Consider the following 457,875-nt stretch of genomic DNA (forward strand, 5'->3'; position numbering starts at 1 on the left):
TCCTCCGATCTCCTCGACCGCAGTGGGGAACACGACGTTTCCGAGGGTTCCCTGCAGCTCCTCCGCGGTCTCGGGTGCGAGCAGGGGCTCCGCCGAGCGGGCGAGCACGCGGCGAGGGTCCTCCGCGTCGAGCAGGATCGCACCGGCCGAGTAGCGCGAGCCGTAGGCCAGCTCGAAGCCCTTCGGAGTGGCGCCGGAGACGCCGTGGTGCAGCAGCAGCCAGCCTTCCGGCACGCGCAGCGGCGAGGGTCCGGCGCCGATCTTCGCGCTCTCGTAGGCCATCTCGGGCCCGACGAGCATCGCCGAGTCGTGCAGGCGCGTCAGGGCCGTGATGTCTGCCGTCGCCTCGTCGAGGTCGATGTAGCCGATCCAGATCGAGGGACGTACTTCGTCGATGCCTGCCGGGGGTCGTGCCCCCTCGCCGGGTCGCAGCCAGTCGAGATCCCACATCGGGCGGTGCAGCACGGCGATGCGCGGCTTCCCGTCAGGACCGGGCACCGGCTCGGGGAAGAAGACGATGTCCTTGTTGGCGAACAGGTTCAGGTCGGTCGCGAGTTCGGGCTGATAGGCGAACTGGATCGGGCCGAGACGGTGCCACGTGACGGTGTCGCGCGAGTACGCGAGCGCCGGTCGTGGCCCCAGCGGTCCGTAGGCGATGTACGTCATGACGTGCAGACCGAGCGGTTCCAGGAAGGTGATGCGCGGGTCTTCGACTCCGGCGTTCTGGTGGCCGTGCTCCCACTGCTCGTCGGGGGAGAGCACGAGGCCGAGGCGCTCGACACCCGTCGGCACGCCGTCCTCGATGATGACGCGGGCTCGCGCGATTCGTGAGACGTTGCCCTCTGCGACGACCCGTGGGTAGAGGTAGAGCTCGTCGTCCGGCCCCCAGGCGGTGCCGGGGTTGAGGACGCCCTCGGCCTCGAGCGGGTCGGCGGGGTCGGCGGTCATGATCGTGCCCAGTCGCGTCAGGGCGTAGGGGATCGCAGTCGTCGGAGCGGAGGAGGGGAATGGGGTCATTGCCTTGCTTTCGGGGTGTTTCGGGGTCGACGGCTCAGCCCTTGATGGCGGAGCCGAGGTTCGCGGACGTGAAGTGTCGCTGGAACATCAGGAACAGCACGACCACCGGCACGGCGAGCACGCACGCGCCCGCGAGGACGGCTCCCATCGGGTTCTCGAGGAACGACCCGTTCGTCTGCGAGAAGTTCGCGAGGCTGACGGCGAGCGTCTGCTTCGTCGCATCCTTGGTGACGAGGAACGGCCACAGGAACTCGTTCCACGGACCGATGAACGTCACGAGCATCGCCGTGAGCACGGCCGGGCGCACGAGCGGAACCGCGATGAGGAGCAGGATGCGCAGTTCGCTGGCTCCGTCGATGCGTGCGGCGTCGAACACGTCGCGGGGGATCTGCAGGAAGTACTGGCGGAAGATCAGCACGGCGACCGAGTTGATCGCGAACGGCAGGATCATCCCGATGAAGTTGTCGGCCAGGCCGAAGTAGCGCACGACCATGACGTACAGCGGGATCATGAGCAACTGGAACGGGATCGCCTGCACGAGCAGCACGAGCGCGAACACGAGCCCGCGTCCTCGGAACGACAGCACCGCGAGCGCGTAGCCCACGAGCAGCCCGAAGACGAGCGTGCAGCCCACCACGCCGGCGGTGAAGATGAGCGAGTTCAGCAGCGAGCCGAACAGGTTCACCGATTCGTTGATCTCGACGAAGTTGTCCAAGGTGAGGTTCTGCGGCAGCGGGAGAAGGCCGAGCAGACTGGTGTCGCGTTTGCGCTGGAGGGCGCCGATCACCATGTAGTAGAACGGCACGAGGGCGGCGACGGCCCCGACGAGGAGCAGGGCGAATCTCAGGGCGGAGATCACCCGGCCGCTGCGGCCGGGGCGCGTCGCCCGGGTGGTCGTGGCGGTCATCGGGTCCTGCCTTCCGTGATGCGGCGCGAGACGAGCGAGACGATCATCACGGCGATGACGAGGATCATCCCGATCGCGGCGGCGATATCGGGCTTCCCCTGCTGGATCCCCTGCTGGTACATGAGCAGCGCCGGGGTCATCGATGCGCCGTTCGGCCCGCCGCCGGTCAGCAGGTACGGCTCGGTGAAGATCTGGCCGGTGGTGATGATCGACAGCAGCACGACGAGCGAGGTCACGGGGCGCACGGCAGGGAGCGTGACCGAGCGGAAGCGCTGCCAGCGTCCTGCCCCGTCGAGCTGCGCGGCCTCATGCAGCTCATTCGGCACGTTCTGCAGGGCGGCGAGGTAGAGCAGGATGTAGAAGCCGAGGTTCTTCCACGTGACGTACACCGCGATGAGCGGCATGATCAGGGCAGGGTTCGCGAGCCACGAGGGGTCGGGCGCGAGCGATCCGAGCATCGAGTTCACGACGCCGTTGCCGTTGAAGAGGAAGATCCAGACCGCGAGCGTCGCGACGGATGCCGTCACGTACGGAACGTAGTACGAGATGCGGAAGAAGCCCTTCCAGTGCACGACGGCGTCGAGACCGGACGAGAGCAGCAGTCCGAGGACGACGGTGAGTGGCACGTTGATCACGAGGAAGATCAGGAGGTTGCCGAACGCCTGATGCACAACGGGGTCGCCGAGGACCGTCGCGAAGTTCTCGAAGCCCACGAAGGGGTGGGGCACCTCCACCCCAGGGGCGGTGAAGTAGAAGTCGTGCACCGACATCCAGATGCCGAAGCCGAAGGGGATCAGGAACACCACGATGACGAAGAGCATGTAGGGGGCGCTCAACAGCAGGCCGAGCGGATTCTCGCCGAGCCAGCGACGCAGCGTGCTGCCGCGTCGGCGAACCCCGACGTTCGATTCCTGCGCTGGTGCGTCACTGCCCATGGCGTGTGTTCCTCACTGATACGACCGTCCGCCGAGTGCCCGTGCATCGATCTCGGACGGGTCCCGGCGTTGACAACTCTCTTAGTAAACCGGTTTTGGTCAATCTGGTCAACTGGTGGGGTCGCCCTGATCATGTCGGCGGGATTCGGCGCGACACAGGCCATATTGGAGATCTCAGAGTGACTAAATCCGGCTAAACGTGGGATACGATTCGAGCATGACAGCGACCCCCTCCGAAGCGCCGGATAGTGGTACGGGTGCGAGAGACTCCATCGCGGCGGCGGCTCCGCGCGACCGCAAAGTGACGATCGATGACGTCGCAGCTCGGGCCGGCGTTTCCAAGAGCGCGGTGTCGTTCGCGTTCAACGGTCGGCCAGGTGTGGGTGAGGAGACGAAGGAGCGCATCCTCCAGGCGGCCCGTGAACTCGAGTGGCGTCCGGATGCGCGAGCGCGTGCCCTGTCGCGGAGCCGCGCACAGGCTCTGGGGCTCGTGATCCTCCGTGACCCTGAACTGGTCAGCACCGATCCGTTCTTCGCTCAGTTCGTCGCCGGTGTGGAAAGCCACCTCTCGACGGTCGGATATGCCCTGGTGCTTCAGGTCGTAGACGGACAGGACGCCGAGAAGGAGGCATACTCGCGGTTCGCGCGAGAAGCGCGCGTCGACGGAGTGTTCATCACCGACCTTCGTGTCGACGACGAGCGGCCGAGCGCGCTCGCCGCGTTGGGTGTGCCCTACGTCGTCCTCGGATCGCCCGAGGGTGAGGGGAGTGCTCCCATCGGATTGGACGACGCGGCCGGCGTCCGGCGCGCCGTCCGTCATCTGCATGCGCTCGGTCACCAGCGCATCGCCCATGTCGCCGGGGGTGACAGGTACGTGCACTCGCGCGTGCGCCGTGAAGCCTGGGAATCGGAGATGCGACGGCTCGGGCTCGAGCCGGGTGGTGTGGCGCAGGGGGACTTCACCGGAGGATCGGGAGCACGAGCCACGCACGAGCTGCTCGACCAGACGGAAGCGCCGACGGCGATCATCTACGCCAACGACATCATGGCGATTGCGGGAATCTCGGCAGCGATCGACCGGGGTCTGCGTGTGCCGCAGGACCTCTCGGTGGTGGGATTCGACGACATCCCGCTGGCGCCGTACATCACACCGCCGCTGACCACGGTGCGACAAGACGTCTTCCGGTGGGGCAATGCCTGCGCCCGCACACTGGTGGCGCTGATCGAAGAGCGGGAGCACGCGCCGATCGACTTGCCCGCGGTCGAGTTCGTGGTGCGGGGAAGCACGGCGAAGGTGCCGATGCCGTCGGAGACCCTCCCGGAAGGGAACGAATGAACGACGGCGCTCCCCGTCTGATCGCGTTCGATCTCGACGACACGCTCGCGCCGTCGAAGAGCGCTATCCACCCCGTGATGGGAAGGCTGCTGTGTGCGCTCGCCGGCCGCATCGACGTCGCCATCATCTCGGGAGGAAGCCTCGAGCAGTTCCTCGTTCAAGTCGTGGATCGACTGCCCGAGGCGGATGCCGCGACTCTCTCCAGCTTTCACCTGCTTCCTGCCTGCGGAACCCAGTACTACCGAATCGGACTCGCCGGCGTCGAGACCGTGTACGCCCGCAGCCTCGCCGCAGACGCCCGAGCCGAGGCAATGGCTGTAGTGGAGGAGGAGGCTCGGCGACTCGGCCTGTGGGAGACCAGGCCCTGGGGCGAGATCGTTGAAGACCGAGGGTCGCAAGTCACATTCTCCGCGCTGGGCCAGCACGCTCCCGTCGGTGCCAAGTCCGCGTGGGACCCGACCGGAACGAAGAAGAATGCGCTGCGCGCCGCCGTCGCCGCTCGCCTCCCGGAGCTGGAGGTGCGGTCGGGTGGCTCGACCTCGGTCGACATCACCGAGCGCGGTATCGACAAGGCCTACGGGATGAAGCGGCTCGTCGAGCAGACAGGCATCCCGCTCGACGACATGCTCTTCGTCGGCGACCGTCTGGACGTCGACGGGAACGACTATCCGGTGCTCGCGATGGGCGTCCCCTGCAAAGCCGTTGCAGGTTGGGAGGACACAGCCGCATTTCTCCGAGGTCTCATCCTCCGCTCAGGGGTGCGGGACAGCACTGCTGGATGAGGCTGACGCGCCCGCCGTCCCGTCACCCCGGCCCCAGCCGGAAGACGGGCACGAAGTCGGGGTCGACGATCGCCGGCCGCCGCAGGCTGAACGCGGAGATGTCGTGCTCGGTGCGGCCGACGGTCAGCAGTTCGGCGAGGATCCGCCCCATCAGGCTCGCGAACTTGCCCGCGTGGCCGGCGCCGTTGAACACCGCGACATGGGGATGGCCGGGGATGGTGTCGAGCACGAAGTCCCGGTCGGCGGGCATGTCGTACACGCAGGTCTTGCTCACCAGGAGCGGGCCGGCGGCGGCCGGAAGGTGCTCCCGGAGGAAGTCGTGGAGCAGCAGCGGCTCCGTGTCGTCGGGCACGAACGTCCGCTCGGCAGATGAAATGAAGCGCCCGCGCATGTCCCGGGCGATCTTGATCGCCGCTTCGCCGTAGACGGGGAACCCGTAGTGCACCTCGTCGGCGTGATGGATCCAGATGGGGAACCTGTCCGGAGTGAACTCCGCGAGGTTCGATGAGGAGAAGTACCCGACCTGCTCCTGGCTCAGCGTGAGTTCGAAGGAGAGGCCGAGGTCAGGCATGAGGTCGCCCAGCCACGAACCGGCGGCGACGACGAGGTGGCCAGCGTCGAACGAGCCCTCCGAAGTCGTCACCGTGACCCCTTCGGCGGTGACCCGCACACCGGTCACGACCACCCCCGAGCGGAACTCGACCCCGGCGGCCCGGGCGAGCGACACATGAGCGGACACTGACCGGCGGATGTCGAGGATGCCGCCCTCTGCCTGATGAATCCCGATCGTGTCGTCGCTCACGTTCCACTGCGGGTACTGCGTGCGGATGTCGTCGATCGTCAGTTCGTCGTAGCGGATGCCCGCGGCATCCATCGCCCGGCGGTACCCGTCGATCTCCGCCGCGCCGGGGCTGCCCGCGGCCGCGAGGTCGATCCCTCCGGTCTTCGTGTAGACCTGCAGACCAGAACGCTCCTCGACCTGGGCCCAGGCGGCGAACATCGCATCCGTGAGCCGGGTGTACTCCTCGCGATGGTAGGCGCGGCGGATGATCCGAGAATGGTCACCGGAGGATCCGAAGGCATGGCCGAGCTCGAACTGCTCCAGCACGAGAACGCGCTCTGCGCCGCCCTGCGCCAGCCAGTAGGCGGCCGCGGATCCGATGGCTCCGGCGCCGATGACGATGTGAGAGTAGCCCTGGCTCATGTCGTCGACTCCTTCGTGAACAATGCGATGAAACGGTATGCGGCGGCATCCACCTCCGCCGAGGGGCTGAGCAGTCGCTGCAGCAGGAGTCCGCGCATGCCGGCGACGGCGACGAGGCTCGACTGCGCGGCATCCGTCGCCGAGGATCCGTCGCGACGGGCAGCCGCTTCGAGGAGACGCGTCAGATCATCGAGATCGGCCACGAACTCGTCGTAGGCGCCGCGCTCATACACGGCCAGGCCGATCAAGTGGAAGAACGCACGGGTCCGCTCCTCCTGTGCTGTGCTCGAATAGAAGTCCCAGATCGCCCGGAACAGATCGATGAATCCGAGGCCCCCGCTCGTCGCCGCGATCATGAGATTGTCGCGGCGGCGTGCTTCGGAGAGCACAGCGCTGAGCAGACCCGGCCGCGAACCGAAGTGGTAGGTCAGCAGCGTGTGGTGCACGCCGAGGCGCTCCGCCACCTGCCGCATCGACAGGTTCGGGCTGGGGCCGTTCTCGCCGAACTCGTCGAACAGCGCCTCCAGGAGCCGTGCCCTTCCTTCGCCCACCGGTGCTCGCATGTTGCCTCCGTTGACTTCTTCACCACTGTTGAGTACGTTAGCGCACAACCAATTCACCACTGTTGAGGACGCAGTCGTTCTCGGAAGAGGCGTCATGACCGAGATCTGGTTCGCAGACGGGATCATCGCCGACGGGTCCGGCGCCGAGCCTTCGCCCGCGGACGTCTGCGTGGAAGACGGCGTGATCACCCGGATCGGATCGGCTCCGGCGAGCGCGACCACCGTGGACCTCGACGGCATGCTGCTGACGCCCGGCCTGATCGACGCCCATGTGCACTTCGGACTCTCGAGCCCGATCCGCGCGCAGTTCGGCTTCCAGCTCTCGGCCGCGGAGATCGCCGCCGACATCTTCCACACCGCGAGCCGCACCCTCGACGCGGGATTCACCACCGTGCGCGACACCGGAGGCATCGATGGGGGAGTGGTCGACGTCATCGCGAAGGGCAAGGTCCGTGGTCCGCGGGTGCTGTCGTGCGGCCCCGTGCAGTGTCAGACCGGCGGACATGGCTACTACGGGGCGGCGTGGGAGCCGACCGAGCTGTGGGAGACGCACCACATCCCCGGGCTCACGGCCCTGTCCCTCATGTCGGGTAACGCCGACGAGCTGCGGCGCAATGTGCGGGAGTCGTTCCGGCGCGGGGCGACCTTCCTGAAACTGTGCGTCACGGGCGGTGTCGTCGGGGGTCACGACCGCCTCGACGACACGCAGTTCACGGTGGCGGAGATCGCGGTCGCCGTCGAGGAGGCCGCCGCGCGCGGCACCTATGTGACCGTGCATGCGCACAACAACGCCGGCATCCGCAATGCGGTGCGGGCGGGCGTGCGCTGTGTGGAGCACGGGACAGACATCGACGAGCCGACCGCACAGCTCATGCGGGAGCACGACGTGGCGCTCGTCCCCACCTTCGCGGTGGTCGATCAGATCATGGACCCCGGGAGCCTCGACGTGGACCCATCGACACGCGACCGCCTGGCCGGCGCTCGTCGCCGCATGGCGAACGCGCTCGAGATCTCCCGTGCAGCGGGCATGCGGATCGGCCTCGGCTCTGACCTCCTCGGACCCGAGCAATACCGCAGAGGCGAGGAGCTGCGACTGCGCGCCGAGCTGGAGTCGCCCATGCAGGCGCTCGTCTCGGCCACCCGCGTCAATGCCGACATCCTCGGCATCGGAGACACCGTCGGGATGCTCCGCGTGGGGATGGCGGCCGACATGGTCGCGTGGGAGCGGAACCCGCTCGACGACGCCCGCATCTTCGCGGATCCGGACATGGCCGCCTTCGTCGTGAAGGCCGGCCGCATCATGAAGGGAGACACCCAGTGAGCGCGATGCTGAACGGCTGCTTGGCCGACACGGAGTACCTCGAGGTCACGGCACGGTCGGGGCATCGCTACGCCGTCTGGGTGACGACACCCCCGGGCTATGCGGAATCCGCCGAGCCCCTGCCGCTGATCTACGTGACGGACGGCAACTGGGCGGTCGGGCTCACGGCCCCGCTCATCGTCACCCAGGCGGACCCCTACCTCACGATCGCTCCCTACATCCAGGTCAGCGTCGGCTATGCCGGTGACGAGGCCGCGCAGTGGGCCCAGCTTCGCAACCGCGACCTCGTGCCGCCGGGAGAACCCGTGGGCGACGAGATGCGCAGGACGCTCACGGCCGCCCGCGACTCCGGGGCGATGACCCCGGAGCACGTCGACGCCTACCTCGCCCAGCTGGCCGACACCCACGCCGACGTCTTCCTCGAATTCCTGACGGAGGAGCTCCACCCCCTCCTGCAGTCGAAGTTCCGTGTGAGCGAGACCGGTCATGGGCTCTTCGGCTACTCCTACGGAGGTCTCTTCGCCCTGTACGCCTGGTTGCAGGCGACGTCTCCGTTCGCGACTTTCGGCGCCGGCAGCCCGGGTGTCGCGGCCACGGACAGCCAGGTGTTCCCGCTGATCGCCGCGCTTTCGAACCACGATCCCGCCTCCTCCGCTCGGCGGCTGCACGTCACGCTGAACGAAGCCGAGCTGTTCGGAGAGATTCCCATCTACCGGGAGATCGGGCGCAACCTGCTCACCGTCCTCGAAGAACTGCATGCGAGGGGACGCGCGGGGGACGTCTCGAGGGCCATGCTGCACGAGACCCACCTCACCGGGTTGCAGGCCTCGTTCCTGAGCTACCTCAAGACCTGCCACACGCGCTCGGGATCCATCCACGGCGACGATGCCCGTGACTGAGTCCGCGCTCCTCGCCGATCTCTCCGCGGTGCTTCCCGCCGACCGTCTGACGACGGACCCGGATGTGCTCGAGAGCTACGCGCACGACGACGCCGAGTGGGCGGAGTGGTCGCTGCCCGCCTGCCTCGTGCGACCGTGCACCCCCGAGGAGGTGCAGGCAGTGGTCCGGGCATGCCTGCGCCATGACACCGCGGTCGTCGCCCGTGGGGCGGGCACCGGGCTCTCCGGCGGTGCCAATGCGCTCCCCGGCTGCGTCGTGATCTCCCTGGAGCGGATGAACGCCGTGCTCGAGGTGGACGAGCTCGAGCGCCTCGCCGTCGTGCAGCCCGGGGTGGTGAACGACGACCTCCGCGCCCGCGTCGCCCAGAACGGCCTCTGGTATCCACCGGATCCGGCGAGCTCGCCCTGGTCGACCATCGGCGGCAACGTCGCGACGAATGCCGGCGGGGTCTGCTGCGTGAAGTACGGCGTCACCCGGGACTACGTGCTCGGTATGCAGGTCGTGACCGGGACGGGAGAGCTCGTCCGCCTCGGACGCCGCACCGCGAAGGGCGTCGCGGGATACGACCTGACCGGTCTTCTGGTCGGATCCGAGGGGACGCTCGGTATCGTCACCGAGATCACGGTGCGACTGCGGCCGGCTCGCCCGCCCGAGCAGACGATCGCCGGGTTCTTCGACTCGCTCGCCGACGCGGGGGAGACGGTGCGCGAGGTCGCGGCTGCCGGGCTCACGCCGTCGGCGCTGGAGCTGATCGACCGGAACTGCCTGCGCGCGGTCGACGACTGGAAGAACATGGGGCTCTCGGCCGACGCCGCGGTCGTGCTGCTCGGGCGCGTGGACACCCCGGGTGCCGCGGGGGAGGAAGAGGCCGCCGCACTGTTGGCCGCCTTCGAGCGCGGCGGTGCCACGTGGGCCGACCGGAGCACGGACGAGGCCGAGGGGGAGGCGCTCTTCGCCGCCCGACGACTGGCCTATCCGGCCTTGGAACGCCTCGGTCCCGTCCTGACCGAAGACGTGTGCGTCCCGAAAGCCGCCGTTGCGGAGATGCTCGGACGCATCGAGGCCATCGGGCTCGCGAACGACGTGCTCATCGCCAACATCGCGCATGCGGGCGACGGCAACCTGCACCCGCTCCTCGTCGTTCCGGCCGGTGACGACGAGGCGCGCGCTCGCGCGGAGAAGGCGTTCACGGAGATCATCGACGCCGCCCTCGCGCTCGGAGGCACTGTCACCGGCGAGCACGGCGTGGGTCTGCTCAAGCGCGAGGGGTTGGTGTCAGAGCTCGCTCCCGCCGTCCTCGACATGCATCGAGCGATCAAGGCCGCGCTCGACCCCGCCGGAATCCTCAACCCCGGCAAGGTCATCGGGTGAGAGCGGGGCGTGGTCGTCACCGGGGTGATCCTGCTCGCCATCGCTCCGTTCGTGTCCTACGCGGCCGTGGCCTGGGCCCCGGGCTTCGCGATCGGGATCCCGTGACGCAACGCCGCCGACTCTGGCGCCCAGCCGCGGGATCGAGGATGATATCGATCATCGCCAGGACACCGTGAACGAAAGGGCGTACCGCGACGATGACGAACCTCACGATCGGAACTGTTCTCGGCGATGCCGGGGCAAGAGCCGAACTCGACGCGCGGCGTTTCAACCGCCACACCTTCTGGGTCGGTCAGAGCGGGAGCGGCAAGACGTACGCGCTCGGCGTGCTGCTGGAGCAGCTGCTGCTGGAGACCGAGCTGCCGATGCTCATCCTCGATCCGAACGGCGACTTCACCCGGTTGCGCGAGACCAGGGCCACGGCGAACGATGCGGATGCGTCGCGGATCGCCGCGGCGGACATCCGGGTGTTCCGTTCTGGCGCAGGGGTGGGCGACGGGGATCGGCTGCATGTGCGCTTCGTCGATCTGGTGCCCTCATCGAAGGCGGCCGTGCTGCGGATGGATCCCATCGCCGACGCCGAGGAGTACAACGCTCTGATCCATGTCGAGCAGGAGGCCGAGAGCTTCGACGCGCGCGACATGCTCCCCGACCTGCGCGCGTCGGACGACCCCGCCCTGGTCGGACTCGCGAACCGGATGGAGAACCTCGAGGTCCTGGAGTGGGAACTGTGGTCGCGCGGTGCCCTGTCGGTGGTGGACACGATCGACCAGCGCCCGCGGGCGACCGTCCTCGACCTCGGTGGCTTCGAGCACCGGCCGGAGCCGAAGGTCGCCGCGCTCGCCGTGCTCGAGCACCTCTGGTCCCGGCGGGAGGAGCGCCGCCCGTTGCTGATCGTGATCGATGAGGCGCACAACCTGTGCTCGCCGAATCCGGAGACGGCGGTCGAGCGAGCCCTCACGGAGCAGCTGGTGCAGATCGCGGCCGAGGGGCGCAAGTTCGGGCTCTGGTTGCTGCTCTCCACCCAGCGGCCGACGAAGATCCACCCCAACGTCCTCTCGCAGTGCGACAACCTCGCGCTGATGCGGGTCAATGCACCCCGAGACCTCGCCGAGCTCGCCGACGTGTTCGGCTTCGCCTCGGAGGAGGCCATCCGTCGGTCCGCGCAGTTCGTGCAGGGGCAGGCGCTGTTCGCCGGTGGTTTCATCGCCGAGCCGACGTTCGTGCAGATGGGCGCGCGGCTCACCGAGGAGGCCGGTGGCGACGTGAAGGTCCCGCTCCGGGCGGGAGAGGAGTGAAACTCGACGAGGGCGGTGCGCGGCGAGCGGAAGCGGCGACGGAGATGACGACGAACAGGTCTGCTGCGGACGACGGGATCCTGCGTGTGCACCGTGTGCTGCGCCCCGGATTCGGGACGGAGGCCGCCGTCTACGGCACCATCCTCGTCAGCGGTCTCGTCGCGGTGTCGTCCGCGCACGGGGAGACATCCTTCGCGGTTCTCATCTCCGTAGCCGTCACGGTCCTCGTGTTCTGGGGTGCGCATGTCTACGCCGGCACCGTGGCGAGAGTCAGCGACCGTGATGAGCGAGCTCGCGGTGAGCGCGTCGGTGTGCGGGCGGCGTTCGTCGCGTCGGTGAAGCACTCCCTGGGCATGCTCACCTCGGCGGCCGTTCCGGCGATCATCCTGCTCGCCGGAACGACACGGGTGATCCCCGACGGGCTCGCGAACGACCTCGCGCTGTGGTCGGGAGTCGTGATCCTCGCCTTCCTCGGCTACGTGGCATTCCTCCGCCGCGGAAGCCCCCAGGTCGTCCGCCTGCTCGGGGCGCTGGCCACGGCGTCGTTCGGGATCGCGTTCGTCGTGCTCAAGGCGCTCGTGCACTGATGGGGGTGGCGCGAGCGCGGCAGCCCGATCAGGCGGCGCTGCCCACCGGCACCGTGGTGCGGATGCTGTTCGCGGCGGCGATCACGGCCGACAGGGTGGCCGCCAGCACCGAGCGCCCTCGGCCGGCCATCCATCGGTCGCCGCCCGACGAGCGGTGCTCCAACAGGGTCAGTGCGTCGCTGTCGTTGCCGGAGCCGACGCTCGTCTGATGCAGGCTGACCACATCGACGCGGATGCCGTGGGCGTCGAGTGCAGCGGTGAGGGCCTCGACCGGGCCGACCTCGGTGTGGTCGGTGACGTGCGCGTGTCCGTCGATGCGCAGCGTGATGGCGGTGTGGGTGCGCCCGGCGCTCTCGGCGATGTCGTACGCGACGAGCTCGACGGCAGCGGCGGCCGGGCGGATGTACGCGCTCCCGAACACGTCCCACAGCTCGGCGGCCGTGATCTCCGCTCCGGTCGCATCCGCGTGGCGCTGCACGTGGCGGGCGAAGTCGATCTGCAGGCGCCGGGGCAGTTCGACGCCGTACTCGGTCTCCAGCAGGTAGGCGATGCCGCCCTTGCCGGATTGCGAGTTCACACGGATCACCGCGTCGTAGTCGCGTCCGATGTCGGCGGGATCGATCGGCAGGTAGGGAACCCGCCACTCGATCTCGTGCTCCGGGCGCCCCTCTGCGGCCGCACGGGCGCGGTGCTCGGCGAAGCCCTTCTTGATCGCATCCTGATGGGTCCCGCTGAACGCCGTGTGCACGAGGTCGCCCACGTACGGATGCCGGGCAGGCACCTCGATCCGATTGCTGTACTCGACAGTGCGGCGGATCTCGTCGATGTCCGAGAAGTCGATCATCGGGTCGATGCCCTGTGCGTGCAGGTTCAGTGCGAGGGTCGCGATGTCGACATTGCCGGTGCGCTCGCCGTTCCCGAAGATGCAGCCTTCCACCCGCTGAGCTCCGGCGAGCACGGCCAGCTCTGCGCAGGCGATCCCGGTACCGCGATCGTTGTGCGGATGCACCGAGAGGATCACCGCATCGCGGCGAGCCAGGTTCTTGTGCATGTACTCGATCTGGTCGGCGTACACGTTGGGAGTCGCCACCTCGACCGTCGCCGGCAGGTTCAGGATGACCGGGCGCTCGGGAGTCGCATCCCACAGGTCGGTCATGGCGTCGCAGATGTCCAGGACGTAGTCGGGCTCGGTGAGGTTGAACACCTCGGGCGAGAACTCGAACCGCACGTTCGGCAGATCGCCGGCGAACTCGAGCACGTCGCGACCGCCGGCGAGGATGAGCTGCTTCAGATCTGCTTCGCCGTAGCCGAGGACCATGTCGCGCCAGGTCGGAGCCGTCGCGGTGTACATGTGGATCACGACCGGATTGCGGATGCCGCGGATGGAGGCGACCGTGCGCTCGATGAGATCGCGACGGGCCGGGGTGAAGACGACGATGGTCACGTCGTCCGGCGCGATGTCGCTCTCGGCGATGAGGCGGACGAAGTCGTGATCGGTCTGCGACGCCGAGGGGTATCCGACCTCGATCTCCTTGTAGCCCATCGAGACCATCAGCTCGAAGAAACGCCGCTTCCGGTCGGGGTCCATCGGTTCGGCGAGTGCCTGGTTGCCGTCGCGCAGGTCGACGGGTACCCACAGGGGCGCCGCAGTCAGGCGGTGCGTGGGCCAGTCGCGCTTGATCAGGGGAACTTCCACTCGCGAGAACACGTCGCGGTAGCGGTGCGAGGGCATCTGCGAGTGCCGTTGCCGGTTCCAGGACGGTGCGTGTGCGGGTACCGGACCGGCCGGCGTGGAGATGCGGGAGGCGGGTGTCGTGGTCATGGCGGTGCTGCTTCCTTCGTTCAGAGAGGCGACCGGCGCATGTCCGACTCCACGACGGGGAGCCGGTCCGGCTATGCCCCGCCGTGGCGGCGAAGAAGAAGGTGCTCTGACGTGAACATGGCTAGACTGTAGCAGAACTCCTCAGACAAGTAGACGAAACCTATCGATGAGAGATCGGACGATCATGGCGCAGGTGAAGCGCGCACCGCTGGCGGATCAGGCCGCGGAGCTGCTGCTGGAGCGGATCCGCGCGGGAGAGTGGACGCTGGGGGAGAAGCTCCCCGGCGAGACGACTCTCGCACCGCAGCTCGGAGTGGGGCGCTCCACGGTCCGCGAGGCGATCCGTCAGCTCGCCGGGCGCGGGGTGCTGGCCTCGAGGCAGGGGTCAGGAGTCTTCGTCACCGCGCTGGACGCCCCGGAGGACTGGGACTCGGTCCTCCGCCGGGCCGGAGTCGTCGCGGTGATCGAGGCGAGGGTCGCGATCGAGACCGAGGCGGCGGCGCTCGCCGCCTCACGACGCACGCCCGCCGATCTGCGCGCCATCCGCCGTGCTCTGGCCGGTCGTGCTGCGCACCGCTCGGATATCGAGAGCCACGTCGACGCCGACACGGTCTTCCACCGGTCGATCGTCGCCGCAGCACACAACCCGGTCCTGCTCGATCTGTTCGACAGCTTCACCCCGCGGCTGCGGGAGGCCATGGTCGAGATGCTCCGCATCCGCCGGGTGTTCGGCGGCGACGAGGACCACGATGCGCACGCCGTGCTCGCCCGGGCGATCGCCGACCGCGACGCGAAAGGCGCGGCCGACCTCAGCCGCGCCCACCTCCTCACGCTGCGTGACGCGCTCGCCTGAGGGGCCGCTTCTCACCTCAGGATGACCAGCTCTCGAGTGGTCCTAGTCATGGCGACGTAGCGGTCGACGGCGCCCGTCACATCGTCACCGAACTGCTCCGGCCGCACGAGGGCGACCAGGTCGAACTCGAGCCCCTTCGCGCCCTCGGGGGTCAGCGACCGTACCCTTTCCCTCGGTGCGAAGCCGGGGTCGCCGATGACGCACGCCACGCCGTCGGGATGCGCGTCGAGCCAGGTGTGCAGCACCTCCGGCAGTGATGAGGCTTCGCCGAAGCGCACCGGAACGCCGCTCTCTCGCACCGACGTCGGCACGTTCGCGTCCGGGATCGCCGCCAGCACGAGGGGGGCCGCCGTCGCCATCACCTCCGCGGGGGTCCGGTAGTTCACTCCGAGGTGGGTGATCCGCACGTCGCGCAGACCGATGCGCATGAGCCTCTCCTCCCAGGTCTCGGTGAAGCCCTGCCGCGCCTGCGCGCGGTCGCCGACGACCGTGAAGCTGCGCGAGGGGCAGCGGGCGACGAGCATCCGCCATTCCGCATCCGTCAGCTCCTGCGCTTCGTCGACGACGATGTGGCCGAAGGGGCCGGCCAGCGCGTCGGGGGTGAGCGCCGGCGGGGCGTCGACGCCGAGCAGCACGTTCCGTGCGTCCTGCCCGCGCAGGATCGACATCACCTTCATCTCGCTGTCGTCGTCTTCGATCAGGTGGTCGACGACGTGGGAGATCTGCTCCTGCGCCGAGGCGATCACGGCCTGACGGCGGTGCTCCTCGCGCACGGACTCCGGGTCGCCGATGCGGCGCCGCGCCGCGTCGAGGAACGGGAGGTCCGCCGTCGTCCACGGCGCCGTCCCTTCCCGGTGCAGCAGCGCGACGTCGTCAGCGGACAGCCCCGGAGCGCACTTCCGGAGCAGATCGGGCGAGCTCCACATCCGCTCCACCACGGTGGTCGGCGACAGCAGCGGCCAGGCGCGCACGAACGTCCCGGTGAGCTCGTCGTCCTGACGCAGCCAACGCCGGATCGCGTGCGGTGGCACCTCCTCGTCGCCGACCTGGTCGACGAGGATCTCCAAGAGCTCCTCCCACACATCATCCCGAGCCTCGTTGTGCGACGCTGCGGGGTCGGCAGCGGCGAACACCTCGACCCACTCCTGACGGCTCAGCCAGAGGTCAGCCCAGGGGGATTCCAGGCGCATGGCATGCTGCGGCGGACGCTCGAAAGACCGCGCCGCGGCATCGAGCATCAGGTCGGGGGAGAGGGAGGCCTTCCGCGAGGCCACGCGCGCATCCGGCTCGTCGACGGCGGTCGCGCCCTCCGGGACGAGGTCCCGCAGCGTGCACAGTCGCACCGTGTCCTCGCCGAGACTCGGCAGCACATCTTCCACGTATGCGAGATAGTGCGCGTTCGGCCCGACGAGCAGCATGCCTCCGGCGCTCTGGGTCAGGCGCGGCTCCGCGTACAGCAGCTGCGCGGCCCGGTGCAGAGCGACGACCGTCTTTCCCGTGCCCGGACCGCCGTCCACGACGAGCGCGCCGGGGGAGGGCGTGCGGATGATCGCGTCCTGGTCGGCCTGGATCGTCGCGAGCACGTCGCGCATCCGCGAGGTGCGGTGCGTGCCGAGGCTGGCGATGAACGCGGACTGATCGTCCAGGGACGCTGCGCCGTCGAACCCGGCGGGGGTGAGCGCCTCGTCCCAGTAGTCGTTGATGAGCCCGTCCATCCAGCGGTATCGACGACGCGAGACGATGCCGCGCGGATCCTCCATGGTCGCGGCGAAGTACGGTTCGGCCGCCGGGGTCCGCCAATCGACGAGCAGCCGGGTGCCGTCCGCCGCAGCCAGCCCCGTGCGGCCGATGTAGATCGGTTCGCCCTCGGTCGGAGTCATCCGGCCCAGGCAGATGTCGATGCCGAACCGTTGCAGGATCCGGAGCCTCCCGCTCAGGCGTCGGATCTCCAGGTCTCGGTCTACGGCACTGTCGCCGAATCCCGCACGCTGGCGGCGCACCTCGGCGAGACGTCGGGTGACCTCGGCGCGCTGCTCCTCCAGGGTGTCGGCGATCCGTCGGAGGTGCTCGCGGTCGGCATCGAGAAGGGCGGGGGTGGCTTTCGTGCTCAGATTCTCGGGCAGGTGGAAGGGATCGAAAGGCATGGGTCTCCTTCACGCGCGAGGGCCGGATCGCACGAGCGAGGGTCGATTCTGCCGCATGGAGGGGGCCTTGCGGCAAGCCCCCATCCCGGAGATATCCTGGAAATGGAAGGACGCGGGGATCACGCTGACGCATTCGACCGACTGCCCTCCCTGCGGAGCACACCATGACGCATCGCATCGGCTATCTCATCGGAAGTCTCGCGCAGGACTCGATCAACCGGATTCTCGCGAAAGCGCTCGTGGGGCTCGCGCCGCCCAGCCTGGAGCTCGTCGAGATCCCGATCCGGGACCTCCCGCTCTACAACCGCGACGATGAGCTCGATCCGGTCGCCGCGGTGACGGAGTTCAAGCGCGCCATCGAGGGCTCCGAGGGGCTGCTGCTGGTGTCGCCCGAGTACAACCGCTCCATCCCCGGTGCGCTGAAGAACGCGATCGACTGGGGCTCCCGCCCCTGGGGCCACAACTCCTTCGCCCGCAAGCCCACCGGCATCATCGGCGCTTCTACCGGAGCCATCGGTACGGCAGTGATGCAGTCGTCGATGCGCAGCGTCCTGAGCTTCCTCAACGCCCCGCAACTGAACGCGCCGGAGGCGTACATCACGTTCGATCCGGAGGTCTTCGGCGCGGACGGCGAGGTGAAGGATGCCGGCACGCGGGAGTTCCTGCAGCACTACATGAACGAGTACGCCGCCTTCGTCGAGCGGGTGCTGTCGCTCACGGCACCGGGTCACGTCGGGGATCAGGGCTAGTCGGCGGGGTATGCCCTCCCGAACGATCCGCCCCAGACGGTACCGCCGAGAGGGCTGACCGTCCTTCCCGGACGGTTGGGGAGGCGGCGAAGTTCTCGCTGCGCTCTCGGCTGATCTCCCCAGATCTCAGCCTGTAGCCCCCGCTACCTGAGCAGAGTACCGCTTAATCGGCTTGTCCGCCATTTGGGGGACAAAGAAATTTGCGAATGTTGCGATTCCGGTCGCCTGTTGTCTTCCCGGCGGCGATGCCTAGGGTGGACTCATGGACAGAATGCTCGTGCTCCCCGCTCAGGTCGCCATCACCCACGGCCACCGGGTCGAGGTGACGGAGCAGGTCGATCCGCTCACCGATGAACCCGTCGTCCTCGCTCTCGTCGACCTCGACACGGGCATCCGCTACCGCCGCACGGAGGAGCCGGGCGGCGACTTCTCGCGATGGATCGGCCGGGTGCTGGAGTGCACGGTGACCATCGGCGGGATCGGGGCGCGCACCACTCTGCTGGTCGATCCCATCGGCCCCGGAGCGACCGGAGCCAAGATCGCGCTGCGCGGCGCCGACGCGGCCGCCGATGCGGCGAAGGCCGAAGCCGACCGATGGGGTGGCGCGGATCGTCCCCCGGTGGAGGAGCCCGAGCGCTTCTGGTGATGCGGGGTGGTCGCCCTCAACGGAAGTCCCGAGACCGATGCGTGAGGCCGGTGCGCATATCCTCGAAACCGTCGGCGAGCACGTTGACCACGCCCTCGGCCGACCGCTCCAGGATGCCGCGGATGATGAGCGCCGGTGATTCCCTGGCGACACGGCGGTAACGGTTCCAGACCCCGGCCGAGCAGACGATGTTCACCAGGCCGCTCTCGTCCTCGAGGTTGACGAAGGTGATCCCGGACGCCGTCGCCGGCCGCTGGCGATGGGTCACGAGGCCGGCGACCTCGATACGGCGACCGACCTCGTGGCCCTGCAGATCGGCGGCGGTGAGCACCCCGCGGGTGCGCAGCGCCTCCCGGAAGTGCGCCATCGGATGGTCGTCGGTCGACACTCCGGTCGCCCAGAGGTCCGCCGAGAGCCGCTCGTAGCTGGTCTGATCCGCGAACAGGGGCGGCTGCACGGCGACGGTGGTCCCCGGAAGGAAGCGGGAGCGGTCGTCCGCCGCGGCGCCGGCGAGCCAGATGGCCTCTCGGCGCTCCAGCCCCAGGCAGTCGAAAGCGCCGGCGGTGGCGAGCGCCTCCAGCTGCGTGGCGGTGGCATCCGTCCGGCGAACCAGATCGTGCAGATCACGGTAACGCCCATGCGCTTCACGCTCGGCGACGATCTTCTCCGCCATCGGCACACCGATCCCACGGATGCCGCTGAGCCCCAGTCGCACCGCGGATCCACCGTCCCGCCGATGCGTCGCGGACTCGTCTGGAGCCCCCCTGTCGAAGCGGAGGGTGGGCGGTTGCGGATCGTCGAGGCAGTCCTCCCGCCCCGTCGGCCCGTGCATGGACGCGCCCTCGTCGAGAGGCTCCAGCATCTCCGTCGCTCCCGAGACGTGCAGATCGGGACGACGCACTTCCACCCCGTGCCGTCGGGCATCCGCGGTGAGGGTCGACGCCGAGTAGAAGCCCATCGGCTGCGAGCGCAGCAGGCCGGCGAGGAAGGCGGCGGGGTAGTGCAGCTTCAGCCAGGAGCTGGCGTAGACGAGCAGAGCGAACGACAGTGAATGCGACTCCGCGAAGCCGAAGTTGGAGAACGCCTGGATCTGGGCGTAGATGCGATCGGCCGCTTCATCGACGAGGCCGCGCCTGGCCATGCCGGCGTACAGCTTGTCCCTGACCTTCTCGATCTTCTCCAGGCCGCGTTTCGATCCCATGGCCCGGCGGAGCAGGTCGGCTTCGTCGGCCGTGCAGTCGCCGATGGCCGTCGCCATCTGGATGAGCTGCTCCTGGAAGATCGGGATGCCCAGCGTGCGTTTGAGGATGTTCTCCAGGTCGCTGTGCGGGTAGGGGATCGTGAAGTCCACGGGCTCCTCGCCCCGTGCCCGGCGCCCCCGGTTCTCTTCGTCGACACGATCCTTCGCCATCTTGCGCCGTACGAAGGGGTGCACGGCCCCACCCTGGATGGGACCGGGACGGATGAGCGCGATCTGGATGGCGAGGTCGTAGAAGCAGCGCGGCTGCAGCCGGGGGAGCAGGCCGATCTGTGCGCGGGATTCCACTTGGAAGACTCCGATCGAATCCGCGCGACAGAGCATGTCGTACACCCCCGCCTCCTCTTTGGGGATGCTCTCCAGCGTCCACTCCTCGCCGGTGTTCTCCCGGATCAGGTCGAAGCAGTGCTGGAGGGCGGCGAGCATCCCGAGTCCCAGCAGGTCGAACTTCACCAGGCCCATGAAGGCGGAGTCGTCCTTGTCCCACTGGATGACGGTGCGGTTCTCCATGCGGGCATGCTCCACCGGCACGACCTCGCCGACCGGGCGCGCGGTGAGCACCATGCCCCCGGAGTGGATGCCGAGGTGACGGGGCGCCTTCAGCAGCTCACCCGCATAGGCGAGCACGTTCTCCGGGATGTCATGACCCTCGACGGGCTCGAGCCCCACGCCCCAGCCGTCCACCTGACGTGACCAGGCGTCCTGCTGCCCGGGGGAATGACCGAGCGCCCTCGCCATGTCGCGCACCGCGTTCTTCGGACGGTACTGGATGACGTTCGCCACCTGGGCCGCCCGCTCCCGTCCGTACTCCCGGTACACCCACTGGATGATCTCCTCGCGGCGGTCGGAGTCGAAGTCCACGTCGATGTCCGGCTCCTCCGTCCGCGTGGTCGCGAGGAATCGCTCGAAGGGCAGGCGGTAGAGGATCGGGTCGACCGCGGTGATCCCCAGCAGGTAGCAGACCGCGCTCGCCGCGGCCGACCCCCGGCCCTGGCAGAGGATGCCGCGTCTGCGCGCCTCGGCGACGATGCCGTGCACGATCAGGAAGTACCCGGGGAAGTCCTTCTCCTCGATCACGTCCAACTCGCGTTCGATGCGGCGGTGGCCGGCGTCGTCCAGCCGGGGGTACTTCGACGGTACGGCCTCCCAGACCAGGTGGCGCAGCCAGCTCATCGGCGTGTGCCCCTCCGGTACCTGCTGCTGGGGGAGCGCCGGTCGTGCGAGACGAAGCGGGAATGCGGATGCCGCGGCCAGCTCGAGCCCGTACGAGATCGCGCCGGGGTAGCGCTGGAAGCGGGCGGACATCTCGGCTCCGCTGCGCAGATGCGCACCGCCGTGTGCGGGCAGCCAGCCGTCGAGCTCATCCATGCTACGCACCGCGCGGACCGCGGCCACCGCCTCGGCGAGCGGTGCCTGTGCGGGGGTGGCGTAGTGCACGTTGTTGGTCGCGACCACCGGCAGCCGCATCCGACGGGCGTGATCGGCGAGGGCGTCGTTACGGCGGGTGTCCAGGGGGTCGCCGTGGTCGAAGAGCTCGACGGCGACGTTGTCGGCTCCGAACAGGTCGGCGAGGGAGCGCAGCGGAGTGGCCGCGTCTCCGGCCGCGAGCCCACGGCGCACCGCACCTTTGCGGCATCCGGTCAGGATCGTCCAGTGCCCGCCCGCGCGCGCGGCGAGATCGTCGAGGTCATAGACGGGACGCCCTTTCTCTCCACCGCGCAGCTGTGCGGCGGAGATCGCGCCCGAGAGCCGGTGGTAGCCCTCCATCCCGCGAGCGAGGACCAGCAGATGCTCCCCAGCGGGATCGGCGGAGCCTCGTTGCGGTGCGGGCAGGTCGAGCGACAACTCGGCTCCGAACACCGTCTGCAGCGGACTCTCCATGAGGTCGGCGACCTCGGCGAAGCGGGCAGCGCCGTAGAAGCCGTCGTGGTCGGTGAGGGCGAGGGCGGTCAGGCCGAGACGGTCGGCCTCGGCGAGGAGATCCTCGGGGGAGGAGGCGCCGTCGAGGAACGAGTACGAGGAATGGGCGTGCAACTCGGCGTAGGGGACCGCATCCTCGGGGCGAGCGATGGCGGTGGGCGGAGTGCGCTTGCGGCGCCGGCTCACCGGCCCTGGATCCGTCCGCTGGCCGCGCGGCTCGGCGCCGGGAGGGGGCGGGGGCGACTCGTCGCCGCTGAGGGTGCGCTCCAGGTCTTTCCAGGAGAGGGGCGGGTTGTGCCAGCCCATCAGCGATACCTCCCCTCGGCCCACCAGCGCTCGCCGGTGTGGAAGACCAGCCAGGCGCGGTCGCGGTCGTCGACGATCTGCAGTCGGTGCCCGCGCTTGCCCCCGCCGGACGACCAGCGACGCTCGTGGATGGGCCAGGGGCCGGCCCACGCTTGCACGGCCGCCCCGTCGATGCGGGCGGGATCGCTCGAGAGCGCCCCGCGCTCATCGATGGTGATCGTGGTCTCGTCCGCGGACAGCACTCCGATCGGACGCGGCGGGCGGAACACCTCTGCCGGGAGCGGATCGGGCAGGCTCCCCGGCCAGGGCGATTCCGGGTCGCGCGGGGGGACCGTGCGCTCGCCCCAGGGCGTCAACACCTGCCGATCGGCGAGCCAGCGGCCGCCGGCGACCGCGGCGGTGACGACGCCCTGATGGCCCAGCATGGTCTGCACGCGGGAGACCGCATGGTGCAGGCGCTCGTCGGTGCCGGATCCGAAGAGCCCCGGCTGGTGATGGGCGGCGTCGTCCACGGCGGCGGGGACGATGCGCACCGCCATGATGCCGCCGAACGCCCGTGCCTCATCGACCGGCTCCTTCGCCGACTGCGCGGCCAGTGCCTCCAGCTGCCAGCGCACCCGGTCGACGAGATCGGAGGCGTCGAAGCACGTCGGATGCAGCCAGGCCCGGGAGAAGACCACGCCGTTGTCATCGGTGAGATCGATCCGCACCTCCGTGCACACGACCGAGGCGTCGCCGAGTGCGAGCATGACCGCATCCGCCGTCTGCCGCACCGCGAAGGCGACCTGGTCCGCTCCGGCCAACGGCGAGTCGAACTCGATGTCCCGAACGAGCTCGGGGTCGGGCGGACGCGGCGTCAGCGCACGGGAGTCGGCACCGGCGGCGAGTGCGTGCAGGCGCGCGCCGTGTTCGCCGAAGCGGTCGCGCACGTCGAGCGGGGCGAGCGCGGTGAACTCGCCGAGGGTGCGCACCCCGAGTCGGACGAGGAGACCGGCGATCTGCTCGTCGCGCAGCACCTGCACGGGGTAGGGGGCGAGGAACTCCCGGGAACCGCCGGGCGGCACGACCGTGCAGGGGGTGGGTCCCCGCGCGGCGATCTCGGCGGTGAACGGGCCGTCCGCGACGCCGATGCGCACCTCGGGGAGACCGGCCTCCGCGAGGACGGTGGTGAGCGCCTCGGCCGCCTCCGCCTCCCCGCCGTGATATCGGGAGATGCCCCGGGCGCGGACGATCGCGAGTCCCGGTCGCAGCAGCGTCACCCCGGGCGCATGCTTCTCGATGAGGTGCAGCACGGGGAGGAAGGCACGCTCGTCGCGGTCGGGGTCGTGGGGGAGCACGCGCAGCGAGGAGAGATGCCCCTGTGCGACGCGGCGGCGCTGACCGGTGCGCACGCCGTGCTCTCGGGCGGAGGCGGTGCAGGCGACGATCGTGTTCGCCTGCACCAGGGCGGTGGGCGGGTGCGGAGGCGGACTGCCGAGCGCGGCCCGCAGGGGCCAGTCGGGGAACCACAGCACGAGCACGCGGAGCGGGCTGTTCATCCGGCTTCCGCCCATCGCAGGAGTTCGGGCGGTGCGGAATCGCCCTGCCCGACGATCTCGGGCGGGAGCGCGGGCAGCGCGGTGAGCTCGGCCCCGACGGTCTCGACGGCGCCGTGGCCTCCCGGCAGGCGCACCTGCACGCTCGACGGGCGAGAGGTGTGCCGGGTCTGCGCGGTCACGGTCACCGTGCAGTCGGAGAGCAGGCCCCAGCCGGCGCCGAGGCCGTGCCAGTGCGGGTCCTGCAGGCGTATCGTCCCCTCGCTCTGCGGCCACCGTCCGGTGCCGGGCGTCTCGGTGACCAGGAGCGTGCATCCGCGATCGCGCAGGCGTGCGCTCAGACGGGAGACATCGGCATCCCGCGCCCGTGTGGCGGGGTGCACGACGATCAGGGGTACGACCTCGGCCAGCGCGGAGGTCGCCGCGAGCCAGCGTTCTCCCGGGTCGGGGACGAGGATCAGACGGGCGAGATCGATGCCGAATGCGGCCGCCGCTTCGACGCCGAGTGTCGGCATGCCGACGACGGCGCACCAGTGCCCCTTCTGCGATGCGGCGCTGAGCAGTGCGAGCACGAGGCTCGGCGAGGGGGAGACGGTGTAGGAGGTGCCGGTCTGCAGGCCCTCCTCGGGGAGGAGGGCGGAGAAGGCGGGGTCGAGGGGGAGGAGCGTATGCTCGCTGCGCCGCCGTTGCATCCGGCTGATCTCGCGGCGCAGTCGCAGCACTTCTCCCGCGCGGGAGTCGCTCGCCGGCGAGAGGGAGGCCAGCGCATCGAGACCGATCACCCTGCATCCTTTCTCGAAGATATATTCTAATATAACAAGTCGTGTGGATGACGATAGTTCGTACATCGGACATCGGCGGAGTTCTCCACAGGGCGTCGGCACCGGGCCCGCAGATCTCCTAACCTGCGCGTATGGATCCCCGGCTCGCCCTCCTCTCGCTCGTGCACGTGATGCTGGCGGGCGTCGGTGGATGGCTGATCGTGATCGATGCGCGCACGCACCGCCTCCCGAATCGCATCGTGCTGCCGACGCTCGCCGCCCTGATCGTGCTCGGTGCCGGCGACGCCCTGGTCACGGGGCAGAGCACCGCGTTCCTCCGCGCCCTCCTCGGCATGGTGATCCTGGGGGGCTTCTACGCCGTGCTGCGGGGGATCAGTCGTGCGGGGATGGGTGGCGGCGATGTGAAGCTCGCCGCGGTCATCGGGTTCGTGCTCGGCTGGCACGGCTGGCAGTCGCTCGCGATCGGAGCCGCCTCGGCGTTCGTGCTCGGGGCGCTCTACGCGCTCGTGCTCATCCTCCTGCGCCGAGCACACGGGGCCACCCGCATCGCCTTCGGACCGTGGATGATCATCGGCGCGCTCCTCGGCATCGTCCTCGGCTGAATCCGCCGGGCCTCGCACGGATAGTCCGATGTCGGGGCTACCCTGAAGCACATGGCACTTGCACGGCTTCACGGCGGCCCGCTGGACGGGCAGATCATCCCCCTCGGCGACGCGGACGACAAGCTGATCGTCCCCTACAGCGAGACGCAGGTGGTGTACAACCGCCGCAGCGAACCGCACAACACCGGCCCGAACGATGGGCCGACCGAGGTCGACTACTGGTTCGAAGAGTCTCTCGAGGATCTCACTCTCAACGACGATGACTGAACCGTCCCGCACGGTCGAGGTCGAGCGCAAATACGACGTCGACGGCGAGACCCCGCTGCCGGTCTGGGAAGCGATCCCCGGGGTCGACGCCGTCACCGCCGGGGAAGCCCGGGCGCTCGACGCGCAGTACTTCGACACAGCCGACGGCGATCTCGCCCGTGCTGGGGTGGCGCTGCGCCGTCGCACCGGCGGCCCGGACGAGGGCTGGCACGTGAAGGGACCGCGGGAGGGCGACGGCCGGCTCGAACTCGGCTGGCCGCTCGGCGAGGGCGACGAGCTCCCCGGGGCCGTGGCCGACACCGTGTCCGCCTGGACGACCGCGCCACTCACCCCGCTCGCCCGCATCCGCAACGACCGCACCGCCTACCTGCTCACCGGTCCCGCGGGAGTCGTGGCCGAGTTCGTCGACGACCGGGTGCAGGCGACGGATCTCCGAGGCGACGTGCAGCGCGAATGGCGCGAGTGGGAGATGGAGCTCGGTCCCGCAGCCCCGGCAGACGACGAGGCGCGCGCCGCCTTCTTCGATGCGGTGGAGCGCGCGGTTTTGGCCGCAGGAGGCCGGGAATCGGCATCCGGTTCCAAGCTCGCCCGCGCCCTCGGCTTCTAGTCAGACGGCCGAGTCGAACGCAACCCCTTTCCCCGGGACGACACCGCGTGCTTGAGTGACAGCATGAGTCGACCGCCTGTGCTCCGATCGCTGCAGACGATCGTCCCCGACACCGTCCTCGTCCAGGAGCAGGTGCGCGACGTCTTCGCCCAGCAGCCCGACCTCGGACGATTGGCGCAGCGGATCGTCACGACATCGTTCAACGTCTCGGGCATCGACCGCCGCCACACCGTGATCGACGAGTTGTCGCTCGAATCCGACGTTGCCGATCCCGTCTTCTTCGACCGGCGTTCCGGAGAGCTGCTGGCTCCGGGCACGAAGGCGCGCAACGACATCTACACCCGAGAGGCCGCCCGGCTCTTCGTCGACGTCGCGCGGCGGGCCCTCGAGGCCGACCCCGAGATCGGCCCGGAGGATGTGACTCACGTCATCACGGTGTCCTGCACCGGGTTCCACGCTCCCGGGCCGGAGTACGAGATCGTGCGCGCACTCGGGCTGTCCGATGCGGTGCAGCGGTTCCACCTCGGGTTCATGGGCTGCTACGCCTCGATGCCGGCGCTGCGGGCAGCGAGTCAGTTCTGCATCGCCGACGAGAACGCGGTCGTCCTGGTCGTCAGCGTCGAGCTGTGCACCCTGCATCTGCGCTCCTCGGAGAACCCGGACACGATCGTCGCCTCCTCGCTGTTCGCCGACGGTGCGGCGGCCGGCATCGTCACGGCCCGCGACCTTCCGTCGACATCACCCGCCCTGCGGTTGGACCGGTTCCACACGGCCATCGCCCCGGAGGGCGAGAAGGACATGGCCTGGACGATCGGCGACACCGGATTCGAGATGATCCTCTCCACCGCCGTCCCGCAGATCATCGGGGAGACCATCATCGGCGCGCTCCGGCCGCTGTACTCCGCTGATGCGGAGATGGCCGAAGCTTTCGAGGCGGGGCGGGTGGGGGAGAAGGTCGAGCACTGGGCGATCCACCCCGGGGGCCGCAGCATCCTGGACCGGGTGCAGGAGCGGATGCATCTCAGCGATGCGCAGCTGCACCCCGCCCGCGAAGTGCTGCGCGAGAACGGCAACATGTCCAGCGCCACGGTGCTCTTCGTCCTCAAGCGCATCCTGGAGGAGGAGGGCGCGGCTGCGGGCGAGCGTGTCGCCGCGATGGCCTTCGGGCCGGGGCTGACCGCCGAGAGCGCGCTGCTCACCGTCGTCGCCCCCTCGGCCTCATGAGTCCAGCCCTGGCGGTCAGGGACGTCGAGACCCGTGAGCTGATGGACGACCCGCACGCCGATGCGCGAATGTTGGCGCGGACCTACGGACGCTTCGGCTTCGTGAACGCGCTGGTCTCGCGTCCTGGCACCCTCTATCGCCGCGATATCCTCCCGCGTGTGGAGCGTGCGGAGCGTGCGGGGCGGCTGCGCATCCTCGATGTCGGCGCCGGCGGCGGAGACCTCTGCCGTCTGCTCGCGGGGCGGCTGCGTCACGACGGGTACGACGCCGAGATCACCGCACTCGATGCCGATGAGCGGGCGATCCGGTGGGCCTCGGCGCACGACCGCGGCGCCGGCATCCGCTATCGACGGGCGCTGACCACCGAGCTGGTCGACGCGGGCGACACCTACGACGTCGTGCTGTCCAACCACGTGCTGCACCATCTGGACGAGGACGAGCTCCAGACGGTCCTCAGCGACTCGATGCGGCTCGTCGCGCCGGGCGGGCTGGTGTCCCACCACGACATCGCCCGGAGCCGGACCGCCCACGTGCTGTTCGCCGCGGCGACCTGGCCGATCTCGCGCACCCTCCTCGCCGACTCGTTCATCCGCGAAGACGGTCTCATCAGCATCCGACGCTCGTACACGGTCGCCGAGCTGACGGCGATCGCTCCGACCGGGTGGACCGTCCGCGGGGGACTGCCCTCGCGGCTGGAGCTGCGGTGGGAGGAGGGCAGTGCCCGATCATGACGTGCTGATAGTGGGAGCAGGGCCCGTCGGTCTGCTCCTGGCCTGCCTGCTGCTGCAGGACGGATTGCGGGTGGTGGTCTGCGAGCGGCGCACGGATGCCGACGATCGGACCAGGGCGATCGGCATCCATCGGCCGGGGCTGGACGCTCTCGATGCGGTCGGAATCGGGACGGACGTCCGGTCGGAAGCACTGCGGCTCGAAGGCGGAGAGGTGCGCAGTCGCCGACGGGCGTTGGCGACGCTGACCTTCGGCCCGGACCGCCCCGTCCTGATCCTCCCGCAGCCGCGGACGAGTGCGCTGCTCCGAGCCCGCCTGCAGATGCTCTCCCCGGATGCGTTGATCCCCGGGTGCACGGTGCAGAGTGTGCGGGAGACTGCCGATGCTGTTCAGGTCTTGACGCAGAGCGGGGCGGGACCGCGCACGTTCACGGCGTCGATCGTCGTGGGGGCGGACGGGGTGCGCAGCCGTCTGCGCGATGATCTCGATCTCGGCTGGGGCCGTCGTCCGGGACGCGCGTCGTACTCGATGCTCGACGTCGCAGACGCCTCACCGGGTGAGCATGCCGTCCTGCACTGCGAACCCGCCGGTCTCGTCGAGTCCTTCCCGCTTCCCGGTGGAGTGCGGCGCTGGGTCGTACGTGAAGGGTCCGACGGGGATCTGCGTGACCCCGAGGCCTTTCGCGCCGTGATCGAGGCGCGCACCGGGATCGCCATCCCGCTCCCGCCCGACGCGGAGCCGACTTCCTTCGTCGCCGCACAGCACCGGGCGACACGGCTGACCAGGGGTCGGGTCGTGCTCCTCGGAGACGCCGCGCACGAGATCAGTCCCATCGGCGGGCAGGGGATGAACCTGGGGTGGGTGGATGCCCGACGCCTCGCATCCGAGCTCGCGCGGTCGCTGCCGCATCGGATGCCGGAGCTGGCGAGGTTCGAGTGGCACGTCCTGCGCTCTGCGTCGCGCGCACAGCGGCGCTCGGCGTTCTACATGTCGATGGGTGCTCCGGCGCCGATGCCCGTGGTCCGCAGCAGGGAGCTCCTGATGCGCGCACTCGGCTCGCCGCCGGTGCGAGGATGGACGGCCGGACTCCTCACTATGCGCGGTCTCTGACGTACGGCCTCTGACGCACGAAGGCCCGGTCCGCAGTGCGCGGGACCGGGCCTTCGAGGGGGTGGATCAGAAGTTGATCATGTGGCCGGCGAGCCCGTGGAAGCCCTCCTGCAGCGCCTCCGACAGCGTCGGGTGCGTGTGCACGTTGCGGGCCAGCTCCAGGGCCGTGAGGTCCCACTTCTGGGCCAGCGTCAGCTCGGGCAGGAGCTCGGAGACATCCGGGCCGATCATGTGGGCGCCGATGAGCTCGAGGTGCTCGGCGTCGGCGATCAGCTTGACGAAGCCGACCGGCTCGCCCAGACCGTGCGCCTTGCCGTTCGCCATGAACGGGAAGGTGGCGACCTTGATCTCGCGCCCCTCGTCCTTGGCCTGCTGCTCGGTGAGGCCGAACGAGGCCACCTGCGGGGAGCAGAACGTCGCGCGCGGCATCATGCGGTAGTCGCCCAGTGTCTGCGTCTCCGCGCCGCCGATGGTCTCGGCCGCGACGACGCCCTGTGCCTCGGCCACGTGGGCGAGCTGCAGCTTGGCGGTCACGTCGCCGATGGCGTAGATGCCCTCGACGTTGGTGCGCATGTGGTCGTCGATGTCGATCGCGCCGCGCTCGGTCAGCTTCACACCCGTGGCCTCGAGGCCGAAGCCCTCGATGTTCGGGGCGAATCCGACCGACATGAGGACCTTGCCGGCCTTGATCGACGACTGCTGCCCGTCCTTGGCGGTGTAGGTGACGGTGACGGACGAGCCGTTGTCGACGACCGACTCCACCTTGGTGGAGGTGAGGATGTCGACGCCGTAATTCTTGTATTGCTTCGCGATCTCCTTCGACACGTCGGCGTCCTCGTTGGGGAGCGCACGGTCGAGGAACTCGATGATCGTGACCTTCACGCCGTAGTTCGTCATCACGTAGGCGAACTCCATGCCGATGGCGCCGGCGCCGACGATGACGATCGATTCGGGCAGCTCACGGCTCATGATCTGCTCTTCGTACGTGACGACGTTCTCGCTGAGCGTCACACCGGGCAGCAGGCGCACCTTGGAGCCGGTCGCGATAATCACGTTGTCGAAGGTGACCTCTTCAGTCGAGCCGTCGGCCTTGGCGACCGAGATGGCCTTGGGGCCGGTGAAGGTGCCGCGACCGTCGTACTCGGTCACCTTGTTCTTCTTCATCAGGAAGTGGATGCCCTTGACGCGGCCATCGGCGACCACGCGGCTGCGGTCGAACGCCTTGCCGTAGTCGATCGTGAACTCGCCGGAGATTCCGAAGAAATCAGCCTTGTGATTCAGGGTGTGCGCGAGCTCCGCGTTCTTCAGGAGCGCCTTGGACGGGATGCAGCCGACGTTGAGGCAGACACCGCCCCAGTACTTCTCCTCGATGATGGCGGTGGACAGACCGAGCTGCGCGCTGCGAACCGCAGCGACGTATCCGCCAGGACCTGCACCAAGGATGACGACGTCGTAATGTGGCATGCCTTAAGCCTATCGCTCTACTGGGGCGTCGGAACCGGTCGCGGAACCGCCACGACGGCGGCTCACGACGATCCACGTGACCACGCCGGCGACGACCAGCACCGCGACGATCACGAGTACCCAGATCCACGGGGACCCACCTTCGGCGTCACCGGAATCCGCCGCCGGCGTCGTGGTCGCCTCGGGGGCGGCAGTCTGCTCGGCCGTCGGTGCCGCGGACGTGGGGGCGGCAGTGGGTTCCTCTGTCGGAGCCGCGTCGTCGCCGACGGTCACGGTGAAGGAGTACTCGCCGGAGGTGGGATGACCGTCGCTCGAGACGACCTTCCAGATGACGTGGTACTCGCCGGCCGGGCCCGAGCCCTGCAGCGGCTGGGTGACGATCGCGCCGTCGACCGTCGCGGCGCCGTCGGTGATCGAGGAACCGTCGGGGCCGGTGACGACGACCTCGGTCGCGCCGTCGCCGTCGATGAGCTTCGCGCTGAAGGTGAGGGTCAGCGCCGAAGGCACGGTCTCGACGGACTCGTCCGCGGCCGGAGACGACGACACGAGCGCGTCGTGCGCGGAGGCCGAGAGCGGCGAGAGGAGAACGAGGAACGCAGCGAGCAGGGTGGCGGCGAGGGCGATCGGGGTCGCCGGGCGCCGCAGGGCTTTGGTCTTCACGGCTCCACCCTAGGAAACACCGGTATGTGGTGGCTGAGTGCGAAAGCGGCCTCCCGCGAGGGCCTCGGCATCCGTTAGTCTGGACAACCAAGGAGGGCACAGTGACTGACAGCGACAGCCGACCGGCCGGAGAAGCCGCGATCCACCGTTCCGGTGAGCAGAGACATGACGTGACGCAGACGTTCGGGCACGATTCCGACCTGTCATTCGTGCCGTTCGGGGTGGAACTCACCGATGTGGAGCAGAGCGCGATCAGCGCCCTCCCCGCAGGATCGGCGTTGCTGCTGGTCCGTTCCGGCGCCCTCGCCGGTGCGCGCTACCTCCTCGACACCGATGTGACCACGGTCGGCCGTCACCCGGAGGCCGACATCTTCTTCGACGACGTGACCGTGTCCCGTCGTCATGCCGAGATCACCCGCACCGGGTCGACGTTCGAGATCATCGATCAGCGCTCGCTCAACGGAACGTACGTCAACGGGGAGCGCGTCGACCGCAGCCCGCTCGTGGACGGCTCAGAACTGCGTGTCGGCAAGTTCCGCCTGAACTTCTTCGCCTCCCCTCGCGATCGCGCGGCGGCGAACGACTGATGGCGGCTACTCCCGCCCGCGAACGTTCCGCGTCCGCGGGCTTGCTGAGCATCGGCCAGGTCCTCGCTCGGCTCACACCGGAGTTCCCCGACCTCACCTCCAGCAAACTGCGCTTCCTCGAGGTGCAGGGCATCGTCAGTCCCTCTCGAACCGAGTCCGGCTACCGCAAGTTCTCCGCGTCGGACATCGAGAGGCTGCGGCTCGGCCTCACCCTGCAGCGCGACCACTATCTTCCGCTGAGCGTGATCCGCGAGCAGCTCGACGACGTCGATGCGGGTGGGGAGGCGACACCGCTCGCTCCGCCGCCCTCGATCACGCCGGCGCCGCGCAGATACCGTCGCGACGAGCTGCTGGCCGCAGCCGGTGCGGGCCCGCAGCTGCTCAACGATGCGATCAGCACCGGCGTCATCATCGCGCAGGAGAGCTACCAGGAGACGACGGTCACGCTGCTGCGCGGCCTCGTCGCCCTCGACCGCCACGGCATCGAGCCGCGGCACCTGCGTTCCCTGCGTCAGGGGGCGGAGCGCGAGGTCGCGCTCATCGAATCGGCGATGTCCGCGCTGCTGCGTCGGACGGACGCACCGTCTCGCGCCAAGGCCAGCGAACTCGCGCCCGAACTGGCGACGAAGATCGACGAAGTGCGCTCGCTCTTCGTCAGGGACGCACTGTCACGAGTGCTTTCGTAACGAACTGGTTGCGACACACCTTCGCGGTCCCGCGGATGTGATTGCCGGTGCCCAGGCACTGCTCTACCGTGGAAGATAACCGTTCCAGGGAGGATTTCAGATGAATGCGGATGAGCTCGCAGGAGACCCGCGGTTCGTACCCGAACTCCTCTTCACCGACGGTCTTCCGGCCATGGATGACGAGGTCGGCTACCGTGGCGCGGTCGCCGCTCGCGCCGCCGGCATCACCTACCGTCAGCTGGACTACTGGGCGCGTACCGAGCTGGTGGAACCCACCGTTCGCGGGGCGAACGGTTCCGGCTCGCAGCGTCTCTACGGCTTCCGCGACATCCTCGTGCTGAAGCTCGTGAAGAGCCTGCTCGACACGGGCATCTCGCTGCAGCAGATCCGAACGGCCGTCGACGAGCTGCGACGTGCGGGTATCCGCGACCTCGCCGGTACGACGCTCATGAGCGACGGTGCGTCGGTCTACCTGTGCACCTCGAACGACGAGGTCATCGACCTCGTGAGCCGCGGCCAGGGCGTCTTCGGCATCGCCGTCGGCAAGGTCCTCCGTGAGGTGGAGTCGACGCTGGTCGCATTCGATGCGACCGCTCCGGATCCGGTCGACGAGCTCTCCGCCCGTCGGACCAAGCGCTCCGCCTGACACCGCGCCTCCCCGACATACAGAAAACGGCCGTCCTCGATGAGGGTGGCCGTTTCGCTGTGCGCGTGGGGAGGATCAGCTCTGTGGACCGCTCTCGGGCACGGCGATCCGACCGGTGCGGATGATCCGGTCGAGAAGCGAATCGAAGTCGGCCGCCAGTTCCTGGGCGGAATCGCCGGGCCAGATGTGCAGCGGCTTGGCGGCACCCTGCGCCTGCTGCAGCGAAGTGCGCTCCGGCAGCTGCGGGGAGAGCACGAGGGGGCCGAACATGTCGCGCAGTTCCTTGATGCGGAACTGGTGCTCGATGGACTGCGGGCGCACGCGGTTCACGACGATGCCGAGAGGCTGCAGTCGGGGAGAGAGACCGCGACGGATCTCCTCGATGGCGCGGAGGGCGCGATCGGCGGCGGCCACGGAGAAGAGACCGGGCTCGGTGACGACCATGACGCGATCGCTCGCGGCCCAGGCGGTGCGGGTCAGGGCGTTCAGCGAGGGCGCGCAGTCGACGAGCACGAGGTCGTAGTCCGCCTCGACGGAGGCGAGCGCCTCCTCGAGCTTCCAGACGTCGCGCACGCTCGGGTGCGGGCCGTCGAAGTTGATCGCAGAAGGGCTCCCGATCAGCACGTCGATGGTGCCGGGGTGGACCTTCGCCCAGCCGCTGGAGGTGATCGCCTGACGGACCACCTTCTCTTTCGGGTTCGCCAGGACGTCGGCGATGTTGAGTCGTCCGGCCACCTGGATGTCCATCCCGGTGGAGACGTCGGACTGCGGGTCGAGGTCGACGACGAGAGTCCGGACGCCTCGGGCGAAAGCCGCTGAGGCCAGCCCGAGTGTCACGGTCGTCTTGCCGACGCCCCCCTTGAGAGAGCTGACGCTGAGTACGTGCACGGACACCACGTTACCTTCCCCTAGGCTGAGGGAACACTCAGCCCCGCCCCATGCGCATCGAAAACGCTGCGCATCGAGCTTTCAGAGGTGTGCATGTTCCAGAAGATCCTTGTGGCGAACCGCGGCGAGATCGCGATCCGCGCATTCCGTGCAGCAGTCGAAGTGGGGGCGCGCACCGTCGCGGTGTTCCCTCATGAGGACCGCGGCTCGGTGCATCGGCTCAAGGCCGACGAGGCCTACGAGATCGGGGAGCGCGGCCATCCGGTGCGCGCATACCTCAACGTCGACGAGATCATCCGCGTCGCTCTCGAATCGGGAGCGGATGCGATCTACCCCGGATACGGCTTCCTCTCGGAGAACCCCGAGCTGGCCGAGAAGGCTGCAGCCAACGGCATCGTGTTCATCGGTCCGCCCTCCAAAGTCCTGGAGATGGCGGGGAACAAGGTCGAGGCGAAGCGTCATGCGATCGAGGCGGGCGTGCCCGTCCTCCGATCCACGGAAGCCTCCGACGACGTCGATGCTCTCGTCGCCCAGGCGGAGGACATCGGGTTCCCGCTCTTCGCCAAGGCGGTCGCCGGCGGCGGCGGTCGCGGCATGCGCCGTGTCGAGACGTTCGGTGATCTCGCCCCCGCGCTGGCCGAGGCCATGCGCGAGGCGGCCAGCGCATTCGGAGACGCCCGGATGTTCCTCGAGCAGGCGGTCGTGCGCCCGCGGCACATCGAGGTGCAGATCCTCGCGGACAAGACCGGCGAGACCGTGCACCTGTTCGAGCGCGACTGCTCGGTGCAGCGACGTCACCAGAAGGTCGTGGAGATCGCTCCGGCTCCGAACCTCGACGACAGCGTCCGCACCGCGCTGCACGGGTACGCGGTCGCGTTCGCGCGGTCCATCGGCTACGAGAACGCCGGCACGGTCGAGTTCCTGCTCGAGACGGCGGGGGAGCGCACGGGCGAGGTCGTCTTCATCGAGATGAACCCGCGCATCCAGGTGGAGCACACGGTCACCGAGGAGGTGACCGACGTCGACCTCGTGCAGAGCCAGATGCGCATCGCGTCCGGGCAGACCCTCGCCGACCTGGGCCTGCAGCAGGAGAATCTGCATCTGCGTGGCGCGGCGCTGCAGTGCCGGATCACGACGGAGGACCCGACGCAGGGCTTCCGTCCCGACACCGGAAAGATCACGACCTACCGCTCGCCCGGCGGCGCCGGCATCCGTCTCGACGGCGGAACCGTGCACCAGGGGGCACAGATCAGCCCGCACTTCGACTCCATGCTGGCGAAGCTGACCTGCCGTGGTCGCGACTTCCCCGCCGCCGTCGCCCGAGCGCGTCGCGCCCTGGCGGAATTCCGCATCCGCGGCGTCTCCACCAACATCCCCTTCCTGCAGGCGCTGCTGGAGGATGACGCGTTCATCGCGGGCGATGTGAGCACCTCGTTCATCGACGAGCGGCCCGAGCTTCTGCGCGGGCGGGTGTCGAAGGACCGCGGGACGAAGTACTTGAACTGGCTGGTCGATGTCACCGTCAACAAGCCGCACGGCGCCCACCCGGGAGTGATCGATCCCTCGTCGAAGCTGCCGACGGTCGAGCTGACCACGGAACCGCCGGCCGGCTCTCGTCAGCGGCTTCTCGAACTCGGGCCGGAGGGCTTCGCCCGCAGCCTCCGCGAGCAGACCACCTTGGCGATCACCGACACCACCTTCCGTGATGCGCACCAGTCCCTCCTGGCGACGAGGGTCCGCACGAAGGACCTCGTCGCGGCCGCTCCGTACCTGGCGCGGCTGACCCCTGGACTGCTGTCCGTCGAGGCCTGGGGCGGCGCGACCTACGACGTCGCCCTGCGGTTCCTGGGCGAGGACCCGTGGGAGCGGCTCGACAAGCTGCGTGCCGCATTGCCGAACGTCGCGATCCAGATGCTGCTGCGCGGCCGCAACACGGTCGGCTACACGCCCTACCCGACGGCGGTCACCGAGGCGTTCGTCGCGGAGGCGGCTGCCAGTGGTGTCGACATCTTCCGCATCTTCGACGCGCTCAACGACGTGGAGCAGATGCGACCGGCGATCGAGGCCGTCCGCAAGACGGGCACGGCTGTCGCCGAGGTGGCGCTCTGCTACACCGGCGACCTGCTCGACCCCGCAGAAGACCTCTACACGCTCGACTACTACCTGAAGCTGGCCGACCAGATCGTCGAGGCGGGCGCGCACATCATCGCGATCAAGGACATGGCGGGCCTGCTGCGCCCGGCGGCCGCGGCGAAGCTCGTCGCAGCGCTGCGTGAGCGTTTCGACCTCCCGGTGCATCTGCACACGCACGACACGCCGGGCGGTCAGCTGGCCACGCTCCTCGCAGCCAGCGCCGTCGGCGTCGATGCCGTGGATGCGGCGTCGGCACCTCTGTCCGGCACCACGAGCCAGCCGTCCCTGTCTTCGCTCGTCGCAGCTCTCGCGCACACCGAGCGGGACAGCGGGATCTCGCTCGACGGCGTGTCCGACCTCGAGCCGTACTGGGAAGCGGTGCGTCGGGCGTACGCTCCGTTCGAGTCCGGGCTTCCGGGGCCGACGGGGCGCGTCTACCACCACGAGATCCCCGGCGGTCAGCTCTCGAATCTGCGTCAGCAGGCGAAGGCGCTGGGCCTCGCGGACGACTTCGAGCTCATCGAGGACATGTACGCAGCCGCCGACCGGATCCTGGGACGCGTGCCGAAGGTGACTCCCTCCTCCAAGGTGGTCGGCGACCTGGCCCTTCACCTCGCAGCCGTGAAGGCGGATCCCGCCGACTTCGAGGCCAACCCGGAGAAGTACGACGTGCCGGATTCGGTCGTCGGCTTCATGGCGGGCGAGCTGGGCGATCTGCCCGGCGGGTGGCCGGAGCCCTTCCGGACGAAGGTTCTCGCCGGACGCTCGGTGCGGCTCGGTCTCACGGAGATCACCTCGGAGGACGAGGCAGCACTCGCCGGAACCAGCGCCGAGCGGCGGACACGACTGAACACCCTGCTGTTCCCCGGACCGACCGCGGAATTCGCCCAGCGCCGTGAGCTCTTCGGCGATCTCTCCGTGCTCGACACCAGCGACTACCTCTACGGCTTGGTCGCAGGGCAGGAGCACATGATCGAGATCGATCGGGGAGTGCAGCTCTACGTCGGTATCGAAGCGATCGGTGAAGCGGACGACAAGGGCATGCGGACCGTGATGACGACGCTCAACGGACAGCTCCGCCCCGTGTTCGTGCGCGATCGCTCGATCGTCGTCGACGCGCACGAGGTGGAGAAGGCGGACACCTCTGTTCCCGGGCAGGTCGCGGCTCCGTTCTCGGGGGTCGTGACTCTGAAGGCCGAAGTCGGCGCCGCAGTGCGGGCCGGGGAGCCGGTCGCGTCGATCGAGGCGATGAAGATGGAAGCGGCCATCACCGCGCCCGTCGACGGCGTCATCGAGCGCCATGCGATCGCCGAGACGCAGCAGGTGGATGCCGGAGATCTTTTGGTCGTGATCCGCCCCGCGCACTAACCTTGTGCGGGCGAGGCCTGCGCACCATGTGCGCATACCCGAGGCCCGCACAGGCTGGGAGCGAGATCGTGACACCGAAGAACATCACTGACCCCGACGAGAGCCCGCTGGGGGTGCTCGATGAAGCCGCGTCACTCGACACGGCCGGCATCGGCATCCTCGGCGGGACCGCGCAGGTCAGCGTGACGCTGCCCAAGGACGAGGATGACGACCTCACCGACGACGGGGTCGTCGAGGGAGAGGTGGTCGGCGACCTCGTGATCGACCCTCCCGCTGCCGTGCAGCCCGCGGTGGCGCCCGCGTCCGCGGCGAAGCCGTTGGCCTCGGGGGAGCCCGCCGTGGAGGCGACCGCCGCTCCGGCCGAGCGTGCGGCCCCCGCGAAGAAGCCGAAGAAGCAGAAGGCAGCGGCGAAGACCCCGATCCCGACCCCGGTCCCGGCTCCGAAGAAGGTCGAAGATCTCGGGCGTCCGGCGAGAGGGGTCGACGAGACCGCGGTCGAGAAGCCCGCGGTCGACGAGCCCGAGCCCGAGGCCGAGGTCGTCGAGTCGGCGGTCGTCCACGCCGCCGCGATCGACGAGGCCCCGGTGTCCTCGCCTCCGCTGGTCCATCCGCGTTCGGAGAACATCATCGATGCCGTGGTCATCGAAGAACCCGACGCCACCGCGCTCGTCGATACGCCGGACGACGACGAGCAGTCCGAAGAGGCGGCCACTGCGGAACGCTTCCTCGCCAGAGCGAAGGCCGACGCCGCACCGGCGCCCGCTGCACCGGCGCCCGCTGCGTCCGTGCCCGCTGCACCGGCGCCCGCTGCGTCCGTGCCTGCCAGAGCGTCCGTCGAGAAGGAGAACAGGTCCGTGTCCACTCCCGATGAGAACAAGTCCGTCGCCTCCCAGCCCGTCCGACCCGCTCCGCGCGTCGACGTCACGCTCACGTCCAAACGTCTGGACGACCTGGGCGATGCCTCGAGGGAGTCGGCTGACCTGCTGACCGCCGACCGGCTGCTCGACCCGCACCGGCTCGCGAAGCCCGAACCGGAAGGCGCGTGGAGCCACTTCCTCTATGCCGTCTCCGGGCGGCGCATCAACATCGGAGACGGACGCCGTGCGCGCGAGCGCAAGGCCCTGTCGGCGCGGATCGCCGCTCCGCTCGCCGGCGGAGCGCGGTTCGTCCCGGTGCTCTCGCGCAAGGGGGGAGTCGGCAAGACGACGATCACCGCGCTGCTCGGCATGGCTCTGGCCGACGCGCGCGAGGATCGTGTGATCGCTGTCGACGCCAACCCTGATCGGGGCACGCTCGCGGAGCGCATCGTGCGTCCGCACCACAGTAAGTCCGTACGCGACCTCGTCCGCATCCATGACGACGTCAAGGGATACCACGACATCTCGGCCATCGTCGCCAGGGACGCGACACGACTCGACGTGCTCGCCTCCGACTCCGACCCGCGCATCGCCGAGGCCTTCAGCGACAGCGACTACCGTGACGTCGCCGGTGTCGCCGCGCACTACTACTCCCTGGTCCTCACGGACACCGGAACCGGCATCGTCCACTCGGTGATGTCGGCGACCCTCGACCTCGCGGATCAGATCGTCATCGTCTCCGGACTCAGCGTCGACGAGGCCCGGCTGGCCTCCGAGACCCTCACCTGGCTCGAGACCAACGGCTATGCGGAGCAGGCGCGCGACGCGATCGTGGTTCTCAACCAGTCGACGCCGGGAACCCCGTTGGTGCGACTGAACGAACTCCAGGCGCACTTCGCCACCCGTGCCCGCAGCGTCGTCCGTGTCCCCTACGACCCGCAGATCGCGGGTGGAGGGACGATCGTGTTCGCGAACCTGCTCCCGGAGACCCGGATCGCCGCCCGAGAGCTGGCGGCACTGCTGGTCGAGGGCCTGCGGGCGAAGGCTGCCTGATGGCGGTTCGTGAGATCCGCATCTTCGGCGACCCGGTTCTGCGCAGCGTCTGCGCACCGATCGACGAGATCGACGACGGTGTGCGGGCGCTCGTGGCCGACCTCGTCGACACCGTCGAACTCCCCGGACGTGCCGGCGTCGCCGCCCCGCAGATCGGTGTCGCGCTCCGCGCCTTCAGCTACAACATCGACGGCGACATCGGGTACGTGCTCAACCCCGTCCTCACCGAGGTGCGCGGTGAGCCGCAGCCGACGGGGGAGGGATGCCTCTCGGTTCCCGGCCTCTGGCACGATGCCCAGCGCTACCCGTGGGCGCGCGTCGAGGGCATCGACCTCGACGGCGAGACCGTGGTGCTCGAGGGCGAGGGGCTGCTCGCCCAGGCGCTGCAGCACGAGACCGATCACCTCGACGGCAAGCTGTTCCTGACGCGTCTCGACCCGGAGACCCGCAAGATCGCCATGCGCGAGGTCCGCGAGAGCGCCTGGTTCTGAACATACGAAGAAGGGCCCCGCGCGAGCGGGGCCCTTCTTCGTGAAGATAGTCCGTCGGAGCGTCAGCCGCCGATCGCCACGTTGGTCGTGGCGACGGGCTCGTCGTAGATCGCGGCGATCTCGTCGGCGAAGTCGTTCATGATGACGTTGCGCTTGATCGAGAGCTTCGGCGTCAGGTGACCGGAAGCCTCCGTCCACTCCGAGTCGAGGATCGTGAATTTCCGGATCGACTCGGCACGCGAGACGTGGGCGTTCGCGATGTCCACCGCTCGCTGCACCTCGGCACGGACAGCGGCGTTCTTGGACGCGTCCTCGAGCGACATCTTCGCCTCGAGGCCGTTGTTCGCGAGCCACGTCGGGAGCATCTCGGGGTCGAGGGTGACGAGCGCCGAGATGAACGGACGCTGGTCGCCCACCACGACGACCTGTCCGATGATCGGGTTGGCGCGGATCGGGTCCTCGAGTGCTGCGGGAGCGACGTTCTTGCCGCCGGCGGTGACGATGATCTCCTTCTTGCGTCCGGTGATCGTGAGGAAGCCCTCGGAGTCGAAGCTGCCGATGTCACCGGTGTGGAACCAGCCGCCCTCGCTGAAGGCTTCCGCCGTCGCTTCGGGGTTGTTCCAGTACTCCTTGAACACGTTGATGCCGCGCACTTCGATCTCGCCGTCGTCGGCGAGGCGCACGCCCACACCCGGGAGCGCAGGGCCGACGGTCCCGATCTTGGACTTGTCCGCCAGGTTCACCGTCGCGGGTGCCGTCGTCTCGGTGAGACCGTATCCCTCGAGGATGACCACGCCGAGGCTGTGGAAGAAGTGACCCAGCCGCGAGCCCAGGGGAGCGGAGCCCGAGACGGCATACACGACGTTGCCGCCCATCGCCTCGCGGAGCTTGCTGTACACGAGCTTGTTGAAGAGGGCGAACTTGAGCTTCATCCCGAACGGGATCTTCTTGCCCGCCTCCAACAGCTTCGAGTGCTCGATGGCGACGTCGGCCGCGGCGCGGAAGATCTTGCCCTTGCCCCCGGCCTCGGCCTTCTGCTCGGCGGAGTTGTACACCTTCTCGAACACGCGGGGCACGGCGAGAAGGAAGGTGGGCTTGAACGACCCGAGCGCGGGCAGGAGCTGGCGCGTGTCCGGCTGGTGACCGGTGCGCACCCCGGCGTGGATGTCGAGGATCGAGATGAAGCGCGCGAACACGTGCGCCGTGGTGATGAAGAGCAGCGTGGAAGCGCCGGGGGTCTGTACGACGGCGTCGAGCGCCTTGGCCGAGTTGCGGGACAGCTCGACGAAGTTGCTGTGCGTGAGCACGCACCCCTTCGGCCGCCCGGTCGAGCCGGAGGTGTAGATGAGTGTCGCGATGTCGGAACCGACGGCGAGGGTACGGCGTCGTTCGATCTCCGCGTCGGTCACCGAGGCGCCCTGAGCGGTCAGGGTGTCGATGGCGCCGAGGTGCAGCTGCCAGACCTCGCGGAGCAGCGGCAGGTCCCCGCGCACCTCATCGACGCGTGCGAAGTGCTCGGAGGTCTCCACGATCAGAGCGATCGCACCGGAGTCTTCGAGGATCCACTGGATCTGCGACGGCGAGCTGGTCTCGTAGATCGGCACCATCACCGCGCCGGCGTAGAAGAGCGCGAAATCCACGAGCGTCCACTCGTACGTCGTGCGTGCGAGGAAGCCGACCTTCTCGCCGGGCTGGATGCCGGCCGCGGCGAAGCCCTTCGCCAGAGCGACGACGGCCGTCTGGAAGTCGGCTGCGGAGATGTCGCGCCAGCCGTCGCCGTCGGGCACGGAGAAGAGCGCACGATCCGGAGTGGCTTCGACGCGCTTCACCAGCAGGTCGGCGACGTTCGCGTCGGGATCGGCGGGGACGATCGCGGGGACTTCAAACTGGACCACGGCAGCTCCTTCGGTACCGGTCGGGCACGGGTGTCCTTCGAGTGTAGGGCATGGAATCGGGTCGCGCCCGAGGTGAGACTCAGTCGCTCCTGAGGTCGAGAACGCGAGAACTCCGAGGCACGGGGCGCGGCGGCGCTAGACTTCACCTCGATGTTCTACTGGCTGATGAAGTACGTCGTTATCGGCCCCGTGGTCAAGGGTGTCTTCCGCCCCTGGATCGTGGGGCGGAACAACGTGCCCGCGAACGGTGCGGCGATCCTCGCGAGCAACCACCTCTCCTTCGCCGATTCCATCTTCCTGCCGCTGGTCATCGACCGGTCGATGTCCTTCCTCGCGAAGAGCGACTACTTCACCGGGCGCGGACTCAAAGGCTGGGCGACGAAGTTCTTCATGAAGGCCACCGGTCAGATCCCGATCGACCGGTCCGGCGGCAAGGCCTCGGAGGCCTCCCTGAACACGGGGCTTCAGGTGCTCGGCGGTGGCGACCTGCTCGGCATCTACCCCGAGGGCACGCGCAGCCCCGACGGCAAGCTGTACCGCGGTCGAACGGGCATCGCCCGGATGGCGCTCGAGGCGAAGGTCCCCGTGGTCCCCGTGATCATGGTCGACACCGACACGGCCATGCCGATCGGCAGGCGCCTGCCGCGCATCGTGCGCGTCGGCATCGTGATCGGGGAGCCTCTCGACTTCTCCCGGTACGCCGGCATGGAGAACGACCGCTACATCCTCCGATCGGTCACCGACGAGATCATGGTGGCCCTGCAGCGCCTCGGCGAGCAGACCTACGAGGACGTCTACGCGTCGACGGTCAAAGACCGCCTCCCGACCCGCGTCACATAGCCCTCGGCGCGCGTCTGGGCAGTACGCGCGACCACTAGGCTGGAACGCATGCTCCCGCACCACATCGAAGCCCTTGATGCATGGCGCTCGCTTCCCATCAAGCAGCAGCCGCAGTGGCCCGACGCGGACCGCGTCGCCGACGTCTCCCGTCAGATCGCAGGCCTCCCGCCGCTGGTGTTCGCGGGTGAGGTCGACAACCTCCGCGAGCGCCTCGCGCGCGCCGCCTCCGGGCAGGCGTTCCTCCTGCAAGGCGGAGACTGCGCCGAGACCTTCGCGGGAGCGACGGCCGAGCAGATCCGCAATCGCATCAAGACGGTGCTGCAGATGGCCGTGGTGCTGACCTACGGTGCGTCGATGCCGATCGTCAAGATGGGCCGCATGGCCGGTCAGTTCGCCAAGCCGCGCTCCAGCGACAACGAGACGCGTGGCGAGGTCACCCTGCCCGCGTACCGCGGCGACATCGTGAACGGCTATGACTTCACCGAGGGATCCCGCACGGCGGACCCTGCTCGTCTCCTGCAGGGGTACCACACGGCGGCATCCACGCTGAACCTGATCCGTGCGTTCACGCAGGGTGGGTTCGCCGACCTCCGCGAGGTGCACTCGTGGAACAAGGGCTTCGCGCAGAACCCGGCCAACCAGCGTTACGAGCGCATGGCGGCCGAGATCGACCGTGCGATCAAGTTCATGGAGGCGGCGGGTGCCGACTTCGATGAGCTCAAGCGAGTGGAGTTCTTCACCGGCCACGAGGGCCTGCTGATGGACTACGAGCGTCCGATGACGCGCATCGACTCGCGCACCGACACCCCGTACAACACCTCCGCGCACTTCCTCTGGATCGGCGAGCGCACGCGGGAGCTCGACGGCGCGCACGTCGACTACTTCTCCAAGATCCGCAACCCGATCGGAGTGAAGCTCGGACCGACGACGACGCCCGAGACCGCGCTCGCCCTGATCGACAAGCTCGACCCCGAGCGTGAGCCCGGTCGGCTCACCTTCATCACGCGGATGGGTGCGGGCAAGATCCGCGACGCTCTGCCGCCGCTGCTCGAGGCCGTCCGTGACTCCGGGGCGCAGCCGCTGTGGGTCACCGACCCGATGCACGGCAACGGCATCACCACGCCGACCGGATACAAGACCCGTCGCTTCGACGACGTCGTCGACGAGGTGCGCGGCTTCTTCGAGGCGCACCGTGCGGTCGGCACGTTCCCGGGCGGGATCCACGTCGAGCTCACCGGGGACGACGTCACCGAGTGCCTCGGCGGGTCCGAGCAGATCGACGAGGCCGCGCTGGCGACCCGCTACGAGAGCCTGTGCGACCCGCGCCTGAACCACATGCAGTCGCTGGAGCTGGCGTTCCTCGTGGCCGAGGAGCTCGAGAAGCGCTGACGCTGTAGACGAAGAGGGGGCCGGAATCGCATTCCGGCCCCCTCTTCGTCTGTTCGGCCTCAGCCGGAGAAGCTCATCGTGAGGGTGATGGTCGTACCCTTGCGCTGGGCGTCGGTCGGGCTGTACGACTCGACCTTGGTGTTCTCGTTGGCGAAGAGATCCCACACCGAATCCGGGAGTCCGGTGCCGCTCGTGTACGACCACTTGAAGCCGGCGTCGTTCAGCGCGCGCGTCGCCTCGTCACGGGTCTTTCCGGACACATCGGGCACGTCGAACAGCGGGGGACCCTCGGAGATGATGAGCTGCACGGTCTCGCCCGGGCGCCAGGCGCCTTCCGTCGGCCGGTCGGCGATCCCGATGACCCGGTCCTTCCCGATGCCGTCGCTGGTCTGGTAGAGGCTGTCCGGGTTGACCTTCAGCCCCTTGCCCGTGAGCGCGTCCGTGGCCTGGGCGACGCTGAGGTCGCTGACATCGGGGACCGCGCCGCGCGACACCTGGATCGTCGCCGTGTCGGTCTCATGTACCGTGCAGCCCTCGGCGCAGCCGAATGCGTCTCCGCCGTCGCGCGGTGTTATGCGGACGTTGATGACCTTGCCGTCGTCGAGGTCACCGAAGTATTCCTCGTCGTCCGTGAGTTCGAGGTTGGCCGCCTGCAGCGCCGCGCGGACGTCGTCCGACGCCACGCCGGCGACCGGGGCGATGTCGTGGGATGCAGGACCCGACGACACCACGACCGTGACGGTCGTCCCCTTGTCGAGGCGGGCACCTTCTTCGGGGTCGGTCTCTATCACCGCACCGGCCTCGACATCGACGGAAGGCTCGTCCTTCTGCGTCGGGACGAACCCGGCGTCGACCAGGAGGGCCGCGGCCTCGTCGTACGTCTTGCCGGCGACACCCGGCATGGCGATCAGTGAGCCGGGGCCGGATCCGAACCACCAGCCCACACCGCCGGCGAGCACCGCCAACAGCAGCACCAGTGTCAGGAGGAACGCTCCGCGGGCCCGGCGCTTCGACGCTCGGCGTCGAAGGAGCGTCGCGTTGTCGATCTCGGCAGGGACCGGTGCAGTCGGATCCGCGATGACCATCGTCCCCGGCATCACCTTGGTGAGGTCTCCGGAGTCGGCATGGCTGTGTTGCGGAGCGGTCGCTCTCGCTGCGGTCGGGGTGACACCGAGTTCGCGCTCGATGGCACGCAGGCGCTCGAGCATCTGCTGGGCGTCGTCCGGTCGCTCGTCGGGAGACTTCTCCGTCGCCCAGAGCACGAGTTCGTCGAGCTGTTCCGGCACGGCGGGGTTGCGCACGCTCGGACGCGGCACCGACTCGGTGGCGTGCTGGAACGCGATCTGCATGGGCTGCTCGCCCTTGTAGGGCTGCTCGCCGACGAGCATCTCGTACAGCATTATGCCGAGGGCATAGATGTCGCTGCGGGCGTCCGCGGTCCCACGGGTCACCAGCTCCGGGGCGAGGTAGGCGATCGTCCCGAGCAGCTGCTGCCCGGTCGCCGTGTTCGCCGTGGTCGCTCTGGCCAGCCCGAAGTCGCCGATCTTGATGCGCCCGTCCTCCGCGAGGAGCACGTTCTCCGGCTTGACGTCGCGGTGCACGATTCCGGCGCGATGCGCGGCCGAGAGCCCGGCGAGGATCGCATCCATGATCGTGATCGTCTGCGGGATGGTGAGTCGTTTCTGCTCACGCAGCAGCTCGCGCAGGGTGATGCCGGGCAGATACTCCATCACGAGGTAGGCGAGTTCGCCGTCCTGCCCCTGATCGAAGACGTTGACGACGTGTGGATCCGCCAGCCTGGCGGCTGCGCGGGCCTCCTGGATGAAGCGGCTCTGGAACGCCGAATCGTCGCTGAGGTGGGCGTGCATGACCTTGAGCGCGATGCGCCGCTCGAGGCGGAGGTCGGTGGCGACGTAGACCGTCGCCATCCCTCCGCGCGCGATCCGAGCACGGACGCGGTAGCGACCGTCGACAAGCCGCCCGATGAGGGGGTCGGCCTGCTGATTGGTCGTCACGTCAGAATTCTATTGAGAACTGCCTGAAAGACAGGGGAGCGGCTCACCTCTCGGCCCTGCGGATTTTATGGAAGTGGTCAGCCGTGGAGGGCGAGCCAGCTGTAGGCCTGCGTCTCCCACTGCCCGTACTTGTCCGGATAGGCGGAGATCTGCACGGCCTGAGCGGCGGATGTGAACGGCATGCTCTCCCACCCGGCGATGTCGAGCAGACCGCGCGTCATGTGTCCGTTCGGGTCGTTCCGCCCGCCGTAGAAGACGCGGGTGCTCCGGTCGGCGTCCATGATCTGCGCCGGCGTTCCCCACCCGGTGCTCGGACGCTGCTGGAAGATGCCGAGGGAGTCGCGGTCACCCCAGTCGAGGTTGCGGAGACCCGATTCCACCATGCCGGTCGCGAGTGCGAGGGCGATTCCCCGATCGGGGATGCCGAGCTCTCGACCGACGCGGATGATGAGCGCGGCGTTCGCCGCCTGCTCGCTGTCGAGGGTCGCAGACCGCTGTCCGCCCACCGTGGCTGTTGCCGCTGCGGGAGGTGCGGCAGCAGGTGCCGCACGAACCGCGAGCTTCTGCCCGGGGTAGATGATCGAGGACGGGCCCAGTCCGTTCAGGGCGAACACCGTCTGCGTGGTGATGCCGTACTTCTGGGCGATCCCGTAGACGGTGTCGCCGGCGACGACCATGTGCGATGCCGTGGCGGCGGGCGTGGGCGCGGACGCCGGTGCTGCTGCCGGTGCGGCGGCGGGCGCAGCCGAGCCGGTCACCGCCAGGGCCTGTCCGGGGTAGATCACCGATGCGCGCGTGAGCCCGTTCGCAGCCAGGACCGCATCGACGGTGGTTCCGTACTTCTGCGCGATGGCGTACACGGTGTCGCCCGCGACCACCTTGTGCGAGGTGGAGGTCGCAGCAGCAGGAGCGGGAGCAGGGGCGGGAGACGCAGCGGCTGTCCGCAGCGTCAGCGTCTGGCCCGGGTAGATCACCGAGCGCCAGGAGAGATGGTTCCAGGCGAGCACGTCGACGGTGCGGAGTCCGAAACGCGAGGCGATCGATGAGACCGTGTCGCCCGGTCGCACGACATAGCTCGCCGGCGCTGCCTGTGCCGGCACCACGCGCACGGGAATGCTGCGGTGGCGCTCGATCGGAGCGAGATCGGTGGTCGTCGCGGCTGCTTCGGCCGGAGCAGCGGTGAGAGTGGCGGCGAGAGCGCCGAGCACGGCGGCGGGCACTCCGAACTGCAGGCTTCGCGTCCGACGCGTGGCGGTCTTGGTTCTCAAGGCGGGCCCCCTTTTCGAGCACTTCACGCTGACACGGATGTAAACGGAAGTCAACAGAAGTGATGCAAGTGAAGGATGTGACTGGAGGGGCGACATGCGATGCCTCTGCAGAGATGAGATAGTGGGCAACGTGTCTGAGAACGTTGCTGGAACCCCCGCCGCCGCTGATGTCGAGTGGCTGACCATGCCCGATCTCGTCGAGGTGCTCGACGAGCCCCTCGGTCGTGTCCGCCGCCTGATCGACGACCACTATCTGGTCGGGTCGCGTCGCAGCGGCACCTTCGCGGTTCCGGCGGTGTTCATCGTCGACGGGCATCCGCTCAGCTCGCTGCGGGGGACGATCATCGTGCTGCAGGATGCCGGCTTCTCCGACGATGAGCTGATCGACTGGCTCCTCACGGAGGAGGAGACCCTCGGTCGCTCGCCGATCGACGCGCTGCTGGCCGGGCACAAGAGCGCGGTCCGGCGGCTCGCGCGCACCCTCGCCTGAGACGGGTTCCGCGTCAGGCGGAGCGGACGGTGGCGGCTCGCGCCAGCTCGCGCAGCTCGCCGACTGCCGCGTTGTCGAGGCGAGCACCCGATAGGGCGCGATCCGCTTCGCGCGCATAATCGGCGATCATCGCCTCCACCCGGTCCAGTGCACCGGAGTCGGTGATGGTGGCCTGCAGGAACGACACCTGCTGCGCGGTCAGCTCCGGGTCGCCGAGCATCTCGTCGAGAAGATTCCGCGCCGACGGGTCGAGGGCCTGCCGGGTGAGGGCGATGAGTACCGTGCGCTTTCCCTCTCGAAGATCATCCCCGGCCGGCTTGCCCGTGACGGACGCGTCTCCGAAGACCCCGAGCACGTCGTCGCGGAGTTGGAAGGCCATGCCGATCGGGTGTCCGAAGCGACGCAGCGCCGCCGTCTGATCGGGTTCGGCGCCGGCGAGGGCCGCGCCCAGGACCAGCGGCTGCTCGATGCTGTACCTGGCGGACTTCAGCGACGCCACGCGCAGCGCTCGCTCGGCATGGAGTCCACCGTCGTTGACGCTCCAGGCCGACTCCTCGGCGATGTCGAGAAACTGCCCCGTGGTCACGTCTCGGCGCATCCTGGCGTATTCGGAGCGCACGTCCCCGGCGTGCGGGAGCCCCTCGAGGGCGGACTCGAGCAGGTCGTCGCTCCAGGCGACGAGGAGATCACCGAGGAGGATCGCGGAAGCGCGGCCGAAGGCCTCAGCATCGCCGGACCAGCCGGCCGAACGGTGCGACTCCTCGAGGGCGCGGTGGGCGGCCGGGCGGCCGCGGCGCGTGTCCGAGTTGTCGATCAGATCGTCATGGACGAGCGCGGCCGATTGAAAGATCTCCAACGCGGTGCAGATGTCCCAGAGGGCATCCGTCTCGGTCGCGGTGCGATCGCTGAATCGGCTGACGGCCCGCCACCCGGCGTGGCAGAACCGGGCGCGCAACCGCTTCCCTCCTTCGAGCGTGCCGGCAGCGGCATCGAAGAAGGAGGCGGCATCCGGGCCGTACTCCGAGGATTCCTCGCGCATCCGAGTGAGGAATCGGTCGAGGCGTGCGGCGACCGCACCGGGAACGGGGGAGGAAGTCGGCACGACTCCCAGCATACGTAAAGCAAGGGGACGCCGAACTGCTAGCCCCGGACGCCCGGGCGCGCGTAGAATGGAACGCACGATACCCGAGGGGGACGAAATGCCACTCTCCGAACAGGAGCAGCGTCTGCTCGACGAGATGGAACGCCATCTCCTCCACAACGATGCCGACGTCGTCAGCGCGCCGTCCGGCGACCGTGCGCTGAGCTACCGAAATCTGGTCTACGGGGCTCTTCTCCTGCTCGCCGGAGTCGGCGGCCTCGTGGCCGGCGTCATCCTCGGCGGCGTGTGGGGCATCGTGGTCGGCGTGATCGGATTCGCGGCGATGCTCGCCGGAGTCATGGTCGCCGTCACGCCCGTGCGTCGAGCGACTCCCGCCGAGCCGCGAGAGCGTTCCGCCCCGAAGCGTCAGGATTCCGCCTCGTTCATGGACCGTATGAATGATCGCTGGGATCGGCGCCAGGACGGTCACTGACCCCCCGCAGATTTTCACGACAGAAGCCCGGATGCTGAGCATCCGGGCTTCTGTCGTTAACGCGCGCCCCGCTCTGCTCCTCCACTGAGCCTCCACCTTCCTCCACCGCGGAATTCCGCGGTTCTTCGGCGCGCCCTTCGGGCCGATGGTGCGATATCTGCGGATTGGTCGTAGGTAAGTGGAGGAAAGTGGAGTAAAGTGGGGCGCACCTCGAGTTGGCCGGACGGAGAGGGGGTGGTGGCCGATGCTGCTGGGTACGCACTCACCCAAGCTGGACGACAAAGGACGGGTCATCCTTCCTGCGAAGTTCCGCGAAGACCTCGGCGGCGGCATCGTCGTCACCCGAGGCCAGGAACGCTGCCTCTACGTCTTCAGCACGGCCGAGTTCGAGGCGATGCACGAGCGGATCCGTCAGGCCCCGCTCGCCAACAAGCAGGCGCGTGACTTCATGCGACTGTTCCTCTCCGGAGCGAGCGCGGAGATGCCCGACAGCCAGAACCGCATCACCATCCCCGCGCACCTGCGTCAGTACGCAGGTCTGCAGAAAGAGCTCATCGTCACCGGAGTCGGCGCACACGCCGAGATCTGGGATGCCGAGAGCTGGAACACCTACCTCGCCGCCGGCGAGGAGACCTACTCGGACCTCGAGCAGGAGGTGATTCCGGGACTCTTCTGACCACGGCTGTGATGCCCCGCCGCTCCCGCCCCGACACACTTCCCCGGTGCCGGGTCGAGAAGCGGAGGGGGATCAGAGCCGAAGGTCACCCCGAGAAAGATCATGAACCTCCGAGACATTCACACCCCCGTACTGCTCGACCGCTGCGTCGAGCTGCTCGCTCCCGCCCTCCAGGCGGACGGAGCGGTGCTCGTCGATGCCACGCTCGGCATGGGCGGCCACTCGGAGGCGCTGCTCGAGCGCTTCCCGAACATCCGCCTCGTCGGACTAGACCGCGACACCGACGCCCTGCGCATCGCGGGGGAGCGGCTCGCGCGCTTCAAAGACCGCGTGACGCTCGTGCATACGGTGTACGACGAGATCGGCCTGCACGCCCAGGGCGCCGCGGGCATCCTCTTCGACCTCGGCGTCTCCTCGCTGCAGCTGGACGAGGCCGAGCGAGGATTCGCGTACTCGAAGGATGCTCCGCTCGACATGCGTATGGATCAGACCAAGGGCGTCACAGCGGCCGACGTCATCGCGACCTACAACGAGGGCAACCTGCGGCGCATCTTCGAGCGGTACGGCGAGGAGAAGCTCGCCGGCCGTTACGCGCGCTTCATCATCGATGCTCGGCAGAAGCAGCCGATCACGCGCTCCGGCCAGCTGGTCGAGATCCTGATCGCCGCGACTCCGGCGGCCGCTCAGCGCGCCGGGCACCCGGCCAAGCGCGTGTTCCAGGCCCTGCGCATCGAGGTGAACAGGGAGCTCAACGTGCTCGCCGATGCCATCCCGTCCGCGATGGATGCGCTCAGCGTCGGTGGACGCATCGTCGTGATGTCGTACCAGTCGCTCGAGGACCGCCTGGTCAAGCAGGCGTTCGCCGCCGCCGCAGCCTCGACTGCTCCGGCAGGGCTCCCCGTCGAGCTTCCCGAGCATGCTCCGAAGTTCCGCATCCTCACCAAGGGGGCGGAACTCGCCTCCGACGAAGAACGCGCGCGCAACCCGCGGGCGATCCCCGTGCGGCTCCGCGCCGCCGAGAAGCTGCGGGAGAGCGCATGAGCCTGAACGCCGTCGTCCGCAAACCGGTCCAGCCGGTCGCACCGGCGCGAGAGCCCCAACGGAGACTGCAGCCGGTCACCCGACCTGCAGTCCGCCGCAAGCCCAAGCTCGCCTACGCGCTCGTCGCCCTGGGCGGTGCGCTGGCGATCGGCGCGGCTCAGGTCGCGCTGTCGCTCGCGATCACACAGGACTCGTTCACACTCGCCGGTCTCTCGTCCCAGCAGCGTGAGCTGAGTCTGCAGACGCACGCTCTCCAGGAGGAGCTCACCGGTCTGAGCTCACCGCAGGTGCTCGCCAACAGCGCTGCGGGACTCGGGATGGTGGTGGCGGGATCGCCGTCGTACCTGCGTCTGAGCGATGGCGCGGTGTTCGGCACCGGGGCGGGAGCGGACTGGACGTCGACCGTGAACCCGGGTGGAGCGGGTGCAGTGAGCAACTCACTGATCGTCAAGCCCGCGCCGACGGAGACGAAGACGGCAACAGATGACGGCCCCTCGGACGCGACGACCCCAGAACTGCCGCCGGCGATCACCGACGGACTCCCGAGCCCCACCACACGCTGAACGCCCACGATCGACGGAGAGACCCATGACGACACGAGCCACCCGCGGACCGCGGCGACGCACCGTCGTCGCCCTCGCCGTCATCCTGTCCGTGCTGGCGGCCTTCGTGGTGCGTCTGGTCGACATCCAGGTCGTGAGCGCCGACGAGCACGTCGCTCAGTCGCTCACCAAGATCGGCGCGGGCGACAAGATCCCGGGTCAGCGCGGATCGGTCGTCGACGCCGGTGGAACGGTCCTCGCCTCGAGCGTGCTCGTGTACGACGCGCAACTCAGCCCGCTCGTCATCAACCAGTTCGAAGAGAAGGACCCGAAGGTTCCCTGGGCGGAAGCGTCCGAGAAGATCGCGGCGATCACCGGGCAGACCGGCGACGAGGTCCGCGCGCTCGTCGCCGATGCACTCGCGAAGGATTCGCAGAGTCAGTACGCACCGCTGAAGAAGTCCCTCACCACCGAGCAGTACATCGAGCTGCGTGACCTGAAGCTCGCCTACCTCCACATGGAGGGACGGGAGACCCGGGTGTACCCGAACGGCGCGGTCGCCGGCAACATCCTCGGCTTCCTCGACGGCTCCGGAACGGCGCAGGCCGGTGTCGAGCAGCTGGGCGAAGAGTGCCTGGCGCCGATCGACGGCGAGGAGTCCTATCGCCGCGGCGCGAACGGCGTCGTGATCCCGGGAAGCGAGCGCACGGTGGATGCCGTGGACGGCGGCTCGGTGCAGTTGACCATCAACAGCGATCTGCAGTGGTACCTGCAGCAGATGGTCGGCGAAGAGGCGCGTAAGCAAGGAGCGAAGGGTGGCACCGTCACCGTCGTCGAGGCGAAGACGGGGAAGATCCGAGCGGCGGCGGAGTGGCCGTCCCTGGACCCCAACGACCTCGACTCCTCGACGCCCGAGACGCGATACAGCCAGATCTTCCACCGGGACTTCGAGCCGGGATCGACGTTCAAAGCCATCACCGCCGCCGCCGTCATCGAGGGCGCGGGACTGACGCCCCTGAGCACGGTCACCGCGTCGTCGCGGGAGACGTTCCCCAACGGCGCCGTGATCAACGATGCGTTCAACCACCCGGCGTACAACTACACCCTCGCCGGTGGACTCATCGACTCCTCGAACGTGGCGCTGTCGAAGTTCGGCACCAAGGTGAGTCCCGAGGTGCGCTACGACTACCTGGAGCGGTTCGGGGTCGGCGACAAGACGATCGACTTCCCCTCCGAGGTCGGGGGAACACTGCACCCGGTCAGCGAATGGGACAGCCAGTCGCTCTACACGACGACCTTCGGCCAGTACTACACGGTCACCGCCGCACAGCTCGCCGGCGCGTACCAGGCGATCGCCAACGGCGGCGAGAAGATCGATCTCTCGCTGGTCGAGTCCTGCACCAAAGCGGACGGCACCGTCGCCGCGCCCGACAAGCCGAAGCACGAGCAGATCATCGAGAAGCAGACCGCGGCCGAGATCACCCGCATGCTCGAGAACGTGGCCGTTCAGGGCGGTAACGCCGAGCGGATCCAGGTGCCCGGCTACCGTGTGACCAGCAAGACCGGTACCGCTCAGGTCGCAGACCCCGTCAACGGCGGCTACAAGAACGGCGTGTACTACACCAGCATGGTGGGCTTCGCGCCGGTGGACGATCCCCAGTACGTCGTCGTGGTCACCCTCGATGAGCCGACTAAGGTTGTATCGTCCGCGGCCACCGCATCCGCCTTCCAGAAGGCGATGACGCAGGTGATGAAAACGTATCGCGTGATGCCGTCCTCTGTCCCGATGGACGAGCTCCTTCCCAAGTTCGGATAGTCGGCGAGAGCCGCGCATGGAGATGAAATGATCGCCCTGACGCTCGCTGAGATCACCGCCGCAGTGAGCGGTGATCTGCGCGTGGCCGGAGAAGACACGGCCGAGACCGTCGTCGACGGCCCCGTCGACACGGACTCGCGGACGATGGTTCCCGGCTCAATCTTCGTCGCGAAGCCCGGCGCGGAGACCGACGGTCACCAGTTCGTGGGAGCTGCTGTCGCGGCCGGCGCCGTGCTGGCGATCGTGGAGCACCCGGTCGATGTCCCCGTCAGCCAGATCGTCGTCGCCGACGCCGTCGCGGCGCTGGGAGAGCTGGCCAGAGAGGTCGTGGCTCGCGTGCGTGCCGGCGGCTCCCTCCGCATCATCGGGATCACCGGATCCAACGGCAAGACCACCACGAAGAACTTCCTCGCACGCATCCTCGAGGGTGAGGGCGAAACCGTCGCGCCGGTCAAGTCGTTCAACAACGAGGTCGGCGCCCCCGTCACGATGCTCCGCGTCACCGAGAACACGCGGTTCCTGGTGAGCGAGTTCGGGGCGGCGGCACCGGGCAGCATCGCGCACCTCGCCGGTCTCGTCGAGCCCGACGTGGCCGTCGTGCTCATGGTCGGCATGGCGCACGCCGGCGGATTCGGGGGGATCGAAGCCACTGCGAAGGCGAAGGCCGAGCTCGTCGAAGCGGCTCGCGTGCCCGGGACCGCCGTTCTCAACGTCGACGACAGCAGGGTCGCCGCCATGCAGGAGCTCGCCGAAGCGCGTGGCTTGCAGGTCGTCGGCTTCGGGCAGGGTCCGAGTGCCGATGTCCGCGCGCACGACATCTCCGTTTCCGCCTCCGGCACGACCTGCACCGTCGAGGTCGGCGGTGACCGCCTGACGCTGCGCCTGCGGGTCCTCGGCGCGCATCACGTGTCCAACGCGCTGGCAGCCATCGCCGCAGCGCTCGTCGTCGGCGTCACTCCCCCAGACGCGGTCGCGCGTCTGGAGACGGTCGAGATCGCCGAGCGGTGGCGCATGCAGCCGCTGGGCAGCGACCGTGTGCGGATCATCAACGACGCCTACAACGCGAGCCCCGATTCCATGGCCGCGGCGCTGCGGACTCTCGCGCAGATCACCGGGCCGGAGGAGCGCACCGTCGCCGTTCTCGGCGCGATGACCGAGCTCGGAGAAGGTGCGGGGGAGGAGCACGACCGTATCGGTCTGCTCGCGGTGCGGCTCAACATCCAACGCATCGTCGTCGTCGGCCCTGAGGCGCGGCGGCTCTACCTCGCTGCGGTCGGCGAGGGCTCCTGGGACAGCGAGGCCATCCACCTCCCCGACCAGGAGGCAGCCTTCGAGTACCTGCGCACCGAGCTCCGCGACGGTGACCGTGTACTCGTGAAGTCATCCAATTCCGTGGGCCTCCGGCATCTCGGCGATCGTCTGGGAGAATTGTTCTCGTGAGGTCTCTCATCATGTCGGCGGCGATCTCGCTCGCCTTCACCCTGTTCCTGACTCCTGTCTTCCTCCGGCTCTTCCGGAAGTGGGGCTGGGGGCAGGTCATCCGCACCCCGGAGTCGGTGCACAATCCGAGCCACGAGGCGAAGCGCGGAACCCCCACCATGGGTGGCGTGATCTTCATCGTCGGATCCATCGTCGGCTACTTCACCGGCGTGCTGGTGAGCGGCGAGGTGCCGGCACTCTCGGCGATCCTGGTGATCTGGCTGATGGTCGGCTTCGGCGCCGTGGGCTTCATCGACGACTACATGAAGGTGCGCAGCCAGCGCAGCCTCGGGCTGTCCGGCTGGCGCAAGGTGATCGGCCAGTTGCTGGTCATCATCCCCTTCGGCATCGTCGCTCTGAACTTCCCGAACAGGTGGGGGCAGATGCCGGCGAGCCCCGCGATCTCGCTCTTCCGCGACATCACCTGGCTAAACCTCTTCGCCTTCGGCGTCGTCCTCGGCTGGATCCTCTACCTCGTGTGGATCTCGATCATCGGCGTCGCGACCTCGAACAGTGTGAACCTGACAGATGGTCTCGACGGTCTCGCCGCCGGGGCCGGAGTCATCGTCGTCGGCGCCTACAGCGTGATCGCGTTCTGGCAGTTCAAGCAGCCCTGCATCGGCGGCGATCCCGACGCCCTCGGCGGATTCTACGAGGTGCGCGACCCGTTCAACCTGGCCATCATCGCGGCATCGGTCGCCGCCAGCCTCATCGGGTTCCTCTGGTGGAACGCACCCAAGGCGAAGGTCTTCATGGGTGACGTCGGCTCGATGGCGATCGGCGGCGTGATCACCGCGATGGCGATCCTGACCCGCACCGAGCTTCTCCTGCTGGTGATCGCCGGCGTGTTCGTCCTGTCCTCCGGCTCCGTCATCCTGCAGCGGGCGTACTTCAAGATCACGCGCGGCAAGCGGCTGTTCCTGATGAGTCCCTTCCATCACCACCTTGAGATGCGCGGCTGGTCCGAGGTCACGATCGTGGTGCGCATGTGGATCATCGCCGGACTCCTTGCGGTCTCGGCGGTCGGCCTCTTCTACGTCGAGTGGCTCACCCGTGTCGACTGATCGCCTGAGCGGACTCACGAGCTGGAACGCCGATTGGCGTGATCTCCGCGTCGCCGTGCTCGGCTTGTCGATGACGGGCTTCTCGGTGGCCGACACTCTCGCAGAGCTCGGTGCGGAGGTGCTCGTCCTCAGCGAGTCCGCAGAAGAGGAGTATGCGCGTCTGCTCCCGGTGATCGGTGCCGCGCTCGAACTCGGCTCCCTGGCCGAGGTGCCGGCCGCACTGGTGGACTTCGCCCCCGAAGTGGTGATCGCCTCGCCCGGTTTCTCGCCGTCGCACTCCGTGATCCGCTGGGCCCAGGCGTCGGGAATCGCGATCTGGGGCGATGTCGAACTCGCCTGGCGTGTCCGTGACAAGGTGCTCCGCGCCGACGGAACGCCGGCTGATTGGGTGCTCATCACCGGGACCAACGGCAAGACGACCACGACGCAGCTCACGGCCTCGCTGCTGGTCGAGGGTGGCCTTCGTGCGGCGCCCTGCGGCAACATCGGCGTACCCGTCCTCGACGCGGTGCGGGATCCCGCCGGCTTCGACGTGCTCGTGGTCGAGCTCTCCAGCCACCAGCTCTGGTACCTCGGCCAGTCGCGGCCCGAGGGCGAGCTCTTCCCCCACGCGGCCGTGTGCCTCAACCTCGCCGACGACCACCTGGTGTGGCACGGCAGCGCCCAGGCATATCGCGACGCGAAGGCCGTGGTCTACCGCAACACCCGCGTCGCCTGTGTCTACAACAAGGCCGATGAGGCGACCCGGCTCATGGTCGAAGAAGCCGAGGTCGTCGAAGGAGCCCGCGCGATCGGTTTCGATCTCGGCATCCCCGGACCGAGCGACCTCGGCATCGTGGAGGGGCTCATCGTCGACCGCGCCTTCCTCGACGACCGCGCACGCAGCGCTCTCGAGCTGACGACCATCGCGGCCCTGGACGAGGCCGGGCTCGCGGCTCCGCACATCGTCCAGAACATCCTCGCCGCCAGTGCTCTGGCGCGGTCACTGGGAGTCGAACCGGAGGCGATCCACACGGCGCTGCAGAATTTCCGGCTGGACGCGCACCGCATCCAGGTCATCGCGCGGCATGCGGGCGTCACCTGGGTTGACGACTCCAAGGCCACCAATCCGCACGCCGCGGCGTCGTCGCTGCGGGCCTACCCCGGCGCGGTGTGGATCGTCGGGGGTGACTTGAAGGGCGTCGACATCGCCGATCTGGTCGCCGATGTCGGTGCCACGGCGCGAGCCGCTGTCGTGATCGGGGTCGAGAGGGACTCCGTGGTCGCGGCATTCCAGCGACACGCGCCGTCGGTACCGGTGTTCGAGGTCGATGCTGGCGAGACTGGACAGGTCATGAACCGTGTCGTGGAGATCGCGTCGGGGATCGTCGAAGGCGAGGGCACAGTCCTGCTGGCCCCGGCGGCGGCATCGTTCGATCAGTTCTCGAGCTACGCGGATCGAGGTCACCGTTTCGCCGAGGCGGTGCGTGACTGGATAGACCGGGGGAGCGCCGATGACGCAGGTGTCCCGCCCTCCGCGCTCTGAGTCCGGCGGACTCGCCGCCAGGGTGTCGCTCGGACGCCGGTTCACGCCGGTGTCGACCGAGTTCCTCCTCATCGCGTCGACCGCCCTGCTGCTGACACTCTTCGGCCTGGTCATGGTGCTCTCCGCGACCAGCGCGACCGCGGTCGCGAGCGGAGCCGATCCGATGGGCGGCGTCCTCCGCCAGGGCGTGTTCGCGCTCCTCGGAGTCCCGCTGATGTTCCTGATCAGCCGTCTACCCGTCGCGTTCCTGAAGAAGATGGCGTGGCCCGCGCTGTTCGGCGCCGTCGCCCTGCAGCTACTCGTGTTCACCCCCCTGGGGATCGAAGACGGCGGAAACCGGAACTGGATCGACATCGGCGGCTTCACGCTGCAGCCCTCCGAGTTCCTGAAGCTCGCACTGGCTCTGTGGATCGCCGCGGTGCTGCTGCGCAAGCAGGCCATGCTCGGCACCTGGCACCACGTCTTCATCCCCGTGATCCCGGTCGGGGCGCTGGCGATCGGTACCGTGCTCGCCGGCAAGGACCTCGGCACCGCGATGGTGCTGGTGCTCATCCTGCTGGGCTGTCTCTTCTTCTCGGGCGTCAAGCTTCGCCTGTTCATCATCCCGGTGGTGATCGGCATCGGCGCGGTCCTCGCCTACGCGCTGTCGAGCCAGGACCGGATGCGGCGCATCACGGCGACCTGCGACAACATGGCGCTGTACGAGAGCGACTGCTACCAGTCCATCCACGGCATCTGGGGGATGGCATCGGGCGGGATATTCGGGCTCGGACTCGGCAACTCCCAGGAGAAGTACGGCTGGCTGCCCGCCGCCGGCAACGACTTCATCTTCGCGATCGTCGGGGAAGAGCTCGGGCTGATCGGCTGCATCGTCGTTCTGGCGCTGTTCACGTTCTTCACGGTCGGTGCCTTCCACGTGATCCGGAAGACGCCGGATCCCTTCATCCGCGTCGCGGCCGGCGGAATCACGGTGTGGATCGTCGGTCAGGCCGTGCTCAACATCGGCGTCGTCATCGGTGTGTTCCCGGTGATGGGAGTCCCGCTCCCGTTCATGTCTCAGGGAGGCACGGCACTGCTCGCCGTGCTGATCGCGTGTGGGGTGCTGCTCGCCTTCGCGCGCACCATTCCCGTGGTCGAGAAGCCCTCAGCCGAGCGGGGTAGGGTCACCAGGTGACCTCGTACCTCCTCGCCGGCGGTGGCACCGCCGGCCATGTGAACCCCCTGCTCGCCGTCGCCGACGCACTTCGTGAACGCGACGCCGATGCCACCGTGCTCGTGCTCGGTACGGCCGAGGGGCTGGAGTCCCGGCTGGTACCTGCTCGAGGGTACGAATTGCTCGTCGTCGACAAGGTCCCGTTCCCGCGTCGTCCGAACCGCCAGGCCGCGGCCTTCCCGATGCGGTTCCGCAAGGCGATCGCTCAGGTGCGCGCGCACATCCGCCGACACGGCGTCGATGTCGTCGTCGGATTCGGGGGCTACGCATCCGCACCCGCCTACGTGGCTGCGCGGCGTGAGGGCGTGCCGTTCGTGGTGCACGAGGCCAACGCCAAGCCCGGTCTCGCCAACGTGCTCGGGGCCCGCCGTGCCGCGGCCGTAGGCGTGGCGTTCGAGGGCACGCCGCTCCGGGGCAGCGAGACGGTCGGGATGCCGCTGCGCCAGGAGGTCATCACGCTCGATCGTGCGGCGACGCGCGTGGAGGCCGCGGACTACTTCGGTCTCGACCCGGATCGCCCGGTGCTGCTCGCGTTCGGCGGCTCGCTCGGCGCCCAGCGCCTCAACGAGGCCCTCGCGGACTCCTGGCGCGATGTCCTCGCAGCCGGGTGGCAGCTGCTGCACGTGACGGGCGAGCGCAGCGATCTCGCCGATCCAGGCGCCGAGGGGTACGCGCTGCGGCGCTACGTCGACCGGATGGATCTGGCCTTCGCTCTGGCGGACCTGATCGTGTCGCGGTCCGGCTCGGCGACGGTCAGCGAGATCAGTGCGCTGGGCATCCCCGCCCTCTACGTGCCGTACTCGGTCGGCAACGGCGAGCAGCGCCTGAACGCGGCGTCTGCGGTGGCGGCAGGAGCGGCCGAGCTTCTCGACGACGCGACGTTCGACGGCGACGCCGTACGGCGGATCGTCGTGCCGGTCCTGGGAGACAGGGACAGGCTCGACCGGATGGCCGCCGCGGCCGAGACGGCGGGCACCCGCAACGGCACCGAGAACGTGATCGGGTTGATCGACCGCGCATTGGACGCGGTCTGACACGGTCGTTGACACCGAAGAAAAGTAGACTGAAGCGGACATGATCAGACCCGACCTCTCCCTCCCCATTCCCGAGACGATCACCGCTGCGCACTTCATCGGCATCGGCGGTTCCGGCATGAGCGGCCTCGCGAAGATGTTCCTCGACGCGGGTATCCGCGTCTCCGGCAGCGACCGGGCGGACAGCGACAATCTGCGTGCCCTGGCGGACGCGGGCGCGACGGTGCACGTCGGCCACGACGCCGCCCACCTCGGTGATGCCGACACCGTCGTGCACACGGGCGCGATCTGGCCCGAGAACCCCGAGTTCGTGACGGCGAAGGCTCGCGGCCTGCACGTGATCCACCGGTCGCAGGCACTGCATTGGCTGATCGGTTCGCGGCGGCTGGTCTCGGTCGCCGGTGCCCACGGGAAGACCACCTCGACCGGGATGATCGTCACGGCGCTGCGTGAGCTGGGCGCCGACCCGCACTTCGTCAACGGAGGCGTCATCGAGCAGCTCGGCACCTCGAGTGCCACGGGCACGGGCGACCTGTTCGTGGTCGAGGCCGACGAGTCCGACGGCACGTTCCTGCTCTACGACACCGCGGTGGCGCTCATCACCAATGTCGATCCTGACCACCTCGACCACTACGGCTCGGAAGAGGCATTCCACGACGCTTTCGTGCGGTTCGCCGATGCCGCCACCGAAGCCGTCGTCATCTCGAGCGACGACGCCGGTGCGCTCCGCGTCGGTGCAGGGCTGTCCCACCCGAACGTGCTCACGTTCGGCCAGGCGGAGAACGCCGACGTGCGCGTCACCGACATCGTCGCGGCCGGACTGGTCGCCGCGACCATCAGCCAAGGGGATGAGCAGGCGCGCATGCAGCTCGCGGTCCCCGGCGTGCACAACGCGATCAACGCGGCCGGAGTCGTCGCGGTGCTCCGAGCACTCGGGTACCCGCTCGTCGACGCCGTGCGCGCGGTCGAGGGCTTCGCCGGGACCGTGCGCCGCCTGGAGCAGCACGGCGTCGAACGAGGCGTCACGGTCTACGACGACTACTCGCACCATCCGACGGAGGTGCGGGCGGCGCTCGAGGCCATGCGCAGCATCGCGGGGTCGGGACGGATCATCGCGATCCAGCAGCCGCACACCTACTCCCGCACACAGCACATGTATCAGGAGTTCGCCGACGTCCTCGAGGAGTTCGCCGATCACACGGTGATGCTCGACGTGTACGGCGCTCGCGAAGACCCCGTCCCCGGTGTCACGGGCGAGCTGGTGAGCACGGCGTTCCGCGATCCGTCGCATGTGCACTTCGTCGCCGACTGGCAGCAGGCGGCCGACTACACCGCCGCGGTGGCCCGTGATGGCGACTTCGTCGTCACGCTCGGCTGCGGCAACGTCTACCAGATCATCCCGCAGGTCCTGGATTCGCTGCGCCGGACCGACGAGGCGTAACGATGCGCCGTCCCGCACCGCTTCCGTCCGCACCGGAGAGCCCGGTGGAGAAGGGCGACGCGTCAGAAGCACGGGCACGCCACGGACGGCGGAGCGACCGCAGCGGGGTGCGGTCCGAACCGGATGGGTCGGTGCCGGAGCCTCCGGCCCACGACGGATTCTACGCTGCTGGCGCGGACGAGCCGGAGCCGACCTCGACGCGCGACGTGTGGCGCGCGGCACGGGCCCGTCGCAAGGCCCTCCGTTCAGAGATCCGGCGCTTCACGCAGCGCTCCCGGCGTCGGCGGATCGTCTGGCTGAGCAGCATCGGCGCCGTGGTCCTGCTGATCGGGGGCAGTGTCGCGGCCGCGTACAGCCCATTGTTCGCCGTGGAGAAGATCTCCGTGGTCGGGGCCGCGAGCCTCGACCCCGCCGCCATCGAGGCGGCCCTGGGCGACCAGCTCGGCACACCACTGGCGCTCGTGGACACCAGCGAGGTGAAGGCTGCGCTGCTGGCGTTCCCGCTCATCGAGACGTACGCACTCGAAGCGCGTCCTCCGCACGACCTCACGGTGCGGATCGTGGAACGCACGCCGGTCGGCGTCATCCGATCGGGTGCCGGGTACACCCTCGTCGATGCCGCGGGAGTCGCTCTCTCGACCACGTCCGATCAGCCGGCGGGACAGCCGGTGATCGAGGTCGACGGCGGCGTGGAGTCGCGTGCTTTCCAGAGCGCCGGTCTCGTCGTGCGCGCGCTGCCGGCAGATGTCCGCGCTGCGCTCACGGGTGTGCGTGCGACGACCGCGGACGATGTGACCCTGACCCTCGATTCCGGGCTGACCGTGGTCTGGGGAAGTGCGGAGGAGTCTGCGCTCAAGGCGCTCGCCCTCTCGGCAGCCATGGTCAAGAACCCGGACGCCGCCTCCATCGACGTCACTTCTCCTGAGGTAGCCGTCGTCGGCTGACGCCTTTCGAGGTCGAGCCGACGGCTTTCCCGGGGGAATGGCGCGACACGCCCAGGCGATTGCGCGCGCGCAGGCAGGCGGCGCTTACCTTCGATCAAAGAGAACGCAATACCGGGAAATACTTTACACCTCTAGTTGAGGTTTAAGGTTCACCCTTTTCCAGGCTCGAATAATCGGAGGCCGGCCATGAGCCAGAACCAGAACTACCTCGCCGTGATCAAGGTCGTCGGCGTCGGCGGTGGCGGCGTCAATGCCGTCAATCGCATGATCGATCTCGGTCTCCGCGGAGTCGAGTTCATCGCCGTCAACACCGACGCGCAGGCGCTGCTGATGAGCGACGCCGACGTCAAGCTCGATGTGGGCCGTGAGCTCACCCGCGGCCTCGGTGCCGGCGCGGACCCCGAAGTGGGTCGACGCGCCGCGGAGGATCACGCCGAGGAGATCGAGCAGGCCCTGACCGGCGCCGACATGGTCTTCGTGACCGCCGGCGAAGGCGGCGGAACCGGAACCGGAGGTGCCCCGGTCGTCGCTCGCATCGCGAAGTCCATCGGCGCCCTCACCATCGGTGTCGTCACCAAGCCGTTCTCCTTCGAAGGTCGCCGCCGTCAGAGCCAGGCGGAGGCCGGCGTCGCCAAGCTCAAGGAAGAGGTCGACACCCTCATCGTGGTGCCGAACGACCGTCTCCTCGAGATCAGCGATCGCGGCATCTCGATGATCGAGGCCTTCGCCACCGCCGACCAGGTTCTGCTCGCCGGTGTCCAGGGCATCACCGACCTCATCACGACCCCGGGTCTGATCAACCTCGATTTCGCCGACGTCAAGTCGGTCATGCAGGGCGCAGGTTCGGCGCTCATGGGCATCGGCTCCGCTCGCGGCGCCGACCGTGCGATCAAGGCCGCAGAGCTCGCCGTGGAGTCGCCGCTCCTCGAAGCATCCATCGAGGGTGCGCACGGTGTGCTGCTCTCGATCCAGGGAGGATCGAACCTCGGCATCTTCGAGATCCACGATGCCGCCGACCTCGTCAAGGAGGCCGCGCACCCCGAGGCGAACATCATCTTCGGTACGGTCATCGACGACACCCTCGGTGACGAGGTGCGCGTGACCGTGATCGCCGCCGGGTTCGACGGGGGAGAGCCCTCGCTGCGCCTCGACCCGATGGTGGTCTCGCGTCCGTCGGCCGCGACACTTCCTGAGGTGTCCCTCCCGGAAGAGTCCGAGACGAAGAGCGAGCCCGCACAGGCCGAGCCCGTGCACCAGCGGGTGCCCGCCACGAGCATCGAGCCGGCCTTCGCCGACGACGACATCGACATCCCCGAATTCCTGAAGTGACCTCGGCGGTCGACGGCCAGGAGCCATCGGGCCTGGCTGCGCGGCTGGCGGCGATCGACGAACGGATCGCCGCCGCCGCGCGTGCCGCAGGCAGAGATCCAGAAGAGCTCACCAGGATCGTGGTGACGAAGTTCCACCCGGCATCGCTCGTGCGCGACCTGCATGCGATCGGTGTGCGCGCGGTCGGCGAGAACCGACAGCAGGAGCTGTCGGCCAAGCAGGCTGAGCTCGCCGCCCTCGACCTGGCCTGGCACTTCATCGGCCAGGGGCAGACCAACAAGGCGGCGGCCATCCGTCGCAGCGCCGATGTGGTGCACTCGGTCGACCGAGACCGGTTCGCCGATGCCCTGCACAGAGCCGCCGACGGCGACGATGTGCTCGACGTGCTCGTGCAGGTCAACCTGACGGATGATCCGGGTAGAGGAGGCGTGGCCCCCGCCGATGCGGTCGGTCTTGTCGAGCATGTGCTCGCCCTGCCCTCCCTGCGTCTGCGCGGCGTGATGGCTGTCGCTCCTCTCGATGAGGAGCCTGCTGCCGCATTCGCTCGGCTGCGCGACGTCTCCGACGTCGTCCGAGCCACCGCCCCTGACGCGACTTGGATCTCGGCCGGGATGACCGGCGACTTCGCCGAGGCGATCGCCGCCGGCGCGACACACCTGCGGATCGGCTCCGCAATCACCGGACCCCGGCCCGACCGGGGTTAACCTGTGAAAAGACCAGCCCCAAACGTTCGAACCGGAGGACACGATGGGTAACCCGCTGAAGAAGACCATGGTGTATCTCGGCCTCGCCGACGAGGAAGAGGTCTATGAGGAAGAGGCGCAGGCTCCTGCCCGCGCTCACCGCGAACGTGACCGTGACCGCGAGGAGCCGGCACCGGCCCCCGTCACGCCGTTGCGCCGCCCTGTCGCCGTCCGCCAGCCGTCTGCAGGAGCCGTGAACGAGATCCTCACCGTCCACCCGAAGCAGTACCGCGACGCACAGCTGATCGCCGAGAGCTTCCGTGAGGGCGTCCCCGTCATCATCAACCTCTCCCAGATGAGCGATGCCGACGCGCGTCGCCTCATCGACTTCGCGAGCGGGCTCTCCCTCGGTCTGTACGGCCGTATCGAGCGCGTCACTTCGAAGGTGTTCCTGCTCTCGCCGGAGAACATCGCGGTTTCGGGCCACGGGGGCATCGCACACGCAGACGCTGAGTCTGCGGGCTTCGACCAGTCGTAGCCCGTGGAGCTGGTCTCCGTCGCAGCGAGCATCGTCCACCTGGTGCTGCTGCTGTACATCTTCGTGCTCTTCGCGCGCCTCATCCTGGACTACATCCCGATGTTCAATCGGGAATGGCGTCCGAAGGGTTTCGGTCTGGTCGCCGCTGAGGCCGTCTACACGGTCACCGATCCACCCATCCGGTTCTTCCGGAGGCTCATCCCACCGCTGCGGATCGGATCGCTGTCACTCGACTTCGGGTTCACACTCACCCTGTTGGTGGTGCTGATCCTGATGAACATCGTGCGGCTTTTCATCCGCTGAACTCCGCCCGCTCCGTGTGTCGGGCACGCCCCGAGTTCGTGTTCTCTGGGTGTCGCGACATCGCGGCGCTGAGGCGCGGGGGCTATGCTGGCACCCAGGTGCGCGCCCCGGGTTCGCGCCACATCACGACCACGCCATACATCGATACTGGCATTCGAACTCATCGAAAGAGGAGCCACTCATGGCACTTACCCCGGATGACGTCGTCACCAAGCAGTTCCAGCACGTCCGATTCAAGGACGGCTTCGACCCGGACGAGGTGGACGACTTCCTCGACGAGATCGTCATCGAGTGGCGCAAGGCTCTCGAGGAGAACGTCGAGCTGAAGGCCAAGCTGGCCGCGTACGAGACCGGTGCTGCCCCCGAGGCCGCCGCGCCCGCCGCTGCACCCGTCGCGACCGAGGCCCCCGCGCCCGTCGCCGAGGTTGCTGCCGAGCCCGCACCGACCGGCTCCGCCACCGCGACTGCCGGCATCATCGAGCTCGCGCAGCGTCTGCACGACGAGCACGTGGCCGAGGGTGAGGCGAAGCGCAACGCGCTCATCGCCGAGGCCGAGACCGAGGTGGCGCGTATCCGCACCGAGGCCGAGGCGAAGCAGCGCGAAGAGTCGGCACGCCTGGAGCGCGAGCGCAACACGCTCGAAGCCCGCATCACCGAACTCCGCAACTTCGAGCGCGACTACCGCTCGCAGCTGCGCGGCTACATCGAGGGTCAGCTCCGCGAGCTCGACGAGAAGTCGGCATCCACGGACTCCACGCCCGTCTCCGCGATCGGTCTGTAAGGCGCCCCTTGTCAGGACGCTCGCCCCTTCGTCGGTCGGCGGCCGGTGCGATCGTTGCGATTCTCGCAGCGCTCGTGCTGGCCGCCGATCAGTTTGTGAAGTACCTCACGATCGAGAACCTGCCCCTGCATGAGCCGGTTCCGGTTCTCGGTGAGTTCCTTCAGCTGTACTACGTCCGCAATCCCGGCGCGGCATTCTCGCTCGGGTCCGAGGTGACGTGGATCTTCACGATCGCCCTCGCGGTGGTGGCCTCGATCATCATCTGGAAGGCGTTCGGGATCAAGTCCCGACTGTGGGCCGTCGTTCTCGGGTGCCTGCTCGGTGGTGTGCTGGGCAACCTCACGGACCGGCTGCTTCGTGAGCCCGGTTTCCCCGTGGGGCACGTCGTCGACATGATCTCGATGCCGTGGATGATGCCCGCGATCTTCAACGTGGCAGACGTCTTCATCGTGACCGGAATGATCTCGGTCGCCCTTCTCGTCGTGTTCGGGCTCCGATTCGACGGCACGCGCGAGCGCGACCATGCTGTCGTCGAGACCGAGGAAGAAGCCGAAGCGGCTGCTGTGGCCGCTATGGTCGCGACCGAGACGGATGCAGAATTCGTGGACGCGGATGATGCAGCGACGGATGCCGCAGGCACAGGACGCTCGAGCGACGACGATGCGTCATCGGAGGATGCGGCTCCCGCATCCGAAGGACGCTGACCGTGGAGTCGCGGTCTCTGCCGGTGCCCGACGGTCTGGACGGCACTCGCGTCGACGCAGCTCTGGCGAAGCTCATGGGCTTCTCCCGCACCTTCGCCGCCGACGTCGCCGCAGCAGGCGGTGTGCGGTTGGACGGCGTGACGCTCGACAAGTCCGACCGCCTCCGCGGCGGCGGCTGGCTCGATGTCGAGTGGCAGCCGAAGGAAGCACCGAAGATCATTCCGATCGCGGTGCCCGAGCTCGGCATCGTGTACGACGACGACGACATCGTCGTGGTCGACAAGCCCACCGGCGTCGCGGCGCATCCGTCGGTCGGTTGGGAGGGTCCGACGGTGGTCGGCGCTCTTGCCGCCGCGGGATTCCGCGTCGCCACGAGTGGTGCTCCCGAGCGCCAGGGAGTCGTGCATCGGCTCGATGTCGGCACCAGCGGCCTGATGGTCGTCGCGAAATCCGAACACGCCTACACGGTGCTGAAGCAGGCGTTCAAGGATCGAACGGTCGAGAAGATCTATCACGCCGTGGTGCAAGGGCACCCCGACCCGCTCGCAGGGACGATCGACGCGCCGATCGGGCGCCACCCGAACCACTCCTGGAAGTTCGCCGTCGTTCCCGACGGCAAGCCCTCGGTCACCCACTACGAGACGCTCGAGGCGTTCCCCGGTGCTTCGCTCCTCGAGATCCATCTCGAGACGGGGCGCACCCACCAGATCCGTGTGCACATGGCCGCCCACCGGCATCCGTGCGTCGGCGATCCACTGTACGGAGCCGACCCGACCATGTCGGCCCGCCTCGGGCTCACGCGACAGTGGCTTCATGCGCATCAGCTGGCGTTCGCGCACCCGGCGACGGGGGATTGGGTGCAGTTCGAGTCGCCGTACCCCGAGGACTTCCGGCACGCGCTGGACGTGCTCCGCGGCGAATAGCCCGCGCTTCATCGACGCGATGTCTGCGTCGTGCGCCACACTGATCGCATGGGCATCGAGGTTCGACCAGCAACGGAGTTCGACGATGTCGCGACGCTCGTCGGCCCGAAGAAGCCGACGTCCAACGTGTGCTTCTGCCTGAGGTATCGCATCGGCAGCAAGGAGAATGTGGCGCTGCGCGGGTCGCAGCGCGCTGATCGCGTGCGCGAGCTGTGCCATCAGGATCCGCCACCTGGGGTCATCGCCTACCTCGATGACGAGCCGGTCGGCTGGGCGGCGCTGCATCCGCGGCGCGACACGAGCTTCGCACGCAATCGGCTGATCCCGCACGTCGACGAACTCGATGTGTGGTCACTGTGGTGCTTCCGCGTAAGGCCAGGGCATCGGAAGCAAGGGATCACGCACGCGCTGATCGACGGTGCCGTGGCCTACGCGAGGGAGTGCGGCGCGCCGGCGATCGAGGGGTATCCCGTCGACAACGGCGGGGAGAAGGTCAACCTGACGATGGCGTACGTCGGCACGCGCGCGCTCTTCGAGAGCGCAGGCTTCGTGAAGGCAGCCGACACGGGCTCCGTCCTCGACGGGTTCCCGCGGGTGCTGATGCGGCTCGATCTGGGCACCTCACGAAAGGCGTAGAAGAAAGCGTGAACCGTTTTCGGGAATCGTCCCAATACTCAGTGTGAGCACGGACAGCGAGATCATCCAGCGGTCGCTCGAAGAGCCCGGAGTCTTCTCCGAGATCTTCGAGCGGAACGTCCGACCCGTCGGCGGCTACATCCGGCGACGGGTAGGCGCGGACGCCGTCGACGACGTCCTGAGTGAGACGTTCCTCGTCGCCTTCCGGCGGCGCGCGTCCTTCGACCTCGGGACGGAGTCGGCGCGGCCCTGGCTGCTCGGCATCGCGACCAGGGTGGTGAAGAGCCATCGGGCTGCGGAAGCGCGGCAGTGGCGGGCGTTCGAAGCCTCGGCATCAGCGGAGGAGGTCGCCGTGGAAACTCCGCAGGCCGCCTCCGAGTCGCGGATCGATGCCGATGCCGCTCTGCGGGCGCTGGCCACGCGGATCGCGGCCCTCGCGGCGAAGGATCGCGACACCTTGCTGCTGCATGCGTGGGGCGACCTCACGTATGAGCAGATCGCCGCTGCGCTGGGCGTGCCGGTCGGAACCGTTCGGTCCCGGCTGAATCGCGTTCGCCGAAAGCTCGCGCCGCCGGGCTCGCACGGAGCAGCCCGACTGACATGGATGGCGAAGGAGGAGAGCGATGCAGCTTATGGAACAAGTTCGTGAGATCGGGATCGATGAGTCCCGCGTGGATGAAGACACCGTTCTCGCTGCGCGACGGGCGCTGACGCGAGAGATGGCGCGGAGTGCGCGTCCGGAGCGAGCGCGGCCGTCGCGACGACGCACGTGGACCGGGATCGGTCTCGGTGGTCTCGTGGCCGGAGTAGCCGTGACCGCGATCGTGGCCGGTTCTGTCATCGCGCCACCGAACGCACCCGACGCGGCCGCAGCCGAAGTGCTGGAGCGTGCGTCAGCGGTGACGTTCGATGCGCAGGACACGACACTCGTCCCCGGGCAGTACCTGCGGATCGAGACCGTCGGTGAGTACCTCCATTTCTGGAAGGCCGAATGGGCCGATGATGATGACGAGAACACGTTCGCGTTCAACGCCTCGCGAGACGGCGGCGACGCCGCCGTGCTGGAGCGCGACACGCGCGTGCTCTACGTCCCGGCCGACCGGGCTGGTGACTGGTTCTACGACTGGGGCTCCTCCGAGGTCGTGGACTCCTTCGGACCCCGTGGCGCGGAGGCAGCACGGGAATGGTCGTCCTCGCCCGGCTCCGCGATTCGTGGACGCGGCACGATCGAGACGCTCCCGGCGGGCGAGTATCTCGCCGTGGGAGGCGACGAACCGCCGATGCCGTACCTGGCGGACCGGTACCGGCCGTATTACGACGATATGCCGAGGGATCCTCAGACGCTGCTCGACTGGCTCCGCGCGCAGTCGGGGATGACGGGGGAGGAGGGGGACCGCTGGCTCGTGGCGAGTCTCAGCGACCCGTCGGCGATCAACCTGATGCCTGCCGACCTGCGCTCGGCGTTCTTCCTCGCGATCGCGCTGATCCCCGGATTCGAGGTGGTGGCGGAGGATGATTCGACGGCGACGCTGCAGTACGTCGTTCCCGGCCACCGGACGACGAAGATCGCGATCGATACCGAGCAGGGCCTCGTCGACTCGATCTCGGAGAACTACGGAAGCGGAGGACCTGCGGGCGACACGGTCGACTCCACCACCACGGTGCGCACCTCCGTCGTGGACTCCGCGCCCCAGGGCTAGCGACCCGGCAGAGAGCCCCGACACCGACCTCCGGTTTCGGGGCTCCGCCGTAGACTCGGCGGGACGCCCAAGATAATTTCGAACCGTTTGCCGACTCAGGGGCAATACATAGTGTGAGCACAGATAGCGAGATCATTCAGCGGTCGCTCGGGCAACCCCGAGCCTTCGCTGAACTGTTCGATCGGCACGCGGGATCGGTGGGTCGATATGCCGCTCGCCGCCTCGGTCCCGATGCCGGTGAGGACATCCTCAGCGAGACATTCCTGGTCGCTTTCGCGCGACGGAGATCTTTCGATGCGGCGTGGGACTCCGCGCTGCCGTGGTTGTTCGGCATCGCCTCGCGGTTGATCAAGAAGCACCGAGTTCGGGAGGCGAAGCACCACCGATCGAGCGTGGAGTCCGCACACCGCGAGGAACACGTGTCGCACGGCGACCTCGAGGGGACGATCGCTCGCCTCGACGCCGAGATCTCCACCCGAGAGCTGGCGCCCCGCATCGCCGCGCTGTCAGCGAAGGAACGGGACACGCTGCTGCTCTACGCCTGGGGAGACCTGACGTATGAGGAGGTCGCCGTCGCCCTCGGCGTACCTGTGGGCACCGTCCGCTCGCGAATGAATCGAATACGAACTCGACTCGATCCGACCAGAGGGAGCCGCCGAGAACGAGTTGTGAGCGAGAAGGAAGGAGAGGTCGATGGACGTTTTCGAACGCGTGCGTGAGGTGAACACGAGCGCGAGCCTCACGGACGACCGTGTAGCCGCGGCTCGTGCACGCCTCCTGAGTGGGATCGACGAAAGCCGGGAGCGGAATCGCCGACGTCTCGCGCATCGAACCCTGTTGATCGCCGGCGCCGTGGCGACCACAGCCGCGGTGGCCACAGCCGTGGTGGTCTTCACGCAGGAGACAGCGCCGCCGCCTCGCGTCGAGGCGATTCCGACACCGACACCGACAGCGACGCCGCAGCCGCAGGCGTCGCCGAGTCCGCAGCCCTCCGCGACCTCGGGAACCGGGACGACCGAGCCTTTCCCCGGTACGACCCCGCAGGCGGGGCAGTACCTCCACATCGTCAGCGTCACCGAACGTCTGCACTACCGATCCTCGTCAGGGGAGGTGTTCCCGTGGGCCTGGACGACCCAGTCGTCGTCCCCACCCGTCTCCGCTCTGCTGGCGCGCGATCACGACGAGCAGTACGTTCCCGCGGATCGCTCGGGCGATTGGTATCAGGCGCACGGCCCCACGGCCGAGAAGGTGACGCTCTTCCCTGGGGCGCAAGGGCCCGATGAGGAGCAGAGGTGGAACACCCTCATGCCGATGGACGGCAAGGTCGGGGAGACGTGGAGCACGGGTGGGCTGGCGGGCGACGCTTTTCCCCCCGTGGGTTCGACGGAGTACTACGCGGACCTTCCGCGGGAACCGCACGCACTTCTCGATCATCTGCGGGCGGTCGTCGGCACATGGACGTCCGGCCAGGAGGAGACGGATGATGCACTCCTCGAGAACATGACGTCCACGTTGCTGTCGAACTTCGCGCCGGCCGATGTTCGCGAGGCGTACATGGGTGCATTGACTCTGAGTGGCCTCGCGCGGACCACACCGTCGGACGACGGGACCGTCAGCTTCGAGGTCCGCCGAGAACAGTACTCCCCGCGGACCGAGACGATGCTCGTCGACGAGACGACGGGATGGGTGACTGTCCATACTGTGCGTTACGACCGTGAGTCCGGTGCTTCGGGGGACATGGTGCCCGCAGACGTGCCCGACATCCGGACGACGTACACCGTTTCCCTCGTGAATTCGGGTCCGTAGCGGTCGCCGATCGCCGGCAACGAGCCCCGACACCGACCTGCGGTGTCGGGGCTCCGCCGTAGACTCGAAGGCATGGCATCCGACTCCTTCGTCCACCTTCATGTGCACAGCGAGTACTCCATGTTGGACGGTGCGGCGAAGATCAATGCGATGACCCAGGCGGCCGCCGATTACGGCATGCCGGCCATCGCGGTGACCGATCACGGCAACACCTTCGCGGCGTTCGAGTTCTACAACGCGGCGCGGAATGCGGGCATCAAGCCCATCATCGGGCTCGAGGCGTACATGACGCCGGGCACACACCGCAGCGACAAGACGCGCGTGCAGTGGGGCTCGCCCGACCAGAAGAGCGACGACGTCTCCGGCTCGGGCGCTTACACCCACATGACGATGTGGAGCCAGAGCACCCAGGGCATGCACAACCTCTTCCGGATCAGTTCACGGTCGAGCATGGAGGGCTACTACTTCAAGCCCCGCATGGACCGCGAGCTGCTCCAGACCTATGGCAAGGGCATCATCGCGACGACGGGGTGCCCGTCTGGCGAAGTGCAGACGCGGCTCCGGCTGGGGCAGTACGACGCGGCACGGGCGGCGGCGGCAGAGTTCCAGGACATCTTCGGCAAGGAGAACTACTTCGCCGAGATCATGGACCACGGTCTCTCCATCGAGCGTCGGGTGATGACCGATCTGCTCCGCCTCGCGAAAGACCTGAATATCCCGCTGGTCGCGACCAACGACTCGCACTACACGCATCAGCACGAGGCCGATGCGCACGAGGCTCTGCTGTGCGTGCAGTCGGGCTCCACCATGGACGACCCGAACCGCTTCAAGTTCGACGGCGACGGCTATTACATCAAGACCGCCGCGGAGATGCGGCAGCTGTTCCGCGATCACCCCGAGGCCTGCGACAACACTCTGTTGATCGCCGAGCGCTGCGAGGTCGAGTTCGACACCTCGGCGAACTACATGCCGCGGTTCCCGGTGCCGGACGGCGAGACCGAAGACAGCTGGCTCATCAAAGAGGTCGAGGCAGGCCTGCACTACCGGTACCCGGGTGGCATCCCCGACAAGGTGCGCAAGCAGGCCGAGTACGAGACCGGCATCATCCTGCAGATGGGCTTCCCCGGGTACTTCCTGGTCGTCGCCGACTTCATCAACTGGGCCAAGGACAACGGCATCCGCGTCGGTCCCGGACGCGGCTCCGGTGCCGGTTCCATGGTCGCGTACGCGATGAAGATCACCGACCTCGACCCCCTCGAGCACGGCCTGATCTTCGAGCGCTTCCTGAACCCCGACCGCGTCTCGATGCCCGACTTCGACGTCGACTTCGATGATCGCCGTCGTGGCGAGGTCATCGACTACGTCACGGAGAAGTACGGCTCGGAGCGCGTCGCCCAGATCGTCACCTACGGCACCATCAAGTCCAAGCAGGCGCTGAAGGATGCGGGCCGCGTGCTCGGCTTCCCGTTCAGCATGGGGGAGCGTCTGACCAAGGCGATGCCGCCGCCCGTCATGGGCAAGGACATGCCCCTCGACGGTATGTTCGACTCGGCGCACCCGCGGTACAAAGAGGCGAGCGAGTTCCGTGCGCTGATCGAGACCGACCCCGAGGCGAAGACGGTCTTCGACCGCGCGCTCGGTCTCGAAGGTCTGAAGCGTCAATGGGGCGTGCACGCCGCCGGCGTGATCATGTCGTCCGACCCGCTGCTCGACATCATCCCGATCATGAAGCGGGAGCAGGACGGTCAGATCGTCACGCAGTTCGACTATCCGTCGTGCGAGTCGCTCGGCCTGATCAAGATGGACTTCCTGGGGCTCCGTAACCTCACGATCATCTCCGACGCGCTCGACAACATCCGCACGAACCGTGGCGAGGAACTCGACCTCGAGCACCTCGGCCTCGATGATCCCGGGGTGTACGAACTGCTCGCGCGCGGCGACACCCTGGGTGTCTTCCAGCTCGACAGTCCGCCGCTGCGCTCGCTGATGCGCCTCATGAAGCCCGACAACTTCGGTGACATCTCGGCCCTCATCGCCCTCTACCGCCCTGGTCCCATGGGAGCGAACTCGCACACGAACTACGCGCTGCGCAAGAACGGTCTACAGGAGATCACGCCGATCCACCCTGAACTCGAGGAGCCTCTGGCGGAGATCCTGGAGGAGTCCTACGGCCTCATCATCTACCAGGAGCAGGTGATGGCGATCGCTCAGGCGGTGGCCGGATTCAGCCTCGGACAAGCAGACATCCTGCGCCGAGCGATGGGAAAGAAGAAGAAGTCCGAGCTCGACAAGCAGTACGAGGGCTTCGCGGGGGGCATGAAGCAGCGCGGATTCGGAGAGGCGGCGATCAAGGCCCTCTGGGACATCCTGCTTCCGTTCTCGGACTACGCGTTCAACAAAGCCCACTCCGCCGCGTACGGCCTCGTGTCGTACTGGACCGCCTACCTCAAGGCGCACTATCCCGCCGAGTACATGGCGGCACTGCTGACCAGCGTCGGTGACTCGAAAGACAAGATGGCGCTGTACCTCAACGAGTGCCGTCGCATGGGCATCAAGGTGCTCCCTCCCGACGTGTCCGACTCGATCAACTACTTCGCGGCCGTCGACGATGACATCCGCTTCGGTCTCGGCGCTGTGCGCAACGTCGGCAGCAATGTCGTCGACGGCATCGTGCGGGCTCGAAAGGACGAGCGGTTCACCTCGTTCCATCACTTCCTCGACAAAGTCCCTCTGCACGTCTCGAACAAGCGCACCGTCGAATCGCTGATCAAAGCCGGTGCCTTCGACTCGATGGGGGACTCGCGGCGGGCTCTCATGGAGGTACACGAGGACGCGGTCGAGGCAGCCGTCGACCGTAAGCGCAATGAGGCCCAGGGAGCGATCGGTTTCGATTTCGACAGCCTCTACGACGGCATGGAAGAGGCGGCTCCCGCCAAGGTGCCCGCCCGCCCGGAGTGGATCAAGAAGGACAAGCTCGCCTTCGAGCGGGAGATGCTCGGCCTCTACGTCTCCGATCACCCGCTCGCGGGCCTCGAGGTCCCGCTGGCCAAGCACGCGTCGATCTCGATCCACGACCTCAACAACTCCGAGGACCTTCAGGACGGCGATCAGGTGACGGTCGCCGGACTCGTGACCAGCGTGCAGCACCGCGTCGCCAAGGCCAGCGGAAACCCCTACGGCATGATCACGGTCGAGGACTTCAACGGCGAGGTGACCGTGATGTTCATGGGGAAGACCTACACCGAGTTCCAGCACACGCTGCAGCAGGATGCGATCCTCGCTGTCCGCGGACGAGTCTCCCGACGTGACGACGGGCTCAACCTGCACGCCCAATCGGCGTTCGCGCCGGACATCGGCTCGTTCGATGCGGCGGGTCCGCTGTCGCTCGTCCTCGCCGAGCAGCGCGCGACGGAGCGGGTGATGACCGAGCTCGCCGAGGTGCTTCGCCGCCACAACGGCGATACCGAAGTGCTGCTCCGCGTGCATCGTGGGGGGACCGCGAAGGTCTTCGAAGTGCCGATGCCGGTCAAGGTCTCCGCAGACCTCTTCGGTGACCTCAAGTCACTGCTCGGACCCACCTGTCTGGGGTGAGCGGGTAGGATCGTGAGCCGTCGGCAGCACGACGAACACCCCCGTCGAGCACTGTGACGAAAGGACCACCATGAGTACGGACACCTCCGAACCCGACCTTCCCGAGTCGGACCCCGAGGACTCGATCTTCAGCGACGACGACGGCGTGCTCTACGACGACGAGGTGACTCCGGAATTCGGCATTCTCGGATTCACGCTGCGTGAACTTCTGATCGTGGGCGTATGGGTGGTGGCCTTCGTGCTGTCCTTCTTCCCGCTGACCGGCGGCCTCTCGCTCTGGGGGATCGGTATCCAGTGGATCCTCCCCATCGCGCTTCCCACCGTGGCCGTCTTCCTGCTGGTGCTGCGCCGCTTCTCGCCGGATGGCATCCGCCGAGTGGGCTCGCTGGGCATCGACCAGTTCGCCTCCGTGGCGTTCTCCGTCGCGGCCGTCGTCTGGGTCGGGAATCTGTGGCTCTCGATCTCCGGGCTGATCGCCACCGGCTACTGGGGGCTCCCGTGGAACGGCGTGGGGATGGTCATCACGTCTCTCGCGCTGGTCGTGCTCACAGTCTTCGCCCCGATCATTCCGGGTCTCAAGGAGGACTTCCACGGCCGCCTCGTCACGCTCGCGCATCGAAATGCGAATCCGGTGCGCCCGGTCATCGCGCGCCCCGAGCCCGCTCCCGTCGCGGAGTCGACCGTTTCCCCCAGCAGCACCGAGCCCGAGGTCACCGTCGATGCGTCAGGGCTGCCCCCGGTGACCGGCCTCGACATCGAGACGACCGGGCGACAGGCGACTGACGAGATCGCCCGACTCGACCTCGCGGAGCAGGTACCTCTCACGGCGCATGCCTCCGCCGGTGGCGTCGGGACCGACCAGGACGCCTCCGACGAGGACTATGTGCCCGCCTACTCCCGTCGATCCCGTGGACAGGAGCCCGAGATCGTCTCGGACACCGGAAGCATCGAGTCGCTGCTCGAGACCGCAGCGACCTACGAGACCGGCGATGTCCTGGCCGAAGCGGAGCCCCGCATCGTCGAGGGCTTCGCCGACGCCGACGCTGATCTCGACGCGACGAATCCTCGCGAGGCGGCTCCCGCCGCGCAGCCGTTCTGGATCCTCGCCGCCTCCGAACGGGATGTGCATGACGAGCGAGGAGAACCGCTGTTCCGCATCGGGCCGAGTGCCTGGGCCCTCGTGATCGAGGACCGTGGAGGTGCGTACGTCGTCCGACATGACGACGGACGGATCGGCTACCTCCACGACATCTCCGACATCTCGAAGGGCTGAAATGCGCACGATCGATCTGCGGGGGCGCGAGCTCTCGCCCGCTGACATGCTCGCGGCCGTGCCGCGCGCCACGCAGGCTCGGGCGGAGGCGCTCGACACCGCCGCCCGGATCGTCGAGGACGTGCGCGTTCGCGGTGAGGCCGCTCTCCGTGAGCAGGCGGAGCAGTTCGACCGGGTGACGGGCCACGAGGTGCGGGTTCCCGCCGCGCACATCGCCGACGCCCTCGCATCCATCGAGCCCCCCGTCCGCGCTGCGCTCGAAGAGGCGATCGTGCGCGTGCGCCGTGGGTCCGAGGCCCAGGTGCCGGCGCCTCAGACCACCGAGATCGGCCCTGGGGCGCGCATTCTGCAGCGGTGGCAGCCCGTGCACCGCGTGGGCGTCTACATTCCCGGCGGCAAGGCGGTCTACCCGTCGAGCGTGATCATGAACGTGGTTCCCGCGCAGGTGGCGGGCGTCGAGCAGATCGCTCTGGCGTCCCCGCCGCAGGCCGATCAGGGCGGTCGGATCCATCCGACGATCCTTGCGGCCGCCGCCCTGTTGGGCGTCACCGAGGTCTACGCCATGGGGGGAGCCGGCGCGATCGGCGCCTTCGCGCATGGCGTTCCGTCGCTCGGCCTCGACCCCGTCGACGTGGTCTCCGGCCCGGGGAACAACTATGTCGCGTCTGCGAAGCGGGCCGTCGCCGGCGTCGTCGGGACGGATTCCGAGGCCGGAGCGACCGAGATTCTCGTCGTGGCCGATGCCGATGCCGATGCGAGACTCATCGCTGCGGATCTGGTCAGCCAGGCGGAGCATGATGAACAGGCTTCCGCCGTCCTGGTGACGGATGCTGCCGGGCTCGCGGATCAGGTCGCCGTCGAGGTCGAGCGGATGGCGGCGGTCACACGCCACAGCGAGCGTGTCGGGGCGGCTCTGAGCGGTCCGCAATCCGCGATCGTCCTCGTCGACGACCGTGCCATGGCGACGGCTTTCAGCAACGCCTACGCTCCGGAGCACCTCGAGCTGCACCTCGCCGACGCCGCAGATGCGGCGGCGGCGTTCACCAGCGCGGGTGCCGTCTTCGTCGGCGACCAGACTCCCGTCAGCCTCGGTGACTACATGGCGGGAAGCAACCACGTGCTCCCGACCGGTGGTCAGGCGCGGTATGCGCCCGGTCTCGGGTCCTACACGTTCCTGCGCCCGCAGCAGGTCATCTCGTATGATCGCGCGGCGTTGTCAGTCGTTCGCGCCGGTGTCGTGGCCCTCGCCGAAACCGAGGTGCTCCCGGCACACGGCGAGGCGATCGAGGCGCGTTTCACGGCGTAGGATCGGTCAGATGCACTGCCCCTTCTGTCGTCATCCCGACTCCCGTGTCATCGACTCGCGCACCAGCGACGACGGGCTGTCGATTAGACGCCGCCGCCAGTGCCCGGAATGCGGGGGCCGGTTCACCACGACCGAGACGGCGAGCCTCAACGTCATCAAGCGCTCCGGCGTCATGGAGCCGTTCAGCCGCGAGAAGGTCATCTCCGGCGTGCGCAAGGCCTGTCAGGGGCGGCCGGTGACCGAGGCCGACCTCGCGATCCTCGCGCAGCGTGTGGAGGAGGCCGTTCGCCAGACCGGTGTCTCGCAGCTCGACGCGAACGAGATCGGTCTCGCCATCCTGGGCCCGTTGCGTGAGCTCGACGAGGTCGCGTTCCTCCGCTTCGCCAGCGTCTACCAGGCGTTCGACTCGCTCGAGGACTTCGAGGCGGCGATCACCGATCTGCGGGCCGACCACACGAAGCAGGAGTCCGCGGAGCGGTAATCTGGCAGGGATGTATCCGCTGCTCTTCCGCGCTGTCCTCTCGCGCTTCGACCCCGAGTTCGCCCACCACGCCGGCATGGCGGTGATCCGCGTTCTCGGCGTGCGCCCCCTCTCCTGGGCGACGCGTGCCATGACGCGCCCGGACCCATCGCTGCGTGTCGAGGCTCTCGGTCTCACCTTCCCCTCGCCGTTCGGCATCGCGGCCGGGTTCGATAAGAACGCGGTCGGGGTGCGGGGCCTGGCAGCTCTCGGCTTCGGGCACGTGGAGGTCGGCACGCTCACCGCGATCCCGCAGGAGGGCAACCCCAAGCCGCGTCTGTTCCGTCTCATCGCCGATCGTGCCGTCATCAACCGGATGGGCTTCAACAACGCGGGCGCGGACGCGGCAGCGCGCCGTCTGGCCCGTCTGCGCCGTGGAGCGCCCGACACGGTGGTCGGCGTCAACATCGGCAAGAGTCGGGTGGTGGACGTGGAGAACGCGACGGCCGACTACGTGGCTTCCGCGACTCGTCTCGCCCCGCTCGCCGACTACCTCGCCGTGAACGTGTCGTCTCCCAACACGCCGGGGCTGCGCGGGCTGCAGGCGGTGGAGACCCTCGCCCCGCTCTTGCGGGCGGTCAAGCAGGCCTCCGGTGCCACGCCGCTGCTCGTGAAGATCGCACCGGACCTTCCGGACGAGGAGATCGCGGCGATCGCGCAGCTGGCAGTGGCCGAAGGACTCGCCGGCATCATCGCGAACAACACGACCATCAGCCGAGACGGCCTGCTCTCGGATGCGGCGAAGGTCGAGGCCGCCGGCGCCGGTGGTCTGTCGGGGGCGCCGTTGAAGCGGCGCTCGCTCGAGGTGCTGCGCGTCGTGCGAGGCGCGGTTCCCGCCGACTTCTGCGTGATCGCGGTCGGCGGTGTCGAGACCGCTGCAGACGTGCAGGAGCGTCTGGAAGCCGGCGCCACTCTCGTGCAGGGCTACACGGCGTTCCTGTACCGCGGTCCGTTCTGGGGCCGCGAGATCAACAGGGGACTGATCAGTCGGGGTACTGCCCGCGCTTGACCTGCGGCTTCGGCAAGCGCATGAATCGCATCTGCAGGGCCCGCATCGCCGCGTACCAGCCGAGACCGCGCTCGAGACGCTCCTTGCCGAACTTCGCCGCAGCCTTGCGCTTGACCCGCATGGCCAGCAGGACCATGCCGCCGATCGCGATCACCAGGTACCCCATCATCACCAGGTACGCGTAGAACGAGATCATCATGTTCGTGGGCAGCAGCGAGGCGAGGATGACCAGCACCATGACGCCCATCACGAACTCGGCCGGGTGCCAGCCCGCATCGACGTAGTCGCGCACCCAGCGGCGCTGAGGCCCCTTGTCGCGGACGGGGAGGTACTTCTCCTCGCCGGCGGCCATGCCGGCCTGTGCCTTGGCTCGGCGCTCGTTGAGCTCGGCCTTGGCGGCGGCTTTGGCCTCTTTGGTGTTGGCGACCAGGGGGCGGCGGCGGGCAGCCTCCTGCTCCGCACGGGTCGGCGTCGCGCGCCCCTTTCCGACGGCGGGCGTCTCGGGGGCGTCGTCGTTCGTCGAAGGGGAGACAGGGGTAGTGGCCACGGAGTTCCTCGGTTCGCTGCGGGGGATCACCTTAAGATTACTCGCATGACCTCTCCTGTTCCTCCCCGTGAGCCCGATGCCGCCGTCCTCGAGGCTGTGGCGACCGGTATCCCCTCCGCGTTGTCGGACCTCGGCCACCTCGTGCGCATCCCGGGAATGGCCTGGCCCGCGTTCGATCAGACCCAGCTGGAGCGCAGCGCGGAAGCCGTGGCGACGCTGGCCTCGGACACCGGTGTCTTCGACGAGGTGCGTGTGCTCCGTGCCGCGATCCCGGGCACCGATGAGCAGGGACAGCCGGCAGTCCTCGCCACGCGCGCGGCCCGCAACGGCAAGCCGACGATCCTGCTCTACGCGCACCACGACGTGCAGCCTCCCGGTGATGACGCCCTCTGGGAGACCCCGCCGTTTGAGCCGACGGTCCGTGACGGGCGTCTGTACGGACGCGGCGCCGCAGACGACAAGGCGGGGATCATGGCGCACATCGCGTCGATCCGAGCCGTACACGAGGTGCTGGGGGACGACCTCGACCTCGGTATCGCGATGTTCATCGAGGGGGAGGAGGAGTACGGGTCTCGTTCCTTCGCTCAGTTCCTCTCCGACAACAAGGAGGCGCTCCGCGCGGACGCCATCGTCGTCGCCGACTCCGGTAACTGGGATTCGGTCACCCCGGGCCTCACCGTCTCGCTTCGCGGGAACGCGCGCTTCACGCTGCGCGTGCGCACCCTCGATCACGCGTCCCACTCGGGGATGTTCGGGGGAGCGGTGCCCGACGCGATGATGTCGACCGTGAAGCTGCTCTCCACGCTGTGGAACTCCGACGGCTCGGTGGCGGTGGCGGGGATGACTGAGCGCGATGCGCCCACTCCCGATTACACCGAGGCGACACTCCGTGACGAGGCAGGGCTCCTTCCCGGCACCACTCCGATCGGTGACGGCACGATCCTCAGCCGGATCTGGAACAAGCCCGCGGTGACGGTGATCGGCATCGACGCGACGAGCGTGGCGGCGGCATCCAACACCCTGCTTCCCGAGGTCACGGTCGTGATCAGCGCTCGTGTCGCGCCCGGGCAGACGGGGCAGGCCGCGTATGACGCCCTCGAGAGCCACCTGCGGGCTCACGCTCCGTTCGGCGCGGAGCTCACCTTCTCGGATGTCGACCTGGGGGATGGCTTCCTCGTCGACACCAGCGGCTGGGCGGTGCAGCTCACGCGCGACGCGATGCACGACGGCTACGGGGTTCCGCCGGTGGACCTGGGCGTCGGCGGTTCGATCCCGTTCATCGCCGACCTGGTGCGGGAGTTCCCGGCCGCGCAGATCCTCGTCACCGGTGTCGAGGACCCGCATTCGCGGGCGCACAGCCCCAACGAGTCGCTGCACCTCGACACCTTCCGCCATGCGGTCGCGACCGAGGCGCTGCTGCTCACCCGCATGAATGCTGCAGAACTCTGAGCCTCACAGGATCTGCGGCGGTAGAATCGTCCGAGAAGCCGTGCACCTGCGGCCCGTCACAAGGAGCGACATGAGCGACACCACACTCTCCCCAGAGACCACCCGCGCACACGGCGTCACCCTGACCGACGCTGCCGCCGTCAAGGTGAAGAACCTCCTCGAGCAGGAAGGCCGCGACGATCTCCGTCTTCGCGTCGCCGTGCAGCCCGGCGGATGCTCGGGCCTGATCTACCAGCTGTACTTCGACGAGCGCTACCTCGAAGGCGACGAGACCGTCGACTTCGACGGCGTCGAGGTGATCATCGACAACATGAGCGTCCCGTACCTCGACGGTGCGGCGATCGACTTCAAGGACACGATCTCCGAGCAGGGGTTCACGATCGACAACCCCAACGCAGCGGGCAGCTGCGCCTGCGGCGACAGCTTCCACTGATCGTCCGTCTGCCGAACGGCCGCCGTCACCATGGGTGACGGCGGCCGTTCCGCTTTCGGAACCTGCGTGGTTGGCATGAATCAGGTGTGAGGTTGCCCTAGACTTGGGTGTGCTCTGTTCGCGATCTGAAAGGTGCATCGTGCCCTCGAAACGCAGCCTTCGTTGGGCCGCACTCCCTGTGGGAGTCGTGGCAGCCTTGGCCCTGGCGGGATGTTCTCCCACCGAGCTGAACGGCTTTCTTCCGGGCTTCGTGGAGGGTGGCCCCGCAGCCACCAATCAGACCGAGCGCGTCTCCTCGCTCTGGGTGAACTCCTGGATCGTGCTTCTCGCCGTCGGCATCATCACCTGGGGCCTGATGGCCTGGGCCGCGATCGCGTACCGTCGCCGCAAGGGCCAGACCGGCCTCCCGGTGCAGATGCGCTACAACATGCCGATCGAGATCTTCTACACGATCGTGCCGCTCATCCTCGTGCTGGGTATGTTCTTCTTCACCGCTCGTGATCAGACCGAGATCGAGGCCAAGTGGGACGAGCCCGACGTCGAGATCACCGCGATCGCCAAGCAGTGGGCGTGGGACTTCCAGTACGACGGTGAAGAAGAGGACAACTCCGACGCCGTGTGGACGATGGGCATCCAGGCCCAGCCCGACGCTGAAGGCAACATCGATCAGTCGCAGCTGCCGACGCTGGTTCTGCCGGTCGACAAGAAGGTCACGATCGACCTGCAGTCGCGCGACGTCATCCACTCTTTCTGGATCATCGACTTCCTCTACAAGAAGGACATGTTCATCGGGAAGGACAACTCCTGGTCGTTCATCCCCACCCGTGAGGGCGAGTACGCCGGCAAGTGTGCCGAGCTCTGCGGTGAGTATCACTCGATGATGCTCTTCAACGTCAAGGTCGTCTCTCAGGACGACTACGACGCGTACCTCGAGTCGCTCGAGGAGAAGGGCAACACGGGCGACATCACCGACGCGTACGACCGTCTCTCGAACTTCCCGGGGACGACCCCGAAGACCGACACCGAGGAAGGAGGGGAGTAAGTCATGTCGACCACAGAAGCTCCCCGTACCGACGAGACTCCCCAGTCGCGTCCGACCACTCTGCCCGCCCGCCAGGCCGCTCTCATGAGCTCCTCGCGCGTGGAGCAGAAGGGCAACATCGTCGTCAAGTGGATCACCTCCACCGACCACAAGACCATCGGGTACATGTACCTGATCGCGTCCGTGCTGTTCTTCCTCCTCGGTGGCGTGATGGCCCTCGTCATCCGCGCCGAGCTGTTCGCGCCGGGCATGCAGATCGTCCCGACGAAGGAGCAGTACAACCAGCTGTTCACGATGCACGGCACGATCATGCTGCTGATGTTCGCGACGCCGCTCTTCGCGGGCTTCGCCAACGCGATCCTGCCGTTGCAGATCGGCGCCCCCGACGTGGCCTTCCCGCGTCTGAACGCGTTCGCCTTCTGGCTCTTCCTCTTCGGCTCGACCATCGCGGTCGCCGGCTTCCTCACCCCGCAGGGCGCGGCCTCCTTCGGATGGTTCGCCTATCAACCGCTGGCCGGTGCGTCGTTCTCGCCGGGCGCGGGTGGAAACCTCTGGATGGTCGGACTGGGTATCTCCGGTTTCGGAACCATCCTCGGTGCCGTCAACTTCATCACCACGATCATCACGATGCGCGCTCCCGGCATGACGATGTGGCGCATGCCGATCTTCTCCTGGAACACGCTCATCACGAGCCTGCTCATCCTGATGGCGTTCCCCGTGCTCGCGGCAGCGATCTTCGCCGCTGCAGCGGACCGCATCCTCGGCGCTCACATCTACGACCCCGCCAACGGCGGTGTCCTGCTGTGGCAGCACCTGTTCTGGTTCTTCGGCCACCCCGAGGTCTACATCATCGCTCTGCCGTTCTTCGGCATCGTGTCGGAGATCTTCCCGGTCTTCAGCCGTAAGCCGATCTTCGGATACAAGACGCTGGTCTACGCGACGATCGCGATCGCCGCTCTCTCCGTGGCCGTGTGGGCGCACCACATGTACGTGACCGGATCGGTGCTGCTGCCCTTCTTCGCCCTCATGACGATGCTCATCGCCGTGCCGACGGGTGTGAAGATCTTCAACTGGATCGGCACGCTCTGGCGAGGATCGGTGACCTTCGAGACTCCGATGGTCTTCGCACTCGGATTCCTCGTGTCGTTCGTCTTCGGCGGTCTGACCGGTGTCATCCTCGCGGCCCCGCCGCTGGACTTCGCGCTCTCCGACTCGTACTTCGTCGTCGCTCACTTCCACTACGTGGTGTTCGGCACCGTCGTGTTCGCCATGTTCGCCGGCTTCTACTTCTGGTGGCCGAAGTGGACCGGTCGCATGCTCAACGAGCGTCTCGGCTACGTGCACTTCTGGATGCTGTTCATCGGCTTCCACATGACGTTCCTCATCCAGCACTGGCTGGGTGTCGACGGCATGGTGCGCCGCTACGCGGACTACTCCGCAGCAGACGGCTGGACCTGGCAGAACCAGGTCTCCACGATCGGTGCGATCATCCTCGGCGCCTCGATGCTCCCGTTCTTCCTGAACGTGTGGATCACGGCCCGCAAGGCTCCGAAGGTCACGGTAAACGACCCGTGGGGCTACGGTGCTTCGCTCGAGTGGGCGACGTCGTGCCCGCCGCCGCGGCACAACTTCACGTCGATCCCGCGTATCCGCAGCGAGCGTCCCGCGTTCGACCTGAATCACCCGGAGGCTGCCGAGTTCGCGACTACGGCGCCCGGCGAGCGAGAGGCCCACTAAGTCATGCGCGACAACGTCATTCTCTGGTGGGTGCTGACAGCGTTCTTCGCCCTCGTCGGTGTCGTCTACACCGGCTGGCACATCCTGGTCACTCCGTCCGACAACTTCGCGATGCGGATCGAGTGGGTCGGCACTGTCGCCCTGTTCTTCGCAGCCTTCATGGCCGCGATGGTCGCGTTCTATCTCGATCGCACGCACAAGGCGCAGAACGGTGAGCTGCCGGAAGACATCCTGACGGCGGACATCGACGACGGTGACCCCGAGCTCGGCGAGTTCAGCCCGTGGTCCTGGTGGCCGATCGTGCTCGCGGCTTCGGCCGGTGTTTTCGTCGTCGGCCTTGCTGTCGGACACTTCCTGCTCCCGATCGGTCTCGCGATCTTCGTCGTCGCGATCGTCGGCTGGGTCTACGAGTACTACCGCGGCAACTTCGCCCGCTGAGACATCTGAATAGATGAAGGCCCCCGGATTCGTCCGGGGGCCTTCATCGTGTACGTGCCAGTGGGTCGGTTCGTGTGCGGGCGGCGGGGATCTTCACGACCTCGTTCGGACCCGTGCGATGCCGGTCAGTGGGTCGACAGGTCGGCAGTGCACACCGTCGGCGTTGCCCAGAGAGCGAATGCCGTCAGCGTCGACGCATCAGAGGGTGGCAGTCATCTGCACGCGAGGGCCGTATCTGAAGAGCCCGAGGGCGGTCTCCGTGTCGATGAGGGAGCGGAGCAGAGCGGAGTCCAGCTCGGTCTCCGTGAAGCCGCAGGAGGCGTAGAACGGCGCGTTCCAGGGGACGTCACGGTAGGTGCGGAGGGTGATCGTACGATGTCCGCGGTCTCGGGTCTCAGAGAGCGCCGCCTGGACGAGCCGACGCCCGATCCCGCGCCGGCCGTACGTGGGCAGCACAGAGAGCTGCTCTAGATGAGCGTGCCCGTCGATCTCCAGGACGTGCACGAAGCCGACGGGGCCCGAAGAGGGGGCTGAGGCCTCGTGGGGCTCAGCGACGAGCACGAAGCCCGGCATCGAAGCGCGCTCCCGAGCAGTGGTCGGGGGCGGCCAGTCGACCGCGTCGAAACGATCGACGAGCAGAGCATCCGCCGCGGCTTCGATCTGTTCGGTCTCCGCGTCATCCGCCGGATGCGCAGGACGTACTCGGATCTCCATGGTCACTCTCCTGCGACGGCGGCGATGGCCTCGATCTCGACGAGCTGGTCATCGTAACCGAGCACCGTGACACCCAGGAGGGTGCTGGGGACATCGTGGTCGCCGAAGGCAGCGTGGACCACGTCCCACGCCGTGACGAGGTCGGCCTGCGCGGAGGAGGCCACCAGCACTCGTGTGCTGATGACATCGGTGAGGTTCGCGCCAGCGACGTCGAGTGCTGCCTCGAGCGTCTGCACGCATCGGGCCGCCTGAGCCGCGTAGTCGCCCGGTGCGGCGGTCGTCCCGTCGTCGTTCAGAGGGCAGGCTCCCGCGAGGAAGATGAAACGCGAACCCGCCGGTGCAGTGGCGGCATAGGCGTAGGGGGCGTCGGCGAGGGCAGTGGCGCGGATCAGCTGGACGGCAGATGACATGGTTCGATCCTCTCATTCACGGATTAACGATGAAGGCCCCGTCCGTGTGGACGAGGCCTTCATCGTGGGGGAGTGGCGACTACTCGCCATCCTCCTTCTTCTTGCGAGGCTTCTTCACCGGCTCGGTCGCGATGACCGTGCTGGGGGTGTTCGGCGTCTCGTCGACGTGCGTCTCATCGACCGTGAGCGGGGCATCAGGGAAGCCGGCGCGCTCGTGAGCACCCTGGATCTCTGCGGCCTCGGTCTCATCGTTCTGAGCCGTGACGTGGTGCTGGTGCGCATCGGCTGCTTCGACCTCGGCCTGCGTGAGCGGGGCCAGACGATCTTCGAAGAACCACCGGGAGATCGAGGAACGGAGGTTTTCCGTCCACGGGATGCGGCCCTTGGCGTTCGGGCGAACCACGAGAGGCTCGTAGGAGTCGACATCGATGAGCTTCCAGCGGTCGTACTGGTCGACCGGCTGGTGGACCTCGATGAACTCGCCACCGGGGAGACGGACGATGCGCCCCGACTCGAAGCCGTGCAGCACGATCTCGCGGTCCTTCTTCTGCAGCGCGATGCAGATGCGCTTGGTGACGAAGTATCCGAGGATCGGGCCCAGGAACAGCAACGCCTGCAGCGTGTGGATGACGCCTTCCATCGTGAGCATGAAGTGCGTCGCGATGAGGTCAGACGATGCTGCAGCCCAGAGGACGGCGTAGAAGATGACGCCGGCGACGCCGATCGCGGTGCGCGTCGCCGCGTTGCGGGGACGCTGTGCGATGTGGTGCTCGCGCTTGTCGCCGGTGACCCACGCCTCGATGAACGGGTAGATCGCGACGACCACGATGAACAGGCCGAGCACGAGCACGGGCGCGATGATTCCGAAGGACCACGTGCGGTCGAGGAACACGATGTCCCAGTTCGACGGCGCCAGACGCAGAGCGCCGTCGGCGAAGCCGATGTACCAGTCCGGCTGCGTGCCGGCCGAGACAGGGGACGGGTCGTACGGGCCGTAGTTCCAGATCGGGTTGATCTGGAAGAACGTCGCGATCATGACGATCACGCCGAACACGATGAACAGGTAGCCGCCCATCTTCGACATGTAGACCGGCATCATCGGGTAGCCCACGACGTTGTCGTTCGTGCGGCCGGGGCCCGCGAACTGCGTGTGCTTGTTGATGATCATCAGCATCAGGTGCACGACGATGAGCGCGATGACGAGCATCGGCAGCAACAGGATGTGCAGCGTGTACAGACGTCCGACGATGTCGGTCCCGGGGAACTCGCCGCCGAAGAGGAGGAACGAGGTCCAGGTGCCGATCAGGGGGAGACCCTTGATCATGCCGTCGATGATGCGGAGGCCGTTACCCGAGAGCAGGTCGTCGGGAAGCGAGTAGCCGGTGAAGCCCTCTGCCATCGCGAGGATGAACAGGACGAAGCCGATGACCCAGTTGAGCTCACGCGGCTTGCGGAACGCGCCGGTGAAGAACACGCGGAGCATGTGCACGCCGATGCCGGCGATGAACACGAGCGCCGCCCAGTGGTGGATCTGGCGGACCAGGAGCCCGCCGCGCAGGTCGAACGAGATGTGCAGCGATGACTCGAGCGCCGCCGACATCTCGATACCACGCATCGGCGCGTAGGCGCCGGTGTAGTGGGTCTCGACCATGGATGCCTGGAAGAAGAACGTCAGGAAGGTTCCGGAGAGGAACACGACGACGAAGCTCCACAGCGCGATCTCGCCGAGCATGAACGACCAGTGGTCGGGGAAGATCTTGCGTCCGAGCTCCTTGACGAAGCCGGAGAGGCTGGTGCGCTCGTCGATGTAGTTCGACGCGGCACCGACGAAGCGACCGCCGAGGGGCGCTTTGGTGTCCTTGTCCTCTTTGGACAGCGTTGCGGTGCTCAATGGCGCTCCCAGAAGCTCGGGCCGACGGGTTCCTTGAAGTCGCTGCGTGCGACCAGGTAGCCCTCGTCATCGACGGTGATGGGCAGCTGCGGCAGCGGACGAGCCGCCGGGCCGAAGATGACCTTGGCGTGGTCCGTGACGTCGAACTGCGACTGGTGGCACGGGCACAGCAGGTGGTGCGTCTGCTGCTCGTACAGAGCCACAGGGCATCCGACGTGCGTGCAGACCTTGGAATAGGCGACGATGCCGTCGTAGGACCAGTCCTTGCGGTCCTCGGCCTCGATCAGCTGCTCGGGGCGCAGACGCATCATCAGCACGATGGCCTTGGCCTTCTCCTCGAGGTAGCCGTCGTGGTGGCTGAGCGTCGCGAGCTCTTCGGGGATCACGTGGAACGCCGACCCGAGGGTCACGTCCGCGGCGCGGATCGGGGTGCCGTCGGGGTCGCGGACGAGGCGCGCACCCTTCTCCCACATCGTGTGCTTGAGGAGAACGACCGGGTCGCCCGCGGTGGGGTCATCCGGCGTCGAGTGCGGAGCGAGACCACGGAAGAGCGTGACGCCCGGGATGATCGAGGCGACGAGTGCGGCGAACAGCGAGTTGCGGATCACCGTGCGGCGTCCGAAACCGGACTCCTCGTTCGCGTCGGAGAAGGCCTGGATGGCCGCCTCGCGGGTCGCGTCCTTGCCACGGGTGGGGTGGCGGTGCTCGATGAACTCCTTGTCGGACATGAGCGCCTTGGACCAGTGGATCGCACCGATGCCGAGGGCCAGCAGCGCGAGGGCGATGCCGAGACCGATGAAGAGGTTGTTCTGCCGGATGTCGATGAGCGCGCCGCTCTCGATCGGGAACAGCATGTAGGCGGCGACCGCCCAGATGCTCCCGGCCAGCGAGAGGTAGAACAGCGTGTAGACAGTGCGGACAGCGGCCTTCTCAGCGCGCGGGTCCTTGTCGGTCATCCGCTCGCGGTGCGGCGGAAGCCCGGGGTTCTGCACGGGATCGCTGACTGCGACACCCAGCCCCGGAGAGGGCTGGTAGGCCCTGTCAAGAGCCTGCGAGTCGTCGTCGTGTGCCATGGTGCTCCTCGTACGTTCCTCTTCGATGAATAAGCGTCAGTTGGACTTCGCCGTGATCCACACGGTGATGGCGACGAGCGCGCCGATTCCGAAGATCCAGACGAACAGGCCCTCGGAGACCGGTCCGAGCGAACCGAGCGAGAATCCGCCGATCTGCACGGACTGCTGCTGGAAGAGCAGCGCCGAGATGATGTCGCGCTTGTCCTCGTCGGACAGGTTCATGTCGCCGAAGACCGGCATGTTCTGCGGGCCGGTGACCATCGCCGCGTACATGTGCAGCGCGCTGGTCTCCTGGAGACCGGGTGCGTACTTGCCCTCGGTGAGCGCTCCACCCGCTGCGGCCACGTTGTGGCACATCGCGCAGTTGACGCGGAACAGCTCGGCGCCGTTCGCGACGTCACCTTCTCCGTCCAGGATGTGGTCGGCGGGGAACGTCGGGCCGGGAGCCTCGGACTGCACGAACGAGGAGATCGCGAGGATCTGGTCCTCGGTGAACTGCGGTGCCTTCTGCGGCGCCTGCGGTCCCTGCATCTGCAGGGGCATGCGACCGGTCGACAGCTGGAACTCGGTCGCCAGCTCGCCCACGCCGTACAGGCTGGGGCCGTTGGCGGTTCCCTGCAGGTCGAGACCGTGGCAGGTGGCGCAGTTCGCCTGGAACAGCTTCTCGCCGTCTTCGACGGTCAGCTGCGTCGACGCGGTCGGCGTGTCGGACGCGGCGAACGCAGCCGTCGCACCGGCGTACACGGCGCCGGTGATCATGAGGCCTGCGCCGATGAGCGCGGCCGCCGCCAAAGGGCTGCGACGACCGCTGGAACGGCGCTTCTTCTCTCGTGCCATCTCGGGGATCAGCTCCGCTCTTATTTCAGGAAGTAGATAACGAGGAACAGCACGATCCAGACGACGTCGACGAAGTGCCAGTAGTAGGACACCACGATCGAGGAGGTCGCCTCCTTGTGCCGGAAGTTCTTGACGGCGTATGCGCGTCCGATGACGAGCAGGAACGCGACGAGGCCGCCCGTGACGTGAAGGGCGTGGAAGCCGGTCGTCAGGTAGAAGGCGGAGGCGTACGAGTCGGCGTTGATCGGCATGCCTTCAGCGACCAGCTGTGCGTACTCCCACACCTGGCCGGAGACGAAGATCGCGCCGAGGGCGAAGGTGAGGAAGAACCACTCGACCATTCCCCAGCCGAAGAGGCGACGGCGTCCGGCGCCGTTCTTCTGCCCCTTACCGATCTTGTAGGGCTGCAGGTCTTCTGCCGCGAACACGCCCATCTGGCACGTGAACGAGGAGAGGACGAGGATCGCAGTGTTCACTGCGGCGAACGGGACGTTCAGCAGCTCGGTCCGGTCTGCCCACAGCTCCGGGGAGGTGCTGCGGAGCGTGAAGTAGATCGCGAAGAGTCCCGCGAAGAACATCACCTCACTGCCGAGCCACACAATGGTGCCGACAGCTACCGGGTTGGGCCGCTTAATCGTTCTCGCCGCCGGGGCATACGTCGCTGAGGTCGTCACCCCTCCATTATGGCCGATCCTGGGGCGTGATTCTTGCACCCACGACCTTCGAATCGCCGGACCTGGACTTAGGGGACCCTAAGAAAACACTGCGAATACCCGGTGAATCCGCGGGAAACAGGGGGTGGGCACGGAGTGCGCATGCGTGCGGAAGCATCTGCATGTTTTCTCCACGCCGATAGGATCGCACACATGCCTGATTCGTTGACCTGGCCCGACGTGCTCACCTCGCTGTTGGAGCGCCGCGATCTCAGCGTCTGGGAGTCCACGTGGGCGATGCGTCAGATCATGCAGGGTGGCGTGAGCGAGGCGCAGCTCGCCGGTTTCCTCGTCGCTCTCCGTGCGAAGGGCGAGACGATCGACGAGATCGTCGGGTTCCGCGATGCGATCCTCGAGGCCGCCGTGCCGCTGCCGGTCTCCCCGGACGTGCTCGACATCGTCGGAACCGGAGGGGACCGCGTCGGTACGGTCAACGTGTCCACGACCGCGGCGATCATCATCGGTGCCACCGGCGTGCCCGTCGTGAAGCACGGCAACCGTGCGGCCAGCTCCGCCTCCGGATCCTCGGACGTGCTCGGAGCGCTCGGCCTGGAGCTTTCTCTGAACCCCGCCGACGTGGCATCCATTCTCGACCGCACCGGCATCACGTTCGCGTGGGCCGGGGCGTTCCACCCGGGCTTCAAGCACGCAGGCACCGTGCGTGCCGAGCTCGGGGTGCCGACGGTCTTCAACATGCTCGGCCCGCTGTGCAACCCGGCGCGTGCCGAAGCCAATGCCGTCGGTGTCGCGCAGATCGAACGGGTGCCGCTGATCACGGGCGTGTTCCGCACCCGCGGCGCGACCGCACTCGTCTTCCGCGGCGACGACGGGCTCGACGAGCTGACGACCACCGGACACAGTCGTATCTGGGAGGTCACCCGAGGAGACATCCACGAGCACGACCTCGACCCCCGCGACCTCGACATCCCGATCGCCGATCTCGCCGACCTGATCGGCGGCTCACCGCAGCACAACGCCGAGGTGCTCCGGCGCACGCTCGCGGGGGAGACCGGCGCAGTACGCGACATCGTGCTCCTCAACGCCGCTGCCGGAATCGTCGCCTTCGAGCTCTCGCAGGACGCCACGCAGGTGCAGCGGCCCATCCTCGAGCGGTTGCGCGCGGGGTACGACACGGCCGCCGCGGCGGTCGACGACGGTCGTGCCCTGGCCAAGCTCGATCAGTGGATCGGCGTCAGCCGCGAGCTGGCGGCACCCCAGGAGTGATCGTGGATCCCGTCGACGCGCTGCTCGAGATCGCCTCCCTCCTCGAACGCGAGCGTGCGTCACGGTATCGGGCGAAGGCGTTCCGCCAGGCCGCGGTGACTCTGCAGGATCTGCCGGACGACGTGCAGGCCGATCCGACGAGGCTTCGTGCGGCAAAGGGCATCGGCGAGTCCACATTCGCGGTCATCCGTCAGGCGCAGGCGGGTCGGATTCCCGACTATCTCGTCGAGTTGCGCGGCGACGTCGAGCCGGAGCGCGTCTCGGCGCTGCGGGCCAAGCTGCGCGGTGACCTGCACGCGCACACCGACTGGTCGGACGGCACGACACCCATCCCGGTGATAGCCGCGGCCGCGCGGGCGCTGGGACACGAGTATCAGGCGATCACGGATCACTCTCCACGACTACGGGTGGCACGCGGGTTGTCTGCCGAGCGCCTTCGTGAGCAGATGCCGTTGGTGCGTGCCGAGTCCGGCGACGGATTCACTTTGCTCGCGGGGATCGAGGTGGACATCCTGGAGGACGGCACACTCGACCAGGAGGATGGGCTGCTCGCGGAACTCGACATCGTCGTGGCCTCCGTGCACTCCAAGCTGCGCATGGACGCACGGCCGATGACGGCGCGGATGATCGCCGCCGTCTCGGATCCTCGGGTGAATGTACTCGGGCATTGCACGGGCCGGCTCGTGCAGGGCGATCGGGGAACGCGTCCGCCGTCGGCGTTCGACGCCGCAGCCGTCTTCGCCGCCTGCGCGGAGAACGGCGTGGCGGTGGAGATCAACTCGCGGCCCGAGCGGCAGGACCCTCCGGACGAGCTGATCGCCATCGCGCTCGACGCGGGGTGCCTGTTCTCCATCGATTCGGATGCGCACGCACCGGGGCAGCTGTCGTTGCTGGATCACGGCGCCGAGCGCGCGGAACGGGCGGGGATCCCCGCATCACGGATCGTGACGACCTGGGGCCTCTCCCGCTTGCTCGCCTGGGCCGAGTGAGTCGGGCCCGCACGCCGATCAGTCGGCCTGCAGGGCAGCCTTCGACACGGCTGCGACCGCCCGCGTCATGGAACCGCCGAGGTTCCACTTCTCGGCGAGAGCGGTGGCGGCGTCGACCTCGGCGGGATCGAGGACGCGGAGCGGGATGCCGGGGGCGCTGATCGGCAGCGAGGTCGCCACGGCGACCACGGTGGGTGCGACCTCGAGGTAGTCCGAAGCCGCCAGGACCTTCGCGCGGACTCCCGCGCTCATCCCCTCGCCGGCTTCCGCCGCGGCGCGGATGCCGGTGAGGTCACTGTGCGTCTGGAGGAGGGTCGCCGCTGTCTTCTCTCCCACGCCGGGGACGCCAGGGAGCCCGTCGGAGGCGTCACCGCGCATGGTCGCGAAGTCCGCGTACTGAGACGGGAGGACCCCGTACTTGGCGACGACGGTCGCATCGGTCACGATCTCTAGGTTGCTCATGCCGCGCGCGGTGTAGATGACGCGCACGTCGCGGGCGTCGTCGACGAGCTGGAACAGGTCGCGGTCGCCCGTGACGATGTCGACCGGCATCGTGGCGTCGGTCGCGAGTGTGCCGATCACATCATCGGCCTCGTGTTCCGCGACGCCGATGATGGGGATACCGATGGCGGCGAGCGTCTCGCGGATCAGAGGGATCTGCGCCTCGAGCGGGTCGGGGATCTCCTCGACGTCCGGCCCACTGGCCACGATCTCGACGACGCGATGGGTCTTGTAGCTCGGGATGAGATCGACGCGCCACTGCGGGCGCCAGTCGTCGTCCCAGCACGCGATCACATGCGTCGGCTCATACAGGGTGACGAGCTTGGCGATGATGTCGAGCAGACCGCGGGCCGCGTTGATGGGCGATCCGTCCGGCGCCGTCACTTTGTCGGGAACGCCGTAGAAGGCGCGGAAGTAGAGGCTGGCGGTGTCGAGCAGCATGAGGCGGTCGGCGCGGGTCATGGACTCAGCGTAGAGCGCGGTCGGCCCGCGTCAGCAACCGGGCGCACCGGGTTGCTCGACGCAGGTGCGAGCGACCAGTGCGGTCTCTGCTTCGTAGACACGGATCTGCCGCGCCGGGCCATCGATGGACAGCTCGCCGTCGATCGGGAACCACCCACCGCCGATGTCGACCTCGGCGGTGTAGTGGACGGTGACGTGCGCCGAATACGTGCCGCGGTCGCGATACGAGTGACTCGTCGGGGTCGGGGTGAACTGCGCCTGCCCCAGGGAAGCCCAGGACCGACCGCCTGTGTTCGAGGTGGCCGCTGTGCCGTCACCGAACGCGAACCTGAAACGGACAGGCGTGAATCGTACGCTGATCGGTCTGTCGAACAGCGTGCCGGCGCGCGTGTGCACGGCTGCGGCTGCCACGAAGTTCGTCGGCATGCCTGCGATGCCGACGTTGCCCGGCTCTCCGGCGGTGGTGACGGGTGCAGGAGCGAACTGTGCGACGTCGGTGATGGTGAGGGGGTGGCCTTCGTCGTTCGTCACCCGCTCAGCGGTGAAGTTGCAGGACGCCTGGCGGACGGGGTCGGTTGTGCAGGGCTTCGGCTTCTCGGTCGGGCCGCGGCGCTCCGACGAGTCGGGACTGTCGAGGTCTGGGACAGTGCGGGTCTCGGTTCCGAAGATCTCCAGACGGTCGCCGTTGGTTTGGGAGCCGCAGAGACCGGCGAGTTGCAGTTCTCTCCCGCACGATTTGCCCAGCGGGGCAATGCTCAGCTCGGGCGCCGCCGAGAACATGACTATTAATACCGTGGCGAGCATGGCCACTGTCTTCAGCACTGCTCTGTCCCTTCTTCGTGCTCCTCCTGAATGCGGAATGTGGCGCCCACGATGATCATGTGGGCGGTGAGCGCGACCATCGTATGGCGACCAGGAGGTGTGGCATCCTTTCCGTCGGCATCAACCACTCGTGTCGCAGATGAGTCAAGGCATACGATCGCTGTCACGGAGGGGCGACCGTCATTGATCACCGCCTCTACTCCCCGAAAACTGACTACCTCTGCCTCTCCGGTCAGTCTGAGGCCAGCCTCCAGCAGATACTCGGAAGCCTCTTGGTCCGCCTCGAGGGCGTCTCCGATCAGATAGTCGGCAGGACTCGCGTCTGCGTCACCAGCTCGGCGAGCGTTGCTTACATCGTTGAACTCCCGATATGTCACCTCGGCGGCGGCGAAGGCCTCTTCTTCCGAGGCGAAGGCGGGCGTCGGAGTGGGTGAGGGTGAAGGATCGGGCGCGCAGCCGACGAGCAGGAGGAGGGCGCTCGCCAAGGCTGCGGCGCGCGCGAACGAGCGGGAAGAAGACGTCGGGGAGATCACCCGGTCACGCTAATTCAGAGGGCCGTCTGCCCGTTCGAGTTATCCACAGCTCGCGACGCCGGAATCCGACTTCCTCCGGGATCCGAAGTTCTGATAGCCTTAACCGTCACTCGTGGCGTGCATGCGCATGCCCTCGTGGCGAGAAAACCAAAATCCAACCGCTGAGAAGCATGCAGTCGGCCGTGCGCGGCCGTTGAGTCTCAGCCCGAGTCTCCATTCAACAAGGACAACCCACTACATGACTACCGCAACGACCGCCCCGGCCACCAAGCAGGTCGCCATCAACGACATCGGATCTGCTGAGGACTTCCTGGCCGCGGTCGAGAAGACCCTGAAGTTCTTCAACGACGGCGACATCATCGAAGGCACGATCGTCAAGATCGACCGCGATGAGGTCCTCCTCGATGTCGGCTACAAGACCGAGGGTGTCATCCCCTCGCGCGAGCTCTCGATCAAGCACGACGTCGACCCCAACGAGGTCGTCGCTGTCGGCGACCTGGTCGAGGCCCTCGTTCTCCAGAAGGAGGACAAGGAAGGCCGTCTGATCCTCTCCAAGAAGCGCGCACAGTACGAGCGTGCCTGGGGAGACGTCGAGAAGATCAAGGAGAACGACGGCGTCGTCACCGGTACGGTCATCGAGGTCGTCAAGGGTGGACTCATCGTCGACATCGGCCTCCGTGGCTTCCTGCCGGCGTCGCTCATCGAGCTGCGTCGCGTCCGCGACCTCACGCCGTACCTCGGCCAGGAGATCGAGGCCAAGATCCTCGAGCTCGACAAGAACCGCAACAACGTCGTCCTCAGCCGTCGCGCGCTGCTCGAGCAGACGCAGTCGGAGTCGCGCACCACGTTCCTGAACAACCTGCACAAGGGTCAGGTCCGCAAGGGTGTCGTGTCGTCGATCGTCAACTTCGGCGCGTTCGTCGACCTGGGTGGCGTGGACGGCCTCGTGCACGTCTCCGAGCTGTCCTGGAAGCACATCGAGCACGCCTCCGAGGTCGTCGAGGTGGGCCAGGAGGTCACCGTCGAGATCCTCGAGGTCGACCTCGACCGCGAGCGCGTCTCCCTGTCGCTGAAGGCGACGCAGGAAGACCCGTGGCAGGTCTTCGCCCGCACCCACGCGATCGGTCAGGTCACGCCGGGTAAGGTCACCAAGCTCGTTCCGTTCGGTGCGTTCGTCCGCGTCGCAGACGGCATCGAGGGCCTCGTCCACATCTCCGAGCTCTCCAGCAAGCACGTCGAGCTGGCCGAGCAGGTCGTGTCGGTCGGCGAAGAGGTCTTCGTCAAGGTCATCGACATCGACCTCGAGCGTCGCCGCATCTCGCTGTCGCTGAAGCAGGCCAACGAGTCGGTCGACCCCAACGGCACCGAGTTCGACCCGGCTCTCTACGGCATGCTCGCCGAGTACGACGAGAACGGCGAGTACAAGTACCCGGAGGGCTTCGACGCCGAGACCGGTGCGTGGAAGGAAGGCTTCGACGCCCAGCGCGAGGCATGGGAGCAGGAGTACGCTGCAGCCCAGGCTCGCTGGGAGGCGCACAAGGCTCAGGTCGTCAAGGCGGCCGAGGCCGAGGCTGCAGCCGGAGAGGACTTCGGCGGAGGCCAGTCCTTCACCAGCGAGGTCGCCGGCGCCGGCACCCTCGCCGACGACGAGGCTCTCGCGGCTCTGCGCGAGAAGCTCTCGGGCGGCAACGCTTAAGCAGCACTCTGAATCGGGTCGCCACCTCGCCTTCGGGCGGGTGTGGCGGCCCGTTTCGCTTTTCCGGGGTGCTGCTGCTTTTGCGTGACGGAACATTACGTCGGCATTCGTAACAATCGGTCCGCCCCGCCAGCATGGGGTTATGACTGCTCTGCTGCCCGCGTCGCGCACCGCTGACGCTTCGCCGTCGGCAGGAACTGCGCAGGCTGTCCGTCTCGACGGAATCGACCGTTCCTTCGCGCTGCCGCGCGGGAGGCGCGACGTGCTCCGCGGCATCGACCTCCACATCGCGGCCGGGGAGATCCTCGCGGTCGTCGGTCCCTCCGGGTGCGGCAAGTCCACCCTCCTCCGTCTCGTCGGCGGACTGGATGCTCCGACGAGCGGACGCATCCTCCTCGACGACATCGGTGTCGCCGACGTCGACGAGCGGACCGCCATCGCCTTCCAGGAGCCGCGACTGCTCCCATGGCGCACCATCGCCCAGAACATCGAGCTCGGCCTGCCGCGAGGAACCGCCCGCCGTGTCGGCCGTGAGCGAGTGCGCGAGCTGCTGCACCTCGTGGGGCTCGAGCACGCGGGCGACCAGCGCCCGCGCGAGGTCTCCGGCGGTATGGCCCAGCGCGCCTCCCTAGCCCGGGCGCTCGCCCGAAACCCTGGGGTGCTGCTGCTCGATGAGCCGTTCGGGGCGCTCGACGCCCTGACGCGTCTGCGCATGCACGATCTGCTCCTGAAGATCCATGCGGCCGAGCCCACCACGATCCTGCTGGTCACCCACGACGTCGAAGAGGCGCTCTACCTCGCCGACCGCGTGCTGCTCCTGCGGACGCTGGACAGCTCGGGCACGGGCGCCGACGACGACCAATCCATCGCCCGCACGATCTCCGTGCCGGGCGTCCGTCCCCGCGACCGCGCCGACCGCGGCCTCGCCGACCTGCGCGCCGACCTTCTCGAAGGACTCGGCGTCGACACCCACCACCGCATCACCGAGGAGTCCCGATGAGCACCACCACACGCCGAATCATCCCCGCGATCGCGATCGCCGGGACGATGATGCTCGTCGCGACCGGGTGCGTGGCCGGAGAGAACGCCAAGGCATCGGACACCGAGGGCACGCCGGGCACGACCGAGTGGTCGGCGGACACCCTGTCGATCGACTTCGCCACCTACAACCCGCTGAGTCTGGTCGTCAAGGATCAGGGCATCCTCGAGGAGATCCTCGGCGATGACGTCGAGGTCGAGTGGGTGCAGTCCGCCGGCTCGAACAAGGCCAACGAACTGCTGCGCTCCGGCTCCGTCGATGTCGGCTCGACCGCAGGATCGGCCGCACTGCTCGCCCGTGCGAACGGCTCGCCCATCCAGGTCATCGACATCTACTCGCAGCCCGAGTGGTCTGCCATCGTCGTGGGCCCGGACAGCGACATCACCGGCCTCGAAGATCTCAAGGGCGCCTCCATCGCGGCGACCAAGGGCACCGACCCCTACTTCTTCCTGCTGCAGGCGCTCGAGGAGGGCGGCCTGTCGCTCTCCGACGTGGAGGTGCAGAATCTGCAGCATGCTGACGGCCGGGCCGCACTCGACGGCGGCTCCGTGGACGCCTGGGCCGGGCTCGACCCGATCATGGCCGCCGCCGAGGTGGAGTCGGGTGACCAGCTCATCTACCGCAACGTCGACTTCAACACCTACGGCTTCCTGAACGCGACCGAGGACTTCACCACGAACCACCCCGACCTCGCGCAGGCTGTCGTCGACGCGTACGAGCAGGCGCGAGAGTGGGCGCTCGAGAACCCTGAGGAGACTGCCGCGCTGCTCGCCGAGGTCGCCGGCATCGACCCCGAAGTCGCCACCACCGTGATCGAGGAGCGCTCGAACCTCGACGTGAGCGGTGTCCCCGGTGACGACCAGATCGCGGTGCTCGAGAAGATCGCGCCCGTGCTCGTCGAGTCCGGTGACGTGCAGGGCGGCAAGGACTCCGTCGACAAGGCGCTCTCATCGATCGTGAACGACACGTTCGCGAAGAAGGCGGTCGACGGCGAGTGACCATTCCCGACCGACTGATCGTTCCCGAGGAGTCTCGGGACGCGCTCGACTTCGCGAAGGGCACGTCCCAGCCCCGGAGCGGGGCTACGCGGCGCTCGTGGGACCGGCCGGTCGTGCGGATCATCGCCGGTCTCCTGCTGCCCGTGATCATCCTGACGGCCTGGCAGGTGGTGACGACGAGCGGGATGGTGCCGCCGTACCGCCTGCCCACACCGGCGTCGGTGTTCCAGGCCGGTGTGGAGCTGGCCGAGACCGGACAGCTCTGGACGCACATCGCGATCTCGGTGCAGCGCGTGCTGCTCGGTTTCGCGATCGGATCCGTCATCGGGTTGGCCGCGGCCGGCATCGTCGGGCTCTCCCGGCTGGGAGAGGTGCTTCTCAGTCCGACACTCACCGCAGTCCGCGCCGTGCCGTCGCTGGCCTGGGTGCCGCTCCTCATCCTCTGGATGCAGATCGGCGAGGAGTCGAAGGTCACTCTGATCGCGATCGGTGCGTTCTTCCCGGTGTATACGACGGTCTCGTCGGCGCTCCGACACGTCGATCCGCAGCTCGTCGAAGCCGGGCGTTCGTTCAGCCTGCGCGGCTGGTCGCTGTTCCGCATCGTGCAGCTGCCGGCGGTGGTGCCGTCCGTCGTGTCCGGGCTGCGTCTGGCACTCGCGCAAGCGTGGCTGTTCCTCGTCGCCGCAGAGCTCATCGCAGCGTCCATGGGCCTGGGCTTCCTGCTGACCGAGTCGCAGAGCAGTGGGCGCGTGGACCGCATCCTGCTCTCGATCGTGCTGCTCGCACTTCTGGGCACGCTCACCAACGGGATCCTCGTGCTGGTCGAGAAATACCTGCTCCGTCGGTGGGTGTGACGGTGACCGAGGCTCGGCTGCAGGAGTCGCGGGTGTACGTGCCGGACGCTGGCTTCAGTGACGCGAACGTCACCGCGGACGCGTATGCGCGCGCCGCCGCGGATCCGATCGCGTTCTGGGAAGAGGCCGCGCGCCGCCTGGACTGGTCCGAGCCGTGGCACACCGCCCACGAATGGGATCCGCCGGTCGGCGATGCCGTTCCGGCGGCGCGCTGGTTCGTCGGCGGCAGACTCAACGTCGCGGTCAACTGCGTGGACCGTCACGTGGAAGCCGGACGCGGCGACAAGGTGGCGCTGCACTTCGAGGGGGAGCCGGGCGACCGCCTCTCGGTCACATACGCCGATCTGCAGCGCCGCGTGTCGCAGGCCGCCAACGCGCTCACAGCTCTCGGCATCCGTCCCGGGGACCGCGTCGTGATCTACCTCCCCGTGCTCGTCGAGACGATCGTGATCACTCTCGCCTGTGCGCGGATCGGCGCCGTGCATTCGCTCGTCTTCGGTGGCTTCTCGGCCGAAGCCGTGCGGTTCCGTCTCGCCGACACCGGCGCGAAGCTGCTCGTCACGAGTGACGGTCAGTATCGCCGCGGCACCGCCACCGAGGTGAAGTCGACGGCCGATGTCGCCGCGACGGATCTTCCCGATCTCGAGCACGTCCTCGTCCTGCGCCGCACCGGTCAGGACGTCCCGTGGACGGACGGTCGCGACGTGTGGTGGCATGACGTCGTCGACACGGCGTCGCCGGAGCACGAAGCGGAATCCTTCGACGCCGAGCATCCGCTCTTCATCATCTACACGTCCGGCACGACGGGGAAGCCGAAGGGGCTGGTGCACACGTCCGGCGGGTACCTGACGCACGCGAGCTGGGCGCACTGGGCCCATTTCGACGCGAAGCCCGACGACGTGCACTGGTGTACCGCAGACCTCGCGTGGGTCACGGCGCACACCTACGAGATCTACGGTCCGCTGTCGAATGGACTCACGCAGGTCGTCTACGAGGGGACTCCCGACGCACCGCACCGGGAACGCCACTTCGAGATCATCGAGCGCTACGGGGTGACCGTCTACTACACGGCGCCCACTCTGATCCGCACGTTCATGACCTGGTTCGGTGCGGAGCTGCCACAGGGCCACGACCTCTCCACCCTGCGACTGCTCGGCACCGTCGGGGAGGCGATCAACCCGGAAGCCTGGGTGTGGTTCCGACGCAACTTCGGCCGCGACGAACTGCCCGTCATCGACACGTGGTGGCAATCCGAGACCGGCGCGGCGATGATCGCCCCGCTCCCGGGAGTAACCGCCCTCAAGCCGGGGTCTGCCTCGGTCCCGCTCCCGGGTATCGACGCGGCGGTGGTGGACGAGCGGGGCGACGAGGTCGCGCCCGGCCGCTCGGGAACCCTCGTCGTCCGCAGGCCCTGGCCGGGAATGGCCAGGACCGTGTGGGGCGACCCCACCCGCTATCGCGACGCCTACTGGTCGACGTTCGCAGGTAGGGGTGACCACGGCGGGTTCTACGTGGCAGGTGACGGAGCGACCAGGGACGCCGACGGATACATCTGGATCCTCGGCCGACTCGACGACGTCGTGAACGTCTCGGGACACCGACTCTCCACGATCGAGATCGAATCGGCTCTGGTCGCACACGACACCGTGGGGGAGGCCGGGTCCGCCGGCGTGTCCGATCCGGTCACCGGACAGGCCGTCGTCGCCTTCGTCACCCCGTCCGGCCGGGCAGAGATCACCCCATCCGACCTGCGCACCCAGGTCGCGCGATCCATCGGCCCCGTCGCCAAGCCGAAGCACATCGTGATCGTGCCCGACCTGCCGAAGACCCGCTCGGGCAAGATCATGCGCAGACTCCTGGCACAGTTGTGGGAGGCCGAACAGGATCGCAGAGCCGGCCGCGACCCCGGCCCCCTCGGGGATACCACATCGCTGCAGAACCCCTGGGCCGTCGATGACATCGCCGACGTGCTCGCCGCCGCCGAACTGAGGACAGCATGACGGAAGAACACCGCTTCGGATTTCGCACCAGAGCCCTGCACGCCGGTGGCACGCCCGACGCGGCGACCGGCGCCCGAGCGGTGCCGATCTACCAGACGACCTCGTTCGTCTTCGAGGATGCGGCGGATGCGGGGAATCTGTTCGCCCTGCAGAAGTACGGAAACATCTACTCGCGGATCGGCAATCCCACGGTCGCCGCACTGGAGGAGCGCCTGGCATCGCTCGAAGGCGGCATCGGCGCCGTCGCGACCGCATCGGGCATGAGCGCCGAGTTCATCACGTTCGCGGCCCTCGTCGGGGCCGGCGACCACGTCGTCGCTGCGGCTCAGCTCTACGGCGGGACCGTGACGCAACTCGACGTGACGCTGCGACGGTTCGGCGTGGAGACGACGTTCGTCACGTCCTCCGACCCTGCCGACTATGCGGCGGCCATCCGTCCGGAGACCAAGGTCGTCTACGTCGAGATGATCGGCAACCCGTCCGGGGAGATCGCCGACATCGAAGGACTGGCCGCCGTCGCCCACGAGGCCGGGGTTCCCCTCGTGGTGGACGCGACTCTCGCCACGCCCTACCTGGCACGGCCGCTCGAGCACGGCGCCGACATCGTGATCCACTCCGTGACGAAGTTCCTGGGCGGACACGGCACCACCCTCGGCGGCGTCGTCATCGAGAAGGGGACGTTCGACTGGGGCAACGGAAAGTTCCCGCAGATGACCGAGCCCGTCGATTCCTACGGCGGCATCAAATGGTGGGACAACTTCGGGGAGTACGGTTTCCTCACCAAACTCCGCTCGGAGCAGTTGCGTGACATCGGCCCGGCACTCAGTCCGCAGTCGGCGTTCAACCTGCTCCAGGGGATCGAGACACTGCCGCAGCGCATCGACGCGCACCTCGCGAACGCGCGCATCGTCGCGGACTGGCTCGCCTCCGATCCCCGGGTCGCATACGTGACGTGGGCCGGCCTCGAAGGGCATCCGCACCATGATCGGGTGGCCAAGTACCTGCCGCTCGGCCCCGGTTCGGTGTTCGCGTTCGGCGTCGCGGCGGAGGACGGCCGGAAGGCGGGGGAGACGGTGATCGAGAACCTGCAGCTCGCCTCCCATCTCGCCAACATCGGCGACGCTCGCACCCTCGTCATCCACCCGGCCTCGACGACGCACCGCCAGCTCACCGAGGCGCAGCTCGTCGCCGCGGGCGTGCGCCCCGACCTGATCCGCATCTCGGTGGGACTCGAAGACGCCGAAGACATCATCTGGGACCTCGACCAGGCCCTCACGACCGCGACGGGAGCGAACCGATGAGCGAGACGCAGACGACCGCCGCGGATTCCTGCGCCGTTCCGGCGGAGTCGGACGGGGTGGCCTGTGCGCTGCCCGGCGCACCGGCAGCTCACCCTGAGCGGACCTGGCCGGGGCCGAGTCAGCAAGAGCGCTTCGGTCTGCTCCGGCGGGCCAAGTCCATCGCGATCGTGGGGGCGTCGAACAATCCGGCACGCGCGTCGTACTTCGTGACGACATACCTGCTCTCCAGCACGTCGTACGACGTCTACCTCGTCAACCCGCGCGAGACCGAGATCCTCGGGCAGCCGGTCTACGCGTCGCTGAGCGGCCTTCCCGTCGTCCCCGACATCGTGGATGTGTTCCGCCGGCACGACGACCTTCCGGGTGTCGCACAGGAGGCGATCGACGCGGGCGCGCAGACACTGTGGCTGCAGCTCGGCTCATGGAATGAAGACGCTGCGGCGGTCGCCGAGGCGGCAGGGCTCTCGGTCGTGATGGATCGCTGCATCAAGATCGAGCACGCGCGATTCCACGGCGGTCTGCACCTCGCCGGGTTCGACACCGGCGTGATCAGCTCGCGGCGCCAGCTGCTCGCCCGCTGAGCATCGATCGGATCGAAACATAGACTGGCGACATGCCACTCATCGCGCTCACCGGCGGCATCGCCTCGGGGAAATCGACCATTGCCCGGCGACTGGCGGAGCACGGTGCGGTGATCGTCGACGCCGACCAGATCGTCCGCGACGTGCAGGCGCCGGGCTCGCCGGCGCTGGAGCGAATAGCGGAGACGTTCGGAGCATCGATGATCGACGGCGAGGGCGCGCTCGACCGCGCAGCCCTGGGTGCGAAGGTCTTCGGAGACCCCGAGCTGCTCGCTCAGCTGAACGCGATCGTGCACCCCGCCGTTCGGGAGGAGTCGCAGCGCCGATTCGATGCGGCGTTCACTACTGATGCGGATGCCGTGGTCGTCTACGACGTCCCCCTGCTGGTGGAGGCCAGAGTCGACGATCCGTGGGACCTGATCGTGGTCGCGCACGCCCCCGCGGCGGTGCGGCTCCAGCGGCTGACCGAGCTGCGGGGCATGGAAGAGAAAGCGGCGCAGGAGAGGGTCGACGCTCAGGTCTCCGACGAGAGGCGGCTCGCCATCGCGGATGTCGTGATCGACACGGCAGGAACCCTGGAGCGCACGCACGAGCAGACCGACGCGCTCTGGGAGCGCATCCGACACCGGTGACCTTACCCGGGCACGCCCCGGGATCGCGGGCGTGTCAGCGGCATCGCGCGAACTCGGGGCACTCGGGCCCGCTGGTATTCTGGTTGTGGGCGTGGGGACGCACCAGGGGATGGTCTGCTGGGGGATAGCTTTTCCGCGCTCTGGGGAGTGGAGAAGTGACTCAGGACAACCGTGGAATCTCACGTCGGACCGTCATGAAGGGCGCAGCCTGGTCGGTGCCAGTGATCGCCGCAGCAGTGGCATTGCCGATGGCCGCCGCGAGCGGGGCCAACACCAGCAACGACCTGGCGAACTACTACTGGGACGCCGAGGCGCAGGGTGGCTACACGGCCCTCGTGCCGGCAGCCGGAGGGCTCAGAGCCACTTTCAGCACGCAGATCAGTTATCGATCCCAGCCGGACTGGGTGAACCCGCCGACCGGTGCATCGCTGGTGGTCGTCGTCGAGTTCAGCTCGCCCGTAACACTCGACCCCGGATCGTCTCTCGGGTCCTGGGCTCCGGATCCCGCGAGCGGTTCGTCCGCACGGACGTTCACCTTCACCAAGACGCCGGCGAGCTTCGGCGACGCGCTGACGTTCAACGTGGTCGGCTCCGCAGGCGGGACGCTCACGTCGACGGCCACGATGCGCCTCATCGGCGGCGGCACGACCACGTGGTCCTCAGAGCCGTCTGCGAAGACGGCGACCATCGTCGCCTGACGGCCTCGATGTCGGAGGGGCGGCATACGCTGGAGGTATGCAACCCACGCGCAGTGTCCGCCCCTTCGAGGTCATCAGCGAGTACGCGCCCGCCGGCGACCAGCCGGCGGCGATCGCCGATCTGGCGGCGCGGATCAATGCGGGCGAGACCGACGTCGTGCTGCTCGGAGCGACGGGTACGGGAAAGTCGGCGACCACGGCCTGGCTCGTCGAGCAGGTGCAGCGGCCCACGCTCGTGCTCGCGCACAACAAGACGCTCGCGGCCCAATTGGCCAACGAATTCCGCGAGCTCATGCCGAACAACGCCGTCGAGTACTTCGTCTCGTACTACGACTACTACCAGCCAGAGGCCTACGTTCCACAGACAGACACCTTCATCGAGAAGGACTCGTCGATCAACTCCGAGGTCGAGCGGCTGCGGCATTCGACGACGAACTCGCTGCTGAGCCGTCGCGACGTGATCGTGGTCTCGACCGTCTCCTGCATCTACGGACTCGGCGCTCCCGAAGAGTATCTGCGCGCCATGGTGGCCCTGCAGGTGGGGGAGCGATACGACCGCGACGCGCTGATCCGCCAGTTCATCGCGATGCAGTACAACCGCAACGACGTCGACTTCTCACGGGGCAATTTCCGGGTACGCGGCGACACGATCGAGATCATCCCCGTCTACGAAGAGCACGCCATCCGTATCGAGCTGTTCGGCGACGAGATCGAGGCCCTGTACTCGCTCCACCCGCTCACGGGCGAGGTGATCGAGAAACTCGACGCCGTCCCGATCTTCCCTGCGTCTCACTACGTTGCCGGCACCGATGTGATCCAGCGTTCCATCGGCACCATCGAGCACGAGCTGGAAGAGCGCCTGGCCGAGTTCGAGCGGCAGGGCAAGCTCCTCGAGGCGCAGCGTCTGCGCATGCGCACCACGTTCGATCTCGAGATGCTGCAGCAGTTGGGCTTCTGCTCGGGGATCGAGAACTACTCGCGTCACATGGACGGGCGCATGCCGGGGGAGCCGCCGCACACGCTGCTCGACTTCTTCCCCGACGACTTCCTGCTGGTCATCGACGAGTCGCACGTCACCGTGCCCCAGATCGGCGCGATGTACGAGGGAGACGCGTCCCGCAAGCGCACCCTCGTCGATCACGGTTTCCGGCTGCCGAGCGCGATGGACAACCGTCCGCTGCGATGGGACGAGTTCAAGAACCGGATCGGACAGACCGTCTATCTGTCGGCCACGCCCGGCAAATACGAGATGGGGATCGCCGACGGCATCGTCGAGCAGATCATCCGTCCCACCGGTCTGGTCGACCCGCACATCGTCGTCAAGCCGTCGAAGGGGCAGATCGACGACCTGCTGGAGGAGATCCGCGTCCGCGTCGAGCGGGACGAGCGGGTTCTCGTCACGACCCTCACGAAGAAGATGGCCGAAGAGCTGACCGACTTCCTCGGGGAGCACGGTGTGCGCGTGCGCTACCTGCACTCCGATGTCGACACGCTGCGTCGTGTCGAACTCCTCAGTGAGCTGCGTGCCGGCGTGTACGACGTGCTGGTCGGCATCAACCTGCTGCGTGAAGGTCTCGATCTTCCGGAGGTCTCGCTCGTGGCGATCCTGGATGCCGACAAGGAGGGCTTCCTGCGGTCGGGGACCTCACTCATCCAGACCATCGGTCGCGCCGCCCGAAACGTCTCGGGCGAAGTGCACATGTACGCCGACAAGATGACCGACTCGATGGCGAAGGCGATCGAGGAGACGGATCGTCGCCGCGAGAAGCAGGTCGCGTACAACAAGGAGCACGGCATCGACCCGCAGCCCCTCCGCAAACGCATCGCGGACATCACCGAGGTGCTCGCCCGCGAAGGCGCAGACACGGCGGAGATGATGTCGGGCCGTGGTCGCGCATCGGGCAAGGGCAAGTCGCCGACGCCCAACCTGCGTCGCACGGGCATCGCGGCCGAGGGAGCGCAACAGCTCGAAGCCACGATCCAGGATCTATCCGACCAGATGCTTGCGGCAGCCGCGGAGTTGAAATTCGAGCTCGCCGGACGCCTGCGCGACGAGGTGCAAGACCTCAAGAAGGAGCTGCGGGCGATGGAACGCGCGGGGCACGCGTAAGGCGCGACTCGGACCATGGATGCTGCGGGGAACGAGCTGGCCGATCGGATCCGGGCGCTGCTGAGCGCCGACGTCGGAATCGAGGAGCGGCGGATGTTCGGAACCCGGGCTTTCCTCGACGACGGGCGCATCCTTCTCGGAGCGCGGCCGGGCGGCGTGCTTCTGGTGCGTGTCGACGACGAGAACGGAGCGGCGCTCGTGACGCGCACGGGTGTCGCCCGGGCGGTGATGGGCTCGCGCACGATGGGATCCGGATGGCTCGACGTCTCGCCCGAGGTCATCGAGGACGACGGCGGTCTGATGTTCTGGCTCGACGTCGCGCGCGAGTCCTCCGGCTCGGCGACCGATGGATCCAACCAGGACTGACCCTACGGGCAGTGCATCAGAGGCTTGGGACCCGAGCGGTCGATCTCGTGCTGCGTCATCGGGGCGCCGCACAGCGGGCACGCGCGTTCGGCGCGTTCTGCGGCGCTCGGTGGGGGAGTCTTCTCATACGGGCCGACGGAGGCAGGACCGGCGAGCCGGATGAGATTGGTGTTCACCCAGGAATAGAGGCCACCTGCTTCGCGAATGCGGGTGCGAAGGGGTGGGCGGTCCGGGTCCTGTGCCATGTTGCTTAGTGTACTAATGATTAGTGCAGATGTATAGTCGAGGTTGTGACGGCTACAGACGACCTGCTCAAGCTGGAGAACCAGCTGTGCTTCGCCCTGGTGACCGCGGCGCGCAACGTCATCGCCCTCTACCGCCCGATCCTCGAGCCTCTGGGTCTCACGCACCCGCAGTACCTCGTGATGCTCGCCCTGTGGGAGCGGGCGCCGCGGACGCTGAACGATCTCGCTCTGGATCTCGCTCTGGAACCCGCGACGGCATCGCCCCTGGTCAAGCGGCTCGAAGCAGAAGGCCTCGTGGCCCGACAGCGAAGCAGTGAGGACGAGCGGCGTCTGGAGATCACCCTGACCGCGGCGGGCGCGGCGCTGCGCGAACGGGCTGTAGACGTTCCGCACCAGGTCATGGCGGCGGTCGGCATGGGTATCGATGAGGTCGCCGCACTCCGCGACGGCCTCGGTCCGTTCGCCGGGCGGCGTCCCGATCTCGGCTGAGTCCGACCGACTCCGCCGAGCGCGGCTCGCGTCCCGACGACGGATTCCTCGGGAGTCGCGTCCTAGGGTGGAGTCATGTCGCGCCACGAAGCCCCGGTTTCCGGGGACCGGCGCGTCGGCGGCTCGCGCGTGCTCCGGGTTCTGCTGCCTCTCGTCGCAGTCGCGGGTTTCTTCGCCGTCGTCATGTTCGTAGCAGCGCAGCAGGGCCTTCCGCAGTTCCGCCCGCTGCCGGGCGGTGGAACGGAACTCGTCGACGTCGGGACCTCCGAGCCGGCGCCCGCCGAGATGACGCCCGGGCCGATGGAACAGACCGAGGAATCGCCACTGTTCAAGGTGATCCTGGCGGTCCTCGTCGCGATCGCGGTGCTGACGCTGCTGTTCTTCGGCGCGCGCATGCTGGTCCGCTACCTGCGCGGACTCTGGCGAGATCGACCGCTCGAGAGGCGCGAGGCGGCCGCCGTCGACGCGATGAGCGTGGTCATCGCCGGGACGGATGCCGAGCCCGACGCCGCGATCATCCGAAGAGGGATCGACGAAGCGCTGCGGACGATCGATGTCGACCCGGCGCCGGGTGACAGCATCGTCGCCGCGTGGGTCGGTCTGGAGGAATCGGCGACGGATGCCGGTGCCGGTCGGGCCCCGCACGAGACGCCGTCCGAGTTCACGGTCCGGATCATCGGACGCCGCGCGGGAATCGCGGCTGACGTCGTCGCGCTGCTCGGACTGTACGAACAGGTCCGTTTCGGCGGTCTCGTCGCGGAGGAACGCGACCGCGCCACGGCAGCAGCGTGTCTACGTGGCATCCAGGCGGGGTGGCGATGAAGGGACGGCTGATTCTCCTGGGAGTCGGGGCGGCTGTCGCGGCCGTGGTCCTCGTGCTGCTCGGCGCACTCGGCGTGCCGACGCTGTTCGCCGCGTCCTGGCTGCTGATCGTGCTGACGATCGCGCTCGTGAGCCGTCAGGTCTTCTTCGACGAAGCCTCCCTCTGGCCCCCGGAGCGACGCCGACGTGCGGAGCGCGGCTCCGAGGTGTCTCGGCTCGCCTGGTCGATCAACTCGCGCACCGGTGTCGCCGGGCACGTGGTCGTCCGTCGGGTGCAGAACGTGCTGCGGCGACGACTGGCCCACCGGGGGCTCGACCTCGACGACCCCGCTCAACACGCGGCGATCGACGCGCTCCTCGGGCCGGGAGTACGTGACTCTCTGCACAATCGCGAGGTTCAGGCTGCCGATCTCGAGCGGGTCCTCGACGCGGTCGAGCGCATCACCACCGAGGTCCCCGCGAACTCAGACCCCCAGACCGCCGCGAAAGTCGGCACAGAGGAGAACCGATGAACACGGAAGACGTCACACAGATCGCCGCCCTCGGGCGTCGAGTGCGGGAGAGCGTCGGCGCAGTCGTCGTCGGCATGGACGAGCCGGTCACGATCGCCCTGGCCGCGATCTTCGCCGGTGGTCACGTGCTGTTCGAAGACGTCCCGGGACTCGGCAAGACACTCGCAGCGCGGAGCCTGGCCTCTGCGCTGGGCCTGGACTTCCGGCGATTGCAGTGCACTCCCGACATGCTCCCCGGTGACGTCACAGGGTCGTACGTGTACGCGCCGGCGACGGGCGAGTTCCCGTTCCGGCCGGGGCCCATCTTCACCGGACTGCTGCTGGCGGACGAGATCAACCGCACCACCCCCAAGACGCAGTCGGCGATGCTCGAGGCGATGGCCGAGCGTCAGGTCACCGTCGAGGGCAACAGCTTCCCACTGCCCCGGCCGTTCCACGTCATCGCCACATCGAATCCGATCGAGTACGAGGGGACCTACGCGCTTCCCGAGGCCCAGCTCGACCGCTTCATGGTGCGACTCTCGGTCGGATATCCGGACGCGGACGACGAGACCCGCATCATCCTGGACCGGGTGCGACGACAGTCGCCCGACGTGTCCGTCGAACCGGTCGTCGACGGCGACGGCTTGCTGGCGATCCAGCGAGCGGTGGAACGGATCCACGTCGACGCGGATGTCGCCCGCTACTGCGTCGAGCTGGTCCGCGCCACACGCGAGGCGGTGAACGTCTCGGTGGGCGCCTCTCCACGCGGCTCGCAGTCCCTGGTGCTGCTCGGACGCGCTCTCGCGGCACTGGACGGACGTGCGTATGTGCGACCGGACGACATCAAGCGCATCGCGGAGCCCGTGCTCGCGCACCGCCTCACCCTCACCCCGCAGGCCTGGGCGCAGGGCGTGGATCCCCGAGCGGTCGTCGCGGCGGTCGTCGCGAAGACGTCGGTGCCGCCGACCGTCTCCGCGGTGCGATGACCGATCCGATCCGCGTCTCCGAGCGCACGACTCTCCGCTGGCGGCGGACCCCCGTCGTCGCGATCGGTGTGGCCGGGGCGGCGCTGCTCGTCGCGGCGGGGCTCGCCTTCTCGCGGCCGGACATCATCGGCATCGGCCTGCCTCTCGCGCTGACGACGGCCTGGATGCTGGTGCGCCGGCCTGCGACGGCCGATCTGCGGGTCGAACTGCGCGCGCAGGCCGGCGTGGGCGGTGAGCAGGCGGAGGCATGGGGCGACCTCGACATCCACGTCGATGCGGATTGGGTGCAGCTCGCCGTCGCGCAGGACAAGGGCCCGCAGCGACTCGCAGATGTCGGCGTCGGTCGATCCGTGGTCACCACGAGGACACGCCTTCAGCATTCCGGCCCCTTGGATCTGTTGAGCGTGACGGCGCGGTGCGTGGCGCAGGACGGCGCCTGGATCACGGAGGAGGCTCCGGCCGCCGGTATCCGGTGGAACACGCCGCCGCGCGTACTCCGGCTCGCGGGACTCCCCGTGGCACCGCGACTCACCGGGCTTCATGGCGCTCATGAGGGCGGACGCCCGGGGCAGGGTGGCGACTTCCGCGACATCCATCCGTTCGCGCCGGGTGACGAGCTGCGCCGCGTCGACTGGCGGGCCACTGCCCGGGCTGCCCAGCGGCCCGGCGAGCTCCTCGTGCGACGGAACAACACCCTGAGCGATTCGTCGGTCGTCATCGCGGTGGACACGGCAGAGGATCTCGGTGTCGTGGTCGCGGGCTGGGGCGCCGCCGACCCCGACCGGTCCGGCGTGACCTCGCTGGACCTCGCCCGAGAAGCGGCTTTGTCGATCGCGACCACGGCCGTCGGCGCGGGCGACAGGATCGCCTACCACGCGCTGTCGAGCGGCGGGCGGAGCATCCCTTCGGGCGGAGGAGCACGACACCTCGCCCGGGTGCGCGATGTCATCGCCGCGACCGGTCCGAGTACCGACGGCTCGCCCTATCGCCGATCACCCGTCGTTCCCTCCGGCTCCATCGTGTTCGTGCTCTCGACCTTCTTCGACGGGGTGGCTGCCCAGCTGGCGACCCGATGGCGAGCGTCCGGCCACGCCGTCGTCGCGGTGGACGTCCTTCCGACATCGGACGCGTCACGTCTCACTCGGGAGCAGCACATCGCGTTGCGCACCGTCCTCGCGGAGCGCACCGACATCCTGACCGAGCTGCGCCATGCGGGCATCGAGGTGGTGTCGTGGGCGGCGCCCGACGTCGATGCCGCCATGCGTTTGGCGGACCTGCGCCAGCAGCGGATGAGGGCGGTGCGACGATGAGTCGCGCGATCCGGCAGATTCGGGTGCCGGGTGCCGTACCCGGGGTCACGGTCCGGCTGCTGCTCGTCGGCGTGGTCGCGGTCGGGGCGGTGACGCTGGTCCCGTTCCCGCTCTGGCAGGCGATCGCCGTGGTCGCGGTCGTCGTCGCCGTCGTCATCCCGCGCACACTCGCGGCGTGGGCGGCTGCGGCATGCCTCCCGTTCGGGGTGATCCTCACGGAGCCGTCCCCGGGGCGGACGGCTCTTGCGCTCCTACTCGTGCACGCGATCCACGTCCTCGCCGCGCTGAGCCTGGTCGTGCCGCTGAGGTCGCGCCTCGCGGTGCGGGTGCTCCGGCCGACCTTCCTGCGTTTCGGCATCGTGCAGCTCCTGTCGCAGCCGCTGGTGTTCGCGATGTGGCTGCTCGCTCCGAGCGGTGTCGACCGTGGAACGGAGTGGCTCGCGCCGGTCGCGGCCGCGGCCCTGGTCATGGGCGTGCTCCTCGCTCTGCGGGCGGCGAAGCGGTCGGACGGCGATCCGGCGCACGCGGCCTCGGGCGGGGGAGAGGCCGGAGTGGATGCCGGAGTCGGAGCCGATGTCCGTGGTCCCTCGTAGACTTGTTCGGTGCCCATCGTCCCCGTTGCTTCCCCAGGAAAACTCAGTGTCCGCGGTGCCCGCGTCCACAATCTCAAGAACGTCGACATCGACATCCCCCGCGACTCGCTGGTCGTGTTCACCGGCCTGTCCGGGTCGGGCAAGTCGAGTCTCGCGTTCGACACGATCTTCGCCGAGGGGCAGCGTCGCTACGTCGAATCGCTGAGTGCGTACGCGCGCCAGTTCCTCGGGCAGGTCGACCGCCCCGACGTCGATTTCATCGAGGGCCTCAGCCCGGCCGTCTCGATCGACCAGAAGTCGACCAACCGCAACCCGCGGTCCACCGTCGGCACGATCACCGAGATCTACGACTACATGCGCCTGCTCTGGGCGCGCATCGGTATCCCGCACTGTCCCGAATGCGGTGAACGCATCCAGCGTCAGACCGTGCAGCAGATCGCCGATCAGCTCATGGAACTTCCGGAGCGCACCCGCTACCAGGTCGTCGCACCGATCGTCTCCCAGAAGAAGGGCGAGTTCGTCGACCTGTTCCGCGAACTGGGTGCGAAGGGCTACTCGCGTGCCATCGTCGACGGAGATCTCGTCCAACTCGCCGAGCCGCCGACGCTCAAGAAGAGCTACAAGCACGACATCGCGGTGGTCGTCGACCGCCTCGTGGCGTCTGATGACATCCTCGGCCGCGTGACCGATTCGGTCGAGACCGCGCTCGGTCTCGCCGGCGGAGTGGTGCAGATCAACTACGTCGACGGCGAGGGCGACGACGCATGGCAGACGTTCTCCGAGAAGCTGGCCTGCCCGAACGGGCACGCGCTCACTCTCACCGAGATCGAGCCGCGCACATTCTCCTTCAACGCGCCGTTCGGTGCGTGCCCGGCATGCTCCGGGCTCGGTACCCGCATGTCGGTCGACGTCGACCTGATGCTGGGTGACGAAGACCTCTCGATCCGTGAAGGTGTCATCATCCCCTGGACCACCCAGGGTAAGGGGTTGTTCCAGTACTACGAGCGCCTGCTCGAGGGACTCTCCCGCGATCTGGACTTCTCGCTGGACACCCCGTGGCGCAAGCTGCACTCCGATGTGCAGAACGCGATCCTGCGCGGCGAGAACTACAAGGTGACCGTCAAGTGGAAGAACCGCTACGGACGCGAGATGCGCTACGCCTCCGGCTTCGAGGGCGTGGTCCCCTACATCGAGCGGCAGTATCTGCAGGCGGAGTCCGACAACCAGCGCAGCCGGTGGGGCGAGTACCTCCGCGAAGTGCCGTGCCCGGTCTGCGACGGCAATCGTCTGAAGCCCGAGGTGCTGGCCGTGCAGGTGCACGGACACTCCATCGCCGAAGTCTCGCACCTCAGCCTCGCCGACGCCCGCGCGTTCATGGAGACGCTCACGCTCACCGACCGTGAGGCCAAGATCGCCGCTCAGGTGCTGCGCGAGATCCGCCTGCGCCTCGACTTCCTGCTCCAGGTCGGACTCTCCTACCTCAACCTCAGCCGCTCGGCCGGATCCCTGTCCGGTGGAGAGGCGCAGCGCATCCGCCTGGCCACGCAGATCGGCTCCGGCCTCACCGGTGTCCTCTACGTGCTCGACGAGCCGTCGATCGGACTCCACCAGCGTGACAACCGGCGCCTCATCGACACGCTGCTGAAGCTGCGCGACCTCGGCAACACCCTCATCGTCGTCGAGCACGACGAGGAGACGATCGAAGCGGCCGACTGGGTGGTAGACATCGGCCCCGGCGCCGGCGTCAACGGTGGCGAGGTCGTGCATTCGGGTCCGTATTCGGCTCTGCTCGACGACAGCGACTCGATGACGGGGGAGTACCTCTCGGGTCGCCGTGAGATCCCCATGCCGACGAAGCGCCGCAAGATCGACAAGAAGCGGATGCTGAGCGTCGTCGGCGCTCGGGCCAACAACCTCCGCAACGTCACGGCCGACTTCCCGCTGGGTGTGCTCACCGCCGTCACCGGTGTCAGCGGCTCCGGCAAGTCCTCGCTCGTGAACGACATCCTGTACCAGGTGCTCGCGTCGCGGCTGAACGGGGCTCGCACGGTCCCCGGCAAGCACACGCGTGTGACCGGACTCGACAACCTCGACAAGGTCGTCCACGTCGACCAGGCGCCGATCGGCCGCACCCCGCGGTCGAACCCCGCCACGTACACGGGCGTGTTCGATCGCATCCGCACACTCTTCAGCGAGACACCGGAGGCGAAGGTCCGCGGCTATCAGCCCGGTCGCTTCAGCTTCAACGTCAAGGGTGGCCGCTGCGAGGCATGCTCCGGCGACGGCACGATCAAGATCGAGATGAACTTCCTGCCCGATGTGTACGTCGACTGCGAGGTCTGCCACGGTAAGCGGTACAACCGCGACACGCTGGCCGTGCACTACAAGGGCAAGAACATCGCCGAGGTGCTCGAGATGCCGATCGAGGAGGCCGCTGAGTTCTTCGAGCCGATCCAGGCGATCCACCGTTACATGAAGACGCTCGTCGACGTCGGGCTCGGCTACGTCCGACTCGGACAGTCGGCGACGACGCTCTCCGGCGGTGAAGCGCAGCGCGTCAAGCTCGCCACCGAGCTTCAGCGTCGTAGCAACGGACGCAGCATCTACGTGCTCGACGAGCCGACGACAGGCCTGCACTTCGAAGACGTCCGCAAGCTCCTCGAGGTGCTCAACGGACTGGTCGACAAGGGGAACACCGTGATCGTCATCGAGCACAACCTCGATGTGATCAAGTCGGCCGACTGGGTGATCGATCTCGGCCCCGAGGGCGGTTCCGGCGGCGGCCAGATCGTCGCCACCGGCACCCCGGAGCAGATCGCACGCGTCGAGGCGAGCCACACCGGGCTGTTCCTCGGCGAGATCCTGGGTGAGGGGCGCGCCGCGCGGAAGGCCAGCTGATGGCCGACGTGCTGCCGTACAAGCCGCGGCCGGGGGAGATCCCGACCGATCCCGGCGTGTACCGCTTCCGTGATGCGTCCGGGCGGGTGCTTTATGTCGGCAAGGCGAAGAACCTGCGTCAGCGCCTGTCGAACTACTTCGCCCCGCTGCGTACGCTCCACGAGCGCACCCGGCGCATGGTCACGACAGCGGCATCCGTCGAATGGACGGTCGTGTCGACGGACGTCGACTCGCTGCAGCTGGAATACATGTGGATCAAGGAGTTCGATCCGCCGTTCAACGTGCGCTACAAAGACGACAAGTCGTATCCCTTCATGGCGGTGACGCTCGCCGACGAAGCGCCCAGGGTGATCGTCACACGCAATCGCAAGATCCCCGGTGCGCGGTACTTCGGCCCGTTCCCGAAGGTGTGGGCAGTGCACGAGACCATCGATCTGATGATCAAGGCGTTCCCGATCCGCACCTGCAGCGATTCCAGCTACAAGCGCGCGATGCAGACCGGCAGGCCCTGTTTCCCCGGGCAGATCGGCAAGTGCGGCGGCCCCTGCTCTATGACGGTGAGCATTGAGGAGCACCGGGCCATGGTCGATGACTTCGTGGCGTTCATGGCCGGCGGTGATGAGCGCTTCACCCGGGAGCTCACCAAGCGGATGCTGGCTGCCTCGGCGGCGATGGACTACGAGGCGGCGGCGAAGTACCGGGACAAGCTCTCGGCGATCGAAGCAGTTCTGGGCAAGAGCGCGCTCGTGCTCCCGGCCGACGAGGACGCCGATCTCTTCGGCATCGCCGAGGATGAGCTGGCGGCAGCTGTGCAGCATTTCGTGATCCGCGGCGGCAGGGTACGCGGTGTGCGTGCGCTGACCATCGAGAAGGAGATCGACATCTCGAGTGGTGATCTCGTCGAACAGGTGCTGCAGCAGGCATACGGCGAGGCGCAGGACGTCCCTCGCCGAATCCTCGTCCCGACCCTTCCGGACGACGCTGCCGAGCTCGAAGTCTGGCTGCGCGAACGTCGCGGCAAGAAAGTCGAGATCGCGGTCGCGCAGCGCGGGCAGCGGGCAGACCTCATGCGCACCGCGACGTTGAACGCGCAGCAGGCGTTGATCCGCTACAAGACCCGGCGCACGAGCGACTACGTCGCCCGCACGCAGGCGCTCACCGATCTGCAGGAGGCTCTCGGGATGTCCGAGGCCCCGCTGCGCATCGAGTGCTTCGACATCTCGCACCTCGGCGGAACGAACGTCGTGGCATCGATGGTCGTGTTCGAGGACGGTCTTCCCCGCAAGGACCAGTACCGCTCCTTCAACATCGCCGAGACGACGGATGACACCGACTCGATGTACCAGGTGCTTCGTCGTCGGCTCGCCTACCTCGATCGTCCCGAGGAACCGGAGGTCATCGATCCGACGACCGAGGCAGTCGTCGGAGAAGACGTGGGAGAGGCGACCGCGCGGCGAAAGCCGCGATTCGCCTACCCGCCGCAGCTCCTGCTCGTCGATGGTGGGCAACCGCAGGTGGAAGCAGCGGCCCGGGCCCTCCGTGACGCCGGGCACACCGAGATCGCGGTCTGCGGAATCGCGAAGCGTTTGGAGGAAGTGTGGCTCCCGGGTGACGATTTCCCGGTGATCCTGCCGCGTACCAGCGAGGCGCTCTATCTGCTGCAGCGTCTTCGTGACGAGGCGCACCGCTTCGCGATCACGCACCAGCGCAAGCGACGGCGCAACGACATCTCCTCCGTGCTCGCCGAGGTGCCGGGGCTCGGGGCATCCCGCATCAAGGTGCTGCTCAAGCACTTCGGCTCGGTGACGGCGCTGCGCGCAGCCGAACCGGGACAGATCGAAGAAGTGCAGGGAATCGGGCCCGTGCTCGCCCAGAACATCCATTCGCACCTGTCCACTCGCTAGGCTGGAGGCCGAGGGGGAGAGGGAGCACTGAGCAATGTCTGACGAGGAAAAGGGCGAGTTCCTCATCGTCACGGGAATGTCCGGCGCGGGTCGGACCACGGTGGCGAATGCGCTGGAGGATCTCGGCTGGTACGTCGTCGACAACCTCCCGCCCCAGATCCTCCGGCCGCTGCTGGATCTGACCGATATGGGTGGCAATGCGCTTCCCAAGGTCGCCGCCGTGGTCGATGTCCGGGGACGCAACCTCTTCGACGACTTCCCCGGCGTCGCGCGCGCTCTCCGGTCTCGAGGGTCTGTCCGCGTCCTGTTCCTCGACGCCTCCGACGACGTCCTCGTGCGGCGCTTCGAGTCCGTCCGACGGCCGCATCCGCTCCAGGGGGATGGGACGCTTCTCGACGGGATCCGCATCGAGCGCACCAGGCTCGCGCCGATCCGTGAGGCGGCCGACCTGGTCATCGACACCTCGCGGCTCAACATCCATCAACTGGCGACGCAGGTTTCGGACATCTTCTCGGAGGAGGGCGCGGCGCGCCACCGCGTGACGCTCCTCAGCTTCGGATTCAAGTACGGGCTTCCGACCGACGTCGACATCGTCGCCGACATGAGGTTCCTGCCCAACCCGTTCTGGAACGAAGAACTCCGCGGCCTCACCGGCCAGGACGAGACGGTTCGTGACTACGTTCTCTCGCGGCCCGGTGCGATGGAGTTCCTGGACGCCTACTCGACCGCCCTCGTCCCGGTCCTCGAGGGGTATCAGCGAGAGAACAAGAGCCACTCCACGATCGCGATCGGTTGCACGGGGGGAAAGCACCGTTCGGTCGCGATGTCGGAGGAGCTCGCGCGCAGGCTGTCCGCGATCCCCGGCGTCGCCGTCAACGTCCGCCATCGAGACCTCGGCCGAGAATAGCGGTCCGCCCGGCCGAGTAAGCTGGACGTTTGCGCCGCGACCCGGCGCGTGAACGTGAAGGAGTGTCGTGGCACTAACCACCGACGTCAAGGCCGAGCTGGTCAGCATCCGCAATGCACCCCCGACGGTGCGAGTTGCGGAAGTCACCGCGATCCTCCGGTTCGCCGGTGGTCTGCATTCGATCGCCGGCCGCGTGGCCGTGGAGGCCGAGGTGGACGCCGAGACTCTCGCGCGCCGCGTCGCACGTGACCTCGCCGAGATCTACGGCGTGCGTCCCGAGATCGCGCAGGTGCAGTCGAGCACCGCGAACGACGGCGCCCGGTGGGCCGTGCGGGTGATCGCCCAGGGCGAGACGCTCGCCCGTCAGACGGGCCTTCTCGACCAGCGGCGGCGTCCCGTGCGCGGGCTCCCGAACCGCCTCACGACCGGTTCTCGGGCCGAGGTCGCCGGCCTGTGGCGCGGAGCGTTCCTCGCCGCCGGCACCCTGAGCGAGCCGGGCCGTTCGGCCATGCTCGAGGTCGTCTGCCCGTCGTCGGAAGCGGCGATGGCCCTCGTCGGTGCCGCGCACCGGCTCGGCGTGGCCGCCAAGGCTCGCGAGGTCCGCGGCATGCCGCGTGTCGTCGTGCGCGAAGGGGAGGCGATCCGCACCATCCTCAACGAGATGGGCGCGCAGAAGACCGCCATCGCGTGGGAAGAACTCCGTCAGCGCCGCGAGGTCCGGGCCGGGGTCAACCGCCTCGTGAACTTCGACGACGCGAACCTGCGCCGCTCGGCGCAGGCCGCGGTCGCCGCCTGCGCGCGTGTGGAGCGCGCACTCGAGATCCTGGCCGACGAGGTACCCGATCATCTGAAGGTCGCCGGAGAGCTGCGTCTGGCTCACCGGGATGCCAGCCTCGACGAGCTCGGCCATCACGCCGACCCGCCGCTGACGAAGGATGCTGTCGCCGGCCGCATCCGGCGCCTGCTGGCGATGGCCGACAAGCGCGCTCAGCAGGAGGGCATTCCGGGCACCGAGGCCGCCGTGCCCGTGGGACTCGACGTCTGAGAGAATCCCTGCATGAGTGTCTTCGGCTGGCGCAGTGCAGAGTTCGGTGAGGCGACGGTCGAGACGCCGTTCGCAGAGACGATCCGTGATGCGATCACGGTCCTCGGCGTCGCTCCCACGATCACCGAGGGGCCTTTCGTCCGCTGGTACGACGGCGCGCGGCAGATCTCCGTCCGTCCGTCGAGCAGTGGCGGTGCGCAGATCCTCGTCGCGCACACGGATGCCGTCGCTGACGAGGAGTATCGGAACTTCGAGTCCCTGCCCGACTCTGCTCTTCCCTACCGGTGGCGCGCGGATGACATCGGCCTCCTCCCCGAAGGCAGCTACCTGCCGGGGGAGCGGGTCGTCGACGATTTCGACGCGCTGGCTCCGGTCCTGACCCGGACACTCGTCACGCTGTGCGAGGCGACGGCCGCACTGGGGGACGGGCGTTCCGAGGCGCAGCTGCACGTCTGGTACGCCGATCCGGCACATGACGCCCTCGCCAGGGCCGACCGCTGGGCGGCGCGTCGCAAGACCTCGCTGAGCATCGCGTTCAAGGCGGGGACCGGGAACATACATGTGATGCCGGTGGGCGGGAAGGCGCACGCAGAGCGGATCTCGTTCCCCGCCACCCCCGAGAACGCATCCATCGCCGCGGGCGCACTCCTGGAGCAGGTCGTGGCTACGGGGGCGCCGAATCCGGCGGCGCTCCGACAAGACTCGCTGATGTACGTCGACCGTCGCAAGCTCGTGCTCAGTCCGTTCGCCCTCGGCATCCCGCAGATGGGGCTGAACGCCTGATCCGGGTCGACCGGTCCGAACCGTCATATGGCGGAAGGTTCCGGGGCGCACCCGCGTTGTCGTCAGTAGGATGAAAGATGTCCGCTCTACGCCGCACATCGGCGGCGCGGAGGATCGGCAAGCGCCGCGGCGCGGCGCGGATTGGATGAAAGCGATATGGCGACTTACACGCTCCCCGACCTTCCCTACGACTTCGCGGCCCTCGAGCCGCACATCAGCGGCAAGATCATGGAACTGCACCATGACAAGCACCACGCGACGTACGTCGCGGGTGCGAACACCGCGCTCGACCAGCTCGCAGAAGCCCGCGAGAGCGGCAACCTCGCGAACGTCAACAAGCTCGAGAAGGACCTCGCCTTCAACCTCGGCGGCCACGTCAACCACTCGATCTTCTGGACGAACCTGTCGCCGAACGGCGGAGGCCAGCCCGAGGGCGAGCTGAAGGCGGCCATCGACGAGTACTTCGGCTCGTTCGAGAAGTTTCAGGCGCACTTCACCGCGGCGGCGACCGGCATCCAGGGCTCCGGCTGGGCCGTGCTCAGCTGGGACTCGATCGGCTCGCGCCTGATCATCCAGCAGCTGTTCGACCAGCAGTCGAACACGGCGCAGGGCACCATCCCGCTGTTCCAGCTCGACATGTGGGAGCACGCGTTCTACCTCGACTACCTGAACGTCAAGGCGGACTACGTCAAGGCCGCGTGGAACATCGCGAACTGGGAGAACGTCGCCCAGCGCCTCGAGGTCGCCCGCAAGCAGACGAACGGCCTGCTGGTACTGTCGTAATCGGGTCGCGTCCCGACGGGCCACGGCTCGTCGGGACGCCCTCTCAGCCAAAAAACCCCGCGCTTCATACATGCTGGAAAGCTGTGTGCAGCGCACGAGAAACAGGGAGACCTGAGTGTCTGTCAAGATCGGTATCAACGGCTTCGGCCGCATCGGACGCAACTACTTCCGCGCGGCTCTCGCGCAGGGAGCGGACCTTGAGATCGTCGCCGTCAACGACCTCACCGACAACAAGACCCTGGCGCACCTGCTGAAGTACGACTCGGTGGGCGGCGTCCTCGACGCCGAGATCAGCTACGACGACGAGAGCATCACCGTCAACGGCAAGGTCATCAAGGCCTTCGCCGAGCGCGACCCCGCCGGTCTCCCGTGGGGCGAGCTGGGTGTGGACATCGTCATCGAGTCGACCGGCTTCTTCACCAAGGCCGAGCTCGCCAAGAAGCACATCGAGGCCGGCGCGAAGAAGGTCCTCATCTCGGCTCCGGGCACCGGTGTCGACGGAACGTTCGTCATGGGCGTGAACGAGGACACGTACAACCCGGAGACGGATCACATCATCTCCAACGCATCTTGCACCACGAACTGCCTCGCACCGCTCGCGCAGGTCTTCAACGACGCGTTCGGCATCGACCGCGGCTTCATGATGACCGCGCACGCGTACACCGCCGACCAGAACCTGCAGGACGGCCCGCACAGCGACCTCCGTCGTGCACGCGCCGCCGCGATCAACATCACCCCGGCTTCCACCGGTGCTGCCAAGGCCATCGGCGAGGTGCTCCCGGAGCTCCAGGGCAAGCTCAGCGGCTCGTCGTACCGCGTTCCGGTTCCCACCGGTTCGATCGTCGACCTCACCCTCATCACCGACCGTGAGAACCTCACGGTCGACGAGGTCAACGAGGCGTACAAGAAGGCTGCTGCCGAGGGTCGCCTCGCCGGCTACCTCCAGTACAACGAGGACCCGATCGTGTCGAGCGACATCGTGCACAACCCGCACTCGTCGATCTTCGACTCGACGCTCACCAACGTGAGCGGCAACCTGATCAAGGTCTCGAGCTGGTACGACAACGAGTGGGGCTACTCCAACCGTCTCGTCGACCTGACCGAGTACGTGGCCGAGCGCCTCTAAGCTCAGGAACATGACTCTGCGCACCCTGGACACACTGGGGTCGCTCGAGGGCAAGCGCGTCATCGTCCGTTGTGATCTCAACGTCCCGCTCCGGGACGGGATCATCACGGACGATGGCCGTGTCCGCGCCTCGCTGCCGACCCTCAATGCACTCATCAACGCGGGCGCCCGCGTCGTCGTGTGCTCTCACCTCGGACGGCCGGATGGCGCGCCCGACCCGCAGTACAGCCTGGAGCCGGTGGCTCAGCGGCTGTCCGAGCTGCTCGGCGCTCCGGTCGCGTTCGCACGCGACACGGTCGGCGAGTCGGCGAAGGAGGCCGTCGCCTCGCTCGAGGACGGCGGGGTCGTCGTCATCGAGAACCTGCGGTTCAACCCGGGGGAGACCGCGAAGGACGAATCCGTGCGCGCAGCCTTCGCGGCTGAGCTCGCCGAGCTCGGCGACGTGCTCGTCTCCGACGGATTCGGGGTCGTGCACCGCAAGCAGGCGAGCGTCTACGAGCTCGCCGAGCTGCTCCCGTCGGCGGCCGGTCTGCTGATCGCGGCCGAGCTCGACGTGCTCGACCGCCTGACCGAGAACCCCGAGCGCCCGTACGCGGTCGTGCTCGGCGGGTCGAAGGTCAGCGACAAGCTCGGCGTCATCTCGCACCTGCTGCCGCGCGTCGACAGGATTCTCGTCGGTGGCGGAATGCTCTTCACCTTCCTGAAGGCGCAGGGGCACGCTGTGGCTTCGAGCCTGCTGGAAGAGGATCAGCTCGAGACGGTTCGCGGCTACATCGCCGAGGCGGCCGAACGCGGTGTCGAGCTCGTGCTCCCCACCGATGTCGTCGTCGCCGCATCGTTCGGCGCGGACGCCGCGCACGAAGTCGCCGCGGCGGACGCGATCGAGTCGACGCCGTTCGGTGCCTCCGGCATCGGACTCGACATCGGTCCGGAGACGGCAGCACGCTTCGCCGACGTCATCCGCGAATCGAAGACCGTGTTCTGGAACGGCCCGATGGGCGTGTTCGAGTTCCCGGCGTTCGCGGCCGGCACCAAGACCGTCGCGCAGGCGCTCACCGAGGTCGACGGCCTCAGTGTCGTCGGTGGCGGCGATTCCGCCGCGGCCGTGCGTCAGCTCGGATTCACCGACGACCAGTTCGGTCACATCTCGACCGGCGGCGGCGCGAGCCTCGAGTTCCTCGAGGGCAAGAAACTACCTGGGCTGGAGGTCCTCGGATGGGTGTGAACTCCCGTACCCCGCTGATCGCGGGAAACTGGAAGATGAATCTCGACCACCTTCAGGCGGTCGCGTTCGTGCAGAAGCTGCACTGGACGTTGAAGGATGCCAAGCACGAAGACGGATCCGTCGAGGTCGCGGTCTTCCCGCCGTTCACCGACATCCGCAGCGTGCAGACGCTCATCGACGCGGACAAGATCCCGTTCGCGCTCGGTGCGCAGGATGTGTCGGCACACGACTCCGGTGCATACACCGGCGAGGTCTCCGGGGCTTTCCTGGCGAAGCTCGACGCGAAGTACGTCATCATCGGCCACTCGGAGCGTCGTGAATACCACGCCGAGGGCGACGATGTCGTGGCGGCCAAGGTGCAGGCATCGCTCAAGCACGGTCTCGTGCCGGTGATCTGCGTCGGTGAGACCGCGGGCGACCTGGAGAAGTTCGGTGCGAGCGCCGTTCCGGTGTCGCAGCTCGAGGCCGCGCTTCAGGGCGTGTCCCCGAAGGCGGAGATCGTGGTGGCGTACGAGCCGGTGTGGGCGATCGGCTCCGGCCAGGCCGCGACGCCGCAGCAGGCGCAGGATGTCTGCGCCGCTCTGCGTGCGGTCGTCGCGAAGGTTCTGGGCGACGAGGCAGCCGCGCGCACGCGCATCCTCTACGGCGGCTCCGTGAAGGCGGCGAACATCGCCAGCTTCATGCGCGAGCCCGATGTGGACGGCGCACTGGTCGGCGGGGCGAGCCTCGTCGTGGACGAGTTCGCAGCGATCATCCGCTTCGAGAAGCACGTCGGAGTGTGAGTGCAGCGGGGCTGCGGCCCCGCTGCACCGTATACTTGACCGTTACGGGGGCGTTCCGGCCCCAGCGAAAGGCTCTTTCTCGTGGCAATTCTCGAGTTCGTCCTGCAGGTCGTGCTGGGCATCACCAGCGTTCTGCTGACCCTCCTCATCCTCCTGCACAAAGGTCGGGGCGGTGGACTGTCCGACATGTTCGGTGGAGGCATGACCTCTGCGGTCGGCTCCTCCGGTCTTGCGGAGCGGAACCTGAACCGCTTCACCGTCGTCCTGGCACTGACATGGTTCGTCGCCATCGTCGCGCTGGGCCTCATCACGAAATTCGAGGTCATCTGATGGCTACCGGTGGAAACGCCATCCGCGGCACCCGTGTCGGCTCCGGCCCGATGGGCGAGCAGGATCACGGTTATCACGCCGACCGAATCGCGGTCTCGTACTGGGACGGACTCGGCAACGAGACCGTGCGCTACTTCGCTGCGGGACTCCCCGAAGAGGAGATCCCCGAGACGATCGATCACCCGCAGTCGGGTCTCCCGGCCGGGCGTGACAAGGAGAACCCTCCTGCTCTCGCGAAGGCGGAGCCGTACAAGACGCACCTCGCGTATGTGAAGGAGCGTCGTACCGACGAGGAAGCCGTCCAGCTTCTCGACGACGCGCTCACCCAGCTGCGCGAGCGTCGGGGACAGTGACCTCGACCTGACATCGAAGAAGCCGCCGTGAGCGATCACGGCGGCTTCTTGCTTTGTCAGTTCCTCGCTCAGAGCTCAGCGGCAGCCTGCGGCGGCGTCGATGTACTCCTGGGGCGGGTATCCGTAGGCCCAGACCCCGTTGGCATCGTCGGTGTATCCCATGCTGATGGCCCACGCAGTCGCCCATTTCTCGATGCTGTCCTGTGTCGACGCGTCGTACATGTCCTCGCACTTGACACTGATCGCGTGACCGACCTCGTGCGCGACCAGTGCCTTGCTCCGCTCCGCCGGCCACTGCTCGGCGACCGAGTTCGACAGCTCGATGTTGGCGCGGCCGGGGTCATCCCACCACCACGTGGTGTACCCGCCCATGCTGCCGTTGTAACCCGCGCCGTTGACCACGGGGGACCAGTCGAATTCGAGGAGCACGCCGGGGGCGAGTGAGCGGGCGAAGGCCTCGATCTCCAGGCGAGCACCTCGCAACGGCCCCGACTTCTCCGCCATCTCTTCGGACTCGGTCGCGATGACCTGCGCGCCGGCGTCCTGCAATGCGACATAGGTGGTCGCCGCGTCGTCATCGACGGTCGTCGCCGCCAGCGCATCCGCGGCGGCGCTCCGGAGCGCGATCACGGCATCGTTGCGGGCTGAGGGGTGTGCCGTCTCGAAACCCGCTGCCGCCTCACCGGCTGCGGTGAGCACGCCCAGGCCACTCTCCTGAACGGCCTCCTCGGCTTCGACGGCGCTCTCGGACGCGGTTTCGAGCTCCTGCGCCAGTTCGTCGAGCGCGCTCTCGTCCTCGACGAGCGCCGCGGACGCTCCGAACAGCTCCCAGAACCAGACCGGCTTCTCTTCGGGGGACGGCAAGGCGGTGGCGAGGAGCTTCTCCGCGACCGCTCCGGCTTCTTCCCCCTCGGCGACGGCGGTCGACAGTGCAGAGACGGTCTCCTCCGGCACGGCGATCTGTGCGCTGCCCGCGTCCAGGATGACGTGGCCGGCATCCGTCGCCCGGGTCAGCACGTCTCGGGTGTGAGCGGTTTCCGACGTGATCGCCGTCGCGGTCCGCAGGGTGTCGGCGAATCGGTCCGCGGCAGCGTCGTAGCCGAGGTTCGCGGACAGCTGGGTGATGCCGAGGGCGGCGATCACCGCGGCGCCGCCGAGAACGCCGATGAGGAGGCCTTGATGCGGGCGTCGGCGAGCACGGGGACGCGCGGTCGGATTCGGACTCGAGGAGAAGCGCGCCGGCAGCTCGTGGGGCCCGCGTGTCAGGGGGATCGAAGCCTCCAGGCCGGACGGAAGCGGGGCGGTCACGTCGTGCCCATTCGATGGTGCCTTCCGGTCGGAGACTGCGAGAGTCGATGCTTTCAGAGTATTGGACCGACCGCCGAGCATGCGAGAAGGCCCCCACCGTTTCCGATGGGGGCCTTCTGATCCGGAGGGGCTGACGGGAATCGAACCCGCATCATTAGTTTGGAAGACTAAGGCTTTACCACTAAGCTACAGCCCCGGATCCCCGCGGAATCTCGGGGACGGGCCGGAGTCGCATCTCCGGACTCATCGATCATACCGGACAGTCGGGGGTGCTCTCGTCCGTTAGACTCGGTGGGGCTGAATCTGCGTGCGGATTCCCCGGGGCGTAGCTCAGCTTGGTAGAGCGCCCGCTTTGGGAGCGGGAGGTCGCAGGTTCAACTCCTGTCGCCCCGACACGGCCCCACGGACCTTACAGCCGCGATACCGCGCGGAAATCACAAGGAGAACACACCAGCATGGCGAACAGCACCGTCGAGAAGCTGACCCCGACCCGGGTCAAGCTCACCATCACGGTCACCCCGGACGACCTCAAGCCCAGCATCGCGCACGCCTACGAGCACATCGCTCAGGACGTGCAGATCCCCGGCTTCCGCAAGGGCAAGGTCCCGGCGCCCATCATCGATCAGCGCATCGGCCGCGGTGCGGTCATCGAGCACGCGGTGAACGAGGGCCTGGACAAGTTCTTCCGTGACGCCACGGTCGAGCACAAGCTGCGCGTCGTCGGCCGTCCGGCCGCCGACATCACGCAGTGGCCGAACGAGAAGGACTTCTCCGGTGACCTGCTCGTCGACATCGAGGTGGACGTCCGCCCCGACATCGAGCTGCCCTCCTACGACGACATCACCGTGACGGTCGACGCCGTCGAGGCCGACGAGGCCGCACTGGATGCCGAGCTCGACAACATGCGTGCGCGCTTCGGCACGCTGGTGCCGGTCGACCGTCCGGCAGCGAAGGGCGACTTCGTCGAACTCGACCTCGTCGCGACGATCGACGGCGCCGAGATCGACCGCGCCGAGGGCGTCTCCTACGAGATCGGCTCCGGCGAGCTGCTCGAGGGCATCGACGACGCGATCGAGTCGCTCACCGCCGGTGAGGACACCACGTTCCGCTCGGCTCTCGTGGGCGGCGACCACGCCGGCTCCGAGGCCGAGGTCTCCGTGTCCGTCAAGGCCGTCAAGGAGCGCGAGCTTCCCGAGGCCGACGACGACTTCGCGCAGATCGCGAGCGAGTTCGACACCATCGCGGAGCTCCGCGAGAGCCTGGCTGAGCGCGTCGCACAGCAGGGCGTCTTCACGCAGGGTTCCGCCGCGCGCGACAAGCTCGTCGAGGCGCTGCTCGAGAAGATCGAGATCCCGGTTCCGCCGCAGCTCATCGAGGACGAGGTGCACAACCACCTCGAGGGCGAAGGCCGTCTCGAGGACGACGTGCACCGCGCCGAGGTCACCGAGGCGAGCGAGAAGCAGTTCCGCACGCAGGTGCTGCTCGACACGATCGCCGAGCAGGCCGACGTGCAGGTCTCGCAGGAAGAGCTGAGCCAGTACCTGATCCAGTCTGCCGCGCAGTACGGGATGGCTCCGCAGGAGTTCGTCGAGGCGCTGCAGTCCTCGAACCAGCTGCCCGCGCTCGTCGGTGAGGTGGCCCGGAACAAGGCCCTCGCCATCGCGCTCGGCAAGGTCAAGGTCGTCGACAGCAACGGCAAGGCCGTCGACCTCTCCGACTTCATCGTCACGGACGACGAGGCCGAGACCGAGGCGGAAGCCGAGGAGAAGCCGGCCAAGAAGGCTCCGGCCAAGAAGGCTCCCGCCAAGAAGGCTCCCGCCAAGAAGGCCGAAGCCGACGCTGCGGACGAGACCGCCGAGAAGAAGCCGGCTGCCAAGAAGCCCGCCGCCAAGAAGGCTCCGGCCAAGAAGGCTGCCGACAAGGCTGAGTGATCGGACACGATCCAGTGAAGAGGGCGGGTGCTGCGGCATCCGCCCTCTTTTCCATCCAGGGAGGGAGCAGCGATGACGACGTGGGATGAGCGCATCGACGAGGTGTGGGAGGACGCGACGGGCGAAGAGGTCGGCGACGACACGATCGCGCGGATCGATGCCCTGGCCGCCGAGCGCGGATCGGACGACGCACGCGCGGAGTTCGAACGTGCGGGTGCGCGCGACTCTGCGGGGAAGCCGGCCGAGGCCGTGGAACTGTACCGGCGCGCCCTGCAGCTCGGTCTCGACGAGGAGCACCGCCCGCAGTGCGTGATCCAGCTGGCGAGCTCCCTGCGCAACCTGGGGGAGTACGACGAGGCTCTCGCCGTCATCCGTGCCGAGGAGGAGCTGTCGGCTGATGGGCCCTATCGCGACGCCGTCGCGACGGTCCACGCACTCATCCTCGCGAGTGCCGGGCGACCGGCGCAGGGGCTCTCGGTCGCGTTGCTCGCCCTCGTGCCGCACCTCCCGCGGTACCACCGCTCGATGACGGCCTACGCCCACGAGATCGCCGGCACCGACACCTGATATGCCGACGGCGAACATGGCCTGAGTGCTGCGTTGTCGCCGGTAGATTCGAATCACTGAAACACGGAATCAGGAGCTGACATGGCTGCAGAACCCCTCCTCGCAACGAGCGTCTTCGACAGGTTGCTGAAGGACCGCATCATCTGGCTCGGCTCGGAGGTGCGAGACGAGAACGCGAACGAGATCTGCGCGAAGATCCTTCTTCTCGCCGCAGAGGACTCCGAGCGAGACATCTACCTCTACGTGAACTCGCCGGGTGGCTCGATCACCGCGGGTATGGCGATCTACGACACGATGCAGTTCGTGCCGAACGACATCGTCACCGTCGGCATCGGAATGGCAGCCTCGATGGGCCAGCTGCTGCTGACCGCGGGCACCAAGGGCAAGCGCTACATCACGCCCAACGCCCGGGTGCTGCTGCACCAGCCGCACGGTGGCTTCGGCGGTACGTCGAGTGACATCCAGACCCAGGCGCAGCTCATCATGTCGATGAAGAACCGCCTCGCCGAGATCACCGCAGCGCAGACCGGCAAGTCTGTCGAGCAGATCAACGCCGACGGTGACCGCGACCGCTGGTTCACCGCCGAGGAAGCGCTCGAGTACGGCTTCGTCGACCACATCCGCGAATCGGCCTCCGACGTCATCGGCGGCGGCGGAACCGACCAGGACACCGAGTAACGGAAAGCGAAAGGACGCTCATGTACACACCCACCTTCCGCGCTGCCGGTGACCTGCCCTCCAGCCGCTACGTGCTCCCGCAGTTCGAGGAGCGCACGGCCTACGGGTTCAAGCGTCAGGACCCGTACAACAAGCTGTTCGAAGACCGCGTGATCTTCCTCGGCGTGCAGGTCGATGACGCGTCGGCCGACGACGTGATGGCGCAGCTCCTCGTCCTGGAGAGCCAGGACTCCGAGCGTGACATCACGATGTACATCAACTCGCCCGGTGGTTCGTTCACCGCGATGACGGCGATCTACGACACGATGCAGTACGTCGCGCCGCAGATCCAGACCGTGGTGCTCGGCCAGGCGGCATCCGCCGCGGCCGTGCTGCTCGCGGCCGGCGCGCCCGGCAAGCGTCTCGCGCTGCCGAACGCCCGAGTGTTGATCCACCAGCCCGCGATGGGCGAGGCCGGCCACGGCCAGGCTTCGGACATCGAGATCCAGGCCGCGGAGATCCTCCGTATGCGGACCTGGCTCGAGGAGACCCTGGCAGGGCACACCAAGCGCACCCCGGAGCAGGTGAACCGTGACATCGATCGCGACAACATCCTCTCCGCCGCGCAGGCGCTGGAGTACGGCATCGTCGACCAGGTGCTCACCACGCGCAAGCGGGTCTGAGACCGTTCGGTTCTGAAGGGGCGTCCGTCATCATGACGGGCGCCCCTTCGCCGTGTCCGGCGAATGTGCACGCGCTGCGGGCGTTCTGCTCATATGAGCAATTGCGTGCGCGAACGCAGTTTCCGGCCTACGCTGGGTGAGGAAGGAGGATGCCGTGGAAGAAGATCTACTCATGGTTCGCGTCGCCGAGCTCTACTACGACGAGGACAAGACCCAGGACGAGATCGGCGGGCTCCTCAAGATCTCCCGCTGGAAGGTCGGCCGACTTCTGGTCCAGGCCAAGGACCGCGGCATCGTGCGCATCGAGATCGTGCACCCGCGTGCCCGTCGGCTCGGTCTGGAGCGGATGCTGGTGGAGCGGTTCGGCCTCACCGATGCCGTCGTCGTGCCCGCGCCGGACGGCGACGACGGGACGCTCGAGCGCGTCGCGCAGGCTGCCGCCGACTTCCTGACCGCGCTGCGTCCGGTTCCGCGCACCCTCGGCGTGAGCTGGGGGCGTACGCTCCGTGCCGTCGCTGAAGCCCTCCCCGACGGATGGGCCAACGGTGTCACCGTCGTGCAGCTCAACGGCGGCGTCAGCCTGAACCGCCGCTCCGGCGGCGCGGCCGGGCTGGCCGTGACGATCGCCCAGCGCGCCTCCGGGCAGGTGTCGCTGCTGCCGAGCCCGGCGATCCTCGAGCGCGTGGAGACCAAACAGGCCATCGAGTCCGACCGCACGGTCGCGGCGGTTCTCGAAGAAGCTGCCGAGGCGCAGGCGTTCCTGTTCACCGCGGGACCTTGCGATGCCTCGTCCGCCCACGTCGAGAACGGCTACCTCACGGGCGAGGAGGTCGAGGAGCTGGCGCGGCGCGGCGCGGTCGGTGACGTTCTCGGCCGCTACGTCGATGCCGAGGGCAACATCGTCGACTCGCAGCTCGACGCCCGGACGGTCGGCGTGTCGCTCGACCGGCTGCGCGGAGCCGCCCACGCGATCTTCGTCACGGCGGGCCCCGCCAAGCACGACATCGCACGCACGGTCGTGACCAGTGGCCTGTGCGGTGTACTGGTGACCGATGAGACCACAGCACGAGCATTGTTGGAGGAACAGTGACGACCACAGAAATCAGCCGCAGGACGGCGGTGGATGTCCTCGGCGGTGAGCCGGACGATGCCACCCTCCGTCGCTTCCTGCACGGGCTCCCCGGCGTCGACGCGGTCGGCCTGGAGCAGCGCGCTGCGGGCCTCGGCACCCGCTCCATCAAGACCACGTCGAAGGCCTGGGCCCTCGACACCATCATCAAGCTGATCGACCTCACCACACTCGAGGGTGCGGACACTCCTGGCAAGGTGCGATCGCTCGTCGCGAAGGCGAAGAATCCGGACGCCGCCGACCCCTCGACCCCTCGGGTCGCGGCCGTGTGCGTGTACGGCGACATGGTGGGCGACGCGGTCACCGCCCTGGGCGGCCTGCACGGCGACCCCGACGACGGTCTGATCTCGGTCGCGGCAGTGGCCACGGCGTTCCCGAGCGGCCGTGCGTCGCTCGCGATCAAGCTCGCCGACACCGCCGAGGCGGTCGCCGCGGGCGCAGACGAGATCGACATGGTCATCGATCGGGGAGCCTTCCTCTCCGGGCGCTACGGCCTCGTGTTCGATCAGATCGCCCAGGTGAAGGAAGCCTGCCGCCGCGAAGACGGTTCGTCCGCCTCCCTCAAGGTGATCCTCGAGACCGGTGAACTGAACACCTACGACAACATCAAGCGCGCTTCCTGGCTCGGCATCCTGGCGGGAGGCGACTTCATCAAGACGTCGACCGGAAAAGTGCAGCCTGCGGCGACCCTGCCGACCACGCTGCTGATGCTCGAGACGGTCCGCGACTGGCACCGCGGCACGGGTGAGAAGATCGGCGTGAAGCCGGCCGGCGGCATCCGCTCCTCGAAGGACGCGGTGAAGTATCTCGTCACGGTGGCCGAGACCGTGGGGGAGGAGTGGCTGCAGCCGCACCTGTTCCGCTTCGGTGCGTCCAGCCTTCTCAACGATGTGCTCCTGCAGCGTCAGAAGCTCAGCTCCGGCCACTACTCGGGCCCCGACTACGTCACGATCGACTGACGGGAAGACGAACATGTCATTTCTGGAATACGCTCCCGCACCGGAGTCCACTGCGGTCCTGAACCTCAAGAACAGCTACGGGCTGTTCATCGACGGCGAGTTCGTCGACGGGTCGGGCACGCCCTTCAACACCATCTCCCCGGCGACCGAGAAGCACATCGCGGAGATCGCCTCCGCGAGTGACGACGACGTGGACCGTGCGGTCAAGGCGGCGCGTCGCGCCTACGAGAAGACCTGGTCTCGGATGAGCGGCCGCGACCGCGGCAAGTACCTCTTCCGCATCGCCCGCCTCGTGCAGGAGCGTGCTCGCGAGCTCGCCGTCGCGGAGAGCCTCGACAACGGCAAGCCGATCAAGGAGAGTCGCGACGTCGACGTGCCGCTCGTCGCCTCCTGGTTCTTCTACTACGCGGGCTGGGCGGACAAGCTCGATCACGCCGGGCTCGGCGCGAACCCCCGCGCTCTCGGCGTCGCCGGACAGATCATCCCGTGGAACTTCCCGCTGCTCATGCTCGCGTGGAAGATCGCGCCCGCTCTCGCCGCCGGCAACACGGTCGTGCTCAAGCCCGCCGAGACTACGCCGCTCACGGCGCTGATCTTCGCCGAGATCCTGCAGCAGGCCGACCTTCCGGCCGGTGTCGTGAACATCGTCACCGGCGCGGGAGCCACGGGCTCGACGCTCGTGCGTCACCCTGATGTGGACAAGGTCGCCTTCACCGGCTCGACCGGCGTCGGTCGCGACATCGCGCGCGCCGTGGCCGGTACGAAGAAGAAGGTGACGCTGGAACTGGGCGGCAAGGCCGCGAACATCGTGTTCGACGATGCTCCGATCGACCAGGCCGTCGAGGGCATCGTCAACGGCATCTTCTTCAACCAGGGCCACGTCTGCTGCGCAGGGAGCCGCCTGCTGGTGCAGGAGTCGATCCACGATGAGGTCGTCGACCGGCTCAAGTCGCGCCTGTCGACTCTGCGCCTCGGCGACCCGCTCGACAAGAACACCGACATCGGTGCGATCAACTCGGCGGCGCAGCTCGCCCGCATCCGCGAGCTGAGCGACATCGGCGAGGCCGAAGGTGCGGAGCGCTGGACGGCGGACTGCGCGATCCCCGAGCAGGGGTTCTGGTTCGCTCCGACCATCTTCACCGGAGTCGAGGCGTCGCACCGCATCGCCCGTGACGAGGTCTTCGGTCCCGTGCTCTCGGTGCTCACCTTCCGCACACCGGCCGAGGCCGTGGCGAAGGCGAACAACACGCCCTACGGGCTGTCGGCGGGCATCTGGTCCGACAAGGGATCCCGCATCCTCGCGGTGGCCGACCGGCTCCGCGCCGGCGTGATCTGGGCCAACACCTTCAACCGCTTCGATCCGTCGAGCCCGTTCGGTGGATACAAGGAGTCCGGATACGGCCGCGAGGGCGGACGCCAGGGTCTCACCGCCTACCTCAAGGGAGCCACAGCATGAGCAAGCGACTGACCGTCCCGAAGACGTACAAGCTCGCGATCGGTGGGGCCTTCCCGCGCAGCGAGTCAGGTCGCACGTACGAGGTGCTCTCGCCCAAGGGCGAATTCCTCGCCAATGCCGCGAAGGGTTCCCGCAAGGATGCCCGTGACGCCGTGGTGGCCGCGCGCGCCGCGGTCAAGGGCTGGTCCGGGGCGACCGCCTACAACCGCGGACAGGTGCTCTACCGTGTCGCCGAGGTGCTCGAGGGTCGGCGTGCGCAGTTCATCGACGAGATCGTCGCCCAGCAGGGACTCTCGTCCTCGGCCGCGGCCACGCAGGTAGACGACGCCATCGATCTCTGGGTCTGGTACGCGGGCTGGTGCGACAAGTACGCCCAGGTCGCGGGGAACGCGAACCCGGTCTCGGGCCCGTACTTCAACATCTCGGTTCCGGAGCCGACGGGCGTCGTCGCGATCATCGCGCCGCAGGATTCCGCGCTGCTGGGGCTGGTCTCGGTCGTCGCTCCGGCGCTCGTGGCGGGCAACACGGTCGTGGTGGTGGCCAGCGAACGGCATCCGCTCTCGGCCATCAGCCTCGCCGAGGTCCTGGCCACGAGTGACGTGCCGGGCGGCGTCGTCAACGTGCTGACGGGTTCGCCTGCGGAGGTCGCCCCGTGGCTGGCGTCGCACCAGGATGTGAACGCCCTCGACCTCGCGGGTGCCGGCGACCTCGACTGGGTCGACATGCAGATCGCGGCCGCAGACACCCTCAAGCGTGTGCTCACTCCGGGTGAGGTCGTCGCCTCTCCCGAGCGGATCGGCGCCTTCACCGAGGTGAAGACGGTCTGGCACACCAAGAGCATGGTCTGACGCGGCTCTGCAGATCTCGTGAGGGGTCGGGAATCGCCGCCTCGGAACCGGGGATAGCGGCGGTTCCTGACTCCTCATGTGTCGCGACCCGATGCCGAGTACGGTCCAATGCGGCCCAGTGTCGTATGCAGCGGTTAGGCTCGAAGGACGATCTCTGATCCCCCCATAGGAGGACGCGCATGGCCCGCATCGGTGAAAGCGCTGACCTGTTCAAATGCTCATTCTGCGGAAAGAGTCAGAAGCAGGTCCAGCAGCTGATCGCCGGACCCGGCGTGTACATCTGCGATGAGTGCGTCGAGCTCTGCAACGAGATCATCGAAGAGCGGATGGCCGAGTCCTCCGGCGACGGTGTCGCGGAGTTCGAGCTGCCTAAGCCGCGTGAGATCTTCTCGTTCCTCGAGGAGTACGTCGTCGGTCAGGAGCCCGCCAAGCGCGCTCTCTCCGTCGCCGTCTACAACCACTACAAGCGCGTTCGTGCACTCGGCACTCTGCAGTCCGCCGAGCAGCGGGCCGAAGAGGTCGAGATCGCGAAGAGCAACATCCTGCTCATCGGTCCGACGGGCTGCGGCAAGACCTACCTCGCGCAGACGCTCGCCAAGCGCCTGAACGTGCCCTTCGCCGTGGCCGACGCCACCGCGCTCACCGAGGCAGGGTACGTCGGCGAAGACGTCGAGAACATCCTGCTCAAGCTCATCCAGGCCGCCGACTACGACGTCAAGCGCGCTGAGCAGGGCATCATCTACATCGACGAGGTCGACAAGATCGCCCGCAAGGCCGAGAACCCGTCGATCACCCGTGACGTCTCGGGTGAGGGCGTGCAGCAGGCGCTCCTGAAGATCATCGAGGGCACGGTCGCGTCGGTTCCGCCGCAGGGTGGCCGCAAGCACCCGCACCAGGAGTTCCTGCAGATCGACACCTCGAACGTGCTGTTCATCGTCGCCGGGGCTTTCGCCGGGCTCGAGGACATCGTGTCCGCACGTGTCGGCAAGCACGGGATCGGCTTCGGTGCGCCGCTGCACGACAAGGGCAAGGACCTCGACCTGTTCAGCGAGGTGCTCCCCGAAGACCTGCACAAGTTCGGCCTGATCCCCGAGTTCATCGGCCGTCTTCCCGTCGTCACGTCGGTCTCGCCGCTCGATCAGGCCGCGCTGATCGACATCCTGACCGGCCCGCGCAACGCGCTGGTGAAGCAGTATCAGCGCATGTTCGAGATCGACGGCGTGCAGCTCGAGTTCGAAGAAGAGGCTCTGCGTTCCATCGCCGACCTCGCCGTCGAGCGCAAGACCGGTGCCCGCGGGCTCCGTGCCATCCTCGAAGACGTCCTCGGTCCGATCATGTTCGAGATCCCCTCGGCAGAAGACGTCGCCAAGGTCATCGTGACCCGCGCGGCCGTCGACGAAGGCGCGCCGCCCACCATCGTGATGGAGCGCAAGCGCAAGAGCGCGTGACCTCGATCAGGCCAGCGGCAAGATGAGGTCGGTGCGCAGCTCTGCCGGCGTTGTGCTCGGATCGGACACGTACACCTCGATCCAGACACTTCCGGTACGGAGCCCCTGCGCTCCGGCGCGTTCGACGAGACCCGCCCATCCGGCACCGAGTTCCTCGTAGGAGCCGAGCACGGTCGTCGCGACAGCGGGCCCCGACGGCAGGGCCGAGCCGATGATGACACTCCCGCTCGCCGTGGGGATCGGATTCTCCGGCGGGGAGACCACGGGGTAGCCGAGTTCGAGATCGAAGACGTCCATCGGGTCGCCGTGGTAGATCGCGAGCGCGGGGCCGGCCGGGGTCAGCACGTCGCCGGCGAACGTCAGGGCGATCGCCGAGTAGCCCGCGTCGAACGCGTCGGAAAGGTCGGCGATGCGGATGCCGTTGTGACGGATCACCGCGAGCGGAACGGCGTCGAGGTCCAGACGGTCAGCCGGGCCGAACGGTGCGTCGGGGAATGCGTTCATGCCCTCAGGGTCTCACGACTCAGCCGCCGAGGCCACGGCGCTTCAACAGCGGCTCGATCTCAGCGTCGCGACCCCGGAAGTCGCGGTACGCCTGCAGGGGGTCCTTCGAACCGCCGACCCCGAGCAAGCGCCCGCGGAACCGGTCACCGTTGGCGCGGGTGAGCCCGCCGTTCTCCCGGAACCAGTCGACCGTGTCGGCGTCGAGCACCTCGCTCCAGATGTAGGAGTAGTAGCCCGCGCTGTACCCGCCGGAGAAGACGTGCGCGAAGTATGTGGACGAGTAGCGGGTGGGGACAGCCGGGTCGTCGAGGCCGATGTCGGCGAGGGCGGCGGCCTCGAACGCGGCGACGTCGCCGATCTCCGCGTCGACGCCCACGCGGTGCCACGCCTGGTCCAGCCATGCGGCGGCCAGGTACTCGCTCGTCGCGTGGCCTTGATCGAACGTCTCGGTCGCGCGCAGGCGCTCGACGATGGCGGGGTCGAGGGGTTCGCCGGTCTCGTGGTGTCGGGCGTAGTTGTCGAGGACCTCCGGCCAGAGGATCCACATCTCGTTCACCTGGCTCGGGAACTCGACGAAGTCCCGGAACACGTTCGTCCCGGCGAAGTGCGGGTAGGTCACCGTCGCGAAGAGTCCGTGGAGGGCATGTCCGAACTCGTGGAACAGCGTGGTGACTTCGTCGAGAGTCAACAGTGTGGGCTCGCCGTCGCCGGGCAGCGGCACGTTGAGGTTGTTGACGACGACCGGTGCGGTTCCGCGCAGTCGTGACTGGCTCACGATCGCGTTCATCCACGCCCCACCGCGCTTCGAATCGCGCGTGTACAGGTCGAGGACGTACAGGCCGACGGGAGTTCCGTCGTCGTTGCGCACCTCGAACACGCGAGTCCCGGGGTGGTACGCCACCAGGTCCTCGCGCTCCGCGAACGTCACACCGTACAGCTGCGTCGCGGCGAAGAAGACTCCGTCCTGCAGCACGCGCTCCGCCTCGAACCAGGGGCGCAGGGCGCTGGAGTCGATGTCGTACCGCGCCGTGCGCTCCCGTTCGGTGTAGTACGCCCAGTCGTGGGCCTCCACGGCGAACGGCGTGGATTCGGTCTCGTCGACGATCGCCTGCAGAGCGGTGTGCTCGGCCGTCGCATTACGTGCGGAGGGCGCGGCGAGCCGACGCAGCATCTGCTCGACGGCATCGGGAGTCCCGGCCGTCTCGTCGGCGGTGACGTACGCCGCGTGCGACTCGTACCCGAGCAGAGCCGCACGCTCCGCCCGCAGCCGCACGATCTCGAGGAGGACCGGGCGGTTGTCGTTCGCGTTGTCGCGGGATCCGCGCGCGAGAGAGGCGGCCATGATGCGCCGTCGCGACTCCCGCACTCGCAGCTGGGCCAGCGCGGGGTGTCCCGTGAACAGCGGCAGCGTGATGAGCAGCTTGCCGTCGAGCCCGCGGTCCGTCGCGGCACGCGCCGCGGCCGACAGCTCTCCGGTGCTCAGACCATCGAGCTCCGCGGGGGTGTCGAACACCACGGCGAGGTCGTTCGTGTCGTTCAGCAGGTTGCGCTCGAACGTGTTCGTCAGCGTCGAGAGCTTCTGGTTCAGCGCCGTCAGTCGTTCTTTGGCCTGGTCGTCGAGGCCGGCACCCGCGTGCGTCATCTCGCGGTGGTGGCGCTCCACCAGGTAGCGCTGCTCGGCGTCGAGACCGAGAGCATCCCGCTGCTCGAACACCTGCTGCACGCGCCAGTACAGCTGCGCGTCGAGGGTGATCGCGTCCTGGTGGGCGGCCATGAGGGGTGCGAGCTGCTCGTCGATCTCCTGGATCTCCGGCGTCGCATCCGCGGAGCTGACCGTGTAGAAGGCGTGCGCGACCCGGTCGAGCAGCTCGCCCGAGCGTTCGAGCGCCTCGAGGGTGTTCTCGAAGGTCGGCATCGATCGCACCATCGTGATGCGGGCGACCTCGCGGAGTTGCTCCTCGAACCCGGCCTGGAACGCCGGGAGATAGTGCTCGGGCCGGATCGCGGGGTAATCGGGGAGCCCGAAGGGGAGAGTCGACGGCTGGAGGAGCGGATTCGTGGCGTCGGTCATCCTCCGAGCCTATCCACCGAGGTCGTCAGAGCTCAGGAATCGTCAGGAGAGTCTTGCAAAGAAACACTTGCAAAGAAAGCTTTGCAAAGGTATCTTTGCATACATGACGAACGGGACGCAGGTACGGACGCTCGATGCCGGGGCACTCAAGGCGCTGGCGCATCCGCTTCGGGTGAAGATCTTCGACCTCCTCGCGGCTCGCGGTCCGCAGACCGCCAGTTCGCTGGCGGCCCTGGTGGGGGAGACCTCCGGATCCACGAGCTACCACCTTCGCGCACTCGCCGCGCACGACCTCATCCGCGAGGTCGAGGGGCGAGGCACCGCCCGCGAGCGGTGGTGGGAACGGCCGAAGGGACGGATCGACGTTCCCGGTCCCGACGAGATGACCTCGCCCGCCAATCGCGCGGCGGCCCAGATCGTCAACTCGGAGTTCTTCCGTCTTCGTCACGAGACCCTCATGGCCTACGTCAATCGCCCTCAGGCGGACGTGCCGGAGGAGTGGCGCGACACCGGCGTCATCATGACCACGCACCTGGATCTGACGCCGGAGCAGGCGGTGTCGCTCCGCGATGAGCTCGAGGCGATCGTCGAGGGCGCGATCGAGCGCTACCGGGGTCAGACCGGCCCGGACGTGCGGCGGGTGTCGCTGCGGACCGAGCTCTTCGACCTGTCGACACCGTCGACCGCGTCATCCGCACCCGCCACCGACTCGGAGGAGGAAGCATGACCACCGCAACGCTTCACCTGATGGCTCCGACCCACACCGAGGCTCGGCTACTTCGGCTGGCCGAGACTCTCACCGCATGGGTCGCTCGCCGCGTCGCCCGCCGGGTCGAGCGGCACGCGCGCGTTCTCGACAGACTGCGGCAGCAGCAGACACCGACACAGGATCCGCAGTCGTTGACCCGCGCGCTCGCGCAGCTCGACATCCCTCGGTTCTGAAGGAGGCCGAAGTCTCTCCGCGTCTCTCCGCGCGGGCCGGCTCAGTCCGCGAAAGGGCGGGCGACGACCTCGCCGGATGCGGCCTGGAAGACCTCCCAGCCGGCGTCGAGCTCCGCGATGGCGCGTCCCTCGAGCCAGGTGAGGGTCCAGTGGCCGGTGAGGCCCTTCGCCTCCACCGCGGCGATCGCGGGACGCAGCGATGCGGGGACCGAGGCCGGTGCCTCGGATCCGGCCGCCCATCGAGTGCCGAGCTGCATCAGGAACCCTCGACCGGTGCGAGATCGATCGCGGTGACCGCGAACTCCTCGGCCTCGCTGAACTCGAGCTCGGCGATGCGGCCGACGGCGCGGAGGTCATCGGCGGCGGCACGGAGCGCCTCGAGCTTCGCAGCCGGAGCGGCGATCGCGGCGCGCGAGACCGGAGTCTTCTGGGACGCCTTCGCCTCGGTCTTCGCCCGACGGATGCCGATCAGCGCCTCACTCGCGGCAGCGAGCACGGCCGGGTCGCCGTCGATGCCGAGCGGCGTGGGCCACTCCGCCGTGTGCACGGACCCTTCCTCGAACCACGACCACGATTCCTCGGTGGCGAAGGACAGCACCGGCGCCAGCAGGCGGAGGAGCGTCGAGAGGGCCAGGCGCAGCGAGAGCGCTGCGGAAGCCTGACCCACGTCGGCCTGGTTGTAGGCGCGCTCCTTCACGAGCTCGAGGTAGTCGTCGCAGAAGGTCCAGAAGAACGCCTCGGTCAGTTCGAGCGCGCGGGCGGCGTCGTAGCGATCGAACGCCTTGGTCGCCTCGGTCACCACACCGTCGAGGGCGGTCAGCATCGATGCATCCAGGGCATGCGTCACCTGCGCGCCCTCGGGCACGGGGAACGACAGCACGAACTTGGCCGCGTTCAGCACCTTGATGGCGAGGCGACGGCCGATCTTCACCTGCGTCGGGTTCTGCGGGTCGAACGCCGCATCCATGCCGAGTCGGCTCGATGCCGCCCAGTAGCGCACCGCGTCGGAGCCGTGAGCTTCGAGCACATCGGCCGGGGTGACGACGTTGCCCTTGGACTTCGACATCTTCTTGCGGTCGGGGTCGACGATGAAGCCGGAGATCGCGGCGTTACGCCACGGGGTCCGGTCGTCTTCGAGAGTGGAGCGCAGCATGGTCGAGAACAGCCACGTGCGGATGATGTCCTGACCCTGCGGGCGCAGGTCGAACGGCGCGGTGAGGTTCCAGAGTTCCTCGTCGCGCTGCCAGCCACCCGCGAGCTGCGGCGTGAGGGACGACGTCGCCCAGGTGTCGAGGATGTCGGCCTCGGCGTCGAACCCGCCGGCCACGCCGCGCTGGTCCTCGGTGTATCCGGCGGGGACATCGGTCGTCGGGTCGATCGGGAGCGTCGCCGCGTCGGGGGCGAGCACACGGTCGTAGTCGCGCTCGCCGTTCTCGTCGAGCGCGTACCAGAGCGGGATCGGCACTCCGAAGAACCGCTGGCGCGACACCAGCCAGTCGCCGGTGAGGCCGCCGACCCAGTTCTCGTAGCGCACGCGCATGAACTCCGGGTGCCAGGCGAGCTCCTGACCGTGGGCGATGAGCGTGTCGCGCAGTTCGCCGTCGCGGGCGCCGTTGCGGATGTACCACTGGCGGGTCGACACGATCTCGAGCGGACGGTCGCCCTTCTCGAAGAACTTCACCGCGTGGTTGAACGGCTTGCCGACGGCCGTCATGTCGCCGGTCTCCTGCAGCTTCTCGACGATCGCCTTGCGCGCGCTGAACACGGTCTTGCCCGCGAGCTCCTCGGCGTACCAGGAGACCGCCTCCGGGTTCTCGACGGACGAGGGCGCCTCGGGGAGGAAGCGTCCGTCGAGGCCGATCGTGGTCATGTTCGGCAGGGGCTCGTTCTCGGTGGTGCGCAGCTCTCGCCACCACACGATGTCGGTCACGTCGCCGAAGGTGCAGACCATCGCCGCTCCCGTGCCCTTGTCGGGCTGGGCGAGGTGGTGTCCGTGGATCTCGATCTCGGCGCCGAAGAACGGCGTCTTCACCTTCGTCCCGATGAGGTGCTTGTGCGGACCCTCCGGGTGCGTCACGAGGGCGATGCATGCGGGGAGTAGCTCCGGGCGCGTGGTGTCGATCGCGATCGATCCCGAGCCGTCCGCGAAGGGGAATTCGATCGTGTGGTACGCGGCCTGCTGGTCGCGGTCCTCGAGCTCTGCCTGCGCGATGGCGGAGCGGAAGTCGATGTCCCACAGGGTCGGTGCGAGTGCCTGGTAGGCCTCGCCGCGCTCGATGTTGCGCAGGAATGCGAGCTGGCTCTGGCGGATAGTGTCGTCCGAGATCGTGCGGTAGGTCTGGGTCCAGTCCACGCTCAGTCCGAGCTGACGGAACAGCGCCTCGAACTGCTTCTCGTCCTCGATGGTGAGGCGCTCGCAGAGCTCGATGAAGTTGCGGCGGCTGATCGGCTGCTGGTCGGCCGCGCGGCTCGACTTGTTGTCGCCGCCCTCGAACGGGGGCGTGAAGTCGGCGTCGTAGGGGAGCGAGGGATCGCAGCGCACGCCGTAGTAGTTCTGCACGCGGCGCTCCGTGGGAAGGCCGTTGTCGTCCCAGCCCATCGGGTAGAACACGGTCTTGCCGCGCATGCGCTCGTAGCGGGCCTTCACGTCGGTGTGCGTGTACGAGAACACGTGCCCGATGTGCAGGCTTCCGGATGCCGTCGGCGGCGGGGTGTCGATCGAGTACACGCCCTCACGGCCGGCCTGTGCCGCGCGCAGACGGTCGAACAGGTAGGTGCCCTGCTCCGCCCAGGCGGCGTCCCACTTCGCTTCGAGACCTTCGAGTACGGGCTTGTCGGGAATCCCGGTGGGAATCGATTCGGAAGCAGGCATGGGGTCTCCTCGAGCGATGTATGCGGCACTGTGTGAGCGTGCCTGAGTGTGGGGTGTGCGGACCAGTCTACCGAGCGAGCGGAAGGCCGGCTGGACACGGCGGAGTCGCCCGGCGCGGCGCGGATGTCCGCTCCTCCGCCCCTGGAAGGATCGGAGCATGACACCGCTGTCGTCCGCCTCCTCCCGTCCCCGCCTCGCCGACCTCGGCGTCCCGTCGGGGGCGTTCGCGCGCGGTGCGGAGAACGCGATCACCGATGTCGGCGGTGTCCGGGTCGGGCACGCCACGCTGCACGGCGATGGTCTCCACACCGGGGTCACCGCGATCGTGCCCGATGCCCTGACCGGGGAGCGCCGCAGCCTCCCCGCGAACCTCTCGGTCGGCAACGGCTACGGCAAGCTCGTCGGTGCCACGCAGCTCCGCGAGCTCGGCGCACTGGAGACCCCGATCCTCCTCACCTCGACCCTGTCGGTCTTCCGCGTCGCCGACGCGCTGCTCGGACACCTGCTGGCGACCCCGTCCCACGCGCGGACGATGACGCTGAACCCGGTCGTGGGTGAGACGAACGACGGCTTCCTCTCCGACATCCGGCGCCGGGCCGTCGGCGAGGAGCAGGTGGTCCAGGCGTTGGAGGCGGCGGCCGCCGGCCCCGTCGTGGAGGGGTGCGTCGGGGCCGGTGCGGGGACGGTCGCGCTCGGCTACAAGGGCGGCATCGGCACGTCGTCCCGACTCGTCGACGTCGCCGGACGGACGCGCACGGTCGGTGCCCTGGTGCAGACCAACTTCAGTGGGACGTTGCGGATCGCGGGAGTACCGCTTCCCGCGGAGGAGCTGCTGGCCGAGGCCGCAGCTCAACCCGTCGGCAACTCGTGCATGATCGTCGTCGCGACGGATGCGCCCGTCGACGGACGCCAGCTCGGGCGGGTGGCCGGCCGTGCGGTGTTCGCGATGCGGGGCGTCGGCGCCGACTACGCGCAGGGCAGCGGCGACTACGCGATCGCGTTCTCGGTGCACGATCCGGCGCTCGGAGGGCCGGTGGCGGACGACGTGCTGTCGCCGCTGTTCGCCGCCACGATGGATGCCGTGGAGGAGGCCCTGATCAACTCCGTGCTCGCCGCCGAGACGACCGTCGGCCCCGATGGTCGGACCGCGCGTGCGGTGCCCATCGACGAGGTCCGGGCGCGTCTCGCCCGCGCCGGGGCCGTCTGACCCGCGTGCACAACTCAGGAAGAACGCAGCGCCGATTCGCGTCGGGGCGGCGTTTCGCCCCGACCACACGCGGAATTCCTGAGCTCTGAACTCACCCGGCGAGCGCGCTGCGGATGCCCTCGCCGATCGTGCGCATCGCGGTCAGCACCGGTCCGCGCCCGTCCGCGCCGCGGTCCCAGTTCGCCAGCACCGCATAGGCGATCCGGCGATCCGGCGACATCACGATGCCCGTGTCGGCGCGCACCCGGGAGATCGTGCCGGTCTTGTTGAGCAGCCAGATGCCGCGGTCGAAGCCCCAGTGTGCGAGCGGGTCGAGGTCGAAGGCGGACGCGACCATCGACAGGTCCATGCCCGCGCCGAGCCAGCGTCGGAGGGTGTCGGCCGATGCCGGGGTCAGGTCGGTCCCGTCGGCGAGACGCGTCATGAATCGCACCAGTTCGGTGGCGCTCGCATGCGACAGCGTCGTCGGAGCGCCGGGCGGGATCGGCCATCGCACGATGTCGTCCAGCGCGGAGGAGGTGTAGCCGAGGGCGCGCGTGTGCTCCTGGACCACGGGGATCCCGATCACCCGGCCCAGGGTGTTCGTCGCGGCGTTGTCGCTGACCGCGCCGATGAGGGCGGCCACGTCGTAGAGCGACAGCTCCGCCGCTTGCAGCAGGTACCAGAGTCCGGAGTCGTCGATGGACTCCACGGGGCGGCGCGTCACGCGCTCTTCCAGGCTCCGCGTCCCGGCATCGACCTCGGTGAGCAGCCGATGCAGGAGGAAGATCTTGCCGACGCTCGCGGTGTCGAGCGCCGCCTCGGGCTCATGCTGCAGCAGCACCTCGCCGGTGTCGATGTCCTTCACCAGGACGGACCACACCGTGCCGTGATCCGCAGGCAGTTCCGCGCCGATGACGCTCATGCGAGCCCCGTCTCGTCACGCGCGAGCCCGGTGACATGCAGTCGGATCCGTTCTCCGATGTCTCTCATGCCGTCGATGACGGGCGCGCGCAGATCGGTCGGACTCTGCTTCCAGTTCGCGGCCACCGCGTAGGCGACGGTCGCGACGGGGCCGCGGAGCAGGCCGGTGTCGACGCGGGCGAATCCGACGCTGCCGGTCTTGTGCCGCAGGACCATGCCCTGGTACTCGGCGTCCACGTGGGCGAGCGGGTCGAGCAGGAAGGCATCGGCGGTCATGGACGTGTCGGTGTCGGCGGCCAGCCAGTCGAGCACGCGTGCGCTCACCGCGGGGGAGAAGGCCTCACCGGCACCGAGGCGGCGCATCAGGTCGGCCAGTTCCGCCGCGGTGCCGTACGACGGTGTCCAGGGCAGGTCGGGCGTGCGCTCGTTGCGGATGTAGTCGTGCAGCGAGGTCTGCGTGTATCCGAGGGCCGGCGCGACGGCGCGCACGGACTCGAGGCCGCACAGGTGGATGAGGGCGTTCGTGGCGAGGTTGTCGCTCACCGCGCCGACGAGGAGGGCGGCGTCGTGCACGCCGATACCCTGATTGCGCATCCGGTAGAGCAGACCGGAGTCCTCCACACGGTGCCCCTCCGGGATGGCGACCGGCTGATCCGGATCGAGCGTGCCGTCTTCGAGCCGGCGCGCGACTTCGAGCAGGAGGAAGATCTTGCCGATGCTGGCGGTCTCGCACTGCACGTGTGGGTCGTGCTCGGCGAGGGTGGCGCCGCTGTCGGCGTCGATCATCCGCACCGACCAGGTGATGCGGGGGTCGAGCGTCGGCACGGCGATCATCCGGGCACTCCCACCGTGAGTCGCGGCTCATCCGTCATCGCATCGAGGACGCCGTCGACGCCGAGGGGGATCGTCAGGGCGTGCGGGTCGTGCCCGAAGCCCTGCTCCCACAGCACGGGCACACCGGCGTCCTGGAACTCGTCGCGCATGAGGGCGTGCACGAGCTCGAGGTCGCCGCATTCGTGCCAGGAGCCCAGCACGATCCCGGTCGCCTGCGCGAGTCGCCCCGCCCTCCGCAGCTGCGTCACGAAGCTGTCCAGCCGGTACGGCTCCTCGGTGATGTCCTCGAGGAAGAGGACGCCGGGAGCGGGCACGGCAGCCTCGGGGGCGCCGAGCCCGGCGGCGAGCAAGCTGAGATTGCCGCCGGTGAAACGCCCGATCGCACGCCCCGGTGTCATCACCTCGGTCTTCGGGCCGATCAGCTCGCGTCCGCGCCAGGGCTCGAACAACCACCGCTGCACGTCGGCGCGCACCTGTTCCGAGTCGCGGAAGACGTTGTTGCCCGCCATCGGGCAGAACAGCGTCGCCAGGTCCAGGTGCGCGCGCATGGTCTCGTGCAGCGCGGTGATGTCGGAGGAGCCGGTGAGGAGCTTCGGACGACCGTCGCGCCGCAGCGCTCCGCGACGCATCTCCGCCCAGTCGATGCCGTCGAGCAGTCGCAGTGCCCCGTACCCGCCCCGGGCGGCCACGACGGCGTCCACGTCCGGGTCCATCCACGCATCGACGAGATCCGAGCGGCGCACATCGTCGGGACCGGCGAGGTACGACGCGCGCGGGTGCGGGGTGAGCACGTGGTCGCCCACCCGCACCCGCAGACCCCATGACTCGTAGTAGTCGACCGCGCGCTGAGTGTTCTCCTCGTTCCCCGGCCCGGACGGCGAGACGATCGCCACGGTGTCTCCGGGCTGCAGCGGGGCGGAGTCGAGGTAAGGAGAGGTCGTGCGGGTCATGCCGGCTGCTCCTCGATGCGCGGTGCTGCGGAGAGCAGATGCCGGGTGTACTCGTGCTGTGGATTCAACAGGACCTCCTCGGTCGTGCCCCGTTCGACGATCTCCCCGCGGTACATCACGGCGACGCTGTGGGCGATGTTCCAGGCGAGGCCCAAATCGTGCGTGATGACGAGCGCGGAGAGTCCGAGCCGCCGGCGCAGGTCGAGCAGCAGGCCGAGGATCTCTCCCCGCACCGAGGCGTCGAGCGAAGCGACGGGTTCGTCGGCGATGAGCATCTGCGGCTGCACGGCGAGGGCACCGGCGATGACCACGCGCTGGCGCTGCCCGCCGCTGAGCTCCTGTGGGATGGCACTGAAGAACCTCTCCGGCGGCGTCATCTCGGCATCCGTGAGGCTCTGGGCCACGCGCTCGCGTTCGTCGCCTGTGAAGTGCTGCACCCGCAGACCTTCGGCGACCGACTCGTACACGCTGTGCTTCGGGTTCAGCGCGGCCCAGGGATCCTGGAGCACGAGCTGCACCTGAGAGCGGAAGTGCGCGAGGTCGCGGCCCTTCGTGGGCATCTCCGCGCCGTCGAAGAGGATCCGTGAGCCGGGGTCGGCGGGCTGCAGGCCCATGAGCGCCCTGGCGAGTGTCGACTTCCCCGAACCGGATTGTCCGACGAGCGCGACGATCTCGCCTCGACGCACGGTGAGGTCGACGTCGCGCACGGCGTGCACCGGTCGACTACCCGAGCGATAGGTGACGTTGACCCCGCGGGCCTCCAGCAGCACCTCGTCGCCATGGGCGATGTCCGGCACCTCGTCGGCGCCCTGCCCGTGCCGGGTCACCGGCGCCAGGCGGGAGGCCGGATCGCCGATGGTGGGGAAGGCGTCGGCCAGCTGCCGGGTGTAGTCCTGCGTCGGACGCGTGCAGACGGCGTAGCTCTCACCGACCTCGACGAGTTCGCCGTCGCGCATGATGGCGATGCGCTGGCACGCCGTCGCGAGGACCGACAGGTCGTGGCTGATCATCAGCATCGAGATGCCGCGCTCGGAGACGAGCCGCGAGATCATGTCGAGGATCTGCTTCTGCACGATGACATCGAGAGCGGTCGTCGGCTCGTCGGCGATGATGACCTCGGGGTCGCACGCCAGGGCCATCGCGATCATCACCCGCTGCTTCTGGCCGCCGGAGAGCTCGTGCGGGTACGACTCGGACTTCTGCTGCGGGAGGTCGACGACATCCAGCAGCTCCGCCATACGCTGCTTGCGGCCCTTCTCGCTCTTCCAGCGATCCGACGCGTGCAGCTCCAGGGCCTCGAGCAGCTGCCAGCCCACGGTCCGTACCGGGTTCAGCGAGTGCATCGCCCCCTGGAACACGATGGAGGTCTGCGCCCAGCGCACCGCGCGGAGCTGGCCGAAGGAGAGCTCCGCGACGTCCTGGTCGCCCAGGAGCACGCGGCCGCTCAGGCGTGCGTTGTGGGGCAGCAGGCGCAGCACGCTCATCGCCAGGGTCGATTTACCGGACCCCGACTCCCCGGCGATGCCGAGCGTCTGGCCCGCCGGCAGCGTCAGTGAGACGTTGCGGACGGCGGCGACCTCGTCCCGCCCGGCGCGCCCGGCGGTGCGGTAGGTGATCGAGACGTCGTCGAAGATCAGATCGGGCATGTCATCGGCTCCTCAGCGTCGGGTTCGTGATGTTCTCGACGGCGCGGCCCATCAGGGTGAACGACAGCACCACCAGGACGATCGCGATACCGGGCACGAGCACGTACCACCAGTAGCCGCTGGTCGCCGCGGACACGTCCATCGCGTTCTTCAGGATCGAGCCCCAGGACTGCAGCGTGGTGTCGCCGAGCCCGAGGAACGCCAGCGTGGACTCGGAGATGATCGCCGAACCCACCGTGAGCGTGGTGTTGGCGAGCACCAGAGGCAGCACGCCGGGGAGGAGGTGCTTGATGATGATGTGCCAGTGGCCGGCGCCGAGGGCCCGCGAGCGCTCGATGTAGTCGCGCGATTCGATCGACAGGGTCTGCGCCCGCACCACGCGCGCCGTCCCCGCCCAGGAGGTGAGCCCGATCGCGATGATGATCGTCCAGACACCGCGGCTGAGCACCGAGGAGAGCACGATGGCGAGGATGAGCGAGGGCAGTACGAGGAAGAAGTCGATGATGCGCATCATCAGGCCGCCGAAGAAGCCGGTGAAGTGACCGGCGGAGAGCCCGACCAGTGTGCCGATGACCATCGACATGGCGGTGGCCGCGAGTCCGACCAGAAGGGAGACGCGCGCCCCCCATACCATGCGGACCCAGATCTCGCGGCCCTGTTGATCGGTGCCGAGCGGGTGCTGCCACGAGGGCGGCGCGAACCGCTCCGGGTCGACGAGCTTGGTGACGTCGAGCATGCTCGACGGTGCGATCACCGGTGCCAGGATCGCCACCGCCGCGACGATGACCAGGAAGATCAGACCGACCATGCCCGCGCGGTGGTGCGTGAACTGGCGGCAGAAGTCGGCGAACGCCGCCCCACGGCGGTGCCAGGCGAGCGCGCGGGGCGAGCGGATGGAAGTGGATGCCGTGCTCATGCGCGCCTCACCCTCGGGTCGAGCTGACGGTAGATGAGGTCCGCGATGAGGTTCATCACGATGATGATCGTGGAGAACACCACGAAGGTGCCCTGCAGGAGGGGCAGGTCGGGACCGGAGATGGCCTCGAAGGTGAGCTTGCCCAGTCCGGGCCACGAGAACACGGTCTCCACCGTCACCGCCCCGGCGATCAGCCCGCCGATGTGCATGAAGACGAGGGTGACGGTCGGGAGCAGGGCGTTGGGGACGGCGTGGCGTCGGCGCACGAGGTCCTCCCGCAGTCCCTTCGCGCGCGCGGTCGTGAGATAGTCGGCGCCCATCTCCTCCAGGAGCGAGCTGCGCATCACCATCAGGTACTGCGCATAGACGACGGCGACCATCGTGATCACGGGCAGGACCATGTGCGAGATCACGTCGAGGACGGCGCCGACGGGATCGGTGGGCGGGTTGGGGGAGACCATCCCGCCGGTGGGGAACCAGTGCAGCGTGCCGCCGAAGATCATCAGCAGCAGCAGGGCGAGCCAGAACGTCGGGACCGACCAGAACACCAGCGAGGTGCCCGAGACGATGCGGTCGAAGGTGGAGCCGTGCTTCCACGCGGCCTTCTGCCCGAGCCACAGGCCGAGGGCGATGGCGATGATCGCCGCGGTGCCGGTGAGGAGGATCGTGTTCCAGAAGTACATGCCGATGAGTTCGGAGACCGACGTGCGGTACACGTAGCTCGTGCCGAAGTTCAGCGTGAAGACGTTGCCGAGGTAGTCGATGAACTGCTGCCACAGGGGCTTGTTCAGGCCGAGCTGCTCGCGCAGCTGCGCCACCTGTTCGGCGCTCATGCCGCGCTCGCGCGCGATCGATGCGACCGGGTCTCCGGGCAGGATCTTGAAGGCGAAGAATCCGAGGAGGATGACCATCGCCATGCTGATGGCCGCGCCGCCCAGCTTGACCAGGAAGTAGCGGAGGCCGCCGAGACCTCTCGGCTGCTCCTCGGCTGCGGCGCTGGTGGCGATGGCGGATGTGGATGGGGGAACCGCGTTCGACATGAAGTCTCCTTACAGCGGACCGGGAGACGCCGCGGGGGCGGATGCCCGCCGCCCACGGCGTCTCGCTGGAGTCATTCGACGTCGGCGATGTTGCGACGACGGATCAGGAAGAAGACCAGTCCTCCGATGAGGACCACTCCCACCACGATGCCTCCGATGATGAGTCCGGTGTTCGTGCCGGTGCCGCTGGCGGTCGCGCCCTCGACGGGCTCCACCGTGAGGTAGCCCCAGTAGCCGGCCTGGTTCGCGATGATGCCACCGTCCTTGGGCTGCAGGGTGAAGCCGGTGAACCGGTCGGAGCGGTAGGCCTCGAGCGAGTTGGCGTACCAGGTGGCGACCTGCGCCGTGTCGGTGTAGTTCAGCGCCAGCATGTCGTGCACGATCTCCTGGCGCTTCTCCTCGTCGATCTCCGAGCGCTGCTGGGCGTACAACTCGTCGAACTCGGGGTTGCAGTAGCCGTCCTGCGTGGTGCCGCCGGTGCCGTCTGTCGCCGTGGGCAGGTTCATGCAGGTGTTGATGCCGAGCTGGTAGTCGGGGTCGGGGTTGACGGACCATCCGCTGAAGTACAGGTCGTAGTCGCCGGACGTGGCCTTCGCGCTGATGGTGTCCGAGTCGGTCGACTCGACCGCGATCTCGATCCCGATGTCCTTCATCCACGGGACGAAGAACTCGGCGATGGACTGCTCGTTCGAGTCGTCGGCGTCCGTCAGCAGGCGCAGGCTCAGACGCTGTCCGTCCTTCTCCCTGATGCCGTCGGCAGCGGGCACCCAGCCCGCGTCGTCGAGCTTCGCCTTCGCGGCGTCGGGGTCGAACCCGACGATCACCTCATCATCGTCCGAGAGGTGCCACTTCGGGAAGGACGCGGGGATGAAGCTGGTGGCCTGCACGCCCTCGCCGGAGAGCACCTTGTCGAGCAGCGTCTCCGTGTCGGTGCCGAGGCGGATCGCCTGTCGGACCTCGAGGTCCTTCAGCGCCGCGTTACCGGTGCCGTAGGGCACGTTCTCGCGGGTCTGCTGGCCCAGGTTGATGCTGATCGAGTGATAGCGGCGGCCGATCCCGGAATGGGTCGTGATGCCCTCGACGCCGTCGAGCGCCTCGAACTGCGTCGGGGTGAGGCCCGAGACGAGGTCGACGTCGCCGGCCTTCAGCGCCTGCACCTGGGCGTCCGAGTTGGTGTAGTACACGTACTGGATCGCGTCGATCTTGGGGGCACCACGCCAGAAGTTCTTGTTCGCCTTGAGCACGATCGACTGGTTGGCCGAGTAGCTGTCCAGGACGAAGGGGCCGGAGCCGACCACCTCGGAGTCGTTCGCGAACGTGGTCGGGTCGTCGACCGCCTCCCAGATGTGCTGCGGGACGATCGGGATCTCGGAGCCGGGGTTGGGTGCCTGCGGCGTCTTGAGCGAGATCACCACGGTCTTGTCGTCGGGGGTCTCGACCGAGTCGAAGTTGGAGACGAGGTTGCCGTTCGCGGTCCCGAGGGCCGGCACGGTCATCATCTGGTCGTAGGTGTACTTCACATCGGCCGAGGTGATCGGCTCGCCGTCCGACCAGGTGAGATCGTCCTGCAGGGTGAAGGTCCAGGTCTGGCCGCCGTCGCTGGCCTCCCAGGAGTCGGCGAGGCCCTTGGTGGGGGAACCGTCCTCGGCGTCGTTCTGCACGAGGGACTCGTACACGTAGCGGATGATGTTCGTCGGCGTCAGGTAGATCGAGATGAACGGGTTGAACGTGTCGACGAAGCCGGACGTCGCGATGCGCAACGTGGTCTCGGAGGCGGGGGATTCGGTGGCGGCACTCACGGACTGCGCCTGAGCGGCACCGGCGGGAGCAGCGATGAGGAGCGCGGAGGCGATCGCAGCGGCGGTCAGACTTCGTGCTGTTCTGGAGCGGGGGGCAAGACGCATAGAAGAAGTCCCTTCGGGCACCGCCCGGATCCACGATGAAGCCGGGTCGGTGGAGACCATGCAAGCGGAAGTCTGCCTCCGGGTCAAGGGATTCGTTGCGTATCGTCGAAGATTTTTCGTAAGTCGGCATCTGGGCGCAGGTTGCTTTCCGGGTGTAACAGCCCGGAAACATGCGGATGCAAGGATGCGCCCCACGCGAAGGGAGTTCGAAGATGCGGTATTTCCGTCCCGAGATCCGGAACGTATCCCTCGGATCAGCGTGATCAGGGCGCAAACGGGAATCGTATCCTCACTCCGCGGGCAGGGTGAGCACGGCACGCAGGAGTGCGATGCGCTCGCCGAGGGAGGAGCGCAGGAAGTGCTCGTCCTCCGCATGCGCGCCGCCTCCGCGGGGTCCGAATCCGTCGACCGTCGGCAGCCCGAGGGCGCCCAGCAGATTGGTGTCGCCCGCGCCGGCCGCCGGACGCGCCTCGATGCGCTGTCCGATGCCGGCGGCGGACCGTTCGATGGCCGCCACCAGCGCGGCGTCCTGCGCGGAGGCGAGCCAGGCAGGGCGGGCGCTCAAGGTCTCGACGACGATCTCCGCACCGGCGCGGACGGGCCGCAGTGCGGCGAGTGCCCGCATCACCCGCTCCTCGGTGACCGGATCGGTGAAGCGGAGACCGATCTCCGCCTCTGCCCGTGCGGGGATCACGTTGGCGCGGGCGCCACCGGAGATCGTCCCCACATTGCAGAGCACGGGTCCCGGCAAGGCGGGATCCGCGACGATCTCTCGCACCCGCATCAACTGATCGACGAGCTCGTCCACGGCGGAGATGCCGTGCTCGGGGTCGAGGGCGGCGTGTGCGGCGCGCCCGGTGACCGCGATCCTGACCCGTGCGCTCCCGCGCCTGCCGACCTTGAGGGCGCCGTCCGGATGTGGCGACTCGAATCCGATGGCCGCGACAGCTCCGCGTGCGCGTTCGGCGAGCAGGGGACCCGACTCGGGCGAGCCGACCTCCTCGTCGGCGACCAGGACGATGCGCACGGCTCTGCGGCGTTCGCGCGGGAGCGGCTGAAGTCGCCGCAGGGCTTCGAGCATGACCACGATCCCGGCCTTCATGTCGTAGGCGCCGGGCCCGCGCACCACGTCCCCCTGCTGAGACCAGGGCAGCGCGCCGTCGAGGGTGCCCTCCGGCCACACGGTGTCGGTGTGACCGATCAGGAGGTACGGATCGCCGGCTCCGGCGACGTCGATGACGAGATCCGTTCCCGCGGCGGTCGGCTCCTGGCGGACCTCCCCGCCGACGCCCTCGAACCATCCGGTGAGGAGATCGGCGATGCTGCGGCTCGCCACGGCATCGCGGGTGGGCGACTCGCGGGTCACAAGTTCGCGCACGAGTGCGATGATGTCGTCTGAAGGGTGGTCCGCTCCGGGAGCTGCCGGGAAAGTGGTCACAGTTACGAACCGTATCTGCCTCTTGATTGAGGTGCAAGCCGCCGATAACATCGCTCCCAGCTGCATCACTCGTTCGATCTTAGGAAACGTATCGTGCCTCACTCTTCGGTGGCCGCCGACGCGGGCGTCGGTTACGACTGCCGCGAACTGACCCAGTACTCCGAGTTCCGTGAGGCGGCGGCACTCTATGCGCGCGTCTTCGCGTACACCGAGCAGGAGTACGCGCTCAACGCCAATCTGCTCACCGCGCTCGCACGTAACGGCGGATCCGCGGTGGGGGCCTTCGCAGACGACGGGGGGCTCATCGGGTTCGCGTACGGCTTCGCGGGCTGCGATGCGAGCGGGACCCACTTCCACTACTCGCAGGCGGCCGCGGTCGATGCCGCGCAGCAGGGCCGCGGAGTCGGTCAGGCGCTCAAGCTCGCTCAACGCGACGTCGCGCTCCGGTGGGGGCAGCAGTCCATGCGCTGGACCTTCGATCCGCTGCTGGCGCGGAACGCGCACTTCAACCTCAGCTCACTCGGTGCGGTCGGCATCGCGTTCGAACGCGACTACTACGCCCGGCCCGACACCGACCGGCTCGTGGTCTCCTGGGATCTGACCGCGACCACGACCGCACCCCGGGCGCCGCGATCGGGCGTTCCGGCGGGACTGGGCAGGGAGGACTGGGGGCGCGTCGTGCACGTCGGCGACGCCGATTGGATCGCGATCCCCGCGCGTGCGGATGAGCTCGCCCCCGGCGAGCGCCCGGCGCTGCGGCGGCAGCTGGAGAGTGCGATGACGGAGGTGTTCCGGCGAGGCGACGTGCTCGTCGCGGCCTCCCGTGTCGACGAGCACACCGCGGTCTACCGCGCCACTTCAGGAAAGGCCATCGCATGAGCGACCAGCAGCACGAGGACCGCGAGCTCGTTTCGCCGCGGGACCGCTTCGGCGAGCGCATCCGGACCAACCTCTCGGCGGAGAGCATCCAGGCGCGCATCATCGAGACCGAGCTGCGCACGCTCGCGCTCACGTTCGAGGAGCTGAGCACGTCGGCCCAGGTGCCGCAGGCCGCGGCGCTGCTGCTGGGCGCCCGACGACGCTACGTCGCGGGTGAGGGGAAGGCGGCGGCCTACGCGCAGCTGCTCAACGCCGACCTGTCCGCGACGCTGTCCAACGTCTTCCTCGTCGACGGGCATGCGCTGCAGCCGCTGACCGTGCTGACGGATGTACGGGCCTCCGACGTGCTCATCGCCTTCTCCCTCCGGCGCTACCGCGAGGAGACCGTGCGGCTCGGGCAGTTGTTCCGGGAGGCCGGCGGGCAGCTCGTGGTGATCACCGACAGCGAGGACGCCCCGCTGGCGCCGCTCGCGACCTCGCTCATCCGGGTGCGCACCGGGTCGGCCTCCTACGCGGACTCGCCCACCCCGGTCGCGGCCGTCTGCCACCTGCTGAGTGCGCTGACGACGGCGAGCGCGAAGGGAGCCCGCCGTCGCCTGGCTGAGCGCGATCGGCTCGTCGCACGACTGGGACTGTACAGTTCGGATCCCTCGCGGCCCGAGGTCGACGAGGAGGTGGAGACGTGAAGATCACCCGCATCCGGCTGTTCGCGGTGCGTCAGGACCTGCGGCACAGCTTCGAGACCAGTTCGCATCGTAAATCCGGCATCGAGCACATCATCGTCGAGGCCACCGACGAGGAAGGCCGTCGTGGCTGGGGAGAGATCGCCGCGCCCAGCGACCCGTACTTCGGCGCGGAGACGACCACGACGGCGTGGGAGATCGCCACCCGCTACCTCGTGCCGGCCCTCGTCGGCGCCGAGGGTGAGGAACCTGCCGATCTGGAGATGACGTGGGCGCGGGTACGCGGCAACGAGTTCGCCCGAGCCGGCTTCTCCGGCGCGGTGTGGGACCTCTTCGCCCGCCGCCGGGGGCTCTCCCTCGCGACGGCGCTCGGGGGCACCCGTGACGAGGTGGTGGCAGGAGTCTCGCTCGGCATCGAGCCGTCGATCGACGAGCTCCTGGGCCAGGTGGAGCTGCAGCGCGCCGCAGGATATCCGCGCGTGAAGCTCAAGATCGCCCCCGGGTGGGACGTGGAGCCGGTGCGAGCGGTGCGCGACGCGCACCCCGACCTCGACCTCCACGTCGACGCGAACGGCGCGTATCCCGACGACGACGACTCCGCTGCCGTGTTCACACAGCTCGACGCACTGGGTCTGACCATGATCGAGCAGCCGTTCGCCCCGCGGGAGATGGTGGCGCATGCGACGCTCCAGGCCCGGATCGGAACGGCGGTGTGCCTGGACGAGTCCGTCATCGGGCTCGGCGATCTGCGCACGATGATCAGGCTCTCCGCCGCGCGCATCCTCAACATCAAGGTGTCGCGGATGGGGGGACTCACCGTCGCGAAGGCGGCGCACGACCTCGCCGTCGACGCCGGCATCCCCGTCTGGTGCGGGGGCATGCACGAGTTCGGGATCGGTCGGGCGGCGAACGTCGCGATCTCGGCACTGCCCGGGTTCCTCCTCCCGTCGGACGTCTCCGGTTCCGACAAGTACTACGTCGACGACATCATCGCCCCACCCGTCACCGCGGTGGAGGGCAGGGTGCAGGTTCCTCGCGGAGCGGGCATCGGCCACGACGTCCTCGTGGAGCGGATCGAGCGGGCCGCGTTCCGCACCTGGGATTCCGCCGACACCACCGTCCGCGATCCCGCGCTCACACACGGGTGAGACGCCCATTCCGGAGAGGACCATCATGCGTGCGCTGCTGCTGTTTCGCCTCGACCTGTCGGGCACGTCCGCCGTCGAGGAGAGCATCCACCCCATCGACCCGCGTGAGCCGATCGTCAGGGCGACCGACCTCGGCGTCAATCGCGGCGACGGGGTGTTCGAGACCGCCGTGGTCCGCGGCGGCAGGCCGCAAGCACTCGAGGCTCATCTGACGCGCCTCGAACGCTCGGCGGCGCTGATGGAGCTGCCCGCGCCCCGACGTGACCTGTGGCGAGCCGCGGTGCTCCGGGCGGCCGCGGCGGTGTCCCTTCCCGGAGTGCTGGAGGAAGGGGAGATCGCGTCCGTCAAGTTCGTCATGACCCGAGGCGACGAATTCGACCAGGGAGGGCCGACCGGTTGGGTGCTCGGGTTCGCCGGCAGCGACCCCTCCGCCGTCCGTATGCGCGGCGTCCGCGCCGTCGTGCTGGATCGCGGCTACCGGCACGACGTGATGCAGACCGCCCCCTGGCTGCTGCAGGGAGCGAAGTCGCTCGCCTATGCGGTGAATCAGGCTGCCCTTCGGGAGGCGGCCCGTCGCGGCGCCGATGACGTGATCTTCGTGAGCGCAGACGGATTCGTGCTCGAGGGCCCGCGCTCGACGCTGATCGCGCGCATCGACGGCGAGCTCGTCACACCACCCGCCGAGCTCGGCGTCCTCCCCGGAACGACCCAGGCCGATGCATTCTCGGGAATCACCGACGTCCCGACGAGGATCGGGGTGCTCATGCGCGACGATCTGGATCGGGCGGATGCGCTGTGGTTGTGCTCCAGCACGCGCGGCGCGGTGCCGGTGGGGCAGCTCGACGGTGCGGAGCGGTTCATCGACCATGACCTGACCGTGCGGATGAACGCGGCGCTGGACGCGCGCGAGGACTGAGAGAGGTGCACAGCGGATGCTCGACAGTGTGATCGACGGACACAACGACCTGGCGTGGGCGAGCAGGACCCTGCTCGGGTACGGGGTGGAGGAACTCGCGGACGGCGTGCCGTCGACGCAGACCGACCTTCCCCGGCTCGCGATCGGCGGGGTGGCCGGACAGTTCTGGTCGGTATGGGTCGATCCGGTGCTGCAGGGCGCCGAGCAGGTCGTCGGAACGCTGGAGCAGATCGACTTCGTACACCGTCTGGTCGACGCGCACCCCGAGCGCCTCGCCTTCGCGCGGACCGCAGCGGATGTGCGCCAGGCGATGGCGGAAGGGCGGATCGCCTCGCTCATCGGCATCGAAGGCGGCAGCCAGCTCGGCGGTTCGCTCGCGGTGCTGCGCCAGTACGCCCGTCTGGGCGCGCGGTACATGACGCTCACCTGGTCGCGGACGACCACCTGGGCCGACTCCGCGACCGACGACGCGCATCACGGCGGTCTCAGTGCGTGGGGCCGCGAGGTCGTGCGCGAGATGAACCGCATCGGGGTCCTCGTCGATCTCTCCCACGTGGCCCCGACGACGATGCGTCACGCCCTCGAGGAGACCACCCGCCCCGTGATGGTGAGCCACTCCGGTGCTCTCGCCCTCTGCGATCACCCGCGCAACGTCCCCGACGACGTGCTCGCCGCGATCGGTGCCCAGGGCGGAGTGGTGATGGTCGCTTTCGTGCCCACGTTCGTCTCGCAGGCCCGCCGCGACTGGTGGGAGGCCGGAGGCGAGGGCGAGGCGCCGGCCGTGAGCGTCCGCGACGTCGCCGATCATCTCGACCACATCCGACGGGTCGCGGGACCACACGCCGTGGGCATCGGCGCGGACTACGACGGCACGGACGCGATGCCGGACGGGCTCGCCGACGTCTCCGGCTACCCGGTGCTGTTCGCAGAGCTGCGAGCGCGGGGATGGTCGGAGACCGACCTCGCCGGCCTCGCGCACGAGAACGTGCTCCGGGTCCTGGAGGCCTCCGATCGCGATCACGAGTCCTTCCTGGCAGGGCGGGCCGCACCGCCCGCGACCGCCGCGCTGGTGCCCGCCGTCGATGTGTCGACGCGGGAGGGAGCGCTGTGAGCCCGCGCGTGCTCGTCGTCGTCAACTCCGCGAGCTCCGGACCGCGGCGCCTCGGGGCCTGGCTCGTCGACCGCGGCATCGCGGTCGACGCCGTGGTCGCAGCGGAGGAGGAGCTCCCCGCCACTCTCGACGGCTACGCCGGACTGGTGCTCCTCGGCGGCGGCCTGATGCCGGACGAGGACGACCGTGCGCCCTGGCTCGCGGTCGAGCGCGCGCTCGCCGCCGAGGCCATCGACCACGACCTCCCGACGCTCGGCATCTGCCTGGGCGCGCAGGTGCTCGCGCACGTGGCCGGAGGAGAGGTGAAGGCGAAGACCGGCCCCGTCGAGCGCGGGGCGACGCACATCCGTCCGACCCCGTCCGGCCGGGAGGACGCGGTGATCGCGACACTCGGCGACGGTGCCCCGATGATCGAGAACCACCAGGACATGATCACCCGTCTGCCGCCGCGGGCGGTGCTGCTCGCATCCAGCGACGCCATCGAGATTCAGGCCTTCCGGCTGGGGCGGCACGTCCGCGGCGTGCAGTTCCACCCGGAGGCCTCGGCCGCCGATCTCGCCCGCTGGGACGATGCCGCCTTGCGCGGAGAAGGACGATCCTTGGCGCGCCTGATCGCCGCCGCCGAGGAGGTCGACGCGCACAACACCGAGGTCAGCCGTGCGATCGTCGAGGCGTTCGCGGACGAGATCCTGGTCGGAGGGCGCGGGTGAACACGGCGGCCGCTCCGCTCGCGACGACGACGGTGGACCGCGCCCTCCGGCGCGGGCTGGACGAGAGGGCGCGTCGGACCGCCCCCGCATCGATCGTCGCCGTGTGCGAGCGCGGGGAGGTGCGGGGTGTCCGCGCCCACGGACATCCGCGCGCCGACGCCGCGACGACGAGTCGGGACACCGTGTTCCGGATCGCATCGATGTCGAAGAGCTTTCTCGCCGCGACGGCACTCGCCCTGCGCGACAGCGGCGCCCTCGATCTCCATGCCCCGATCACCGAGTATCTCCCCGCCGTGCGCGCCAGGCACCGGGGCGCGGATGCCGTGCTCACCGGAGACCTGCTGCTCTCCAACCGGTCGGGGCTCGGCGAGGACAACGCCTGGGTCGACCGCCACCTGGGCGACTCCCGAGCGGAGATCGCTGCGCTGTTCTCCGAGGGGATGCTGCTCTCCGCCGCGCCCGGAACCACGTACCAGTACTCCAATCTCGGGCAGTCGCTGGTCGGCGCGGCGGTCGAGGCCGTCACCGGACGAGCCGTCGAGGACGTGGTGCGGGAGACACTGCTCGAGCCACTGGGACTGACGAGCACCGCCCATTCGGCCGACGGCTATGCGCACGACACCCTGGCCCGCGGCTTCCGCACCTTCGACGACGGCGCGACCTTCCACCCCGAGCCGTATGTGCGCACCGGCGCCCTCGGTTGCATCGGGAGCATGTTCAGCACCGTGGACGACATCGCCACCTGGATGTGGTTCCTCGGTTCGGCCTTCACCGACGATCCGCTCGCGCCGCACGTGCTCGCTCCCTCCTCGCGGAGGGAGATGCAGCAGCCGCGGACACCCATCGACGTGCCATCGGGGATGTTCGACGGACGCGACCTCGCCGGTGCCGGCTACGGGTACGGACTCTTCGTGGAGCAGGACCGGCGGTTCGGCCGCATCGTGCAGCACTCCGGGGGCCTTCCGGGCTTCTCCGCCCACATGCGCTGGCATGCGGCGACCGGCATCGGCGCGGTGGCGTTCGGGAACTCGGACGAGTTCGGTGCACGGCGTGTGGCCGGTGCCGCACTGCAGGACGCGCTCGACGGTGCCGACGCGCCGTCGGCCGTGGTGCGGCCGTGGCCGGAGACCGTGACCGCGGCACGGGCGATCGATGACGCCATCCGAGAGGGCCGATCCGCCGCCGAGTATCCGGGCCTGGCCGATCACGTCCTCGAGGATGTGCCGCCGGGCATCCGTGATTCCCGCCTTGCGGCCCACATCGCCACGATCGGCGGCATGCACCCCGTTCAGAAGCCCTTCGCCGAGCGGGTGATCGCATCCGCCACCGAGGCCGAGCTGCTCTGGCGGATCGCCGGGGAGAGGGCGGACCTGCGCGTGCAAGCGCGCCTGGTGGGTGTGCCCCGGCCTCGCGTGCAGAACCTGGATGTCGCCGTCATCGTCCACGGCGAGACGAGGACGAAAGACGAGATCGTCTCGCCCGCCGACCGCCATCGCATCGTGTTCGACGGGGAGTGAGGAGCCCCGGAGCCGCGGGGGGCATGCTTTTCGACCCAGTCCAAGAAATCGCCGTAGAATAGACGCATCCCGCCCCGTCCGTTCTGAGGATCGTCATGCCCGCAAAACCCGTGCGCCGTCTCCTGCCCTTCGCTGCGCTCGCCGCCGCCACCGCCCTGGTGCTGAGCGCCTGCGCGGCCCCTGCCTCGGAAGGCGAGGGCGAGGGAGAACTCGTCTGGTCCATCGAGGGCGCGAACCTGTCCGCCGGGCACATGGACCCGCAGATCAGCCAGCTCGACGTGTCGGGCATGGTGCAACGGGCGGTGCTCGACTCGCTCGTCTTCCAGGAGACCGACGGCACATTCACGCCGTGGCTGGCGAAGGAGTGGGAGGTCTCGCCGGACAGCACCGAGTACACCTTCACGCTCCGCGACGACGTGACCTTCACCGATGGCGAGCCCTTCGACGCGGCGGCGGTCAAGGCGAACTTCGACCGCATCGTCGACCCCGCGACGGTTTCGGCGCAGGCGGCGAGCATGATGGGCGCGGCCTTCTACGAGGGCACCGAGGTCATCGACGACCACACGGTGAAGGTCTCCTTCACCCAGCCGTACGCCCCCTTCCTGCAGGCGGCCAGCACGCCCCAGCTCGGGTTCTACTCGCCGGCAGTGCTCGAGGAGTCAGCCGACAAGCTCAAGGCGGGCGGCCCCGGCATCACCGTCGGCACCGGTCCGTTCGAGCTGACCGAGTACACGCCCGACCAGGAGCTCGTGTACACCCGCAACGACGAGTACGCCTGGGGCCCGCACGACACGAAGGCGCCGAAGTTCGAGACGCTCCGCGTCGAGATCCAGCCCGAGGCCTCCGTACGCACGGGCGTGGTGACCAGCGGCGAGGCCGACCTCGCCAGCAACATCCCGCCGAACCTCGCGCAGGACCTCGGCGACGGGGTCACGGTCGACTCGATCGAGTACCCCGGTCTGCCCTACTCGCTGTACCTCAACGAGAAGTACGGCGCCTTCGCCGACGAGAAGGTGCGTCAGGCTTTCGCCCGCGGCATCGACATCGACGCGGCGGTCGAAGAGATCTACTTCGGACAGTTCCCGCGCGCATGGAGCATCCTCGGGTCGACGACCCCGGGCTACGACTCCTCGCTCGAGGGCAGCTGGCCGTTCGACCAGGACGCCGCGAACGCGCTTCTCGACGAAGCCGGATGGACCGAGCGCGACACCGATGGCATCCGCATGAAGGACGGCGAGCGGCTGTCGGTGCGCTGGATCGCCTGGACGCCGGTTCCCGACGACCGCGCGGCGCTCGCCAACGCGATCCAGTCCGACCTCAAGGGGATCGGCTTCGAGGTGAAGCGCGAGGTGCTCGAACCCGGCGCCTACAACGCGCAGTACGAGCCGAAGACGTTCGACCTCACCGACTGGGGTTTCTCGGGCGTCGACCCCGACCTGCTGCGCAGCCACCTGCACACCGACGGCATCCAGAACGCGTCGCAGGTGAGCGATCCCGAGATCGACGCACTGCTGGCGCAGGCCGTGGCCAGCAGCGACCAGGACGAGCGCGACGAGCTCTACGCGCAGCTGCAGCAGTGGAACGCCGAACACACCGCCATCGTGCCGCTGTACAGCCCGTCGGCGATCACCGCGGTCGGCGAGCGCGTCGAGGGACTGCAGTACGACCTGTACGGTCGACCGCTGTTCTACGATGTGACCGTCGGCTGAACCGCCGGCTGAGCGGAAGGCTGGGGTGGTGAAGGCTGCTCTCGTCCGCGTCGCCGGCCTCGCTGCATCCGTCGTCATCGTCCTGTGGGGCGCCGCCACCGTCGCGTTCCTCGCGTTCCGGGTGATCCCCGGTGATCCCGTGTCGGTGATGCTCGGCCCCCAGGCGCAGGTCAGCGAGGCGGTGAAAGACGGGATCCGCGCCGACCTCGGGCTGGATCGGCCGCCGCTCGAGCAGTACGTCGGCTTCATCGGGCAGCTGGCCCGCGGAGACCTGGGCGAGTCGTACCAGCTGCGGTTGCCGGTGTCCGAAGTCATCGGACGTCAGCTCGGCGCGACGGTGCAGCTCTCGGCGCTCGCGCTCCTCATCGCCCTGGTGCTGGCGCTCTCCGTCGCGGTGCTGGTGCGCGGCCAGGTGGCTCGTACCGTCGCCGCGGGCATCGAACTGGTCGTGCTGTCGTCACCCGTGTTCTGGATCGGGCTCATCCTGCTCAGCGTCTTCGCCTTCGGCCTGGGCTGGTTCCCCGTCTCGGGGGCGCGGAACCCGGCCACTCTCGTGCTGCCGGCGATCACCCTCGCCCTTCCGGTCGCGGCGTTGCTGAGTCAGGTGCTGCGGGACGGCCTGATGCAGGCGGAGCGGATGCCGTTCGCGGAGACCGTGCGTGCCCGCGGTGCCAGTCCCTCGTGGTTCACGGTGCGTCATGGGCTGCGTCACGGCGCGGCCTCCGCCATCACGCTCGCCGCGTACCTCACGGGTTCCGTGCTCGGTGGGGCCGTGCTCGTCGAGACCGTCTTCGCCCGGCCGGGACTCGGTCGCGTCACACTCGCCGCGATCAGCGACCGGGACCTTCCGGTCATCACCGGCATCATCCTCCTGAGTGCACTCGTGTTCGCCGTCGTGAACCTCGTCGTCGAGCTCGTGCACCCGCTGATCGATCCGCGCGTCCGAGCGGCCCGATCCGGAGGCGTCCGATGAAGCGCGCACAGCGCGTGCTGCTGTGGGCGGCCGCGGCAGTGCTCGCCGTGATCGTCTTCGCCGCCGTCTTCCCCGGAGTGCTCGCGACTCACGATCCGCTGCAGACCGACGTGCGCTCGGCGCTGCTCCCGCCGAGTGCCGAGTATCTCTTCGGCACCGACCAGAGCGGTCGCGACGTCTACTCACGCGTCATCTACGGGGCGGGGCGCTCGCTGGGAATCGGGTTTCTCGCCACGGCGGTCGCGCTGGCGGTCGGCCTCGTCGTCGGTGCTCTCGCCGGGGTCGCGCCCCGGGCGATCGACACCACCGTGATGCGGGTGAATGACGTGCTGATGGCTTTTCCTGAGTTCCTCGTCGCTCTCGTCGTGGTCGCGGTGCTCGGACCGGGGCCGGTGAACATCGCGATCGCGGTCACGCTCGCCGCGGTGCCCGTGTACATCCGGCTCGCCCGCGTGCAGACGCAGACGCTGCGGGTCGCCGAGCACGTCGAAGCCGCGCGCATCCTGGGCGTGCCGAGGGTGACAGCGTTCACACGTCACGTCGTCCCCGGTGTGCTCGGAGCGCTGAGCGTGCTCGCGACGATCGGCATCGGGTCGAGCATCCTGGCCGCAGCGGGCCTCAGCTTCCTCGGCCTCGGGCCGTCCGAGCCGACGCCCGAATGGGGGCTGATGCTCGCCGGAGGACGCAACGTGCTCGGACAGGCATGGTGGATCGCGGTGTTCCCCGGAATCGCCATCACCCTCACCGTCATCTCGGCGACCGTCATCGGGCGAATCCTGCGGGCACGCGCAGAAGGGCGGACGTCGTGAGTGCGCTGGAGGTGCGGGGACTGCGGATCGCGTTCGGCGCGGAGCCGGTGGTCGACGGCGTCGGGTTCGCGGTGGAGCCGGGGGAGTGCGTCGCGATCGTCGGGGAGTCGGGCGCGGGCAAGACCCTCACCGCGCGCGCACTGCTCGGGCTCACACCGTCGGAGGCGACGGTGACGGTCGACACCCTCATCGTGGACGGGCGGGATGCGGCGACGCTCTCCGAGCACGGCTGGCGGGGACTCCGCGGCTCCGGCATCGGCCTCGTCTCGCAGGATGCCCTGGTCTCGCTCGACCCGCTCCGCCGCATCGGTGCGGAGGTGGCGGAGCCCTTGCGCCTGCACGACCTCGCGCGGGGCAGGGCGGCGCTCGATTCCCGGGTGCGGGAACTGCTGCGGCGCGTGTGGATGCCCGATGCGGAGCGTCGCGCCCGGCAGTATGCGCACGAGCTCTCGGGTGGGCTCCGGCAGCGGGCGCTGATCGCCTCCGCGATCGCCGCGGCCCCCGTGGTCCTGGTGGCCGACGAGCCGACGACCGCGCTCGATGCCACCGTGCAGGCACGGATCCTCGCTCTGTTGCGCGAGATCACGGATGCGGGGACGGCGCTCGTCTTCATCAGCCACGACTTCGCGGCCGTCCGACGACTCGCGGATCGGGTGCTGGTCATGAAGGGCGGTCGGGTGGTCGAGTCCGGCACTGTGGCCGAGGTGCTGGAGAACCCGCAGCACGAGTACACGCGTCAGCTGATCGCGGCGACGATCCACGAACCTCGTGCGGCCGTGGAGTCGGACTCCCTGCCGGTGCTGGTCGCGGACGGACTCTCGAAGAGCTTCGACGCGGTGCCGGCGGTCACAGGCGCCTCGTTCACCGTTACGGCAGGGCAGACGCTCGGCGTCGTGGGGGAGTCCGGATCGGGGAAGACGACTCTGGCACGAATGATCGTCGGTGTCGAGCAGCCGGACGCCGGCTCGCTGCGCTGGATCGGCGCGCCGCGGGTGCAGCTCGTGCATCAGAACCCGCTCGGCGCATTCGATCCTCGGTGGACGATCGGGCGCTCCCTGCGCGAGGGGCTCGAGGCGGCCGGGGTGCCACGGGGCAGCAGGGCCGTGCGGGTCACCGAACTGCTGGACGAGGTCGGCCTCGCAGCCGAGCTCGGCGATCGCCGTCCTCGCGCACTCTCCGGCGGACAGCGTCAGCGTGCGGCGATCGCCAGGGCGCTCGCCGCCGATCCCGAGGTGCTGGTCCTCGACGAACCCGTGTCGGCGCTCGATCCCTCGGTACGTGAACGCGTGCTGCAGCTGCTCGCCCGACTGCAGCGCGAGCGGCAGCTGACGATGATCCTGGTCTCGCACGATCTCGATGTGGTCGGGGCCGTCGCTGACGAGGTGCTCGTCATGCAGGACGGCCGGATCGTCGAGCAGGGGGTGACCGCCGACGTGTTCGCGGCGCCGCAGCATCCGTTCACGCAGGAGCTGCTGGCCGCGAGCGGTCCCGTCAGTCCTTGATCTGGATGCCCAGACCCGCCGCGATCACCGGTGCCAGCTGCTGCACCTGGAACGACGAGAGTGTCGTCCCGCGGAGGCTGTTGGCGTCGAGATAGGTCATCGCATCGAGACCGCGCAGATCGACGTCTGTGGCGCGCATGCCCCGCGGGTCGACCTCGTCGCTGGTCGTGGCGGTGAACCGGACGCGGGTGAGGTCGGCCTGCGGCATGTCGATCGTGCGGATCGCGCAGCCGGAGATCTCGAGGTCGGTCACCTTCGCGGCACCGAGGTTGAGGTAGTCGATCCGTACGTCACGCAACTCGAGTTCCGAGATGCGTGCCTCGCTGAGGTCGAGGGTGCCGATGCGGCCGCCAGCGATCCGCAGTCGTCGCACACCGGTGTCGCGCATCCGCAGTGAAGCGATGCGTGCCCCGGACATCTCGACGTCGACCACCGTCGCGCCCGTGAGGTCGACGGCTTCGGCATCTGCCGACACGGTGCACTGTTCGAGTGTCGCGTAGGCGAGGTCCACCGTTCCGCTGAGCTCGAGCCTCGCGGCGATGATGTCGGCGCTGCGCGCGGGGGATGCGGGCTCGAACTCCCGGGGCAGATCGGGGTCGCTGATACGGGGCGGTGCGGGGGACTCTGCGGTGCGGGCCATGCTCCGAGGCTATGGCCTGACACGGACACGGCCCCGGCCCCGGCCTCGGCACGCAGTTTCACACCCGAGTCGCACGCTCCGACTTCCTGCCGGGCGCTGCAGGCTGTCGACTCACAGTCGCCCCGGCCTTCTGCGCTCGGCGCGGCCACCCGCACGGATTTCGGCCGAGCGGAGCGCGAAATACCTGAAGACATGCGACCGCGACTTGTCCTCCACCCGACCTGGAAGCGCACAGCGGTGCACAGATGGCGTTTTCGCGCTCGGCGACGGAGCATCACAGCTTCACACTGGACGGGTGCGGCGAACGGCGGAGGGACTCACGGAGCGAATCGTCGACCTCGGCGGTATCGTGCGGTCCGGACGCGTCGCTGATCTCGGGTTCGGCAGGACGGCAGTGGAAGCTGCGCTCAGAGCCGGAGCCATCACCCGTCCTCGACGTGGATGGCTCGCCTCGCCCACGGCCGACCCGCTCCTGCTGGGCGCAGCCCGACACGGGGTGGTACTCACCTGTCGGACTCAGGCCGGCCGCCTCCGGCTCTGGGTGCATGACCCGAACGGTGTCCCGCACGTCGCCGTCGGGACGAACTCTGCGAGTCGGCGCGACCTCCGAGCCAAAGTGCACTGGGGAGCACCGGTCATCCCGCGTCACCCTGACGCGTTGGTCGATCCGGTAGAGAACGTGCTGGCGCACATCGCCGAGTGCGAACCGTTTGAGCAGGCGCTCGCCACGTGGGAGTCCGCATTGAACAGATCGCTTGTGAAGATCGAGGACCTGAGGGGCCTTCCCTGGAGACCAGCCGCTCGTCGAGTTCTGGCGACCGCCACGCCCTTCTCGGATGCGGGATTGGAGACGTACCTCCGCGAGCGGCTCCGCTGGCTCCGGGTGCCCGTGCGCGCTCAGATCTGGATCGCAGGTCACCGTGTCGACGCTCTGATCGGCAGCCGCCTCGTCATCCAGATCGACGGTGGGCATCATGTCGGTGCACAGCGCAGTGAAGACATCCGGCATGACGCTGTGTTGAAGCTCGGGGGATACCACGTCATCCGAGTCTCGTACTCTCAGATGATGTTCGAGTGGCCAGCAGTGCAGGACCTGATCATGCGCGCCGTCGCGCAGGGGATGCACGAGGCCTGAGTCGCCGAGACGTGCACGGGGCACGGGGCCTGTCGGTATTCGGAGGCGTCGCTCCCTCGGCCTTTCGTCTTTTGTTCGGCCAATCTCCTCGATTTCGACCGCGGGAAGCGCGAAAGGCCGCGGGAAGCGCGAAAGTCCGCGGAAGCGCAGGACGGCGGGAAGCGCGGGAAGCGCAGGGCGTCCCACCGCGCGGGACCCGCGTACACTGGAGGGACGAGCATCGATCCGGCATCACCGGGGAGCTCTCGGAAGAACGGCGCATCCCCCGGGGTGTGCTCAGTAGAACCGAGCGGGGCAGGCCCGTCACAGCCGCAGTGAGAGTGGTCGCGTCGCAAGGCGTGGCACGCGAGGTGGTACCGCGGTCCGTGAGGGTCGTCCTCGCAGGAGCATCCGCCACGACGACCACTGCGAGACACGATGACCTACCCCCGTTCCTCCTTCGGCCCCGCCGCCGATTCTGTCGCGCCCAGCCCCCGCTTCCCGCAGATCGAGGAGGAGGTGCTCGCGTTCTGGAAGGACGACGACACCTTCCGCGCCTCGATCGAGCAGCGTGAGGGATCGCCGGAGTGGGTGTTCTACGACGGCCCGCCGTTCGCGAACGGCCTGCCGCACTACGGCCACCTCCTCACCGGGTACGCCAAGGACGTGTTCCCGCGCTTCCAGACCATGGCCGGCCACAAGGTCGACCGGGTCTTCGGCTGGGACACGCACGGACTTCCCGCCGAGCTCGAGGCGATGAAGCAGCTCGGCATCACCGAGAAGGCCGAGATCGAGGAGATGGGAATCGACGTCTTCAATGCGAAGGCGAAGAGCTCGGTACTCGCCTACACGCACGAATGGCAGGACTACGTCACCCGCCAGGCGCGCTGGGTCGACTTCGACCGCGGCTACAAGACGCTCGACCTCGGGTACATGGAGAGCGTGCTCTGGGCGTTCAAGACGCTGTACGACAAGGGTCTCGCCTACGAGGGCTACCGCGTCCTGCCGTACTGCTGGCGTGATGAGACCCCGCTCAGCGCCCACGAGCTGCGCATGGACGACGACGTGTACCAGATGCGTCAGGACCCCTCCGTCACGGTGACCTTCCCGTTGACCGGGGCCAAGGCCGAGTCGCTCGGCCTCACGGGGGTCCGTGCCCTCGCGTGGACGACCACGCCCTGGACGTTGCCGACCAACGTCGCACTCGCCGTGGGGCCGGAGATCGAGTACGTCGTGCTGCCGGCCGGTCCCCTCGGCGCGGCCGACGTGCATCAGGTCGCCGGGACCACGGACGCCGCGATCGAGTCGTCCGCGCATCGCTACCTGCTCGCCCGTGAGCTCGTCGGCGGTTACGCGAAGGACCTCGGGTACGAGAGTGCGGAGGACGCGCTCGCCGCGGTCGACGCCACCGTCCGCGGCGCCGAGCTGCAGGACGTCACCTACGACCGTCTGTTCGACTACTACGCCGACACCGAGACGTACGGCACCGAGAACGCCTGGCGCATCCTGGTCGACGACTACGTCACGGTCAGCGACGGCACCGGCATCGTCCACCAGGCCCCGGCCTACGGTGAGGACGACCAGCGGGTCGCGGGCGCGGCCGGCATCCCCACGATCCTGTCTCTCGACGACGGCGGGAAGTTCCTCCCGAACGTCACCGATGTGGCGGGTCAGCTGTGGATGGACGCGAACACGCCGCTGGTGCGCCTGATCCGCGAGAACGGTCGTCTGATCCGTCTGCAGAGCTACGAGCACTCGTACCCGCACTGCTGGCGCTGCCGGAATCCCCTGATCTACAAGGCCGTGTCGAGCTGGTTCATCCGCGTGACGGACATCAAGGACGACATGCTCGCGAACAACGAGCAGATCACCTGGGTGCCGGAGAACGTGAAGCACGGCCAGTTCGGCAAGTGGCTCGAGGGCGCGCGCGACTGGTCGATCAGCCGCAACCGCTACTGGGGTTCGCCGATCCCCATCTGGAAGAGCGACGACTCGGAGTACCCGCGCGTCGACGCCTACGGCTCGCTCGAGGATCTGGAGCGCGACTTCGGCACGCTGCCGCGTAACCCCGAGGGCGAGATCGACCTGCACCGCCCGTACATCGACGACCTGACGCGCCCGAACCCCGACGACCCCACGGGCAAGAGCACGATGCGACGGATCGAAGACGTCTTCGACGTGTGGTTCGACTCGGGGTCGATGCCCTACGCCCAGGTGCACTACCCGTTCGAGAACCAGGAGTGGTTCGACTCGCACGCGCCGGCGGACTTCATCGTCGAGTACATCGGTCAGACCCGCGGCTGGTTCTACGTCATGCACGTGCTGTCGACGGCGTTGTTCGACCGCCCGGCGTTCACCGGTGTCAGCTGCCACGGCATCGTGCTGGGCAGCGACGGGTACAAGATGTCGAAGTCGCTGCGCAACTACCCGGACGTTTCCGAGGTGCTCGATCGCGACGGCTCCGACGCGATGCGCTGGTTCCTGATGTCGAGCTCCGTGCTGCGCGGCGGCAACCTCGCGGTGACCGAAGAGGGCATCCGCTCCGGCGTCCGCGAGTTCCTGCTGCCGCTGTGGAACTCCTGGTACTTCTTCGCCACCTACGCGAACGCGTCCGGCCCCGACGGCTACGAGGCCGAATGGCGCACGGATTCCACTGACGTGCTCGACCGCTACATCCTGGCTCGCCTCGGTGACCTCGTGCGCGAGGTTCGAGCGGACCTGGAAGGGCTCGATTCGACCACGGCATCGGCGCGCCTGCGCGACTTCGCCGAGGTGCTGACGAACTGGTACATCCGTCGCTCGCGCGACCGCTTCTGGGTCGGTGTGACCGAAGACCCGAAGAGCCGCGAGGCATTCGACACGCTGTACACGGTGCTCGAGACGCTCACCCGCGTCGCGGCACCGCTCGTGCCGCTGATCAGTGAGCGCGTGTGGCAGGGGCTCACCGGCGGGCGCAGCGTGCACCTGACGGACTGGCCGGATGACACGCAGTTCCCCGCCGCCGACGAGATCCGTGACGCGATGGATGCGGTGCGCGAGCTCTCGAGCGTCGGCAATGCGCTGCGCAAGAAGGAGAAGCTGCGCGTGCGACTCCCGCTGGCGCGTCTGACCGTCGTGTCGCCGCTGGCCGGAACGCTGGGGCAGTTCGAGGACATCCTGCGCGAGGAGCTCAACGTCAAGTCGGTCGAGCTCGTCGCCCTGCAGGACTCGACCGCCGCCGAATACGGCATCACGCACCGCCTGAGCGTGAACGCGCGTGCCGCGGGTCCGCGTCTCGGCAAGAACGTGCAGACCGTGATCAAGGCCGCCAAGGCGGGGGACTGGTCCGAGGAGGGAGGGGTCGTCACCGCGGGCGGAATCGCCCTGGAGCCCACCGAGTACGACCTCGCGCTGGAGACCACCGGGCGTCCGGACGGCGAGGCGCTGGCGATCGTTCCCTCGGGCGGGTTCGTGCTGCTCGACACGCAGACCACGCCGCAGCTCGAGGCCGAGGGTCTCGCCCGCGACGCGATCCGCGTGGTCCAGGAGGCGCGGAAGAATGCGGGTCTCGACGTCAGCGACCGCATCGTCCTGGCACTGAACGCGTCGCCCGACGACGCCGCCGCGCTGGAAGCCCATGCAGAGCTGATCGCCGCGGAGACGCTCGCAGTCGCCTTCGCCGTGCAGCCGACCGACGACCTCGAGGCCCTGGTCGATGAGGTCACGAGCCCCGGCGACGGCGTCTTCCGTTCGGGAGCGCGAGCGCTGGGGTCGACGAAGGCCCCGGTGATCGTGACGATCGATGCGACTGCGGTCGCGAGCGGAAAGGCCGGAGCATGAGCGAGAGGGAACGAGCGGACGCCGTCTACGAGGCGCTGCTGAGCCGTGCGGGGGAGCGCTGGGTGCAGCCGCGCAAGGAGCGCACCGCGCGCATCCTCGCCTTCCTGGACGACCCGCAGCGCACCTACCGCGTCGTCCACATCACGGGCACGAACGGCAAGACCTCGACGGCGCGCATGATCGAGAGCCTCCTGCGTGCCCACGATCTGCGCACGGGGCTGTTCACCAGCCCGCACCTGGAGCGTTTCACGGAGCGCATCATGATCGACGGCGAGCCGATCGCCGACGAGGCGATCGCTGACGCGTGGGATGAGATCGAGCCCTTCGTCGACATCGTCGATGCCGAGTTCGAGGCCGCGGGGGATGCGCCGCTGACCTTCTTCGAACTACTGACGGTCATGGCGTTCGTCGCCGTGGCGGATGCGCCGGTGGATGTGCTGGTGCTCGAGGTCGGCATGGGCGGGGAGTGGGACTCCACGAACACGGCCGACGGCGACGTCGCGGTGTTCGCACCGATCGACATCGACCATGCGGATCGGCTCGGCGACACGATCGCCGAGATCGCGGAGGTCAAGGCGGGCATCATCAAGGAGGGCGCGGCGGTCGTCTCCGCCCAGCAGACTCCCGAGGCCGCCGAGGTGCTGCGTCGCGTGGCGGCGGAGCGCAACGCGACCATCGCCTTCGAGGGCGAGGAGTTCGGCATCACGGAGCAGAAGCTCGCCGTCGGCGGCCAGCTGCTCACGATCCGCGGACTCGCGGGGGAGTACGCCGAGGAGTACCTGCCGCTGTACGGAGCCCACCAGGGCCACAACGCCGCACTCGCCGTCGCCGCCGTCGAGTCGCTCATCGGCGGGGCGACCCAGGCGATCGCGGGCGACATCATCTCCGATGGACTCCAGGGCACGACGTCTCCCGGACGGCTCCAGCTGCTCGGGATCGCGCCCACCGTGATCGTCGACGCCGCGCACAATCCCCATGGAGCCACGGCCCTCGCCCAGGCGCTGGACGACAGCTTCGACTTCGACGAGTGGGGCCTCGTGCTCGGTGTGCTCGACGACAAGGACGCCGCAGGCATCGTCGGCCGACTCGCTCCCGCCGTCGCGCACGTTTTCGCCACGGCGCCGGACTCGGATCGCGCGAGCGACGCCGACGCGATCGCCGACCTCGTCGAGCAGGCGGGTCAGCGGGCGACCGTGCATCACTCCCTCTCCGACGCTGCCGACGCGGCGCGCGAGTGGGCGGCCGCATCCGATCGCCGCGCCGTCGTCATCGCCGGCTCGGTCGTTCTCGCCGGCGAGGCGATCGCCCTCGCCGAGGAAGAGGACTGGAAGTCGGGGTGGCGCGCGTGAGTGCGGATGCCGCCCCCGCACGCGCCCCGCGGCCGCCGCGCACGCTCGTGCAGAAGCTCGCGCCCATCGTGCTCGGGTTCGAGGCGATCGTGGTGTTCCTCGTCGGACTCACGATCTTCGGCCTGCGCCAACTGCCCGACGGTGTCGAGCAGTGGTGGGGGATCGTCGGCGGTGCAGTCCTCGGGATCGCCTGCATCGCCATCGCCGGGATGATCACGAAGCCCTGGGCCCTCACGGCCGGATGGGTCGTCCAGGCCATCGTCGCGCTGTCGGCGTTCTTCGTTCCTGCCATCCTGCTCGTCGTCCTGATTTTCGGCGGCATGTGGGCGTATGCGACCATCGGAGGGGCCCGACTGGACGCACGACGCCCCGCCGAGCCCACGACCGAGACTCAGACAGAGAGTGAATGACATGGCCACCGAAGAAACCCTCGTCCTCGTCAAGCCCGATGGTGTCGCCCGCGGCCTCACCGGGACGATCCTCGCCCGCATCGAGGCGAAGGGGTACGCCCTCGTCGACATCCGCCTCGTCGAGCCCGACCGCGATCTGCTCGCCGAGCACTACGCCGAGCACGAGGGAAAGCCGTTCTACGAGCCGCTGCTCGAGTTCATGCTCTCGGGACCGTCGGTCGCCATCCGTCTCGCGGGCAACCGTGTGATCGAGGGCTTCCGCTCGCTCGCCGGCACGACCGACCCGACCACGGCCGCGCCCGGCACGATCCGCGGCGACTTCGGCCGCGACTGGGGCCTCAAGGTGCAGCAGAACCTCGTGCACGGCTCGGACAGCCCCGAGTCGGCCGCGCGCGAGCTGGGCATCTGGTTCGACTGAGATCCGAGACAGAGAAAACCCGCCGTCGATCCGAGGATCGGCGGCGGGTTCGTCTTTGCGTGCGGTGGATCAGAAGATCATGCCGATGACCTCGCCGAGGAGGTCGAGGCCGCGCAGCTGGACGAGCAGGATGATCAACGCGTAGGCGAGGATCGTCGCGAGTGGCACCCAGGGCATCAGCCGGTTCGCGCGCTCCTGCGCCCGCTCGCTGCTCGTGAACGTGCCGTTGCGGGTGAGATGCACCATGGTCGCGAAGAAGGTCGGGATGGTGACCGCCCACGTGGCCATGCACCACGGGCACAACACACCGAGGTTCGGCGCGTACAGGCTCTGGCTGATGAGCCAGACGACGAAGCCGAACGCGAACGTGATCCCGGCACCGAAAGCCAGCCAGAACCAACGGGGGAAGCGCGCGCCGGCGAGCAGCGCCACGCCGACGACCAGCGGCGCCATCCACAGTGTGAGGCCGATGATCGGGTTCGCGAAGCCGAAGACCTCGCCCTGCCACGAGTTGAGGTTGACGTCGCACTGGATCATCACGCTCACGTAGCAGTTGGACACCGCGTCGGGATTCTCGAGCTTGGCGAGCTTCTCGGTGAGGAGCTGGAAGGCGGCGAACCACCCGATCACGCTCGCGATGATCAGCCAGACGGCGTAGACGACGGGGCGGGTGCGCTGCTCGCTCATACTGAGGATTATCCCTGCGATGGCTATGGATGTGGCGAGAACAGGCCGGACAAAACGCGCTGGTCTCGATGGGATGCCGTGAACGGACCCACTTGGTGCGATAATGGCCTGTGACACGATGAACGGCCTTGCCGCGACACGTGCCGACGCAGACTTCGGGGCCCCATGCCCCACGCGATCAGAGCCATGAGCCGGTCGCACACCGAGTGAGTTCGCGGAACCCGCGGGTACCGCATGAGATTTCACGGAGCACCAGTGCCCCGTGCAGGGAGTAAGCCAGAGATGGCCGATGAGAACAATGACAACAACGTACCTACCCTCGACTTCCCGGCTGACGCCGCGGGACCGCTGACGGAGCCCACGGCTCCCGACGCCGACGACCCGAAAGGGCCGGCGAACGAGGACGACGCCGCAGAGGTCGCGGCCGACGCTGCCGCCGATGATGTCGCCGCCGGTTACGCGGCCGCCGAAGACGCAGCCGCCGCTGCGGACGACGCTGCGGCGGGTGCCGCCGCGGATGCCGCTGCCGACGACGAGGCGGCCGCGGTGATCGCTGCCGAGGCTGCTGACGCTTCGGGATCCGAGGTCGAGGCAGACGCTGCGGCGGAGAGCGGCGATGCCGTGGTTCCCTCGGATGCCGACGTCGAGGCGATCGTCGAGGAGAGCACTGTCCCCGACGCTCCGGCCGAAGGAGCGGCCGTCACTGAGACCGCTGCCGAGGATTCCACCGTCGAGGCACCTGTCGCCGAGAAGGCTCCGGCTGCTCCCGAGGCCCCGGCCGTGGTGACCGCCGTGTCGCTCGGTCTGCTGCCCGAGGTCTTCGTGTCGCAGGTCTCCACGCAACTGCACTTCTACGCGCCCGAGATCACCCCGCTGCCCGCACGGCCCGACCGCGGAGAGCGCATCTTCGACCGCATCGCCGAGCGCGAGCAGTCGCAGGACGAGTCGTCGGGTCGTGGCCGCGGTCGTGGCCGTCGCCGTGGCGGATCCGACGGGGACGACCAGCGTGAAGAGCCGCGTCAGCGTCAGCGCGTCGTCGAGTACATCACCGAGCCGAAGGCCATCAAGGGTTCCACCCGGCTCGAGGCGAAGAAGCAGCGTCGCCGCGACGGACGCGACGCGGGTCGCCGCCGTCCGGTCGTCACCGAGGCCGAGTTCCTCGCGCGTCGCGAGTCCGTCGACCGCAAGATGGTCGTGCGCTCGAAGAACGGCCGCACGCAGATCGGCGTCCTCGAAGACGGTGTCCTCGTCGAGCACTACGTCGCCCGCAACCAGGACGCCTCGCTGATCGGCAACGTGTACCTCGGCCGCGTCCAGAACGTGCTGCCGAGCATGGAGGCCGCGTTCGTCGACATCGGCCGTGGCCGCAACGCCGTGCTGTACTCCGGCGAGGTCGACTGGGACGGCGTGGAGACCGGCAACCAGCCGCGGCGCATCGAGCTCGCGCTCAAGCCCGGCGATCGCGTGCTCGTGCAGGTCACGAAGGACCCGGTCGGACACAAGGGCGCCCGCCTCACCAGCCAGATCTCTCTTCCCGGCCGCTACCTGGTCTACGTGCCCGGCGGCTCGATGAACGGCATCAGCCGCAAGCTTCCCGACAACGAGCGTGCGCGACTCAAGCGGATCCTCAAGGAGGTCCTCCCCGAGTCGTCCGGCGTGATCGTGCGCACTGCGGCCGAGGGTGCGACCGAGGACCAGCTCACGCGCGATGTGCAGCGCCTCACCGCGCAGTGGGAGCACGTCCAGAAGCAGGTCGAGAACCAGCAGGCACCTGCCCTCCTGCATGCGGAGCCCGACCTGCTCGTGAAGATCGTCCGTGACGTCTTCAACGAGGACTTCACCAAGATGCTGATCCAGGGTGAGGACGCGCAGCAGACCATCCGCGCCTACCTGGAGAGCGTCGCGCCCGACCTGCTCGAGCGTGTCGAGGCATACGAGGAGGAGGCCGACCCGTTCGACGCGTTCCGCATCACGGAGCAGATCGAGAAGGCCCTCGACCGCAAGGTCTGGCTCCCGTCGGGCGGTTCGCTCGTGATCGACCGTACCGAGGCGATGACCGTCGTCGACGTCAACACCGGAAAGTTCGTCGGCTCCGGCGGAAACCTCGAGGAGACGGTCACCAAGAACAACCTCGAGGCCGCGGAGGAGATCGTCCGCCAGCTGCGACTGCGCGACATCGGCGGCATCATCGTCGTCGACTTCATCGACATGGTGCTCGAGTCCAACCGTGACCTCGTGCTCCGCCGTCTGATCGAGTGCCTGAGCCGCGACCGGACGAAGCACCAGGTCGCCGAGGTCACCTCGCTCGGGCTCGTGCAGATGACCCGCAAGAAGCTCGGCCTCGGACTCCTCGAGACCTTCAGCGAGGCCTGCGAGGTCTGCGCCGGCCGCGGTGTCATCGTGCACCACGATCCGGTCGTGAAGCACCGCTCCAGCAACAACGGCGGCAGCAGCAACGGCAACGGCCAGAGCGGTCGTCGTCAGCGCGGCGGCAACGGAAACAACGGCGGTAACGGCCAGAGTCAGAACGCGCCTGCGGCTCCGAGCGTGACCCACAGCATCACCGAGGGTGCCAAGTCGGCGCTGGCTCAGATCGCGGCCTCCACCATCGTTCCGGCCGCGGAAGGCGCTGCAGAGGCGGAGACCACCCCGGCAGCGTCCGAGGCGCCGACGGCGGCCGAACGGCCCAAGAAGGCCCGCAAGAAGCGCGGTGGCGATCGTTCGGCACCGAAGTCGCCGGCGGAGCAGCTGCTCGACTCGGTTCTCGACGCCCTTCCGGAGCCGAAGGCTCCGGGTCAGGGCCGAGGTCGCCGTCGGGTGAGCACTGCTGCACTCACCGGCACCCCGGTGTCGGTGAACAACGAGCCGTCAGCGCCGGTCGCGGCCGCGGACTCGGAGTCCTGAGGCGATCAGGCGTCGCACCAGCTCCTTGCCCTTGACCGGGCGGGCGCCGGCGATGACGAGCCGGGGGATCATCTCCTCCGGCACGTCGTAATGGTCGAGGTCGAAGGCGCGCGCCGGCACGTCGTTCGCCTTCGCGAAGGTGTGCAGTTCGTCGAGGCTCTCGTCGCTGACCAGGTGCGCCCACAGGCGTCCGTGGGCGGGCCAGAGGGGGTCGTCGACGAGTACGGTCACCTCGTCAGCCTACGACCGCTCCCGGCGTTGGCGGCCGGGGGAGCGACACGCGGGGGAGCGGGAGCGGCCCCGCTTTGCGACACCGACCCGCATCCGGTAAAGTAGTCCCTTGGTGCGTATGCCGCGTCGTCCTCGTCGGTCGAAGCGGAGAGTCTTGCGTTCGCGCCCGCCGTTCCACGGTGCATGCAAGCAACAGTCTTCCCGTGAGATCTCGGAGCCGCGAGCTCCCCAACGAAACAGGTATGAAGTGGTTTACGCAGTAGTGCGCGCCGGTGGGCGGCAGGAGAAGGTCGAGGTCGGCACGATCGTTCAGCTCGACCGTGTCAAGGCTGCCCAGGGCGAGAAGATCGAGCTGGCCGCAGTGCTGCTCGTCGACGGCGCCACGGTGACCACCGACGCTGACTCGCTGGCGAAGGTCAAGGTCACGGCTGAGGTCATCGGCAACCTCCGCGGCCCGAAGATCATCATCCAGAAGTACAAGAACAAGACCGGTTACAAGAAGCGCCAGGGCCACCGTCAGGAGCTCACGCGCGTCAAGATCACCGGCATCAAGTAAGCCAGAGGGGACTAGGACATGGCACATAAAAAGGGCGCAAGCTCCACCCGTAACGGTCGTGACTCCAACGCTCAGCGCCTCGGCGTGAAGCGCTTCGGCGGTCAGCAGGTCCTCGCCGGCGAGATCATCGTCCGCCAGCGCGGCACGCACTTCCACCCCGGCGTCAACGTCGGCCGTGGTGGCGACGACACGCTGTTCGCTCTGGCCGCCGGTGCGGTCCAGTTCGGAGCGAAGGGCGGCCGCAAGGTCGTCAACATCGTCGCTGCAGCTGAGTGATCTCAGCACGACACTAGTCATCCGGTTCGGGGCGGGCTTCGGCTCGCCCCGTCCGTGTATCTGCACACCGTCATAAACAGGAACCCAGGGGAACCCGCACATGGTCACGTTCGTCGACACCGTCACACTGCACCTGCGTGCGGGTAAGGGCGGCGGCGGTTGCGTCTCCGTGCACCGCGAGAAGTTCAAGCCGCTGGGCGGCCCCGACGGGGGCAACGGCGGCGACGGCGGCGACATCGTGCTCGTCGCTGACCCGCAGACCGGCACGCTGCTCTCGTACCACCACTCTCCGCACCGTTCCTCGGGCAACGGCGGCCCCGGCATGGGCGACCACCGCTCCGGTTTCCTCGGCGAGACGCTCGAACTGCCGGTGCCGGTGGGCACCGTGGTTAAGAACACCGCGGGCGAGGTCCTGATCGACATGATCATCCCCGGCGAGCGGTTCGTCGTCGCCAAGGGCGGGATGGGCGGGCTCGGCAACGCCGCCCTCGCCACTCCGAAGCGCAAGGCTCCCGGCTTCGCACTTCTGGGTACGCCCGGATACGAGGGGGACGTCGTCCTCGAGCTGAAGACCGTCGCCGACATCGCGCTCGTCGGCTACCCGTCTGCCGGCAAGTCGAGTCTGATCGGCGCGATCTCGGCCGCTCGGCCCAAGATCGCCGACTACCCGTTCACCACCCTGCACCCCAACCTCGGCGTCGTGCAGGTGGGAGACTTCCGCTACACGGTCGCCGACGTGCCCGGCCTCATCGAGGGCGCGAGCGAGGGGCGCGGCCTCGGACTCGAGTTCCTCCGCCATGTCGAGCGCTGCTCCGCCCTGCTGCACGTCCTCGACTGCGCCACCCTCGAGCCCGGGCGCGACCCGATCTCCGACCTCGATGTCATCCTCGCCGAGCTCGGCGCCTACGAGGTGCCCGAGGGGCAGACCCCTCTCCTCGAGCGCCCGCAGTTCGTCGCACTGAACAAGATCGACGTGCCCGAGGCGCGCGACCTCGCCGAACTGGTGCGCCCCGATCTCGAAGCGCGCGGCTTCCGTGTGTTCGAGATCTCCACGGTCTCGCACGAGGGGCTGCGTCCGCTGACGTTCGCGCTGGGCGAGCTCGTCGAGAAGGCCCGCGCCGAAGCCGCGCTGGAGACGCCGCCGGAGCGCGTCGTCATCCGCCCGCGTGGCTCCAAGAAGGGCTTCACCATCCGCGTCGAGGGTGGCACCTACGGCAACGTCTACCGGATCATGGGAGAGAAGCCGGTGCGTTGGGTTCAGCAGACCGACTTCCAGAACGAAGAGGCTGTGGGCTACCTCGCGGATCGCCTCGAGAAGCTCGGCGTCGAGGACGAACTCTTCCGCCTCGGTGCGGTGCAGGGGTCGACCGTCGTGATCGGCGAGGGCGACAGCATCGTCTTCGACTGGGAACCCACGATGACCTCGGCGGCAGAGCTCATGAGCGCTCCCCGTGGTACCGACCCCCGACTGGCGCCCAACTCGCGCCGGACGACGTCGGAGCGCCGCGAGCAGTACTACGAGCGCATGGATGCCAAGGCTGAGGCTCGTGCTGAGGTGGAGACCCAGCGCCTGGCCGCGTACCGCGAGGACGGCGAGTGACCGCACGCACCCGCGCTGATCTGGCGACCGCCTCGCGAATCGTCGTCAAGGTCGGTTCGTCCTCGATCAGCGGCGAGTCGTCGTGGCGCATCCCTGTGATCGTCGAGGCCCTCGCCGCAGCGCACGCACGCGGGGCCGAGGTCGTGCTGGTGTCCTCCGGCGCGATCGCGTCCGGGATCCCGTTCCTGCGTCTGGACTCGCGGCCGAACGACCTCGCCACCCAGCAGGCGGCCGCGGCCGTGGGGCAGAACATCCTCATGTACCGGTATCAGGAATCGCTTCGCCCGTTCGACATCGTCGCCGGTCAAGTCCTCCTCACCACCGGCGACCTGGAGCATCCCACCTCACGCTCGAACGCACGGCGTGCGATGGAGCGACTGCTCGGTCTGCGGACTCTGCCGATCGTCAACGAGAACGACACGGTCGCGACGCAGGAGATCCGGTTCGGAGACAACGATCGTCTGGGCGCCCTGGTCGCGCAGCTGATCGAGGCCGACGCGCTCATCCTCCTGAGCGACATCGAGTCGCTGTACACGAAGCCGCCGACGGATCCGGGTGCGGAGCCGATCGACATCGTCGCCCCCGACGCCGATCTCACCGGGCTCGAATTCGGTGCGACGGTGGTCAACAGCGTCGGCACCGGCGGAGCGGCGACCAAGGTCTCGGCGGCGCGCCTGGCCGCGGCGTCCGGCATCGGCGTGCTCGTCACCAGCGCAGATCTGGTGGACAAGGCGCTCTCCGGCGCCGAAATAGGAACCTGGTTCGAACCCGCCACCTCATAAACTGGACGGATGACCGACCAGACCCCGCAGGCGCGCCTGGAGCGCGCCAAAGAGGCCTCCCGCGCCACCGCGGCCCTGACCAGCGCTGACAAGGCTCGTGTGCTCGAAGCGATCGCTCTCGCGCTCCTGGCGGACGCGCCGCGCATCATCGAGGCGAACGGTCGTGACATCTCGCGCGGTCAGCAGGACGGCATCGGTGAGTCCCTGATCGATCGGCTGCGACTCGACGAGAAGCGGGTCGCGGCTCTGACTGCCGCCGTCCGCGAGGTCGCCGCTCTCCCGGACCCCGTCGGGCGCGTGGTCGGCGGTCACCGCATGCCCAACGGCGTGGCGCTCGAGCAGGTGCGGGTCCCCTTCGGTGTGGTCGGTGCGATCTACGAAGCCCGGCCCAACGTGACCGTCGACATCGCCGCGCTCGCGTTGCGATCGGGCAACGCCGTGGTGCTGCGCGGTGGCAGCGCCGCCCACGACTCCAACGCCGTGCTCGTGGACATCATGCGCGCGGCGGTCGAGGGCGCCGGACTCACGGCGGAGGCGATCCAGACCGTCGACGACTTCGGCCGCGACGGCGCGAAGGCGCTCATGCACGGTCGCGGCTTCATCGATGTGCTGATCCCGCGGGGGAGTGCGGGCCTCATCGAGACCGTGGTGACGGAGTCGACCGTGCCCGTCATCGAGACCGGGGCGGGCAACGTCCACATCTTCCTCGACGAGACCGCCCCCGACGACTGGGCGCGCGACATCGTCGTGAATGCCAAGGTGCAGCGTCCGAGTGTGTGCAACGCCGTCGAGACGGTCCTCGTCCACCGGCAGGCCGCGCCGCGTCTCGTGCCGCTGGTGGCCAGTGCTCTCGAGAGCGAGGGTGTCGCGATCCACGGCGACGACATGGTCGTGGGGCTCATGTCGAACGTGATCCCCGCCACCGAGGAGGACTGGGAGACCGAGTATCTGAGCCTCGACATCGCGATGAAGGTCGTCGACTCGCTCGACGAGGCCCTCGCGCACATCCGTCGGTATAGCACGGGGCACACCGAGTCGATCATCACGACGGATTCGCGCAATGCCGAGCGGTTCCTCGCCGAGGTGGACTCGGCTGTGGTCATGGTGAACGCGTCCACGCGATTCACCGACGGAGGCGAGTTCGGGTTCGGTGCGGAGGTCGGCATCTCCACCCAGAAGCTGCATGCGCGGGGACCGATGGGGCTCTCCGAGCTGACCAGCACGAAATGGCTCGCGCGTGGGTCGGGGCAGACGCGCGGCTGAGGGCTAGACTGGGGGACGCTGTAACCCCCGCAGGATCCCGAACAGCACGCCACGAAACGGAGCCAGGATGAACCTCGTCGCACAGATCGCGATGGCCGCTGCCGAAACCGAGCACCACGGCAACGTCGCGCTCGAGACGCTGATCTTCGGGGTCATCGCCGCGATCGTGTTCGGCGCGCTCGGCCTCGTGACGTTCTCGTACAAGAACGTCGCCAACCGTCACTCGGCGAAGGCCGAGGCATGGGCTGCGCAGCACGGAAAAGACGGCCACGAGGCGGGACACGGCCACTAGGCCCGCATGAACGACGCTGCGACCACGCGCCCCCCGCGCATCGGCGTGATGGGCGGCACGTTCGACCCCATCCACCATGGCCACCTGGTCGCAGCGAGCGAGGTCGCGAACTCTTTCGGCCTCGACGAGGTCGTCTTCGTGCCGACCGGGCATCCGTGGCAGAAGTCGGGTGTCTCGCCGAGCGAGCATCGCTATCTGATGACCGTGATCGCGACCGCCTCGAACCCGCAGTTCACGGTGAGCCGGGTCGACATCGATCGCGAAGGCCCCACCTACACGATCGACACCCTGCGCGATCTGAAGCGGGATCGACCCGACGCCGAGCTCTTCTTCATCACGGGAGCCGACGCCGTGGCGCAAATTCTCAGTTGGAGGGACCATGATGAGTTGTGGGAGTTGGCCCACTTCGTCGCGGTCTCACGTCCTGGACATGTCCTGAGCACTGACGGCCTCCCGAGCGACAACGTCAGCCAACTCGAGGTGCCGGCGCTGTCGATCTCGTCGACGGACTGCCGCGAACGCGTTCGTGACGATCAGCCGGTCTGGTACCTGGTCCCTGATGGGGTCGTTCAGTACATCGCGAAGCATCACCTGTATCGGAGCAAGGCATGAGTACATCGGATCAGCAAGGGCACGGTCCGCTGACGCGCAAGCAGTTGCGGGAGATCCGGTTGACGGGATCGACCCCGGTCATCTCCAGCGAGGAGGCCGCCGCGGCGGCCGAGGCGGCTCCCCCCGCGCCCCCGCTGCCCCGTGCCGCGGAACCCGTCCAGATCGAGCCGGCACCGGTGCCGGTCGCCGTAACCGACGAAGCGAACGGCGATGCCCCGCTGACCCGTCGCCAGGTTCGCGAGCAGGAGAAGGCCCGCACCGGTTCCGTCTCCGTGATCGGTGCCGAAGAGGCGGAAGCGGTGCCATCCGCCGAGCCCGCCGATGAGGCCGAGGCAGCAGCCGCAGCGCAGGTCGAAGAAGAGGCGCCGCAGCAGGAGGAAGCTCCCGCGGTGGCCGCTGCAGAAGCCCCTGTCGAGCTCGTCTCCGGGGTCCCGGACTTCGCTCGGACCGTCGATGTCGACGATGACGAGGACGACGATGTGGATGACGAGGTCGCCGTCGCCCCCGTCAGCGCAGCAGTCGCGGCCGACACGGTCGGCGACGTCCCGCTCGAGGCCGTCGAGACCCCTGCAGAGGCCGCGGTTGACGAAGACGATGTCGAGGCGGTGCTCGGACTTCCCGTCGAGGGCAGCGACGAGGCTGTCGACGGTGACGTCCTCGCCGACGTGCACGATGCTGACGACGATGAAGACGACGACGTGCGTCCGACCGTCAACTCTTCGTTCGGAGAAGGCCTTCTCGCCGACGCCCCCGAAGCGCACACGCCTTTCCGGCCCTCGTTCGACGAGCTGATCGGCGTGGGAGATTCGACGGGGTCACAGCATTCCGCGCCCAACGCGCTGATCTTCACACCGTCGCCGGGGGAGGGCTCGCTCTCGGGCCCGGTCGCGTCGACCGGAGAGATCCTCGTCACCGGTTCCTACGAGCTGCCGAAGGGCATGGGCTCGCAGGGCCATGCGCTCGGCACCACCGACGGCAAGGACGTCGACGCCGTTCTCATCGATGGCGAGCTGCCGCCGGCATCCTCGCCCACGCCGATCGCCGCGAGTGCGGCCGTCAGCACCATCAAGCCGGCCGGAGAGGTCATCCGACCTCCTGCCCCCGAGAAGGGGAACCGACTGATGGTGACCCTCGCCATCATCGCCGGCGGACTCGCCCTCGCGATCGGCGTCGTTCTCGTCATCGCCTTCACCACGAAAATGATCTGATGCAATCACCTGAAACTGCCGAAGAGATGCTGCGCCTCGCAGCCCAAGCCGCCATCGACAAGGGCGGTGAGGATCTCGTCGCGCTCAACGTCTCCGAGCCGCTGCCGCTCGTCGACATCTTCCTGCTCGTGACGGGAAACAGCGAGCGCAACGTCGCCGCGATCGCGGACGAGATCGAGGACCGCCTGATCGAGTCCGGTCACAAGCGCGTGCGTCGTGAGGGGCGGGCGGAGGCCCGCTGGGTGCTGCTCGACTTCGGCGACCTGATCGTGCACGTCTTCCACCAGGAGGAGCGCGTCTACTACGGACTCGAGCGCCTCTGGAAGGACTGCCCGATCGTTCCGATCGACGTGGCCGAGCCTGCGGCAGACGCCAGCTGACATGACCACGCACCTGATCACCGGTGCGGGTTCAGGCATCGGGTCGGTTCTCGCCCGCCGGTTGCTGGACCGTGGCGACGTCGTCGTGGCGATGGCTCGGGATGCAGGGCGTGCCAAGCAGATCGCGGAAGACCTTCCCGGGGCATCCGTCATCGTCGGCGACCTCGCGCAGCCGGGGCGACTGTCGTGGGCGTTGTCGAAGCAGCAGCTGCCCGACCGCATCGATTCGCTGGTGCATGTCGCCGGCGTCGTCGACCTCGGCGACGTCGCTGATCTGCCGGCCGCGCTGTGGGAGCAGCAGCTCGCCGTCAACCTCGTCGCTCCGGCGGAGCTCACCCGGCTTCTCCTTCCGGTGCTGCGCGTGTCGCAGGGGCAGGTGGTGTTCGTGAACTCCGGCGCCGGCCTGCGCGCCAACGCCGGATGGTCCGCGTATGCGGCGTCCAAGCACGGGCTCAAAGCTCTGGCCGATGCTCTGCGCGCCGAGGAGGCGCTGCACGGAGTGCGGGTGACCTCGATCTACCCCGGCCGCACGGCGACGCCGATGCAAGAGCGCGTGCACCAGCAGGAGGGCCAGGCGTACGACGCGGAACGCTACGCCACACCGGAGGCCGTGGTCACGACCATCCTCACGGCGCTCGACCTTCCGCGGGACGCACAGATCACCGACCTGACGGTGCGCCCCGGCCGCTGAGCCGACCCGCATCCTCCGCAGGTGCTGTCAAGGGGCTTCTCCTCGGAGCGCTGAGGGCGCAAGCTCTTCTCGAGAGAGTCCTGGAGGGCCCCCGCATGTCTGAACTCCCCGATCCGCGCTTCATGTTGAATCGCATCACCGCGTCGGAATGGGTCATCAACGACCTTCGATACTCACCCAACGATCCGCGCCACGTGGTCGCCTGCGTCTACGAGCTCGCCGAGACCGAGGTCGAGGTGACCTGGCTCCGTGACCTGCCGCTCGCCACTCGCTACGGAACCGCGTTCGAGGTGCTCGAGGACGTCGAGCGGATGCGTGGTTCCAGCCGCGCGACCCGTCCGATCACGATTCCTCACCGCCCGCCTCTGATGGCGACCTGACGGTCGCTGCCGCGTCGTACAGAAGCGCACCCCCTCGATGCTCGAGGGGGTGCGCTTCTGGGTCCCCTGGGCGTTTCGCTGCGTCGGCCAGTCGTCCGAGCAGCGTCCGATCGGAACAGCGTCCGGTCAGAGCAGTTGCAGATCGGTGATGCAGGTACGGTCGTCCGGCGAAGTGGTCGACAGGGGCACGGTACCCGTGAGGCCCTCGCTCTCGACGGTCAGCGTCGCCTCGATGTCCCGGGGCACCCAGATGCCGATGAAGCCGTTGTCCTCGGTGGGTCGGGTCTCGTCGACGAGTGTCTTGCCGTCTTCAGCGGTGACGCTGACCCGTACTTCGGTATCGGAGAGCTCACCGAGGCACGTCGTAAGGCTGTGGAAGTGGCACTCGTGCGTGTGCTCGCGGAACGGTGCGATCGAGACGTACACCGTATCTCGGGGCATCGGCAGCCGGCTCTCCCGACCGCTTTCGTCGCGGAGCACGAGAGCATCGGGTTGCACCGACGCGAGCAGACGATCCGGTCGGTCCGCGACGGGCATCGCCTCGAGTCGTTCGATCACCTCTCCGACGTCGAGTCCGGCGAGTTCATGCGATGCGAGGATCTCCTGCGCCGCCGCCGGGTCGGCGTCGGGTGCGGGCGCGTTGCATCCGGCCAGGGCGATGCCGGCGACGGCGAGTGCGGCGAGCACTGCGGACAGCTTGCGTCGTCGAGGCAATGTGAAAAGGGTGGACGTGTCGTGGTTCATGGCGTGGTCCTTCATACGGAGCGGGGCCGGTGCCGGGCGCGCCGACACCGGCCGCCGAACGGGTCAGAGGGCGGTGAGGAGGTCCTTCATCTCCTGGATCTCGTCCGTCTGCGCGTCGATGATCGTCTGGGCGAGTTCGACTGCTTCCGGGTCGCTGCCCTCGTCGACCTGCGCCTGCGCCATCTCGACGGCACCCTCGTGGTGCATGATCATCTGCTCGAGGAAGAGGCGAGAGGCCGCGGTGCCTTCGGCTTCCCGCAGGGCGGTGAGGTCGTCCTCGCTCATCATTCCGTCTCCGTGACCCATCCCACTCGCGTCGCGGTCATCGGAGCTGACGTCCCATTCGTCCAGCCAGCCTTCGAGCTGTTCGATCTCCGGGCCCTGAGCGGCCGTGATCCGCTCTGCGAGCTCGGTCACCGCGGGATCGATCCCGCTCGCTGCGAGCACGATGTCGCTCATCTCGATCGCCTGCTCGTGGTGGACGATCATCATCAAGGCGAACATGACGTCGGCATCACCGAAGCCCGCGGACGGCGACGAGCCGTGATCCATGCCAGGCATGGATCCGTCATCGGTGCCGGTCGTACAGCCGGACATGAGCAGGACGGCAGACAGCGCGAGTGCGGTTGTGGCCGCAGCACGAATCTTCACGGGTGTTCTCCAATACGCATAGTCGTGGCGCACACGCCGGGCGGCGGCGCGCGAGTGTGTGAGAGGTGTGGAGCCGTGCGCGAGAGCGCGGGCTCGACAGCCGCTCAGGTGCGACTGATGCAGAGAACGTGAAGCGAGGGGGCGCGGGGGAGGACCCGTGCCGTGAGGATCTCGATGAGGGGGGACCGGAACAGAGTGCCCGACCAGCTGCGGAGAACTCCTGGCGCGATGAGGAGGACGAGCACGAGCAGAAGGGCGAGCATGCACATCATCGCCGCCCCGGTGTGATCATCCCTGCTGCAACCCGCGCAGGACATATCGGCCGCGCCTGCGGGGCTCCCGGTTGGATGCGCCTGAGCTGTGCCGTGGTGCGCCGAGGAAGACTCGACAGCGGTCATCGTCAGTGCAGCCGGTGCATCGGCCGCTGCGGTCCCGTGCAGATTCAGAGTGTGCATGCCCAGCAGCCCGATGATGACCGCGGCGACGAGCAGCACACCCGACAGCACACCCCGGAAGATGCTCGATGAGCTCCTTCCGAACCGCGTCGCCGCCACCGGTGCCATGGAGTAAGTCTAAGCGGGGTGGTGCGGCTCGGGCCCGCTCAGACCCCGGTGGCGTCTGCGTCCTCGTCCGCTCCCGCGGCGACGCGATCGGCCTCGGCGCTGTCGACGAGAGCGTCATCGACATCCGGATCGAGGACGCGCTCACCGTCGACGGCCCTGGTGGGCACGTCGGCCGCATCGTCATCGTGGGGGACGGGAGGGACCGGAGGAATGATGGGGTTCGACATGATCGCATCCTTTCGTCGAGGTGCGTTCACGCTAGATCCTGGAGCGTGCGGAATGAACCGGGTTGACGCTCATGAAGTCGCACGCTAGCCACGGCGCCGGGAATCAGGGCTCGAGATACGCGGCGAGATTCGCCAGCGACGATGTCAGTCCTTGCGCGTGGTCGCGGGCGCGGACGCCCTCGGGCACGTCGCGGGCCGTCAGCTCGACCTCCGTCCCCTCCGCCACGCTGCGGACACGCCACTCCATCCGCATCGTGCCGTGGAACGTCGGGTCGTCGGAGTCGAAGTCGACCTCCTGCACGATGAGCTCGCCCGGCACGATCCGCGCGACGCGCACCTCGGAGGCGTCCGAGTCGGCCGAGGTCTTGCCCGGCGAGTCGGTGGGGTCGTCATACGTGAGAACCAGTCGATACGAGCCGCCTTCACGCATGTCGAAGCGTTCGAACCGCCCGTGCATCCCGTGGGGAGGCAGCCAGGTGAGCAGCGCTTCGCGGCTGGTCAAGGCAGCGAACGTCTCGTCGCGGCCGACGTGGACGAGGAGACTGGCGCGATCGGTTCTGCTCATGTCGTCAGCCTATGACGGCGACGTTCCCCGCGGCTCCCGGTGATCATCGCAGCTTCGAAGGGCCCTGGAAAACAAGAAAACCCGCGATCTCTCGCGGGTTTCGTTGTGGGGCTCTTGCAACAACACTCAAAACATGTCGGAGTAGGCGAATCACCTCTGGATTTGGTCTTTCGGTCGCAACGATCGAAGCGGTCAAAAACGCGCCAGAACAAGCCGATCCAGCGGGCGCGGCAGCTCCGCGAGGAAGAAGTCGACGCTCTCGAGGAAAGATTCCGCGAGCTGGGTCATCTCACGAACGCCGCTTGCGAGTTTGGCATCACACGCATGACTGCGGCAAAGCTGCTGGGCGAGCGCGGCATCGACACGTCTCGAAGACGGATGTCCGCATCTGACATGAAGCTCGCCACAGACGCGTATCTCGCTGGGGACTCCGCCGCAGGCATCGGCAAGCGCCTTGGATTCGCGCCCCACACTGTCATCAAGACCCTACGTGCGGCGGGTGTCCTGATCCGACCGCGGCCGGGGCGCGCCTAGGCTGATCGACTGCTGCCGAGTGCGACCTGCTCGGCGGGGAGCGAATGACAACTGCGTGATCCCTGTTGCCAGGCTGCCCCTCCTGGCCGGTGACGGGCTGCTGAAGTGGTCCGTAATGGTGAGGCGCGGCATTGGATGGTCCACGACGAGCTCAACTTGGACTGGTCAACCATGAACGGTTAGGTCGAGGACCTCTGCCTCGTCTGGCGCAGCTTCAATTGTCGTCTGTGCGGCTTCCAGGTACGCCGATACTCGATCTAGAAGGTCAATAGCAGGTGATGATTCGTAAGTGCGCTGGTCAATGACTGACCGCAGCCAGTCCGCCTTGTTGCCCTGTGGCACTTCCGGGTGAAGACGCTCGAGCTCTCCTTGCTCCACAATGAAAACGCCGTGCCGCTCAAGGTGATTCGCAAGTCCACGGTACGCAGTAAGCGCATCGCCTGAGAGTAGGGCGGAGCCCGAATTCTTCAGATCTTTCCACCCTGATTTCGGGGCTGCAGCTTCCTGAATCTTCCGCGCGTCGCCCTTCGAAAGGTGGATTGAGGCGGATCGGTCGAAGACCTCTGTGATCTCGGCTCGAACTACACTTCGCTTGAGAACTTGAGAGCGAGACTGGACAGCAGACACGACAGTGTTGCGTAGCGGGATGAGCGCTGAGGCGTCTGCGCCAGCAGACTCCACGAGCGCATTGAACTCGTGGTCGTTCTGCAAGATATCGATATCGAAGATTGCAGCAACTGGGACGGCGGTGGCTGCGAAGGCCTTGATGGCGCGTGCAATTCGAGCTTTGCCGCCAGCGTGCGTGAAGTGTGCTTCTCGTACATACGTGAGGGCTTGCTGGCTCGGAAGGTCGAGTACGGCACGGTAGTACGTGCAATCGGAGTCTGCTTCGCAGAGAACCACACCCGTCGAGAAAAGACCGTTCAGCATGTCATAGTGCTTGATCAGCGGATCCTCGTACAGCTCCGATACGGCCGTGGCCGGCAACTGAGCAATGTGATTTTGAGTGCCATCCCGAGTCAGCCGAGCGATGGAGATTTTTCCCGAAGCAGCAGGCGTCGACGTGAGGCCTGCGATGATGTCCTCACTGTGAGTGGCGACCACCACCTGCACGCCGTTCGCAGAGGTTGCATAGCTTGCAAGGAACTGACCAAACATTCGCGCCTGCGGTGGGTGCAAGAAGGCTTCTGGCTCGTCGATCAAAACGAGCGGAGACCGTCCGGTGAGGACAGAGAGGGTCATCCCTACAAAGGCACGCATGCCATCACCCTGATCTGAGAGCAGGGGCAGCGCGTTGAGCTCGGCCATGTACTCCGGTGGCTGCGGGCTGATGCCTTCCGCGATTGTGACGCTCCCTGAGTGCAAGTGGATCTGGCTTCCTGCGTAGCGGTTGACCGTGACGCCCACCTTGAAAGCAGCTTTCGTAAGCTCGGCTATTTGGGCTTCGAGTTCACGCTTCGCATACAGAACTTGCAGCGGCCCCGTAGGCTGCTCCCGATAAAGATCGAAAGAGCTAGTGCTGCCAGTCAGACCGAGTCGTTGTTCGGCGTTCAGGTAAGTCGCGAAGTACTGCCCCAGTCCGTTGAGCCCGCCGTCTGTTCGCCCCCACCAGTGAGTGATCTGGGTCGGCGTCAGAACGCCACCGTTCGAAAGTCGGAAATGCTCTTCGGTGAAGTGACCGTCGTTGTACTGCCCTGGTGCACGACGCGGGAATAGTAGTCCGAGCTCCTCGACCTGATCCTGCACAGTTCCTGAAAAATCGAGTTCAATTCGGCCGACGACCTTCCAGGGGCGGCCCGTCCAAGACGATGAGTCCGAGATGATGCGCTCGTGCAGCTCGCGGAGCAGCGAACTCTTTCCGGTGTTATTCGGGCCAACTATGGCTGTAACACCGGAGGCTACGTCGACGGCGTCGCCCGACGTGAGCGTGATCTGCTTGAGTTGAATAAGTCTTGCCATCGTGACCTGATTATGACAGGAGACACCGACACGCCAAGCGCGACCTTGTTCCGTAGGCCCGTATCAGCGCCTAGTTTCGGTTCAGGCCATGCCGCCTCGAGTCCAGCGCGACCTTGAAATGACTCTCGGCGATATCGATCGCTGACGTCGGTGTCGACGGGTCGAAAACGCGCAGGAGCGAGTACCGAAAACTTGACGGGTCCAGCGCTCGCAGCTCAACGTTGCCGCCATGCCCGTTGGTCGCATACGCAGTCCATCGTTGACGGATGTTTTCCTCGCCGTCCGCCTTGCCAACGTAGTGCCGACCATCGCGGGTGTCCGTAACGAGGTAGATGCCAACGACTGAGGAAAGTGCCGTTCGCCACGACGCATAACGATGCTCGCGCATGACGGCCACGAGCTGCGGATAACTGAGGACGAGGCGGTCGAAGCCAGGAAACGGGATTGGTTCCGCGTCGGCGATACCGAGGACCGGGTAGGTAGCTGCAGTCGTTCCGCGCAGTTTCCAACTTCGCGGTGCTCGCCAACCGATCACTAGGCGTCGCTGCAGATCAGCCAGATGGTCGGTCTTACCGATCTCGAACACCCGAAGCACGCCGTCGTTAGACATCTCACCAAAGTTCTCCACGACACCCCAGAATCGTGCCTGGTTGCCGCCCTCGGGAATGAACACAACCCAGTAGCGCGGCGGAAGCGTTGGGAAACTTGTCCTCTTGGAGGACTGGCGACGCGTGTACTCGATGATCTCCGCGTCCGTCGAGTCCGCATGGATTCCGCGGAGGCCAGTATCCGTGTGTTCTTCGATATAGACGTGACGGATCACCAATACTTCGGCGAGGTCAAGCCCGGCATCGAGAAGGATGGGGCTCAGAGTCAATCCCATATCTAAGCTTCTTCCTGACGACATCACCGGACGGCGATGGCTGCCCAGTCAGCGGAGTTGAACCACTCAACGAGCTCTTCGGCTTTTCGAGGGTTTGCCGTCGCGAGACTGGTGAGGAAGCTCGACGGCTTCCGATCCATCGGACGTCCCGCGTTAGTGGGGACGGACACCGCCCGGCTTACGATCACTCCGTGTCGCGCGCGAGACAACATAACCGAGAGAACCCGAGCTTCCTCGATCTTTTCGTCCGAACTGGTAGCCCGGAAATCCGGGATCACTCCGTCCTCAAGACCGACGATAACGACCCAGTCAAACTGCTGACCCTTGCCAACGTGTCCGGTCAGCAGATGAACTCCGGGAGCGGTTATGAGGGTCGCGGCGTCGCCGATTTGAATACGAGACCGGATGTCGCCGGCTGCCACTCCACTACGGAGAAGATCGTGACACCAGTGCAGGGCGTCGAGCAGGCTCTCGCGCCCGCTCGGCTCTGAGACCGACTCGAATCCCGCGGCGTCGCGCAGGAAGGCCATCTTGTCCGCTGCGGCTTCGTAACCACGGACATCGAACCGCGCGAGTAGTGACTTGAGAGTACGAGCTGTCTCCGTATCGAGTACGCCATCGTCCCAGCGGAAAAACGGCACCTTTGCCGCCTTCAGCGCAGATTCCACGAACCGTCGCCTTCCCAACGTCCGCGCTATGACTCCAATACGTTGCTGAGGAACGCGCGAGACGAGAGCCTGGGCCACCCGAGTGACCCAATCGCCCTCTGCATCTGCTGTGTGATGCCCTACAGACGCGGCGAGGCCACCACCGGGCCACGACGCAGGGTCAGCGGCGGTCAGCGGTGTTCCTGCTGTCAGCGGTGACATTGCATTGACCATCGCCAACACTGCGGGCGACGAGCGATGAGACTCGGAGAACTCAATCACCTCGGTGCACTCCGCGCGGACGGCCGCGTCGATCGCGACTGGCTTCGCTCCCGCGAATCCATAGATGCCCTGAGCGAGATCGCCAGCGTATGTCGTGTTCTTGTATCCGATGCGGTTAACGATCCGCAGCTGTTGCGGCGTGAGGTCCTGGAACTCGTCGACGATCACGCTTCCGAAGTGGGCCTGGTACAGGTCCGCCACCAGGTCGTTCGCGAGAATGAGCTCAGCCAAGCGCGGAAGGTCATCGTAGGTGAGCCGTCCCTCGGACACTCGCTGGCGTTCGATCGTGAGTGCCGCCTCTCGTCCGGGCGCGCTCAAGTACGTCAGAATCTCGTCGTCGGTGCGTGGCTCTTGCTTCGCGATCCTGAGCGTCGTCTGCACCGCCGCTGACGTACTGAAGTCGAAGCCTTTCGCGCGACACTGCGCTCCTACCCAGTCGCCGTCCGGAATCGTCATTGCAGGATCGAGCCCGATGACGTTGGCGTGCGCTTTGAATAGCCGTGCGGCCAGCCCATGGAAGTTGGTGATCGTGACTCGGTCCCGAAGCGTTCCGCTCGGAAGATAGTCCTGAAGACGTTCGCGAATGTTGTCTCGCGCACGATTCGAGAAGGTGGTCACGAGGATCTTTTGCGGTGCAACGATGTCGCCGCGCTGGAGCAAGCCCTGAATGCGGAGCGCGAGCGCTTCCGTCTTGCCGCAGCCGGCGGGTGCAATAACCAGGAGATCACGTGCCGTGGAGTTACGAATCGCAAGTTGCGAAGCGGTTGGTTGAATCATCTACGGTGCGATCTCCGTCAGGAGCTCATCGACGCTTGTGATCGCAGACGCATTCGTTTCCGTCAAGATTGGCAGTACCGAAAGAGCAGCACGAACCTTGCGCTTGTTCACGCGGCAGAACGTCGCGACGTCGCTGTCCGTGTAGGTGCCGCCAGCGCCAGTTGGGACGCAGTTTGCCATTTCGTTTGTCGAGAAGTGTCCGCCACTGAGTAGCGCAGCGTGAACGTTGGGCCCTCCGAGGGCTCTGACGTACTCGTCTTCAAGATCGCGCTGCGACACGAAGACTGAGTTAGCCCGGAGGTCGCTGGCAGCGATGCCGAGCGCGCTGGCGATTGTCTTCTCGGCATCGAGGTCGATGAGACGAGAAACCGAGAGCTTGAAGCCCGTTGCGCCAAAGAGCTTGGCGATCGGAAGGATCTCGCTTGCACCATCGGTCTCGATGACGCTGACTCCAAGACGGTCAAGGTTGCGGTCAGTCAAGTCCGCGACGCGCTCGAGGATGATGCGGTCTGAAAGACCCTCGACGGTGACTACTCGAGTCGCAGTAAGCGGCTCGAGTTTGTCGCGCACCCACCACTTGACGAAGGTTCGCTCGTCAGCCGCTAGGAAGCCCGCGTCCGGTTGGACGATCTTGCCGCCGGGACGAACCACCACGATCGAGTCCGCATCGAACGCACCGACGATGTCCGACGAATGCGTTGCGAGCACTTTCTGGTTGCTGCTCGTGCGGAGGAGCCGAGCGAGACTGCGCTGGGACGTGGGGTGGAGATGGATCTCCGGCTCGTCGATGCCTACAACGTTCGCACCCGCGCTCATGAGGTCATATAGCGCGATTGCATAGAGCGCCCGCGTGCCGTCCGATTGCTGCGATAGCTCGTGCTCGACTCCGCCCTTAGAGACTCGAAGGCGGACATCACTGAGAAGATCGTCGTCGGCGGACGCGCCGCTGACGAACGATAGATCCTTCTTTCGCAGCTTCTCGGGCAAAGCCTTCGAGAGTTGGCTGGCCAGTTGCTTGCGGAGATCGCCGAGTGTACTCGACGTGTCGAGTGCCTTCTGAAAGCCCGTTGTGAGCGTATCGAAGTCTGCCTTCTCGGCACCCAGCTCGACCGCGCGGAGCATATCGTCCAGCGCGGAACGACGGTCCTCGCGAAGGTCGCGGGTCTGAGCGGTGGCGCTGAGGAACTTCCACCCGAGTCCGGCGATCTGGTCTCGCGACAGTTGTCGGCCCGTCCCCGCATGTGGTCCGATCCTTGAGATGCTGAGCGATTCGCTGGCATCAACGGATGCAATGAGCTGGAGGGTGAGGGAACGGGATTTGGTGGTCGGGTCGGTATAAATTTCATCCGCAAACAGCGCCTTCTCGTCTTTCGAGAAGTTGGAGAGCTCTACCTCAAACCTGAGTTCGTGGTCGGAGTCGCGGAAGTCGTCAGCGCTCAGGTTGCCATAGAGCTGGGCCGTGCTTGCGCCGAGCACCAGGTCGATCGCTCGAAGGAGTGATGACTTGCCGACATCGTTAGCACCCACAAGGACGAGGTGGTCGCGAACCTCGATCTCGGTGTCTTCGAGTCGTCGGTAATTCTCGATCTTGATGCGTGTCAGTTTCACAAATTGCTCCCCGTTCCGAGCCCAAAGAACCGCTCGAAGAAGCGTGTCAACGCTTCAACGACGATTCGCTTCTTTTCCCCATGGCTACCGTCGGGCGCGAACCGGGAGACCGGTCGCAGAATCTTCATGATGGCGGTGCCACTCGTACGGAACTGGCCGTCACGGAACGCGGCGTCGATGAAGGCGCGCGTCTCATCGGGACGAAGTTTCTGATCCGCGATTAGGCTCTCAAGCTCAGCCTCGCGCTTGGCGGCCACGAACGCTTGCCATTGCTCGTCGACAGCACCGGTGACGGATACCGAGTCGACGAAGTCCTCGACAAGGTCGCGTTTGCTGCGCAGGCTCGGACTAGCGTCGACCGCGCGCGCGATCTCGGCGCGGATCTCTTTGTCATCGCCGTCGCCGAAGCTGGCGCGGTATTTCTCCACGAGCATCAAGATGTAGTCGACGTTGATCTCGACCTGCTTGATCAGCTCGATTTCGAACACGACATCGTCGTTGATGAGTTCCTTGTCGGAGTCGCGGTCACGCCGGAACTCGGCATAGAAGTCGAGGTAAAGGCTGCGGTAGTCCTGGGCCTGGCGTTCGCTCAGGGGGTCTTGACCCTCGAAATCATCGAACGAGGTCAGGATGTTTTGAAGCCGGAGGATGGCACCAAACAGCGCGATGAAATCCTTCTGTGCTTCTTCGCCGACGATCTGGTGGCCGAGCGGGAAGCGTTGCAGAAGGTGAACGACCTTCTCGGCGTAGTCGGCGTAGTAATCCTGGTACGGCTTCAGGAGCACGACGCCGCGCGCGTCCTTGTTGCCGAAGAGCTCGAGAGCGGCGTTGGTCGCATCTTCGAGGTTCCGGAACGAGACGATGTTGCCGTACGTCTTGACGGAGTTCAGGATGCGGTTGGTACGGGAGTACGCCTGGATGAGCCCATGTGAGCGGAGATTCTTGTCGACGAACAGCGTGTTCATAGTTGTCGCGTCGAAGCCCGTCAGGAACATGTTGACCACGATGACAAGGTCGATCTCGCGGTTCTTCATCCGCTGCGACAGGTCCTTGTAGTAGTTCTGGAACTTGTCGGCACTGGTGTCGTAGCTCGTGCCGAAGTAGCCGTTGTAATCCTTGATCGCGGATTCGAGGAACTCGCGAGCGTCGCCGCTGAGGCCCTCGGTGTCGAACGCCTCGTCGTCAAGAATGTCGTCGACCGGGGCGTCATTCGCGCCGTAAGAAAAGATGACGCCAACCTTCAGGCGACGATCCGGCGTCAGCTCCTTCTGCTGAGACTTGAACTCGAGGTAGTAGCGCTGCGCGGCCTCGATGGATGCCGTCGCGAAGATGGCGTTGAAGCCGCGAACACGCTTCTTCTCCCGGAGCGCCTCTGCTCGTTGGCGCGTCCGAACAGACTCCGTGACGTTCGTGACAACGGAGTGCTCATAGCTCGAAGCTCGTCGTGTCTTCTGGTCGAAGTGTTCCAGCGTGTACTCAACGATTTGGGCTAGGCGCCGGGAGTCGAGGAGGGCCTTCTCAGCCTCAACACCGGATACCTGCTTGTCATCCGGCGAACCGACCTTGACCGTGTTGATGTAGTCGATCCGGAACGGCAGCACGTTCTTGTCCGTGATCGCGTCGACGATTGTGTAGGTGTGCAGCTTGTCGCCGAACGCCTGCTCCGTGGTCTTGAGCTGCGGGTTACCCCCTGATCCGGAGTTCGCGGCGAAGATCGGGGTGCCGGTGAATCCGAAGAGGTTGTAACGCTTGAAGGCGCGGGTGATGTCGGTGTGCATGTCACCGAACTGTGAGCGGTGGCACTCGTCGAAGATGATCACGACGTGGCCCGAGTAGATCTCATGGCCCTTGTTAGCACGAATGAAGTTCGAGAGCTTTTGGATCGTCGTGATGATGATGCGGGCATTCGAGTCTTCGAGTTGCTTCTTCAGTACTGCCGTCGAGGCGTTCGAGTTCGCGGCCCCCTTCTCGAATCGGTCGTACTCGCGCATCGTCTGGTAGTCGAGATCCTTACGGTCAACGACGAACAGCACCTTGTCGACGCTGGAAAGTTTCGAGGCGAGCTGCGCCGTCTTGAACGAGGTGAGGGTCTTACCCGAACCCGTGGTGTGCCAGACATAGCCGCCGGCCTCGACTGTGCCGAGGCGCTTGTAGTTCGTCGCGATGTCGATGCGTTGAAGGATCCGCTCAGTCGCGACGATCTGGTACGGACGCATGACCAGCAAGTCGCGGTCGACGGTGAGCACGCAGTACTTCGTCAGGATGTTCAGCAGCGCGTGCTTCGCGAAGAACGTCTTCACGAACGCGGTGAGCTCCTGAATCGGCCGGTTCTGGGCATCAGCCCACCATGACGTGAACTCGAAGCTATTGCTGGTCTTCTTCTTGCTGCCCGAGGTCTTCTTACCCTCATCGATGTGACGGTTGCGCGTCGTGTTGGAGTAGTACTTGGTCAGCGTGCCGTTGCTGATCACGAAGAGCTGGACGTACTCGAAGAGACCCGAGCCAGCCCAGAAGCTGTTGCGCTGATAACGGTTGATCTGATTGAACGCCTCACGGATGTCGACGCCGCGGCGCTTGAGCTCGACATGCACCATCGGCAGGCCGTTCACGAGCACCGTCACGTCATACCGGTTGGCGTGCTTCGCACCGTCGTCGTTCTGCCCGATCTCGTACTGGTTGATCACCTGCAGGCGGTTGTTGTGAATGTTCTTCTTGTCGATGAGCATCACGTTCTTTGTCGAACCGTCATCGCGCGTCAGGATTTGAACGTGATCCTCCTGGACGCGGACCGTCTTCTCGACGATGCCGTCGTTCTGGCTCGCGACCTTATTCTTGAAGAAGTGTTCCCACTCCGCGTCGCTGAACACGATGCCGTTGAGCGCTTCAAGCTGGGTGCGCAGGTTCGCGACGAGCTGCGCCTCCGTGGTGATCGGAAGATACTCGTACGCCTGCGACTGCAGCAGGCGGATCATCTCGCGCTCGAGATCCGCCTCCGACTGATATGCCGCCGCCTGAGCAGAGTCGGGGACATACTCAGCAACGACCGTGCTCTCGGCAGAGACGGCGATCGGGTCGTACTTGCGTGGAGACAAGTCGCTCATGCCCCGGCCGCCCATCTGAAAGCCTTCAAAAACTCTTCAAACTCGGTCTTGAATGCTTCTTTGTATTCGTCGGCGACATTAGTAGCATCGATATCAGCGAATCGGTCGTGACTGTACAAATTAAGAACCTTCGTAACGAGCGCGGCATTCGGGCCGATCAGCAACTCGCCCCAGCCGCCTGTGTGTCCGAGGAAGTTCGCCGTCTTTTCGAGCAGAGCTCTAAACTGGTTAAAGTGGGCTCGCTCGATCGCGTTCGCCGAGATTGCCCCCTGAACGTCCTTCACGATACCCAAGTGATAACTAAAAGGAGAGTCTTTCGGCTGATTGTTAAGCATCCATCCGTCGACCGTTCCTTTCGTAAGAGCATACGCTCGGTCACTTTTACGGCGGAGCGAATTGAAAAGAACATTAAAAAAGAGAGCGTGGTGTGTGGTGATAACGAATCTCAAGTTGATCGCTGACGCTCGTTTGACAAGGTTCGACAACGCAAGTGCCACTGATATGATACGAACATCATCCATGGACGACACGGGATCGTCTATGACTGCAAGCGTCAGCTGGTCATAGCTATCCGTGGATCGCAGATCTGGGCTATCACTGAGCGTTTCAATCGCCTCACTCAATACCGAGTAGTAGACGCTCCAAACAAATATGCTTTCCTCGGCCCGAGATATCTTGATGTCATCTGTCGAGCCGTCGTCACCGGTGTGTATGCCGAAACTAATCTCGCCGTTCTCGAAGTCGATTCTCGGTTCAATTCTGCCGCTCGTGAAAAACTGGAAGTTGTCGACGATTGCGCTGTCAAGACCTTGAGTCACGATAGTTTCCAGCAACTCTGATCCTGGGTTCATTTTGAGCACGACGCGATCGTTGTCCCAGGTAAATGCGTCCTCGACGAAAGAGTTGTAGAGAACTACCCCGTCCGGGTCGCGGTTCTTTAGGTGCTGAGCTAGTCGAGTCTTACCAATTGTGTTCGGGGCGTAGATCAATGCGCTTCGCGATTCGGCAAGCCCCTGTATTACCTCGTCAGCCAAGCTCGCGACCGTCTCATGCGGCTCCGTCATCTAGACCGCCTCCTTGAAGGTAAGCAGCTTGTCGCGGTAGTACTTGTACTGTTTGCGACGCGCAGCAAGCTCAGCGGGAAGACCGACCTCTGGATCGTTGACGAGTTTATCGAACTTGTCGAGTTCCGCCGCAATCCGATGTTGGCGCTCCAAAGCCGGAACTGCAACCTGGTACTTCAGAAACATCGGTCGACGTAGGGACGTTACCGATGCATGTACCGAGGTACGCTCCAGATAGCGACCGAAGTCAGCAATCAAGTAGTGATAGAGGTAGCGTGCATCCACGCGCGAATTGGGCACAATTCGATATGCGCGCTGGTGGAGCGCGTACTGGCCCGACGCGAAATGGAAGACCTTCCCTACACCAACGCCGTCACCCGCAGTGATAATGGCGTTCTCATTGAAATCAAACGAATCGAGCCTGAGTGGTTCGCGCCCTCGCGCGTAGAAGACGTACTCGCCGTCCACCACAGCATCCTTGGTGTCATGGCTTCCAGTACCGATGACAGCCAAATCTGCAAGCGAGACGCGATCGATAGTGTCATCGAATTCCAAAGCCTCGGTTCGGTAGTGGTCATACTGGCGGTGCCGGGCCTCCAGCTCCGCCTCTAGCTCCGCCTCCAGCTCCGTGAAGCCGTCCAATACTCTAACGATCTCGCGCTGAACTTCCGTGGGAGGAACTGGGATTTGAAGATTATCGGTGTCCTTCACGCTCAGCTGTGGAAGTTTTACTGAGGTTGCACGTGCCAGAGACTGGAGCTTCTCGACCTGCGTTAGGAGATAGTAGTAGACGAATTTCTGATCGACTTCCGATTCGTTGATCGAGTACGACCAGAGTTCACTCTTGTGCGTGAATGGGCGATCGTAGTATGTGAAACCGATATGTCCACGTGACTTCACGATGATGCTCGGGACTCGAACCACATCCTTCGGCGGAATCGCGTCCTCGGCGACATCAGCAACGGTCTGACCACCAGCGAAGACTCGGATGGGGCCGCGACTGCCAAGTGTCTTCATCTTCGAGGCGGTGATGGCAGTGCCTTTGTTCCGCTTTCCGAGAGATCCGAGCGGGCGTCGAGCGACCCCTTCCGGGCAGAGCTCTTGAAGCAGTTTATCGATGCGACTCACTCGGAGTCCTCCAGATTCGCCACCATGTCATCGATCGAAGTGCGGAGTTCCACCTGGCGCGCCACGATCTGTGCGATCTCGGCGTTCAATGCCGTGATGTCGACGACCTCGCGTGTGTCTTCCTGCTCAACGTAGGAAGACACCGCGATGTTGTAGCCGTTGGCAGCGATGTCCGCGTTCGAGACCAGTGTGGAGTAGTGCACTTCCTCGACGCGCTCATCAAGGGTCGTCAAGACGTTCTGCTGGTGCTCAGGCGTCAGCTTGTTCTTGTTGCCGACGCGCTTGAACTCGGACGAGGCATCGAGGAACAGCACGGAGTTGTCCGTCTTGGACTTCTTGAGCACGATGATGCACGTCGCGATAGTCGTGCCGAAGAACAGATCGGCCGGGAGCTGGATGACGGCATCGACGTAGTTGTTGTCGATGAGGTACTGACGGATCTTTTGCTCCGCCCCTCCGCGGTATAGCACTCCCGGGAACTCAACGATGGCAGCCGTGCCGTTGACCGCCAGCCAGCTGAGGATGTGCATGGTGAAGGCGAGGTCGGCTTTCGACTTTGGTGCGAGCACTCCGGCCGGCGCGAAGCGCTCATCGTTAATCAGGAGTGGGTTCGCATCTCCATCCCACTTGATTGAGTACGGGGGGTTGGAGACGATCGCCTCGAACGGCTCGTCATCCCAGTGCGCCGGGTCGAGGAGCGTGTCGCCGTGTGCGAGATTGAACTTCTCGTAGTTGATGTCATGCAGGAACATGTTGATGCGCGCAAGGTTGTACGTCGTCAGGTTGATCTCCTGACCATAGAAGCCTTCCCGGACGTTCTCCTTGCCGAGTACCTTCGCGAACTTCAACAGCAGCGAGCCCGAGCCAGCGGCCGGGTCGTAAACCTTGTTGACCGAGGTCTTGCCGAGGACGGTGATCCGAGCCAACAGCTCAGAGACTTCCTGTGGCGTGTAGTACTCGCCGCCAGACTTTCCGGCATTGGCTGCATACATCTGCATGAGGTACTCGTAGGCATCGCCGAACAGGTCGATCGAGTTGTCCTGAAGATCGCCGAGAGGAAGATCACCGATGGCGTCCAGGAGCTTCACGAGCTTCTCATTGCGCTTCGGCACCGTGGCGCCGAGCTTGTTGCTGTTGACGTCGAGGTCGTCGAAGAGTCCCTTGACGTCGTTCTCACTGTCCGTTCCGAGTGCCGAGGCCTCGATGTTCTTGAAGACCCGCTCTAGCGTCTCGTTGAGGTTCTCGTCGGAGGCGGCGCGGGCACGCACGTTCGCGAAGAGCTCGGAAGGGACGATATAGAAGCCCTTTTCGGCCACGGTCTCGCTGCGACCGAACTCGGCTGCAACATCGGGGAGCAGGGCGTAGTCGAACTCGGTGTCGCCGGCCGCGCGCTCACCCATGTTGATGTACGCCGCCAGGTTCTCAGAGATGAACCGATAGAAGAGCATGCCGAGCACATAAGACTTGAAGTCCCAGCCATCGACAGATCCACGTAGATCGTTCGCGATCCGCCAGATCGTCTTGTGCAGCTCGGCGCGCTGGCCTTCTTTAGTGGTCGGTGCCATTGTGTTTGTCTCCTGCGCAGCATGGCGCGATTCGTAGTAGTCACGCTCACCCCCAAGGTATCGGTCGATGCCGACACCTTGGGGGAGCGCCTCGGGTTTGAACATGCTGTCGGGAGCATTCGTGGCTCGAACCGGTTCAGCTTGCTGGGGTAATTATCGCATGAACAGGTCTTTTTTGAAACACTGACGAATGATGTGGGGTGCACGACTCCATCGAGGGTGCGCGCTCAATTGAACTCGAAGTCCTTATACGAGCTCCGGACATTGAAGCGCCGTCCGTCCTTGCGTCGTTGCAAGAATCCGGCGACGGTGTCGACATCGTTGGGGCGCATCCCGAGCTCGCGGCACTTTGCGCGAACCTGCTCGACGGTAATCGGAACCCAGCGGTCGGGTCGGTTCATCATGTCGGCCTTGAGCATGTCCTCCTCATTCCACTTGAGTCCCGACGAGTAGCCCGCAGCCATGGAAGCGACGTACTCGAGGATGCCGTCGACGCCGTTGGGCAACGGCTCGCTTGGGGTATCGCTCTCCGCCTCCATCCGAGGCGGTACTGTCGCGTCCTTGAGGAGTTGGACTGGATGGACGTCCTCAATCCAGTCTTCGGCTTCCGTGCCGCCGTGCTCGATCACGACCAGTGCGTCAGGTGTCGCATCCCACAGATCGTTGAGATGCTGGCGGTCGGGCCAGCAGTACACAACACGACGCCCACGTAGCGATCCGACCGAGAACCCGCGCCAGGTGTGCTGTGTGACTCCTGGCTGCTTAATGAGGCGCTTCAAACTGTCGCCGTCGAAGTCCTTCTGGGGCGTGACGACGATCACTGGCCCGCCTTCTTGATCGGCGAGCCATCGGAGCGCTCGTAGATTCTGAGCGTCGCGGGTGTCGTCTTCGGTGATTCGTGAGATGGCGACGGGGTGGTTGCCGGTGTTGGATGTCATCGGTTTCCTCTGGGCTCGGGTGCTGTGCCGCGATGCTACGAGAAGCCGCAGACATTGCACGCGTAAGGAGACGCATCATCGCGCTTACCGAAGAACAGAAGCTGGCCCGAATGGCGAAGCGCCGACTGGACGAAGCTTTGAGAGCGGAACGTCGCGCGCACCGCCACGAGGCGCAACGGCTGCGGTGGGCCGATGAGGGCATGTATCTGACACGCGACGAAGCCGAGGCCGGCGAACCCTGCCGCGGCTGCGGCCTGCCGGTCATCGATGGACTGGACAACTGGCCCGGTACCTCCGTCATGAGCGAGGGCGAGCGGATCGAGTACGACAATGTCGAAGCGCGCTTCCGCGAGATGCACCCGGACTGTGATTCGCACCGCTGGAGCATGGCTGGCTCACGGGCGACGCATTGCGGCTCGTGCTGTCCTCCGCTCCCGATCCCCGAACGGCACCTGGAGAACCTCCGCCGCTTCTTGGCGTCTCTACCGCCTCGCCGAGAAGATGACCTGGTGGTTTGGGCTCGGACACTCACCTGCGGGCATCGCGTCGAGGTCAGCGTGCACCATTCGCACAGCGGACCGAGTCTGTCCACTGAGTGGTGCCCTGATTGCGAGCTCACTCGAGGCGTTGTCAGCTCCGAGAAGGTCATGAGTGCTACTTCCCGCGCAGCGGAAGCCAGACGTCAGCACATGGAGGAAGTGGCACAAGTCGAACGTGACGTCGAGAAGGCCGAGGAGTCCGTGCGGGCCACTAAGCGGAAGCTGGATGCCCTGCGTGCAAAACCGCCGCTCTAAGCAGCGCGGCTACGTCCGGGCCCTCGACTAGCGTGGCTCATGACGGGCCTTTGCCTTGAACAGGAGCGAGCATGAGCGGCGAAATCGAGCTGGTGAGCGACGGCGACGGCGTTGCCATCTTTGGTGACCCCAGAGAGATCGACCTCTTCCTCTCCACCGCTGGAGTGCCGTCGAAGGAGATCGCGCTTCACCATAAGCTCGGCTCCGCCCTGAGCACCGGTTCGGGCGCCGCGCAGGCCGGCTCTCAGATTGCTGCGAACTCGGGACGCTGGGTGAAACTGACCGAGGATTCCGCCAAAGCGCTCAAACTTGGCAAAGCGATGAAGGGATCGTCCGATGGCGTGAGCCGCGCCATCGCGACGACAAGCAAGGGCAAGGTCACGAAGATCCTTGAGTTCGTGAAACCCGGGTCGGTCGGATCGATGCTTACTAATCCAGCGATGCTCGCAGGTGCTGCAGGCATCATGGCGCAATTGGCCATGCAGCAGACGATGGACGAGATCACGGACTATCTCGCCAAGATCGATGAGAAGGTCGATGACGTGCTGCGTGCGCAGAAGGACGCAGCGCTGGCCGAGATGATCGGCGTCGGCTTCGTCATCGACGAGGCGATGACTGTCCGAGAGCACACCGGGCGGGTATCGAACGTGACGTGGTCGAAGGTGCAGGGCGCTTCGCAGATCGTCGCCACTACGCAGGCCTACGCGCTGCGGCAGCTCGATGCCCTGGCCGAGAAGCTGGAGAAGAAGCGAAGCGTCGGCGATGTTGCGGAGGTCGCTGCTGCGGCGGACGCCACCGTCGAAGAATGGTTGGCTGTCCTTGCGCGTTGCTTCCAGCTCCAGGACGGCCTCGCAGTACTTGAACTTGACCGCGTGCTCGATGCCGAGCCCGCCGAACTCGAAAGCCACCGCGCTGGTCTTCAGGCTGCCCGTCGCAAGCGCCGCGAACAGATTGCAACCACGACGCGCGGCCTGCTCGCTCGCATGGACGCGGCGGCGAGCACAGCGAACGAAAAGGCGCTCCTGCATCCTTTCAAAGCGGCCACCGTCGTGCGATCCAGCAATGAAGTCGCGGCTGACGTCCTAGTTTTCAACGAGCGGATCGGGATTGATACAACTCGCCAGGAGATCGAGACCAAGCGCTGGCATGAGGCGGTAGGCGAAGCGAGGGAAAAGGCGGTTGAAGCTAGCGGTGAAGCCGTCGAGGTTGTGCGACGCTTCAGCATAAAGACATTCGAAGACGCGAAAGTAGTTGGCGAGAAGCTCGGCCATGAGATCGCCGAACGGATGCCACAGCGGCGCGCTTCCGCCGACGCCGATGCCGCTGCCACGGGTGATGAGCGGTAGGGGATAGCCATGGACGTTCGTGGGCCCACGCCGCACGAGACGCGAATTGAGCTTTCTGGAGCGCTCATTGGCATCATCAGCTGCACCAACCGAGTGGTCGGTCGCACCTCGCGTCTCGCAGGTCCCCAACCCGGAACGACAGCTCACAAATGGCTTGAGGGAGGGAGCTGGTCGACGGGGTTCGCATCAATCATGCAGGCGATCAGCACCGCCGCAGATCACGGTCGCGCATTCGCCTGGGTTTTACGCGCCAAGGAAGATCACGGGCCATCGTTTGCGGCGTTGTGTCGCGCTTTCGTGGAAGTCGCTGGACGCGCGTGGTGGTTGCTTGATTCTTGCGATGCCGCCCAGCTTGAGTACCGTGCGGCGGCGATGCGACTCACGGAGGTGAGGGAGAAGGGCAGCAGCGGACTTACAGTTCGCGTTCGTGACGGCGTTTACGAAACTGTCAGCTACGAGGAGGCGCTTCTCGACGCTCAAAGGGCACTCAGCCGGGTGAGCGTCGCCGGACGCAAGGAGAAGAAGACACCGGGCTACACAGCGCTGGCGTGTGGTGTGATGTCCGCCGCTGAGATCGTCGAACCCGACGCCAAGTACTCGCATCTGTCTGCCGTATCGCACGGCGCGGGGTTCAGCGTTGGCGGGCTCGGTGCACGAGCACCCCACCAAGCCGACGGGTTTACGCATTTCACGATCTCGCTGCCGATCGCGAACGCCCAGCAATATCTCCGGATCATGACTCGGGTATTCAACGTCGTGATGGAGAAGTTCATCTCGCTCGCGGGAGATTCTGCTGAGCAGGCCCGCTGGCGTTACGCGTATGTGAATGGACACAACAGAATCGTTAACGCGTTCGACGCCCTGTCTGATTGACAGCCGACGACCCTCCAGGCCTCCTTACTGTTGTCGCGGCCGAGAAACTCTGGTTCTCGGCAAGCCGCGGGGCAGCAACGAGGGCACGAAAGTGATTCCGGGCAAACTGCCCGGGGAGAGCGTCCCAACGCGCTCAGATCCCCGGACAGCCGCCCCTCTCCCGTTCCCCAGTGCGGGGGAGGGAGCCTTACGTCAGGCAGAGCCCGACTTTGCACGCGGAGCCTTGGCTCCGGTGCCGCCGAAGATAGCCTCGATCGCGTTCTGCTTGGTCTTGGCCTCGCGTTCGATCTCGGCGCGGACCGTCTCCGCCCTGGCGAGCACCTTGGGGTCGGACTTACTGGTCTCGACCCAGGCCTCGAGGGCGATGCGGATCTCTTCGGTGACGGAACGGTCGTTGAGCTGGGCAATAACTTCCAGCTGCGCCCGGAGGCCGTCGGTGATGCGAACGCTAAGCGGTCGCGTGGGGCCGAGTGCCGACATCGGCACTTCAGCGGGTTGGTTCTCACTCATGGTGAGCCTCCTCATCGGGAGCGGCCGGCGAACCTGGGTGGTTCTCCTGCATGCCGCATGCCGATGAGGAACGACGCTGAGTATGAACCGCTACTCCAGCACGTCGATCTTCCGATCGCGAGCGTTGTGAAAACTACGGCGGAACAGGACTTGAACAGATTGCGCTCATGCTTCATAGTCAGGCCGGTAAAGAGGATGCACGAGCATGAATACGAAGACGAGGGAACGACTAGATCAGCTGCTGAACACCGAGATGGACCGCAAGGCCTTCTTGAAGTATTGCGGCGTCGCATTCCTGAGCGTTATCGGTATCAGCGGCCTGATTCATGCCTTGAACAGAGCCGTCAGGAAGCCGACGACAAGCAGCCCGGAAAGGTCGAGTGGTTACGGGGGTCGAGCTTTCGGTGAGTAGCCCACTTCTGAGCTCCGAATCATATGCTCGCCAGCCGATACGGCAGTTCATGGCCGCGCTGCTGATGACCGCCGTCGCCGCGCTGACGACGATCGGCCTCACTGCGCCAGTCGGTGCCCAGAGCGTCTACGGCGACAGTTCGGTCTACGGCAGCAATGCCTACGGGGCCGGCGCTGCGAGTGAGTCAGTGCTGCCGCCGAACACGGGATTCGGACGCTTCGTGCAGAACGCCCTCGAGCACCCTCTGCTGATCTGGGGATCTGGGATGCTCCTCGTGGCCGCCGTCATGGTGGCAATCGGAAGAACAAAACGACGTAAGCAGGAGAACTAATGCATGGCACGATTACCGCAAGTCGGTGGAGATAAAGGTAACTGGGGAGATATCCTCAACGACTACCTCAAGCAGGCCCACGCCGACGACGGAACCCTTAAAGCCGGCATCGTCGGCGCACCGCAACTGAAGCCGAGCTCCGTCACAGGAGATGCGCTCGCCAGCAACAGCGTCAATGCCAGCAAGATCGCCGAGGGGGCCGTTGGTGCCGCTCAGCTCGCTGATGGGTCCGTGACTCGGTCGAAGGTGGCTGGTGCTGGGCAGGCTGACGGTATTGCAACCCTCGACCGGGACGGTCGACTACCGGAAACGCAGGTTCCGACACGGTTAGAAGCGCCGGAGCTTTCCAACACCATTGTCACGGTGGCGGATGCCATGCCCGAGGCCTACCTGAACGCGATCAGCGCACCTAACGGGGCAATCACGAGCATTACGCACGGAGAATTGTCCGCGTCGTTCGGCAACTCCCCGGCGACTGTCACGGGCGATCGCATCACGCATTCACCGACCACAGCATCGAACAGCGCCGCCTACATCCAGGCCGATATCGGCGGGCCGTGCCGACGCGTCGGCATGGAGTTCGAGATTCCAAACGCCGGAAATGGCACCCTCGCGATCGTCATCCCCAACACATCCTGGGCGGGTGGGATTGTCAACGCTGGGCTGCATACCACCGTCACAGCGGCGGGCATCGTTTCGTCGGGCCGGAACGTGGGCGGCACGAACACCGGCACCAACACGACCCGCGTCGGGCCGCTCACCGGAGTGCACAGCATCGAGGCGCTCCTGGACGACGTGCGCGAAGAGATCACCATCCTTCTCGACGGGGTAGAGGTTCTCCGCTACACCGACGCCATCGCGTTCACGATGCTCTCCGACTTCGCGATCTGGGAACTCTTCCAGGCGAACGGGACATCCGGCGTCCCGTCGTTCATCCGCTCGGCATGGGCGGGCAAGCGGACGCTGATCCCGCCGACCGCGCGCGGCGCACGCATCGAGCGCGTCCGCAAGGGGTACGGCAACACGTTCGCCACTCCGGCATCCATTAGCCTTCCGACGACGTACCGTGCCGTGCTCGGCATCGGCGCTCTGGGCGTCTACTTCCCGCCGTCCGGGCGACTGCTGTGCGAGTACGAGGTCTGGATCAGCGCGAACGCGCTCACCGCTGGCGTGCGACGCGTCTACGGATCGATCGCGTCATCGCAGGACAAGGCTCTGATGTACGGCGGCCAACTCGGTCTTGCGCGATGCCGCACTATCGTCAGCGGCACGCCTGGCGCGCTACAGATCCTCTCGCCGCAGATGTGGGCAGAGGATGCCTCCGGCACCGTCACCGCCACTATCAGTGCAACTTCTGGACCCGCCGTGATGATGGCTACACCTATCGAGGCCGTCGTGCCAACGAGCTAGCCCACCGATTGCCCACAACTAGTTGACCGACCAGCCCTCAGGCAGATTCATTGTGTTCGGGTCCTGTCGCTCCGCCCATATAGCGCCATCGCTGACCAGCCCTTCGACCCCGCCCGGCGGGGTCTTTCGCCACCATTGCAGCGACACCTCCACGGCGCGCTCACGGAAGGTTCGCATGTGGACGGCGATACGGGGGTCGGCGGTCCACGAGAACACGCTCCAAACGGGCCAGACCGGCATGTTCCAGCCGACCCGCAGTACCGCCATGCGTTCGGCAAAGCCGACGTCGAGTTGCAGCGTGGACTCGGGTAAGACGAATCGCCTCGTGAAAACGCCTGGCATCGTCGGGTGGGGGTGGACATGGAAGTCGACGTCGATGAGTTCGTTGTCGATCTGCACGGTCGGTGGTTGCCAGGACTCTTCGCGCATGTTGAAGTCGAGCACCGGCTGGAACCGATCTCCGGATTGGAAGATCGACACGAACGCCCACGGTCGGGAGTGCTCATCCCTGTCGCGAATCAGCGTGACCAGCTCGTCAATGCCACGTTCAGATCGCCGCCATGGCGTTGATACGTCGCCCGCGTAGTGGCTGGCGACGTAGGCATTGCGGCGCTGATCCACGGAACCGAGCCCGACGCCCCAGCCTGCGAGGTAGAAGTAGGCGCCGACGTTGGTGAGCGGGTCGAGCCCGTGGTCTCGATAGAGGACGGCGAGTTCGTCGAAGGCGCGCTCCGGGATCCCGTCCCCGAGCGCTTCGACCAAGTAGAACAGTCCGGATATTCGGGTAACTGCGGGTTTGCCGTCGCCGCGCATCACCGCCGCCACTGCGCCCGGTTGTCGCGATCCATGCCAGCGACACGGAGCCCAATGCGCATGCTGTTGAGAGCAGCCCACTCGCGGTGCTGAGTGCCCCGGTCGGAAGTCGAGCCGTCCTGTATCTTCGCGTCTCAAGCAAGGGGCAGTTAAACACCGACTACGACCCAGAAGGCATCTCCATACCGGCACAACGCGTGGCCTGCGAACGAAAGGCCGAGCAACTGGGCCTGACGGTTGTCGCGGAGTTCATCGAGCCTGGTCGTAGCGCCACGGAGATGACTAAGCGCGTTGCATTCCAGCAGATGCTCGAACGCATCCGTCGCGATAAGGACGTTGACTTTGTCATCGTTCACAAGCTGTCCCGCTTCACCCGGAACCGTCTCGACGATGCGATCGTGATGGCCGACTTGAACAAGCGCGGCGTCGAACTCATCTCCGCAACGGAACAGATCGACGCCAGCCCTGAGGGGCAGCTCATGCACGGCATCCTCGCCACCTTCAACCAATACCGATCCGCCGCGGACGGCGCGGACATCGCGTACAAGATGGGCCAGAAAGCCAAGAACGGCGGAACCCTCGGGCGAGCGCCCATCGGTTATCTCAACGCTCCCGACTTCTTCGAAGGGCGCAAGGTCAACAGCGTCATCGTCGACCCAGAGCGCGCACCCTTCGTCCAGCTCGCCTTCGAGATGTACGCAACCGGAGAGTCGACGCTCGAAGACATCGTCAACGAATGGGATGTGCGGGGGTTCACCACTAGGCGAACCGCGCACCATCCCGCTGGAAGCGTCGCAATCTCAACCATGGCGCGCCTCCTGCGTGACCGCTACTACATCGGTGAGACAACCTACAAGGGCGAGACGTTCAAGGGTCGGCATGAACCGATCATCGAGCGCGACCTCTTCAACAAGGTGCAGGACCTCCTTGACGCTACCGGGCACGCGGGTGAACGACGCCGCATCTACGAGAGCTATCTCAAGGGAAGCCTCTGGTGTGGAGAATGCTATGCGGAACGCGGTGACGTGAATCGTCGCATGATCATCCAGAGGGCTGTAGGTCGCACGAAAGCGGAGTACTTCTACTTCTTCTGCCGAGGACGTCAAGAAGGCGTATGCCGTTCTCGGCACCTTCCGATCGACGATGTCGAAGACGCAGTCATCGATCACTACCGAACCATCAGACTCGCGCCCGACTTCGTCGCTGCGGTCAAGGCGGGGCTCGATGAGATCATTCGTGACCAGCAACGGGTACAGGAGGTGCTTCGGCGTGACCTCGCTAACCAACGCAACCAACTCGAAGTCAAGGCCGACAACCTCGTCGATCTCGTTGCGACCGGAGGACTTGCTTCGGCGCGAGCGGCGGCACGCATTCGTGAAATCGAAGCGGAACGCGAGATCATCACGGAGCGGCTCAAAGGAGTCGTCGACGATGTTTCGACGGGCGTTCAGAGCATCCTCGGCTGGCTAGAGCTGTTGAAAGACCCGCACGAGCTGTACAAGAACGCAAGCAACGAAATGCGCCGCCAGCTCAATCAAGCGATCTTCACGAAGATCTTCGTGGTCGACAACGACAGAGTCGAATCTGAACTTACGGATCCTGCTCGTGCGCTCATCGAGGCGCAGGCAGCCTGGCGCGCAGCCGTGCTCGCCGCAGAAAATAAAACAGCGATCGATGCCGACGCATCGATCGCTAGTTTCGAGGAAACATTAAATGCCAACCACTTTGTCAATGGTTGGAGTAAGAACTATTTGGTGGACCTGAGGGGACTCGAACCCCTGACCCCCTGCATGCCATGCAGGTGCGCTACCAGCTGCGCCACAGGCCCAGATGCCGCTCCGTAGAAGCCGGAGCAACTTGAAAAGAGTACTACACGAATCCGCGCGAGCACCAATCGGCGGCAGCCGCCCGGGAGTGTCGTCACCGGGCTGGAACAACCGGGAGTGGCGGGGCGTTCTGTTCTTCGTGAGCATCCTCGACAGTCTGGTGATCGGCGCAGGGCAGGCCGGCCTCTCGGCGTCCTTCCACCTGTCGCGGCTCGGCATCTCGCACGTCGTCCTCGACGCGGATGAGCGACCTGGAGGCGCCTGGCAGCATCGCTGGGACGCCCTGACGATGAGCGACGTGCACGGTGTCGCCGAGTTGCCCGGCGACACGCCTCCGCCGCGTGACGGAGCCCGTGCCAACGTGGCCGTCCCCGACTACTTCGCGACATACGAGCGCACTCATGCACTCCCGGTGCTCCGACCGGTGCACGTGGAACGCGTCGAGGACGAAGACGGACTCCTTGTCGTGCGAGCGCGGGAGGGGGAGTGGACGACCCGCACGCTGGTGAACGCGACGGGGACGTGGTCGCATCCGTTCCTCCCGCACTACCCCGGGATGGAGACCTTCGTCGGAGAGCAGCTGCACACGGTCGACTATCCCGGCCCCGAGCACTTCCTCGGCAAGCGGGTACTCGTGGTGGGCGGTGGGGCGTCCGCGGTGCAGTTCCTCGGTGCCCTCGCCCCGATCACCGACACGCTCTGGGTCACCCGTCGGGAACCCGTGTGGCGGAACGACGACTTCACGCCCGAAGCCGGTGCGGCCGCGGTCGCTCTGGTCGAGCAGCGCGTCGCCGCAGGACTCCCTCCCGAGAGCGTGGTCAGCGTCACCGGACTCATGCTGCGCCCGCAGGAACGCGAAGCCGAGCGTCTGGGCGCCTATGCCGCACGTCGCCCGATGTTCGAGCGCATCGAGCCCGACGGCGTGCGCTGGGCCGACGGCAGCTTCGAGCACGTCGACGTCATCCTCTGGGCCACGGGTTTCCGTCCGGCCATCAGCCACCTGGCGCCCCTGCACTTGCGCAGCGCGGCCGGCGGCATCCAGCTCGACCGGAACGGCCGCGGCACGACCGCGGTCGCCGACCCGCGGGTGCAGCTGGTCGGTTACGGGCCGTCGGCGAGCACGATCGGCGCCAATCGTGCCGGGCGTTCGGCGGCGAAAGGTGTGCAGCGCGCGCTGCGGTCCGCCGGGGCGAGCGTCACCAGCGGTTGAGCACCTCTTCGGCGAAGCCCTCGATGCCGTCGACGCGCACCGGCGTACCCGTGTCGTCGTGCACCCAACCCGACCAGACGCCGAACAGCTGATCGGTCCGACTCGCGATGACCAGCGCATTCGTACGTGACATCTTGTCGTAGAACGGTGTGAACGTGAGGTCGGCGGTCGCACCGTGCACCTGCCAGGGGCGCATGAACTGCTCGGGGTCGTAGTCCCACACGAGTTCCTCGCTGATCTTCGACAGGCGCCCGTCGACGAGCAGGGCGTTCTCGGTGGCCCCGGAGCCATCCGTCCACTTCGCGCCGAGCTGCAACCCGATCGTGCGGCCGTCGACGATGCCGCTACCGGCGGCCCAGTTCCACCGCACCTGATACGGCCAGCGCCCGCGTCCGTGGTCGAGCACCGCCCAGCTGCCCACCGGCACGTCGTGGGCGGTGCCGTCGATGGCGATGCTGCCGGTCGTCGGCCGCGCCACATCCTTCACGGTGTACTGGAACCGGCGGATGTCGTCCCCCCGACGCCAGGGCACGACCACGCCGAGTGACTCGTGCTCGAGCGGCCGCGCGGCGAGCAGGTCGAAGGACACGCGAGGAGCGGTGCCGCGCAGACGCGTGCCGTCGAACACCTCGTCGACGTCGAGCGTGATGCGGCGGGTCCGGGCCCGCACCGGGCCGTCCCCGAGCGATGGCGGCAGCGTCGCGGAGCGCGCTCCGGGGGAGATCACGGTCGATCCGATGTCCTCGCCGGTCGCCCGGTCGAGTACCCAGACCTCGTGCAGCGCCAGGTAGTCGACGCACGACACGGTGAACGCGATGATGTGCGACGGCGTCATCACGTTCCAGTACTCCCAGCGCTTGTTGCGCCCCCAGCGGCCTCGACCGGGGATGCCGGATGTGTCGTGCAGAGGCGTTCGAGACCAGCCGAGCGCATCGCGGTTCAGTGCCCCGTCGGGAGTCGTGAGCGAGACGGGCGCGGTGATCTCGCGCTCGATCAGCGGTGTGGGCATCGTCGTCCTGCTGTCGGGAGGGATACCGTTCGGGTCGGCATCGTTGACCCGAGTGTAGAGGACCCGGTGCCGCCGTACGAGGGACCCGGCACACGGATCCGTGTTCGGGCGGAGACCGGCGCCTGGCTACGCTGAACAGCATGCTCCGCATCGTGTTCCTCGTCGTCTGGCTGCTGCTCTCCGCCTGGCTCGTCATCTGGGTCGGCGAAGGGCTGTTCGGCGTGGATCAGCGTCATTCGATCCTCCCGTTCGCCGGTGAGGACACCCTCGGCGGCCCGATCATCATCGGCGTCGCGTGGGGCCTGCTGCTGACGTTCGGCGGGATGCTGTCGGGCCTGGCGCGTCGCAGGACCCCGCGCGGTGAGGCGCAGATCGGGGTCGGCACGATCGTCGAGGTCACCCGCACCGGGATGACCGTCAACGATGTGCCGCAGTACGACCTCTTCATCCGCGTGAACCCGGGTGCGGCCGATGACTTCATAGGGCAGCTCCGTACGCTCGTGCAGCCCACGGATCTCGCGACGCTCCAGGTGGGGCTTCCGGTCCCGGTGCGCTACAGCGTGACCGACCAGGACACGGTCGAGCTCGCGGACCTCAGCGACCCCGCTGTGCGCGACGCGATGCTGCAGTGGCGCATCGACCGAGGCTTGATCGACCCCCGCCAGGTACGGGCGCGCACCAGCGGGACGCAGGTGCCCGCGTCGGTGCTCGAGGTGCGGCCGACGGGCCGACGTCGCGAGGGGCAGAGCGAACTCGCGCTGCGCGTGCTCATGGCACCCGAAGGGGCGGCGACGTGGGAGGCCGACACGACCGTGTTCGTCTACCCCCAGGCGATCCCGCATCTCCAGGTGGGAGCTCCCGTATGGGCGTTCTACCGCCGGGAGGACCCGCAGACCGTCGCGGTGACCATCGAGAAGGAGACGGCACGATGAACCCGATGGACACCCTCGTCTGGCTGGTGAACTTCCCGGCCTCTCACGGATACGCCATGGTCTTCATCGCGGGGTTCTCGACCCTCGGGCTGTTCGCGCTGTCGGCGCGGGGTGCGGTTCCGGGTGAGGCGCTGCGGAGCATCCGGGAGCGGGAGGGCCTCCTGCACCCCACGGAGCACCCGCGAGGTCGGGTCTGGGCCGGCGTCGTCCGTATCGGTGCCCGCGTGCTGGCGCTGGTCATGGTCGGATCGCTCGTGATCGGGATCCTCAGCCTCACCGGAGTGCCCGTGACCCGGGCCTACATCTACGACAACGGCCGCCCCACCACCGGCACACTGGAGGGGGACTGGGTGACGTTCACGACCGCCGAGGGCGTCGAGTACACGCTGGAGAGCAACTTCTTCACTCCCGCCGTGTACCCGGATCGCGATGCGTTCCTGACGAGCGGGGAACCGGTGGTCGTCCGCTACCTGCCGAGTCATCCGCAGGCGTTCGTGATCGACAGCGATCAGACCCCGCGCTGAGGTCGGAGGGGGCGCGTAGGGTGAGGGTATGTCGCGCATCATCGTCTTCGGCGGCCACGGCCGCATCGCCCTTCTGCTCGCGCCACTGCTCGTCGCTCGCGGTGATGAGGTCACCGGCGTGATCCGCAACCCGGAGCACGCCTCCGATGTCGAAGCGACGGGGGCCGAGGCCCTCGTCGCGGATATCGAGAATCTCGACGTGGACGAGCTCGCCGAGATCATCCGCGGGCACGACGCGGTCGTGTGGTCGGCCGGTGCCGGTGGCGGATCACCGGAGCGCACGTACGCGGTGGATCGTGACGCCGCTCAGCGATCGATGGATGCGGCCGAGCGGGCGGGCGTCCGCCGCTACGTGATGGTGTCGTGGCTCGGATCCACGGCCGATCACGGTGTCCCGGAGGGCGACTCCTTCTTCCCGTACGCGGATGCGAAGTGGGCGGCCGACGAGCATCTGCGCGGCAGCGGGTTGGAAGGCACGATCCTCGCTCCCGGCACGCTCACGTTCGACGAGCCGACCGCGCGGATCCAGATCGACCCAGCGGGCAGCGGAGCCGTGTCGCGGGCAGACGTCGCCGGGGTCATCGCCGCATCGCTCCACGGACCGTGCACCATCGGCCGCACGATCCGTTTCGGCAACGGCGACGCCGCCACGGCGGTGCCGATCACCGAGGCGCTCGGCTGCTGACGCGTCCACACCGCACCGGACCCGTCATGTCCCGATACCGTCGCTGGGCCGCAGGAGCGCTGGCGGTCGTCGCGACGGCGGCACTGTGCGCCTCACCGGCAGCGGTCGCTTCGACCGCCCCGTCGACGGCTGCCTCCCGCACCTCCGCCGCGGTCTCCCCGGTCGCGGAGCCAACCGGCCCGGCCGCGCATGCGACCGCTCTCGTCAAGGAGATGTCGGTGGCCGAGCAGGCCTCCGCCGTGGTCATGGGGCACGTGTCGGGAACGGATCCCGCCGCGCTCCGGGCATACATGAGTTCCGGTCTCGGCGGGTTCATCCTCATGGGAGCGAACATCCCCGACTCGGAGTCCCAGCTGCAGGCTCTCACCGCCGCGATGACCATCGATCCCGCGTTGCCGCCGCTGATCGCTGTCGACCAGGAGGGCGGGATCGTCTCGCGTCTGCACGGCGATGAGTACGCGGCCTCCACCACGCTGAAGCGGCAGCCGGTCGACGCCACCTCGGCGGCGTTCACGGCTCGAGGGTCGCTGGTGGCCCGCGCGGGGATCACGGTGAACTTCGGCACCGTGGCCGACTTCACGGCCGACTCGGGAACCTTCATCTACGGTCGCGCGCTCGGCACCGATCCCGCGAGCGCCGCGGATCGCGTGTCGGCCGCCACCACCGCGCAGGAGCAGTTCGTCGCTTCGACGCTCAAGCACTTCCCCGGACATGGTGCAGCCCCCGGAGACTCGCATTCCGCGATCCCGAGCACGAGCATGGGGCTCGACGAATGGCGCAGTACGGAGGCTGTCCCGTTCGCGGCGGGCGTCGATGCCGGAGCATCTCTCCTCATGTACGGGCATCTCGCCTACACGGCCGTGGACGCCCTGCCCGCCTCCCTCTCGGCGAAGTGGCACGAGATCGCCAGGGAGGAACTCGGCTTCGAGGGGGTGGCGGTGACCGACGACCTCGGGATGCTGCTGTCGTCGGGGAATCCCGCCTACGCGGATCCCGTCGCCAACGGTGTCGCCGCGATCGCCGCCGGCAACGACCTGGTGCTGATGATCGCGGGCTCCGATGCGCAGACCGCGGGCAAGATGGCGGCCGGGATCGCGGCGGCGGTCGAAGCCGGCACTCTGCCGAAGGAGCGGCTCGAAGAAGCGGCGACGCGGGTGCTCACGTTGCGAACCCAACTGTCCGCGGCGTCGGCGCGATGGACGCTCTGCGCCGACTGCGAACAGGCGGAGTGACGCTCAGGCCGCTTCTCGTGTGCCGTCGCCGAGCCACGCGTCCAGCAGAGCCCTGCGCAGCGCGGTGCCGCGTTCGGCGAAGACGCGCTGCCGGCGCACATACTCCGCCTTGCCCTCCGGCGTCTCGATGCGGACGGGGGTGACATCCCACGCCGAGAGATCGTACGGCGCGGCCTCCATGTCCAGCAGCCGGATGTCACGCGCCAGCTCGAACGAGTCGAGGAGGAGTTCGCCGGGGATGAGCGGCCCGAGCTTCGTCGCCCACTTGTAGAGGTCCATCCCCGCGTGCAGACACCCCGGTTGCTCGAACAGCGGCTGGTCCTCGCGGCTCAGGGGCGTGCGATTGCGGGGGACCGCCTCCGGGGTGAAGAACCGGAACGCGTCGAAGTGCGTGCAGCGCAGGTCATGACTCTCGACGACCGCATCCGTGCCCGCCCGTCCCAGACGCAGCGGCACCGCGTGACGGTGCTCGTCCGCCTGGTACACCATCGCCCACTCGTGCAGGCCGAAGCAGCCGAACTGGCCGGGGCGCGACGCCGTGCGGCGCAGCATCCGCTCCACGAGCGCGGCGAGGTCCGCCTTCTCCTGCGCGAAGGATCGGGGATCGGGCACGACACCGCCTTCGGTCTCGCCCGGCGAATACCAGCGCCACGAGAGACGTTCGGGCGCGTCCTGCAGCTCGACATCGGCTCCCGGGTGCCAGCGCCGAAGCTGTGCCGGCTTGTACGAGTAGTACGTGAACAGGAAGTCCCACACGGGGTGCTTCTCGGATCGGGAGGAGCGCTCGCGATGCGCGGCGGTCAGCGCGTCGGCGCGCTCGTGATGCGCCTGCTCACGGGTGAGCCATTCTTCGCGGGGGAGCGCCCTCTCGATCAGCGTGTGCATGTGCGCTGTGGTCTCGTCAGTGCAGGATGCCGGCTTCACCGAGCAGGTCGCGAAGCCCGGCGCCGTCTTCGGCACTCACCCACGGTGCCACGTCTTCGGAATGCGGCTCTCGGCCGGCACGACCGCCGGCGAGCACGGCTTCTGCGGGCAGCAGGCGCCGGATGGCGACCCCGGCGACCGAATCGGGATGCTCGTCCATGAACTGCGAGTAGATGGATTCGTCGTGCTGGCCGTCATCGCCGATCAGCAACCACTTCACGTCGGGGAATTCCGCCGCGAGCCGGCGCAGGTTGGTGAGCTTGTGCTCACGCCCGCTGCGGAACCAGCGCTCATGCGTCGGGCCCCAGTCGGTCAACAGCATCGACCCCGCCGGGAAGAGGTGGCGACCGAGGAAGCGCCAGAGGGTCGGAGCGACGTTCCACGCACCGGTCGACAGGTACACCATCGGTGCTCCGGGGTGCTGTCGCAGCAGCTGGTCGAGCAGCACGGCCATTCCGGGCACGGGGAGGCGGGCATGCTCATCGAGCACGAAGGAGTTCCAGAAGGCGATGAACGGACGCGGCAGGGCCGTGACCATCACGGTGTCGTCGACATCGGACACGACGCCGAACGTGGTGTCCTTGGCGACGATGAAGGCGCCGGCTTCGACGGGCTCCTGCCCCTCGACCGAGATCATGAAGTTCTGCCAGCCGGGCTCCAGGTCGACGGGGATCTTCGCATCGACCACGCCACCGCGATCGGCGACCAGCTGATGCGTCGTCTCGCCGACATGCACGGTCACGGTCGCGTACCCGACCGGGATCCCGACGAAGCTGCGCCAGCCGCGCACGCTCGCCGGCTCGCCGTCGCGGGTGCGACGCTGCGGGGGCACGATCAGCACTCGACCCACGACCCGCACCCAGCCCGGACCGCCGTAGCCGGGGAACGGGAGGATCGTGGCGACACGGCCACGACGGCGCGCACGACCTTCACGCCAGACATGGAGGCGATGCTCGAGTCGGGCGAACCAGTGGATCCGGGGGGCTGGGGGAGCCGATGCCATTGACTCAGTCTTTCACGTCGGAGTCGGCTGCCGACTCCCGGGCCTCCTGATGACGGGCTTCGAGCCGCTGCAGCAGTTTCTTGCCGAGGAATGCGAGGAGCAGGAACAGCGCGATGACGCCGACGAAGATGTAGCCGGCGAAGTGCACGCGATCGACGAGTTCGCGGAAGCTGCCGGCCGCGAGGGAGGTCACGCTCACATACGCGGTGGCCCAGAGCACGCACGCCGGAGCGGTCCAGGCCAGGAACTTGCGATACGGGTACTCGCTCATGCCGACGGTGAGAGGCACGAGGGAGTGCAGCACCGGGAGGAACCGGGACAGGAAGATCGCGATGCCGCCGCGGCGTTCGAGATAGTTCTCGGCACGGACCCAGTTGTGCTCGCCGATCCTGCGGCCGAGCCACGACACGCGGATGTGCGGGCCGAGCCAGCGTCCGAGCCAGAATCCGATGCTCTCGCCGATCAGCGCTCCGATCACGACGGCGACGCCCATCGCGATGCCCTCCCACACGGTGGCTACGCCCATCGAGGCGATGATGACGATGGTGTCCCCGGGGACGATGAGGCCGATCAGGATGCTGGTCTCCAGCATGACGGCGAGCCCCGCGACCAGTGTGCGCGTGATCGGATCGATCGACTGCACGGTGTCGAGGAGCCAGAGCAGGAGGTCGTCCACGTCATGAGAATACGGGAGCGACCCGGTCCTAGGCTGGAAAGGTGCCCGAACAGCTGACCGCTCGCCCCCTTTCCTCCTGGGTGGAGCCGTGGGCCGTGTTCCGGATGCTCGAAGCGCGCGTCGCCGATGTCTTCTGGCTCGACGCCGGCGCGGATGCCGCGCAGGGCTGGAGCTTCGTCGGCACGGGGGAGCGGTCGTCGCTGCCGCGGGATGTGGCACTGGATGCGGCTCCGACCGATCGCACCCGTCCGCCCTTCTCCGGTGGGTGGGTCGGCTGGCTCGACTATGAGTCCGGTGCCGCGGCCGCCGGCGCCCCGGTGAGTCGGCCCGTCGACGAGCCGGGCGGCTCCTGGCTGCGCGCCACACATGTCGTCGCGTTCGACCATGCCGCGCGGCGCACCTGGGTGCTCAGCGCGGACGACGAGCTCCCCTCGTGGACAGCGGAAGTCTCCGCCGTCCCGCAGCCGGCGGACGACACGGTCCCCCTGAAGGTCCCCGACGGTGCGCGTCGCGTCGCCGAAGCGCGCCACGATCCGCACGAGTACGCCGTGCTCATCGAACGCTGCCGCGACCTGATCCGCGCCGGCATCGCGTACCAGCTGTGCCTGACGACGCGGTTCACGGTGGCCGGGGCGCATGATGACGTCGAGGTGTACCGTCGCCTGCGCGCTGCGACGCCCGCGCACCACGGCGGCTTCGTCCGCATCGGCGGCCGTACCCTGCTGAGCGCCAGCCCCGAGCAGTTCCTCCACGCCGAGGGGGGTGTCATCCGTACCCGCCCCATCAAGGGCACCCGGCCCCGCGGTGCGGACCCGGAGGAGGATGCCGCGCTGGCCGCAGAACTCGCGGCGGATCGCAAGGAGCGCGCGGAGAACGTCATGATCGTCGATCTGATGCGCAACGACCTCTCCCGCGTGTGCGAGCCGGGGAGCATCCGCGTCGACGGACTGTGGGTGGTCGAGAGCTACCCGGCCGTGCACCAGCTCGTGAGCACCGTGAGCGGTGTCGCCACGGCCGGGACGACCGTCGGTTCGCTGCTCGACGCGGCCTTCCCCGCCGGCAGCATGACGGGCGCCCCCAAGCTCTCCGCGATGACGAGACTGCACGAGTTGGAAGGCGGGCCGCGCGGCGTCTACGCCGGCTGCTTCGGGTACATCGGGGCGGACGGCGTGCTCGACCTCGCCATGGTCATCCGCAGCATCCTGATCGACGGCGACCAGGCGGTCGTCGGCGCGGGCGGAGGCATCACCTGGGGATCGGTCGCCGCATCCGAAGTCGCCGAGGTCGCGACCAAGGCGCGAGCTCCCCTCGCCGCGCTCGGTGCGGAAATGCCGGGGGTCTGGCGTTCCGATATCCTGAACTGATCCCGCTTTTTCCTTCAGATTGGTCGTGCGTTCGTTGTCTGAGAACCTGTCCACCGCTCCCGCCGATGACGAGACTCCGTCGGCGCACGCCATCCAGACGAAGTGGCAGAAGTACTGGGCGGAGAACGGCACGTTCCTCACCGGCGGGGAGGAAGACACCCGCCCGCGCAAGTACGTGCTCGGGATGTTCCCCTACCCGTCCGGTGACATGCACATGGGGCACGCCGAGAACTACGCGTACGTCGACATGGTGGCCCGGTTCTGGCGTCACCGCGGGCACAACGTGCTCAACCCGATCGGCTGGGACTCCTTCGGCCTGCCCGCGGAGAACGCGGCGATCAAGCGCGGCGCCGACCCTCGGGAGTGGACCTACGCGAACATCGATCAGCAGAAGCAGAGCCTGAAGGAGTTCGGCACCTCCTACGACTGGACGCGCGTCCTGCACACGTCCGACCCCGAGTACTACCGCTGGAACCAGTGGCTGTTCCTGAAGCTGTACGAGCGCGGGCTGGCCTATCGCAAGAAGAGCCCGGTCAACTGGTGCCCCAACGACCAGACCGTGCTGGCGAACGAGCAGGTGGTCGACGGTCGCTGCGAGCGCTGCGGTGCCGAGGTCATCAAGAAGAAGCTCACGCAGTGGTACTTCCGCATCACCGACTACGCCGACCGGCTGCTCGACGACTTGAACCAGCTCGAGGGCTTCTGGCCGCACAAGGTGCTGCAGATGCAGCGCAACTGGATCGGACGCTCGATCGGTGCGGACGTCGACTTCGTGATCGAGGGTCGCGAGGAGCCGGTCACCGTCTTCTCGACGCGCCCCGACACGCTGCACGGAGCCACCTTCTTCGTCGTCGCCCCCGATTCCGATCTGGCGTCCGAGCTGGCGGCGGATGCGCCGGACGAGGTGCGCCAGCGCTTCCGCACCTACCTGGAGCAGGTGCAGAAGGAGACGGACATCGCCCGGCAGTCCACGGACCGCCCGAAGACCGGTGTCTTCCTCGAGCGCTACGCGATCAACCCGGTCAACGGCGAGAAGCTGCCGGTGTGGGCAGCCGACTACGTGCTCGCCGATTACGGTCACGGTGCCGTCATGGCCGTGCCCGCCCACGATCAGCGCGACCTCGACTTCGCCCGCGCGTTCGACCTGCCCGTCAAGGTCGTGGTCGACACGACAGCTCCTGTCACCGGCGCGATGCCCGTGATCGAGGTCGACGACGAAGGGGTGCCGATCGACACCGGCGCCGCGCTCGACGAGCAGAACCCGGCATCCACCGGCATCGCGTTGACCGGCGAAGGCCGCATGATCAACTCGGGTGCGCTGAACGGACTGTCCAAGCGCAACGCGATCGCCCGCGCGATCGAGCAGCTGGAGGCATCCGGCACCGGACGCGCGGCGAAGAACTACCGCCTGCGCGACTGGCTGATCTCGCGTCAGCGCTTCTGGGGCACTCCCATCCCGATGCTGCACACCGAGGACGGGGACATCATCCCGGTTCCCGAAGACCAGCTGCCGGTGAAGCTGCCCAGCGTGGAAGGTCTCGACCTCTCTCCCAAGGGCACCTCGCCGCTCGGGGCGGCGGAGCGCTGGGTGCGCACCACGGCCCCCGGGACCGGCGACCCGGTGCTGCGCGACACCGACACCATGGACACCTTCGTCGACAGCTCCTGGTACTTCCTGCGCTTCCTGTCGCCGAACAGCGACACCGTGGCGTTCGACCCGGCTCAGGCCGACCGGTGGGCGCCTGTCGACTCGTACATCGGTGGTGTCGAGCACGCGATCCTGCACCTGCTGTACGCGCGCTTCATCACGAAGGTGCTGTTCGACATGGGGCTGATCGACTTCACCGAGCCCTTCACGACGCTGATCAACCAGGGCATGGTTCTTCTCGACGGATCGAAGATGTCGAAGAGCAAGGGCAACCTGGTCGAGTTCTCGTCGAGCATGATCGACCCCGGTGCCGATGTCGTCCGTGTCGCTCTGGCCTTCGCGGGCCCGGTGGAGGATGACATCAACTGGGAAGACGTCTCCACGGCCGGTGCGCAGAAGTTCCTGGCCCGCGTGCTGCGGATCGCCGGCGACGTCGCGAGTCCGGTCGACGTCGTGTTCGACGGTGGGAACCCCGCACTGCGCCGCGCGACGCACAAGCTGCTCGCCGAGGCCCCGGCTCTCGTGGAGCAGACCAAGTTCAACGTGCTGGTCGCCCGCCTCATGGAGCTGGTGAACCTCACCCGCAAGACGATCGACGGTGCTGCCGGTGCCGCCGATCCCGCCGTGCGTGAGGCCGCCGAGACGATCGCCGTGATGCTCGACCTGTTGGCCCCGCACACCGCCGAAGAGGTGTGGGAGATCCTCGGTCACGAGCCCTCCGTCGGCCTGGTGCCGTGGCGGTCCGCCGATCCGGCGCTGCTGGTCGAGGACACGATCACCGCCGTCGTGCAGGTGGGCGGCAAGGTCCGCGCACAGCTCGAGGTCTCGGCGCGCATCGGCGAGAGCGAGCTCGAAGCGCTGGCTCGCGCGGACGAGCGCGTGATCCGTTCGATCGGTGACCGCGAGATCGTCAAGGTCGTCGTGCGCGCGCCCAAGATCGTCAGCATCGTCGTGAAGGGCTGATCGGCTCTCACCGCGCGGACTGCATCCGGCCCCTGGTGCTCGCTCTCGTGAGCGCCAGGGGCCGTCGCCGTCATCCCCTTCGCGCTGCTCTGCGGGCCTGAACGACGCGCATGATCGCCTCGATGCCGATGACGCCGAGAAGCGGGACGGCCACGCCGAGGATCGCTCCGAGGGCGATGTCGTGGACGTAGTGGACGCCCTGTGCGACGCGTCCGACGGCGACGACGGAGGCGAGCGCGATCGCCGACCATGTGAGCCACGACCGTCCGACGGCGACGGCGATCACTGCGGCGGCGCCGAATGCGAGGGTCGCGTGGTTCGAGGGCAGCGACCAGTCTCCGGGCGGCGGGCACTCACCGGCGATCTGCCAGACCGCGCACGGACGCGCCTGGGCGAAGAGCAGCTTTCCGCCCTCGCTCAAGAGGTAGGCCAGGACCACGCCGACGGCGGAGGCTGCGATGTGCACGCGTCGTTCATGGTGGTTCCACCATGCACGAGCCATGACCGCTGCCGTGGCGGCGGCGAGCAGGAGGAGCCCCGCTTCGGAGATCAGCTCGACCGCGGGGACGGCCGAGCCTGCAGAGCTGAGCCATCGGGTGCCGACCACGCTGAGGCTCCCCGGCAACGGGACGATCAACAGGAGGGCGGCGAGTGCCGAGGCGATGCCCAGGGGCAGGACGGAGCGCACGGACAGACGAGTGGAGGGCATGCTCACGACGCTACGGACAGTGGGCTCGGGTGAGCATCGGTCGGAGGATGTAGCCGGGTCGGTCGTGCGGCTGAGTTGCGCGGGTCGGTGCTCCTCTGCACCATCTGCGCCCGACGGCGGTTGTCCACGGCTCCGGTCTGTGGGGTACGGGGAGTCTGCCTCGCGCACCTAGCTTGGCCGGATGGCATCCCCGCAAGCACCACCTCCGCCGCGGCGTCGACTGCGTCTGAGCATCGGCGCCGGGGTGGTACTCGCGCTCGTGGTGCTGTCTGCCGCCGTCGGCCTCGGCATCCTCCGCGGCCAGGCCGCGCCGACCGCATCCGTACCGTTGACGGAAGCCGCGACGGCCGCCGGCGCGTCCGGTGAGCTGTACGTGCACGTCCTGGGCTCCGTCACCCATCCCGGCCTCTACGTGCTGGACCTGGACGCCCGCCTCGTCGATGCGCTGGCAGCGGCCGGGGGAGCCACCGATGATGCCGACCTGGCGGCGGTCAACCTCGCGAGGCTGCTCGAAGACGGCGAGCAGATCGTCGTCCCGGCCGTCGGCGCAGCGACCGATGCACCGGGAGCGGGGCCGCCGGGTGACGACCGCGTCGACCTCAACACCGCGGATCAGGCCGCCCTGGAGACGCTGCCGCGCATCGGTCCGACGCTGGCGGAGCGGATCATCGCCTGGCGCGACGAGAACGGGCGCTTCGGGTCCGTCGACGACCTGCTCGCGGTTCCCGGCATCGGCGAGAAGCTGCTCGCCGGCCTGCGCGACGGAGTCAGGGTGTGAAGGCGCGCGACCTCCGTCTCCTCCCTCTCGCGCTGGTTGTCTGGGGCACCGCCCTGCTCTGCGTACTGATACCCGAGGCGGCCTGGTGGTGTGCGGCCGCCTGCGGTCTCGTGGCGAGTCTGGTGCTGATGCTGCTCGTCCGGTGCCCGCGAACCTGGGTCTCGCGGCTGACCGGCGGTCTGGCCGTCGTGCTTCTCGCGGGAGCCTCGGCCGCGGCCTTGACGGTCGGGTTCGCCCTCCCCGCACGGGAGGAGGCGATGTCCTGGGACGGTCGCGTGGTGGAGGCCACAGGGGAGATCACCTCCTCGGCGTCGGTCGGTCGCGACGGGCGGCTGTGGTTCGAGGCATCGACATCCACGCTCGGACCGCCGGGGCGCGCGAGCGATTCGTCGGCGCCCGTGCGCATCGGAGTGGACCCGGGCGACGGGTTCGACCTCGGCGCGCGCATCCGCGTCATCGGCGAGGCCGCCGCCACCGATGCGGGCGAGCGATCGGCGCTCGTGGTCTTCGCGAACGATGCCGAGTTCGTCGAGCCGGCATCGGGAGTGTTCGGCGTCGCAGCGGCGCTCAAGCACGCCTTCGTCGAGCGCTCCCTGCGGCTTCCCGAGCCCGGGGCGGGCCTTCTGCCGGGCCTCGCCGTGGGGGACACTCGGGCGGTGTCGATCGAGCTGAACGACGACATGCGCACGAGCGGTCTCAGTCACCTCACCGCGGTGAGCGGGGCGAACTGTGCGATCGTCGTCGGCGGGATCTTCTGGATCGCCGCCCTGTGCGGTGCGGGGCGAATGCTGCGGGTCGTCCTCGCTGTCGTGGGGCTTGCCGGGTTTGTCGTCCTCGTCACGCCGGAGCCGAGTGTGATCCGTGCGGCGGTCATGGCGGCCGTCGGGATGCTCACCCTACTTCTGGGCAAACCGAGCGCCGGAGCCGGCATGCTCTCGCTGTGCGCGGCGGGCATCCTCCTCGTCGACCCCTGGCTGGCCGCCACGCCGGGATTCGCACTCTCGGTCGCGGCCTCCGGAGCGTTGATCCTGCTCGCGCCTCCGCTCGCACGGGGGTTCGGCCGGATCATGCCCGGACCGGTGGCTCTGGCTCTCGCGGTCCCTTTTGCCGCACAGTTGGCCTGCGGCCCGATCATCGCCCTCTTCGCCGAGCAGCAGTCTCTCATCGGCATCGCCGCGAACATCATCGCGGCGCCCGCGGCCCCGATCGCCACCGTCGTCGGGCTGCTGGCATGTCTGGCCGCTCCGTTGCCGGGTCTCGCTGATCTGCTGGCGTCGTCCGCCTGGCTGCCCGCTGCCTGGATCGCGGCGACGGCGACGACGACCGCTCGCCTGCCGGGAGCACAGCTGTTGCTGCCCGCCGGGATCGGCAGCGCACTGCTCGTGGGTCTCGTGAGCGTGTGCATCGCGGTCGTCGTCATCAGATCCGGTCGACCGGGCACGGGAGCGGCGATCGGGCGTGGGGGACTCATCGTGCAGCGAGCCGCGGCGGCGGTCCTGATCGTCGTGCTCTCGCTCGCCGGCGCCCGGGTGCTCCTTGACGGACCACTCGCCACGGCCACGACGCCGGAGGGGTGGGCGATCGCCGCATGCGACGTCGGACAGGGCGATGCGCTGCTCGTGCGCTCGGCGGCGAGAGTGGCGCTGATCGACACGGGGCCCGCCCCGGAGCCGCTGGCGGCGTGTCTGCGGTCTCTCGGCATCGGACACATCGACCTTCTCGTCCTCACGCACTACGACCTCGACCACGTCGGCGGTGTCGCCGCCGTGCAGGGACGGGTGGGCGCGGTCCTCCACGGGCCGGCGCTCGAGGAGGACGAACGACGTCTCCTCGCCGACCTCGCCGCCTCGGGTGCACAGGTCGACGAGGCGTGGGCAGGCCAACGCGGCGACCTCGGCGATGCCGCGTGGCGAGTGCTCTGGCCGGTGCGGGGTTCGGCCGCCTTTCCGGCCGGCAACGACGCGAGCGTGGTGATGGAGTTCGATGGGGGAGGAGTGCCTCGGTCGCTCTACCTCGGCGACCTCTCGGCCGCACCCCAGCGGATGCTGCTCCGCACCGCTCGGCTGGGTCACTACGACGTCGTCAAAGTCGCCCATCACGGCAGCGCGGACCAGCACGCGGGTCTCTATGAGGCCGTGCAGGCTCGCGTGGCGCTGTTCAGCGTGGGAGCGGACAACGACTACGGCCATCCGCGCATCGAGACGCTCGACCTCCTGTCGGCGACCGGGGCGCAGGCGCTGCGCACCGATCGGCAGGGACGGAGCCTCCTCGGCACCGGCGACAGCGAGCTGCAGGTGTGGACGGAGAAGGTTGCTCCATGAGCGAGCGGGCAGCGGTGTCGGCGACCGCCGGTAGTCTGGATCCATGGCAGCTTCGCGTCCCCCTTCCCGCGGTGGTGCGAAACCCACGAAGGTCCCCCAGGTCTCCTGGCGAGAGCCTCGTCCCGCTCCGCTCGTGCTCGTCTCCGGGCCGGAAGAGGTCTGCGCCGAGCGCGCGATCGCCGGCGTCCGCGACTATCTCCGCGCCGAGGACCCCGCCCTCGAGGTCAGCGATGTGCGCGCCGACGACTACGCGCCGGGAACGCTGCTGTCCCTCACCTCCCCGTCCCTTTTCGGCGAACCACGCCTGGTTCGTGTCTCGGGCGTGGAGAAGTGCTCCGATGCTTTCATCCAGGAAGCGGTGTCGTACCTCGACAACCCGCAGGAGGGGGCGACCGTCATCCTCCGGCACACGGGGGCGAGCGTGCGCGGCAAGAAGCTGCTCGATGCGGTCCGCGCCGGCACCGGTGGAGGCATCGAGATCGCCTGCCCGGCGATCAAGCGCGACGGCGACCGGGTCGACTTCGCAGCGGGGGAGTTCCGCACCGCCAAGAAGCGCATCGCGCCGGCGGCGCTCCGTGCGCTGGTCTCCGCGTTCGCCGATGACCTCACCGAGCTGGCGGCGGCCTGCCAGCAGCTCATCGGAGACGTCGAGGGCGACATCTCCGAAGAAGTCGTCACCAAGTACTACGGCGGGCGCGTCGAAGTGTCGGCGTTCGTCGTTGCCGACACGGCGATCGCCGGCCGCTACGGTGAGGCGCTGGTCGCGCTCCGCCACGCACTGTCATCCGGTGCTGATCCGGTGCCGATGGTCGCAGCCTTCGCGATGAAGCTCCGCACCATGGCGCGGGTCGCCGGAAACCGCGAACCGAGCCGCCAACTCGCTCAGCGCCTGGGTATGAAGGACTGGCAGGTCGATCGTGCCCGCCGTGACCTCGCCGGGTGGAACGAGCGTTCGCTCGGAATGGCGATCCAGGCCACAGCGCGCGCCGACGGTGAGGTCAAGGGTGCCGCCCGCGATCCGATCTTCGCGCTCGAGCGCATGGTCACGGTGATCGCCACTCGTCGACCGTTCGGTGAGGAATAGTCACGCGTCCTCGCTCCGCAGAACGCCGCGGATCACTGCCGAAGAGCGAAGAAGGCCCGCCCCGAAGACGGGACGGGCCTTTCTCAGAAGCTTCAGCTCAGAGAGAAGCGACCTGCTTGGCGAGAGCCGACTTGCGGTTCGACGCCTGGTTCTTGTGCAGGACACCCTTGCTGACGGCCTTGTCGAGCTTGACGGCGGCCTTCTTCAGGCCGGCTTCGGCTGCGGCCTTGTCGCCGGCGGTAACTGCCGTGCGAGTCGTGCGGATGACCGTCTTGAGCTCGCTCTTCACGGCCTTGTTACGCTCGCGCGCCTTCTCGTTGGTCTTGTTGCGCTTGATCTGCGACTTGATGTTTGCCACGTGTGGACGCTTTCTGTACAGGAGTGTTCGGAATGCCGGCAGCAGAAGAGGGCTGCTGCACGGCGGTCGTGAGGGAAGAACCCACACGCAAGCCAAGAGCCGAGTCTACCAGCAGAGGGGGTGTAGACGCGAAACGGCCGACGGATTGCGAAACTCCGTCGCGGATCTCATGGTACTGGGTGCAGAATCATCACTATCCCGACACCGCTGTCAAGGAGCCAGATGACCCCCGAACGCGTTCCTCCGTCCGTGCCCGCAGGCCTTCGCTGGTCCGCCGCGACCTCCGCCTTCCAGATCGAGGGATCGCGTCCGACGGGAAGCACGGGACGCTCCATCTGGGACGACTTCCTCGAGAGGCCCGGCGCGATCATCGACGGATCGACGGCGGATCCGGCCTGCGACAGCTATCGGCATCCCGAAGCCGATGTGGCCCTCGCCGCGGGGTTGGGACTCGACCGCTATCGGTTCTCGATCCCTTGGGCGCGCGTGCAGCCGGACGGCCGAGGAGTCGGTGACAAGACCGCCCTCGATCACTACTCGCGGCTGGTCGACCTTCTCCTGGAGGCGGGAGTCGCGCCGTTCCCGACCCTTTTCCACTGGGAAATGCCGAGCGCGGTCGAGGTCGACGGCGGCTGGCTCGAGCGCGACACCGCCGAGCGCTTCGCCGACTACGTGACGATTGTGGCCGACCGCCTCGGTGATCGCGTGCGGCAGTGGTACACCCTCAACGAGCCGGCCATGACGACGTTGCAGGGATACGCGGTCGGCGCACTCGCGCCGGGGAGACAGCTGCTCTTCGGCGCGCTGCCGACCGCCCACCACCAGCTGCTCGCCCATGCCCGCGCTGCCTCCGTGCTGCGGGAGCGAGGCGCCTCCGCCGTCGGGCTCGCGAACAACCACACGTGGGTGCTTCCGCTGCACGACACAGCCGACGACCACCAGGCGGCCGCGCTCTACGACCTGATCCACAATCGGGTCTTCAGCGAGCCGCTCCTCACCGGCACCTACCCGGACCTGGAGTCGCTGGGCCTCCCGCCGATGCCGGTGCGCGACGGGGACCTCGAGGAGATCGGCGGCTCGATCGACTTCTACGGCATCAACTTCTACAACCCCACGACCGTGACGGCAGCAGCGGAGGGGAGTCCCATCCCCTTCGACATCGTGCCCACTCCCGGGGCTCCCGTCACCGGCTTCGGTCCCGAGTGGCCGATCGTGCCCGGAGCCCTCCGCGACCTCCTGGTCGACCTGCATGCCCGGCACCCCCGTCTTCCCCCGGTCATCATCGGTGAGAACGGAGCCTCGTTCCCGGAACCGCCGCGCGCCGGCCGCGTCGACGACACGGACCGGATCGCGTATCTGGCCGGGCACCTCGCCGCCGTCGGGGAGGCGATGGCAGCCGGAGTCCCCGTGGAGGAGTACACGGTGTGGTCACTGCTCGACAACTGGGAGTGGGCCGACGGCTACACCCAGCGGTTCGGGCTCGTCCACGTCGACTTCGAGACGGGGGAGCGGACGCCCAAGGCCTCCTACGACTGGTATCGCGACGTCATCGCGAGTGCGCGCGCAGCGGCAGCGACGGCGGTGGGGAGATGACCGAAGTCACCGGCACGCGCACCGTTCGAGCGGGAGCACGATGGATGTCGCTCTTCACGCTGGCGTGGCTCGCGATCTGGACCGTGCAGCTCACGCCGGTGCAGCTGCTCCTTCCCCTGCAGCTGGACACGCCGGAAGACGACTGGATCCGCGGCGTCGTCTCTTCCGGTCTGGTTCTCGGAATCGGCGGGCTCGCCGGCATCATCGCCGGTCCCGCGGCCGGAGCGCTCTCCGATCGTGCGGCGGCGGGGCGCCACCGTCGCCGTCCGTGGGCGCTCGGCGGCGTTCTGTTCACCGCGGTCTGCCTCGTCCTGACCGGATACGCGGAAGGTCCCTGGGCGGTCGGCGCCGGATGGGTGGGCGTGTCGATCGGCGTCGCGGTCTCGTCTGCCGCCTTCACCGCTCTCATCGCCGACCAGCTGCCGTCCACGCAGCGCGGTGCGGCCTCCGCGGCGGTCGGTTCCAGTCAGGCCGTCGGCATCGTGCTCGGCGTCGGCCTCGTCGTTCTCCTCGGACTCGGCATCCGCGACGGCTACCTGCTGCTCGCCGGCGTGATCGCGGTCATCGGATCGGCAGCCGCCCTGCTCCTGCCCGACCCGCCGAGTGTCGAGGCGATGCGCCCGAAGACGGTGGGGCGCCGTCGGCTGGCGTCTCTGCGCGACCGGGATTTCGCCTGGATGCTCTCCGGTCGCCTGGTGACGAACATCGGCAATGCACTCGGGACGGCGCTGTTCCTGTTCTTCCTCCTGCACGGGCTCGGCCAGCCGAGTGCCGTCGCGCAGGACAACCTCCTACTGCTCATCGTCGTGTACACGGTCTTTGTGGTGATCGCGTCCGTGGTGACCGGTCTCGTCTCCGACCGTACGGGCAATCGGCGCACGCTCGCGGTCGCCGCCACGGTGGTGCAGGCGGCATCGGGCGTTGCGATCGCGCTGGTGCCGACGTTCGAGATGACGATGGTGGCCGCGGCTCTGATGGGGCTCGGGTACGGCGCGTTCTCGACGGTGGGACTCGCCTTCGCCGCCGATCTGCTGCCGGATGAACAGGACCATGCGCGTGACCTCGGGATCGTGAACGTCACGGCCGCCCTCGGCCAGCTGATCGGACCGGTGCTCGGGGCCGCGCTGGTCGCCCTGGTCGGCGGGTTCTGGCTGGTGTTCGTCGCGGCAGCGGTGCTGTCCCTGGTCGGGGGACTGCTCACGGCGTTCGCGCGGGAGCCGAAGCGCTCATGACGGCTCTGCGTCCTGCTCCACCGTCGCGATCGCGAGCTGCAGCACCGCGTTGAAGATCCGCGGCCTCATGGCCGTGACCAGGTGGGTCGTGCGGGGGACGATGATCAGCTCGGCGTGTGAGGCGAGACGACGGAAGAGCGTCTCGTTCAGACGCAGCTGGTCGTACTGACCGTTCACGAACCAGAGGGGGATCTTGATGCGGGGGACCGCGGCGGCGACGTCGAGAGCTGCGAGGCTGCGGAGCGCGGCATCCTGCGTGTCGAGTGCGTAGCCGCCTGCGGCGAAGTCCGACCGCGTCTCGGCGGGGATGGTGGCCTCGAGCATCCGCGCGGTGAGCCACATCCCGCGGTCGGGGAGCGAGTCCACGGCCCTCGCGAAGAGCCGATAGGCACGCAGGCCCGCGCCGGAGGGGAGCGAGGTGCACGCGGCCGCGACCAGTCCGGCGACCGGCGGCGTCTCCGCGCCGCCGACGTAGGCGAGGCAGAGGAGCCCGCCCATCGAATGCCCGACGAGCACGACGGGCCCCTTCTCCGCCGCAGCGCGAACCGCGACGTCGATCGTGTGCAGCGCCTCATGGAGCGTGAAGTCCTCGCCCATCCGGGTGCCGTGTCCCGGCACGTCGACGGCTGTGGCGCCGTATCCGTGCGCTTCCAGATAGGCGAGCTGCGCGCGCCACATGGTGGCGGACGTGCGGATGCCGTGCACGAGGACGATCTGTGCGCTCACGCGTTCAGCTTAGGATCTCGGCGTCTATGCCGAGACCCCGCGTCACAACAACAGGCCGGCTGCTGTGACGCCGAGAGCCACGGCGAGGGCGAGAGCGAGAAGAGGCAGCCACGCAACGCTCACGGTTCGCGCCGCCTCACCCGTCGGAGCCCGCCCGACGTCATCACGCGCGTGGTCGATCGCCTCCACCACACCGACGAAGGCGCGGGAACGATGGGACGTCGACACGTCGGCTTCCCGGTCCCGACGCGGCCGGACGGTGGGTGAACCCCAGGCGCGGATCGCGGTGCCGTCCGTCAACTCGACGACGAGCTGATACCGCACGTGGAGCTCGGCCACCTCGTGCCACGGGATCGTGTGTGTGCGGAAGACGTTGACCACGGTGAGCGTGGCAGGCGCGACGATCACGCACGGCCGGATCAGCAGCATCCAGCACCCGAGCAGCACCACTCCCATCCAGGGGAGGGAGAGGAGCACTATCGCCCACTCCGCGCGAACGGCCGCATCGATGAGCAGGTAGGCGAAGAGCGCCGCCAGAACACCGCTGATCCACCAGCCCGATGCACCGCGGATGACGATGCGGTCAGTGCCGCGGCCGCTCACGCCGTCACCACGGATCACGCGGTCTGCAGGATGTCCTGCTCCGCCCAATGGCAGGAGACGTCGCGTCCTTCCACGGGGCGCAGCTCGGGAGAAACGGTCTCGCATTCGGCCTGCTGTGCGGGAGGAAGGATCGCGTAGAGCGGGCACCGTGAGCGGAACGCGCACCCCGTGATCGTCTCGGTCGGCGATGGCAGGTCTCCGGAGAGGAGGATGCGCTCGCGCGTCCGCTCGATCTGCGGGTCGGGGATCGGCACGGCCGACAGCAGCGCGCGCGTGTACGGGTGGCGCGGGTTGCTGAAGATCGCGTCGACATCGCCGTACTCGATGATGCGCCCGAGGTACATCACGGCGACGTCATCGGCGATGTGGTGCACCACGGCGAGGTCGTGTGCGACGAACAGGTAGGAGAGTCCCAGCTGCTGCTTCAGATCCTCGAGCAGGTTGATCACGCCGGCCTGCACCGAGACGTCGAGCGCGGAAACCGGCTCGTCGAGGACGAGGATCTTCGGTTCGACGACGAGCGCACGCGCGATTCCGATGCGCTGGCGCTGACCTCCGGAGAACTCGTGCGGGTAGCGACGGGCATAGCTCGGCTCGAGACCGACGAGCTCGAGCATCCGGCGCACGCGGCGCGAGATCTCCTTCGCCGGGACGTCGTGCACGGTGAGCGGTTCGCCGATGAGTTCTTCGACGGTCATACGCGGGTCGAGCGAGGCCGCCGGGTCCTGGAACACGATCTGGATGTCGGTCCGGAGCGCGCGACGCTGTGAAGCGGAGAGCGTGGCCGTGTCGATGCCGTTGACGGAGACGCGCCCCGACTGCGGCTGGGCGAGTTCCATCACCTCCATGACGGTGGTCGACTTTCCGCAGCCCGATTCTCCGACCAGGCCGAGGGTCTTGCCGCCGTCCAGCTCGAAGCTGACGCCGTCGACCGCGCGGACGGTGCCGATGCGGCGGCGGAAAACGGTGCCCTTGGTGAGCGGGTAGTGCCGCTTCAGGTCTTCGACCTTGAGCACGGTGCCGCGGGTCTCGACCTCGCGGACGACCTCTTCGACCGGGGCAGGCGGGGAGAAGACCTCGTCGCGGGGGAGCCGGCCGTCGACGATCTCCTCCGCACGGATGCACGCCGCGGACTGCAGCGGTGCGACGGGGACGAGATCGGGTTCGATGTCGTGGCACGCCGAGATCACGGCGGGGCAGCGATCGGCGAACGGGCAGCCGGTGGGCACCTCAGTCAGCAGCGGCGGACGTCCCTCGAGCGGGACGAGACGTTCGGAGGCCCCGTTGGCGATGCTCGGCATCGAGCGCAGGAGTCCGATCGTGTACGGCATCGCCGGACGTGCGAACAGTTCGTCGACCGGTGCGGTCTCCACGATGCGGCCCGCGTACATCACGGCCACGCGATCCGCGTTGCCGGCGACGACGCCGAGATCATGCGTGATGAGCACCACGGCAGCGCCGGTGATTTCCTTCGCTTTCTGGAGCACATCCAGGATCTGGGCCTGGATGGTGACATCCAGTGCCGTCGTCGGCTCGTCCGCGATGATCAGCTTCGGATCGTTCGCGATGGCGATCGCGATCATCGCGCGCTGGCGCATGCCGCCCGAGAACTCGTGCGGGAACGACTTCACCCGTCGGCGCGGCTCCGGGATACCGACGATGTCGAGCAGCTCGACCGCGCGGGCCTCCAGAGCCTGGCTGCTGAGCCCGGGCTGGTGCAGCTTGAGGCCCTCGATGATCTGCTGACCGATCGTGTAGACCGGCGTCAGTGCCGAGAGCGGGTCCTGGAAGATCATCGCGATGTCGGAACCGCGCATCTTCGACAGCTGCCGGTCGGTGGAGCCGAGGAGCTCGGTGCCGTCGTACGTGATGGAGCCCGAGACGTTGGCGGTGCTCGGGAGGAGGCCCATGACCGCCATCGACGACACGGACTTGCCCGAACCGGACTCACCCACAATGGCGAGGAACTCGCCGCGATTGACCTCGTAGTTCACACCGCGGACGGCGTGGACGGTGCGGGCCTTCGTCTCGAAGGTGACGTTGAGGTCGCGGACGCGAAGCAGGGGTTCAGGCACGGTTGTTCTCCGAGGTCGGGTCGACGGCGTCACGCAGGGCATCTCCGAGCAGACTCGACGCGAGCACGGTGGCGACGAGGATGATCGCCGGCGGGATGAAGAGCCAGGGACGGGTGGTCGCCGCGGCGCTTCCCGCAGCGAGCAGCGTTCCGAGTGACACGTCGGGCGGCTGGATGCCGAAGCCGAAGTAGCTGAGTGTGGTCTCGGCGAGGATCGCGGCGCCGACACCCAGCGTCGCGTCGATGATCAGCAGCGATGCCACGTTGGGGATGATGTGGCGGCGGATGATGGTGAAACCGCCGACGCCCATGAAGCGAGCCGCCTTGACGTAGTCGCGCTCGCGCAGCGACATGGTCTGACCGCGGATGACTCTCGCGAGCACCATCCATCCGAAGAGGGGGAGGAACACGACGAGCGCGACCCAGGCCAGGTCCTTGAAGAGTGGGCTCAGCAGCACGAGGATGTAGAAGCTCGGCAGCACGAGGAGCAGGTCGATGATCCAGACGATCACCCGGTCCCAGACACCGCCGACGTACCCGGCGATCGCGCCGACGAGCCCGGCGATGAGTGCCGTGACCGGTCCGACGATGAGGCCGATGAGCAGGGACTTCTGCAGACCCGCCATCGACTGGGCGAAGATGTCCTGCCCGATCGTGTCGGTGCCGAACCAGTGGTCGAGGCTCGGCCCCTTGTTGAACGCGAGATAGTCCTGGTCGGTGGACGACCACGGGTAGAGCAGCGGTCCGACGTACGCGAGCAGGAACATCAGCACGAGCACGCCGGCGCCGATCCAGGCCCGCTTGGTCGAGAACGTGCGGACCAGGATCAGCCGCCACCGGGGGATCGAGGGAGATTCCTCCTTCTCCGGCTCGAGCGGTGGAGCGTCGAGCTGTGTGGGATCGAGCGTCATGTCACATCCTCACTCGGGGGTCGAGGGCCGCGTAGAGGACGTCGGCCAGCGTGCCCGCGATGAGCACCAGGATCGCGGCGAACAGGATGGATCCGGTCGCGGCGTTGATGTCGTTGTTCGACACGGAGTCGATGAGGTATTCGCCCATGCCGTGCCAGCTGAAGATCTTCTCCGTCACGGCCGCGCCCGCCAGGATGGTGCCGAACGAGTAGGCGAAGAAGGTCGACATGGGGATCAGTGCGACGCGCACGCCGTGACGCATGATGGCGGATCCGCGGGTGCGGCCCTTCGCGCGTGCCGTGCGGATGAAGTCCGAGGACAGCACGTCGAGCATCGCGCTGCGCTGGTACCGGGAGTAGGAGGCTGCCGCGGTCACGGTGAGCGCGATCGTGGGCAGCAGCAGATGCGCTATTCGATCGCCTATGACGGGCCAGAACCCGGTGACCCCGACGCTGTACTCGCCGGTGAAGTTGATGAGCTGCTGACCGGACGCGTTGTTGACCCAGGTCGCGCCGATCATGAGGAGTACCGCGATCACGAAGATCGGCGTCGCGAGAACGGTGAACGACGCGTAGGTGATGATCTGATCACTCGCGCGGTACTGGCGGATGGCTCCCCATACACCGAGCAGGATGCCGAAGATCGCGCCGAGGATGGAGCCGATGATCAGCAGTCGGAGGCTCGTGCCGGCCCGTTCGATGATGTCAGCCGTCACCTCGGTGCTGCGAGTGGAGATTCCGAGGGAGCCGGTCGTGACGAACTGGACGAGCCAGTCCCACATGCGCTGTAGCAGAGAGACGTCAGGATTGACGCCCATCTTGTCGAGCGCGGCGTCGATGCTGGACTGCGGGACGGGGGGATTCTTGCCGAGGAACCGTGCCGCCGGCTGAAGTGTGGTGGAGACGAGGGCGTAACCGGCCAACGTGGCGATGACGGTGAGGATGAGATAGTTCACCAATCGCTTGGCGATGAATCCAATCATGGAGCTCCTTCGGCGCGGGATCGCCGCGCACCCGACATCTGTTGCGGCCTCGCTACTCTAGGCACCCGAGTCCCGCTTTCCAAAACTCCGGCATATCCTCTTCGATCGCTGGCAGGCTCCCTATGTTGCCATGTTCACGGTGGTCAGGCTGGCGCGACGCGGTGTCAGCCACGACGCGACCCCGTTTCAGCCACACGATCCTGCGGCTTGAACGACAACTAGGTAACGATCCGGACAACACGTGCCTGACATGCCGGTGTACGGGGCGATTATCGATGATGTTGCTCCATAGCCGGTCGCTGTCTTCGGTACCGGCTCGGACGAGTCCTGTGCAGTCTGCACGAAACGATAGAAGGGGGAGATCGATGAAGTCGAACTCCAAGAAATGGGCGGGCCTCGCCGGGATCGCCGCGGTCGCGCTGGCGCTCTCTGCGTGCGCGCCCGCCACGAACGGCGGAAACGAGGGGGACGGCGGTTCCTCGCCCGAGGCGCTTCCCGGGACCGGCTGGGTCGCCGCAGACCGCGACGCCGTCAAGGACGGCGGCACGCTCAACCTGCCGCTCGACGAGACGCCGGCCAACTGGAACCTCTACAACCTCGATTCCGGCACCGTCGACGACAACACGATCGCGAGCCTGTTCACCCCCGGTTTCGTCGTCGTGAACGAGGACGGCAGCTGGGAAGCCGACCCGAACTTCGCCACGTCGGTCGAGCTCAAGAGCGAGGACCCTCAGGTCGTCGAGGTCAAGATCAACCCCGACGCCGTCTGGTCCGATGGCACTCCCATCGGTGTCCAGGACTTCCAGGGCCAGTTCAACGCCCTGAACGGTAAGAACGAGGCGTACGCCCCGACGTCCACCAACGTCTGGTCCGACATCGCCTCCGTCGAGGCCGGTGAGAACGACCAGGATGTGCTGATCACGTTCGCGAACAAGAACGCCGACTGGCCCTCCATCCTCGGCACCGGCACGATCTACCCTCGTTGGCTCACGGAGACGCCGGAGAGCTTCAACACCGCGTGGGCGAACGGTCCGTTCGCTGCTGACGGTTCGACCTACGTCTCCGGCGGTCCGTTCATCGTCAGCAAGTTCGACGCGACCGGCAAGACCATCACGTTCGAGCCGAACCCGACGTGGTGGGGCGACAAGCCGAAGCTCGACACGATCAACTACAAGGCGACCGACCGGTCGACCGTCGGCCAGGCGTTCGCCAACAAGGAGTTCGACGCCGTTCCGATCAACTCCAGCGTCGACACGCTCGAGTCCGCGAAGGCGCGCTCCGACTCCGAGATCCTGAACTCGAAGGGTGTGACGTACAGCCACGTCACGCTCAACGGCACCGCCGGCGTGTTCGAGGACGTCGAGGTCCGTCAGGCCTTCGCGAAGTCGCTCGACCGTCAGATCATGGCTCAGGCCGTCATCGAGCCGCTGGGTGTCGAGCCCGAGGTCCTGAACAACCTCATCTTCCTCAACGGCCAGAACGGCTACGAAGACGACGGCGCGGACATCGCGTTCGATGTCGACGCCGCGAAGAAGCAGCTGGAAGACGCCGGCTGGGTCGAGGGCGACAAGGGCATCCGCGAGAAGGACGGCACCAAGCTGACCGTTCGCCTCGTGATCCCCTCGGAGACCCCGAACTCGGCGATCCTCTCGCAGCAGATCCAGCCGATGGCCGCCAAGGCGGGCTTCGACGTCAAGATCGACACCGTCCCGTCGGCCGACTTCTTCACGAAGTACATCACGACCGAGACGCGTGACTTCGAGGCGACGATCTTCGCGTGGCAGGGTACGCCGTACCCGATCTCCTCGACGGAATCGATCTTCAACCCGGCCGACTCGGGGCAGAACTTCCCCGGTGTCGCGGATGAGCGTCTGGACGATCTGTGGGCGAAGGCCAACGCCGAGCTCGACCCCGAGGCGCGCCTCGAGATCGCGAAGGAGATCGACAAGATCATCATGGGCGAAGCCGTGACGATCCCGCTCGCGGCACGACCGAACCAGTACGCGATCGCCGACGGCCTCGTGAACTACGGTCCCTCGCAGTTCGAGTCGGTCACCGGCGCGAAGTTCTGGGAGAACGTGGGCTGGGCCAAGTAAGCCCCGTTCGCACCCCACACTGGGCGGTCCCTTCGGGGCCGCCCAGTGTGCTTTCCCCGGCACAGCAGCGCGCGAATCGGGGATTCACACCGCCTGACCGTAGAATCGAGGGGACATGTCCCCACGCGCTCTCACACCTCTTCAGCCTGCCTCGACGCCGGCTGCGCAGATCCGCAATTTCTGCATCATCGCCCACATCGACCACGGCAAGTCCACCCTCGCCGACCGGATGCTCCAGATCACCGGTGTCGTCTCGGATCGCGACATGCGGGCCCAGTACCTCGACCGGATGGACATCGAGCGCGAGCGCGGCATCACGATCAAGAGCCAGGCCGTGCGCATGCCCTGGGAACTCGACGGCCAGACCGTCGCCCTGAACATGATCGACACCCCCGGCCACGTCGACTTCACCTACGAGGTATCGCGCTCGCTCGCGGCCTGCGAGGGTGCGATCCTGCTCGTGGACGCGGCGCAGGGCATCGAGGCCCAGACGCTGGCGAACCTCTACCTTGCGCTGGAGAACGACCTCCACATCATCCCGGTGCTCAACAAGATCGACCTGCCGGCGGCCGACCCCGAGAAGTACGCGAAGGAGCTCGCATCCCTCATCGGCGGCAAGCCCGAGGACGTGCTCCGCGTCTCGGGCAAGACCGGCGTCGGCGTCGAGGAGCTGCTCGACCGGCTCGTCAAGGAGATCCCCGCCCCGAAGGGCGACGCGGACGCGCCGGCGCGCGCGATGATCTTCGACTCGGTCTACGACGCCTACCGCGGTGTGGTCACCTATGTGCGCATGGTGGACGGCAGCCTCTCGCCCCGCGAGCGCATCCAGATGATGTCGACCGGAGCGAATCACGAAGCGCTCGAGGTCGGTGTGTCGAGCCCGGAGCCGACCCCGACCAAGGGACTCGGGGTGGGCGAGGTCGGCTACCTGATCACGGGTGTGAAGGACGTGCGTCAGTCGAAGGTCGGCGACACGATCACGACGTCGCGCAAGCCCGCGTCCGAGGCGCTTCCGGGGTACACGGACCCCAAGCCCATGGTGTTCTCGGGTCTGTACCCGATCGACGGCAGCGACTACGCGGAGCTGCGTGAGGCGCTCGACAAGCTGAAACTCTCCGACGCCTCGCTCGTGTACGAACCGGAGACCTCGGTGGCCCTCGGCTTCGGCTTCCGCTGCGGATTCCTCGGTCTCCTGCACCTGGAGATCATCACCGAGCGTCTCGCGCGAGAGTTCGACCTCGACCTCATCACCACCGCGCCCAGCGTGATCTACGAGGTGCTCACGAGCGACACCGGCGAGACCGTCACCGTGACCAACCCGAGCGAGTACCCGGATGGGCGCATCGGCTCGGTCTCGGAGCCGATGGTGAAGGCGGCGATCCTGCTGCCCAAGGACTACGTCGGCACCGTCATGGAGCTGTGCCAGTCCCGTCGCGGGACGCTGCTCGGCATGGAGTACTTCTCGGAGGAGCGGGTCGAGCTGCGCTACAACATGCCGCTCGGTGAGATCGTGTTCGACTTCTTCGATCAGCTCAAGTCCAAGACGCAGGGCTACGCCTCCCTCGACTACGAACCGTCCGGACAGCAGGAGGCCGACCTGGTCAAGGTCGACATCCTCCTCCAGGGCGAGAAGGTCGACGCGTTCAGCTCGATCGTGCACCGCGACAAGGCCTACGCCTATGGCACGATGATGGCCGAACGCCTGCGCAAGCTCATCCCTCGCCAGCAGTTCGAGGTGCCGATCCAGGCCGCGATCGGTGCGCGCATCATCGCCCGAGAGACGATCCGCGCGATCCGCAAGGACGTGCTCGCCAAGTGCTACGGCGGTGACATCACCCGCAAGCGCAAGCTCCTCGAGAAGCAGAAGGAGGGCAAGAAGCGCATGAAGATGGTCGGTCGCGTCGAGGTCCCCCAGGAGGCGTTCATCGCCGCGCTGTCGGGCGACGTCGAGGGCAAGGACAAGAAGTAGCACGTGCCGCTACCGGCCTACGAGCGGGGAATCACGCGTCATCCTGTCGCGACAGCGCCGGTGGGCATGCGGATCGCCGAGCATTCGACCGTGGTCGATCCGGCGGCGCGCGATGCCGTCGCGGCGTTGGTGTGCTCGTGGGAGTTCAAACGACGCGCCGGATTCGCGGTGCCGTCCGAGGAGCCGACACCGGGACTCGAAGGGGTGCTCGCGAAGCGCCTGCTCGGCATCCGCTTCGTCGAGCCGGTGCGTATCGTCTGGGCCGATGAGAGCGGCTTCGGCTACGAGACGCGACCCGGGCACCCGATCTACGGCGAGGAGTCGTTCCGGATCGACGAGCGCGGTGTGTTCACAGCGCGGTCCATCTCCTGCCCTTCCACCGCACTCTGGCGTGTTCTCGGTCCTGCCCTGCGGATGGTGCAGCGCGCGACCCATGCGCGCTACGTGAAGATCGTGCAGGCCGAAGCAGCGGCTTCCCGCACGCAGTGACGCTCGACTGAGCGGGTTCACTGACCGAAGATGTGTCGCCGTGCGGCGCGTGGGGGTGTTCGCTCAGGCAACGGGAAGTAGGCTGGAACTCATGCGGCGCGGGACTTTCCGAGACGACACGGTGGACTATGCGGCCGTGGGTGCGACCCACGCGCCCGATCTGATGCAGTACCCGCCGGAGCGCAGCATCCCGGCGGAGGAATCCTGGCGGATCGGTAGCGGCAGCGAGCGCTTCCAGACCGCCGGTGAAGCGCTGCTCTCGTGGACGGCGCAGCGCGCGGCCGGACTCTCCGTCGAAGACGTGCGTCCGGCGCCCGGCCCCGCCTACGCGGGGGTGAGCTTCGACGCGGAGGGCAACCCGATCGCGCCGAGCAAGCGTGACGTCGAGCCCCGCTACGACGCGGAGGGCATGCCCTTCGTCGGCGCGGGGATGACTCTTCATCTGCGCGGTCGCGTCGGCAGCATGCGTGCGGACGCGGAGCTGCGCGTGATCTCGGTGACCGAGGAGACCCGGCGCATCGGCTTCGTCCTCGGCACCGTCGGCGGATCCGTCGTCCGTGGCGAGGAGTCCTTCGACGTGGACTGGCGTGAAGACAACGACGAGGTCTGGTTCACCGTCCGCGCCTTCGACGCTCCGCACGCGCTGCTGTACCGCACCGTGCCGGCGCTCGTGAAGCGCCGTCGTCGTGAGCTCTTCGCGCGCTACCTCCGCGCGATCTCCCCGCTCTACGCGACCCCCCTGTGATGGCGGGACCGCTTCCTCTGGGAGACCCTGCGCCGGCTGACGGACATCTGCCCGACGACCTTCCCGTCGACACGAGCGTGCCCTTCTCGGCTTACCTGCACATCCCCTTCTGCACGGTGCGCTGCGGTTACTGCGACTTCAACACCTACACGTCGACCGAGCTCCGCGGCGCCAAGCAGGAGGACTACGCATCGACGCTGATCTCCGAGATCGGCCTCGCCCGTCGAGTGTTGGCCGATGCGGGGGCGCTGCGGCCGATGGACACCGTCTTCTTCGGCGGGGGTACGCCCACACTGCTGCCGGCCGGCGATCTCGCGCGGATGCTGGAGGCCGCGACCTCAGCTTTCGGACTGGCGGAGGGCGCGGAGGTCACGGTCGAGGCGAACCCCGATACGGTGACGCCCGCGGTCGCGCGTACGCTGGCCGCCGCCGGAGTGACGCGGATGTCGGTGGGCATGCAGTCGGCCGTGCCGCACGTGCTCGCCTCGCTCGACCGCACGCACCGGCCCGAGAACGTGACCACCGCGGTCGCCGCGGCCAAAGACGCGGGTCTCGCCGTCAGCGTCGATCTGATCTACGGGGCGCCGGGGGAGTCGCTCGCCGACTGGGAAGCCTCGCTCGACGCGGCGCTCGCGCTGGAGTCCGACCACATCTCCGCGTACGCGCTGATCATCGAGGACGGCACGAAGCTCGCTCGCCAGATCCGCCGCGGAGAGGTTCCGACCCCCGATGACGACCTGCAGGCCGACATGTACGAGCTCGCCGACGCCCGTCTCGCGGCGGGGGGCTTCGACTGGTACGAGGTCAGCAACTGGGCACGCACGCCCGAGCAGCGGTCGCGGCACAATCTCGCGTACTGGCGCGGGAGTGACTGGTGGGGCTTCGGCCCCGGAGCGCACAGCCACGTCGCCGGGCTGCGCTGGTGGAACGTCAAGCATCCGGCGGCATACGCACAGCGGCTCGCGGCATCCGAGTCACCCGCAGCCGGCACGGAACGACCGGACGCCGAGTCGCGGACGCTGGAGCGGATCCTGTTGCTGAGCCGCATCCGCGAGGGCATCGCTATCGACGAGGTGCCCGCCGCGAACCGACGCAGCGTCGCCGGGCTGATCGCCGACGGGCTCGTGGACCCGGCCGCCGCCATCCGCGGCCGTGTCCAGCTGACGCTTCGTGGTCGGCTCCTCGCCGATGCCGTCGTGCGCGAGCTCACCGACTGATCGGCCGATGCGGGCGGGCTCAGCCCGGGAGCAGGTCCATCCCCGCGGTCCGGCGCTGCGGAAGCGTCGCGCTCGTGGTGTCGAAGATGCGCGTCTGTCGGCCGGGCCCGTACGCCGGCCAGCCGGGGTCGCCGTTCGTGACGAATCCCACCCAGGCCGCGTTCATCTCGTCCGCAAGCGTCTGCGGCGCGTCGTGGCCCGCCAAGCGCACCGTCTCGTCGTCCGCGAGCCGATCGAAGACGAAGCCGAGCTCGAGTGCATGCGCGGCCCGCAGATCGCGAACCGGACTCTGCCACGCGAACTCGTACACGTGCGTGCGCTCCGGCCGCGCAGCCGCCAGGCGACTCAGTGGCGCCCGCAGCAGCATGTCCGTGACGAGCTGCCCGAACACCTCGCCGGTGTTCGCCCCGGGGAAGGCCGAGCGGTACTCGCGCACCGCGCGCTGCGGGATGCGGGAGAGGATCCGCGCCGCCTGCAGCTTCAGCTCGCTGATGCCGGCCAGAGCCGCGGGCGGGAACCACAACCGGTACTCGTCGGTGTTGCTGCCGATCAGGAGCGGCGTGTCGATGTCGCCGAGCACCTCGTGCGGTGAGCGCGGCAGGCTCTCCGGGTCGATCGAGAACTGGAAGCCGGGAGCTCCGCCCAACGGGGACGAGCCTGCGGACTGGGCTTTCCGCGCCTCGAGCAGCTGACCGGGTGAGAGCGCGGCGAACGAGTCACGGTCCGCCCGGACTCCGAGGTGCTTCGCGAGCTGTGCGGTCACCCGTCCCGCCTTCTTCGCCGGCTGTGCCGTGAGTGGCCCGGATTCGATGATCGCCCGATGGATCAGCTCGCGGGAAGCGTCTCGTGCGAGAAGCCCGGCGACGATCGCCCCGCCGGCGGATTCTCCCATCGCGGTGATCTGCGCGGGATCACCGCCGAACGCGGAGATCTCGCGGTGCACCCACTCCAGCGCCGCAGCGGCGTCGCGCAGTCCGAGGTTTCTCGGTGCACCTTCGAGTACCGAGAAACCCTCCGAGCCCAGGCGGTAATTGATGGAGACGAACACGATCCCCGCTTTCGCGAAGACCGTGCCGTCGTAGAGGGGCAGAGCAGCGGTGCCCCGTTCCAGCGCCCCGCCGTGGATCCACAGGAGCACCGGCGCCGCGGAGGCCCCGGACGGTGCCCAGACATTGGCCGTGAGGATGTCCTCGCCGTCGATATGCACGGAGCCGAGGAGCGCGCCGATCGCGCCGGCGTAGGGAAGCTGGGGTGCCGTGGGGCCGAACTGCGTCGCCTCACGGATGCCCTCCCACGCCGGTACCGGCCGTGGGGCGCGGAACCTGTTCTCGCCGAACGGTGGTGCAGCATAGGGGATGGCGAGGTAGCGGTCGACCCCCTCCTCCGCGGAGCCGCGGACGATGCCGCTCGACAACGTGGTCTGAGGTGAGGAGGTCATGAGCGTCATCCTAGGGTCGCGCATCCGCGCTACGGAGAATCCCGAGCTGCACGGGGTAGGATTGGCACTCTGAACGTCCGAGTGCCAGCGGAAGGGAAGGGCGATGGTCACAGAGCGAGGACTCCAGGTTCTCCGCGCGATCGTGCAGGACTACGTCGAGACCCACGAACCCGTCGGCAGCCGATCCATCGTCGACCGGCACTCCTTCGGCGTCTCGGCGGCGACGATCCGCAACGACATGGCGCTGCTCGAGGACGAAGAGCTCATCATGGCGCCGCACACCTCGTCCGGTCGGGTGCCGACCGACAAGGGCTACCGCGTCTTCGTGAATCACCTGGCGCAACTGCGGCCGCTCTCGTCCGCGCAGCGCTCGGCGATCGAGTCGTTCCTCGGCGAGCCCGCTGACCTCGACGACCTGATGGTGCGCACCGTGCGGGTGCTGACGCAGCTCACCGGTCAGGTGGCGCTCGCGCAGTACCCCTCGTTCGCACGTGCTCACGTCACGCACGTCGAGCTGGTGGCGTTGGCCCCCAATCGTCTCCTGATCGTCCTCGTGACGGACGCCGGCGGTGTGTCGCAACGCGTGGCCCAGCTGCCGGAGGCCATCGACGAGGCCGAGATGGCGGTGCTGCGCGCGCGCATGGCCGCCTTGATCACCGGTCACGGCATCGGCGAGGCCTCCGACCGACTGCAGGCACTGCTCGCCGTTCAGGACGCGCCGAAGGATCACGTGCTGCGCGCGATCGCGAGCGTCGTCATGGACGAGCTCAGCGGTTTCCGCCAAGAGCGTCTGGTGATGGCGGGAGCAGCCACCCTGGCCCGTCGCGAACAGGACTTCCGCGGCAGCATCCATCCGCTCCTCGAGGCGATCGAGGAGCAGGTGACCCTGCTGCGGCTGATGAGCGAGATGGTGACCGACGAGCACGGGCTCGCGGCCAGCATCGGCACCGAGAACGCGCCGTTCGGCCTCGGTGAGGCATCGATCGTCGCCAGCAACTACGCGGCACCCAGCGGCACCGCGCGCGTCGGCGTGATGGGGCCGACGCGGATGGATTATCCGAGCAATCTCGCGGCGGCGCGGGCGGTCGCCCGCTACCTGTCGCGGATGCTCGACGAAGACGAGGCCGGCCGCTGACGCGGTCGCGACCGGAAGACACACGCAGAAAGGCGATTGTGGCGGACCACTATGAGGTTCTCGGGGTGTCCCGAGACGCTTCCACCGACGAGATCAAGAAGGCGTATCGGCGCCTCGCGCGACAGCTGCATCCGGATGTGAATCCCGGTGAGGATGCGGCGGAGAAGTTCAAGCTCGTCACGCATGCGTACGACGTGCTGAGCGACGACGAGTCGCGGCGCCGCTACGACATGGGCGGAGGAGACGGCGCTGCCGGCAACTTCGGCGGATTCGGCGGGTTCGGCGACATCTTCGAGACCTTCTTCGGCGCCTCCCAGGGGGGCGGACGCGGGGCACGACCCCGATCGCGCCGGGAGCGCGGACAGGATGCTCTCGTGCGTGTCACGCTCGACCTCGGTGACGTCGTCTTCGGCGCGCACCGCGACATCGACGTCGATACCGCCGTGCTGTGCGAGACGTGTCAGGGCTCCTGCTGCCAGGAGGGTACGTCCCCCGTCACCTGCGACATCTGCGGCGGCTCCGGACACGTGCAGCGTCAGGTGCGCAGCCTGCTCGGCAACGTCGTCACCTCTCAGCCCTGCGGCACGTGCGAGGGCTACGGCACCACCATTCCGTTCCCGTGCGGCACCTGCGGAGGCCAGGGCCGCGTGCGCTCGCGTCGCACGGTCTCGCTCGACATCCCCGCCGGCGTCGAGACCGGCCTTCGCCTTCAGCTGCCCGGCTCGGGCGAGGTCGGCAAGGCGGGCGGCCCGAACGGCGACCTGTACGTCGAGGTCACGGTCAACGCCCACCCCGCTTTCAGTCGTGAGGGCGATGACCTGCTCGCCACGCTCGAGGTGTCGATGACCGACGCCATCCTCGGCACCGAGACCACGATCCAGGGGCTCGACGGCGAGGTCGACCTCGAGATCCGCGCGGGCGTGCAGTCCGGCGACGTGCTCACCATCAAGGGGCGTGGCATCACCCCGCTCCGGGGGACCCAGCGCGGAGACCTGCGCGTCGGCGTGCAGGTGCTGACGCCCACCCGGCTGGACTCCGCGCAGCGGGCGCTGATCGAGGACTTCGCGAAGAAGACCAAGGCGCCGGATCCGCAGCTCGCGCAGTTCCAGCCCGGTCTCTTCTCGAAGCTCCGCGACCGTTTCCGCAGCCACTGATCATGGCGCTGCACTTCCTGGTCGAGTCGTCGACGGATGCCGGAGTCGGCGACCTCGTGTCGTTGACCGGCGCTGAGGCGAAGCATGCCGCCGTCGTGCGGCGCCTGCGGGTCGGCGAGGCGGTCACGGTCGGCGACGGCGCGGGCGTGTGGCTGATCGGTGCGGCCGAAGAGGTGTCCCCGACCCGCGTCGAGGTGCGGATCTCCGACCGCGTCGAGCATCCGGCTCCGAGCCCTCGGATCGTTCTGGTCCAGGCGCTCGCGAAGGGCGACCGCGACGAGCTGGCCGTGCAGGCGGCGTGCGAGCTCGGCGTCGACGAGATCGTGCCGTGGCAGGCGAGCCGTAGCGTCTCCCGCTGGGAGGGGCCGAAGGCCGTCAAGGGGCGCGAGCGATGGGCGACCATCGTGCGCGAGGCCGCGAAGCAGGCCCATCGGGCCTGGCTGCCCGAGGTCATCGCACCGGTGTCGACGAAGCAGCTCGCCGAGCGGGCGTCTTCGCAGCGGGTGCTGCTCCTCGACCCCACGGCTTCCGTGCGTCTCTCCGAGATCACGGCCGACGGTCGCGATCTGGTGCTGGTCGTGGGGCCCGAAGGCGGGATCGCCGAGGAGGAGCTCGACCGGCTGACGGCCGCGGGCGCCGAAAGGGTGCTCCTGGGCGACACTGTGCTGCGGACCTCGACCGCGGGCCCGGCGGCGATCGCCGTGCTGTCGGTCGCGCTCGGACGCTGGTGAGCGCTGGTCCGGGCGTCGAGGGCGCCAGGGCGCCACGGACGCGGCGATCAGTAGACTTGAGCGCATGACGGAACCCTCGATCTTCACGCGCATTCTGAACGGGGAGATCCCTGCCGAGATCCTCGGCGAGACCGACCGCCTGTTCGCACTGCGTGACATTGCCCCGCAGGCACCGGTGCACCTCCTCGTGGTGCCGAAGACCGCGGAGTACCGCGATGTCACCGAGCTCGCTGCAGGGGATCCGTCCCTGCTGGCCGAGATGGTGGCGTTCGCCGGGAAGCTGGCCGAGGAGCACACCGACGACGGCGACTTCCGCCTCGTCTTCAACACCGGCGCGAACGCCGGACAGACCGTTTTCCACGTCCATGCCCATGTGCTGGCCGGGGGATTGACCGAGAAGAGCGTCGGTGCCTGACAACAACGAACCGCAGGAACGCAGCCTGGGCGGTCGACCGCCCGAGGCCGTCGAGAAGATCTATGCCGACGGTGTCGCCATGGTGCAGCTCCTCGGCCCGCAGGACCGCCTGCTGCGGATGCTCGAGAAGGAGCACCCTGACGTCCAGGTGCTCGTGCGCGGCAACGAGATCACTCTCGGCGGCGGCGTGGATGCGGTTGCGAAGGCCAAGGCGCTGGTCGAAGAGCTGCTCGCCATGACCAGGGCAGGTCATGATCTGGCTCCGAGCGACGTCTCCAGCTCCGCCCGGATGCTGCGCCAAGAGGGGGGTCCCCGGCCGAGCGAGGTGCTGGGCGAGGCGATCCTGACCACGCGCGGCAAGGTGATCCGTCCGAAGACGCTCGGGCAGAAGGAGTACGTCGACGCGATCGAGGAGAACACGATCGTCTTCGGCATCGGCCCTGCCGGCACGGGCAAGACCTACCTGGCGATGGCGAAGGCCGTCCAGGCGTTGCAGCGCAAGGAAGTCACGCGCATCATCCTCACCCGTCCTGCCGTCGAAGCGGGAGAGCGCCTCGGGTTCCTCCCCGGCACGCTGACCGACAAGATCGATCCGTACCTGCGACCGCTGTACGACGCGCTCAACGAGATGATGGACCCCGAGATCGTGCCGCGCCTGATGGCCACCGGGACCATCGAGGTCGCCCCTCTCGCCTACATGCGCGGGCGTACCCTGAACGATTCGTTCGTCGTGCTCGACGAGGCGCAGAACACCACACCCGAGCAGATGAAGATGTTCCTCACGCGCCTCGGCTTCGGCACGCGCATGGTCGTGACGGGCGACATCACCCAGGTCGACCTTCCGCAGGGCTCCTCCGGACTCCGTCTGGTCACGCGCGTGCTCGACGGCATCGACGACATCCACTTCTCACGGCTCACCAGCGACGACGTGGTGCGCCACTCGCTGGTCGGACGCATCGTCGACGCGTACAGCGAGTACGACGAGAAGCGCACGGCGCAGCGCTTCGAGCGCGAGCAGGCGGCGGAGTTCGCCAATCGCGCCGACCGCAGGGGAGCGCAGCGCCCAGGACCACGTGACCGCATGCCGAAACGAGGACTCTCATGATCGAGATCAACAACGAGTCGGCCATCGACGTCGACGAGACCGTGCTGCAGCGACTCACGGACTACAACCTGGCGCAGCTGCACGTCAGCCCGGACGCCGAGGTGGCGATCGTCCTCGTCGACGAGGGCGCCATGGAGGCACTCCACGTGCAGTGGATGGATGAGCCCGGTCCCACCGACGTGCTCAGCTTCCCGATGGATGAACTGCGTCCGGGCACGGAGGACCGCCCCACCGCTCCCGGTCTCCTCGGCGACATCGTGCTGTGCCCGCAGGTGGCGGAGGCACAGGCTCAGGCCGCGCGTCACACCCTGATGGACGAGCTGATCCTGCTCACCACCCACGGCCTTCTGCACCTTCTCGGATTCGATCACGCCGAGCCCGACGAGGAGCGTGAGATGTTCGGACTGCAGAAGGAACTGATCCAGGGCTTCGCCGCGGCTGAACGCCGCCGATGACGGCCGCCCTCCTTCTCATCGCCGCCGTCCTGCTGGTGGCGTTCGGCGGTCTCATGGCGGCGATCGACGCCGCCTACGGTGTCGCTTCCCGCGCCAATCTCGCCGACATGGCGACCGAGGGACGCCGGGCCAAGGCGCTGGGACGGATCGCCGCCGATCTCGACGCGCACGTGAACGCGGTCGCGTTCATCCGCGTGCTCGCCGAGGTGACCGCTGCGGTGCTGGTGACGGTCGCCTTCACCATGCTCATCGACAACAACTGGTGGGCGATGCTCGCCGCCGCTCTGCTGATGACGGCGATCACCTTCGTGCTCGTCGGCGCGAGCCCGCGGTCGTTCGGTCGCCAGCACGCCGAGGGAATGATCCGCGGTACGGCCTCGATCGTCCGAGGGCTCCGCATCTTTCTCGGACCGCTCGCGCAGGGGCTCGTCGTGCTGGGCAACAAGGTCACACCCGGCACGGGCCGCAGCTCCTTCGCCAGCGAGGACCAGCTGCTCAGCATGGTCGATGAGGCCGCCTCGAACGATCTGATCGAGGAGGACGACCGCGACCTCATCCACTCCGTGTTCGACTTCACGGACCAGTTCGTCCGTGCCGTCATGGTGCCGCGGACGGAGATGGTGACCGTCGATGCCACCGCCACGACGGACGAGGCGATGTCACTGTTCCTGAACCGCGGCGTCTCCCGGATGCCCGTCGTGGACGACGACGCGGACGACGTGGTGGGTGTGCTGTACCTCAAGGACCTCGTGCAGTTCGCGTATCGCGACGACAGCGCCTGGCGCGCCGCATCCATCCGGCCGATCGCGCGACCGGCGACCTTCGTGCCCGAGTCGATGCGCGCCGAGACGCTCCTGCAGCAGATGAAGCGCGACGCCGTGCACGTGTGCCTCGTGATCGACGAGCACGGCGGCATCTCCGGCCTCGTGACCCTCGAGGACCTGATCGAGGAACTCGTCGGCGAGATCTCCGACGAGTACGATCAGGTATCCGCAGAGTTCGTCGATCTCGGTCACGGACGCTACCGCGTGAGTGCCCGTCTCTCCCTGGAGGACGTGGGCGACCTCTTCGGTCTCGAACTCGAGGACGAGGATGTCGACTCGATCGGCGGTCTGCTCGGCAAGGCGCTGGGACAGGTCCCGCAACCCGGGGCGACGGCGACGGTGGAGGGCCTGGTCCTCACCGGAGGAGCCTCTCGTGGCCGAGGTCGCGGGATCGCGACGGTGTTCGTGGAACGTGCGGCAGGGGACCCTGACGCTTCGCAGGATGAAGGAGATCGACACGATGACTGACGACACCCGAAGCGGGTTCGTGACCTTCGTCGGCCGCCCCAACGTCGGCAAGTCGACGCTGACGAACGCACTCGTCGGCGAGAAGATCGCCATCACCAGCGAGAAGCCGCAGACCACACGTCGAGCGATCCGCGGCATCGTGAATCGTCCGGAGGGGCAGCTCGTCATCGTCGACACCCCCGGAATCCACAAGCCGCGGACACTGCTCGGTGAACGGCTGAACGACCTGGTGGAGCAGGTGCTCGGCGACGTCGACGTCATCGGGTTCTGCGTGCCGGCGAATGAGAAGGTCGGCCCGGGTGATCGCCGCATCGCCGCGTCGCTCGACGGCTATCCCCGCGCCAAGAAGATCGCGATCGTGACGAAGACCGATGTCGCGGCCCGCGACGAGATCACCGAGCGTCTGCTGGAGGTCGACGCGCTGCGTGAAGACTGGTCCGCGGTGATCCCGCTGTCCGCGCTCACCAGGGACCAGCTCGACGTCCTGTCCGACGAGATCCTGCTGCTGATGCCGAAGGGCCCGGCCCTGTATCCGGAGGGCATCACTACTGACGAGTCGCAGGAGGACCGCATCGCCGAAATGATCCGCGAGGCGGCTCTCGAGGGGGTGCGCGACGAACTCCCGCACTCGATCGCGGTCGTGATCGACGACATCGCGCCGCGCGAGGGCACCGACCTCACCGACGTGCACGCGTCGATCGTCGTCGAGCGCGACAGCCAGAAGGCGATCATCATCGGGCACAAGGGCAAGCGACTGAGCGAGGTCGGCGCGCGTGCCCGCGTCGGCATCGAGGCGCTGGTGGGCACCCGCGTGTTCCTCGGCCTGCACGTCAAGGTCGCGAAGGAATGGCAGCGCGACCCGAAGCAGCTCGGCAGGCTCGGCTTCTGAGATGAGGCCCGGTCACACGTCGATGGCGGCGGGAAGGCCGCCGACCCCGCAGACATGAGTTTCCGCAGCGATGACCCGAATCCGCTGCGGAACGAGGTCTTCACCCGAGTCTTCGACGCTCACTGGGCGGCGGTACGGCACCACATCGAGGGCGTCGTCGGCGACGAGGAGGAAGTCACCGAGATCGTCTCCGAGGTGTTCCTGCATGCCTGGTCCCGGTTGAGGCCGGCTCGACCGCCCGGTCGGGTCTGGTTGCTCCGTGCCGCCGATCGGCGTCTGCGCTCTCGTTCTCGTCCGTCGTCGATGCCGAACGGCGCCGTCGACGCCGTGCACAGCGGAGTGTCCGGCGCCGACGAACAGCCGGGGCTGACGGCCCGCCTGGTAGTCATCCGAGCTTTGGGTGTCCTCACTCCGGTACAACGGCGTATCATCATGCTCACGTACTGGGATGGACTCGCGGTGGGGGAGATCGCGGAATTGCTGCGCGCTTCTGAGTCCCGAGTGCGGAAGACGCTGGGCGTCGCGCAGGGTCGTCTGCGTGATGAGCTGGGCGTGGAGGGGCTGATGACGGGTGATGCCTGACAACGCCGTGCTCGAGCGGATGCTGATCGATGCCGACCCTGCACCGACGCCACGTGACGCACCGCCCGACGCCCGTGCTCTCGCGACCCGGGACCGCATCCTCCGACGCGATGTCGCACCGAAGCGCCGTCGGGTGCAGACGCTCGGCTGGGCGGGTGGGATCACGGCCGTCGCCGCTTCCACCGCCCTGGTGATCGGGGTGCTCTCTCCGCAGGGCGCCGCCGTGGCGGGCACTCCCGCACCGCTCGAGTTCAGTGGGTCGAGCACTGTCGCTCAGATCGTCGACGACGCGGAGACGGCTCTTGCCGAGACACCGGGGCCGACGGTGCCGATGCGAACAGTCAGGACGGCCTCCTGGGGCTTCCAAGTCGATGTCGACGCGAAGACCACGACTGTCGTGCCACAGCTCTCCACACTCGTGTGGGAACCGGACGGCTCCGGGCGGATGACCATCATCGCCGGAGTGCCGTACGATCCCTCTGACGCGGTGGCCAGCAACGCCGCCGAGGTTTCGAGCAGCGGGAAGGTCGTCACCGATCTGGTGATGGAGCCGGGGGATTTCGAGACCCCCTGGACGACGGTGCCCGGTGAGACGCGGGACGACATGGTGGCGATGCTCGAGGCGTTCGGCATGCCGGCAGATCCCACCGCGTACGACGTCGAGCTGGCGCTCACCTCTGTTCTGGACCAGTGGACGCTGACCGACGCGCAGCACGCGCAACTCCTGCTCCTGCTCGAGGAGGCCGGTGGTGGCGAAGCACTGGGCAACACGACCGATCGCCTGGGGCGCGCCGTGACCGGTGTACGTGTCCAGTCCCCGGACGGCGCCGTGAGCGACCTGGTCCTGGTGTCGCGCGACACGGGGCGGATCGTGGGCGTCGAACGCACGGTCCTGAAAGCCGATGACGTGTTCCCCGCCGGCGCGATCATCTCGTATCAGATGTGGGATCTCGATGAGGAGACCGTTCGATGAAACGCACCACCGTTCTGGCCGCTGCTCTGCTCGGGCTCGTCATGACGCTGGGGGCGGCCCCCGCCATGGCCGCCGTCGACGACGACCGTGAGGTCGACCCCCTGGTGGCGGCGGTGCTCGATGAGGTGCCGGGCGGTGTCGTCATCGACGGGCGGCACGCGGTGTGGCCCAAGCTCGACATGGAGCTCACCGTGCCCGCAGCCTCGGGCTTGTCATCGTGGTCGGTCGGGAGCTGCACCACCGGCAGGATCTGCGCCTACAGCAACACTTCGCTCGGCGGAGCATCCCTGACGTTCGGCACGTGCGCGGTGCATACGATCCCGTCGAGCTTCGCGGTCAAGTCCGTCGCCAACGCCCGCGGCTCCGGCTCCGTCCAGGTGCGCAACGGGTCGACCGTCCTGAAGACCGTGGCTGCCGGGAGCTGGAGCAACGTCTCCGGCACGGTCACCAACCTCCGCTGCCTCCTCTGAACCGTGTCGCAGTCGATGTCATCCGAGGAACGGCCGCTGGCGCAGCACTGGGTGGCGACCGCGCCCGGTGGACCGGATTCGTGGGAGTTCGTCGAGGAGCGACTGGCGGCACCCGGGCACGGTGAGGTCACCATCCGAGTGCACGCGTCCGGCGTGAACCCCGCCGACGCGAAGCATGTCGCGTCCGGCGGGTCGGGCCTGGAGTTCCCCGTTCCGATCGGGTACGAGGTGTCCGGTGTGCTCAGCGCGGTCGGTCCGGACACTCGGATCGGCTCCGGTGCAGCGGCGATCGGCGACGAGGTGATCGCTTTCCGGGTGCGCGGCGGTTACGCGACAGCGGTCACGGTCCCCGCGGAGAAGGTCTTCGCGAAGCCGTCCACGCTCACGCATCCGGAGGCGGCGAACCTGCTTCTCGTCGGCACCACGGCCGCGGAGATGCTCGCGGTCACCGGGGCGGCGCCGGGGGAGACCGTCCTCCTCCACGGCGCCTCGGGCGCGGTCGGCGTGAGCGTTCTGCAGCAGGCTCGGCTCCGCGGCATCCGCGTCATCGGCACCGCGAGCACCGACCGGTTCGACGAGGTCCGGCGATTCGGGGGAGAGCCCGTCCGATACGGCCCGGGGCTCGCCGACCGGGTCCGTGAGGTCTCGGCCGGACCGGTGGCCGCAGCGCTCGATGCCGTCGGCACCGACGAGGCCGTCGACGTGTCACTCGAGCTGGTCGCGGATCGCCGTCGCATCGTCACCATCGCCGCCCTGGGGCGCGCCGAGGCCGAGGGGATCCAGGCGATCGCCGGCTCGATGCCCGCCAGTGCCCGGTTCCGCGATGAGGTGCGCAGCGAGCTGATCGCCCTCGCGCAGAACGGCGACCTCGTGGTGCCCGTCGCCCGGACCTTTCCGCTCGACGAGGCGCGTCAGGCCCATCGTGTGTTGGCGACCGGCCACCCTGGCGGGAAACTCGCCCTGATCCCCTAGGTCAGTCGATCTCGCGCAGGGCGGAGGTCACGACCACCACGTCGTCGCCGTATTCGGCATCCACCGCATCCTGGAGAGTGCGGTCATCCCACACGACCTGCAGCCAGACGTAGCCTCGATCCGTCCCGACCGTGAGGGCATCGGTCCCGAGACGCGCGGAGATGTCGTCCTGCACCCGCGTCAACTCGTCTTCGGCCGTCGAGCCCTCGACGCCGCCGGTCGGATCTTCTGGAGCCACCGTGTCGTACAGCGCGAGCATGATCGGCGGGTCGGTCCGGGTGAGCCGCTCGCCGTCGTACGTGGCATACACGGCATACGCGCCCCAGGTCGCGTCCCCGCTGGTCTCGCTGCCGTCGACGCCGTCCCAGGTCCAGTCGTCCAGTGGCACCCCGCTGCACTGGGGCGGGTAGGACTCCATGATCGCCCCCATGCACAACGCCACGTCGCCTGCGTCGTCCAGCACGGTGCCCACCCCGATGACGCGCCCCTCCGGAGGCTCAGGATGTGCGTTCTCGAGGCGCTGGTCCGACGGGACGGTCGTGCTCGTCGGCGCCGCGGAACCGCCCGGTCCCGCGGCGCAGGCGGTCAAAGCGAGGAGTCCGACGGCCGATGCCACGGCGAGGATCAGGCGACGCTGCGATGTGCTCATATCGGGGAGTGTCACCGGCCGCGTGATCGTCTCACACGCGTCGAAACCGCCGGGCCATCCCTGCTAGCATGACCACATGCCTTTCGGCGGTCTGCTTCTTCTTAGCTGCCGCGACGAGTCCTAAAGCTAGGGCCTTCCTCGTCGCGGCGCTTGTGTTGGCCCGTTCATCTTGACGAAGAGAAGAAGCCCCATCATGCAGAACACTCAGCGCCCGTCCGCGATGCCGATCCACAAGTACCGGCCGTTCCACGAGCAGATCAACGTCCACCTGCCTGACCGTACCTGGCCTGATGCTCGGATCACCGAGGCGCCGCGGTGGTGCGCCGTCGACCTCCGAGACGGCAACCAGGCACTCATCGACCCGATGTCGCCCGAGCGCAAGCGCGTGATGTTCGAACTGCTCGTCAGCATGGGCTACAAGGAGATCGAGGTCGGCTTCCCGTCGGCGAGCCAGACGGACTTCGACTTCGTCCGCCAGCTCATCGAAGAGAACCTGATCCCCGACGACGTCACCATCCAGGTGCTGACCCAGGCACGCGAGCACCTGATCGAGCGCACCTACGAGTCGATCGCGGGCGCCAAGCAGGCCATCGTGCACCTGTACAACTCCACGAGCGTGCTGCAGCGCGAGGTCGTGTTCCGCACCGACAAGCAGGGCATCATCGACATCGCGCTCGAGGGTGCGCGCCTGTGCCGCAAGTTCGAGAAGACGATCCCGGACACGAAGGTCTACTACGAGTACTCGCCCGAGAGCTACACGGGCACAGAGCTCGAGTTCGCGGTCGACATCTGCAACCAGGTGATCGAGGTCTTCGAGCCGACTGCAGACCGCAAGGTGATCATCAACCTGCCCGCCACCGTCGAGATGGCCTCTCCCAACGTCTACGCCGACTCGATCGAGTGGATGAGCCGGAACCTCAACCACCGAGAGAACGTCATCCTGTCGCTGCACCCGCACAACGATCGCGGTACCGCGATCGCCGCCGCCGAGCTCGGCTACATGGCCGGAGCCGACCGCATCGAGGGCTGCCTGTTCGGCAACGGCGAGCGCACGGGCAACGTCGACATCGTGGCCCTGGGCATCAACCTGTTCACGCAGGGCATCGACCCGCAGATCGACTTCAGCGACATCGACCAGGTCAAGCGAACGGTCGAGTACTGCAACCAGCTGCCCGTGCCCGAGCGCAGCCCCTGGGCGGGCGACCTGGTCTTCACCGCGTTCAGCGGGTCGCACCAGGATGCGATCAAGAAGGGCTTCGAAGCGATGGAGGCCCGGGCGAGCGCCGAGGGCGTCACGGTCGACGAGATCGAGTGGGCGGTTCCGTACCTGCCGGTCGACCCGAAGGACCTGGGCCGCTCATACGAGGCGGTCATCCGGGTGAACTCGCAGTCCGGCAAGGGCGGCGTCGCGTACCTGCTGAAGTCGGATCACGCGATCGATCTGCCGCGCAAGCTCCAGATCGAATTCTCCGGCGTCGTGCAGGCCAAGACGGATGCCGAGGGCGGCGAGGTCACGTCCGACCAGATCTGGTCGATCTTCAACGACGAGTACCTGCCCGCCGACGACTCCGCGGCCAAGTGGGGACGGTTCGAGCTGCTCGCGACGCAGACTCGCAGCGACATGTCCGGGGACGTGGTGCTCGACGTGGTGCTGCGCGACGACGACGAGCAGGTCTCGGTGTCGGGCAACGGCAACGGCCCGGTGGCGGCGTTCGTCGAGGTGCTGCGCGGTCAGGGCTTCGACATCACCGTGTACGACTACGTGGAGCACGCCCTCAGCGCCGGAGGCGACGCACAGGCCGCGGCCTACGTCGAGCTGCAGGTCGGCGACCAGCGCCTGTGGGGCGTCGGCATCGACGGCGACATCTCGACGGCATCCCTCAAGGCGATCGTCTCGGGTGTCAACCGCTCGATCCGCACGCGGCAGCAGGAGCTCGCGGCGGTCTGACAGTCCGCGCAGGAACGCCCCCTCGGTGACGACCGAGGGGGCGTTCGTCATTCCCTGTTCAGACCCACTGGACGAGCTGCCAGATGATCCCGTTCGGATCGGCGAACTGGCAATAGCGCTCGCCCCACGGCTCGGTCTCCGGGGGAGTGATGACGCGCGCACCCGCCGCGTCGATGCGGGCGAACTCCGCATCGATGTCCTCCACGACGAACACGAGCAGGGTGCCCTGACCCGCGGAGCCGGCGATCTCCTGGGGTCGGAAGCTTCCCAGGCCGGTCTCCAGGAAGATGAGGTTGGGTGCGTCCGGGTGCTGCAGCGAGACGAATCCCTCGGCGGACATCGCCTCCTCGAATCCGAAGTGTGTTTTCGCGAACGCGGCTGACGCGGCGACGTCGTCGACGTTGAGAGAGATGGCGGTCTGAGTGATGTTCACGGTGTCTCCTGTCTAAACTACGTACAACGTACATGGTTAAGAGATCCCGTGAGAGGATTATTCCGACATGGCCAAGAATCTGGTGGATCTCCTCTGGCGGGACGAATCGTCGGCGGCCGCGGGCGGTCGTCGTGGACCTCGGGCCCGACGTTCGACGGCGGAGGTTATCTCGCGGGCGATCGAGCTCGCCGATCACGCCGATCTGGACGCCGTGACGATCCGCGCCCTCGCGCAGTCACTCCAGCTGCCGCCGATGTCGATCTACACGCACGTGAACAGCCGTGCGGACCTGCTCGTCCTGATGGTCGACGTGATGCACTCTCGGATGCGGGTTCGCTCGGTCGAGGAAGTCGGCTGGCCCGCGCGAGTGCGCGCGGTTGCCGAGGACAACCTCGCCCTGCTGCGAGGGCATCCCTGGGTGCTCGACATCGCGGACCAGCGTGCCGCGCTCGGGCCCGGCACGATCGCCAAGTACGACCGCGAGCTGCATGCGTTCGATGACACGGGGCTGGGCGACATCGAACGCGACGCGGCACTGTCCTTCCTCCTGGACTTCGTCCACGCCGCGGCGATGAGGATGCGGGAGAGCGCCGAGAAGGAGCAGTTCGGCGCATTTTGGGCGGAGGCGGGCCCGCGTCTCGCTACCTACCTGGGGGAGGACTACCCGCTCGCGCAATCGGTCGGTCAGGCCGCGGGCGAGTCCCTGGGGACGCCCTACGATGCCGCAGTCGCGTGGGAATTCGGTCTGGCGAGGGTGATCGACGGCCTCCGTGCGATCATCGGCGAGCACCCGGGATCCTGAGATCGAGGCTCAGATGTCGGCGCTGGGCTTGACGATCGCGATGGCGCCCGTCTCGGCGGCCACCTTGCGGCGGTAGATCCGGCGCTGCTCGGGCAAGGAGACGTCGAACGTGACGGCGAGGATGCGGATGACGGTCGTCACGGCGATGCCGGCGACGGCGGCGATCGTGATGGGCATCCCGAGCGCGACGGCGATGACGATGAACGTGCACCCGGCGCCGGCCGCGACGGCGTAGAGCGACCCGACGTGCATGATCGCGGTCGGCAGCCCCATGAGCATGTCGCGGAGCACGCTGCCGCCCACGGCCGCGCACACGCCGATGAACACGGCCGGCACCTCGGGGATGCCGAAGGCGAGAGCTTTGCTCGTCCCGAACGCACCGAACATCCCGATGACCACCGCGTCGAGCACCACGATCGCGGTGTTCAGGCGGGTGAACAGACCGGCGAGCAGCATGCCCAGGAGTGCCGCCCCGGCCGCCGTGACGAGATACCACTGGTTCTGCAGCGTCGCCGGCGTCTGCCCGAGCAGGATGTCGCGGATCAGACCGCCGCCCATCCCGATCATGATGCCGATGATCGCGACGCCGAGCCAGTCGAGGCGCCGCTGACCCTGGAACCCCGAAGCGAACATCGCTCCCTGGACCCCGCCGAGGCCGACGCCGAGCAGGTCCGCCCACAGCGGAATGGTGAAGAGCGGTTCGGTCACCCGTCCATTCTCCCGTACGGAGGATAATCGAGGGGTGCCCACCTACCGAGACGAAGCGGTGATCCTGCGCACTCACAAGCTCGGTGAGGCGGATCGCATCGTCACCATGCTCTCGCGCCGCCACGGTAAGGTGCGCGCGGTCGCTAAGGGCGTGCGCCGCACCTCGTCGAAGTTCGGCGCCAGGCTCGAGCCGTTCATGGTCGCCGACGTGCAGCTCTATCAGGGGCGCTCGCTCGACATCGTGCAGCAGGCGGAATCGCTCGGCTCCTACGGCACGGACATCGCGGCGCACTACGACCGGTTCACCGCGGCGAACGCGATGGTGGAGACGGCCGACCGTCTGAGCGATGCCGAGGCGACCCCCGATCAGTACCTGCTCCTCGTGGGCGGGCTGCGGGCACTGTCGCGCGGAGAGCACGTCGCGCGCAGCATCCTCGATTCGTACCTCCTGCGGGTCATGTCGCTTTCCGGGTGGGCGCCCTCGCTCGACGAATGCGCGCGCTGCGGGACACCGGGACCGCACGCGCGATTCGTCGCGCAGCTGGGTGGACTGGTGTGCACCAACTGCGCGCCGGCCGGCAGCCCCCGCGTCGCCGAGAAGACACTGACCCTTCTCCGCGCCTTGATCTCGGGCGAGTGGGACGTCATCGATGCGTCACCGCCCGCCGACACCGCGGCCGCGTCCGGACTCGTCTCCGCTTACGCCCAGTGGCACCTGGAGCGCGGCATCCGCTCGCTCGCCCATGTGTCGGACATCTCGTCGGAAGGACCACGATGAGCCCCAAGCCCTACACGCACAAAGACGCGGTGCCCTATCGTCCGCTGGATTGGACCGGTGTGCACCCGCCGGCGTTCCGGGCCGTGCCCGAGCACGTCGCGATCGTCATGGACGGCAACGGCCGCTGGGCCAACCGCCGAGGTCTCAACCGCATCGAAGGCCACAAGGCGGGCGAGGAGGTGCTGCTCGACGTCGTCGCCGGCGCAATCCAGGCCGGGGTGAAGCATCTGTCCGTGTACGCGTTCTCGACCGAGAACTGGGCGCGGTCCCCCGAGGAGGTGCGCTTCCTCATGGGCTACAACCGCGATGTGCTGCACCGCCGCCGCGACCAGCTCAACGAGTGGGGCGTCCGCATCCGCTGGGCCGGCCGCAAGCCGAGGCTCTGGGGCAGCGTCATCAAGGAGTTGCAGCACGCCGAACAGCTCACCCGCGGCAACGACGTGCTCACCCTCACGATGTGCGTCAATTACGGCGGACGGGTCGAGCTCGTCGACGCGATGCGGGCGATCGCGGAAGACGTCGCTGCCGGGCGCGTGAAGCCCAAGGCCATCACCGAGAAGATGATCCGCCGGAACCTGTACGTGCCGGACATGCCCGACGTCGATCTCTTCCTCCGGAGCTCGGGGGAGCAGCGCACCTCGAACTTCCTGCTGTGGGAGTCGGCCTACGCCGAGATGGTGTTCCTTGACACGCTCTGGCCGGACTTCTCGCGGGAAGAGCTCTGGCGGGCGATCGGCATCTACCTGTCGCGGGACCGTCGCTTCGGCGGCGCGATCGACACCCCTGACTCACCCGCCTGAGCCCGGAGCCACTGCTCGGTCTCGTTCGGAGTCCGGAGCCGGACGATCGTGAGCTGCGGGAAGCGCAGGGTGTAGTCCGGCATCCGCTCTGTCCAATGCCCCAGGGTCTTGGTCTGCCAGGCGAGGATGTTCTCGTCGGGATCGCTGCGGAACATCTGCCAGATCGGTTTCTCGACGTTGCCGTTCCACATCCGCGTGCGCAGGATGCTGCGGCGCAGCGTTCGACGCAGCAGGCGTGAGCGCACCACGCGGTACGGATAGTCCAGCCAGATCGCGAGGTCGGCGCGCGGCGTGAGGATCTCGTCGGTGCCCTTGCTCGTGTACTGCCACTCGGTGACCCAGCGGTCCTCGGCCGCGAAGGAGCGCACATCGTCGAGGAACTCGGGCCGCGGAGCCCAGTTCGGCCCGTGGAACAGGCCGTCGATCTCGATCTGGCGCAGTCCCCACACGCCGGCGACGCGGCGCGCGAGAGTGGTCTTGCCGGAGCCCGTGACACCGGCGATCAGGACCCGCTCGGGCCGGAAGGGAAGCGGGTCGGCGGCGGTGAGCATCCGAGAATCCTATCGATCTCGCGCCCGCCGCCTCGGAATAGCTCGGAGGCGCATGCGGTTGGATGAAAGTGTGACTGAACCCATCTCCATCGACATCTGGTCCGACATCGCCTGCCCCTGGTGCTACATCGGCAAGCGCAACCTCGAGAAGGGTCTCGAAGCGGTCGCTGCCGACGAGGACGCGCCGCAGGTCAACATCACCTTCCACTCGTTCGAGCTGTCGCCCGACACCCCGGTCGACTTCGACGGCGACGAGATCGACTTCCTCGCCGGGCACAAGGGCATGCCGCGGGAGCAGGTCGAGCAGATGCTGTCGAACGTGACCGGTGTTGCCGCGAACGCGGGGCTCGAGTACCGTTTCGACATCCTGCAGCACACCAACACCGTGAAGGCGCACGAGCTGCTGCACTTCGCGAAGGCCGAAGGGCTGCAGCACGAGATGGAGGAGCGGCTCATGTCCGCCTACTTCACCGAGGGCAAGCACGTCGGGCGTATCGACGACCTCGTCGCCCTCGCGGCCGAGGTGGGGCTCGACGCCGACCGCGCCCGCACAGCGCTCGAGAGCGAGCAGTACCTCCCGGCCGTGCGTCAGGATCAGGCGCAGGCACGGGCCTACGGCATCCAGGGCGTTCCGTTCTTCGTCGTCGACGGCCAGTACGGCATCAGTGGCGCACAGCCGCCGGCCGCGTTCGAGAACGTGATCCGCGACCTGTGGGCCAAGCGGGACGAACCCGTCGAGGCCTGAGACCCGCCGGACACCACGACGCCGGGCACCCGAACGGGTCCCCGGCGTCGTGTTGTGTGAGCGTCAGATCCGCTGCTGGCGCGGGCCGAGGGGCAGCGGCTCCATGGGCTGGTCGTTCGCCGTCAGATCGATGCCGAGCTCGCGCGCATAGACGACACGCGTCGCGATCGTCACCTCGTCACCGGCTTCCTTGAGTTCGAAGACCCGACCACCGCGCATACGGTTGCGCTCAGCGCCGTCGAGACCGTAGGCGCCGAACCCGGTGCCGGGGGCGTAGCCCAGCATGACGCCGTAGTAGTCGCCCACGTAGTCATTGATGTGGTCGTGGCCGACGAACACGCCCTTCACGTCGCCGCGCTCGAGGATCGCGTTGAACATCCCGGAGTTGAACGGACCGGGGCACTCGTCTTCGTTGCGCTCACCGACGATGGCGTGCCGGGCCTTGCCGCGCGCGGCATCGGCCTCCGTGCGGGTGTCCACGCCGCCCCACCACATGAAGCGGTGCTCCCACAGCGCGATGTGCAGGAACATCAGCCCCGGCACCTTGCGCCCGCGACGCTGTTCGAGACGCTGCGACTGCTCGCGGTACCAGGCCACCTGGTCCATCCGCAGCCAGTCCCAGGTCGGGTATCCGGCGAAGTCCTGGCCGTCGATCGTGCCGGGGGCGTAGCGCCCCGAGTCCATCAGCCACAGGGCGAACGCCTCGCGGTTCTTCCGGGCGGCCGAGCCGATCGACACGATCGTGTTGCTGGTACCGGTCACGCCCCGTGTGCTCTCGGCGTTCACGTTGTACTCGTACGAGCGGTAGATCTTCAGCATTCCCGCCTCGTCCACGCCCGACTGCGGCAGCGAGTCCTCGTCATGGTTGCCGTAGGTGACCGCCCACGGGATCCGTCGGGCCTCCATGGGCGTGACGACGTTGTTGATCGCCTGCTTCACGGCGAGCCGGGTCTCGCAGCCGCCGGTGATCACATCGCCGTTGATGACGACGAAGTCGGGCTTCTCCTGATCGAGCACCTTCTCCATCAGTTCGACCGTGCGGCGGTCGGTGAGTTCATCGTCTTGCGTGTCGTTGAACTGCACCACCTTGAAGGTCCCGTCGGCGCGGAAACGCAGACCGCGGCCGGCTCCGGCGCCCGCCGGGGCGATGTCCGAGGCCGCGGCTGCGGAGGCGGTACCGAGCGGCAGGGCGGTTCCGAGAGCGCCGAGCGCTCCGGCGGTGAGGACGGTGCGCCGGCTGATCGGCAGACGGTCGGGCATGCGTGGTCTCCTTCGTCTTCGGGCGATGTTCGCCGCGGTGAGACTAGGGAGGCCAGATGGCGTCGGGCTGACGAGGAGATGAACGAGCCCCGTGTTCGCCCGCAGATCAGGGGAGCGCGCGGCTTACGCGGAGGTGAACCGCACCGACCCCGCGCTCGATCCGACGTGACTTAGCGGGTCAGTGCTGCTTCGATCGCGCTGACGATCTCGGGGGCGTCCGGCTTCTGCTTCGGACGGAAGCGCAGGACGTCGCCGTCGGGCAGCACGAGGAACTTCTCGAAGTTCCACTCGACGCGGCCGGCCTTGCCGCCCTCGTCCGGGGTCTCCTTGAGAGCCTTGTAGAGCTCCGACGCGTTCTTGCCGTTCACCTTGACCTTGTCATTGACCGGGAAGGTGACGCCGTAGGTCGTCGAGCAGAACTCGAGGATGTCGTCGACGGAGCCCGGCTCCTGGCCGAAGAACTGGTTGCACGGGAAGCCGACGACCGTGAAGCCGCGGTCCCCGTACAGGCGCTGCAGTTCCTCGAGCTGCTCGTACTGGGGGGTGAGTCCGCACTTGGACGCCACGTTGACCACCAGCACCACGTCGGCGCCGAGATCGTCGAGCGTCTTCTCCTCGCCCTTGGCATCGGTGAACGGGATCGAACGGAGCGCGGAATCGGTCATATTCACAGCTTAGGTCGCCGCATCCCCCCGGGCTCCGCGTCTGGGAGAATGGACAGGACATGACTCTCGCCACCGCCCCCGCCCGCCCCCTTCGCATCGGCCCGATCGACCTCGACGTGCCGGTCGTCCTCGCACCCATGGCGGGTATCACCAACACCGCCTTCCGGCGCCTGTGCCGCGAGTACGGCGCCGGGCTCTACGTGAGCGAGATGATCACCTCGCGCGCGCTGGTCGAGCGCAACGAGACGACCATGCGGCTGATCCGGCATCACGAGTCCGAGACGCCGCGGTCCATTCAGCTCTACGGTGTCGACCCGAAGACGATCGCCGAGGCCGTGCGCATCATCGTCGCGGAAGACCATGCCGACCACATCGATCTCAACTTCGGATGCCCGGTGCCGAAGGTCACCCGCCGCGGCGGGGGAGCAGCGCTGCCGTGGAAGTCGAAGCTGTTCGCCGACATCGTCGACCAGGCGGTCAAGGCGGCGGGTGACGTGCCGCTCACGGTGAAGATGCGCAAGGGAATCGACAAGGATCACCTGACGTTCCTCGACGCCGGGCGCGCGGCGGAGGATGCCGGTGCAGCCGCCGTGGCCCTGCACGCGCGCACCGCGGGCGAGTTCTACTCCGGGCACGCCGACTGGAACGCGATCGGCGAGCTGAAGCGGGCCGTCACGAGCATCCCCGTGCTGGGCAACGGCGACATCTGGTCCGCCGACGATGCCGTGCGCATGATGGCGCAGACCGACTGCGACGGTGTCGTGGTCGGACGCGGCTGCCTCGGACGCCCGTGGCTGTTCGGTGAGCTCGCCACCGCCTTCGGTGGCGAGGGCAAGACGGTCGACGCCACGCTCGGGTTCGTTGCGAACGCCTTCCGTCGGCATGCCGAGCTGCTGGTCGAGTTCTTCGAAGACGAAGATCGCGGGTGCCGTGACATCCGCAAGCACGTCTCCTGGTATTTCAAGGGATACCCGGTCGGCGGTGACATCCGCACCGGGCTCGCCACCGCATCCAGCCTCGCGGAGATCGACGACTTCCTCGGGCGACTCGATCACACCGCTCCGTATCCCGGTGCGGATGCCGAGGGGCAGCGCGGACGCTCCGGGCACCCGAAGCGGACGGCACTGCCGGACAAGTGGCTGGAGTCGCGGGAGCTCGCCTCGTCGGCATCGGAGATGATGCGTGGAGCGGAGATCGAGAACAGTGGCGGTTGATCCTCAGTTCGGCCTGCGCGCCGACGGTTACGACGCGCGCGACGCCGAGCGCTTCTTCGCGGAGACCCATCGTTCGGAGCGCAACGACTTCGCGCGCGATCGCGCACGCGTGCTGCATTCCGCAGCTCTGCGTCGGCTCGCCGCGAAGACACAGGTGCTGAGCCCGGCCAGCACGGCCGACTTCGCCCGCAATCGCCTGACACACTCGCTCGAGGTCGCCCAGGTCGGACGGGAACTGGCGGTCGCTCTCGGCGTCTCGGCCGATGTGGTCGACACAGCCTGTCTGAGCCATGACCTGGGCCACCCGCCGTTCGGACACAACGGCGAGCGGGCGCTCAACGAATGGGCGGAGCCGATCGGCGGCTTCGAGGGCAATGCCCAGTCGCTGCGCATCCTCTCGCGGCTCGAGGCCAAGGTGCTCGACGACGATGACCGCTCGGTCGGACTGAACCTGACGCGCGCCAGTCTCGACGCGACGTGCAAGTACCCGTGGACGGTCGACAGTCCGGTGCCGGATCCCGGTGGGCGGCTCAAGTTCGGCGTGTACCCCGAGGACGAGGCTGTGTTCCGGTGGATGCGCGAGGGAGCCCCCGGACGCCTGCGGTGCATCGAGGCCGAGATCATGGATCTCTCCGACGACATCGCATACTCGGTGCACGACTTCGAGGACGCGATCGTCAACGGATACGTCGACGTCGCGCAGCTGGCCGATCCGCGTGCGCACGATGCGCTGCTCGGACGCATCCAGCAGTGGGTGGGATACGACTTCACTCGCGACGAGCTGGCGGATGCGCTGTACCGTCTCTCGTCCCAGCCGATGTGGCTCGCGTCGTTCGACCGCTCACGCCAGGCGCTCGCCCGGCTCAAGAACCTGACGAGCGACCTGATCGGCCGCTTCGCCAAAGCCGCGGTCGCCGCCACCAAAGAGGCGTACGGGAGCACGGCTCTGGTTCGCTACAACGCCCATGTCGTCGTCCCGCGGGTGATCGAGGTCGAGATCGCGGTACTCAAGGGCATCATGGGTCAGGCCATCGTCACGATCGAGGCTCGCAAGGGCGTGTACAAGGAGCAGCGGCGTGTTCTGACGCGGCTCGCCGAGGCGCTGTGGTCGACAGACGCCCTGTGGTCCGCCGGATCCGACGTGCTCGAGCCCGCGTTCGCTGCCGATTTCATCGCGGCGGAGAACGATGCCGAGCGCGCCAGGGTCGTCGTGGATCAGATCGCGAGCCTCACCGACCAGAGCGCGATCGACTGGCACAACCGGCTCGTGGGAGAGATCGATCCGGCCGAGGTGGGCATCTGGACTCCTCGTCACGCCCGACCCGGGGCTCGGGCGCACGCCGAGAGGCGGCCAATCGCCGAAGGGGCGCGCTGATGCCGCGGATCCGGCAGGCCGACGTCGACGAGGTCAAGGCGCGCACGAACATCGCCGACATCGTCGGTGAGCGTGTCGCGCTGAAGTCGGCGGGCGTGGGTTCGCTCAAGGGACTGTGCCCCTTCCACGACGAGAAGAGCCCGAGCTTCCATGTGCGCCAGCAGGTGGGCTACTACCACTGCTTCGGCTGCGGCGAGTCGGGCGACGTCTACTCGTTCCTGCGCGAGATGGACCACGTCAGCTTCACCGAGGCGGTCGAGCGTCTCGCCGGCCGCATCGGGTACACGCTGCACTATGAGGACGGGGGAGCGGCACCGGAGACGAGCGGCCGCAGCCGTCTCTACGCGGCGAACACCGCGGCCGCGGAGTTCTTCCGCGCACAGTTGCTCACGCCGGATGCCGAGGCCGGCCGCCGCTTCCTCGGGGAGCGCGGCTTCGACGCCGGAGCCGCGGCGCATTTCGGCGTCGGCTTCGCGCCGCGCGGCTGGGACGGCATGCTCAAGGCACTCACCGCACAGGGCTTCACGCGCGAAGAGCTCAGCAACGCCGGCCTGGTCTCCACCGGGCAGCGCGGCGTCTACGACCGGTTCCGCGGGCGCCTGGTGTGGCCGATCCGCGACGTCTCGGGTCAGACGATCGGCTTCGGCGCGCGCAAGCTCTTCGACGACGACAACGGCCCGAAGTACCTGAACACCCCGGAGACCCCGATCTACAAGAAGGCGCAGGTCCTCTACGGCCTGGACCTCGCCAAGCGCGACATCGCGCGTGGAGACCCCCGCCGCGTCGTCGTGGTCGAGGGCTACACCGATGTGATGGCCTGTCACCTCGCCGGCCTCACCACGGCCATCGCGACGTGTGGCACCGCCTTCGGCACCGATCACATCAAAGTGCTGCGGCGTGTGATGGGTGATGACAACGCCTCCGGCGAGGTCGTCTTCACCTTCGACGGCGACGAGGCCGGCCAGAAGGCGGCGCTGCGAGCCTTCACGGAGGACGATCGGTTCAACGCGCAGACCTTCGTGGCGGTCGCCCCGGACGGGCTCGATCCGTGCGATCTGCGCCTCCAGCGTGGCGACGCGGCCGTTCGCGGGCTGATGGACACCAAGCAGCCGATGTTCGAGTTCGCGATCGACCGCAAGCTGGGCGGCTTCGATCTCTCCACCGTCGAGGGGCGCGTGGGCGCTCTGAGGGCTGCGGCGCCGATCGTGGCCGAGATCCGCGACCAGCTCCTTCGCCCGGGTTACGAGCGTGTCCTGGCACGGCGACTCGGGATGGATCCCACCGAGGTGCGTAGCGAGGTCGAGCGCGCGGCGCGTGGCGGTTCCACGCCGCAGCACTCGCGTCGCGAGGCTCCGCAGGTCGATCCCGCGACCGGGGCATCGGTCGTGGCGCCGGTCACACTCGCCAGTCTTCCGCGCAGCCCCGATGTCGCGGTCGAACGGGACGCGCTGATGGGTGCCCTGCAGTACGGGCATCAGGTCGATCAGGCCCTCCTGAATCGGGCGCTGGGCATGCCGTTCCGCACCCCGGGTCTCGACGCCGTGCGCGAAGCCGTGGCGGCGGCGCCCGACCGCACCAGGGCCGGCTGGGTGACGGAGGCCGTCAACAGCGTCCGCGAGCCCTATCGCTCGCTGGCGGGTGAGCTGCTGATGACGCCTTTCCCCGCGCGGGATGAGGAGCGCGCCGTCGCCACCGTGGCCGACCTCGCCCGACGACTCGTCCTGCGCCAGCTCGAGCGCGACAAGCAGGAGCTTCTCGGCGCCGTGCAGCGGGTGCCGGCGGATTCCGATGGGGGCCGTGCGTTGCGGATGCGCCTGCGCGACATCGATGCCGAGCGTCAGCGCTTCGCCGAGTCGTAACCCCGCCCTGCACCGCGAAGAAGGCAGGATGGACACATGTCCCGCAGGCCAGAATCCACGAACGCGATCGATTGCTCGGATCTCGTGATCGACCGGATCGGCCACGGGATGCCGACCCGCGCCGTTGACGGCGTCACCTTCTCTCTCGCTCCCGGGGGACTGATCTGCGTCGCCGGCCCCACGGGTTCCGGAAAATCCACTCTGGTCGCCGCTCTCGCCGGTTCCACCGACCCTTCGGTGAAGGTCGTCGGGGGGAGCGCGCAGGTGTGCGGCGTCGACGTGCGCCGACCGGGACGCAAGCACAGAATCCTCACCTACCGCACCGGCTTCGTGCCGCAGGGGGCGGGTGCCGACCTGCCGCCGCGGCTGACCGTCAACGAGGTCATCGCCGAGCCTATCCTCGTCCGCGAGCGCAAGGTCAACACCAAGGCGCTCTCGATCCGCGTGGCGACGCTCCTGGACGAGTTGCACCTTCCGCTCGGCACGGCGGCCAAGTTCCCGTACGAGCTCAGCGCCGGGATGCGCCAGCGTGTCGCGATCGCACGATCGTTCGTCCTGGAGCCGAAGGTGCTGATCGCCGACGAGATCCTCGCGAACCTCGATCTCGAGGTGCGACCGGTGGTGTTCGACGCCATCACCAGACGCCGCAAGGAGCAGGGGATGGCCGCGCTGCTCGTCACCAACGATGCGGACTTCATCCGCGAGCTCAACGCCGAAACGCTCATGCTGCGCGCCGGTCACGTGGTCGCCCGGGGCGTCGGACGTGACCTGCTCTGGGTCCCGAATGCGGAGTCGGATTCTCGCCGCTGAGCACGACACGCCCGGCATCCGCGAAGGGCGCCCCGGTGTCCTGAAGTCGCTCCGGAGTTTGCTAAGCTTGTCGAGTTGCCCGCTGAGCGGGCACATTCCTCGGTAGCTCAATTGGCAGAGCAGCCGGCTGTTAACCGGCAGGTTCTTGGTTCGAGTCCAAGCCGGGGAGCCAACGGGAAAAGCCCCCTCCACGGAGGGGGCTTTTCTCGTTCAGACGCGGGATCGAGCGGTTGAAATGGAGAGAAGAGCCCCTTCGGTAGAAGGGGCTCTTCTCATCAGTGGAGGAGGACGGCGTCAGCCGACGCCCTCCATGGCGCTCGTCTCGGTGTTGCCGATGCGGGCGATCACGTCGGGTCGACGACGCGACAGGTAGAGGTACCGGGTGAGCGCGAGGGCGACGGTGGCCAGGAAGATGTACGGGATCACGTTGTACGGGAACGCCGGCACCGGCCAGACGTTCGCGAAGAACACGTACGCCATGGTGGCGACCGCGATGGTCGCGCACACCTTCACGAGGCCGTTGCGCATCTTCGCCCGCTGCGTGTAGACGACGCAGGCGATCGCGACGAGGGCATAGGCGACCATGTAGCCGTAGGTGCCCCAGGTGTTCACCCAGACGAGGATGTCGCCGGTCGCCGCTCCCGAGAGCAGCAGCACGATGTCGACCGTGATCGCGGCCGCGCCGGCGATGATCAGCACGCGGTGCGGGGTCAGGTGCTGCTCGTGGGTGCGACCGAACCGCTCGGCGACCACGCCCTCCTTGCCCATGACGTACACGATGCGCCCGATCACGTTGAGCGGAGCGACGACGACCGCGAAGAACGAGGCCGAGACACCGATCGTGAGGGCGGCGGCGAACCAGGCCGGCATGCCGATGAGAGCCGACATGCTCTCCAGCGGGCTGGCCGAGGTGGCGAGGTCGTCGCCCAACACCGTGATCTGCGTATACGCCGCGAACACGTACAGGACTCCGACGCCGAGCGCGCTCCACATGATCGCGCGGGGGATCGCCTTGTACGGCTCCTTGGCCTCTCGGCCGAGTGCGTCAGCGGAGGAGAACCCCACGAACCCGAGGATGCCGAGCACCATGCCCGACGCGACCCCCTGGAACGAGGATCCGGTGGCGAGCACCTGAGCGGGGTCCCACGCGGCGGGTCCGGCCCAGATGAGTGCCGCGACCAGGAGCACGAGGATGATACCCACGGAGAGGAGCTCGAGCACGAGCGAGACCCGGGCCGACAGGCGGATGCCGCGGATGGTGAACAGCGTCGCCAACCCGCCGAGTACGACGGCGAGGCCGATGTCCCATCCGAGTCCCTGGGCCGGAAGGCCGAGCATGCGGAGGAACTGGGCCATGTAGCTGACGGAACCGCTGAGGGAGGCGGCCGCGATGCCGAAGCAGCCGATCAGCAGGGTGACGCCGGCGAGGAAGGCGCCGAACGGCCCGAGGCCCTTCGACACGTACGTGTACAGCGAACCCGCCGAGGCGTGCTTGCGAGCGAACACGACGACGCAGTAGCCGACGCACAGGATGACGATCGTCGCCAGGGCGAAGGCGTAGATGGTGCCGTTGCCCGCACCGAGGAAGATCGCCGCCGCGGTGAAGGCGATGACGGCGCTGGGGGCGATGTTGGCGATGGCTTGAGCGGCGAGTTCGGGGCCGCTCATGACGCCGGTGCGAAGGCCGGCATCCTGGGGCGCGCCGGGCGGGGCGACGACGGTGTCAGACATGGGTTCTCCTGGATTCGGGTTTCAGGGGTGAGGGTCCGCGGTGCGCGGTCAGGGGATGAGGAGCGTACGCAGTGCCGAACCGGTCTCGAGATCGTCGAGGGCCGCCGCGGCCTCGGACAGCGGGCGCCGCCCGGAGATCAGGGGGTCGATCTTGAGCTGTCCGTCCATGTAGCGGTCCACCAGAGCGGGAACGTCGATGGAGGGGCGGACGGAGCCGTAGTTCGATCCGAGGATGCGCTGATCGGCTTCGGCGAGGACGAGGGGTTCGAATGACGCGCGGGCGCCCGTCGGGGGGAGGCCCACGATCACGGCGGCGCCGCCGAGCCCGAGCATCTGGATCGACTGCTCCGTCGTGCTGGTGCGTCCGATGGCGTCGAAGGCGTAGTCGACCCCGTCGGAGATCAGTTCCCGCAGCTGCGCGACGGCGTCGCCCTGCGAGGCGTCGATGCGGTCGGTCGCGCCGAACTGCAGGGCCAGCTGGGTCTTCTCGGGTCGCACGTCGATCGCGACGATGCGCTCCGCACCGGCGAGTCGCGCCCCCTGGACAACGTTGAGGCCCACGCCGCCGCACCCGATCACCGCGACGGTGGAACCGGGCTCGACCGCGGCCGTGTTGAGCACCGCACCGACGCCGGTGGCCACGGCGCACCCGACGACGGCGACGACATCGAGCGGGGCGTCGTCGCGCACCTTCACGGCTCCGGACGCGGGCACCACGACCTCCTCGGCGAACGAGGAGACGCCGAGGTAGTGATGCAGCGTCTCGCCGTCGCGGCTGAGACGCGAGGTCCCGTCGAACAGCACGCCGAGGGGCGCGACCACGGTCGCGACCTTCTGACACCGTGCCTCGTGACCGGCGCGGCAGTAGCGGCACTCGCCGCACGGCGGCACCCAGCTCAGCACGACGTGATCGCCCACGGCGAGCGTGTTCACGCCTTCACCGAGTTCGGTGACGACGCCGGATCCTTCGTGGCCCATGACCAAGGGAGCAGCGGCATCCCACTCGCCGCGCTTCACGTGCAGGTCGGAGTGGCAGACGCCGGCGGCCGCGATTCGCACGCGGACCTCGCCGGCGCGCGGGGGCGCGAGGTCGACGTCGACGAACTCGATCGGTGACTGCGGATCGCGGAAGACAACAGCTTTCATGACATCCTTCGGGTGGAGAGGGGATGCGCACGATGCTAGGAGAGCGCACCCGGTCAGAGCATTCGACAAATGTGTGAATGGAATAGCCTGCACTCGACATTTCGTATGATCGAGATATGGTTCGTGATGTCGTCTCCGTAGCGCGGTACCTCGACGGCGAACTCCTGCAGGGCGAGGTCCCGAGCACCCGACACGTGAACTCGGTGGTCGCGATCGACGCGTTCGGCATCCCGACCGACCGGCTCTTCACGACACTCGTGACGACAGGCGAGAAGCCGATCCTCGCGCTCGTCGACGATCCGGAACGCGCCACGCTCCTGCGCGACATCGTGCTCGTCACGAGCGTCGACACACCTCCGCTGCGTCAGGTGCTCTCCGCCGCGCGGATCACCGCGATCGTGGGGGCGCACACATCGCAGGAACTGCTCGTGCCCCGGCTCACGGCCCTCCTCGCCGTCGACCAGGCCGCGGAGGCCAGAGCGATCACCTCGGCGATGCGGGTTCTCACGCTCGCGGCTCGACGCAGCGGGATCACAGGCGTCATCGCCGAACTCGCACACCGGATCGACGGATGGGCCGTGCTCCTCGACCGGCACGGCGAGGTGATCACGACCGCCGGTGCGGGAAGCCTGCACATCGACGACGCGATCGCGGTCGCGATCGGCCGGCCCGTCCGCGTGCGTCATCGAGCACTGCAGGTTCATCCCGTGGGCCCCGGACAGGACGTCACCGCGCAGCTCGTCACCGCCCCGCGCAACGACAGCTCCGGTCGGGGCCGGGAACTCAGCTCGCAAGCCGCTGCGCTGCTCGATCTGCTCATGAGGACGCGCGACAGCAGCCATCTCGAGCGTCTCGGTCGATCAATGATGCTCGAGACGGTTCTCGAGGGCGGAGACCGGGCGACGCGCCTCCTCCGCCGCTGGGGTGTGCACGAGCGGACCCTCGTGGGATTCGCTCTGGCGTCCCGCACGAGCGGCGTCGACGTCGAGCATCTACTCGCACTGTGGCTGGACGAACTCGGCGCCGAGCACGTCTTCACATCGCAGCGCGGACTCATCCAGGGCCTGTTGCGGGAAGAGCACGTGGAAGAGATCGCGCACCGAGTGGAGGCCTTCGCCTCGACGCTGTACCTCGGCCTCGGACGCCCGGCCGGCACGGACGCACTCGCCCGGAGCGTCGACGAGTCCCGCCAGGCGTGCGAAGCGGCTCGTGCCGGTGGCGAACGTGTGGTCCGCTACACCGCGATCCCGACCGTGTCGTTCGTGCTCGGGCAACTCGATCGGGAGCAGGTGGGCAGGGTCGGCCGCCTGCTCGATCCGCTCCGTTCGGGGGATCAAGGGACGGAACTCATCGAGACGCTCCGGGTCTTCCTCGCCACGAACAGTGCATGGGGCGAGAGTGCCAGCCGCCTGCGGATCCACCGGCAGACCCTGACCGCTCGCATCCGACGGATCGAGGATCTGATCGGGCTGTCGTTGGCCGATCCGGACGATCGCGTCGCCGCGTGGCTCGCGCTGCGCGCGTCGGACGGCTGAGAGTCACCGGAGCGTTCGCTCAGCGCGCGGCGCCCTCCAGCGTTCCTTCGATCTGTCCGGCCGGATCGAACAGCACGCAGTAGACGGTGCGCCCGTAGGGCTGGTCCCACGTCTCTTCCGCCGGGGGGATCGGGTACACGCCGAGCGCGGACGCCTCCCGCTGCACTCCGACGAAGGCCGTGAACGCATCCCCGACGCACTCGGCGGAGGCTGCCTCGACCGCCTGCTGCGAGAAGGTGCCGTCGGGCATCTCGATCTCGTGGAAGACCTCTTCGTCGTGGGGTTCGGCGCAGGGGACGACTTCCGCGTCTTCGGGCAGGCCGCTGGTGGCTTCGAGGCGACAGTCACCGACCGTCATCGCGGGCGTCTCGACCTTCGCGACACCAGCGCCGTCGCCGGTCGCACTGCGTTCAGGAGAGGGGTCAGAGGTCCCGCAGCCGGTCAGGGCGACCGCGAGCGTCAGGGCGCACGCGGCGAACAGCAGAGACGGTCGTTCGTACAGCTTCATCTTGATCTTCCTTCGTGCCTTCGGGGACACGATCTCCACTCGTGCTGCGGCTCAGCCCTCGAGGTCGTCAACACCGGGCATCCAGCTCGCCCCCGGACGTCCCCATCCGCGCTTGCGTGCGATCTTCTGCACCGTCTTCCAATCGCCGTCGGAGAGACGATCCACATAGAGGATGCCGTCGAGGTGATCGAACTCGTGCTGCATGATCCGGGCACGCCACCCGTCCACGTCGATCGTGACCGGTCGGCCGTCCAGATCCGTCGCCGTCACGTGCACCCGCTCCGAGCGACGCAGGGGGAAACGCTCACCGGGGAACGAGAGGCAGCCCTCGGATTCGAGGTCGGGGTCGGGGTCGCCCGGTTCGAGCGGCACCATCCACAGCTCAGGGTTGATGAGCACGCCGCGCCAGGGCTGATCGTCGTCGTCCACGTAGGCGTAGGTGTAGATGCGCAGGGGCACGCCGACCTGCGGCGCCGCCAGCCCGACGCCCGGAGCGGTGTCCATCGTCTCGAACATGTCGGCGACGAGCGTGCGGATGTCGTCGGTGATCTCGTCGACGGGGGATGCGGGGGAGTGCAGGACGGGGTCGCCCATGATGCGAATCGGAAGTACAGCCACGTCACAACCCTAGTCGGCGGCGCTCGCCCGGTAGGCTCGTACCGTGACTGCTGGGGTGTGGATGAACGGGGCCGAACAGGTCGGCGATCAACTCGTGGGAGCCTTCCAGAACCCCGGCATCCTGCTCGGGATCCCCCTGGCCCTCGCCGGAGCGGTCTTCATGTCGCTCGGCGCGCAATACCAGCACCGAGGAGTGGAGAAGGTCGAGCGCCTCAGCGGCGCCGATGGGGCATCGGGGCTGAGTTTCGACCAGTTGAAACGACTGCTCACACGGCCCTCCTGGCTCGTCGGAACGCTCATGCTCGGCCTCGCGGTGGTCTGTCAGCTCGCGGCCCTCGTCCAGGCGCCGCTGATCGTCGTGCAGCCGCTCGGTGCCATCGCGCTCGTCATCACGACGCTTTTGAACGCGAGAGTCTCCGGTCACAGTCCGACGAGACAATCGCTCACAGCCATAGCCTGCTGCGTCGGCGGTATCTTCCTCTTCGTCTTCTTCGCCGCGATCTACGCGACGGAGCAGGAGGTCACCGAGCGCGAGCTCTTCGTGATTCTCGCCCTCCTGCTCGTCGTCATCATCATCCTCGGAGCCTGCTGGCTGATACTCCGCCACCGCATGCGGGCGCTGTTCTACGTGGTGGGCGCCGGTGTGCTCTACGGCTTCGTCGCCACCCTCGCCAAGGTGATCATCAAGCGCATCGAGGCCGGTCAGTTCGAGTGGATCACCGCGATCTGCGTGCTCGCGCTCCTGGCCGCGGCCGCGGTCGGCGGGTACTTCGTGCAGACCGCCTACAGTTCGGGCCCGCCTGACCTGGTGATCGCCGGCCTCACGGTCGTCGATCCGCTCGTCGCGGTTCTGATCGGCATGGTCGTTCTCGGCGAGGCCGCGGCCGCACCGCCGTGGGTCATGGTGATCTTCGCGATCGCCGGAGCCATCGCCGTGTGGGGAGTGGTGGGTCTCGCCCGTTACCACCCACAGGTGCTCAGCGACAGCCAGGAGCTGGGAATCGAGCGCGGGAGCACGCCGACCGGGCAGGGGGCGTCCGCAGAAGCCTCCTCCTCGCGGACGACAGCCGTCGACGCGACGGAACGCGAACGTCCGGAGAGCTCCGAGAGCCCGGATGACGGCGACCTTCCACCGCGGCGCTCCGGTCCCACCGAGCAGCAGTAGCTGCACGAGCGAGGGCCGTGAGTGACGCGCCGGTCAGTACGCCTGATCGATGAGGTCGGGTGAGACCTCGGAAGCGGCGGCCTCATCCACGAAGAACACGGTGCGCTTGCGCCCCTTGGCGCCGGCCGCCGGCACGCTCGTGTAGCTCGCACCGGCGAGGGCGAGTCCGAGTGCCGAGGCCTTGTCGGCGCCGGTGAGCACGAGCCACACCCGTTTCGACGAGTTGAGCACCGGACGGGTGAGCGTGACGCGCTCGGGCGGGGGCTTCGGAGAGTCGCGGACGGCGAGCGCAGCGGCGTCGGTGACCGTGACCTCCTCCCGATCCGGGAACAGCGAGGCGATGTGTCCGTCCGGACCGACGCCCAGGAAGCAGACGGCGAATGACGGCCACGGGTGCTCGTCGGTGCCGAAACGGGCGAGTTCGGCGGCGTAGGCCGCGGCCGACTCGTCGAGCGTGAGTCCGGTCTCGGGCCCCGCCACCTCGTGCACGTTCTCGGTGGGCACGGGGATGTGGTCGAGGAGAGCCCGGCGCGACTGCAGGGAGTTCCTGTCCGCGTCGTCTCGCGGCACGAACCTCTCGTCACCCCACCAGAAGTGCACGAGTGACCAGTCGATCGCGGCGGACCGCGGATCGTCAGCCGCGGCGCGGAGCACGGCACCGCCCATCGAACCACCCGTGAGGGCGATGTGGGCGACTCGACCGTTCCGTGTGCGCGCCCGAACACGCGTGAGGAAACGGTCTGCTACTCGGGCGGCGAGGGCGGCGGGGGTGGATTCCACCACGACCCGCTTCTCTGCGGACGATACCGGCATCGACGTCACTCTCCAGTCTCGGGCGGACCCAGTTTCTCCCAGCCCTCGGTGATGACTCGACCGTACAGGACATCGGGGTCGAGCCTGCGCAGCTCCTCCGCGAGGCATTCGCGGAGCGTGCGGCGCGGCAGGTGGAGGTCGTGGTTCGGCTGATCCGGCTGCGTGAGGATGGCGATGCCGGGCGAAGGCCGCTCGAGCAGGATGTCGCCGGAGGCGCGGGTCAGACGGACCGACTTGATGCCCTCCTGCCAGTGCTCGGGGTTCTCGTACGACCAGCGCACGCGAACGCCCAGAGCCATCTGCAGCCAGGCGGCGAGCAGCGCGGTCGACGGAGAAGCCGACCCACCGCGCACCTCGACACCCGTGATGGGTTCGTACGGCGGCTGATCGAGCACAGCGGCCAGCTGCTCCCGCCAGTGCGTCAGACGCGTCCAGGCGAGGTCCGTGTCCCCGGGGGCGTGGGTGCGTCCGAGCAGCGCGAGCCGATCGCGCACGTCGGGCGAGGTGGCGGCATCGGTGATGCGGCGCTGGGCGATGCGGCCGAGCGGTGACGTCGACGGCGAGGTCGGAGCATCCTCCGGCCACCAGGCGACCACGGGAGCGTCGGGCAGGAGGAGACCGGTGATCAGGCTCTCTTCGTTGCTCGCGGCGTCCCCGTAGGCTCGCAGCACGACGACCTCGCTCGCGCCGGCGTCGCCGCCCACGCGGATCTGGGCATCGAGGCGGGAATCGCCGTCGCCCGTGGTGATGACGATGACGCGCATGGGGTGTTCACGCGATGCGTCGTTGGCCGCATCGATGGCCGCTTCGGCGACACCGTTGCGGGCGGCGATGACCAGGGTGAGCACACGGCCGAGGGCGACGGCGCCGCCCTCTTCGCGTACCTTGACGAGCTGCTTGGCGACCTGACTGACGGTCGTGTCGGGAAGGTCGATGATCACGGGCGTCTCCAGACTCGTCCGTCGCGGGCCAGCAGGTCGTCGGCGGATGCCGGACCCCACGAGCCCGGAGCGTACTGCTCCACCGGACCGCCGACGGCCGCCCAGTACTTCTCCACGGGGTCGAGGATCTTCCAGGAGAGCTCGACCTCCTCGTGCCGCGGGAACAGCGGCGGGTCGCCCAGGAGGACGTCGAGGATCAGACGCTCGTAGGCCTCGGGGCTCGCCTCGGTGAAGGCGTGGCCGTAGCCGAAGTCCATCGTGACGTCGCGCACGTTGCTCCCGCTGCCGGGCACCTTGGATCCGAAGCGGATCGTCACACCCTCATCGGGCTGCACACGGATGACGAGCGCGTTCTGCCCGAGCTCCGAGGCGTTGCCACGCCCGAACAGGTGCTGCGGAGCCCGCTTGAAGACCACGGCGATCTCGGTCACGCGGCGTCCGAGACGCTTGCCGGTCCGCAGGTAGAACGGCACGTCGGCCCATCGGCGGGTGTCGATCTCGAGCTTGATGGCCGCATACGTCTCGGTGGTGGAGTCGGGGTTCATGCCCTCCTCATCCAGGAAGCCGGTGACCTTGTCACCGCCCTGCCACCCGCCCGCGTACTGGCCGCGAGCCGTGGCGAGGGAGAGGTCGTCCGGCACGTGCACCGCGGCGAGCACCTTCTCCTTCTCGGCACGCAGGTGCTCCGCCGAGAGGCTGATGGGCTCCTCCATCGCGGTGAGCGCGAGCAGCTGCAGCAGGTGGTTCTGGATCACGTCGCGCGCGGCGCCGATACCGTCGTAGTACCCGGCGCGACCGCCGACGCCGATGTCCTCGGCCATCGTGATCTGCACATGGTCGACGTAGTTGCGGTTCCAGATCGGCTCGTACAGCTCGTTCGCGAAGCGCAGCGCCAGGATGTTCTGGACCGTCTCCTTGCCCAGGTAGTGGTCGATGCGGAAGATCGAGTCCGCGGGGAACGCGACCTCGAGCGCCGCGTTGAGCGCGCGGGCGGATTCGAGGTCATGCCCGAACGGCTTCTCGATCACGACGCGACGCCAGCGTTCGTCATCATCGCTGTTCTCGCCGACGAGACCCGAATCCTTCAGCTGCTTCGCGACGAGCGGGAAGTCCTTCGGCGGGATCGACAGGTAGAACGCGTGGTTCCCCATCGTGCCGCGTTCCACGTCGAGCTTCTCGATGGTCTCGCGGAGCTTGCGGAACGAGTCGGGGTTGTCGAACTCACCCGACACGAACCGGATGCCCTGAAGCAGCTGCGTCCAGGTCTCCTCACGGAACGGCGTACGGGCGTGCTCCTTGACCGCGTCGTAGACGACCTGGGCGAAGTCCTGGTCCTCCCAGTCGCGGCGAGCGAACCCGACGAGGGCGAACCCCGGCGGGAGCAGACCGCGGTTGGCGAGATCGTAGACCGCGGGCATCAGCTTCTTGCGTGACAGGTCTCCGGTGACGCCGAAGATCACGAGAGCGCTGGGCCCCGCGATCCGGTTGAGACGACGGTCATCGGGGTCACGCAGCGGGTTGTGCCCGCGCGAGATGGGAACAGACATGGGTGGGGGATTCTCCTGCTGTTACTTCTGTGCGGCTTCGAAGAGGGCGAGCACGTCGTCCGAGGACTCGGTGATCGTCAGCGTGACGACCGGGCGGCCGTGCTCGGCGAGCACGGCCGCGTCACCGGCGGCCTGGGCCTGGATGAGCTGCCCGAAGGTGAACGGGCGATCCGGGATCTCGAGATCGACCTCGGTGCGCTCCAGGATCTGCAGGAACACGCCCTGCGCCGGTCCGCCCTTGTGATACTGGCCGGTCGAGTGCAGGAAACGCGGGCCCCATCCGAACGTGGTGGGGCGACCCGAGTCCGCGGCGACGAGCTCGCGCAGGCCCTGAAGCTGCGGAACCTCGAGGCGGTTGACGTATGCCTGGATGGACACGTAGCCATCGGCGGGGAGCTGGGCCCAGAGCGCATCGAGCACACCTTCGACGGTGCCGGAGGCGGCTAGGGCGGTGTCGGACAAACGCACCTCGACACCGTTCTCGACGAATGCCGGAGCAGTCGGCTCCGGACGGGCATCGAGAAGGCCGCGGGCGGCGATCTTCGCCGACTCCACGTCAGGCTGATCGAAAGGATTGATCCGGAGCAGGTGACCGGCGATCGCGGTCGCATACTCCCAGACGATGAGCTGCGCACCCAGGGTGCCGCTCACGAGGATCTCGCCCTCGTGGCGCTCGTGCAGGTGGAACTCGTTGGCGTCGTCGACCAGGCGGACGATCTGCAGGTCGGCGGGCACCGGGTCGAGTTCAGGAGAGACCGGGAGCAGGACCACCGGGAGGATGCCGGTGCCGTCCTTGCCGGTGGATTCGGCGATGAGCTGCTCGATCCAGTCCGGCAGACCCTTGATGTGCGTGCCGTCGGTGATCAGACCGAGCTTGTCGCGTCGCGGGTTCGTTGCGGCGATCGCTGCGCCGAGGCGGAGCGCGGGGTTCTCGGCGGAGTCCACCGCGACCTCGAGCGAAGACGCTTCGGCTTCGTTCAGCAGCTCGTCGATGTCGACGCCCGCGAGGCCCGAAGGCACCAGGCCGAAAGCGGTGAGTGCCGAGTAGCGGCCGCCGACGTTCGGGTCCGCATTGAAGACGCGGTATCCCGCTTCGCGGGCCGAGACATCGAGCGGCGAACCCGGGTCGGTCACGACGACGATGCGCTCCACGGGGTCGATTCCGAGATCGCGGAACGCGGCCTCGAACGTGCGGCGCTGCGAATCGGTCTCGACGGTGGAGCCCGACTTCGACGACACGACCAGCACGGTGTCGGTGAGCCCCTCGTCGAGAGCGGCGAGCACCTGGCCGGGGGCCGTGGAGTCGAGGATCGTCAGCGGCACACCCGCGGTCTGCGCGATGACCTCGGGCGCGAGCGAGGAGCCGCCCATGCCGGCGAGGATCACGCGGGTGACGCCCTTGGCGTTCAGATCGGCGCGCAGGGCGACGATATCGGCGACGAGCGGGCGGGAGACCGAGACGGCCTCCACCCAGCCGAGGCGCACGGCGGCCTCGGCCTCGGCGGCCGCACCCCAGAGGGTGGGGTCGCCCCCGGTGATGCGCGAGGCGACGAGATCGTGGACCAGGCTGGGCACGGTCTCATCGATCGCGGCTCGCGCCGCGCCGGACGTGTGGATCGAGAAGGTCATCGCTGGGACTCCAGAGCCTCGGCCACCTGACCCAGCAGGTCGTGCCAGGAGTCGATGAACTTCGAGACGCCCTCATCCTCCAGGACCTGCGTGACGTCGGTGAGGTCGATGCCCACGGCGGCGAGGTCATCGAACACCTGGTGCGCCTCCGCGTATCCGCCCGTGATGGTGTCGCCGGTGATGACGCCGTGATCGAACGTCGCCTCGAGGGTCTTCTCGGGCATGGTGTTCACCACGCCGTCGGCGACCAGCTCGGTCACGTACAGGGTGTCGGGGAGCGCGGGGTCCTTGACGCCGGTCGAGGCCCACAGCGGACGCTGCAGGTTCGCGCCGAGCTTGATCAGGTCCTGGGCGCGCTTCTCCGCGAACTTCTGCTCGAAGAGCTCGTAAGCGAGGCGCGCGTTCGCGAGCCCGGCCTTGCTCTTGAGTGCCTCGGCCTCGGGGGTGCCGATCGCCGACAGCCGCTTGTCGGTCTCGGTGTCGACACGAGACACGAAGAACGAGGCGACGGAATGGATGCTCGACAGGTCGAAATCGGCGCTGTGTGCGCGCTCCAGACCGGTCAGGTAGGCGTCGATGACCTCGGCGTAGCGCTCCAGGCTGAAGATCAGCGTGACGTTGACGCTGATGCCGGTCGCGATCGCCTCGGTGATCGCCGGAAGCCCTGCCTTGGTGGCCGGGATCTTGACGAGGAGGTTGGGGCGGTCGATCTTCGACCACAGCTCCTTGGCCTGAGCGACGGTGCCCGCGGTGTCGTGGGCGAGGTCGGGGGAGACCTCGATCGAGACGCGGCCGTCGACATGTCCCGAGGCCTCCCAGACGGGGCGGAACACATCGAGTGCGGCGCCGACGTCCTGGGTCGTGGCGGCGAACACCGCTTCCTCGGCGCTCGCACCGGAGGCGGCGAGCTCGGTGACCTGTGCGTCGTACGACGTGTTGCTCTTGTCGGTGATCGCGTTCGCGAAGATCGTCGGGTTCGTCGTGACGCCGACGACGTTGCGCGACGAGATCAGCTCGGCGAGGTTGCCGGAGTCGATGCGGGTGCGGGAGAGGTCGTCGAGCCAGATGCTGACACCTGCGGCGGCGAGCTGTGCGGTGGGGGTGCTCATGCGTTCTCCTTGGTGCTGTTTGCGGCGATGGTCTCGCGTGCGGCCGCGATGACGGCCTCGGTCGTGATGCCGAACTTCTCGAACAGGGTCTTGTAATCGGCGGAGGCGCCGAAGTGGTCGATACCGACCGAGCGGCCGCGGTCGCCCACGATTCCGCGCCAGGAGAGCACGGAGCCCGCCTCCACGGAGACGCGAGCGGTGACGGATGCGGGAAGCACGCTCTCGCGGTAGGCCTCGTCCTGCTCGTCGAACCACTCGAGCGACGGAGCGGAGACCACGCGGACGTTCACGCCGTCGGCGGCCAGCGCCTCGCGGGCGTTCACGGCGAGCTGCACTTCCGAGCCGGTGGCCACGATGATGACGTCCGGCGTGCCGTTCGGCGCCTCGGCGAGGACGTAGGCGCCCTTGGCCGCGTTGTCCGCCGAAGCGAACGTGTCGCCGGAGGCTGCACCCTCGCCGCGCTCGAACACCGGGATGTTCTGGCGGGTCAGCGCGATGCCGGCCGGTCCCTCGTGGCGACGGAGGATCTCGAGCCAGGTGGCCGAGGTCTCGTTGGCGTCGGCGGGGCGGACGACCGTGAAGTTCGGGATCGCGCGGAGCGTCGCGAGCTGCTCGATCGGCTGGTGCGTCGGTCCGTCCTCACCGAGGGCGACGGAGTCGTGGGTCCAGACGAAGATGCTCGGGATGTTCATGAGGGCGGCGAGACGCACCGAGGGACGCATGTAGTCGCTGAAGATGAGGAACGTGCCGCCGAACGCGCGCGTCTTGCCGTGCAGGACGATGCCGTTGACGATCGCGCCCATGGCGTGCTCGCGGATGCCGAAGTGCAGCACCCGTCCGTACGGGTTGCCCGACCACTCATGGGTCGACCACTCGGCCGGGATGAACGACGGCGCCCCCTTGATCGTGGTGAGGTTCGACTCGGCGAGGTCGGCCGAACCGCCCCACAGCTCCGGAAGCTCGGCGGCGAGGGCGTTGATGACCTGGCCGGATGCGGCGCGGGTCGACACCTCCTTGCCTGACTCGAACACCGGGAGCGCGGCCGTGATGTCGGCGGGGAGCTCCTGTGCCTCGAGACGGTCGAGGAGCGCCTTCTTCTCGGGGTTCGCGGCGGCCCAGGCGTCGAAGGACTCCTGCCAGGCGGCGCGGGCTTCGGCGGCACGAGCCGCGAGACCGCGGGTGTGGGCGAGTACGTCGTCGGCGACCACGAAGGTCTGCTCGGGGTCGAAGCCGAGCACCTTCTTCGTGGCAGCGAGCTCGTCGGCTCCGAGAGCGGAACCGTGGATCTTGCCGGAGTTCTGCTTGCCGGGCGACGGCCATCCGATGATCGTCTTGAGGATGATGAGCGACGGCTTCGAGGTCTCGCCCTTGGCGGCCTCGATCGCGGCGAACAGTTCGGCGACGTCTTCGACGTACTCACCGGTCTTCTTCCAGTCGACGGTCTGCACCTGCCAGCCGTAGGCCTCGTAGCGCTTCGCGACGTCCTCGGTGAAGGCGACGTTGGTGTCATCCTCGATCGAGATCTGGTTGGAGTCGTAGATGGCGATCAGGTTGCCGAGCTGCTGGTGGCCCGCGAGCGAGGAGGCCTCGCTGGTCACGCCCTCCTGCAGGTCGCCGTCCCCGGCCACGACGTAGACGAAGTGGTCGAACGGGCTGGTGCCGGCGGCCGCCTCGGGGTCGAACAGGCCGCGCTCGTAGCGGGCGGCGTAGGCGAAGCCGACGGCGGAGGCGAGACCCTGACCGAGCGGGCCGGTGGTGATCTCGACGCCCTTGGTGTGGCCGTACTCCGGGTGACCCGGGGTGAGGGAGCCCCACGTGCGCAGCGCCTTGAGGTCATCGAGCTCCAGTCCGAAGCCACCGAGGTAGAGCTCCACGTACTGCGTGAGCGAGGAGTGTCCTGCGGAGAGGATGAAGCGGTCGCGGCCCAGCCAGTCGACGTCGGTCGGGTCGTGGCGCAGCACGCGCTGGTAGAGGAGGTACGCGGCCGGAGCGAGGCTCATGGCCGTGCCGGGGTGACCGTTACCGACCTTCTCGACGGCATCGGCCGCCAGGATTCGGGCGGTGTCCACCGCGCGTCGATCGATCTCATCCCACTGCAATTCCGACACGTTCATGCCCTTTCCGACAGTTTCGAGGGCGCCCTTATTCCCTGGCGCATCCGCAACTTCCCTGGCGCATCCTGCACCGTCGCGGAGACGGGTGGAGGGGTGTGCGCAGCGCCGGGCGCGCGAGTGCTTTCAGCATAGCGAAGACGACTGTCGTGCTACGCGAGTGGACGGCGCGGATGACGTCATCCGGTGTCATAGACTGGAGAGGTTGTCCGGTCACATGTGCGGAGGAGGCGATCGAGATCTCGACGATGTCTGATCAGACCGTGAGGAAGTCGTCCATCGGTCGCACGGTGAAGGCTTACGTCACGCTGACCAAGCCGCGTGTCCTCGAGCTTCTGCTCGTCTCGACCGTTCCGGTGATGTTCCTGGCGCAGGGCGGACTGCCCAACCTGTGGCTGGTGCTGGCGACCGTCATCGGCGGCTCGTTGAGCGCCGGTTCCGCCGCCGCATTCAACATGTACCTCGATCGTGACATCGACGCGCACATGCACCGCACCGAGAATCGACCGCTGGTCACGGGCGAGATCAGCCCGCGCGGCGCGCTGATCTTCTCCTGGACGCTCGCGATCGTCTCGACGGTCTGGCTGCTCGCCACGACCAACTGGCTCGCCGCAGCCCTGTCCGCGACCGCGATCTTCTTCTACGTCGTGATCTACACAATGATCCTCAAGCGCCGCACCGAGCAGAACATCATCTGGGGCGGCATCGCCGGGTGCTTCCCCGTGCTCATCGGCTGGTCCGCCGTCACCGGCTCGCTCGACTGGCCGGCGTTCGTCCTCTTCCTCCTGATCTTCCTCTGGACGCCACCGCACTACTGGCCGCTGTCGATGAAGTACAAGGACGACTACGAAGACGTCGACGTGCCGATGCTGGGTGTCACCCGCAACGCCTCGCAGGTCGGCCTCCAGGTCATCCTCTACGCGTGGGCGACGGTGGCGTGCTCTCTGCTTCTCGTCCCGATCGCCAACATGGGTCTGGTGTACACCGTGTCCGCCACGGTCTTCGGCGGATGGTTCATCTACGAGTCGCACCGGCTCTACAACCGTGCCGTCCACGGCACCGAGCCGCGGCCCATGCGCGTGTTCCACGCCTCGATCACCTACCTGACGCTGATCTTCGTCGCGGTCGCGATCGACCCGCTGCTGCCGTTCTGACCCGAAGCTTCTGAAACGACGGAGCGGCGCCGATTCCTCGGCGCCGCTCCGTCGTTCTTTCCGCTCAGAAGATCAGCGTGTGATCGTCGAGTCGTCCGGCTTCGCGTCGCCGGCGGGAGCGTCGTCCCGAGCCGTGTCGTGCGCGTCAGCGGCGGGCACCTCGTCGACTGTCGCCGTGTCGTACGTCGGCGCTGCCTCGGGGGATGCGGTGGTTTCGGACGTTGCGGTCTCGGCCGCGGCCTGAGGCTGTGCGGTCTCGGCGGTCCAGTCGATCGCCTCGACGACGGCCGGGGCGGGAGCGGGGACGAGCGAGCGTGCCGCGACGAGCCCGAGGGTGAGCAGGATGCCGACGATTCCGGCCGCGAGGACGCCTGCGCCCACGACGACGAGAGACTGGCCGACGTATACCTCGACGCCCGTGGCCGTGCCGTCGAGCAGGGTGGTCGTCATCGTCCCGATCTGACCGGAGATGAGCCATCCGCCGACAGCTGTCGTGGCGAGGGACACGACCAGGAGGAGCCAGAATCCGATGCTGCGTGAGAGTGACTTGTTCATGTCGTCCACGATCGCGGACACGCTGATGAGTCGGCGATGTGCGAGCTGTGGATCGCCTGTGCGGGGTCAGGCCTCGGCGGGGACCCGGCGCTTCAGATGGAGCACGACCACGGTGTACGCGGCGGCCGAGAGCGAGGCGAGCACCATGTGGATGCCGACGAGCAGCGGAGGGAGTCCCTCACGTGCCTGCCAGACCCCCACACCGACCTGCACCAGGATCGCCAGCACCAGGACGAGCAGCCAGCGCCGCGGCTCCAGGCGCAGCACCCAGGCGGCGACCGTGAGGAACAGCACGAGGGTGGCCAGGATGTAGCCGGGCCACGAGTGCACGTGGGCGAGCACGGTCGCGTCGAAGCCGTGCCGCAGCACATCCGCGTCGCCGGAATGGGGACCCGACCCGGTCGTCAGCACGCCGAAGACGATCGTCACGGCGAGTGCGAGGCCGGTCACGTGGGTGACAGCCGCGAACCACGCGGGAACCGCGCGCTCACGGGGTCCGCCGTCCGTCTTCAGGCGCACCAGGAACGCCGCCGTGATGCAGACGAGCAGCAGGGACGAGGTGTAGTGGAAGCCCACGATGAAGGGGTTGAGGCCGGTCAGCACCGTGATGCCGCCGACGAGCGCCTGGGCGACCACGCCGATGAGCACGAGCCAGGCCAGTAGGACCAGGTCACGTCGGGAGGGCGTCGTGCGGATGGAGCGGACCGCCGCCGCGATGACGGCGATCAAGAGCACGCCGAGCGCGATGGGGGAGGCCGGGAAGTGCAAGGGGGCGGCGATGCCGAACGCGGCGACGGCCGCCACGATGCCGCCGGCGGCGTACCAGAGCGCGGTGACCAGGCCGCGCTTCCCGCTGAAGAGGTGCAGGACCAGCAGCACGACGGCCAGCGCGATGATCCCGACCACGCCCGTCATCAGGCGGTTGCCGAACTCGATGATGCCGTGGATGCCCTGCACTTCGAGGATCGGGACCAGGGAGTCCGGTGTGCACAGCGGCCAGTCGGAGCATCCGAGGCCCGATCCGGTGAGGCGCACCGCGCCGCCGGTGCCGATGATGATGGTCTCGCTGAGGAAGGAGAGCCAGGCGAAGACCGTCAGCGCGCGTCCCCACGGAGCAGAACGGGGCGGAGCCGTCTGCGTCGGAGTGGAGGCGGGGATCGTCGTCTCGGGCATTAGTCCTCCGGACCGCGCTGGAACCTGCGGGCATGGCCCGTCTGTCAGGCGGAACCTGTAGAATCGGATTGTTGCGATGAGCGCTGACCGCGCTGAAGCATCGACAACAGTTTAGGCGCGATGGAAGCGCCGGTGATGAGGGCCCACCAACGGCACCCGCTCCCGCAGACTCGACGGGGATCAGGTGTGTCGGGGCGGATGACACCGTTTGGGACCTGTGAGGAGAGTGTTGGATGTCGGATGTACTGATCGACCGCCCGGAGCTTGACGGTCTGGGGGTGTACGAATTCGGCTGGCACGATGAAGACGCCGCCGGCGCCATCGCCAAACGCGGGATCTCGGAAGAGGTCGTGCGAGGAATCTCTGCACTCAAGAGCGAACCCGAATGGATGCTGAAGACCCGTCTCAAGGGGTACCAGCTCTTCGGGAAGAAGCCGATGCCGACCTGGGGCGCCGACCTCAGCGAGATCGACTTCGACAACATCAAGTACTTCGTCCGCTCCACCGAGAAGCAGGCGCAGACGTGGGAAGACCTTCCCGCCGAGATCCGCGAGACCTACGAGCGCCTCGGCATCCCCGAGGCCGAGCGTCAGCGGCTCGTGGCCGGTGTGGCAGCCCAGTACGAGTCCGAGGTCGTCTACCACCAGATCCGCGAGGACCTGGAGGCGCAGGGCGTCATCTTCATGGACACCGACACGGCCCTGCGCGAGCACCCCGAGTTCTTCGAGGAGTACTTCGGCTCGGTCATCCCCGCCGGTGACAACAAGTTCGCCGCGCTGAACACGGCCGTGTGGTCGGGCGGCTCCTTCGTCTACGTCCCCAAGGGCGTGCACGTCGAGATCCCGCTGCAGGCGTACTTCCGTATCAACACCGAGAACATGGGCCAGTTCGAGCGGACCCTGATCATCGCCGACGAGGACAGCTACGTCCACTACATCGAGGGCTGCACGGCCCCGATCTACAAGTCGGACTCGCTGCACTCGGCCGTCGTCGAGATCATCGTGAAGAAGAACGCCCGCGTTCGCTACACGACGATCCAGAACTGGTCGAACAACGTCTACAACCTGGTCACCAAGCGTGCCGTGGCGTACGAGGGTGCGACCATGGAGTGGGTCGACGGCAACATCGGCTCCAAGGTGACGATGAAGTACCCGTCGATCTATCTGATGGGCGAGCACGCCAAGGGCGAGACCCTGTCGGTCGCCTTCGCCGGTCCCGGTCAGCACCAGGACGCCGGCGCGAAGATGATCCACATGGCGCCCTACACGCAGTCGTCGATCGTCTCGAAGTCGATCGCCCGCGGCGGAGGACGTGCCGGCTATCGCGGTGAGGTACGCGTGGACGCCGCGGCACACCACTCTGCGAACACCGTGCGCTGCGACGCTCTGCTCGTCGACACGAAGTCCCGCTCCGACACCTATCCGGCGATCGACATCCGTGTCGACGACGTGCAGCTCGGCCACGAGGCCACGGTCTCGAAGGTGAGCGAGGAGCAGCTGTTCTACCTGCAGTCCCGCGGCATGCCCGAGGACGAGGCGATGGCGATGATCGTGCGCGGCTTCATCGAGCCGATCGCGCGGGAACTGCCGATGGAATACGCGATGGAACTGAACAAGCTCATCGAGATGGGCATGGAAGGATCGGTCGGCTAGTGACCGCCGCTACGACAGCGCCTGCCGAGGCGCAGCACACGAACGCGCACATCGACCCCGCCGCCCAGGTGGCCGCGGCCGGATTCGTCCCGGTGCAGACCCGCTCCGAGCGTCCGCACTCTTTCGAGCCGGCCGACTTCGGCGCCCCCACCGGGCGCGAGGTCAACTGGAAGCACACACCCGTCGCGCAGCTCACCTCGCTGTTCGAGGTGGCTCCGCAGAACGACGGTGTGAGTTACACGATCAACGCGGGGGAGCAGTACATCGCCGCGCCGCTCGCGATCGGTACCGCCCCCCGCGGCGAGGTCTTCCTCGCCGAAGACGTCACCGCGGCCGTGGCCTGGCAGGGATCCGCCGAGGCCCTCCACGTGCGGATCCCGCGCGAGGAAGAGGTCGCAGAGCCGATCTTCGTCTCCATCGCCGGTCTCGGAGCCGACCGTCGTGCCGATGCGCACATCGTGATCGAGGCGCTCGAGCACAGCTCGGCGACCGTCGTCCTGCAGCACACCGGGTCCGCCCAGTACGCACAGAACGTCGAGATCATCGTCCGCGACGGCGCGAAGCTGTCGGTCATCAGCCTGCAGCAGTGGGCGGATGACGCGGTCCATGCGTCTGCACACCAGGCACGGGTCGGTGCGGATGCGACGCTCAAGCACTTCGTCGTGAGCTTCGGCGGCGGCGTCGTGCGCGTCAACCCGAACGTCGAGCTCGCAGGCGCAGGCTCCGAGGGGTACCTCTACGGCCTGTCCTATGCAGACGCCGGGCAGCATCTGGAGAGCCAGGTGTACCTGCACCACAAGGGACCGCACACCAAGGGCGACGTCCTCTACAAGGGCGCGCTGCAGGGTCAGGGCGCACACAGCGTCTGGATCGGCGACGTGCTGATCGGTGCCGATGCCACGGGTACCGACTCCTACGAGGCGAACCGCAACCTGGTCCTCACCGAGGGCGCCCGCGCCGACTCGATCCCGAACCTCGAGATCGAGACCGGCGACATCCTCGGCGCCGGACACGCGAGTGCGACGGGTCGTTTCGACGACGAGCAGCTGTTCTACCTGCAGGCGCGCGGTATCAGCGAGGAGGAGGCACGTCGGCTCGTCGTGCTCGGCTTCCTCACCGACATCGTGCAGCGCCTCGGCATCCCCGCCCTCGAGGCCGAGCTGCTGGCGGCGATCGAGGCGGAGCTGGCCGAGGTGAGTGCATGACCGCCGAACGCGTCTGCGGAGTCGCCGACCTCGAGCAGGACATGCCGCTGCGTGTCGACCCGGGCGGCGTGCCGATCACGGTGATCAAAGACGGCGAGGGAGTCATCCACGCCATCGGCGACACCTGCACCCACGGCGACATCTCGCTGTCCGAAGGCTTCGTCGAAGGTGACACGGTGGAGTGCTGGGCTCACGGCTCCGCGTTCTCGCTGCTCACCGGCAAGCCCCAGAATCTCCCCGCATATGAGCCCGTCCCGGTCTACGTCGTCCAGATCGACGGCGACGACGTGCTCATCGATCCGACTGTTATTAAGGAAGTTTGAAGAATGTCTGTTCTCGAGATCCGCGACCTGCATGTGACGGTCGAGACCGATGCGGGGACCACCCCGATCCTCAACGGAATCAACCTCACCATGAACACCGGTGAGACCCACGCCATCATGGGCCCCAACGGTTCGGGCAAGTCGACCCTGGCCTACACGATCGCCGGTCACCCGAAGTACACGGTGACCTCCGGGTCGATCACGTTCGACGGCCAGGACGTCCTGGAGATGACGGTCGACGAGCGCGCCCGCGCCGGGCTCTTCCTCGCCATGCAGTACCCGGTCGAGATCCCCGGCGTCACCGTGACGAACTTCCTCCGCACCGCGAAGACTGCACTCGACGGTGAAGCGCCGGCGATCCGCGGCTGGACCAAGGACGTCAAGGCGGCCATGTCGAACCTGCGCATGGACCCCAAGTTCGCGCAGCGCAACGTCAACGAGGGCTTCTCCGGCGGCGAGAAGAAGCGCCACGAGATCCTGCAGCTCGAGGTGCTGAAGCCGAAGTTCGCAGTCCTCGACGAGACCGACTCGGGTCTCGACGTCGACGCGCTCAAGATCGTCTCCGAGGGCGTCAACCGCGCGAAGGAGTCCACCGGACTCGGCGTACTGCTGATCACGCACTACACCCGCATCCTCCGCTACATCCGCCCCGACTTCGTCCACGTCGTCGTCGCGGGGAAGATCGTCGAAGAGGGCGGCCCTGAGCTCGCAGACCGGCTGGAGAACGAGGGATACGACCGTTTCCTCGACCCTGCAGCCCCCATCGAGGCGTAGGCTGATCGCATGACAGCGACCCTCACGGACGAGAAGTACGACGCGGTCACCGAGGCTCTCAAAGACGTCATGGACCCCGAGCTCGGGATCAACGTCGTCGACCTCGGCCTCATCTACGACCTCGCCTGGGATGACGAGAACGATGCTCTCGTCATCCACATGACGCTGACCAGCGCTGGCTGCCCGCTCACCGACGTGCTCGAGGACCAGACCGCTCAGGCTCTGGACAGCGTCGTCGATCGATTCCGCATCAACTGGGTCTGGATGCCGCCGTGGGGTCCGGAGCGGATCACGGACGACGGGCGCGACATGATGCGCGCGCTCGGCTTCGCGATCTGATCCGCACGGGACCGCTGCCGCGAGGCGGCACGACGACGCGCGCGTCGGATCCGACGATACGACGATGACGCGTTTCGGAACCTCGGGAGAACGAATGCTTCAGGTGAAGGCACTGCCTCTGGCGGAGCTCCGCGAGCGCAGCAGCGAGAAGTGGCGTGAGTACCCGGACGATGTGCTTCCGCTGTTCGTCGCCGAGACCGACTTCCCGCTGGCGCCGGCGATCTCGGATGCGCTGCGGCGCGCCGTGGAGATCGGTGACACCGGGTATGTCGCATCGCGCACACCGCTCGCCGAGTCGTTCGCCGCTTTCGCGAACCGACGCTACGGCTGGGAGCCCGACCCCGCGCGCATGCGGAGCACGGCGGACGTGAGCATGGGGATCGTGGAGATCCTCCGCCGTGTGACGCAGCCGGGGGAGCGGGTCGTCGTGACCCCTCCGGTGTATCCGCCGTTCTACGACCTGGTCGCCGAGGCCGGCGCAGAGGTGGAGCGCGTCCCGCTGCGTGACACGGGAACCCGATGGGAACTCGATCTCGACGGCATCCGTGCGGCCTTCGACGACGGAGCGACGGCGATCCTGCTCTGCAACCCGCACAACCCGACCGGCACGGTGCATGACCGCGACGGCCTCGCCGCGCTCGCGGACCTGGCGGATGAGTTCGGGGCGGCCGTCGTCTCGGACGAGATCCATGCGCCGCTCGCGCAACCGGGAACCGGGTTCACGCCGTTCCTCGCCGTGAGCGATGCGGCCCGGCGCGTCGGCTATGCAGTCGTCAGCGCCAGCAAGGCGTTCAACCTCGCAGGTCTGAAGTGTGCCCTGATGGTCACCGCCGACGACGCGACGAGTGAGGTCGTGCGCGGCCTGCCCGTCGAGGTGGAGTGGCGTACCGGACAGTTCGGTCTGCTCGCCGCCTTGGCCGCATTCTCGGAAGAGAGCGACCCCTGGCTGGATGGGCTGCTGCGCACCCTCGATGAGAATCGAGTGCTGCTCGAGGACCTTCTGGCGGCTCACCTGCCGGATGCGCGCTATCGCATTCCGGACGCCGGGTACCTCGCGTGGATCGACCTCACCGCGCTCGACTGGGGCGACAATCCCGCGCGACGCATCCTGCGCGACGCGAAGGTCGCCCTGCACTTCGGACCGGCTTTCGGCGCCGAGGGTGCGGGCCATGTGCGGCTGAACTTCGGCACCTCCCCGGAGATCATCACTGAGGCGATCGAGCGCATCGCGGCGCTCGTGGGCCGATGACGACTCCGGTCGACGCCGCGACGATCTGGGACCGCCAACGCATCTGGGTGACCCTCGGCGCGGTCGCCCTGATCTTCCTCGCCGCCATCGAGGCACTCGCGGTGACGACGGTCATGCCGATCGTCAGCGAGGCTCTCCACGGCGAGGCCCTCTACGCCGTTGCTTTCGCCGGCACCCTGGCGACGAGTGTGATCGGCATGGTCGCCACGGGCGCGTGGTCGGACGCCCGCGGACCGCGCGGCGCCCTGTACGTCGCCGTCACGCTCTTCATCGTCGGTCTTCTCGTCTCGGGCTTCGCCGTGACGATGCATCAGTTCCTGATCGGACGACTCGTCCAGGGTCTCGGCACCGGCGGGCAGACCGTCGCGCTCTACGTGGTGGTGGCGCGGCTGTATCCGCCTCATCTGCACGGCAGGATCTTCGCCGCCTTCGCCGCGGCCTGGGTCGTGCCGTCGATGGTCGGACCATTCCTGGCCGGGGCCGTCGCGGAGTACCTCGACTGGCGATGGGCGTTCCTGGGCGTCGCGGTGCTGACGGGCGCCGCATTCGTGATGATCGCTGTCCGCCTCCGTGGTGTCGACCTGGGGCAGGGGGAGCCGCAGAACCGACGCGCCCTCGTCGTGCGCCTCGCACTCGCCGTGGTCGTGGCCGTTCTCGCCGTCGTGATCGGCTTCTCTGCCGACATGGCACCGTCGGTCGGCTGGCCGGTCGCGCTCGGCGCCGTCGTCGCGATCGGACTCGCCGTGCTCCCGCTGCTGCCACGGCGCACGTTGCGCGCGGGCCAGGGGCTGCCGAGCGTGGTGCTGATGCGCGGCATCGTGGCGGGTGCGTTCTTCGCCGCTGAGGCCTACATCCCGTACCTGCTGATGAAGAAGTTCGACTTCAGTGCGACGTGGGCGGGAGTCGCACTGATGCTGGCGGCATTGGCCTGGGCCGGCGCCTCGGCGCTGCAGGGGCGATACGGTGAGCGTCTGGGGAATCACCGCATCACGCTGATCAGTCTCGGCTCGCTCCTGGTGGCGCTGCTCTGCGTCCTCGTCGCCGCGCTCTTCGACGTCTCGGCGGCGGTGGTGGTGCTCGGCTGGGCATTCGCCGGTGGCGGGATGGGGCTGCTGTACCCGCGGTTGACCGTCCTGACGCTCGCGTACTCGGACGAGACGAATCAGGGATTCAACTCCTCTGCCCTGTCGATCTCGGACGCCACCGGTTCGGCCGTCGCGATCGCGCTGGCCGGTCTCGCGGTGGCATCCCTCGGAGGTGAGGCGGGTGCTTTCGGTGCGGTGTTCGCCTTCTGCGTCGGACTCGTCGCTCTCGCGATCGTTCCCGGACTCAGGCTCGGGCACGCGGCGGAGTCGCCGGTGCGCTGAGCACCCCCGCGAGCGCAGTCACTCCGAGGTCGAAGACACGGTCGAGGCCGGCCGTGACGTCGATCTCCCCGGCGGTGGGCAGCGCACCGTGGCTGTCGGCGTGCATGCGCTGCTGCACGAGGGTGGCGTGTCCGAGGACGAAGTGCAGGATCGCCGCGCCCCGGTCAGCGGCGTCGGGTGCGCCGTGGGCCTCCAGTGCCGCGGTCAGCACCGACTGCGCGTGCGAGGAGCCGAGTTGCAGGGCATAGGTGCTGAGGACCAGTTCGGCGCCGTCGCGGTGGGTGAAGAGGGCGTCGCGGATGCCTCGGGCGGTTGCCAGCACGCCGTCGCTGCCGCGGGGGATCGATGCGGTGATCCGGTCGGCGAGTTCGGCGAGCAGCTCCTGCTTGCTGGTGAAGTGCCAGTAGAGGGCAGAGGGCTGTACATCCAGGCGGGCGGCGATGCGCCGCATCGAGAGGTCGGCGAGCCCGACTTCGTCGAGGAGGGCGAGCGCGCTCCGGGCGACGCTGTCGCGGTCGTGCCGTGCCTGATTCGTCTCCGGGCTCATCCTCCGATTATAGTGAACGACGTTCAGGTGAACGGTGTTCAGGAGAAACGCGTCGGAGGGATCCGCATGACACGCACAGGAGAGACGGGTGTCGCGACGATCGCCGTGGACGCGGTCTCGGTGGTGCTCGACGGTCGCCCCGTGCTGCGAGAGGTCACCGCCTCGCTGACGGCTCCGACGATCGCGGTGATCGGTGCGAACGGGTCGGGGAAGTCCACGTTCGCCCGGTTGTTGAACGGACTCGTCACTCCGAGCGCCGGCGAGGTGAGGGTGCACGGCCTCGACACGGTGCGTGACCGCGCCGCCCTCCGCCGCCGCGTCGGATTCGTGTTCACGAACCCCGATGCGCAGATCCTCATGCCCACCCCGGCCGAAGACATCGCGCTGTCCCTGCGCGGCCGGGCGAAGGCCGAGGTCGCCGACCGCGTCAGAGACACCCTCGCCGTGCATGGTCTGGCGGACCACGCGGATGTCCCCGCATCCAGCCTGTCGGGGGGCCAGAAGCAGATGCTCGCCCTGGCCGCAGTACTGGCCACCGAACCGCAGCTCATCGTCGCGGACGAACCGACGACACTCCTCGACCTGCGCAACTCCCGACGCATCGGCGACCTGCTCCTGGCACAGCGGGCCCAGGTCGTCGTGGTGACACATGACCTCGAACTGGCCGCGCGCTGTGAGGCCGCGATGCTGTTCGAAGACGGGCGGGTCACGGCGTCCGGAGAGCCGTCGACCGTGATCGCGGCCTATCGTCGAGCGTGCGGTTGATCGCGCTCTACCGTCCCGGAAGCAGCATCCTCCATCGCGCTCCTGCCGGGCTCAAGCTCGCCGCGCTGGCGATCGGAGCACTCGTTCTGTCGCTGTACCCCCACGACGCGGTGAGCATCCCTCTCTCGCTCGCGGCGGTCCTCGCGCTGTACGGCATCGGGGGAATGCCCATCCGGGTGCCGTTGCTCGAGATCTGGCGTCTGCGCTGGATCATCGTCGTGCTCGCCGCGGCGCTCGGGGTCTTCGTCTCGCCTCTCGCGGCGTGGGTCGGCACGGGGCGCGTCGTGACGATTCTCCTGCTCGCGAGCCTGTTGACGCTCACGACCCGGATGGCGGATCTCGTGGAGGTGCTGCAGGGCATCCTGCGCCCGTTCCAGCGATGGGGAGTCGATCCCGACGCGGTGGCGCTCACGATCTCGCTCACGATCACGACGATCCCCGTGATCGCCGGCTTCGCGGAGCGCGTGCGGGATGCGTCGCGAGCCCGCGACGTGCGGTTGGGCGTGCGCGCCGTGGTGCCCCTGCTCGTTCTCGCCCTCCGACACGCGGACGATGTCGGTGACGCGCTGGCAGCACGGGGCCTGGGCTGACCCTATGCGGGGACGAGCGTGCGCACTCCGACCGGCGGCAGCGGCGTCGTCTGAGACGCGAGTCGGAGCGCCGCGAGGATCAGGGCGACCGCGATCAGAGCGGTCGCGACGGATGTGCCGAGTACCAGGAGCATCAGGACACCGACCAGGCCGCTCAGCGCTCCCGCGACGAGGCGGGGTAGCGAACCGGTGGCCTGCGGCGCGGGCTGTGACTCGAAACGGCTGAAGGCCACAGCGACGAGTGCGGTCAGCGCGAGCGCGGTCGCGAGCCAGAGCGGTCGGGCCGCCCACCAGTCCGCGCTGTCGAGCGACGGGAGCGCGACGCCCGTGAAGAGGGCATACACGGCGGTCGCGCCGGCCATCACCAGCAGGACAGGCATGTGCCAGAGATAGATCGTCATGGTGCGCACCGTCACGAACGCCGTGAATGCCGCCACGCGCGGTCGGCGGCTGAACCGCTCGATGCGTTCGCGGTGCAGGGAGAGCAGGCTGGTGTGTGCGACGCCGACGAGCAGGAGGGCTGCAGTCGGCGGGTTGATGTTGGCGATGAGGTCGGGGGAGTACACCCCGGTCAGGAACGTTGCGACGAGCAGGAGCAGGGCGCCGAGGCCCGCGGTGGCCCGGACGCGTCGACTCAGGCGCCCGATGCGTCCGTCGGCGAGGAAGAACCCCAGCTGCTGCAGCGTCATCCACACGAAGGCGAGGTTCAGGAAGCCGAGGCCCTCGAGCCCGGTCGCGGCGCGCAACACGTCGACGGCGATGGATGCCGCGACGAGAGCACCGATCGTGCGGTAGGGGGCGCGCTCGTGGGCGGCGGCCAATGCGGGAAGCAGCGCCTGGCACAGGAGGAAGACGCCGAGGAACCAGAGCGGCTGACCGTAGCGGAAGCCCGCGGTCGCGATCAGATCGGCGGGTACACCGAAGACCGTGAGCAGCGCGAGCCCGACGCCGACGATGGCGATCGTGAAGACGGCGGGTCGCAGCAGACGATGCAGTCGCCCGGCCACGAACCCGAGGGCGCTCCCGCCGCGCTCCCGCAGCCGACGGTAGGCGAGGAGCCCGGAGAACCCGCCGATGACGAAGAACAGCGGCATCACCTGGAGGAGCCAACTCAGCGGTGCGATCCACCCGGTACCGTCGCTGGCGTTCTCGAACACGGGGCCGGACGCGTCGACGGTGACGCCCACCATGATCGAGTGGAGCAGGACCACGCCGACGACGCAGAGCGCCCGGACGAAGTCGATCCCGGTGTCACGGGACGCGCGTTGCGGAGGCGCGATGATGCCGGCAGTGGGTGCCTGGACGGTGGTCATGAGTCCTCCTCGGGAGCGGTGTCCCAGGAGACTATGGATGCCGTGTCCGCGGATGCATCACCCTCGGGTGCCGTTACGACCCCCTACGACGGTGTGAGTCAGGAGGACGGCTCGACCAGTCCGGTGTCGTAGGCGAGGATCACCGCATGCACGCGGTCGCGGAGGTTCAGCTTGGCGAGTACCTTGCCGACATGGGTCTTGACGGTCTGCTCCGCGATGAAGAGGTCGGCCGCGATCTCGGTGTTCGAGCGCCCTTTCCCGATCAGTACCAGCACCTCCCGCTCACGGTCGGTGAGTTCGGCGAGCGCAGTGGTCGGGCGAGGTGCACGGGGCCTGCGGCCGGCGAACTGCTCGATGATTCGTCGGGTCACGCTCGGCGCGAGGAGCGCATCCCCGTTCGCGACGACGCGCACCGCGTGCACGAGCTCCTCGGGGAGTGCGTCCTTCAGCAGGAACCCGCTGGCTCCGGCCTCCAGCGCGTCGTACACGTAGTCGTCGATGTCGAAGGTGGTGAGCATCAGGATCCGGGGGACATGCGCGGCGGGGTACGACGGGCCGAGAATCCGCCGGGTGGCTTCGATCCCGTCGAGTTCGGGCATGCGCACGTCCATCAGGATCACGTCGGGATCCAGACGCGCCGCCAGGGCGACGGCTTCGGCGCCGTTCGCCGCCTGCCCGGACACCCGAATGCCCTCGTGGGCATCGAGGAGAGCGGCGAAACCCGCACGGACCATGGCCTGATCGTCGGCGATGAGGACGCTGATCGTCACGGGGTCTCCTTGTCGAGAGAAGCGGCTGCGCCCGCATCGGAACCGTCCGCATCCAGGGGGAGCAAGGCCTCCACGTCCCAGCCGCCATCGGATGAGGGGCCGGCCGAAAGGCTGCCGCCCAGGATCTCGGCGCGTTCGCGCATCCCGCGCAGGCCGTAGCCCCCGCCGGGGCCGTCGGGCGTGCGGGGCGGTGCGCCGTTGTGCACACGGATGCGGATGCTGCGGGCCTCGGCACGCAGCTGCACGGCGATGCGGGCACCGGGCGCATGCCGCACGGCGTTGCTCAGCGCCTCCTGGACGATGCGGAACGCGGCGATCTGCACCGAGGGTGTCGCGGCTGCTGCGGCCTCGCCGCCCTCGAGCACGAGTCCGACCTCGACCCCCGCGCGGCGGATGGTGTCGACCAGCGCCGGGATGTCGTCGATGCCCTGTTGGGGAGCGAGCTCGGCGGTCTGGTCTTCGGTGCGGAGCACCCCGAGCATCCGCCGCATCTCGGCCAGCGAGCCGCGGGCGGTCGCAGCGATGTCGTCGAACTCGGCTGTCGCCGCGTCGTTGAGCGCGGGAATGCGATATTTGGCGGTCGACGCCTGCACCTGGATCACGGACATGCTGTGTGCGACCACGTCGTGCAGCTCGCGCGCGATCCGCGTGCGTTCCTCGACGAGCGCGCGCCGGGCCTCCTCGAGCGCGCTGTGCTCCTTCTCGCGCGTCAGCTCGGCAGCGACCCGGACCCTCCCGGCGACGAGCGCCGCGATGAGGTACACCGCGGATGCCACCGCTGTCGTGACGATGAGGTCGGCCGTGGCGCTGGCGGATGACTCCGGCGTGGCCACCATGTCGGGGCGGAGCCCCGGCGCCAGAAGCGATGCGATCGCGCCGAGGATCAGTGCGAAGGCACCGAGCCGTGCGCCATGGAGGAATGTGACCACCCCGACGAACAGGGCGAAGGTCAGGAGGGCGGGGACGGACCAGGGCCACGGCGACTGGATCGCGAGTTCCGGCACGACCGTGAGTGGCAGGGTGAGTGCTCCCACGGTGAACAAGCCGATCGCCCAGACCGGGCGGCTGATCGCGAGCACAGGCGAGACGCACAGCGCCGCGCCGAGGATGAACGACAGAGGCAGCGGCGTGCCGGACAGGACGGTCTGGAGCGGGACGAGGATCGCGTACAACGCCACGACCGCCGCACCCAGCGCCCCGAGGGCGAAGGTGCGACGGCTGATCCGTTGGCGCAGCGGTGTGCGCTGTCGGCGGCGTGCCATGACTGTCATCCTGCCAGTTGCGGCGCGGGAGCGCGGCGGCGCCGGGCCGCGGCGATGCGGTCGATCGTGAAGCCGATCACGAGCGCGATGACGATGCCGAGACCGGCGCTCAGCAGCGGCTGGTCCTTGATCCAGGCGCCGGCGAGCAGGCCGATCGCCAGGCTGAAGACGCTCCAGCTGGCACCGGCGATCAGACTCAGGGGCAGGAAACGCCGCCACGGGAACCCGAGAGCCCCGGCGGACATGTTGACCGCGACGCGTCCGACCGGGATGTAGCGGGCGCCGAGGATGAGGGTGGCACTGCGCCGATCGAGCGCCTGCTGAGCGTAGGCGAATGTCGCCGCCACACGGGGGCGTCTCATCCAGGCGAAGCGCGTGGTGCCGAGCCGTCGGCCGATCACGAAGGCGATGTTGTCGCCGATCGCCGCGCCGATCGCGGCGACCGCACCGAGGAGAAGCAGATTCCCGTCGCCGGTGGACGCGGCGACGGCCGCGGCCGCCACGAGCACCGTCTCGCTCGGCACCGGGGGGAAGAAGCCGTCGATCACGGTGACCGTGAACAGGACCAGGTACAGCCAGGGCGAGGCGATGGCCTGCATGATGAGCTCGTTGAGGATGTCCACTCCTGCACGCTATGCAGCGCGTACCCGGGCGGTCATCCCTCTGGGGTATCGCGGGCCTCACTCTCCGGGCTGATCTTGCTGACCGCCGCTCCCGGCCATGGCGCTTATACTGGGAGGCTGGCCGATCGGCCGAACACCCTCCCTGAAAGAACGGACGTCCGCTGTGCTTGCCGTGCACGACCTCGAGATCCGCGTTGGCGCGCGCCTGCTGATGGAGAACGTCTCGTTCCGCGTCGCCGACGGAGACAAGATCGGACTCGTCGGTCGCAACGGGGCCGGGAAGACCACGCTCACCAAGGTGCTCGCCGGTGATGTGCTGCCCTCCGGCGGCAGTGTGACACGGTCCGGCGAGCTCGGCTACCTGCCGCAGGACCCGCGTTCCGGAAACCCCGAAGACCTGGCGCGCACGCGCATCCTCGATGCCCGCGGACTCGGGCAGCTGAACCTCGGGATGACCGAGGCGGCACTCGCGATGGGCTCGGACGACCCCGCCGTCGCCGACAAGGCGATGAAGCGCTACGCCCGCCTGACCGAGCAGTTCGAGGCCCAGGGCGGCTACGCGGCGGAGGCGGAGGCCGCATCCATCGCGAACAACCTGTCGCTTCCCGACCGGATCCTGGATCAGCCGTTGTCGACGCTCTCCGGTGGTCAGCGTCGCCGCATCGAGCTCGCCCGTATCCTCTTCTCCGATGCTCAGACGATGATCCTCGACGAGCCCACCAACCACCTCGACGCCGACAGCGTCGTGTGGCTCCGCGAGTTCCTCAAGGGGTACAAGGGCGGCCTGATCGTCATCAGCCACGATGTCGAGCTCGTCGGCGAGACCGTCAACCGCGTGTTCTACCTCGACGCGAACCGCCAGATCATCGACACGTACAACATGAACTGGAAGAACTACCTGCGCCAGCGGGTGGCCGACGAGGAGCGTCGCAAGAAGGAGCGCGCCAACGCAGAGAAGAAGGCCACGACCCTGCAGTTGCAGGCGGCACGCTTCGGCGCGAAGGCATCCAAGGCGGCTGCGGCGCACCAGATGATCGCGCGCGCCGAGAAGCTGCTCGCCGGACTCGACGAGGTCCGCCAGGAAGACCGGGTCGCGAAGCTGCGCTTCCCGAAGCCGGCGCCCTGCGGCAAGACGCCGATGATGGCGAGCGGGCTCTCGAAGTCGTACGGGTCGCTCGAGATCTTCACCGATGTCGATCTCGCGATCGATCGCGGCTCGAAGGTCGTGGTGCTCGGCCTCAACGGTGCGGGCAAGACCACGCTGCTGCGGATGCTCGCGGGTGTGGACCAGCCCGACACCGGACAGCTCGAGCCGGGGCACGGCCTCAAGGTCGGCTACTACGCGCAGGAGCACGAGAACCTCGACGTGAACCGTTCGGTGCTCGAGAACATGGTCTCGGCCGCACCGCACATCACCGAGACCGAGGCGCGCAAGGTGCTGGGCTCGTTCCTGTTCACCGGCGACGACGTGCTGAAGCCGGCGGGAGTCCTCTCCGGTGGAGAGAAGACGCGTCTGTCGCTCGCCACACTCGTCGTCTCCTCGGCGAACCTGCTGCTGCTCGACGAGCCGACCAACAACCTCGATCCCGCCTCGCGCGAGGAGATCCTCGGCGCTCTCGCGCATTACGAGGGGGCGGTCGTTCTCGTCTCGCACGATCCCGGCGCCGTGCAGTCGCTCAACCCGGAGCGCGTGCTCATCCTGCCCGACGGAGTCGAAGACATCTGGAGCCAGGAGTACCAGGACCTCATCGAGCTCGCCTGACGCGCGCACGATCCTCCGAAGCGACGACGATCCTCCGACCTTTCCCCGCGGATATCTCGGCGAATCGTCGGAACATCGGCGGATCGTCCGCTGCGTGGGCGCGATGAGCGGTGGCCCCAATGTCGGCGACCGCTTGTAGCGTGAGGGCATGAGCATGGATCACATCCGCGCCGTGTGCTGGGACTGGAACGGCACGCTGCTCGACGACGTGGAGATCTGTCGTCAGGTGATGAACTCCGTGCTCGAGGAGCACGCGCTCGATCCGCTGACCGATGAGCACGCCTACCGATCGGTCTTCCGATTCCCGATCCGGGACTTCTACGGCTCCGTCGGGCTCGGCGATGACAGATTCGTGCCCGCCGCGACGGCCTACCTCGAACTGCTCGCGGCGCGGGTCGGAGAGGCGCAGCTCCACCCCGATGCGCGCGCCACGCTCGCGGCTCTCCACGAGCGCGGCATCCGCCAGGTGCTCGCTTCGGCGACCCTTCCCGATGCACTCGCGCAGCAGATGGCCCCGTACGATCTGGGCGACGCGTTCGAGGACGTGCTGTCGATCGACGACCCGTATCGCGCGTCCAAGCACGACGTCATCGCGCGGTGGCTGTCGGCATCCGGCCTCCCGCCGAGCGCTGTGCTCGTCATCGGAGACACCAATCACGACCGGGAGATCGCGGAGGATCTCGGCGCGGAGTTCGTGCACTTCGACGGCGGCCACCAGAACTGGTCCGGCGACACCCGTCGGATCGCGACGCTCCGCGAGGTGCTCGACGTCCTGACCCCGATCACCGATAGTCCTGAGCTGAGGGAACTCGCCTGAGCCTTCCGGCGTGCAGCCGGAGCACCCATGGCATAGTCGGGAACATGTCGGCACAGCAGGGGCTCCCTTCGTCAGAGGTCAGTCGGTGGCTGCGTGCTCAGCCCGGGCTCACCGGTGCGGCGCCTCCTCTCGTACGCGCTGACCTTCCTGACGATCCGGTCTCACTCTTCCTCGACTGGATCGGGAAGGCCGCCACCGCAGGCGTGCCCGAGCCACACGTCGCCACCTTGGCGACGGTCGACGAAGACGGCATGCCGGATGCGCGCTCACTGATCCTCAAGGACGTCGACGAGCGCGGATGGGCCTTCGCCGGAGCGCGCTCCTCTCGAAAGGGTGCGCAGATCGGCGCGCATCCTGCGGCGGCACTGAACTTCTGGTGGCAGCCCCTCCTGCGAGCGGTGCGCGTTCGCGGGCGGGTCCAGGAGGCCTCCGCGGAGGAAAGTGCGGCAGACCTCGCTGCGCGTTCCGCCGCCGCTCGTGAGGGCGTCACCCCAGGGGAGTGGGTCCTCTGGCGGATCATCGCCGCACGAGTCGAGTTCTGGCAGGGGTCGCCGGAACGAGACCACACGCGGATCGTCTACGAGCGCACGGAGACCGGCTGGGCATGCACGATGACGCCCTGGATGGACTGACTCCGGGAGAGTCGGTCAGCGGACGTCGAGCAGCTCGTCTTCGACGTCGGCGTCGTGGTCCTTGCGCCGTGGAGTCTTCACGGGTGTCGGGACGCCCTCGACGTCCTCACGGTGCTTCACGATCTCGGTCCGGATGATGTAGCCGATGAAGATGAAGCCCATGAGGGCGAACAGGATCCATTGGATCGCGTAGGAGAGATGCGGGCCCGGGTCGTCCGTGGGGGAGTCGAAGCCACCCAGCGCGCCGGCGCCGGCCGGCTCCTCGGTCACGACGCGGCCGTAGGCGCCGGTGATCACATCCCCGTCGGTCAGCGCGGCGATCGAGGGCAGATGGATGGTCGGCACCTGACCTTCCGGTGCGCCCCGGCCCGATGCGGGCAGCTGCTCCCCGGGCCGCAGGCGCACCGTGACCTCGGCCTCGCCTTCCGGCGGGGACGGCACAGAGTCGGGCTCCGCACCCTCGCCCGGCGCCACCCAGCCGCGATCGACGATGAACACGCGACCATCAGCGTCGCGGAACGGCACCAGTACCTCGAAGGCGCTCGTACCGCCGTGCGGTCGATTGCGCACGAGCAGTTGCTGGTCGGCCAGGTACTCACCCTGCAGCGTCACAGGGCGCCACTCGTCTGAGGGGTCGAGCGCACCGTCAGCGCCGATGACATCGGCGAGGGGAACGGGGTCCGCGTCGTAGTTCTGCTCGACGAGTTCGATCTGGGCGGCACGAGTCTCGTTCCGCTCGAACTGCCAATTCGACAGGAAGACGCACGCGATGGCGAAGCCGATGGCGATGAGCACGTACACCGCCCACCTGGTCAGACGGCGACTCATGCGGGAACACCGTCGCGGACGGTCACCGGGAAGTCCCGTGCGGCCAGGTAGTCGCGGAGGAAGTCCACGTGCTCGTCACACGCCAGCCACACCTTCTCGCGATCGGCGGCATGGATGCGGGGATTGCGCCACACCACTTGTCTGGTCGCCGCGCTCCGGCAGCCGGCGCGCGAGCACTCGAGGTCAGTCATCGGTCTTTCGGGCCTTCGTGGATCGTGAACACCTGCGGAGCCGGAGCTTCGGTCTCGATCGGAGCAGGTCGAGGGGTGTCGAGCTCGCGCACCGGAGACTCCGCTGTGGCCTCAGTGCTGTCGCTTCCCGCGTTCGCGAAGACGACCGCGATGTAGGGCAGTACGGCGGCCGCGATCCCGAATACCCACGTGTACCAGCCGTACGGCTGCACGAGCACCATGAGCCCGAAGCACACGATGCGGATGGTCATCGTCAAGGCATAACGGCGCACACGATGATCAGCCTCATCCCGCGGAGACTGCGGCAGTGAGGTGACGGCCGGGACTTGACGCGCGTTCTTCACGATGTCTCAAGCCTACGCCGGTGCAGCCCTCCCGGCGTGCCGTTCGGCGACTCAGCTCGAGAACAGGAACGGCAGGGTGAACACCCCGACGAACAGGAAGCTGATGATGGTGCTGACGATCGTGAACGCACCGATCGCGACCACCGCGTAGCCGAGGATGAGACCGGCGATGGCGAGCCCACGCCCGCCGACTCCGGGTTGGCGCTTGATCTGTCCGAGCGCCATGTGCCCCGTGATGACGGCCGCGATCGAGGCCAGCACCGGGATGATGGCCCAGATCAGGACGAGCCCGGCGATGCCGCAGATGAGTGAGGTGACAGCCAGCGGACTGGTGGGGCGAGACGCGGCGGCGGGATACCCCCCGCTCGGGTAGGCGCCGTAACCGGGTTGAGAGGCAGGCGGGGCGTAGCCGGGCTGTACCGGAGGTGTGGCGTAGCCGGGCTGAGAGGCGGGCGCGGCGTAGTCGGCAGGGGAGGCATAACCGGGCGGTGCGGGCGGTGGAGCGTATCCCGGCTGCGGTGCCGCGGCCGGCTGCGCGCCGTAGGCCGGGTACGCCGGAGGCGCATAGGTCGGCGCGGCTCCCGGGTGGCTCTGTGTCGGCTGCGGACCGGGCCGTACCGGTTCGGCGGGAAGCGCCGGCGTGGCAGTGGGGGCGGCGGGCGGAGGAGGCGGTGTCAACGGCGGCTCGCCACCGGGAGAGGGGATGCGGTTGTCGCTCACGATGAAGCCTTTCGTCTCGATCAGGGTTCCAGCAGCGTCCCCGTCTGTCAAACACCAGGATGCAGCCGACCCGGCACGCGGGCGCAGCCGGCAGCGGCATGGTCGATAGGATCGATGACGGCCCGGGACCGCGGGCCGACCGGCCAGATCAGGAGTGTCCCCCATGAGTGCTGAGCGCGTCGTCCTCGTCACCGGCGGCAATCGCGGCATAGGCCGCGCCATCGCAGAGCGCTTCGTGCGCGACGGGTACCGGGTCGCCGTCACCGCCCGCAGCGGCGAAGGGCCGGAGGGGACGCTCACCGTCCGTGCGGATGTGACCGACGCCGCGGCTCTCGACGCGGCGTTCACCGAGGTGGAGCAGCAGCTCGGCCCGGTCGAGATCGTTGTCGCGAACGCCGGTATCACGAAGGACACGCTGCTCCTCCGCATGAGCGAAGACGACTTCGACAGCGTGGTCGCGACGAACCTCGGCGGCACGTTCCGCGTCGTCAAGCGCGCCTCGAAGGGTATGCTCCGCGCGCGTTTCGGCCGCATCATCCTGATCTCGAGTGTCGTGGGGCTCTACGGTTCCGCGGGTCAGGTCAATTACTCCGCGTCGAAGAGCGCGCTCGTCGGGTTCGCCCGCTCGATCACCCGCGAACTCGGCGCGCGGGGGATCACCGCCAACGTCGTCGCCCCGGGATTCATCGAGACCGACATGACGGCCGAGCTCCCGGAAGAGACGCAGAAGCAGTACAAGGCGAACATCCCGGCCGGACGATTCGCCACTCCCGACGAGGTCGCGGGCGTCGTGACCTGGCTCGCGGGCGACGACGCCGGGTACATCTCTGGTGCGGTCATCCCCGTCGACGGTGGTCTCGGCATGGGGCACTGACCCCACGCCGTTCGATCAGCGCGAGATCGCTGCGGTGAGGAGTTCGCCGAGGCGATCCGGCACGGTGAACTGCGGCCAGTGGGCGGAGCCGATCCGGATGACCTCCGCATCCTCGATCGCGCGGTACTCCTCGCCGAATGGGCCCCACTGGTCGATCAGCCCCTCGAACGTCGCCTGATCCAGATCGCCCATGAGCAGTGTGACGGGCACTCGATAGCGCGCGGGGTCGGTGAGGGCGATGCCGTCGGTCGGCACGCGTGCGGGGACGCTCGACGTGAGCGGCGCTGTGCGTGCGCGTGTGGCCTCGTCGAGGTCGTGCACGTCTTCATCCTCGAAGAAGTCCCAGCCGGGGAACGGGACGACCCCGTCGACGATCGGGAACTCGCTGATCCCGTTTCCGGGCGGAGGAGGGACGGTGTCGACGAAGATCACTCGGCTCACGCGGTCGGGGCGCGCATCGGCGACACCCCATGCGACGTTGCCACCTCCGCTGTGTCCGACGACCACGACATCGCCGTCGACCTCATCGACTGCGGCGACCGCGGCGTCGACCCAGTCCGCGATGCCGACATCGGAGGTGGCGGCCGCGGGCTCGCCGAGCCCTGGCATGGTGAGGGCGTGCACGCGGTGCCCTGCCCGTTCGAGAGCGGGGATCACGTCGTTCCAGCTCGAGGCGTCGAGCCAGAGTCCGGGGATGAGGATGATGTCCATGAGCCGACGCTAGCTGCGGCGACCGACATTCACCAGGTCTCGGCTACGGGAGCAGCGCGATGACCTCGGACAGATCCTGCGGTCCGATGACGAGGCTCGCCGCTTCGCGAACCGCGGGCTTCGCGTTGAAGGCGAGGCCGAGTCCAGCGACCGCCATCATCTGCAGGTCGTTCGCGCCGTCGCCGATCGCGATCGTCGCATGCGAGGGTACGCCGAGTTCCGCTGCCCATTCCTGGAGCGAGGCGGCCTTGAAAGCTCCGTCGACGATGTCGCCGTCGACGCGACCGGTGAGTTCGCCGTCGGCGAGCTCCAGACGATTGGCCCGCCACCGGTCGACTCCGAGCCCCGGCGCGATGTGGTCGAGGATCTCGTGGAACCCCCCGGACACGACTCCGACGACACCGCCGCGGTCGTGGACGGCGGCGGTGAGATCGCGCACTCCGGGCGTGGGTTCGATCCGTGCACGTACCCGCTCGAATGCCGAGACCGGCACGCCCTGAAGGGCCGCGACCCGGAAACGAAGGCTCGTGGAGAAGTCGACTTCGCCGCGCATGGCCGCCTCCGTGGCCGCCTGCACCTCCGCGCGGCGCCCGGCCTCGTCGGCGAGCAGCTCGATCACCTCGTTGCGGATCAGGGTGGAGTCGGCATCGAGGACGACGAGGAAGCGCGCAGCGGTCACCCGTCGAGCCTATCGATCACCTGGCGTGCCGATGTGCCATGACGGCGTCAGCGTTCGATGAAAACGCCCTTGCCGACGACGGTGATGCCGGACTCCGTCACGGTGAAACCCCGTGCGAGGTCCCGCTCGCGATCGACGCCCACCGTAGCCCCGTCGGCCAGCACCACGTTCTTGTCGAGGATCGCCCGATGGATGCGCGCGCCCTGCCCCACCTGGACGTGGTCGAAGACCACCGAGTCCGTGATGGTCGAGCCGCCGCCGGCGAGCGTCCAGGGGCCGACCACACTGCGTTCCAGATGGGTGCCGGACAGGACCGATCCGAGCGAGACGATCGAGTCGATCGCATTCCCGATGCGCCCGACCGAGTCCCGCACGAACTTCGCGGGCGGCGAGTTGACCGCTTGCGAGTGGATCGGCCACTCCATGTTGTAGAGGTTGAACACGGGCAGGGTCGAGATCAGGTCGCGGTGCGCGTCGAAGAACGAGTCGATCGTCCCCACGTCCCGCCAGTAGGAACGATCGCGCGGGGAGGAGCCGGGCACGTCGTTCTGCTTCATGTCGTAGTATCCGGCCTCGCCGCGGTCGACGAAGTACGGGACGATGTCGCCGCCCATGTCGTGCCCGGAGGTCGGCGACTCGCCGTCGGCCTCGACGGCGGCGATGAGTGCGTCGGCGTCGAAGATGTAGTTCCCCATCGAGGCGAGCACCTCGTGCGGCGAATCCTCGAGGCCGGCGATGTCGGTCGGCTTCTCCAAGAACTGCTTGATGCGCCCGGACTCGGCATCGGCATCGATCACCCCGAACTGCGAAGCCAGGGCGAGGGGCTGGCGGATCCCGGCGACGGTCGCCTTCGCACCGGATTCGATGTGGGCCTCCAGCATCTGCCGGAAGTCCATCCGGTACACGTGGTCGGCGCCGATGACGACGACGATGTCGGGCTTCTCATCGTTGATCAGGTTCATGCTCTGCAGGATCGCGTCGGCGGATCCCGAGAACCATCGCTTGCCGAGTCGCTGCTGCGCGGGGACCGAGGTCACGTACGAATCGAGGAGCGCCGACATCCGCCAGGTCTGCGAGATGTGCCGGTCGAGGCTGTGCGACTTGTACTGCGTCAGCACGACGATCTGCCGCAGGCCGGAGTTGATGAGGTTCGAGATGGCGAAATCGATCAGGCGATACTGTCCGCCGAACGGCACTGCGGGTTTCGCGCGATCCGCCGTGAGCGGCATGAGGCGCTTGCCCTCGCCGCCGGCGAGGATGATCCCGAAGACCTTCTTTGGAGCGGACATGGCTCCACCATAGATGCGTTCCCGGCCGCTGTACTAGCGTTCAGACATGCGAGTCGAAATGATCACGAAGGAGTACCCGCCCGAGGTCTACGGCGGTGCCGGAGTGCATGTGGCGGAACTCGTCGCCGCGCTTCGAGAGCACGTCGACGTGCGGGTGCGTGCGTTCGGGGCGACCCGCGACGAACCCGGTACCTTCGCCTATCGCACGCCCGCGGAACTCACCGGAGCGAACCCCGCGCTGCAGACGCTGGGGACAGACCTCGAGATCGTCGCCGCCATCGCCGACGCCGACCTCGTCCACAGTCACACCTGGTACGCGAACTTCGCCGGCCACCTGGCCTCGCAGCTTCACGGTATCCCGCACGTTCTCACCGCGCACAGCCTGGAGCCCCTCCGCCCCTGGAAGGCCGAGCAGCTGGGCGGCGGTTACGCGATCTCCAGCGGCATCGAGCGACTCGCCTACGAGAACGCCGCCGCGGTGATCGCGGTGAGCGCCGGCATGCGCGCCGACATCCTCCGCAGCTATCCGCAGGTCGACCCTGCGAAGGTCCGCGTGATCCACAACGGCATCGACGTCGAACGCTGGCGCCCGGTGCAGGACGCGGCATTCCTCCGGTCGATCGGAATGGATCCCGCACGTCCCTCCGTCGTGTTCGTCGGCCGGATCACGCGGCAGAAGGGTCTGCCTTATCTGCTGCAGGCCGCCCGACTCCTACCGCCCGAGGTGCAGCTCGTCCTGTGCGCCGGTGCCCCGGACACCCCGGAGATCATGGCCGAGGTGCAACAGGGAGTGCGGCTTCTGCAGGAGACGCGTGAAGGCGTCATCTGGGTGGAGCGGATGCTGCCGCGCGATGAGCTGTCGGCGATCCTGACCGCGGCGACGACCTTCGTCTGTCCCTCCGTCTACGAACCTCTCGGGATCGTGAACCTCGAGGCGATGGCCTGCGGCGCTGCGGTCGTCGGCACCGCGACCGGGGGCATCCCCGAGGTCGTGTCCGACGGCGTCACGGGTCGGCTCGTACCGATCGAACAGCTGCAGGACGGCACCGGCACGCCGGTGGATCCGGAGCGCTACGTGGCGGACCTGGCCGCAGTGCTCACCGAGGTCGCCATGGATCCGGAGCGCGCGCGGGCCTACGGTGAGGCCGGACGCGAGCGCGCGCGGGACGACTTCAGCTGGGCCGCGATCGCGGAGACGACGCGCGCGCTCTACGCGGAGCTCACCGCCTGAGCCGATAGGCTGGAACCATGCCGAGCGCTCTGGAATTCACCGACGTCGTCGTGCGCCGTGAAGGACGCAACATCATCGATCACGTGACCTGGGAGGTCGACGACGATCAGCGATGGGTGATCCTCGGACCGAACGGGGCGGGCAAGACCACCCTCCTGCAGCTGGCCGACACCCTCATGCACCCGACCTCGGGCACCGTGGCCGTGCTGGGCGAGACTCTGGGCCGCACCGACGTCTTCGAGGTGCGCCCGCGCATCGGGTTCGCCTCGTCCGCGATGGCCAAGCGCGTTCCCCGCGACGAGACGGTCCTCAACACCGTGCTCACCGCCGCATACTCGGTGCTCGGTCGCTGGAACGAGAACTACGAGGACATCGATGAGCGCCGCGCGCTCCGCGTCCTCGCCGACTGGCGCCTCGACCACCTGGCGGACCGCACGTTCGGCACGCTGAGCGATGGCGAGCAGAAGCGCGTGCAGATCGCGCGCGCCGTGATGACCGATCCGGAGCTACTGCTGCTGGACGAGCCGACCGCCTCGCTCGATCTCGGATCGCGAGAAGAGCTGCTGGCGCTGCTCAGCGGGTACGCTTCCTCGCCGACGACGCCGGCGATGCTGATGGTGACGCACCACGTCGAGGAGATCCCGGTGGGTTTCACGCACGTGATGCTGATTCGCGACGGCGCGATCGTCGCGGCCGGACCGATCGCCGAGACGCTCACGGCCGAGGCGCTCACCGACACGTTCGGCATGCCCATCGTGCTCAGCAGCGAAGACGGCCGCTACGCCGCCCGCGCAGCATCCTGATCCAGGTCTGATAGAATCGATCCTTGGTGCTCTCCGCACCGCAGACTTCCCTCGTCCCTGGCACAATCCAGGGCAGCAACTAAGGAATCCCATGAAGACTGACATTCACCCCGAGTACAAGGCTGTCGTGTTCCGCGACCTGGGCTCGGGCGAGACGTTCCTCACCCGTTCGACCGTGACCGGCGACAAGACCATCGAGCTGGACGGCGTGGAGTACCCCGTCATCGATGTCGAGATCTCGTCCGCGTCGCACCCGTTCTACACGGGCAAGCAGCGCATCATGGACTCGGCCGGCCGCGTCGAGAAGTTCAACCAGCGCTTCAAGGGCTTCGGCGGCTCGTCCAAGTAACGACTGCCACGAAGAAGGCCCCATGCTCCGCGGAGCGTGGGGCCTTCTTCGTTCCTCGAGGGCTCTGGGACGGTCTCAGACGTCGATGACGATACGGCCGGAGTCGATGCGGCTCGGCGGGTCGCCTGGCGAGGGCGCCGGTGCCGTCCGCTGCGTCTGCCGGTCGCGTTCCAGCCCGGCCTCATATGCCGATGGCATCCAGATCGCATCGAAGGAGCCGCCGAACCCACCGCCTGCGCCGTCGTACTTCTCTTCTACGGGCTTCTGGGAGAACGTGTGCGCGATGCCGAACGCGACGAGACCGGGCCCTGCGATGAGGACGATCGCCACATAGATCCAGCCGAACACCTCGTTCATGACGACAGCGTATGCCCGATTCGGCGAGAGCCCATCCCCCTCAGGGATGATCCTCAGCGCAGGCGGCGGCCCTGCGCCAGGTCGATGAGGCGCGACAGCACGGGACCCGAGCGCAGCCCGTTGTGCTCGTGCTCGCTGGTCACCCACAGCTTCACGCCGGGTAGCAGGCGTGCTGTCTCGAGCGAGAACTCCATCGGGACGTACACGTCGTCGACATAGACGGCGGCGGCGCCCGTAGCCCCGGACGCGGCGATCGCCTCGGCGTCGTAGATGCTCGGCCATTCGTACTCCGCGAGCGCGAGGGTGACGTCACGCCAGGGGCGGAAGGCGGGAACCGTCTCGGTCCAGTCGCGCCGGATGTGCTCGCCCGTGAAGAGCGTCGGGTCGTCGCGGAAGTCGGAGGGCTCTGTGCGTTCGGCCGACCATCGGGTGGCGTGGCCGTCGGCGTAGCTGGACTCGTGGAACGCGAAATACAGCGGATTGCGGCCGTCGAACGGCATCGCGTGCATCAGGTCGTGCCGGAAGGCGTTGGAGGAAGGGTCACGCTCGAGCAACGACCAGACGGTCTGCCAGCCGTCGTTCGTGCCGAGGGCCGAGCCCATCGATCGCAACCGCGATCGGGACACGACCTCGCCGTCGGGGAGGACGATATCGCCGGCGTCTGCCAGATCGACGAGTCGCCGCATGGCGTCGCGGTGCTCCGGGAACCGACGGTAGTAACGCTCGGAGGTCGTGCGCATTTTCTCGTAGCAGAGCGCGTACACATCATCGGGGTGGCGCCCGATCGCGCTGAGTCCGCCCGTGATGAAGACGTCCTGCAGCGAGGACGCGTCCGTCGAGAGGTAGGCCAGTGTCGTGAAGCCGCCGAAGGACTGCCCGAGCACGCTCCAGGTGGCAGCTCCCAGGTGTTCGCGGATCGCCTCGCAGTCGCGCACGATCGAGTCGGCGCGCAGGTGGGTCAGCTGCTCGGCCACGGCCTCGGCGCCGCGGGCGAGATCGTGATCGCCGACCGGGGTCGAGCGGCCCGTTCCGCGCTGGTCGAGGAGCACCAGACGGTAGTGGGCGAGAGCTTCATCCAGCCAGGCCGGCGACGTCGAAGAATGGAACGGGCGGGGAGCTTCGTGCCCTGGTCCGCCCTGCAGGAAGACCAGGAAGGGGAGGGTCTCACCGCCTTCGCGGGCGACCACGCGCGCGAAGATGTCGATGGTGCGGGAGTCGGCAGGATCGCCCCATACGAGAGGGACGGTGAGCGTGTGCTCTTCGACGGTGAGATCCAGCAGCTTGCGGACGACGGTGGTCATGATCACATCACATTCCCGATATAGGAGTACTTGACGAAGACCTCCGAGGCGATGCCCGACTCCTCGAGCACCCCCTGCACAGCGGTCATCATGTAATTGGAGTCCCAGCCCATGTAGAGGAAGTGGGATTCGTCGAGCGCGTCCCACTGCCCCTTCCACGCCATGTCCTGGTAAATCGGCCCGCCATGGGCGGCACAGTAGGCGAGGGCAGCGGCCCTCGTGTCGGTCCACGCGCGTCGGAAGACCCGGTTGAAGAGGTACTTCACGTCGGGGACCTCCCAGCGCTCACCGCGGTACTCGACGTAGTCGAACTCGCGTTCCCAGCCGGTCGGCCAGCCGCGACGGCGCACGGCATCCAGGATCGGGGTCAGGCCGTCGTCGTCGATCTCCGGCAGTGCCGGTCGCGCCCAGATGCGGATCAGGTCGGCGGTGAGGGCGACCGTGCGCCGGGTGATGGCGGCCGTGTTCCAGGTCGGGACCTCGGCGAGCTCGCGGGTCGCCGGCACCGCGCTGCGGGCATACGCCTCATCTCGCTTGACGGGGAAGGCGGCGCCGAACACGCGCTCGGTCAACGGCTGCTCGAGCAGGGTCAGGTTGCCGAGAGTCGGGGCGAGCGCGCGATGGCTGTTCTGTTCGTCCTCGGAGTACTCGTTCCAGGGGCGTTCTCCGTCTCCCGACCAGGCGTCGCCGGGGACAGTGGGCACGATGTGCTCCACGTCGAACCCGTCGACGTCGTCGACGCCTTCCAGGCGACCGAGCACGTACGCGGGGTGGGGGAGCTCGCTGTACTTCAGTACCGCGCTCACACGCTCGTCGGAGGGGGTGATCCGCGCGAAGGCGCGGGCGAGCGAATCGCGACCTTCCCGGCGTGCGCGGCAGAGCCTGGCGATCAGCCTCTCGGCCGGAAGGTTGACCAGCGCGCGGCGGAGGTACAGCGACTGGATCCACTCCAGCGTCTCGAGGAGTTCGGCGCGGTCGATGACGCCCCGCGCGTGATCGCTGTACACGCTCAGCACGAGGGGATACGACGAGCGCCCGAAGGTGTTGACGTGCCGCAGCTGCTGCGCGATCTCCGGGTCTTTCTCCCGTGAGGGATCGAGGAGGATGCCGTATACCTCTGCGTAGTGCCGCCACTCTTCCGCGTCTGCCTGCAGGTGGGTGACGTCGACGCGGGGGAAGGACTGCCGGAACGCGCTGTACACGCCGTGCTCGCCGTTCGCCGCCACCTCGCGGCCGGTGACGAGCACGAGGTAGTGCCGCCAGAACGCGCCGATGGCCTCACCGGTGTGATGCTCGATCGGCACCCAGAACCGGGCTTCGACGTCGACCTGCTCCGCGTGGCTGAGCCCCATCAGGATGTAGTTGTGGATGAGCTCGTGGTCGCGCAGCGGCTCGCCCGTGGAGTTCAGGCTCTCGAAGATCTGCTGGGCGTTCGCCTCGGCTCCGAGGGTGATCGACACGTGCTCGAGCTTCTGCAGCCCACGCCAGATGAGGGGAACCTCGTCAACGTGGATCTGACTGCGGAAGAAGGCGTAGTTGTCATCGAAGCGGGATTCGCGGTCCGCGTCGTCGCGGCGGTCGAGCACGACGGACTCGTATAACTCGGCCCACGCATCGTGCGGGCGCAGCTTGGTGCGGCCGCGGTCGTCCGAGCGTACGAGCACGCGTTCCAACGAGGCGGCCAGAGCGGCATCGGTGTCGCGGATCGCATGGTGCAGCGCGGCGACCAGCAGCATCAGCGTGGTGATGCGCTGCTGACCGTCGATGAGGATCAGGTCGGAATCGGTCGACGTGCCGTCTTCGGCGGAGAGGATCGAGCCGATGAAGTGGCGGTGGGCGTCGTCCTCCCGCGCGACGGCGCGGATGTCGGAGAGGAGACGCTCGCACCCGCCGATGTCCCAGCGGTACTGCCGCTGATACACGGGGACGACGATGGTGGTGGTGCCCGCCGCGAGCCACTCGATCGTGTTGACTGCTGTCGCCTCGACGTTGGTCGCGGTGCTCATACTGGTGTCTCGTCCTCCCGTAGCGACGGGTGCCGAGGACTCGCCGGGCGCCCCGATCAGTCTATTCGGTTATCCACGGCCGACCTCCGAAGGGCTCGCGGGCTTCGCTGTTAGGCTTGCCTTATCAGGGCCTGTTAAAACGTGCTGGCCCCCGATGAAAGGAACATGACTCGATCATGGGTTACATCAAGTCCGCTGCCCTCGAGGAAAAGGGATTCGTCGTCCTCGACAGCTACAACCAGGAGCTCGACCCCAAGGAATGGCTCGACATCGAGTACAACGACTGGAAGTCGTCGGGTGACACCCGCTTCGCGCCGCTCGCCAGTGCCTTCGGCGACATCGAGTGCAACGGCTTCTGGAACCACAAGCCGCCGCGCACCGACAAGGACGGCGTCTGGATCGATTCGCAGACCGAGAAGGCTCCGAACCTGACGCGTCGTGCGCAGGAGCCCGGCGCCAACGTCGGCCGCTGCCGCGTGATCGAGCTGCAGCCGACCCCCTACGGCGAGTGCCTCTACAACCTGCACCAGGACGACAACAACCGTCTGAACCCCGACGGTACCGGCTGGGTGGTCCGCGGCTTCTTCAACCTGACGGACGACAAGGACAGCTACTTCGTCCTGCGCGAGAACCGCACCGACCCGAGCATCGAGTACCGCATCGCCCTTCCGGCCGGCGCACAGCTCATCGTCGACACCCAGCGTCTGTGGCACGCGGCCACGCACAACGGCACCGAGCCGCGCTACTGCCTCATCACGTCGTGGACCTCGGGCCCCGAGCTCGACGCGTACATCGAGAAGTACCACGGCACTGACGATGTCCCCAACTACGAGGTCGACCAGGAGACGCTGGAGTTCGGCTACGCCGAGCAGGCGCGCAAGGACGCTGCTCGTGCGGCGTACTACGCGGCGAAGGGCCAGCAGGTCAAGCAGGCCATGAGCGAGGCGTGATCCTCTTCTGAGCACTGCGAAGGCCCCGGTCCATGTGACCGGGGCCTTCGTCGTCGAATCACATGCTTGTGATTTCAGGAGATCTCGGCGAGAATGGGCCCACAACCGCATATTCTCGCCACTTCGTGGTTCAGGTCGTTGGGGAAGACGCACCTGATGAAACGGAGAGATCATGGCGACGGCTTACTCACGCGGAGTGGTGTTCATCCACTCTGCGCCTCGCGCGCTCTGCCCACACCTCGAATGGGCGGTGGGTCGCGCTATCGGGCGTGCGGTGAATTTCGACTGGACCGCGCAGCCCGTCCTCGAGGGTGCCCGGCGGGCCGAGTTCTACTGGGATGGCCCTGTCGGCACGGGTGCTGCTCTCGCGACGTCCATCCGCGGGTGGGAGCATCTGCGGTTCGAGGTGACCGAGGACCCCACTCCGCGCAGCGACGGCGGACGCTGGCTGCACACTCCCGACTTGGGCATCCATTACGCCCAGACGGATGCCGCCGGCAATATCGTCATCGGCGAGGACCGGATCCGCTACGCCATGGAGATCGCCGCGGGCAGTGCGATCGAGTTGCAGCGCGAGCTGGACATCGCGCTCGGATCCGCCTGGGACGAGGAACTGGAGCCGTTCCGGCACGCGAGCGACGACGCCAGAGTCGTCTGGCTCCACAAGGTCGGCTAGCCGACGCCACGGACCGGGAGCGGGGGAGGCGTGAGTATCGGATGCCGGTGAGTCATCCCGGACGCTGAGAAGACGTATCCCCGCTCCGCACGACGAGGACCCCGCCCCGAAAAGAGGCGGGGTCCTCGCCGTGCAGAGGTGGCTCGCCGGTCAGATGACGGCGGTGTGCCGCAGCTCGTGGGTGCGCGAGTGCGCGCCGCCGCGCACGTCTTCCCAGGCGAGAGCCAGTCGTTGCATGGCTTCGGTCGTCCGCTCCGGCGGGAGAGTGATGGGGATGCGCAGTCGACGTTCGAGCACGCCGCCGGTCGTGAAGCGGGGGCCCGGCGGCAAGACGAGACCATGCTCTCGCGCAGCCAGGGAGAGGGAGGTGGAGAGCGGCGCCTCGATGTCGATCCAGGCCGAGAGGCCGCCGGGCGTAGACGGCATCCGGAACCCGGCGATCCCTGAGACGCCGCGCTCGACCGCGTCGCGCCCTGCGCGCAACCTGCGGCGAACGTGAGACGTCAACGCCGGCATGTCGTCCAACAGCTCCACGGCGATGCACTGCTCCAGCAGGGCGGTGCCCAACTCGAAGGAGGGGCGCACGGCGAGCAGTCGCGCGATCACAGAGCGCTCCGCGCGGATCCAGCCGATGCGCATACCGCCCCAGGCGATCTTCGACATCGATCCGACGGTGATGACATTCGGTCCGCTCGCAGCCATCGGTGCAGGCGCCCATCCGCGATCGATGTCGAGCTCTGCGGTCGTCTCGTCGACGATGAGGTGGGTGCCGACGTTCCGAGCCGTCGTCACGATCCGCGAGCGCTCGTCATCGGGAAGCGTCGCGCCGGTGGGGTTGTGGAAGTCGGGGATGAGGTAGGCGACGTGCGGACGCGTCCCGAGAAGCGTCTCGTTCAGATGCCGGGTGTCCCAGCCGTCGACGTCGACGGGCGTGGGCACCAGTCGGTATCCGTGCCGGTGCAGCGCCTCGAGCGCGTGGGGGAACGTCGGCTGCTCGACCAGTGCCCTTTCACCGCGACGCCCGATGGCCGTGAGGATCAGGTTCACGGCGTTGAGCGCCCCCGACGTGATGATGATCTCGTCGGCGGAGGTCGGTGCTCCGCGATCGCGGAACCGCTGGGCGACGGCTTCACGGAGCTCAGGGAGCCCGCGGAGCGAATACCCGCTGGTGCCGCGCAGGGCCGCGAGGCGGGGAAGGGAGCGGACTGTCGCGTCGTACAGGCCGGGTGTCGAATCCATCGAGGCGATCGAGAGGTCGATGGCGTCGTCGTCGGCGTCCGCGCCCGCAGCGGTGCGACCGTGCGGCAGCGTGACCCGGGTGCTTCCTCCGTGCAGGCGGGAGACGTAGCCGTCGGCCTCCAGCAGGCCGTATGTGCGGGTGATCGTCGAGCGTGATCGGCGCAGTTCGAGCGCGAGCGCCCGCTCACTCGGCAGACGCTCGCCGACCGTGAGACGGCCGTCGAGGATCAGCGCCCTGATGCGGTCGGCGAGCGCCGTCGCTGCGGTGCCCGCGACGTTATCCACTCCGAGCTGTTCGACGAGCCGTGATCCCATGCCTCCAGCATGGCGCAAAGTGGTCTGATATGCGCAGGCCACTTTGCGGCGAGTGGCTTCGCATCGGACCGTGGTCCACGGGCCAGAGTAGGAGGATGTTCCTCCGTTCTCTGTTCCTCCCCATAGCCGCCACCAGCCGGCGTGACCTCGTCGAGCGGCTCGTGCAGCTTCTCGTCGGTCTGTTCCTCTACGGTGTGGCGCTCGGCTTCATGGTACGAGGTGGCATCGGTGTGGCGCCGTGGGATGTTCTGGCGCTGGGCCTGGCGGGGCAGACAGGCGTCGGATACGGAGTCATGACCGTGCTCGTCTCGATCGTCGTGCTGCTGCTGTGGATCCCGCTGCGTCAGCGGGTGGGGCTCGGCACGGTGCTGAACGCGCTCCTGGTCGGCCCGTGCGCCGATCTTGCTCTCTTCCTGATCCCGCAGCCCTCTTCGGTGTGGATCGGTGCCCCCATGTTCGTCTTCGGGCTCCTGCTCCTCGCCTTCGCGACGGGCCTCTACATCGCTGCCGACTTCGGGCCTGGGCCGCGCGATGGCCTGATGACGGGGCTGGTTCGCCGCACCGGATGGGCGGTGTGGCTCGTCCGCACCCTGATCGAGGGAAGTGTGCTGCTCGTCGGCTTCCTCCTCGGCGGCCCGGTGGGCGTCGGAACGGTGCTCTTCGCCTTCGGAGTCGGTCCGCTGATCGGGTGGTTCCTGCCCCGCATCACGCGCATCCGTGAAGCCCGTTCGCGTCAGCTCGGGACACTGCGCGCCGTCTGAGCGGCTTCGGACTCCGGTCCTGTTGCGCGAAGAGAGGCCCCCGGGATCCCGGGGGCCTCTCTTCGCGTATGCAGGGTCAGTCGGCGCTGGCGACGACCAGCACGGCGTTGTGTCCGCCGAAACCGAACGAGTTGCTGATGGCGATCTGGGGGCCGTCGCCGAGTGGCGTGGCCTCGCCGGAAAGACGGAACGGAACCGCCGGGTCGGGCTCGGTCATGTTGATGGTCGGCGGAGCGACGCGATCACGCAGCGCGAGAAGCGAGAAGATCGCTTCGAGTGCCCCCGTACCACCGAGCAGGTGTCCGGTGGAGGCCTTCGTCGCCGACACGGGGATCTCGTCGATCCGGTCGCCGAAGACCTTCTTGAGAGCGACGTACTCGTTCGGGTCGCCGACCGGGGTCGACGTCGCGTGCGCGTTGATGTGCGTGACCTGGTCAGCGGTCACGCCGGCCTCGTCGAGCGCCTGCGTGACCGCTCGTGCTGCGCCGTTGCCCTCGGGGTCGTTCCCGGTGATGTGGTACGCGTCGGCAGTGACTCCGCCGCCGAGCACGTAGCCGTAGATCTTGGCGCCGCGAGCCTTGGCGTGCTCCTCGGTCTCGAGGATCAGCGCGGCCGCACCCTCACCCATGACGAACCCGTCACGGTCGATGGCCCCGGGGCGGGAGGCGTGGGCAGGATCGTCGTTCCGACGCGACAGTGCCTGCGCCGATGCGAACGAAGCCATTGTGATCGGGTGGATCGCGGACTCGGTGCCACCGGCGATCACGACGTCCGCGAGGCCGTCCTGCAGGTGGTGGAAAGCGTGGATGATCGACTCCGTGCTGGAGGCGCACGCACTGACGACGGTCTGCGCATAGGCGCGAGCCTCGAACTGCAGCGAGAGGTTGCCCGCAGCGGCGTTCGGCATGAGCATCGGGACCGTCAGCGGCATGACCCGTCGCGGGCCCTTCTCACGCAGCGTGTCCCAGGCGTCCAGCAGGGTCCAGAGACCACCGATGCCGGTGGCGAAGTCGATGCCGAGGCGCTCGGGCGCGACCTCGGGGGAACCGGCGTCGGCCCATGCCTCGCGGGCCGCGATGAGGGCGAACTGCGACGACGGATCCAGGCGCTTGGCCTCGTGGCGGGGGAGTACCTCTTCCGGGCGCACGATCGCCTCGGCGGCGAACGTGACGGGCAGCTCGTACTGCTGAACCCAGTCGTGTTCGAGCGTGCGGGTGCCGGACATTCCGGCCAGCAGGTTCGTCCAGTTCTCCGGGGCCGTGCCGCCGATGGCGGATGTGGCGCCGATGCCGGTGACGACGATGCGCTTGGTCATGGGGTGTGGTTCCTTGTCGAACGTCGAAGGGGGTGAGAGGGCAGGGCGGAGGATGCCACTCCCCGCGAGGTGGGGGGTGGCATCCTGCCGGTATTACTCCTGGCCCGCGACGATGAAGCTGACGGCGTCGCCGACGGTCTTCAGGTTCTTGACCTCGTCGTCGGGGATGGTGACGCCGAACTTCTCCTCGGCGTTGACGACGATCGTCATCATCGAGATGGAGTCGATGTCGAGGTCATCGGTGAACGACTTCTCAAGGGCGACCTCGGAGGCGTTGATGCCGGTCTCGTCGGTGATGAGCTCTGCGAGGCCTGCGAGGACCTCATCGTTGGTGAAAGCCATGTGGTCTTCCTCTTTCTTACGGGTTGTATTCGGAACCGTGGAACAGTCTAGAGAAGGTCAGCGCATTCTCAGGGAAGGACGACGACCTGTGCGGCGAACACGAGTCCGGCGCCGAAGCCGATCTGCAGGGCGAGACCGCCCGAGAGCTCGGGGTGCTCGGCCATCAGACGGTGGCTCGCCAGGGGGATCGACGCCGCCGAGGTGTTGCCCGTGGTCTCGATGTCGCGGGCGATCACCGTGGTCTCCGGCAGCTTCAGCTGCTTCGCGAACTCATCGATGATGCGCATGTTCGCCTGGTGCGGGATGAATGCGGCGATGTCGGCGGGCTCGACGCCGGCCCGGTCGAGCGCCTCGCGCGCGACCTTGGCCATCTCCCACACGGCCCAGCGGAAGACCGTCTGGCCCTCCTGGCGCAGGGTCGGCCACGGCACCACGCCGTCGCGGAAGTCGGTCAGCGTGCCGTTCATGCCCACGGCGTCGGCCTTCGAGCCGTCGGAGCCCCAGACAGCGGGGGCGATGCCCGGCGTGTCGCTCGGGCCGATCAGTGCGGCACCCGCCCCGTCGCCGAGGAGGAACGAGATGCTGCGGTCGGTCGGGTCGACGACATCGGACAGCTTCTCGGTGCCGATGACCAGTGCGTAGCGGGCTGCTCCGGCCTTGATCAGGGCGTCGGCCTGGGCGATCGCGTAGGCGTATCCGGCGCAGGCCGCGTTGATGTCGTAGGCGGCGGCCGGATTCGCACCGACGCGGTCGGCGACGATGGCCGAGACCGAGGGGGTCTGCTTCGGGTTGCTGATGGTCGCGACGATCACCAGGTCGACCTGATCGGCCGGCACGCCCGACTTCTCGATGGCCTCGGCTGCGGCCGTGGTGGCGAGGTCGATGGCGTCGGTGCCCTTGTCGGCACGGGCACGAGTGATGATGCCGGTGCGCTGGCGGATCCACTCGTCGCTGGAGTCGATCGGCCCGATCAGGTCTTCGTTCGGCACGGCGTTCTCACCGCGGGCGGCACCGTACGAGTAGATGCGGGTGTAGGCGGGGCCGGTGACCTGGGCGAGGGTGACGCTCATGCGGCTTCTCCGTTCAGCAGCGCGACGGCTGCATCGAGGTCTTCGGGGGTCTTCACAGCAACGGTCGGCACGCCACGGAGGCCGCGCTTGGCGAGTCCGACCAGGGCGCCAGCGGGAGCGAGTTCGATCACACCGGTGACGCCGGCGTCGGAGAACGACCGCATGCACAGGTCCCAGCGCACGGGGGAGGAGACCTGGTCGACGAGGTAGCTGAGCGCCTGAGCGCCGTCAGCGACGGCAGAGCCGTCACGATTGGTCCACAGCGTGATGTCGGGGTTCGCGGGCGTGACATCGGCGACCGCATCGCGGAGGGCCGAGACGGCCGAGGCCATGTAGCGGGTGTGGAACGCACCGGCGACCTGGAGGGGGATCACGCGCGTGCCTTTGAGGGGCTCCTCGGCGAGAGCTGCGAGGGCAGGAAGCGCGCCGGCGACCACGATCTGTCCACCGCCGTTGTAGTTCGCGGGGGCGAGGTCGAGTTCGGCGAGTCGTGCGAGGAGGGCTTCCTCATCGCCACCGAGAACCGCGCTCATGCCGGTCTGCTCCTGCGCTGCGGCATCGGCCATCGCACGACCGCGGATGCCGACGAGGCGCATGCCGGTCTCGGCGTCGATCACATCGCTGCCCACGAGCGCCGCGATCTCGCCCACCGAGTGTCCGGCGATGCCGTCGGCGCGGCGTCCCGCCTTCTGGACGAGTGCGTCACCGGCGATCAGGGACGCTGCGACGATGAGCGGCTGCGCGATGCGCGTGTCACGGATGGTATCGGCATCCGACACCGTGCCGTGTTCGCGGAGATCGACCTCTGCGGCATCCGAGTACGCGGCGAGGCGCTCGGCCACTCCGTCGAGCTCGAGCCAAGGAGCGAGGAAACCGGGGGTCTGCGAGCCCTGACCAGGGCATACGACGACAATCACCCACCCAGTCTGCCAACGATTGCGGCAGAGCGGTGGATGATCCATCACAAGATTGCGAGAAACCCTTGTGTGTGGCGCACAGATCGGCCGGGTATCAGCGCTGCTGTCGCCGAAGCGGGGCTCGTCGCCGCACCTGCTCCGCCGTGCCGATGGAGCCGAGGATCAGCGCGGTCTGCAGGATGAGCGCCTCGCGGGGACCGGTGGCATCCCACCCGATCACCTCGCTCACGCGCTTGAGTCGGTAGCGCACGGTGTTCGGGTGCACGAAGAGCTCGCGGGCCGTCGCCTCGAGGGAGCGTCCGTTGTCGAGGTAGCTCCAGAGGGTGGTGACCAGGTCGGTGGAGTGCGCCTGCAGGGGACGGAAGATGCGCTCGATCAGCGTCTGCTTCGCGAGCGGGTCTCCGGCGAGGGCTCGTTCCGGGAGCAGGTCGTCGGCTTCGACCGGACGGGGTGCGCTGCGCCAGGCCCGGGCGACCGCGAAACCGGCCAGGGCTGCCCGCGCGCTCTGGCTCGCGTCGACGAGCGCCGCGACAGCGGGCCCGAGTACGACATAACCCGGTCCGAACGACGGCTCGAGCCTGGTCGCGATCTCCTGGAACCCCAGCTCCTCTTCTTCCCCTTCAGCTCCTTCGGCGCGTGCGCGCCCGAGGACGAGGACGAGACGAGAGCCCTGAACGCCGATGAGCACGTCGACGGCGAGCTTCCTGGCCGTTCGGCGGACGAGGTCCACGTCGAACTGTGGAGGGGTGGTGCCGACCAGGACGGCGACCTCGCCGTGGCCGTGCCAGCCGAGTGCCGCGATCCGGCTTGGAAGCTCTTCGTCAGCTTCGCCGGTGAGGATCGAGTCGACGACGAGGGCTTCGAGGCGCGCATCCCAGAGGCCGCGGGCCTCCGCAGCTCTGGCGTACACATCCGCCGCCGCGAAGGCGACGTCGCGCGAGTACAACAGGATCGCCTCGCGGAGATCGTTCCCCCGCCCGGCGACGCGTTCCTCGGTGACCTCGACGGTCACGCGGATGAGCTGCAGGGTCTGCTGGAGGCTGACGCTGCGCAGCAGCTCACGCGGTGCCGCGGCGAAGATGTCCGCCGCGATCCACGGCGTGGAGTTGGGGTCTTCGTACCACTGGATGAACGACGTGATTCCCGCCTGGGCCACCAGCCCGACCGCGGAGCGGCGGGCTGGTGGCATGTCGGCGTACCACGGGAGGGTGTCCTCCAGGCGCTTGATCGTCACCGAGGCGATGTCACCGGAGATCCGGCGCAGCCAGGTGAGCGTCGCGGCCTTGTCCATGCCGGAAGGAGAAGAACCTGTCACTGAGGGCTCAGCTTTCGCCACCCGCGTTGCCGCTGGTGCCGGCGTTCACGTCGTGCAGACGGTACTTCTCGATCGCCTGCGCCGCGAGCGAGCGGTCGACCTTGCCGTCTTCGGCGAGCGACTGCAGCGTGCGGACGACGATCGACGGGCCGTCGATCTTGAAGAAGCGACGAGCAGCTGCACGGGTGTCCGAGAAGCCGAAGCCGTCGGCGCCGAGCGTGGCGAAGCGGTTCGGGACCCACGGGCGGATCTGGTCCTGCACGGCGTGCATGAAGTCGCTGACCGCGACGACCGGACCTTCGGCGCCCTGGAGCTTCTGGGTGAGGTACGCGGTGCGCGGCTCCGCCTCGGGGTGCAGGAAGTTGTGCTCGTCAGCGGCGAGGCCGTCGCGGCGCAGCTCGGTCCAGGAGGTGACCGACCAGACGTCGGCGATCACGCCCCAGTCGTTCTTCAGCAGCTCCTGGGCCTCGAGAGCCCAGGGGAGTCCGACACCCGACGCGAACAGCTGCGCGCGGGGGCCGTCGCCCTCGCCGACCGAGATGCGGTGGATGCCGCGGACGATACCGTCCACGTCCACGTTCTCCGGCTCGGCGGGCATCACGATCGGCTCGTTGTAGAGCGTGATGTAGTACATCACGTTGGGGTCCTCGTGGTTGCCGCCGTACATGCGATCGAGACCGGAGCGCACGATATGCGCGATCTCGTAGCCGTAGGCCGGGTCGTACGAGATCGTCGCCGGGTTGGTGGCGGCGAGCAGATGCGAGTGGCCATCGGCGTGCTGGAGGCCTTCACCGGTGAGGGTGGTGCGACCGGCGGTGGCGCCCATGATGAAGCCGCGGGCCATCTGGTCTCCGGCAGCCCACTGAGCGTCGCCCGTGCGCTGGAAGCCGAACATCGAGTAGAAGATGTAGACCGGGATGAGCGGCTCACCGTGCGTGGCGTAGGAGGTTCCGGCGGCGGTGAAGGCTGCGAGTGCGCCGGCCTCGTTGATGCCGACGTGCACGATCTGGCCCTGCGGGCTCTCCTTGTAGGCGAGGAGCAGCTCGCGATCGACCGACGTGTAGTGCTGGCCGTTCGGGTTGTAGATCTTCGCCGAGGGGAAGTACGCGTCCATACCGAACGTGCGCGCCTCGTCGGGGATGATCGGCACGATGCGGTGGCCGAAGTCCTTCGAACGCAGCAGGTCCTTGAGCAGACGGACGAATGCCATGGTGGTGGCGATCTCCTGCGTGCCGGAACCCTTCTTGGGAAGCGCATATGCGGTGTCGTCCGGCAGCGACAGGCCGACGTGCGTCGAGCGGCGCTCCGGTAGGTAGCCGCCGAGTGCCTGACGGCGCTCGAGCATGTACTGGATCGTCTCGTCCTGGGGGCCCGGGTTGTAGTACGGGGGCAGGTACGGGTTCTCCTCGAGCTGCGCGTCCGTGATCGGGATGTGCATCGCGTCGCGGAACGTCTTCAGGTTGTCCAGCGTCATCTTCTTCATCTGGTGGGTCGCGTTGCGGCCCTCGAAGTGCGGACCGAGGCCGTAGCCCTTGACGGTCTTCGCGAGGATGACGGTGGGCTTGCCCTTGTGCTCGGTCGCTGCCTTGAACGCGGCGTAGACCTTGCGGTAGTCGTGGCCACCGCGCTTGAGGTTCCAGATGTCGTCGTCGGAGTAGTCCTTGACGAGGGCGGCGGCGCGCTCGTCGCGGCCGAAGAAGTGCTCGCGGATGTACGCGCCGGACTCGGCCTTGTACGTCTGGTAGTCCCCGTCGGGGGTGACGTTCATCAGGTTGAGCAGAGCGCCCTCGGTGTCGCGGGCGAGCAGGTCGTCCCACTCACGGCCCCAGACGACCTTGATGACGTTCCAGCCGGCGCCGCGGAAGAACGACTCCAGCTCCTGGACGATCTTGCCGTTGCCGCGCACAGGGCCGTCGAGGCGCTGCAGGTTGCAGTTGACGATGAAGGTCAGGTTGTCGAGGCCCTCGTTGGCGGCGACCTGCAGCTGGCCGCGGCTCTCGACCTCGTCCATCTCGCCGTCGCCGAGGAACGCCCAGACGTGCGACTGGGACGTGTCCTTGATGCCACGGTTCTCGAGGTACTTGTTCGACATCGCCTGGTAGATCGCGTTGATCGGGCCGAGGCCCATCGACACGGTCGGGAACTGCCAGTACTCCGGCATCAGGCGCGGGTGCGGGTACGACGGGATGCCGTGCGGTGCGTGCGACTTCTCCTGGCGGAAGCCGTCGAGCTGGTCCTCGCTCAGGCGTCCTTCGAGGAAGGAGCGGGCGTAGGTGCCGGGGGAGGCGTGGCCCTGGATGAAGATCTGGTCGGCGCCGCCCGGGTTGTCGGCACCCTTGAAGAAGTGGTTGAAGCCGACTTCGTAGAGAGCCGCCGACGAGGCGTAGGTCGAGATGTGACCGCCGACGCCGATACCGGGGCGCTGCGCGCGGTGCACCGTGATCGCGGCGTTCCACCGGATCCAGGCGCGGTAGCGGCGCTCGATCTCCTCGTCACCGGGGAACTCGGGTTCGTTCTCGGACGCGATGGTGTTGATGTAGTCCGTCGTCGGGACCATCGGCACGCCCAGGTGCAGCTCCTTCGAGCGCTTGAGGAGGCTGAGCATGATCTCGCGGCCTCGGCCGTGGCCCTTGGCATCGACCAGCTCGTCGAGGGACTGCTGCCACTCGCCGGTCTCCTCCGGATCGCTGTCGAGGGGGCCCTGGGAATAAGGATCCTGGTCGTGCACGGTCACGGGGCGAACCTTTCGTCAAGCTGGCAGGTCATGCCAAGGAAACGGGAAGCGACACGGGCAGCCTTGTCAGCTGTGCACAACGCGCGCCGCAATCAGCCTATCCCTCTTCTACGACACGGGTGCGCATCGGGTGGCCGATACACTGGGTGCACCAGGGCCTTTAGCTCAGCTGGTAGAGCGCCACGTTTACACCGTGGATGTCGTCGGTTCGATCCCGGCAGGGCCCACACCACCTCGAACCCTGGCGGTCGCCGCGTCGCAGTCCTATGCTCCCCGCATGGGACTCCTGACCTTCAGCATCAACATCACCCTCGACGGCTGCGTCGACCATCGGGAGGGCATCGCCGATGGCGAGACCCATCCCCTCTTCACTCAGCTCATGGACGAAGCCGGCGCGATGCTCTGGGGTCGCACGACCTACGAGATGATGGAGAGCGCGTGGCCGGCGGTCGCCCGCGGAGAAGTGGAGGCAGATTCCACGATGCGGGAATGGGCGGTCAAGCTCGACGCCAAGCCGAAGTATGTGGTGTCGTCCACTCGCGAGGACTTCCCCTGGGCGAACAGCCATCGCATCGCCGGAGATCTGCGCGCGGGTGTGCAGAAGCTCAAGGACGAGACACCGGCGGGGGTGCTGCTCGGCAGCATCTCTCTGGCTGCCGAACTCGACCGGCTCGGCCTCGTCGACGAGTACCGGTTCCTCGTCCAGCCCCGGATCGTCGGTCACGGACCGACCCTCTACGAGAGGGGACTGCCGAGCACGCGACGGCTCGCGCTGATCTCGGCGACGCCGCTCCGGAACGGAGCTATCTGGACGCACTACCGACGCGCCGATTGACCTGCGACAGACGGGGTGGAATCGAGCACCGGACCTACCCGTCGCGAGCCATCGGCGCAAGGCCCGCAGCTCCTCGAGCCTCGAGCGCGTACCCTCGGACCCACGGCAAGACTCGATGATCAGGGACGGGGAGTTCTCACACATGGCGCGACGCATCGTCATCAGCGGGGCATCGGGACTGATCGGGTCCGCCCTCGCATCATCGCTCCGCGCCGACGGCGTCGAGGTGACCGCACTCATTCGCCGGGCTCCGCGGTCCGACGCCGAGGCGCAATGGGCACCGGGGGAGCGTGCCCTCGATCCGGACGTGCTCGCCGGGGCCGAAGCCATCGTCGCACTGGGCGGTGCGAGTGTCGGACGGCTGCCGTGGACAAAGGGGTACCGTCGTGAGCTGGTCGACTCTCGTCTGCAGGCGACGCGGACGATCACGACCGCTCTGCGTTCTCTGCGCTCCGAAGCCCCGGCCCTCGTGTCGGCGTCCGCTGTCGGCTACTACGGGTCCGTTCCCGGCGAGGTGCTCACGGAGGATTCCACTGCTGGTCAGACGTTCCTGGCCGACCTCACCGTGCGCTGGGAGGCCGAGGCGCGCCAGGCCGAGGACCACACCAGGGTCGCGCTGCTGCGCACGGCGCCCGTCATCCACCGGCGCGGAGTGCTCAAGCCCCTCATCCAGCTGACCAGGTTCGGCGTCTCCGGCCCGCTCGGACGCGGCACGCAGATCTGGCCGTGGATCTCACTCGACGACGAGGTGGCGGCGATCCGGCACGTGCTGGACCAGAAGATCGCCGGTCCCGTCAATCTGACGGGGCCCACTCCTGCCTCCGCGAACGACATCGGCCGTGCCCTCGCGGCCCGGATGCACCGTCCGTTCTGGCTGCCGGTGCCGACCTGGGTACTCCGGTTCGCACTCGGCGATGCGGCGGAGTCTCTGCTGCTCCCGGACGCGGACGTGCGCCCTCAGGTGCTCGAGCGCACGGGGTTCCGGTTCACGCACGCCACCGCGGCCGCCGCCGTCGCCGCAGCGCTCTGAGATCTCCCGGCGCCACCCCTCCCGGATCGGCGCCCGGCACTGTAAGACTGAGCGCATGGAGATCATCGAGAACTCGAAGCTCACGGTCGTCGGTGCGGGAAGCGTGGGATCGAGTGTCGCCTACGCGGCGCTGATCCGCGGGTCGGCCCGACACGTCGCGCTCTACGACATCGCGACCGAGAAGGTGGAGGCCGAGGTGCTCGACCTCGCCCACGGAACGCAGTTCACCGGTTCGAGCGACATAGTCGGCGGCAGCGACATCTCGGTGGCCGCGGGGTCGCATGTCGTGGTCATCACCGCCGGAGCGAAGCAGAAGCCGGGACAGACCCGCATCGAGCTCGCCGAGGTCAACGCCGGCATCATCCGTCGCATGATGCCGGATCTGCTCGAGGTCGCCCCGAACGCGGTCTACGTGATCGTCACCAATCCGTGCGATGTGCTCACGGTGATCGCGCAGGAGGAGACGGGGCTTCCGCCGGAGCGGATCTTCGCCTCCGGAACAGTGCTCGACACCTCCCGGCTGCGCTGGAAGCTGGGGGAGCGCGCCGGCGTCTCCACCGCCAGTGTGCACGCGTACATCGTCGGCGAGCACGGAGACACGGAGTTCCCGCTGTGGTCGCGGGCGACGATCGGCACGGTCCCGATCCTGGAGTGGGAGACGCCGGGGCACCCGCGATTCACCCTCGACGAGTTGCAGGACATCGCGGTCGACGTGCGCGACGCCGCGTACAAGGTCATCCTGGGCAAGGGCGCGACCAACTACGCGATCGGTCTGTCCAGCGCGCGCATCGTCGAGGCGATCCTGCGCGACGAGCACGCCGTGATGCCCGTGAGCACAGTGCTGCGCGACTTCCACGGTCTCGACGGGGTCGCGCTGTCCGTGCCGTCGATCGTGAGTGCGAAGGGTGCCGTGCCCATCCGTAACACCTCGTTCTCGGACCACGAGCTCGGGCTGCTCCATCAGTCCGCGGATGCGCTGCAGGCGGCCGCGGCCGATCTGCGCCGCTGAGGGGACGCCGGCGCGAACCGGCAGCCCTTCGCTCTCAGCGTCCGTGCGGGTCGGTCCGGTTCAGCGTCGCGACGACCTGGTCGTAGTCGCCGCGAGCCTCGCCGTAGCGGAGGAACTTCACCCGCTCGACCTGGATCTCGGTGGCGTGCGGCTGTGACTCGATCAGTGCCGTCACCTCGTCGATGAAGTCGTCGAGCGGCATCGCTGCCTCGTTGTCCTCGTGACCCGGCATGAGCTGCGTACGGACCGCCGGCGGCTCGAGCTCGAGCACAGAGACGCTCGTCCCCGCCAGCTGCAGGCGCAGCGATTCGCTGAGCATGTGGATCGCGGCCTTGCTGGCGTTGTATGTGGGCGTCACACGAAGCGGGGCGAAAGCGAGCCCCGACGACACGGTCATGATCGTGGCGTCCTGCTGCGCACGCAGGTGGTCGATGAACGCGGCGATGAGGCGGATCGGACCGAGGATGTTCGTGGCGACCGTCTCTTCCGCCGTGGTGAGGAAGCCCGAAGGCGTCGTCCAGTCCTCGGTGCGCATGACCCCGGCCATCGTGATGAGCACGTTCAACTCGGGGTGCTCGGTGATCACCGTGCGCGACGCGTCGTCGATGCTTGCCGCATCCGTCGTGTCGATCCGAACCGTGTGGATGCCGGGGTGTTCCTCGGCGATCGAGGTGAGACGGTCCTGCCGGCGCCCGCCCACGATGACAGTATTGCCGCGTTCGTGCAGGCGCAGAGCGAGGGCGAGGCCGATACCGCTGGTCGCGCCGGGGATGAAGATGGTGTTTCCGCTGATGTTCATGTTCCCAGCCTCGGCTCCACTCGATTGGTGCTCCAGAGAGCGGTCATCCAGGGATCGGTGGTCCCTGGAATGTGCGGCGACGCCGGTGGATACTTCAGGAGTGGATCGTGATGCATTGGCCGAGTTCCTGCTCCGTCGCAGGGAGTCCCTCACCCCTGCGGATGTGGGGCTCTCGGCGGGCGCCCGTCGTCGTACCGCGGGGCTGCGCCGCGAGGAGGTGGCCCAGCTGGCGACCATGTCGACGGACTACTACACGCGCCTCGAACAGCGGCGGGGTCCGCAACCCAGCGTGCAGATCCTCGCCTCGCTCGCCCGGGCGCTGCGGCTCACCGAGGACGAACGCGACTACCTGTTCCGCCTCTGCGGACACAGCGCTCCCGACCGTGCGCACGTGACCGACTACGTGCGCCCCGGCATCCTCCGCGTGCTCGACCGGTTGCACGACACCCCCGCCTTCGTCGTCTCGCTTCTCGACGAGGTGCTGGTGCAGAACGACGCCTCCCGCGCGCTCGTGGGCGACGCGAGTTCACTCACCGGTCTCGACCGCAGCGGCATCTACCGGTGGTTCGCTTGTCCCGACGACGAGCGGCGTCGGTATCGCGAGGCCGACCACCCGCGACAGGCTCGTGCACTCGTCGGGTCCCTTCGTGCGGCCCACGGTGTGATGGGGGCGCGTTCACGGGCGGGCGAGATCGTCGCAGAACTCGCTGCTCGGAGCCCGGAGTTCGTCGAGCTGTGGGATGCGCATGAGGTGAGCCGCAGGTTCGAGCAGCACAAGGTCATGGTGCACCCCGAGCTCGGCGAGATCGAGGTCGACTGTCAGGCGCTCTTCACCGAAGACGAGTCGCAGGCGTTGATCGTGCTCACGGCAGCGCCGGGCAGCGAAGCGGCGAGCAAGCTCGAGTTCCTGCGGGTGCTGGGGACGCAGAACGTCTGACCGAACGCGGGTCAGGACTCCTCGTGGGTCCTCGGGTCGCCGTCGAACAGCCGGCCGTCGGGGCGCCCGAGCGCAGTGATCGCAGAGACCTCGGCGTCGTCGAGCACGATCTCGGCCGCCGCGAGGTTCGCTTCCTGGTGCTCCCGGGACGACGCCTTGGGGATCGACACCGTGCCACGGGCGACGTGCCATGCGAGGACCGTCTGCGCCGGTGTCACGCCGTGCGCGGCGGCGACCTCATGGATCACTGCCTCGTCGAGCAGCTCCTTGGCGCGCCCAAGCGGGCTCCATGCCTCGGTGAGGATGCCGTGCTCGCGGTGGTAAGCGAGCTGCTCCTCCTGCGGAAAGTACGGGTGAACCTCGATCTGGTTGACGACGGGACGCACACCGGTCTCGCGCTCGATACGCTCCAGGTGCTCCGGGAGGAAGTTCGAGACGCCGATCTGTCGGACGATTCCGCGCGCCTGCGCGTCGACCAGCGCAGCCCAGGCCTGGACGTATTCGTCCTGGCTCGGGTTGGGCCAGTGGATGAGGTGCAGGTCCGTCGCGTCGAGCCCGAGGCGCGAGCGGCTCTCCTCGATGCTGGTGCGCGCCTTCGCAGACGCGTGGTGGCGTCCGGGGAGCTTCGTGGTGACGATGATCTCCGAGCGGTCGACGTCGGACGCGGCGACGCCTCGCCCGACGGATCCCTCGTTCTCGTAGTTGAAGGCCGTGTCGATGAGCCGGTAGCCCGCTCCGATGCCCCCTGCGACGGCATCCGCTCCGACATCGCCGTTGAGCGCATACGTGCCGAGCCCGATCGCCGGGAGTGCGAAGCCGTTGTGGGCGGTGAAGGTGGGGACAGTGGTCATCGTGACTCCTCCGGTGCGTTTCCTCCGAGCGTACGCTGAGGGAATGACAGCAGAGACGGACATGGCGTCGGATGACGTGGTGATCGACGACGCGATGCGATGCCCGTGCTCGTCCGGCGAGGTGTTCGGCGGCTGCTGCGGTCCACTGCTGCGCGGCGCCCCCGCTCCGACGGCGGAGCGCCTGATGCGGTCGCGGTACACGGCGTTCGGGCGCCACGATGCGGGTCACCTGCTGCGCACCTGGCATCCGACATCGAGGCCGCGGACGATCGACTTCGAGCCGGATCTCGAGTGGCTGCGGCTGCTCGTACTCGATCGCGTGGCCGGCGGTCCGTTCGATGACCAGGGCGTCGTGGAGTTCGAGGCGATCTGGCGGCAGGGCGCCGAGCGGGGCTCCCTGCACGAGCGCAGCCGCTTCGTCCGGGAGGACCGGCAGTGGTACTACGTCGACGGCGACGTGAGCTGATGGGCGGATGTCGGCGCAGCGACTAGATTTGAGAGCGTGAACGCCAGCCCCGAGAACCAGCGCACCCTGCTCGACATCGCCGACCTCGACCGGCGCATCGCGCAGGCCGAGCGTGCCCGTACCAAGCCGAGCCAGGCGGGGCGGATCACCGAGCTCGTCGCCATCCGCCAGGAGCAGCTCCGCGAGCTGACGACCCTCACCGGCACTCGCGACGATGTGCGCACCGAGCTGAAGCGCCTGGAGTCCGATGTCGCGGTCGTCGAGGCGCGCCGGAACCGTGACGCCGAGCGACTCGCCGCGTCGACCAGCTCGAAGGACGCGCAGGCGCTCGAGCACGAGCTGGCGAGCCTCGCCCGGCGGCAGAGCGACCTCGAAGACGCGGAACTCGACGTCATGGGGCGGCTCGAAGAGGCGGAGGCCGCAGTCGCCGCACAGCAGGCTCTCCTGGAGACGACCACCGCCGAGGGGTCGGCGCTCACCGCCCAGGCCAAGGCAGATGTCGCCGCGGCGACGGATCTGGGTGCGCAGCTCGCCCGCGATCGAGCGGCCGTGGCCGAAGGCGTCTCGCCGGAACTCCTGGCCGAGTACTCCCGTCGCGCGACGAACAGTGCCGGCGCGGCTCTTCTCACCCGCGGCACCTGCGAAGGTTGCCGCATCCTGCTTCCCAGCACCGATCTGAACGACATCCGCCGCGCGGCGGACGACTTCGTGGTCTCCTGCCCCGAGTGCGGCTGCATCCTCGTGCGCACCGAGGAATCCGGGCTCGCATGAGCGGTGCCCGCGCCCGCCGCCGATGACAGCGCCGGCGTCGGGGATCGAACGCCGCATCGCGCTCATCTCCGTCGGCGCACAGGAGTACGTCGCGATCGAGCTCGACGCCGACGACGAAGAGCAGAACCGCACGTCTCTGCGCACCGACGAGCTGTCCGCATGGGTCCACGCCGCGGAGACCTCCGACGCTCCGCGCTGGATCATGCGCACCGCCGCGGAGACCTACGCCCTCCTCCTCGGCGACGGAGTGCGGATCTCTCGCAGCCATGATCTGGTGCTGTGCCATGCGATCCTGCGCGACACCTCTGCGGTGCCGACCCCGCTTCCCGCGTCGCACGAGTGGGAGCGGCGTGAGCCGACCGTTGCGGCGCCGTCGCTGTTCGACGTGTTCGACGACACGAGCGGAGAGGACCCGATCGTCACGGCCCTCGGTCAGTACCGGGCGCAGCGGGAGACGATCGCTGCGGCGCCGGATGGTCGCCTCACGCTGCTGTGCGCGGCGGAGTCGGCGGGCGGACTCATCGCCGAGGAGATGCGGGCCGCGGGGTTGCCCTGGGACGAGGGCGTGCACGATGCGATCCTGACCGACACGCTGGGCACGCGTCCGGTCGCCGGTGGAACGCCGAGTCGTATGGTCGAGCTCGGCGATCGAGTGCGGGAACTCCTCGGCGACCCCTCACTGCACCTCGACAGTCAGCAGAAGCTGCTCAGGGCGCTGCATCGTGTCGGGGTGCAGGTGGAGTCCACGAGCCGGTGGGAGCTCGCCGAGCACGACCACCCGGTCGTCGAACCGCTGCTCGCGTACAAGAAGCTCTCCCGGCTGCTCAGTGCCAACGGCTGGGCGTGGCTCGCCGAGTGGGTGCACGACGGGCGGTTCCGTCCCGTGTACATCCCCGGTGGCGTGGTCACCGGGCGCTGGGCCTCTGCCGGCGGAGGCGCGCTTCAGCTTCCGCGCAGTCTGCGCCCTGCGGTGCGTGCCGACCCTGGATGGACTCTCGTCGTGGCGGACGTCGCGCAGCTGGAGCCGCGGATGCTCGCTGCGATGGCCTCCGACGAGGCGATGGCGCGGGCGGCGCGGGGGAGCGATCTGTACGCCGGCGTCGTCGCATCCGGAGCGGTGGCCACCCGGGAGGAGGCGAAGTACGCGGTGCTCGGTGCGATGTACGGCGCCACGACCGGCGACAGTGGGCGGCTCGTTCCACGGCTGAGGAAGGTGTATCCGCGCGCCATGGCGCTCGTCGACGCGGCGGCGCGCACGGGCGAGGACGGCGGCATCGTGTCCACCTGGCTCGGCCGATCATCGCCCCGACCCTCGGTGGAGTGGATGCGTCTGCAGGCCGATGCCACCGGCGCTGATGCCGATCCGGCGGTCGTGGCGCTCGCTCGGCGCCGGGCGCGTGACTGGGGGCGATTCACCCGGAACTTCGTCGTGCAGGGGACTGCCGCCGAGTGGTCGCTGATCTGGCTCGCGGAGATCCGCCACCGCCTGCAGCAGATCCCCGAGGGCTTCACCACGGCCACGGCATCCGGTCCCTTCGCGCAGGCACCGCACCTGGCCTTCTTCCTGCACGACGAGGTCATCCTGCACATTCCGCAGGAGCACGCAGAAGCGGCGGCCGAGGCCGTGCGTGAAGCGGCCGCGGTCGCGACGACCCGCCTCTTCGGGTCCTTCCCGATCGACGTGCCCCTGGACCTCCGGATCGCAGAGTCCGCCGAGAAGTAGGAATGGCCTCCCGAGAAGTAGACTGGGAGTGCGAATGGGTCGACTGGACGGCCGCGTGGCGGGTGACCGCACCGAGGAACGTCCGGGCTCCTCAGGGCAGGACGGTGGGTAACGCCCACCCGGAGCAATCCGCGAGAAAGTGCCACAGAGAGTAGACCGCCCCGCAAGGGGTAAGGGTGAAAGGGTGGTGTAAGAGACCACCGGGGGCCATGGTGACATGGCCCGCCAGGTAAACCTCGTCCGGAGCAAGGTCAGACAGAGGATGATGACGCGGCTCGCCGAGTCCTCGGGTAGACCGCTAGAGTGCCACGGCAACGTGTCGCCGAGAGAGATGGCCGTCGAAGGGGCGAAGAACCCTGGAACAGAACCCGGCGTACAGGTCGGCCCATTCGCATGAATCGACCTGATCCGCTGGTCACCTTCGAAGCACCTCGGAACCGCGTCTTGTCTCCGTCTTGACCTTGACACGCTGACAAGGTGTGAAGTGGGATGTGGAGGTGGTCCTCATGACCCAAGACAACATGACATCCCCCGAGAGCCGGCTGCGCAGCGCGTTGAGCGCGTCGGACGCATCAGTCAGGCTGCAGACGGCGCTCACTGCAGGGATCCACACGGACGACGCGTACCTGCCGGTGCTCATCGAGCGGTGCTCGGTCGAGCCCGACTTCTACGTGCGGGACATGCTCACATGGGCGATCACCCGCCAGGATCGGACGAAGGCCGTCGAGCTCCTGCTGCCCGAGCTCGACTCGACGACTGCTCAGGCCCGGAGCCAGGCCCTGCACAGCCTCTCGAAGCTCGGCGACCGGCGTGCCTGGTCAGCGATCACCGTGGACTTGCTGCGTGACGACGACGTCGAAGTCGCGAAGGCGGCGTGGCGCACCGCGGCAGGCCTCGCGCCGGAGAGTGAGCACCCCGCACTCGCCCGCGAGCTGGTTCGCAACCTCGGCCGCGGAGATCGTGAGCTCCAGCGAAGCCTGAGCCGGGCGATCGCGATGCTCGGCCCCGCCGCCGAGTCCGTCGTCGACGCGGCGACGGATGCGCCGGACCCCGGGGTTCGTGAGCACGCGCTGGCCACAGCACATGTCATGGCATACCCGGACGATGGTTTCGAGGCGGCCATCGAGGAAGCCCGGCGAGTGGTCGCGCTTCGGGACGCACCGACGGTCGGAGACGACTGACATGCTCATCGGGGAGGTCGCTCGGCGAAGCGGGGTGAGTGCACGCATGCTGCGCCACTACGACCGCATCGGTCTCGTCTCGCCGACGGCGCGCACCAGCGGCCACTATCGCCAGTACGCGGAAGTGGATGTCGAGCGGCTGCTCCACGTGGAGAGTCTGCGATCGCTCGGCCTCAGCTTGGCGGAGGTCGCCGACGCACTCGACTCCGAGGCGTTCGCATCGGCGGATCTCGTCGAGCGCCTCGTCGAGCGCGCGCGGGCCCAACAGAGCGCCGCGACCGAACTCGTCTCGCGTCTGGATCGCATTCACGCGAGCGATCCTCGCGAGGTGGCCGATGCGCTTCGTGTCATCGCACTCATTCGTGGATTCGATTCCGTGAGCGCGTCCGGCCGACAGAGGTTGGCTCTGACACTCGAGAAGGGCGACGAGCGCGACACGGCCGTCCTCATCGAGGCTCTGCTCCGCGAGGATGAACCGAACGTGGCCGGCGCGGTCCTCTGGTCCCTCGCGTTGATCGGAGACCCCGCGGTTCCCGTTCTCGCGAGGGAGCTCACCTCAGCGCACGCGCAGCGACGACACCGTGCGCTGGAGGCGCTCCTCAAGATCGGCACGCCGCGAGCGCTGGCGTCCGTGGCCCGGCAGACGACGCACGCGGACCCGCGAGTTCGTGCTCGCGCGAACATCGTCGGGAGTATGTCGGGCGACATCGCCGTGGTCGCCGCACTGGTCGCGCAGGTGGCCGCGGGGGAGCTCGACATGGAGGCGAGCGACGCTCTGGAGGCGCTCGCCTCTCGTGAAGGGTTCACGGGCGAGCTCGTCCGTGCTTCGACGGCGGTGATGGGGATGACCGACGCCGATGGACGTCGGCGCCTGGTCGGGATGCTCGCGTGCATCCCCGGGCCCGACGTCGAATCGGTGCTGCAGACGCTGGCCGCCGACCCGGAGCCCTCCGTCGCGATCGCTGCCCGCGCCCACCTCGGGGTTCGCACGGAGCGCCGCTGACCGGCCGAGACGGGTTCGTCCACGCCGCCCGACTCATGATGAAGGCCCCGATGACTGCAGAGTCATCGGGGCCTTCGAGGTTCAGGAGCGGGTGAGGATCAGTCGCCGGCGAGCGACGCGGCGCCGATGATCCCGGAGTTGTTGCGATGGATGGCCGGCACGATCGGGGTCTTGAGGTCGAGGAGCGGGAGGAAGTCTCCGGCGTTCTTCGACACGCCGCCGCCGACAACGAACAGGTCGGGGCTGAACAGGAACTCGATGTGCGAGTAGAAAGCCTGCAGGCGCTCCGCCCATGCGGCCCAGCTGAGGCCCTCGCGCTCGCGTGCCGATGTCGCGGCATACGTCTCGACCGACTCGTACTCACCGAAGTTGAGGTGGCCCAGCTCGGTGTTCGGCAGCAGCACGCCGTCATAGAGGAAGGCGGACCCGATGCCGGTGCCCAGGGTCGTGAGCAAGGTGAAGCCGCGCACGTCCCTGGCCGCGCCGTGGCGGGCCTCGGCGACGCCGGCGGCATCCGCGTCGTTCACGAACACGATGTTGCGGCCGAGTCCGTCGCGGAAGAAGCGCTCCGCATCGAAATCGATCCATTCCTTCGACACGTTCGCCGCGGAGAGCGTCTTGCCGCGCTTGACGATGGCCGGGAAGGCGACACCGAGCGGGAGGGTCGAATCGTGAACGTCGAGGGTCTTCAGAACGGTCTGCACGGCGTTCAGGACATCCTGAGGCGATGCGCCTTCAGGGGTGGGGACCCGCACCCGGTCGGATGCCATGATTCCGTGCTCGAGGTCGACGATTCCTGCTTTGATTCCCGTGCCGCCGATGTCGACGCCGATCGCTTTTGCCATGGGCGATAGCTTAGCGACCACGGTGCACGCCAGTAGGATCGATGACATCACGTGAAGAAGGGACAGGCATGTCTGACGGTGACCACAAGTACTGGTACAACTCCGAGACCGGCGAGGTCGAGTTCGGCATGATCTCGCCCTCCATCGACCGGATCGGGCCCTTCGACACGGAGGCCGAAGCCCGCCGCGCGCCCGAGGTGCTCAAGGAGCGTTCGCGCGCCTGGGCCGAAGAGGAAGCCGTGGAGCAGGGCTGGGACGCCAAGGGCTCGCAGAACGCGGGCGACGCAAAGGGCCAGGGCGCAGAGTAACCATGGACAAGCAGAGGGATTTCGTCCTCCGGACGATCGAGGAGCGCGGCGTCAAGTTCGTGCGGCTGTGGTTCACCGACGTCATCGGCACGCTCAAGTCCGTGGCGATCGCTCCGGCCGAGGTCGAGGGGGCGTTCGCGGAAGGCATCGGTTTCGACGGTTCGGCGATCGAGGGGCTGACGCGCACCTACGAGTCGGACCTGCTCGCGCAGCCGGATCCGACGACGTTCCAGACGCTGCCGTGGCGCGGCGAGATCGATCCGACGGCGCGCATGTTCTGCGACCTGACGACGCCCGACGGACAGCCGGCCGTCGCCGACCCGCGGCACGTGCTCAAGCGCACGCTCGCGAAGGCCGCGGATGCCGGCTTCACGTTCTACACGCACCCCGAGATCGAGTTCTACCTGCTCAAATCGTCGTCGTTCGGGCCCGACGGTCCCGTGCCGGTCGACTCGGCCGGCTACTTCGACAACGTTCCCGGCGGCACGGCTCACGACTTCCGTCGCCGTTCGGTGCGGATGCTCGAAGACCTCGGCATCTCCGTCGAGTTCAGCCACCACGAGGGTGGACCCGGACAGAACGAGATCGACCTCCGCTATGCGGACGCCCTCACGACGGCCGACAACATCATGACCTTCCGCACGGTGATCAAGGAGGTGGCGATCGAGCAGGGCGTCTACGCGACGTTCATGCCGAAGCCGCTCAGCGATCAGCCCGGCAGCGGCATGCACACCCACATGTCGCTCTTCGAGGGTGACCAGAACGCCTTCTACGAGGAGGGCGCGAAGTACCAGCTCTCCAAGACCGGCCGACACTTCATCGCGGGTCTTCTCCGACACGCGAACGAGATCTCCGCCGTGACGAACCAGTTCGTGAACTCCTACAAGCGGCTCTGGGGAGGCGACGAGGCGCCGAGCTTCGTCACCTGGGGGCATGCGAACCGCTCGGCCCTCATCCGCGTGCCGATGTACAAGCCGAACAAGAGCCAGTCGTCGCGCGTCGAGTACCGCGGCATCGACTCCGCCTCGAACCCGTACCTCGCCTACGCGCTGCTGCTCGCGGCAGGACTCAAGGGCATCGAGGAGGGCTACGAGCTGCCGCCCGAGGCCGAGAACAACGTGTGGTCTCTGAGCGACGCCGAGCGGCGTGCACTGGGATACGAGGCACTTCCTGCGAGCCTCGACCACGCTCTGGAGTACATGGAGGCATCCGAACTCGTCGCCGAGACGCTGGGGGAGCAGGTCTTCAACTACGTGCTGCTCAACAAGCGCAAGGAATGGGAGGCCTATCGTGGCCAGGTCACCCCGTTCGAGCTGAAGAGCAACCTCGAACTGCTCTGACCTGCGCCGATGGCCCGACCGGACGACTCCGTCTCCCTCTCCGCCCTGGCCAGGCTCGGTTTCGCCGAGTTGAGCGAGGCGGCGGCATCCCTGTCCGAGTTGGCGACGGTTCTCGGAATCTCGCGATCGTCACTTCTCGAAGGAGCGGATGCTGCCGACCCCGACGCCGCGGTGCGGGGAATGGTCCGTGTCGCGCGTCGGGACCCCGGACCCCTGAAGGGCCTGCTCGACATCGCTGAGACGCGTCACCGCGTGTGGCGGGTCTTCGGTGCCTCGGAAGGGCTGGCCGACTTCTTCCTCCGCCATCCCGATCAGCTCTCGGTGCTGGGGGAGGCCCTCGACGCGTTGCCGTCGCCTGAGTCGCTCCGGACGCAGCTGCTGGCATCGGTCGGCGCCCGAGATGGCTTCGCGACGTCAGCGGACGATGCCGCGGTCGTGGCCGTGCGTGTCGCGTACCGACGCAGCCTCGCCGCCATCGCCGCCTATGACCTGACCCACCCCGAGCCGAAGACGGTGGTTGCCGCGGTGTCCGCCGCACTGTCGGATGCCGCCGGAGCGGCCTTGGAGGCCTCGCTCGCGATCGCACGCGCGCGTCTCAGTGAGACCACCCCGCGGGAGCAGGTAGCGGCGACGCGGCTCTCGATCATCGGCATGGGAAAGGCGGGCGCCCGCGAGCTCAACTATGTCAGCGACGTGGACGTGATCTTCGTGGGCGGCACCAGCGACGAGGAGGTCGTGACGGAGGCCCGCGCGATCGACATCGCGACGCGGCTGGCCCGCGAGACGATGCGCGGTCTCGACAGCATCGAGGTGGAGCCCCCGCTGTGGGAGGTCGACGCCAACCTGCGGCCCGAGGGCAAGCAGGGTGCCCTCGTGCGTTCGCTCGCCTCGCACCTCGCCTACTACGATCGCTGGGCCAAGAGCTGGGAGTTCCAGGCACTCCTGAAGGCACGACCTCTCGCCGGAGACGCCGACCTGGGCGCCGAGTACGTCGAGGCGGTGCAGCCGAAGATCTGGTCCAGCGCCGCTCGTGAGGATTTCGTCGAGAGCGTCCAGCGGATGCGCGAGCGCGTGACCGAGCACATCGATCCGGACGACGCGCCATATCAGCTCAAGCTCGGAGCGGGCGGTCTACGCGATATCGAGTTCACCGTGCAGTTGCTTCAGCTGGTCCACGGCCTCACGGACGAGTCGATCCGCACGCGCGGCACGCTCGAGAGTCTCGACGCCCTCGTCACCGGCGGGTACATCGGACGAGCGGATGCCGCGACGTTCGCCGACGACTACCGCATCCTGCGACTCATGGAGCACCGCCTGCAGCTGCGCGAACTGAGCCGCACGCATCTGCTTCCTCGGACTCCCGCCGGTCTGCGCGTACTGGCGCGCAGCACGGCACTCGCCGAGAGCGGCGACGGTGTATGGACGCGATGGGAGGCTGTGCGCCGCGAAGTGCGCGAGATCCACACTCGGCTGTTCTACCGCCCGCTTCTGAGCGCGGTGGCCGGTCTTCCCGAGGAGGAACGCACACTCTCCACGGCGCAGGCGCATGACCGCTTGGCGGCCATCGGGTTCCGCGACCCCGCGGGCGCCCTGCGGCACATCGGTGCACTCACGACCGGGCTCAGCCGCAAGGTGACGATCCAGCGGGCGCTGATGCCGATCATGGTGCGGTGGTTCGCCGACGGAAGCGACCCCGATTACGCGCTTCTCGCGTTCCGTCGCATCAGCGAACGCCTCGGCGACACCCCGTGGTTCCTTCGGATGCTGCGGGACTCGTCGGGTGCTGCCGAGAGCCTCACACGACTGCTGTCCTCGTCACGCTACGTCGGGGAGCTGCTGGAGTGGATCCCGGAATCCGTGGCCTGGCTCGACAGCACCGAACGGCTGCGTTCCCGCGGTGCGGCGGCGCTCGACGAAGAGGCGCGCGCGATCCAGACCCGTCACGAGACCATCGGCGACGCCCTTCGAGCGGTGCGGGCTCTGCGCCGTCGGGAGCTGCTGCGGACCGCGATGGGCGCCGTCCTCGGCGTGCTGACGATCGAAGAGGTGGCTGTCGCGCTCACGGAGATCACCGAGGCGACCATCCAGGCGGCCCTGCGCGCCGTCATCCGGGAGGTGGTTCCCGATGACGCCGCAGAGCTCGACTTCGCCGTCATCGCCATGGGGCGTTTCGGAGGTGCCGAACTCGGTTTCGGGTCGGACGCCGACATCCTCTACGTGTACGACGCGAACGGGGTCGACTCGCAACGGGCGCAGAAGCTCGCCACGCAGATCGTGGCAGGACTCCGCGAGCACCTGACCGATCACAGGCTCCCACTCGATCTCGACGCCGACCTCCGACCGGAGGGGCGGAACGGACCGGTCGTGCGATCGATCGCCGCGTACGCCGAGTACTACCGGCGCTGGTCGCTCTCCTGGGAGGCGCAGGCGCTCCTGCGCGCGCGGGGGGTGGCGGGGAGTGCGAAGCTCATCGAGCGGTTCACGGCCCTCGCGGACACGATCCGCTACCCGGAATCGGTCGACCTCCAGGGAACGCGTGAGATCAAGCGCATCAAGGCCAGGGTCGAGGGGGAGCGGCTGCCGCAGGGCGCTGATCCGCGGCGACATCTGAAGCTCGGCCCCGGCACGCTCAGCGACGTCGAGTGGCTGGTGCAGCTGCTGCAGCTGCAGCATGCGCACGCGATCCCCGGCCTGCGGACCACAGCGACACTCGGTGCGCTGGACGCCGCCGTCGCAGCCGACCTCGTGGAGGAGGGCGACGCCGAGCGGTTACGGGAGGCGTGGCGCCTGTCGAGTCGGCTGCGCTCGGCGATCACACTCCTCACCGGGCAGACGAGCGATCTGCTCCCCGCCGATCGGCGCCAGCTGGATGCGATCGGCAGCCTGCTGGGATACCCGGAGCGTTCGGCGACCGAGCTCGAGGAAGACTACCTCGGCGTCACCCGACGCGCGCGCAAGACCTTCGAGGAGCTGTTCTACGGATAACCGCCGCCTCGGTTTGCAGTATCGGGCGACGTGTCCCAAGCTGACGATATGACCCCTACGCGCATCGGAATCGTCTGGAATCCCTCGAAGGTCGATCAGAACGTTCTGCAGGACGCGGTGAGCGACGTGTTCGACGAGCAGTACGACATCCGTTGGTGGGAGACGACGCCGGAGGACCCGGGCCGCGGCATGGCCCGGGAGGCTCGCGAAGACGGCCGGGGCATCGTGATCGCCGTCGGGGGAGACGGCACCGTCCGCGCGGTCGCGGAGTCGCTGGCGGGTTCGGAGACGGCTCTCGGGATCGTTCCGCAGGGCACCGGCAACCTCCTCGCCCGCAATCTCGAAGTGCCGCTGAACAACGTCGCCGCAGCCCTCCAGAGGGTTCGGGACGCGGAGCCGCGTCGCATCGATCTCGGTTGGGTGTCGTACGACGGCACCGAGCACGCGTTCGCCGTCATGGTCGGGTTCGGGATCGACGCGCAGATGCTGGTCGAAACCGACGACGACCTCAAGTCGAAGGCCGGCTGGCTGGCCTACGTCGAGGCGATGGGTCGTGCCCTGGCCGGGACCGAGATGACCGACATCACCCTCGCCATCGACGGGGAGAAGGCCGTGGCGGTGCGCGGGCACACCATGCTCATCGGCAACTGCGGAATGGTGCAGGGCGGCATCCGCCTGCTCCCCGATGCCGTTCTCGACGACGGCAAGCTCGATGTGCTCATGATCAGTGCAGACGGCGCCCTGCAGTGGTTGGACACCCTGCGCTCCTTCGTCTGGGACAACGGCATCCGACGGATCTTCGGTGCGACCGATGAGGCGGTCAGCACCGATTCCGCGCGCCACCTGCCCGTCGAGAACATCTCGGTTCAGTTGAAGACGCCTCTCATGTTCGAGATCGACGGTGAGGAGATGGGCGAGCTCTCCGCATTCGAGGTGCGCGTGGAGGCCGGCGCTCTGCTCGTACGCTGAAAGGTGTTCGGCCGGCGGACTGCGCGGGTCAGACGGCGGTGACCGGGGGCACGATCTTCCGGTCCTGAGCGGGGAACGTCACCTTCTGCACGATGATGATGATGCTCGCGGCGACCGGGATGGCGACGAGCGCTCCGAGGATACCGCCCAATGCGCCACCGGCGACCGCGGCGATGACCACGAGCGCCCCGGGAACCGCGACGGCCTTGCTCATGATGCGCGGCGAGAGCACATATGCCTCGATCTGCATGTAGATCAGGTAGTAGATGATCGCGATCAGTGCGGTCAGGGGCGAGACGAAGAGGCAGATCAGCGAGTTGATGATCGATGCCGTCAGCGTTCCCACCAAAGGGATCATGGATCCGATGAAGGCGATGAGGGCGAGTAGCGCGGGGACCGGCGCCCCGATGATGCTGAGGAAGATCAGGCTCAGGACGCCGTTGATGAGCGCCAAGCTCGCCTGCCCGATCACATAGCGCCCGACCGCGCCGGAGACGTCTTCGAGCAGTCCGCTGAAGGTTCCCCGCTGGTAGGCGGGGACGAAGCGCGCGGCCACATGCTTCATGCTCCGCAGGGACGCCATGAAGTACAGCGTCAGGATCAGGACGATCGTGATGCCGGTGAACCCACCGGCGATCCCCGCGCCGACCGCGAACACGCCGCCGCCGATGTCGAGGAAGTTGTCCGGGTCTCCGACGAAGTCAAGGATGCCCTGGACGGCATCCTTGATGCTCGAGCCGAACTGGCCGCTCACGTCTTTGTACCAGGCGCTGGCCATGAAGTCCTCGACCATCTGCGGGCCGTCCTTGATCAGGTTGCTGATCTGCTCGACGAGGATCGGGACGATGGCGAGGATGATTCCCGCGAAGGCGAGGACCACACCGGCGACGACGATGGTGACGGCGGCCGGGCGCGGGAGTTTCTTCTCGATGAACGTGACGATCGGGTCCAGTCCGAGGGCGAGGAAGATCGCCACGCCGATGTAGACGAGCACGGTCGCGAGCTGACCGATGATGCTGCCGACTGCCAACGCGACCAGGACCCCGAGCGCACCGAGCAGACCGAACATGAACGGGTTCGTGCGCGCATATGCGGCCACCGCGTTCGACGGCTGTGACGGCGCGGCTTCCACAGGTGTGCGCGGTTCGGCCTTCGCGATCACTCTTCTACGGCGCATGGTTCCCCCGGTCGATGGTCAGACTCACCAGTTGATCATTCGTGTGCCCGGCGGTCAAGCGCAGAGTCCGCGCGGCGGCGTAGTCGGTCGCCTCGGCACGGCTGCCGGACCGATATGGTGGGATCGAGGGCCCCGTACCCGGGGGGCCGGGCTGCGGTGGGGAACCGCATGGGGAGGGTTTCATTGTGCTGTGGGGACGCGTTTCACCGAGAGAAGTCGACCGGTCGTCGACGTTCGAACCCGACGCGCCACGTGCGCTCAGGGGGAAGCACACGCTGACTCTCTCGCGACGCCGCTGAGGTGGCCGGAGAGAACCGCCCGTCGCCCTTCCCGGCGCTGGGCGTCTGTCGAGCGCGATCGGGAGTCGTGTCGTGCCCGTGACGAGAGCGCGCACGCTGGCCATGTTCGGGAGCGTGCGCATCCGCGAGTTCGTGGCGGGGCGCGATGACGCGCGTTCGAGGCTCGACCGCGTGCCGGGACTGATCGGACTGCACAGTGTCCGCTCCGGCAGCATCGACATCGGCTCCCCGTCCGGAACGGTGCGACTGGCGGAGAACGATGCTTTTCTGCTCAACCACGATGCGACCGTTCTGACTTCGCCGCTGAAGCGACTGCGTCTGCTCTCGATCGTCCTGCCCGCGGAGGTGCTCGCCGGGTTCGCGGCGCCGGCGCCGGGCGAGATCCGGCCCGTGTCACCGTCGACGTCACTGCTCGACCCGGCGGTCGCGTTCGCCGAGCGGGCGGCCGTCGTGGACGCCGATCCGGTGAGCACCTTCGGGAGCTACTACCTCGAGCGTCTACTGCAGGAGATGGTGCTGGGCGTGGCTGTCGAGGCCACCCGTGCCGCGGCGGCCGGCCTTCCGCCCGATCATCATCGCGATGCCCTGAACCTGATCACCGCGCAGGCGTCAGATCCTGTGCTGTCGCCGCGCGGCGTCGCCGAGCAGCTCCGGCTTTCCCTGCGTCAGCTGCAACGTGCGTTCCGGGCACAGGGTGCGACGGTGGAACGGGAGATCCGCCGATCGCGCGTCGAGCATGCGATCGGTCTGCTCACGGATCCCGCGTACGACCGCCTGAGCATCGAGGAGATCGGTCGGTACTCCGGCCTCTCCGGCGGGTCGAGCCTGGCGCGGGCGATGGTGCACGAGGGGCGGCGTGCCCCGTCGGAGGTCCGACGGCGACGAGAGGGGTGACCTCCGTCGGCGGTGCGCGTCATACCCAGCGCGACACCCCTGGTCGAGAAAGCGACATGTGCGTGCCGGACGGGAAGTGCCGGTCGTCCCCGCTGCCAGCATGACGGATGGCCGGCCGTACTCCCATTCGCGGCTGCCGCACGAGCGCGGAACCCGCCGCGCGATCCACACGGGTCCAGCGAGTGTGCCGATGCGTCGAAGCTCCGCGTGGCCAGTGCCACGCGGCGAGACGTCGTGACACCGGTCACCCGAGTGGACTGTGCCGACCCCCAAGGAGAACATCGAGATGAATGAGAACGAGAACCAGCGCGGTGCCGGCTTCGACCGCCGCACCGTGATCAAGGCGGCGGCCTGGTCGGCACCGGTCATCGCGGTAGCCGTCGCCACCCCGCTCGCCGCCGCGAGCGAGAACACGCCCGACCCCCAGCCGCAGCCGGCCCCTGGAGGGGGGCTCTCGTCGTGGCAGGGCGGCACCTCGGTCCAGACCTGGACGGCCACGCAGCCGAACCGCGTGCAGGTGAACACGGGGCAGACCCTCGGCTTCAACGCTTTCGACGGCACAACCGGCGACATGGAGCCGGCGGGCAAGTTCACGGCGGGGACCGCCACCGTCACCGTCGCGTGGGGTGCCGGTAACGGCGTGACCAACCCGGGCAGCTACCGCCTCCAGGAGCAGAACCTGCACGGATGGACCCGCGTCGGATCGCTTCCGGCCGACGGCACATCGGGGAGCGTGACCTACACCTACAGCGGTGTGCTGAACGGCGCGGAGAATCTCGTGCAGCTGCCGGTGCTCTGGCTCCTGCCGTCCGCGGGGGGTGCGCTCGTCGACACGTACGTGAACACCACGCTCTCGTCGGACTTCCTCAGCGAGAAGACCTCCGGCTCGAAGGTGCCGTAACCACCGCGTATCGACGTCGTGATCGGAGAAGCGCCCGCCGGGATGACCGGCGGGCGCTTCGTCTTCGTGCGCGTCTTCTCCCACCGGGCTGTGCACATCATCGGGCAAGCGTCGAGCGCACGGCCTCGCGTCGGGTGGTCACACCGAGCTTCCGGTAGACCGAGCGGATGTGCGTCTTGACGGTCGGGTAGGCCACACCGAGGTGCGCGGCGATCTCCTCGGCCGTCATCGTCGTGCGCAGGCACCCGAGAACCTCGCTCTCCCGCGGCGTGAGCACGCCGGCGAGGCGTCGCGACAGTTGTCCTCGTCGCTCCAGGACGACGGCGAGGAAGGGATCATGACGTGATCCCCGATGCGCGTGTGCGCTGAGGAGGTCACCGATCAGCGGGTCGTCCGACAGGAACGGGGCGAGGATCCGCTCCGACGAGGCGGCCTCCAGCGCTCGGTCCAGGAGCTCGTGTGCTTCCGACCCGCGACCGGCCGCAGACCGCAGCGCGGCGGAGGTGATCAGCGTGCTCACACGTGCGTACCGGGGCAGGGCGCCCGCCGACGCCAACCGCAGCGCCTGAGCCGCGAGCGCTGGCTCATCGAGGACCCGGTAGAGCTCGGCGAGCACTGCGTGCGCCACCGCGGCACCGGGTCGTGTGAGCGCGGGCGCCGCGATGGTTCGCGCGCGCTGGTCATGCCCCTCCGCATGCGCGAGCAGCGCGGAAACCACCCGCCGTAGCGTGTCCCACGGAATGCCGTGCTTGTCGGCCCTGCTTACGCCACGGATCAGCTCGGATGCCGCGTAGTAGCGGTCGTCACGCTTCAACGCGACGAGGCTCATCACCAGGTAGAGGCGGGCGAGGGCTTCGAAGTTGTGGCCGGGAGCGGTATCGGCGACCGCAGGATCCAGGTGGCGGATCGCCTCGTCGTAGTCCCCGCGCCAGTAGGCGATGGTTCCACGATTCGCCTGGGGGAGACCGCCTTCGAAGACGTCCCAATCGGACGGTGCCGCCGCGACCGGGAGCGCATCGAGGGTCTGCTCGGCCTCTGTGAAGAGCCCGGCGTGGGTCAGCGCGAAGGCGAGGTTCGACTGGGCGAGCCGGAAGGTCTCGTCTCGGTCGTGCAGACGCGCCTCGTCCGCTGCGGAGCGGAGCAGTGCGATGGCCTCGCCGAGGTCCCGCCGGAGTCGGACCTCGGTCCACCCCAGCAGGAAGAGCGCGGAGGGATAGTCGTCCTCCGGGCCGCATCGGGTGAGAGCGTCCCGGGCGCGGTCCGCGGCGACGGCCTTGGCGGAAGCATCCGTCGCGAGAAGAAGCTCGGTGAAGCAGACGACGAAGTCCTCTGCGGCGACGCTCAACCCCTGACCGCGCAGGAATGTCGCACCGTGCGAGTCGCCGAGCAGGTCGCGGCAGCACGCGCGGATCAGGAGAACGTGCGCGTCGTGCGGGTCCGGCTGAGCGAGACAGAGCTGCTCGAGTTCGCGGGTCCGGGACTCGAGGATGAGGCGGAGCCAGTTCCGGCGCAGAGCCGTACGGGCGAGCTCCGGATCAGTGGGGGAGATGTCCTCGCGGACGGCGTCGATCACGCGTCAACGATATCGGCGCCGGGAGAGGCGGGGGCGGCGGATGACCCCGGCTCTCATCCGGCGCGGATGAGAAGCGCATTCCGAGGGGGCGGGACTGGCCAGAATTTCAGCGACGCTCGTGTCTTCGGCCAGACCGCAGAACGGGCACCCGACACTGCTCTTCATCCTCGCGGGACGCGAATGCGCTCCGGCGGGAGAACGGAATCAACAGACATGCTCTTCTGGGAAACGCTCGGCTGGATGCTGTGGGCGACCGTCTTCATCGGCTACCTGTTCGCGCTCTTCGCCATCATCGCGGACCTGTTCCGCGATCGCGGCCTGAACGGGTGGTGGAAGGCGGTGTGGGTCGTCTTCCTGATCTTCCTGCCGTTCCTGACCGTCCTGGTCTACCTCATCGCGCGCGGCCAGGGGATGGCCGAGCGGAGCAGCAGGGCGGCGCGTGAATCGGCGGAGGCGACCGAGTCCTACATCCGGGAGGTCGCAGGCAAGACGGCGACCGAGGAGATCGAGGCCGCGGCCCGACTCCGTGATGCGGGCGCGATCAGCTCCGAGGAGTTCGACCGGCTCAAGGCCAAGGCTCTCGCCTGATCCGTTGACATCGACAGCAGGAAGCTCATGCCCGCAACGAAAGTGACCGTGCGCAACTTCGCTCGCGCCGAGTCCGACCTCATGTTCTCCCGCCTCGCGGCCGGGGTCGGACTCGGCGCGTGGAATCACAGCCGCGGCCTGAAGCCTCTCGATGATCAGCCGATCATCCGACAGAACCGTGACACCCTCTACAGCAGCGCCGTCATCGATGTGCGCGAAGATGTCACCCTCACGCTGCCGGACACCGCGGGTCGTTACATCTCCGCGTTCGTCGTGAGTCAGGACCACTACGGTCCACTGTTGCTGCGGGATGCCGGTCCCCACGTGCTCACCCGCGACGCGATCGGGACCGACTACGCGGTGATCCTGGTGCGCATCCTGGTCGACCCGAACGATGCCATCGACGTCCTGGAAGTGAACCGTCTCCAGGATGCGATCGTCTTGGAGGGTGGCGGCGTGGGGGCGTTCCCGCTGCCGGAGTACGACGAAGCGTCGCAAGCAGAGACCCGCGACGCGCTCCTCACCCTGGGACGCGGCGTCGCCACCTACGACCACGCCTTCGGAACGCCGGCGGAGGTCGATCCGGTCATGCATCTGCTCGGCACCGCCGGCGGCTGGGGCGGCCTTCCCGAATATGAGGCCACCTACATCAGCATCGATGAGGGGCTGCCGGTGGCTGACTACCGGCTGCGGCTCGAAGACGTGCCGGTCGACGCTTTCTGGTCGGTGTCGCTCTACAACGCCGCCGGCTACTTCGAGCAGAACACTCTCGGGGTGAACAGCATCAACAGTCTGACGGCGGTCGCAGACGACGACGGCGGAGTGACCATCCACTTCGGCGCCGACCCGGTGGGCCACTCGAACGCGTTGCCCATCATGCCGGGTTGGAACTACACACTGCGGCTCTATCGTCCGCAGCAGTCGGTCCTCGATGGCAGCTGGGTCCCGCCGCGCCCTGAGCCGATTCCGACCGACGAACGTTGACGACGGTCGAAGAACAGGAGAAGAGTCGATGAGCATTCCGATCACCCGCCGCATTCCCCTGCGCAGCGCCCCGAACCTGCGTGATCTCGGCGGGTTGCGCGCAGCCGGGGGAGTCCTCCGGTCCGGTGCCGTCTATCGCTCGGCCACCCTCGCTCGGCTGGAAGGCGATGACGTGGAGGCCTTCCTCGGGCTGGGCATCACGACCGTCTATGACCTCCGTACGGTCGGCGAGCGCGGCGCGTCACCCGATCGGTTGCCCGACGGCGTGCGGCTCGTCGGCCTGGATGTGCTGGCCGACAGCACCACGGATGTCGCGGCGGGCGTCGGCCAACTCGCCAGTAACCCGGTCGGGCTCGCTGCGACGCTCGGAGACGGGCGCGGCGTCGAGCTGATGCGGGATTCCTACCGGAACATCGTGAGTCTCCCGTCCGCACTCGCGGCCTACCGGGCGTTCTACCTCGACCTCATCGATCCGGCTCGTCGCGGTGGGGCGCTGTTCCACTGCACGACGGGCAAGGATCGCACGGGGTGGGCGGCGGCTTCGCTGCTTCTGCTGCTCGGCGTCAGCGAGGGCGACGTGCGTGCCGACTATCTCGAGACCAACACCGACCTGCTGCCCGCTCTGCAGCCGCTTCTCGCGGCCGCCGCGGCGAAGGGGGTGGACACGAGATTGCTCCTTCCCGTCCTCGGCGTGCGTGCTGAGTATCTCGACGCAGCGATCGACGAGGCGCACACGAGGTTCGGAGGGATCGAGGGCTACGCCGTGGATGGGCTCGGTCTCGACCCCGCTGATCTCGTCGCGCTGCGTCGGCGTCTCGTCCTCCATGACGGCGAGGCGCAGCCGTCGACCCCCGAAAGGTACTCCTCATGAACCCGCAAGACGTCCTCCCGTTCCCGCCGACCCCGTCCGCGAGCATCGCGGGTCGCACGATGCAGGAATCGGTGTACGGCCAGAGGGCGGCTCCGTCGCGGCTTCCCGATGACGCGCCGAACATCCTCATCGTCCTGATCGACGATGCCGGACCTGGTCTTCCGGACACCTTCGGCGGTGAGGTGCGCACCGACACACTGTCCCGCGTGATCGACGAGGGAGTCGGCTTCAACAGGTTCCACACGACCGCGATGTGTTCGCCGACGCGGGCGTCTCTGCTCTCCGGTCGCAATCACCATCGGATCGGGAACGGACAGATCGCCGAGCTGGCGAACGACTGGGATGGGTACGCGGGCGAGATCCCGCGCTCCAGTGCGCTCGGCGCCGAGGTGTTGAAGGACTACGGGTACTCGACCGCCGCGTTCGGCAAATGGCACAACACGCCCGCGATCGAGACGGGAGCCACCGGGCCGTTCCACAACTGGCCCTCCAACATCGGATTCGAGTACTTCTACGGCTTCCTCGCGGGTGAAGCGTCGCAGTACGAGCCCCACCTCGTGAGGAACACCACGAGCGTCCTGCCGCCGAAGACCGCCGCCGAGGGATACCACCTCAGTGAGGATCTCGCCGACGATGCCATCGGCTGGCTCCGCGACCACAAGGCGCTGGCTCCGGACAAGCCGTTCTTCCTGTACTGGGCGTCCGGTGCGATGCACGGCCCGCATCACATCATGAAGGAGTGGGCGGACAAATACTCCGGGCGATTCGACGGCGGCTGGGACGAATACCGCGAGCGGGTCTTCGCGCGTGCCAAGGCGAAGAACTGGATCCCCGAATCGGCGGAGCTGACCGAGCGGGACGCGCGGATGCCCGCGTGGGATGACATCCCCGAAGACGAACGGGAGTTCCAGACCCGGTTGATGGAGATCGCCGCCGGTTTCGGCGAGCACGCCGACGTGCAGGCGGGACGCGTCATCGACGAGATCGAGGCGCTCGGATACGGGGACAACACCCTGATCATGTACATCTGGGGAGACAACGGGTCGTCCGGTGAGGGGCAGAACGGCACGATCAGCGAACTGCTCGCCCAGAACGGCATCCCGTCGACCGTGCAGATGCACATCCAGGCGATGAACGAGATGGGCGGCCTGGACGCTCTCGGCACGGCCAAGGCCGACAACATGTACCACGCGGGATGGGCTTGGGCGGGCAGCACCCCGTACAAGGGTATGAAGCTGCTCGCCTCCCACCTCGGTGGCACACGCAATCCGTTGGCGGTGCGCTGGCCGGCGCGGATCACCCCGGACTCCACGCCGCGGTCGCAGTTCGTGCACTGCACGGACGTGGTCCCCACCCTCTACGACCTGATCGGGATCACTCCGCCTCGCGAGGTCCGCGGCGTGCACCAGGATCCGATCGACGGATCCAGCTTCGCCGCGGCGCTCACGGACCCGGAGGCCGAGGAGACGCACGTCACCCAGTACTTCGAGATCCTCGGCAGCCGGGCTATCTATCACGACGGGTGGATGGCGTCGGCCTTCGGTCCCCGAGCCCCCTGGGTTCCCGGACTGCCGGAGGGGATCGCCGACTGGAGCCCAGACCAGGATGCCTGGGAGCTGTATCACCTCGACGAGGACTGGACGCAGGCTCATGACCTCGCAGACGAGCATCCCGACAAGCTCGCCCAGCTCAAGGAGCTGTTCGCCATCGAGGCGGCGAAGAACAGCGTCTATCCGGTCGGCGGCGGCCTCTGGGTGCCGATTTACCACCCCGAGTTCCGCATCTCGACGCCGTACCGGAGCTGGAGCTTCACCGGCGACCTGCGACGGATGCCGGAGTTCATCGCACCGGCGCTCGGGAACCGCGCGAACAGGGTGACGATCGACGCATCGCTGCCGGAGAACGCCGAGGGAGTGCTCTACGCGCTGGGTGGCGCCGGAGGAGGCCTCACGTGCTACCTGGACGACGGCTACCTCTGCTACGAGTACAACACGTTCATCGTGCACCGCACCAAGATCCGGTCCGCGGAGCGCTTACCCGTGGGGCGCGCGGAGATCGTCGTGGAGACCGGCTACGTCGAAGCGCGGCCGGCCGGACCGCTGCGCATCGACATCTCGCTCGACGGCCGGCAGATCGCGACCGGCACCGTGCCCGTCAGCGTCCCGCTGCTGTTCACCGCCAACGACTGTCTCGACATCGGCGTGTGCCTGGGTGGTTCCGTCTCGCTCGACTACTTCGACCGTGCGCCGTTCGCCTTCACCGGTGAGATCCACGCGGTCGACGTGATCTACACGAGCTGACACCGGCGGTCGAGGTGGAGGTGCTGAAGCAGAGCCTCAGGCACGGGTGGAGTTACGACGCTCGACCGCAGGTCTACGAGTACGACGAGACGGCCACCGATGACTTCGGGTTCGCGCGGCTGTGGAGCGGGGGGATGAGTACTGCGCTCCTGAGCCGCGAGGGGATCGTCCATGTGGCGGCGATCGTGGAGGGAACCGCCGAGGTGACGGTGGACGGCAGCAAAGTGCAGATCGAGGCGGGGCAGATCATCCTGCTCGACGGCGACTCCGCACTCCACGCCCACTCGCCGAAACCGTGGGCGCGCTACGGCTGGTTCTTCCGCGACAGCATCCTGCGGGGGCGGGAGTATCGCCGCCTGATGGGAGAGCCGCGGTCGATCACGCGAGAGTCCCTCCTCGCCATGACCTCTGTGGCCAACACATCGCTCGATGCGAACCGGTCCGGGGTGAAGCCCTCCATCCACTCTCGGATCGCGATGGAGCATCTGGCCGCCGCTGCGGCCTATGAGCATTCGTCCCGGTCCCGCACTGATCCTGTTCACCGAGATGGCCTGTTCCTCGCCGCGCAGACGCTCATCTCCGAGCGGTTTCGCGACCCCGCCCTGACCGTCGAGGTGCTGTGCCGAGATCTCGCCGTGAGTGCCAGTTCACTGCATCGCGCCTATCAGCCGATGGGCATGAGCCCGCGGAGAGAGATCGAGCGTCATCGCGTCGCGGAGGGTCTGCGCCGGCTCGCATCCGACGACGGGAAGCACGGTCCCTCGGTGGCGGACATCGCCGCCGAGTCCGGATTCACCTCCGTCGTCACGATGCGACGTGCGCTCACGAGGGCGGGACATCGCGCGCCCCGCGGGAACTGACCGCTCCCACGCTCGTCGCTGTCTCGCGGCTCGGCGTGCCCGAAGGCAAGCCTCGACGGAACATTTTCTGTCACGACGAACCTCTTTGTCGCAGATGCCGCCCCCGCTCTTCAACCGGGAACGTCTTGTCGAGAAACTGACACTGCTTCACCACCTGTCGTTGGAAAGCCGGGATGGAGCAGCACCCGAATCCGTGACGAAAGGCGAACCATGTCGCATACAGCCTCATGGCTTCTCACGTCACCCCCGGGCGTTCCTTTCCTCGCCTCGGGGAACGACACCTTCACCCCGCACGTGGTATCCCCAACATGTGCGTGGTGATGCTCGCCGGCTCTTCGTGACCGGCTGGAGCGGCGAGGACCTTCGGGAATCATGTTCGGCCCCCAGCCGGACTCGTTCCCGGAGGTCCTTGCAGTCGCGTCGGCGACGTCGTGATCCACTCCCGCTACCGCGTCGCGTACGGGACTGTACGCGGAAGAGCCCGCCTCAGCCGAAGCTGAGGCGGGCTCTTCACGATGCGCTGCGGTCGTCAGACCCCGAAGTACAGCTCGTACTCGAACGGGTGCGGGCGCTGGGCCATCGGCAGGATCTCGTTCTCGTACTTGTACGAGATCCAGGTCTCGATGAGCTCCTTGGTGAACACGCCACCCTCGAGGAGGAACTGGTGGTCGGCCGCCAGGGCGTCGAGCGAGTCGAGCAGCGAGTTCGGCACCTGGGGGATGTCCTTGGCCTCCTCGGGCGGAAGCTCGTAGAGGTCCTTGTCGACCGGCTCGTGCGGCTCGATGCGGTTCTTGATGCCGTCGAGGCCCGCCATCAGCTGCGCGGCGAAGGCGAGGTAAGGGTTTCCGGAGGCGTCGGGCGCGCGGAACTCGATGCGCTTGGCCTTCGGGTTGGAGCCCGTAATCGGGATGCGGATCGCGGCGGAGCGGTTTCCGGCCGAGTAGACCAGGTTGACCGGAGCCTCGAAGCCCTTCACCAGACGGTGGTAGCTGTTCAGCGTCGGGTTGGTGAAGGCGAGCAGGGCCGGCGCGTGCGCCAAGATGCCGCCGATGTACCAGCGTGCGATGTCGCTGAGCTGACCGTAGCCGGCCTCGTCGTAGAAGAGCGGCTTGCCGTCGCTCCACAGCGACTGGTGCGTGTGCATTCCCGAGCCATTGTCGCCGTAGAGGGGCTTGGGCATGAAGGTCGCGACCTTGCCCCACTCCTCGGCGGTGTTCTTGACGATGTACTTGAACTTCAGGATGTCGTCCGCCGCGTGGACCATCGTGTCGAAGCGGTAGTTGATTTCCTGCTGGCCTCCGGTGCCGACCTCGTGGTGCGAGCGCTCGAGGATGAAGCCGGCGTCGATCAGCTTGAGGGTGATGTCGTCGCGGAGGTCAGCGGTCTTGTCGACCGGGCTCACCGGGAAGTAGCCGCCCTTGTACGGGGTCTTGTTGCCGAGGTTGCCGCCCTCTTCTTCGCGGCCGGTGTTCCAGGCGCCCTCTTCCGAGTCGACGCTGTAGAAGCTGGAGTTCGAGGTGACGTTGTAGCGGACGTCGTCGAAGATGTAGAACTCGGCCTCGGGGGCGAAGAACGCGGTGTCGGCGATGCCCGTCGACGTCAGGTACTTCTCGGCCTTCTTGGCGACCTGACGCGGGTCCTTCGAGTAGATCTCGCCGGTGCGCGGGTTGTAGATGTCGAACAGCATCACGAGGGTGCTCGCCTCGCGGAAGGGGTCGACGTACGCGGTGGTGACGTCGGGGATGAGCTGCATGTCCGACTCGTGGATGCTCGCGAAACCGCGGATCGAGGAGCCGTCGAACAGCTGACCGTCGGTGAAGAAAGCCTCGTCGACCGTCGATGCAGGAATGTTGAAGTGCTGCTGTACACCAGGGAGATCGGTGAAACGGATGTCAAGGAACTTGACGTCGTTCTCCTTGATGTAGGTCAGTACCTCGGACGAATCTTTGAACATGTACGACTCCTGTAATGCGGATCGATGGCTTCACGGCCACTCTGCAGAGTACGGACGGGGGATTTCTCTACGGTATCCGCTTTGTTTCGGGCGTGTTACAGGAGCCCGGCGACGATGCGGCATTTCGCTCTCGGTAGGCTGGGGGAGTGACGGACGCTGTGAACACGTACCCCGGTGAGCGACTCGGACTCCCGGAGTCGGGTCCCGGCAGCATCGCCCGGCCGGGCCGCCGCATCGGGGCTCTGCTCATCGATTACCTCGCCGCGACCATCATCGCCACCGCGTTCCTCGGCTACGACCAGTTCGCGCTTCCCACCGAAGCCGGGCTCACGCAGTTCGCGCCGATGCTGGTGTTCGCCGTGCTGCAGATCCTCTTCATCCCTACCGCGGGAGGCAGCCCGGGCCACCGGATCCTCGGAATGCGGCTCGTGCGCCGCGACGGTGCCTGGGTCGGCCTGTGGCGGCCGATCGTGCGCACCCTCCTGCTCGTCGTGGTCGTGCCGGCGGTGATCTGGGACGCCGATCAGCGCGGCCTGCATGACAAGGCCGTCGGCACCGTTCTCATCCGCGCCTGAACGTAGCGTTCAGATCTTGCCGCGGTTGCGGCGACGCGCTTCACGGGGCGCTCGCCCCCCGAGGAACGATCGTGCCGGGTCGACCGAGAATCCCTGTCGCAGCGCTTCTCTTCCGATGAGCATCCGGAAGCCCATCTCGTCGCGGTTGCTCAGCGTCACCTCGGCGAGCACTTCGCGGTCGACGAGGCGGATCAACAACTCCACCACGAGGCGCTCCTGTGCGTGCCCCGACGAGCTGCGCACGGCGCGCCGGTCGTGGACCGGGCACTCGACGACGACGGCGTCCTCCTGGCTGTCCTGCCAGGGTTTGACCTTGAAACGGACCCAGGGCTGGGCGTCCTGTTCGAACTCGACGATGTCGAACGCGTGCAGTGAGGAGGTGCGCGCACCGGTGTCGATCTTGGCTTTCAGCCAGTCGACTCCGAGATCGGGCAGGCTCACCCATTCTCGCCACCCCGTAAGGGTGTTTGAATGGGGGGTAGTCCTACTCACCTGATACATCCTGGCAGGAAAAATCCCCCGTGAAGATCGCAGTGCTCTCCCGTGCGCCGCAGGCGTACTCCACCCAGCGACTGCGCGCAGCTGCGCTTCAGCGCGGACACAACGTCAAGGTGCTCAATACGCTGCGCTTCGCGATCGATCTCACGGCCGATGAACCCGACCTCCACTATCGGGGTCGTCAGCTCAGCGACTACGACGCGATCCTGCCCCGCATCGGCAACTCGATCACTTACTTCGGCACCGCCGTGGTGCGGCAGTTCGAGCAGATGGACGTGTACACGCCGAACACCGCGAACGGGATCTCCAGCGCACGGGACAAGCTCCGCGCGAATCAGATCCTGTCACGGCACAACATCGCGATGCCGCCGACGGCATTCGTGCGCAATCGCGCAGACGTGCGTCCGGCGATCGAGCGCGTCGGAGGGGCGCCGGTCGTGATCAAGCTGCTGGAGGGAACCCAGGGGATCGGAGTCATCCTCGCGCCCCAGGTGAAGGTGGCCGAGGCGATCATCGAGACGCTGCACTCCACCAAGCAGAACGTGCTGATCCAGAAATTCATCTCGGAGAGTCGCGGACGCGACATCCGGGCTCTCGTCGTCGGTGACCGTGTCGTGGCCGCGATGCGGCGTTCGGCCGCCGGAGACGAATTCCGCTCGAACGTGCACCGCGGGGGATCCGTCGAGGCCGTCGAACTCGACCCCGTGTATGAGCGCGCCGCCGTGCGTTCCGCGCAGATAATGGGGCTGCGGGTCGCCGGCGTCGACATGCTCGAGGGCGACGACGGGCCACTGGTGATGGAGGTCAACTCCTCACCGGGACTGCAGGGCATCGAGACGGCGACGAAGCTCGATGTCGCCGGCGCGATCATCGACTACATCGCCGGTCAGGTCGCGTTCCCCGAGATCGATGTGCGCCAGCGGCTCACGGTCTCGACGGGATACGGCGTCGCGGAACTGATGGTGCATGGCGCCGTCGACCTGGTCGGCAAGACTCTGGGCGAGGCGGGCCTCTGGGAACGCGACATCACGGTCCTCACGCTCCACCGCGGCGTGAGCGTGATCCCGAACCCGCGCAAGCACGTGGTCCTCGAGGCGGACGACCGACTGTTCTGCTTCGGCAAGCTCGATGAGATGCGTTCGATGGTTCCCGAGCGTCGTCGTCGGCGTGCGAAGGTCCGTCGCCTGCCTCGGCAGCCGCTCTCCGAATGAACGAGAGCGCGGCCACCCTCAGAGGAGGACGGCCGCGCTCTTCGTTTCGGAGTGCTGGGCTCAACGAGGTCGCTGCGAGCGCACCTTCGTCGGGTCGATCCCCTTGGGGATCGGCAGCGAAGACAGCGACTGCGAGACCGAGTCCACGCGGCGGATGACCGCTGCCATCGTGGTCTTGTCGATGGCCTTCGGGAGCTTCTTGATCGTCTTCGCCAGGTCGGCGATCGCGACCTCGTCCTCGCCGTGCCCGACGTAGAGCACCGTGACGGGAACTCCGTGCGCGACGCGCTGGGCCTTGCTCCGCTCCTCGTTGACGAGGCGGGTCAGGCGGCCCCGCGCACCTTCTCCCACGACGACGATGCCACCGCGACCGATGGTGCGGTACACCGCCTCCTGCGTCTTCGGGTTGATGCCGACGGGCGTCTCCGACGCCTGCCAGCTGCGTCCGAGGCTGGTGCTGAGCACGTGGCCGGTGGCGCCGGGCATGCCGTCGATCTTCGTGTACATGGCCGAAGTCGACATTCGGGTCATGAGGAACAGCGCGCCGAGGACGCCGAGCATGAGACCCGTGATGCCCCAGAGGACGAGGGTCCAGATCTGGAACGGCGGGATCAGGTAGCCGGCGACGAGGCCGATGAGGACGCCGCCGACCAGGATCGCGAGCTGAGCCCACGGAAGCCACGGGTAGGCCTCACGGGTGAACCGGAAGAGGGACTTGATCTGGGAGAAGAACCCAGGACGCTTTTCGGGTTCAGGAGCACGCTTTGCCATGGGGACCAGCCTACCGAGTCCGCAGCCCTCGTGATGTCGCCGTTCGCGTGAAGCGGAGTCGGATGTGACGGCACTCTTCCTGCACATTCTCGGCATCGGCCGGAACCCGTTCGGTGAGGCCCGGATCACGCAGATTCCGGTGTGCGGTGGGCTGTGATGGAGGAATGACAGACATCGGCACGCATGACGCTCGGGGGACGGCCCTTCTTCCGGCCGCGCATCGGGTCGTTCGGATTCTCGACGCGGATGAGGGGCCGTTCGAGGGCGCACTGGTCACTTCGGGGGACGCAGTGGCGGTGCGGGTGGACGCCTCGGCTCTCGGAGGATGGATCGGATGGCGGCACTCGGGGGCGGAGCATGTGGCCGCACCGATCGACGTCATCCGACGAGGCGGTGGCCACGATGTGCTGCTCCCGTGGTGCACGGATCAGGTGCTGGGGCTCCTGATCCGTCGATCGGCCACGGGGGCAGTGCTGAAACCGGGGGAGTGCTGCACCCTCGTGATCAGCCTGCTGCGCGGTGTCGACGAGATCGGCGATGGTGCGGAGGGGACACGCACCGGAGCATGGTGGGTGACCGACGGCGGACGGCCGATGTTCGTCTTCGGAGCAGGGGTGGATGCGCGAGAAGGAGCGGCGCAGATCGTCCGGCGACTGGGCGAAGACAGCACCGACAAGGTGCTCACGCGGGCGCTCAGCGTGATCGAGAAGGGGCTCGAGAAGGCCGCCACACAGCCGCGCATCCCGCGCCGGCTCCTCGATGTGTGGGAGCAAGAGCTCCTGAGCGTCGCTGCTCCACAACCTCTCGATCGCGGGTCGCATGCGCCGGAGCGTGCGAGGGAGGTCGCGCGCGTGATCACGGCGCATCAACCGGTCCTTTCGCGGAACGGTCAGCGTCTGCGGGCGGATCGTCGCCGCGGGAGCCGGGGGATCGCGACCACAGCCGTGACACTCGCCGACGCCGCGAAGGAGTCCTTCCGGGTCGCGTACGCGCGGATCGCGGCGGGGGTACCGGGGCGGCGAGGCCGAAGGACGGGTGAGGCAGGGGATCAAGGCACGCGGTCGCACTCGCGGCGACGTCCGTTCATCGTGGCGGCAGCCGTGGCGGTCGTCGTGCTCGCCGCGGGCCTGCTGTGGCCGGACGGTGGCGAGCCGGGCGAGGCTGCTGATGCAGGAGGGCGGCGGGCGGCCGAACCGGCATCGGCACCCTCGGGGGGTGAGCCATCGGCCACGCCCGCGTCGGAGGACGCCGGGGCGCACGAGGAATCCGAGGGGTCTACGGAGAAGGGGACGGCAGACGAGACGAGGGCAGGTGGAGATCCGGACAGGAGCAGCTCGTCGGGAGGAGCCGATCCTGTGGCCGCAGCGGCAGCTCTGCTCACGTCGATCACGACCTGCCGTGCTCGTGCCGACGTCGCGTGCCCTGAGGCCGTGGCCTCAGGGTCTGACGGTGTGGTGAAAGAGCTCGGGGCTGCGGAGGGGACCGCCGTCGAGCTGGTCGACGAGTACGGGGACGTCGCCGTCGTGCGGCTCGAGGTCGGTCATGGCGATGAGGAGGCCGGAGAGGTGAACTCTCGGGAACCGGCGCACATGATGGTCGTCCTCATCCGGACGGAAGAGAAATGGCTGGTCCGCGACGTGTATGACGTCGCGGACCAGCCATGAGGTGCTCTATCGGTCAGGCGCCGAGCTGAGCGGCGAACTGCGCCGACTCGAGGCGGGCCTTCACCGCACCCAGGAACCGTGCTGCATCCGCACCATCGATGATCCGGTGGTCGTACGAGAGGGCGAGGTACACGTACGAACGGATCGCGATGGCATCCGCACCGCCGACCTTCACGAGGCCGGGACGCTTGACGACCGTGCCGGTGCCGAGGATCGCGGACTGCGGAAGGAAGACGACCGGGGTGTCGAACAATGCGCCCCGCGAACCGGTGTTGGTCAGCGTGAACGTCCCTCCGGCGAGCTCGTCCGGCTTCAGCTTGTTGTCACGCGTGCGGGCGGCGAGATCAGCGATCTCGTGTGCGATCTGCGCGATGTTCTTCGAGGCCGCGTCGCGCAGCACAGGCGTGAGCAGACCGCGCTCGGTGTCGACCGCGATCGACACGTTCTCGCTCGCCGGGTACACGATGTTCTCACCGTCGACGGTCGCGTTCACGATCGGGAACGCCTGCAGCGCCTCCGCGGTCGCCAGCGCGAAGAACGGCAGGAACGACAGCTTGTCGCCGGTCTTCTCGAGGAACGAGGCCTTCACGCTGTCGCGGTAGTCGGCCAGCGCCGTGACATCGACCTCGACCACCGTGGTCAGCTGAGCGGTCTGCTGCATGGACTCCACGGCGCGCTTCGCCAGAACCTTGCGCAGGCGCGACATCGGCTGCGTGGTGCCGCGCAGCGGAGACACCTCGAGCGGTGCCGGGGCCGACGCGGCTGCCGCAGCGGGTGCCGTGGCGGTCTCGGCAGCCTTGAGGACGTCTTCCTTGCGGATGCGGCCACCCACACCGGTTCCGGTGACGGAGGCGAGGTCCACGCCCTGCTGTGCGGCGAGGCGGCGCACCAGCGGCGTCACGTACAGGTTGTCGTTCTCGGTGGGCAGCGCGAGCTTCTGTGCGGCCGGAGCAGCAGCGGCCGGAGCCGGAGCAGCAGCGGCCGGAGCAGCAGCGGCCGGAGCCGGAGCAGCAGCGGCCGGAGCAGCAGCGGCCGGAGCCGGAGCAGCAGCCGGTGCCGGTGCGGCGGCGGGTGCGGGTGCCGGTGCGGTGGCGGGTGCGGGAGCCGCGGCAGGAGCGGGAGCCGGGGCGGCAGTAGGTGCCGCAGCGGCCGGTGCCTCAGCTGCCGCTGCAGCGCCGGAACCGACGCGAGCGAGGACAGCACCGACGGCGACGGTCTCGTCTTCGCCGGCGACGATCTCCTGCAGCACACCGGCGACCGGCGACGGGATCTCGGTGTCGACCTTGTCGGTCGAGATCTCCAGAAGCGCCTCGTCGACGGCGATGCTGTCGCCGACCTGCTTGAGCCAACGGGTCACGGTGCCTTCGGTGACACTCTCGCCGAGCTCGGGAAGCACGATGTCGGTCGCGTCGCCGGCGGGAGCGGATTCTGCAGCCGGCGTCTCCGCGGCGGGTGCGGGGGCCTCAGCGGCAGGTGCGGCCCCCGCAGGTGCGGATTCCGCGGGCGCGGCCTCGGCGGGCGAGGCTTCAGCGGGTGCAGCCTCGGCGGCAGCAGGAGCGTCTCCCGCAGGGGCCGACTCGCTGCCATCGCCGATTCGCGCGAGAAGCGCACCGACCTCGACGGTCTCGTCTTCGGCCACGAGGATCTCCTCGATCACGCCGGAAACGGGGGAGGGGATCTCGGTGTCGACCTTGTCGGTCGAGATCTCGAGCAGGCCCTCATCCGCCTGCACGGTGTCTCCCACCTGCTTGAGCCAGCGGGTGACCGTACCCTCTGTGACGCTCTCGCCGAGAGCGGGGAGGACGACGGATGTGCTCATGACTGAGTCTCCTTCAAGAAGTTGTATGACGCTTGTCTAGCTTAGTGACTCGGGCACCGGTTGGTGCTCAGAGGGCGTGCAGGGGCTTGCCGGCCAGTGCGAGGAAGGCTTCGCCGAGTGCCTCGCTCTGGGTCGGGTGGGCGTGGATCAGGGGGGCGATGTCCTCAGGATGCGCTTCCCAGGCGACAGCGAGCTGTCCCTCTGTGATGAGCTCGCCGACGCGATCGCCGAGCAGATGCACGCCGAGAACGGGGCCGTCCTTGAGCCGGACGACCTTGACGAGCCCGCTCGTCCCGATGATCTCACTCTTGCCGTTGCCGGCGAGGTTGTACTCGTAAGCGGCGACCGCATCGGCACCGTGCTCGGCGATCGCAGCCTCCTCGGTGATGCCGACCGAGGCGACCTCGGGGCTCGAGTACGTGACCTTGGGGATCTGCACGTCCGGGATGTTCGCGGGGGACAGACCGGCGATGCGTTCGGCGACGGCGATGCCCTGCTGGAATCCGCGGTGGGCGAGCTGCAGGCCGGGAACGATGTCCCCCACAGCCCAGACCCCGGGAACGCCGGTGCGCAGGTTCTCGTCGACCGTCACGAAGCCGCGGTCGAGGGTGACGCCTGCCTCTTCGAATCCGAGGTCTGCGGTGACGGGGCCTCGTCCGACCGCGACGAGCAGGTAGTCGGCCGTGAACTCCTTGCCGTCTTCGAGCGTGACGGTGACCGAGGAGTCGTCCTGCGTCGCCGTCTGGAAGCGGACACCGAGCGAGTACTGGATGCCGCGACGACGGAATGCGCGCTCAAGGCCCTTGCTGAGGGCGATGTCCTCGTTCGGAACCAGGTGCGGCAGAGCCTCGATGATCGTGACCTCGGAACCGAAGGAGCGCCACACGCTGGCGAACTCGACGCCGATCACGCCACCGCCGAGGATGAGGACGCGCTCCGGGATGACGTCGAGCGCGAGCGCCTGCTCGCTCGTGAGGATCCGTCCGCCGATGTCGAGGCCGGGAAGTGAACGACTGTACGAGCCTGTCGCGAGCACCACATCGGCGCCGACGTACACATCATCGCCGACACTGACGCTGCGGTCGGCGTTCAGTCGGCCGAGACCGGCGACGGTCGTGATGCCGCGGGCCTTCACGAGGCCTTCGAGTCCCTTGAACTTCTTTGCGACGATGCCCTCGCGGTATGCCCGGACACCAGCCGGATCGATGCCCTCCAGCGTCGCGGTGACGCCGACGGAGGCGGCGTCGCGCACATGCTCGGCGACCTCGGCGGCGTGCAGCAGCGCCTTGGTCGGGATGCAGCCGCGGTGCAGGCAGGTGCCGCCGACCTTGTCCTTCTCGACGAGTGCGACGGACTTGCCGAGCTCACTCGCGCGCAGAGCCGCGGCGTAGCCGCCGCTGCCGCCGCCCAGGACGACGACGTCGAAGGTGTGGGTTGTCATGTGTCATGCCTCCTTGTGGGATGCTGCGGCGAAGGCGACGATCGATCGGACCATCGCCCCCGTGGGGCCCTTCTCCGTGAAGCCGTACGGTGATCCGCCGTGCTCGCCGGAGCCGGCGATGTCGAGGTGGACCCAGGGGATGCGCGGGGCGTCCTCGGCCTCGGAAGTGCGGCCGACGAAACGGCGCAGGAACAGACCGGCGAACGAGGCACCTCCCATCCGGTCACCCATGTTCGCGTTCTGCAGGTCGGCGATGGGCGACTCGAGGGACTCCTCCATGTAGCTCGGCAGCGGCATGTGCCAGGCGGGCTCGTCGACCTGCTCGGCGGCGGCGAGGAACTCGGCGACGGTGTCGTCGTCGCCGAAGACGCCCGTGTGCCGGTGCCCGAGGGCGGCGACGATCGCACCCGTGAGAGTGGCGACGTCGATGATCACGTCGGGCTGCTCGCGACTCGCCGCGACCAGGCCGTCGGCGAGGACGAGGCGGCCTTCGGCATCGGTGTTCTGGACCTCGACGGTCGTGCCGTCGAGGATGCGGATGACGTCGCCGGGACGGAGTGCTCGCCCGGACGGCATGTTGTCGGTGATGCAGAGCCACGCCGTCACGCGCACCGGCAGCTGCAGCGCGGCGATCGCGCGGAGCGCCGCGAGAGACGTGGCCGCTCCCGCCATGTCGAACTTCATCCCGACCATCGACGCCGCGGGCTTCAGGGACAGTCCCCCTGTGTCGAATGTGATGCCCTTGCCGACGAGGGCGATGTGTCGATTCGCACCCGCGGGGGAGTAGTCGAGGCGCACGAGCCGCGGCGGTCGGTCGGAGCCCTGTCCGACGCCCAGGATGCCTCCGAAGCCCTTCTCCGCCAGCTCCTTCTCGTCGAGGATCTCGACCGTGACGTCGAGGTCGGCGACGCTGTCGGCGGCACTCTGCGCGAGCTGCGCAGGGCTCTGCCACTCGGCAGGCACGTTGACGAGGTCCTTGATCAGCGCCACCGCATCGCCGATGGTCTGGGCATGGGCTGCCTCCTCATCAGTGAGCACCGCGTGGAGGGTGACCGCGGTGGCGCGGGTCTTGCCCTTCTCGGAACGGTATCCGTCGAAGCGGTGGCCGCCGAGGACCGCGCCCTCGGCCGCTGCAGGGGCGAACCCCTCGAGGCCGTCGGCGAGACCGAGCGCGACGTGGTCGAATCCGGTGAGGGAGCGCAGCGCGGTGCCGGCCGCATTGCGCACGGCGGCGGCATCGGGCTTGTCGCCTGCTCCCACGACCGCGAACGGCAAGGTGCTGACCTCGGGGAGGTGCACACGGGCGAATGATCCGGCGGAGCCGGTGAATCCGATGCCGGCCAGCGCGTCCGCCAGGCCGGGGTAGGCGGACAGCGATTCCGCAGACTCGGGAAGAGTGGCGACGACGAGCACTGCGGCATCTGCAGCGCTTCCGGGGAACTGAGCGGTGGTGTGCGAGAGCACGGGAAGCGTCATGTCTTCCATCCTAGGATCTTCGCCGCAGCATGGTCGTCCGCCGCCCAGGGGAGTGTTCGCTCTCAGCATGATGCGTCGCGCCCCGGTATCCGGACCTGCTCGTAGCATGGAGGCATGCCCTTCTCCGGTGAGATCCACGAACGTGTCGCGAATGCGCCGACAGTGCCGCACGGCCTGCCCCTGGTGGTTCTCCTCACCGGTTTCACCGATGCGGGCAGCGCTGTCTCCGGGCTCATCGACCACCTGCGCGAGACCGCGTCGCCCGAGCCGGTCGTCGTCTTCGACAACGACGCTCTGCTGGACTATCGCGCACGGCGTCCGGTGATCTCCTTCGATCAGGATCACCTCACCGAGTTCCGTCCGCCCCGGCTCGAGCTCTCCCTCGCGACGGATGCCCTGGATCGGCCCTTCCTGCTCCTCGCCGGCTATGAGCCGGACTTCGCCTGGAACGCGTTCGCGAGCACGGTGCTGGATCTGGCCGCGGAGTTCGAGGTTTCCGGGCTCCACTGGGTCCACTCGATCGCCATGCCGGTGCCGCACACGCGTCCGATCGGCACGACGGTGAGTGGCAACCGACGCGACCTCACGGTTGCGCATTCGGTGTGGAGGCCGCGCACACAGGTGCCGGCCACCGCGGGACACCTGCTCGAGTACCGCTTCATCGAACGCGGCGAGCGTGCCGTCGGATTCGTGCTCCTGGTGCCGCACTATCTCGCGGAGACGGAGAACCCCGATGCCGTGATCGCCGCCGCCGAGAAGCTCATGGCCTCGACGGGCCTGGTGCTCATGCTCGACGCGGTGCAGGAGCGGCGCGAGGATTACCTGACCCGAGTGGGGGAGCAGGTCGCCGGGAACGACGAGCTGCAGCAGATGTTGCACAACCTCGAGCGCCGATACGACGCCTATATGGCGGGGCGTAACCCCGACGACGACTCCTACGACGAGGGCGGATTCAGCGAGCGCGACCTGCCCAGCGCCGATGAACTGGCGGCTGAGCTGGAGCGCTATCTCGCCTCTCGTCCCTCCGGCGACGAGGACAAGCCCGGTCGCGGGTGAGATCGATACGGCAGAACTTCGTCGGAATGCGTCCGCATCGCCACACGTGTGCGATACTAGGACTCTGACCCGTTGTCAATCAGTGTTTTCGAACGCTGGACTTGACAAGGGTCTTACTAGTGTCCGAAATGTCCCGGGGCTACACAGCAGCTCCGTGAAAGGCGAAACGTGACTCCTGCCACGACGAAGAACACCCGGACGAAGAAGGCTGCCGAAGAGACGACCGCCGACGCTCCGGTCGAGGCCGATGCGCCCGAGAAGCCCGCGCCGTTGAGCGCGGCGAAGCGTGCTGCCGCAAAGCGCGCCCCCGTCAAGAAGAAGAAGGCCGAGGACGTCGTCGAAGAAGACGAGGCTCCTGCCGTGGCCGCTGTCGACGACGACGAGGACGAAGACGCCAAGCCGAAGTTCACCGAGCCGCTGCCGACCGGCGCGATCGTCATCTCGTCGAACGACGATGAAGACGTCCCGGTCTACTCGACGCAGATCACCGGTGCGACGGCTGACCCCGTCAAGGACTACCTGAAGCAGATCGGAAAGGTCGCGCTACTGAACGCGGCCGAAGAGGTCGAGCTCGCCATGCGCATCGAGGCGGGTCTGTTCGCCGAAGAGAAGCTGTCGGCGATGACGGCGGCCGAGAAGACGAGCCAGCTCGGACTCGACCTGCAGTGGGTAGCCCGCGACGGCCAGCGCGCGAAGAGCCACCTGCTCGGTGCCAACCTCCGTCTCGTCGTCTCCCTCGCGAAGCGCTACACGGGCCGCGGCATGCAGTTCCTGGATCTGATCCAGGAGGGCAACCTCGGGCTGATCCGCGCTGTGGAGAAGTTCGACTACACCAAGGGCTTCAAGTTCTCGACCTACGCCACCTGGTGGATCCGCCAGGCGATCACCCGTGCCATGGCCGACCAGGCCCGCACGATCCGCATCCCGGTGCACATGGTCGAGGTCATCAACAAGCTCGCCCGCGTGCAGCGTCAGATGCTGCAGGACCTCGGTCGCGAACCCACTCCGGAAGAGCTCAGCCGCGAGCTGGACATGACGCCGGAGAAGGTCGTGGAGGTGCAGAAGTACGGCCGCGAGCCCATCTCGCTGCACACTCCGCTCGGTGAGGACGGCGACAGCGAGTTCGGCGACCTGATCGAGGACACCGAGGCCGTGGTCCCCGCAGACGCCGTGGGATTCACCATGCTGCAGCGTCAGCTGGAACAGCTGCTCGACTCGCTCTCCGAGCGCGAAGCAGGCGTGATCCGCATGCGCTTCGGCCTGGGCGACGGTCAGCCGAAGACCCTCGACCAGATCGGTGACACGTTCGGCGTGACGCGCGAGCGCATCCGCCAGATCGAGTCGAAGACGATGGCGAAGCTGCGTCACCCGAGCCGTTCGCAGTCCCTGCGGGACTACCTCGAATGAGCCAGGCGAACGACGGCAAGGCTCTCGAGGCGAGCGTCGACGGCAAGAACTATGCGCGCATCCCGCTGCGCACTCGCGTGGTCATGCCCGAGGACGACCTCGATGCGATCATCACCGAGTACGCCAAGGACGCGGTGCAGCCGGGCGACCTGCTGTTCGTGACCGAGAAGATCGTGGCGATCACGCAGGGGCGGTCGTACCGTCTCGATGAGATCAAGCCGCGCAAGCTCGCGTTGTTCCTGTCGAAGTACGTCACACGCACGCCGTACGGCATCGGGCTCGGCATGCCGGAGACGATGGAGATGGCGCTGCGGGAGTGCGGTACGCCGCGGATCCTCTTCGCTTCGGCCGTGGCGGCGGTCACCAAGGCGTTCGGTCGCCGGGGAGACTTCTATCGCATCGCGGGCGATAAGGCACGCGCGATCGACGGACCGACCAAGCACACGATCCCGCCGTACAACGAGGCGGTCGTGCTCGGGCCGAAGGATCCCGACGGTGTCGCGGCCCGCCTCAAGAAGCTCGTCGGCGGTCACGCGGAGGTCGCCGTGGTCGACATCAACGATCTCGGTGGCAACATCCTCGGTTCGACGCTCGACAAAGACGGTGAGCGCCGCCTGGTGAAGATCCTCGGCGACAACCCGCTCGGCCAGGGCCTCGAGTCCACGCCGCTCGGTATCGTCCGCGCGATCTGATCTCTCGGAACTCACGAAGAAGGCCCCGGATGCTCGAGCATCCGGGGCCTTTCTCTTCATGGTTCAGAAGCCGATGACCTCACGATAGCGGGGCTTGTGACCGGTGCGGATGCCGGTGACGCTGGGCTTGTTCTCATAGACGCCGGCGCCCCAGTTGCCCTCGACGAGCACGGGGCCGTCGGGGGACACGACGATGTCCCAGCCGACGTACTGCACCTGCGGCACGACACGGGCGACCTCATCGATGAATGCCCGCACCTCGTCCATGTACGGCAACTGGAAGTCGGCGATGCGGAAACCCGAGTCGGGGTGCGTCTCGTGCACGTGCCCGTGCGAGTCGTACCCGGCTCCCACGGCGTGGCCGTTCTCATCGAGCATCGTGTAGAAGCCGCCGAAGGTCATCTGATCGCTGACCTCGCCGCGGCCGAACTTCTGCGCCATCGCGAGGATGTGCGCCTTCTCGCCGTCGAAGAACGCGGTGATGCGGGTGGTGTTCACGGTGCCGGGGCACACGGCCGCCAGGGCGTCGTGCTGACGGATGACCTCTTCGATGAGCAGTTCGCCGCGCTCCAGCAGTCCGCGGTGGAACTCGTTCCAGTCCTCGATGTCGGCAGCGTGGTAGCGGTGCACTCCGGTGCCGGCCTGCCCCACCGGCTCCTTCGTCACGATCGTGCCGAGGCGCTGGGTGAGCTCACGCACGGCGTCGGCGTTGCCTTCTTCGACGACCATCCACTCGCGCTTCAGGAACGCGGAGAACTGCTTGTCGAACTCGACCTTGTCCTGGAAGATCCAGCGGTAGTCCGGGTGGTCGTACCGCTGCGAGAGCTGGTTCGACACCGGATGCGTCATGTAGGTCTCGCGCTCGGCCTTGGTGAGCATGGCGAAGTCGTAGTCGATGTAGTCCTGGAAGCCGACGTTGTGACGGGCGGCGGACCACAGCATGTCGACGATGATGCCGGGTACGGCCTTGTGGTGCTGCTCCGAAGCCTCTTTCGCTCGTTCCACCACCGATCCGACATCGATGCGGCGGGCACGTCCCAGCAGGTAGCGGATGCGGGGCGTGAGGGAAAGACGAGACATATGGCTCCAGGGTCGGGGTCTCCACCAGTCTACGGGGGCCGCGCAGGTCCACCTGGGAGTCGGAAGCTAGGGTGGAGGACGTGTGTGAGACGACTTCCAGCGCCCTGCCGCGAGCGATCATCTCCCGGTCTGCCCTGGCTGCAGGGGCGTCAGCGGCGGTGATCGCCGGCGGGCGCGTCGCCGATCTGCGTCGCGATGCCTGGGGGCACGGCGTGCTCGCTGTCGCTCAGGCGGTGACCGCCGCCGGCGCGGAGCAGGTGCTGGTCGACGCCGACGGAGAGGTCGAGGCGCTGCGTCTGGAGGGGATCGTCGGGGTGACCTCCGGCGACGCCGATATCGATCCGACTCTGTTGTACGGACTTCCTGATGAGTCAGGCGTCCTCGTGACGGAGCCCGTGATGCGCCTCACCGGCCGCGTGCTGTCCACCAAGCGCCTTCGTGCCGGCGACGCAGTCTCGTACGGCTACACCTACCGCGCGTCCGCAGACACGACGGTGGCGCTCGTGACGGGCGGTTACGCACAGGGCATCGTGCGAGCGCTCGGGAACCAGGGGCTCGTCGACATCGACGGTGTCGCGCGACCCATCATCGGGCGCGTCGCCATGGATGTCTGCGTCGTCGACCTCGCCGGCTCCGAAGTCGAAGCCGGCGCGGAGGTCACCTACTTCGGTGGACACGGCACCGCTGCGGACGGACTCGCCCGATGGAGCGCGGTCACCCGGATGGCGGCGGCGGAGCTCGTCACGGTGGCCGGTGCACACGCGGTTCGGGGGTGGGAGGCATGAGCCGCCCGGAGCTGCGCGTCAGCAGCAGCGTCTTCCGCACGAACATCGAGGCCGTGCGCACGCGGATCGCGCCGTCGGCCCTCATGCTCGTGCTCAAGGACGACGCATACGGACACGGACTCGCGTGGGCCGTCGAGACGGCGGTCCAGGCAGGCGTCGAGCGGTTCGGCAGCTACGACATCGCCGGTGGGCTGAGCGTTCGACGCATCGCCGGCGGGGATGCGCGGATCTTCGCATGGGCGACATCGACGGATGCTGAGGTCGACGACGCCCTCCTGCAGCAGATCGATCTCGGAGTGGGAACGATCGCCTACCTGCGGCGGATCATCACCCGCGCCGAAGCCCTCGGCGTGTGTGCGCGCGTGCACCTGAAGATCGACACGGGGCTGCACCGCAACGGGATCCTGCCGGAGGACTGGGCCGCGACGGTGGCGGAGGCCCGGGCGGCGGAGCGCGCAGGACTCCTCGAGCTCGATGGCGTGTGGAGTCACATCGCCGAGGCGAGCGACGAGGAGGACGACGATGCGCAAGAGGTGTTCCTGGACGCGGTGCGCGTCGTTGGGGAGTCGGGGCCGGTCCCCGCTTCGCTGCACCTGACGGCCTCAGCGGCATCCTGGTGGCGTCCCGAGATGCGCGGCACGGTGTCGCGAATCGGAGCGTTCTGCTACGGCATCCGTTCCGCCGACGGCCCTGAGCTGCCGGGCGTCCGTCCGGTGGCGAGTCTGGTGGCGACCGTGGTCGATGTCGACGCAGGCGACGCCGTGATCTCGATCGGCAGTTTCGACGGTTTCCCCTCGACCCTCAGGGGTGTCGACGTGGGGACGCCGGACGGTGCCCGGAATCTGATGGCCGTCGATCAGACGACGTCGGTCGTCGCCGGGTGGCCGGGCCTCAGGGTGGGGGACGAGGTCACCCTGTTCGGCGCGGGTGAGCGCGGAGAATCGTCGGCAACCACTCTCGCTGAGCGTATCGACACGGTGGGCGAGGAGATCCTCACCCGGCTGACCGCTCGGGTCCGCCGGGTCGTACAGGACTGACAGGCGTCAGACCGCCTGGATCAGGCGTGCTGTCTCGTCGTGCCAGCTGGTCGCGATGCTGCGGAGCTTCTCTTCGTACTTGCGGCCGTGGTGGGCGCAGAACAGGAGCTCGGAGCCGTTCACCTCGGCGGCGATGTACGCCTGAGCGCCGCAGGAATCGCAACGATCCATGGCCGTCAGACGGAACTCGATGGTGGAGGTGTCACGTTCGGTCGTTGCATTCATCTCGGTGCCTCCTCGGGTGTCGGCTTCGCTTGCTGATTTGGTCAATACAACCACGCTGCACCTGTGTGCATGCCCGGTTTGCGGCGTGTTTCGCTCAGCGCGTACGGGACGGGAACGGACTGGACGCGCGCGGGGAGTGTCTGCGGCTGGAGCGCAGGTCGCGAGAATAGACTCAGAGATTGTGAATGCCGAGTATTCTGCCCACCATCTCCAGGTGCTTGAAGGGCTCGAAGCTGTCCGCAAGCGCCCGGGCATGTACATCGGGTCGAACGGCTCGCCGGGCCTCATGCACTGCCTCTGGGAGATCATCGACAACTCCGTCGACGAGGCGGTGGCAGGCAACGGCACGAAGATCGACATCATCCTGCACGCCGACGGCAGCGTCGAGGTCCATGATCGCGGCCGCGGCATCCCCGTCGACGTCGAGCCGCGTACCGGCCTCACCGGCGTCGAGGTCGTCTACACCAAGCTGCACGCGGGCGGAAAGTTCGGCGGTGGCTCCTACGCCGCATCGGGTGGTCTGCACGGCGTCGGCGCATCGGTCGTGAACGCGCTCTCGGAGCGCCTCGACGTCGAGGTGGATCGTGGCGGGAAGACCTATGCGATGTCGTTCCATCGCGGCGAGCCCGGCATCTTCAAGGATTCGGGAGAGAAGCGCCCGGACGCCCCGTTCACACCGTTCCAGGAGAACAGCGAGCTCCGCGTCATCGGCAAGGCGCCTCGCGGCGTCACCGGGACCCGCGTGCGCTACTGGGCCGACCGTCAGATCTTCACGAAGGATGCGGCCTTCCAACTCGCGGAGCTCGAGACGCGGGCGCGCCAGACGGCCTTCCTCGTTCCGGGGCTCGAGATCGTCGTCAAGGACGAGCGCGCTGCCGGTCAGGTCGTCCCGATCCCTGATTCCGACGGTGAGACCACCACGCTCGGCCCCGTGGAGACCTCCTACCTGTACGAGGGCGGTATCTCGGAGTTCGTCGAGTACCTGGCGATCGATCCTCCGGTCACGGACACCTGGCGCATCCAGGGGGAAGGGACGTTCAAGGAGACCGTTCCCGTGCTGCAGGCCGACGGGCACATGATCTCCACCGAGGTGGAGCGTGTGTGCGGAGTCGACATCGCGCTGCGCTGGGGCACCGGCTACGACACCCGCGTCCGTTCGTTCGTCAACATCATCTCCACGCCCAAGGGCGGAACCCACCAGCAGGGTTTCGAGCAGGAGCTCCTGAAGGTGCTGCGTGCCCAGGTCGAGCAGAATGCGCGCCGCCTCAAGGTCGGTAACGACAAGCTCGAGAAGGACGACGTCCTGGCCGGTCTCACGGCGGTCCTGACGGTCAACGTCCCGGAGCCGCAGTTCGAGGGCCAGACCAAGGAGATCCTGGGCACGCCGGCGGTGCGCGCGATCGTCGCCCAGGTGATCCGCAAGGACCTGGGGGAGCGCTTCAGTTCGACCAAGCGCGACGACAAGAACCAGGCGGCGCAGCTGCTCGACAAGATCGTCTCCGAGATGAAGGCGCGCGTATCGGCGCGAGCTCACAAGGAGACGCAGCGCCGCAAGAACGCCCTCGAGTCGTCGACCCTTCCCACGAAGCTCGTCGACTGCCGAACGAACGAGGTGGACCGCAGCGAGCTCTTCATCGTCGAGGGCGACTCGGCCCTCGGTACCGCGAAGAACGCGCGCAACAGTGAGTTCCAGGCCCTGCTGCCCATCCGAGGGAAGATCCTCAACGTGCAGAAGGCCTCCGTCGGCGACATGCTGTCGAACGCCGAGTGCGCGTCGATCATCCAGGTGATCGGTGCCGGCTCCGGCCGCACGTTCGACCTCAGCGCCGCTCGCTACGGGAAGATCATCCTGATGAGCGACGCCGACGTCGACGGCGCGCACATCCGCACGCTGCTGCTGACGCTGTTCTTCCGTTACATGCGGCCGCTGATCGAGGACGGACGCGTGTTCGCCGCCGTTCCACCGTTGCACCGGGTCATCGTCATGAACCCGGGGTCGAAGCCCAACGAGACGATCTACACGTACAGCGAGCAGGAGATGCACGCGCTCCTGACGAAGCTCCGCAAGGCCGGCAAGCGCTGGCACGAGCCGATCCAGCGCTACAAGGGTCTCGGTGAGATGGACGCCGAGCAGCTGGCCAACACGACCATGGACCGCTCCGGCCGCCTGCTGCGTCGGGTGCGCATGGAGGATGCCGAGGCCGCGGGCCGTGTCTTCGAGCTCCTGATGGGCAACGAGGTCGCGCCGCGCCGCGAGTTCATCATCGACTCGTCCGACCGGCTGTCGCGCGAATCGATCGACGCCTGACCCCGATCGGGTGAAGAAACGGGAGAGGGGCCGCGGATCGCCGCGGCCCGTCTCCCGTTCTCAGACGAGTGTGCGGCCGATGCTGCCGATCACGCCGTCGATGGGCTGACCCGAGGCGTCACGTCGTGCTCCGGCTTCAGGGAGCTTGCGCACGGCGCCGGTCGGGTCGACAGCCAAAGGCGGGTTCGGTCCCACCCAGGCGACGGTGAGCCGATCTTCGCCCTTCAGGAACGAGTGCGCGCGCACGCCGCCCGTCGCGCGGCCCTTCGCCGGGTATTCCGTGAAGGCCGAGACCTTCGCACGTCCCGGGTCCGTGCCGGGCAGGATGCTCTCGCCACCGGAGACCGTCGCCACGACGGCCTCCGCCGTGGGATCGACGACGCCGAAGAACAGCACGGTCGCACCGGAGCCGAGCTTGACACCGGCCATGCCGCCCGCAGGTGCTCCCTGAGGGCGCACGTTCGCGGCGGGGAAGTGGAGCAGCTGGGCATCGCTCGTGACGAACACGAGATCGGAGTCGTCGCGGGCCTCTGCTGCTCCCACGACCGTGTCGCCGGGCTTCATGCCGATGACTTCGAGGTCGGGGCGCACCGGCAGCGACGACGGGACGATGCGCTTCACCGTTCCCTGCGCCGTCCCGAGGGCGATCGGCGTCTCGCTGTCGAAACGCACGAACCCGAGGATCCGCTCGTTCCTGGTCGTGATCCCGAGGTAGTCACGCAGCGGCGTCCCCGCAGCGAGCTGGACGGAGGTCGCGGGGACGGAGGGCAGGTCGACGGGGGAGAAGCGCACGACACGGCCGAGGCTGGTGAGAGCCCCGATCTCCGCGCGGACCGTCGTCTCGACCGTCGTCAGGATCGCGTCGTGCTTGCTGCGGCGTGCCGGAACCGTGAGCTCCTGCCCCTCACCGAGGTCGACCCGCACGGCGCGGCCCGTGGTGGAGAGGGCCAGGACCGTGGGGGCGTCGGCGATCTGCAGATCGACCGCTCCCTTGGTCGCTCGTGGCTTCGGGGGAGCGGCGTTCATCAGAAGCGTACGGCGCGGTGTGCCGTAGGCATCGGCCGCAGCATCGAGCTCCTTGGCGACCACGCCGCGCAGGAGCACCGGGCTGCCGAGCAGCTCACGGAGCGAGGCGATCTCCGCCAGCAGCGCATCGCGCTCGGTCTCGAGCTCGATGCGTGAGAACTTGGTCAGGCGCCGCAGTCGAAGCTCGAGGATGTACTCGGCCTGCAGCTCGCTCAGATCGAACACCGAGCGCAGACGTGTGCGCGCCTGCTCCGAGTCGTCGGAGGAGCGGATGACCTGGATGACCTCGTCGATGTCGAGGATCGCGATGAGCAAGCCCTCGACGAGGTGAAGACGTTCCTCGCGGCGCGCGAGGCGGTAGCGACTCCGCCGCGTGATCACTTCGAGGCGATGGCCCACGTAGACGCTCAGCATCTCCTTCAGGCCGAGGGTGCGCGGCTGGCCGTCGACGAGTGCGACGTTGTTGATGCTGAACGAGTCCTCGAGCGGGGTCAGGCGGTACAGCTGCTCGAGGACCGCGTTCGGGTCGAACCCGGTCTTGACGCCGATCGCGACGCGAAGCCCGTGGTTGCGGTCGGTCAGATCGGTGACGTCGCTGATCCCCTGCAGCTTCTTCGCCTGCACGGCGTCGCGGATCTTCTCGATCAGGCGTTCCGGGCCCACCATGTAGGGCAGCTCGGAGACGATGATCCCGGTGCGCCGCGGACCCAGGGGCTCGATCGACGTCTTACCGCGGACCTTGAGCGCTCCGCGTCCGTTCGCGTACGCGTCCTTGACGCCGTCGAGACCCATCAGGATGCCGCCCGAGGGGAAATCGGGACCGGGGACGAACTCCATCAGCTCCTCGGTGGTGGCATCCGGGTTCTCGAGCAGGTGGGTCGCGGCCGCCACGACCTCGATGAGGTTGTGCGGCGCCATGTTCGTAGCCATGCCCACGGCGATACCGCTGGCGCCGTTGACGAGGAGGTTCGGGAACGCGGCCGGCAGCACAGCCGGCTGCTGGAACTGACCGTCGTAGTTCGGGATGAAGTCGACGACATCTTCGTCGAGGTTCTCGGTGAGGGCGAGCGCCGCCGCGGCAAGCCTGGCCTCGGTGTACCGCGCAGCCGCCGGACCGTCATCGAGGGATCCGAAGTTGCCGTGGCCGTCGATCAGGGGCACACGCAGCGCCCACTCCTGCGCGAGACGAACCAGCGCGTCGTAGATCGCGGAGTCGCCGTGAGGGTGGAGCTTTCCCATCACCTCGCCCACGACACGGGCGCTCTTGACGTGGCCGCGGTCGGGGCGCAGCCCCATCTCGGCCATCTGGTACAGGATGCGGCGTTGCACCGGCTTCAGACCGTCACGGGCATCGGGCAGAGCGCGGGAGTAGATCACCGAGTACGCGTACTCGAGGAACGAACCCTGCATCTCGGCGGAGAGATCGATGTCCTGGATGCGCTCCTCGACGGGCTCGGGCGGCGGGGTTTTCGGCATGGACTTCCTGAGGGCGTACGGGAGCCTGTGTCAGACTGGCTCGGATGTCCCTCATGCTACCGTCCGCGTCGCCCAGCGCCCGGAGCGTCGTCGGGGTGGCGGACGACCTGTTCGCCGCGCTCCGAGGCGGATCCGAGGCGCTTCCGCGTGCGGACTCCGTCGTCCTCGTCGTCGTCGACGGTCTCGGGGCGATCAGCCTCCGCGCACATGCTGGTCACGCCCGCACGCTGACGGCCGGCATGGCGAAGAAGGATGTCGCGCAGTCGGTGTTCCCCTCGACCACGGCCGCCGCACTCACCAGCATCGTCACGGGAGTGTGGCCGGGGGAGCACGGCCTCGTCGGCTACCGGGTGCTCGATGTGAGCCGAGACGTGCTCGTCAATCAGCTCAGCGGCTGGGAGACCGACGGGATCGACCCGCTCACCTGGCAGCCGGTGCCGACCATCTTCGAACGGGCAGGTCGCGACGGACACGAGAGCTTCGCGGTCGGATTCGCCGGATACGCGCACAGTGGATTCACGAAAGCCACGCTCCGAGGCGCGGAGTTCGTCGCCGCGACCACGGCGGCAGCGCGCATCGAAGCCGCGTACACGCTCGCCCAGACCCACCCGGGATCCCTCGTCTATTGCTATCTGCCCGAGGTGGACAAGGCCGGCCACAAGCACGGGATCGCGTCTCGCGAGTGGGTCGCGGCGCTCGAGGACATCGATGCCGCTCTGGCCACGCGGGTGCCACCGGCCGTCGGGGTGCTCGTCACGTCGGACCACGGGATGGTCGACGTCGGAGCGGATCGCCAGGTCGTGTTGGAAGAGTCGCATCTGCGGGGCGTGCATCACGTCGGTGGCGAGCCGCGGATGCTGCACGTCTACCTCGACCCCGACGCCGACGCCGCGGCGGTCTCTGCTCGGTGGCGGGCGGATCTGGAGGGGGTCGCCGACGTCGTCACCCGCGAGGAAGCCACCCGCGGCGGACTGTTCGGCGCGACTGTCACCGCAGCAGCGTCGGCACGGATCGGCGACCTGCTCGCCATCGCCCGCGGCACCTGGGCCCTCTACGACGGCACTGCGGCCGACCAGCGCGGGCGCGGCATGATCGGGCAGCACGGAGCGCTCACGCCCGAGGAGCGGCAGGTGCCCCTGATCAGGCTCGGCGCGTTCGCGCGCTGACGCTGCCAGCGCGAACCGGCAGAGGAGCCGTCACTCCTCGGCGCCGCTCACTCGTCGGTGCGAGCTCCGAAGACGATCTCGTCCCACGAAGGCATGGCATTGCGGCGGCGACGGCGACCGCCGGAGTCGCCGGCGTCGGAAGGGGCGGCCTGGGCCGAAGGCTGCGCCGGCTCGGGCTCGTCATCGGGCTGCTCGAGGGCGTCGAACAGCGAGATCGGGTCGGAGTGCTCGTCATCGTCGGGCTCGTCGAGTAGCGGAGCGGTCTCGCGCTGACCGCGACGGCGACGGAGCGCCTCCAGCAGGTCTGCGGTCTCGGGGCTCGTGTTCTGCGCGGAAGGCGCGCGCTTGATGGCGGCATCCTGCGCGGCGATGTCGGAGCGCTCCGGGAGCGAGGGGTCTTCGAACTCCGCTTCCGGCGCCGGAAGCAGACGCGGACCGAAGGCGCCGGAGTCGAACCGGCTCTCGTCCTTGTAGGGGGAGTTGGTGCGTTCCGCATCCACGGCACGAAGGCGCGGGATGAGCCCTTCGGGCAATGATCCCTGGCGCGAGAGCTGGGTGGCGTCGGCATTCAGCGGCGAGAGAGCGCTGCGGCGAGGGTCGAAGCTCCAGCGGGCATCGTGGTCGACGTCGTTCGCCGTGAATTCGAGCTTGATCGTCCAGCTGGAATCCTCTTTCCAACTCGCCCACCGCTCCGCCGTCGCTGCGACCTCGGCGAGCTTCGCGCGGACCGCGACGCCGAAGGTCGGCTGGGCGTCTGGTTCGACCTCGCTGCCGATCAGCACGGGAACCGCGAGTGCCTGGCCGATGATGTGCTCGCGCTCGGCGAGGACCGGACCTTCGAAGCGGGCGACGTCGTCGACGCTGATTCCCAGCAGTTCGGCGACCTCGGGAGCCGTGAGTCCGGCGCGGATCTGCGCCTGGATGTCGCGCGGGCTCGCGGCGAGCTTCTGCGCGGTGGGCTCTGCCTGGCGGGTGGCGCGACGGATCTCACGCTGCAGCACGTCGTCGATGGGCAGCGAGAACCGCTCGCCCGACTCGGTCGCGAGTACGAGGACTCCTGCTTCTGTGCCGACGATGGTGACGTTTTCCATGCGAATGCCCCTCTGATGGGTGTCCGTTCATGGTGTCACGCATGCGGCGTCTGGGCCGGGAATACCCTGGGCGTGCCGTGAGTTTGCTCTGTCGCACGGACCGCATTTGCGTTATGTCTCCGGGTCGTGCAAACTATGGCCGCCGATACCCGACGGCGCACCACCCACTCGCACCATGAAAGTGGAGATCTACCGCATGGCAACCGATTACGACGCCCCCCGAAAGAGCGAAGACGACTCCGAGTCGATCGAAGCCCTCAAGGAGCGTGTGCCGGACAAATCTTCCGGCTCAAGCGGGGACGAAGACTCCGACAACCCGTCGAACTTCGACCTTCCGGGTGCCGACCTCTCCGACCTCGAGCTCGACGTCGTCGTGCTGCCCGCGCAGCAGGACGAGTTCACGTGCATGAGCTGCTTCCTCGTGAAGCACCAGTCACAGCTCGACCACGAGGGCGCATCCGGGCCCATCTGCAAGGAGTGCGCTGCGTAAGCAGTCCTCCGAGCGACGTCTCACGCGCCCCCGACCGTTCGGTCAGGGGCGCGCTGTCGTATGCGGGCGGGCCCGTCAGGAACGGGCAGCGCGGATGGCCGCCGCGAGTCGGTCCGGCGTTCGGGTCGAGATGCTCCACGTGTCGACCGGGTCGTCCGCGTCGAGATTCGGAACGACGACGATCCCGTCGATCCCGCCGCGGATCAGGTGCCAGCCGCGTGCGGGGAGACCGGGACCGCGTGCCTGTCGGGCTTCTTCGCCGACGAGCGCCAGCGGTTCGCCGAGGTGCTCGACATCGATGTGTGCGCGACCGGCGCGCAGGATGCGGCCCTCCACCGACACGACCGGCGTCGCCGCGATGAAGCCGAGCACCAGGAGCGCGGAGACGGCGGCGCCGACGATGAGCGCGACGGTCGACCCGATGGGCACGAAGACGAGAGACACCATCGGTCCTGCCACCGCGACGGTGACCAGCAGCCAGAGGCTGGGCGAGAGTCGTTCGTGGTAGTGGACACGTGCGTCTGTGGCGGGGTTCTGCATTAGCCTCATGGGGTGACCGATTCCGTTGATGTCCCCATTATCGCTGCAGTGGTGCCCGGATATGCACATCCGGGCGATGCCGGCGCCGATCTGGTCGCGGCCGAGGCCGTGCATCTGGAACCGGGCGAGCGCGCTCTCGTGGCCACCGGAGTCCGGATCGCGCTTCCCGACGGCTATGCGGCTTTCGTGGTTCCGCGCAGCGGGCTGGCCGCCAAGCACGGGATCTCGATCGTGAACTCGCCGGGGACGGTCGACGCCGGATACCGGGGCGAGATCAAGGTGAGCCTGATCAACACCGATAACAGGAGCGCGTACGATGTGGCCGTCGGCGATCGCATCGCGCAGCTGATCATCATGCCGGTGACACGCGCCACGTTCATCTCGGTGGACGAGCTGCCGGACAGCGTCCGCGGCGCCGGCGGTTTCGGCTCCACCGGGTACCAGGCGGGGCTCACGCAGAACGAAGCGGGACAGAACAGATGACTGACAACAACGCGACCCCCTCCAAGTCGGCACCCGCGAACCGCGGCACCGACGGACCTTTCGACGACTCCGAGGCGAACCCGGTTCGCCCGTACATCGACCTGGGCGGGATCAAGATCCTTCCACGCGAGGGGCTGAACCTCCGGCTCGAGGTGGAAGAGCAGACCAAGCGCATCGTCGCCGTCGGCCTCGACTATGCGGAATCCTCGCTGCAGGTGCAGCCGTTCGCGGCGCCGCGCTCCGGCGGACTGTGGGATGAGACGCGCGTGCAGCTGCGCGACCAGGTCAAGGCGCAGGGCGGCCGCGTCGAAGAACGCGACGGCCCGTTGGGCAAAGAGCTCCTCGCCGAGGTCCCGGCGACCGCGAGCGAAGGCTCCGGACTGCGCCTCGCCCGATTCATCGGCATCGACGGTCCCCGCTGGTTCCTTCGCGGCGTGATCGGCGGAGCGGGTGCGTCGGATCCCGAGGCCGGCGCCAAGGTCGAGGATCTGTTCCGCTCGATCGTCGTCGTCCGCGGTGGCTCTCCGATGCCCCCGCGTGATCTGATCCCACTCAAGATGCCGGCGACCCCGGGCTCCGCGTGAGCGTCCCAGAACCCGACCCGGAACGCGAGAAGAGCACCTCCGAGATCCTCGGGGCGGCTCTCGGCAGCGCCGCCCGCCGTGCCGGGCTCGACCCGGCGGAGACCGCCAGCACGCACAAGGTCGTCTGGTCGGCGATCGGCGGGGTCCGCGGCATCCTCGAATCGGTGCTGCCGAGCCTGGCCTTCGTGATCATCTTCACGATCCGCCCCGAGCCGCTGATCCTGTCGCTCGGTATCTCGGTCGGCCTCGCTGCGGTCTTCACGATCGTCCGCCTCGTGCAGAAGTCCCCGCCCTCCGCGGCGATCGGCGGACTCGTCGCCGCGGCCGCCGCGGCTGCGCTCGCGCTGTGGACCGGTCGCGGAGCAGACAACTTCGTCCCGGGTCTCATCACCAACGCGGTCTACGGTTCGGTCATCCTCGTGTCGGCCCTGATCGGGTGGTCGCTGATCGGCCTCGCGGTCGGTTTCCTGATGGGGGAGGGCACCACCTGGCGGAACGATCGGCGCAAGCGTCGCGCCTACTTCTGGCTCGGGATCGCGTGGGCTGCGCTGTTCTTCGCCAGACTCGCCGTGCAGCTCCCGCTGTACCTCGCAGGCGATGTGACCGCACTCGGCACGCTCAAGCTCATCATGGGCCTCCCGCTCTTCGCGCCGTTGATCGCGGTCACCTGGCTCGTCGTACGCGCTCTCCATCCGCGTGGTCCGTCGCGCGAAGACGCCGCCGAGGCATGATAGATTTATCTTGACATCAAGATAAATCGCAGGCTTTCGCCGGTGAGCTGCGCGGAGCAGACTGGTTAGGTCCGCCTTGCTAGCCGCAGGGGCTCGCTGGCGAGCAAGATGGAGGCGCCTGTCGCTCCCATCCGAATAGAAGGAGACGGATTCGTGTCCACGGTGAACAGCTTCGGTGCCAAGAGCACCCTGACAGTCGGCAGCACCGACTATGAGATCTTCCGCATCGACACGGTGCCCGGTTTCGAGAAGCTCCCCTTCAGTCTCAAGGTCCTCCTGGAGAACCTGCTTCGCACCGAGGACGGTGCGAATGTGACGAAGGCGCAGATCGAGGCGCTGGGTTCGTGGGATGCCGCGGCAGAGCCCAATACCGAGATCCAGTTCACGCCCGCGCGCGTGGTCATGCAGGACTTCACCGGTGTGCCCTGCATCGTCGACCTCGCCACGATGCGCGAGGCCGTGACGGCCCTCGGCGGTGACGCGAACAAGATCAACCCGCTCTCGCCCGCCGAGATGGTCATCGACCACTCCGTCATCGCCGACCTGTTCGGCTCGGAGAACGCCCTCGAGCGCAACGTCGAGATCGAGTACGAGCGCAACGGCGAGCGCTACCAGTTCCTGCGCTGGGGCCAGACGGCCTTCAGCGACTTCAAGGTCGTCCCGCCCGGAACCGGCATCGTCCACCAGGTGAACATCGAGCACCTGGCCAAGGTCATCTACGACCGCGATGTCGACGGCGTGCTCCGCGCATACCCCGACACCTGCGTCGGCACCGACTCGCACACCACCATGGTCAACGGCCTGGGCGTGCTGGGCTGGGGTGTCGGCGGCATCGAGGCCGAGGCGGCCATGCTCGGCCAGCCCGTGTCGATGCTGATCCCGCGTGTCGTCGGTTTCAAGCTCTCCGGCGAGATCCCCGCCGGCGTGACCGCGACCGACGTCGTGCTCACGATCACCGACCAGCTGCGCAAGCACGGCGTGGTCGGCAAGTTCGTCGAGTTCTACGGTGAGGGCGTCGCCTCTGTGCCGCTCGCGAACCGCGCCACCATCGGAAACATGTCTCCCGAGTTCGGCTCCACGGCGGCGATCTTCCCGATCGATGACGTGACCCTCGAGTACCTGCGCCTGACCGGCCGCAGCGAAGAGGCCGTCGCGCTGGTCGAGGCGTACGCCAAGGAGCAGAAGCTCTGGCACGACGCGAACGTCGAGCCGACCTTCAGCGAGTACCTCGAGCTCGACCTCGGCACCGTCGTGCCGTCGATCGCCGGCCCGAAGCGCCCGCAGGACCGTATCCTCCTCTCCGAGGCGAAGGCCCAGTTCGAGCACGACATCCTGGGCTACACGACGGCGTCGACCTCCGACGACATCGTCGACCTGGAGTCGAAGCACTCCTTCCCGGCATCCGACCCGGGCTCTGTCCCCGGCGAAGAGGAGCCGACCACGCGTCCGGTGCACATCAACAGCGGCGCTCCGGCGAACGCCTCGAAGCCCGTCCCGGTCACGACGCCGTCGGGGGAGAAGTACATCCTCGACAACGGCGCCGTCACGCTCGCCGCCATCACCTCGTGCACCAACACGTCGAACCCGTCGGTGATGATCGCCGCCGGTCTCGTCGCACGCAAGGCGCTGGAGAAGGGCCTGAAGCAGAAGCCGTGGGTCAAGACCACGCTCGGCCCCGGCTCGAAGGTCGTCACCGACTACTACGAGAAGTCCGGCCTGGACAAGGACCTCGAGGGCCTCGGCTTCTACACGGTCGGCTACGGCTGCACGATCTGCATCGGCAACTCCGGTCCTCTGATCGAAGAGGTGTCGGAGGCGATCAACTCCCACGACCTCGCCGTCACGGCCGTCCTCTCGGGCAACCGCAACTTCGAGGGGCGCATCAGCCCCGACGTGAAGATGAACTACCTCGCCAGCCCGCCGCTGGTCATCGCCTACGCGCTGGCCGGGTCGATGCACTTCGACTTCGAGAACGACGCGCTCGGCAAGGGCACCGACGGTGAAGACGTCTTCCTCAAGGACATCTGGCCGACTCCGGCCGAGGTGCAGGAACTCGTCGACTCCTCGATCTCGCGCGAGCAGTTCATCAAGCAGTACGCGACGGTCTTCGACGGCGACGAGCGCTGGCGCAGCCTGCCCACGCCGGATGACGCGATCTTCCAGTGGGACGAGAACTCGACCTACGTCCGCAAGGCGCCGTACTTCGAGGGCATGACGATGGAGCTCACCCCGGTGAAGGACATCGAGGGCGCACGTGTCATGGCGACTCTGGGTGACTCGGTCACCACCGACCACATCTCGCCCGCCGGAAACATCAAGGCCGGCACGCCGGCGGCCCAGTACCTCACGGAGCACGGCGTCGACCGCAAGGACTTCAACTCCTTCGGTTCGCGTCGCGGCAACCACGAGGTCATGATCCGCGGAACCTTCGCGAACATCCGTCTGAAGAACGCGATGGTCGCGGCCGTCAACGACGGACAGGTCGTCGAGGGTGGCTTCACGCGTGACTTCACGCAGCCGGGCGGCCCGCAGTCGTACATCTACGACGCGAGCATGAACTATCAGGAGCAGGGCACGCCCCTCGTCATCTTCGGTGGCAAGGAGTACGGCTCCGGTTCGTCGCGCGACTGGGCGGCCAAGGGAACGAGCCTGCTGGGCGTCAAGGCGGTCATCACCGAGAGCTTCGAGCGCATCCACCGCTCGAACCTGATCGGCATGGGCGTCGTCCCGCTGCAGTTCCCCGCCGGCGAAAGCTGGGAGTCGCTGGGCCTCGACGGCACCGAGATCGTCTCGATCACGGGGCTGGAAGAGCTCAACAACGGTGTCACGCCCAAGACGGTCAAGGTCACGGCCACCCCGAGCGAGAACTCGCCCGAAGGCAAGCAGCCGGTCGAGTTCGACGCGGTCGTCCGCATCGACACACCCGGTGAGGCGGACTACTACCGCAACGGCGGCATCCTGCAGTACGTGCTGCGTTCGCTGGTCTGATCGCACAGACGAAGGGACTCCGATCCATGGATCGGAGTCCCTTCGTCATGTCAAGGGGGCGGCGCTCACCGGGTTCTCCCCACCTGGCGCGGTAGGATCGACGGGCGTCCGCACCCTCGTCGGGCGCTTCTGGCGAAGCCTGTGAGGAGGCGCAGATGCCCATTCTTCCGAGCATCTCAGGACCCCGTGATCTGGACGCGCTATCGACCGTTCAACTGGAGGAGCTCGCCTCCGAGATCCGCACATTCCTGGTCGAGAACGTCTCGCAGACCGGCGGTCACCTCGGCCCGAACCTGGGCGTCGTCGAACTGACGATCGCCCTGCACCGGGTCTTCTCGTCTCCGGACGATCCGTTCATCTTCGACACGGGGCACCAGTCCTACGTGCACAAGCTCCTCACGGGTCGCCAGGACTTCTCCGGCCTACGCGTGCGGGGAGGCCTCGCCGGCTACCCGCAGCGCAGGGAGAGCGCGCACGATGTCGTGGAGTCGTCGCATGCCTCGAGCTCGCTGAGCTGGGCGGACGGGATCTCCCGCGCACTCACAGCCACTGGTCGCGCGGATCGACATGTCGTCGCCGTCGTCGGGGACGGGGCCCTCACCGGCGGAATGACGTGGGAGGCGTTGAACAACATCTCCGATGACAACGACCGGAACCTCGTGATCGTCGTCAACGACAACGGTCGCTCATACGCGCCCACCATCGGCGGGATGTCGCGGTACCTGAACCGCGTGCGCACTGCAGCGGCATACAAGGATCTGCACCAGCGCTCCGACCGCCTGTTCCGTGCGTTCGGTCCTGTGGGCCGGGCGGTGTTCCGCGGGGTTCGCGGCGGAACCCACGGCTTCCTCTCCCGCTTCACCAACAATGAGGCGCTCTACTCCAACCTCGACATCAAGTACCTCGGTCCCATCGACGGACACGATCTCCCCGCTCTGCTCGAGACGCTCGAGCTGGCGAAGTCGTACGGCGCCCCGGTCATCGTGCACACGATCACCGAGAAGGGACGCGGTTACCAGCCCGCCCGAGACGACGAGGCCGACCAATTCCATGCGGTGGGGAAGATCGACCCCGCGACGGGTGAGACGCTGTCTTCCGGCGGTCGCGGCTGGACCGACGTGTTCTCGGACGCCCTCGTCTCGGTGGGGGAGCAGCGCAGCGATGTCATCGCGATGACGGCCGCCATGCTGCGACCGACGGGCCTCGCCCCGTTCGCCGAGCGGTTCCCCGATCGCGTGTACGACGTGGGGATCGCCGAGCAGCACGCGGTCGCCTCCGCCGCGGGGCTGGCATACGGCGGACTGCACCCCGTCGTCGCGCTCTACGCCACGTTCATGGGCAGGGCCTTCGATCAGGTGCTGATGGATGTCGCACTGCACCGTGCGGGCGTGACCTTCGTGCTCGACCGTGCCGGTGTGACCGGCCCCGACGGTCCGAGCCACCACGGGATGTGGGATCTCGCCATGCTGCAGATCGTCCCGCACATCCGCATCGCCGCTCCCAGGGACGGCGCGCGTCTGACCGAAGCGCTGAGCGAGGCCGTTCAGGTCGACGACGCGCCTACGGTCATCCGGTTCCCGAAGGGCGAGGTCGCCGCCGACCTTCCCGCCATCGAGCGCTTGAAAGACGGTGTGGACGTGCTCGCCCGGGGGGAGTCGGAGGACGTGCTGATCGTCGCCATCGGCCCGTTCGCCGAACTCGCGCTCGACGTCGCAGAGCGTCTTCGGGCGCAGGGCATCGGTGCCACCGTGATCGATCCGCGCTGGGCGATCCCGGTGCGACCGTCGGTGATCGAGCTGGCAGCACATCATCGTCTTGTGATCACCCTCGAGGACGGTATCCGCGTCGGCGGCATCGGCACGCGGGTGCGTCAGGTCCTGCGTGAGGCCGGCATCGACACGGCGGTGGACGAGCTCGGCCTGCCCGACGAGTTCATCGATCACGCCTCTCGGGACCAGATCCTCGCGGATGCGGGACTCACGGCGCCGAAGATCGCCCAGGACATCGTGTCGCAGGTGCTCGGTACCAGGATCCCGAAGGCGCGGGATGCGGGCGAGACGGGGACGATCGACCTGCCCCTCCACGAACGCCACTGATGCGCTGAAGGACCCGCCGGTCCGAATCGAGGGGGAGCGTCAGTTCAGGGCGTGCAGTGCGGCGACGGCCTGCGCGCCGCGATCCACGTCGCGGAGCGCCGTCGACATCAGGTATCCGTCGGTCAACGCGTCGCCGGTGACCATCACGCGCACGAGCTCCACCCCGCAGGCGCGACGGACCTCCTCGGCGCTGGCTGCGATCACGCGCGCGTTGATCTCGTCGTTGTGCGGCAGCTCCGTGCCGTCGAGGCCCCGGATGACGTCTCGCAGGGCAGCCCCGACGATGTTCGAGGCGCGTTCCTTGACGTTCACGACGTCGAGCTCGAAAACCCGGAGATCGCGTCCCGTCGGTATCGGGCGCCATTCGAACGACGCGTGCACGCGATGCTGGTGTCCGCTCGCACCGCCCATCTCGCGGACGGGCAGGTCGGTCGCCCGGCAGCGCACATCGATGAGTCGATACCAGTAGAACAGGGGGAAAGCGCCATGTGAGCCGGGGTCGAGGACGACGACCTCCCCGACAGCCCCGCCGCGAGCGGTCGGACGGCGCTGCGGACGGTTGCGGATGATGGGCTTGCCGTTTCGGGTCCGGATCGCGGCCCAGCCTTCATCGACCGTGACGACGAAGAGCTTGAGGAGCGCGGGAAGGACCAGGAGCAGGGTGAGAACCGCGGTGCCGGTCTTCAGGAGCCCTGACATCCCCTTGCCGCCCAGCATCGTGAAGAGCATGTCCATGACACCACTGTGCCGGGTCGCGGCGTGCCGGCGCGCCATCGGGCGCCAGGGTTCGGGGGAGTTCATGCGCTGTTCGCCACGCGTTCTCCGGGTCGCTGTGCGGTGGATACGCGGCGGCTCGGAGCCGCCCGGGGACAGGCTCAGATGAGGTCGGCCACGGTACGGGCGACGACGGCCTCGACCCCGGCATGACAGCGTGCGCGATCGGCGTCCACGAGCCCGACACGCGTGCGGCGGTCGAGGACATCGTCGACGGTCATCGCCCCCTCGACCCGCACGGCGAACTCGACCTCGGCGGAGGTCAGCCCCGTCGCGTCGTCGAGTAGCTCTCCGGAGTCGGGCACCACGCGATCGACGAGCCGCACCGACGCCGTCCGACTCGGTGCCGCCTGGAGGCCGCGGGTCCGGGAGACGAGATCGACGGCATCCTCGGCCATACGTCGATAGGTCGTCAGTTTTCCGCCGAGCACGGTGACGAAGCCTGAGGCGGATGTCGTCACCAGGTGCCTGCGCGAGACGTCGGCGGTGGAGGCCGTGCGGCTGTCGACCAGCGGCCGCAAACCCGCGAACGCGCCACGCACCCGATCACGTCCGACCGGTGCCGTGACCACGCGGTTGAGGCTTCTCAGCAGGAAGTCGATCTCCGGCTCGGTCGGTTGAGCGACTCGGGGCACGGCACCGGGAGAGTCTTCGTCGGTGAGCCCGACGATCACGCGGCCGTACGCCTGCGGCAGCGCGAAGACGTAGCGGCTGATCGAGCCCTCGTGCGGAATCGTGAGTGCCGTCGACGAGATCCCGAGGTCGGCGGCATCGAGCACGATATGGGTTCCCCGGCTCGGACGCACGCCGATCGCCTCGTCGAGCGCACCGGCCCAGACACCCGTCGCGTTGACGACGGCACGGGCGCGGATCTCGAACCGCTCGCCCGTGATGGTCTCTTCGACGGCGGCACCGGCTCCGTGCAGGGCTATGGCTCGAACCCGGGTGAGTATGCGGGCGCCGAGGGCCGCGGCCGTGCGGGCCACGGTCGCCACGAGGCGCGCGTCGTCGACCAGCTGACCGTCGTAGGACAGCATTCCCCCGCGCAGACCATGACGATCGAGAGCGGGCACGAGCCGGAGGGCCGTGCGTGCCGTCACGAGGGTAGGGGCAGGCAGCACCGAGCGGGGTGTGCGTGCCCGCATCCGGAGCAGATCGCCCATTCCCATGCCGACGGCGCCCGCGGTGCGCTGCCGGAACGTCACGTCGCGGGAGAAGGGCAGGAGCTGCCCGAGCGGGCGGATCAGATGCGGGGCGATCGTGGTCATGAGGAGATGGCGCTCGTGTGCGCTTTCCCTCGCAGTCGCGACGTCACCCGTGGCGAGATAGCGCAGGCCGCCGTGCACGAGCTTCGAGCTGAAACGGCTGGTCCCGAAGGCAAGGTCCTCGGCTTCGATCAGTGTCACGCTGAGGCCGCGGGATGCCGCGTCGAGTGCGGCTCCCACGCCCGTGATCCCGCCTCCGACGACGAGCACGTCGACCTGCTCATCGGCCGCGTGCATGAGATCGATCCTCCGTCGCGCGACATTGAGCGCGGATGAATGCCCGGTCATGGGCGGAGCAGCCCGTCGAGTGCGGCTCGTAGCTCACGTTCCCACGCGTCTTCCGAGATGAGGTCGGCCACTGTTGCGTGGGAGAGGACGGCGGACTGCGCGATCAGCAGCAGCATGACCGCGATCTCCTGCGGTGCGCCCTGTCTCACCGAGCCGTCGGTCTGTGAGGCGTCGATGGCGGTGGCGAGCCATCCGAGGATCAGGCGCTGGCTGGATCCGACCCGCTGCAGGGTGTACCGCGTGAAGGCTTCGGGCTCGTCGGCGAGCAGACGCCTGTAGAGGGTGTCGTTCCGGAACAGCGTCGTGAAACGCAGCACGTCGTCGACGAGAGCGGTCCTCGTACGCGCATCGGCCGAGAAGGTGCGGAGTATGCCGTCGACGCGGCGCAGCAGAGCTGCTCTGACGACATCGTCGGCATCGCTCCAATTGCGATAGATGGTCGGACGGCTGAGATCGGCGCGCCGGGCGAGCTCGGCGATCGTGACGCCGTGCACGCCCCGGCGCTCGATCAGCGCGTCGGCGGCATCGAGGATCCTCGTCTGCGTCGCGTCCCACAAAGGTTGACGTTCTTCCATGATGTGTCACACTGTAACCCATGGGCCAAGACAATGGCAGGGTCGATGCGGACCCGTCGATGAGATGGAACGGTTGGGGCGATCCGGCCAAGGCTAAAGAACTTCCCCTGCCGGTGCGCGCACTGCTGCCGATACTGCTGGGACGCGTACGCAGACCTGCAGCGGCCGTCGAAATCGAGGACGTGCGGTTGGCGCCATCACGGTTGACCGCTGAGGACCACGCCGCACTGTCCGCAGCTGTCGGCCCCGCGCACGTCGACGTCACGACAGAGGCACGGATCCGTCATGCCGGTGGGCGTTCGACGCCGGACCTCCTCCGTCGCCGTGAGCCCGATCAAGACGCCCCGGATGCGGTGGTTCGTCCCGCCCATCACGACGAGGTCCGGGCGTGTCTCGACGTCGCGGTCGCGCGGGGGATCGCGGTCATCCCGTTCGGCGGCGGTACGAGCGTCGTCGGCGCACTCGACCCGGAGCGGGGAGCGCATCATGCGGTCGTGAGCCTCGACCTCCGGCGTCTCAGTGGTCTCGTGAGGCTCGACGAGGTCAGTGGCGAGGCCGTGCTCGCTGCGGGGACGACGGGGCCGGAGGCGGAAGCGCTGCTGTCCGCGCACGGGCTCGAACTCGGACACTTCCCGCAGAGCTTCCGCTACGCGACAATCGGAGGCTTCGCCGCCGCACGCTCGTCGGGACAGAACTCGGCGGGGAACGGCCGCTTCGACACCATGGTGACCGGCATCAGAGTGGCGACCCCGACCGGCGACATCGAGCTCGGACGATCGCCGGGTTCCGCCGCCGGGCCCGACCTGATCCGGGTGTTCCTCGGGTCGGAGGGCATCTTCGGTGTCATTACCGAGGTGCGGGTGCGGGTGCATCCGATCCCGCGCGAGCGCGTGTTCGAGTCGTGGTCGTTCCCCGACTTCACCAGCGGGGTCGAGGGGCTGCGGCGAGTGGCGCAGCAGGGCAACGGCCCCACGGTCATCCGGCTGTCCGATGAGGCGGAGACGGCAGTGAGCCTCGCCCAGGTCGGCAAGATCGGGAAGGTCCTCGCGAAGGGCACCAGCGTCGTCACCGTGTACGAGGGCGAGGGGATCGATGAACGCCGGACCCGTGTCAGCGCGCACCTCGCTGCCGCCGGTGGCACCTCGTCGGGGACGGGCCCGGCGGAGGACTGGCTGAAAGGCCGGTTCGATGGTCCCTACCTGCGGGATTCACTGCTCGACGCCGGGGTCTTCTGCGAGACGCTGGAGACCGCGACGACCTGGACGAATCTGCAGACACTGCGGTCAGCCGTCGAGACGGCGCTCAAAGGCGGCTTCTCCGCGGCCGGGGCGAAATCGTATGTCATGTGCCACGTGTCGCACATCTACCCGACCGGAGCGTCGCTCTACTTCACGGTGCTCGCCGGCGTCCGGGCCGATCCGCTCGGGGCGTGGGAACCCGTCAAGGCGCGAGTCAACGACGCGATCATCGCCGCCGGCGGCACGATCAGCCATCACCACGCGGTCGGTCGGGATCACGCCCCTTGGCTGAGTCAGGAGATCGGTGAGACCGGTATGCGCATCCTCTCGGCGATCAAACGCGAGCTCGACCCGGCGGGCATCCTGAACCCCGGCGCCGTGATCCCCCTCGAACGGAACGACTGACGTGGCTGCGCACATCGCGGTGCTCGCGAATCCGTTCTCCGGCAAGGGCCGGGGCGGGAGAGCAGCCGACGCCGCCGTCCTGCACCTCCGAGATCGCGGTGCCGAGGTGCGTGCCTACGCAGGCGCGTCCGCGGCCGATACCGCCCGGCTCGCCGTCGCAGCTCTGGCGGACGATCCGCGTGCACTGGTGGTGGTCGGCGGCGACGGCACGCTGTCGGGCATTCTCGACACGGTGTGTGCGTCAGCCGTCCCGGTGGTCCTTATTCCGGCCGGCACGGGGAACGACCTCGCACGTGCTCTCGGATTGCCGCGAAACGATGCTGCTGCCGCCGCGGAGCTCGCACTCAGGGGCGTGCCACGACGGATAGACGTCGGTGAGGTCACGACGACAGGTGAAAGACGGAAGTTCCTCACGATCGCGGCGTTGGGATTCGATGCGAAGGTCAGCGACCGCACCAACCGGCTCCGTTGGCCTCACGGTGCACCGCGCTACTACCTCGCGCTGCTGATCGAACTCGTGCGTCTGCGACCGATGGACTTCACACTCGCCGTCGACGGCGAGAAGCCCACGCGATCGTCGGGCACGCTCATCGCCGTCGGCAGCACATCGAGCTACGGTGGCGGTATGCCGATCTGCGCGGGCGCAGTGCCGGACGACGGGCTGCTCGACATCGTGCACGTCGCTCCGCTCGGCCGACTGCGGTTGCTGCGGCTCTTTCCGCTGCTGCTGCGGGGGACGCATCTGAGTCGACCGGAGGTCGTCCATCGCCGAGCACGCACCGTGACGGTCGCGGCGCCCGGCCTCGTGGTCTACGCCGACGGTGAGCGGATCGGTGAAGATGAATGCACGATCGCGGTGCTGCCCGGAGCGCTGACGATGCTGGTCCCGGGGGAGAGCGATGACTGACTTCGACGAGGACGTCGTGATCGTCGGCTCCGGGTTCGGCGGGTCCGTCGCCGCGCTGCGACTGACGGAGAAGGGGTACCGGGTGCGCGTCTACGAGGCCGGCCGCCGCTTCGAGGACGAGGACTTCGCGAAGACGAGCTGGAATCTGCGTCGCTACCTGTGGGCGCCGATGCTCGGATGCTTCGGCGTGCAGCGCATCCATCGCCTTCCCCACGTGATGATCCTGGCGGGTGCGGGCGTGGGCGGCGGGTCGCTCAACTACGCCAACACGCTCTATCAGCCGGGCCCCGCCTTCTTCCAGGACGTGCAGTGGCGGGGTATCGCTGCGTGGGAGTCGGAACTGTCGCCGCACTACGTCACCGCGAAGCGGATGCTCGGCGTCGTGGAGCACTACCCGCACACCGGGCCTGTCGAGCGGATCATGGCCGGGGCTGCCGAGGATCTGGGGGTCGGCTCGACTTTCCGGCATGCCCCCGTCGGGGTGTGGTTCGGGAAGCCGGGGGAGCGTGCGCCCGATCCGTTCTTCGACGGCCAGGGACCGGACCGCACCGGCTGCACACTCTGCGGCAACTGCATGGTGGGCTGCCGCGTGGGCGCGAAGAACACGCTGATGAAGAACTACCTCGCTCTCGCGGAGCGTCGAGGCGTCGCGATCGAGGCGCTGCGCACGGTGACCGAGGTGCGTGAACTCCCCGGCGGCGGTTTCACGGTCACGACGCAGCAGAGCGGTGCCTGGTTCCGTCGCGCGCGCCGGACGGTGACGGCAGAGCAGGTCGTGTTCGCCGGCGGAACCTGGGGCACGCAACAGCTGCTGCACCGGATGAAGGCGTCGGGCGCGCTGCCACACCTCTCCGATGCCCTGGGGCGTCTCACCCGTACCAACTCGGAAGCACTCGACGGCGCGATGGCGACGAGGGTTCCCGAATCCCTGCAGCTCGCGCGAGGCATCGCGATCACCACCTCGTTCCACGTCGATGAGCGCACCCACGTCGAGAACGTCCGCTACGGCCCGGGTTCGAACCTGATGGGTGCGCTGGCGACCGTACTCGTCCCCGGCGATCGTCGCCTCGGCGTGCGTCTGCGCAGCCTCATGACACAGGTGCTCCGCTCTCCGGTACGGCAGTTCCGTCTCGGGAACCTCAGACGGTGGAGCGAGCGCGGAATCATCGCGCTCGTGATGCAGACGGCGGACAACTCTCTGACCCTGTCCCTGCGCAGGCGCTTCGGTCGACTCGTGATGACCAGCGCACAGGGACACGGCGAGCCGAACCCGAGCTACCTTCCTCAAGCGCACAGCGCCGCTGCGGCGATCGCGGCCCGGGTCGAGCAGGAGGGGGGAGAGCCGGCGGAGGCACGCGGATCCTGGCCGGAGGTCTTCGGCATCCCGCTCACCGCGCATTTCCTCGGTGGTGCGGTGATCTCTGCTGCGCCCGAAGACGGCGTGGTCGATCCCTATCACCGCGTCTGGGGGTATCCGGGGTTGCACGTGGTCGACGGTTCGGCTGTGCCTGCGAACCCCGGCGTGAACCCGTCGCTCACGATCACCGCTCTGGCCGAACGGGCTCTGTCGTACTGGCCGCGTCGCGGCGAAGCGGACACCCGCCCGTCGCCGTAGGCGGCTGCCTCCGGAGACGATGAAGGGGCCGCATCTCCCGATGCGGCCCCTTCGGGGATGATGATCAGCGGTGCTCGACGCCCCGGATCTGCGGCGTGTGGAACGAGCCGCCGAAGGCCCGCTCGGAAGCACCTTCGCGGTCGAGATACGGCGACGCACCACCGTCGATGAACGGCCAGCCGGCACCGAGGATCAGGCAGAGGTCGATGTCTTCGACCTCGGGCACCACACCCTCGTCGAGCATCAGCTTGATCTCCTGTGCGAGGCCGTCCTGCACGCGCTGCAGGATCGTCGCCGCGGAAGCGGGAGACTTGCCCACGGCGGGCTTCAGCACCTTCTCGGCCTGCTTGGTCCAGCCGATGACGCGCCCGCCCTTGTCCTTCTCCACGACCGCGTCGAGCTCGGCGAGAGCGTGGAAGTTCTCGTTCGCGTAGAACCGGTCGGGGAACGCCTGCACCATCGTGTCCTGCACGTGAGCGGCCACCTTCCAGCCGACCAGGTCGATCAGCTGGAACGGACCCATCGGGAGCCCGAGCGGACCGAAGGCCTTCTCGACATCCGCGATCGGAGTGCCTTCGTAGACCGCACGAGCGGCCTCGCCCATGACCTTGGCGAGAAGGCGGTTCACGACGAACCCGGGCGCATCAGCGGTGAGGACCGCGTTCTTGCCCAGGTTCTTCGCCACGACGAACGCCGTCGACAGTGCCGCCTCCGACGTGGTCGGCGTCTTCACGATCTCGATCAGCGGCATCACCGCGACGGGGTTGAAGAAGTGGAAGCCGACCAGACGCTCGGGGTGTGCGAGCTTCGAGCCGATCTCCTCGACCGACAGCGACGAGGTGTTGGTCGCGAGGATGGCATCTTCGGCGATGATCTGCTCGATCTCCCCGAACACCTGCTGCTTGACGCCGACCTCTTCGAACACGGCCTCGATCACGAAGTCGCAGTCCGCGTAGAGGCTCTTGTCGGTGGTGCCGGTGACGAGGGCGCGCAGCTTGTTGGCGGAGTCGGAGTCCAGACGACCCTTGGCCTCGAGTTTGCCGATCTCCTCGTGGATGTAGGCGACGCCCTTGTCGACGCGCGCCTGGTCCAGGTCGGTGATGAGCACGGGCACCTGGAGCTTGCGCACGAAGAGCAGCGCGAACTGGCTCGCCATGAGGCCGGCGCCGATGATGCCGACCTTGGTGACTTTCTTCGCGAGCTGCTTGTCGGGAGCGCCGACGGGTCGCTTCGCCCGCTTCTGCACCAGATCGAAGGCGTACATCGACGCGGCGAACTGGTCGCCCGTCACGAGTTCGGCGAGAGCCTCGTCCTCACGGGCGAAGCCCTCGGCCTGGGTGCCGCTCTTCGCCTTGTCGAGCAGTTCGAGCGCGGCATAGGGCGACTTGGGCACGGTGCCGATCTTCGACTCGAGCATGCCGCGCGCCATCTTGATGGCGATCGGCCACTTGGTGAGGCGCTCGATCTTGCCGGGCTCGTTCTTGCGCTCGACCTTCTTGCCGCCGAGGACCGCATCCGCCCAGGACAACGAGTTCTCGAGGTAGTTGGCAGCGGGGAAGATCGCATCGAAGATGCCCAGATCGAACGCCTGCTGCGGCTTCAGCATCCGGTTCTGCTTGAGCGGGTTCGAGATGACGACCTCGAGGGCGTTCTCGATGCCGATCAGGTTCGGCAGCAGGTAGGCGCCACCCCAGCCGGGGATGATGCCGAGGAAGACCTCGGGGAGTGCGACGGCCGCGGCGGAGGAATCGACCGTGCGGTAGCTGGAGTTCAGCGCGATCTCCAGGCCGCCGCCCAGGGCGAGGCCGTTCACGAAGGCGAACGACGGCACCCCGAGGTCGCCGAGCTTGCCGAGGACCTTGTGACCCAGCTGCGCGATCAGGCGCGCGTTGTCGCGAGAGCCCACCTTGCTGATGTCGGACAGATCAGCACCGGCGGCGAGGATGTACTGCTTGCCGGTGATGCCGACGGCCTGGATCTCGCCGTTCGCCGCACGTGCCTTGAGACCGTCGAGGGTCTCGCCCAGCAGCGTGAGAGTGGCCGGCCCCAGCGTGTTCGGGCGCGTGTGGTCCCGACCGTTGTCGAGCGTGATCAGGGCGAGCACCTTGCCCGAGGCCAGGCGGATGTCGCGCACAGGCGACCGCGTGATGACCTCGCCCTCGGTGAGCGCCTGGATGGGGGAGAAGTCGATGTCGTCGTAGTTCGTCACGTTCGCGCTCACTTCTTCTTCTTGCCGTCGTAGTGCGGGTTCTCCCAGATGACCGAACCGCCCTGGCCGAGGCCGACGCACATCGCGGTCAGACCGTAGCGGACGTCGGGGCGCTCGGCGAACTGCGCCGCGAGCTGGATCATGAGACGCACACCGGATGCCGCGAGCGGGTGCCCGAGCGCGATCGCGCCGCCCCACTGATTCACGCGGGGATCGTCGTCGGCGATGCCGAAGTGGTCGAGCAGCGAGATCACCTGGATGGCGAACGCCTCGTTCAGCTCGAACAGGCCGATGTCGGCGATCGTCAGACCGGCCTTCTTGAGGGCCTTCTCGGTTGACGGGATCGGGCCGATGCCCATGATCTCCGGCTGCACACCGGCGAAGGCGAAAGAGACCATCCGCATCTTCGGTGCAAGCCCGAACTCCTTCACCGCGCCGCCGCCGGCGAGCAGCGACATCGTCGCGCCGTCGGTGAGGGGGGAGGAGGTGCCCGCGGTGACGCGCCCGTGCGGACGGAACGGCGTCTTCAGCGCCGCGAGGTCCTCCATGGTGGTCTGCGGGCGACGACCCTCGTCCTCGGTGGCAAGACCCCAGGCGCCGTCGGCACCCTTGGTGGCCACGGACACGAGGTCGGGCTGGATCTTGCCGGCGTCGTACGCGGCCTGCACCTTGTGCTGGCTGAGCATGCCGAACCGGTCGGACCGCTCCTTGGTGAGGTGCGGGAAACGGTCGAAGATGCGCTCGGCGGTGACACCCATGTTGAGCGCGCCGGGATCGACCATCTTCTCCGCGACGAAGCGCGGGTTCGGGTCGGCGTTGCCCCCGATCGGGTGATGGCCCATGTGCTCGACACCGCCGGCGAGGGCGAAGTCGTACATGCCGACGCCGATCGAGGCGCCCATCGTGGTGACGCTGGTCATCGCGCCGGCGCACATGCGCTCGACGGCGAGTCCGGGGACGGTCTGCGGCAGCCCCGCGAGGATCGCCACCGAGCGACCGAGGGTCAACCCCTGGTCGCCGGTCTGGCTCGTCGCGGCGATCGCCACATCGTCGATGCGGTCGGCCGGGACGGCAGCGTTGCGCTCCATCAGGCCGATGGTCGCCTTCACGGCGAGGTCATCCGCGCGGGTGTTCCAGTACATGCCCTTTTCGCCGGCGCGCCCGAAAGGGGTGCGTACTCCATCGACGAAGAAGACGTCCGAGATCTCGGCCACTCTGCCTCCAAGTTAGTGCGTGGCCTCAGTCTATGAAGCGCGCGAAACGGGGAGGAATCGGTTGGATCGAACCTACGAAGCGTCCGCCGGGGTGGTGTCGGGCGATTGCGCCGCCTCTACAAAGGCGTCCGCGATCTTCTGTGCAGTCTGTGCAATCTGCCAGGGGCGCGCTCCGAGGGTCGCGAGTGCTGCGGAGATCTCTTCCGGAGTCTCACCGGGAAGATCCCACGCGACGCGACGCAGGTACTCGGGCGTGAGCAGGTTCTCGGTGGGCATCCCCAGTTCTTCGGCAACCGCTTCGACGACCGGACGCGCGGCCTTCAGGCGGGCATCGGCTTCCGGATTCCGGTCCGCCCAGGCACGCGGGGGCGGAAGGGTGTCACTCGGCACGCGCTCGCGGGGCAGATCCTCCGATGCGCGGCCGTCGACGATCGCCTGCCACCAGCGGTCGAGCTGGCTGCGGCTGGCGCGGCCCTGGAACTCCTTGACTCCGGCGAGCGCCTGCTTCGACGTCGGATTCGCCATGACAGCCGCGACCAGCGAGCGGTCGGGCACGAGCCTGCCGGGAGAGACGTCCTGAGCCTGCGCGTAGGCCTCTCGGGCCTGCCAGAGGGAGCGGGCCACGGCGAGATTGCGGGAGCCGCGCACCTGGTGCAGTCCACTGAGTCGACGCCACGGATCCTCGCGCGGCGGCTTCGGAGCCCGGGCGAGGGTCGCGGCGAACTCCTCGGCGGCGAAAGCGGTCTTGCCCTGCTCCTCGAGCTCCTGGACGAGGACGTCTCGGACATCGATCAGGTGGAGCACGTCGAGAGCCGCGTACTCGAGCCACGAGTCCGGCAGCGGACGCGTCGACCAGTCGGATGCCGAATGCTCCTTCTTGAGGACGATGCCCAACGTGTCCTCGACGACCGCGCCGAGTCCGACGCGCTCATGGCCGAGCAGTCGGGAGGCCAGCTCGGTGTCGAAGATCACCGGCGGCTCGAGGTGCAGCTCGCGCAGCGACGGCAGGTCCTGGCTCGCGGCGTGGAGCACCCACTCGACGTCGCCGATCGCCTCCTGGAGCGGGGCGAAGTCGCCGATCGCCGGCGGGTCGAAGAGGAAGACGCCCGCATCGCGGCGGAAGACCTGCACGAGGTAGGCCCGCTGCGAGTAGCGGAAACCGGACGCACGCTCGACGTCCACGGCGACGGGGCCGGTGCCGGCGGCGAGCACGGCGCAAGCCGCGCGGAACTCCTCGGCATCCGAGATCACGGAGTATTCAGTCACGTACAGCCTTTCGCGCGCCGATCACGGCGATGCCCTCGGAGCCGGGCGGAAGCCCCGCCAGCATTCCGACCAGCTCGGCCCATGCTTCGACGTGCGGTCGGAACGGGCCCTCCGGAGTCCAGGACGCCCGCAATTCTATCTGGGCACCGTCGCCTTCGACGGCGAGCCCTCCGAAACCCTTCGACAGAGTCTTCGTCGAGGTGCCCGATGCCGAGTGATAGACGGCATCGCGCGAGTCGAGTGCATCGACCAGCCAGGACCACGTCACGTCGGCCAGAAGAGGGTCGGTGCCGATCTCGGTCTCGAGCGGCGCCTGCGCGAAGATGACGATGCGCCACGATCCTCCCCACGCGCCCGGCTCGTCGGGATCGTGCAGCAGCACGAATCGGCCGGTGCCGTAAACGGACTCCCCGTGGTCCTCCGGCCGGACGTCCGCGGCGAGCGCGAGGGCGAACGGAGCGAGGCCCTGGGGGGTGGCGATCTCGCGCACCGTGATGTCATCGCGGAACGTGGTCTCGCGCAGCTCAGCCACAGCGCTGTCGAAGGGTGTCCCGGCTTCGGGGTGTGCGGTCACGGCAACAGGCTAGAGTCAGGAAGCGATGAAGAGTCTCAGGCACGCCGTTACGCTCCTTGTCCCTGCCCTGCTCGCCTTCGGAGCGGCGTTCGCATTTCTCGTGTTCGCCGTCGCCCGGCGGGTGGTCACGCCCATGCGCCGCACGACGGACACCGAGATCCTGGCCGTCGACACGGGAGCCCAGACGATCGAGCTGGAGCGCACCCTCGACACCGAGCTGCCCGGCCGGTACGGACTCTTCACCACCGGCACCTATGGCTACGTCAAGCTCGGCGCCGTGCTCAGTGCCGACGGCAAGAGTGTGCGCCGCAAGCTGCTCACGCAGATCGAGCCGGGATCTCGGGTGGACCGCGCAGCCTCGTTCAGCGGGTACTACTACTCGTCGCCCAGTGAGCTTCATCTGCGCTGGGAGAACGTACTGATCGGTTCTCCTGCGGGCCCCTGCCCTGCGTGGTACTTCCCTGCGTCGTCATCGACCTGGGTGATCCAGGTGCACGGACGCGGTGCCACGCGTGCGGAGTGCCTGCGGGCCGTGCCGGTGCTGCACGCGGCCGGTCTGCCCAACCTCGTCGTGTCGTACCGCAATGACGGCGAGGCGCCCCGCACCCGGGCCGGCGCCTACGCGCTGGGCGCATCGGAATGGCGGGATGTCGATGCCGCGATCGCCTACGCGCTCCGACACGGCGCGGAGCGCGTGATCCTGATGGGCTGGTCGATGGGTGGCGCGGTGTCGCTGCAGGCCGCAGTCACCTCCGGGCATCGCGACCGCATCGCGGGGATCATCCTCGAGTCCCCTGTCGTCGACTGGCGGACGGTGCTGCGCTTCCAAGCTCGGATGGCCGGAGTGCGTGCGCCGTTGCCGGCTCTCGCGATGGGCGCGCTGCAGTCGCCGCTCACCGCACGCCTGAGCGGCGCCGACGAGCCGATCCTGTTCGACCGCCTCGACATGGTGGCCCGCGCCGATGAGCTGACCGCACCGATCCTCATCCTGCACAGCGACGACGACGGCTTCGTGCCCGCCGACTCCTCGCACGCGCTGCAGGCGGCACGCCCCGACCTCGTCACGATGCCGAGGTTCACCGTCGCGCGGCACACGAAGCTCTGGAACTACGACGAGACCGGGTGGAGCACGGCGATCACCGACTGGCTGGATGCACAGGGGCTCAGCGCTTCTGAATGACCTGGTTCTTCGCGCGCATGAGCATTCCCGTCATGCCGCCGATCCGCAACGGGGAGACCGCCTTGGTCAGACCGATCGACTGCGGGTAGTCGTTCGGGATCGCCAGCACCTCGTCGGCGGTGAGTCCGGTGAGGCCCTGCACCAGGATGCTCGCGAAACCGCGCGTGGTCGGAGCCTCCGGCGGAGCCGTGGCGTGCATCGTGACGATGTCGTCGTCCACCTCCACGTGGATGTACACGGGGGACTGGCACTCCGCGACCCGCTCGTACATCTCGGGGTGGGCGGCGACCTCGTCGGACACGTCGGGGAGCTCGTCCGAGTATTCGAGCAGCAGCAGGAGCCGATCGGACTCCGGGGTCTCCAGGAAACCGTCTCGGATCTCGGCCAGTGCCTCAGGAACTTCGCTCGCGCTCATCCCTGTCATTGTCCCACGTTCAGATGGATCCCGGCTCGGCGCCGGTGACGATCGGCACCCGAACGGCGCTGCCCCACTCCGTCCAGGAACCGTCGTAGTTGCGCACGTTCTCGAAGCCGAGCAGGTGCTTGAGCACGAACCAGGTGTGGCTCGAGCGCTCACCGATGCGGCAGTATGCGACGACGTCATCGCCGTCGTTGAGACCGGCGCCCTCGCGGTAGATGGCGTCGAGCTCGGCGCGGCTGCGGAATCCGCCGTCCTCGGCCACGGCCTTCGCCCACGGCACGCTCTGCGCCGTGGGGATGTGACCGGCGCGCAGCGCCCCCTCCTCGGGGTAGGCGGGAGCCGTGGTGCGCTCTCCGCTGTATTCCTCGGGCGAGCGCACGTCGATCAGCGGGTTGCCGATGTGCGCGAGCACATCCTCCTTGTAGGCGCGGATGACGGAGTCGTCGCGCTCCACGACGGGGTACTCGGTCGCCGGGCGGTTCGCGGGCTCGCGGGTCAGCTCGCGACCCTCGGCGATCCAGCGGTCGCGGCCGCCGTCGAGCAGACGGACGTCTTCGTGGCCGAAGAGCGAGAAGACCCACAGTGCGTACGCAGCCCACCAGTTGTTCTTGTCGCCGTAGATGACGACGGTGTCGTCACGCGAGATGCCCTTGCGGCTCAGCAGCTCGGCGAAGCCTTCGCCGTCGACGTAGTCCCGCACGATGGGATCGTTGAGCTCCGTGTGCCAGTCGACCTTCACCGCGCCGGGGATGTGGCCGGTCTCGTACAGCAGCACGTCCTCATCGGACTCGACCACCACGAGCCCCGGCGTTCCCAGCCGTTCGGCGAGCCACTGGGTGGTGACGAGTCGGCCGGGCTCGGCGTACTCGGCGAACTTGGGGGAGGAGGAATCGAACTCGATGGCCATGGGGTCTCCGAAGCGTTGAGCGGACGAGGGTGCGGGTGCAGACGGCGTAGTGTTGATCCGTCCCTTCGACGATAGATCCCCGCCGAGCACCCTGCGCCCGATTCGTAAGACTTCGACACAGGCGAGCACCCGATTCAGGACTGTGATGACCGACCCGACCAGCCGCACCGGAATCGTGCACCTCACCGATCGTCAGCCGACGGTCACCGGACCGGAGATGCTCGCGAGCCTGGTGCCGCCGCCCCAGTTCGACACGGCGACGTTCGACAGCTACCGGGCCGATGCCGGCTATCCGTCCCAGGAGGAGGCCAAGGAGACGCTGATGCGTTTCTCCGGTCGGGGAGCCCCGGTCAAGCGCGGCGGATTCTTCAGCCGCGCGAAGAAGGAACCCGAGCTCAAGCCGGGCGTCTACCTGGACGGCGGTTTCGGAGTCGGCAAGACCCACCTGCTCGCATCCATCTATCACGCGATGCCGGCACGTCGGAAATACTTCGGCTCGTTCATCGAGTACACCGCACTGGTCGGGGCGCTCGGCTACAAGAACACGGTCGACCTGCTCAAGGGCGCCGACCTCCTCTGCATCGACGAGTTCGAGCTCGACGATCCGGGCGACACGATGGTGATGACCCGGCTGATCGGCGAACTCGTGCCGACGGGGACGCGCCTCGCCGCCACCTCCAACACCCCGCCGAACGCCCTCGGTGAGGGCCGCTTCGCGGCGCAGGACTTCCTCCGCGAGATCCACGCCATGTCCGACAGCTTCCAGACGCTGCGCATCGATGGGGTCGACTTCCGTCAGCGCGCGCTCGACGGTCACGCCGTGGTGCTCGATGACGACGCCTATGAGGCCGCATCGGCCGCGGCCGGTCAGGGGAGCGCAGCGTCGGACGACCGGTTCGACGACCTGATCCGCCACCTGGCCCAGGTGCACCCGTCGCGCTACATCCGACTCATCGAGGGACTCGGCCAGGTCGGGCTGCGCGGCGTGCGTCAACTCACGGACCAGTCCGAGGCTCTGCGGTTCGTCGCTTTCGTGGACCGCGTATACGACGCCCAGATACCGATCATCGCGACCGGCCTGGGCCTCGACTCGGTGTTCTCCGACGAGATGCTCGCCGGCGGATACCGCAAGAAGTACCTGCGAGCGGTCTCTCGGCTCAACGCCCTGACGCATTCTGCGTAACCCCGAAGGCCCGCGTAACGCGATGTTCACACCCGGGGCAGCCCTGTAACAGCGGGGAAACAAACCTCACGCATGCGCGAAACGGCGCGTCGTCACACTGAAGCTCTCAATTACTTCGGATGTGAGGTTTTCCTATGGATGCTCCCGGCAACATCTCGTGGGCGATCACCGCGACAGCGCTGGTCCTGCTCATGACGCCCGGCGTCGCCTTCTTCTACGGCGGTCTCGTCAAGGCGAAGAGCGTCGTCAGCATGATGATGATGAGCTTCGGCTCGATCGGTCTTGTCGCCGTGCTGTGGATTCTCTTCGGCTTCTCGATGAGCGCCGTCGACAGCCCGACCGCCTTCGCCGGCAACCCGTTCGCCGACTTCGGGCTCTCCAGCCTGGCGTCCGGTGAGGGCTCGAACGTCGCCCTCCTCGGCGTCGCCTACGGTGCGACCTTCGCGATCATCACCGTCGCGCTGATCTCCGGCGCGATCGCGGACCGCGCCAAGTTCGGCAGCTGGCTGATCTTCGCCGGAATCTTCGCCACGGTCGGCTACTTCCCGGTCGCCGCGTGGGTCTGGGGTGGCGGTTGGATCATGAACCTCGGCACCACGCTCTTCGGTGAGGACAGCGGGATCGGCGTCATCGACTATGCCGGCGGCACCGCGGTGCACATCAACGCCGGTGCGGCCGCTCTGGCTCTGGCGCTGGTCCTCGGCAAGCGCATCGGCTTCCAGAAGGGCATCCTCAAGCCGCACAACGTGCCACTGACACTGCTCGGCGCCGCACTGCTGTGGTTCGGCTGGTTCGGCTTCAACGCCGGTGCGGAGTGGCTGGCGGAGGACATGGGCGGCGTCGGCCTCATCGGCCTGAACACCCTCGGAGCCACGGCTGCAGCGATCCTCGGCTGGATCCTGGTGGAGAAGATCAAGGACGGCAAGCCCACCTCGGTCGGCGCTGCTTCCGGTGCGGTCGCGGGTCTCGTCGCCATCACCCCGGCGTGTGCCAACCTGACGCCCGGCTGGGCACTGCTGCTCGGCGCCCTCGCTGGTGTGGTCTGCGCCCTCGCGATCGAACTGAAGTTCCGTCTCGGCTTCGACGACTCGCTCGACGTGGTCGGCATCCACCTCGTCGGCGGACTCATCGGCACCCTGTACCTCGGCTTCTTCGCCAGCGAGACCGGCCTGTTCGTCGGTGGCGACGCCCGTCAGCTCGCGGTGCAGGTCATCGCGGCGCTCGGTGTCCTGATCTACTCCTTCGTGGTCGCATTCATCATCGGCTTCGCCATCGAGAAGACGATCGGATTCCGTGTCACGAACGAGGACGAGATCGCCGGTGTCGACCAGGTCGTGCACGGCGAGGAGGGCTACGCACTCGCCGACGCATGATCTGCGGTTAGGGTGACCGTGTGAGCAAGACCAACGGCATCCTGACAGCACTCGCGGACATCCTGCTCAAGGCAGTGGGATCCGGCCGGGCGTCTCGGACGACAGATCCGAGACGCCCGGACGCGCGTCTGCGCACAGCGCAGGAGCGCACCCCATCCGTTCCCTCGGAGGGGTCGGCGCACGACCGCGGCACCGAGACCGTGCGTATCGATCCGGGCCGGATCCGCGACCTCCAGGTCGCGTATTCACCCCAGCGGGACGGAGCTCCGGATGCGGGCGAGATCGTCTGGACCTGGGTCCCGTACGAGGAGAACGACGGACGCGGCAAAGATCGACCCGTTCTCGTGATCGGACGCGAATCGGCGGACCGCGTGTATGCCGTGCGCATGACGAGCAAGCCGCATGACGGCGATCGCGACTACCTGTCGATCGGCGCGGGTGCGTGGGATTCGCAGGGGCGTGAGTCGTGGGTCGACGTCGAGCAGCTGTACAGCGTGCACGAGCGAGGACTGCGGCGGGAGGCCGCCGTCCTCGACAGGCGCCGTTACGACCGGGTCGGAGCCGCTCTCACGCGGCTGTACGGGTGGTCTGTCGCGGGGTGAGAGCGGGGAATGCCTGGAGGACCATCTCGACGAGCTCGGACAGCGGTCGAGTCAGGGGGTCTGTCGCAGGGAGACCCGTGTCGAGCTCGATCTCGTCGATCGCTCCGGCCAGCTGATCCGCGGAGAGGTTCTCGTGGTTCACGGTCACCCCGATCACGCGAGTGTCGGCGAAGGCCTCGATCAGAGCGATCTCGCTCGTGACGGTCGGCATCGCGACCATCGGGAAGTCGCCCAGGACCGTGCGACCAGGTGCATGCTGCACGATCACTCCCTCGGGTTGGCTGCCGCGGAGGATGTGCGCCGAAGTGATGTAGGCCGGGTGGCTGAGCGCGCCCTGGCCTTCGACGATGATCACGTCGGGGTTCTCGCCCTCGAACGCGGCGACCACCTGATTCTCGACCTCGCCCGAGCAGAACTGCGGCACGAGTGCGTCGAGCGCGACGCCGTAGCGACCGCCCTGGATGATCGTGGTCTGTCCAGTGCCGACCATGACGGCATGGATGCCGCGCTCATTGAGCGCACGGACGAGGATCGTCGCCGTCGTGCGCTTGCCGATCGCACCGTCGGTGCCGAGGATCGTGATGCGTGGGCAGGTCACATCGAAGATGCGGCCGGAGAAGAGGTGGAGGTCCTTCTTCTCCTTCGGCCGACGGATGTCGGTGATGGTCACCCCGGCGAGCAGGGCGGCCGCCACGAACTCCGCATCGTCCGTGAGGAACTCGTGCAGACCGTTGATGATGTGCATGCCGCGGGCGATGCCGTCCAGCAGAACCGTGCGCTGGTCGGCTGAGAGCAACCCGTCGGCGGGAGCGACTCCGCAGATCAGGTAGTCGGGGACGTGACCGGCGTGCGCGATCGCCGTGGCGAGGCCGCCGAGGATCGGGATGCCGTTCCCGGTGCCGTCCAACAGCATCCCGGCGTCCGCGCCGGCGTGCGTGCTGTCGATGACGCTGAGGATCTCGTACTTCTCGGAGTGGCGGACGAGTCCGTTCGCGGTCTTGCCGTCCTGCTCGCCGAACTGGCCTTCGCAGTACACGATCGCCGTGGTGCCGACGGGGAGAGCGACAGGCTCTGCCCACGCGTGCGCAGGGTCGATGGAAGAGGGAACTGACGGGGTGGGCATGACGCTCCTCGGTCTCACACAGAGGAGGCGACGGAGAACGAAATGACCCAGAAGGGCCGTTGGTCGACGAGAAGTCTTCCCTGATGCCGGCAAGATACCGGCACGCTCACCGTAGCAGTGCTCGCTGGGACCGGGCCGTGTATACGAAGGCACCTATCCCCGGCTCGCGAACAGGCGGGATCGGCTCAAAACCGCGAGGTGATGCAATCCGATCCCTCACGGGCTTCGAACCAGTGATGAGTCGCATCCAGCGGCGACATACAAGGAGGAATCATGCGTTTCATCCCCACCAAGGTCCACGGAGCCCTCGACTACATCGTCGGCATCGCGCTGATCGCCGCGCCCTGGCTGTTCGGCTTCGCGAGCATGGGCGGAGCGGCGGTGATCATCCCGATCGTCCTCGGCGTCGGGCTGATCGTGTACAGCCTGTTCACGAAGTACGAATGGGGTCCCTTCGGCGTCATCCCGATGCCGGTCCACCTCGTGTTCGACATCGTCGCCAGCCTGTTCCTGGCCCTTTCTCCGTGGATCTTCGGTTTCGCGGGCGAGGCGCTCAATGTCTGGCTCCCGCACGTCGTCGTGGGTGCCGCCGTGATCGTCGTCGTGATCTTCTCGCAGCCGCAGCCCGCGAACGCTCGGGGCCGCGTCGCGACCGCCTGATCGACTCCCGGACGCGATGCCGGGCGACTGGACTTGCCGAAGCAGTCGCCCGGCATCGTCATGCGTGCCTACGGGAGCTCGTCGGTGCCCTGCAGTGCGCGGCTCAGCCAGCGCGCATAGAGCGTCCACGGGTCGCCCTCGCGTCGGAGCGCGGCGACATGCGCCCGTAACTCCGCAGTGAGGGTGAACCACTCACCGCCCTCGCGTACCGCGGCGAACTCGCGGTGGCGCTGCTGCTCGACGGAGCGGTCGCCGCGTTCGAATGCGAGCAGCTCCTGGTGTCGGATGCTCGCGAGGCGCTGCCGCGGGCGTCTGCTGGTGCCGATCTTCACTCGCTCGTCGTAGCGGATGTAGTACACGACGTCGACGCGGGGGAGAGGGAGGTCGGTGTCGGGGGAATCGCCGTAGCGCCATCCGCAATCGGCGCAGCACCAGGCGCCGTCGATCCGCACTCCCTGCATGCTGCCGCAGAGCGCACAGGGGCTCGGAAGGGCGCGTTTCGTCGGCACCGAAGCAGACTACGCGCGCCCTCCGACACCCGGATCGGTCTCAGCCGGCGTGCACGAGGATCTTCGCCCCGGCACCGCCGCGCAGCGCGTGGATCGCGTCGACGACGTTCTCGAGCGGGGTCTCCTGCACCCAGCCGGTCGTGTCGTAGACCCCACGGGACATGGCCTCGATCACGGCGTCGAAGTCCTCGGGAAGATACGCGAGCGCGCCGGCGATCTCGGTCTCGGCCATCACCAGCTGCGTGGGGAGGAAGTCCATCGTGCGCTCGTGGATGGCGACCACCACGACGCGGCCGCCGGGGACCAAGTTGGCCAGCGACGAACTGATGGCTGCGCCCACTCCCGCCGCGTCGAAGGCGACGTCGACGCCTTCGCCGTCCGTCAAGGAGGCGACGGCGGCGGCGAGATCCTCGTTCACCGGGTCGACCACGGTGGCGCCGAGGGCTGCGATGATGGCGCGACGCTCCGCACTGGGCTCCGAGACGAGCACACGCTCGACGCCGCGGGCCCGCAGGGCGAACCACACGCCGATGCCGATCGGTCCGGCGCCTGCGATGAGCGCGGTACCGCCCGACTCGACGCCACTGCGGGAGACCGCATGCCACGCGACCGACATCGGCTCGACGAGGGCGCCCATGCGCAGATCGACGTTTTCCGGCAGCACGTGCAGCTTCGTCGCGTCGACGGTCGTGAACTCCGCCATGCCGCCACCGTCGGAGCTGAGCCCGTGGAAGCCGATCTTCTGGCAGGCGTTGAACATGCCGCGACGGCAGGCGGGGCATTCGCCGCAGTAGTAGATGGGCCAGACGGCCACCCGGTCGTCCACCGCGACGCCGGTCACGCCCTCGCCGAGCTCGACGACCGTGCCGGAGAACTCGTGGCCGAGGATCTGAGGCAGTGTCGAGCCCGTCACGGGGTGCGGGTGGTCGAGGTCGAGCCCCGCGGCCTCGGGGGAGTAGTAGACGTGGAGGTCGGATCCGCAGATCCCCGCATACGCGTTGCGCAGCTTGACCTGTCCTCGTCCCGGGGTGGGCTCGGGGACCTCTTCGATGCGCAGATCTTCCTTGGCGTGGAACAGTGCGGCCTTCATTGTGTTCTCTCCTTGTCCGGTGGCCGTCATCGCAGCCACCACTCCGGTGACGCCGCGAGGATCAGCCTCACGGCGCGGTCGATGTCGTCGTCGTCGCTCCGCAGCCACTCCTCGATGGCGCCGACGGTGCCCGCAGCGGCGTATGCCACAGCGATCCGCATCGCGGACGGATCGTCCGCGAAAACGGGAGGAACGATCTCCGAGTGCAGCTCGGCCCACAGCAGCAGACCGGAACGGATGGATGCCTCCAGGTTGCTGCGGACCGGGGCGGCCAGCAGGGGCTGCATCGCCCCGCGGTACACCGAGGCCCGTCGGCGGATGTGCTCCAGGAGGGCTCGTTCACCATCGCCGATGGCATCGGTCTGCGGCAGGATCTCCATGGCGGAGTCGATTTCGGCGGAAAGCGCGTCGGCGAGAAGCTGCACCGGACTCTCCGCGTGCCGGTAGAAGGTGTCTCTGGTGACACCCGCCGCTGCACAGATCGCGGAGACGGTGACATCGGCGACCGGCATCGCTCCGGCGAGTTCGAGCACCGCATGACGGAGACTCTCCCGTGAACGTCGCGACCTCGCATCCATGCACCCAGTCTATCTGACAGTTGTCAGATAAAGACCTCTTCTGCGTCGTGGATCACGCGCCTAGTCTCGAAGGAAGCGGGAGTTCGCGTCTGCCGGCGAAGGCGACCGTGACGACCAGTGCGGCGAGGGGAGCGGAGATGGTGGACGGGTCCCGGCGCGGCCCGATCGCGTGGATCGTCGTGTCGGCCCTGTCGATCGCTCTTGCGGCGTGTGCACCGACGGCTGCACCCCCGTCGCCCTCGAGGCTTCCCGATGCCTCGGGATCGGTCCCCGCCGGAACCGAGACGACGATCGTCGAGAATCTGGCGGCGCCGTGGTCGATCGCCTTCCACGACGGGGTGGCGCTGATCAGCGAACGCGACAGCGCCCGGATCGTCGAGGTGTCGGACGACGGCGATGTCCGCGAAGTCGCGGTGGTCGACGGCGTCGAACCGGGTGGCGAAGGCGGCTTGCTCGGAATCGCCGTGCACGAGCGTTATCTGTACGCGTACTCCACCGGTGCGGACGAGAACCGCGTGCAGCGCTTCCCCCTCACCGGGTCGCCCGGCTCCCTCGGCCTCGGCGCGCCGGAGACGATCCTCGACGGCCTGGCCGCTGCGTCGAATCACAACGGCGGTCGTATCGCGTTCGGCCCCGACGGCACGCTGTACGTGACGGTGGGTGACGCGGGGGACCGGGAGAGTGCCCAGGATCCGGGGTCACTGTCGGGCAAGATCCTCCGCATAACCCCCGACGGCAAGGTCCCGGCAGACAACCCCATCGCGGGATCGCCCGTCTACAGCCTCGGTCACCGCAATCCGCAGGGGCTGGCGTGGGACGAGGGCGGGACGCTGTATGCGAGCGAGTTCGGGCAGGACACCTGGGATGAGCTGAACGTCATCGAACCCGGCGGGAACTACGGATGGCCCGTCGTCGAAGGCATTGCGGATCGCGACGAGTTCATCGACCCGGTCCAGCAGTGGGCGCCGGATGTCGCCAGTCCGAGCGGCATGGCGATCGCGGAAGGCGCGGTCTTCATCGCGAACCTGCGGGGTGAACGGCTACGTGAGGTGCCGTTGGGTGATCTCTCGTCGTCCGCCGAGCACTTCACCGACGCCTACGGACGGCTTCGTGATGTCGTGGTCGCCCCCGACGGTGCGCTGTGGGTGCTCACGAACAACACCGACGGTCGCGGCGATCCCGGAGACGGCGACGACCGCGTCATCCGTGTGCCGCTCGAGTAGCCCCGGTCGCGTCCGCGCCCCAGGAAGCGAGGAGTCGGAGTCGTTCGGCGGAGGGTGAGCCGGGCTCAGCGCTGTAGATCAGCATCACCTGGCCCGGTTCGGCCGTGAGCGCGAGCTCTTCGTAGACGAGGGTCAACTCGCCGACGACCGGATGAGTGAAGCGCTTGATGCCCGAACCGTGCGTGCGCACGTTGTGCGCCGCCCAGAGTGTGCGGAATGCCTCACTGCGTGTGGAGAGCTCGCCGACGAGGTCCTGGATGCCCTTGTCGTGCGGGTCGCGGCCCGCCTCGGCACGGATGACGGCGACACACATCTCGGCGAAGAGGTCCCAATCCGGGTAGAACTCGCGTGCCGCAGGATCGAGGAACTGGAATCGGGCGAGGTTGGGCACCCGCCCGCCGTCGCCGATCACCGGCGAATAGAAGGCGCGGCCGAGCGCATTCGTGGCGATGAGGTTCTGCCGCTGGTCGCGGACGAACGCCACCGCTTCTGTAACGGAGTCGAGTGCCCACTGCAGGCTGGGTCGCGGAGCTCCCGCCTTCGCCGTGCGGCGTCGAGCGCGTCCGGAAGAGGGGATGCCGTCTGCGGCGCGAGCCAGATCCAGCAGGTGCGCATGCTCGGCATCGTTGAGCTGGAGCGCGCGCGACAGCGCCTCCAGGACCGAGGAGGAGGCGCCGGCGATGGCACCGCGTTCGAGCTTGGAGTAGTACTCGACGGAGACTCCGGCGAGAAGCGCGACCTCACTGCGACGCAATCCGTCGACACGTCGGTTGCTTCCGGCGGTGAGACCGGCTGCCTCCGGGGTGACGCGGGCTCGCCGGGTCATCAGGAACTCGCGGACCTCTGCTCGATTGTCCATCAGGTCAGCGTAGATCCGATGCGCGCGGGAAGGGACGCCCTGAGAGGGCACCTCTCGGTGTCACGGGTGGTCCGGCGACCTCGCGATCTCCGGCGGCCGGTCCGCCCGCGGTGACGACGGGTTCCCCGTCGGTACGCCCTTCGTCCGGGACTCCCGCCCTTCGGGGGACCGGTGGACGCTGGAATCCATGACACCACCTGTCGCGCTCTCTCGGCGGCTCCTGCCCGCACTGCTTCTGGTCCTGACCGTGTTCGGTCCGATCTCGATGGACCTCTACCTCCCGGCTCTTCCTGCGCTCACTCGCGACCTCGGCTCGGCGACTTCCGTCGCGCAGCTCACGGTCACGGCGTGCCTCATCGGACTCGCGGTCGGACAGCTGACGGCGGGACCGCTGTCGGACCGGCTCGGGCGGCGTCGCGTCCTGCTGGTCGGCATCGCTGCGTACGCGGTGACATCGCTTCTCTGTGCGTTCAGCCCGACGGTCGAGTTCCTGATCGTCGCTCGCCTGGTCCAAGGGCTTGCCGGCGGCGTCGGCATCGTCATCGCCAATGCCGCGGGACGCGACGTGTACGCGGGTGGTCAGCTGATCCGCTTCTACGGGCGCCTCACGGTCGTCGGCGGGTTGGCGGCGATCATCGGGCCACTGCTCGGGGGCGTGCTCACGGCTTTCACCGATTGGCGGGGCCTGTTCGTCTTCCTCGCCATCGCCGGCGTCGCGATCCTGGCTGCCACGGTGTTCCTCTTCGGGGAGACGTTGCCGGTCGAGCAGCGCAGCTCAGGAGGCCTCCGCAACGCGCTGCACGACTTCCGTACTCTGCTGAGCGACCGGGTCTTCCTGGGAGCCGTCCTGAATCAGGGCTTCCTCTATGCGGCCCTGTTCGCCTACCTCGCCGGTGCGACGTTCGTACTGCAGGACGTGTACGGGCTCACACCGCAGGGATATGCCGCAGCCTTCGGTGCGAACTCCGCCGGGTTCATGGTGTGCGGGTACCTTGCCGGTCGCGCGGCGGAACGGTGGAGCGTGAGGGGCACTCTCGCGGTCGGAGTCGTCGTCACGGCGGCCGGCGCGCTCGGACTGCTGCTGGCAGGTCTGACGCTGCTGCCGATGTGGGCCGTGCTCGCCGCGCTGTTCACACTCGCCGGCGGAGTGGCCATCGCCTCGCCGCCCGCGACCACCATCGCGCTCAGCGAGTACCCGCAGTCGGCGGGGACGGCCTCGTCGCTCCTGGGCGTGGCGCGATTCGGGTTCGGCGGCATCGCGGCACCGTTCGTCGGCATCGCGGGTGCGTCGAGCATTCTGCCGCTCGGGATCGTGACGACGGTCTCGGCCGCGCTGGCCGGCCTGTCGTACGTCTTGCTGGTGCGGACTCGGCGCGCGGCTGTTCTGCCTGCATCCGGGAGCGAGCTCGCGGCGAGGCACTGATCCGCGCTGCGATCCTCAGCGAGGCCGCGTCCGGGGGAGGGGAGCGGAAGCTGGACGCCGGGCTGTGAATGTCGGAAGCCCCGCACACCGGGAGGTGTGCGGGGCTTCTCTGGTGGGCGATACCGGACTCGAACCGATGACCTCTTCCGTGTGAAGGAAGCGCGCTACCAACTGCGCCAATCGCCCATACCCGTGGGGTACGTCAACCGATACTACCCGACGCTCAGAGGCCGTACGGACCACTCTGTGAGACACGCGCGAGATTCGCTGCGGGTTTGGCGGAGGGGGAATCTTCGGCTAATGTTTCATGAGTGCCCGGGACAACCGGGAACGAAATGCGGATGTAGCGCAGTTGGTAGCGCACAACCTTGCCAAGGTTGGGGTCGCGAGTTCGAGTCTCGTCATCCGCTCGAGTGCAGAGGATCTTCTTCGGAAGACTCTTCGCACGTGGGGTCAATCCACACGGTGGCGTGGCCGAGCGGCTAGGCACCGGCCTGCAAAGCCGTTTACACGGGTTCGAATCCCGTCGCCACCTCACGGTAAAACTGAATAGCCCCAACGGGCGCGATTGGCGCAGCGGTAGCGCGCTTCCCTGACACGGAAGAGGTCACTGGTTCGATCCCAGTATCGCGCACAGACAAACCCCCGGTCTTCCGGGGGTTTTTTCGTGCCCGGGAGCTGCTGCCCGGGCGTGCCCCTCGCATCGGTTCACCTGTCGGACGGATTCCCTGGGCGGCGGCCGTAGCACGGGGTTTCTCCCGACGGGTGTGCACGCTCCCTACGGGCGTACCGGCGGACACCTGATCCCGGCGACTCGGTCTCCGGAACCAGGCGTCCGCACCGTTCACGCCCGGATCATCGTCCCCTCAAAAGAGTGTCCCCGATGAACCCGCCCTCCGTGCAGCCGGGCGGGATCGCGAACACGGCGGACCCGATCGGGGTCGTCCATTCGTTGAGGAGGTCGAGTTCGTCGAGGCGCCGCTGCATCGGGATGAACTGCCGTTCGATGTCAGCCTGGAACGAGACGAACAGCAGCCCGGATTCCGAGACCTCCGCACCGGCCGGCCGCTCGTCGTAGTTGTACGCGCGTCGGAAGATGCGCTCGGCCCCTTCGCCGCGGGCGCGCCGGATGTGCGCGAACTGCGGGATGACCGGGAAGCCGATCGCGGTCTTCGCCTCGAAATCTGGTTCGTCGAACTCCTCGCGACCTGTGAGGGGGGCGCCGTTGGCGAGTGTTCTGCCCACCGAAGCATCGCGTCCGCTCCGGTCGAGGCGGTCCCACTTGTCGAGGCCCATCCGGATTCTGCGGATCACCATCCCGGTGCCGCCGGCGAGCACTCCCTCGTCGATCCACACGACGCGATCGAAGTCCTCGGTGCCGGGCTGCGGGTTGGTGGTCCCGTCCACCTGTCCGAACAGATTGCGCATGGTCGTTCCGGGCCGCTCCGTCCCATAGGCGCGACGGAATCCCTGCTGGGTCCAGCGGATGCTCGCGAAGCCGCGCGCGTCCTTCAGCAGCATTCGCGTGGCGTGCGCCACCGTCAGGGGATCGTCGCCGGCGATCTGCAGCAGGAGGTCGCCGTCCGAGAAGTCCGGGCGCAGCCGATCCACACCGAACGCGGGGAGGGGCGCGAGCCATGCGGGGGTCGAACCTCCCGCTCGCCCGACGAAGCCCGGGCCGACGCCGAACGTGATCGTGAGGCGCGCCGGCGACGAGGCGAGTTCCGGCTCGGAGTCGGCGAGGGCGGGGAGCCCTTGCGTGAGGCGCGCCGCGTCGTCGGTCAGGAGTCGCATGAGTCGGGCGAGGGCATCTCGGTCGACATCGTCGTGGAGGTCCAGGCCGACGAAGACGCCGTGGGCCTGGGCAGCGGTGTCGATACCGGCCTGATGGGCGCCGAAGAACGGCACGGTCTCGTCTCCGTTCATCGGCACGGATGCGGGTTCCGGCGTGGCGTCCGGTCGATTCAGGGCGAGGTCCGCTCCGACGGCCGCGACCGCGCCGACACCGGCGACAGCTCCTCCGAGGAGGAACTGCCGCCGGGTCGACCCGGTGCGGGGGGAGCGGGCGCCCTCAACGGGCGCCGTCATCAGTGATCCATACCGTCGTGCTCGTCGCCGCCCTCGTAGTTCTCGTTCGCGCCCGAGTAGTCCTTCACGGGGGCGGTGAACTCGTAGGTGGAGTCGTCATCGAACGTGAGGGTGAAGGAGACATCGGTTCCCGCGGCGAGCGGGCCGGTCAGGTCCATCATCATGATGTGGTTCGCCCCCGGCTCCAGCGCGAGCTGCCCGCCGGCGGGGATCACGAATCCGCCGTCGATCTCGCGCATCACCATCTCGCCGGCGTCGTTCTCGACCGTCTCGTGCAACTCGAGCATGGTCGAGGCCGCAGAGGTGACGGAAACCACGGTCGCATCGTGGTCGCCCGTGTTGACGAGGGTCCCGAACGCGGCGGACATGCCTTCGTCGGCGGACTTCACCCAGGCGTCTTCGATCCTGACGACGTCACCGGCGGGGCGGCTCTCGGTCTCGACCGGTGCCGCCTCCGGAGTGCACCCCGTCAGAGCGAGGAGCGAGACCGCGATCACGGCCGCGAGTCGGGGGAGGTTTCTGGTGGTGTTCACAACGGTGCCTTTCACAGATCATCTGCCGCAGGGCCGCCGGTCTCCGGCGGTACGGCTGCCGTCCGAGGACGGCGGAGGAATCGAATGAGCGCGAGGATCAGAACGGCTGTGGCCGCCCCGCCCGCGCCGATGAGCAGCACTCTGAGCGCGCCGCCCGATTCTGCGTTCTGATCCGCCTGCTCCGAGGCGTCCGCGGTCGCGGCCGTCGCATCGCCGGTGTCCGATGTCTGTGCCATCGGATCGGCGTCCCCCACAGTGAAGGGGATGACCCCCGCGATGGGGTGACCGTCTTCCGAGACGACCTGCCAACGCACCTGGTAGCCGCCGGTCGGCAGCCCGGGTGCGAGCGACGCGGTGACCGTGCGTCCGGCCACTGTGACGTCGCCGGCGACCCAGTCCTCGCCCGAAGCATCGACGACCAGGACGACGGCCCCGGTCAGAGACTCATCGAGCACGAGGAGCTCGCCCGAGAACGTCATCGTGATGTCCTCCGGCGGGGTCGTCAATCGTTCGTCGGCAGCGGGTGTGCTGGAGATCAGCTGGTCGTGGGCGGACGCGGGCGTCGCGATCGCGAGGGTCGCGATCGTCGCCAACGCCAGCCCGGCCGCGATCCTGCGGACAGGGGACATGGGAATGGCCTCTCATCGGACGTCGCCGGAGCGACGAGCGTGCATGCGTTCAGAGCCCGCGCGCATCGAATGCGCGCGGCGGGACACAACACTCGGCCGGGACCGGCCGAGGATGCGGATCAGATCGCCGCGGTGAGAGGTGGGGCTCGGCCGCGCAGAGTCGCGAGGAGAACCAGATCGGATGCGTGCGCGACATCGAACCGGCCGTGGAGTCGGTGGGCGACGCGAAGAGCCGGAAGAGTCAGCACCTGATCGGCACGACGTCGTACCCACCGCACCAGCTGGACCGCGAGGTCGCGCAGCGCGAGCAGCAGGCGTTCGCCGCGGTACATCGCGGCCACGGTCAGCAGACCGGCGAGCGCGTGCCCGAGCCACATCGAGGCGTCAGCGGTGGCGACTTCGGGGATGCCGTTCACCGCCGGCAGCATGAGGGGTGTGCCGTGCACGTGCGGCGTCGAGACGCCGGACGGGGTGACCGTGCCGAGGACGAAGAGCACATGGAACAGGAACTGACTTGCGGCGACGGAGATGCCGAGGCGGATCAGCGACAACGAGCGGCCCGCGAGCAGCACGCTGATCATGAACGAGAAGACCCAGGGGACGAGGATGCCGACGGCACCGGGCATCTGCCCTCCGCCGGAGACGTGACCGGCCAGTGCGACGAAGATCGCGAGTGACGAGGCAGCGAAGCCGCGGACGACGGCTGGCTTCCTGGACTCGGTCACGGTTCCAGTCTGGCATGACCTCCGCGACGTCACCGGCGGCTTCGACCGATCGTCCTGGAATCGCCACGGTGCTGTCACCGCGTCTCCTGGACTGTGCCCCCACCCACCGAAGAATGGGCAGGATTCGCGTTCGACCAGTGAGCCGGGAGTCCGAGTCTCACGTCATCCGTTGAGGTGAGTCGTCGCGCTGTTCGGCGCCCGTGCGGGGGAGATGGAGGCGGCCGGGAGCACTGTCCTGGGGCCGCCCAGCGCGCGGAGCGCGTACAGGATGGTCGCGAGGTCGACGAGTTCCTGGACGAGCGCCCCGACGACAGCGGGGATGAGCCCGGTCATCGCGACGATCATGAGTCCGATGCTCAACCCGATGCCGATCCAGATCGCGGTGAGAGCGACCCGCAGCGTGTGACGACCGATCGAGACGGCGTCGACGAGCTTCGCCAGCGAATCGACGAGGATCACGACGTCGGCGGCATCGCCAGCTGCCGTCGCGCCCTTGGCTCCCATGGCGACGCCGATGTCCGCGGCGGCCAGGACGGGTGCGTCGTTGACGCCGTCGCCGACCATCATGACCGGGCGCGGTTGCAGCTCAGCGGCGAGAGCGACCTTCTCGGGCGGCAGCAGTTCAGCGTGGACCTCGGAGATGCCCACCTGATGAGCCACCGACTCCGCCGTCGGGCCGACATCGCCCGTGAGCATGACGATGCGATCCACCTCGTGTGTGCGCAGCCACGCGATGACAGCCGCTGCTTCGGGCCGCGGATGGTCGGCGAGGACGAGCACCCCGGCGAAGCGACCGTCGACCGCGACGTATGCTGCGGCCTGGCTCAGCTCGAGCGTCGCCCGCGCCGTGTCGGGCGCGAGAGCCGCCACGTAAGCGGGCTTGCCCACCACCACCTCTCTTCCGTCGATCTCGGCGACGACACCGTTCGTGGCCTCCTCGCGAGCTTCGGCGGCGCCGAGGAGCGTGATTCCGCGCGCCTCTGCTGCGCGGCGGATCCCCTCGGCGAGCACGTGCGTCGAGTACTGCTCCGCCGAGGCGGCGAGCTGCAGGACCTCATCCGCGCCGAAGCCGTTCGCGGGCCGGACGTCGACGAGCTCCGGTCGGCCCTGAGTGAGCGTGCCCGTCTTGTCGAACGCGGCCGACCGCACACGGGCGATCAGCTCGATGACGGCCCCTCCCTTCATGATCACGCCTGTCTTCGCCGCACGCGAGAGGCCGCCGAGGAACGCGACCGGGGCAGCGATCAGGAGCGGGCAGGGAGTCGCGAGCACGAGGACTTCGGCGAATCGGGATGCCTCGCCCGATACGGCCCAGGCCGTCCCTGCCAGAACGAGTGACACCGCGGTGAATGGAATCGCGAAGCGGTCGGCCAGGCGGACCACCGGCGCATGGGAGTCTTCCGCGGCGTGCACGAGCGCCACGATCTGCTGATACTGGCTGTCCGCGCTGCTGCGGACGGCCCGGATCCGCACGGCACGGCTTCCGTTGATGGACCCGGACAGCACCTCGTCTCCGGATTCACGTGACACGGGCATGCTCTCACCGGTCAACGAAGACTCATCGAACGTGCCTGACGACGTGAGGAGCTCGCCGTCGACCGGGACGATCTCCGACGGGCGCACGAGGAGTACGGCGCCGACGGCGACCTCGTCGACGGGCACATCCCTGACCTCATCCGACTCCGCGGACTCCGCGTGCACGAGCACGTGTGCGATGCGCGGAGACCGATCCAGCAGAGCCGAGAGGTCACGCTTCGCTCGACGGCCGGCGAAGTCCTCGAGGGCCTCTCCGCCGGAGAGCATGAGCACGATGATGAGCGAGGCGATGTACTCGCCGACGGCCAGCGTCGCCACCATCGCGACCACCGCCAGGATGTCGAGGCCGACATGGCCGCGGAGTACGTCGCGCACCATTCCGACGAGGGTCCAGACGACGAACACCGCCACGTAACCGGTGGCGACCCAACGTCCGAGGGCCGGGGCATCGACCGCGTGGAGGACCAGCACGCTCACGAACACGAGGACGGTCGTCGTGATCGCCGGATATCGCCAGAGCACGCGGAGAAACCTCATGCCCCAGCTTCCCGCGTATCGGTGCGCACGTCCACCGCGCCGGAACGAATCGCGAGCGCGAGACGCGGCGATTCCGCGCGCCTCACCGGCCCCGTCCCACCCGATAGTGTGTGGGCAACAGAGTAGCGAGGAGCCCCGGATGAGTGCCCAGATCGTCGATGTCGACAACTTCACGCGGGTAGAAACCGACACGATGATCGACCGGATGCTCCCGATCATCGGCGGGGTGGGCGTGTTCCACCACGACCGTGCGCTCCCGCCCCTGGAGCAGCAACCGGTGATTCGACAGAACCGCGACACGCTCTATTCGGTCGCGATCATCGATCTCAGTGGGGGCCCCGTCACCCTCACACTGCCGGAGGTCGGAGACCGGTACGTCTCGGTCATGATCATCAACCAGGATCACTACATCAACCGTGTCTTCCATCGGGCAGGCTCCTATCCCCTCACGATCGAGGAGTTCGAGACCCCGCACGTCATCGCTGCGGCACGCATCCTCTTCGACCCGGCAAGTCCGAGCGACCTCGAAGCGGTGAATGCGATCCAGGATCAGATCACTCTCACCGCGAGCGGCACTCAGGAGTTCTCTCACCCCGAATACGACCACGACAGCTACGTCGAGGTTCGCGAAGCCCTGCTCGTGCTGGGCAAGACGATGGGTGGACTGTCGGGATGCTTCGGATCGAAGGAAGACGTCGACCCCGTGCGTCACCTGGTCGGCACGGCGCTCGGCTGGGGTGGCCTTCCCGATGCGGAGGCGTCGTACATCAACATCGACCCCAAGCTTCCCGTCGGCCGCTACACCATGACCTTCCGAGACGTGCCCGCCGACGCGTTCTGGTCGGTCAGCGTCTACAACGCGGCCGGCCACTTCGAACCCGGGCCGATCGGCGCCACGAACGTCAACTCCGTGTTCGCCACCAAGAACGAGGACGGATCGACCACCGTGCGCCTCGGCGACCACGGCGACGATGCCGCGAACTCCATTCCCCTCCCGGAGGGCTGGAACCTCCTGATCCGGCTCTACCGGCCGCGTCTCGGTGAGCTCGCCTCATGGAAGGTGCCGGAGATCATCGCCGGCTGACCACACCCCGGCGGTGCAGACCTCGCCGTCTTCGAGCATCAGGAAGGCGCTCGTGGCGCCCGCTTGACCTCGTCGTACGCCGCGAGCGCGGCCTTCCTGGTCTCACCGAGGTCGACGATCGGTTCGGTCGGTGCTTCGGAGGCCCACTGCGAGATGTAGAGCCCCTGCGGGTCGAACTTCTTCGCCTGCAGCTCGGGATTGAAAACGCGGAAGTACGGGGCCGCATCGGCACCGGAGCCCGCCACCCATTGCCAGTTGAACGGGTTGTTGGCCTCGTCGGCGTCGACGAGCGTGTCCCAGAACCACTCCTCGCCGAGTCGCCAGTCGATCAGCAGGTTCTTCACGAGGAAGGAGGCCACGACCATCCGGACGCGGTTGTGCATGTAGCCCGTGTGCCAGAGCTCCCGCATTCCCGCATCCACCAGCGGCACTCCGGTCTCGCCGTGCTGCCAGGCCTCCAGGTGCGCTGGGTCGAGGGGTGGCCACGGGAAGGCGTCGAACTCGCGACGCAGATTTCGGGTCGCGAGGTCGGGGGAGTGATAGAGCGTGTGCCAGGCGAACTCCCGCCAACCGAGCTCGGAGAGGAATCCGCCGGCACCGTCCACGCCGACGGCCTCGTGCCAGACCGTGAAGGGGCTGATCTCTCCCCAGCGCAGCCGCGGGGAGAGCAGCGAGGTCGCACCGGCAGCGGGTTCGTCGCGCGCGCGGTCATACGAGGGGAGGTCGTGAGCGAGGAACTCCGTGAGGCGTCGCCGGGCGGCGGGTTCCCCAGGCTCCCAGGTGTCGCGCAGGCCCCCGGCCCAATCCGGCCGGGTGGGCAGCAGATCCCAGTCGTCGAGAGCATCGGAGGCGGGGACATGATCCGGGCCATCGACTGTCCGTGGCTCCGGAAGCGGCGCGCGTGGTGCCGGCAGCGCGAGACACGCGCGCCAGAACGGGGTGAAGACGGAATAGTGCGTGCCGCTGCCGGTCGTCACGGTCCTCGGCTCGTGCAGCAGGGATGCTGCGAAGGACGCGACCTCGAGCCCCTCGGCCCGGAGTGCCGACTTCAGCGATGAGTCGATCTCGCGCTCGGCGCCCCCGTACCGTCGGTTCCAGAATACGGCGCCGGCGCCGACATCCGCCACCGCCTCGCGGACGACGTGCCCTGCGGCGCCGCGACGCAGCACGAGTGCCCCGCCGCGCTCACGGAGACGCTCGTCGAGCGATGCCAGCGAGTGGTGCAGCCACCAGCGGGCTGCGCCGCCGAGGGGGCGGATGCCCGGCGACTCCTCGTCGAGCACATAGAGCGCGATGACCGGTTCACCTCGATCGATCGCGGCGCGCAACGCCGGATTGTCGGCGAGGCGGAGGTCGTCGCGGAACCACACCAGCGAGGGGGATGTCATGGGACCATTCTCTTCGAGCTCACGGGCATGGTCTGTCTCTCAACGCCGACGGTGGTTTCGGCGGGGCGTCTCGCCGCCGGTCGACCACAGCGCCCACAGCACCAGGATCGGCTGTAGGAACAGTCGACCGAACCGCCGAGCATCCGTGTCGAGTCCCGGCGTCGAGCGCTTGGTCTGCCACTGGTGGATGTTCCCGGGCATCACGGCGACGAAGAATGCGGCCGTCGCCCAGCCGATGCGGCGGCGCTCCTTCGGTAGCGCGAGGAGTCCCGCCGCGAGCGCGACCTCTGCGGCGCCCGAGGCGATCACGATCGTGTCCTTGTCGAGCCTGGTCAGGCGAGTGGCCCAATCGGGCACCACGACCCGGAACCCGCGGGTGCTGAGGAAGTGGCCGACACCGATCGCGCCGAGCGCGACCGCCAGGATCCATCGTGCGACTGCTCTGTCCATCCGTTCACGCTACGTGATGTCCAGAGCTCCGGCGTCACTCCGCGGCGGGCATCCTGGTGCGCTCCCACGAGCGGAACCCGTCGACGATCTCCGGCGTGTGCGTGTGGTGGAGGTAGTGCGTTCCATCGAGCGGCACGACCGTTCCATCGTCGACGGCCGCGGCCTGCTCCTCGTGCAGATCCACCCAGGTGGGGACCGTCGGATTGTCGGCCACGACGAACAGCAGCAGGGGGAGGTCTTCGGGGAAGCTCGTGCCCAGAGCATCGTCGAAGTTCGCGTGGAGCAGAGACATCGCGTTCAGGTAGGTGGGGCTCAGCGTGTTCCGGTTGGTGAGCAGGGCGATCTGCTCCTGCACGTCTGCGGAGTAGACGGACTCGTCGTAACCCGTGCCACGGAACGATGCGATGAGTCGCACGAGCCCCAGGTTCTTCGCCGCGCCGAAGAGCCCGACGGGCAGCTCGGTGTCCGAGCCGGGCTGCCCGGGGACGCTGCTGTCGATTCCGACGAACGCCCGCACCTCATCGGGATAGCGGTTCGCGAACTGGATGCCGTATATGCCGGCGATGGAATGCCCCATCAAGACGTAGTCGTCGACGCCGAGCTCCTGCAGAGCGGAATGCGTCTCGGTCACGATGTTGTCGGTGGTGCGGGCGCGATCCGTACCGTCGCTCAGCCCGTAACCGAACGGCTCCACGACGATCACGCGATGGTCCTTGGCCAGCTCGGTGACGAGCGGCTCGAAGTCGAGCACCGGGGATGCGGTGCCGAAACCCGGGAGGAGAACGATGTCCTCCGAGCCCTCACCGGTGATCATGACGTTCATCTCGTGCCCGTCCACGGTGACCTTCTGCCCGTACGGCTCGATGCGATCCTGTTCGACCGCGGTCGCCACCGCATTGCCGACCGTGGTGGCCACCAGTCCGACCGCGATGACGGCGACGACGGACGTGAGTGCGATGAGCACTCTCTTGACGGGCTTCTTCATGCCGACCTCTCTCGGCGCACGCGCTGTGCGCCCTCATCCCAGCGTGCCGCGCGGCATCCGCCGCCGCGTCGCCCTGCCGCAGACAAACGTGTACTGCGATCGCAGTACACACAGCTCATCCCGGCGGAGGATCCGGGAGTCGGCGTCGCGGTGAATACTGGTGTGATGCCGGCACCTCGTCCTCCAGGAATCGCGGCGCCGCTCTCCGACCTGATGGCTGTGGTCGTGGTGGTCGTGTTCGCCGTGTCACCCTTCCCGGACGAGGCGTTCCGCGCGACCGGATGGCTGCTCGTCGTCGCCCTCGTCCCCGCGGCCGCGATGCCGTTCCGCCGCCGGCATCCCCTCGTCGTGCTCGTCGTCAGCCTGCTGTGCGCAGTGGTCCTGGCATTCGCGGGTGTCCTGTCGCCGAGCGCGCTCATCGCCATGGCGATCAGTGCCTACGCCGTCGTGGACCGTCGAGGGCGACTCGTCGGGATCATCGCCGTGACCTCGGCGACGGCGATCGTCTTCTTCTCGAACGCGATCCCGCTCGGCGGGGATCTCTTCGATGCCCGCGCGCTGCAGTTCGTCTTCATCATCGCCCTCGCCGGAGCACTGGGGGACGCGACCAGGTCACGACGCGAGTTCGTCTCCGCCATGACCGAACGCGCGGAGCGGGCCGAGCGGGGGAGGGACGAGGAAGCGCGACGACGTGTCGCCGAAGAACGGGTGCGCATCGCGCGCGATCTGCACGACGTGGTCGCGCACCAGATCTCGGTCATCAGTCTCAATGCGGGCGTCGCGTCATCCGCGTTGGAGACCCGCCCGGAGCGTGCGCGGGAGGCACTGAGCACCATCCGCCGTTCCTCTCGCACCGTGCTCGCCGACATCGGTGGGCTGATGGCGCTGCTGCGCTCCGACGATCCGGATGATGTTCGCGACCTTCGTCCGCAGGTCGGCCTCGCCGGTCTCGACGAGCTGGTCGTGCAGTTCCGCGAGGCGGGGCTGCGCGTCGATCTCCAGGACGATCCCGATCGGCCTGCTCTGTCGCCGGCCAGTGATCATGTGGCTTACCTCGTGGTCCTCGAAGGATTGACGAATGCGCACAAGCACGGAGCGGATGGCGCGGCGACCGTGCGGCTCCGAGCGGACGGCGGGTCGCTCCGTGTCGTCGTCGACAATCAGGTGGCGACGGAATCCGAGGCGGTGTCGCGTGCGGGTGGCCACGGGCTGCGTGGACTGCGCGAGCGCGTGGTCGCGGTCCGGGGAGATGTGCAGACCGGCCGCGATGGAAGCGCGTTCCGCCTCGAGGTGCGGATCCCCCTCGACGGAGGTGCACGATGATCCGGGTGCTCGTCGTCGACGATCAGCCGTTGGTGCGGCAGGCGGTCCGCGACATCCTCGTCGACGGCGGCATCGAGGTGGTGGGCGAAGCAGCGAACGGGCGTGAGGCGGTGTCCGCGGTGCGCGAGTCGATGCCGGACATCGTGGTGATGGACATCCGGATGCCGGAGCTCGACGGCATCGCCGCCACCGCGCAGATCATGAGCGCGGCGCAGTCCACCGCGACCCGCGTGCTCATCCTGACGACCTTCGAGGAGGACGACTACGTGGTCGCCGCACTCCGCGCCGGTGCGAGTGGCTTCATCGGCAAAGGGGCCGAGCCGGACGACATCGTCAGCGCCGTGCGAGTGGTGCACCGCGGTGAGGCTCTCCTGTCGTCGGCGGCAACACGGTCGCTGATCGAGCGCTCCGTGCTGCCGCAGCATCCGCGAGCCGATGCCTGGCACACCGAGCCGCTGCGACAGCTCACGGAGCGGGAGCGCGAGGTGCTGCTCCTCGTGGCGGGCGGGGCGTCGAACCAGGACATCGCGAACCGCCTCGTGATCTCACCGCACACCGCGAAGACCCATGTGAACCGCATCATGTCGAAGCTGAACGCACGCGATCGTGCGCAGCTCGTGATCCACGCGTACGAGTCGGGGATCATCGTCCCCTCGCGCGGCGCCGACCAGCCGGGCTGAGGGTGACCGACGGCGGCACCGGTCACGGTGTCCGACACCGTCGCGAAGCGGTCAGGACCCCGTGATCATGCGAGTAACCTGGACACCGACCCAGATGGAGAGTTTCTGTGCCTGAAAACGCCCGGCCGCACGATGGCTTCGCCCTGTTCATTGACCGAAACGTCGTCGCGATGCGCGTCAACGGCGATCTCAAGGATCTCGCCACGACCGTGACCGACACCGACGAGGTCGAGCCGGTCACGATCGACAGTGCGGATGGGCTGAACATCCTCCGCCACTCGGCTGCCCACGTGCTGGCGCAGGCGGTGCAGCGCATCAACCCGCAGGCGAACCTCGGCATCGGCCCGCCCATCACCGACGGGTTCTATTACGACTTCGGCGTGGAGACCCCGTTCACGCCTGACGACATCAAGGCCATCACGAAGGAGATGCAGCGCATCGTCCGCGAGGGCCAGCGCTTCGTCCGCCGTGTCGTGACCGACGACGAGGCGCGCGCCGAGCTCGCGGACGAGCCGTTCAAGCTCGAGCTCATCGGGCTCAAAGGCGGGAAGGAAGCCGCCGAGGGGGCCTCCGTCGAGGTCGGCGAGGGTGAGCTGACGATCTACGACAACACCACCCGCGATGGCGAGGTCGTCTGGAAGGACCTCTGCCGCGGGCCGCACCTGCCCAACACGCGCATGATCGGCAACGGCTGGGACCTCACCCGCATCGCCGCCGCCTACTGGCGCGGCAGCGAGAAGAACCCGCAGCTGCAGCGCATCTACGGCACGGCGTGGCCGACCAAGGACGAGCTGCGTGCCTACCAGGAGCGCATCGCCGAGGCGGAGCGCCGCGATCACCGCAAGCTCGGTGCCGAGATGGACCTGTTCTCCTTCCCAGACGAGATCGGCTCCGGACTCGCGGTGTTCCACCCCAAGGGCGGCATCATCCGCTACGAGATCGAGGAGAACCTACGTAAGCACCTGCTGCGCAACGGATACGACCTCGTGAACAGCCCGCACATCACGAAGAAGGACCTCTTCATGACGTCGGGTCACCTGCAGACCTATGCGGACGGCATGTTCCCCCCGATGCACCTCGACGAGGTCGTCGATGAGGAGGGCAACGTCACCCGTCAAGGGCAGGACTACTACCTGAAGCCGATGAACTGCCCGTTCCACAACCTCATCTTCCGTTCGCGCGGGCGTTCCTACCGCGAGCTGCCGCTGCGTCTGGCCGAGTTCGGGACGGTCTACCGCTACGAGAAGAGTGGGACACTGTCGGGTCTGACCCGCGTGCGTGGCCTGACACAGGACGACGCCCACATCTACGTCGCTCAGGACCAGGTCAAGGACGAGCTCACGACGAACCTGAACCTCGTCCTGGACCTGCTCCGCGACTACGGCCTCAACGACTTCTACCTCGAACTGTCGACGAACGAGGTGGGGAACCCCAAGTTCCTCGGCGAGCCGGAGCAGTGGACCACCGCGATCGACACGTTGCGTGAGGTCGCGATCGAGTCCGGACTCGAACTCGTCGCCGACCCCGGCGGCGCCGCCTTCTACGGTCCGAAGATCTCCGTACAGGCACGCGACGCGATCGGACGCACCTGGCAGATGTCGACCATCCAGCTCGACTTCAACCAGCCCGACCGGTTCGAGCTGGAGTACACCGGACCCGACGGGCAGAAGCACCGGCCGGTCATGATCCACCGCGCGCTCCTCGGTTCGGTCGAGCGCTTCTTCGCGATCCTCCTCGAGCACTACGCCGGCGACTTCCCGCTCTGGCTCGCGCCCAGTCAGGTTGTCGGCGTCCCGGTCGCGGAGCAGTACGGAGACTATCTGGACGACGTCATCGCGCAGCTGCGCGAGGCGGGCGTCCGGGCCGACGTCGATCACTCCGACGACCGCATGCAGAAGAAGATCCGCAACCACACGACGGCGAAGGTCCCCGTCATCCTCATCGTCGGGGAGCAGGATCGAGCCGCGGGCACGGTGTCGTTCCGCTTCCGCGACGGCACGCAGGAGAACGGCGTCCCGGTCGAGGATGCGGTACGTCGGATCAGCGCCGCCATCGCCTCGCACGCGCTCGTGCTGAAGGCAGGGGACCTGGCGTGACCGAGGGGGAGCGGCCGCTGGAAGACGCCGGGCGCCTCGCCGGCGTTCCGGACGAGTTCCAGCGGCTGTGGACCCCGCATCGGATGGCGTACATCCAGGCGGGGCCGGAGCCGCTGCGGGAGGAGTGCCCGTTCTGCGAGGCTCCGAAGTTCCCCGACGAGGAGCGGCTGGTCGTGGCGCGCGGCGAGACGGCCTACGTGCTGCTGAACCTGTTCCCGTACAACTCGGGGCACCTGCTCGTGTGCCCGTATCGCCACATCGCCACCTACGACCAGGCGACGCCCGCCGAGGTCGCCGAGATCGGTGCCCTCACACAGACTGCCATGCGTGTGCTGCGCGAGGTGTCACGCTGCGACGGCTTCAACATCGGCATGAACCAGGGCGCGGTGGCGGGCGCCGGCGTCGACGCCCACCTGCACCAGCACGTGGTGCCGCGGTGGACATCGGACGCCAACTTCTTCCCGATCATCGCGAAGACCAAGGCGCTTCCGCAGCTCCTCGGCGAGGTGCGGGAGGCCGTGGCGAACGCCTGGCCGGCGTCGGAGCCTACTGCGGAGGAGCTCAGCGCACCTGACGGGCGGTGAACTGCATCTGCGGGTTCGCGTAGAACTCCTGCGCCTCGACGAGCTGCAGCTCGCGCTCACCGGATTCGAGCGTGGCTTTCAACAGGTCGTAGACGCTGGATGCCGTGCGCTCCAGAGCGATCTTCGCGCTGCCGGTCTCGACGTAGTGCGCCGTGAACAGTGCCGCGGTCACATCCCCGGAGCCGTTCGCCTTCATCGGCAGGTGCGGGGTCTGCACGAGCCAGGCACCCTGCGCGTCGGCGGCGAGCATCTCGATGGTGCCCTCTTCGCGGTCGGGCCGCTCGACGCTCGTCACCAGCACGGTGCTCGGACCCATCGCGTGGGCGAGGTCGACGGAGGCGAGGGTGGACTCGAGCGTGTCCGGCTCGGTGTCGGTGAGGAAGCCGAGCTCGAACTGGTTCGGCGTGATGATGTCGGCGACTGGGACGACGCGCTCACGCAGCAGCACGGGGATCGCCGGGGCCACGAAGCACCCCGACTTGGCGTTGCCCATGACCGGGTCGCAGGCATAGACGGCGCTCGGGTTCGCGGACTTCACACGGGCGACCGCGTCGATGATCACGTCTCCGATGCCTTCGCCGCCCTGGTAGCCGCTGAGGATCGCGTCGATCTGGCCGAAGACGCCACGCTCCTCGATGCCGGTGATGACTTCGCGGACGTCGTCCGGAGCGATCATCGGTCCGCGCCAGGCGCCGTATCCGGTGTGGTTGGAGAAGTTCACCGTGTAGACCGGGAGCACCTCGACGCCGATGCGCTGCAGGGGGAACACCGCGGCGGAGTTGCCGACGTGCCCGTAGGCGACGGCTGACTGGATGGAGAGGATCTTCATTCTCCGGCTCTTTCGTTCAGGGCAGGCGGGTGCCCGCGAGGATGGTCATCGCCCGGCGGCGACGAGGTCGGCGACGAGGGTTTCGGCCTCGTCATCGGACAGGTCGTGCACGGTCAGGCGCAGATGGTGGGATGGGTCCGCGCGGTCGTCGAGCGCGAAGTCGTCGCCGGTGCGGGCCAGCCACCCTCGGCGCATCAGCCGATCGGCGACGAGGCGCGCGGGTTGCGGCAGTTCGACCCACAGGCTCATACCGTCGGATGCGGTCGCATCGATGCCGCCGGCGCGCAGCCGCTCCGCAAAGGCGGCATTCCGCTCCGCGTAGTGGGCAGCTGCTGCGGCGACCTCGGTCATCACGCCGTCGTCGGTGAGCTGCGTCAACGCGAGACGCTGCAGCAGGTGGCTCACCCAGGTGGTTCCGGGACTCAGACGCATGGCGAGCCGTTCCGCTGTCTCGGCATCCGTCGCCGCGATCGCGAGGCACATGTCGGGTCCGAGGAACTTCGACACGGAGCGCACGAGCGCGAATCGACGGTGGGCCGCACCGATGAGTGACTCGTACCGGCGCTGCGAGAGCATCGAGAAATGGTCGTCCTCGATGATCAGCACGTAGGGGTGGTCGGCCAGTACCGCTCGCAGTTCGGCGGCCCGCGTCGCGGTGAGGCTCGCTCCGGTGGGGTTCTGCGCGCGCGGGGTGCAGATGATCGCGCGGACTCCGGCGTCCAATGCCGCACGCAACCCGTCGACGGTCATGCCCTCGGCGTCGACCGGCACCGGAACCGCCCGGTATCCGCCGAGTCGCACTGTGTGGATGCTCGCCAGGAAGCACGGGTCCTCGAGCGCCACGGCATCGTCGCGCATCAGCGCCTGCGCAAGCAGCCGCTCGACCGCGTCGACGGCGCCGCTGGTGACGGTGATGCGGAAGTCGACGTCGTCGAGGTCGGCGGCGATCCACCGCCGTGCCCAATCCTCGAGACCACGATCGATCACGGGCTCGCCGTAGAGGACGGGGCGCGAGGCGATGGTCATCAGTGCGGGTGCCGGATCGGGGATGAGGCGTGGGTCCGGGTTGCCGGTGCCGATGTCCCGGAGGACAGTGTCGGGGGCGTAACCCTCCTGCGCCACGGTTTCGTGGCCCGCGACCACGGTGCCGGCACGCCCGCGCGAGACCACGAGACCGGCCTGAGCGAGCTGGCGGTACGCAGCCACGGCGGTGTTGCGATTCACGCCGAGGGTCGCGGCCAGCTCGCGCACCGGGGGGAGGAGGCTACCGGGCTGCAGGGATCCGCGGTCGCGCAGCGAACGCACGCTGTCGGCGATCTCCGACGCGGTGGTACCTGTGATCTGGTCGCTCATGATCCTCCTCAGCGATTCTAGGTCGAATCGGACAGTGCTACGTTTGATCTAGATCAAAACCCACTTCGGTGCATCCGACAGGAGTTCCCCATGACCGAGCAGACAACCACCGGATCCTCGCGCGTCAAGCGCGGCCTCGCCGAGATGCTCAAGGGCGGCGTCATCATGGACGTCGTCACCGCTGAGCAGGCGAAGATCGCCGAAGACGCGGGCGCCGTGGCCGTCATGGCGCTCGAGCGCGTGCCGGCCGACATCCGTGCCCAGGGTGGGGTCTCGCGGATGAGCGATCCCGACATGATCGACAGCATCATCGACGCGGTCTCGATCCCGGTGATGGCGAAGGCGCGCATCGGACACTTCGTCGAGGCCCAGGTGCTGCAGGAGCTCGGCGTCGACTACATCGACGAGTCCGAGGTGCTCTCGCCGGCCGACTACGTGAATCACATCGACAAGTACGAGTTCACCGTGCCGTTCGTATGCGGTGCGACCAATCTGGGCGAGGCACTCCGCCGCATCAACGAGGGCGCCGCGATGATCCGCTCCAAGGGCGAGGCCGGCACCGGCGACGTCTCCGAGGCGATGAAGCACATCCGCAAGATCCGTGGGGAGATCGCGGCCCTCGCTGCGCTGCCCAAGGACGAGCTGTACGTCGCCGCCAAGGAACTGCAGGCGCCCTACGAGCTGGTCGCCGAGATCGCCGAGACCGGCAAGCTCCCCGTCGTGCTCTTCGTGGCCGGAGGAGTCGCGACCCCCGCAGACGCCGCGATGATGATGCAGCTCGGAGCAGACGGCGTGTTCGTGGGCTCGGGCATCTTCAAGTCGGGCAACCCCGCCGAACGTGCCAAGGCCATCGTCAAGGCGACCACCTTCTTCGACGACGCCAAGGTGATCGCCGAGGTCTCGCGCGGGCTCGGCGAGGCGATGGTGGGCATCAACGTGAGTGACCTCCCGGCGCCGCACCGTCTCGCCGAGCGTGGCTGGTAACACCCGCGTCGGAGTCCTCGCGCTGCAGGGCGACGTGCGCGAGCACGCCGCCCTGCTCGCGCATCTGGGCGCCGACGTCGTGCTGGTGCGCCGACCGGAAGAGCTCTCTTCCGTCGACGGCCTCGTGATCCCCGGCGGCGAGTCCAGCGTGATCGACAAGCTGTCGCGCATCTTCGGGATGCAGGAACCGATCCGCACCGCGATCGATGCAGGGCTCCCGGTCTACGGGACGTGCGCCGGACTGATCCTGCTCGCCGACACGGTGCTCGACGGGATCGACGGCCAGGAGTCGTTCGGCGGAATGGACGTCGATGTCCGTCGCAACGCGTTCGGGCGCCAGACGGAGTCGTTCGAGACGGAACTCGACGTCCCCGCGCTGGGGGAGCCTCCGGTGCGCGCGACGTTCATCCGCGCCCCGGTGGTCGAGCGTGTGGGCGCCGGTGTCGACGTCCTGGCATCGCTCGCGGACGGCACGGTGGTCGCCGTCGAGCAGGGCAGCCTGCTCGGAACGAGCTTCCACCCGGAGGTCGATGGCGAGACGCGCTTCCACGAGCGCTTCCTCGACAAGGCCCGGACCCGTGCCGGGACGTCCGTGCGCTAGCGCCGGTGGGAGAGCAGCCAGTCGTACAGCTCGGGGTTGTCGTAGGTCTCGGTCCAGGAATCATGACCGACGCCCGCATATCGCGTGAACCGCACGTCGGCGTCGAGCGACCGGAGCTCGGTGGTGATCTCCTCCGTGGCGGAGATCGGCACGACATCGTCGGCGTCGCCGTGGAAAGCCCAGACGGGCAGGTGCCGAATCGGCTCGGCACTCTGCATCCAGAGCCCACCGCAGATCGGTGCGATAGCGGCGAACCGTTCGGGATAGCGCACCGCCAGGCTCCAGGTCCCGAAGCCGCCCATGCTGAGCCCGGTCACCGAAATGCGGGCCGGATCGACACGGTGCGTCGAGACGACCTCGTCGACCAGCCCGGACAGGGTCGAGAGCTCCGCGACCCACTGGCTCGACTCACCGCACTGCGGGGTGACGAGGACGAAGGGGAACTCGTGACCTTCATCCGCCAACCGCGGCGGGCCGTGCACCGCGGCGAGGTCGAGGTCGGAACCTCGTTCGCCCGCTCCGTGCAGGAACAGCACGAGGGGCCAGAGTCTGCCCGGATCGGCGTCATAGTCATCCGGAAGGTGGACCAGATACCGCAGGACATCTGCCGGGGTCGGCGCGTCGTCGCGCACGTCCGACGTGCGAACGGCAGGAGTGATGTGTCGTGATCTGCGCATGCCTCCATCCTGCGCCATCCGTACGGGTCGTCCGACGGTAGGGCCACTTGGCCACTCGTGCCTGGTCGCACCGGTCACCAACGGATACGCAGAAACTCCGCACGGAGTTTCGCGCCTCGTTGGGGGTTCAGGCTCTCGACCCACGAGATGCGGCCGAGCAGATGTGCACGGAAATCGTCGAGTCGGCGGTGATTCTGACTGCGCGGACCGTGCACGACGCAGTTGTGGATCGTCGCCTTGAGCCGGTCGTAGTCGTCTCGTGAGACGTTCGTTCGCTGGTTGACGACGATTCCGGTCACGCTCTGCCTGACGCCCTGGCGTCGGACCCTCGTTTTGTGCGTGTTGGCAACGTGCCCCTCGTCCTCGATGATCCGCTGCACACCACGGATGAAGGCATCAGGTCGCTTCGCGAGTCTCGGGCCGCCGCTGAACGCGAGGTCATCGGCGTATCGCGTGTAGGTCGCATCGACGGCATCCGCCCATCCCGTCAGCCGTGAGTCGAGGCGCCGGATGGCGAGGTTGGCAAGCATCGGTGAGGAGGGGGCGCCCTGCGGCAGATGACTCGTGGCCAGAGCCCGACGCAGGGCGAACCGCTCGTCGGATGATCCGCCCGGTGGCATGGCAGCAAGCACGCGCGGAGGAACGGCGTTGGTGCACAGCCCGGTCACGACGTGCGCGACCGGCTCGGGCAGTCCCGACTGCCGAACTGTTCCGTAGATGCGACCGCCCGTCACGCGGGCGAAGAACGTGGTGAGGTCGAGGGATATGACGATGTCGGCCCCCGTGTGGAGCGCGGCCCCGGTGGCCGCGCTGCGACCGGGCATGAAACCGTGGGCGGCATCATTCACGGCTATGAGGCCGAGCACCTGTTCCAGAAGACTGCGCTGCACACGGCGCATCCGTTGCTCCGGGATCTCTAGCAACCTGGGGATCCGCCCGTGCCGTGTGCGCCACTCGTACCGGTAGTGGTGCAAGGCCCCTGTGCGTGCGCGCCGATTCCAACGTTTGGTGTCGGCGAACCACTGGAGCCGGCCGACGTCCAGATCGAGCATGGCGGCGAGATCCGGGATGCTGTCGATGCGGGGAAGAGCGCCCGAGGGCGGCTGTGACGCCGAGGGACCGACTACGTGGTGGTGGATGCGCAGCGGCGAACGGCGCTCCTCGGCTTTGCGCACCGCTTCTGCGAAGTCGGGCGAACGGAGGATCACCGACGTCAGCAGTCGCGGGGCATCGACGGGCGGGCGGACGAAGGAGGTCAACACGTCGCCGACGAGCGGAGACAGCCAACGGCGACGCGCGCCCAAGACGTGCGCGCCGGCCTCGACCAGCTGCTCCTTCGCCCAGACCTCTGAGGCGAGGAAAGCATCGGCCAGAGAGGCGGCCACCGACGACGGCAACGGTCGCGGCGTGCGCCCCAGCACGCGTGATGCGGTGGAGGGCGCCATCAGTGGGCAGCCGCGAAGCGGGCGCCGGGCGTGCAATGGCCTGCGTACGACTCGTCCATCAGTGCGGGCACCGGTCTGCGCGAAGCGCAGTAAGGCGCCTGCGGCGTTCGTTCCAGGTCAGACTGCGTACCCCGGGGTGACCCCGGAGAGAGCGGAACACGTCGTGAACCACTCGCCTCGTCCGCAAGCCATCGCACGCGGCCACGATAGCAAGGAACACCAACGTCCGGATGGCATCGACCGCAGCCCTGGGCGATCAGTCGCGACGACGCAGCCCCGCTGGTCTGCCGTGAACGATCATTCCCGGCGGGCGCACCGAGGTGGCCGGAGGAGAACCGCCGCGTGAGAGCCGTGCTGACCTACCTCGACGCCGCGCGTTCCTGAACCTGCAGCAGCGCGGCGAGCCACCGCAGCGCGGGGCCGGCCTGAGCCCGCTGGAATGCGCGAAGTCCGGGGAGCTGCGGAATCTCGGGTTGTGCCTGTGCGAACCAGAGGTAGGACGCGAAGCCTGAGATCACCGGCAGCATGTCCTGGACGGGCGGGGCTCCGTGCTCTTCGAACAGCGGCCAGGCCTCTTCGCACGCGGGACCGCCCGATGCCTCGACGCTCGGCAGCAGACAGGGGAGATCGATCCAGGGGGCTCCGCGGCGGGCGTGCGGCCAGTCCACGAATCGTGCGTGCCCATCACTGATGAGGACGTTGTCGGCCCGCACGTCGTCGTGCGCGATGACGTCTCCGCTGACTGCAGCGCGGAAGTCCTGTTCCATGCGCAGCAGGTCCGTCATCCGCCCACGCACCATGGCCGGGAGACCTGCGAGCAGCCGCTCATCGAGGGAGATATCCTCCCATCGGGTGAAGTCGGACATGCTGTCGGCCGCGTCAGGCAGATCGAGCGGCGCTTTCGTCGAGGCGACGATGCGGAGGGTCGCAGCGATCGAATGCAGATCATCCGCCGACCAGGGGCTGCCGGGGTGGTGTCCGTCGATCGCTTCGAGCACGAGCGCGGAACCGGCAGTCTCGTCGACCTCGCCCAGCACTGCCGGGGCGACCGTCGGTGGCAGCGTCGCGAGCACCTGCATTTCGGTACGGAGGAAGTGCAGGGACTCCGGATGCCAGTCCCGCGCGCAGGCCTTCACGAAGGCCTTTCCCTTCGTGGTGGTGACCACACCCGCGTAGGACGCGCTGAATCCGCTCTGGGCCGGTTCATCGCGGACGAATCGTCCTCCGATCACGTCGACGATGCGCGCGCGCAGCACCAGGGGGAGTGCGGTCCACTCCGGTCGAAGGCGATCGGCGCCTGCGCTCATCGTGTCGTTCCCTTCGCTCGCAGCGTCGCGGCATCCCCGGGGCACGGGTTCCTCGACGCTAGCAGCAGCCGGCGGCAGGGCCAACGATCTCGATCATTCGGCGCGTGAACCCGCGGCGACCAGGCCGCGGATGGCCTCGACGGTGCGGTCGACATCCTCCGGGGTGGTCGCCCACGAAGACATCGAGCACCGCAGGGCCGCACGGCCGCCCCACTCGGCGCCCGTCATGGCCGCCGTCCCCTCGGTGAGGATCGCCGCGCCGAGCGCGCGCGTCGCCCGGTCGGAGCCGAGGTGGAACATGACCTGGGTATAGACGACGTCGTTGATGACTTCCACTGTCTCCACGGATCGGAGCCCCGCAGCCATCGCGACGGCGTTCGCGTGCAGACGGTCCATCAGCTCGGCGATGCCCGAGCGTCCGAGACTGCGCAGCGCGGCCCACGCGGGAACCCCGCGGGCGCGTCGCGAGAGTTCGGGCGTCACGTCCCACGGGTCGAGCCCCGAATAGATCAGATAGTCGCCTCCGGTGCGGAACGCCGCGATGGAGTCCGCCGGGTCGCGCACGATCGCCATGCCGCAGTCGTAGGGCACGTTCAGCGTCTTGTGGGCGTCCGTCGCCCAGGAGTCGGCATCCGCCATGCCGGCGGTGAGGTGGCTCAACCCGGCAGACGCCGCCGCCCACAGCCCGAACGCGCCGTCGATGTGCACCCAGGCGCCGTGACGTCGCGCGATGGGGATCAGCGCGGCGAAGTCGTCGAAGGCGCCGGTGTGCACCTCTCCGGCCTGCAGACACACGATGAGGGGGCCGTCGCCGCCGGCGAGAGCCTGCTCGAGCGCATCCGGGCTCATACGCCCTTGATCGTCGGACGGGACGACCGTCAGTTCCGCCCGCCCGATCCCCAGGAAGCGTGCGGCGCGGTCGATGGACCCGTGCCGGTCCGCGCCGACGACGAACCGCAGCGGGGGAGAACCGTGGAATCCCTGCTCGGCGATGTCCCACCCTGCGCGCGCCAGCACCGCATGTCGAGCGGTGGCGAGGCAGGTGAAGTTGGCGAGCTGCCCGCCCGTGACGAAACCGACGCTGGCGGTCGCGGGGAGTCCGAAGAGATCGAGCATCCACTGCCCGGCGACGCGTTCCATCGCGACCGTGGCGGGTGTGAGGGTCGACGAGCCCGAGTTCTGATCCCACGCCGAGACGAGCCAGTCGGCGGCCAGGGCTGCCGGATGGGTGCCACCGATCACGAAGCCGAAGAACCGGCCGCCGGGGATCGCGACGAGGCCGGGATCGGCGCCCACGGCCATCTCCTCGACCACCGTCGCGGGATCGATGCCGTGTTCCGGGAGCGGGCCGCCGAAGGCCGTCAGCATGTCGTCGAGTGAAGCCCGTGGCCACACCGGTCGCTCGGCGACCGAGTCGAGGAAGCGGAGGGCGGCGTGATGCGCGGTATCAAGTGCACGCGACCTGTCGTCAGGAGCCATCTCGTTCATGCCTCAGGCCTACACCCGGGTGTCTTCTCGCGCCAGGGGTCGCGCGACGCCTCGGTAGGGTTGAGCGCATGATCGGCGCACGGGAATGGCAACTCATCGGCCTGAACAACCTCTACATGAATCTGCAGCGACTGCATGTCTACGATCGCGCGTCGGCGATGATCAACGGGGCCGCCGAAGACGAGGCGCGCACCACTGCGCTGCGCGGATGGATGGACGCGGTCGTGGCGGCGATGGAGCCGGTGCTGCAGGGCGGAGAACTCGATCAGGCGACGCAGGAGTCTCTCCTGCCGCTGGTGCCGTGGCTCCGTGACGAGGTCGCCCGCTACTACGCCCTGCACGATCCCACCGCCCCGTTGCGGGATCAGGCCGCGTTCGGAGCAGCCCACGTGCTCGCCTGCGACTACCAGACGAAGGGCGAGCGGGCGATCGCCGAAGCGGTCGGCAAGCCGGAGGAAGCCGATCGCCTCCTCCAGCGCGTCCCCATGATGATGGCGCTCGTCCGGCAGGCGAACACCGCGGTCGGAACCTGTGCCGAGGGTGAGCCGAGCGACGAGGTCGCGGGGTACATCACCGAACATGTGCGCGTCGCGCGCGGCGATGAATCGCGCATGTTGCTGCAGATCGGTGCGGCCCCGGTGACCCTGCAGGGCCGCGACCCGCGCGAATGAGGGCTGCGCGGACGGCCGCGGTGGACGCCGCTCGGTCGACCGCGGCTTTTCGATAGAATGGACGACGCCCTGGGCACGTTCCGGGGCGGATACGACGAGCGGAGACTTATGTCCGGGCATTCCAAGTGGGCGACCACGAAGCACAAGAAGGCCATCATCGACTCCAGGCGCGCGAAGTCCTGGGCCAAGCTCATCAAGAACATCGAGGTCGCCGCGAAGCTCGGCGGACCCGACCTGGCGGGCAACCCGACGCTCTTCGACGCCGTTCAGAAGGCCAAGAAGACGTCCGTCCCCAAGGACAACATCGACCGCGCGGTGAAGCGCGGTGCGGGAATCGGTGGCGAAGCCGTCGAGTATCTCTCGATCATGTACGAGGGCTACGGACCCAACGGCGTCGCCCTCATGATCGAGTGTCTGACCGACAACAAGAACCGCGCAGCCGCTGAAGTCCGCACGGCCCTCAGTCGCAACGGTGGGACTCTGGCCGACCCCGGCAGCGTCGCCTACAACTTCAGCCGCAAGGGCGTCATCGTCGTCGGCTCCGAGGGAACCACCGAGGACGACGTCATGATGGCGGCGCTCGAGGCGGGAGCCGAGGAGATCGAGCCGCATGCCGAGGGCTTCGAGGTCATCACCGAGGCGACCGACCTGGTGGCCGTGCGCAGCGCGCTGCAGGAAGCCGGGATCGACTACGAGTCGGCGGACGTCGAGTTCGTCCCGAACCTCAAGGTCGAGATCGACGCCGACACCGCGCGGAAGGTCTTCCGCCTGATCGATGCTCTCGAAGACAGCGAAGACGTGCAGAACGTGTTCACCAACTTCGACCTGTCGGCCGAGGTGCAGGCCGAGCTCGAGAACGACGACGCGTAGGCGCGCCGGACGGCCGGTGTCTCCTCGCGCGCCTAGCCTGGGGGAGTGACCTCCTCTCTGCGCGTGCTCGGCATCGACCCCGGGCTCACGCGTTGTGGTGTCGGAATCGTCGACGTCGATCCTTCGCGTCGCGGCACGCTGGTGCACGTGGGAGTGATCCGGTCATCGCCGGACGCGGAGACCGGCGATCGTCTCGCGATCGTCGCCGCTGGCATCCGCGCCGTGATCGCTGAGCACCGCCCGGACGCGGTCGCCGTCGAGCGCGTCTTCGCCCAGCAGAACACCCACTCCGTGATGGGGACGGCTCAGGCCAGCGGAGTCGCGCTGCTGATCGCGGCCGAGTCCGGGTTGCCCGCCGCCACGCACACGCCGAGCGAGGTCAAGGCGGCCGTGACCGGCTACGGCGCGGCCGACAAGCGGCAGGTGCAGACCATGATCGCGCGCATCCTGCGCCTGGATGCGCTTCCGCAGCCGGCTGACGCCGCGGACGCTCTGGCGATCGCGCTGTGCCATGCCTGGCGTCGCGGTGGCCGCACTGCATCCGGGCAGGGGGCGCTCACTCCCGCGCAACGGGCCTGGGCGGACGCCGAGAAGCGTGTCGCTCGAACATAGGTCCGAACCACGCCCTAGGCTGAGGGGATGATCTCCTCACTGCACGGCGTCGTCCAGCATGCGACGTCCGATCAGGTCGTCATCGACGTGGGTGGTGTCGGGTTCGCCGTCGCCGTCCCTGCCGATGTCGCACACACCGCGACCGTGGGGGAGAAGCTCCTCTTGCACACGAGCCTCATCGTCCGTGAGGACTCGCTCTCCCTGTTCGGCTTCGCGGATCGCGGCGAGCTCGAGATCTTCGGCCTGCTGATCAGCGTGACCGGCGTCGGGCCGAAATCCGCGTTGGGGGTGCTCTCGCACCTCACGGGCGATCAGATCGCCGAAGCCGTGACAGCGGAAGACGATGCGCCGTTCCGGCGGGTCTCCGGCATCGGCCCCAAGACGGCGAAACTCATCGTTCTGCAGCTTGCAGGCAAGGTGCAGGCCTTCGCGGCGCCGTCGAGGCCCGTGATGTCGGGCGGCACCGACGTGGTCACGCAGGTGGCCGCGGCGCTGGTCGGCCTCGGCTGGTCGGAGAAGGTCGCCGCCGAGGCGGCAGCCCAGACGGCATCCGAGGCGACGGAGGCCGAGCGGGCGACCGTGGCCCTGCTGTTGCGACGCACCCTCGCGCTCCTCGGCCCCGCGCAGGGAGGCCAGGCTCGTGGCTGACCCCCTCGACGCGACCGAACCCTCCGACGAGACCGAGCTCGCCATCGAGGGCGCACTGCGCCCGACCAGCCTGGGCGATTTCGTCGGACAGCAGAAGGTGCGCGGACAGCTGCAGCTGCTGCTCGAAGCTGCGCGCATCCAGAGCCGTCCTGCCGACCACATCCTGCTCGCCGGCCCCCCGGGGCTCGGGAAGACGACGCTGGCGATGATCGTGGCCCACGAGAGCGAGCGGCCGCTGCGCATGTCGAGCGGCCCGGCGATCCAGCACGCCGGCGACCTCGCAGCCCTGCTCTCCAGCCTGGTGCCGGGGGAGGTGCTCTTCATCGACGAGATCCATCGCATGGCGCGCTCCGCAGAGGAGATGCTGTACCTGGCGATGGAGGACTACCGGATCGACATCATGGTCGGCAAGGGCGCCGGAGCGACGAGCATCCCGCTCGAGCTCTCTCCCTTCACACTCGTCGGGGCCACGACGCGATCCGGTTTGCTGCCGAATCCGCTGCGCGACCGATTCGGATTCACCGGACACCTGGAGTTCTACGACGAGTCCGAGCTCGAGCAGGTCATCGCCCGTTCGGCCGCGGTCCTCGGCGTCGACGTGCCGACCGATGCGCTCTCCGAGATCGCACGCCGCTCCCGAGGCACCCCCCGCATCGCGAACCGCCTGCTGCGCCGGGTCCGCGACTACGCCCTCGTGCACGGCGAGGGCGGGGCCACGATCCACGACGTGCGCGCGGCGCTCGAACTCTACGACGTCGACGCGATCGGCCTCGACCGGCTGGACCGCGCGGTGCTGGAGGCGCTGGTCCGCCGTTTCCGCGGAGGACCGGTCGGCCTGAGCACGCTCGCCGTGGCGGTCGGCGAAGAGGGCGAGACCGTGGAGAGCGTGGTGGAGCCGTACCTCGTTCGCATCGGCTTCCTCGGACGCACGCCGCGCGGTCGTGTGGCGATGCCGGAGGCCTACGCGCATCTCGGCGTCGCGCATCCGGACGGGATGCTTAAGTTGGATGACCTATAATCACTGAAGACTTCCCGGTTACCTTCGCGCGCCCAAAGGCTGGAGCGTGCACCTGAGAAAGGCGCTTCCCCCATGCCCATGGAATTCCTGCTCTTCGGCCTTCTCGCCGTCCTCCTCGTCTTCATGATCTTCAACACGCGCAAGCGCACGAAGCAGATGAAGGCCGAGCAGGAGGAGAAGGCGACCAAGACCGTTCCCGGCGCCAAGGTGCTCCTGCAGGGCGGCATCTACGGGACGATCGTCTCGTACGACCCCGACGACCTCGACACGCCCGCGCTCGTCGAGATCGCGCCGGGCACCATCATCGACGTCCACAGCCAGGCGATCCTCCGCGTCGTCGAGCCCAAGGACGCGATCGTCGACGCCCCTGTCGATGTGATCGAGGAGCCGGCCGTCGACGAGGCGGCCGCCCCCGCGCTCGAGACCCCCGAGGAGACGCGCGCTCGCCTCGAGCGCGACGCCGACGACAAGTAATCTCCGCGGCCGGCGCGGCCCTTCGGATCTCCGTCCTCCCAGAAAGCTGAACACACGTGGCTTCATCTTCTCCCGTCCGTCACGCCTGGCGGGTCCTCCTCGGCCTGCTCCTCGTGACGGGTGTTCTGTTCGGCATCAACTCGCTGGGCGTGTACGTCATCAAGGACGCCGAAGGCCAGCCGGTCAGTTCCTGGACTCCTGAGCTCGCACTCGACCTGCAGGGCGGCACCCAGATCGTCCTCAGCGCCGAGACCGAGGACGGAGCGGCTCCCACGCAGGAGCAGCTCGACCAGGCCGCGGCGATCATCCGCCAGCGCGTGGACGCGTCGGGTGTGGCCGAGGCCGACATCACGACCGAGGGCGGACAGAACATCGTCGTCCAGATCCCGGGCGAGGCGGATGCGCAGACTCGTGAGCGCATCCAGGCGAGCGCGCAGCTCGAGCTGCGACCCGTGCTGTACACGACGGCCGCGAGCACCGAGTTCGTCGGCGAGGACGGGAACTCCACTCCCTACCCCAGTCCGGACCCGTCGCTGAATGCGACGCCGACCGCCGAGCCGACCGACGCGAGCGACCTGTCGTGGGTGACCGACAAGCTGGCAGCGGAGTTCCAGGCATACGACTGCGAGAACCCGGACAACGACCCCGCCCGTGCCCCGAAGGACGAGCCGGTCGTCGCCTGCTCCCCGGACAAGGCGCAGAAGTTCCTCCTCGGACCGACCGAGCTCGACGGCACCGCGATCACGGATGCCTCCGCGGGCCGCGATCAGAAGTCCGGCGCGTGGATCGTGCAGCTGACCATGAACGGCGAGGGCGGCGACGCCTTCGGCAAGGTCAGCACGCGCCTCAACCAGAACCGCATCGACGGTCTGTCCCCGCGCGATCAGTTCGCGTTCGTGCTCGACGGCGACGTGATCAGCGCTCCGCGGATGAACGGCGTCATCCTCGACGGCCGTCCCAGCATCTCGGGCAGCTTCACGCAGGAGACGGCGACCACGCTCGCCGACCAGCTGAAGTTCGGTGCCCTGCCGCTCAGCTTCGTCGTGCAGAGCTCCGACACCATCTCGGCGACTCTCGGAACCCAGCAGCTGCAGATCGGTCTGATCGCGGGTCTCATCGGTCTCGCACTCGTCGCGATCTACTCGCTCATCGTGTATCGCGCGCTCGGATCGGTGATCATCGCCTCGATCGCGGTGATGGCCGTCCTGACCTACATCATCATCTGCATCCTCGCCTGGCGGCTCGGCTTCCGTCTCTCGCTCGCCGGCGTCGCCGGTCTGATCGTCTCGATCGGCTTCACCGCCGACTCGTTCATCGTCTACTTCGAACGAATACGAGACGAGCTCCGCGACGGCAAGTCGATCACCGCCGCGGTCGAAGACGGCTGGGGCCGCGCGAAGCGCACCATCTACATCTCGAAGTCGATCAACATCCTGGCCGCGGTCGTGCTCTACATCCTCGCCGACGCCACGGTGAAGGGCTTCGCCTTCACACTCGGTCTCACCACCCTGATCGACGTGTTCATCTTCGTGATCTTCACGCACCCGGTGATGCAGCTCCTTGCGCGCACCCGATTCTTCGGTGGCGGTCACAAGCTGTCCGGCCTCGATCCCGAGGCGCTCGGTGCGGTGTACCGAAGCCGGTCCCAGTACCGGGAGGTCTCGACGGCATCGGCCGGTCGCGGTGCGAAGAACGCCCGCTCCCGGGGCGAGGCGGATCGCCGCCAGACCATCGCAGAAAGAAAGCGCGCCGAGGCACTCGCGGGCGACAGACCCACCAAGCCCGGAAGTGAGGGAGACGCCTGATGCCTTCCATGAATGAGTTCGGAAACAACCTCTATTCCGGCAAGACCTCTTTCCCGTTCGTCGGCAAGCGTCGGCTGTGGTTCATCATCGCCATCGTGCTCGTCGTCGGTTCTGCCCTCGTGCCGCTCATCCGCCCCATCCAGTTCTCCATCGAGTTCACCGGTGGGTCCCAGTTCACGGTGCAGGCGCCCGACACGGTCGATCAGGACACCGCGAAGGAGGCCGTCCAGTCGGTCGTGCCGGGAGCCGCGACCAAGGTCGTCGTCCTGAACGGGAAGGACATCCGCGTCCAGACCGACCAGATGAGCGCCGCCGAGACGCAGGACGTCGCGGAAGCCCTCGCCGACGCCTACGGTGTGGAGCCCGCCAATGTGACGTCGTCGTTCATCGGCCCGGCCTGGGGCGAGAACGTCACGAAGCAGTCGCTGTGGGGGCTCGCGATCTTCCTCGCACTCACGTTCCTGATCCTCGCGATCTACTTCCGCACGTGGAAGATGTCGGCGGCGGCGATCATCGGCCTGCTCGACGTGCTCGTCATCACGGTCGGCGTCTACGCGCTGGCCGGCTTCGAGATCTCTCCGGCTGCCGTCATCGGCTTCCTGACGATCCTGGCGTACTCGCTGTACGACACCACTGTCGTGTTCGACAAGGTCAGGGAGAACACCACCGAAGACGGGGAGAAGTCCGCCCGACTGTTCGGCGAATCGGTGAACCTCGCCGTTAACCAGACGCTCGTGCGCTCGATCAACACGTCTGTGGTCGCGGCGTTGCCGGTCGGTGCCGTGCTCTTCATCGGCGCCTTCTGGCTCGGTGCGGAATCGCTCACCGACATCTCGCTGTCGATCTTCGTCGGCATCCTCGTCGCGACGTACTCCACGCTGTTCGTGGCCGCTCCGCTCTACTCGCTGTTCCGCGAGAACGAGCCCCAGCTCAAGGAGCGCGACGCCCGCATCCGCGAGGCTCGCAGCCGGGCGTCCGTCGAAGCCTGAGGGGTCCGGGCCGAGGGCGCTCCGAGCGGAAGCTCGGCGCCGTCAGCACGCGTAGGATGAAGTGATCGGGAGGTGAGTTGATGGCGGAACCGCAGACGTCATCGCAGGGTTCGAGTCTGCGACGACTGGTTCCCCGCATCTTCTCCCGCGCGTCCCGCATCAACGACCTCGACAACCTGATCCGCACGGTGCGTGCGAATCATCCCAAGGGCGATTTCTCCGTCATCGAACGCGCATACGCGGTCGCGAAGGAGAAGCACGAGGGGCAGAAGCGCCAGAGCGGCGAGCCGTACATCACGCACCCGCTGGCTGTCGCACAGATCCTCGCGGAGCTCGGTCTGGGCCCGCGGGCCATCGCTGCGGCGCTCCTGCACGACACGGTCGAAGACACGGGCTACGCGCTGACCGATCTCACCGCCGAGTTCGGCGACGAGGTCGCGATGCTCGTCGACGGCGTGACCAAGCTGGACAAGGTCAAGTACGGCGAGAGCGCGCAGGCCGAGACGGTCCGCAAGATGATCGTGGCGATGTCGAAGGACATCCGGGTCCTGCTCATCAAGCTCGCCGACCGCCTGCACAATGCGCGCACCTGGGGTTTCGTCCCGCCGGAGAAGGCCACGAAGAAGGCCAAGGAGACGCTCGAGATCTACGCTCCGCTGGCGAACCGTCTCGGCATCCAGGCGATCAAGTCGGAGCTCGAAGACCTCTCGTTCGCTGTGCTGCACCCGAAGATCTACAACGAGATCCACAGCCTCATCGCGCAGCGGACTCCGCAGCGCGAGAAGTATCTCGCTCAGGTGGTCGAGGAGATCGACGAGGATCTGCGCGATCTCCGCATCCGCGGCAAGGTCGTCGGGCGCCCGAAGCAGCTCTACTCGGTCTACCAGAAGATGGTCATCCGCGGCCGCGAGTTCGACGACATCTACGACCTGATCGGCATCCGCGTCCTCGTCTCCTCGGTGCGCGACTGCTACGCCGTCCTGGGCGCGATCCACGCTCGTTGGACGCCGCTGCCCGGCCGGTTCAAGGACTACATCGCCACCCCGAAGTTCAACCTCTACCAGTCGCTGCACACCACGGTCATCGGTCCCGCCGGTCGCACGGTCGAGATTCAGATCCGTACGCACGAGATGCATCAGCAGGCCGAGTACGGTGTCGCCGCGCACTGGATGTACAAGGAGCGGATGAACGGCGGTGGCAAGACCGAGGTCCGCGCCTCCGACACCGACATGGCGTGGCTCGCGCACATCTCCGACTGGCAGGCCGAGACCGCCGACCCCGGAGAGTTCCTCGACTCGCTGCGCTTCGAGATCGGTGCGAAGGAGGTCTACGTCTTCACGCCGAAGGGGCGGGTGATCGGCCTGCCGGCCAGCGCGACTCCCGTGGACTTCGCCTACGCGGTGCACACCGAGATCGGCCACCGCACGATGGGTGCGAAGGTCAACGGGCGCCTCGTGCCTCTGGAATCGGAACTCAAGAGCGGTGACGTGGTCGAGGTGTTCACCTCGAAGAACCCGGATGCCGGCCCCAGCCAGGACTGGCTCGGTTTCGTCGCGAGCACTCGGGCGCGGAACAAGATCCGCGGCTGGTTCACCAAGGAGCGCCGCGAAGAGGCCATCGAGCAGGGCAAGGAGGCCATCGCCCGCGCGATGCGCCGTCAGAACCTGCCGCTGCAGAAGCTGATGAGCCAGGACTCGTTCGCCGAGGTCGCGCGCGGGTTGCACTACGAAGACGTCTCGGCGCTCTACGCGGCGGTCGGCGAAGGACACGTGTCGACGCAGTCGGTGCTCGAGAAGGTCACGGCTCTGGTCGCGGCCAACGACCCCAGCACGGGCGCCATCGATCTGCCCGGGAGCGTCCCGACGCGTGAGCCGCGATCCGGCGACTCCGGCGTGCTGGTGCGCGGCGCCAACGACATCCTGGTGAAGCTGGCCAAGTGCTGCACCCCGGTTCCCGGTGACCAGATCGTCGGCTTCGTGACGCGCGGCAGCGGCGTCTCGGTGCACCGGGCGGACTGCGTGAACGTCAAGGCGCTCAGCAACGAGCAGGACCGCTTCGTCGAGGTGTCGTGGGCCCCGACGACGAAGAGCGTGTTCCGCGTGCAGATCCAGGTCGAGGCGCTCGACCGCTCGGGGCTTCTCTCCGACGTGACGCGCGTGCTGAGCGAGCACCACGTCAACATCCTCTCGGCGACGGTCACCACCACCGATGAGCGGTTGGCTCTGAGCCGGTTCGTCTTCGAGATGGGCGATGCCGTGCACCTGGACCGTGTACTGAACGCGGTCCGTCGGATCGACGCCGTCTACGACGTCTACCGGGTCACCTCCTCCTGACGGCGAGGCGCTGCAGAGCGGCCGATCCCATACGACTCCCCGGTACACGTCGCAGCTCCTGCAGCGCGTTCATCGCCGCGTCCGGGGTGTCGGGGCAGGCGACGGCGAGAAGATCCATCCACGGCAGCACCCGCGGGTCGCGGTGCAGTGTCGTCGCGAGGTCGAGCATCGTGCGGGCCGGGCTGGATACGGCGACGCCGCCGAGCGTACGGACGTCGGAATCGGGGAGCAGGGTGTCGTGGAACACCACACGCGCGCTGGTGACCGGACGGATCCGGCGCTCCACGCAGCGCTTGACGTGATGCACGACCGGCGGCGTGTCACCGGCGCCGTGGACCCACGCGGCCGTCTGGTGGCATGCGGCGGTGCCCGGCCGGACGAGCGCGGCGATGGTGCTCGCCCGTACATCCGGCCCCTCGACGAGATCGGCAGGGATGTACGCGTCACCCACGTCGACCACATGGCCGTCGATGCGGGCCGCGCTGAGTTCGGTCTGGCTCAACCGCTCGCCGGGAACATAGAGGAACGCGGGGTGCATCACGCCAGTCTGGCGCAGTGCACCCCGCGTTCGAGACGGTCGCGGAGACCTGTGGAGAAGGTCAGCCGCCCAGAGCACTCAGCCAGGCGCGGCGAGCCTCGAGGGCGTCAGCGGCTTCCTTCGCGGCCTTCTTGTCGCCGGCCTTCTCGGCGGCGGCGACCTCGGCTTCGAGCTTCTCGATGGCCTCCTGCAGCTGCGAGCTCATGTCGTTCGCGCGTGCCTTGGTCTCGGGGTTGTTCTTCTTCCAGTCCACGTCTTCACGGGCCTTCAGCCCCTGCTCGATCGTGCGGAGCTTGTCGTCGAGCGCGCGCTCCTTATCCCGCGGGAAGATGCGGCCGATCTCATCCCACTGCCGCTGGATGCGGGTGAGCAGCGCGCGAGCGCGCTTGATGTTCGACTCGTCGGCGACGGCCTTGGCCTCTTCGAGAAGAGCCTCTCGGGCCTCGATCTTCGGTGCGGATTCCGCTTCTTCGGCGGCGGACTGCTCGGCGCGAGCGGCGTACAGGGCATCGCCCGCCGCCTTGAACCGCGCCCAGAGTGCATCGTCTGCCTTGCGCCCGGCGCGCCCGGCTGCCTTCCACTCGTCGAGCAGGGTGCGGTATGCGGGAATCCCGTCGGTGCCGCGCGGCGCGAGTGCCTCGGCACGCTCGACCAGGCGGGTCTTCACGTCGCGAGCGCTCTTGTGCGCATCGTCGAGCTCGGAGTAGAAGGCGCGACGCTGCTTGTCGACCACGGCGCGCGCATCGCGGAACCGCTTCCAGAGCTGCTGGGAGATGCCCTTGGAGAGGCGGGGACCACTCTGCTGCTGCGCCTGCCACGCGTCGAACAGCTCGCCGAGCTCGGCCGTGACCTGCTTCCACTGCACCTTGCTGAGGTCGCGCGCGGCGATCGCCTCGGCCTTCTCCACGAGCACGGTGCGCTCGGCGATCGCCTTGTCGACGAGTTCCTTGGCCTGCTGCGCCTCCTGCTCGGTGGCTTCGGACAGCGATGAGGTCAGGGCGTTCAGACGGTCTCGCAGACCTGCGAGGTCGCCGACGGCAGCGGCATCCGTCGCTTCGTCGATGAGATGACCGGCCTGCTTTGCGAGGTCGCTCGCCGACGCGCCGCCTGCCTGGTGACGCTGTTCGAGCGTGTGCACCTTGAAGGCGATGTCGTCGAACTTGCGCACGAAGTAGGCGAGCGCCTCCTCGGGCGTGCCGTCGGGGTACTGGCCGACCACGCGCCAGACCTCGCCTTCGCGTACCTCGACGGTGCCGTCGTCGGAGACGCGGCCCCATTCGGCGGAGGTCGACGACGCGGCCGGAGACGGCGCAGGTGCGGCGGGAACGACGGCTGCCGGCTTGGGTGCCTTCGGCGGCATCGGCACGGCGGAGGGTGCGGGGACGGGGGGAGTCGGCTTCGAGGGCTCGGTGGCAGACACGTGATTCTCCTTGCGCGGTAGGGCCGCGGGAGGCGGAAGGGACGAGGCTCAGCCTAGTACGCCCCGCGGGGCCCTGCCGGACTCGCTCGAAGCGCGATCTCACACGACTGTTACCGAGTTGTGAGAAGAACGTTCGATCCGTGTAACACCGCCCCGGCCTTTCGCGAAACACCGTGTCTCTATCGTCGAGTCCACGGACAGAGGAGGGCTCGTGGTCGTTCGGGAGAGCACATCGTCGGATGTCGTGGTGGTGGGGGCGGGAATGGTCGCGCACCGATTCGTCGAGAGCCTGCTCCGCGGCGACGGTTCGGCGCCGACGGTCACGGTCATCGGCGAGGAGGCGCGAGCGCCGTACGACCGCGTCGGTCTGACCTCGTTCTTCACCGGTGCGAGCGCCGACGATCTCGCACTCGATCCGCAGACCCTCCAGGACGACAGGGTGCGCTTCATCGGCGATGATCGCGTCACCGTGATCGATCGGGCTCGCCGCACGGTGCGCACCCGCTCGGGTGCGGTCCACGCCTACGGGACACTCGTCCTCGCGACCGGCTCCTACGCCATGCGGCCGGCCGTCGACGGCGCTGAGCTCCCCGGCTGCTTCGTCTATCGGACGCTCGACGATGTCGCCGCGATCGACGCGTTCGTCCAGCGCCGCGCGGCGTCACTCGGCCGCCCGTTGCGCGGGACGGTGATCGGCGGCGGACTGTTGGGCCTTGAGGCGGCAGGCGCGTTGCAGGGTCTCGACGTCGAGTGCATGGTGGTGCAGTCGTCGGACCGGCTCATGTCCGCCCAGCTCGACCTCGCGGGTGGCACCATCCTGCGCCGCCTGATCGAGTCGAAGGGCATCGATGTGCGGACGGGAACGCGGACCACACGGATCGACCCGGATGCCTCCGGCTCCGTCGCGGCACTGCAGTTCCAGGACGGCAGTATGCAGGGAACGGACGTCGTCATCTTCACCGTCGGCGTGCGCCCGCAGGACTCACTGGCACGCCTCGCCGATCTCGCTGTGCACCCCCACGGTGGCGTACTGATCGATTCGAGGTGCCGCACGGCCGACGACGACATCCTCGCGATCGGCGAGGTCGCCAACTTCGAAGGACGCTCCGTCGGACTCGTGGCCCCCGGATACGCCATGGCGGAGGTGGCGGCCACTCGGATTCTCGGCGGCGATGCCACTTTCCCCGGCTACGACGACTCGGCGAAGCTGAAGCTCTCCGGCGTGGATGTGGCGAGCTTCGGCGACGCGTTCGCCTCCACACCGGATGCCCTGGACGTGGTCTACACCGACCCGGTCAACGGGGTCTACAAGAAGCTGGTCCTCTCGGACGATGCGAAGACACTCTTGGGCGGCATCCTCGTCGGCGATGCCTCGGCATACGGAATGCTCCGCCCCCTGGTGGGTGCTGCGCTGGGCGCAGACCCCGCCGCCTACCTGATGCCGGACGGCGGCACCGCGCTTCCCGACAACGAGCTGCCGGCCGAGGCGGTCGTCTGCTCCTGCTCGAACGTGACCGCCGGACGCATCCGCGATGCGGTGCACGCCGAGGGGTGCACCGACGCCGCGGCCGTGAAGGCCTGCACCAAGGCGGGGGCCACCTGCGGATCCTGCCTCTTCACGGTCAAGAAGATCGTCGGCCAGGAGCTGACGAAGCTCGGACAGGCGACGTCCGACGCCCTGTGCGAGCACTTCTCGATGTCGCGCCGTCAGCTCTTCGACGCGGTGCGCGTGTCGGAACTCACGACCTTCAGCGCGATCATCGCCCGTTTCGGCACCGGGCGCGGCTGCGACATCTGCAAGCCGGCTTTGGCGAGCATTCTGTCCGTCCTCGTCGGAGCGCACGTGCTCGACGGTGAGAACGCGGCTCTGCAAGACACCAACGACCACGTGATGGCCAACATGCAGAAGGACGGCACGTACTCGGTGGTGCCGCGGATGCCCGGTGGCGAGGTCACCCCTGCGGGACTGATCGCGATCGGCAACATCGCCGAGACGTACGGGCTCTACACGAAGATCACCGGCGGGCAGCGGATCGACATGTTCGGCGCCCGCCTCGAGCAGCTGCCGCAGATCTGGCAGCGGCTGGTCGACGCCGGGTTCGAGTCCGGGCAGGCGTACGGCAAGGCGCTGCGCACGGTGAAGTCGTGCGTCGGCTCGACCTGGTGCCGGTACGGGGTCCTGGATGCCGTCGGCATGGCCGTGCGCCTCGAGCTCCGCTATCGGGGTCTTCGGGCGCCGCACAAGCTCAAGGTCGGTGTGTCCGGCTGCGCGCGCGAGTGCGCGGAGGCCCGGTCGAAGGACGTCGGTGTGATCGCCACCGAGACGGGGTGGAACATGTACGTCGGCGGCAACGGCGGCTTCTCGCCGCGCCACGCGGAGCTGCTCGCCGCCGACCTCGACGACGAGGGCCTCATCCGCGCGATCGACCGCTTTTTCATGTACTACATCCGCACGGCGGACCGACTCCAGCGCACGGCAGGGTGGTGTGCCGAGCTCGACGGCGGGCTGGACGGTCTCCGCGAGGTGATCTTCGACGACAGTCTCGGCATCTGCGACGACCTCGACGCGGCCATGAGCGTGCACGTCGACCGCTATGAGGACGAGTGGGCGGCGACCCTGCGCGACCCGGTGAAGCTGCGGCGCTTCGAGTCCTTCGTGAATGCGACCGACACCCCTGACCCTTCTCTGGCCTACGTGTCCGAGCGCGGTCAGGTGCGGCCGGCGACGACGGAGGAACGATCGGACGCGAGCGTCATGATCGCCGGCACGACTCTGGAGGTGCGGCGATGACCCTCAGCCCTGACATCGGAACGCGAGTCCGCGTCTGCGCGCTCAGCGACCTCGAGGTGGAGCGAGGCAGGGCGGCGCTGTTCGGCTCGGTCCAGATCGCGCTCTTCGTCCTCGCTGACGGCTCGGTGCATGCGGTGTCCAACCTCGATCCCTACAGCGGCGCCCATGTGATGTCCCGCGGGATCGTGGGCACGCGGGGCGATGTGCCGACGCTGGCTTCACCGATGCACAAGCAGGTCTTCGACCTGCGCACGGGGGAGTGTCTCGACACACAGGGCAAAGCCTCGGCGACGCTGCGGGTCTGGGACGTGACCGTTCGAGACGGTCAGATCGAGCTGAACATCGAGGAGATCCGATGACGGTCATGTTGGGAGTCGACCTCACCGGACGCGACGTGCTGCTGGTGGGTGGTGGCGCGGTCGCGGCGAAGAGGATCCGCCGGTTACTCGACGAAGGGGCGCGAGTGCGGATCGCCGCCCCCGTCCTGCATCCGGACACCGCGCGGCTGGTCGAGCTTCACGGTCTCGTCTGGCGCGCCGGTCGCTTCCGAGGAACGGATCTCGCCGGGGCGTGGCTCGTGCACACGGCCACCGGCGACGCCCGCGTCGACCGCGATGTCGCGGAACGTTGCGAGCGCAAGCGGATCCTCTGCATCAATGCCTCCGACGGCGCCCACGGGTCGACCAGGCTCACCGCACAGGCCGAGATCGGTGACGTGACCGTCGCGGTGACCAGTACGGTCGGTGCGGACCCGCGTCGGTCGGTCGCCGTGCGGGATGCGATCGTCGGCCTCGCGGGCGAAGGCCGCATCCCGCTGCGTCGGCGCCGTGCCGGTCGGAGTGGACGCGTCGACTTGGTCGGAGGCGGGCCGGGCCCCGCGGACCTGATGACGGTGCGCGCGCGTCGGCTCATCGCCGAAGCCGACGTGGTCGTGACCGACCGCCTGGGACCCGCGGCGGAGATCGTCCGCGGGCTCGACCCCGATGTCGAGGTGATCGACGTCGGGAAGACCCCCGGTCGACACCCCGTGCCGCAGGACGAGATCAACCGCATCATCGTGGGGCGGGCAGCGGCGGGCCGACGCGTCGTCCGGCTCAAGGGCGGGGATCCGTTCGTCTTCGGACGGGGTGGCGAGGAGATGCGGGCGTGCCTGGCTGCGGGCATCCCGGTCGACATCACTCCGGGGATATCGAGCGCGATCGCTGTTCCGCAAGCGGCAGGCATTCCGGTCACACATCGAGGCACGGCCGCAGCTTTCCACGTCGTGAACGGGCAGGGCATCATCGGCGAGGGCACGCTCGCGGCGCTGGCCGATGCGACCGTGACCACGGTGGTCCTGATGGGCGTGGCCGCCCTCGAACGTCTGGTCACCGCGGCACTCGCACACGGTGTGCCGGCACAGAGGCCGATCGCGTTCGTCGAGAGCGGCCACACGGCGCAGCAGCGCACGACGCGGACCACCCTCGGCAGGGCGGTCGCCGATGCCGAGGCCGTCGGCCTGCGCAACCCCGCGGTGATCGTTGTCGGCGAGGTCGCGGGCGCAGGACTGCTCTTTCCCTCGTCGAACACGATCGGGGCTGTCCTGGCGTGACGATCCGAGTTCCACTGACTCCGGTGTTGGCCGGATGCACCATCGTCGTGGCCGCCGACCGACGTTCCGGCGATCTCGTCGCGGCTCTCGAGCGACGCGGCGGCCAGGTGTACCGCGCGCCCGCCCTGAGCATCATCCCCAACGAGGACGATGAGCTCCTCATCGCTCGCACCCGCGATCTCATCGCGTCTCCTCCCGACATGGTGATCGTGACGACCGGGGTGGGATTCCGCGGATGGATCGATGCCGCGCACGAGAACGACCTGGCCGAAGACCTCGCCGCCGCGCTGGCCGGGGCACAGTTCATCGCACGAGGGCCCAAGGCTCACGGGGCGATCCAGCAGGCGGGCTTCATCGCCGACTGGGTCGCGGAGTCCGAGACCTCCGCGGAAGTGGGGGAGTACCTCGCAGCCGAGGGGGTCACCGGGCGACGTATCGCGATTCAGCACCACGGCGCGGGCGCCGACGGGCTCGACACCCTCCTGGCGGGGCTCGGAGCGGACGTGGTCAGCATCACCGTGTATCGCTGGGGGCCGCCGCCGGACCCCCAGGTCGTGCGCCGGTCCGTCGTGCAGGCGGGCGCGGGTGAAGTCGACGCCGTCCTCTTCACCTCCGCACCCGGTGCCGCCGAGTGGGTCCGGACGGCCGTCCGTGCCGGGGCTCTGGAGTCGATCCGGCGCAGAGCCGCGTCCGGGCGCCTGCTGCTGGCCGCCGTCGGGCCGATCACGGCCGCCCCACTCGCGGATGCCGGGCTCACCGCCACCCTGGCCGCACGTGGACGCCTGGGCTCGCTGGTGCGCTGCGTGGTCGACCACTACGCGTCGGGTGCCGCCCCGCGGCTGCACACGGCTCTCGGCGCGATGGAGATGCGCAGCCGCGGTGTGCTGATCGACGGCGCGTTCGTTCCGCTCTCCCGCGCCGGAGCGAGCATCCTGAGCGAGCTCTTCGATGCCGCCGGACGCGTGCTCTCGCGGGAGGAGCTGGGACTCGCGTTGCCCCGAGGAGGCGAGAGCGCCCACGCCGTCGAGATGGCGGTCGCCCGGCTGCGCGAGGCTCTGGGCGGCGCTGCGGCGATCCAGACCATCGTCAAACGCGGTTACCGACTCACCGTGGAGGAACCCCGATGACCACCCTAGTCGCCTGCTCCCACGGCACGGATTCCCCCGCAGGACGCCGCACGGTCGAAGACATCGTCGATCTCGTGCGCGCACGTATTCCGGGCACCCGTGTCGTCCAGGCCTTCGTCGACGTGCAGGAACCGGCGGTGCCCGAGGTCGTCGAACAGGAACATCTCGACGATGACGTCGTCGTGGTGCCGCTGCTGCTCTCGGTGGGTTTCCACACCGCGGTCGACATCGCGCGCGCGGTCCGTCCGTATGACGGCGTGCGGCAGGGGGAGCCCTTGGGCACCCATCCGCTCATCGCCGAGGTCCTGCGCGCGCGGCTGCGTACGGCGGTTCACGACCGCTGGCTTCCGGGCGATCACGTCGTGCTCGCGGCGGCGGGCTCCAGCAACCCTGCGGCGGTCGCCGATGTCACCACGGCGGCCGCGCACCTCGCCGACCTGATCCCGGTGCCGGTCACGATCGGTTACGCGTCGGCGATCGAGCCCCGCATCGCGGACGCCGTGAGCTTCGCGCGCGAGCGAGGAGCCTCGCGGGTGATCGCCGCGAGCCATGTCCTCGCGCCGGGGTACTTCGCCGGTCTCGTGGAGAGATCCGGAGCGGACCTGGTCTCGGCACCGCTCGGGGCGGACCCGCGCATCGCCGAGGTCATCGTCGAGCGCTTCCGCTCCGCCTGACCCGGAGCGCACCCGGAGCGCATACGGAGAGGGGGCGGATGCCGACGCATCCGCCCCCTCTCGGGCGTGCATTCCCCTCAGACCCGGGACGGTTCGCGCTCAGCCGCGCTGGTGCCGAGGCCCTGCACCGGCTCCTCCGCTGCGGCCGTCGTGACGACCTCCACGCGGGACCGGCGCTCGGTGCGACGCGCTTCGCGGGCGGCCCGAGCCTTCGGGCGGCCGTGCGTGTAGTAGATCGGCAGGCCGACGAAGAGCAGCCCTCCGACGAGGTTCCCCACGACCGTCGGCAGCTCGTTCCAGACGAGGTAATCCCAGACGGTGAAGTCGGCGCCCATCAGGAGTCCGGAGGGGAACAGGAACATGTTCACGATCGAGTGCTCGAAGCCCATGTAGAAGAACAGCATGATCGGCAGCCACATCGCGACGATCTTGCCGATCGTGCTGTCCGACACCATCGCCAGGACCACGCCCGTGGAAACCATCCAGTTGCACAGCACACCGCGGATGAAGAGCGTCAGCATGCCTGCGGCGCCGTGATCCGCGTATCCGACCGTGCGCCCGTGGCCGATCTCACTGATGGCCTCGCCCACGGCACTGGGCGCGGTCGAGAACCCGTAGGTGAAGTACACGGCCATCAGGATCGCGACCAGGAAGGCACCGCCGAAGTTGCCGAGGAAGACGAGCCCCCAGTTGCGCATCAGTGCGCCGAACGTGGCACCGGGGCGGCGGTCGAGCACAGCGAGCGGTCCGAGGGTGAACACGCCGGTGAGCAGGTCGTAACCGAGCAGATACAGCATCACGAACCCGACCGGGAACAGGACGGCGCCCAGCAACGGCTGACCGGTCTGTGTCGAGACCGTGACCGCGAAGGCAGCCGCGATCGTGAGGAGTGCCGCGCCCATGAAGGCGCGGATCAGGGTGTCGCGGGTGGACAGTTGCAGCTTGTAGGCGCCGGCATCCACCATGCGTGTGGCGAGTTCGGCGGGCTTGATGTAGGACACAGGACCTCCACGGGGACGGGAGCACGGATGCTCGACTGACTCGAGCATGCGGGAGCCTCGTTTCCGCGGGCCGCACCGGACGTTACGTCTGTGGTGCGAATCTCTCACTTCCCCTCCAGCGAGGTGTGAGATGCGCGGTCGTTATCCATCCGTGATGCGATCGTTCGCGGCGTGAAACACCTCGCGTGACATCCGGGAAACACAGTCCGCATAGCCTCAGCGCTACGGCACGATCGCCGCCGACAGGAGCTGTACCGATGAATCATCCGCTCGCCACCGAGATCGTCGTCGTCGGTGCGGGGATGGCCGCGCAGCGCTTCGTCGAACAGCTCAGGCAGCGGGCGGGCGACGACGTGCGGGTCACGGTGATCGGCGATGAGGGCCTCCGACCGTACGACCGCACCCGCCTTCGAGAGCTGTTCCTCGGCGGGTCGGCCGACGATCTCCCCTTGCCCTTCGACGCGTTCGAGGATGACCGCGTCGAGTTGGTCGTCGACGATCGCGTGCTGCACATCGACCGGCGGGCGAAGACCGTGCGCACCCGTTCCCGTCGCCTGCATCGCTACGACACGCTGGTGCTCGCGACCGGGGCCTCGGCCGGTCGGGTGGCGGTCGAGGGTGCGGGACTACCCGGTTGCTTCTCGTATCGCACCGTCGAGGATGCCGAGGCGCTCCGTGCGTTCGTGGGCGCACGCGCGTCGGAGCTCGAACGTGATCTGCGCGGGGTGGTCGTCGGCGGAGGCCCCATCGGGCTCGAGGCTGCCGGGGCCTTGCAGGCGATCGGGGTCGATGCCACGGTGGTGCAGTACGCGGATCGGCTGATGGAGGCGCAGCTCGACGGCACCGCGGGAAGCATCGTGAAGCGCCATCTGCAGGCGCGGGGGATCGCGGTGCGCACCGGGACGCGCGTGACACGGCTCGACCCGGACGAATCCGGCGTCGTCACGGCGATCGAGTTCCAGGACGGCTCCTTCCAGCGTGTGGACGTCGTCGTGTTCACGGTCGGGCTGCGCGCGCGCGACGAGCTCGCACGCAATGCCGGGATCGCGGTTCATCCCTACGGAGGCATCGTCATCGACGACGCCTGCCGGACGTCGGATCCGGCGGTGCTGGCAATCGGAGAGGTCGCCAGCCTCGACGGGCGCCGCTTCGGTCTGGTCGCTCCGGCCCGCGAGATGGCCGATGTGGCGGTGCGGCGCATCCTCGGCCACGAAGCGAGGTTCGCCGGGTTCGATGAATCCGCTGCCATCACCCTGGCGGGTGTCGATGTGGCGAGCTTCGGGGACGCGCTCGCACGGACGCCGGACGCGGTCGACGTGCTCTACGCGGATCCCGTCGCCGGGGTGTACCGGAAACTGGTGCTGGCAGGTGATGCGCACACGCTGCTCGGGGGGATCCTGGTCGGCGACGCTTCGGCGTACCCGGCTCTGCACACCCTCGTCGGCGCCCGGCTCGAAGCGGACCCGTCGTCCTACGTGCTGCCGAGCCGCGGTTAGCGAGAGCGGTCGGCCCGGGGAGCTACTCGGCGGGGCTCTCGGAGGGGAGCGGTGCCGGGCTCTCCGTGGGCGCGTCGGTGGGAGCCGTCGTCGGCTCGACGGTCGGCGTCGGAGTCGGCTCGGGTGCGGTCACCTGCGCGTGCACGACCTGACTGCCGATCGCGGCGACGACGATGAGGCCGCCGACGATCGCGGCGATCGTGTTGTCCCGGACGCGGCGCCGGATCTGCCCCTCGTGCCATTGGGTACGCGCGGTGTGCAGTCGTGCGCGCTCTGCCGCGGTGCGTGACTGTGCGTTCTTGGAACCGCGTGCGGCCATGCCCTGGATCTCCCGTTCCGACGCCGGTACGCAGCGTCGCCTGAGAGCCTACCGGGAGCTGCCCGATCGCCCGAAGTGTCGGGAGCCGCCGGTAGCCTGGAGGGATGACGTCCCCTGCCGCGCTGCTCTCCGGGCAGACGCCTCTCGCCGTGCGCATGCGCCCGATCTCGCTCGACGAGGTCGCGGGGCAGCGGCACCTGTTGCGTGCAGGGTCTCCCATCGTCGCCCTCGCCGATCCGGAGGCGACTTCGCCCGGAGCGGTCTCGATCATCCTCTGGGGGCCGCCGGGCACCGGAAAGACCACGCTTGCGCAGGCGATCGCGCGCTCGTCCGGGCGCCGCTTCGTCGAGCTGTCCGCCATCACCGCCGGCGTCAAAGACGTGCGCGAGGTGATGCAGGAGGCGATCACGCAGCGCGACCTCTACGGTCAGACCACGATCCTCTTCCTCGATGAGATCCACCGGTTCACGAAGGCGCAGCAAGACGCTCTGCTGCCCGGCGTCGAGAACGGGTGGGTGATCCTGATCGCCGCGACCACCGAGAACCCCTCGTTCTCGGTGATCTCTCCGCTGCTGTCCCGTTCCCTGCTGCTCACGCTCCAGCCGCTCACCGACGATGACATCGGTGTACTCGTGGATCGTGCCGTCGTCGACGCACGGGGGCTGAACGGGGCCGTGGCGCTGAGCGCCGAAGCTCGCGCCGCACTGATCCGGCTCGCCTCGGGGGACGCCAGGCGCGCGCTGACGGGTCTCGAGGCCGGTGCTGCGGTCGCCCTCTCGCACGCATCCTCCGCGGAGGCTGGCTCCGACGAAGGCGAGGACAGCGGATCGGCCGAGGCGGACGCCGCTGCGGCAGTACCGGAGGTCTCCGCCGACGACGTCGCCCAGGCCGTCGACAAGGCGCTTCTGCGCTACGACCGGCAGGGCGACGAGCACTACGACGTCATCAGTGCGTTCATCAAGTCGATCAGAGGGTCCGACCCCGATGCGGCGCTGCACTACCTCGCGCGCATGATCGAGGCGGGGGAGGACCCGCGGTTCATCGCCCGGCGCCTGGTGATCTCCGCGTCGGAAGACGTCGGTCTGGCCGACCCTCAGGGTCTCGTCATCGCGGTCGCCGCTGCCGACGCGGTCGCGTTCATCGGCATGCCGGAGGGACGCATCCCGCTTGCCGAGGCGACCGTGTACCTCGCCACCACCGCGAAATCCAACGCCGCCTATGTGGGAATCGATGCCGCGATCGCCGACATCCGCTCCGGAGGTTTCGGACGTGTGCCGCTGCACCTGCGCGACGCGCACTATCCGGGCGCCAAGCGCCTCGGGCACGGGCGCGGTTACGTCTACTCGCACGACAGCGAGTACGGCGTGGTGGCGCAGCAGTATCTGCCCGACGAGCTCGACGGCAAGCACTACTACGAGCCGAAGAACCTGGGTGCCGAGCGCGACATCGGTTCGCGACTGGAGCGCATCCGCCGCATCCTCGGCGACCGGTGACCCACGCGATCAGGCGCGCAGCCGCGATCTGTTAGACTTGAGCGGCTCGAAACCGTGTTTTCGGGCATCTCCTCGTTCACACCACACCTTGCTGGCGCCCCGGCGTGCGCTCCAAGGCAGAACGCGGACGATACGTCCGTGAGTCGTGAAAGTCACGACCACGTCATCGGAAGGACAGCTTCGTGACCACGAAGTCCCAGGACCGCCGCAAGGTGCGTCTGAGCCGTGCCCTCGGCATCCCGCTCACCCCGAAGGCCGCCCGCTACCTCGAGAAGCGTCCCTACGCTCCGGGTGAGCACGGCCGCACCAAGCGCAAGGCAGACAGCGACTACGCCGTCCGTCTGCGTGAGAAGCAGCGTCTGCGCGAGCAGTACGGCATCCGCGAGAAGCAGATGCGCAACACGTTCAACGAGGCCCGTCGCCACGACGGTCTGACCGGTGAGAACCTGGTCGAGCTCCTCGAGATGCGTCTCGACGCTCTCGTGGTGCGTTCGGGCTTCGCCCGCACCACCGCACAGGCTCGCCAGCTCGTCGTGCACCGTCACATCCTCGTCGACGGCCAGCTCGTCGACCGCCCGTCGTTCCGCGTGAAGCCGGGTCAGCTCATCCACGTCAAGCCCAAGAGCGAGGGCACCGAGCCCTTCCAGGTGGCAGCAGCCGGCGGTCACGCCGAGGTTCTGCCGCCCGTTCCCGGCTACCTCGAGGTCGAGCTCGACAAGCTCCAGTCGCGTCTGGTTCGTCGTCCGAAGCGCGCCGAGGTCCCCGTGACCTGTGAAGTGCAGCTCGTCGTCGAGTACTACGCAGCACGCTGAGCATCGCTCACGCTGCTCTCTGAGAGCAGCAGCGCAAGAGGCGTCGGGGTGACCCGACGCCTCTTGTCGTTTCGGCATACGATGGTGACACCGCGCCTTCGCGGATCAAGGGCAAGGATGACGACATGAAGAACGTGCAATGGTTCCTGGTCGGTGTGATCGGCGGCTTCGTCGCGGCTCACTTCATGAACAAGGACCCGCGCGGTCACGACATCCTCGCTGAGGTCGACGCCAGGATCAACGGATTCACCGCTCTCATCGGCGACGCCTACCGCGAGCAGGAGGCACGGCTCACGGAGCCGGGCGACAACTGAACCACCGCAGCAGCGCCACGGCGCGGCATCTTCACGCAAGGACACCCGGCACTCTATGAAAACTGCGGAGATCGCGCAGCGTTACCTCGACTTCTTCGAGAAGAACGACCACCTCATCGTCCCTTCGGCCTCACTCGTCAGCGACGATCCGTCGCTGCTGTTCACGGTGGCCGGGATGGTGCCGATGATCCCGTACCTCACGGGCGTCGTCCCCGCCCCGCATCCGCGCATCGCCGATGTGCAGAAGTGCATTCGCACGAACGACATCGAAGAGGTCGGTCGCACCGCGCGTCACGGCACGTTCTTCCAGATGCTCGGCAACTGGTCGTTCGGCGACTACTTCAAAGAAGGCGCGATCCGCTACGCCTGGGAGCTGCTGACGAGCTCCGAGTCCGACGGCGGTCTCGGCTTCGATGAGAAGGACCTCTGGGTCACCGTCTACGAGACCGACGACGAGGCCGAGGCCATCTGGCGCGACATCATCGGGCTGAAGCCCGAGCGTATCCAGCGTCTCGGACGCGCGGACAACTACTGGAACACCGGACAGCCCGGCCCCGGTGGCCCCGACTCCGAGATCTTCTTCGATCGCGGTCCGGCATACGGAAAGGACGGCGGCCCCGCCGTCGACGACACGAGGTTCCTGGAGATCTGGAACCTCGTGTTCATGCAGGACTTCATCGAGAACATCCGTGGCAAGACCGAGTTCGACATCGTCGGCGAGCTGCCGATGAAGAACATCGACACCGGCATGGGCCTCGAGCGCGTCGCCTTCCTCAAGCAGGGCGTGGAGAACATGTACGAGTCGGACCAGGTGCGTCCGGTGCTGGACCGCGCCGTCGAGCTCTCCGGACGCCGCTACGGCGTGCAGCACGAGGATGACGTGCGCTTCCGCGTCGTCGCCGACCACGTGCGCTCCTCGCTCATGCTCCTCTCCGACGGGGTTCGTCCCTCCAACGAGGGACGCGGGTACATCCTCCGCCGCCTCATGCGCCGCACCGTTCGCTCCATGCGTCTGCTCGGCGTCGACGAGCCGGTGTTCCCCGAGCTGTTCGCCGCATCGCGCGACGTGATGAAGACCACATACCCGGAGCTCGAGAAGGACTGGTCTGTGCTCTCGGCGTCGGCCTTCGCGGAGGAGGAGACCTTCCGTCGCACGCTCGTCGCCG

At 67.9% G+C, this 457,875-nt stretch carries 428 protein-coding genes, 9 tRNA genes, 1 other RNA gene and 1 pseudogene (2 of these 439 running past the window's edge); 274 read left to right on the forward strand and 165 right to left on the reverse strand.

Annotated elements, in window-relative coordinates; all coding sequences use genetic code 11:
• The 3 genes in view from ACCO44_RS10385 to ACCO44_RS10395 are tightly spaced (at most 34 nt apart) and all read right to left on the reverse strand, a layout consistent with a single transcriptional unit that may run on beyond the window.
• On the reverse strand, positions 1–1,017 hold the 5' portion of the coding sequence (locus ACCO44_RS10385; RefSeq protein ID WP_372466507.1) for a glycosidase. The gene continues 66 nt to the left of window position 1, outside the view; the window shows 1,017 of its 1,083 coding nt (coding positions 1–1,017); the start codon lies at positions 1,015–1,017; its stop codon lies beyond the left edge, outside the window.
• A 34-nt stretch (positions 1,018–1,051) separates the two neighbouring features.
• Positions 1,052–1,924 carry a carbohydrate ABC transporter permease gene (locus ACCO44_RS10390; protein WP_262001184.1) on the reverse strand — a complete coding sequence of 291 codons (873 nt, stop codon included), beginning with the start codon at positions 1,922–1,924 and terminating at the stop codon, positions 1,052–1,054.
• Complete coding sequence (locus ACCO44_RS10395; RefSeq protein WP_372466508.1) at positions 1,921–2,859, reverse strand: carbohydrate ABC transporter permease; 939 nt, start codon at positions 2,857–2,859, stop codon at positions 1,921–1,923. The genes ACCO44_RS10390 and ACCO44_RS10395 overlap by 4 nt, the downstream gene beginning before the upstream one ends.
• A 217-nt stretch (positions 2,860–3,076) precedes the next feature.
• Here ACCO44_RS10395 and ACCO44_RS10400 point away from each other — a divergent pair, with 217 nt between their 5' ends.
• On the forward strand, positions 3,077–4,195 hold the full coding sequence (locus ACCO44_RS10400) for a LacI family DNA-binding transcriptional regulator (protein WP_105710225.1): 1,119 nt from the start codon (positions 3,077–3,079) through the stop codon (positions 4,193–4,195).
• Positions 4,192–4,977 carry an HAD-IIB family hydrolase gene (locus ACCO44_RS10405; RefSeq protein WP_036303254.1) on the forward strand — a complete coding sequence of 262 codons (786 nt, stop codon included), beginning with the start codon at positions 4,192–4,194 and terminating at the stop codon, positions 4,975–4,977. The genes ACCO44_RS10400 and ACCO44_RS10405 overlap by 4 nt, the downstream gene beginning before the upstream one ends.
• Positions 4,978–4,999: 22 nt before the next feature.
• On the opposite strand, the gene solA is transcribed toward ACCO44_RS10405, so the two are convergent.
• Positions 5,000–6,181, reverse strand: coding sequence for an N-methyl-L-tryptophan oxidase (gene solA / locus ACCO44_RS10410; RefSeq protein ID WP_372466509.1), 1,182 nt, complete (start codon positions 6,179–6,181; stop codon positions 5,000–5,002).
• The gene (locus ACCO44_RS10415; protein WP_372466510.1) at positions 6,178–6,744 is read right to left on the reverse strand and encodes a TetR/AcrR family transcriptional regulator; all 567 of its coding nucleotides are present in this window, start codon (positions 6,742–6,744) and stop codon (positions 6,178–6,180) included. The genes solA and ACCO44_RS10415 overlap by 4 nt, the downstream gene beginning before the upstream one ends.
• Before the next feature lie 94 nt (positions 6,745–6,838).
• Here ACCO44_RS10415 and ACCO44_RS10420 point away from each other — a divergent pair, with 94 nt between their 5' ends.
• From ACCO44_RS10420 to ACCO44_RS10440, 5 genes are all read left to right on the forward strand, one after another.
• Positions 6,839–8,065 (forward strand): amidohydrolase family protein, encoded by a 1,227-nt coding sequence (locus ACCO44_RS10420; RefSeq protein WP_372466512.1) that lies wholly within the window; start codon positions 6,839–6,841, stop codon positions 8,063–8,065.
• Between the two features lie 5 nt (positions 8,066–8,070).
• Positions 8,071–8,964 (forward strand): alpha/beta hydrolase, encoded by an 894-nt coding sequence (locus ACCO44_RS10425; RefSeq protein WP_372469397.1) that lies wholly within the window; start codon positions 8,071–8,073, stop codon positions 8,962–8,964.
• Positions 8,957–10,336 (forward strand): FAD-binding oxidoreductase, encoded by a 1,380-nt coding sequence (locus tag ACCO44_RS10430; RefSeq protein WP_372466513.1) that lies wholly within the window; start codon positions 8,957–8,959, stop codon positions 10,334–10,336. Before ACCO44_RS10425 ends, ACCO44_RS10430 begins: the two co-directional genes overlap by 8 nt.
• Positions 10,337–10,533: 197 nt before the next feature.
• Positions 10,534–11,634 carry an ATP-binding protein gene (locus ACCO44_RS10435; RefSeq protein WP_372466514.1) on the forward strand — a complete coding sequence of 367 codons (1,101 nt, stop codon included), beginning with the start codon at positions 10,534–10,536 and terminating at the stop codon, positions 11,632–11,634.
• Positions 11,635–11,678: 44 nt separating this feature from the next.
• A complete protein-coding gene (locus tag ACCO44_RS10440; protein ID WP_262001176.1) occupies positions 11,679–12,221 on the forward strand; it encodes a hypothetical protein in 543 nt (180 codons plus the stop codon).
• A 28-nt stretch (positions 12,222–12,249) separates the two neighbouring features.
• Here ACCO44_RS10440 and ACCO44_RS10445 read toward each other — a convergent pair whose 3' ends face one another.
• Complete coding sequence (locus ACCO44_RS10445) at positions 12,250–13,953, reverse strand: 2-isopropylmalate synthase (RefSeq protein ID WP_372469398.1); 1,704 nt, start codon at positions 13,951–13,953, stop codon at positions 12,250–12,252.
• A 274-nt stretch (positions 13,954–14,227) separates the two neighbouring features.
• Here ACCO44_RS10445 and ACCO44_RS10450 point away from each other — a divergent pair, with 274 nt between their 5' ends.
• Entirely contained in the window at positions 14,228–14,896 is a 669-nt protein-coding gene (locus ACCO44_RS10450; RefSeq protein WP_372466515.1) for a FadR/GntR family transcriptional regulator, read from the forward strand.
• Between the two features lie 11 nt (positions 14,897–14,907).
• On the opposite strand, the gene helR is transcribed toward ACCO44_RS10450, so the two are convergent.
• Positions 14,908–17,040 carry an RNA polymerase recycling motor ATPase HelR gene (gene helR / locus ACCO44_RS10455; protein ID WP_372466516.1) on the reverse strand — a complete coding sequence of 711 codons (2,133 nt, stop codon included), beginning with the start codon at positions 17,038–17,040 and terminating at the stop codon, positions 14,908–14,910.
• 164 nt (positions 17,041–17,204) lie between these two features.
• Here helR and ACCO44_RS10460 point away from each other — a divergent pair, with 164 nt between their 5' ends.
• A complete protein-coding gene (locus ACCO44_RS10460) occupies positions 17,205–17,789 on the forward strand; it encodes an NADPH-dependent FMN reductase (protein WP_372466517.1) in 585 nt (194 codons plus the stop codon).
• A 262-nt stretch (positions 17,790–18,051) separates the two neighbouring features.
• Positions 18,052–18,435, forward strand: a complete 384-nt coding sequence (locus tag ACCO44_RS10465; RefSeq protein ID WP_091037394.1) for a hypothetical protein — start codon at positions 18,052–18,054, stop codon at positions 18,433–18,435.
• Positions 18,436–18,451: 16 nt separating this feature from the next.
• On the opposite strand, the gene ACCO44_RS10470 is transcribed toward ACCO44_RS10465, so the two are convergent.
• The 3 genes from ACCO44_RS10470 to ACCO44_RS10480 are packed head-to-tail and all read right to left on the reverse strand — an operon-like array spanning position 18,452 to position 24,236.
• Positions 18,452–21,919, reverse strand: coding sequence for an error-prone DNA polymerase (locus tag ACCO44_RS10470; RefSeq protein ID WP_372466518.1), 3,468 nt, complete (start codon positions 21,917–21,919; stop codon positions 18,452–18,454).
• The gene (locus ACCO44_RS10475) at positions 21,919–23,457 is read right to left on the reverse strand and encodes a DNA polymerase Y family protein (protein ID WP_372466519.1); all 1,539 of its coding nucleotides are present in this window, start codon (positions 23,455–23,457) and stop codon (positions 21,919–21,921) included. Before ACCO44_RS10475 ends, ACCO44_RS10470 begins: the two co-directional genes overlap by 1 nt.
• The gene (locus ACCO44_RS10480; RefSeq protein ID WP_372466520.1) at positions 23,454–24,236 is read right to left on the reverse strand and encodes a hypothetical protein; all 783 of its coding nucleotides are present in this window, start codon (positions 24,234–24,236) and stop codon (positions 23,454–23,456) included. The genes ACCO44_RS10475 and ACCO44_RS10480 overlap by 4 nt, the downstream gene beginning before the upstream one ends.
• Before the next feature lie 131 nt (positions 24,237–24,367).
• Between ACCO44_RS10480 and ACCO44_RS10485 the strand changes: the two genes are divergently transcribed.
• The 6 genes from ACCO44_RS10485 (at position 24,368) to ACCO44_RS10510 (ending at position 28,775) form a co-directional block, all read left to right on the forward strand.
• Entirely contained in the window at positions 24,368–24,838 is a 471-nt protein-coding gene (locus tag ACCO44_RS10485) for an A24 family peptidase (protein ID WP_262001168.1), read from the forward strand.
• 51 nt (positions 24,839–24,889) lie between these two features.
• Entirely contained in the window at positions 24,890–25,105 is a 216-nt protein-coding gene (locus ACCO44_RS10490; protein ID WP_029261531.1) for a hypothetical protein, read from the forward strand.
• Positions 25,098–25,712, forward strand: coding sequence for a CYTH domain-containing protein (locus ACCO44_RS10495; RefSeq protein ID WP_372466521.1), 615 nt, complete (start codon positions 25,098–25,100; stop codon positions 25,710–25,712). The genes ACCO44_RS10490 and ACCO44_RS10495 overlap by 8 nt, the downstream gene beginning before the upstream one ends.
• 63 nt (positions 25,713–25,775) lie before the next feature.
• Entirely contained in the window at positions 25,776–26,936 is a 1,161-nt protein-coding gene (locus tag ACCO44_RS10500) for a type III polyketide synthase (RefSeq protein WP_372466522.1), read from the forward strand.
• Positions 26,933–27,667, forward strand: coding sequence for a methyltransferase domain-containing protein (locus tag ACCO44_RS10505; RefSeq protein ID WP_372466523.1), 735 nt, complete (start codon positions 26,933–26,935; stop codon positions 27,665–27,667). Before ACCO44_RS10500 ends, ACCO44_RS10505 begins: the two co-directional genes overlap by 4 nt.
• Complete coding sequence (locus ACCO44_RS10510; RefSeq protein ID WP_372466524.1) at positions 27,654–28,775, forward strand: FAD-dependent oxidoreductase; 1,122 nt, start codon at positions 27,654–27,656, stop codon at positions 28,773–28,775. Before ACCO44_RS10505 ends, ACCO44_RS10510 begins: the two co-directional genes overlap by 14 nt.
• A 66-nt stretch (positions 28,776–28,841) precedes the next feature.
• Here ACCO44_RS10510 and lpdA (ACCO44_RS10515) read toward each other — a convergent pair whose 3' ends face one another.
• Both lpdA (ACCO44_RS10515) and ACCO44_RS10520 read right to left on the reverse strand, forming a co-directional pair.
• The gene (lpdA, locus tag ACCO44_RS10515) at positions 28,842–30,239 is read right to left on the reverse strand and encodes a dihydrolipoyl dehydrogenase (RefSeq protein WP_372466525.1); all 1,398 of its coding nucleotides are present in this window, start codon (positions 30,237–30,239) and stop codon (positions 28,842–28,844) included.
• Positions 30,240–30,248: 9 nt separating this feature from the next.
• Positions 30,249–30,899 carry a copper resistance CopC family protein gene (locus tag ACCO44_RS10520; protein ID WP_105710205.1) on the reverse strand — a complete coding sequence of 217 codons (651 nt, stop codon included), beginning with the start codon at positions 30,897–30,899 and terminating at the stop codon, positions 30,249–30,251.
• Positions 30,900–31,000: 101 nt separating this feature from the next.
• Between ACCO44_RS10520 and ACCO44_RS10525 the strand changes: the two genes are divergently transcribed.
• From ACCO44_RS10525 to ACCO44_RS10535, 3 genes are all read left to right on the forward strand, one after another.
• Positions 31,001–31,486: an FHA domain-containing protein gene (locus ACCO44_RS10525; RefSeq protein WP_029261538.1), complete on the forward strand. Its 486-nt coding sequence runs from the start codon at positions 31,001–31,003 to the stop codon at positions 31,484–31,486.
• On the forward strand, positions 31,486–32,172 hold the full coding sequence (locus ACCO44_RS10530) for a MerR family transcriptional regulator (RefSeq protein ID WP_372466526.1): 687 nt from the start codon (positions 31,486–31,488) through the stop codon (positions 32,170–32,172). The genes ACCO44_RS10525 and ACCO44_RS10530 overlap by 1 nt, the downstream gene beginning before the upstream one ends.
• Positions 32,173–32,272: 100 nt before the next feature.
• Positions 32,273–32,818: a MerR family transcriptional regulator gene (locus ACCO44_RS10535; RefSeq protein ID WP_029261540.1), complete on the forward strand. Its 546-nt coding sequence runs from the start codon at positions 32,273–32,275 to the stop codon at positions 32,816–32,818.
• Between the two features lie 75 nt (positions 32,819–32,893).
• On the opposite strand, the gene ACCO44_RS10540 is transcribed toward ACCO44_RS10535, so the two are convergent.
• On the reverse strand, positions 32,894–33,706 hold the full coding sequence (locus ACCO44_RS10540; RefSeq protein ID WP_029261541.1) for a ParA family protein: 813 nt from the start codon (positions 33,704–33,706) through the stop codon (positions 32,894–32,896).
• A 93-nt stretch (positions 33,707–33,799) separates the two neighbouring features.
• Between ACCO44_RS10540 and ACCO44_RS10545 the strand changes: the two genes are divergently transcribed.
• The 3 genes from ACCO44_RS10545 (at position 33,800) to def (ACCO44_RS10555) (ending at position 39,608) form a co-directional block, all read left to right on the forward strand.
• Complete coding sequence (locus ACCO44_RS10545; RefSeq protein WP_372466527.1) at positions 33,800–37,207, forward strand: pyruvate carboxylase; 3,408 nt, start codon at positions 33,800–33,802, stop codon at positions 37,205–37,207.
• Between the two features lie 68 nt (positions 37,208–37,275).
• Positions 37,276–39,117 carry a MinD/ParA family protein gene (locus tag ACCO44_RS10550; RefSeq protein WP_372466528.1) on the forward strand — a complete coding sequence of 614 codons (1,842 nt, stop codon included), beginning with the start codon at positions 37,276–37,278 and terminating at the stop codon, positions 39,115–39,117.
• A complete protein-coding gene (gene def / locus ACCO44_RS10555; protein ID WP_029261544.1) occupies positions 39,117–39,608 on the forward strand; it encodes a peptide deformylase in 492 nt (163 codons plus the stop codon). Before ACCO44_RS10550 ends, def (ACCO44_RS10555) begins: the two co-directional genes overlap by 1 nt.
• Before the next feature lie 62 nt (positions 39,609–39,670).
• Here the strand turns inward: def (ACCO44_RS10555) and ACCO44_RS10560 are convergent, their stop codons facing one another.
• Entirely contained in the window at positions 39,671–41,503 is a 1,833-nt protein-coding gene (locus tag ACCO44_RS10560; protein WP_029261545.1) for a long-chain fatty acid--CoA ligase, read from the reverse strand.
• Between the two features lie 150 nt (positions 41,504–41,653).
• Between ACCO44_RS10560 and ACCO44_RS10565 the strand changes: the two genes are divergently transcribed.
• Positions 41,654–42,343, forward strand: a complete 690-nt coding sequence (locus tag ACCO44_RS10565) for a 1-acyl-sn-glycerol-3-phosphate acyltransferase (protein WP_029261546.1) — start codon at positions 41,654–41,656, stop codon at positions 42,341–42,343.
• A gap of 48 nt (positions 42,344–42,391) precedes the next feature.
• Positions 42,392–43,732, forward strand: coding sequence for a class II 3-deoxy-7-phosphoheptulonate synthase (locus ACCO44_RS10570; RefSeq protein WP_029261547.1), 1,341 nt, complete (start codon positions 42,392–42,394; stop codon positions 43,730–43,732).
• A gap of 59 nt (positions 43,733–43,791) precedes the next feature.
• Here ACCO44_RS10570 and pknB read toward each other — a convergent pair whose 3' ends face one another.
• Together pknB and ACCO44_RS10580 are read right to left on the reverse strand one after the other, a co-directional pair.
• A complete protein-coding gene (pknB, locus tag ACCO44_RS10575) occupies positions 43,792–45,747 on the reverse strand; it encodes a Stk1 family PASTA domain-containing Ser/Thr kinase (protein ID WP_372466529.1) in 1,956 nt (651 codons plus the stop codon).
• Positions 45,748–45,824: 77 nt separating this feature from the next.
• Positions 45,825–47,015, reverse strand: a complete 1,191-nt coding sequence (locus tag ACCO44_RS10580; RefSeq protein WP_372466530.1) for a LysM peptidoglycan-binding domain-containing protein — start codon at positions 47,013–47,015, stop codon at positions 45,825–45,827.
• Positions 47,016–47,136: 121 nt separating this feature from the next.
• Between ACCO44_RS10580 and ACCO44_RS10585 the strand changes: the two genes are divergently transcribed.
• Positions 47,137–47,505, forward strand: coding sequence for an Rv2175c family DNA-binding protein (locus ACCO44_RS10585; RefSeq protein ID WP_331280457.1), 369 nt, complete (start codon positions 47,137–47,139; stop codon positions 47,503–47,505).
• 13 nt (positions 47,506–47,518) lie between these two features.
• Here ACCO44_RS10585 and ACCO44_RS10590 read toward each other — a convergent pair whose 3' ends face one another.
• Entirely contained in the window at positions 47,519–48,607 is a 1,089-nt protein-coding gene (locus tag ACCO44_RS10590; protein ID WP_258134076.1) for a polyprenyl synthetase family protein, read from the reverse strand.
• A 97-nt stretch (positions 48,608–48,704) separates the two neighbouring features.
• Between ACCO44_RS10590 and ACCO44_RS10595 the strand changes: the two genes are divergently transcribed.
• The 29 genes from ACCO44_RS10595 to ACCO44_RS10735 all read left to right on the forward strand — a co-directional run bounded on the left by ACCO44_RS10595 (position 48,705) and on the right by ACCO44_RS10735 (position 78,956).
• The gene (locus ACCO44_RS10595; protein WP_372466531.1) at positions 48,705–49,079 is read left to right on the forward strand and encodes a DUF3040 domain-containing protein; all 375 of its coding nucleotides are present in this window, start codon (positions 48,705–48,707) and stop codon (positions 49,077–49,079) included.
• A 244-nt stretch (positions 49,080–49,323) separates the two neighbouring features.
• Positions 49,324–49,755 (forward strand): division/cell wall cluster transcriptional repressor MraZ, encoded by a 432-nt coding sequence (gene mraZ, locus ACCO44_RS10600; protein ID WP_029261553.1) that lies wholly within the window; start codon positions 49,324–49,326, stop codon positions 49,753–49,755.
• 102 nt (positions 49,756–49,857) lie between these two features.
• Positions 49,858–50,796 (forward strand): 16S rRNA (cytosine(1402)-N(4))-methyltransferase RsmH, encoded by a 939-nt coding sequence (gene rsmH / locus ACCO44_RS10605; RefSeq protein ID WP_372466532.1) that lies wholly within the window; start codon positions 49,858–49,860, stop codon positions 50,794–50,796.
• On the forward strand, positions 50,793–51,359 hold the full coding sequence (locus tag ACCO44_RS10610; RefSeq protein WP_372466533.1) for a hypothetical protein: 567 nt from the start codon (positions 50,793–50,795) through the stop codon (positions 51,357–51,359). The genes rsmH and ACCO44_RS10610 overlap by 4 nt, the downstream gene beginning before the upstream one ends.
• A 25-nt stretch (positions 51,360–51,384) precedes the next feature.
• Complete coding sequence (locus ACCO44_RS10615) at positions 51,385–53,154, forward strand: peptidoglycan D,D-transpeptidase FtsI family protein (protein ID WP_372466534.1); 1,770 nt, start codon at positions 51,385–51,387, stop codon at positions 53,152–53,154.
• Positions 53,155–53,181: 27 nt separating this feature from the next.
• Entirely contained in the window at positions 53,182–54,594 is a 1,413-nt protein-coding gene (gene murF / locus ACCO44_RS10620) for a UDP-N-acetylmuramoyl-tripeptide--D-alanyl-D-alanine ligase (RefSeq protein ID WP_372466535.1), read from the forward strand.
• A complete protein-coding gene (gene mraY, locus ACCO44_RS10625) occupies positions 54,591–55,697 on the forward strand; it encodes a phospho-N-acetylmuramoyl-pentapeptide-transferase (protein WP_372466536.1) in 1,107 nt (368 codons plus the stop codon). The genes murF and mraY overlap by 4 nt, the downstream gene beginning before the upstream one ends.
• Positions 55,687–57,222: a UDP-N-acetylmuramoyl-L-alanine--D-glutamate ligase gene (gene murD / locus ACCO44_RS10630; RefSeq protein ID WP_372466537.1), complete on the forward strand. Its 1,536-nt coding sequence runs from the start codon at positions 55,687–55,689 to the stop codon at positions 57,220–57,222. Before mraY ends, murD begins: the two co-directional genes overlap by 11 nt.
• Positions 57,191–58,396: a putative lipid II flippase FtsW gene (ftsW, locus tag ACCO44_RS10635; RefSeq protein WP_029261560.1), complete on the forward strand. Its 1,206-nt coding sequence runs from the start codon at positions 57,191–57,193 to the stop codon at positions 58,394–58,396. Before murD ends, ftsW begins: the two co-directional genes overlap by 32 nt.
• Positions 58,393–59,469, forward strand: coding sequence for a glycosyltransferase (locus ACCO44_RS10640; protein ID WP_372466538.1), 1,077 nt, complete (start codon positions 58,393–58,395; stop codon positions 59,467–59,469). The genes ftsW and ACCO44_RS10640 overlap by 4 nt, the downstream gene beginning before the upstream one ends.
• Before the next feature lie 40 nt (positions 59,470–59,509).
• A complete protein-coding gene (gene murC / locus ACCO44_RS10645; protein ID WP_372466539.1) occupies positions 59,510–60,910 on the forward strand; it encodes a UDP-N-acetylmuramate--L-alanine ligase in 1,401 nt (466 codons plus the stop codon).
• A gap of 131 nt (positions 60,911–61,041) precedes the next feature.
• Positions 61,042–61,854 (forward strand): FtsQ-type POTRA domain-containing protein, encoded by an 813-nt coding sequence (locus ACCO44_RS10650; protein ID WP_372466540.1) that lies wholly within the window; start codon positions 61,042–61,044, stop codon positions 61,852–61,854.
• Between the two features lie 186 nt (positions 61,855–62,040).
• Positions 62,041–63,183: a cell division protein FtsZ gene (ftsZ, locus tag ACCO44_RS10655; protein ID WP_029261564.1), complete on the forward strand. Its 1,143-nt coding sequence runs from the start codon at positions 62,041–62,043 to the stop codon at positions 63,181–63,183.
• On the forward strand, positions 63,180–63,887 hold the full coding sequence (locus tag ACCO44_RS10660; protein WP_105710188.1) for a YggS family pyridoxal phosphate-dependent enzyme: 708 nt from the start codon (positions 63,180–63,182) through the stop codon (positions 63,885–63,887). Before ftsZ ends, ACCO44_RS10660 begins: the two co-directional genes overlap by 4 nt.
• 43 nt (positions 63,888–63,930) lie before the next feature.
• A complete protein-coding gene (locus ACCO44_RS10665) occupies positions 63,931–64,404 on the forward strand; it encodes a cell division protein SepF (RefSeq protein WP_029261566.1) in 474 nt (157 codons plus the stop codon).
• Between the two features lie 3 nt (positions 64,405–64,407).
• The gene (locus tag ACCO44_RS10670) at positions 64,408–64,707 is read left to right on the forward strand and encodes a YggT family protein (protein ID WP_029261567.1); all 300 of its coding nucleotides are present in this window, start codon (positions 64,408–64,410) and stop codon (positions 64,705–64,707) included.
• Positions 64,708–64,888: 181 nt separating this feature from the next.
• Positions 64,889–65,488, forward strand: a complete 600-nt coding sequence (locus tag ACCO44_RS10675) for a DivIVA domain-containing protein (protein ID WP_029261568.1) — start codon at positions 64,889–64,891, stop codon at positions 65,486–65,488.
• Positions 65,489–65,496: 8 nt separating this feature from the next.
• The gene (gene lspA / locus ACCO44_RS10680; RefSeq protein ID WP_081859976.1) at positions 65,497–66,192 is read left to right on the forward strand and encodes a signal peptidase II; all 696 of its coding nucleotides are present in this window, start codon (positions 65,497–65,499) and stop codon (positions 66,190–66,192) included.
• Between the two features lie 2 nt (positions 66,193–66,194).
• Positions 66,195–67,115, forward strand: a complete 921-nt coding sequence (locus tag ACCO44_RS10685) for an RluA family pseudouridine synthase (RefSeq protein ID WP_372466541.1) — start codon at positions 66,195–66,197, stop codon at positions 67,113–67,115.
• A gap of 48 nt (positions 67,116–67,163) precedes the next feature.
• Positions 67,164–67,751, forward strand: coding sequence for a GNAT family N-acetyltransferase (locus tag ACCO44_RS10690; RefSeq protein WP_372466542.1), 588 nt, complete (start codon positions 67,164–67,166; stop codon positions 67,749–67,751).
• Positions 67,752–67,794: 43 nt separating this feature from the next.
• The gene (locus ACCO44_RS10695) at positions 67,795–68,400 is read left to right on the forward strand and encodes an RNA polymerase sigma factor (RefSeq protein WP_372466543.1); all 606 of its coding nucleotides are present in this window, start codon (positions 67,795–67,797) and stop codon (positions 68,398–68,400) included.
• Positions 68,401–68,422: 22 nt separating this feature from the next.
• A complete protein-coding gene (locus ACCO44_RS10700; RefSeq protein ID WP_372466545.1) occupies positions 68,423–69,451 on the forward strand; it encodes a hypothetical protein in 1,029 nt (342 codons plus the stop codon).
• Positions 69,452–69,564: 113 nt separating this feature from the next.
• Positions 69,565–70,170, forward strand: coding sequence for an RNA polymerase sigma factor (locus ACCO44_RS10705; protein WP_036303274.1), 606 nt, complete (start codon positions 69,565–69,567; stop codon positions 70,168–70,170).
• A complete protein-coding gene (locus ACCO44_RS10710) occupies positions 70,145–71,257 on the forward strand; it encodes a hypothetical protein (protein WP_029261575.1) in 1,113 nt (370 codons plus the stop codon). The genes ACCO44_RS10705 and ACCO44_RS10710 overlap by 26 nt, the downstream gene beginning before the upstream one ends.
• A 72-nt stretch (positions 71,258–71,329) precedes the next feature.
• Positions 71,330–74,848, forward strand: a complete 3,519-nt coding sequence (gene dnaE / locus ACCO44_RS10715) for a DNA polymerase III subunit alpha (RefSeq protein WP_029261576.1) — start codon at positions 71,330–71,332, stop codon at positions 74,846–74,848.
• Between the two features lie 70 nt (positions 74,849–74,918).
• Complete coding sequence (locus ACCO44_RS10720; RefSeq protein ID WP_372466546.1) at positions 74,919–76,121, forward strand: hypothetical protein; 1,203 nt, start codon at positions 74,919–74,921, stop codon at positions 76,119–76,121.
• A gap of 1 nt (position 76,122) precedes the next feature.
• Positions 76,123–77,427, forward strand: a complete 1,305-nt coding sequence (gene hisD / locus ACCO44_RS10725) for a histidinol dehydrogenase (protein ID WP_262001145.1) — start codon at positions 76,123–76,125, stop codon at positions 77,425–77,427.
• A gap of 10 nt (positions 77,428–77,437) precedes the next feature.
• Positions 77,438–77,908, forward strand: coding sequence for a transcriptional regulator NrdR (gene nrdR, locus ACCO44_RS10730; RefSeq protein WP_105710179.1), 471 nt, complete (start codon positions 77,438–77,440; stop codon positions 77,906–77,908).
• Between the two features lie 10 nt (positions 77,909–77,918).
• Positions 77,919–78,956: a quinone-dependent dihydroorotate dehydrogenase gene (locus ACCO44_RS10735; RefSeq protein WP_105710178.1), complete on the forward strand. Its 1,038-nt coding sequence runs from the start codon at positions 77,919–77,921 to the stop codon at positions 78,954–78,956.
• Here the strand turns inward: ACCO44_RS10735 and ACCO44_RS10740 are convergent.
• On the reverse strand, positions 78,931–79,503 hold the full coding sequence (locus tag ACCO44_RS10740; protein ID WP_029261581.1) for a DUF3043 domain-containing protein: 573 nt from the start codon (positions 79,501–79,503) through the stop codon (positions 78,931–78,933). The two genes, ACCO44_RS10735 and ACCO44_RS10740, sit on opposite strands and share 26 nt — an antisense overlap.
• A 45-nt stretch (positions 79,504–79,548) precedes the next feature.
• On the opposite strand from ACCO44_RS10740, the gene ACCO44_RS10745 reads away from it, so the two are divergent.
• From ACCO44_RS10745 to ACCO44_RS10765, 5 genes are all read left to right on the forward strand, one after another.
• On the forward strand, positions 79,549–80,952 hold the full coding sequence (locus ACCO44_RS10745; RefSeq protein ID WP_372466547.1) for a dipeptidase: 1,404 nt from the start codon (positions 79,549–79,551) through the stop codon (positions 80,950–80,952).
• 70 nt (positions 80,953–81,022) lie between these two features.
• On the forward strand, positions 81,023–81,385 hold the full coding sequence (erpA, locus tag ACCO44_RS10750; protein ID WP_029261583.1) for an iron-sulfur cluster insertion protein ErpA: 363 nt from the start codon (positions 81,023–81,025) through the stop codon (positions 81,383–81,385).
• Between the two features lie 139 nt (positions 81,386–81,524).
• Positions 81,525–82,427 (forward strand): cytochrome c oxidase subunit II, encoded by a 903-nt coding sequence (gene coxB, locus ACCO44_RS10755; RefSeq protein WP_029261584.1) that lies wholly within the window; start codon positions 81,525–81,527, stop codon positions 82,425–82,427.
• Between the two features lie 3 nt (positions 82,428–82,430).
• Positions 82,431–84,164, forward strand: coding sequence for a cytochrome c oxidase subunit I (gene ctaD / locus ACCO44_RS10760; protein ID WP_029261585.1), 1,734 nt, complete (start codon positions 82,431–82,433; stop codon positions 84,162–84,164).
• A 3-nt stretch (positions 84,165–84,167) separates the two neighbouring features.
• On the forward strand, positions 84,168–84,602 hold the full coding sequence (locus ACCO44_RS10765) for a cytochrome c oxidase subunit 4 (RefSeq protein WP_029261586.1): 435 nt from the start codon (positions 84,168–84,170) through the stop codon (positions 84,600–84,602).
• A gap of 198 nt (positions 84,603–84,800) precedes the next feature.
• On the opposite strand, the gene ACCO44_RS10770 is transcribed toward ACCO44_RS10765, so the two are convergent.
• The 6 genes from ACCO44_RS10770 to ACCO44_RS10795 form a co-directional block, all read right to left on the reverse strand.
• A complete protein-coding gene (locus tag ACCO44_RS10770) occupies positions 84,801–85,316 on the reverse strand; it encodes a GNAT family N-acetyltransferase (RefSeq protein ID WP_372466548.1) in 516 nt (171 codons plus the stop codon).
• Between the two features lie 2 nt (positions 85,317–85,318).
• A complete protein-coding gene (locus ACCO44_RS10775; protein ID WP_105710175.1) occupies positions 85,319–85,726 on the reverse strand; it encodes a RidA family protein in 408 nt (135 codons plus the stop codon).
• Between the two features lie 79 nt (positions 85,727–85,805).
• Complete coding sequence (locus ACCO44_RS10780; protein ID WP_105710174.1) at positions 85,806–87,617, reverse strand: cytochrome bc complex cytochrome b subunit; 1,812 nt, start codon at positions 87,615–87,617, stop codon at positions 85,806–85,808.
• Positions 87,614–88,690, reverse strand: a complete 1,077-nt coding sequence (locus ACCO44_RS10785; protein ID WP_029261591.1) for a ubiquinol-cytochrome c reductase iron-sulfur subunit — start codon at positions 88,688–88,690, stop codon at positions 87,614–87,616. Before ACCO44_RS10785 ends, ACCO44_RS10780 begins: the two co-directional genes overlap by 4 nt.
• A gap of 36 nt (positions 88,691–88,726) precedes the next feature.
• Positions 88,727–89,527, reverse strand: a complete 801-nt coding sequence (locus tag ACCO44_RS10790; protein ID WP_029261592.1) for a c-type cytochrome — start codon at positions 89,525–89,527, stop codon at positions 88,727–88,729.
• A 20-nt stretch (positions 89,528–89,547) separates the two neighbouring features.
• Positions 89,548–90,105: a heme-copper oxidase subunit III gene (locus ACCO44_RS10795; protein WP_205828862.1), complete on the reverse strand. Its 558-nt coding sequence runs from the start codon at positions 90,103–90,105 to the stop codon at positions 89,548–89,550.
• 288 nt (positions 90,106–90,393) lie between these two features.
• Between ACCO44_RS10795 and trpD the strand changes: the two genes are divergently transcribed.
• Positions 90,394–91,464, forward strand: coding sequence for an anthranilate phosphoribosyltransferase (gene trpD / locus ACCO44_RS10800; protein ID WP_372466549.1), 1,071 nt, complete (start codon positions 90,394–90,396; stop codon positions 91,462–91,464).
• A gap of 2 nt (positions 91,465–91,466) precedes the next feature.
• Entirely contained in the window at positions 91,467–92,453 is a 987-nt protein-coding gene (locus tag ACCO44_RS10805; protein ID WP_372466550.1) for a PHP domain-containing protein, read from the forward strand.
• Positions 92,454–92,471: 18 nt separating this feature from the next.
• On the opposite strand, the gene ACCO44_RS10810 is transcribed toward ACCO44_RS10805, so the two are convergent.
• Genes ACCO44_RS10810 through ACCO44_RS10820 form a run of 3 tightly spaced genes read right to left on the reverse strand, consistent with a single transcriptional unit; the run spans position 92,472 to position 94,771 of the window.
• The gene (locus tag ACCO44_RS10810; RefSeq protein ID WP_105710375.1) at positions 92,472–93,416 is read right to left on the reverse strand and encodes a 5'-3' exonuclease; all 945 of its coding nucleotides are present in this window, start codon (positions 93,414–93,416) and stop codon (positions 92,472–92,474) included.
• Between the two features lie 30 nt (positions 93,417–93,446).
• The gene (locus tag ACCO44_RS10815) at positions 93,447–94,238 is read right to left on the reverse strand and encodes a PKD domain-containing protein (protein WP_372466551.1); all 792 of its coding nucleotides are present in this window, start codon (positions 94,236–94,238) and stop codon (positions 93,447–93,449) included.
• Positions 94,232–94,771 (reverse strand): hypothetical protein, encoded by a 540-nt coding sequence (locus ACCO44_RS10820; protein ID WP_372466552.1) that lies wholly within the window; start codon positions 94,769–94,771, stop codon positions 94,232–94,234. Before ACCO44_RS10820 ends, ACCO44_RS10815 begins: the two co-directional genes overlap by 7 nt.
• 238 nt (positions 94,772–95,009) lie before the next feature.
• On the opposite strand from ACCO44_RS10820, the gene rpsA reads away from it, so the two are divergent.
• The 11 genes from rpsA to ACCO44_RS10875 all read left to right on the forward strand — a co-directional run bounded on the left by rpsA (position 95,010) and on the right by ACCO44_RS10875 (position 107,046).
• A complete protein-coding gene (gene rpsA, locus ACCO44_RS10825; RefSeq protein WP_105710170.1) occupies positions 95,010–96,467 on the forward strand; it encodes a 30S ribosomal protein S1 in 1,458 nt (485 codons plus the stop codon).
• 142 nt (positions 96,468–96,609) lie between these two features.
• The gene (locus ACCO44_RS10830) at positions 96,610–97,467 is read left to right on the forward strand and encodes an ABC transporter ATP-binding protein (protein WP_372466553.1); all 858 of its coding nucleotides are present in this window, start codon (positions 96,610–96,612) and stop codon (positions 97,465–97,467) included.
• Positions 97,464–98,504 carry an aliphatic sulfonate ABC transporter substrate-binding protein gene (locus tag ACCO44_RS10835; RefSeq protein ID WP_372466554.1) on the forward strand — a complete coding sequence of 347 codons (1,041 nt, stop codon included), beginning with the start codon at positions 97,464–97,466 and terminating at the stop codon, positions 98,502–98,504. The genes ACCO44_RS10830 and ACCO44_RS10835 overlap by 4 nt, the downstream gene beginning before the upstream one ends.
• A complete protein-coding gene (locus ACCO44_RS10840) occupies positions 98,501–99,358 on the forward strand; it encodes an ABC transporter permease (protein WP_258134072.1) in 858 nt (285 codons plus the stop codon). Before ACCO44_RS10835 ends, ACCO44_RS10840 begins: the two co-directional genes overlap by 4 nt.
• Positions 99,355–101,358, forward strand: coding sequence for an acetate--CoA ligase (acs, locus tag ACCO44_RS10845; RefSeq protein WP_372469400.1), 2,004 nt, complete (start codon positions 99,355–99,357; stop codon positions 101,356–101,358). The genes ACCO44_RS10840 and acs overlap by 4 nt, the downstream gene beginning before the upstream one ends.
• Positions 101,355–102,659 carry an O-acetylhomoserine aminocarboxypropyltransferase/cysteine synthase family protein gene (locus ACCO44_RS10850; protein WP_372466555.1) on the forward strand — a complete coding sequence of 435 codons (1,305 nt, stop codon included), beginning with the start codon at positions 101,355–101,357 and terminating at the stop codon, positions 102,657–102,659. Before acs ends, ACCO44_RS10850 begins: the two co-directional genes overlap by 4 nt.
• Positions 102,656–103,240, forward strand: coding sequence for a CoA-binding protein (locus ACCO44_RS10855; RefSeq protein ID WP_372466556.1), 585 nt, complete (start codon positions 102,656–102,658; stop codon positions 103,238–103,240). The genes ACCO44_RS10850 and ACCO44_RS10855 overlap by 4 nt, the downstream gene beginning before the upstream one ends.
• A 32-nt stretch (positions 103,241–103,272) precedes the next feature.
• Positions 103,273–103,872, forward strand: coding sequence for a dephospho-CoA kinase (coaE, locus tag ACCO44_RS10860; RefSeq protein ID WP_372466557.1), 600 nt, complete (start codon positions 103,273–103,275; stop codon positions 103,870–103,872).
• Positions 103,873–104,027: 155 nt separating this feature from the next.
• Positions 104,028–104,570: a hypothetical protein gene (locus ACCO44_RS10865; protein ID WP_372466558.1), complete on the forward strand. Its 543-nt coding sequence runs from the start codon at positions 104,028–104,030 to the stop codon at positions 104,568–104,570.
• Between the two features lie 37 nt (positions 104,571–104,607).
• The gene (gene uvrB / locus ACCO44_RS10870; protein ID WP_029261607.1) at positions 104,608–106,680 is read left to right on the forward strand and encodes an excinuclease ABC subunit UvrB; all 2,073 of its coding nucleotides are present in this window, start codon (positions 104,608–104,610) and stop codon (positions 106,678–106,680) included.
• Between the two features lie 15 nt (positions 106,681–106,695).
• Positions 106,696–107,046, forward strand: a complete 351-nt coding sequence (locus ACCO44_RS10875; protein WP_029261608.1) for a TfoX/Sxy family protein — start codon at positions 106,696–106,698, stop codon at positions 107,044–107,046.
• A 2-nt stretch (positions 107,047–107,048) separates the two neighbouring features.
• Here ACCO44_RS10875 and ACCO44_RS10880 read toward each other — a convergent pair whose 3' ends face one another.
• Complete coding sequence (locus tag ACCO44_RS10880) at positions 107,049–107,291, reverse strand: hypothetical protein (protein WP_081859978.1); 243 nt, start codon at positions 107,289–107,291, stop codon at positions 107,049–107,051.
• Positions 107,292–107,336: 45 nt separating this feature from the next.
• Here ACCO44_RS10880 and ACCO44_RS10885 point away from each other — a divergent pair, with 45 nt between their 5' ends.
• The 17 genes from ACCO44_RS10885 to ACCO44_RS10965 all read left to right on the forward strand — a co-directional run bounded on the left by ACCO44_RS10885 (position 107,337) and on the right by ACCO44_RS10965 (position 124,121).
• On the forward strand, positions 107,337–107,780 hold the full coding sequence (locus tag ACCO44_RS10885) for a MarR family winged helix-turn-helix transcriptional regulator (protein ID WP_372466559.1): 444 nt from the start codon (positions 107,337–107,339) through the stop codon (positions 107,778–107,780).
• A 75-nt stretch (positions 107,781–107,855) separates the two neighbouring features.
• Entirely contained in the window at positions 107,856–108,602 is a 747-nt protein-coding gene (locus ACCO44_RS10890; RefSeq protein ID WP_029261610.1) for a DUF4129 domain-containing protein, read from the forward strand.
• Positions 108,599–109,114, forward strand: a complete 516-nt coding sequence (locus ACCO44_RS10895; RefSeq protein ID WP_258134067.1) for a hypothetical protein — start codon at positions 108,599–108,601, stop codon at positions 109,112–109,114. The genes ACCO44_RS10890 and ACCO44_RS10895 overlap by 4 nt, the downstream gene beginning before the upstream one ends.
• Positions 109,111–110,082, forward strand: coding sequence for a MoxR family ATPase (locus ACCO44_RS10900; RefSeq protein ID WP_029261612.1), 972 nt, complete (start codon positions 109,111–109,113; stop codon positions 110,080–110,082). Before ACCO44_RS10895 ends, ACCO44_RS10900 begins: the two co-directional genes overlap by 4 nt.
• Positions 110,079–111,392: a DUF58 domain-containing protein gene (locus ACCO44_RS10905; RefSeq protein ID WP_372466560.1), complete on the forward strand. Its 1,314-nt coding sequence runs from the start codon at positions 110,079–110,081 to the stop codon at positions 111,390–111,392. The genes ACCO44_RS10900 and ACCO44_RS10905 overlap by 4 nt, the downstream gene beginning before the upstream one ends.
• Positions 111,389–111,985 (forward strand): hypothetical protein, encoded by a 597-nt coding sequence (locus ACCO44_RS10910; protein ID WP_105710161.1) that lies wholly within the window; start codon positions 111,389–111,391, stop codon positions 111,983–111,985. Before ACCO44_RS10905 ends, ACCO44_RS10910 begins: the two co-directional genes overlap by 4 nt.
• Positions 111,986–111,994: 9 nt before the next feature.
• Positions 111,995–114,883, forward strand: a complete 2,889-nt coding sequence (gene uvrA / locus ACCO44_RS10915) for an excinuclease ABC subunit UvrA (protein ID WP_029261615.1) — start codon at positions 111,995–111,997, stop codon at positions 114,881–114,883.
• Positions 114,883–116,787, forward strand: coding sequence for an excinuclease ABC subunit UvrC (gene uvrC, locus ACCO44_RS10920; protein ID WP_029261616.1), 1,905 nt, complete (start codon positions 114,883–114,885; stop codon positions 116,785–116,787). The genes uvrA and uvrC overlap by 1 nt, the downstream gene beginning before the upstream one ends.
• A gap of 34 nt (positions 116,788–116,821) precedes the next feature.
• Positions 116,822–117,694, forward strand: coding sequence for an RNase adapter RapZ (gene rapZ, locus ACCO44_RS10925; protein WP_029261617.1), 873 nt, complete (start codon positions 116,822–116,824; stop codon positions 117,692–117,694).
• Positions 117,695–117,761: 67 nt separating this feature from the next.
• Positions 117,762–118,739, forward strand: a complete 978-nt coding sequence (whiA, locus tag ACCO44_RS10930) for a DNA-binding protein WhiA (protein WP_017202788.1) — start codon at positions 117,762–117,764, stop codon at positions 118,737–118,739.
• Positions 118,740–118,751: 12 nt separating this feature from the next.
• Entirely contained in the window at positions 118,752–119,522 is a 771-nt protein-coding gene (locus ACCO44_RS10935; protein ID WP_372466561.1) for a hypothetical protein, read from the forward strand.
• Positions 119,523–119,678: 156 nt separating this feature from the next.
• Complete coding sequence (locus tag ACCO44_RS10940) at positions 119,679–120,305, forward strand: superoxide dismutase (protein ID WP_029261619.1); 627 nt, start codon at positions 119,679–119,681, stop codon at positions 120,303–120,305.
• Positions 120,306–120,420: 115 nt separating this feature from the next.
• On the forward strand, positions 120,421–121,431 hold the full coding sequence (gap, locus tag ACCO44_RS10945) for a type I glyceraldehyde-3-phosphate dehydrogenase (protein ID WP_105710159.1): 1,011 nt from the start codon (positions 120,421–120,423) through the stop codon (positions 121,429–121,431).
• Between the two features lie 10 nt (positions 121,432–121,441).
• Positions 121,442–122,656 carry a phosphoglycerate kinase gene (gene pgk, locus ACCO44_RS10950; RefSeq protein ID WP_105710158.1) on the forward strand — a complete coding sequence of 405 codons (1,215 nt, stop codon included), beginning with the start codon at positions 121,442–121,444 and terminating at the stop codon, positions 122,654–122,656.
• Positions 122,647–123,438 carry a triose-phosphate isomerase gene (tpiA, locus tag ACCO44_RS10955; protein ID WP_105710157.1) on the forward strand — a complete coding sequence of 264 codons (792 nt, stop codon included), beginning with the start codon at positions 122,647–122,649 and terminating at the stop codon, positions 123,436–123,438. The genes pgk and tpiA overlap by 10 nt, the downstream gene beginning before the upstream one ends.
• Positions 123,439–123,519: 81 nt before the next feature.
• Complete coding sequence (gene secG / locus ACCO44_RS10960; protein ID WP_029261623.1) at positions 123,520–123,768, forward strand: preprotein translocase subunit SecG; 249 nt, start codon at positions 123,520–123,522, stop codon at positions 123,766–123,768.
• On the forward strand, positions 123,768–124,121 hold the full coding sequence (locus tag ACCO44_RS10965) for an RNA polymerase-binding protein RbpA (RefSeq protein ID WP_017830291.1): 354 nt from the start codon (positions 123,768–123,770) through the stop codon (positions 124,119–124,121). The genes secG and ACCO44_RS10965 overlap by 1 nt, the downstream gene beginning before the upstream one ends.
• A 75-nt stretch (positions 124,122–124,196) precedes the next feature.
• Here the strand turns inward: ACCO44_RS10965 and ACCO44_RS10970 are convergent, their stop codons facing one another.
• Positions 124,197–125,429, reverse strand: coding sequence for a hypothetical protein (locus ACCO44_RS10970; protein WP_262001127.1), 1,233 nt, complete (start codon positions 125,427–125,429; stop codon positions 124,197–124,199).
• 125 nt (positions 125,430–125,554) lie between these two features.
• Positions 125,555–125,625 (reverse strand) — tRNA-Gly (locus tag ACCO44_RS10975).
• Positions 125,626–125,748: 123 nt separating this feature from the next.
• Here ACCO44_RS10975 and ACCO44_RS10980 point away from each other — a divergent pair.
• From ACCO44_RS10980 to clpX, 10 genes are all read left to right on the forward strand, one after another.
• Positions 125,749–125,822: transfer RNA gene (locus ACCO44_RS10980), tRNA-Pro, on the forward strand.
• A gap of 62 nt (positions 125,823–125,884) precedes the next feature.
• A complete protein-coding gene (tig, locus tag ACCO44_RS10985) occupies positions 125,885–127,360 on the forward strand; it encodes a trigger factor (protein WP_105710155.1) in 1,476 nt (491 codons plus the stop codon).
• 72 nt (positions 127,361–127,432) lie between these two features.
• Positions 127,433–127,927, forward strand: coding sequence for a tetratricopeptide repeat protein (locus tag ACCO44_RS10990; RefSeq protein ID WP_372466562.1), 495 nt, complete (start codon positions 127,433–127,435; stop codon positions 127,925–127,927).
• An 81-nt stretch (positions 127,928–128,008) separates the two neighbouring features.
• Positions 128,009–128,605 carry an ATP-dependent Clp protease proteolytic subunit gene (locus tag ACCO44_RS10995; RefSeq protein WP_017830295.1) on the forward strand — a complete coding sequence of 199 codons (597 nt, stop codon included), beginning with the start codon at positions 128,009–128,011 and terminating at the stop codon, positions 128,603–128,605.
• A gap of 20 nt (positions 128,606–128,625) precedes the next feature.
• The gene (locus tag ACCO44_RS11000) at positions 128,626–129,267 is read left to right on the forward strand and encodes an ATP-dependent Clp protease proteolytic subunit (protein WP_029261627.1); all 642 of its coding nucleotides are present in this window, start codon (positions 128,626–128,628) and stop codon (positions 129,265–129,267) included.
• Between the two features lie 154 nt (positions 129,268–129,421).
• Entirely contained in the window at positions 129,422–130,357 is a 936-nt protein-coding gene (locus tag ACCO44_RS11005) for a sugar-binding transcriptional regulator (RefSeq protein WP_029261628.1), read from the forward strand.
• Positions 130,354–131,355, forward strand: a complete 1,002-nt coding sequence (gene deoC, locus ACCO44_RS11010; RefSeq protein ID WP_029261629.1) for a deoxyribose-phosphate aldolase — start codon at positions 130,354–130,356, stop codon at positions 131,353–131,355. The genes ACCO44_RS11005 and deoC overlap by 4 nt, the downstream gene beginning before the upstream one ends.
• A 13-nt stretch (positions 131,356–131,368) precedes the next feature.
• Complete coding sequence (locus ACCO44_RS11015) at positions 131,369–132,811, forward strand: aldehyde dehydrogenase family protein (RefSeq protein ID WP_372466563.1); 1,443 nt, start codon at positions 131,369–131,371, stop codon at positions 132,809–132,811.
• A complete protein-coding gene (locus tag ACCO44_RS11020; protein WP_372466564.1) occupies positions 132,808–133,659 on the forward strand; it encodes an aldehyde dehydrogenase family protein in 852 nt (283 codons plus the stop codon). The genes ACCO44_RS11015 and ACCO44_RS11020 overlap by 4 nt, the downstream gene beginning before the upstream one ends.
• Positions 133,660–133,838: 179 nt before the next feature.
• Positions 133,839–135,107, forward strand: a complete 1,269-nt coding sequence (gene clpX, locus ACCO44_RS11025; RefSeq protein WP_372466565.1) for an ATP-dependent Clp protease ATP-binding subunit ClpX — start codon at positions 133,839–133,841, stop codon at positions 135,105–135,107.
• A gap of 6 nt (positions 135,108–135,113) precedes the next feature.
• On the opposite strand, the gene ACCO44_RS11030 is transcribed toward clpX, so the two are convergent.
• Both ACCO44_RS11030 and ACCO44_RS11035 read right to left on the reverse strand, forming a co-directional pair.
• Positions 135,114–135,611 carry a GyrI-like domain-containing protein gene (locus tag ACCO44_RS11030; RefSeq protein ID WP_372466566.1) on the reverse strand — a complete coding sequence of 166 codons (498 nt, stop codon included), beginning with the start codon at positions 135,609–135,611 and terminating at the stop codon, positions 135,114–135,116.
• Between the two features lie 19 nt (positions 135,612–135,630).
• A complete protein-coding gene (locus ACCO44_RS11035; RefSeq protein ID WP_372466568.1) occupies positions 135,631–137,682 on the reverse strand; it encodes a M3 family metallopeptidase in 2,052 nt (683 codons plus the stop codon).
• Positions 137,683–137,785: 103 nt separating this feature from the next.
• Here ACCO44_RS11035 and ACCO44_RS11040 point away from each other — a divergent pair, with 103 nt between their 5' ends.
• Both ACCO44_RS11040 and ACCO44_RS11045 read left to right on the forward strand, forming a co-directional pair.
• Positions 137,786–138,409, forward strand: a complete 624-nt coding sequence (locus tag ACCO44_RS11040) for an ArsR/SmtB family transcription factor (protein WP_372466569.1) — start codon at positions 137,786–137,788, stop codon at positions 138,407–138,409.
• Positions 138,406–138,624 carry a hypothetical protein gene (locus ACCO44_RS11045; protein ID WP_372466570.1) on the forward strand — a complete coding sequence of 73 codons (219 nt, stop codon included), beginning with the start codon at positions 138,406–138,408 and terminating at the stop codon, positions 138,622–138,624. The genes ACCO44_RS11040 and ACCO44_RS11045 overlap by 4 nt, the downstream gene beginning before the upstream one ends.
• A gap of 41 nt (positions 138,625–138,665) precedes the next feature.
• Here the strand turns inward: ACCO44_RS11045 and ACCO44_RS11050 are convergent, their stop codons facing one another.
• Together ACCO44_RS11050 and valS are read right to left on the reverse strand one after the other, a co-directional pair.
• The gene (locus ACCO44_RS11050) at positions 138,666–138,881 is read right to left on the reverse strand and encodes a hypothetical protein (protein WP_029261637.1); all 216 of its coding nucleotides are present in this window, start codon (positions 138,879–138,881) and stop codon (positions 138,666–138,668) included.
• Positions 138,881–141,496 carry a valine--tRNA ligase gene (valS, locus tag ACCO44_RS11055; protein ID WP_372466571.1) on the reverse strand — a complete coding sequence of 872 codons (2,616 nt, stop codon included), beginning with the start codon at positions 141,494–141,496 and terminating at the stop codon, positions 138,881–138,883. Before valS ends, ACCO44_RS11050 begins: the two co-directional genes overlap by 1 nt.
• A 157-nt stretch (positions 141,497–141,653) precedes the next feature.
• On the opposite strand from valS, the gene ACCO44_RS11060 reads away from it, so the two are divergent.
• The gene (locus ACCO44_RS11060) at positions 141,654–142,703 is read left to right on the forward strand and encodes a P1 family peptidase (RefSeq protein WP_262001118.1); all 1,050 of its coding nucleotides are present in this window, start codon (positions 141,654–141,656) and stop codon (positions 142,701–142,703) included.
• Between the two features lie 91 nt (positions 142,704–142,794).
• On the opposite strand, the gene ACCO44_RS11065 is transcribed toward ACCO44_RS11060, so the two are convergent.
• From ACCO44_RS11065 to ACCO44_RS11100, 8 genes are all read right to left on the reverse strand, one after another.
• Positions 142,795–143,607, reverse strand: a complete 813-nt coding sequence (locus ACCO44_RS11065; RefSeq protein ID WP_372466572.1) for a serine hydrolase — start codon at positions 143,605–143,607, stop codon at positions 142,795–142,797.
• Positions 143,604–144,440 (reverse strand): serine hydrolase, encoded by an 837-nt coding sequence (locus ACCO44_RS11070; protein WP_105710144.1) that lies wholly within the window; start codon positions 144,438–144,440, stop codon positions 143,604–143,606. The genes ACCO44_RS11065 and ACCO44_RS11070 overlap by 4 nt, the downstream gene beginning before the upstream one ends.
• Complete coding sequence (locus ACCO44_RS11075) at positions 144,437–145,390, reverse strand: LD-carboxypeptidase (protein WP_372466573.1); 954 nt, start codon at positions 145,388–145,390, stop codon at positions 144,437–144,439. Before ACCO44_RS11075 ends, ACCO44_RS11070 begins: the two co-directional genes overlap by 4 nt.
• Positions 145,387–147,036, reverse strand: coding sequence for an ABC transporter ATP-binding protein (locus tag ACCO44_RS11080; RefSeq protein WP_091037104.1), 1,650 nt, complete (start codon positions 147,034–147,036; stop codon positions 145,387–145,389). The genes ACCO44_RS11075 and ACCO44_RS11080 overlap by 4 nt, the downstream gene beginning before the upstream one ends.
• A gap of 1 nt (position 147,037) precedes the next feature.
• On the reverse strand, positions 147,038–147,952 hold the full coding sequence (locus tag ACCO44_RS11085; protein WP_091037101.1) for an ABC transporter permease: 915 nt from the start codon (positions 147,950–147,952) through the stop codon (positions 147,038–147,040).
• Positions 147,949–148,992 (reverse strand): ABC transporter permease, encoded by a 1,044-nt coding sequence (locus tag ACCO44_RS11090; protein WP_029261645.1) that lies wholly within the window; start codon positions 148,990–148,992, stop codon positions 147,949–147,951. Before ACCO44_RS11090 ends, ACCO44_RS11085 begins: the two co-directional genes overlap by 4 nt.
• Positions 148,993–149,063: 71 nt before the next feature.
• A complete protein-coding gene (locus tag ACCO44_RS11095) occupies positions 149,064–150,791 on the reverse strand; it encodes an ABC transporter substrate-binding protein (RefSeq protein ID WP_372466574.1) in 1,728 nt (575 codons plus the stop codon).
• Between the two features lie 394 nt (positions 150,792–151,185).
• Entirely contained in the window at positions 151,186–152,334 is a 1,149-nt protein-coding gene (locus tag ACCO44_RS11100) for a M20/M25/M40 family metallo-hydrolase (RefSeq protein ID WP_372466575.1), read from the reverse strand.
• Positions 152,335–152,427: 93 nt separating this feature from the next.
• On the opposite strand from ACCO44_RS11100, the gene ACCO44_RS11105 reads away from it, so the two are divergent.
• The 11 genes from ACCO44_RS11105 to ACCO44_RS11155 all read left to right on the forward strand — a co-directional run bounded on the left by ACCO44_RS11105 (position 152,428) and on the right by ACCO44_RS11155 (position 164,291).
• On the forward strand, positions 152,428–153,213 hold the full coding sequence (locus ACCO44_RS11105; protein ID WP_146114799.1) for a GNAT family N-acetyltransferase: 786 nt from the start codon (positions 152,428–152,430) through the stop codon (positions 153,211–153,213).
• On the forward strand, positions 153,210–153,899 hold the full coding sequence (locus ACCO44_RS11110) for a MurR/RpiR family transcriptional regulator (RefSeq protein WP_105710137.1): 690 nt from the start codon (positions 153,210–153,212) through the stop codon (positions 153,897–153,899). The genes ACCO44_RS11105 and ACCO44_RS11110 overlap by 4 nt, the downstream gene beginning before the upstream one ends.
• Positions 153,896–155,044 carry an o-succinylbenzoate synthase gene (gene menC, locus ACCO44_RS11115; protein ID WP_105710136.1) on the forward strand — a complete coding sequence of 383 codons (1,149 nt, stop codon included), beginning with the start codon at positions 153,896–153,898 and terminating at the stop codon, positions 155,042–155,044. Before ACCO44_RS11110 ends, menC begins: the two co-directional genes overlap by 4 nt.
• A 25-nt stretch (positions 155,045–155,069) precedes the next feature.
• Positions 155,070–155,960: an aminotransferase class IV gene (locus ACCO44_RS11120; protein WP_372466576.1), complete on the forward strand. Its 891-nt coding sequence runs from the start codon at positions 155,070–155,072 to the stop codon at positions 155,958–155,960.
• 16 nt (positions 155,961–155,976) lie between these two features.
• The gene (locus ACCO44_RS11125; protein ID WP_372466577.1) at positions 155,977–157,071 is read left to right on the forward strand and encodes a dipeptidase; all 1,095 of its coding nucleotides are present in this window, start codon (positions 155,977–155,979) and stop codon (positions 157,069–157,071) included.
• Complete coding sequence (locus ACCO44_RS11130) at positions 157,068–157,781, forward strand: type 1 glutamine amidotransferase (protein ID WP_372466578.1); 714 nt, start codon at positions 157,068–157,070, stop codon at positions 157,779–157,781. Before ACCO44_RS11125 ends, ACCO44_RS11130 begins: the two co-directional genes overlap by 4 nt.
• Positions 157,778–159,298, forward strand: a complete 1,521-nt coding sequence (locus tag ACCO44_RS11135; RefSeq protein ID WP_372466579.1) for a serine hydrolase domain-containing protein — start codon at positions 157,778–157,780, stop codon at positions 159,296–159,298. Before ACCO44_RS11130 ends, ACCO44_RS11135 begins: the two co-directional genes overlap by 4 nt.
• Before the next feature lie 95 nt (positions 159,299–159,393).
• Positions 159,394–161,007 (forward strand): ABC transporter substrate-binding protein, encoded by a 1,614-nt coding sequence (locus ACCO44_RS11140; protein ID WP_372466580.1) that lies wholly within the window; start codon positions 159,394–159,396, stop codon positions 161,005–161,007.
• 28 nt (positions 161,008–161,035) lie between these two features.
• Positions 161,036–161,980 (forward strand): ABC transporter permease, encoded by a 945-nt coding sequence (locus ACCO44_RS11145; RefSeq protein WP_372466581.1) that lies wholly within the window; start codon positions 161,036–161,038, stop codon positions 161,978–161,980.
• A complete protein-coding gene (locus ACCO44_RS11150; RefSeq protein WP_372466582.1) occupies positions 161,977–162,789 on the forward strand; it encodes an ABC transporter permease in 813 nt (270 codons plus the stop codon). The genes ACCO44_RS11145 and ACCO44_RS11150 overlap by 4 nt, the downstream gene beginning before the upstream one ends.
• On the forward strand, positions 162,786–164,291 hold the full coding sequence (locus ACCO44_RS11155; RefSeq protein WP_372466583.1) for an ATP-binding cassette domain-containing protein: 1,506 nt from the start codon (positions 162,786–162,788) through the stop codon (positions 164,289–164,291). Before ACCO44_RS11150 ends, ACCO44_RS11155 begins: the two co-directional genes overlap by 4 nt.
• Here the strand turns inward: ACCO44_RS11155 and ACCO44_RS11160 are convergent.
• Entirely contained in the window at positions 164,281–164,931 is a 651-nt protein-coding gene (locus ACCO44_RS11160) for a pentapeptide repeat-containing protein (RefSeq protein WP_372466584.1), read from the reverse strand. The two genes, ACCO44_RS11155 and ACCO44_RS11160, sit on opposite strands and share 11 nt — an antisense overlap.
• Positions 164,932–165,589: 658 nt before the next feature.
• On the opposite strand from ACCO44_RS11160, the gene ACCO44_RS11165 reads away from it, so the two are divergent.
• From ACCO44_RS11165 to ndk, 5 genes are all read left to right on the forward strand, one after another.
• Positions 165,590–166,066, forward strand: a complete 477-nt coding sequence (locus ACCO44_RS11165) for an endonuclease domain-containing protein (RefSeq protein ID WP_372466585.1) — start codon at positions 165,590–165,592, stop codon at positions 166,064–166,066.
• Positions 166,067–166,483: 417 nt separating this feature from the next.
• Positions 166,484–169,864, forward strand: coding sequence for an isoleucine--tRNA ligase (gene ileS, locus ACCO44_RS11170; RefSeq protein ID WP_372466586.1), 3,381 nt, complete (start codon positions 166,484–166,486; stop codon positions 169,862–169,864).
• Complete coding sequence (locus ACCO44_RS11175; protein ID WP_372466587.1) at positions 169,861–171,213, forward strand: folylpolyglutamate synthase/dihydrofolate synthase family protein; 1,353 nt, start codon at positions 169,861–169,863, stop codon at positions 171,211–171,213. Before ileS ends, ACCO44_RS11175 begins: the two co-directional genes overlap by 4 nt.
• Complete coding sequence (locus ACCO44_RS11180; RefSeq protein WP_372466588.1) at positions 171,201–171,623, forward strand: DUF4233 domain-containing protein; 423 nt, start codon at positions 171,201–171,203, stop codon at positions 171,621–171,623. Before ACCO44_RS11175 ends, ACCO44_RS11180 begins: the two co-directional genes overlap by 13 nt.
• Position 171,624: 1 nt before the next feature.
• The gene (gene ndk, locus ACCO44_RS11185; protein WP_029261664.1) at positions 171,625–172,041 is read left to right on the forward strand and encodes a nucleoside-diphosphate kinase; all 417 of its coding nucleotides are present in this window, start codon (positions 171,625–171,627) and stop codon (positions 172,039–172,041) included.
• Positions 172,042–172,110: 69 nt separating this feature from the next.
• On the opposite strand, the gene ACCO44_RS11190 is transcribed toward ndk, so the two are convergent.
• Positions 172,111–172,728 carry a vitamin K epoxide reductase family protein gene (locus ACCO44_RS11190; RefSeq protein WP_105710124.1) on the reverse strand — a complete coding sequence of 206 codons (618 nt, stop codon included), beginning with the start codon at positions 172,726–172,728 and terminating at the stop codon, positions 172,111–172,113.
• 282 nt (positions 172,729–173,010) lie between these two features.
• Between ACCO44_RS11190 and ACCO44_RS11195 the strand changes: the two genes are divergently transcribed.
• Positions 173,011–175,632: an Rne/Rng family ribonuclease gene (locus ACCO44_RS11195; RefSeq protein ID WP_372466589.1), complete on the forward strand. Its 2,622-nt coding sequence runs from the start codon at positions 173,011–173,013 to the stop codon at positions 175,630–175,632.
• Here the strand turns inward: ACCO44_RS11195 and ACCO44_RS11200 are convergent.
• Positions 175,597–175,863: a DUF4031 domain-containing protein gene (locus tag ACCO44_RS11200; protein WP_029261667.1), complete on the reverse strand. Its 267-nt coding sequence runs from the start codon at positions 175,861–175,863 to the stop codon at positions 175,597–175,599. The genes ACCO44_RS11195 and ACCO44_RS11200 overlap by 36 nt on opposite strands.
• A 247-nt stretch (positions 175,864–176,110) precedes the next feature.
• Here ACCO44_RS11200 and rplU point away from each other — a divergent pair, with 247 nt between their 5' ends.
• The 11 genes from rplU to ACCO44_RS11255 all read left to right on the forward strand — a co-directional run bounded on the left by rplU (position 176,111) and on the right by ACCO44_RS11255 (position 183,903).
• The gene (gene rplU / locus ACCO44_RS11205; protein ID WP_028501602.1) at positions 176,111–176,419 is read left to right on the forward strand and encodes a 50S ribosomal protein L21; all 309 of its coding nucleotides are present in this window, start codon (positions 176,111–176,113) and stop codon (positions 176,417–176,419) included.
• 18 nt (positions 176,420–176,437) lie between these two features.
• Positions 176,438–176,695, forward strand: a complete 258-nt coding sequence (gene rpmA / locus ACCO44_RS11210; RefSeq protein WP_028501603.1) for a 50S ribosomal protein L27 — start codon at positions 176,438–176,440, stop codon at positions 176,693–176,695.
• A 100-nt stretch (positions 176,696–176,795) separates the two neighbouring features.
• Complete coding sequence (obgE, locus tag ACCO44_RS11215) at positions 176,796–178,295, forward strand: GTPase ObgE (protein WP_029261668.1); 1,500 nt, start codon at positions 176,796–176,798, stop codon at positions 178,293–178,295.
• On the forward strand, positions 178,292–179,077 hold the full coding sequence (gene proB / locus ACCO44_RS11220; RefSeq protein ID WP_029261669.1) for a glutamate 5-kinase: 786 nt from the start codon (positions 178,292–178,294) through the stop codon (positions 179,075–179,077). The genes obgE and proB overlap by 4 nt, the downstream gene beginning before the upstream one ends.
• A 9-nt stretch (positions 179,078–179,086) precedes the next feature.
• Positions 179,087–180,340: a glutamate-5-semialdehyde dehydrogenase gene (locus ACCO44_RS11225; protein WP_372466590.1), complete on the forward strand. Its 1,254-nt coding sequence runs from the start codon at positions 179,087–179,089 to the stop codon at positions 180,338–180,340.
• Between the two features lie 67 nt (positions 180,341–180,407).
• Entirely contained in the window at positions 180,408–180,632 is a 225-nt protein-coding gene (locus ACCO44_RS11230) for a hypothetical protein (RefSeq protein ID WP_029261671.1), read from the forward strand.
• Positions 180,633–180,638: 6 nt separating this feature from the next.
• Positions 180,639–181,244: a nicotinate-nucleotide adenylyltransferase gene (gene nadD, locus ACCO44_RS11235; protein WP_029261672.1), complete on the forward strand. Its 606-nt coding sequence runs from the start codon at positions 180,639–180,641 to the stop codon at positions 181,242–181,244.
• A complete protein-coding gene (locus ACCO44_RS11240; protein WP_372466591.1) occupies positions 181,241–182,452 on the forward strand; it encodes a hypothetical protein in 1,212 nt (403 codons plus the stop codon). Before nadD ends, ACCO44_RS11240 begins: the two co-directional genes overlap by 4 nt.
• Positions 182,452–182,832: a ribosome silencing factor gene (gene rsfS / locus ACCO44_RS11245; protein WP_029261674.1), complete on the forward strand. Its 381-nt coding sequence runs from the start codon at positions 182,452–182,454 to the stop codon at positions 182,830–182,832. Before ACCO44_RS11240 ends, rsfS begins: the two co-directional genes overlap by 1 nt.
• 1 nt (position 182,833) lies before the next feature.
• Entirely contained in the window at positions 182,834–183,523 is a 690-nt protein-coding gene (locus tag ACCO44_RS11250; protein WP_372466592.1) for an SDR family oxidoreductase, read from the forward strand.
• A 95-nt stretch (positions 183,524–183,618) separates the two neighbouring features.
• Entirely contained in the window at positions 183,619–183,903 is a 285-nt protein-coding gene (locus ACCO44_RS11255; protein WP_029261676.1) for a hypothetical protein, read from the forward strand.
• 126 nt (positions 183,904–184,029) lie between these two features.
• Here ACCO44_RS11255 and ACCO44_RS11260 read toward each other — a convergent pair whose 3' ends face one another.
• The 5 genes from ACCO44_RS11260 to ACCO44_RS11280 all read right to left on the reverse strand — a co-directional run bounded on the left by ACCO44_RS11260 (position 184,030) and on the right by ACCO44_RS11280 (position 186,653).
• Positions 184,030–184,647 (reverse strand): CueP family metal-binding protein, encoded by a 618-nt coding sequence (locus ACCO44_RS11260; protein WP_372466593.1) that lies wholly within the window; start codon positions 184,645–184,647, stop codon positions 184,030–184,032.
• Positions 184,648–184,710: 63 nt separating this feature from the next.
• Entirely contained in the window at positions 184,711–185,298 is a 588-nt protein-coding gene (locus ACCO44_RS11265; protein ID WP_372466594.1) for a DUF305 domain-containing protein, read from the reverse strand.
• Positions 185,299–185,402: 104 nt separating this feature from the next.
• A complete protein-coding gene (locus ACCO44_RS11270; RefSeq protein ID WP_372466595.1) occupies positions 185,403–185,861 on the reverse strand; it encodes a DUF6153 family protein in 459 nt (152 codons plus the stop codon).
• Between the two features lie 38 nt (positions 185,862–185,899).
• On the reverse strand, positions 185,900–186,088 hold the full coding sequence (locus ACCO44_RS11275) for a hypothetical protein (protein ID WP_372466596.1): 189 nt from the start codon (positions 186,086–186,088) through the stop codon (positions 185,900–185,902).
• Positions 186,089–186,191: 103 nt separating this feature from the next.
• Entirely contained in the window at positions 186,192–186,653 is a 462-nt protein-coding gene (locus ACCO44_RS11280; protein WP_029261681.1) for an SRPBCC domain-containing protein, read from the reverse strand.
• A 39-nt stretch (positions 186,654–186,692) separates the two neighbouring features.
• Between ACCO44_RS11280 and ACCO44_RS11285 the strand changes: the two genes are divergently transcribed.
• Entirely contained in the window at positions 186,693–187,187 is a 495-nt protein-coding gene (locus ACCO44_RS11285) for a hypothetical protein (RefSeq protein ID WP_372466598.1), read from the forward strand.
• A 165-nt stretch (positions 187,188–187,352) separates the two neighbouring features.
• Here ACCO44_RS11285 and ACCO44_RS11290 read toward each other — a convergent pair whose 3' ends face one another.
• From ACCO44_RS11290 to ACCO44_RS11335, 10 genes are all read right to left on the reverse strand, one after another.
• Positions 187,353–189,146: an AAA family ATPase gene (locus ACCO44_RS11290; protein ID WP_372466599.1), complete on the reverse strand. Its 1,794-nt coding sequence runs from the start codon at positions 189,144–189,146 to the stop codon at positions 187,353–187,355.
• A gap of 70 nt (positions 189,147–189,216) precedes the next feature.
• A complete protein-coding gene (locus ACCO44_RS11295) occupies positions 189,217–190,029 on the reverse strand; it encodes a GIY-YIG nuclease family protein (RefSeq protein WP_372466600.1) in 813 nt (270 codons plus the stop codon).
• 23 nt (positions 190,030–190,052) lie between these two features.
• Complete coding sequence (locus ACCO44_RS11300) at positions 190,053–191,735, reverse strand: UvrD-helicase domain-containing protein (RefSeq protein WP_372466601.1); 1,683 nt, start codon at positions 191,733–191,735, stop codon at positions 190,053–190,055.
• Entirely contained in the window at positions 191,736–193,343 is a 1,608-nt protein-coding gene (locus ACCO44_RS11305; protein WP_372466602.1) for an ATP-dependent endonuclease, read from the reverse strand.
• The gene (locus tag ACCO44_RS11310) at positions 193,340–196,444 is read right to left on the reverse strand and encodes a type I restriction endonuclease subunit R (RefSeq protein WP_372466603.1); all 3,105 of its coding nucleotides are present in this window, start codon (positions 196,442–196,444) and stop codon (positions 193,340–193,342) included. Before ACCO44_RS11310 ends, ACCO44_RS11305 begins: the two co-directional genes overlap by 4 nt.
• Positions 196,441–197,508 (reverse strand): hypothetical protein, encoded by a 1,068-nt coding sequence (locus ACCO44_RS11315; protein WP_372466604.1) that lies wholly within the window; start codon positions 197,506–197,508, stop codon positions 196,441–196,443. Before ACCO44_RS11315 ends, ACCO44_RS11310 begins: the two co-directional genes overlap by 4 nt.
• Positions 197,509–198,636, reverse strand: a complete 1,128-nt coding sequence (locus ACCO44_RS11320; RefSeq protein ID WP_372466605.1) for a restriction endonuclease subunit S — start codon at positions 198,634–198,636, stop codon at positions 197,509–197,511.
• On the reverse strand, positions 198,633–200,201 hold the full coding sequence (locus ACCO44_RS11325; protein ID WP_372469401.1) for a type I restriction-modification system subunit M: 1,569 nt from the start codon (positions 200,199–200,201) through the stop codon (positions 198,633–198,635). The genes ACCO44_RS11320 and ACCO44_RS11325 overlap by 4 nt, the downstream gene beginning before the upstream one ends.
• Positions 200,202–200,428: 227 nt before the next feature.
• Complete coding sequence (locus ACCO44_RS11330) at positions 200,429–201,139, reverse strand: hypothetical protein (protein WP_372466606.1); 711 nt, start codon at positions 201,137–201,139, stop codon at positions 200,429–200,431.
• A 35-nt stretch (positions 201,140–201,174) separates the two neighbouring features.
• Positions 201,175–201,516: a hypothetical protein gene (locus ACCO44_RS11335; RefSeq protein WP_372466607.1), complete on the reverse strand. Its 342-nt coding sequence runs from the start codon at positions 201,514–201,516 to the stop codon at positions 201,175–201,177.
• 488 nt (positions 201,517–202,004) lie between these two features.
• Here ACCO44_RS11335 and ACCO44_RS11340 point away from each other — a divergent pair, with 488 nt between their 5' ends.
• Both ACCO44_RS11340 and ACCO44_RS11345 read left to right on the forward strand, forming a co-directional pair.
• Positions 202,005–203,279, forward strand: coding sequence for a hypothetical protein (locus ACCO44_RS11340; RefSeq protein WP_372466608.1), 1,275 nt, complete (start codon positions 202,005–202,007; stop codon positions 203,277–203,279).
• A 192-nt stretch (positions 203,280–203,471) separates the two neighbouring features.
• Positions 203,472–204,152 (forward strand): hypothetical protein, encoded by a 681-nt coding sequence (locus tag ACCO44_RS11345; protein ID WP_372466609.1) that lies wholly within the window; start codon positions 203,472–203,474, stop codon positions 204,150–204,152.
• Positions 204,153–204,344: 192 nt separating this feature from the next.
• Here ACCO44_RS11345 and ACCO44_RS11350 read toward each other — a convergent pair whose 3' ends face one another.
• A complete protein-coding gene (locus ACCO44_RS11350) occupies positions 204,345–204,662 on the reverse strand; it encodes a hypothetical protein (RefSeq protein WP_141897000.1) in 318 nt (105 codons plus the stop codon).
• A gap of 461 nt (positions 204,663–205,123) precedes the next feature.
• Here ACCO44_RS11350 and ACCO44_RS11355 point away from each other — a divergent pair, with 461 nt between their 5' ends.
• Together ACCO44_RS11355 and ACCO44_RS11360 are read left to right on the forward strand one after the other, a co-directional pair.
• A complete protein-coding gene (locus ACCO44_RS11355; RefSeq protein ID WP_372466611.1) occupies positions 205,124–205,405 on the forward strand; it encodes a hypothetical protein in 282 nt (93 codons plus the stop codon).
• 3 nt (positions 205,406–205,408) lie between these two features.
• On the forward strand, positions 205,409–206,815 hold the full coding sequence (locus ACCO44_RS11360) for a hypothetical protein (RefSeq protein ID WP_372466612.1): 1,407 nt from the start codon (positions 205,409–205,411) through the stop codon (positions 206,813–206,815).
• Positions 206,816–206,833: 18 nt separating this feature from the next.
• Here the strand turns inward: ACCO44_RS11360 and ACCO44_RS11365 are convergent, their stop codons facing one another.
• The gene (locus tag ACCO44_RS11365) at positions 206,834–207,640 is read right to left on the reverse strand and encodes a hypothetical protein (RefSeq protein WP_372466613.1); all 807 of its coding nucleotides are present in this window, start codon (positions 207,638–207,640) and stop codon (positions 206,834–206,836) included.
• A 74-nt stretch (positions 207,641–207,714) separates the two neighbouring features.
• Here ACCO44_RS11365 and ACCO44_RS11370 point away from each other — a divergent pair.
• A pseudogene (locus tag ACCO44_RS11370) lies at positions 207,715–208,500 on the forward strand (recombinase family protein); the annotation flags it as partial.
• On the opposite strand, the gene ACCO44_RS11375 reads toward ACCO44_RS11370, so the two are convergent.
• The gene (locus ACCO44_RS11375; protein ID WP_372466614.1) at positions 208,429–208,923 is read right to left on the reverse strand and encodes a hypothetical protein; all 495 of its coding nucleotides are present in this window, start codon (positions 208,921–208,923) and stop codon (positions 208,429–208,431) included. The pseudogene ACCO44_RS11370 and the gene ACCO44_RS11375 sit on opposite strands and share 72 nt — an antisense overlap.
• Before the next feature lie 457 nt (positions 208,924–209,380).
• A tRNA-Ala gene (locus ACCO44_RS11380) sits at positions 209,381–209,456 on the reverse strand.
• Between the two features lie 137 nt (positions 209,457–209,593).
• On the opposite strand from ACCO44_RS11380, the gene ACCO44_RS11385 reads away from it, so the two are divergent.
• Complete coding sequence (locus ACCO44_RS11385) at positions 209,594–210,664, forward strand: NAD(P)-binding domain-containing protein (RefSeq protein ID WP_372466615.1); 1,071 nt, start codon at positions 209,594–209,596, stop codon at positions 210,662–210,664.
• On the opposite strand, the gene ACCO44_RS11390 is transcribed toward ACCO44_RS11385, so the two are convergent.
• Positions 210,651–211,673, reverse strand: coding sequence for a DUF2804 domain-containing protein (locus tag ACCO44_RS11390; protein WP_372466616.1), 1,023 nt, complete (start codon positions 211,671–211,673; stop codon positions 210,651–210,653). The two genes, ACCO44_RS11385 and ACCO44_RS11390, sit on opposite strands and share 14 nt — an antisense overlap.
• Before the next feature lie 140 nt (positions 211,674–211,813).
• On the opposite strand from ACCO44_RS11390, the gene ACCO44_RS11395 reads away from it, so the two are divergent.
• From ACCO44_RS11395 to ACCO44_RS11410, 4 genes are read left to right on the forward strand one after another with little or no spacing between them, the layout of a single operon-like run.
• Entirely contained in the window at positions 211,814–212,605 is a 792-nt protein-coding gene (locus tag ACCO44_RS11395; RefSeq protein WP_029261684.1) for a hypothetical protein, read from the forward strand.
• On the forward strand, positions 212,602–213,129 hold the full coding sequence (locus ACCO44_RS11400; RefSeq protein WP_372466617.1) for a hypothetical protein: 528 nt from the start codon (positions 212,602–212,604) through the stop codon (positions 213,127–213,129). The genes ACCO44_RS11395 and ACCO44_RS11400 overlap by 4 nt, the downstream gene beginning before the upstream one ends.
• A gap of 28 nt (positions 213,130–213,157) precedes the next feature.
• Positions 213,158–213,814, forward strand: coding sequence for an SDR family oxidoreductase (locus ACCO44_RS11405; RefSeq protein ID WP_029261686.1), 657 nt, complete (start codon positions 213,158–213,160; stop codon positions 213,812–213,814).
• Between the two features lie 26 nt (positions 213,815–213,840).
• A complete protein-coding gene (locus ACCO44_RS11410; RefSeq protein WP_372466618.1) occupies positions 213,841–215,046 on the forward strand; it encodes a glycoside hydrolase family 3 N-terminal domain-containing protein in 1,206 nt (401 codons plus the stop codon).
• 3 nt (positions 215,047–215,049) lie between these two features.
• Here the strand turns inward: ACCO44_RS11410 and ACCO44_RS11415 are convergent, their stop codons facing one another.
• The 3 genes from ACCO44_RS11415 to ACCO44_RS11425 are packed head-to-tail and all read right to left on the reverse strand — an operon-like array spanning position 215,050 to position 217,649.
• On the reverse strand, positions 215,050–215,931 hold the full coding sequence (locus tag ACCO44_RS11415) for a 3-methyladenine DNA glycosylase (RefSeq protein WP_372466619.1): 882 nt from the start codon (positions 215,929–215,931) through the stop codon (positions 215,050–215,052).
• Positions 215,932–215,947: 16 nt separating this feature from the next.
• Positions 215,948–216,973 carry an App1 family protein gene (locus tag ACCO44_RS11420; protein WP_029261689.1) on the reverse strand — a complete coding sequence of 342 codons (1,026 nt, stop codon included), beginning with the start codon at positions 216,971–216,973 and terminating at the stop codon, positions 215,948–215,950.
• A 4-nt stretch (positions 216,974–216,977) separates the two neighbouring features.
• Positions 216,978–217,649, reverse strand: a complete 672-nt coding sequence (locus ACCO44_RS11425) for a DedA family protein (protein WP_372466620.1) — start codon at positions 217,647–217,649, stop codon at positions 216,978–216,980.
• A gap of 41 nt (positions 217,650–217,690) precedes the next feature.
• On the opposite strand from ACCO44_RS11425, the gene ACCO44_RS11430 reads away from it, so the two are divergent.
• Entirely contained in the window at positions 217,691–219,013 is a 1,323-nt protein-coding gene (locus ACCO44_RS11430; protein WP_372466621.1) for an anthranilate synthase component I family protein, read from the forward strand.
• 34 nt (positions 219,014–219,047) lie between these two features.
• On the forward strand, positions 219,048–221,624 hold the full coding sequence (gene leuS / locus ACCO44_RS11435; RefSeq protein WP_372469402.1) for a leucine--tRNA ligase: 2,577 nt from the start codon (positions 219,048–219,050) through the stop codon (positions 221,622–221,624).
• A gap of 70 nt (positions 221,625–221,694) precedes the next feature.
• Here leuS and ACCO44_RS11440 read toward each other — a convergent pair whose 3' ends face one another.
• Positions 221,695–222,333, reverse strand: coding sequence for a phosphatase PAP2 family protein (locus tag ACCO44_RS11440; protein WP_372466623.1), 639 nt, complete (start codon positions 222,331–222,333; stop codon positions 221,695–221,697).
• 181 nt (positions 222,334–222,514) lie between these two features.
• Between ACCO44_RS11440 and ACCO44_RS11445 the strand changes: the two genes are divergently transcribed.
• From ACCO44_RS11445 to holA, 3 genes are read left to right on the forward strand one after another with little or no spacing between them, the layout of a single operon-like run.
• Positions 222,515–223,111 (forward strand): ComEA family DNA-binding protein, encoded by a 597-nt coding sequence (locus ACCO44_RS11445; protein WP_372466624.1) that lies wholly within the window; start codon positions 222,515–222,517, stop codon positions 223,109–223,111.
• Complete coding sequence (locus tag ACCO44_RS11450) at positions 223,108–225,432, forward strand: ComEC/Rec2 family competence protein (protein WP_372466625.1); 2,325 nt, start codon at positions 223,108–223,110, stop codon at positions 225,430–225,432. Before ACCO44_RS11445 ends, ACCO44_RS11450 begins: the two co-directional genes overlap by 4 nt.
• Before the next feature lie 43 nt (positions 225,433–225,475).
• On the forward strand, positions 225,476–226,516 hold the full coding sequence (gene holA, locus ACCO44_RS11455; RefSeq protein ID WP_029261696.1) for a DNA polymerase III subunit delta: 1,041 nt from the start codon (positions 225,476–225,478) through the stop codon (positions 226,514–226,516).
• Between the two features lie 97 nt (positions 226,517–226,613).
• Here holA and rpsT read toward each other — a convergent pair whose 3' ends face one another.
• Positions 226,614–226,874, reverse strand: coding sequence for a 30S ribosomal protein S20 (rpsT, locus tag ACCO44_RS11460; RefSeq protein WP_029261697.1), 261 nt, complete (start codon positions 226,872–226,874; stop codon positions 226,614–226,616).
• A 222-nt stretch (positions 226,875–227,096) separates the two neighbouring features.
• Here rpsT and ACCO44_RS11465 point away from each other — a divergent pair, with 222 nt between their 5' ends.
• Both ACCO44_RS11465 and ACCO44_RS11470 read left to right on the forward strand, forming a co-directional pair.
• Positions 227,097–228,467: a glycoside hydrolase family 1 protein gene (locus ACCO44_RS11465; protein WP_372466626.1), complete on the forward strand. Its 1,371-nt coding sequence runs from the start codon at positions 227,097–227,099 to the stop codon at positions 228,465–228,467.
• On the forward strand, positions 228,464–229,699 hold the full coding sequence (locus ACCO44_RS11470) for an MFS transporter (RefSeq protein ID WP_372466627.1): 1,236 nt from the start codon (positions 228,464–228,466) through the stop codon (positions 229,697–229,699). The genes ACCO44_RS11465 and ACCO44_RS11470 overlap by 4 nt, the downstream gene beginning before the upstream one ends.
• On the opposite strand, the gene ACCO44_RS11475 is transcribed toward ACCO44_RS11470, so the two are convergent.
• The 5 genes from ACCO44_RS11475 to ACCO44_RS11495 are packed head-to-tail and all read right to left on the reverse strand — an operon-like array spanning position 229,694 to position 234,995.
• Complete coding sequence (locus ACCO44_RS11475) at positions 229,694–230,425, reverse strand: alpha/beta fold hydrolase (protein WP_372466628.1); 732 nt, start codon at positions 230,423–230,425, stop codon at positions 229,694–229,696. The genes ACCO44_RS11470 and ACCO44_RS11475 overlap by 6 nt on opposite strands.
• A gap of 42 nt (positions 230,426–230,467) precedes the next feature.
• Positions 230,468–231,046 carry a PH domain-containing protein gene (locus tag ACCO44_RS11480; protein WP_372466629.1) on the reverse strand — a complete coding sequence of 193 codons (579 nt, stop codon included), beginning with the start codon at positions 231,044–231,046 and terminating at the stop codon, positions 230,468–230,470.
• Complete coding sequence (locus tag ACCO44_RS11485) at positions 231,043–233,145, reverse strand: dipeptide ABC transporter ATP-binding protein (RefSeq protein ID WP_372466630.1); 2,103 nt, start codon at positions 233,143–233,145, stop codon at positions 231,043–231,045. The genes ACCO44_RS11480 and ACCO44_RS11485 overlap by 4 nt, the downstream gene beginning before the upstream one ends.
• Complete coding sequence (locus ACCO44_RS11490; RefSeq protein WP_372466631.1) at positions 233,096–234,013, reverse strand: ABC transporter permease; 918 nt, start codon at positions 234,011–234,013, stop codon at positions 233,096–233,098. Before ACCO44_RS11490 ends, ACCO44_RS11485 begins: the two co-directional genes overlap by 50 nt.
• A 1-nt stretch (position 234,014) precedes the next feature.
• Positions 234,015–234,995 (reverse strand): ABC transporter permease, encoded by a 981-nt coding sequence (locus tag ACCO44_RS11495; protein ID WP_029261704.1) that lies wholly within the window; start codon positions 234,993–234,995, stop codon positions 234,015–234,017.
• Between the two features lie 365 nt (positions 234,996–235,360).
• Between ACCO44_RS11495 and ACCO44_RS11500 the strand changes: the two genes are divergently transcribed.
• The 5 genes from ACCO44_RS11500 (at position 235,361) to hemW (ending at position 241,511) form a co-directional block, all read left to right on the forward strand.
• Complete coding sequence (locus ACCO44_RS11500) at positions 235,361–237,091, forward strand: ABC transporter family substrate-binding protein (RefSeq protein WP_051662504.1); 1,731 nt, start codon at positions 235,361–235,363, stop codon at positions 237,089–237,091.
• 115 nt (positions 237,092–237,206) lie between these two features.
• Entirely contained in the window at positions 237,207–239,060 is a 1,854-nt protein-coding gene (gene lepA / locus ACCO44_RS11505) for a translation elongation factor 4 (protein WP_029261706.1), read from the forward strand.
• Positions 239,061–239,063: 3 nt separating this feature from the next.
• A complete protein-coding gene (locus ACCO44_RS11510; RefSeq protein ID WP_146114797.1) occupies positions 239,064–239,549 on the forward strand; it encodes a DUF1990 family protein in 486 nt (161 codons plus the stop codon).
• A 91-nt stretch (positions 239,550–239,640) separates the two neighbouring features.
• Entirely contained in the window at positions 239,641–240,294 is a 654-nt protein-coding gene (locus tag ACCO44_RS11515) for a DUF1990 family protein (protein WP_029261708.1), read from the forward strand.
• On the forward strand, positions 240,294–241,511 hold the full coding sequence (gene hemW, locus ACCO44_RS11520; RefSeq protein ID WP_372466633.1) for a radical SAM family heme chaperone HemW: 1,218 nt from the start codon (positions 240,294–240,296) through the stop codon (positions 241,509–241,511). The genes ACCO44_RS11515 and hemW overlap by 1 nt, the downstream gene beginning before the upstream one ends.
• Positions 241,512–241,530: 19 nt before the next feature.
• Here the strand turns inward: hemW and ACCO44_RS11525 are convergent, their stop codons facing one another.
• Positions 241,531–242,949: a carboxylesterase/lipase family protein gene (locus ACCO44_RS11525; protein WP_372466634.1), complete on the reverse strand. Its 1,419-nt coding sequence runs from the start codon at positions 242,947–242,949 to the stop codon at positions 241,531–241,533.
• 103 nt (positions 242,950–243,052) lie between these two features.
• Here ACCO44_RS11525 and hrcA point away from each other — a divergent pair, with 103 nt between their 5' ends.
• The 12 genes from hrcA (at position 243,053) to ACCO44_RS11585 (ending at position 253,122) form a co-directional block, all read left to right on the forward strand.
• Positions 243,053–244,084: a heat-inducible transcriptional repressor HrcA gene (gene hrcA, locus ACCO44_RS11530; RefSeq protein WP_372466635.1), complete on the forward strand. Its 1,032-nt coding sequence runs from the start codon at positions 243,053–243,055 to the stop codon at positions 244,082–244,084.
• 38 nt (positions 244,085–244,122) lie between these two features.
• Entirely contained in the window at positions 244,123–245,238 is a 1,116-nt protein-coding gene (gene dnaJ, locus ACCO44_RS11535) for a molecular chaperone DnaJ (RefSeq protein ID WP_105710102.1), read from the forward strand.
• Between the two features lie 2 nt (positions 245,239–245,240).
• Positions 245,241–245,969, forward strand: a complete 729-nt coding sequence (locus ACCO44_RS11540; RefSeq protein WP_372466636.1) for a 16S rRNA (uracil(1498)-N(3))-methyltransferase — start codon at positions 245,241–245,243, stop codon at positions 245,967–245,969.
• Positions 245,970–246,033: 64 nt separating this feature from the next.
• A complete protein-coding gene (locus ACCO44_RS11545) occupies positions 246,034–246,384 on the forward strand; it encodes an HIT domain-containing protein (RefSeq protein ID WP_091036947.1) in 351 nt (116 codons plus the stop codon).
• 79 nt (positions 246,385–246,463) lie between these two features.
• Positions 246,464–247,489: a PhoH family protein gene (locus tag ACCO44_RS11550; protein WP_231481794.1), complete on the forward strand. Its 1,026-nt coding sequence runs from the start codon at positions 246,464–246,466 to the stop codon at positions 247,487–247,489.
• A complete protein-coding gene (gene ybeY, locus ACCO44_RS11555) occupies positions 247,486–247,944 on the forward strand; it encodes an rRNA maturation RNase YbeY (protein ID WP_029261717.1) in 459 nt (152 codons plus the stop codon). Before ACCO44_RS11550 ends, ybeY begins: the two co-directional genes overlap by 4 nt.
• On the forward strand, positions 247,941–249,236 hold the full coding sequence (locus tag ACCO44_RS11560) for a hemolysin family protein (protein ID WP_029261718.1): 1,296 nt from the start codon (positions 247,941–247,943) through the stop codon (positions 249,234–249,236). Before ybeY ends, ACCO44_RS11560 begins: the two co-directional genes overlap by 4 nt.
• The gene (gene era / locus ACCO44_RS11565; RefSeq protein ID WP_029261719.1) at positions 249,229–250,125 is read left to right on the forward strand and encodes a GTPase Era; all 897 of its coding nucleotides are present in this window, start codon (positions 249,229–249,231) and stop codon (positions 250,123–250,125) included. Before ACCO44_RS11560 ends, era begins: the two co-directional genes overlap by 8 nt.
• A gap of 54 nt (positions 250,126–250,179) precedes the next feature.
• The gene (locus tag ACCO44_RS11570; protein WP_372466637.1) at positions 250,180–250,707 is read left to right on the forward strand and encodes an RNA polymerase sigma factor; all 528 of its coding nucleotides are present in this window, start codon (positions 250,180–250,182) and stop codon (positions 250,705–250,707) included.
• Positions 250,700–251,680, forward strand: coding sequence for a hypothetical protein (locus ACCO44_RS11575; protein ID WP_372466638.1), 981 nt, complete (start codon positions 250,700–250,702; stop codon positions 251,678–251,680). Before ACCO44_RS11570 ends, ACCO44_RS11575 begins: the two co-directional genes overlap by 8 nt.
• A complete protein-coding gene (locus ACCO44_RS11580) occupies positions 251,677–252,150 on the forward strand; it encodes a hypothetical protein (RefSeq protein WP_105710098.1) in 474 nt (157 codons plus the stop codon). The genes ACCO44_RS11575 and ACCO44_RS11580 overlap by 4 nt, the downstream gene beginning before the upstream one ends.
• Positions 252,151–252,165: 15 nt before the next feature.
• Positions 252,166–253,122, forward strand: coding sequence for a zinc-binding alcohol dehydrogenase family protein (locus ACCO44_RS11585; RefSeq protein WP_372466639.1), 957 nt, complete (start codon positions 252,166–252,168; stop codon positions 253,120–253,122).
• A gap of 1 nt (position 253,123) precedes the next feature.
• On the opposite strand, the gene ACCO44_RS11590 is transcribed toward ACCO44_RS11585, so the two are convergent.
• Positions 253,124–253,771: a hypothetical protein gene (locus ACCO44_RS11590; protein WP_372466640.1), complete on the reverse strand. Its 648-nt coding sequence runs from the start codon at positions 253,769–253,771 to the stop codon at positions 253,124–253,126.
• A 193-nt stretch (positions 253,772–253,964) separates the two neighbouring features.
• Between ACCO44_RS11590 and leuA the strand changes: the two genes are divergently transcribed.
• On the forward strand, positions 253,965–255,719 hold the full coding sequence (leuA, locus tag ACCO44_RS11595; RefSeq protein ID WP_029261725.1) for a 2-isopropylmalate synthase: 1,755 nt from the start codon (positions 253,965–253,967) through the stop codon (positions 255,717–255,719).
• Positions 255,720–255,777: 58 nt separating this feature from the next.
• Here the strand turns inward: leuA and ACCO44_RS11600 are convergent, their stop codons facing one another.
• Entirely contained in the window at positions 255,778–256,152 is a 375-nt protein-coding gene (locus ACCO44_RS11600) for a VOC family protein (protein WP_167634775.1), read from the reverse strand.
• A gap of 67 nt (positions 256,153–256,219) precedes the next feature.
• Here ACCO44_RS11600 and ACCO44_RS11605 point away from each other — a divergent pair, with 67 nt between their 5' ends.
• Positions 256,220–256,954, forward strand: coding sequence for a TetR/AcrR family transcriptional regulator C-terminal domain-containing protein (locus ACCO44_RS11605; protein ID WP_372466641.1), 735 nt, complete (start codon positions 256,220–256,222; stop codon positions 256,952–256,954).
• A gap of 9 nt (positions 256,955–256,963) precedes the next feature.
• Here the strand turns inward: ACCO44_RS11605 and ACCO44_RS11610 are convergent, their stop codons facing one another.
• Positions 256,964–257,662 carry a trimeric intracellular cation channel family protein gene (locus ACCO44_RS11610; protein WP_105710095.1) on the reverse strand — a complete coding sequence of 233 codons (699 nt, stop codon included), beginning with the start codon at positions 257,660–257,662 and terminating at the stop codon, positions 256,964–256,966.
• Positions 257,663–257,696: 34 nt separating this feature from the next.
• Between ACCO44_RS11610 and recO the strand changes: the two genes are divergently transcribed.
• Together recO and ACCO44_RS11620 are read left to right on the forward strand one after the other, a co-directional pair.
• Positions 257,697–258,440, forward strand: a complete 744-nt coding sequence (gene recO / locus ACCO44_RS11615; protein WP_105710094.1) for a DNA repair protein RecO — start codon at positions 257,697–257,699, stop codon at positions 258,438–258,440.
• Positions 258,437–259,240 carry an isoprenyl transferase gene (locus tag ACCO44_RS11620; RefSeq protein ID WP_029261730.1) on the forward strand — a complete coding sequence of 268 codons (804 nt, stop codon included), beginning with the start codon at positions 258,437–258,439 and terminating at the stop codon, positions 259,238–259,240. Before recO ends, ACCO44_RS11620 begins: the two co-directional genes overlap by 4 nt.
• On the opposite strand, the gene ACCO44_RS11625 is transcribed toward ACCO44_RS11620, so the two are convergent.
• Positions 259,180–259,791: an AAA family ATPase gene (locus ACCO44_RS11625; RefSeq protein WP_372466642.1), complete on the reverse strand. Its 612-nt coding sequence runs from the start codon at positions 259,789–259,791 to the stop codon at positions 259,180–259,182. The genes ACCO44_RS11620 and ACCO44_RS11625 overlap by 61 nt on opposite strands.
• A 70-nt stretch (positions 259,792–259,861) precedes the next feature.
• Here ACCO44_RS11625 and ACCO44_RS11630 point away from each other — a divergent pair, with 70 nt between their 5' ends.
• On the forward strand, positions 259,862–260,536 hold the full coding sequence (locus ACCO44_RS11630) for a DsbA family protein (RefSeq protein WP_029261732.1): 675 nt from the start codon (positions 259,862–259,864) through the stop codon (positions 260,534–260,536).
• 63 nt (positions 260,537–260,599) lie between these two features.
• Here the strand turns inward: ACCO44_RS11630 and ACCO44_RS11635 are convergent, their stop codons facing one another.
• Both ACCO44_RS11635 and ACCO44_RS11640 read right to left on the reverse strand, forming a co-directional pair.
• Positions 260,600–261,796, reverse strand: a complete 1,197-nt coding sequence (locus ACCO44_RS11635; protein WP_181156207.1) for a metallophosphoesterase family protein — start codon at positions 261,794–261,796, stop codon at positions 260,600–260,602.
• A gap of 170 nt (positions 261,797–261,966) precedes the next feature.
• Positions 261,967–262,461, reverse strand: coding sequence for a glutathione peroxidase (locus tag ACCO44_RS11640; protein ID WP_029261734.1), 495 nt, complete (start codon positions 262,459–262,461; stop codon positions 261,967–261,969).
• Positions 262,462–262,520: 59 nt separating this feature from the next.
• Here ACCO44_RS11640 and dusB point away from each other — a divergent pair, with 59 nt between their 5' ends.
• The 5 genes from dusB (at position 262,521) to ACCO44_RS11665 (ending at position 267,891) form a co-directional block, all read left to right on the forward strand.
• Complete coding sequence (dusB, locus tag ACCO44_RS11645) at positions 262,521–263,675, forward strand: tRNA dihydrouridine synthase DusB (RefSeq protein ID WP_372466643.1); 1,155 nt, start codon at positions 262,521–262,523, stop codon at positions 263,673–263,675.
• Positions 263,665–265,050 carry a deoxyguanosinetriphosphate triphosphohydrolase gene (locus tag ACCO44_RS11650; RefSeq protein WP_372466644.1) on the forward strand — a complete coding sequence of 462 codons (1,386 nt, stop codon included), beginning with the start codon at positions 263,665–263,667 and terminating at the stop codon, positions 265,048–265,050. The genes dusB and ACCO44_RS11650 overlap by 11 nt, the downstream gene beginning before the upstream one ends.
• Entirely contained in the window at positions 265,050–266,909 is a 1,860-nt protein-coding gene (gene dnaG, locus ACCO44_RS11655) for a DNA primase (protein ID WP_105710091.1), read from the forward strand. Before ACCO44_RS11650 ends, dnaG begins: the two co-directional genes overlap by 1 nt.
• A 36-nt stretch (positions 266,910–266,945) precedes the next feature.
• Entirely contained in the window at positions 266,946–267,719 is a 774-nt protein-coding gene (locus ACCO44_RS11660; protein WP_029261738.1) for an ATP-binding cassette domain-containing protein, read from the forward strand.
• A 96-nt stretch (positions 267,720–267,815) separates the two neighbouring features.
• Positions 267,816–267,891: transfer RNA gene (locus ACCO44_RS11665), tRNA-Asn, on the forward strand.
• 122 nt (positions 267,892–268,013) lie between these two features.
• On the opposite strand, the gene ACCO44_RS11670 is transcribed toward ACCO44_RS11665, so the two are convergent.
• Both ACCO44_RS11670 and ACCO44_RS11675 read right to left on the reverse strand, forming a co-directional pair.
• Positions 268,014–269,450 (reverse strand): APC family permease, encoded by a 1,437-nt coding sequence (locus tag ACCO44_RS11670; RefSeq protein ID WP_372466647.1) that lies wholly within the window; start codon positions 269,448–269,450, stop codon positions 268,014–268,016.
• 48 nt (positions 269,451–269,498) lie between these two features.
• The gene (locus ACCO44_RS11675) at positions 269,499–270,596 is read right to left on the reverse strand and encodes an alcohol dehydrogenase catalytic domain-containing protein (RefSeq protein ID WP_029261740.1); all 1,098 of its coding nucleotides are present in this window, start codon (positions 270,594–270,596) and stop codon (positions 269,499–269,501) included.
• Between the two features lie 116 nt (positions 270,597–270,712).
• Between ACCO44_RS11675 and ACCO44_RS11680 the strand changes: the two genes are divergently transcribed.
• Positions 270,713–272,131 carry a PucR family transcriptional regulator gene (locus ACCO44_RS11680; protein WP_372466648.1) on the forward strand — a complete coding sequence of 473 codons (1,419 nt, stop codon included), beginning with the start codon at positions 270,713–270,715 and terminating at the stop codon, positions 272,129–272,131.
• Between the two features lie 19 nt (positions 272,132–272,150).
• Here ACCO44_RS11680 and ACCO44_RS11685 read toward each other — a convergent pair whose 3' ends face one another.
• Positions 272,151–272,639: a septum formation family protein gene (locus tag ACCO44_RS11685; RefSeq protein ID WP_146114796.1), complete on the reverse strand. Its 489-nt coding sequence runs from the start codon at positions 272,637–272,639 to the stop codon at positions 272,151–272,153.
• A 51-nt stretch (positions 272,640–272,690) separates the two neighbouring features.
• A complete protein-coding gene (gene def, locus ACCO44_RS11690) occupies positions 272,691–273,257 on the reverse strand; it encodes a peptide deformylase (protein ID WP_105710086.1) in 567 nt (188 codons plus the stop codon).
• A 61-nt stretch (positions 273,258–273,318) separates the two neighbouring features.
• Between def (ACCO44_RS11690) and ACCO44_RS11695 the strand changes: the two genes are divergently transcribed.
• Positions 273,319–274,422 carry a DMT family transporter gene (locus ACCO44_RS11695; RefSeq protein WP_231481795.1) on the forward strand — a complete coding sequence of 368 codons (1,104 nt, stop codon included), beginning with the start codon at positions 273,319–273,321 and terminating at the stop codon, positions 274,420–274,422.
• 33 nt (positions 274,423–274,455) lie between these two features.
• On the opposite strand, the gene pgl is transcribed toward ACCO44_RS11695, so the two are convergent.
• The 6 genes from pgl to tkt are packed head-to-tail and all read right to left on the reverse strand — an operon-like array spanning position 274,456 to position 282,569.
• Complete coding sequence (pgl, locus tag ACCO44_RS11700; RefSeq protein WP_372466651.1) at positions 274,456–275,235, reverse strand: 6-phosphogluconolactonase; 780 nt, start codon at positions 275,233–275,235, stop codon at positions 274,456–274,458.
• 5 nt (positions 275,236–275,240) lie between these two features.
• Positions 275,241–276,176, reverse strand: coding sequence for a glucose-6-phosphate dehydrogenase assembly protein OpcA (locus ACCO44_RS11705; RefSeq protein WP_029261746.1), 936 nt, complete (start codon positions 276,174–276,176; stop codon positions 275,241–275,243).
• Complete coding sequence (gene zwf, locus ACCO44_RS11710) at positions 276,173–277,723, reverse strand: glucose-6-phosphate dehydrogenase (RefSeq protein ID WP_029261747.1); 1,551 nt, start codon at positions 277,721–277,723, stop codon at positions 276,173–276,175. Before zwf ends, ACCO44_RS11705 begins: the two co-directional genes overlap by 4 nt.
• Before the next feature lie 21 nt (positions 277,724–277,744).
• Positions 277,745–279,352, reverse strand: a complete 1,608-nt coding sequence (locus ACCO44_RS11715) for a glucose-6-phosphate isomerase (RefSeq protein WP_372466653.1) — start codon at positions 279,350–279,352, stop codon at positions 277,745–277,747.
• Positions 279,349–280,461, reverse strand: a complete 1,113-nt coding sequence (tal, locus tag ACCO44_RS11720) for a transaldolase (protein WP_029261749.1) — start codon at positions 280,459–280,461, stop codon at positions 279,349–279,351. Before tal ends, ACCO44_RS11715 begins: the two co-directional genes overlap by 4 nt.
• The gene (gene tkt / locus ACCO44_RS11725) at positions 280,458–282,569 is read right to left on the reverse strand and encodes a transketolase (RefSeq protein ID WP_105710363.1); all 2,112 of its coding nucleotides are present in this window, start codon (positions 282,567–282,569) and stop codon (positions 280,458–280,460) included. Before tkt ends, tal begins: the two co-directional genes overlap by 4 nt.
• A 251-nt stretch (positions 282,570–282,820) precedes the next feature.
• Here tkt and ACCO44_RS11730 point away from each other — a divergent pair, with 251 nt between their 5' ends.
• On the forward strand, positions 282,821–283,726 hold the full coding sequence (locus ACCO44_RS11730) for a heme o synthase (RefSeq protein ID WP_301114313.1): 906 nt from the start codon (positions 282,821–282,823) through the stop codon (positions 283,724–283,726).
• Between the two features lie 72 nt (positions 283,727–283,798).
• Here ACCO44_RS11730 and ACCO44_RS11735 read toward each other — a convergent pair whose 3' ends face one another.
• On the reverse strand, positions 283,799–284,281 hold the full coding sequence (locus ACCO44_RS11735; protein WP_372466656.1) for a hypothetical protein: 483 nt from the start codon (positions 284,279–284,281) through the stop codon (positions 283,799–283,801).
• Between the two features lie 66 nt (positions 284,282–284,347).
• Positions 284,348–285,454 carry a heme A synthase gene (locus tag ACCO44_RS11740; RefSeq protein ID WP_372466658.1) on the reverse strand — a complete coding sequence of 369 codons (1,107 nt, stop codon included), beginning with the start codon at positions 285,452–285,454 and terminating at the stop codon, positions 284,348–284,350.
• Between the two features lie 233 nt (positions 285,455–285,687).
• On the opposite strand from ACCO44_RS11740, the gene sufB reads away from it, so the two are divergent.
• From sufB to ACCO44_RS11775, 7 genes are all read left to right on the forward strand, one after another.
• Positions 285,688–287,106 (forward strand): Fe-S cluster assembly protein SufB, encoded by a 1,419-nt coding sequence (gene sufB, locus ACCO44_RS11745; RefSeq protein WP_029261754.1) that lies wholly within the window; start codon positions 285,688–285,690, stop codon positions 287,104–287,106.
• Positions 287,106–288,311 (forward strand): Fe-S cluster assembly protein SufD, encoded by a 1,206-nt coding sequence (gene sufD, locus ACCO44_RS11750; protein WP_372466659.1) that lies wholly within the window; start codon positions 287,106–287,108, stop codon positions 288,309–288,311. The genes sufB and sufD overlap by 1 nt, the downstream gene beginning before the upstream one ends.
• A complete protein-coding gene (locus tag ACCO44_RS11755) occupies positions 288,308–288,634 on the forward strand; it encodes a non-heme iron oxygenase ferredoxin subunit (RefSeq protein WP_017830403.1) in 327 nt (108 codons plus the stop codon). The genes sufD and ACCO44_RS11755 overlap by 4 nt, the downstream gene beginning before the upstream one ends.
• A 3-nt stretch (positions 288,635–288,637) precedes the next feature.
• Entirely contained in the window at positions 288,638–289,408 is a 771-nt protein-coding gene (gene sufC / locus ACCO44_RS11760; protein ID WP_029261756.1) for a Fe-S cluster assembly ATPase SufC, read from the forward strand.
• A 9-nt stretch (positions 289,409–289,417) separates the two neighbouring features.
• The gene (locus ACCO44_RS11765) at positions 289,418–289,747 is read left to right on the forward strand and encodes a metal-sulfur cluster assembly factor (protein ID WP_021200756.1); all 330 of its coding nucleotides are present in this window, start codon (positions 289,418–289,420) and stop codon (positions 289,745–289,747) included.
• Positions 289,748–289,841: 94 nt separating this feature from the next.
• Positions 289,842–290,996, forward strand: coding sequence for a MalY/PatB family protein (locus ACCO44_RS11770; RefSeq protein WP_372469403.1), 1,155 nt, complete (start codon positions 289,842–289,844; stop codon positions 290,994–290,996).
• Positions 290,993–292,363: an MFS transporter gene (locus ACCO44_RS11775; protein WP_372466661.1), complete on the forward strand. Its 1,371-nt coding sequence runs from the start codon at positions 290,993–290,995 to the stop codon at positions 292,361–292,363. Before ACCO44_RS11770 ends, ACCO44_RS11775 begins: the two co-directional genes overlap by 4 nt.
• Here the strand turns inward: ACCO44_RS11775 and ACCO44_RS11780 are convergent.
• A complete protein-coding gene (locus ACCO44_RS11780; RefSeq protein ID WP_262001055.1) occupies positions 292,326–292,910 on the reverse strand; it encodes a TetR family transcriptional regulator in 585 nt (194 codons plus the stop codon). The two genes, ACCO44_RS11775 and ACCO44_RS11780, sit on opposite strands and share 38 nt — an antisense overlap.
• A 66-nt stretch (positions 292,911–292,976) precedes the next feature.
• On the opposite strand from ACCO44_RS11780, the gene ACCO44_RS11785 reads away from it, so the two are divergent.
• Together ACCO44_RS11785 and ACCO44_RS11790 are read left to right on the forward strand one after the other, a co-directional pair.
• Complete coding sequence (locus tag ACCO44_RS11785; protein ID WP_372466663.1) at positions 292,977–293,675, forward strand: energy-coupling factor ABC transporter ATP-binding protein; 699 nt, start codon at positions 292,977–292,979, stop codon at positions 293,673–293,675.
• Positions 293,666–294,265, forward strand: a complete 600-nt coding sequence (locus tag ACCO44_RS11790; protein ID WP_372466664.1) for an energy-coupling factor transporter transmembrane protein EcfT — start codon at positions 293,666–293,668, stop codon at positions 294,263–294,265. The genes ACCO44_RS11785 and ACCO44_RS11790 overlap by 10 nt, the downstream gene beginning before the upstream one ends.
• Positions 294,266–294,267: 2 nt before the next feature.
• Here ACCO44_RS11790 and ACCO44_RS11795 read toward each other — a convergent pair whose 3' ends face one another.
• From ACCO44_RS11795 to ACCO44_RS11810, 4 genes are all read right to left on the reverse strand, one after another.
• Complete coding sequence (locus ACCO44_RS11795; protein WP_372466665.1) at positions 294,268–295,578, reverse strand: acyltransferase; 1,311 nt, start codon at positions 295,576–295,578, stop codon at positions 294,268–294,270.
• A 98-nt stretch (positions 295,579–295,676) separates the two neighbouring features.
• Positions 295,677–296,348 carry a response regulator transcription factor gene (locus ACCO44_RS11800; RefSeq protein WP_105710077.1) on the reverse strand — a complete coding sequence of 224 codons (672 nt, stop codon included), beginning with the start codon at positions 296,346–296,348 and terminating at the stop codon, positions 295,677–295,679.
• Positions 296,345–297,610 carry a sensor histidine kinase gene (locus ACCO44_RS11805; RefSeq protein WP_372466666.1) on the reverse strand — a complete coding sequence of 422 codons (1,266 nt, stop codon included), beginning with the start codon at positions 297,608–297,610 and terminating at the stop codon, positions 296,345–296,347. Before ACCO44_RS11805 ends, ACCO44_RS11800 begins: the two co-directional genes overlap by 4 nt.
• A gap of 5 nt (positions 297,611–297,615) precedes the next feature.
• Positions 297,616–298,233, reverse strand: coding sequence for a DedA family protein (locus ACCO44_RS11810; RefSeq protein WP_372466667.1), 618 nt, complete (start codon positions 298,231–298,233; stop codon positions 297,616–297,618).
• Positions 298,234–298,396: 163 nt separating this feature from the next.
• Between ACCO44_RS11810 and abc-f the strand changes: the two genes are divergently transcribed.
• The 3 genes from abc-f to ACCO44_RS11825 all read left to right on the forward strand — a co-directional run bounded on the left by abc-f (position 298,397) and on the right by ACCO44_RS11825 (position 301,444).
• Entirely contained in the window at positions 298,397–299,995 is a 1,599-nt protein-coding gene (gene abc-f / locus ACCO44_RS11815) for a ribosomal protection-like ABC-F family protein (RefSeq protein ID WP_029261766.1), read from the forward strand.
• 148 nt (positions 299,996–300,143) lie between these two features.
• On the forward strand, positions 300,144–300,812 hold the full coding sequence (locus ACCO44_RS11820; RefSeq protein ID WP_262001051.1) for an HAD family hydrolase: 669 nt from the start codon (positions 300,144–300,146) through the stop codon (positions 300,810–300,812).
• Between the two features lie 44 nt (positions 300,813–300,856).
• Complete coding sequence (locus tag ACCO44_RS11825; protein WP_372466668.1) at positions 300,857–301,444, forward strand: pyridoxal 5'-phosphate synthase; 588 nt, start codon at positions 300,857–300,859, stop codon at positions 301,442–301,444.
• A 15-nt stretch (positions 301,445–301,459) separates the two neighbouring features.
• On the opposite strand, the gene ACCO44_RS11830 is transcribed toward ACCO44_RS11825, so the two are convergent.
• The 4 genes from ACCO44_RS11830 to ACCO44_RS11845 are packed head-to-tail and all read right to left on the reverse strand — an operon-like array spanning position 301,460 to position 303,527.
• Positions 301,460–302,272, reverse strand: coding sequence for an SURF1 family protein (locus tag ACCO44_RS11830; protein WP_372466669.1), 813 nt, complete (start codon positions 302,270–302,272; stop codon positions 301,460–301,462).
• Positions 302,269–302,463 (reverse strand): hypothetical protein, encoded by a 195-nt coding sequence (locus ACCO44_RS11835; RefSeq protein ID WP_029261770.1) that lies wholly within the window; start codon positions 302,461–302,463, stop codon positions 302,269–302,271. Before ACCO44_RS11835 ends, ACCO44_RS11830 begins: the two co-directional genes overlap by 4 nt.
• Positions 302,460–302,807, reverse strand: coding sequence for a DUF3099 domain-containing protein (locus ACCO44_RS11840; RefSeq protein WP_029261771.1), 348 nt, complete (start codon positions 302,805–302,807; stop codon positions 302,460–302,462). Before ACCO44_RS11840 ends, ACCO44_RS11835 begins: the two co-directional genes overlap by 4 nt.
• A gap of 51 nt (positions 302,808–302,858) precedes the next feature.
• Positions 302,859–303,527: a DUF4190 domain-containing protein gene (locus tag ACCO44_RS11845; RefSeq protein ID WP_372466671.1), complete on the reverse strand. Its 669-nt coding sequence runs from the start codon at positions 303,525–303,527 to the stop codon at positions 302,859–302,861.
• A gap of 163 nt (positions 303,528–303,690) precedes the next feature.
• Between ACCO44_RS11845 and ACCO44_RS11850 the strand changes: the two genes are divergently transcribed.
• Positions 303,691–304,401: a beta-ketoacyl-ACP reductase gene (locus ACCO44_RS11850; protein WP_029261772.1), complete on the forward strand. Its 711-nt coding sequence runs from the start codon at positions 303,691–303,693 to the stop codon at positions 304,399–304,401.
• 15 nt (positions 304,402–304,416) lie between these two features.
• Here the strand turns inward: ACCO44_RS11850 and ACCO44_RS11855 are convergent, their stop codons facing one another.
• From ACCO44_RS11855 to glgC, 3 genes are read right to left on the reverse strand one after another with little or no spacing between them, the layout of a single operon-like run.
• Positions 304,417–305,112 carry an alpha/beta fold hydrolase gene (locus ACCO44_RS11855; protein WP_262001046.1) on the reverse strand — a complete coding sequence of 232 codons (696 nt, stop codon included), beginning with the start codon at positions 305,110–305,112 and terminating at the stop codon, positions 304,417–304,419.
• 43 nt (positions 305,113–305,155) lie between these two features.
• On the reverse strand, positions 305,156–305,791 hold the full coding sequence (serB, locus tag ACCO44_RS11860) for a phosphoserine phosphatase SerB (protein WP_372466674.1): 636 nt from the start codon (positions 305,789–305,791) through the stop codon (positions 305,156–305,158).
• Between the two features lie 47 nt (positions 305,792–305,838).
• A complete protein-coding gene (gene glgC, locus ACCO44_RS11865) occupies positions 305,839–307,080 on the reverse strand; it encodes a glucose-1-phosphate adenylyltransferase (protein ID WP_029261775.1) in 1,242 nt (413 codons plus the stop codon).
• Between the two features lie 46 nt (positions 307,081–307,126).
• On the opposite strand from glgC, the gene glgA reads away from it, so the two are divergent.
• The 3 genes from glgA (at position 307,127) to ACCO44_RS11880 (ending at position 309,463) form a co-directional block, all read left to right on the forward strand.
• Positions 307,127–308,311, forward strand: coding sequence for a glycogen synthase (gene glgA, locus ACCO44_RS11870; protein ID WP_372466675.1), 1,185 nt, complete (start codon positions 307,127–307,129; stop codon positions 308,309–308,311).
• Between the two features lie 17 nt (positions 308,312–308,328).
• Positions 308,329–309,114 (forward strand): ABC transporter ATP-binding protein, encoded by a 786-nt coding sequence (locus ACCO44_RS11875; protein WP_372466676.1) that lies wholly within the window; start codon positions 308,329–308,331, stop codon positions 309,112–309,114.
• Positions 309,115–309,205: 91 nt separating this feature from the next.
• Entirely contained in the window at positions 309,206–309,463 is a 258-nt protein-coding gene (locus tag ACCO44_RS11880) for a type B 50S ribosomal protein L31 (RefSeq protein WP_028501712.1), read from the forward strand.
• A 75-nt stretch (positions 309,464–309,538) separates the two neighbouring features.
• Here the strand turns inward: ACCO44_RS11880 and ACCO44_RS11885 are convergent, their stop codons facing one another.
• From ACCO44_RS11885 to ACCO44_RS11895, 3 genes are read right to left on the reverse strand one after another with little or no spacing between them, the layout of a single operon-like run.
• Entirely contained in the window at positions 309,539–309,820 is a 282-nt protein-coding gene (locus tag ACCO44_RS11885; RefSeq protein WP_372466678.1) for a hypothetical protein, read from the reverse strand.
• Positions 309,821–309,873: 53 nt separating this feature from the next.
• Positions 309,874–311,127, reverse strand: coding sequence for an alpha/beta fold hydrolase (locus ACCO44_RS11890; protein ID WP_372466679.1), 1,254 nt, complete (start codon positions 311,125–311,127; stop codon positions 309,874–309,876).
• Positions 311,124–313,127: a DUF262 domain-containing protein gene (locus ACCO44_RS11895; RefSeq protein ID WP_372466681.1), complete on the reverse strand. Its 2,004-nt coding sequence runs from the start codon at positions 313,125–313,127 to the stop codon at positions 311,124–311,126. Before ACCO44_RS11895 ends, ACCO44_RS11890 begins: the two co-directional genes overlap by 4 nt.
• 176 nt (positions 313,128–313,303) lie before the next feature.
• Here ACCO44_RS11895 and ACCO44_RS11900 point away from each other — a divergent pair, with 176 nt between their 5' ends.
• On the forward strand, positions 313,304–314,077 hold the full coding sequence (locus ACCO44_RS11900) for a hypothetical protein (RefSeq protein WP_105710063.1): 774 nt from the start codon (positions 313,304–313,306) through the stop codon (positions 314,075–314,077).
• A gap of 172 nt (positions 314,078–314,249) precedes the next feature.
• A complete protein-coding gene (locus tag ACCO44_RS11905; RefSeq protein ID WP_029261782.1) occupies positions 314,250–314,753 on the forward strand; it encodes a DUF3145 domain-containing protein in 504 nt (167 codons plus the stop codon).
• 150 nt (positions 314,754–314,903) lie between these two features.
• On the opposite strand, the gene ACCO44_RS11910 is transcribed toward ACCO44_RS11905, so the two are convergent.
• Positions 314,904–316,307 (reverse strand): PLP-dependent aminotransferase family protein, encoded by a 1,404-nt coding sequence (locus ACCO44_RS11910; RefSeq protein ID WP_372466682.1) that lies wholly within the window; start codon positions 316,305–316,307, stop codon positions 314,904–314,906.
• A gap of 95 nt (positions 316,308–316,402) precedes the next feature.
• On the opposite strand from ACCO44_RS11910, the gene ACCO44_RS11915 reads away from it, so the two are divergent.
• Entirely contained in the window at positions 316,403–317,068 is a 666-nt protein-coding gene (locus tag ACCO44_RS11915) for a YitT family protein (RefSeq protein WP_372466683.1), read from the forward strand.
• Positions 317,069–317,144: 76 nt separating this feature from the next.
• On the opposite strand, the gene ACCO44_RS11920 is transcribed toward ACCO44_RS11915, so the two are convergent.
• From ACCO44_RS11920 to aceE, 6 genes are all read right to left on the reverse strand, one after another.
• Positions 317,145–318,383 (reverse strand): beta-ketoacyl synthase, encoded by a 1,239-nt coding sequence (locus tag ACCO44_RS11920; RefSeq protein WP_029261785.1) that lies wholly within the window; start codon positions 318,381–318,383, stop codon positions 317,145–317,147.
• A 93-nt stretch (positions 318,384–318,476) separates the two neighbouring features.
• Positions 318,477–318,725 carry an acyl carrier protein gene (locus ACCO44_RS11925; protein ID WP_017830435.1) on the reverse strand — a complete coding sequence of 83 codons (249 nt, stop codon included), beginning with the start codon at positions 318,723–318,725 and terminating at the stop codon, positions 318,477–318,479.
• A gap of 68 nt (positions 318,726–318,793) precedes the next feature.
• Complete coding sequence (locus ACCO44_RS11930) at positions 318,794–319,795, reverse strand: beta-ketoacyl-ACP synthase III (RefSeq protein ID WP_262001037.1); 1,002 nt, start codon at positions 319,793–319,795, stop codon at positions 318,794–318,796.
• On the reverse strand, positions 319,792–320,712 hold the full coding sequence (locus ACCO44_RS11935; protein WP_105710060.1) for an ACP S-malonyltransferase: 921 nt from the start codon (positions 320,710–320,712) through the stop codon (positions 319,792–319,794). The genes ACCO44_RS11930 and ACCO44_RS11935 overlap by 4 nt, the downstream gene beginning before the upstream one ends.
• Before the next feature lie 94 nt (positions 320,713–320,806).
• A complete protein-coding gene (locus ACCO44_RS11940; protein ID WP_029261788.1) occupies positions 320,807–322,003 on the reverse strand; it encodes a CdaR family transcriptional regulator in 1,197 nt (398 codons plus the stop codon).
• Positions 322,004–322,034: 31 nt separating this feature from the next.
• The gene (aceE, locus tag ACCO44_RS11945) at positions 322,035–324,761 is read right to left on the reverse strand and encodes a pyruvate dehydrogenase (acetyl-transferring), homodimeric type (RefSeq protein ID WP_105710059.1); all 2,727 of its coding nucleotides are present in this window, start codon (positions 324,759–324,761) and stop codon (positions 322,035–322,037) included.
• A 154-nt stretch (positions 324,762–324,915) separates the two neighbouring features.
• Here aceE and ACCO44_RS11950 point away from each other — a divergent pair.
• The 4 genes from ACCO44_RS11950 (at position 324,916) to ACCO44_RS11965 (ending at position 327,635) form a co-directional block, all read left to right on the forward strand.
• A tRNA-Val gene (locus ACCO44_RS11950) sits at positions 324,916–324,988 on the forward strand.
• Positions 324,989–325,038: 50 nt separating this feature from the next.
• Complete coding sequence (locus ACCO44_RS11955; protein ID WP_372466686.1) at positions 325,039–325,596, forward strand: dihydrofolate reductase family protein; 558 nt, start codon at positions 325,039–325,041, stop codon at positions 325,594–325,596.
• Positions 325,597–325,738: 142 nt separating this feature from the next.
• The gene (locus ACCO44_RS11960) at positions 325,739–326,626 is read left to right on the forward strand and encodes a TIGR01777 family oxidoreductase (protein WP_372466688.1); all 888 of its coding nucleotides are present in this window, start codon (positions 325,739–325,741) and stop codon (positions 326,624–326,626) included.
• A 55-nt stretch (positions 326,627–326,681) separates the two neighbouring features.
• A complete protein-coding gene (locus tag ACCO44_RS11965; protein WP_372466689.1) occupies positions 326,682–327,635 on the forward strand; it encodes an L-lactate dehydrogenase in 954 nt (317 codons plus the stop codon).
• Positions 327,636–327,669: 34 nt separating this feature from the next.
• Here ACCO44_RS11965 and ACCO44_RS11970 read toward each other — a convergent pair whose 3' ends face one another.
• A complete protein-coding gene (locus ACCO44_RS11970) occupies positions 327,670–328,434 on the reverse strand; it encodes an SDR family oxidoreductase (protein WP_372466691.1) in 765 nt (254 codons plus the stop codon).
• Positions 328,435–328,534: 100 nt separating this feature from the next.
• Between ACCO44_RS11970 and ACCO44_RS11975 the strand changes: the two genes are divergently transcribed.
• The gene (locus ACCO44_RS11975; protein WP_372466692.1) at positions 328,535–329,371 is read left to right on the forward strand and encodes a helix-turn-helix transcriptional regulator; all 837 of its coding nucleotides are present in this window, start codon (positions 328,535–328,537) and stop codon (positions 329,369–329,371) included.
• An 11-nt stretch (positions 329,372–329,382) separates the two neighbouring features.
• Here the strand turns inward: ACCO44_RS11975 and ACCO44_RS11980 are convergent, their stop codons facing one another.
• Complete coding sequence (locus tag ACCO44_RS11980; RefSeq protein WP_372466693.1) at positions 329,383–330,222, reverse strand: aldo/keto reductase; 840 nt, start codon at positions 330,220–330,222, stop codon at positions 329,383–329,385.
• A 43-nt stretch (positions 330,223–330,265) separates the two neighbouring features.
• Here ACCO44_RS11980 and ACCO44_RS11985 point away from each other — a divergent pair, with 43 nt between their 5' ends.
• From ACCO44_RS11985 to ACCO44_RS12010, 6 genes are all read left to right on the forward strand, one after another.
• Positions 330,266–330,688, forward strand: coding sequence for a YchJ family protein (locus ACCO44_RS11985; protein ID WP_105710052.1), 423 nt, complete (start codon positions 330,266–330,268; stop codon positions 330,686–330,688).
• A 36-nt stretch (positions 330,689–330,724) separates the two neighbouring features.
• Positions 330,725–331,459, forward strand: a complete 735-nt coding sequence (locus ACCO44_RS11990; protein ID WP_029261798.1) for a zinc ribbon domain-containing protein — start codon at positions 330,725–330,727, stop codon at positions 331,457–331,459.
• A 22-nt stretch (positions 331,460–331,481) separates the two neighbouring features.
• Positions 331,482–333,182, forward strand: coding sequence for a bifunctional 3'-5' exonuclease/DNA polymerase (locus ACCO44_RS11995; protein ID WP_372466696.1), 1,701 nt, complete (start codon positions 331,482–331,484; stop codon positions 333,180–333,182).
• 35 nt (positions 333,183–333,217) lie between these two features.
• An RNA gene (gene rnpB, locus ACCO44_RS12000) (RNase P RNA component class A) lies at positions 333,218–333,574 on the forward strand.
• Positions 333,575–333,688: 114 nt separating this feature from the next.
• Positions 333,689–334,363 (forward strand): HEAT repeat domain-containing protein, encoded by a 675-nt coding sequence (locus ACCO44_RS12005; protein WP_372466697.1) that lies wholly within the window; start codon positions 333,689–333,691, stop codon positions 334,361–334,363.
• Between the two features lies 1 nt (position 334,364).
• On the forward strand, positions 334,365–335,366 hold the full coding sequence (locus ACCO44_RS12010; protein WP_372466699.1) for a MerR family transcriptional regulator: 1,002 nt from the start codon (positions 334,365–334,367) through the stop codon (positions 335,364–335,366).
• Between the two features lie 98 nt (positions 335,367–335,464).
• Here ACCO44_RS12010 and ppgK read toward each other — a convergent pair whose 3' ends face one another.
• Complete coding sequence (ppgK, locus tag ACCO44_RS12015) at positions 335,465–336,211, reverse strand: polyphosphate--glucose phosphotransferase (protein WP_029261802.1); 747 nt, start codon at positions 336,209–336,211, stop codon at positions 335,465–335,467.
• A 68-nt stretch (positions 336,212–336,279) separates the two neighbouring features.
• Between ppgK and ACCO44_RS12020 the strand changes: the two genes are divergently transcribed.
• From ACCO44_RS12020 to ACCO44_RS12035, 4 genes are read left to right on the forward strand one after another with little or no spacing between them, the layout of a single operon-like run.
• Positions 336,280–336,519, forward strand: a complete 240-nt coding sequence (locus ACCO44_RS12020) for a hypothetical protein (RefSeq protein WP_036303297.1) — start codon at positions 336,280–336,282, stop codon at positions 336,517–336,519.
• Between the two features lie 2 nt (positions 336,520–336,521).
• Positions 336,522–337,859: a type I glutamate--ammonia ligase gene (glnA, locus tag ACCO44_RS12025; protein WP_029261804.1), complete on the forward strand. Its 1,338-nt coding sequence runs from the start codon at positions 336,522–336,524 to the stop codon at positions 337,857–337,859.
• Between the two features lie 9 nt (positions 337,860–337,868).
• Complete coding sequence (locus ACCO44_RS12030; protein WP_372466702.1) at positions 337,869–340,844, forward strand: bifunctional [glutamine synthetase] adenylyltransferase/[glutamine synthetase]-adenylyl-L-tyrosine phosphorylase; 2,976 nt, start codon at positions 337,869–337,871, stop codon at positions 340,842–340,844.
• A 48-nt stretch (positions 340,845–340,892) separates the two neighbouring features.
• Entirely contained in the window at positions 340,893–341,813 is a 921-nt protein-coding gene (locus tag ACCO44_RS12035; protein WP_105710047.1) for a diacylglycerol kinase family protein, read from the forward strand.
• Between the two features lie 28 nt (positions 341,814–341,841).
• Here ACCO44_RS12035 and ACCO44_RS12040 read toward each other — a convergent pair whose 3' ends face one another.
• Complete coding sequence (locus ACCO44_RS12040) at positions 341,842–342,990, reverse strand: AI-2E family transporter (protein ID WP_372466704.1); 1,149 nt, start codon at positions 342,988–342,990, stop codon at positions 341,842–341,844.
• Positions 342,991–343,361: 371 nt separating this feature from the next.
• Here ACCO44_RS12040 and ACCO44_RS12045 point away from each other — a divergent pair, with 371 nt between their 5' ends.
• Complete coding sequence (locus ACCO44_RS12045) at positions 343,362–344,183, forward strand: helix-turn-helix domain-containing protein (RefSeq protein ID WP_372466707.1); 822 nt, start codon at positions 343,362–343,364, stop codon at positions 344,181–344,183.
• A 286-nt stretch (positions 344,184–344,469) separates the two neighbouring features.
• Entirely contained in the window at positions 344,470–345,084 is a 615-nt protein-coding gene (locus ACCO44_RS12050) for a hypothetical protein (protein ID WP_372466708.1), read from the forward strand.
• 97 nt (positions 345,085–345,181) lie between these two features.
• Here ACCO44_RS12050 and ACCO44_RS12055 read toward each other — a convergent pair whose 3' ends face one another.
• A complete protein-coding gene (locus ACCO44_RS12055) occupies positions 345,182–346,657 on the reverse strand; it encodes a LuxR C-terminal-related transcriptional regulator (RefSeq protein WP_372466710.1) in 1,476 nt (491 codons plus the stop codon).
• Positions 346,658–346,870: 213 nt separating this feature from the next.
• On the opposite strand from ACCO44_RS12055, the gene ACCO44_RS12060 reads away from it, so the two are divergent.
• From ACCO44_RS12060 to ACCO44_RS12080, 5 genes are read left to right on the forward strand one after another with little or no spacing between them, the layout of a single operon-like run.
• Positions 346,871–347,245 carry an SHOCT domain-containing protein gene (locus ACCO44_RS12060; RefSeq protein WP_029261811.1) on the forward strand — a complete coding sequence of 125 codons (375 nt, stop codon included), beginning with the start codon at positions 346,871–346,873 and terminating at the stop codon, positions 347,243–347,245.
• Between the two features lie 27 nt (positions 347,246–347,272).
• Positions 347,273–348,229 carry a DUF1214 domain-containing protein gene (locus ACCO44_RS12065; RefSeq protein WP_372466712.1) on the forward strand — a complete coding sequence of 319 codons (957 nt, stop codon included), beginning with the start codon at positions 347,273–347,275 and terminating at the stop codon, positions 348,227–348,229.
• A 28-nt stretch (positions 348,230–348,257) separates the two neighbouring features.
• Positions 348,258–349,100, forward strand: coding sequence for a tyrosine-protein phosphatase (locus ACCO44_RS12070; protein WP_372466713.1), 843 nt, complete (start codon positions 348,258–348,260; stop codon positions 349,098–349,100).
• Positions 349,097–351,400, forward strand: a complete 2,304-nt coding sequence (locus ACCO44_RS12075; RefSeq protein ID WP_105710040.1) for an arylsulfatase — start codon at positions 349,097–349,099, stop codon at positions 351,398–351,400. Before ACCO44_RS12070 ends, ACCO44_RS12075 begins: the two co-directional genes overlap by 4 nt.
• A gap of 20 nt (positions 351,401–351,420) precedes the next feature.
• Positions 351,421–352,260: a helix-turn-helix domain-containing protein gene (locus ACCO44_RS12080; RefSeq protein WP_372466715.1), complete on the forward strand. Its 840-nt coding sequence runs from the start codon at positions 351,421–351,423 to the stop codon at positions 352,258–352,260.
• A 529-nt stretch (positions 352,261–352,789) separates the two neighbouring features.
• Here ACCO44_RS12080 and glnA (ACCO44_RS12085) read toward each other — a convergent pair.
• A complete protein-coding gene (glnA, locus tag ACCO44_RS12085; protein WP_029262830.1) occupies positions 352,790–354,214 on the reverse strand; it encodes a type I glutamate--ammonia ligase in 1,425 nt (474 codons plus the stop codon).
• Positions 354,215–354,360: 146 nt separating this feature from the next.
• Between glnA (ACCO44_RS12085) and ACCO44_RS12090 the strand changes: the two genes are divergently transcribed.
• On the forward strand, positions 354,361–354,789 hold the full coding sequence (locus tag ACCO44_RS12090) for an RDD family protein (protein WP_029262829.1): 429 nt from the start codon (positions 354,361–354,363) through the stop codon (positions 354,787–354,789).
• A gap of 9 nt (positions 354,790–354,798) precedes the next feature.
• Here the strand turns inward: ACCO44_RS12090 and ACCO44_RS12095 are convergent, their stop codons facing one another.
• Positions 354,799–355,290, reverse strand: a complete 492-nt coding sequence (locus ACCO44_RS12095) for a RimK/LysX family protein (RefSeq protein WP_029262828.1) — start codon at positions 355,288–355,290, stop codon at positions 354,799–354,801.
• Between the two features lie 20 nt (positions 355,291–355,310).
• Here ACCO44_RS12095 and ACCO44_RS12100 point away from each other — a divergent pair, with 20 nt between their 5' ends.
• Positions 355,311–356,498: a RimK family alpha-L-glutamate ligase gene (locus tag ACCO44_RS12100; protein ID WP_029262827.1), complete on the forward strand. Its 1,188-nt coding sequence runs from the start codon at positions 355,311–355,313 to the stop codon at positions 356,496–356,498.
• 60 nt (positions 356,499–356,558) lie between these two features.
• On the opposite strand, the gene ACCO44_RS12105 is transcribed toward ACCO44_RS12100, so the two are convergent.
• Complete coding sequence (locus ACCO44_RS12105; RefSeq protein WP_105710038.1) at positions 356,559–357,269, reverse strand: DUF4191 domain-containing protein; 711 nt, start codon at positions 357,267–357,269, stop codon at positions 356,559–356,561.
• Positions 357,270–357,433: 164 nt separating this feature from the next.
• Between ACCO44_RS12105 and ACCO44_RS12110 the strand changes: the two genes are divergently transcribed.
• The gene (locus ACCO44_RS12110) at positions 357,434–358,933 is read left to right on the forward strand and encodes a hypothetical protein (protein WP_372466716.1); all 1,500 of its coding nucleotides are present in this window, start codon (positions 357,434–357,436) and stop codon (positions 358,931–358,933) included.
• 13 nt (positions 358,934–358,946) lie between these two features.
• Here the strand turns inward: ACCO44_RS12110 and sucB are convergent, their stop codons facing one another.
• The 3 genes from sucB to ACCO44_RS12125 form a co-directional block, all read right to left on the reverse strand.
• On the reverse strand, positions 358,947–360,752 hold the full coding sequence (gene sucB, locus ACCO44_RS12115; protein WP_372466717.1) for a 2-oxoglutarate dehydrogenase, E2 component, dihydrolipoamide succinyltransferase: 1,806 nt from the start codon (positions 360,750–360,752) through the stop codon (positions 358,947–358,949).
• A gap of 67 nt (positions 360,753–360,819) precedes the next feature.
• Positions 360,820–362,193 (reverse strand): dihydrolipoyl dehydrogenase, encoded by a 1,374-nt coding sequence (gene lpdA, locus ACCO44_RS12120; RefSeq protein ID WP_262001013.1) that lies wholly within the window; start codon positions 362,191–362,193, stop codon positions 360,820–360,822.
• 3 nt (positions 362,194–362,196) lie between these two features.
• Positions 362,197–363,669 (reverse strand): leucyl aminopeptidase, encoded by a 1,473-nt coding sequence (locus tag ACCO44_RS12125; protein ID WP_262001012.1) that lies wholly within the window; start codon positions 363,667–363,669, stop codon positions 362,197–362,199.
• Positions 363,670–363,783: 114 nt separating this feature from the next.
• On the opposite strand from ACCO44_RS12125, the gene ACCO44_RS12130 reads away from it, so the two are divergent.
• The 3 genes from ACCO44_RS12130 to ACCO44_RS12140 all read left to right on the forward strand — a co-directional run bounded on the left by ACCO44_RS12130 (position 363,784) and on the right by ACCO44_RS12140 (position 366,824).
• A complete protein-coding gene (locus tag ACCO44_RS12130; RefSeq protein ID WP_262001011.1) occupies positions 363,784–364,725 on the forward strand; it encodes a proteasome assembly chaperone family protein in 942 nt (313 codons plus the stop codon).
• A gap of 168 nt (positions 364,726–364,893) precedes the next feature.
• Positions 364,894–366,132 (forward strand): RNA polymerase sigma factor, encoded by a 1,239-nt coding sequence (locus tag ACCO44_RS12135; protein WP_029263253.1) that lies wholly within the window; start codon positions 364,894–364,896, stop codon positions 366,130–366,132.
• On the forward strand, positions 366,129–366,824 hold the full coding sequence (locus ACCO44_RS12140) for a coenzyme F420-0:L-glutamate ligase (RefSeq protein ID WP_029263254.1): 696 nt from the start codon (positions 366,129–366,131) through the stop codon (positions 366,822–366,824). Before ACCO44_RS12135 ends, ACCO44_RS12140 begins: the two co-directional genes overlap by 4 nt.
• A 63-nt stretch (positions 366,825–366,887) precedes the next feature.
• On the opposite strand, the gene ACCO44_RS12145 is transcribed toward ACCO44_RS12140, so the two are convergent.
• The gene (locus tag ACCO44_RS12145) at positions 366,888–367,904 is read right to left on the reverse strand and encodes a sugar-transfer associated ATP-grasp domain-containing protein (RefSeq protein WP_029263255.1); all 1,017 of its coding nucleotides are present in this window, start codon (positions 367,902–367,904) and stop codon (positions 366,888–366,890) included.
• 80 nt (positions 367,905–367,984) lie between these two features.
• On the opposite strand from ACCO44_RS12145, the gene ACCO44_RS12150 reads away from it, so the two are divergent.
• Complete coding sequence (locus tag ACCO44_RS12150) at positions 367,985–368,689, forward strand: alanine racemase (RefSeq protein WP_262001010.1); 705 nt, start codon at positions 367,985–367,987, stop codon at positions 368,687–368,689.
• Positions 368,686–369,726: an alanine racemase gene (locus ACCO44_RS12155; RefSeq protein WP_372466720.1), complete on the forward strand. Its 1,041-nt coding sequence runs from the start codon at positions 368,686–368,688 to the stop codon at positions 369,724–369,726. The genes ACCO44_RS12150 and ACCO44_RS12155 overlap by 4 nt, the downstream gene beginning before the upstream one ends.
• Before the next feature lie 6 nt (positions 369,727–369,732).
• Here the strand turns inward: ACCO44_RS12155 and ACCO44_RS12160 are convergent, their stop codons facing one another.
• A complete protein-coding gene (locus ACCO44_RS12160) occupies positions 369,733–369,951 on the reverse strand; it encodes a hypothetical protein (protein ID WP_029263258.1) in 219 nt (72 codons plus the stop codon).
• Positions 369,952–370,132: 181 nt separating this feature from the next.
• Here ACCO44_RS12160 and ACCO44_RS12165 point away from each other — a divergent pair, with 181 nt between their 5' ends.
• Complete coding sequence (locus ACCO44_RS12165) at positions 370,133–372,259, forward strand: type IIA DNA topoisomerase subunit B (protein WP_372466721.1); 2,127 nt, start codon at positions 370,133–370,135, stop codon at positions 372,257–372,259.
• 60 nt (positions 372,260–372,319) lie between these two features.
• Here the strand turns inward: ACCO44_RS12165 and ACCO44_RS12170 are convergent, their stop codons facing one another.
• Positions 372,320–374,761, reverse strand: a complete 2,442-nt coding sequence (locus ACCO44_RS12170) for a DNA topoisomerase (ATP-hydrolyzing) subunit A (RefSeq protein ID WP_372466723.1) — start codon at positions 374,759–374,761, stop codon at positions 372,320–372,322.
• Positions 374,762–374,805: 44 nt separating this feature from the next.
• On the opposite strand from ACCO44_RS12170, the gene ACCO44_RS12175 reads away from it, so the two are divergent.
• Complete coding sequence (locus tag ACCO44_RS12175) at positions 374,806–375,927, forward strand: alkaline phosphatase family protein (protein WP_372466724.1); 1,122 nt, start codon at positions 374,806–374,808, stop codon at positions 375,925–375,927.
• 47 nt (positions 375,928–375,974) lie between these two features.
• Here the strand turns inward: ACCO44_RS12175 and sepH are convergent, their stop codons facing one another.
• Entirely contained in the window at positions 375,975–377,018 is a 1,044-nt protein-coding gene (gene sepH / locus ACCO44_RS12180; protein ID WP_105710031.1) for a septation protein SepH, read from the reverse strand.
• 196 nt (positions 377,019–377,214) lie between these two features.
• Here sepH and ACCO44_RS12185 point away from each other — a divergent pair, with 196 nt between their 5' ends.
• Positions 377,215–377,508, forward strand: coding sequence for a DUF4193 domain-containing protein (locus ACCO44_RS12185; RefSeq protein WP_029263263.1), 294 nt, complete (start codon positions 377,215–377,217; stop codon positions 377,506–377,508).
• Between the two features lie 75 nt (positions 377,509–377,583).
• Here ACCO44_RS12185 and ACCO44_RS12190 read toward each other — a convergent pair whose 3' ends face one another.
• Positions 377,584–378,048 carry a DUF3093 domain-containing protein gene (locus tag ACCO44_RS12190; protein WP_372466725.1) on the reverse strand — a complete coding sequence of 155 codons (465 nt, stop codon included), beginning with the start codon at positions 378,046–378,048 and terminating at the stop codon, positions 377,584–377,586.
• Positions 378,049–378,060: 12 nt separating this feature from the next.
• Here ACCO44_RS12190 and dut point away from each other — a divergent pair, with 12 nt between their 5' ends.
• The 5 genes from dut (at position 378,061) to dxs (ending at position 384,930) form a co-directional block, all read left to right on the forward strand.
• A complete protein-coding gene (dut, locus tag ACCO44_RS12195; RefSeq protein ID WP_029263265.1) occupies positions 378,061–378,531 on the forward strand; it encodes a dUTP diphosphatase in 471 nt (156 codons plus the stop codon).
• A complete protein-coding gene (locus tag ACCO44_RS12200; RefSeq protein WP_029263266.1) occupies positions 378,528–379,115 on the forward strand; it encodes a DUF3710 domain-containing protein in 588 nt (195 codons plus the stop codon). The genes dut and ACCO44_RS12200 overlap by 4 nt, the downstream gene beginning before the upstream one ends.
• Positions 379,112–379,846 carry a DUF3159 domain-containing protein gene (locus ACCO44_RS12205; protein WP_029263267.1) on the forward strand — a complete coding sequence of 245 codons (735 nt, stop codon included), beginning with the start codon at positions 379,112–379,114 and terminating at the stop codon, positions 379,844–379,846. Before ACCO44_RS12200 ends, ACCO44_RS12205 begins: the two co-directional genes overlap by 4 nt.
• A 153-nt stretch (positions 379,847–379,999) precedes the next feature.
• Positions 380,000–382,834 carry an aconitate hydratase gene (locus ACCO44_RS12210; protein ID WP_372466727.1) on the forward strand — a complete coding sequence of 945 codons (2,835 nt, stop codon included), beginning with the start codon at positions 380,000–380,002 and terminating at the stop codon, positions 382,832–382,834.
• Between the two features lie 155 nt (positions 382,835–382,989).
• Positions 382,990–384,930, forward strand: coding sequence for a 1-deoxy-D-xylulose-5-phosphate synthase (dxs, locus tag ACCO44_RS12215; protein ID WP_372466729.1), 1,941 nt, complete (start codon positions 382,990–382,992; stop codon positions 384,928–384,930).
• 39 nt (positions 384,931–384,969) lie between these two features.
• Here the strand turns inward: dxs and ACCO44_RS12220 are convergent, their stop codons facing one another.
• The 3 genes from ACCO44_RS12220 to ACCO44_RS12230 all read right to left on the reverse strand — a co-directional run bounded on the left by ACCO44_RS12220 (position 384,970) and on the right by ACCO44_RS12230 (position 387,832).
• Positions 384,970–385,665, reverse strand: coding sequence for an SPFH domain-containing protein (locus ACCO44_RS12220; protein ID WP_029263270.1), 696 nt, complete (start codon positions 385,663–385,665; stop codon positions 384,970–384,972).
• Positions 385,666–385,805: 140 nt separating this feature from the next.
• Positions 385,806–387,206, reverse strand: coding sequence for a glycerol-3-phosphate dehydrogenase/oxidase (locus ACCO44_RS12225; RefSeq protein ID WP_372466731.1), 1,401 nt, complete (start codon positions 387,204–387,206; stop codon positions 385,806–385,808).
• Between the two features lie 47 nt (positions 387,207–387,253).
• A complete protein-coding gene (locus ACCO44_RS12230) occupies positions 387,254–387,832 on the reverse strand; it encodes a helix-turn-helix domain-containing protein (RefSeq protein ID WP_372466733.1) in 579 nt (192 codons plus the stop codon).
• Between the two features lie 203 nt (positions 387,833–388,035).
• Here ACCO44_RS12230 and ACCO44_RS12235 point away from each other — a divergent pair, with 203 nt between their 5' ends.
• From ACCO44_RS12235 to ACCO44_RS12245, 3 genes are read left to right on the forward strand one after another with little or no spacing between them, the layout of a single operon-like run.
• On the forward strand, positions 388,036–389,475 hold the full coding sequence (locus ACCO44_RS12235) for an FAD-binding oxidoreductase (RefSeq protein WP_372466735.1): 1,440 nt from the start codon (positions 388,036–388,038) through the stop codon (positions 389,473–389,475).
• 1 nt (position 389,476) lies between these two features.
• On the forward strand, positions 389,477–390,382 hold the full coding sequence (locus ACCO44_RS12240; protein WP_372466737.1) for a YegS/Rv2252/BmrU family lipid kinase: 906 nt from the start codon (positions 389,477–389,479) through the stop codon (positions 390,380–390,382).
• A complete protein-coding gene (locus ACCO44_RS12245; protein WP_372466738.1) occupies positions 390,375–391,997 on the forward strand; it encodes an FAD-dependent oxidoreductase in 1,623 nt (540 codons plus the stop codon). Before ACCO44_RS12240 ends, ACCO44_RS12245 begins: the two co-directional genes overlap by 8 nt.
• Positions 391,998–392,061: 64 nt before the next feature.
• Here ACCO44_RS12245 and ACCO44_RS12250 read toward each other — a convergent pair whose 3' ends face one another.
• From ACCO44_RS12250 to ACCO44_RS12265, 4 genes are all read right to left on the reverse strand, one after another.
• A complete protein-coding gene (locus tag ACCO44_RS12250) occupies positions 392,062–394,206 on the reverse strand; it encodes a 3-hydroxyacyl-CoA dehydrogenase NAD-binding domain-containing protein (RefSeq protein ID WP_372469404.1) in 2,145 nt (714 codons plus the stop codon).
• 8 nt (positions 394,207–394,214) lie between these two features.
• Positions 394,215–395,420 (reverse strand): thiolase family protein, encoded by a 1,206-nt coding sequence (locus ACCO44_RS12255; protein ID WP_021200670.1) that lies wholly within the window; start codon positions 395,418–395,420, stop codon positions 394,215–394,217.
• Positions 395,421–395,492: 72 nt separating this feature from the next.
• A complete protein-coding gene (locus tag ACCO44_RS12260) occupies positions 395,493–396,686 on the reverse strand; it encodes an HRDC domain-containing protein (protein ID WP_262001000.1) in 1,194 nt (397 codons plus the stop codon).
• Positions 396,679–397,260, reverse strand: coding sequence for a DUF3000 family protein (locus tag ACCO44_RS12265; protein ID WP_029263278.1), 582 nt, complete (start codon positions 397,258–397,260; stop codon positions 396,679–396,681). Before ACCO44_RS12265 ends, ACCO44_RS12260 begins: the two co-directional genes overlap by 8 nt.
• A gap of 25 nt (positions 397,261–397,285) precedes the next feature.
• Here ACCO44_RS12265 and ACCO44_RS12270 point away from each other — a divergent pair, with 25 nt between their 5' ends.
• Positions 397,286–398,440 carry an alpha/beta hydrolase family protein gene (locus ACCO44_RS12270; protein ID WP_372466741.1) on the forward strand — a complete coding sequence of 385 codons (1,155 nt, stop codon included), beginning with the start codon at positions 397,286–397,288 and terminating at the stop codon, positions 398,438–398,440.
• Here the strand turns inward: ACCO44_RS12270 and ACCO44_RS12275 are convergent.
• A complete protein-coding gene (locus ACCO44_RS12275; protein ID WP_029263280.1) occupies positions 398,424–398,855 on the reverse strand; it encodes a SufE family protein in 432 nt (143 codons plus the stop codon). The two genes, ACCO44_RS12270 and ACCO44_RS12275, sit on opposite strands and share 17 nt — an antisense overlap.
• A 19-nt stretch (positions 398,856–398,874) precedes the next feature.
• On the reverse strand, positions 398,875–399,768 hold the full coding sequence (locus ACCO44_RS12280) for a sulfurtransferase (RefSeq protein WP_372466743.1): 894 nt from the start codon (positions 399,766–399,768) through the stop codon (positions 398,875–398,877).
• Between the two features lie 145 nt (positions 399,769–399,913).
• Here ACCO44_RS12280 and zapE point away from each other — a divergent pair, with 145 nt between their 5' ends.
• The 3 genes from zapE (at position 399,914) to ACCO44_RS12295 (ending at position 402,926) form a co-directional block, all read left to right on the forward strand.
• Complete coding sequence (gene zapE / locus ACCO44_RS12285) at positions 399,914–400,951, forward strand: cell division protein ZapE (protein ID WP_372466745.1); 1,038 nt, start codon at positions 399,914–399,916, stop codon at positions 400,949–400,951.
• 134 nt (positions 400,952–401,085) lie between these two features.
• Complete coding sequence (locus ACCO44_RS12290; protein ID WP_029263283.1) at positions 401,086–402,324, forward strand: ammonium transporter; 1,239 nt, start codon at positions 401,086–401,088, stop codon at positions 402,322–402,324.
• Positions 402,325–402,344: 20 nt separating this feature from the next.
• The gene (locus ACCO44_RS12295) at positions 402,345–402,926 is read left to right on the forward strand and encodes a type II toxin-antitoxin system PemK/MazF family toxin (RefSeq protein ID WP_372466746.1); all 582 of its coding nucleotides are present in this window, start codon (positions 402,345–402,347) and stop codon (positions 402,924–402,926) included.
• On the opposite strand, the gene ACCO44_RS12300 is transcribed toward ACCO44_RS12295, so the two are convergent.
• Positions 402,892–404,049, reverse strand: coding sequence for a DUF1611 domain-containing protein (locus ACCO44_RS12300; protein WP_372466747.1), 1,158 nt, complete (start codon positions 404,047–404,049; stop codon positions 402,892–402,894). The genes ACCO44_RS12295 and ACCO44_RS12300 overlap by 35 nt on opposite strands.
• Positions 404,050–404,322: 273 nt before the next feature.
• Between ACCO44_RS12300 and ACCO44_RS12305 the strand changes: the two genes are divergently transcribed.
• Entirely contained in the window at positions 404,323–404,709 is a 387-nt protein-coding gene (locus tag ACCO44_RS12305; RefSeq protein ID WP_262000996.1) for an SPW repeat protein, read from the forward strand.
• A 68-nt stretch (positions 404,710–404,777) separates the two neighbouring features.
• On the opposite strand, the gene ACCO44_RS12310 is transcribed toward ACCO44_RS12305, so the two are convergent.
• From ACCO44_RS12310 to ACCO44_RS12320, 3 genes are read right to left on the reverse strand one after another with little or no spacing between them, the layout of a single operon-like run.
• Entirely contained in the window at positions 404,778–405,218 is a 441-nt protein-coding gene (locus ACCO44_RS12310) for a GIY-YIG nuclease family protein (RefSeq protein WP_308737175.1), read from the reverse strand.
• A gap of 40 nt (positions 405,219–405,258) precedes the next feature.
• Positions 405,259–406,308 carry a 2,3-butanediol dehydrogenase gene (locus ACCO44_RS12315; RefSeq protein WP_372466748.1) on the reverse strand — a complete coding sequence of 350 codons (1,050 nt, stop codon included), beginning with the start codon at positions 406,306–406,308 and terminating at the stop codon, positions 405,259–405,261.
• Between the two features lie 26 nt (positions 406,309–406,334).
• Positions 406,335–406,886: a TetR/AcrR family transcriptional regulator gene (locus ACCO44_RS12320; protein WP_372466749.1), complete on the reverse strand. Its 552-nt coding sequence runs from the start codon at positions 406,884–406,886 to the stop codon at positions 406,335–406,337.
• 137 nt (positions 406,887–407,023) lie between these two features.
• Between ACCO44_RS12320 and ACCO44_RS12325 the strand changes: the two genes are divergently transcribed.
• Positions 407,024–408,109 (forward strand): sorbosone dehydrogenase family protein, encoded by a 1,086-nt coding sequence (locus tag ACCO44_RS12325; RefSeq protein WP_372469405.1) that lies wholly within the window; start codon positions 407,024–407,026, stop codon positions 408,107–408,109.
• On the opposite strand, the gene ACCO44_RS12330 is transcribed toward ACCO44_RS12325, so the two are convergent.
• The gene (locus ACCO44_RS12330) at positions 408,087–408,968 is read right to left on the reverse strand and encodes a helix-turn-helix domain-containing protein (protein WP_167634969.1); all 882 of its coding nucleotides are present in this window, start codon (positions 408,966–408,968) and stop codon (positions 408,087–408,089) included. The genes ACCO44_RS12325 and ACCO44_RS12330 overlap by 23 nt on opposite strands.
• A 187-nt stretch (positions 408,969–409,155) precedes the next feature.
• Here ACCO44_RS12330 and ACCO44_RS12335 point away from each other — a divergent pair, with 187 nt between their 5' ends.
• A complete protein-coding gene (locus tag ACCO44_RS12335) occupies positions 409,156–410,391 on the forward strand; it encodes a multidrug effflux MFS transporter (RefSeq protein ID WP_372466750.1) in 1,236 nt (411 codons plus the stop codon).
• A gap of 110 nt (positions 410,392–410,501) precedes the next feature.
• Here the strand turns inward: ACCO44_RS12335 and ACCO44_RS12340 are convergent.
• Positions 410,502–410,577 (reverse strand) — tRNA-Val (locus ACCO44_RS12340).
• Between the two features lie 151 nt (positions 410,578–410,728).
• Here ACCO44_RS12340 and ACCO44_RS12345 point away from each other — a divergent pair.
• The 3 genes from ACCO44_RS12345 to ACCO44_RS12355 all read left to right on the forward strand — a co-directional run bounded on the left by ACCO44_RS12345 (position 410,729) and on the right by ACCO44_RS12355 (position 411,025).
• A tRNA-Gly gene (locus tag ACCO44_RS12345) sits at positions 410,729–410,801 on the forward strand.
• Positions 410,802–410,855: 54 nt separating this feature from the next.
• A tRNA-Cys gene (locus tag ACCO44_RS12350) sits at positions 410,856–410,926 on the forward strand.
• A 27-nt stretch (positions 410,927–410,953) separates the two neighbouring features.
• A tRNA-Val gene (locus ACCO44_RS12355) sits at positions 410,954–411,025 on the forward strand.
• A gap of 221 nt (positions 411,026–411,246) precedes the next feature.
• Here ACCO44_RS12355 and ACCO44_RS12360 read toward each other — a convergent pair.
• The 5 genes from ACCO44_RS12360 to ACCO44_RS12380 form a co-directional block, all read right to left on the reverse strand.
• Complete coding sequence (locus ACCO44_RS12360; protein WP_372466751.1) at positions 411,247–412,479, reverse strand: Dyp-type peroxidase; 1,233 nt, start codon at positions 412,477–412,479, stop codon at positions 411,247–411,249.
• On the reverse strand, positions 412,479–413,012 hold the full coding sequence (locus tag ACCO44_RS12365; protein WP_372466753.1) for a copper chaperone PCu(A)C: 534 nt from the start codon (positions 413,010–413,012) through the stop codon (positions 412,479–412,481). The genes ACCO44_RS12360 and ACCO44_RS12365 overlap by 1 nt, the downstream gene beginning before the upstream one ends.
• Positions 413,013–413,023: 11 nt before the next feature.
• Positions 413,024–413,641 carry a copper resistance protein CopC gene (locus ACCO44_RS12370; RefSeq protein WP_372466755.1) on the reverse strand — a complete coding sequence of 206 codons (618 nt, stop codon included), beginning with the start codon at positions 413,639–413,641 and terminating at the stop codon, positions 413,024–413,026.
• 119 nt (positions 413,642–413,760) lie between these two features.
• Positions 413,761–414,366, reverse strand: coding sequence for a hypothetical protein (locus ACCO44_RS12375; RefSeq protein ID WP_372466757.1), 606 nt, complete (start codon positions 414,364–414,366; stop codon positions 413,761–413,763).
• Positions 414,367–414,528: 162 nt separating this feature from the next.
• The gene (locus ACCO44_RS12380) at positions 414,529–416,439 is read right to left on the reverse strand and encodes a heavy metal translocating P-type ATPase (RefSeq protein WP_372466759.1); all 1,911 of its coding nucleotides are present in this window, start codon (positions 416,437–416,439) and stop codon (positions 414,529–414,531) included.
• 139 nt (positions 416,440–416,578) lie between these two features.
• Between ACCO44_RS12380 and ACCO44_RS12385 the strand changes: the two genes are divergently transcribed.
• Entirely contained in the window at positions 416,579–417,523 is a 945-nt protein-coding gene (locus ACCO44_RS12385) for a DUF1254 domain-containing protein (RefSeq protein ID WP_372466760.1), read from the forward strand.
• Positions 417,524–417,561: 38 nt separating this feature from the next.
• On the opposite strand, the gene ACCO44_RS12390 is transcribed toward ACCO44_RS12385, so the two are convergent.
• The 3 genes from ACCO44_RS12390 to ACCO44_RS12400 are packed head-to-tail and all read right to left on the reverse strand — an operon-like array spanning position 417,562 to position 420,346.
• Positions 417,562–418,911, reverse strand: a complete 1,350-nt coding sequence (locus ACCO44_RS12390) for a deoxyribodipyrimidine photo-lyase (protein WP_372466762.1) — start codon at positions 418,909–418,911, stop codon at positions 417,562–417,564.
• A gap of 39 nt (positions 418,912–418,950) precedes the next feature.
• On the reverse strand, positions 418,951–419,361 hold the full coding sequence (locus ACCO44_RS12395; protein ID WP_215066360.1) for a hypothetical protein: 411 nt from the start codon (positions 419,359–419,361) through the stop codon (positions 418,951–418,953).
• 34 nt (positions 419,362–419,395) lie between these two features.
• On the reverse strand, positions 419,396–420,346 hold the full coding sequence (locus ACCO44_RS12400) for an alpha/beta fold hydrolase (RefSeq protein WP_091036560.1): 951 nt from the start codon (positions 420,344–420,346) through the stop codon (positions 419,396–419,398).
• Positions 420,347–420,511: 165 nt separating this feature from the next.
• Here ACCO44_RS12400 and ACCO44_RS12405 point away from each other — a divergent pair, with 165 nt between their 5' ends.
• The 4 genes from ACCO44_RS12405 (at position 420,512) to ACCO44_RS12420 (ending at position 425,029) form a co-directional block, all read left to right on the forward strand.
• The gene (locus tag ACCO44_RS12405) at positions 420,512–421,669 is read left to right on the forward strand and encodes a sensor histidine kinase (RefSeq protein WP_372466763.1); all 1,158 of its coding nucleotides are present in this window, start codon (positions 420,512–420,514) and stop codon (positions 421,667–421,669) included.
• A complete protein-coding gene (locus ACCO44_RS12410; protein WP_372466765.1) occupies positions 421,666–422,349 on the forward strand; it encodes a response regulator in 684 nt (227 codons plus the stop codon). Before ACCO44_RS12405 ends, ACCO44_RS12410 begins: the two co-directional genes overlap by 4 nt.
• Before the next feature lie 170 nt (positions 422,350–422,519).
• Complete coding sequence (thrS, locus tag ACCO44_RS12415) at positions 422,520–424,445, forward strand: threonine--tRNA ligase (protein ID WP_372469406.1); 1,926 nt, start codon at positions 422,520–422,522, stop codon at positions 424,443–424,445.
• Entirely contained in the window at positions 424,442–425,029 is a 588-nt protein-coding gene (locus ACCO44_RS12420) for an HIT domain-containing protein (protein ID WP_372466766.1), read from the forward strand. The genes thrS and ACCO44_RS12420 overlap by 4 nt, the downstream gene beginning before the upstream one ends.
• Here ACCO44_RS12420 and pdxY read toward each other — a convergent pair.
• Positions 425,007–425,858 carry a pyridoxal kinase PdxY gene (gene pdxY / locus ACCO44_RS12425; RefSeq protein ID WP_029263306.1) on the reverse strand — a complete coding sequence of 284 codons (852 nt, stop codon included), beginning with the start codon at positions 425,856–425,858 and terminating at the stop codon, positions 425,007–425,009. The two genes, ACCO44_RS12420 and pdxY, sit on opposite strands and share 23 nt — an antisense overlap.
• A gap of 45 nt (positions 425,859–425,903) precedes the next feature.
• Positions 425,904–427,211, reverse strand: a complete 1,308-nt coding sequence (locus ACCO44_RS12430) for an aminotransferase class I/II-fold pyridoxal phosphate-dependent enzyme (protein ID WP_372466767.1) — start codon at positions 427,209–427,211, stop codon at positions 425,904–425,906.
• 90 nt (positions 427,212–427,301) lie between these two features.
• Here ACCO44_RS12430 and pdxS point away from each other — a divergent pair, with 90 nt between their 5' ends.
• Together pdxS and pdxT are read left to right on the forward strand one after the other, a co-directional pair.
• A complete protein-coding gene (gene pdxS, locus ACCO44_RS12435) occupies positions 427,302–428,195 on the forward strand; it encodes a pyridoxal 5'-phosphate synthase lyase subunit PdxS (protein ID WP_372466768.1) in 894 nt (297 codons plus the stop codon).
• Entirely contained in the window at positions 428,185–428,796 is a 612-nt protein-coding gene (gene pdxT, locus ACCO44_RS12440) for a pyridoxal 5'-phosphate synthase glutaminase subunit PdxT (RefSeq protein WP_372466770.1), read from the forward strand. Before pdxS ends, pdxT begins: the two co-directional genes overlap by 11 nt.
• Here the strand turns inward: pdxT and ACCO44_RS12445 are convergent.
• The 4 genes from ACCO44_RS12445 to ACCO44_RS12460 all read right to left on the reverse strand — a co-directional run bounded on the left by ACCO44_RS12445 (position 428,793) and on the right by ACCO44_RS12460 (position 433,713).
• Complete coding sequence (locus ACCO44_RS12445) at positions 428,793–429,473, reverse strand: dienelactone hydrolase family protein (protein WP_372466771.1); 681 nt, start codon at positions 429,471–429,473, stop codon at positions 428,793–428,795. The two genes, pdxT and ACCO44_RS12445, sit on opposite strands and share 4 nt — an antisense overlap.
• 74 nt (positions 429,474–429,547) lie before the next feature.
• Complete coding sequence (locus ACCO44_RS12450; RefSeq protein WP_372466772.1) at positions 429,548–430,918, reverse strand: reverse transcriptase family protein; 1,371 nt, start codon at positions 430,916–430,918, stop codon at positions 429,548–429,550.
• A 359-nt stretch (positions 430,919–431,277) separates the two neighbouring features.
• Positions 431,278–432,225 (reverse strand): aminoglycoside phosphotransferase family protein, encoded by a 948-nt coding sequence (locus ACCO44_RS12455; protein ID WP_372466773.1) that lies wholly within the window; start codon positions 432,223–432,225, stop codon positions 431,278–431,280.
• Between the two features lie 93 nt (positions 432,226–432,318).
• Complete coding sequence (locus ACCO44_RS12460; RefSeq protein WP_372466774.1) at positions 432,319–433,713, reverse strand: aspartate aminotransferase family protein; 1,395 nt, start codon at positions 433,711–433,713, stop codon at positions 432,319–432,321.
• 68 nt (positions 433,714–433,781) lie between these two features.
• On the opposite strand from ACCO44_RS12460, the gene ACCO44_RS12465 reads away from it, so the two are divergent.
• The 9 genes from ACCO44_RS12465 to ACCO44_RS12505 all read left to right on the forward strand — a co-directional run bounded on the left by ACCO44_RS12465 (position 433,782) and on the right by ACCO44_RS12505 (position 443,133).
• Positions 433,782–434,384, forward strand: a complete 603-nt coding sequence (locus tag ACCO44_RS12465; protein ID WP_105709977.1) for a hypothetical protein — start codon at positions 433,782–433,784, stop codon at positions 434,382–434,384.
• Between the two features lie 108 nt (positions 434,385–434,492).
• Complete coding sequence (locus ACCO44_RS12470) at positions 434,493–435,254, forward strand: YebC/PmpR family DNA-binding transcriptional regulator (RefSeq protein ID WP_029263315.1); 762 nt, start codon at positions 434,493–434,495, stop codon at positions 435,252–435,254.
• Positions 435,255–435,299: 45 nt separating this feature from the next.
• The gene (gene ruvC / locus ACCO44_RS12475; protein WP_372466776.1) at positions 435,300–435,866 is read left to right on the forward strand and encodes a crossover junction endodeoxyribonuclease RuvC; all 567 of its coding nucleotides are present in this window, start codon (positions 435,300–435,302) and stop codon (positions 435,864–435,866) included.
• A gap of 27 nt (positions 435,867–435,893) precedes the next feature.
• Positions 435,894–436,514: a Holliday junction branch migration protein RuvA gene (gene ruvA, locus ACCO44_RS12480; protein ID WP_105709975.1), complete on the forward strand. Its 621-nt coding sequence runs from the start codon at positions 435,894–435,896 to the stop codon at positions 436,512–436,514.
• Positions 436,507–437,532, forward strand: coding sequence for a Holliday junction branch migration DNA helicase RuvB (gene ruvB / locus ACCO44_RS12485; RefSeq protein WP_029263318.1), 1,026 nt, complete (start codon positions 436,507–436,509; stop codon positions 437,530–437,532). The genes ruvA and ruvB overlap by 8 nt, the downstream gene beginning before the upstream one ends.
• A gap of 72 nt (positions 437,533–437,604) precedes the next feature.
• On the forward strand, positions 437,605–438,006 hold the full coding sequence (gene yajC, locus ACCO44_RS12490; protein WP_372466779.1) for a preprotein translocase subunit YajC: 402 nt from the start codon (positions 437,605–437,607) through the stop codon (positions 438,004–438,006).
• Between the two features lie 56 nt (positions 438,007–438,062).
• Positions 438,063–439,811 carry a protein translocase subunit SecD gene (secD, locus tag ACCO44_RS12495; protein ID WP_029263320.1) on the forward strand — a complete coding sequence of 583 codons (1,749 nt, stop codon included), beginning with the start codon at positions 438,063–438,065 and terminating at the stop codon, positions 439,809–439,811.
• Positions 439,811–440,800 carry a protein translocase subunit SecF gene (gene secF / locus ACCO44_RS12500; protein WP_029263321.1) on the forward strand — a complete coding sequence of 330 codons (990 nt, stop codon included), beginning with the start codon at positions 439,811–439,813 and terminating at the stop codon, positions 440,798–440,800. The genes secD and secF overlap by 1 nt, the downstream gene beginning before the upstream one ends.
• An 80-nt stretch (positions 440,801–440,880) precedes the next feature.
• On the forward strand, positions 440,881–443,133 hold the full coding sequence (locus ACCO44_RS12505) for a bifunctional (p)ppGpp synthetase/guanosine-3',5'-bis(diphosphate) 3'-pyrophosphohydrolase (protein WP_029263322.1): 2,253 nt from the start codon (positions 440,881–440,883) through the stop codon (positions 443,131–443,133).
• Here ACCO44_RS12505 and ACCO44_RS12510 read toward each other — a convergent pair.
• Together ACCO44_RS12510 and ACCO44_RS12515 are read right to left on the reverse strand one after the other, a co-directional pair.
• Positions 443,120–443,671: a type IV toxin-antitoxin system AbiEi family antitoxin gene (locus ACCO44_RS12510; RefSeq protein ID WP_372466781.1), complete on the reverse strand. Its 552-nt coding sequence runs from the start codon at positions 443,669–443,671 to the stop codon at positions 443,120–443,122. The two genes, ACCO44_RS12505 and ACCO44_RS12510, sit on opposite strands and share 14 nt — an antisense overlap.
• Positions 443,672–443,732: 61 nt before the next feature.
• The gene (locus ACCO44_RS12515) at positions 443,733–445,091 is read right to left on the reverse strand and encodes a DUF349 domain-containing protein (protein ID WP_372466782.1); all 1,359 of its coding nucleotides are present in this window, start codon (positions 445,089–445,091) and stop codon (positions 443,733–443,735) included.
• Between the two features lie 262 nt (positions 445,092–445,353).
• Between ACCO44_RS12515 and nirB the strand changes: the two genes are divergently transcribed.
• Genes nirB through ACCO44_RS12540 form a run of 5 tightly spaced genes read left to right on the forward strand, consistent with a single transcriptional unit; the run spans position 445,354 to position 451,274 of the window.
• The gene (nirB, locus tag ACCO44_RS12520) at positions 445,354–447,882 is read left to right on the forward strand and encodes a nitrite reductase large subunit NirB (RefSeq protein WP_372469407.1); all 2,529 of its coding nucleotides are present in this window, start codon (positions 445,354–445,356) and stop codon (positions 447,880–447,882) included.
• On the forward strand, positions 447,879–448,241 hold the full coding sequence (nirD, locus tag ACCO44_RS12525) for a nitrite reductase small subunit NirD (RefSeq protein WP_029263326.1): 363 nt from the start codon (positions 447,879–447,881) through the stop codon (positions 448,239–448,241). The genes nirB and nirD overlap by 4 nt, the downstream gene beginning before the upstream one ends.
• Complete coding sequence (gene cobA, locus ACCO44_RS12530) at positions 448,238–449,473, forward strand: uroporphyrinogen-III C-methyltransferase (protein WP_372466783.1); 1,236 nt, start codon at positions 448,238–448,240, stop codon at positions 449,471–449,473. The genes nirD and cobA overlap by 4 nt, the downstream gene beginning before the upstream one ends.
• Positions 449,470–450,600, forward strand: coding sequence for a uroporphyrinogen-III synthase (locus ACCO44_RS12535; RefSeq protein ID WP_262000967.1), 1,131 nt, complete (start codon positions 449,470–449,472; stop codon positions 450,598–450,600). The genes cobA and ACCO44_RS12535 overlap by 4 nt, the downstream gene beginning before the upstream one ends.
• Positions 450,597–451,274, forward strand: coding sequence for a sirohydrochlorin chelatase (locus ACCO44_RS12540; protein WP_262000966.1), 678 nt, complete (start codon positions 450,597–450,599; stop codon positions 451,272–451,274). Before ACCO44_RS12535 ends, ACCO44_RS12540 begins: the two co-directional genes overlap by 4 nt.
• A 77-nt stretch (positions 451,275–451,351) precedes the next feature.
• Here the strand turns inward: ACCO44_RS12540 and ACCO44_RS12545 are convergent, their stop codons facing one another.
• Positions 451,352–452,275 carry a formate/nitrite transporter family protein gene (locus tag ACCO44_RS12545; RefSeq protein ID WP_262000965.1) on the reverse strand — a complete coding sequence of 308 codons (924 nt, stop codon included), beginning with the start codon at positions 452,273–452,275 and terminating at the stop codon, positions 451,352–451,354.
• Positions 452,276–452,532: 257 nt separating this feature from the next.
• Here ACCO44_RS12545 and ACCO44_RS12550 point away from each other — a divergent pair, with 257 nt between their 5' ends.
• Positions 452,533–453,771 (forward strand): NAD(P)/FAD-dependent oxidoreductase, encoded by a 1,239-nt coding sequence (locus tag ACCO44_RS12550; protein WP_262000964.1) that lies wholly within the window; start codon positions 452,533–452,535, stop codon positions 453,769–453,771.
• 22 nt (positions 453,772–453,793) lie between these two features.
• Here the strand turns inward: ACCO44_RS12550 and ACCO44_RS12555 are convergent, their stop codons facing one another.
• Positions 453,794–454,090 (reverse strand): hypothetical protein, encoded by a 297-nt coding sequence (locus ACCO44_RS12555; RefSeq protein WP_262000963.1) that lies wholly within the window; start codon positions 454,088–454,090, stop codon positions 453,794–453,796.
• Between the two features lie 104 nt (positions 454,091–454,194).
• Here ACCO44_RS12555 and ACCO44_RS12560 point away from each other — a divergent pair, with 104 nt between their 5' ends.
• The 4 genes from ACCO44_RS12560 to alaS form a co-directional block, all read left to right on the forward strand.
• Positions 454,195–455,583, forward strand: coding sequence for a replication-associated recombination protein A (locus ACCO44_RS12560; protein ID WP_105709965.1), 1,389 nt, complete (start codon positions 454,195–454,197; stop codon positions 455,581–455,583).
• 182 nt (positions 455,584–455,765) lie between these two features.
• Positions 455,766–456,395 (forward strand): 30S ribosomal protein S4, encoded by a 630-nt coding sequence (gene rpsD, locus ACCO44_RS12565; protein ID WP_029263334.1) that lies wholly within the window; start codon positions 455,766–455,768, stop codon positions 456,393–456,395.
• Positions 456,396–456,520: 125 nt separating this feature from the next.
• Positions 456,521–456,709 (forward strand): hypothetical protein, encoded by a 189-nt coding sequence (locus ACCO44_RS12570; protein WP_029263335.1) that lies wholly within the window; start codon positions 456,521–456,523, stop codon positions 456,707–456,709.
• 55 nt (positions 456,710–456,764) lie between these two features.
• A protein-coding gene (alaS, locus tag ACCO44_RS12575; RefSeq protein WP_372466786.1) for an alanine--tRNA ligase crosses the window boundary here: on the forward strand, positions 456,765–457,875 show its 5' portion. The gene runs 1,550 nt beyond the window's last position; the window shows 1,111 of its 2,661 coding nt (coding positions 1–1,111); the start codon lies at positions 456,765–456,767; the stop codon falls past the right edge of the window.

Origin of the sequence: Microbacterium maritypicum (assembly GCF_041529975.1) — a bacterium.
In the GTDB taxonomy this organism is placed as follows: Bacteria; Actinomycetota; Actinomycetes; order Actinomycetales; family Microbacteriaceae; genus Microbacterium.

Coding starts and splice junctions, on each gene's coding strand:
- ACCO44_RS10390 (WP_262001184.1), bottom strand. CDS start 1,924: ATGACCGCCACGACCACCCGGGCGACGCGCCCCGGCCGCAGCGGCCGG.
- ACCO44_RS10395 (WP_372466508.1), bottom strand. CDS start 2,859: ATGGGCAGTGACGCACCAGCGCAGGAATCGAACGTCGGGGTTCGCCGA.
- ACCO44_RS10400 (WP_105710225.1), top strand. CDS start 3,077: ATGACAGCGACCCCCTCCGAAGCGCCGGATAGTGGTACGGGTGCGAGA.
- ACCO44_RS10405 (WP_036303254.1), top strand. CDS start 4,192: ATGAACGACGGCGCTCCCCGTCTGATCGCGTTCGATCTCGACGACACG.
- solA (WP_372466509.1), bottom strand. CDS start 6,181: ATGAGCCAGGGCTACTCTCACATCGTCATCGGCGCCGGAGCCATCGGA.
- ACCO44_RS10415 (WP_372466510.1), bottom strand. CDS start 6,744: ATGCGAGCACCGGTGGGCGAAGGAAGGGCACGGCTCCTGGAGGCGCTG.
- ACCO44_RS10420 (WP_372466512.1), top strand. CDS start 6,839: ATGACCGAGATCTGGTTCGCAGACGGGATCATCGCCGACGGGTCCGGC.
- ACCO44_RS10425 (WP_372469397.1), top strand. CDS start 8,071: ATGCTGAACGGCTGCTTGGCCGACACGGAGTACCTCGAGGTCACGGCA.
- ACCO44_RS10435 (WP_372466514.1), top strand. CDS start 10,534: ATGACGAACCTCACGATCGGAACTGTTCTCGGCGATGCCGGGGCAAGA.
- ACCO44_RS10440 (WP_262001176.1), top strand. CDS start 11,679: ATGACGACGAACAGGTCTGCTGCGGACGACGGGATCCTGCGTGTGCAC.
- ACCO44_RS10445 (WP_372469398.1), bottom strand. CDS start 13,953: ATGCCCTCGCACCGCTACCGCGACGTGTTCTCGCGAGTGGAAGTTCCC.
- ACCO44_RS10450 (WP_372466515.1), top strand. CDS start 14,228: ATGGCGCAGGTGAAGCGCGCACCGCTGGCGGATCAGGCCGCGGAGCTG.
- helR (WP_372466516.1), bottom strand. CDS start 17,040: ATGCCTTTCGATCCCTTCCACCTGCCCGAGAATCTGAGCACGAAAGCC.
- ACCO44_RS10460 (WP_372466517.1), top strand. CDS start 17,205: ATGACGCATCGCATCGGCTATCTCATCGGAAGTCTCGCGCAGGACTCG.
- ACCO44_RS10465 (WP_091037394.1), top strand. CDS start 18,052: ATGGACAGAATGCTCGTGCTCCCCGCTCAGGTCGCCATCACCCACGGC.
- ACCO44_RS10470 (WP_372466518.1), bottom strand. CDS start 21,919: ATGGGCTGGCACAACCCGCCCCTCTCCTGGAAAGACCTGGAGCGCACC.
- ACCO44_RS10475 (WP_372466519.1), bottom strand. CDS start 23,457: ATGAACAGCCCGCTCCGCGTGCTCGTGCTGTGGTTCCCCGACTGGCCC.
- ACCO44_RS10485 (WP_262001168.1), top strand. CDS start 24,368: ATGGATCCCCGGCTCGCCCTCCTCTCGCTCGTGCACGTGATGCTGGCG.
- ACCO44_RS10490 (WP_029261531.1), top strand. CDS start 24,890: ATGGCACTTGCACGGCTTCACGGCGGCCCGCTGGACGGGCAGATCATC.
- ACCO44_RS10495 (WP_372466521.1), top strand. CDS start 25,098: ATGACTGAACCGTCCCGCACGGTCGAGGTCGAGCGCAAATACGACGTC.
- ACCO44_RS10500 (WP_372466522.1), top strand. CDS start 25,776: ATGAGTCGACCGCCTGTGCTCCGATCGCTGCAGACGATCGTCCCCGAC.
- ACCO44_RS10505 (WP_372466523.1), top strand. CDS start 26,933: ATGAGTCCAGCCCTGGCGGTCAGGGACGTCGAGACCCGTGAGCTGATG.
- lpdA (WP_372466525.1), bottom strand. CDS start 30,239: ATGCCACATTACGACGTCGTCATCCTTGGTGCAGGTCCTGGCGGATAC.
- ACCO44_RS10530 (WP_372466526.1), top strand. CDS start 31,486: ATGGCGGCTACTCCCGCCCGCGAACGTTCCGCGTCCGCGGGCTTGCTG.
- ACCO44_RS10535 (WP_029261540.1), top strand. CDS start 32,273: ATGAATGCGGATGAGCTCGCAGGAGACCCGCGGTTCGTACCCGAACTC.
- ACCO44_RS10545 (WP_372466527.1), top strand. CDS start 33,800: ATGTTCCAGAAGATCCTTGTGGCGAACCGCGGCGAGATCGCGATCCGC.
- def (WP_029261544.1), top strand. CDS start 39,117: ATGGCGGTTCGTGAGATCCGCATCTTCGGCGACCCGGTTCTGCGCAGC.
- ACCO44_RS10565 (WP_029261546.1), top strand. CDS start 41,654: ATGTTCTACTGGCTGATGAAGTACGTCGTTATCGGCCCCGTGGTCAAG.
- ACCO44_RS10570 (WP_029261547.1), top strand. CDS start 42,392: ATGCTCCCGCACCACATCGAAGCCCTTGATGCATGGCGCTCGCTTCCC.
- ACCO44_RS10595 (WP_372466531.1), top strand. CDS start 48,705: ATGCCACTCTCCGAACAGGAGCAGCGTCTGCTCGACGAGATGGAACGC.
- mraZ (WP_029261553.1), top strand. CDS start 49,324: ATGCTGCTGGGTACGCACTCACCCAAGCTGGACGACAAAGGACGGGTC.
- rsmH (WP_372466532.1), top strand. CDS start 49,858: ATGAACCTCCGAGACATTCACACCCCCGTACTGCTCGACCGCTGCGTC.
- ACCO44_RS10610 (WP_372466533.1), top strand. CDS start 50,793: ATGAGCCTGAACGCCGTCGTCCGCAAACCGGTCCAGCCGGTCGCACCG.
- ACCO44_RS10615 (WP_372466534.1), top strand. CDS start 51,385: ATGACGACACGAGCCACCCGCGGACCGCGGCGACGCACCGTCGTCGCC.
- murF (WP_372466535.1), top strand. CDS start 53,182: ATGATCGCCCTGACGCTCGCTGAGATCACCGCCGCAGTGAGCGGTGAT.
- ftsW (WP_029261560.1), top strand. CDS start 57,191: ATGACGCAGGTGTCCCGCCCTCCGCGCTCTGAGTCCGGCGGACTCGCC.
- murC (WP_372466539.1), top strand. CDS start 59,510: ATGATCAGACCCGACCTCTCCCTCCCCATTCCCGAGACGATCACCGCT.
- ftsZ (WP_029261564.1), top strand. CDS start 62,041: ATGAGCCAGAACCAGAACTACCTCGCCGTGATCAAGGTCGTCGGCGTC.
- ACCO44_RS10665 (WP_029261566.1), top strand. CDS start 63,931: ATGGGTAACCCGCTGAAGAAGACCATGGTGTATCTCGGCCTCGCCGAC.
- ACCO44_RS10675 (WP_029261568.1), top strand. CDS start 64,889: ATGGCACTTACCCCGGATGACGTCGTCACCAAGCAGTTCCAGCACGTC.
- ACCO44_RS10690 (WP_372466542.1), top strand. CDS start 67,164: ATGGGCATCGAGGTTCGACCAGCAACGGAGTTCGACGATGTCGCGACG.
- ACCO44_RS10710 (WP_029261575.1), top strand. CDS start 70,145: ATGGACGTTTTCGAACGCGTGCGTGAGGTGAACACGAGCGCGAGCCTC.
- dnaE (WP_029261576.1), top strand. CDS start 71,330: ATGGCATCCGACTCCTTCGTCCACCTTCATGTGCACAGCGAGTACTCC.
- ACCO44_RS10720 (WP_372466546.1), top strand. CDS start 74,919: ATGAGTACGGACACCTCCGAACCCGACCTTCCCGAGTCGGACCCCGAG.
- hisD (WP_262001145.1), top strand. CDS start 76,123: ATGCGCACGATCGATCTGCGGGGGCGCGAGCTCTCGCCCGCTGACATG.
- nrdR (WP_105710179.1), top strand. CDS start 77,438: ATGCACTGCCCCTTCTGTCGTCATCCCGACTCCCGTGTCATCGACTCG.
- ACCO44_RS10735 (WP_105710178.1), top strand. CDS start 77,919: ATGTATCCGCTGCTCTTCCGCGCTGTCCTCTCGCGCTTCGACCCCGAG.
- ACCO44_RS10745 (WP_372466547.1), top strand. CDS start 79,549: ATGACCTCTCCTGTTCCTCCCCGTGAGCCCGATGCCGCCGTCCTCGAG.
- erpA (WP_029261583.1), top strand. CDS start 81,023: ATGAGCGACACCACACTCTCCCCAGAGACCACCCGCGCACACGGCGTC.
- ctaD (WP_029261585.1), top strand. CDS start 82,431: ATGTCGACCACAGAAGCTCCCCGTACCGACGAGACTCCCCAGTCGCGT.
- ACCO44_RS10765 (WP_029261586.1), top strand. CDS start 84,168: ATGCGCGACAACGTCATTCTCTGGTGGGTGCTGACAGCGTTCTTCGCC.
- ACCO44_RS10770 (WP_372466548.1), bottom strand. CDS start 85,316: ATGGAGATCCGAGTACGTCCTGCGCATCCGGCGGATGACGCGGAGACC.
- ACCO44_RS10775 (WP_105710175.1), bottom strand. CDS start 85,726: ATGTCATCTGCCGTCCAGCTGATCCGCGCCACTGCCCTCGCCGACGCC.
- ACCO44_RS10785 (WP_029261591.1), bottom strand. CDS start 88,690: ATGGCACACGACGACGACTCGCAGGCTCTTGACAGGGCCTACCAGCCC.
- ACCO44_RS10790 (WP_029261592.1), bottom strand. CDS start 89,527: ATGGCACGAGAGAAGAAGCGCCGTTCCAGCGGTCGTCGCAGCCCTTTG.
- ACCO44_RS10795 (WP_205828862.1), bottom strand. CDS start 90,105: ATGTTCTTCGCGGGACTCTTCGCGATCTACTTCACGCTCCGCAGCACC.
- trpD (WP_372466549.1), top strand. CDS start 90,394: ATGCCTGATTCGTTGACCTGGCCCGACGTGCTCACCTCGCTGTTGGAG.
- ACCO44_RS10810 (WP_105710375.1), bottom strand. CDS start 93,416: ATGACCCGCGCCGACCGCCTCATGCTGCTCGACACCGCCAGCCTCTAC.
- rpsA (WP_105710170.1), top strand. CDS start 95,010: ATGACTACCGCAACGACCGCCCCGGCCACCAAGCAGGTCGCCATCAAC.
- ACCO44_RS10830 (WP_372466553.1), top strand. CDS start 96,610: ATGACTGCTCTGCTGCCCGCGTCGCGCACCGCTGACGCTTCGCCGTCG.
- ACCO44_RS10835 (WP_372466554.1), top strand. CDS start 97,464: ATGAGCACCACCACACGCCGAATCATCCCCGCGATCGCGATCGCCGGG.
- ACCO44_RS10850 (WP_372466555.1), top strand. CDS start 101,355: ATGACGGAAGAACACCGCTTCGGATTTCGCACCAGAGCCCTGCACGCC.
- ACCO44_RS10855 (WP_372466556.1), top strand. CDS start 102,656: ATGAGCGAGACGCAGACGACCGCCGCGGATTCCTGCGCCGTTCCGGCG.
- coaE (WP_372466557.1), top strand. CDS start 103,273: ATGCCACTCATCGCGCTCACCGGCGGCATCGCCTCGGGGAAATCGACC.
- uvrB (WP_029261607.1), top strand. CDS start 104,608: ATGCAACCCACGCGCAGTGTCCGCCCCTTCGAGGTCATCAGCGAGTAC.
- ACCO44_RS10875 (WP_029261608.1), top strand. CDS start 106,696: ATGGATGCTGCGGGGAACGAGCTGGCCGATCGGATCCGGGCGCTGCTG.
- ACCO44_RS10880 (WP_081859978.1), bottom strand. CDS start 107,291: ATGGCACAGGACCCGGACCGCCCACCCCTTCGCACCCGCATTCGCGAA.
- ACCO44_RS10890 (WP_029261610.1), top strand. CDS start 107,856: ATGTCGCGCCACGAAGCCCCGGTTTCCGGGGACCGGCGCGTCGGCGGC.
- ACCO44_RS10895 (WP_258134067.1), top strand. CDS start 108,599: ATGAAGGGACGGCTGATTCTCCTGGGAGTCGGGGCGGCTGTCGCGGCC.
- ACCO44_RS10900 (WP_029261612.1), top strand. CDS start 109,111: ATGAACACGGAAGACGTCACACAGATCGCCGCCCTCGGGCGTCGAGTG.
- ACCO44_RS10905 (WP_372466560.1), top strand. CDS start 110,079: ATGACCGATCCGATCCGCGTCTCCGAGCGCACGACTCTCCGCTGGCGG.
- ACCO44_RS10910 (WP_105710161.1), top strand. CDS start 111,389: ATGAGTCGCGCGATCCGGCAGATTCGGGTGCCGGGTGCCGTACCCGGG.
- uvrC (WP_029261616.1), top strand. CDS start 114,883: ATGGCCGACGTGCTGCCGTACAAGCCGCGGCCGGGGGAGATCCCGACC.
- rapZ (WP_029261617.1), top strand. CDS start 116,822: ATGTCTGACGAGGAAAAGGGCGAGTTCCTCATCGTCACGGGAATGTCC.
- ACCO44_RS10935 (WP_372466561.1), top strand. CDS start 118,752: ATGAGTGTCTTCGGCTGGCGCAGTGCAGAGTTCGGTGAGGCGACGGTC.
- ACCO44_RS10940 (WP_029261619.1), top strand. CDS start 119,679: ATGGCGACTTACACGCTCCCCGACCTTCCCTACGACTTCGCGGCCCTC.
- pgk (WP_105710158.1), top strand. CDS start 121,442: ATGACTCTGCGCACCCTGGACACACTGGGGTCGCTCGAGGGCAAGCGC.
- tpiA (WP_105710157.1), top strand. CDS start 122,647: ATGGGTGTGAACTCCCGTACCCCGCTGATCGCGGGAAACTGGAAGATG.
- ACCO44_RS10965 (WP_017830291.1), top strand. CDS start 123,768: ATGGCTACCGGTGGAAACGCCATCCGCGGCACCCGTGTCGGCTCCGGC.
- tig (WP_105710155.1), top strand. CDS start 125,885: ATGGCGAACAGCACCGTCGAGAAGCTGACCCCGACCCGGGTCAAGCTC.
- ACCO44_RS10990 (WP_372466562.1), top strand. CDS start 127,433: ATGACGACGTGGGATGAGCGCATCGACGAGGTGTGGGAGGACGCGACG.
- ACCO44_RS10995 (WP_017830295.1), top strand. CDS start 128,009: ATGGCTGCAGAACCCCTCCTCGCAACGAGCGTCTTCGACAGGTTGCTG.
- ACCO44_RS11000 (WP_029261627.1), top strand. CDS start 128,626: ATGTACACACCCACCTTCCGCGCTGCCGGTGACCTGCCCTCCAGCCGC.
- ACCO44_RS11015 (WP_372466563.1), top strand. CDS start 131,369: ATGTCATTTCTGGAATACGCTCCCGCACCGGAGTCCACTGCGGTCCTG.
- ACCO44_RS11020 (WP_372466564.1), top strand. CDS start 132,808: ATGAGCAAGCGACTGACCGTCCCGAAGACGTACAAGCTCGCGATCGGT.
- clpX (WP_372466565.1), top strand. CDS start 133,839: ATGGCCCGCATCGGTGAAAGCGCTGACCTGTTCAAATGCTCATTCTGC.
- ACCO44_RS11030 (WP_372466566.1), bottom strand. CDS start 135,611: ATGAACGCATTCCCCGACGCACCGTTCGGCCCGGCTGACCGTCTGGAC.
- ACCO44_RS11035 (WP_372466568.1), bottom strand. CDS start 137,682: ATGACCGACGCCACGAATCCGCTCCTCCAGCCGTCGACTCTCCCCTTC.
- ACCO44_RS11040 (WP_372466569.1), top strand. CDS start 137,786: ATGACGAACGGGACGCAGGTACGGACGCTCGATGCCGGGGCACTCAAG.
- ACCO44_RS11045 (WP_372466570.1), top strand. CDS start 138,406: ATGACCACCGCAACGCTTCACCTGATGGCTCCGACCCACACCGAGGCT.
- ACCO44_RS11050 (WP_029261637.1), bottom strand. CDS start 138,881: ATGCAGCTCGGCACTCGATGGGCGGCCGGATCCGAGGCACCGGCCTCG.
- valS (WP_372466571.1), bottom strand. CDS start 141,496: ATGCCTGCTTCCGAATCGATTCCCACCGGGATTCCCGACAAGCCCGTA.
- ACCO44_RS11060 (WP_262001118.1), top strand. CDS start 141,654: ATGACACCGCTGTCGTCCGCCTCCTCCCGTCCCCGCCTCGCCGACCTC.
- ACCO44_RS11065 (WP_372466572.1), bottom strand. CDS start 143,607: ATGAGCGTCATCGGCGCGGAACTGCCTGCGGATCACGGCACGGTGTGG.
- ACCO44_RS11070 (WP_105710144.1), bottom strand. CDS start 144,440: ATGATCGCCGTGCCGACGCTCGACCCCCGCATCACCTGGTCGGTGCGG.
- ACCO44_RS11075 (WP_372466573.1), bottom strand. CDS start 145,390: ATGACCCGCACGACCTCTCCTTACCTCGACTCCGCCCCGCTGCAGCCC.
- ACCO44_RS11080 (WP_091037104.1), bottom strand. CDS start 147,036: ATGCCCGATCTGATCTTCGACGACGTCTCGATCACCTACCGCACCGCC.
- ACCO44_RS11085 (WP_091037101.1), bottom strand. CDS start 147,952: ATGAGCACGGCATCCACTTCCATCCGCTCGCCCCGCGCGCTCGCCTGG.
- ACCO44_RS11090 (WP_029261645.1), bottom strand. CDS start 148,992: ATGTCGAACGCGGTTCCCCCATCCACATCCGCCATCGCCACCAGCGCC.
- ACCO44_RS11110 (WP_105710137.1), top strand. CDS start 153,210: ATGAGCGACCAGCAGCACGAGGACCGCGAGCTCGTTTCGCCGCGGGAC.
- ACCO44_RS11120 (WP_372466576.1), top strand. CDS start 155,070: ATGCGTGCGCTGCTGCTGTTTCGCCTCGACCTGTCGGGCACGTCCGCC.
- ACCO44_RS11125 (WP_372466577.1), top strand. CDS start 155,977: ATGCTCGACAGTGTGATCGACGGACACAACGACCTGGCGTGGGCGAGC.
- ACCO44_RS11140 (WP_372466580.1), top strand. CDS start 159,394: ATGCCCGCAAAACCCGTGCGCCGTCTCCTGCCCTTCGCTGCGCTCGCC.
- ACCO44_RS11150 (WP_372466582.1), top strand. CDS start 161,977: ATGAAGCGCGCACAGCGCGTGCTGCTGTGGGCGGCCGCGGCAGTGCTC.
- ACCO44_RS11160 (WP_372466584.1), bottom strand. CDS start 164,931: ATGGCCCGCACCGCAGAGTCCCCCGCACCGCCCCGTATCAGCGACCCC.
- ileS (WP_372466586.1), top strand. CDS start 166,484: ATGACCTACCCCCGTTCCTCCTTCGGCCCCGCCGCCGATTCTGTCGCG.
- ACCO44_RS11175 (WP_372466587.1), top strand. CDS start 169,861: ATGAGCGAGAGGGAACGAGCGGACGCCGTCTACGAGGCGCTGCTGAGC.
- ndk (WP_029261664.1), top strand. CDS start 171,625: ATGGCCACCGAAGAAACCCTCGTCCTCGTCAAGCCCGATGGTGTCGCC.
- ACCO44_RS11190 (WP_105710124.1), bottom strand. CDS start 172,728: ATGAGCGAGCAGCGCACCCGCCCCGTCGTCTACGCCGTCTGGCTGATC.
- ACCO44_RS11195 (WP_372466589.1), top strand. CDS start 173,011: ATGGCCGATGAGAACAATGACAACAACGTACCTACCCTCGACTTCCCG.
- rpmA (WP_028501603.1), top strand. CDS start 176,438: ATGGCACATAAAAAGGGCGCAAGCTCCACCCGTAACGGTCGTGACTCC.
- obgE (WP_029261668.1), top strand. CDS start 176,796: ATGGTCACGTTCGTCGACACCGTCACACTGCACCTGCGTGCGGGTAAG.
- ACCO44_RS11225 (WP_372466590.1), top strand. CDS start 179,087: ATGACCGACCAGACCCCGCAGGCGCGCCTGGAGCGCGCCAAAGAGGCC.
- ACCO44_RS11230 (WP_029261671.1), top strand. CDS start 180,408: ATGAACCTCGTCGCACAGATCGCGATGGCCGCTGCCGAAACCGAGCAC.
- nadD (WP_029261672.1), top strand. CDS start 180,639: ATGAACGACGCTGCGACCACGCGCCCCCCGCGCATCGGCGTGATGGGC.
- ACCO44_RS11240 (WP_372466591.1), top strand. CDS start 181,241: ATGAGTACATCGGATCAGCAAGGGCACGGTCCGCTGACGCGCAAGCAG.
- rsfS (WP_029261674.1), top strand. CDS start 182,452: ATGCAATCACCTGAAACTGCCGAAGAGATGCTGCGCCTCGCAGCCCAA.
- ACCO44_RS11250 (WP_372466592.1), top strand. CDS start 182,834: ATGACCACGCACCTGATCACCGGTGCGGGTTCAGGCATCGGGTCGGTT.
- ACCO44_RS11255 (WP_029261676.1), top strand. CDS start 183,619: ATGTCTGAACTCCCCGATCCGCGCTTCATGTTGAATCGCATCACCGCG.
- ACCO44_RS11260 (WP_372466593.1), bottom strand. CDS start 184,647: ATGAACCACGACACGTCCACCCTTTTCACATTGCCTCGACGACGCAAG.
- ACCO44_RS11270 (WP_372466595.1), bottom strand. CDS start 185,861: ATGGCACCGGTGGCGGCGACGCGGTTCGGAAGGAGCTCATCGAGCATC.
- ACCO44_RS11275 (WP_372466596.1), bottom strand. CDS start 186,088: ATGTCGAACCCCATCATTCCTCCGGTCCCTCCCGTCCCCCACGATGAC.
- ACCO44_RS11280 (WP_029261681.1), bottom strand. CDS start 186,653: ATGAGCAGAACCGATCGCGCCAGTCTCCTCGTCCACGTCGGCCGCGAC.
- ACCO44_RS11290 (WP_372466599.1), bottom strand. CDS start 189,146: ATGGCAAGACTTATTCAACTCAAGCAGATCACGCTCACGTCGGGCGAC.
- ACCO44_RS11295 (WP_372466600.1), bottom strand. CDS start 190,029: ATGGGATTGACTCTGAGCCCCATCCTTCTCGATGCCGGGCTTGACCTC.
- ACCO44_RS11300 (WP_372466601.1), bottom strand. CDS start 191,735: ATGATTCAACCAACCGCTTCGCAACTTGCGATTCGTAACTCCACGGCA.
- ACCO44_RS11310 (WP_372466603.1), bottom strand. CDS start 196,444: ATGAGCGACTTGTCTCCACGCAAGTACGACCCGATCGCCGTCTCTGCC.
- ACCO44_RS11315 (WP_372466604.1), bottom strand. CDS start 197,508: ATGACGGAGCCGCATGAGACGGTCGCGAGCTTGGCTGACGAGGTAATA.
- ACCO44_RS11325 (WP_372469401.1), bottom strand. CDS start 200,201: ATGGCACCGACCACTAAAGAAGGCCAGCGCGCCGAGCTGCACAAGACG.
- ACCO44_RS11330 (WP_372466606.1), bottom strand. CDS start 201,139: ATGACATCCAACACCGGCAACCACCCCGTCGCCATCTCACGAATCACC.
- ACCO44_RS11340 (WP_372466608.1), top strand. CDS start 202,005: ATGAGCGGCGAAATCGAGCTGGTGAGCGACGGCGACGGCGTTGCCATC.
- ACCO44_RS11345 (WP_372466609.1), top strand. CDS start 203,472: ATGCAGGCGATCAGCACCGCCGCAGATCACGGTCGCGCATTCGCCTGG.
- ACCO44_RS11350 (WP_141897000.1), bottom strand. CDS start 204,662: ATGAGTGAGAACCAACCCGCTGAAGTGCCGATGTCGGCACTCGGCCCC.
- ACCO44_RS11355 (WP_372466611.1), top strand. CDS start 205,124: ATGGCCGCGCTGCTGATGACCGCCGTCGCCGCGCTGACGACGATCGGC.
- ACCO44_RS11360 (WP_372466612.1), top strand. CDS start 205,409: ATGGCACGATTACCGCAAGTCGGTGGAGATAAAGGTAACTGGGGAGAT.
- ACCO44_RS11390 (WP_372466616.1), bottom strand. CDS start 211,673: ATGCCCACACCGCTGATCGAGCGCGAGATCACCGCGCCCGTCTCGCTC.
- ACCO44_RS11395 (WP_029261684.1), top strand. CDS start 211,814: ATGCTCCGCATCGTGTTCCTCGTCGTCTGGCTGCTGCTCTCCGCCTGG.
- ACCO44_RS11400 (WP_372466617.1), top strand. CDS start 212,602: ATGAACCCGATGGACACCCTCGTCTGGCTGGTGAACTTCCCGGCCTCT.
- ACCO44_RS11405 (WP_029261686.1), top strand. CDS start 213,158: ATGTCGCGCATCATCGTCTTCGGCGGCCACGGCCGCATCGCCCTTCTG.
- ACCO44_RS11410 (WP_372466618.1), top strand. CDS start 213,841: ATGTCCCGATACCGTCGCTGGGCCGCAGGAGCGCTGGCGGTCGTCGCG.
- ACCO44_RS11415 (WP_372466619.1), bottom strand. CDS start 215,931: ATGCACACGCTGATCGAGAGGGCGCTCCCCCGCGAAGAATGGCTCACC.
- ACCO44_RS11420 (WP_029261689.1), bottom strand. CDS start 216,973: ATGGCATCGGCTCCCCCAGCCCCCCGGATCCACTGGTTCGCCCGACTC.
- ACCO44_RS11440 (WP_372466623.1), bottom strand. CDS start 222,333: ATGCCCTCCACTCGTCTGTCCGTGCGCTCCGTCCTGCCCCTGGGCATC.
- ACCO44_RS11445 (WP_372466624.1), top strand. CDS start 222,515: ATGGCATCCCCGCAAGCACCACCTCCGCCGCGGCGTCGACTGCGTCTG.
- holA (WP_029261696.1), top strand. CDS start 225,476: ATGGCAGCTTCGCGTCCCCCTTCCCGCGGTGGTGCGAAACCCACGAAG.
- ACCO44_RS11465 (WP_372466626.1), top strand. CDS start 227,097: ATGACCCCCGAACGCGTTCCTCCGTCCGTGCCCGCAGGCCTTCGCTGG.
- ACCO44_RS11470 (WP_372466627.1), top strand. CDS start 228,464: ATGACCGAAGTCACCGGCACGCGCACCGTTCGAGCGGGAGCACGATGG.
- ACCO44_RS11485 (WP_372466630.1), bottom strand. CDS start 233,145: ATGCCCTGCGTGACGCCGTCGACCCGACCTCGGAGAACAACCGTGCCT.
- ACCO44_RS11490 (WP_372466631.1), bottom strand. CDS start 234,013: ATGACGCTCGATCCCACACAGCTCGACGCTCCACCGCTCGAGCCGGAG.
- ACCO44_RS11495 (WP_029261704.1), bottom strand. CDS start 234,995: ATGATTGGATTCATCGCCAAGCGATTGGTGAACTATCTCATCCTCACC.
- ACCO44_RS11500 (WP_051662504.1), top strand. CDS start 235,361: ATGAAGTCGAACTCCAAGAAATGGGCGGGCCTCGCCGGGATCGCCGCG.
- lepA (WP_029261706.1), top strand. CDS start 237,207: ATGTCCCCACGCGCTCTCACACCTCTTCAGCCTGCCTCGACGCCGGCT.
- ACCO44_RS11515 (WP_029261708.1), top strand. CDS start 239,641: ATGCGGCGCGGGACTTTCCGAGACGACACGGTGGACTATGCGGCCGTG.
- hemW (WP_372466633.1), top strand. CDS start 240,294: ATGGCGGGACCGCTTCCTCTGGGAGACCCTGCGCCGGCTGACGGACAT.
- ACCO44_RS11525 (WP_372466634.1), bottom strand. CDS start 242,949: ATGACCTCCTCACCTCAGACCACGTTGTCGAGCGGCATCGTCCGCGGC.
- hrcA (WP_372466635.1), top strand. CDS start 243,053: ATGGTCACAGAGCGAGGACTCCAGGTTCTCCGCGCGATCGTGCAGGAC.
- ACCO44_RS11540 (WP_372466636.1), top strand. CDS start 245,241: ATGGCGCTGCACTTCCTGGTCGAGTCGTCGACGGATGCCGGAGTCGGC.
- ACCO44_RS11545 (WP_091036947.1), top strand. CDS start 246,034: ATGACGGAACCCTCGATCTTCACGCGCATTCTGAACGGGGAGATCCCT.
- ACCO44_RS11550 (WP_231481794.1), top strand. CDS start 246,464: ATGGTGCAGCTCCTCGGCCCGCAGGACCGCCTGCTGCGGATGCTCGAG.
- ybeY (WP_029261717.1), top strand. CDS start 247,486: ATGATCGAGATCAACAACGAGTCGGCCATCGACGTCGACGAGACCGTG.
- ACCO44_RS11560 (WP_029261718.1), top strand. CDS start 247,941: ATGACGGCCGCCCTCCTTCTCATCGCCGCCGTCCTGCTGGTGGCGTTC.
- era (WP_029261719.1), top strand. CDS start 249,229: ATGACTGACGACACCCGAAGCGGGTTCGTGACCTTCGTCGGCCGCCCC.
- ACCO44_RS11570 (WP_372466637.1), top strand. CDS start 250,180: ATGAGTTTCCGCAGCGATGACCCGAATCCGCTGCGGAACGAGGTCTTC.
- ACCO44_RS11575 (WP_372466638.1), top strand. CDS start 250,700: ATGCCTGACAACGCCGTGCTCGAGCGGATGCTGATCGATGCCGACCCT.
- ACCO44_RS11580 (WP_105710098.1), top strand. CDS start 251,677: ATGAAACGCACCACCGTTCTGGCCGCTGCTCTGCTCGGGCTCGTCATG.
- ACCO44_RS11585 (WP_372466639.1), top strand. CDS start 252,166: ATGTCATCCGAGGAACGGCCGCTGGCGCAGCACTGGGTGGCGACCGCG.
- ACCO44_RS11590 (WP_372466640.1), bottom strand. CDS start 253,771: ATGAGCACATCGCAGCGTCGCCTGATCCTCGCCGTGGCATCGGCCGTC.
- leuA (WP_029261725.1), top strand. CDS start 253,965: ATGCAGAACACTCAGCGCCCGTCCGCGATGCCGATCCACAAGTACCGG.
- ACCO44_RS11605 (WP_372466641.1), top strand. CDS start 256,220: ATGGCCAAGAATCTGGTGGATCTCCTCTGGCGGGACGAATCGTCGGCG.
- ACCO44_RS11620 (WP_029261730.1), top strand. CDS start 258,437: ATGAGCCCCAAGCCCTACACGCACAAAGACGCGGTGCCCTATCGTCCG.
- ACCO44_RS11625 (WP_372466642.1), bottom strand. CDS start 259,791: ATGCTCACCGCCGCCGACCCGCTTCCCTTCCGGCCCGAGCGGGTCCTG.
- ACCO44_RS11635 (WP_181156207.1), bottom strand. CDS start 261,796: ATGCCCGACCGTCTGCCGATCAGCCGGCGCACCGTCCTCACCGCCGGA.
- ACCO44_RS11640 (WP_029261734.1), bottom strand. CDS start 262,461: ATGACCGATTCCGCGCTCCGTTCGATCCCGTTCACCGATGCCAAGGGC.
- dusB (WP_372466643.1), top strand. CDS start 262,521: ATGACTCTCGCCACCGCCCCCGCCCGCCCCCTTCGCATCGGCCCGATC.
- dnaG (WP_105710091.1), top strand. CDS start 265,050: ATGCCGCGGATCCGGCAGGCCGACGTCGACGAGGTCAAGGCGCGCACG.
- ACCO44_RS11660 (WP_029261738.1), top strand. CDS start 266,946: ATGTCCCGCAGGCCAGAATCCACGAACGCGATCGATTGCTCGGATCTC.
- ACCO44_RS11670 (WP_372466647.1), bottom strand. CDS start 269,450: ATGTCTGACACCGTCGTCGCCCCGCCCGGCGCGCCCCAGGATGCCGGC.
- ACCO44_RS11675 (WP_029261740.1), bottom strand. CDS start 270,596: ATGAAAGCTGTTGTCTTCCGCGATCCGCAGTCACCGATCGAGTTCGTC.
- ACCO44_RS11680 (WP_372466648.1), top strand. CDS start 270,713: ATGGTTCGTGATGTCGTCTCCGTAGCGCGGTACCTCGACGGCGAACTC.
- ACCO44_RS11685 (WP_146114796.1), bottom strand. CDS start 272,639: ATGAAGCTGTACGAACGACCGTCTCTGCTGTTCGCCGCGTGCGCCCTG.
- ACCO44_RS11695 (WP_231481795.1), top strand. CDS start 273,319: ATGAACGGGGCCGAACAGGTCGGCGATCAACTCGTGGGAGCCTTCCAG.
- pgl (WP_372466651.1), bottom strand. CDS start 275,235: ATGCCGGTATCGTCCGCAGAGAAGCGGGTCGTGGTGGAATCCACCCCC.
- zwf (WP_029261747.1), bottom strand. CDS start 277,723: ATGTCTGTTCCCATCTCGCGCGGGCACAACCCGCTGCGTGACCCCGAT.
- ACCO44_RS11715 (WP_372466653.1), bottom strand. CDS start 279,352: ATGACCTTCTCGATCCACACGTCCGGCGCGGCGCGAGCCGCGATCGAT.
- tal (WP_029261749.1), bottom strand. CDS start 280,461: ATGAGCACCCCCACCGCACAGCTCGCCGCCGCAGGTGTCAGCATCTGG.
- ACCO44_RS11730 (WP_301114313.1), top strand. CDS start 282,821: ATGTCTGATCAGACCGTGAGGAAGTCGTCCATCGGTCGCACGGTGAAG.
- ACCO44_RS11735 (WP_372466656.1), bottom strand. CDS start 284,281: ATGAACAAGTCACTCTCACGCAGCATCGGATTCTGGCTCCTCCTGGTC.
- ACCO44_RS11740 (WP_372466658.1), bottom strand. CDS start 285,454: ATGCCCGAGACGACGATCCCCGCCTCCACTCCGACGCAGACGGCTCCG.
- sufB (WP_029261754.1), top strand. CDS start 285,688: ATGTCGGATGTACTGATCGACCGCCCGGAGCTTGACGGTCTGGGGGTG.
- ACCO44_RS11755 (WP_017830403.1), top strand. CDS start 288,308: ATGACCGCCGAACGCGTCTGCGGAGTCGCCGACCTCGAGCAGGACATG.
- sufC (WP_029261756.1), top strand. CDS start 288,638: ATGTCTGTTCTCGAGATCCGCGACCTGCATGTGACGGTCGAGACCGAT.
- ACCO44_RS11765 (WP_021200756.1), top strand. CDS start 289,418: ATGACAGCGACCCTCACGGACGAGAAGTACGACGCGGTCACCGAGGCT.
- ACCO44_RS11770 (WP_372469403.1), top strand. CDS start 289,842: ATGCTTCAGGTGAAGGCACTGCCTCTGGCGGAGCTCCGCGAGCGCAGC.
- ACCO44_RS11775 (WP_372466661.1), top strand. CDS start 290,993: ATGACGACTCCGGTCGACGCCGCGACGATCTGGGACCGCCAACGCATC.
- ACCO44_RS11780 (WP_262001055.1), bottom strand. CDS start 292,910: ATGAGCCCGGAGACGAATCAGGCACGGCACGACCGCGACAGCGTCGCC.
- ACCO44_RS11785 (WP_372466663.1), top strand. CDS start 292,977: ATGACACGCACAGGAGAGACGGGTGTCGCGACGATCGCCGTGGACGCG.
- ACCO44_RS11795 (WP_372466665.1), bottom strand. CDS start 295,578: ATGACCACCGTCCAGGCACCCACTGCCGGCATCATCGCGCCTCCGCAA.
- ACCO44_RS11805 (WP_372466666.1), bottom strand. CDS start 297,610: ATGGCACGCCGCCGACAGCGCACACCGCTGCGCCAACGGATCAGCCGT.
- ACCO44_RS11820 (WP_262001051.1), top strand. CDS start 300,144: ATGAGCATGGATCACATCCGCGCCGTGTGCTGGGACTGGAACGGCACG.
- ACCO44_RS11825 (WP_372466668.1), top strand. CDS start 300,857: ATGTCGGCACAGCAGGGGCTCCCTTCGTCAGAGGTCAGTCGGTGGCTG.
- ACCO44_RS11830 (WP_372466669.1), bottom strand. CDS start 302,272: ATGAGTCGCCGTCTGACCAGGTGGGCGGTGTACGTGCTCATCGCCATC.
- ACCO44_RS11835 (WP_029261770.1), bottom strand. CDS start 302,463: ATGACTGACCTCGAGTGCTCGCGCGCCGGCTGCCGGAGCGCGGCGACC.
- ACCO44_RS11850 (WP_029261772.1), top strand. CDS start 303,691: ATGAGTGCTGAGCGCGTCGTCCTCGTCACCGGCGGCAATCGCGGCATA.
- ACCO44_RS11855 (WP_262001046.1), bottom strand. CDS start 305,112: ATGGACATCATCCTCATCCCCGGACTCTGGCTCGACGCCTCGAGCTGG.
- glgC (WP_029261775.1), bottom strand. CDS start 307,080: ATGTCCGCTCCAAAGAAGGTCTTCGGGATCATCCTCGCCGGCGGCGAG.
- glgA (WP_372466675.1), top strand. CDS start 307,127: ATGCGAGTCGAAATGATCACGAAGGAGTACCCGCCCGAGGTCTACGGC.
- ACCO44_RS11875 (WP_372466676.1), top strand. CDS start 308,329: ATGCCGAGCGCTCTGGAATTCACCGACGTCGTCGTGCGCCGTGAAGGA.
- ACCO44_RS11880 (WP_028501712.1), top strand. CDS start 309,206: ATGAAGACTGACATTCACCCCGAGTACAAGGCTGTCGTGTTCCGCGAC.
- ACCO44_RS11885 (WP_372466678.1), bottom strand. CDS start 309,820: ATGAACGAGGTGTTCGGCTGGATCTATGTGGCGATCGTCCTCATCGCA.
- ACCO44_RS11895 (WP_372466681.1), bottom strand. CDS start 313,127: ATGAGCACCGCGACCAACGTCGAGGCGACAGCAGTCAACACGATCGAG.
- ACCO44_RS11900 (WP_105710063.1), top strand. CDS start 313,304: ATGGGTTACATCAAGTCCGCTGCCCTCGAGGAAAAGGGATTCGTCGTC.
- ACCO44_RS11905 (WP_029261782.1), top strand. CDS start 314,250: ATGGCGACGGCTTACTCACGCGGAGTGGTGTTCATCCACTCTGCGCCT.
- ACCO44_RS11910 (WP_372466682.1), bottom strand. CDS start 316,307: ATGGGATCACGGCTCGTCGAACAGCTCGGAGTGGATAACGTCGCGGGC.
- ACCO44_RS11915 (WP_372466683.1), top strand. CDS start 316,403: ATGTTCCTCCGTTCTCTGTTCCTCCCCATAGCCGCCACCAGCCGGCGT.
- ACCO44_RS11920 (WP_029261785.1), bottom strand. CDS start 318,383: ATGACCAAGCGCATCGTCGTCACCGGCATCGGCGCCACATCCGCCATC.
- ACCO44_RS11925 (WP_017830435.1), bottom strand. CDS start 318,725: ATGGCTTTCACCAACGATGAGGTCCTCGCAGGCCTCGCAGAGCTCATC.
- ACCO44_RS11930 (WP_262001037.1), bottom strand. CDS start 319,795: ATGAGCGTCACCCTCGCCCAGGTCACCGGCCCCGCCTACACCCGCATC.
- ACCO44_RS11940 (WP_029261788.1), bottom strand. CDS start 322,003: ATGGACAAGGCCGCGACGCTCACCTGGCTGCGCCGGATCTCCGGTGAC.
- ACCO44_RS11955 (WP_372466686.1), top strand. CDS start 325,039: ATGGGACTCCTGACCTTCAGCATCAACATCACCCTCGACGGCTGCGTC.
- ACCO44_RS11960 (WP_372466688.1), top strand. CDS start 325,739: ATGGCGCGACGCATCGTCATCAGCGGGGCATCGGGACTGATCGGGTCC.
- ACCO44_RS11965 (WP_372466689.1), top strand. CDS start 326,682: ATGGAGATCATCGAGAACTCGAAGCTCACGGTCGTCGGTGCGGGAAGC.
- ACCO44_RS11970 (WP_372466691.1), bottom strand. CDS start 328,434: ATGAACATCAGCGGAAACACCATCTTCATCCCCGGCGCGACCAGCGGT.
- ACCO44_RS11980 (WP_372466693.1), bottom strand. CDS start 330,222: ATGACCACTGTCCCCACCTTCACCGCCCACAACGGCTTCGCACTCCCG.
- ACCO44_RS11985 (WP_105710052.1), top strand. CDS start 330,266: ATGACAGCAGAGACGGACATGGCGTCGGATGACGTGGTGATCGACGAC.
- ACCO44_RS11995 (WP_372466696.1), top strand. CDS start 331,482: ATGACAGCGCCGGCGTCGGGGATCGAACGCCGCATCGCGCTCATCTCC.
- ACCO44_RS12005 (WP_372466697.1), top strand. CDS start 333,689: ATGACCCAAGACAACATGACATCCCCCGAGAGCCGGCTGCGCAGCGCG.
- ACCO44_RS12010 (WP_372466699.1), top strand. CDS start 334,365: ATGCTCATCGGGGAGGTCGCTCGGCGAAGCGGGGTGAGTGCACGCATG.
- ppgK (WP_029261802.1), bottom strand. CDS start 336,211: ATGGCAAAAGCGATCGGCGTCGACATCGGCGGCACGGGAATCAAAGCA.
- ACCO44_RS12020 (WP_036303297.1), top strand. CDS start 336,280: ATGTCTGACGGTGACCACAAGTACTGGTACAACTCCGAGACCGGCGAG.
- glnA (WP_029261804.1), top strand. CDS start 336,522: ATGGACAAGCAGAGGGATTTCGTCCTCCGGACGATCGAGGAGCGCGGC.
- ACCO44_RS12030 (WP_372466702.1), top strand. CDS start 337,869: ATGGCCCGACCGGACGACTCCGTCTCCCTCTCCGCCCTGGCCAGGCTC.
- ACCO44_RS12035 (WP_105710047.1), top strand. CDS start 340,893: ATGACCCCTACGCGCATCGGAATCGTCTGGAATCCCTCGAAGGTCGAT.
- ACCO44_RS12040 (WP_372466704.1), bottom strand. CDS start 342,990: ATGCGCCGTAGAAGAGTGATCGCGAAGGCCGAACCGCGCACACCTGTG.
- ACCO44_RS12050 (WP_372466708.1), top strand. CDS start 344,470: ATGAATGAGAACGAGAACCAGCGCGGTGCCGGCTTCGACCGCCGCACC.
- ACCO44_RS12060 (WP_029261811.1), top strand. CDS start 346,871: ATGCTCTTCTGGGAAACGCTCGGCTGGATGCTGTGGGCGACCGTCTTC.
- ACCO44_RS12065 (WP_372466712.1), top strand. CDS start 347,273: ATGCCCGCAACGAAAGTGACCGTGCGCAACTTCGCTCGCGCCGAGTCC.
- ACCO44_RS12070 (WP_372466713.1), top strand. CDS start 348,258: ATGAGCATTCCGATCACCCGCCGCATTCCCCTGCGCAGCGCCCCGAAC.
- ACCO44_RS12075 (WP_105710040.1), top strand. CDS start 349,097: ATGAACCCGCAAGACGTCCTCCCGTTCCCGCCGACCCCGTCCGCGAGC.
- glnA (WP_029262830.1), bottom strand. CDS start 354,214: ATGTTCAAAGATTCGTCCGAGGTACTGACCTACATCAAGGAGAACGAC.
- ACCO44_RS12095 (WP_029262828.1), bottom strand. CDS start 355,290: ATGTATCAGGTGAGTAGGACTACCCCCCATTCAAACACCCTTACGGGG.
- ACCO44_RS12105 (WP_105710038.1), bottom strand. CDS start 357,269: ATGGCAAAGCGTGCTCCTGAACCCGAAAAGCGTCCTGGGTTCTTCTCC.
- ACCO44_RS12110 (WP_372466716.1), top strand. CDS start 357,434: ATGACAGACATCGGCACGCATGACGCTCGGGGGACGGCCCTTCTTCCG.
- sucB (WP_372466717.1), bottom strand. CDS start 360,752: ATGAGCACATCCGTCGTCCTCCCCGCTCTCGGCGAGAGCGTCACAGAG.
- lpdA (WP_262001013.1), bottom strand. CDS start 362,193: ATGACAACCCACACCTTCGACGTCGTCGTCCTGGGCGGCGGCAGCGGC.
- ACCO44_RS12125 (WP_262001012.1), bottom strand. CDS start 363,669: ATGACGCTTCCCGTGCTCTCGCACACCACCGCTCAGTTCCCCGGAAGC.
- ACCO44_RS12130 (WP_262001011.1), top strand. CDS start 363,784: ATGCCCTTCTCCGGTGAGATCCACGAACGTGTCGCGAATGCGCCGACA.
- ACCO44_RS12140 (WP_029263254.1), top strand. CDS start 366,129: ATGAGCCAGGCGAACGACGGCAAGGCTCTCGAGGCGAGCGTCGACGGC.
- ACCO44_RS12145 (WP_029263255.1), bottom strand. CDS start 367,904: ATGTCTCGTCTTTCCCTCACGCCCCGCATCCGCTACCTGCTGGGACGT.
- ACCO44_RS12155 (WP_372466720.1), top strand. CDS start 368,686: ATGAGCCGCCCGGAGCTGCGCGTCAGCAGCAGCGTCTTCCGCACGAAC.
- ACCO44_RS12160 (WP_029263258.1), bottom strand. CDS start 369,951: ATGAATGCAACGACCGAACGTGACACCTCCACCATCGAGTTCCGTCTG.
- ACCO44_RS12170 (WP_372466723.1), bottom strand. CDS start 374,761: ATGCCGAAAACCCCGCCGCCCGAGCCCGTCGAGGAGCGCATCCAGGAC.
- ACCO44_RS12175 (WP_372466724.1), top strand. CDS start 374,806: ATGTCCCTCATGCTACCGTCCGCGTCGCCCAGCGCCCGGAGCGTCGTC.
- sepH (WP_105710031.1), bottom strand. CDS start 377,018: ATGGAAAACGTCACCATCGTCGGCACAGAAGCAGGAGTCCTCGTACTC.
- ACCO44_RS12185 (WP_029263263.1), top strand. CDS start 377,215: ATGGCAACCGATTACGACGCCCCCCGAAAGAGCGAAGACGACTCCGAG.
- ACCO44_RS12190 (WP_372466725.1), bottom strand. CDS start 378,048: ATGCAGAACCCCGCCACAGACGCACGTGTCCACTACCACGAACGACTC.
- ACCO44_RS12200 (WP_029263266.1), top strand. CDS start 378,528: ATGACTGACAACAACGCGACCCCCTCCAAGTCGGCACCCGCGAACCGC.
- dxs (WP_372466729.1), top strand. CDS start 382,990: ATGCCCATTCTTCCGAGCATCTCAGGACCCCGTGATCTGGACGCGCTA.
- ACCO44_RS12220 (WP_029263270.1), bottom strand. CDS start 385,665: ATGGACATGCTCTTCACGATGCTGGGCGGCAAGGGGATGTCAGGGCTC.
- ACCO44_RS12225 (WP_372466731.1), bottom strand. CDS start 387,206: ATGCACGCGGCCGATGAGCAGGTCGACGTGCTCGTCGTCGGAGGCGGG.
- ACCO44_RS12230 (WP_372466733.1), bottom strand. CDS start 387,832: ATGGAAGAACGTCAACCTTTGTGGGACGCGACGCAGACGAGGATCCTC.
- ACCO44_RS12245 (WP_372466738.1), top strand. CDS start 390,375: ATGACTGACTTCGACGAGGACGTCGTGATCGTCGGCTCCGGGTTCGGC.
- ACCO44_RS12270 (WP_372466741.1), top strand. CDS start 397,286: ATGAAGAGTCTCAGGCACGCCGTTACGCTCCTTGTCCCTGCCCTGCTC.
- ACCO44_RS12275 (WP_029263280.1), bottom strand. CDS start 398,855: ATGAGCGCGAGCGAAGTTCCTGAGGCACTGGCCGAGATCCGAGACGGT.
- ACCO44_RS12280 (WP_372466743.1), bottom strand. CDS start 399,768: ATGGCCATCGAGTTCGATTCCTCCTCCCCCAAGTTCGCCGAGTACGCC.
- zapE (WP_372466745.1), top strand. CDS start 399,914: ATGACCGACCCGACCAGCCGCACCGGAATCGTGCACCTCACCGATCGT.
- ACCO44_RS12290 (WP_029263283.1), top strand. CDS start 401,086: ATGGATGCTCCCGGCAACATCTCGTGGGCGATCACCGCGACAGCGCTG.
- ACCO44_RS12300 (WP_372466747.1), bottom strand. CDS start 404,049: ATGCCCACCCCGTCAGTTCCCTCTTCCATCGACCCTGCGCACGCGTGG.
- ACCO44_RS12305 (WP_262000996.1), top strand. CDS start 404,323: ATGCGTTTCATCCCCACCAAGGTCCACGGAGCCCTCGACTACATCGTC.
- ACCO44_RS12315 (WP_372466748.1), bottom strand. CDS start 406,308: ATGAAGGCCGCACTGTTCCACGCCAAGGAAGATCTGCGCATCGAAGAG.
- ACCO44_RS12320 (WP_372466749.1), bottom strand. CDS start 406,886: ATGGATGCGAGGTCGCGACGTTCACGGGAGAGTCTCCGTCATGCGGTG.
- ACCO44_RS12325 (WP_372469405.1), top strand. CDS start 407,024: ATGGTGGACGGGTCCCGGCGCGGCCCGATCGCGTGGATCGTCGTGTCG.
- ACCO44_RS12330 (WP_167634969.1), bottom strand. CDS start 408,968: ATGGACAATCGAGCAGAGGTCCGCGAGTTCCTGATGACCCGGCGAGCC.
- ACCO44_RS12335 (WP_372466750.1), top strand. CDS start 409,156: ATGACACCACCTGTCGCGCTCTCTCGGCGGCTCCTGCCCGCACTGCTT.
- ACCO44_RS12360 (WP_372466751.1), bottom strand. CDS start 412,479: ATGACGGCGCCCGTTGAGGGCGCCCGCTCCCCCCGCACCGGGTCGACC.
- ACCO44_RS12370 (WP_372466755.1), bottom strand. CDS start 413,641: ATGTCCCCTGTCCGCAGGATCGCGGCCGGGCTGGCGTTGGCGACGATC.
- ACCO44_RS12380 (WP_372466759.1), bottom strand. CDS start 416,439: ATGAGGTTTCTCCGCGTGCTCTGGCGATATCCGGCGATCACGACGACC.
- ACCO44_RS12385 (WP_372466760.1), top strand. CDS start 416,579: ATGAGTGCCCAGATCGTCGATGTCGACAACTTCACGCGGGTAGAAACC.
- ACCO44_RS12390 (WP_372466762.1), bottom strand. CDS start 418,911: ATGACATCCCCCTCGCTGGTGTGGTTCCGCGACGACCTCCGCCTCGCC.
- ACCO44_RS12395 (WP_215066360.1), bottom strand. CDS start 419,361: ATGGACAGAGCAGTCGCACGATGGATCCTGGCGGTCGCGCTCGGCGCG.
- ACCO44_RS12400 (WP_091036560.1), bottom strand. CDS start 420,346: ATGAAGAAGCCCGTCAAGAGAGTGCTCATCGCACTCACGTCCGTCGTC.
- ACCO44_RS12405 (WP_372466763.1), top strand. CDS start 420,512: ATGCCGGCACCTCGTCCTCCAGGAATCGCGGCGCCGCTCTCCGACCTG.
- ACCO44_RS12410 (WP_372466765.1), top strand. CDS start 421,666: ATGATCCGGGTGCTCGTCGTCGACGATCAGCCGTTGGTGCGGCAGGCG.
- thrS (WP_372469406.1), top strand. CDS start 422,520: ATGCGCGTCAACGGCGATCTCAAGGATCTCGCCACGACCGTGACCGAC.
- pdxY (WP_029263306.1), bottom strand. CDS start 425,858: ATGAAGATCCTCTCCATCCAGTCAGCCGTCGCCTACGGGCACGTCGGC.
- ACCO44_RS12430 (WP_372466767.1), bottom strand. CDS start 427,211: ATGAGCGACCAGATCACAGGTACCACCGCGTCGGAGATCGCCGACAGC.
- pdxS (WP_372466768.1), top strand. CDS start 427,302: ATGACCGAGCAGACAACCACCGGATCCTCGCGCGTCAAGCGCGGCCTC.
- ACCO44_RS12445 (WP_372466771.1), bottom strand. CDS start 429,473: ATGCGCAGATCACGACACATCACTCCTGCCGTTCGCACGTCGGACGTG.
- ACCO44_RS12450 (WP_372466772.1), bottom strand. CDS start 430,918: ATGGCGCCCTCCACCGCATCACGCGTGCTGGGGCGCACGCCGCGACCG.
- ACCO44_RS12455 (WP_372466773.1), bottom strand. CDS start 432,225: ATGAGCGCAGGCGCCGATCGCCTTCGACCGGAGTGGACCGCACTCCCC.
- ACCO44_RS12460 (WP_372466774.1), bottom strand. CDS start 433,713: ATGAACGAGATGGCTCCTGACGACAGGTCGCGTGCACTTGATACCGCG.
- ACCO44_RS12465 (WP_105709977.1), top strand. CDS start 433,782: ATGATCGGCGCACGGGAATGGCAACTCATCGGCCTGAACAACCTCTAC.
- ACCO44_RS12470 (WP_029263315.1), top strand. CDS start 434,493: ATGTCCGGGCATTCCAAGTGGGCGACCACGAAGCACAAGAAGGCCATC.
- ruvA (WP_105709975.1), top strand. CDS start 435,894: ATGATCTCCTCACTGCACGGCGTCGTCCAGCATGCGACGTCCGATCAG.
- yajC (WP_372466779.1), top strand. CDS start 437,605: ATGCCCATGGAATTCCTGCTCTTCGGCCTTCTCGCCGTCCTCCTCGTC.
- secF (WP_029263321.1), top strand. CDS start 439,811: ATGCCTTCCATGAATGAGTTCGGAAACAACCTCTATTCCGGCAAGACC.
- ACCO44_RS12505 (WP_029263322.1), top strand. CDS start 440,881: ATGGCGGAACCGCAGACGTCATCGCAGGGTTCGAGTCTGCGACGACTG.
- ACCO44_RS12510 (WP_372466781.1), bottom strand. CDS start 443,671: ATGCACCCCGCGTTCCTCTATGTTCCCGGCGAGCGGTTGAGCCAGACC.
- nirB (WP_372469407.1), top strand. CDS start 445,354: ATGGTCGCGCACCGATTCGTCGAGAGCCTGCTCCGCGGCGACGGTTCG.
- nirD (WP_029263326.1), top strand. CDS start 447,879: ATGACCCTCAGCCCTGACATCGGAACGCGAGTCCGCGTCTGCGCGCTC.
- cobA (WP_372466783.1), top strand. CDS start 448,238: ATGACGGTCATGTTGGGAGTCGACCTCACCGGACGCGACGTGCTGCTG.
- ACCO44_RS12540 (WP_262000966.1), top strand. CDS start 450,597: ATGACCACCCTAGTCGCCTGCTCCCACGGCACGGATTCCCCCGCAGGA.
- ACCO44_RS12550 (WP_262000964.1), top strand. CDS start 452,533: ATGAATCATCCGCTCGCCACCGAGATCGTCGTCGTCGGTGCGGGGATG.
- ACCO44_RS12555 (WP_262000963.1), bottom strand. CDS start 454,090: ATGGCCGCACGCGGTTCCAAGAACGCACAGTCACGCACCGCGGCAGAG.
- ACCO44_RS12560 (WP_105709965.1), top strand. CDS start 454,195: ATGACGTCCCCTGCCGCGCTGCTCTCCGGGCAGACGCCTCTCGCCGTG.
- ACCO44_RS12570 (WP_029263335.1), top strand. CDS start 456,521: ATGAAGAACGTGCAATGGTTCCTGGTCGGTGTGATCGGCGGCTTCGTC.